The organism is Chthonomonas sp. (assembly GCA_016788425.1).
Taxonomy (GTDB): domain Bacteria; phylum Armatimonadota; class Fimbriimonadia; order Fimbriimonadales; family Fimbriimonadaceae; genus JAEURQ01.
Genome location: JAEURQ010000002.1, coordinates 569,280 through 1,021,587, shown reverse-complemented (window position 1 = coordinate 1,021,587; position 452,308 = coordinate 569,280). Strand labels below are relative to the sequence as shown.

The 452,308-nt window shown below is 59.6% G+C and carries 449 protein-coding genes, 7 tRNA genes and 1 riboswitch (2 of these 457 only partly in view); of the genes, 219 read left to right on the top strand and 237 right to left on the bottom strand.

Features of this window, described 5'->3' with window-relative positions:
* Positions 1-30 carry the beginning of an enoyl-CoA hydratase/isomerase family protein gene (locus JNJ45_06925; protein ID MBL8048399.1) on the bottom strand. The gene continues 2,142 nt to the left of window position 1, outside the view, so 30 of the gene's 2,172 nt are visible here — the first part of the coding sequence; it begins with the start codon at positions 28-30; the stop codon falls past the left edge of the window.
* A 50-nt stretch (positions 31-80) separates the two neighbouring features.
* On the opposite strand from JNJ45_06925, the gene gcvPB reads away from it, so the two are divergent.
* The 6 genes from gcvPB to JNJ45_06895 are packed head-to-tail and all read left to right on the top strand — an operon-like array spanning position 81 to position 4,843.
* Complete coding sequence (gcvPB, locus tag JNJ45_06920) at positions 81-1,565, top strand: aminomethyl-transferring glycine dehydrogenase subunit GcvPB (protein ID MBL8048398.1); 1,485 nt, start codon at positions 81-83, stop codon at positions 1,563-1,565.
* Entirely contained in the window at positions 1,562-2,278 is a 717-nt protein-coding gene (locus tag JNJ45_06915; GenBank protein MBL8048397.1) for a biotin--[acetyl-CoA-carboxylase] ligase, read from the top strand. Before gcvPB ends, JNJ45_06915 begins: the two co-directional genes overlap by 4 nt.
* A 6-nt stretch (positions 2,279-2,284) precedes the next feature.
* On the top strand, positions 2,285-2,812 hold the full coding sequence (locus tag JNJ45_06910) for a DinB family protein (GenBank protein MBL8048396.1): 528 nt from the start codon (positions 2,285-2,287) through the stop codon (positions 2,810-2,812).
* Positions 2,813-2,842: 30 nt separating this feature from the next.
* Positions 2,843-3,064, top strand: coding sequence for a hypothetical protein (locus JNJ45_06905; GenBank protein ID MBL8048395.1), 222 nt, complete (start codon positions 2,843-2,845; stop codon positions 3,062-3,064).
* A 1-nt stretch (position 3,065) separates the two neighbouring features.
* Entirely contained in the window at positions 3,066-3,959 is an 894-nt protein-coding gene (locus JNJ45_06900; protein ID MBL8048394.1) for a hypothetical protein, read from the top strand.
* Positions 3,959-4,843 carry a hypothetical protein gene (locus JNJ45_06895; protein MBL8048393.1) on the top strand — a complete coding sequence of 295 codons (885 nt, stop codon included), beginning with the start codon at positions 3,959-3,961 and terminating at the stop codon, positions 4,841-4,843. The genes JNJ45_06900 and JNJ45_06895 overlap by 1 nt, the downstream gene beginning before the upstream one ends.
* Positions 4,844-4,849: 6 nt before the next feature.
* Here the strand turns inward: JNJ45_06895 and JNJ45_06890 are convergent, their stop codons facing one another.
* The 3 genes from JNJ45_06890 to JNJ45_06880 all read right to left on the bottom strand — a co-directional run bounded on the left by JNJ45_06890 (position 4,850) and on the right by JNJ45_06880 (position 12,206).
* Complete coding sequence (locus tag JNJ45_06890) at positions 4,850-7,909, bottom strand: hypothetical protein (protein MBL8048392.1); 3,060 nt, start codon at positions 7,907-7,909, stop codon at positions 4,850-4,852.
* A gap of 67 nt (positions 7,910-7,976) precedes the next feature.
* Entirely contained in the window at positions 7,977-10,601 is a 2,625-nt protein-coding gene (locus tag JNJ45_06885) for a hypothetical protein (GenBank protein ID MBL8048391.1), read from the bottom strand.
* On the bottom strand, positions 10,602-12,206 hold the full coding sequence (locus tag JNJ45_06880; protein ID MBL8048390.1) for an acyl-CoA dehydrogenase family protein: 1,605 nt from the start codon (positions 12,204-12,206) through the stop codon (positions 10,602-10,604). It abuts the gene before it with no gap.
* A 29-nt stretch (positions 12,207-12,235) separates the two neighbouring features.
* On the opposite strand from JNJ45_06880, the gene JNJ45_06875 reads away from it, so the two are divergent.
* Positions 12,236-12,826 (top strand): phosphatase PAP2 family protein, encoded by a 591-nt coding sequence (locus JNJ45_06875; GenBank protein MBL8048389.1) that lies wholly within the window; start codon positions 12,236-12,238, stop codon positions 12,824-12,826.
* Here the strand turns inward: JNJ45_06875 and JNJ45_06870 are convergent.
* Both JNJ45_06870 and JNJ45_06865 read right to left on the bottom strand, forming a co-directional pair.
* Positions 12,753-13,664, bottom strand: coding sequence for a quinate 5-dehydrogenase (locus tag JNJ45_06870; GenBank protein ID MBL8048388.1), 912 nt, complete (start codon positions 13,662-13,664; stop codon positions 12,753-12,755). The genes JNJ45_06875 and JNJ45_06870 overlap by 74 nt on opposite strands.
* On the bottom strand, positions 13,664-14,044 hold the full coding sequence (locus tag JNJ45_06865) for a RidA family protein (protein MBL8048387.1): 381 nt from the start codon (positions 14,042-14,044) through the stop codon (positions 13,664-13,666). The genes JNJ45_06870 and JNJ45_06865 overlap by 1 nt, the downstream gene beginning before the upstream one ends.
* A 108-nt stretch (positions 14,045-14,152) precedes the next feature.
* Here JNJ45_06865 and groES point away from each other — a divergent pair, with 108 nt between their 5' ends.
* From groES to JNJ45_06850, 3 genes are all read left to right on the top strand, one after another.
* A complete protein-coding gene (gene groES / locus JNJ45_06860; GenBank protein MBL8048386.1) occupies positions 14,153-14,446 on the top strand; it encodes a co-chaperone GroES in 294 nt (97 codons plus the stop codon).
* A gap of 11 nt (positions 14,447-14,457) precedes the next feature.
* Positions 14,458-15,660, top strand: a complete 1,203-nt coding sequence (locus tag JNJ45_06855) for a bifunctional 3,4-dihydroxy-2-butanone-4-phosphate synthase/GTP cyclohydrolase II (protein MBL8048385.1) — start codon at positions 14,458-14,460, stop codon at positions 15,658-15,660.
* Between the two features lie 37 nt (positions 15,661-15,697).
* Positions 15,698-15,773 (top strand) — tRNA-Cys (locus tag JNJ45_06850).
* Positions 15,774-15,780: 7 nt separating this feature from the next.
* Here the strand turns inward: JNJ45_06850 and leuB are convergent.
* Positions 15,781-16,848: a 3-isopropylmalate dehydrogenase gene (gene leuB, locus JNJ45_06845; GenBank protein MBL8048384.1), complete on the bottom strand. Its 1,068-nt coding sequence runs from the start codon at positions 16,846-16,848 to the stop codon at positions 15,781-15,783.
* Between the two features lie 45 nt (positions 16,849-16,893).
* Between leuB and JNJ45_06840 the strand changes: the two genes are divergently transcribed.
* The 5 genes from JNJ45_06840 (at position 16,894) to JNJ45_06820 (ending at position 22,698) form a co-directional block, all read left to right on the top strand.
* Positions 16,894-17,607 carry a L,D-transpeptidase family protein gene (locus JNJ45_06840; GenBank protein ID MBL8048383.1) on the top strand — a complete coding sequence of 238 codons (714 nt, stop codon included), beginning with the start codon at positions 16,894-16,896 and terminating at the stop codon, positions 17,605-17,607.
* Positions 17,608-17,849: 242 nt separating this feature from the next.
* Positions 17,850-18,929: a ribonucleotide-diphosphate reductase subunit beta gene (locus JNJ45_06835; GenBank protein ID MBL8048382.1), complete on the top strand. Its 1,080-nt coding sequence runs from the start codon at positions 17,850-17,852 to the stop codon at positions 18,927-18,929.
* Between the two features lie 10 nt (positions 18,930-18,939).
* Positions 18,940-21,789 (top strand): ribonucleoside-diphosphate reductase subunit alpha, encoded by a 2,850-nt coding sequence (locus JNJ45_06830; protein ID MBL8048381.1) that lies wholly within the window; start codon positions 18,940-18,942, stop codon positions 21,787-21,789.
* Between the two features lie 74 nt (positions 21,790-21,863).
* Entirely contained in the window at positions 21,864-22,220 is a 357-nt protein-coding gene (locus tag JNJ45_06825) for a hypothetical protein (GenBank protein MBL8048380.1), read from the top strand.
* A 4-nt stretch (positions 22,221-22,224) separates the two neighbouring features.
* Positions 22,225-22,698, top strand: a complete 474-nt coding sequence (locus JNJ45_06820; GenBank protein MBL8048379.1) for a DinB family protein — start codon at positions 22,225-22,227, stop codon at positions 22,696-22,698.
* Here JNJ45_06820 and JNJ45_06815 read toward each other — a convergent pair.
* The gene (locus tag JNJ45_06815; GenBank protein ID MBL8048378.1) at positions 22,695-24,419 is read right to left on the bottom strand and encodes a hypothetical protein; all 1,725 of its coding nucleotides are present in this window, start codon (positions 24,417-24,419) and stop codon (positions 22,695-22,697) included. The genes JNJ45_06820 and JNJ45_06815 overlap by 4 nt on opposite strands.
* A 28-nt stretch (positions 24,420-24,447) precedes the next feature.
* Between JNJ45_06815 and JNJ45_06810 the strand changes: the two genes are divergently transcribed.
* From JNJ45_06810 to JNJ45_06795, 4 genes are all read left to right on the top strand, one after another.
* Positions 24,448-24,918 carry a GyrI-like domain-containing protein gene (locus JNJ45_06810; protein ID MBL8048377.1) on the top strand — a complete coding sequence of 157 codons (471 nt, stop codon included), beginning with the start codon at positions 24,448-24,450 and terminating at the stop codon, positions 24,916-24,918.
* Positions 24,918-25,997 carry a hypothetical protein gene (locus tag JNJ45_06805; GenBank protein MBL8048376.1) on the top strand — a complete coding sequence of 360 codons (1,080 nt, stop codon included), beginning with the start codon at positions 24,918-24,920 and terminating at the stop codon, positions 25,995-25,997. Before JNJ45_06810 ends, JNJ45_06805 begins: the two co-directional genes overlap by 1 nt.
* An 87-nt stretch (positions 25,998-26,084) precedes the next feature.
* A complete protein-coding gene (locus JNJ45_06800; GenBank protein ID MBL8048375.1) occupies positions 26,085-27,386 on the top strand; it encodes a hypothetical protein in 1,302 nt (433 codons plus the stop codon).
* Positions 27,387-27,433: 47 nt separating this feature from the next.
* Positions 27,434-28,687 carry an MFS transporter gene (locus JNJ45_06795; GenBank protein ID MBL8048374.1) on the top strand — a complete coding sequence of 418 codons (1,254 nt, stop codon included), beginning with the start codon at positions 27,434-27,436 and terminating at the stop codon, positions 28,685-28,687.
* 36 nt (positions 28,688-28,723) lie between these two features.
* Here the strand turns inward: JNJ45_06795 and JNJ45_06790 are convergent, their stop codons facing one another.
* Positions 28,724-30,145, bottom strand: a complete 1,422-nt coding sequence (locus JNJ45_06790) for a hypothetical protein (GenBank protein MBL8048373.1) — start codon at positions 30,143-30,145, stop codon at positions 28,724-28,726.
* 300 nt (positions 30,146-30,445) lie between these two features.
* Between JNJ45_06790 and JNJ45_06785 the strand changes: the two genes are divergently transcribed.
* Together JNJ45_06785 and rpmE are read left to right on the top strand one after the other, a co-directional pair.
* Positions 30,446-31,762 (top strand): OmpA family protein, encoded by a 1,317-nt coding sequence (locus JNJ45_06785; GenBank protein ID MBL8048372.1) that lies wholly within the window; start codon positions 30,446-30,448, stop codon positions 31,760-31,762.
* 36 nt (positions 31,763-31,798) lie between these two features.
* Positions 31,799-32,044, top strand: coding sequence for a 50S ribosomal protein L31 (gene rpmE, locus JNJ45_06780; protein MBL8048371.1), 246 nt, complete (start codon positions 31,799-31,801; stop codon positions 32,042-32,044).
* A 58-nt stretch (positions 32,045-32,102) separates the two neighbouring features.
* On the opposite strand, the gene JNJ45_06775 is transcribed toward rpmE, so the two are convergent.
* Positions 32,103-33,554 carry a proteasome accessory factor PafA2 family protein gene (locus JNJ45_06775; protein MBL8048370.1) on the bottom strand — a complete coding sequence of 484 codons (1,452 nt, stop codon included), beginning with the start codon at positions 33,552-33,554 and terminating at the stop codon, positions 32,103-32,105.
* Positions 33,555-33,617: 63 nt separating this feature from the next.
* Here JNJ45_06775 and JNJ45_06770 point away from each other — a divergent pair, with 63 nt between their 5' ends.
* Positions 33,618-35,162 carry an alkaline phosphatase gene (locus tag JNJ45_06770; GenBank protein MBL8048369.1) on the top strand — a complete coding sequence of 515 codons (1,545 nt, stop codon included), beginning with the start codon at positions 33,618-33,620 and terminating at the stop codon, positions 35,160-35,162.
* Between the two features lie 22 nt (positions 35,163-35,184).
* Here the strand turns inward: JNJ45_06770 and JNJ45_06765 are convergent, their stop codons facing one another.
* The 3 genes from JNJ45_06765 to JNJ45_06755 all read right to left on the bottom strand — a co-directional run bounded on the left by JNJ45_06765 (position 35,185) and on the right by JNJ45_06755 (position 37,476).
* A complete protein-coding gene (locus tag JNJ45_06765) occupies positions 35,185-35,919 on the bottom strand; it encodes a carbonic anhydrase (GenBank protein ID MBL8048368.1) in 735 nt (244 codons plus the stop codon).
* A gap of 86 nt (positions 35,920-36,005) precedes the next feature.
* Positions 36,006-36,407: a MerR family transcriptional regulator gene (locus JNJ45_06760; protein ID MBL8048367.1), complete on the bottom strand. Its 402-nt coding sequence runs from the start codon at positions 36,405-36,407 to the stop codon at positions 36,006-36,008.
* A complete protein-coding gene (locus JNJ45_06755; protein ID MBL8048366.1) occupies positions 36,397-37,476 on the bottom strand; it encodes a J domain-containing protein in 1,080 nt (359 codons plus the stop codon). Before JNJ45_06755 ends, JNJ45_06760 begins: the two co-directional genes overlap by 11 nt.
* Before the next feature lie 75 nt (positions 37,477-37,551).
* Here JNJ45_06755 and JNJ45_06750 point away from each other — a divergent pair, with 75 nt between their 5' ends.
* From JNJ45_06750 to radC, 3 genes are read left to right on the top strand one after another with little or no spacing between them, the layout of a single operon-like run.
* The gene (locus tag JNJ45_06750; GenBank protein MBL8048365.1) at positions 37,552-40,203 is read left to right on the top strand and encodes a leucine--tRNA ligase; all 2,652 of its coding nucleotides are present in this window, start codon (positions 37,552-37,554) and stop codon (positions 40,201-40,203) included.
* Positions 40,193-40,858: a tetratricopeptide repeat protein gene (locus JNJ45_06745; protein ID MBL8048364.1), complete on the top strand. Its 666-nt coding sequence runs from the start codon at positions 40,193-40,195 to the stop codon at positions 40,856-40,858. Before JNJ45_06750 ends, JNJ45_06745 begins: the two co-directional genes overlap by 11 nt.
* On the top strand, positions 40,855-41,511 hold the full coding sequence (radC, locus tag JNJ45_06740) for a DNA repair protein RadC (GenBank protein ID MBL8048363.1): 657 nt from the start codon (positions 40,855-40,857) through the stop codon (positions 41,509-41,511). Before JNJ45_06745 ends, radC begins: the two co-directional genes overlap by 4 nt.
* A 10-nt stretch (positions 41,512-41,521) precedes the next feature.
* Here radC and JNJ45_06735 read toward each other — a convergent pair whose 3' ends face one another.
* Entirely contained in the window at positions 41,522-42,172 is a 651-nt protein-coding gene (locus tag JNJ45_06735; GenBank protein MBL8048362.1) for a hypothetical protein, read from the bottom strand.
* Between the two features lie 47 nt (positions 42,173-42,219).
* Entirely contained in the window at positions 42,220-42,831 is a 612-nt protein-coding gene (locus JNJ45_06730) for a hypothetical protein (GenBank protein ID MBL8048361.1), read from the bottom strand.
* A gap of 70 nt (positions 42,832-42,901) precedes the next feature.
* On the opposite strand from JNJ45_06730, the gene JNJ45_06725 reads away from it, so the two are divergent.
* The 6 genes from JNJ45_06725 to JNJ45_06700 all read left to right on the top strand — a co-directional run bounded on the left by JNJ45_06725 (position 42,902) and on the right by JNJ45_06700 (position 49,011).
* A complete protein-coding gene (locus JNJ45_06725) occupies positions 42,902-44,335 on the top strand; it encodes an MCE family protein (protein MBL8048360.1) in 1,434 nt (477 codons plus the stop codon).
* 15 nt (positions 44,336-44,350) lie between these two features.
* A complete protein-coding gene (gene rplI, locus JNJ45_06720; protein ID MBL8048359.1) occupies positions 44,351-44,884 on the top strand; it encodes a 50S ribosomal protein L9 in 534 nt (177 codons plus the stop codon).
* A 156-nt stretch (positions 44,885-45,040) separates the two neighbouring features.
* Positions 45,041-45,721 (top strand): cupin domain-containing protein, encoded by a 681-nt coding sequence (locus JNJ45_06715; GenBank protein MBL8048358.1) that lies wholly within the window; start codon positions 45,041-45,043, stop codon positions 45,719-45,721.
* Between the two features lie 38 nt (positions 45,722-45,759).
* Complete coding sequence (locus tag JNJ45_06710) at positions 45,760-47,673, top strand: CotH kinase family protein (protein MBL8048357.1); 1,914 nt, start codon at positions 45,760-45,762, stop codon at positions 47,671-47,673.
* Positions 47,670-48,368 (top strand): polyphosphate polymerase domain-containing protein, encoded by a 699-nt coding sequence (locus JNJ45_06705; protein ID MBL8048356.1) that lies wholly within the window; start codon positions 47,670-47,672, stop codon positions 48,366-48,368. Before JNJ45_06710 ends, JNJ45_06705 begins: the two co-directional genes overlap by 4 nt.
* Complete coding sequence (locus JNJ45_06700) at positions 48,352-49,011, top strand: DUF4956 domain-containing protein (GenBank protein ID MBL8048355.1); 660 nt, start codon at positions 48,352-48,354, stop codon at positions 49,009-49,011. Before JNJ45_06705 ends, JNJ45_06700 begins: the two co-directional genes overlap by 17 nt.
* Here the strand turns inward: JNJ45_06700 and JNJ45_06695 are convergent.
* From JNJ45_06695 to JNJ45_06685, 3 genes are read right to left on the bottom strand one after another with little or no spacing between them, the layout of a single operon-like run.
* Complete coding sequence (locus JNJ45_06695; GenBank protein MBL8048354.1) at positions 49,008-49,535, bottom strand: SRPBCC domain-containing protein; 528 nt, start codon at positions 49,533-49,535, stop codon at positions 49,008-49,010. The two genes, JNJ45_06700 and JNJ45_06695, sit on opposite strands and share 4 nt — an antisense overlap.
* Positions 49,532-50,020, bottom strand: coding sequence for an SRPBCC domain-containing protein (locus JNJ45_06690; protein ID MBL8048353.1), 489 nt, complete (start codon positions 50,018-50,020; stop codon positions 49,532-49,534). The genes JNJ45_06695 and JNJ45_06690 overlap by 4 nt, the downstream gene beginning before the upstream one ends.
* Positions 50,010-50,351, bottom strand: coding sequence for a winged helix-turn-helix transcriptional regulator (locus JNJ45_06685; protein ID MBL8048352.1), 342 nt, complete (start codon positions 50,349-50,351; stop codon positions 50,010-50,012). Before JNJ45_06685 ends, JNJ45_06690 begins: the two co-directional genes overlap by 11 nt.
* Before the next feature lie 159 nt (positions 50,352-50,510).
* Here JNJ45_06685 and JNJ45_06680 point away from each other — a divergent pair, with 159 nt between their 5' ends.
* A complete protein-coding gene (locus tag JNJ45_06680; protein MBL8048351.1) occupies positions 50,511-51,488 on the top strand; it encodes a PEP-CTERM sorting domain-containing protein in 978 nt (325 codons plus the stop codon).
* 7 nt (positions 51,489-51,495) lie between these two features.
* Positions 51,496-51,903: a hypothetical protein gene (locus JNJ45_06675; GenBank protein MBL8048350.1), complete on the top strand. Its 408-nt coding sequence runs from the start codon at positions 51,496-51,498 to the stop codon at positions 51,901-51,903.
* On the opposite strand, the gene mfd is transcribed toward JNJ45_06675, so the two are convergent.
* The 4 genes from mfd to JNJ45_06655 all read right to left on the bottom strand — a co-directional run bounded on the left by mfd (position 51,900) and on the right by JNJ45_06655 (position 57,495).
* Positions 51,900-55,460: a transcription-repair coupling factor gene (gene mfd / locus JNJ45_06670; GenBank protein ID MBL8048349.1), complete on the bottom strand. Its 3,561-nt coding sequence runs from the start codon at positions 55,458-55,460 to the stop codon at positions 51,900-51,902. The genes JNJ45_06675 and mfd overlap by 4 nt on opposite strands.
* A gap of 92 nt (positions 55,461-55,552) precedes the next feature.
* Entirely contained in the window at positions 55,553-56,653 is a 1,101-nt protein-coding gene (gene dnaN / locus JNJ45_06665) for a DNA polymerase III subunit beta (GenBank protein ID MBL8048348.1), read from the bottom strand.
* Positions 56,654-56,665: 12 nt separating this feature from the next.
* Complete coding sequence (locus tag JNJ45_06660) at positions 56,666-56,953, bottom strand: hypothetical protein (GenBank protein MBL8048347.1); 288 nt, start codon at positions 56,951-56,953, stop codon at positions 56,666-56,668.
* A complete protein-coding gene (locus JNJ45_06655) occupies positions 56,950-57,495 on the bottom strand; it encodes a sigma-70 family RNA polymerase sigma factor (protein ID MBL8048346.1) in 546 nt (181 codons plus the stop codon). Before JNJ45_06655 ends, JNJ45_06660 begins: the two co-directional genes overlap by 4 nt.
* Positions 57,496-57,608: 113 nt before the next feature.
* Between JNJ45_06655 and JNJ45_06650 the strand changes: the two genes are divergently transcribed.
* The 12 genes from JNJ45_06650 (at position 57,609) to JNJ45_06595 (ending at position 68,256) form a co-directional block, all read left to right on the top strand.
* Positions 57,609-58,127 (top strand): CD225/dispanin family protein, encoded by a 519-nt coding sequence (locus JNJ45_06650; protein ID MBL8048345.1) that lies wholly within the window; start codon positions 57,609-57,611, stop codon positions 58,125-58,127.
* A 40-nt stretch (positions 58,128-58,167) separates the two neighbouring features.
* The gene (pyrF, locus tag JNJ45_06645; protein MBL8048344.1) at positions 58,168-58,872 is read left to right on the top strand and encodes an orotidine-5'-phosphate decarboxylase; all 705 of its coding nucleotides are present in this window, start codon (positions 58,168-58,170) and stop codon (positions 58,870-58,872) included.
* Positions 58,869-59,876 carry an A/G-specific adenine glycosylase gene (locus JNJ45_06640; GenBank protein ID MBL8048343.1) on the top strand — a complete coding sequence of 336 codons (1,008 nt, stop codon included), beginning with the start codon at positions 58,869-58,871 and terminating at the stop codon, positions 59,874-59,876. The genes pyrF and JNJ45_06640 overlap by 4 nt, the downstream gene beginning before the upstream one ends.
* A gap of 12 nt (positions 59,877-59,888) precedes the next feature.
* Positions 59,889-60,098: a hypothetical protein gene (locus JNJ45_06635; protein MBL8048342.1), complete on the top strand. Its 210-nt coding sequence runs from the start codon at positions 59,889-59,891 to the stop codon at positions 60,096-60,098.
* A gap of 92 nt (positions 60,099-60,190) precedes the next feature.
* Positions 60,191-60,676: a hypothetical protein gene (locus tag JNJ45_06630; GenBank protein ID MBL8048341.1), complete on the top strand. Its 486-nt coding sequence runs from the start codon at positions 60,191-60,193 to the stop codon at positions 60,674-60,676.
* Between the two features lie 136 nt (positions 60,677-60,812).
* Entirely contained in the window at positions 60,813-61,865 is a 1,053-nt protein-coding gene (locus tag JNJ45_06625; protein ID MBL8048340.1) for a hypothetical protein, read from the top strand.
* Positions 61,866-62,017: 152 nt separating this feature from the next.
* Positions 62,018-62,959, top strand: coding sequence for a hypothetical protein (locus JNJ45_06620; GenBank protein ID MBL8048339.1), 942 nt, complete (start codon positions 62,018-62,020; stop codon positions 62,957-62,959).
* A 55-nt stretch (positions 62,960-63,014) separates the two neighbouring features.
* On the top strand, positions 63,015-65,771 hold the full coding sequence (alaS, locus tag JNJ45_06615; protein MBL8048338.1) for an alanine--tRNA ligase: 2,757 nt from the start codon (positions 63,015-63,017) through the stop codon (positions 65,769-65,771).
* A 4-nt stretch (positions 65,772-65,775) separates the two neighbouring features.
* Positions 65,776-66,732, top strand: a complete 957-nt coding sequence (locus JNJ45_06610; GenBank protein ID MBL8048337.1) for a sodium-dependent bicarbonate transport family permease — start codon at positions 65,776-65,778, stop codon at positions 66,730-66,732.
* A gap of 4 nt (positions 66,733-66,736) precedes the next feature.
* Positions 66,737-67,033 (top strand): DUF3240 family protein, encoded by a 297-nt coding sequence (locus JNJ45_06605; protein MBL8048336.1) that lies wholly within the window; start codon positions 66,737-66,739, stop codon positions 67,031-67,033.
* Positions 67,030-67,425 carry an acyl-CoA thioesterase gene (locus tag JNJ45_06600; GenBank protein MBL8048335.1) on the top strand — a complete coding sequence of 132 codons (396 nt, stop codon included), beginning with the start codon at positions 67,030-67,032 and terminating at the stop codon, positions 67,423-67,425. The genes JNJ45_06605 and JNJ45_06600 overlap by 4 nt, the downstream gene beginning before the upstream one ends.
* A gap of 9 nt (positions 67,426-67,434) precedes the next feature.
* The gene (locus tag JNJ45_06595) at positions 67,435-68,256 is read left to right on the top strand and encodes a hypothetical protein (GenBank protein ID MBL8048334.1); all 822 of its coding nucleotides are present in this window, start codon (positions 67,435-67,437) and stop codon (positions 68,254-68,256) included.
* 2 nt (positions 68,257-68,258) lie between these two features.
* Here the strand turns inward: JNJ45_06595 and JNJ45_06590 are convergent, their stop codons facing one another.
* The 6 genes from JNJ45_06590 to JNJ45_06565 are packed head-to-tail and all read right to left on the bottom strand — an operon-like array spanning position 68,259 to position 77,295.
* The gene (locus JNJ45_06590; GenBank protein ID MBL8048333.1) at positions 68,259-69,239 is read right to left on the bottom strand and encodes a hypothetical protein; all 981 of its coding nucleotides are present in this window, start codon (positions 69,237-69,239) and stop codon (positions 68,259-68,261) included.
* Positions 69,240-69,248: 9 nt separating this feature from the next.
* Positions 69,249-72,020 (bottom strand): zinc-dependent metalloprotease, encoded by a 2,772-nt coding sequence (locus tag JNJ45_06585; GenBank protein ID MBL8048332.1) that lies wholly within the window; start codon positions 72,018-72,020, stop codon positions 69,249-69,251.
* 25 nt (positions 72,021-72,045) lie between these two features.
* Positions 72,046-73,074: a DNA polymerase III subunit delta gene (gene holA / locus JNJ45_06580; protein ID MBL8048331.1), complete on the bottom strand. Its 1,029-nt coding sequence runs from the start codon at positions 73,072-73,074 to the stop codon at positions 72,046-72,048.
* On the bottom strand, positions 73,071-75,116 hold the full coding sequence (locus JNJ45_06575) for a transglutaminase domain-containing protein (GenBank protein MBL8048330.1): 2,046 nt from the start codon (positions 75,114-75,116) through the stop codon (positions 73,071-73,073). Before JNJ45_06575 ends, holA begins: the two co-directional genes overlap by 4 nt.
* Positions 75,103-76,344: a DUF58 domain-containing protein gene (locus JNJ45_06570; GenBank protein ID MBL8048329.1), complete on the bottom strand. Its 1,242-nt coding sequence runs from the start codon at positions 76,342-76,344 to the stop codon at positions 75,103-75,105. The genes JNJ45_06575 and JNJ45_06570 overlap by 14 nt, the downstream gene beginning before the upstream one ends.
* 3 nt (positions 76,345-76,347) lie before the next feature.
* Positions 76,348-77,295 carry a MoxR family ATPase gene (locus tag JNJ45_06565; protein MBL8048328.1) on the bottom strand — a complete coding sequence of 316 codons (948 nt, stop codon included), beginning with the start codon at positions 77,293-77,295 and terminating at the stop codon, positions 76,348-76,350.
* Between the two features lie 200 nt (positions 77,296-77,495).
* On the opposite strand from JNJ45_06565, the gene JNJ45_06560 reads away from it, so the two are divergent.
* The 7 genes from JNJ45_06560 to mrdA all read left to right on the top strand — a co-directional run bounded on the left by JNJ45_06560 (position 77,496) and on the right by mrdA (position 84,943).
* Positions 77,496-77,933, top strand: a complete 438-nt coding sequence (locus JNJ45_06560) for a redoxin domain-containing protein (protein MBL8048327.1) — start codon at positions 77,496-77,498, stop codon at positions 77,931-77,933.
* Positions 77,934-77,991: 58 nt separating this feature from the next.
* Positions 77,992-78,504, top strand: coding sequence for an outer membrane beta-barrel protein (locus tag JNJ45_06555; protein MBL8048326.1), 513 nt, complete (start codon positions 77,992-77,994; stop codon positions 78,502-78,504).
* Positions 78,505-78,576: 72 nt separating this feature from the next.
* Positions 78,577-79,206, top strand: a complete 630-nt coding sequence (locus JNJ45_06550) for a sigma-70 family RNA polymerase sigma factor (GenBank protein MBL8048325.1) — start codon at positions 78,577-78,579, stop codon at positions 79,204-79,206.
* A complete protein-coding gene (locus JNJ45_06545) occupies positions 79,206-79,640 on the top strand; it encodes a hypothetical protein (protein ID MBL8048324.1) in 435 nt (144 codons plus the stop codon). Before JNJ45_06550 ends, JNJ45_06545 begins: the two co-directional genes overlap by 1 nt.
* A gap of 9 nt (positions 79,641-79,649) precedes the next feature.
* Positions 79,650-80,702 carry a hypothetical protein gene (locus tag JNJ45_06540; protein ID MBL8048323.1) on the top strand — a complete coding sequence of 351 codons (1,053 nt, stop codon included), beginning with the start codon at positions 79,650-79,652 and terminating at the stop codon, positions 80,700-80,702.
* Positions 80,703-80,756: 54 nt separating this feature from the next.
* Positions 80,757-83,102, top strand: coding sequence for a transglycosylase domain-containing protein (locus tag JNJ45_06535; protein MBL8048322.1), 2,346 nt, complete (start codon positions 80,757-80,759; stop codon positions 83,100-83,102).
* A gap of 8 nt (positions 83,103-83,110) precedes the next feature.
* A complete protein-coding gene (gene mrdA / locus JNJ45_06530; GenBank protein ID MBL8048321.1) occupies positions 83,111-84,943 on the top strand; it encodes a penicillin-binding protein 2 in 1,833 nt (610 codons plus the stop codon).
* Here the strand turns inward: mrdA and JNJ45_06525 are convergent.
* The 6 genes from JNJ45_06525 to JNJ45_06500 form a co-directional block, all read right to left on the bottom strand.
* Entirely contained in the window at positions 84,914-86,992 is a 2,079-nt protein-coding gene (locus tag JNJ45_06525) for an O-antigen ligase family protein (GenBank protein MBL8048320.1), read from the bottom strand. The genes mrdA and JNJ45_06525 overlap by 30 nt on opposite strands.
* Positions 86,965-87,867 carry a glycosyltransferase family 2 protein gene (locus tag JNJ45_06520; protein MBL8048319.1) on the bottom strand — a complete coding sequence of 301 codons (903 nt, stop codon included), beginning with the start codon at positions 87,865-87,867 and terminating at the stop codon, positions 86,965-86,967. The genes JNJ45_06525 and JNJ45_06520 overlap by 28 nt, the downstream gene beginning before the upstream one ends.
* The gene (locus tag JNJ45_06515) at positions 87,848-88,675 is read right to left on the bottom strand and encodes a glycosyltransferase family 2 protein (GenBank protein ID MBL8048318.1); all 828 of its coding nucleotides are present in this window, start codon (positions 88,673-88,675) and stop codon (positions 87,848-87,850) included. The genes JNJ45_06520 and JNJ45_06515 overlap by 20 nt, the downstream gene beginning before the upstream one ends.
* A gap of 77 nt (positions 88,676-88,752) precedes the next feature.
* Positions 88,753-89,592, bottom strand: coding sequence for a 30S ribosomal protein S2 (gene rpsB, locus JNJ45_06510; protein ID MBL8048317.1), 840 nt, complete (start codon positions 89,590-89,592; stop codon positions 88,753-88,755).
* Positions 89,593-89,762: 170 nt separating this feature from the next.
* Positions 89,763-90,761 carry an isocitrate/isopropylmalate dehydrogenase family protein gene (locus tag JNJ45_06505; protein ID MBL8048316.1) on the bottom strand — a complete coding sequence of 333 codons (999 nt, stop codon included), beginning with the start codon at positions 90,759-90,761 and terminating at the stop codon, positions 89,763-89,765.
* A gap of 19 nt (positions 90,762-90,780) precedes the next feature.
* On the bottom strand, positions 90,781-91,080 hold the full coding sequence (locus tag JNJ45_06500; protein MBL8048315.1) for a hypothetical protein: 300 nt from the start codon (positions 91,078-91,080) through the stop codon (positions 90,781-90,783).
* On the opposite strand from JNJ45_06500, the gene JNJ45_06495 reads away from it, so the two are divergent.
* Together JNJ45_06495 and JNJ45_06490 are read left to right on the top strand one after the other, a co-directional pair.
* The gene (locus JNJ45_06495) at positions 91,079-91,795 is read left to right on the top strand and encodes a CHRD domain-containing protein (protein ID MBL8048314.1); all 717 of its coding nucleotides are present in this window, start codon (positions 91,079-91,081) and stop codon (positions 91,793-91,795) included. The genes JNJ45_06500 and JNJ45_06495 overlap by 2 nt on opposite strands.
* A 304-nt stretch (positions 91,796-92,099) precedes the next feature.
* A complete protein-coding gene (locus JNJ45_06490; GenBank protein ID MBL8048313.1) occupies positions 92,100-93,068 on the top strand; it encodes a PEP-CTERM sorting domain-containing protein in 969 nt (322 codons plus the stop codon).
* On the opposite strand, the gene JNJ45_06485 is transcribed toward JNJ45_06490, so the two are convergent.
* From JNJ45_06485 to JNJ45_06460, 6 genes are all read right to left on the bottom strand, one after another.
* Complete coding sequence (locus tag JNJ45_06485) at positions 93,065-93,259, bottom strand: hypothetical protein (GenBank protein MBL8048312.1); 195 nt, start codon at positions 93,257-93,259, stop codon at positions 93,065-93,067. The two genes, JNJ45_06490 and JNJ45_06485, sit on opposite strands and share 4 nt — an antisense overlap.
* 34 nt (positions 93,260-93,293) lie before the next feature.
* Positions 93,294-93,821, bottom strand: a complete 528-nt coding sequence (locus JNJ45_06480; protein ID MBL8048311.1) for a nuclear transport factor 2 family protein — start codon at positions 93,819-93,821, stop codon at positions 93,294-93,296.
* 61 nt (positions 93,822-93,882) lie between these two features.
* Complete coding sequence (locus tag JNJ45_06475) at positions 93,883-95,166, bottom strand: hypothetical protein (GenBank protein MBL8048310.1); 1,284 nt, start codon at positions 95,164-95,166, stop codon at positions 93,883-93,885.
* A gap of 4 nt (positions 95,167-95,170) precedes the next feature.
* Positions 95,171-95,977, bottom strand: coding sequence for a prepilin-type N-terminal cleavage/methylation domain-containing protein (locus tag JNJ45_06470; protein ID MBL8048309.1), 807 nt, complete (start codon positions 95,975-95,977; stop codon positions 95,171-95,173).
* Positions 95,978-97,033 carry a LacI family DNA-binding transcriptional regulator gene (locus tag JNJ45_06465; GenBank protein ID MBL8048308.1) on the bottom strand — a complete coding sequence of 352 codons (1,056 nt, stop codon included), beginning with the start codon at positions 97,031-97,033 and terminating at the stop codon, positions 95,978-95,980.
* A gap of 35 nt (positions 97,034-97,068) precedes the next feature.
* The gene (locus tag JNJ45_06460; protein ID MBL8048307.1) at positions 97,069-97,353 is read right to left on the bottom strand and encodes a hypothetical protein; all 285 of its coding nucleotides are present in this window, start codon (positions 97,351-97,353) and stop codon (positions 97,069-97,071) included.
* Positions 97,354-97,476: 123 nt separating this feature from the next.
* Between JNJ45_06460 and JNJ45_06455 the strand changes: the two genes are divergently transcribed.
* From JNJ45_06455 to JNJ45_06430, 6 genes are all read left to right on the top strand, one after another.
* A complete protein-coding gene (locus tag JNJ45_06455) occupies positions 97,477-99,855 on the top strand; it encodes a hypothetical protein (GenBank protein MBL8048306.1) in 2,379 nt (792 codons plus the stop codon).
* Complete coding sequence (locus JNJ45_06450) at positions 99,833-102,268, top strand: extracellular solute-binding protein (protein ID MBL8048305.1); 2,436 nt, start codon at positions 99,833-99,835, stop codon at positions 102,266-102,268. Before JNJ45_06455 ends, JNJ45_06450 begins: the two co-directional genes overlap by 23 nt.
* Positions 102,265-103,089, top strand: coding sequence for a carbohydrate ABC transporter permease (locus JNJ45_06445; protein MBL8048304.1), 825 nt, complete (start codon positions 102,265-102,267; stop codon positions 103,087-103,089). Before JNJ45_06450 ends, JNJ45_06445 begins: the two co-directional genes overlap by 4 nt.
* Before the next feature lie 20 nt (positions 103,090-103,109).
* Positions 103,110-104,114 (top strand): class I SAM-dependent methyltransferase, encoded by a 1,005-nt coding sequence (locus JNJ45_06440; protein ID MBL8048303.1) that lies wholly within the window; start codon positions 103,110-103,112, stop codon positions 104,112-104,114.
* Between the two features lie 101 nt (positions 104,115-104,215).
* Positions 104,216-105,412: a hypothetical protein gene (locus JNJ45_06435; protein MBL8048302.1), complete on the top strand. Its 1,197-nt coding sequence runs from the start codon at positions 104,216-104,218 to the stop codon at positions 105,410-105,412.
* Between the two features lie 249 nt (positions 105,413-105,661).
* Entirely contained in the window at positions 105,662-106,429 is a 768-nt protein-coding gene (locus tag JNJ45_06430) for a PEP-CTERM sorting domain-containing protein (GenBank protein MBL8048301.1), read from the top strand.
* 76 nt (positions 106,430-106,505) lie between these two features.
* Here the strand turns inward: JNJ45_06430 and JNJ45_06425 are convergent.
* Together JNJ45_06425 and JNJ45_06420 are read right to left on the bottom strand one after the other, a co-directional pair.
* Positions 106,506-106,592 (bottom strand) — tRNA-Leu (locus tag JNJ45_06425).
* A 39-nt stretch (positions 106,593-106,631) separates the two neighbouring features.
* A complete protein-coding gene (locus tag JNJ45_06420; protein ID MBL8048300.1) occupies positions 106,632-107,126 on the bottom strand; it encodes a hypothetical protein in 495 nt (164 codons plus the stop codon).
* A 178-nt stretch (positions 107,127-107,304) separates the two neighbouring features.
* Here JNJ45_06420 and JNJ45_06415 point away from each other — a divergent pair, with 178 nt between their 5' ends.
* The 3 genes from JNJ45_06415 to JNJ45_06405 are packed head-to-tail and all read left to right on the top strand — an operon-like array spanning position 107,305 to position 111,584.
* Entirely contained in the window at positions 107,305-108,927 is a 1,623-nt protein-coding gene (locus JNJ45_06415; GenBank protein MBL8048299.1) for a type II/IV secretion system protein, read from the top strand.
* A 51-nt stretch (positions 108,928-108,978) separates the two neighbouring features.
* Complete coding sequence (locus JNJ45_06410) at positions 108,979-109,842, top strand: HDOD domain-containing protein (protein ID MBL8048298.1); 864 nt, start codon at positions 108,979-108,981, stop codon at positions 109,840-109,842.
* A 20-nt stretch (positions 109,843-109,862) separates the two neighbouring features.
* Positions 109,863-111,584, top strand: coding sequence for a PilT/PilU family type 4a pilus ATPase (locus tag JNJ45_06405; GenBank protein MBL8048297.1), 1,722 nt, complete (start codon positions 109,863-109,865; stop codon positions 111,582-111,584).
* 78 nt (positions 111,585-111,662) lie between these two features.
* Here the strand turns inward: JNJ45_06405 and JNJ45_06400 are convergent, their stop codons facing one another.
* The 5 genes from JNJ45_06400 to JNJ45_06380 form a co-directional block, all read right to left on the bottom strand.
* The gene (locus JNJ45_06400) at positions 111,663-115,082 is read right to left on the bottom strand and encodes a sodium/proton-translocating pyrophosphatase (GenBank protein ID MBL8048296.1); all 3,420 of its coding nucleotides are present in this window, start codon (positions 115,080-115,082) and stop codon (positions 111,663-111,665) included.
* A 124-nt stretch (positions 115,083-115,206) separates the two neighbouring features.
* Positions 115,207-115,932, bottom strand: coding sequence for a hypothetical protein (locus JNJ45_06395; protein MBL8048295.1), 726 nt, complete (start codon positions 115,930-115,932; stop codon positions 115,207-115,209).
* A gap of 58 nt (positions 115,933-115,990) precedes the next feature.
* Complete coding sequence (locus JNJ45_06390; protein MBL8048294.1) at positions 115,991-116,719, bottom strand: hypothetical protein; 729 nt, start codon at positions 116,717-116,719, stop codon at positions 115,991-115,993.
* Complete coding sequence (locus JNJ45_06385; protein ID MBL8048293.1) at positions 116,716-117,279, bottom strand: sigma-70 family RNA polymerase sigma factor; 564 nt, start codon at positions 117,277-117,279, stop codon at positions 116,716-116,718. Before JNJ45_06385 ends, JNJ45_06390 begins: the two co-directional genes overlap by 4 nt.
* 47 nt (positions 117,280-117,326) lie before the next feature.
* Positions 117,327-118,616, bottom strand: coding sequence for a glycosyltransferase family 39 protein (locus tag JNJ45_06380; GenBank protein MBL8048292.1), 1,290 nt, complete (start codon positions 118,614-118,616; stop codon positions 117,327-117,329).
* A 66-nt stretch (positions 118,617-118,682) separates the two neighbouring features.
* On the opposite strand from JNJ45_06380, the gene JNJ45_06375 reads away from it, so the two are divergent.
* The 3 genes from JNJ45_06375 (at position 118,683) to JNJ45_06365 (ending at position 124,753) form a co-directional block, all read left to right on the top strand.
* Positions 118,683-119,651, top strand: coding sequence for a thioredoxin family protein (locus tag JNJ45_06375; GenBank protein ID MBL8048291.1), 969 nt, complete (start codon positions 118,683-118,685; stop codon positions 119,649-119,651).
* A gap of 144 nt (positions 119,652-119,795) precedes the next feature.
* Complete coding sequence (locus tag JNJ45_06370; GenBank protein MBL8048290.1) at positions 119,796-123,254, top strand: hypothetical protein; 3,459 nt, start codon at positions 119,796-119,798, stop codon at positions 123,252-123,254.
* Between the two features lie 62 nt (positions 123,255-123,316).
* On the top strand, positions 123,317-124,753 hold the full coding sequence (locus tag JNJ45_06365; GenBank protein ID MBL8048289.1) for a hypothetical protein: 1,437 nt from the start codon (positions 123,317-123,319) through the stop codon (positions 124,751-124,753).
* On the opposite strand, the gene JNJ45_06360 is transcribed toward JNJ45_06365, so the two are convergent.
* Both JNJ45_06360 and JNJ45_06355 read right to left on the bottom strand, forming a co-directional pair.
* On the bottom strand, positions 124,715-125,869 hold the full coding sequence (locus JNJ45_06360; GenBank protein ID MBL8048288.1) for an MFS transporter: 1,155 nt from the start codon (positions 125,867-125,869) through the stop codon (positions 124,715-124,717). The genes JNJ45_06365 and JNJ45_06360 overlap by 39 nt on opposite strands.
* Positions 125,870-125,941: 72 nt before the next feature.
* A complete protein-coding gene (locus tag JNJ45_06355; protein MBL8048287.1) occupies positions 125,942-126,856 on the bottom strand; it encodes a zinc metalloprotease in 915 nt (304 codons plus the stop codon).
* Positions 126,857-126,997: 141 nt separating this feature from the next.
* On the opposite strand from JNJ45_06355, the gene JNJ45_06350 reads away from it, so the two are divergent.
* Together JNJ45_06350 and JNJ45_06345 are read left to right on the top strand one after the other, a co-directional pair.
* Positions 126,998-127,723 carry an SUMF1/EgtB/PvdO family nonheme iron enzyme gene (locus tag JNJ45_06350; GenBank protein MBL8048286.1) on the top strand — a complete coding sequence of 242 codons (726 nt, stop codon included), beginning with the start codon at positions 126,998-127,000 and terminating at the stop codon, positions 127,721-127,723.
* 58 nt (positions 127,724-127,781) lie between these two features.
* Complete coding sequence (locus tag JNJ45_06345; GenBank protein ID MBL8048285.1) at positions 127,782-128,969, top strand: Gfo/Idh/MocA family oxidoreductase; 1,188 nt, start codon at positions 127,782-127,784, stop codon at positions 128,967-128,969.
* Here the strand turns inward: JNJ45_06345 and JNJ45_06340 are convergent.
* From JNJ45_06340 to JNJ45_06330, 3 genes are read right to left on the bottom strand one after another with little or no spacing between them, the layout of a single operon-like run.
* Positions 128,966-129,841: a hypothetical protein gene (locus JNJ45_06340; GenBank protein ID MBL8048284.1), complete on the bottom strand. Its 876-nt coding sequence runs from the start codon at positions 129,839-129,841 to the stop codon at positions 128,966-128,968. The genes JNJ45_06345 and JNJ45_06340 overlap by 4 nt on opposite strands.
* Positions 129,838-130,068, bottom strand: coding sequence for a twin-arginine translocase TatA/TatE family subunit (locus JNJ45_06335; GenBank protein MBL8048283.1), 231 nt, complete (start codon positions 130,066-130,068; stop codon positions 129,838-129,840). The genes JNJ45_06340 and JNJ45_06335 overlap by 4 nt, the downstream gene beginning before the upstream one ends.
* Positions 130,069-130,094: 26 nt before the next feature.
* Positions 130,095-130,823 (bottom strand): hypothetical protein, encoded by a 729-nt coding sequence (locus tag JNJ45_06330; GenBank protein ID MBL8048282.1) that lies wholly within the window; start codon positions 130,821-130,823, stop codon positions 130,095-130,097.
* 38 nt (positions 130,824-130,861) lie between these two features.
* On the opposite strand from JNJ45_06330, the gene JNJ45_06325 reads away from it, so the two are divergent.
* Together JNJ45_06325 and JNJ45_06320 are read left to right on the top strand one after the other, a co-directional pair.
* On the top strand, positions 130,862-132,151 hold the full coding sequence (locus JNJ45_06325) for an L-seryl-tRNA(Sec) selenium transferase (GenBank protein MBL8048281.1): 1,290 nt from the start codon (positions 130,862-130,864) through the stop codon (positions 132,149-132,151).
* Positions 132,148-132,741, top strand: coding sequence for an HD domain-containing protein (locus tag JNJ45_06320; protein MBL8048280.1), 594 nt, complete (start codon positions 132,148-132,150; stop codon positions 132,739-132,741). Before JNJ45_06325 ends, JNJ45_06320 begins: the two co-directional genes overlap by 4 nt.
* Here the strand turns inward: JNJ45_06320 and JNJ45_06315 are convergent.
* From JNJ45_06315 to JNJ45_06285, 7 genes are all read right to left on the bottom strand, one after another.
* Positions 132,738-133,196 carry an EVE domain-containing protein gene (locus JNJ45_06315; protein MBL8048279.1) on the bottom strand — a complete coding sequence of 153 codons (459 nt, stop codon included), beginning with the start codon at positions 133,194-133,196 and terminating at the stop codon, positions 132,738-132,740. The two genes, JNJ45_06320 and JNJ45_06315, sit on opposite strands and share 4 nt — an antisense overlap.
* A gap of 61 nt (positions 133,197-133,257) precedes the next feature.
* Positions 133,258-134,109 carry a translation elongation factor Ts gene (tsf, locus tag JNJ45_06310; protein MBL8048278.1) on the bottom strand — a complete coding sequence of 284 codons (852 nt, stop codon included), beginning with the start codon at positions 134,107-134,109 and terminating at the stop codon, positions 133,258-133,260.
* A gap of 75 nt (positions 134,110-134,184) precedes the next feature.
* The gene (locus JNJ45_06305; protein ID MBL8048277.1) at positions 134,185-135,291 is read right to left on the bottom strand and encodes a Nif3-like dinuclear metal center hexameric protein; all 1,107 of its coding nucleotides are present in this window, start codon (positions 135,289-135,291) and stop codon (positions 134,185-134,187) included.
* Positions 135,288-135,854 (bottom strand): orotate phosphoribosyltransferase, encoded by a 567-nt coding sequence (locus JNJ45_06300; protein MBL8048276.1) that lies wholly within the window; start codon positions 135,852-135,854, stop codon positions 135,288-135,290. Before JNJ45_06300 ends, JNJ45_06305 begins: the two co-directional genes overlap by 4 nt.
* Positions 135,855-135,857: 3 nt before the next feature.
* The gene (locus JNJ45_06295; protein MBL8048275.1) at positions 135,858-136,220 is read right to left on the bottom strand and encodes an aspartate 1-decarboxylase; all 363 of its coding nucleotides are present in this window, start codon (positions 136,218-136,220) and stop codon (positions 135,858-135,860) included.
* Positions 136,198-138,588: a cytochrome c biogenesis protein CcsA gene (gene ccsA, locus JNJ45_06290; GenBank protein MBL8048274.1), complete on the bottom strand. Its 2,391-nt coding sequence runs from the start codon at positions 138,586-138,588 to the stop codon at positions 136,198-136,200. Before ccsA ends, JNJ45_06295 begins: the two co-directional genes overlap by 23 nt.
* Positions 138,588-138,971: a cytochrome c maturation protein CcmE gene (locus JNJ45_06285; GenBank protein MBL8048273.1), complete on the bottom strand. Its 384-nt coding sequence runs from the start codon at positions 138,969-138,971 to the stop codon at positions 138,588-138,590. The genes ccsA and JNJ45_06285 overlap by 1 nt, the downstream gene beginning before the upstream one ends.
* A gap of 126 nt (positions 138,972-139,097) precedes the next feature.
* On the opposite strand from JNJ45_06285, the gene JNJ45_06280 reads away from it, so the two are divergent.
* From JNJ45_06280 to JNJ45_06265, 4 genes are all read left to right on the top strand, one after another.
* Positions 139,098-140,264, top strand: coding sequence for an aminotransferase class I/II-fold pyridoxal phosphate-dependent enzyme (locus JNJ45_06280; GenBank protein ID MBL8048272.1), 1,167 nt, complete (start codon positions 139,098-139,100; stop codon positions 140,262-140,264).
* A gap of 74 nt (positions 140,265-140,338) precedes the next feature.
* Complete coding sequence (locus tag JNJ45_06275) at positions 140,339-141,964, top strand: hypothetical protein (GenBank protein MBL8048271.1); 1,626 nt, start codon at positions 140,339-140,341, stop codon at positions 141,962-141,964.
* A 92-nt stretch (positions 141,965-142,056) separates the two neighbouring features.
* On the top strand, positions 142,057-142,443 hold the full coding sequence (locus tag JNJ45_06270; protein ID MBL8048270.1) for a DUF2089 domain-containing protein: 387 nt from the start codon (positions 142,057-142,059) through the stop codon (positions 142,441-142,443).
* Between the two features lie 25 nt (positions 142,444-142,468).
* Positions 142,469-143,680 (top strand): DUF4097 family beta strand repeat protein, encoded by a 1,212-nt coding sequence (locus JNJ45_06265; protein MBL8048269.1) that lies wholly within the window; start codon positions 142,469-142,471, stop codon positions 143,678-143,680.
* Here the strand turns inward: JNJ45_06265 and xth are convergent.
* On the bottom strand, positions 143,677-144,450 hold the full coding sequence (gene xth, locus JNJ45_06260) for an exodeoxyribonuclease III (GenBank protein ID MBL8048268.1): 774 nt from the start codon (positions 144,448-144,450) through the stop codon (positions 143,677-143,679). The genes JNJ45_06265 and xth overlap by 4 nt on opposite strands.
* Positions 144,451-144,606: 156 nt before the next feature.
* Between xth and JNJ45_06255 the strand changes: the two genes are divergently transcribed.
* Positions 144,607-145,239 (top strand): PEP-CTERM sorting domain-containing protein, encoded by a 633-nt coding sequence (locus JNJ45_06255; GenBank protein MBL8048267.1) that lies wholly within the window; start codon positions 144,607-144,609, stop codon positions 145,237-145,239.
* Here JNJ45_06255 and JNJ45_06250 read toward each other — a convergent pair.
* Together JNJ45_06250 and JNJ45_06245 are read right to left on the bottom strand one after the other, a co-directional pair.
* Positions 145,236-145,769 carry a hypothetical protein gene (locus JNJ45_06250; GenBank protein MBL8048266.1) on the bottom strand — a complete coding sequence of 178 codons (534 nt, stop codon included), beginning with the start codon at positions 145,767-145,769 and terminating at the stop codon, positions 145,236-145,238. The genes JNJ45_06255 and JNJ45_06250 overlap by 4 nt on opposite strands.
* A complete protein-coding gene (locus tag JNJ45_06245) occupies positions 145,753-146,754 on the bottom strand; it encodes a hypothetical protein (protein ID MBL8048265.1) in 1,002 nt (333 codons plus the stop codon). Before JNJ45_06245 ends, JNJ45_06250 begins: the two co-directional genes overlap by 17 nt.
* Before the next feature lie 71 nt (positions 146,755-146,825).
* Between JNJ45_06245 and JNJ45_06240 the strand changes: the two genes are divergently transcribed.
* A complete protein-coding gene (locus JNJ45_06240; GenBank protein MBL8048264.1) occupies positions 146,826-148,628 on the top strand; it encodes an adenylate/guanylate cyclase domain-containing protein in 1,803 nt (600 codons plus the stop codon).
* On the opposite strand, the gene JNJ45_06235 is transcribed toward JNJ45_06240, so the two are convergent.
* The 5 genes from JNJ45_06235 to JNJ45_06215 form a co-directional block, all read right to left on the bottom strand.
* Complete coding sequence (locus tag JNJ45_06235; GenBank protein ID MBL8048263.1) at positions 148,609-149,382, bottom strand: aminoglycoside phosphotransferase family protein; 774 nt, start codon at positions 149,380-149,382, stop codon at positions 148,609-148,611. The two genes, JNJ45_06240 and JNJ45_06235, sit on opposite strands and share 20 nt — an antisense overlap.
* A gap of 79 nt (positions 149,383-149,461) precedes the next feature.
* Positions 149,462-151,372, bottom strand: coding sequence for a translation initiation factor IF-2 (infB, locus tag JNJ45_06230; protein MBL8048262.1), 1,911 nt, complete (start codon positions 151,370-151,372; stop codon positions 149,462-149,464).
* 17 nt (positions 151,373-151,389) lie between these two features.
* Positions 151,390-151,623, bottom strand: a complete 234-nt coding sequence (locus JNJ45_06225; GenBank protein MBL8048261.1) for a DUF448 domain-containing protein — start codon at positions 151,621-151,623, stop codon at positions 151,390-151,392.
* A gap of 41 nt (positions 151,624-151,664) precedes the next feature.
* On the bottom strand, positions 151,665-152,435 hold the full coding sequence (locus JNJ45_06220; GenBank protein ID MBL8048260.1) for a sugar phosphate isomerase/epimerase: 771 nt from the start codon (positions 152,433-152,435) through the stop codon (positions 151,665-151,667).
* A 15-nt stretch (positions 152,436-152,450) separates the two neighbouring features.
* A complete protein-coding gene (locus JNJ45_06215) occupies positions 152,451-152,960 on the bottom strand; it encodes an inorganic diphosphatase (GenBank protein ID MBL8048259.1) in 510 nt (169 codons plus the stop codon).
* A gap of 61 nt (positions 152,961-153,021) precedes the next feature.
* Here JNJ45_06215 and JNJ45_06210 point away from each other — a divergent pair, with 61 nt between their 5' ends.
* Both JNJ45_06210 and JNJ45_06205 read left to right on the top strand, forming a co-directional pair.
* Positions 153,022-154,083: a serine hydrolase gene (locus JNJ45_06210; protein MBL8048258.1), complete on the top strand. Its 1,062-nt coding sequence runs from the start codon at positions 153,022-153,024 to the stop codon at positions 154,081-154,083.
* Positions 154,084-154,159: 76 nt separating this feature from the next.
* On the top strand, positions 154,160-155,578 hold the full coding sequence (locus tag JNJ45_06205; GenBank protein ID MBL8048257.1) for a DUF4382 domain-containing protein: 1,419 nt from the start codon (positions 154,160-154,162) through the stop codon (positions 155,576-155,578).
* A gap of 36 nt (positions 155,579-155,614) precedes the next feature.
* On the opposite strand, the gene JNJ45_06200 is transcribed toward JNJ45_06205, so the two are convergent.
* Entirely contained in the window at positions 155,615-156,604 is a 990-nt protein-coding gene (locus tag JNJ45_06200) for a hypothetical protein (protein ID MBL8048256.1), read from the bottom strand.
* Between the two features lie 42 nt (positions 156,605-156,646).
* Entirely contained in the window at positions 156,647-158,308 is a 1,662-nt protein-coding gene (locus JNJ45_06195) for a B12-binding domain-containing protein (GenBank protein ID MBL8048255.1), read from the bottom strand.
* A gap of 72 nt (positions 158,309-158,380) precedes the next feature.
* Between JNJ45_06195 and JNJ45_06190 the strand changes: the two genes are divergently transcribed.
* Positions 158,381-158,455, top strand: a tRNA-Thr gene (locus JNJ45_06190).
* A gap of 236 nt (positions 158,456-158,691) precedes the next feature.
* Positions 158,692-159,486 carry a hypothetical protein gene (locus JNJ45_06185; protein ID MBL8048254.1) on the top strand — a complete coding sequence of 265 codons (795 nt, stop codon included), beginning with the start codon at positions 158,692-158,694 and terminating at the stop codon, positions 159,484-159,486.
* Here JNJ45_06185 and JNJ45_06180 read toward each other — a convergent pair.
* Both JNJ45_06180 and JNJ45_06175 read right to left on the bottom strand, forming a co-directional pair.
* Positions 159,483-161,375, bottom strand: coding sequence for an ATP-binding protein (locus tag JNJ45_06180; protein MBL8048253.1), 1,893 nt, complete (start codon positions 161,373-161,375; stop codon positions 159,483-159,485). The two genes, JNJ45_06185 and JNJ45_06180, sit on opposite strands and share 4 nt — an antisense overlap.
* 53 nt (positions 161,376-161,428) lie before the next feature.
* A complete protein-coding gene (locus JNJ45_06175; GenBank protein MBL8048252.1) occupies positions 161,429-162,499 on the bottom strand; it encodes a hypothetical protein in 1,071 nt (356 codons plus the stop codon).
* 38 nt (positions 162,500-162,537) lie between these two features.
* On the opposite strand from JNJ45_06175, the gene JNJ45_06170 reads away from it, so the two are divergent.
* Positions 162,538-163,386: a glycosyltransferase family 2 protein gene (locus JNJ45_06170; protein MBL8048251.1), complete on the top strand. Its 849-nt coding sequence runs from the start codon at positions 162,538-162,540 to the stop codon at positions 163,384-163,386.
* Positions 163,387-163,428: 42 nt separating this feature from the next.
* On the top strand, positions 163,429-164,721 hold the full coding sequence (locus JNJ45_06165; protein MBL8048250.1) for a UDP-glucose/GDP-mannose dehydrogenase family protein: 1,293 nt from the start codon (positions 163,429-163,431) through the stop codon (positions 164,719-164,721).
* On the opposite strand, the gene JNJ45_06160 is transcribed toward JNJ45_06165, so the two are convergent.
* Positions 164,718-166,172: a D-aminoacylase gene (locus JNJ45_06160; GenBank protein ID MBL8048249.1), complete on the bottom strand. Its 1,455-nt coding sequence runs from the start codon at positions 166,170-166,172 to the stop codon at positions 164,718-164,720. The genes JNJ45_06165 and JNJ45_06160 overlap by 4 nt on opposite strands.
* Before the next feature lie 24 nt (positions 166,173-166,196).
* Positions 166,197-167,765: a hypothetical protein gene (locus JNJ45_06155; protein ID MBL8048248.1), complete on the bottom strand. Its 1,569-nt coding sequence runs from the start codon at positions 167,763-167,765 to the stop codon at positions 166,197-166,199.
* Positions 167,766-167,821: 56 nt separating this feature from the next.
* On the opposite strand from JNJ45_06155, the gene tilS reads away from it, so the two are divergent.
* The 5 genes from tilS (at position 167,822) to JNJ45_06130 (ending at position 174,092) form a co-directional block, all read left to right on the top strand.
* Positions 167,822-169,204, top strand: a complete 1,383-nt coding sequence (gene tilS, locus JNJ45_06150) for a tRNA lysidine(34) synthetase TilS (GenBank protein MBL8048247.1) — start codon at positions 167,822-167,824, stop codon at positions 169,202-169,204.
* A 157-nt stretch (positions 169,205-169,361) separates the two neighbouring features.
* A complete protein-coding gene (ftsH, locus tag JNJ45_06145; GenBank protein ID MBL8048246.1) occupies positions 169,362-171,287 on the top strand; it encodes an ATP-dependent zinc metalloprotease FtsH in 1,926 nt (641 codons plus the stop codon).
* Between the two features lie 87 nt (positions 171,288-171,374).
* Positions 171,375-171,725, top strand: coding sequence for a tetratricopeptide repeat protein (locus JNJ45_06140; GenBank protein ID MBL8048245.1), 351 nt, complete (start codon positions 171,375-171,377; stop codon positions 171,723-171,725).
* The gene (locus JNJ45_06135) at positions 171,718-173,811 is read left to right on the top strand and encodes a hypothetical protein (protein ID MBL8048244.1); all 2,094 of its coding nucleotides are present in this window, start codon (positions 171,718-171,720) and stop codon (positions 173,809-173,811) included. The genes JNJ45_06140 and JNJ45_06135 overlap by 8 nt, the downstream gene beginning before the upstream one ends.
* A complete protein-coding gene (locus JNJ45_06130; GenBank protein ID MBL8048243.1) occupies positions 173,808-174,092 on the top strand; it encodes an ATP-dependent Clp protease adaptor ClpS in 285 nt (94 codons plus the stop codon). Before JNJ45_06135 ends, JNJ45_06130 begins: the two co-directional genes overlap by 4 nt.
* Here the strand turns inward: JNJ45_06130 and fliD are convergent.
* Positions 174,089-175,789, bottom strand: a complete 1,701-nt coding sequence (gene fliD, locus JNJ45_06125) for a flagellar filament capping protein FliD (GenBank protein MBL8048242.1) — start codon at positions 175,787-175,789, stop codon at positions 174,089-174,091. The two genes, JNJ45_06130 and fliD, sit on opposite strands and share 4 nt — an antisense overlap.
* A gap of 273 nt (positions 175,790-176,062) precedes the next feature.
* On the opposite strand from fliD, the gene trxB reads away from it, so the two are divergent.
* The 5 genes from trxB (at position 176,063) to JNJ45_06100 (ending at position 180,244) form a co-directional block, all read left to right on the top strand.
* Positions 176,063-176,992 carry a thioredoxin-disulfide reductase gene (gene trxB / locus JNJ45_06120; GenBank protein MBL8048241.1) on the top strand — a complete coding sequence of 310 codons (930 nt, stop codon included), beginning with the start codon at positions 176,063-176,065 and terminating at the stop codon, positions 176,990-176,992.
* Positions 176,989-178,083 carry a hypothetical protein gene (locus JNJ45_06115; protein MBL8048240.1) on the top strand — a complete coding sequence of 365 codons (1,095 nt, stop codon included), beginning with the start codon at positions 176,989-176,991 and terminating at the stop codon, positions 178,081-178,083. Before trxB ends, JNJ45_06115 begins: the two co-directional genes overlap by 4 nt.
* On the top strand, positions 178,083-179,171 hold the full coding sequence (locus tag JNJ45_06110; GenBank protein MBL8048239.1) for a Gfo/Idh/MocA family oxidoreductase: 1,089 nt from the start codon (positions 178,083-178,085) through the stop codon (positions 179,169-179,171). Before JNJ45_06115 ends, JNJ45_06110 begins: the two co-directional genes overlap by 1 nt.
* A gap of 9 nt (positions 179,172-179,180) precedes the next feature.
* On the top strand, positions 179,181-179,654 hold the full coding sequence (locus JNJ45_06105; GenBank protein MBL8048238.1) for a redoxin domain-containing protein: 474 nt from the start codon (positions 179,181-179,183) through the stop codon (positions 179,652-179,654).
* A gap of 143 nt (positions 179,655-179,797) precedes the next feature.
* On the top strand, positions 179,798-180,244 hold the full coding sequence (locus JNJ45_06100) for a VOC family protein (GenBank protein MBL8048237.1): 447 nt from the start codon (positions 179,798-179,800) through the stop codon (positions 180,242-180,244).
* A gap of 5 nt (positions 180,245-180,249) precedes the next feature.
* Here the strand turns inward: JNJ45_06100 and JNJ45_06095 are convergent, their stop codons facing one another.
* The gene (locus JNJ45_06095; protein MBL8048236.1) at positions 180,250-181,089 is read right to left on the bottom strand and encodes a hypothetical protein; all 840 of its coding nucleotides are present in this window, start codon (positions 181,087-181,089) and stop codon (positions 180,250-180,252) included.
* Between the two features lie 123 nt (positions 181,090-181,212).
* Here JNJ45_06095 and JNJ45_06090 point away from each other — a divergent pair, with 123 nt between their 5' ends.
* Positions 181,213-181,848, top strand: a complete 636-nt coding sequence (locus tag JNJ45_06090; GenBank protein MBL8048235.1) for a DUF642 domain-containing protein — start codon at positions 181,213-181,215, stop codon at positions 181,846-181,848.
* 262 nt (positions 181,849-182,110) lie between these two features.
* Here JNJ45_06090 and JNJ45_06085 read toward each other — a convergent pair.
* From JNJ45_06085 to JNJ45_06050, 8 genes are all read right to left on the bottom strand, one after another.
* Positions 182,111-182,186: transfer RNA gene (locus JNJ45_06085), tRNA-Val, on the bottom strand.
* Positions 182,187-182,199: 13 nt separating this feature from the next.
* Positions 182,200-183,330 carry an acyl-CoA dehydrogenase family protein gene (locus tag JNJ45_06080; protein ID MBL8048234.1) on the bottom strand — a complete coding sequence of 377 codons (1,131 nt, stop codon included), beginning with the start codon at positions 183,328-183,330 and terminating at the stop codon, positions 182,200-182,202.
* Positions 183,331-183,358: 28 nt separating this feature from the next.
* Positions 183,359-184,753, bottom strand: coding sequence for a putative N-acetylmannosamine-6-phosphate 2-epimerase (locus JNJ45_06075; GenBank protein MBL8048233.1), 1,395 nt, complete (start codon positions 184,751-184,753; stop codon positions 183,359-183,361).
* Between the two features lie 4 nt (positions 184,754-184,757).
* Positions 184,758-185,372 carry a uracil-DNA glycosylase gene (locus tag JNJ45_06070; GenBank protein ID MBL8048232.1) on the bottom strand — a complete coding sequence of 205 codons (615 nt, stop codon included), beginning with the start codon at positions 185,370-185,372 and terminating at the stop codon, positions 184,758-184,760.
* Positions 185,326-186,780, bottom strand: coding sequence for a glycogen synthase (locus JNJ45_06065; GenBank protein MBL8048231.1), 1,455 nt, complete (start codon positions 186,778-186,780; stop codon positions 185,326-185,328). Before JNJ45_06065 ends, JNJ45_06070 begins: the two co-directional genes overlap by 47 nt.
* Positions 186,781-186,840: 60 nt before the next feature.
* Positions 186,841-187,569, bottom strand: coding sequence for a di-trans,poly-cis-decaprenylcistransferase (gene uppS, locus JNJ45_06060; GenBank protein ID MBL8048230.1), 729 nt, complete (start codon positions 187,567-187,569; stop codon positions 186,841-186,843).
* Positions 187,570-187,577: 8 nt separating this feature from the next.
* Entirely contained in the window at positions 187,578-188,132 is a 555-nt protein-coding gene (frr, locus tag JNJ45_06055) for a ribosome recycling factor (protein MBL8048229.1), read from the bottom strand.
* Positions 188,133-188,134: 2 nt separating this feature from the next.
* Complete coding sequence (locus tag JNJ45_06050) at positions 188,135-188,854, bottom strand: UMP kinase (GenBank protein ID MBL8048228.1); 720 nt, start codon at positions 188,852-188,854, stop codon at positions 188,135-188,137.
* A gap of 133 nt (positions 188,855-188,987) precedes the next feature.
* On the opposite strand from JNJ45_06050, the gene pdhA reads away from it, so the two are divergent.
* The 5 genes from pdhA (at position 188,988) to recJ (ending at position 193,617) form a co-directional block, all read left to right on the top strand.
* A complete protein-coding gene (gene pdhA, locus JNJ45_06045; GenBank protein ID MBL8048227.1) occupies positions 188,988-190,004 on the top strand; it encodes a pyruvate dehydrogenase (acetyl-transferring) E1 component subunit alpha in 1,017 nt (338 codons plus the stop codon).
* Positions 190,004-190,984, top strand: a complete 981-nt coding sequence (locus JNJ45_06040; GenBank protein MBL8048226.1) for an alpha-ketoacid dehydrogenase subunit beta — start codon at positions 190,004-190,006, stop codon at positions 190,982-190,984. The genes pdhA and JNJ45_06040 overlap by 1 nt, the downstream gene beginning before the upstream one ends.
* Before the next feature lie 135 nt (positions 190,985-191,119).
* A complete protein-coding gene (gene secE, locus JNJ45_06035) occupies positions 191,120-191,374 on the top strand; it encodes a preprotein translocase subunit SecE (GenBank protein ID MBL8048225.1) in 255 nt (84 codons plus the stop codon).
* Positions 191,374-191,901 (top strand): transcription termination/antitermination factor NusG, encoded by a 528-nt coding sequence (gene nusG, locus JNJ45_06030; protein ID MBL8048224.1) that lies wholly within the window; start codon positions 191,374-191,376, stop codon positions 191,899-191,901. Before secE ends, nusG begins: the two co-directional genes overlap by 1 nt.
* Positions 191,902-193,617, top strand: coding sequence for a single-stranded-DNA-specific exonuclease RecJ (gene recJ / locus JNJ45_06025; GenBank protein ID MBL8048223.1), 1,716 nt, complete (start codon positions 191,902-191,904; stop codon positions 193,615-193,617). It abuts the gene before it with no gap.
* Here the strand turns inward: recJ and JNJ45_06020 are convergent.
* The 4 genes from JNJ45_06020 to JNJ45_06005 form a co-directional block, all read right to left on the bottom strand.
* Complete coding sequence (locus tag JNJ45_06020) at positions 193,589-194,584, bottom strand: serine protease (GenBank protein ID MBL8048222.1); 996 nt, start codon at positions 194,582-194,584, stop codon at positions 193,589-193,591. The genes recJ and JNJ45_06020 overlap by 29 nt on opposite strands.
* The gene (locus JNJ45_06015; protein ID MBL8048221.1) at positions 194,565-195,314 is read right to left on the bottom strand and encodes a hypothetical protein; all 750 of its coding nucleotides are present in this window, start codon (positions 195,312-195,314) and stop codon (positions 194,565-194,567) included. The genes JNJ45_06020 and JNJ45_06015 overlap by 20 nt, the downstream gene beginning before the upstream one ends.
* 11 nt (positions 195,315-195,325) lie before the next feature.
* The gene (locus JNJ45_06010; protein MBL8048220.1) at positions 195,326-195,946 is read right to left on the bottom strand and encodes a sigma-70 family RNA polymerase sigma factor; all 621 of its coding nucleotides are present in this window, start codon (positions 195,944-195,946) and stop codon (positions 195,326-195,328) included.
* A 149-nt stretch (positions 195,947-196,095) separates the two neighbouring features.
* Positions 196,096-196,566 (bottom strand): DinB family protein, encoded by a 471-nt coding sequence (locus tag JNJ45_06005; GenBank protein MBL8048219.1) that lies wholly within the window; start codon positions 196,564-196,566, stop codon positions 196,096-196,098.
* A 551-nt stretch (positions 196,567-197,117) separates the two neighbouring features.
* Here JNJ45_06005 and JNJ45_06000 point away from each other — a divergent pair.
* Entirely contained in the window at positions 197,118-197,660 is a 543-nt protein-coding gene (locus tag JNJ45_06000) for a hypothetical protein (protein ID MBL8048218.1), read from the top strand.
* A 128-nt stretch (positions 197,661-197,788) separates the two neighbouring features.
* On the opposite strand, the gene JNJ45_05995 is transcribed toward JNJ45_06000, so the two are convergent.
* From JNJ45_05995 to JNJ45_05970, 6 genes are all read right to left on the bottom strand, one after another.
* Positions 197,789-199,090 carry a Gfo/Idh/MocA family oxidoreductase gene (locus tag JNJ45_05995; protein MBL8048217.1) on the bottom strand — a complete coding sequence of 434 codons (1,302 nt, stop codon included), beginning with the start codon at positions 199,088-199,090 and terminating at the stop codon, positions 197,789-197,791.
* A 3-nt stretch (positions 199,091-199,093) separates the two neighbouring features.
* On the bottom strand, positions 199,094-199,756 hold the full coding sequence (locus tag JNJ45_05990) for a DUF1080 domain-containing protein (protein MBL8048216.1): 663 nt from the start codon (positions 199,754-199,756) through the stop codon (positions 199,094-199,096).
* Between the two features lie 25 nt (positions 199,757-199,781).
* A complete protein-coding gene (gene mazG, locus JNJ45_05985) occupies positions 199,782-200,558 on the bottom strand; it encodes a nucleoside triphosphate pyrophosphohydrolase (GenBank protein ID MBL8048215.1) in 777 nt (258 codons plus the stop codon).
* Positions 200,559-200,626: 68 nt separating this feature from the next.
* A complete protein-coding gene (locus JNJ45_05980; GenBank protein ID MBL8048214.1) occupies positions 200,627-200,881 on the bottom strand; it encodes a hypothetical protein in 255 nt (84 codons plus the stop codon).
* A gap of 80 nt (positions 200,882-200,961) precedes the next feature.
* The gene (locus JNJ45_05975; protein MBL8048213.1) at positions 200,962-201,537 is read right to left on the bottom strand and encodes a leucyl/phenylalanyl-tRNA--protein transferase; all 576 of its coding nucleotides are present in this window, start codon (positions 201,535-201,537) and stop codon (positions 200,962-200,964) included.
* Position 201,538: 1 nt separating this feature from the next.
* Positions 201,539-201,949: a hypothetical protein gene (locus JNJ45_05970; protein MBL8048212.1), complete on the bottom strand. Its 411-nt coding sequence runs from the start codon at positions 201,947-201,949 to the stop codon at positions 201,539-201,541.
* A 75-nt stretch (positions 201,950-202,024) separates the two neighbouring features.
* On the opposite strand from JNJ45_05970, the gene JNJ45_05965 reads away from it, so the two are divergent.
* The 4 genes from JNJ45_05965 to JNJ45_05950 all read left to right on the top strand — a co-directional run bounded on the left by JNJ45_05965 (position 202,025) and on the right by JNJ45_05950 (position 205,725).
* Complete coding sequence (locus JNJ45_05965; protein MBL8048211.1) at positions 202,025-203,083, top strand: M42 family metallopeptidase; 1,059 nt, start codon at positions 202,025-202,027, stop codon at positions 203,081-203,083.
* Between the two features lie 24 nt (positions 203,084-203,107).
* Positions 203,108-203,758, top strand: a complete 651-nt coding sequence (locus JNJ45_05960) for a redoxin domain-containing protein (protein ID MBL8048210.1) — start codon at positions 203,108-203,110, stop codon at positions 203,756-203,758.
* On the top strand, positions 203,755-204,843 hold the full coding sequence (aroC, locus tag JNJ45_05955; protein MBL8048209.1) for a chorismate synthase: 1,089 nt from the start codon (positions 203,755-203,757) through the stop codon (positions 204,841-204,843). The genes JNJ45_05960 and aroC overlap by 4 nt, the downstream gene beginning before the upstream one ends.
* Before the next feature lie 117 nt (positions 204,844-204,960).
* On the top strand, positions 204,961-205,725 hold the full coding sequence (locus JNJ45_05950) for a phosphate ABC transporter ATP-binding protein (protein MBL8048208.1): 765 nt from the start codon (positions 204,961-204,963) through the stop codon (positions 205,723-205,725).
* Here the strand turns inward: JNJ45_05950 and JNJ45_05945 are convergent.
* Positions 205,722-206,603 carry a hypothetical protein gene (locus tag JNJ45_05945; GenBank protein ID MBL8048207.1) on the bottom strand — a complete coding sequence of 294 codons (882 nt, stop codon included), beginning with the start codon at positions 206,601-206,603 and terminating at the stop codon, positions 205,722-205,724. The two genes, JNJ45_05950 and JNJ45_05945, sit on opposite strands and share 4 nt — an antisense overlap.
* Complete coding sequence (locus JNJ45_05940; protein ID MBL8048206.1) at positions 206,600-207,241, bottom strand: PIG-L family deacetylase; 642 nt, start codon at positions 207,239-207,241, stop codon at positions 206,600-206,602. Before JNJ45_05940 ends, JNJ45_05945 begins: the two co-directional genes overlap by 4 nt.
* 72 nt (positions 207,242-207,313) lie before the next feature.
* On the opposite strand from JNJ45_05940, the gene JNJ45_05935 reads away from it, so the two are divergent.
* The 3 genes from JNJ45_05935 (at position 207,314) to raiA (ending at position 212,605) form a co-directional block, all read left to right on the top strand.
* The gene (locus tag JNJ45_05935; protein ID MBL8048205.1) at positions 207,314-209,887 is read left to right on the top strand and encodes a hypothetical protein; all 2,574 of its coding nucleotides are present in this window, start codon (positions 207,314-207,316) and stop codon (positions 209,885-209,887) included.
* Positions 209,888-209,977: 90 nt separating this feature from the next.
* Complete coding sequence (locus JNJ45_05930; GenBank protein MBL8048204.1) at positions 209,978-212,170, top strand: hypothetical protein; 2,193 nt, start codon at positions 209,978-209,980, stop codon at positions 212,168-212,170.
* 138 nt (positions 212,171-212,308) lie between these two features.
* Positions 212,309-212,605, top strand: a complete 297-nt coding sequence (gene raiA / locus JNJ45_05925) for a ribosome-associated translation inhibitor RaiA (protein MBL8048203.1) — start codon at positions 212,309-212,311, stop codon at positions 212,603-212,605.
* Here the strand turns inward: raiA and scpB are convergent.
* From scpB to JNJ45_05905, 4 genes are read right to left on the bottom strand one after another with little or no spacing between them, the layout of a single operon-like run.
* The gene (gene scpB, locus JNJ45_05920; protein ID MBL8048202.1) at positions 212,582-213,163 is read right to left on the bottom strand and encodes an SMC-Scp complex subunit ScpB; all 582 of its coding nucleotides are present in this window, start codon (positions 213,161-213,163) and stop codon (positions 212,582-212,584) included. The genes raiA and scpB overlap by 24 nt on opposite strands.
* Complete coding sequence (locus JNJ45_05915) at positions 213,160-213,903, bottom strand: hypothetical protein (GenBank protein MBL8048201.1); 744 nt, start codon at positions 213,901-213,903, stop codon at positions 213,160-213,162. The genes scpB and JNJ45_05915 overlap by 4 nt, the downstream gene beginning before the upstream one ends.
* A gap of 40 nt (positions 213,904-213,943) precedes the next feature.
* Positions 213,944-215,083, bottom strand: a complete 1,140-nt coding sequence (locus tag JNJ45_05910; protein MBL8048200.1) for an ABC transporter ATP-binding protein — start codon at positions 215,081-215,083, stop codon at positions 213,944-213,946.
* Between the two features lie 42 nt (positions 215,084-215,125).
* Positions 215,126-216,490 carry a Gfo/Idh/MocA family oxidoreductase gene (locus tag JNJ45_05905; protein MBL8048199.1) on the bottom strand — a complete coding sequence of 455 codons (1,365 nt, stop codon included), beginning with the start codon at positions 216,488-216,490 and terminating at the stop codon, positions 215,126-215,128.
* Positions 216,491-216,535: 45 nt separating this feature from the next.
* Here JNJ45_05905 and JNJ45_05900 point away from each other — a divergent pair, with 45 nt between their 5' ends.
* The 4 genes from JNJ45_05900 to JNJ45_05885 all read left to right on the top strand — a co-directional run bounded on the left by JNJ45_05900 (position 216,536) and on the right by JNJ45_05885 (position 221,250).
* A complete protein-coding gene (locus JNJ45_05900; GenBank protein MBL8048198.1) occupies positions 216,536-217,588 on the top strand; it encodes a peptidylprolyl isomerase in 1,053 nt (350 codons plus the stop codon).
* 525 nt (positions 217,589-218,113) lie between these two features.
* The gene (locus JNJ45_05895) at positions 218,114-218,920 is read left to right on the top strand and encodes a hypothetical protein (GenBank protein MBL8048197.1); all 807 of its coding nucleotides are present in this window, start codon (positions 218,114-218,116) and stop codon (positions 218,918-218,920) included.
* Between the two features lie 152 nt (positions 218,921-219,072).
* The gene (locus JNJ45_05890; GenBank protein ID MBL8048196.1) at positions 219,073-219,840 is read left to right on the top strand and encodes an enoyl-CoA hydratase/isomerase family protein; all 768 of its coding nucleotides are present in this window, start codon (positions 219,073-219,075) and stop codon (positions 219,838-219,840) included.
* 12 nt (positions 219,841-219,852) lie between these two features.
* A complete protein-coding gene (locus JNJ45_05885; protein ID MBL8048195.1) occupies positions 219,853-221,250 on the top strand; it encodes an L-serine ammonia-lyase in 1,398 nt (465 codons plus the stop codon).
* Here the strand turns inward: JNJ45_05885 and JNJ45_05880 are convergent.
* Entirely contained in the window at positions 221,247-221,450 is a 204-nt protein-coding gene (locus JNJ45_05880) for an RNA-binding S4 domain-containing protein (GenBank protein ID MBL8048194.1), read from the bottom strand. The two genes, JNJ45_05885 and JNJ45_05880, sit on opposite strands and share 4 nt — an antisense overlap.
* Before the next feature lie 99 nt (positions 221,451-221,549).
* Between JNJ45_05880 and JNJ45_05875 the strand changes: the two genes are divergently transcribed.
* Positions 221,550-224,267, top strand: a complete 2,718-nt coding sequence (locus JNJ45_05875; GenBank protein ID MBL8048193.1) for a pyruvate, phosphate dikinase — start codon at positions 221,550-221,552, stop codon at positions 224,265-224,267.
* Between the two features lie 48 nt (positions 224,268-224,315).
* Here the strand turns inward: JNJ45_05875 and JNJ45_05870 are convergent, their stop codons facing one another.
* On the bottom strand, positions 224,316-225,008 hold the full coding sequence (locus JNJ45_05870; protein MBL8048192.1) for a hypothetical protein: 693 nt from the start codon (positions 225,006-225,008) through the stop codon (positions 224,316-224,318).
* Positions 224,998-225,543, bottom strand: a complete 546-nt coding sequence (locus tag JNJ45_05865; GenBank protein MBL8048191.1) for a hypothetical protein — start codon at positions 225,541-225,543, stop codon at positions 224,998-225,000. Before JNJ45_05865 ends, JNJ45_05870 begins: the two co-directional genes overlap by 11 nt.
* 144 nt (positions 225,544-225,687) lie before the next feature.
* Here JNJ45_05865 and JNJ45_05860 point away from each other — a divergent pair, with 144 nt between their 5' ends.
* On the top strand, positions 225,688-225,903 hold the full coding sequence (locus tag JNJ45_05860; protein MBL8048190.1) for a hypothetical protein: 216 nt from the start codon (positions 225,688-225,690) through the stop codon (positions 225,901-225,903).
* Between the two features lie 52 nt (positions 225,904-225,955).
* On the opposite strand, the gene JNJ45_05855 is transcribed toward JNJ45_05860, so the two are convergent.
* Positions 225,956-227,551: a hypothetical protein gene (locus tag JNJ45_05855; GenBank protein ID MBL8048189.1), complete on the bottom strand. Its 1,596-nt coding sequence runs from the start codon at positions 227,549-227,551 to the stop codon at positions 225,956-225,958.
* Positions 227,538-228,749, bottom strand: coding sequence for a DUF1385 domain-containing protein (locus JNJ45_05850; GenBank protein MBL8048188.1), 1,212 nt, complete (start codon positions 228,747-228,749; stop codon positions 227,538-227,540). Before JNJ45_05850 ends, JNJ45_05855 begins: the two co-directional genes overlap by 14 nt.
* Positions 228,750-228,848: 99 nt before the next feature.
* Between JNJ45_05850 and JNJ45_05845 the strand changes: the two genes are divergently transcribed.
* Positions 228,849-232,436 carry a DNA polymerase III subunit alpha gene (locus JNJ45_05845; GenBank protein ID MBL8048187.1) on the top strand — a complete coding sequence of 1,196 codons (3,588 nt, stop codon included), beginning with the start codon at positions 228,849-228,851 and terminating at the stop codon, positions 232,434-232,436.
* Between the two features lie 222 nt (positions 232,437-232,658).
* Here JNJ45_05845 and JNJ45_05840 read toward each other — a convergent pair whose 3' ends face one another.
* From JNJ45_05840 to JNJ45_05760, 17 genes are all read right to left on the bottom strand, one after another.
* On the bottom strand, positions 232,659-233,195 hold the full coding sequence (locus tag JNJ45_05840; GenBank protein MBL8048186.1) for a hypothetical protein: 537 nt from the start codon (positions 233,193-233,195) through the stop codon (positions 232,659-232,661).
* Positions 233,196-233,348: 153 nt separating this feature from the next.
* Positions 233,349-233,786 carry a hypothetical protein gene (locus JNJ45_05835; GenBank protein ID MBL8048185.1) on the bottom strand — a complete coding sequence of 146 codons (438 nt, stop codon included), beginning with the start codon at positions 233,784-233,786 and terminating at the stop codon, positions 233,349-233,351.
* Positions 233,787-233,898: 112 nt separating this feature from the next.
* Positions 233,899-234,435: a hypothetical protein gene (locus JNJ45_05830; protein ID MBL8048184.1), complete on the bottom strand. Its 537-nt coding sequence runs from the start codon at positions 234,433-234,435 to the stop codon at positions 233,899-233,901.
* Positions 234,436-234,472: 37 nt separating this feature from the next.
* Complete coding sequence (locus tag JNJ45_05825) at positions 234,473-234,820, bottom strand: hypothetical protein (GenBank protein MBL8048183.1); 348 nt, start codon at positions 234,818-234,820, stop codon at positions 234,473-234,475.
* Between the two features lie 177 nt (positions 234,821-234,997).
* Entirely contained in the window at positions 234,998-235,390 is a 393-nt protein-coding gene (locus JNJ45_05820) for a hypothetical protein (GenBank protein ID MBL8048182.1), read from the bottom strand.
* Between the two features lie 150 nt (positions 235,391-235,540).
* A complete protein-coding gene (locus tag JNJ45_05815) occupies positions 235,541-235,996 on the bottom strand; it encodes a hypothetical protein (GenBank protein MBL8048181.1) in 456 nt (151 codons plus the stop codon).
* 60 nt (positions 235,997-236,056) lie between these two features.
* Complete coding sequence (locus tag JNJ45_05810) at positions 236,057-236,281, bottom strand: hypothetical protein (GenBank protein ID MBL8048180.1); 225 nt, start codon at positions 236,279-236,281, stop codon at positions 236,057-236,059.
* A gap of 221 nt (positions 236,282-236,502) precedes the next feature.
* Positions 236,503-236,970: a hypothetical protein gene (locus JNJ45_05805; GenBank protein ID MBL8048179.1), complete on the bottom strand. Its 468-nt coding sequence runs from the start codon at positions 236,968-236,970 to the stop codon at positions 236,503-236,505.
* A gap of 1,991 nt (positions 236,971-238,961) precedes the next feature.
* Positions 238,962-239,828, bottom strand: coding sequence for a hypothetical protein (locus JNJ45_05800; GenBank protein MBL8048178.1), 867 nt, complete (start codon positions 239,826-239,828; stop codon positions 238,962-238,964).
* A 2-nt stretch (positions 239,829-239,830) separates the two neighbouring features.
* Entirely contained in the window at positions 239,831-243,748 is a 3,918-nt protein-coding gene (locus JNJ45_05795) for an RHS repeat protein (GenBank protein ID MBL8048177.1), read from the bottom strand.
* A gap of 151 nt (positions 243,749-243,899) precedes the next feature.
* The gene (gene hppD, locus JNJ45_05790) at positions 243,900-244,994 is read right to left on the bottom strand and encodes a 4-hydroxyphenylpyruvate dioxygenase (protein MBL8048176.1); all 1,095 of its coding nucleotides are present in this window, start codon (positions 244,992-244,994) and stop codon (positions 243,900-243,902) included.
* 97 nt (positions 244,995-245,091) lie between these two features.
* Complete coding sequence (locus JNJ45_05785; protein MBL8048175.1) at positions 245,092-245,724, bottom strand: hypothetical protein; 633 nt, start codon at positions 245,722-245,724, stop codon at positions 245,092-245,094.
* Between the two features lie 7 nt (positions 245,725-245,731).
* Positions 245,732-246,334, bottom strand: a complete 603-nt coding sequence (locus JNJ45_05780) for a hypothetical protein (GenBank protein ID MBL8048174.1) — start codon at positions 246,332-246,334, stop codon at positions 245,732-245,734.
* A gap of 43 nt (positions 246,335-246,377) precedes the next feature.
* Positions 246,378-246,989 carry a hypothetical protein gene (locus JNJ45_05775; GenBank protein MBL8048173.1) on the bottom strand — a complete coding sequence of 204 codons (612 nt, stop codon included), beginning with the start codon at positions 246,987-246,989 and terminating at the stop codon, positions 246,378-246,380.
* A gap of 802 nt (positions 246,990-247,791) precedes the next feature.
* A complete protein-coding gene (locus JNJ45_05770) occupies positions 247,792-248,403 on the bottom strand; it encodes a hypothetical protein (GenBank protein ID MBL8048172.1) in 612 nt (203 codons plus the stop codon).
* Positions 248,404-248,426: 23 nt separating this feature from the next.
* Positions 248,427-248,924 carry a hypothetical protein gene (locus tag JNJ45_05765; GenBank protein MBL8048171.1) on the bottom strand — a complete coding sequence of 166 codons (498 nt, stop codon included), beginning with the start codon at positions 248,922-248,924 and terminating at the stop codon, positions 248,427-248,429.
* A gap of 352 nt (positions 248,925-249,276) precedes the next feature.
* Entirely contained in the window at positions 249,277-252,477 is a 3,201-nt protein-coding gene (locus JNJ45_05760) for a PD40 domain-containing protein (protein ID MBL8048170.1), read from the bottom strand.
* A 92-nt stretch (positions 252,478-252,569) separates the two neighbouring features.
* Between JNJ45_05760 and lysS the strand changes: the two genes are divergently transcribed.
* Complete coding sequence (gene lysS, locus JNJ45_05755; GenBank protein MBL8048169.1) at positions 252,570-254,066, top strand: lysine--tRNA ligase; 1,497 nt, start codon at positions 252,570-252,572, stop codon at positions 254,064-254,066.
* On the opposite strand, the gene JNJ45_05750 is transcribed toward lysS, so the two are convergent.
* The 3 genes from JNJ45_05750 to JNJ45_05740 all read right to left on the bottom strand — a co-directional run bounded on the left by JNJ45_05750 (position 254,063) and on the right by JNJ45_05740 (position 256,651).
* Positions 254,063-254,314: a hypothetical protein gene (locus JNJ45_05750; protein MBL8048168.1), complete on the bottom strand. Its 252-nt coding sequence runs from the start codon at positions 254,312-254,314 to the stop codon at positions 254,063-254,065. The two genes, lysS and JNJ45_05750, sit on opposite strands and share 4 nt — an antisense overlap.
* A 91-nt stretch (positions 254,315-254,405) precedes the next feature.
* Complete coding sequence (locus tag JNJ45_05745; protein MBL8048167.1) at positions 254,406-255,953, bottom strand: pre-peptidase C-terminal domain-containing protein; 1,548 nt, start codon at positions 255,951-255,953, stop codon at positions 254,406-254,408.
* A gap of 113 nt (positions 255,954-256,066) precedes the next feature.
* A complete protein-coding gene (locus JNJ45_05740) occupies positions 256,067-256,651 on the bottom strand; it encodes a hypothetical protein (protein MBL8048166.1) in 585 nt (194 codons plus the stop codon).
* A gap of 80 nt (positions 256,652-256,731) precedes the next feature.
* On the opposite strand from JNJ45_05740, the gene JNJ45_05735 reads away from it, so the two are divergent.
* From JNJ45_05735 to JNJ45_05705, 7 genes are read left to right on the top strand one after another with little or no spacing between them, the layout of a single operon-like run.
* Complete coding sequence (locus tag JNJ45_05735) at positions 256,732-258,333, top strand: N-acetylmuramoyl-L-alanine amidase (GenBank protein ID MBL8048165.1); 1,602 nt, start codon at positions 256,732-256,734, stop codon at positions 258,331-258,333.
* Entirely contained in the window at positions 258,330-258,896 is a 567-nt protein-coding gene (locus JNJ45_05730; GenBank protein ID MBL8048164.1) for a GerMN domain-containing protein, read from the top strand. Before JNJ45_05735 ends, JNJ45_05730 begins: the two co-directional genes overlap by 4 nt.
* Before the next feature lie 56 nt (positions 258,897-258,952).
* Positions 258,953-259,558 carry a nicotinate (nicotinamide) nucleotide adenylyltransferase gene (gene nadD, locus JNJ45_05725; GenBank protein ID MBL8048163.1) on the top strand — a complete coding sequence of 202 codons (606 nt, stop codon included), beginning with the start codon at positions 258,953-258,955 and terminating at the stop codon, positions 259,556-259,558.
* Positions 259,545-259,904, top strand: a complete 360-nt coding sequence (gene rsfS / locus JNJ45_05720) for a ribosome silencing factor (protein MBL8048162.1) — start codon at positions 259,545-259,547, stop codon at positions 259,902-259,904. The genes nadD and rsfS overlap by 14 nt, the downstream gene beginning before the upstream one ends.
* 7 nt (positions 259,905-259,911) lie before the next feature.
* Positions 259,912-260,577, top strand: coding sequence for a hypothetical protein (locus JNJ45_05715; GenBank protein MBL8048161.1), 666 nt, complete (start codon positions 259,912-259,914; stop codon positions 260,575-260,577).
* A 39-nt stretch (positions 260,578-260,616) separates the two neighbouring features.
* The gene (locus JNJ45_05710) at positions 260,617-261,276 is read left to right on the top strand and encodes a hypothetical protein (GenBank protein ID MBL8048160.1); all 660 of its coding nucleotides are present in this window, start codon (positions 260,617-260,619) and stop codon (positions 261,274-261,276) included.
* 9 nt (positions 261,277-261,285) lie between these two features.
* A complete protein-coding gene (locus JNJ45_05705; GenBank protein MBL8048159.1) occupies positions 261,286-262,026 on the top strand; it encodes a hypothetical protein in 741 nt (246 codons plus the stop codon).
* Here JNJ45_05705 and JNJ45_05700 read toward each other — a convergent pair.
* Positions 262,023-262,589, bottom strand: a complete 567-nt coding sequence (locus JNJ45_05700; protein ID MBL8048158.1) for a nitroreductase — start codon at positions 262,587-262,589, stop codon at positions 262,023-262,025. The two genes, JNJ45_05705 and JNJ45_05700, sit on opposite strands and share 4 nt — an antisense overlap.
* 13 nt (positions 262,590-262,602) lie before the next feature.
* Positions 262,603-263,412, bottom strand: coding sequence for an endonuclease/exonuclease/phosphatase family protein (locus JNJ45_05695; GenBank protein ID MBL8048157.1), 810 nt, complete (start codon positions 263,410-263,412; stop codon positions 262,603-262,605).
* 108 nt (positions 263,413-263,520) lie between these two features.
* Here JNJ45_05695 and JNJ45_05690 point away from each other — a divergent pair, with 108 nt between their 5' ends.
* The 3 genes from JNJ45_05690 to JNJ45_05680 all read left to right on the top strand — a co-directional run bounded on the left by JNJ45_05690 (position 263,521) and on the right by JNJ45_05680 (position 266,900).
* The gene (locus tag JNJ45_05690; protein ID MBL8048156.1) at positions 263,521-264,372 is read left to right on the top strand and encodes a hypothetical protein; all 852 of its coding nucleotides are present in this window, start codon (positions 263,521-263,523) and stop codon (positions 264,370-264,372) included.
* A 203-nt stretch (positions 264,373-264,575) separates the two neighbouring features.
* The gene (locus tag JNJ45_05685; GenBank protein ID MBL8048155.1) at positions 264,576-265,172 is read left to right on the top strand and encodes a hypothetical protein; all 597 of its coding nucleotides are present in this window, start codon (positions 264,576-264,578) and stop codon (positions 265,170-265,172) included.
* Between the two features lie 96 nt (positions 265,173-265,268).
* The gene (locus JNJ45_05680) at positions 265,269-266,900 is read left to right on the top strand and encodes a hypothetical protein (GenBank protein MBL8048154.1); all 1,632 of its coding nucleotides are present in this window, start codon (positions 265,269-265,271) and stop codon (positions 266,898-266,900) included.
* Between the two features lie 315 nt (positions 266,901-267,215).
* On the opposite strand, the gene JNJ45_05675 is transcribed toward JNJ45_05680, so the two are convergent.
* Genes JNJ45_05675 through JNJ45_05665 form a run of 3 tightly spaced genes read right to left on the bottom strand, consistent with a single transcriptional unit; the run spans position 267,216 to position 269,333 of the window.
* Positions 267,216-267,650, bottom strand: coding sequence for a JAB domain-containing protein (locus tag JNJ45_05675; GenBank protein MBL8048153.1), 435 nt, complete (start codon positions 267,648-267,650; stop codon positions 267,216-267,218).
* Entirely contained in the window at positions 267,651-267,860 is a 210-nt protein-coding gene (locus tag JNJ45_05670; GenBank protein ID MBL8048152.1) for a hypothetical protein, read from the bottom strand.
* Between the two features lie 51 nt (positions 267,861-267,911).
* Entirely contained in the window at positions 267,912-269,333 is a 1,422-nt protein-coding gene (locus JNJ45_05665; protein MBL8048151.1) for a chromosome partitioning protein ParB, read from the bottom strand.
* Between the two features lie 84 nt (positions 269,334-269,417).
* On the opposite strand from JNJ45_05665, the gene JNJ45_05660 reads away from it, so the two are divergent.
* Positions 269,418-269,771: a hypothetical protein gene (locus JNJ45_05660; protein MBL8048150.1), complete on the top strand. Its 354-nt coding sequence runs from the start codon at positions 269,418-269,420 to the stop codon at positions 269,769-269,771.
* A 25-nt stretch (positions 269,772-269,796) separates the two neighbouring features.
* Here the strand turns inward: JNJ45_05660 and JNJ45_05655 are convergent, their stop codons facing one another.
* From JNJ45_05655 to JNJ45_05615, 9 genes are all read right to left on the bottom strand, one after another.
* Positions 269,797-272,145, bottom strand: a complete 2,349-nt coding sequence (locus tag JNJ45_05655; GenBank protein MBL8048149.1) for a phage tail protein — start codon at positions 272,143-272,145, stop codon at positions 269,797-269,799.
* The gene (locus JNJ45_05650) at positions 272,145-272,561 is read right to left on the bottom strand and encodes a C40 family peptidase (GenBank protein MBL8048148.1); all 417 of its coding nucleotides are present in this window, start codon (positions 272,559-272,561) and stop codon (positions 272,145-272,147) included. The genes JNJ45_05655 and JNJ45_05650 overlap by 1 nt, the downstream gene beginning before the upstream one ends.
* Entirely contained in the window at positions 272,558-273,430 is an 873-nt protein-coding gene (locus JNJ45_05645; protein MBL8048147.1) for a DUF2163 domain-containing protein, read from the bottom strand. Before JNJ45_05645 ends, JNJ45_05650 begins: the two co-directional genes overlap by 4 nt.
* Positions 273,430-274,023: a DUF2460 domain-containing protein gene (locus JNJ45_05640; GenBank protein ID MBL8048146.1), complete on the bottom strand. Its 594-nt coding sequence runs from the start codon at positions 274,021-274,023 to the stop codon at positions 273,430-273,432. The genes JNJ45_05645 and JNJ45_05640 overlap by 1 nt, the downstream gene beginning before the upstream one ends.
* 157 nt (positions 274,024-274,180) lie before the next feature.
* Positions 274,181-274,588 (bottom strand): hypothetical protein, encoded by a 408-nt coding sequence (locus tag JNJ45_05635; protein MBL8048145.1) that lies wholly within the window; start codon positions 274,586-274,588, stop codon positions 274,181-274,183.
* A gap of 79 nt (positions 274,589-274,667) precedes the next feature.
* Entirely contained in the window at positions 274,668-276,968 is a 2,301-nt protein-coding gene (locus JNJ45_05630) for a hypothetical protein (GenBank protein MBL8048144.1), read from the bottom strand.
* A 3-nt stretch (positions 276,969-276,971) separates the two neighbouring features.
* Positions 276,972-277,883, bottom strand: a complete 912-nt coding sequence (locus tag JNJ45_05625) for a cellulase family glycosylhydrolase (GenBank protein ID MBL8048143.1) — start codon at positions 277,881-277,883, stop codon at positions 276,972-276,974.
* Positions 277,884-277,909: 26 nt separating this feature from the next.
* Positions 277,910-278,185 carry a hypothetical protein gene (locus JNJ45_05620; GenBank protein ID MBL8048142.1) on the bottom strand — a complete coding sequence of 92 codons (276 nt, stop codon included), beginning with the start codon at positions 278,183-278,185 and terminating at the stop codon, positions 277,910-277,912.
* Positions 278,186-278,226: 41 nt separating this feature from the next.
* Entirely contained in the window at positions 278,227-281,232 is a 3,006-nt protein-coding gene (locus JNJ45_05615; GenBank protein ID MBL8048141.1) for a phage tail tape measure protein, read from the bottom strand.
* 133 nt (positions 281,233-281,365) lie between these two features.
* Between JNJ45_05615 and JNJ45_05610 the strand changes: the two genes are divergently transcribed.
* Entirely contained in the window at positions 281,366-282,982 is a 1,617-nt protein-coding gene (locus JNJ45_05610) for a site-specific DNA-methyltransferase (protein MBL8048140.1), read from the top strand.
* On the opposite strand, the gene JNJ45_05605 is transcribed toward JNJ45_05610, so the two are convergent.
* From JNJ45_05605 to terL, 14 genes are all read right to left on the bottom strand, one after another.
* Positions 282,979-283,419, bottom strand: coding sequence for a hypothetical protein (locus tag JNJ45_05605; GenBank protein MBL8048139.1), 441 nt, complete (start codon positions 283,417-283,419; stop codon positions 282,979-282,981). The genes JNJ45_05610 and JNJ45_05605 overlap by 4 nt on opposite strands.
* Positions 283,416-283,826: a hypothetical protein gene (locus JNJ45_05600; protein ID MBL8048138.1), complete on the bottom strand. Its 411-nt coding sequence runs from the start codon at positions 283,824-283,826 to the stop codon at positions 283,416-283,418. The genes JNJ45_05605 and JNJ45_05600 overlap by 4 nt, the downstream gene beginning before the upstream one ends.
* Entirely contained in the window at positions 283,823-284,221 is a 399-nt protein-coding gene (locus tag JNJ45_05595) for a hypothetical protein (protein ID MBL8048137.1), read from the bottom strand. The genes JNJ45_05600 and JNJ45_05595 overlap by 4 nt, the downstream gene beginning before the upstream one ends.
* Positions 284,221-284,538: a hypothetical protein gene (locus JNJ45_05590; protein ID MBL8048136.1), complete on the bottom strand. Its 318-nt coding sequence runs from the start codon at positions 284,536-284,538 to the stop codon at positions 284,221-284,223. Before JNJ45_05590 ends, JNJ45_05595 begins: the two co-directional genes overlap by 1 nt.
* 75 nt (positions 284,539-284,613) lie before the next feature.
* Positions 284,614-285,021: a hypothetical protein gene (locus JNJ45_05585; protein ID MBL8048135.1), complete on the bottom strand. Its 408-nt coding sequence runs from the start codon at positions 285,019-285,021 to the stop codon at positions 284,614-284,616.
* 73 nt (positions 285,022-285,094) lie between these two features.
* Complete coding sequence (locus tag JNJ45_05580) at positions 285,095-286,219, bottom strand: major capsid protein (GenBank protein ID MBL8048134.1); 1,125 nt, start codon at positions 286,217-286,219, stop codon at positions 285,095-285,097.
* Positions 286,220-286,223: 4 nt separating this feature from the next.
* The gene (locus JNJ45_05575) at positions 286,224-286,697 is read right to left on the bottom strand and encodes a hypothetical protein (GenBank protein ID MBL8048133.1); all 474 of its coding nucleotides are present in this window, start codon (positions 286,695-286,697) and stop codon (positions 286,224-286,226) included.
* Positions 286,697-287,893 (bottom strand): hypothetical protein, encoded by a 1,197-nt coding sequence (locus tag JNJ45_05570; protein MBL8048132.1) that lies wholly within the window; start codon positions 287,891-287,893, stop codon positions 286,697-286,699. The genes JNJ45_05575 and JNJ45_05570 overlap by 1 nt, the downstream gene beginning before the upstream one ends.
* Positions 287,890-288,039: a hypothetical protein gene (locus tag JNJ45_05565; protein MBL8048131.1), complete on the bottom strand. Its 150-nt coding sequence runs from the start codon at positions 288,037-288,039 to the stop codon at positions 287,890-287,892. The genes JNJ45_05570 and JNJ45_05565 overlap by 4 nt, the downstream gene beginning before the upstream one ends.
* A 364-nt stretch (positions 288,040-288,403) precedes the next feature.
* Entirely contained in the window at positions 288,404-289,597 is a 1,194-nt protein-coding gene (locus JNJ45_05560) for a hypothetical protein (GenBank protein ID MBL8048130.1), read from the bottom strand.
* A gap of 124 nt (positions 289,598-289,721) precedes the next feature.
* Positions 289,722-289,916, bottom strand: coding sequence for a hypothetical protein (locus tag JNJ45_05555; protein MBL8048129.1), 195 nt, complete (start codon positions 289,914-289,916; stop codon positions 289,722-289,724).
* 41 nt (positions 289,917-289,957) lie between these two features.
* Entirely contained in the window at positions 289,958-291,565 is a 1,608-nt protein-coding gene (locus tag JNJ45_05550; GenBank protein MBL8048128.1) for a minor capsid protein, read from the bottom strand.
* Positions 291,562-292,872: a DUF935 family protein gene (locus JNJ45_05545; protein MBL8048127.1), complete on the bottom strand. Its 1,311-nt coding sequence runs from the start codon at positions 292,870-292,872 to the stop codon at positions 291,562-291,564. The genes JNJ45_05550 and JNJ45_05545 overlap by 4 nt, the downstream gene beginning before the upstream one ends.
* 36 nt (positions 292,873-292,908) lie before the next feature.
* On the bottom strand, positions 292,909-294,147 hold the full coding sequence (gene terL / locus JNJ45_05540) for a phage terminase large subunit (protein ID MBL8048126.1): 1,239 nt from the start codon (positions 294,145-294,147) through the stop codon (positions 292,909-292,911).
* A 203-nt stretch (positions 294,148-294,350) separates the two neighbouring features.
* Between terL and JNJ45_05535 the strand changes: the two genes are divergently transcribed.
* The gene (locus JNJ45_05535; GenBank protein ID MBL8048125.1) at positions 294,351-295,166 is read left to right on the top strand and encodes a hypothetical protein; all 816 of its coding nucleotides are present in this window, start codon (positions 294,351-294,353) and stop codon (positions 295,164-295,166) included.
* A gap of 64 nt (positions 295,167-295,230) precedes the next feature.
* On the opposite strand, the gene JNJ45_05530 is transcribed toward JNJ45_05535, so the two are convergent.
* The 14 genes from JNJ45_05530 to JNJ45_05465 all read right to left on the bottom strand — a co-directional run bounded on the left by JNJ45_05530 (position 295,231) and on the right by JNJ45_05465 (position 304,545).
* Positions 295,231-295,518: a hypothetical protein gene (locus JNJ45_05530; protein ID MBL8048124.1), complete on the bottom strand. Its 288-nt coding sequence runs from the start codon at positions 295,516-295,518 to the stop codon at positions 295,231-295,233.
* A gap of 29 nt (positions 295,519-295,547) precedes the next feature.
* Positions 295,548-296,093 carry a M15 family metallopeptidase gene (locus JNJ45_05525; GenBank protein ID MBL8048123.1) on the bottom strand — a complete coding sequence of 182 codons (546 nt, stop codon included), beginning with the start codon at positions 296,091-296,093 and terminating at the stop codon, positions 295,548-295,550.
* 2 nt (positions 296,094-296,095) lie between these two features.
* Positions 296,096-296,698: a hypothetical protein gene (locus JNJ45_05520; GenBank protein MBL8048122.1), complete on the bottom strand. Its 603-nt coding sequence runs from the start codon at positions 296,696-296,698 to the stop codon at positions 296,096-296,098.
* On the bottom strand, positions 296,698-297,108 hold the full coding sequence (locus tag JNJ45_05515) for a hypothetical protein (protein ID MBL8048121.1): 411 nt from the start codon (positions 297,106-297,108) through the stop codon (positions 296,698-296,700). The genes JNJ45_05520 and JNJ45_05515 overlap by 1 nt, the downstream gene beginning before the upstream one ends.
* Positions 297,105-298,055, bottom strand: coding sequence for a YdaU family protein (locus JNJ45_05510; GenBank protein MBL8048120.1), 951 nt, complete (start codon positions 298,053-298,055; stop codon positions 297,105-297,107). Before JNJ45_05510 ends, JNJ45_05515 begins: the two co-directional genes overlap by 4 nt.
* Positions 298,052-298,261 (bottom strand): ERCC4 domain-containing protein, encoded by a 210-nt coding sequence (locus JNJ45_05505; GenBank protein MBL8048119.1) that lies wholly within the window; start codon positions 298,259-298,261, stop codon positions 298,052-298,054. Before JNJ45_05505 ends, JNJ45_05510 begins: the two co-directional genes overlap by 4 nt.
* Positions 298,258-298,698, bottom strand: a complete 441-nt coding sequence (locus tag JNJ45_05500; protein ID MBL8048118.1) for a hypothetical protein — start codon at positions 298,696-298,698, stop codon at positions 298,258-298,260. The genes JNJ45_05505 and JNJ45_05500 overlap by 4 nt, the downstream gene beginning before the upstream one ends.
* Positions 298,695-298,856: a hypothetical protein gene (locus JNJ45_05495; GenBank protein ID MBL8048117.1), complete on the bottom strand. Its 162-nt coding sequence runs from the start codon at positions 298,854-298,856 to the stop codon at positions 298,695-298,697. Before JNJ45_05495 ends, JNJ45_05500 begins: the two co-directional genes overlap by 4 nt.
* Positions 298,853-299,584 (bottom strand): hypothetical protein, encoded by a 732-nt coding sequence (locus JNJ45_05490; GenBank protein MBL8048116.1) that lies wholly within the window; start codon positions 299,582-299,584, stop codon positions 298,853-298,855. The genes JNJ45_05495 and JNJ45_05490 overlap by 4 nt, the downstream gene beginning before the upstream one ends.
* A gap of 20 nt (positions 299,585-299,604) precedes the next feature.
* Positions 299,605-301,743, bottom strand: a complete 2,139-nt coding sequence (locus JNJ45_05485; GenBank protein ID MBL8048115.1) for a hypothetical protein — start codon at positions 301,741-301,743, stop codon at positions 299,605-299,607.
* 180 nt (positions 301,744-301,923) lie between these two features.
* Positions 301,924-303,018, bottom strand: a complete 1,095-nt coding sequence (locus tag JNJ45_05480) for a hypothetical protein (protein ID MBL8048114.1) — start codon at positions 303,016-303,018, stop codon at positions 301,924-301,926.
* Positions 303,018-303,197 (bottom strand): hypothetical protein, encoded by a 180-nt coding sequence (locus JNJ45_05475; GenBank protein ID MBL8048113.1) that lies wholly within the window; start codon positions 303,195-303,197, stop codon positions 303,018-303,020. The genes JNJ45_05480 and JNJ45_05475 overlap by 1 nt, the downstream gene beginning before the upstream one ends.
* Positions 303,194-304,129, bottom strand: a complete 936-nt coding sequence (locus JNJ45_05470; GenBank protein MBL8048112.1) for a hypothetical protein — start codon at positions 304,127-304,129, stop codon at positions 303,194-303,196. Before JNJ45_05470 ends, JNJ45_05475 begins: the two co-directional genes overlap by 4 nt.
* 164 nt (positions 304,130-304,293) lie before the next feature.
* Positions 304,294-304,545, bottom strand: a complete 252-nt coding sequence (locus tag JNJ45_05465; protein MBL8048111.1) for a hypothetical protein — start codon at positions 304,543-304,545, stop codon at positions 304,294-304,296.
* A 181-nt stretch (positions 304,546-304,726) separates the two neighbouring features.
* Here JNJ45_05465 and JNJ45_05460 point away from each other — a divergent pair, with 181 nt between their 5' ends.
* Positions 304,727-305,500, top strand: a complete 774-nt coding sequence (locus tag JNJ45_05460; protein MBL8048110.1) for a S24 family peptidase — start codon at positions 304,727-304,729, stop codon at positions 305,498-305,500.
* Here JNJ45_05460 and JNJ45_05455 read toward each other — a convergent pair.
* Positions 305,497-306,279, bottom strand: a complete 783-nt coding sequence (locus JNJ45_05455; GenBank protein MBL8048109.1) for a hypothetical protein — start codon at positions 306,277-306,279, stop codon at positions 305,497-305,499. The two genes, JNJ45_05460 and JNJ45_05455, sit on opposite strands and share 4 nt — an antisense overlap.
* Positions 306,280-306,441: 162 nt before the next feature.
* Between JNJ45_05455 and JNJ45_05450 the strand changes: the two genes are divergently transcribed.
* The 20 genes from JNJ45_05450 to JNJ45_05355 all read left to right on the top strand — a co-directional run bounded on the left by JNJ45_05450 (position 306,442) and on the right by JNJ45_05355 (position 317,212).
* Entirely contained in the window at positions 306,442-306,756 is a 315-nt protein-coding gene (locus JNJ45_05450) for a hypothetical protein (GenBank protein ID MBL8048108.1), read from the top strand.
* A 1-nt stretch (position 306,757) separates the two neighbouring features.
* Entirely contained in the window at positions 306,758-307,087 is a 330-nt protein-coding gene (locus tag JNJ45_05445; protein MBL8048107.1) for a hypothetical protein, read from the top strand.
* Positions 307,084-307,515: a hypothetical protein gene (locus tag JNJ45_05440; GenBank protein ID MBL8048106.1), complete on the top strand. Its 432-nt coding sequence runs from the start codon at positions 307,084-307,086 to the stop codon at positions 307,513-307,515. Before JNJ45_05445 ends, JNJ45_05440 begins: the two co-directional genes overlap by 4 nt.
* Positions 307,508-307,849 carry a KTSC domain-containing protein gene (locus JNJ45_05435; protein ID MBL8048105.1) on the top strand — a complete coding sequence of 114 codons (342 nt, stop codon included), beginning with the start codon at positions 307,508-307,510 and terminating at the stop codon, positions 307,847-307,849. The genes JNJ45_05440 and JNJ45_05435 overlap by 8 nt, the downstream gene beginning before the upstream one ends.
* Entirely contained in the window at positions 307,846-308,091 is a 246-nt protein-coding gene (locus tag JNJ45_05430; protein MBL8048104.1) for a hypothetical protein, read from the top strand. The genes JNJ45_05435 and JNJ45_05430 overlap by 4 nt, the downstream gene beginning before the upstream one ends.
* 23 nt (positions 308,092-308,114) lie before the next feature.
* Positions 308,115-308,306 (top strand): hypothetical protein, encoded by a 192-nt coding sequence (locus JNJ45_05425; GenBank protein MBL8048103.1) that lies wholly within the window; start codon positions 308,115-308,117, stop codon positions 308,304-308,306.
* Positions 308,307-308,309: 3 nt separating this feature from the next.
* Positions 308,310-309,680 carry an AAA family ATPase gene (locus tag JNJ45_05420; protein MBL8048102.1) on the top strand — a complete coding sequence of 457 codons (1,371 nt, stop codon included), beginning with the start codon at positions 308,310-308,312 and terminating at the stop codon, positions 309,678-309,680.
* Positions 309,677-309,940 carry a hypothetical protein gene (locus tag JNJ45_05415; protein MBL8048101.1) on the top strand — a complete coding sequence of 88 codons (264 nt, stop codon included), beginning with the start codon at positions 309,677-309,679 and terminating at the stop codon, positions 309,938-309,940. Before JNJ45_05420 ends, JNJ45_05415 begins: the two co-directional genes overlap by 4 nt.
* Before the next feature lie 160 nt (positions 309,941-310,100).
* Complete coding sequence (locus JNJ45_05410) at positions 310,101-310,898, top strand: SAM-dependent DNA methyltransferase (protein ID MBL8048100.1); 798 nt, start codon at positions 310,101-310,103, stop codon at positions 310,896-310,898.
* Positions 310,898-311,164, top strand: coding sequence for a hypothetical protein (locus JNJ45_05405; GenBank protein MBL8048099.1), 267 nt, complete (start codon positions 310,898-310,900; stop codon positions 311,162-311,164). The genes JNJ45_05410 and JNJ45_05405 overlap by 1 nt, the downstream gene beginning before the upstream one ends.
* Entirely contained in the window at positions 311,161-311,421 is a 261-nt protein-coding gene (locus JNJ45_05400) for a hypothetical protein (protein ID MBL8048098.1), read from the top strand. Before JNJ45_05405 ends, JNJ45_05400 begins: the two co-directional genes overlap by 4 nt.
* Before the next feature lie 229 nt (positions 311,422-311,650).
* On the top strand, positions 311,651-311,905 hold the full coding sequence (locus JNJ45_05395) for a hypothetical protein (GenBank protein ID MBL8048097.1): 255 nt from the start codon (positions 311,651-311,653) through the stop codon (positions 311,903-311,905).
* Between the two features lie 865 nt (positions 311,906-312,770).
* Positions 312,771-312,953 (top strand): hypothetical protein, encoded by a 183-nt coding sequence (locus tag JNJ45_05390; protein ID MBL8048096.1) that lies wholly within the window; start codon positions 312,771-312,773, stop codon positions 312,951-312,953.
* The gene (locus JNJ45_05385) at positions 312,950-313,477 is read left to right on the top strand and encodes an ASCH domain-containing protein (protein MBL8048095.1); all 528 of its coding nucleotides are present in this window, start codon (positions 312,950-312,952) and stop codon (positions 313,475-313,477) included. Before JNJ45_05390 ends, JNJ45_05385 begins: the two co-directional genes overlap by 4 nt.
* Positions 313,474-313,683: a hypothetical protein gene (locus JNJ45_05380; protein ID MBL8048094.1), complete on the top strand. Its 210-nt coding sequence runs from the start codon at positions 313,474-313,476 to the stop codon at positions 313,681-313,683. The genes JNJ45_05385 and JNJ45_05380 overlap by 4 nt, the downstream gene beginning before the upstream one ends.
* The gene (locus tag JNJ45_05375; GenBank protein MBL8048093.1) at positions 313,680-314,096 is read left to right on the top strand and encodes a hypothetical protein; all 417 of its coding nucleotides are present in this window, start codon (positions 313,680-313,682) and stop codon (positions 314,094-314,096) included. The genes JNJ45_05380 and JNJ45_05375 overlap by 4 nt, the downstream gene beginning before the upstream one ends.
* Before the next feature lie 249 nt (positions 314,097-314,345).
* The gene (locus tag JNJ45_05370; protein ID MBL8048092.1) at positions 314,346-314,696 is read left to right on the top strand and encodes an HNH endonuclease; all 351 of its coding nucleotides are present in this window, start codon (positions 314,346-314,348) and stop codon (positions 314,694-314,696) included.
* Positions 314,677-314,886 carry a hypothetical protein gene (locus JNJ45_05365; GenBank protein MBL8048091.1) on the top strand — a complete coding sequence of 70 codons (210 nt, stop codon included), beginning with the start codon at positions 314,677-314,679 and terminating at the stop codon, positions 314,884-314,886. The genes JNJ45_05370 and JNJ45_05365 overlap by 20 nt, the downstream gene beginning before the upstream one ends.
* Positions 314,886-315,893: a site-specific DNA-methyltransferase gene (locus JNJ45_05360; GenBank protein MBL8048090.1), complete on the top strand. Its 1,008-nt coding sequence runs from the start codon at positions 314,886-314,888 to the stop codon at positions 315,891-315,893. The genes JNJ45_05365 and JNJ45_05360 overlap by 1 nt, the downstream gene beginning before the upstream one ends.
* A gap of 218 nt (positions 315,894-316,111) precedes the next feature.
* Positions 316,112-317,212 (top strand): tyrosine-type recombinase/integrase, encoded by a 1,101-nt coding sequence (locus JNJ45_05355; GenBank protein ID MBL8048089.1) that lies wholly within the window; start codon positions 316,112-316,114, stop codon positions 317,210-317,212.
* Between the two features lie 64 nt (positions 317,213-317,276).
* On the opposite strand, the gene JNJ45_05350 is transcribed toward JNJ45_05355, so the two are convergent.
* Positions 317,277-317,351: transfer RNA gene (locus JNJ45_05350), tRNA-Ala, on the bottom strand.
* 51 nt (positions 317,352-317,402) lie between these two features.
* The gene (gene topA, locus JNJ45_05345; GenBank protein MBL8048088.1) at positions 317,403-320,027 is read right to left on the bottom strand and encodes a type I DNA topoisomerase; all 2,625 of its coding nucleotides are present in this window, start codon (positions 320,025-320,027) and stop codon (positions 317,403-317,405) included.
* Positions 320,028-320,161: 134 nt separating this feature from the next.
* Here topA and JNJ45_05340 point away from each other — a divergent pair, with 134 nt between their 5' ends.
* The 9 genes from JNJ45_05340 (at position 320,162) to JNJ45_05300 (ending at position 330,150) form a co-directional block, all read left to right on the top strand.
* Positions 320,162-321,580, top strand: coding sequence for a transglutaminase domain-containing protein (locus tag JNJ45_05340; protein ID MBL8048087.1), 1,419 nt, complete (start codon positions 320,162-320,164; stop codon positions 321,578-321,580).
* 30 nt (positions 321,581-321,610) lie between these two features.
* Complete coding sequence (locus JNJ45_05335; GenBank protein ID MBL8048086.1) at positions 321,611-322,684, top strand: hypothetical protein; 1,074 nt, start codon at positions 321,611-321,613, stop codon at positions 322,682-322,684.
* A complete protein-coding gene (locus JNJ45_05330) occupies positions 322,674-323,777 on the top strand; it encodes a 2-C-methyl-D-erythritol 2,4-cyclodiphosphate synthase (protein ID MBL8048085.1) in 1,104 nt (367 codons plus the stop codon). The genes JNJ45_05335 and JNJ45_05330 overlap by 11 nt, the downstream gene beginning before the upstream one ends.
* A gap of 3 nt (positions 323,778-323,780) precedes the next feature.
* Positions 323,781-324,425 (top strand): hypothetical protein, encoded by a 645-nt coding sequence (locus JNJ45_05325; protein ID MBL8048084.1) that lies wholly within the window; start codon positions 323,781-323,783, stop codon positions 324,423-324,425.
* Entirely contained in the window at positions 324,422-325,474 is a 1,053-nt protein-coding gene (locus tag JNJ45_05320) for a GNAT family N-acetyltransferase (GenBank protein ID MBL8048083.1), read from the top strand. The genes JNJ45_05325 and JNJ45_05320 overlap by 4 nt, the downstream gene beginning before the upstream one ends.
* 64 nt (positions 325,475-325,538) lie before the next feature.
* Positions 325,539-326,369, top strand: coding sequence for a DUF1559 domain-containing protein (locus JNJ45_05315; protein ID MBL8048082.1), 831 nt, complete (start codon positions 325,539-325,541; stop codon positions 326,367-326,369).
* Positions 326,370-326,616: 247 nt separating this feature from the next.
* Positions 326,617-327,330 carry an AIM24 family protein gene (locus tag JNJ45_05310; GenBank protein ID MBL8048081.1) on the top strand — a complete coding sequence of 238 codons (714 nt, stop codon included), beginning with the start codon at positions 326,617-326,619 and terminating at the stop codon, positions 327,328-327,330.
* A 19-nt stretch (positions 327,331-327,349) separates the two neighbouring features.
* A complete protein-coding gene (gene murJ, locus JNJ45_05305) occupies positions 327,350-328,960 on the top strand; it encodes a murein biosynthesis integral membrane protein MurJ (GenBank protein MBL8048080.1) in 1,611 nt (536 codons plus the stop codon).
* 11 nt (positions 328,961-328,971) lie between these two features.
* Positions 328,972-330,150, top strand: coding sequence for an acetyl-CoA C-acetyltransferase (locus JNJ45_05300; GenBank protein MBL8048079.1), 1,179 nt, complete (start codon positions 328,972-328,974; stop codon positions 330,148-330,150).
* A gap of 37 nt (positions 330,151-330,187) precedes the next feature.
* Here the strand turns inward: JNJ45_05300 and JNJ45_05295 are convergent, their stop codons facing one another.
* The 3 genes from JNJ45_05295 to JNJ45_05285 form a co-directional block, all read right to left on the bottom strand.
* On the bottom strand, positions 330,188-330,925 hold the full coding sequence (locus JNJ45_05295; protein ID MBL8048078.1) for a hypothetical protein: 738 nt from the start codon (positions 330,923-330,925) through the stop codon (positions 330,188-330,190).
* A 1,450-nt stretch (positions 330,926-332,375) separates the two neighbouring features.
* The gene (locus JNJ45_05290) at positions 332,376-333,569 is read right to left on the bottom strand and encodes a tetratricopeptide repeat protein (protein MBL8048077.1); all 1,194 of its coding nucleotides are present in this window, start codon (positions 333,567-333,569) and stop codon (positions 332,376-332,378) included.
* A gap of 24 nt (positions 333,570-333,593) precedes the next feature.
* Positions 333,594-334,325, bottom strand: coding sequence for a hypothetical protein (locus JNJ45_05285; GenBank protein MBL8048076.1), 732 nt, complete (start codon positions 334,323-334,325; stop codon positions 333,594-333,596).
* 141 nt (positions 334,326-334,466) lie between these two features.
* Here JNJ45_05285 and JNJ45_05280 point away from each other — a divergent pair, with 141 nt between their 5' ends.
* The 6 genes from JNJ45_05280 to JNJ45_05255 are packed head-to-tail and all read left to right on the top strand — an operon-like array spanning position 334,467 to position 340,373.
* Positions 334,467-335,027 carry a sigma-70 family RNA polymerase sigma factor gene (locus JNJ45_05280; GenBank protein ID MBL8048075.1) on the top strand — a complete coding sequence of 187 codons (561 nt, stop codon included), beginning with the start codon at positions 334,467-334,469 and terminating at the stop codon, positions 335,025-335,027.
* Entirely contained in the window at positions 335,024-335,452 is a 429-nt protein-coding gene (locus JNJ45_05275) for a hypothetical protein (GenBank protein MBL8048074.1), read from the top strand. Before JNJ45_05280 ends, JNJ45_05275 begins: the two co-directional genes overlap by 4 nt.
* Positions 335,452-336,897 carry a hypothetical protein gene (locus JNJ45_05270; GenBank protein ID MBL8048073.1) on the top strand — a complete coding sequence of 482 codons (1,446 nt, stop codon included), beginning with the start codon at positions 335,452-335,454 and terminating at the stop codon, positions 336,895-336,897. The genes JNJ45_05275 and JNJ45_05270 overlap by 1 nt, the downstream gene beginning before the upstream one ends.
* A complete protein-coding gene (locus JNJ45_05265) occupies positions 336,872-339,259 on the top strand; it encodes an HD domain-containing protein (protein MBL8048072.1) in 2,388 nt (795 codons plus the stop codon). The genes JNJ45_05270 and JNJ45_05265 overlap by 26 nt, the downstream gene beginning before the upstream one ends.
* Positions 339,256-339,705 carry a TrkA family potassium uptake protein gene (locus JNJ45_05260; GenBank protein ID MBL8048071.1) on the top strand — a complete coding sequence of 150 codons (450 nt, stop codon included), beginning with the start codon at positions 339,256-339,258 and terminating at the stop codon, positions 339,703-339,705. Before JNJ45_05265 ends, JNJ45_05260 begins: the two co-directional genes overlap by 4 nt.
* A complete protein-coding gene (locus JNJ45_05255) occupies positions 339,705-340,373 on the top strand; it encodes an NAD-binding protein (protein ID MBL8048070.1) in 669 nt (222 codons plus the stop codon). Before JNJ45_05260 ends, JNJ45_05255 begins: the two co-directional genes overlap by 1 nt.
* Here the strand turns inward: JNJ45_05255 and JNJ45_05250 are convergent.
* Positions 340,350-342,218, bottom strand: a complete 1,869-nt coding sequence (locus JNJ45_05250; GenBank protein MBL8048069.1) for a glycoside hydrolase family 15 protein — start codon at positions 342,216-342,218, stop codon at positions 340,350-340,352. The two genes, JNJ45_05255 and JNJ45_05250, sit on opposite strands and share 24 nt — an antisense overlap.
* A gap of 155 nt (positions 342,219-342,373) precedes the next feature.
* On the opposite strand from JNJ45_05250, the gene JNJ45_05245 reads away from it, so the two are divergent.
* Entirely contained in the window at positions 342,374-343,570 is a 1,197-nt protein-coding gene (locus JNJ45_05245; protein ID MBL8048068.1) for a hypothetical protein, read from the top strand.
* Between the two features lie 78 nt (positions 343,571-343,648).
* A complete protein-coding gene (sucC, locus tag JNJ45_05240; protein MBL8048067.1) occupies positions 343,649-344,803 on the top strand; it encodes an ADP-forming succinate--CoA ligase subunit beta in 1,155 nt (384 codons plus the stop codon).
* Positions 344,804-344,809: 6 nt separating this feature from the next.
* Here sucC and JNJ45_05235 read toward each other — a convergent pair whose 3' ends face one another.
* On the bottom strand, positions 344,810-345,151 hold the full coding sequence (locus JNJ45_05235; GenBank protein ID MBL8048066.1) for a P-II family nitrogen regulator: 342 nt from the start codon (positions 345,149-345,151) through the stop codon (positions 344,810-344,812).
* A gap of 28 nt (positions 345,152-345,179) precedes the next feature.
* On the opposite strand from JNJ45_05235, the gene JNJ45_05230 reads away from it, so the two are divergent.
* Positions 345,180-346,376: a hypothetical protein gene (locus tag JNJ45_05230; protein ID MBL8048065.1), complete on the top strand. Its 1,197-nt coding sequence runs from the start codon at positions 345,180-345,182 to the stop codon at positions 346,374-346,376.
* On the opposite strand, the gene JNJ45_05225 is transcribed toward JNJ45_05230, so the two are convergent.
* Together JNJ45_05225 and JNJ45_05220 are read right to left on the bottom strand one after the other, a co-directional pair.
* Entirely contained in the window at positions 346,312-347,850 is a 1,539-nt protein-coding gene (locus tag JNJ45_05225) for a family 10 glycosylhydrolase (protein MBL8048064.1), read from the bottom strand. The genes JNJ45_05230 and JNJ45_05225 overlap by 65 nt on opposite strands.
* A gap of 32 nt (positions 347,851-347,882) precedes the next feature.
* Entirely contained in the window at positions 347,883-349,289 is a 1,407-nt protein-coding gene (locus JNJ45_05220; protein ID MBL8048063.1) for a family 10 glycosylhydrolase, read from the bottom strand.
* 58 nt (positions 349,290-349,347) lie between these two features.
* Here JNJ45_05220 and JNJ45_05215 point away from each other — a divergent pair, with 58 nt between their 5' ends.
* Positions 349,348-349,866 (top strand): LmeA family phospholipid-binding protein, encoded by a 519-nt coding sequence (locus tag JNJ45_05215; protein ID MBL8048062.1) that lies wholly within the window; start codon positions 349,348-349,350, stop codon positions 349,864-349,866.
* Here JNJ45_05215 and JNJ45_05210 read toward each other — a convergent pair.
* Together JNJ45_05210 and JNJ45_05205 are read right to left on the bottom strand one after the other, a co-directional pair.
* The gene (locus JNJ45_05210; protein MBL8048061.1) at positions 349,849-351,132 is read right to left on the bottom strand and encodes a hypothetical protein; all 1,284 of its coding nucleotides are present in this window, start codon (positions 351,130-351,132) and stop codon (positions 349,849-349,851) included. The two genes, JNJ45_05215 and JNJ45_05210, sit on opposite strands and share 18 nt — an antisense overlap.
* A 42-nt stretch (positions 351,133-351,174) precedes the next feature.
* Complete coding sequence (locus JNJ45_05205) at positions 351,175-352,446, bottom strand: hypothetical protein (protein ID MBL8048060.1); 1,272 nt, start codon at positions 352,444-352,446, stop codon at positions 351,175-351,177.
* Between the two features lie 40 nt (positions 352,447-352,486).
* Between JNJ45_05205 and JNJ45_05200 the strand changes: the two genes are divergently transcribed.
* Together JNJ45_05200 and JNJ45_05195 are read left to right on the top strand one after the other, a co-directional pair.
* Positions 352,487-352,966, top strand: coding sequence for a hypothetical protein (locus JNJ45_05200; GenBank protein ID MBL8048059.1), 480 nt, complete (start codon positions 352,487-352,489; stop codon positions 352,964-352,966).
* Positions 352,963-353,793, top strand: a complete 831-nt coding sequence (locus JNJ45_05195; GenBank protein MBL8048058.1) for a hypothetical protein — start codon at positions 352,963-352,965, stop codon at positions 353,791-353,793. Before JNJ45_05200 ends, JNJ45_05195 begins: the two co-directional genes overlap by 4 nt.
* On the opposite strand, the gene JNJ45_05190 is transcribed toward JNJ45_05195, so the two are convergent.
* Both JNJ45_05190 and JNJ45_05185 read right to left on the bottom strand, forming a co-directional pair.
* Positions 353,790-355,208 (bottom strand): sugar ABC transporter ATP-binding protein, encoded by a 1,419-nt coding sequence (locus JNJ45_05190; GenBank protein ID MBL8048057.1) that lies wholly within the window; start codon positions 355,206-355,208, stop codon positions 353,790-353,792. The genes JNJ45_05195 and JNJ45_05190 overlap by 4 nt on opposite strands.
* Positions 355,201-355,851, bottom strand: a complete 651-nt coding sequence (locus JNJ45_05185) for a hypothetical protein (protein MBL8048056.1) — start codon at positions 355,849-355,851, stop codon at positions 355,201-355,203. The genes JNJ45_05190 and JNJ45_05185 overlap by 8 nt, the downstream gene beginning before the upstream one ends.
* Before the next feature lie 30 nt (positions 355,852-355,881).
* Here JNJ45_05185 and nadE point away from each other — a divergent pair, with 30 nt between their 5' ends.
* The gene (gene nadE, locus JNJ45_05180; GenBank protein ID MBL8048055.1) at positions 355,882-356,745 is read left to right on the top strand and encodes an NAD(+) synthase; all 864 of its coding nucleotides are present in this window, start codon (positions 355,882-355,884) and stop codon (positions 356,743-356,745) included.
* A 47-nt stretch (positions 356,746-356,792) separates the two neighbouring features.
* Positions 356,793-357,542: a hypothetical protein gene (locus tag JNJ45_05175; protein MBL8048054.1), complete on the top strand. Its 750-nt coding sequence runs from the start codon at positions 356,793-356,795 to the stop codon at positions 357,540-357,542.
* Here the strand turns inward: JNJ45_05175 and JNJ45_05170 are convergent.
* From JNJ45_05170 to JNJ45_05160, 3 genes are all read right to left on the bottom strand, one after another.
* Positions 357,534-358,397, bottom strand: a complete 864-nt coding sequence (locus tag JNJ45_05170; GenBank protein MBL8048053.1) for a hypothetical protein — start codon at positions 358,395-358,397, stop codon at positions 357,534-357,536. The two genes, JNJ45_05175 and JNJ45_05170, sit on opposite strands and share 9 nt — an antisense overlap.
* Positions 358,394-358,945: a hypothetical protein gene (locus JNJ45_05165; GenBank protein MBL8048052.1), complete on the bottom strand. Its 552-nt coding sequence runs from the start codon at positions 358,943-358,945 to the stop codon at positions 358,394-358,396. Before JNJ45_05165 ends, JNJ45_05170 begins: the two co-directional genes overlap by 4 nt.
* A gap of 189 nt (positions 358,946-359,134) precedes the next feature.
* Complete coding sequence (locus JNJ45_05160; protein MBL8048051.1) at positions 359,135-360,178, bottom strand: PEP-CTERM sorting domain-containing protein; 1,044 nt, start codon at positions 360,176-360,178, stop codon at positions 359,135-359,137.
* Between the two features lie 127 nt (positions 360,179-360,305).
* On the opposite strand from JNJ45_05160, the gene JNJ45_05155 reads away from it, so the two are divergent.
* Entirely contained in the window at positions 360,306-361,487 is a 1,182-nt protein-coding gene (locus tag JNJ45_05155; GenBank protein ID MBL8048050.1) for an MFS transporter, read from the top strand.
* Here the strand turns inward: JNJ45_05155 and JNJ45_05150 are convergent.
* Positions 361,470-363,590, bottom strand: a complete 2,121-nt coding sequence (locus JNJ45_05150) for a hypothetical protein (protein ID MBL8048049.1) — start codon at positions 363,588-363,590, stop codon at positions 361,470-361,472. The genes JNJ45_05155 and JNJ45_05150 overlap by 18 nt on opposite strands.
* A 48-nt stretch (positions 363,591-363,638) precedes the next feature.
* Here JNJ45_05150 and JNJ45_05145 point away from each other — a divergent pair, with 48 nt between their 5' ends.
* A complete protein-coding gene (locus JNJ45_05145) occupies positions 363,639-364,274 on the top strand; it encodes a class II aldolase/adducin family protein (protein MBL8048048.1) in 636 nt (211 codons plus the stop codon).
* 84 nt (positions 364,275-364,358) lie between these two features.
* The gene (gene rpsD / locus JNJ45_05140) at positions 364,359-364,997 is read left to right on the top strand and encodes a 30S ribosomal protein S4 (protein MBL8048047.1); all 639 of its coding nucleotides are present in this window, start codon (positions 364,359-364,361) and stop codon (positions 364,995-364,997) included.
* A 73-nt stretch (positions 364,998-365,070) separates the two neighbouring features.
* Here the strand turns inward: rpsD and JNJ45_05135 are convergent, their stop codons facing one another.
* Positions 365,071-365,601 (bottom strand): thioredoxin family protein, encoded by a 531-nt coding sequence (locus JNJ45_05135; GenBank protein MBL8048046.1) that lies wholly within the window; start codon positions 365,599-365,601, stop codon positions 365,071-365,073.
* A gap of 84 nt (positions 365,602-365,685) precedes the next feature.
* On the opposite strand from JNJ45_05135, the gene JNJ45_05130 reads away from it, so the two are divergent.
* The gene (locus JNJ45_05130) at positions 365,686-368,679 is read left to right on the top strand and encodes a S8 family serine peptidase (protein ID MBL8048045.1); all 2,994 of its coding nucleotides are present in this window, start codon (positions 365,686-365,688) and stop codon (positions 368,677-368,679) included.
* Positions 368,680-368,741: 62 nt separating this feature from the next.
* Here the strand turns inward: JNJ45_05130 and JNJ45_05125 are convergent, their stop codons facing one another.
* From JNJ45_05125 to JNJ45_05115, 3 genes are all read right to left on the bottom strand, one after another.
* Positions 368,742-369,803, bottom strand: a complete 1,062-nt coding sequence (locus tag JNJ45_05125) for an NAD(P)-dependent alcohol dehydrogenase (protein ID MBL8048044.1) — start codon at positions 369,801-369,803, stop codon at positions 368,742-368,744.
* A gap of 87 nt (positions 369,804-369,890) precedes the next feature.
* On the bottom strand, positions 369,891-372,089 hold the full coding sequence (gene katG, locus JNJ45_05120; GenBank protein MBL8048043.1) for a catalase/peroxidase HPI: 2,199 nt from the start codon (positions 372,087-372,089) through the stop codon (positions 369,891-369,893).
* Between the two features lie 9 nt (positions 372,090-372,098).
* On the bottom strand, positions 372,099-372,521 hold the full coding sequence (locus JNJ45_05115) for a transcriptional repressor (protein ID MBL8048042.1): 423 nt from the start codon (positions 372,519-372,521) through the stop codon (positions 372,099-372,101).
* A 63-nt stretch (positions 372,522-372,584) separates the two neighbouring features.
* Here JNJ45_05115 and JNJ45_05110 point away from each other — a divergent pair, with 63 nt between their 5' ends.
* On the top strand, positions 372,585-373,094 hold the full coding sequence (locus tag JNJ45_05110) for a DUF4256 domain-containing protein (protein ID MBL8048041.1): 510 nt from the start codon (positions 372,585-372,587) through the stop codon (positions 373,092-373,094).
* On the opposite strand, the gene JNJ45_05105 is transcribed toward JNJ45_05110, so the two are convergent.
* The 3 genes from JNJ45_05105 to JNJ45_05095 form a co-directional block, all read right to left on the bottom strand.
* Positions 373,091-373,561, bottom strand: coding sequence for a DinB family protein (locus tag JNJ45_05105; protein MBL8048040.1), 471 nt, complete (start codon positions 373,559-373,561; stop codon positions 373,091-373,093). The two genes, JNJ45_05110 and JNJ45_05105, sit on opposite strands and share 4 nt — an antisense overlap.
* 34 nt (positions 373,562-373,595) lie before the next feature.
* A complete protein-coding gene (locus JNJ45_05100; GenBank protein MBL8048039.1) occupies positions 373,596-374,075 on the bottom strand; it encodes a hypothetical protein in 480 nt (159 codons plus the stop codon).
* Between the two features lie 93 nt (positions 374,076-374,168).
* The gene (locus tag JNJ45_05095) at positions 374,169-374,828 is read right to left on the bottom strand and encodes a PEP-CTERM sorting domain-containing protein (GenBank protein MBL8048038.1); all 660 of its coding nucleotides are present in this window, start codon (positions 374,826-374,828) and stop codon (positions 374,169-374,171) included.
* A 151-nt stretch (positions 374,829-374,979) separates the two neighbouring features.
* Here JNJ45_05095 and JNJ45_05090 point away from each other — a divergent pair, with 151 nt between their 5' ends.
* From JNJ45_05090 to JNJ45_05060, 7 genes are all read left to right on the top strand, one after another.
* The gene (locus JNJ45_05090; protein ID MBL8048037.1) at positions 374,980-375,735 is read left to right on the top strand and encodes a hypothetical protein; all 756 of its coding nucleotides are present in this window, start codon (positions 374,980-374,982) and stop codon (positions 375,733-375,735) included.
* Between the two features lie 30 nt (positions 375,736-375,765).
* Positions 375,766-376,113 (top strand): hypothetical protein, encoded by a 348-nt coding sequence (locus JNJ45_05085; GenBank protein ID MBL8048036.1) that lies wholly within the window; start codon positions 375,766-375,768, stop codon positions 376,111-376,113.
* A 129-nt stretch (positions 376,114-376,242) separates the two neighbouring features.
* Complete coding sequence (locus JNJ45_05080; protein ID MBL8048035.1) at positions 376,243-376,740, top strand: sigma-70 family RNA polymerase sigma factor; 498 nt, start codon at positions 376,243-376,245, stop codon at positions 376,738-376,740.
* A 57-nt stretch (positions 376,741-376,797) separates the two neighbouring features.
* Entirely contained in the window at positions 376,798-377,520 is a 723-nt protein-coding gene (locus JNJ45_05075; protein MBL8048034.1) for a sulfite exporter TauE/SafE family protein, read from the top strand.
* 57 nt (positions 377,521-377,577) lie between these two features.
* Positions 377,578-378,108, top strand: coding sequence for a rhodanese-like domain-containing protein (locus JNJ45_05070; protein ID MBL8048033.1), 531 nt, complete (start codon positions 377,578-377,580; stop codon positions 378,106-378,108).
* Positions 378,105-379,472, top strand: a complete 1,368-nt coding sequence (locus JNJ45_05065; protein MBL8048032.1) for an MBL fold metallo-hydrolase — start codon at positions 378,105-378,107, stop codon at positions 379,470-379,472. The genes JNJ45_05070 and JNJ45_05065 overlap by 4 nt, the downstream gene beginning before the upstream one ends.
* 43 nt (positions 379,473-379,515) lie before the next feature.
* Positions 379,516-379,998 carry a DinB family protein gene (locus JNJ45_05060; protein MBL8048031.1) on the top strand — a complete coding sequence of 161 codons (483 nt, stop codon included), beginning with the start codon at positions 379,516-379,518 and terminating at the stop codon, positions 379,996-379,998.
* Positions 379,999-380,003: 5 nt separating this feature from the next.
* Here the strand turns inward: JNJ45_05060 and JNJ45_05055 are convergent, their stop codons facing one another.
* Complete coding sequence (locus JNJ45_05055) at positions 380,004-380,279, bottom strand: hypothetical protein (protein MBL8048030.1); 276 nt, start codon at positions 380,277-380,279, stop codon at positions 380,004-380,006.
* 60 nt (positions 380,280-380,339) lie between these two features.
* On the opposite strand from JNJ45_05055, the gene JNJ45_05050 reads away from it, so the two are divergent.
* On the top strand, positions 380,340-380,702 hold the full coding sequence (locus JNJ45_05050) for a VOC family protein (GenBank protein ID MBL8048029.1): 363 nt from the start codon (positions 380,340-380,342) through the stop codon (positions 380,700-380,702).
* 10 nt (positions 380,703-380,712) lie between these two features.
* A complete protein-coding gene (locus JNJ45_05045) occupies positions 380,713-381,264 on the top strand; it encodes a hypothetical protein (protein ID MBL8048028.1) in 552 nt (183 codons plus the stop codon).
* 55 nt (positions 381,265-381,319) lie between these two features.
* Here JNJ45_05045 and JNJ45_05040 read toward each other — a convergent pair whose 3' ends face one another.
* Together JNJ45_05040 and JNJ45_05035 are read right to left on the bottom strand one after the other, a co-directional pair.
* Complete coding sequence (locus tag JNJ45_05040) at positions 381,320-382,825, bottom strand: M61 family metallopeptidase (GenBank protein MBL8048027.1); 1,506 nt, start codon at positions 382,823-382,825, stop codon at positions 381,320-381,322.
* Positions 382,826-382,895: 70 nt separating this feature from the next.
* Positions 382,896-383,078: a type II toxin-antitoxin system HicB family antitoxin gene (locus JNJ45_05035; GenBank protein ID MBL8048026.1), complete on the bottom strand. Its 183-nt coding sequence runs from the start codon at positions 383,076-383,078 to the stop codon at positions 382,896-382,898.
* Positions 383,079-383,152: 74 nt separating this feature from the next.
* On the opposite strand from JNJ45_05035, the gene JNJ45_05030 reads away from it, so the two are divergent.
* From JNJ45_05030 to JNJ45_05015, 4 genes are all read left to right on the top strand, one after another.
* The gene (locus tag JNJ45_05030) at positions 383,153-383,680 is read left to right on the top strand and encodes a hypothetical protein (GenBank protein ID MBL8048025.1); all 528 of its coding nucleotides are present in this window, start codon (positions 383,153-383,155) and stop codon (positions 383,678-383,680) included.
* 38 nt (positions 383,681-383,718) lie between these two features.
* Complete coding sequence (locus JNJ45_05025; protein MBL8048024.1) at positions 383,719-384,438, top strand: hypothetical protein; 720 nt, start codon at positions 383,719-383,721, stop codon at positions 384,436-384,438.
* A 79-nt stretch (positions 384,439-384,517) separates the two neighbouring features.
* Positions 384,518-385,147: a DUF642 domain-containing protein gene (locus JNJ45_05020; protein MBL8048023.1), complete on the top strand. Its 630-nt coding sequence runs from the start codon at positions 384,518-384,520 to the stop codon at positions 385,145-385,147.
* Between the two features lie 46 nt (positions 385,148-385,193).
* Positions 385,194-385,853, top strand: a complete 660-nt coding sequence (locus JNJ45_05015; GenBank protein ID MBL8048022.1) for a nitroreductase family protein — start codon at positions 385,194-385,196, stop codon at positions 385,851-385,853.
* Between the two features lie 75 nt (positions 385,854-385,928).
* Here the strand turns inward: JNJ45_05015 and JNJ45_05010 are convergent, their stop codons facing one another.
* From JNJ45_05010 to JNJ45_05000, 3 genes are read right to left on the bottom strand one after another with little or no spacing between them, the layout of a single operon-like run.
* Complete coding sequence (locus JNJ45_05010; protein MBL8048021.1) at positions 385,929-386,303, bottom strand: TfoX/Sxy family protein; 375 nt, start codon at positions 386,301-386,303, stop codon at positions 385,929-385,931.
* A gap of 2 nt (positions 386,304-386,305) precedes the next feature.
* Positions 386,306-386,701, bottom strand: a complete 396-nt coding sequence (locus JNJ45_05005; GenBank protein ID MBL8048020.1) for a hypothetical protein — start codon at positions 386,699-386,701, stop codon at positions 386,306-386,308.
* A 3-nt stretch (positions 386,702-386,704) separates the two neighbouring features.
* Positions 386,705-387,199: a hypothetical protein gene (locus tag JNJ45_05000; protein MBL8048019.1), complete on the bottom strand. Its 495-nt coding sequence runs from the start codon at positions 387,197-387,199 to the stop codon at positions 386,705-386,707.
* A 56-nt stretch (positions 387,200-387,255) separates the two neighbouring features.
* On the opposite strand from JNJ45_05000, the gene JNJ45_04995 reads away from it, so the two are divergent.
* Positions 387,256-388,098, top strand: coding sequence for a hypothetical protein (locus JNJ45_04995; GenBank protein MBL8048018.1), 843 nt, complete (start codon positions 387,256-387,258; stop codon positions 388,096-388,098).
* Between the two features lie 247 nt (positions 388,099-388,345).
* Here JNJ45_04995 and JNJ45_04990 read toward each other — a convergent pair whose 3' ends face one another.
* The 3 genes from JNJ45_04990 to JNJ45_04980 all read right to left on the bottom strand — a co-directional run bounded on the left by JNJ45_04990 (position 388,346) and on the right by JNJ45_04980 (position 389,941).
* Positions 388,346-388,786, bottom strand: a complete 441-nt coding sequence (locus JNJ45_04990) for a DUF1398 family protein (GenBank protein MBL8048017.1) — start codon at positions 388,784-388,786, stop codon at positions 388,346-388,348.
* Between the two features lie 30 nt (positions 388,787-388,816).
* Positions 388,817-389,752: a hypothetical protein gene (locus JNJ45_04985; protein ID MBL8048016.1), complete on the bottom strand. Its 936-nt coding sequence runs from the start codon at positions 389,750-389,752 to the stop codon at positions 388,817-388,819.
* A gap of 113 nt (positions 389,753-389,865) precedes the next feature.
* Positions 389,866-389,941: transfer RNA gene (locus JNJ45_04980), tRNA-Glu, on the bottom strand.
* A 64-nt stretch (positions 389,942-390,005) separates the two neighbouring features.
* On the opposite strand from JNJ45_04980, the gene JNJ45_04975 reads away from it, so the two are divergent.
* On the top strand, positions 390,006-390,488 hold the full coding sequence (locus JNJ45_04975; protein MBL8048015.1) for a GNAT family N-acetyltransferase: 483 nt from the start codon (positions 390,006-390,008) through the stop codon (positions 390,486-390,488).
* 172 nt (positions 390,489-390,660) lie between these two features.
* Here the strand turns inward: JNJ45_04975 and JNJ45_04970 are convergent, their stop codons facing one another.
* Entirely contained in the window at positions 390,661-391,878 is a 1,218-nt protein-coding gene (locus JNJ45_04970; GenBank protein MBL8048014.1) for a C40 family peptidase, read from the bottom strand.
* Between the two features lie 202 nt (positions 391,879-392,080).
* Here JNJ45_04970 and JNJ45_04965 point away from each other — a divergent pair, with 202 nt between their 5' ends.
* From JNJ45_04965 to JNJ45_04955, 3 genes are read left to right on the top strand one after another with little or no spacing between them, the layout of a single operon-like run.
* Positions 392,081-392,626, top strand: a complete 546-nt coding sequence (locus JNJ45_04965; protein MBL8048013.1) for a peptidylprolyl isomerase — start codon at positions 392,081-392,083, stop codon at positions 392,624-392,626.
* Between the two features lie 25 nt (positions 392,627-392,651).
* Entirely contained in the window at positions 392,652-393,602 is a 951-nt protein-coding gene (locus tag JNJ45_04960; protein MBL8048012.1) for an ABC transporter permease, read from the top strand.
* Positions 393,602-394,405, top strand: a complete 804-nt coding sequence (locus tag JNJ45_04955) for an ABC transporter permease (GenBank protein MBL8048011.1) — start codon at positions 393,602-393,604, stop codon at positions 394,403-394,405. Before JNJ45_04960 ends, JNJ45_04955 begins: the two co-directional genes overlap by 1 nt.
* On the opposite strand, the gene JNJ45_04950 is transcribed toward JNJ45_04955, so the two are convergent.
* Entirely contained in the window at positions 394,402-396,618 is a 2,217-nt protein-coding gene (locus tag JNJ45_04950) for a hypothetical protein (GenBank protein MBL8048010.1), read from the bottom strand. The genes JNJ45_04955 and JNJ45_04950 overlap by 4 nt on opposite strands.
* Before the next feature lie 15 nt (positions 396,619-396,633).
* Between JNJ45_04950 and JNJ45_04945 the strand changes: the two genes are divergently transcribed.
* A tRNA-Met gene (locus JNJ45_04945) sits at positions 396,634-396,710 on the top strand.
* A gap of 50 nt (positions 396,711-396,760) precedes the next feature.
* Here the strand turns inward: JNJ45_04945 and JNJ45_04940 are convergent.
* A complete protein-coding gene (locus tag JNJ45_04940) occupies positions 396,761-398,971 on the bottom strand; it encodes a prolyl oligopeptidase family serine peptidase (protein MBL8048009.1) in 2,211 nt (736 codons plus the stop codon).
* Complete coding sequence (locus JNJ45_04935) at positions 398,961-400,310, bottom strand: VanW family protein (protein MBL8048008.1); 1,350 nt, start codon at positions 400,308-400,310, stop codon at positions 398,961-398,963. Before JNJ45_04935 ends, JNJ45_04940 begins: the two co-directional genes overlap by 11 nt.
* A gap of 111 nt (positions 400,311-400,421) precedes the next feature.
* Between JNJ45_04935 and ilvE the strand changes: the two genes are divergently transcribed.
* The 10 genes from ilvE to JNJ45_04885 all read left to right on the top strand — a co-directional run bounded on the left by ilvE (position 400,422) and on the right by JNJ45_04885 (position 408,687).
* Entirely contained in the window at positions 400,422-401,318 is an 897-nt protein-coding gene (gene ilvE / locus JNJ45_04930) for a branched-chain-amino-acid transaminase (protein MBL8048007.1), read from the top strand.
* Between the two features lie 253 nt (positions 401,319-401,571).
* Positions 401,572-402,303, top strand: coding sequence for a hypothetical protein (locus JNJ45_04925; protein MBL8048006.1), 732 nt, complete (start codon positions 401,572-401,574; stop codon positions 402,301-402,303).
* A 69-nt stretch (positions 402,304-402,372) separates the two neighbouring features.
* Entirely contained in the window at positions 402,373-402,735 is a 363-nt protein-coding gene (locus JNJ45_04920) for a hypothetical protein (GenBank protein ID MBL8048005.1), read from the top strand.
* Between the two features lie 9 nt (positions 402,736-402,744).
* Positions 402,745-404,121, top strand: coding sequence for a methylenetetrahydrofolate--tRNA-(uracil(54)-C(5))-methyltransferase (FADH(2)-oxidizing) TrmFO (trmFO, locus tag JNJ45_04915; protein MBL8048004.1), 1,377 nt, complete (start codon positions 402,745-402,747; stop codon positions 404,119-404,121).
* On the top strand, positions 404,118-405,215 hold the full coding sequence (locus JNJ45_04910; protein ID MBL8048003.1) for a hypothetical protein: 1,098 nt from the start codon (positions 404,118-404,120) through the stop codon (positions 405,213-405,215). The genes trmFO and JNJ45_04910 overlap by 4 nt, the downstream gene beginning before the upstream one ends.
* Positions 405,212-405,727: a hypothetical protein gene (locus JNJ45_04905; protein ID MBL8048002.1), complete on the top strand. Its 516-nt coding sequence runs from the start codon at positions 405,212-405,214 to the stop codon at positions 405,725-405,727. Before JNJ45_04910 ends, JNJ45_04905 begins: the two co-directional genes overlap by 4 nt.
* Positions 405,724-406,680: a UDP-N-acetylmuramate dehydrogenase gene (gene murB, locus JNJ45_04900; protein ID MBL8048001.1), complete on the top strand. Its 957-nt coding sequence runs from the start codon at positions 405,724-405,726 to the stop codon at positions 406,678-406,680. Before JNJ45_04905 ends, murB begins: the two co-directional genes overlap by 4 nt.
* Positions 406,681-406,735: 55 nt before the next feature.
* Positions 406,736-407,251: a DUF4440 domain-containing protein gene (locus JNJ45_04895; protein MBL8048000.1), complete on the top strand. Its 516-nt coding sequence runs from the start codon at positions 406,736-406,738 to the stop codon at positions 407,249-407,251.
* A complete protein-coding gene (locus tag JNJ45_04890; protein ID MBL8047999.1) occupies positions 407,248-407,739 on the top strand; it encodes a hypothetical protein in 492 nt (163 codons plus the stop codon). Before JNJ45_04895 ends, JNJ45_04890 begins: the two co-directional genes overlap by 4 nt.
* 48 nt (positions 407,740-407,787) lie before the next feature.
* A complete protein-coding gene (locus tag JNJ45_04885) occupies positions 407,788-408,687 on the top strand; it encodes a hypothetical protein (GenBank protein MBL8047998.1) in 900 nt (299 codons plus the stop codon).
* A gap of 43 nt (positions 408,688-408,730) precedes the next feature.
* Here JNJ45_04885 and JNJ45_04880 read toward each other — a convergent pair whose 3' ends face one another.
* The 9 genes from JNJ45_04880 to JNJ45_04840 form a co-directional block, all read right to left on the bottom strand.
* Complete coding sequence (locus JNJ45_04880) at positions 408,731-410,149, bottom strand: adenosylhomocysteinase (GenBank protein ID MBL8047997.1); 1,419 nt, start codon at positions 410,147-410,149, stop codon at positions 408,731-408,733.
* 53 nt (positions 410,150-410,202) lie between these two features.
* A riboswitch (S-adenosyl-L-homocysteine riboswitch) is annotated at positions 410,203-410,266 on the bottom strand.
* Positions 410,267-410,286: 20 nt separating this feature from the next.
* Positions 410,287-410,778: a hypothetical protein gene (locus JNJ45_04875; protein MBL8047996.1), complete on the bottom strand. Its 492-nt coding sequence runs from the start codon at positions 410,776-410,778 to the stop codon at positions 410,287-410,289.
* A 39-nt stretch (positions 410,779-410,817) separates the two neighbouring features.
* On the bottom strand, positions 410,818-411,084 hold the full coding sequence (locus JNJ45_04870) for a hypothetical protein (GenBank protein MBL8047995.1): 267 nt from the start codon (positions 411,082-411,084) through the stop codon (positions 410,818-410,820).
* A gap of 4 nt (positions 411,085-411,088) precedes the next feature.
* A complete protein-coding gene (locus JNJ45_04865) occupies positions 411,089-411,616 on the bottom strand; it encodes an RNA polymerase sigma factor (protein ID MBL8047994.1) in 528 nt (175 codons plus the stop codon).
* Between the two features lie 60 nt (positions 411,617-411,676).
* Positions 411,677-412,117 (bottom strand): hypothetical protein, encoded by a 441-nt coding sequence (locus JNJ45_04860; GenBank protein ID MBL8047993.1) that lies wholly within the window; start codon positions 412,115-412,117, stop codon positions 411,677-411,679.
* 40 nt (positions 412,118-412,157) lie between these two features.
* Positions 412,158-413,030, bottom strand: a complete 873-nt coding sequence (locus JNJ45_04855) for a DM13 domain-containing protein (GenBank protein MBL8047992.1) — start codon at positions 413,028-413,030, stop codon at positions 412,158-412,160.
* A 94-nt stretch (positions 413,031-413,124) separates the two neighbouring features.
* Entirely contained in the window at positions 413,125-413,376 is a 252-nt protein-coding gene (gene rpsT, locus JNJ45_04850) for a 30S ribosomal protein S20 (GenBank protein ID MBL8047991.1), read from the bottom strand.
* A 36-nt stretch (positions 413,377-413,412) separates the two neighbouring features.
* Positions 413,413-415,233 carry a hypothetical protein gene (locus JNJ45_04845; protein ID MBL8047990.1) on the bottom strand — a complete coding sequence of 607 codons (1,821 nt, stop codon included), beginning with the start codon at positions 415,231-415,233 and terminating at the stop codon, positions 413,413-413,415.
* Between the two features lie 131 nt (positions 415,234-415,364).
* Positions 415,365-416,444, bottom strand: a complete 1,080-nt coding sequence (locus JNJ45_04840; protein ID MBL8047989.1) for a hypothetical protein — start codon at positions 416,442-416,444, stop codon at positions 415,365-415,367.
* A 128-nt stretch (positions 416,445-416,572) separates the two neighbouring features.
* Between JNJ45_04840 and JNJ45_04835 the strand changes: the two genes are divergently transcribed.
* Positions 416,573-417,019, top strand: a complete 447-nt coding sequence (locus JNJ45_04835) for a D-tyrosyl-tRNA(Tyr) deacylase (protein MBL8047988.1) — start codon at positions 416,573-416,575, stop codon at positions 417,017-417,019.
* On the opposite strand, the gene JNJ45_04830 is transcribed toward JNJ45_04835, so the two are convergent.
* Positions 417,016-417,270 (bottom strand): hypothetical protein, encoded by a 255-nt coding sequence (locus JNJ45_04830; GenBank protein ID MBL8047987.1) that lies wholly within the window; start codon positions 417,268-417,270, stop codon positions 417,016-417,018. The genes JNJ45_04835 and JNJ45_04830 overlap by 4 nt on opposite strands.
* Positions 417,271-417,278: 8 nt before the next feature.
* Positions 417,279-417,626, bottom strand: coding sequence for a TfoX/Sxy family protein (locus JNJ45_04825; protein ID MBL8047986.1), 348 nt, complete (start codon positions 417,624-417,626; stop codon positions 417,279-417,281).
* Positions 417,627-417,672: 46 nt separating this feature from the next.
* Here JNJ45_04825 and JNJ45_04820 point away from each other — a divergent pair, with 46 nt between their 5' ends.
* Positions 417,673-418,977 (top strand): dicarboxylate/amino acid:cation symporter, encoded by a 1,305-nt coding sequence (locus JNJ45_04820; GenBank protein MBL8047985.1) that lies wholly within the window; start codon positions 417,673-417,675, stop codon positions 418,975-418,977.
* 3 nt (positions 418,978-418,980) lie between these two features.
* A complete protein-coding gene (locus JNJ45_04815; protein ID MBL8047984.1) occupies positions 418,981-420,117 on the top strand; it encodes a hypothetical protein in 1,137 nt (378 codons plus the stop codon).
* On the opposite strand, the gene JNJ45_04810 is transcribed toward JNJ45_04815, so the two are convergent.
* On the bottom strand, positions 420,114-421,190 hold the full coding sequence (locus tag JNJ45_04810) for a 3-deoxy-7-phosphoheptulonate synthase (protein ID MBL8047983.1): 1,077 nt from the start codon (positions 421,188-421,190) through the stop codon (positions 420,114-420,116). The two genes, JNJ45_04815 and JNJ45_04810, sit on opposite strands and share 4 nt — an antisense overlap.
* Positions 421,191-421,299: 109 nt before the next feature.
* Here JNJ45_04810 and JNJ45_04805 point away from each other — a divergent pair, with 109 nt between their 5' ends.
* Complete coding sequence (locus JNJ45_04805; GenBank protein ID MBL8047982.1) at positions 421,300-422,394, top strand: hypothetical protein; 1,095 nt, start codon at positions 421,300-421,302, stop codon at positions 422,392-422,394.
* Here the strand turns inward: JNJ45_04805 and JNJ45_04800 are convergent.
* Genes JNJ45_04800 through JNJ45_04780 form a run of 5 tightly spaced genes read right to left on the bottom strand, consistent with a single transcriptional unit; the run spans position 422,360 to position 426,481 of the window.
* Complete coding sequence (locus JNJ45_04800; protein MBL8047981.1) at positions 422,360-423,292, bottom strand: hypothetical protein; 933 nt, start codon at positions 423,290-423,292, stop codon at positions 422,360-422,362. The genes JNJ45_04805 and JNJ45_04800 overlap by 35 nt on opposite strands.
* Before the next feature lie 13 nt (positions 423,293-423,305).
* Positions 423,306-424,388: a tRNA 2-thiouridine(34) synthase MnmA gene (gene mnmA, locus JNJ45_04795; protein ID MBL8047980.1), complete on the bottom strand. Its 1,083-nt coding sequence runs from the start codon at positions 424,386-424,388 to the stop codon at positions 423,306-423,308.
* The gene (locus tag JNJ45_04790) at positions 424,388-425,515 is read right to left on the bottom strand and encodes a vitamin K epoxide reductase family protein (GenBank protein ID MBL8047979.1); all 1,128 of its coding nucleotides are present in this window, start codon (positions 425,513-425,515) and stop codon (positions 424,388-424,390) included. The genes mnmA and JNJ45_04790 overlap by 1 nt, the downstream gene beginning before the upstream one ends.
* A 52-nt stretch (positions 425,516-425,567) precedes the next feature.
* A complete protein-coding gene (locus tag JNJ45_04785; GenBank protein ID MBL8047978.1) occupies positions 425,568-426,140 on the bottom strand; it encodes a flavin reductase family protein in 573 nt (190 codons plus the stop codon).
* The gene (locus JNJ45_04780) at positions 426,137-426,481 is read right to left on the bottom strand and encodes a YbjQ family protein (GenBank protein ID MBL8047977.1); all 345 of its coding nucleotides are present in this window, start codon (positions 426,479-426,481) and stop codon (positions 426,137-426,139) included. Before JNJ45_04780 ends, JNJ45_04785 begins: the two co-directional genes overlap by 4 nt.
* Positions 426,482-426,566: 85 nt before the next feature.
* On the opposite strand from JNJ45_04780, the gene JNJ45_04775 reads away from it, so the two are divergent.
* Positions 426,567-427,343 carry a WecB/TagA/CpsF family glycosyltransferase gene (locus JNJ45_04775; GenBank protein ID MBL8047976.1) on the top strand — a complete coding sequence of 259 codons (777 nt, stop codon included), beginning with the start codon at positions 426,567-426,569 and terminating at the stop codon, positions 427,341-427,343.
* Here the strand turns inward: JNJ45_04775 and JNJ45_04770 are convergent.
* A complete protein-coding gene (locus JNJ45_04770) occupies positions 427,321-427,935 on the bottom strand; it encodes a hypothetical protein (GenBank protein MBL8047975.1) in 615 nt (204 codons plus the stop codon). The two genes, JNJ45_04775 and JNJ45_04770, sit on opposite strands and share 23 nt — an antisense overlap.
* 64 nt (positions 427,936-427,999) lie before the next feature.
* On the opposite strand from JNJ45_04770, the gene JNJ45_04765 reads away from it, so the two are divergent.
* The 4 genes from JNJ45_04765 to JNJ45_04750 are packed head-to-tail and all read left to right on the top strand — an operon-like array spanning position 428,000 to position 431,833.
* Positions 428,000-428,821, top strand: coding sequence for a TerC family protein (locus JNJ45_04765; GenBank protein ID MBL8047974.1), 822 nt, complete (start codon positions 428,000-428,002; stop codon positions 428,819-428,821).
* A gap of 14 nt (positions 428,822-428,835) precedes the next feature.
* Entirely contained in the window at positions 428,836-429,915 is a 1,080-nt protein-coding gene (locus tag JNJ45_04760) for a Gfo/Idh/MocA family oxidoreductase (GenBank protein MBL8047973.1), read from the top strand.
* 50 nt (positions 429,916-429,965) lie between these two features.
* Entirely contained in the window at positions 429,966-430,568 is a 603-nt protein-coding gene (locus tag JNJ45_04755) for a GNAT family N-acetyltransferase (protein MBL8047972.1), read from the top strand.
* 8 nt (positions 430,569-430,576) lie between these two features.
* Positions 430,577-431,833, top strand: a complete 1,257-nt coding sequence (locus JNJ45_04750) for a 2-oxo acid dehydrogenase subunit E2 (GenBank protein MBL8047971.1) — start codon at positions 430,577-430,579, stop codon at positions 431,831-431,833.
* 29 nt (positions 431,834-431,862) lie between these two features.
* Here JNJ45_04750 and JNJ45_04745 read toward each other — a convergent pair whose 3' ends face one another.
* Positions 431,863-433,086, bottom strand: coding sequence for an MFS transporter (locus JNJ45_04745; protein ID MBL8047970.1), 1,224 nt, complete (start codon positions 433,084-433,086; stop codon positions 431,863-431,865).
* Between the two features lie 3 nt (positions 433,087-433,089).
* Positions 433,090-434,907, bottom strand: coding sequence for a CocE/NonD family hydrolase (locus JNJ45_04740; protein ID MBL8047969.1), 1,818 nt, complete (start codon positions 434,905-434,907; stop codon positions 433,090-433,092).
* Between the two features lie 25 nt (positions 434,908-434,932).
* On the opposite strand from JNJ45_04740, the gene JNJ45_04735 reads away from it, so the two are divergent.
* Complete coding sequence (locus JNJ45_04735; GenBank protein ID MBL8047968.1) at positions 434,933-435,097, top strand: hypothetical protein; 165 nt, start codon at positions 434,933-434,935, stop codon at positions 435,095-435,097.
* On the opposite strand, the gene JNJ45_04730 is transcribed toward JNJ45_04735, so the two are convergent.
* The 3 genes from JNJ45_04730 to JNJ45_04720 are packed head-to-tail and all read right to left on the bottom strand — an operon-like array spanning position 435,094 to position 437,427.
* On the bottom strand, positions 435,094-436,005 hold the full coding sequence (locus tag JNJ45_04730) for a phenylalanine 4-monooxygenase (protein ID MBL8047967.1): 912 nt from the start codon (positions 436,003-436,005) through the stop codon (positions 435,094-435,096). The genes JNJ45_04735 and JNJ45_04730 overlap by 4 nt on opposite strands.
* A 30-nt stretch (positions 436,006-436,035) precedes the next feature.
* The gene (locus JNJ45_04725) at positions 436,036-436,416 is read right to left on the bottom strand and encodes a hypothetical protein (GenBank protein ID MBL8047966.1); all 381 of its coding nucleotides are present in this window, start codon (positions 436,414-436,416) and stop codon (positions 436,036-436,038) included.
* A gap of 15 nt (positions 436,417-436,431) precedes the next feature.
* A complete protein-coding gene (locus JNJ45_04720; protein MBL8047965.1) occupies positions 436,432-437,427 on the bottom strand; it encodes a hypothetical protein in 996 nt (331 codons plus the stop codon).
* Between the two features lie 133 nt (positions 437,428-437,560).
* On the opposite strand from JNJ45_04720, the gene JNJ45_04715 reads away from it, so the two are divergent.
* From JNJ45_04715 to JNJ45_04705, 3 genes are read left to right on the top strand one after another with little or no spacing between them, the layout of a single operon-like run.
* On the top strand, positions 437,561-437,845 hold the full coding sequence (locus JNJ45_04715) for a DUF1844 domain-containing protein (protein ID MBL8047964.1): 285 nt from the start codon (positions 437,561-437,563) through the stop codon (positions 437,843-437,845).
* Positions 437,846-437,901: 56 nt separating this feature from the next.
* Positions 437,902-438,288: a hypothetical protein gene (locus JNJ45_04710; protein MBL8047963.1), complete on the top strand. Its 387-nt coding sequence runs from the start codon at positions 437,902-437,904 to the stop codon at positions 438,286-438,288.
* Positions 438,285-439,226, top strand: a complete 942-nt coding sequence (locus JNJ45_04705) for a hypothetical protein (GenBank protein MBL8047962.1) — start codon at positions 438,285-438,287, stop codon at positions 439,224-439,226. The genes JNJ45_04710 and JNJ45_04705 overlap by 4 nt, the downstream gene beginning before the upstream one ends.
* Here JNJ45_04705 and rdgB read toward each other — a convergent pair.
* From rdgB to JNJ45_04670, 7 genes are all read right to left on the bottom strand, one after another.
* Positions 439,183-439,809, bottom strand: coding sequence for an RdgB/HAM1 family non-canonical purine NTP pyrophosphatase (gene rdgB, locus JNJ45_04700; GenBank protein MBL8047961.1), 627 nt, complete (start codon positions 439,807-439,809; stop codon positions 439,183-439,185). The two genes, JNJ45_04705 and rdgB, sit on opposite strands and share 44 nt — an antisense overlap.
* On the bottom strand, positions 439,806-441,296 hold the full coding sequence (locus JNJ45_04695) for an HlyC/CorC family transporter (GenBank protein ID MBL8047960.1): 1,491 nt from the start codon (positions 441,294-441,296) through the stop codon (positions 439,806-439,808). The genes rdgB and JNJ45_04695 overlap by 4 nt, the downstream gene beginning before the upstream one ends.
* Positions 441,297-441,302: 6 nt before the next feature.
* Positions 441,303-442,013: a diacylglycerol kinase gene (locus JNJ45_04690; protein MBL8047959.1), complete on the bottom strand. Its 711-nt coding sequence runs from the start codon at positions 442,011-442,013 to the stop codon at positions 441,303-441,305.
* Positions 442,014-442,016: 3 nt separating this feature from the next.
* Positions 442,017-442,379, bottom strand: coding sequence for an rRNA maturation RNase YbeY (gene ybeY, locus JNJ45_04685; protein MBL8047958.1), 363 nt, complete (start codon positions 442,377-442,379; stop codon positions 442,017-442,019).
* A 10-nt stretch (positions 442,380-442,389) separates the two neighbouring features.
* Entirely contained in the window at positions 442,390-443,892 is a 1,503-nt protein-coding gene (locus tag JNJ45_04680; GenBank protein MBL8047957.1) for an HDIG domain-containing protein, read from the bottom strand.
* Positions 443,893-443,965: 73 nt separating this feature from the next.
* Positions 443,966-444,136 (bottom strand): 30S ribosomal protein S21, encoded by a 171-nt coding sequence (gene rpsU / locus JNJ45_04675; protein ID MBL8047956.1) that lies wholly within the window; start codon positions 444,134-444,136, stop codon positions 443,966-443,968.
* Between the two features lie 32 nt (positions 444,137-444,168).
* On the bottom strand, positions 444,169-445,047 hold the full coding sequence (locus JNJ45_04670; GenBank protein MBL8047955.1) for a hypothetical protein: 879 nt from the start codon (positions 445,045-445,047) through the stop codon (positions 444,169-444,171).
* A gap of 856 nt (positions 445,048-445,903) precedes the next feature.
* On the opposite strand from JNJ45_04670, the gene JNJ45_04665 reads away from it, so the two are divergent.
* Positions 445,904-446,179, top strand: a complete 276-nt coding sequence (locus tag JNJ45_04665) for a PEP-CTERM sorting domain-containing protein (protein MBL8047954.1) — start codon at positions 445,904-445,906, stop codon at positions 446,177-446,179.
* Between the two features lie 97 nt (positions 446,180-446,276).
* On the opposite strand, the gene rpoB is transcribed toward JNJ45_04665, so the two are convergent.
* The 3 genes from rpoB to JNJ45_04650 form a co-directional block, all read right to left on the bottom strand.
* Positions 446,277-450,317 carry a DNA-directed RNA polymerase subunit beta gene (rpoB, locus tag JNJ45_04660; protein MBL8047953.1) on the bottom strand — a complete coding sequence of 1,347 codons (4,041 nt, stop codon included), beginning with the start codon at positions 450,315-450,317 and terminating at the stop codon, positions 446,277-446,279.
* Between the two features lie 75 nt (positions 450,318-450,392).
* Positions 450,393-451,574 carry a sigma-54-dependent Fis family transcriptional regulator gene (locus tag JNJ45_04655; GenBank protein ID MBL8047952.1) on the bottom strand — a complete coding sequence of 394 codons (1,182 nt, stop codon included), beginning with the start codon at positions 451,572-451,574 and terminating at the stop codon, positions 450,393-450,395.
* Positions 451,571-452,308: the 3' portion of a GAF domain-containing protein gene (locus JNJ45_04650; GenBank protein ID MBL8047951.1), read on the bottom strand. The gene runs 432 nt beyond the window's last position; the window shows 738 of its 1,170 coding nt (coding positions 433-1,170); its start codon lies off the right edge, out of view; the stop codon is at positions 451,571-451,573. The genes JNJ45_04655 and JNJ45_04650 overlap by 4 nt, the downstream gene beginning before the upstream one ends.

Sequence of the window (452,308 nt, the reverse complement as noted above, 5' to 3'; positions counted from 1 at the left end):
ACACACCTTGGTGGAGGCGGGAAAACTCATAGGCGTAAGGATACCGAAAGCGCAAACAAGGTACATTTTGGGTACAAGCAATGCCGCAAAAGCTCGTTCCCCAGCCCAAGCTTATTTTCGAACGATCCCGCGCCGGACGCGTCGGTTGCAACCTTCCGAAATGCGACACGCCCGCGGTTGATTTGGAGGCCACTCTCGGCGCCACTCGCAAGGAGTTGAACCTGCCCGAAGTGAGCGAACTCGAAGTCGTTCGACACTTTACGAACCTTAGCCATATCAACTACGGCATCGACAACGGGTTCTATCCGCTGGGTTCGTGCACTATGAAGTACAACCCGCGTATCAACGAGCGAACGGCCAGCCTCCCCGGCTTCGCCGCGATTCACCCGATGCAGCCGGCGAGCACGGTGCCCGGCGCCATTACGGTGCTTCGCGAGGTGCAAGAAATTCTCATGCAGGTGACCGGCTTCGACGAGATCACTCTGCAACCGCTCGCCGGGGCTCACGGCGAGTTCACGTGCCTGATGCTCATTAAGGCGTACCACGAGAGTCGAGGCGAAGGCGCGCAGCGGCGCATAGTTTTGGTTCCCGACAGCGCTCACGGGACGAATCCCGCCTCCGCCGCCATGTGTGGCTACGAGGTGCGATCCGTGCCGACCAACGCCGAAGGGAACACCGACTTGGAAGCTCTGCGCGCGGCGCTCAGCCCCGAGGTTGCCGCGTTCATGGTGACCAACCCCTCGACGCTGGGCTTGTTTGAACCGAACATTTTGCAGATTACGGCGATGGTGCACGAGGTCGGCGGACAAGTGTTCTGCGACGGCGCGAACATGAACGCCATGGTCGGCACCACGCGCCCGGGCGATCACGGGTTCGATTGCATGCACCTCAACCTGCACAAGACGTTCAGTACGCCGCACGGCGGCGGCGGCCCCGGCTGCGGAGCCATCGGTCTGAAGTCGCACCTGGCCGCGTACATGCCGGTGCCGGTTGTCGAGCGCAAAGCGAACGGCGAAGCCACATTGGACTGGGCCCGGCCCCACTCGATTGGTCGCGTTTCGCCGTTTTTTGGCCAGTTCCTTATGGAAGTGCGCGCGCTCACCTACTTGCTGGCGTATGGCCGCGAAAACATGCACCGAATTTCGTACTACTCGGTGCTCAACGCGAACTACGTTCAGGCACGCCTGAAAGACGTGCTGCCGCAAGCGCACGACCGCCCGTGCATGCACGAGTGCGTGCTCACCGCCGAGAAATACAAGAAGGAATATGGCGTGCGCGCGCTCGATCTGAGCAAGCGACTGATTGACTACGGTTTCCATCCGCCGACCAACTACTTCCCGCTGATCGTGCCGGAGGGCTTTATGATTGAGCCGACCGAGACCGAAGCCATGGAAACCCTGGATGCGTTCTGCGACGCGCTCATAGCGATTTGCGAAGAGGCGAAGACGAATCCCGAGCTGCTGAAGGCCGCGCCGACGGCGCAGATTGTGGGCCGCGTGGACGAGGCCGCCGCCGTCAAGAACCTTGACGTGCGATGGCGCGCCAAGCAACTGGTTAGCAAATGAAGTCGCCGCTTTCGGGGGCCACCTGGCAGGCCGTAGAGGCCACGGCCTCCACTCAGCGCGACCTTGCCGCCTTGGTTCAGAAGGGCGAGTTCGTGGGCGCGCTCTGGGCCAAGCATCAAACCGAAGGCAAGGGCCGATTCGGGCGTGAGTGGTACAGCGAGGCGGGCAACTCGCTGACGATTTCGCTGGCGTTTCACGAATACGCGGATCATCCCAAACCGTGGCTTATCGGCATGGCGGTCGGCTTGGCGGCGGCCTCGGCGTGCCACTGCAAAATTGCCTGGCCGAACGACCTGGTGCTGCAAGGCAAGAAGGTGGGCGGCATCCTCACCGAGCTTGTCACCAACCCGGACGGAAGGCTGATTCCGGTGGTCGGGGTCGGCATCAATTTTGCCGTCGCCGAGTTTCCGGATGGCCTCACGGAGAGCGCGGCCAACGTGCATCAGGGTGCAGTGAGTGCCGACGACGTAGAGCAACTCGCCAAGGACCTGATTGACCGCATCGAAGGCCTGCCTGAGCCTGACGCTTGGTCGTCGCTGCGACCGGTGTGGAGCCTCTTCGACGCCACGCCGCAAAAGCAGTATCGCCTCGCCAACGGCGGCGATGCCATCGGCATGGGCATTGGCCCCGAGGGCGAACTGATTTGCTCTGTCGAGGGCGAAACACAAACTGTGCTGGCGGCTGACGCGATTTTCGGTCCGGCATCGTCCTAGCGATTGATGTACGACCGTTTCGCGCAGAAACTCGATCGCCTCAACGCGCAAAAGCAGCGGCTCATTGACATGGTGTGGGCCGTGCCCGACTCGCAACGGGTGCTTCACCCGAAAGACGGCAGCTTTTCGCCGGTGGAGATGCTCATGCACATGGCGCTCCTCGAATCGAACTACGCGGACATTCTTGATGAAACACCGATCGGTCGTTACGAGGGCAGCGTCGCCAAGCCTGGGTTCATCTACAACTTTGTGCTCAAACGCATGAAGGAGGCAAAGGCCTCGCCCGCGCCGAAGCAGACCACCCCGAAGTGGGTGCCGGGTGTGGATGAAGCGATCAAGGAGTGGGACAAGCAGCGCGAGCGCCTGACCAAGCACCTGGAGGTAGCCAAGCCCGCCGAGATTTGGGTTATCGCCAAGCCGCTCGGCAAGATGTCGGCGGACCACGCCTTGGACCTCATGGCCGCGCATCACCACTATCACATCGAACGCTTTACTTATGCCGATATGCCGCCCAAGGCAACTCCCGCAACCTAGGCCCGGCGACTGCGTATTGGTTGTTGATCTATGATCTCAAGCATCGTGGGTGTTCTAACTTTTGTCGTGATGGCTTCCGCCGTCCTCGCCTTGGTTATTTTCGGAGTTCCTGCCTTTCGAATGGCGATGCGCAAAGCCAAAGAAAACGATGAGCGCCGCGCGCGCCTCGCCAAAATGGAGCAGGAAGAAGAGGAGATTCGCCGACGCTTTGAAGAGGAAGCTCGCGCCGAAGTAGAAGATAAACATGATTGAAATGGGTTCCTCCGAACGCAAGCTGAAGCTTGGTTGCATCGTCATTCCCCTTGGCATCCTGATCGCCTTTAGCATCATCTGGAGCCGTTTTCAATGGATCCCCGCCGGCTACGTCGGCGTGATCTACAACGCCTCGGGCGGCTTGCAAGACAAGGTCTACACCCCGCGGCGAGTCTTCGTCAACTGGTTCCAAACGCTCTACGTGTATCCCACCCGCTTACAGGCGGCGATCTATTCCAGCACGCCGCAGTGGGGCGAGGTGAGTGCCTCGGACGGCATTCAAATTACGACCAGTGACCAGGCGACCACCACGTTTGATGTGGCGGTCTACTACCGAATTCGCAAGGAAAATGTGTTCACCGCGTTCAAGTCGTTTGGGGCAATTCCCATTGAAGACGTGCAGTCACAGCACATTCGCCGTGCGGTTCGCGAGGCGGCCAATGCCGTCGGCACGCAGTACGACGTCTTTCAGTTGCTCGGGGATAAACGCCAAGAAGCGAGCGAGCGCATCAACGAGCGGCTGGTGGCGAACCTTGGTCGCAAGGGCGTGACCATTGAACGCACCATGCTGATGACCGCGACGTCACAGGCGGACATCACTCAGAAGATTACGACCCGCGTCAACTCGCTCACGCAGCTCACCATTTCGCGATTGCTTTCGCAGATCGCCGAGGTGAGTCGCCAAAGCGGCGTGGTTCGCGCCCAGTCCGACGTCAAGGCGCGGACGCTCACGGCGTCGCAAACCAAAGATAAGAGCCTCCAGCTGATGGAGCTTGAGCTACAGGAAGAGGCGATTGACGCCTGGAACGGCAAACTGCCGCGGATTCAAAGCAAGCCCGGCCAGACGATCGTGCTTGGCGCGGATGCGCTTAGTTCGCTGCAAGGAGGGAAGTAATGAGTGAGCAAATGTCGCCCGCCGCGGTGAAAAAGCTGGGCCTGGGCATCGTGTTTGTGGTCATCGCCATCATCGTGATGGGGAGCTTCAAGGGTTGTGTCAAGCAGATTCCGCCCGGCACGGTGGGGATCAAGTTTAACGGGTCATCGGGAATCAGCGAGAAGTTGCTCAAGCCCGAGGTGAAGATTGTGCTGCCCTGGGAGCAGCTGATCATCTATCCAACAAGCATCAAGAACGCGAGCTACGTCCGCCGCGCCAACGAAGGCGCCGCGGAGGGAGATGACGCGATACCGGCAAGCACCTTTGAAGGCGCGACTCTGCCCGTGGATGTCACCGTGGCGTTTCATATTGACCCCGCCAACGTGGTGAAGGCCTTCGAAAACTTCGGGACCGCCGAACTGTCCGAACTGGATGATCACTTCATCCGATCGGCGGCTACCTACGCCATCAACGTGGTGTCGGGCGCTCGCTCGATTTTCGACCTGACGACCAAAGAACGCGCCCAGTTTGGCCCGGATGTCAAGGCAGTATTGGCCCCGATTCTCGCCGACTACGGCATCACCATTGACGACGTGTTCATCGGCGAGGTATATCCGAGCGCCGAGGTGCGCGAGAAGGTGAGCGAGTCCATCGCGGTGCGAACCCAACTGGATACCGCCCGTAACGAACTGGAACGCGCCAAGATTGACGCTCTCACAGTGGAGACCAACGCAAAGAAGCAAGCCGAAATCAGCCGCCTGATGAGCGAGCAAGGCGACAAAGCAATCGCCCTGAAGCGGATTGATATCCGCCGCAAGGCGATTGCGAAGTGGAAGGCCGGGGGCGGCGCCCCCAGCGTCGTCGGCGACGGCACGATCCCCTTCACTACGATCGCGCCGAAGTGATCTCGCTTAGCCGCCGAGATCGAACTGTTGGGCGAGGATGGTGTAGTCGGCGATATCGATGACGCCATCCTGGTTGAGGTCGGCGTTGGCGTTGTAGCCAGGCCCACCTAACACGGTGTCAAAGGCGGCGGCCAGCAACGTGTAGTCGCCGATATCCACCGTGCCGTCGCGATTGATGTCGGCGACCAGGCCCACGACATTGATCGTGATGGACTTGGTGTCGCCATTTAACGTCGCCGTTACCTGGGAGCTGCCGTTGTCGCGTCGCCATACGGCGTTGGCCGTAAAGGTCGCCGTGTTGCTGCCCGCCGGAACGGTCACCGAGGCCGGAACCGTGACCGAGTTCGTATCGCTGGATTGCAGCGTCACCACCGCACCGCCGGTTTGGGCGAGGTTCGCCAGTCGTACGCGGCACGTGGTGCTGTTCGCGCCATACATGCTGCTGGGGCCTTCCAGCGCCATCATCCAGACAAGTCCGCCCGCATCAACGCGCCAGATTCCGCGGCCGTGCGTGGCGGCGTAGAGATAGCCTTGTCCAGGGACAAAGGTCAAGTCGTCGACGCGCAGGTTCGGCAGACCGAGCGGGTTGGTGATGTTCGACCACGATCCGCCGCCATTGATGCTCATGAAGACGCCGACGTCGGTGGCCACGTACCAGTCCGTACTCGGCGCGCGCGGGTCCAGACAGATGCTCATGTGCGAGATGTTCGGTGTGGCCGTAGCACCCGCGCCGGACCGCGAAGTCCAAACACGGCCCGCGCCCGCGGTCGGGTTGGTGCACTGCCAGATGCGACTGGCTGAGGTGCTGCTCGACTGCACCAGAATGATGTGGTCGGGATTGAGCGGGTGCACGGCAATATCTTTGATATTGCCGGTCGGCAGACCGCCCGACGTGATTTGCGTCCAGGAAGTTCCTCCGTTGGTGGTCATCCACACCTGCCCATCCGAACCGCCCGTGTAGATCCGGTTGCCGTCGGACGGCGCCACGGCAATTGATCGAATCGTCCCCCCTGTGAGCAATGTCGCCCCGATGGAATAGGACCAGCTATTCGTGCCGAAGCTATATTTGTTGAGATAGCGACTCCCGGCATAGAACTGAGCGCCGTTGGTGGGGTCGCCTTCAATGGGGGCGATAAAGGCCACGTTGTCACCGCTAGGAAAGTTTGGCGAGATTCCGCCACTGGAACTCCAGCTATTCGTGGTGCGCTCGGCGCCCATGTATTGCCACGTTGTGACCTGGTTGTTGGGGTTGGATTGGCTAACAAAGTGGTATGAACCGTCGCCCGCGCCGGGGTTGATCCAGCTTGCAAGGTTGCCGTTGGCGCAAGGCGAGGCGTTGTCTTGAGTGCCGCCGATCATCCGGGTGTTGTTGGTCGGGTGATACGCCGCATGATAAAACTGCGTCGTGCCGCCGAGTTGTGCATTCAGCGATTGAATCGTGAACGTGTTCTGGTTGGAGTTGTTGCCGCGATAGATACCGCCGTCATTGGCGATCAGAATTTCCTCCGGGTTCACCGGGCTAACGGTCATGTTGTGCTGATCGTTGTGCAGGTTCGAATTGCTCTCGTAACTGCGTCCGTAGGCACGCCATGTAGCTCCGCCGTCGCGGCTCTGAGCAACGTCAATGAGGCCGACGTAAATGACATCTTGCGCCCCGTTCGTCGAGGTCTCCATGTGCATGTCGTAGGTGGATTGCGACCAGTTGTACTGCGCGCCCAAACTGGCGTTCCCGTCCGGGAATCCCGCGCTGATATCCACCCAGGTTGCGCCGCGATCGGTGCTCTTATAGATAGATTGCGTGTTACTCGCCATCGCGTAGACGGTGTTGGGGTCAATCTTGCTCGCCGCAACATCGCCCCGATTTGTGTTGGGCGATGGACCAGCTAGTGCCGTCCACGTGTCCCCATCATCAAGGCTACGAAGGATTGAGTTCGAAGAACCACGGACCGATGCGTACAGAGCCCGCACGTTCGATGAGTCCTTTACCCCGACGGAATAGGCGCTGATGTTGTACGAGTTGGTCGTCGCGTTGGACCAAGAGAAGCCGCCGTCGGTGCTCTTTTTGATTTGAGTTCGGTCGGTAAAAGCAATGAGACGGTCCGTGTCGTCCGGGTCAATCCAGATGTCTTTGATGATCGCGCTGCCGAACGCGGATACGCCAATCGTGGTCCAAGTGTTTCCGCCGTTGGTGGATTTGCGAATTCCGAACCCGTTGCCGAGGCCGCCGTCGTAGTCGCCCGTCCCCACGTAAAGAACGTTTGTGCTGACCGGATCGACCACGATACAGGAAGTGAGCAGGCGCGCCCAATTGTCGCTGAGGCAGGTCCAGTTCACGCCTTGGTCGGTCGTCTTCCAAATACCCGACTGGGCTCCCGCGATGTAATAGGTATTCGTGTTGCTCGGGTCGTAAGCGACGTAGTTAAAGCGCCCGCCAAGTGGCGACTGGCCGTAATAGGTGCGGTAGGGGATGCTGAAATTGGTCGGGCCGACAAATTGCCAGTTACCCACTAGTTCGGTGCCAATTCCGCTGCCGCCGATGGTGCCACGCGGCATGCGATCGCGCTGCTGTTCGGCGATGTCGTAAGCGGCAAAGTCAACGCTATCCGATCCCGGGTTCGCTCGTTCGCGCAGGAAGTGAAGATACGCTTCCAGGTAATCGCAGCCCGGCATTTCGCCGACGATCTTGGCCTTGTCGCCGCGGGTCGAGCGGTAGTACACGTAGTAGTCCGCTTCGTATTCGTGGATCGCGGCGCGCACACGGCTGACGCTGTTGATGCCGTTGGCATGAATCGGCGGGGCCGGCGCAACCGGGGTGATCGCGCGGATGCCCTTGAGGGCTTTCACTCGCTTCGCGGTCGCGAACCCATGCTTCGTGCGGATGAGCAGCAAGTTGCCCTGCAGGTGGAACTTACCGCCAAACTCCTTTTTGATCGAGCGCGCCGCGAGCTTGGCGTCGCTGTAGGTGAGTTGCAGCCGGAGAAGACCGGCTTCGGTAGGCTCAGGCCCACCAAAAGCAAAAGCCGCGACAAGCGCGGCGAACGAAGCAAAAGCAGTTCGAAAATTCATGTTCCCTGTCCGAGTACCGCCTTTTAGAGGGAGATTCGGGCAGTTTAGTTCGCCGCAAGTTCGGTGCCTAAAGCGGCAGTTTCGTCTCAGCTAGTGAAATTACGCGGAGTTGGATGACCTTCTCTTCGAATGGCTCCAGCGCGCAGGGCAGGTGCGAGACGCCCTCGTTGGAGTGGTACGACTTGCCGTCCATCTCCAGCAGGTTGCCCCACAAACCCTTGACTTTGAGGCGGAATTTGACCGCTTGGTCAGACGGATTCTTAATCGTGATGTTGGCCCAACGCTTGCGCATGTCGAGTTCCACTCGGCGCATTTGGCCGAAGTTGACTTCGAACTCGGCGTTGAGTTGGCGCAGCACGATCAGCTGGAACACGCCGTCCCACGGGGTGACGGTGTACGAGTTTTCGCCGGTTTCGAAGTGGCAGCCAAACGTGAACGTGCCCTGCACATGGCTCGGCAGCACGTAAGCACCCGCCGTCCGCAGGTAATGGAAGTACCCCAGCCCGCTTGCCCCCGTAAAATTGCTGTACCCGTGGTGCTTGCTGGCGAGGTCCGGGGTGTAGCACATCGAACTCGCGCCATCGGAGCGAATCAGCGCCCACGGCCCCATCATGCCGCCGAACGCGAGGCGCATATAGGCTTCCGGAATCGCAGCATAGTCGCGGTCGAGCTGGCGAAAGAAGATGCTGCTGTTCGGAATCGTGGTGTGGGCCAAACAGGCCTCGCCGCGGTCAATCAGAGCTTTGAGCGGCGTCGAATCCGCGCCGTCCCAACTGCGCTTATCGCTGCCATACCACCACCAACTTGGCGCCAGAGAGCGCGCGGCGAACGCGCATCGCAGAGTCCGCTCCAAGTGCGCGTCGTTTTGCTCGCGGAGCCCGGCCGCGAACACTTCCTCAAAACCGCTGGTATCCAGCACGGATTCGCCGGCATAGGGGAACTGCTGCCGAACCATTTCCTTGGATTTTTCGGCGACGAGTGGGCGCAGCACGTTGAGTTCTTCGTACAATCCTTCCTTCTGGAGGTCGTCGAGAATTTCGTCAATACGGGCAAAGCCGGGGATGCCGACCGTGCGCACGTAGTGCCGCCATCCAAACTGGAACAAGGCAATGGCGGTGCGCGCCGACCATTGCAGATACGTGCCTGGCTTTTCGCGTGTGGTGCCGTAGATGCTGGCGATGCGATACATCGCGTGATAGATGTTGAAGACGCTGGGGTAGGTAAGCGGGCGGCCCACATAGCTGGCGGTCGCGCCCTCTTGCAGCACGCATCCGACGCTGAAGTCGCCCGGGTTCTGAATGTCGTCGCGAAGGAAGTCGGCGATGTAGTCATCCAGCGCCTCGATCTCTTCCCGCACCGGGTAGATCGTGTTCTTTTCCGCGAGGAAGAGCGCATCGGCCAGAGAGCATTCGACCCCGCTCGCGCCCTGATACTCCTCGGCATCCACCACGCGCTCAGCCCGCGCGCAATCGGCGAGCAAAATCGCGTGGAACAGCTGACTATTCGGGTCGCGGTGAACCTGGTTTTCGACGATCCAAGCCGCACGTTTGCGGATCAAGTTCTCGACCGGCTCGGTGAACATCAAGTGCACATGGCTGAGGCGGCCCTTGCCATCCTCAAACGAAACGCGCACCGGGCCCGGCGTTTTGGGGCGAATGAAGCAGAAGCCGCTTTCCTCGTCGCTATCTACTTCGATGATCGCATCTTTGCTGCAGAAGAACCGGCGCACTCCGGTGCCTTGCACTTCAATCGCGATGCCCACGTCGGTCGGGGCGACGGCGCTCGGCAACAGCTTGACGGTGGGACGGCCACACGCCGTGAGCGTCGAGTTCACCGCGTCGTCCTTGTCGCGCTCGCCCGGCACAAACCGCATTTGGAAGGTGCGCGAGTCGCCGGGCTCAAGAATCAGCGAGGTGTGGTCGTTGGTCCAGCTCTTCCAGCCCTCGCGCTCAATGGTCGCGCGGCTGTAGATGTAGACCACCGGGATGCCTTCCCACTGGTGCGGCGTGGTGAGGCTGCCCGGGATGTGAGCGAAAAACTCCCAGCCGGTGTTGTCGCCCGGAAACACCAAGAGCCCGGGCGGTTCGCTGGTCATGCGCTGGGCGAATACCCAACTGGCCGCGCCGCCGATGAACTTGTGAATGTAGAGGCGCGAGTTCCAAAGCTTGCGCAGCTGTTCGTCGCTCCAACCGAAGCCGTCGTAAAAGTTGTTCAGCGCGAGCGGGAAGCCGAGTTCGCCGATTTCGATGGACTTGTTGCCGATGTTCTTGATCGTGAGTTCCCACACGATCTGCGGCACTTGGCCGGCGATTTCGTAGAAGCGACCCGTCGCCTGAATCTCGGGGAGGAAAGGGAAGTCGTATTCGAATTCGACCTTGTCGCGCGGGACCATGAGGTCCATGTCCTCGTCCATATCCTCGCCACCGAACGGGTTCCGCGCCGATTGGTTGCGGCTGACGATCCACGGCCCGTCGGGGTCAGTCCGCGCGCCAATAAGGATGGTTCCGGGCAGATAGTTCTCGCTTGATTCGTCGCCGAAGAACAGCGGCGGGAGGCAGAATTGGAAGTCTTCGCCCTCGTCGGGCAGGGAAGGGTCGCTCGCCCACAGCTCGGTTATCCGGCCGCTCGGGCTGAACTCCATGCTGATGAGGCTGCCGCTCAGCTCGCTCTGCGCGCCATCGAAAAAGTCCATTTAGAGCGGCCCCTTGGCCGCGGCGATCGCCTCGCTGATGCCGTTGTAATCCACTTCGAAGGGCGCGGGAATGGTCACGCTTTGGCCCGTCGCGGTGCCAAACGCCACCGCCGCCTCGGCGTTGATCCAGTTGCTCGCGCAGTGGTGAAGGTCGGCAAACTTCGGATACTTGGCCGCCCGCAATGCCGAGCTCTGGTGAGCATAGGCCAGCATCAGAAGGTCGCTGAGGGCGGCCATTTTGACCTGACCCCAATCGGGCAGACACAGGTTGAGCGCGCGCCCGGCGAGATCATTCACGAACGAATCGCCCGAGTAATTGAGGCTTGATTTGCCTTCCTTCACACGGCGCAGTAAGCGGTCGGCGAGAAACAGGCGATTGATTTCATTGGTGCCTTCGTAGATGCGGCTGATGCGCGCGTCGCGGTAGATCCGGGCCAGCGGAAACTCTTCGGTGAACCCATAACCGCCGAAAATTTGGAGCATTTCGTCCACGATAAACGCTTCGACTTCGGTCGCGAAGACCTTGCAAGCCGAGCACTCGATGGCGTACTCCTCGGCGGCCAGACGGTTGCGGCTGATGGGGTCGGTGTCGAGCGTCTTGCAATGGTCAAATGCGCTGTCAATGAGCGCGCCGGTGCGATAGATCATGCTCTCGGCGACGTAGTAGCGGGCCGCGCTCTCGACGAGCTTCTTCTTGATGAGGCCGAAATCGAACAGGGCTTGCCCAAACTGCTTGCGGTCGAGCGCGTATTGGAGGCCGCAGCCAATGGCCTCGCGGGCCGGGCCGATGGACATGGAGGACAACTTGAATCGACCCAGATTAAGGGCGTTAAACGCGATATAGTGGCCCTTGCCTTCCTCCCAAATCAGGTTTTCGCGCGGCACCCGCGCATCTTCCAGCACAACCCGCGCGGTGGACGAACCCTTGAGGCCCATTTTGTGTTCCTCGCGGGAGATGCTCACGCCGGGGAAATCGCGCTCAACAAGGAACGCGGTGACCTTGTCGTTGACCTTCGCCATAACCAGAAACTGCTGCGCCCATTTGGCGTTGGAAATCCACATTTTCGTGCCGTTCAGCACGTAGTGGTCGCCGACAAACTCGGCCTTGGTGGACATGGAAAGCGCGTCCGAACCGCTGTTCGGTTCGCTTAGACAGTAGGCCCCAATCTCCTCGCCCATCACCAGTTTAGGCAAGTACTTTTGTTGCTGCTCGGCGTTGCCGAACAGGGCCACGCCCACTTGGCTGATGCCGCTGGTGATGCCGACCGTCACCGAGAACGAGGCGTTAAGACTAAGAAACTCCAGGATGCGCGCGGCTAGGTTTTTGCTGAGGCCGAGTCCGCCTGCTTCTTCGGGAGTGTCGATGCCACAAAACCCGAGTTCGCCGGCCTTGCGGATGAGCTCGGGCATGAGGCCGTCTTCTTGCTTGTCAAGGCGTTCGGCGAGCGGCAACACTTCGTTGCGCGAGAATTGCTCCGCCGTCTGGATCATCAGTTTTTCGTCGGCGGCAAAGTCTTCGGGACAGAAAATTTCGGAGGGAGTGACGGCAAGAAAGTGACCCCCCACCATTGCGGAGTCAGCATGGATGACGCGAACGTCGGACATGGGTGGAATTATACGGCACAATAGGGTCGTTGAATCTCTTCGTTTTCGACACGAACCTGTTTCGTGAAATCCACGTCAATCTGCGCCGCGAATGGCTGGACGGGTTCATGATGCTCATCAGCAATTCCGGGCTTGATTCAATCAAGGCGGCGCTGATTTTGCCGTCCCTGCTTTGGCCACGCACCCGTGCCCATGCGTGGGTGGTTGTGCTCGCCACGGCGGCGGCTGGTTTGGCGCGGTTGCCGCTCATGAAGCTGGTGGGGCGAATGCGTCCGAGCAACTACCAGTGGGCGACCCCGCTGGAAAACGTCTACAGCTACGAATCGAGCTTCCCGAGCGGTCATACGACCGCGGCCTTTGCCACCGCGGTTGCCCTGTGGCTGCTGCTGCGGGGCACTCGGTACGCGTGGCTCGGGGTTGTGGCCTGGGTCTGGGCCGCGCTAGTGGCGTTTAGCCGCATCTATGTCGGCGTGCACTACCCGACCGACGTGGTGGCCGGCGCGATTTTTGGCGGCGTCATCGGCGGATTGGTGGCCGAGTGGGCGATCAAGCGTTTAGTTCAATCACCGTCGGTTTCCAGTCCAGTCGGTCCAGAATCCCCAGGTAATCCGCCTCAGTAATCTCGGCGACGGGCTTGTCAAGGATCGCCACGAGCATGGCCTCCATGACGTTGGTGGCGAAGGTCTCGCCTCCAATCACCGGCGTCGTCGTGATTACGCGCCGAACCCCCGCCGACTTGAGCCAATCGAGGTTCGCCTGTCGCACGCTTTGCGTGAGGATGGTCTTGCCATCCAAGCGGTCGGGTGCGTACCGCAGCACGTAGAGCGAATCGCCGCAGATGAACGTCGCCTCGGCCCAAGTCTTGGCAAACTTAGGCGTGCGCGAATCCTGCTTTTCCCCCGTCGGATAGACCCACTTGAAGGGAAGTTGAGTGATGAGCGGCAGAACGATCCGCCCCAACCGCTCGACCGCTCGATACGAGCGCAGCGGAATCGGCAAGCCGACGCCGAACATGAGGTCGGCGTACACCACGTTCGGGCAAAGCTGGTCCAGAGCCTGCGCCATGCCGTAGCGATCGGTGGCACTGACCAGCAACGCCCGTTCTTGCTTAAAGTCCACCGTCCCGGATTCCTGCAGCCAATGGATCGCGCGGCGTTCAAGCGTGTGTTTGAGGCCGCTCCCATCCACCACCGGCGTGACTTTGACGTTCTTGATGCAGTTGAGAATCTGCCGGAACGCATACCGCCGCTCGCCCGCGACCAGATAGATGTCGGCCCCACCAACGCCGAGCGCGGCGACCTTGCCATCGAGTTCCTCAAACATCCGCTGGAATGCGGCCATGTCGCCGTCGGTACCGATGCGTTCGAGCAGAAAATCCTGCCCGAGCATGGTCGCCTCGCTGGACTTGTTACGCTTGCTCGAGCCGAGCGAAACCGAGACGATGCGTTTACGATCCATTAGGAGAAACTGGCCAAGACTTCGATTTCCACGTCCACGCCGCGCGGCAACCCGGCCACCGCGACCGTGCTTCGGGCGGGCGGATCGCTCGGGAAGCGGCTGCCATACACCTCATTCACCGCGCCGAAGTGGTCCATGCTGCTTAGGAAAATCGTGGTCCTGATTACGTTCTCAAACCCGAGACCGGCCGCGCCGAGCACGCCGGCAATGTTCTTCATCACCTGCTCGGTCTGCTCGCGAACGTCGCCGCCGATGAGTTCGCCGCCGGGCGTCAGCGGAATCTGACCAGAACAAAACAGCAAGTCCCCGCAACGAATGGCTTGCGAGTAGGGGCCGATAGCACCCGGCGCTTGGTCGGTGGAGACCACAATTTTTGGCATGAAGAGACGATACCTAAGCGGTTGGTGAGTTGACGCAGGACCTCCCGGCGTAGTAAAATTTAGCAAATGGGCACGCAGACTGCTAACTGCCGCCCAATGGAACACACTATGTCGATTTCGCTTAAGCCCCTTGGAGATAAGATCGTCGTTGAACTCTCGACCGCCGAAGACAAGACTGCCGGTGGCATCTACCTTCCCGATGCGGCCAAGAAGAAGCCGACCGAAGGCACTGTGGTCGCCGTTGGCACCGGTCGCGTTTTGGAGACCGGTGAGCGCAATGCGCTGACCGTCAAGGTGGGCGATAAGGTCATTTTCAGCAAGTACGGTGGCAACGAAGTGAACCTCGACGGTCGGGATTACACGATCCTGGACGAGGATCAAGTCTACGCCGTTCTGAGCTAAATCCTGCACCAATGAGTTTCGCCACGATCGAAGAAGCGCTCGCTGAATTGCGGCAGGGCCGCATGATCATCGTCATTGACGATCCCGACCGCGAGAATGAGGGCGACCTCATTATGCCGGGCGAAACCTGCACCCCCGAGGCCATGAATTTCATGATCACTTATGGCCGCGGGGTGCCCTTTATTCCCACGACGCAAGAGCGCATGACCGAGCTTGGCATCGCGATGATGACCAAGTCGAATACGGCGCGTCATGGCACCGCGATGGGCGAAACCGTGGACGCGTTGCACGGCGCGACAACCGGCGTGAGTGCGCATGATCGCGCCCGCACGGTGGAAGTGTTCTGCGACCCCAACGCCAAGCCCAACGACCTCGGTCGCCCGGGTCACGTGATTCCGCTTCGAGCCGAAAAGGGTGGCGTGTTGCGCCGGTCGGGTCACACCGAAGCCAGCGTGGACCTCGCGGTTCTGGCGGGATTTCAGCCGGTCGCGGTGGGCTGCGAGATTCTCAACGACGACGGCACGATGATGCGCACGCCCGAGCTCCTCAAGTTCGGCGCCGAGCACAACCTCAAGGTCATCACGATCGCCGACCTCATCGCCTACCGTCGCCGCACCGAAAACCTGGTCGAGCGCAAAGCCGGGCCGATTGACTTCCCGACCAAGTTCGGACATTTCCAGCTTTACGCCTACGAAACCACGATTGAGCCGACGCCCTACATCGCGATTGTCAAGGGCGATGTGGCCAACGGTGAGCCCGTGCTGGGCCGCGTGCACAGCAGCTGCCTTACGGGCGACCTGCTCGGTTCGCTGCGCTGCGATTGTGGCGACCAACTCGCGGCGGCGCTCACCGCCATCGAGACCGAGGGTCGCGGCGTCGTGCTGTACATCGCGCAAGAGGGTCGCGGCATTGGCATTATCAACAAGCTGCGTGCTTACGAATTGCAGGATCAAGGCTTGGACACGGTCGAGGCGAATATCGCCCTTGGCTTCCAAGCCGACCTTCGCGACTACGGTCTGGGCACGCAGGTGCTGGCCGATCTCGGCGTTAAGAAGCTGCGTCTGATGACGAACAACCCCAAGAAGTTGGTAGGTTTGGCGGGCTTCGGAATCGAAATCACCGAGCACGTGCCGATCGTTTGCGAGCCGCACGAACACACTCAGAAATACCTTTCGACCAAGAAGGAAAAGCTGGGTCACCTGCTCCCCGGCTAAGCTAGCTCAGCCCGCGAGCAGGTATATTTTCAGCACCGGCGACGTACCCAAGTGGTTAAGGGGGAGGTTTGCAAAACCTTTACGCAGCGGTTCGAATCCGCTCGTCGCCTCCAATTTTCTTTACTTCAAGTGCGCGATAATCGCGTCGCCCATGTCGCTGGTCGAAACCAGCTTGCACTGCGGTTCGAAGATGTCTGCTGTGCGGGTTCCGCTCTCGAGCGCGGCGTCTACCGCCTGCTCAATCCGGTTCGCGCCCGTATCGTCGCCGAACGTGTACTTGAGCATCATCGCGGCGCTCAAAATCGTGGCGATGGGGTTGGCACGTCCCTGACCCGCGATGTCGGGCGCGGAGCCGTGCGCGGGCTCGTACATGCCGAACACACCTGTCGCCTTGAGTTCGCCCAGCGAAGCCGAGGGCAGCAGACCGAGCGAGCCCGTGAGAATCGAAGCCTCGTCGGAGAGAATGTCGCCGAACATGTTCTCGGTGAGGATCACGTCGAATTGAAGCGGATCGCGAATCAGCTGCATGGCGCAGTTGTCCACAAGCATGTGGCTGACGCTGATGTCCTGGTTTTGCGCGGCCTTCTCGCTCACCACCTCGCGCCACAGGCGGCTGGTTTCCAGCACGTTTTGCTTGTCCACGCTGCACACCTGCTTGCTGCGTTGGCGCGCAATTTGGAACGCGATATCGGTGATGCGCTCGATTTCGTGGCGCGCGTAGACGCAGGTATCGATGGCGACGGTGCCGTTTTCGCGACGCTCGCGCGGCTGACCAAAGTAGATGCCGCCGGTGAGCTCGCGAATCACCACCATATCAATGGTGCCGCCCGTGTTTTTGAGCGGGCTTGCTTGCAGCAGCGAGTGGAAGACCTTGGCCGGGCGGACGTTGGCGAACAAGTTGAGTTCGCCGCGAAGCTTGAGCAGAGCCCCGATTTCGGGTCGCTGCGCCGAAGGCAGATTGTCCCACTGCGGACCGCCCACCGCGCCCAGCAGAATCGCGTCGCTTTCGCGGCAGAGCGCTAGCGTGTCATCGGGCAGCGGAGTGCCCACGGCGTCAATCGCCGCGCCACCCACCAGCGCCGGTGCGAATTCGATGTCCGTGCGAACAGCGCGCAACACCTTCACCGCTTCGGCCACAACTTCGGGGCCAATGCCATCCCCACCCAACACAGCAACCTTAAATGCCATGCGTCTATTGTGGCACCGCCACTGCCGATGTAGACTTTAAGCAGAATGGGAAAAGTTGCCCTGGTGGCGATGCTCGCGGTTGGGTGCGCCGCCAGCTCGGAAACGCCTGACCAGCGCGTAGCGCGGGCCCGGCGGGAGTGGACGCAAACGACAAACGCGAGACTGAAGGCGCTCAAGGTGGAATTCCCGGCGTCGCGCGTATTTTTACGGGCCTACAAACAGGAACGGGAACTGGAGCTTTGGGTTGGGAACGCCGATGGGCCGCTCAAACTGTATCGAACCTACGCCATCGCGGCGGCGAGCGGGGAACTGGGACCCAAGCGCAAGGAAGGCGATCGCCAGGTGCCTGAGGGCATCTATCGAGTGGATCGCCTGAACCCGGCGAGCCAGTTCTATTTGAGCATCGGCCTCAACTATCCCAACGCCTACGATCGGGAGGTGGGGGCGGCTCGTCCGGGCGGCGACATTTTTATCCATGGCGACGCCAAGAGCATCGGGTGCCTGGCCATGACCGACCCCAAGATTCGCGAGATTTATCCGCTCGTCGCGGATGCTTGGCGAGCGGGGAAGAACCCGGTGAGCTGCCACATCTTCCCGTTCCGCATGACCGCCGCAAACCTTGCCGCCGCGGCGAAGTCTCAACCCAAGTGGGCCGCGTTTTGGCGGCAACTTCAACCCGTCGAGGCGGCGTTCAACCGGTCGTTTCTGGTCCCCCGCGTGAAGGTAACCCGAGACGGCTATGCATTGGTGAAAGACTGATCATTCGAATTCAAAAATCAAATTTTTCCCACCGAATTTCCCCGCGAAATTTTGGTACTTTTTTCCTCAGGGTGGCGTCCTCCCTTTTGGTAATCAGCCGCCCGCAAAAGCGAGGTTTGATTGACGTGGCCCGCATTGTCCGACTCCGATTCGGAACTGCGGTTCCTCCTTGGATGTCACGAAATTTTAGGGCCGTCGCGTGGCCGAATTGTCCACGCAGTGCTTGAGGCAAATGTATGAATGTGAAGTTTGAAGTTGGTGGAAGGACGTTCGAATTGGATGAAACCAAGGCGAAGGAGGCTTTGCACGCCAAGAAGGTCATCAATGGTCGCGAGACCATGACATTCAATCTGCTTCCGCTCAAATATCACTGGGCCTACGACCTTTATCGCACGATGAAGGCGAACCACTGGGAGCCCGAAGACATCCCGATGCAAAAGGACATTGAGCAGTGGCGCAGCGATCGCGCTCTGACCGACGTCGACCGCTGGATCATCCGCATGGGCATCGGCTATTTCTCCGCCGCCGAAGGGATTGTTGGCGACAACATTCTGCACGTGGTGCGCGAAGCCGTGACTGCTTCCGAGCTGAAGCTGGTTTTAGGCCGCCACGCTCATGAGGAGAACATCCACGCCGACTCGCTGCTCTACATGATCTCGAGCCTGGGCATCAATCCGCACGAGTGCGAGGCGATGTTTGAGGACATTGCCACGATCAAACGCAAGAACGAGTTCGTCACCCGCATCAGCCAATCGCTGCGCCGGGACCTCGACTGGACTCTGCTGGAAAACAAGCAAAAGCTGGCCAAGAACATTTTCGTGTTCGGTCAGTGCATGGAGGGCACGCAATTTTACGGGCTCTTCGGCATGATCCTGTCGCTCTATCGGCAGGGCAAGTTCCCTGGCATCGGGCAGATGTTCCGCTACACGTTGCGCGACGAGAGCAATCACATTGATCTCTTCCGCCAACTGTTCCTGAGCCTCATCGACGAAAACCCCGACATTTGGACACCCGCTTTCCGCAGCGAGCTCACGGATCTCATGCGCGAAGCAGTTTCGCTAGAAAAGCAATTCATACACGATTGTCTACCGGTTGGTGGAGTAGGATTAAATGCGGATGAATTTTCGCAGTACATCGAATACATCGCGGATCGGCGACTGGAAGGTGTGGGCCTGAACCCCATGAACCCCGGCATTAAGAACCCCCTACCCTGGTTGGCCGAGCTCATGGACGTGCGCAAGGAACAGAACTTCTTTGAGGGTCGCGTGACTGAATACCAAAAATCCTCTGCCTTGGCGGCCGTAAGCGATGACGAACTTTAATCTTGAACTCATGAAAGACTCTTCTTCTAACTTGTTTGATGACATTGACCACTCTGTAGAGCCGTCGCTGGACGCGGCTCGCCCGCATCAACCCGCCCAACTGCGCCCGACGCCGCGCCTTACGCGCCGCAACGGCATGATTGTGGAGTGGGATACCAACAAGATTGAGGTCGCGATTCGCAAGGCGTTTCTGGCGCTGGAACTCGATTCCGAACCCGCCGTGGACGTCGCTCGCGCCGTCGAAGACCGCGTCCGCGGCCTCGGCGAAGAGGTCATCAGCATCGAAATGGTGCAAGACCTCGTGCAAGAAGAGATCATGCGCGCCGGCCACTTTAAGGTCGCCGAAAGCTACATCGTCTACCGCGCGCGGCGGACCTTCCTGCGCGAGCAAGAGCAGCCGGTCGCCGAGGTCGAAGCTGAGTCCATTTTCGCCTTAGTTGAAGCGATCGATGAGGACGGCACCTCGTTCTTCTGGTCCGGCGCGGACTTGCGCAATCGCATCGAGTTCGCGAGCCAGGGCCTCAACCTGACGCTGAGCACGCTCGATCTGGAGCAAGAACTCCGCCGCTCGATGGGATCAAACATCACCATCGGCGAAATCCGCAAGGTCATCACGCTCAACGCCAAGTCGCTCATGGAGCGCGATTCGGACTTCGCGTTCTTCGCCGCCCGCATCCTGCTGACTTACATTTACGAAGAATGCCTGGGCTGGGACATCGTCCGTGACGGCGTTGGCAAGCTCAAGCAACTCCACGCCGAGGCGTTCCAGCCGTATCTTGCGGCGGCGGTAGAACTTTCGCGCCTCTCGCCGGACATGCTGGAATACGATGTCGCTCGCCTCGCCGCCGAGCTCGATCCGACTGCCGACCTTGCGTTCGATTTCCTCGGGATCCAAACTCTATACGATCGTTACCTGATGTGCGACAAGAGCACCGGTCACACGCGCCGCCTCGAGACGCCGCAGATGTTTTGGATGCGCGTCGCCATGGGTCTCTTCAAGGCCGAGCCGGGCGACCGCGAAGCACGCGTGATCGAACTGTATCGTCTCTACAAAGAGCGCCGCTTCTGCAACTCGACGCCGACACTGTTTAACTCGGGCACCCTTCGCTCGCAACTTTCCTCGTGCTACCTGTATAAGATCGACGACTCACTGGAATCGATTGTCAATCGGGGCATCGCCGAAAACGCCATGCTCTCCAAGTGGGCCGGCGGATTGGGCGGATCGTGGACGGCGGTGCGCGGCACCGGCGCCTACATTCAGGGCACCAACGGCGAGAGCCAAGGCGTCATTCCGTTCCTGAAAATGCACAACGACCAACTGGTCGCGGTGAACCAAGGCGGCAAGCGCGCAGGTTCGGGCTGCGCGTATCTGGAAAGCTGGCACAGCGACATCCTCGACTTCCTGGAGCTTCGAAAAAACACCGGCGACGATCGTCGCCGCACGCATGACATGAACACCGCGAACTGGGTTCCGGACCTGTTCATGAAGCGCATGGAAGCTCGCGGCTTCTGGACGCTTTTCCAAAGCAGTCAAGTGCCCGATCTGCACGATCTGTACGGCAAGGCGTTCGAAGAGAAGTATCTGCAGTACGAAGAGATGGCCGAGCGCGGCGAAATCTACGGCAAGAAGATCGAAGCCCTCGACCTTTGGAAGCGCATGCTCCAGATGATTTTCGAAACGGGCCATCCGTGGATCACCTTCAAGGATCCGTGCAACGTGCGCAGCCCGCAGGATCACGTCGGCGTGGTGCACAGCAGCAACCTTTGCACGGAAATTACGCTCAACACCGACGCCGAGGAAACCGCGGTGTGCAACCTGGGCTCCATTATCCTGGACACGCACCTGACGCCGAAGGGCGATCTGGACCACGTGAAGCTTCGCGAAACCATTCGCGTCGCGGTTCGCGCGCTGGATAACGTCATTGACATCAACTTCTATCCGACGGAAGCCGCCAAGACCAGCAACATGCGTCACCGCCCGATTGGGCTCGGCGTGATGGGTCTGCAGTACGCACTTTATCGCAAGGGCGTTGGCTTCTCCAGCGAAGAAGCGATCGAGTTCAACGACGAGTTCATGGAGGCCATCGCCTTCTATGCGTACGAGGCCAGCAGCGACCTCGCCGCCGAGCGCGGCGCGTATTCGACGTACAAAGGTTCCAAGTGGGATCGCGGCCTGATGCCGCAGGACACGCTGGACATTCTGGAAGCCGAGCGCGGCGAACCGGTCGAAGTGCCGCGTGGCGGCAAACTCGATTGGCAGCCTCTGCGCGATAAGATCGCCAAGCAGGGCATGCGCAACTCGAACGTGCTCGCGATCGCTCCGACGGCGACCATCGCCAACATCATGGGCACCTCGCCGTGCATCGAACCGATGTACAAAAACATGTTTGCCAAGAGCAACCTCTCCGGCGACTTCCTCGTGGTGAACCCGTTCCTGGTGGACGACCTCAAGGCGATTGGCCTTTGGACGCCCGACGTGATTGATCAAGTCAAGTACTTCGACGGCGAACTGGAAGGGATCAGCGAGATTCCACAAGAGATCAAGGATCGCTACGTCACCGCCTTCCGCGTACCGTTTGAGGCCATCATCGACGCCGCGGCCCGTCGCCAAAAGTGGATTGACCAGTCGCAATCGCTGAACCTGTTCATGGGTGAGCCCGACATGAAGGCGCTCTCGCACATGTACCGCCGAGCCTGGCACACCGGCCTCAAGACCACCTACTACCTCCGCACGTTGGGCGCCTCGAACATCGAGAAGGCCACGGTGAGCGTGAAGAAGCAGGTGTTCACGCCGGAAGAAAAGGAAGCGTGCAGCATCGAAGCCATGCGCAATGGCGAAATCTGCGAAGCTTGTCAATAGTCTTTGGTTGTTCTTATCTCATGGTGGCCGCCCTTCGGGGTGGCCACTTTTGTTGTGCCGGGTAACGTGAAAGCATGACAAGCCTGGCTGACGTGATTGAGATTTGCGAAGGGCTTGCCGGGAGCGAGATTGACCATTTGGCGGAGCAGTTTTCGGTCGGCGTGCCGGTCAAGGGCAAGGTGAAAGGCTACGCCTGGACGTGGCTTGAGCGGTTTCACCCCAAAAAGGCGCGCATCCCGAACCGCGAGGTGCTGGCGATCCGGGTCGCGAACCTGGAAGTGAAGGCGGCGATACTCGCCGAGGCGCAACCGTATTGGGTGGACGACGATCACTACAACAGCTATCCCGCCGTTATTGTGCGACTCCCGCTGATTAAGCGGTCCGCCCTGGCGGAACTGCTACAAGCGGGATATAACTGCTGGGTAAAGTGAGCCCATGGACGCCCAGGCCAAGGCCATCAAATCTTTCACCAACATCTACACTCTGCTGCTCAAGGACCTCAACGCCTTACCGGAGGAGGCGATGCATCGAAAGTTCGCGGAGAAGGCCCGCACCGTGGCCGACATGATGTACGAGGTCACGCTGGTGAACGACCACATCGCGGCCACCGTCAGGGGTGACAATCCTCCCGATTGGCCGTTCGCACCGGGCACTTGGGTGTTGGCGCCCGACGAGCTCACGAGCAAGGAGGCGGTGATCAGCAACTTTGAGCGCTCGTCTCAGGGCGTGTTGGCGACGCTGGAGGCGATGAGCGAGGAGCAAATGCTGGCTGAAGTGACGAATGAGCACGGCCCCACGAACACCGTGGAGCAGGTTCGGTTCATGGTCGTGCACATGTTCTATCACGCGGGGCAAGTGAACTTCATTCAGACCCTGCTCGGCGACGACACCTGGCACTGGATGAGCTAGGCGCGGATTAGTTGGCGCAGGCGCCGCATCGCGAGCCGACCGACCTCGGGCGCGGTCAGGTTGGCGTCGAGCGGCTCGGATTGGCCCGCCGGAATCTGGTCGACCCAACTTTGCTCGGCGAAGCTGCGCGGGCAGCGGGTCTCGCTGCGCCAGCGGGTCACCCACTCCACGATCCCCAACGCCAGAAGCGGGTCGCCGGCACCCCAGAGGGTCACGGCCACGATCTCCAACGAGGTCTGAATCGAGCGGACGCTCGCCGCGCCAAAGGCATCGCGTAAGCCAGCGCGGGTCAGGCTCTCAACCTCAGTTGTATGCGTTTGCATCATGCGCGAGCAGGCTAATCCGAGCTGGAGCAACCCCATTTGCACTTCCGAGCCGGCCGCGCTGCGGATCTCGATGGCGTGCGCAAAGTGACCCTCTGCGCTCGGCCAATCGCGTTCGAACATTGGGATGAATGCCTGATGCCCGATGCCGAGCGCGAGCTCAAACTTGGCTTGGTTGGTGCCCACTTTGCCCATTTCAGCCTGCAATCGCTCGTACTCGGCGTAGGCGCGGCGGTACTCGCCTTGCTGCATCATGAAGAACGCGCCGTTACCTTGGGCGGTCAAAACGTCAATCGGCCGGTCCGCGGCTCGAGCGTAGTCAATCGTTTTTTCGAGAGCCGACTGCGCTTCCGCCCAATTGCGGTTGAGCGAATGGGCGACGGCGATGGTGTTCCACACCGCCCGCAGGATAAGCGGATTCTCGGCATGCGCGAGCACGCGCGGCGCGCTCTGGAGCACGCCATCGGCATCGCCGAGCCAGGCTTTCAGGCCGGTGAGGCGCGCCATGCATCGCTGCCACGTCTCGTCGTGGTCTTTCGGCTCGTCGCGCGTGGCCCGCTCCAGCAGGTCGTGCATGGCGCGGGGATGCTTGCCCGAGAGGAGCAGCGATTCCGGCGAGCCGAGCAAGCTGCGGAGGAGATCGGGCCGCGAGTCCTCCAGGGTTTTCAGCAACGCGAGTAGCAGTGTTTGCTCCTCCGTGCCGTAGGCCGCCCCCTCGCGATCGGCGGGAAGTGAGGCCACCTTGCCGCGATCACGAATCGCGGCGGTGAGGCGGTCGCCGACCAGGTGCGGTCGAAGCGCAGCCCACGCCACCGCGCCTTCCCCGGCGAGGATGGCCGCGTCGAGGTAAGCCAGAACAAAGCTTTCCTGCCCCGCGAGCGTCGCCAGCAACGGACGAAATAGAGCGTGAGGAATCCCCTGATCGGCGTCGCTGCGAATGACTTCGAGATACCTAGTGGCAAGCTCGACGGCAAGACTCTCGTAACCAGGGAACACCCGCGCCACGATTTCGCTGATCGGACCGAGGCGTTGCAGGGTCTGGCCAATCGCCAGGCGTTCCTGCTCGTTATCCACGGCCGATTCGATATCGCCGAGCGCCGAAGGGAGGTGCAGCACGGCGCATTCCGCGTCGGTTCCCAGCCCGAGACGATCGCCTTCGGCGACAACGAGGCCCGGGTGACTCGCGCGGAACTTGCTGAGCGCGACTCGCAAGCGGTTGCGGCCGACCTCCATTTCTGTGTCGGGCCACACCGCCCGAATGAGGTCGTCGCGCCGCAGGGGTTCGGGCGCGAGTGCCAGCGCCACCAGCAGCGCCGCATGACCGCGAAGAGGCGTCGCCACACCCGTGCTGAGATTGACAATTTGTGCCGGCGGCTCAACCTCAATTCGGTAAATCACGTAACAAGATTAGACTAAAATCACGAAGATGAATATCCAAATCGTATCTCTGCCACCATCGCCCGTAATCATGAATCCGCACCGCGGCGCGTACAACCAAATCGGTCCGAAGTTTGAGCAACTTTGGGGCTGGGTCGGGCCGAACAACGTGCCCGCGCAAAAGACGCTCGGTATCTACTGGGATAACCCCGAGTTCACGCCCGAGGCCGAACTCCGCTCCGCTGCGTGCGTGCAGGTGCCGCTTGGCTACGAGCCGCCCGCCGGGTTCGCAGGGCAAGGGTTTCAACTCGGCAACCTCGCGGCTGGCGACTATGCGATGACGACCGTCACCGGACCCTACGAAGAATTGGAAGCCGCTTGGGGCCAGTTCATGCAGATGATTGAAGGTCAACTGGGTCGCGAAATCAGCGACAACCCGGCCTTCGAGGTGTATGTGAACGACCCGAGCGACACCGCGCCGGCGGATTTGATCACGGAATTCTACATGCCGCTCAAGTAATGCGCGTTCGCACGCCGTGGATCTATAGCGCAAAGTTCGATGCGGGGGCCATCCTTGGTCCCCCCATCCTCATCACCCTCGTCGTCCTGATTTGGGGGCGACAGATTGTAGGGATTGAGTCCACGCCGACTTGGCTGTGGATTTTCCTGGTTCTCGGCGTGGATGTGGCGCACGTCTACAGCTCGCTGTTCCGCACTTACTTCGACAAAGAGGAGTTTCAACGGCGACGCTCGCTCTACATCATCGCGCCGCTTGTCGCGTGGCTGGGCGGAATGGCCATCTACATGCTCGCCGGACCCGTCGTGTTTTGGGCGGGAGTCGCGTATTTTGCCATCTACCACTTTGTGCGCCAACAGTACGGCTTTTTGATGCTATATCGCCGGGGCGAGCCGGTCGGCGGCTGGGATTACCGGATTGACCAGACGGCGATTTACTTGGCGACGATCTACCCGCTGATTTACTGGCACACCTACGGACGCGAGTTTCAGTGGTTCGATTCATTCGAGGTCATCCGCATCCCGAGCGTTTGGCCCGACCTGATTGCGCGCGCGGTGACGGTGATCGTGCTCGCCGCTTTCTTGGGCAAGGAGATTTGGCGCGGGATTCGACATCACGAGGTGAACGTCGGCAAAGTAACGCTGCTCGTGGCGACGGCGGCTGCGTGGGGAACCGGGATCATCTTGTTCAACGGCGACCTCACCTTCACGCTGATCAACATCATTTCGCACGGCATCCCGTACATGGCGCTGGTGTGGATATACCAATACCGAAAGCGCGCCAAAACCCCCGAGCCGCAACCCGGCTTTTTGCGATTCTTCCAGCTTAAGTTCATCCCGATCTATGTGCTGCTTTTGGTGGGACTCGCCTACTTTGAGGAGGGAATCTGGGACCTCTTCGTGTGGAAGGAGCATCCCAACCTCTTCGGCTCCACCTTCTTTGAGGCGAACGGCTTGGCGCTCATGATTCTGGTGCCGCTCCTGACGATGCCGCAGGTCACGCACTACATCTTAGATGCGTACATTTGGCGGGTGAACAAGAAGGGCCAGGAAGAGGTTCGCGCCGTGCTTTCCTCGCAGTAAATTGACAAAATCTCCGCCGCGCCATCGTCAATTAGATATAACTTTTATGTCGTATGGTTGCTTTGCGTTTTGTCGGTCTCGCGGAATATGAGCGTACGCGCTGACCATCAGGTTCAGGCGGCGGTTAAGTCGCGGCCCTGGATCACCTTGTTGCCCGGCTACACGCTGTACTGCCTCATCAAGGTGGTGGCGCTGCCGTTTAGCCTCATCCGGGAGCGGCGTCGCCGTAAGCGCGGCATGACCGGCGCCGGTCGCAAAGTCCGCATGTCGGGCGGCACCCCCATTGCTCCGCACGGCACGATTATCGAAGCGAACGGCCTCGGCGAGACGCGAGTCGGACTGGTCGCTTACGACCAGATCGAGAAGCATTCGGCTCGGGTGGCGCTGATGGTGCAAAAAGACCCAGCGTTTGCGCTCGGACAAACTTCGGGGCGCGTTGTCGGATACTCGGCGGCGCACAACCCCTTTTCGGCGTTGCTGTTTCTCGCCAAGGCTCGCCCCCGCGAGATCATTTTCATTGAGACTTGCAGCAACTATCACCTCGCGTTTTGGGCCCGCGTGTGCCGCGTCCCGACCGCGCTGATCAGCGTCAACGTGTCGGAACACCTCGCCCACCGGATGCGACGTAACGTCCTTGGCGCTTGGCGCATGAACCTGGCCGAGCGCATTTACGCGCAAGGCGAGGGCTACGCGCAGCGACTGCGCCAGAGCGGCGTCTGGCCCGAGATCGTCCACATCGGGGGCGTCTCGCTACCGCAATCCATCCCCACCGAACAGGAGGTGGCGAGCCTCGCCGAGAAGTGGCGAAGGATATTGCAGATATTGCCCGACCAACCCGTCATCCTCGCCGGGAGCACGTACGAGGAGGACGACGCCCTGATAGTTCAAGCCTTTGGCCGCCTCGACCCCGCGCTGAACGCCATATTGGTCGTTGCCCCGCGCCACCTGCACCGATCGATGAGTGCCTACCCTAACGCTGTACACAGGTCCAAACTGGCCGAGGAGCATCGCGGGAACCGGAGAATTGTCATTCTCGATACCAGCGGCGAACTGGGCGAACTGTACGCGCTGGCGAACGTAGCACATATAGGGGGAACGCAATCGGCAAAACTCGGCGGACATACGCCAGTGGAGCCACTGACCTTTGGCGTACCTTTCACCACCGGACCGGAGTACGGTCGGCAAGAGCCAGTCACGCTGGCGGCCCTGCAGTCGGGCGCGGCCTGGCTCACCTGCACTCCGCAGGAGATGGCGATTCACTGGGAATCGGCGATTCGCAATCCTGGCCTCCGGCATCTGGCGAAACAAACATTTATGAAGTTAATCGAAGAGAATCGCGACGTGTTCGCCCGCATGTATATTGCCGCCCTCAAGGGGCGCCGCGGGTGAGCGGGGAAGGAGATAGTCGAACGGAGCCGATAGCATGGCGCGATCGGTTGCGCGCCCACCCCAGCGCGCAGGTGTTGCGCATCCCCGACTTCCGGCTCATGTGGCTGGGAGCATTTCTTAGTTTTTGTGGCAGCTGGGTGCAAATGGTCGCCCAGGGCTGGCTCGTGTATGAACTCACCGGCGACAAAAGCAAGCTCGCGCTGGTCGGGTTCATCAACACCATCCCGGTGTTTTTGAGCGCGCCTATCATGGGCGCGTTGGTGGATACGCTCGACAAGCGCAAGGTGCTGATCTTCTGCCAGATCATGTTCGCCATGTCGGCGTTCTCCATGGCGTTCATGTGCTGGTCGGGCCATATTCGGTACGAGTACATCCTCATCGCGGCCTTTATGAATGGCCTCACGGGCGCGCTGGAAATGCCGACTCGCCAAAGCATTGTGAGCCGCGTGGTGCCGCTGGAGCAGTTGCACGCGGCGATCCCGCTCAACGCGATGACGTTCAACTTGGCCCGGATTCTGGGACCCTCGGTCGGCGGTTTGCTGTACTACTGGCTCGGCCCGACCGCGAACTACGGAGTCAACGGCATTAGCTACATCTTCCTCATCGGCGCGGTCGTGAAGATCAAGGCCGACCTCAGCGTGCGCACCAAGCGCACCGAACCCGTGCGCGACCTCATCGTCGAAGGCATGCGCTACACCTGGCGCGAGCCGATGCTCCGCACGCTGTTCATCATGGAGATGGTGCTCAGCATCTTCGCGCTGTTTTATCTCAACCTGTTGTCGGCGTACGTCAAGGACGTGCTGCGCATGGACGAGCGCGGTCTGGGCGGCGTGATGACGACCATCGGGCTCGGCGCGATCAGTGGCCTGATTGTCATCAGCGTCCTCGCCAATCGTCCGGTCAAAGCCAAGATCGTGCAAACCGCGATGATCATGGTGGGGCTGGCTGTCGTGGGGATGTCGCTGACGACTAATCTCTTTCTCGCCTCGATGTGCTTTATGCTGGCCGGGGCGGGCGCCGTCGCTCAGTTCAACACGACCGGCGCACTGTTCCAAATTCTTGCGCCGGAGCGCATGCGGGGCCGTGTGATCTCGATGCACGTGTGGGCGCTCAGTGGCATTGGCCCGCTGAGCCTGCCATTCTTTGGGTGGATGGCGCAAACGCGCGGCTTGCAGCCCACTCTGGGCATTGGCGGCGGCGTGGTGCTCGTCACGGCGCTGGCCTACGCCGCGTTTGATAAAAGCCTCGGCGAACTGGATAGTCGCCTCATCGAAATTCAAAGGGCCGTTCCTCACGAGTGAGGAACGGCCCAAGGTTGGGTTCCCGAACGAGCCGACTTATTCGTCGGTCAGGTCGAAGCTACCAGCCAAGATGGTGTAGTCAGCAATGTCGACGATTCCATCCTTGTTGAGGTCGGCGCGAGCGGCGTAGGTGCCATCCCCTTCCACGCCATCAAAGGCAGCGGCGAGACCGGAGTAGTCGGCCACGTCGATCAGTTCGAACGAACCGTCGAGAGCAACGTTACCGTTCGGCAACGTCATGTTGGCGTTGACCGCGCCCACCGTGGTGGTGGCCGATCGCTTGAGCCAGGTGCCGCCCGAGAGCTTCACCTTGACCGATCCGGTCGCCGAACCAGCGCTGATCGAATAAGGAGCCACGCCGCCCGACGGGGTGACCGAGACGGTGCCCGAACTCAATACGTTGTCCGAGAGATCGGTGATTTGGTAGTTCAGCGTAACGCTGGCCGAGCCCGAGGCCGTGCCAACGTAGCTGCCGAGGTTCACGGTGCCGCTGATGGAGCCGCCGACCGAACCCGGAACGACGCCGATGCCGCGCAGGTTGGTGTTCGCTGCACCCGCAACGATTGAAGCGAACGACGAAACGCCGTCGAACGAGTAGATTTGGTTGTCGGTGCCGGTCACGAAGTAGCCGGAGCTCGCCTTAGCGATTGCGCGGGCGCCAACGCCAGCGGCCACCGTCAGGGTGGAGTCGAAGCTCCAGACGCCGCTCGAGAAGGTGTACTTCAGGATGCCGCCCGAGGTGCGGTCGTCGGCCACGAACATCGTGTTGCCCACGATTTCGAAGTCGTACGGCGAACCGTTGACCGGGTTGCCGCCGGATCCGGTGTTAGCCAGATTTGTCAGCGTTGCCGCAGCCGTGGGGGTGCCAGTACCAACTGAGTTGACACCGTGGAAGGGCACGCCTGAACCGCAGCTCATGTAGAGTTGGCCGTTGAAGATCTGCAGCGTACGGATATTGGTGATTTCCGTGTTGATCACGTCGGCTGCCGTCGTGGTCGGGCTACCAATCGTGGCGAGAATCGTGCCGCGAAGAGCGCCGTTGGCGGTGGAGCCGCCGCTGCCGCCGACGTACACCTTGGTGCCGCTGACGATGGCCGCGCGAGCAGCGTTGCCGCTGAAGATGTTAACGAGGCGAGTCGAGGAATCGACCGTACCAGCAAGGTTGATGATCGAAACCACGCGCTCGACGGGATCAGCGTCGGTCGTCAGGTTCGAAGTGGTGCCCGGGCTGGCGGCGCCGGCGTCCAGGTCGTAGCCCATCAGCGAGAACTTGTTCTCGTTCATGTAGAGTTGGCCTTCGCTGGTCGAGGTACCGGTGTTGGTGTGGCGATTGGCGCCGCTGGCGGGAAGGGCGATGCTTTGTACCGGCAGACCAAGCGGGGTGTATTCGTCAAGGAATACCGCAGACGAAGCAGTGGTCGGGGCGGCCGCGCCGTCGCCGAAGCGAACGACAACCACGTTGCCAGCTGTAAGAGGGGCCGCGAACGCACTACCGAGTGCGGCGACGAAAAGCGAAGTTGTGAGGGCTCGTTTCATAGATCTCCACGTGGTCAGCCGAAGCTAGACCTTACGCTAACATTATGAATGATGGCGACCCGGTTTCTCAAACTTTTGAAGGCGCGTTTATTGCTCCATTAACAATTTCTCCCATAATTGCTAGGAAACCTGGTAATTGTTCGGGCCCCTATAAGAACTTGTTGGAACGCCGGCATTTGCCTGTATAATTGCGGAGCAGGGCACAACGCCTTGGGAGAAATCATGAGTCTGCTGGAATCCTTAAAGTCCCTCGTCACCCCCGAATTGCTGGCGCGCGCCAGTGAGTTTCTTGGCGAAGGTGAGGCGAACCTGAGCAAGGGCCTCTCGGTCGGCCTGCCCGCCGCGGTCCTGCAGGCCGGGTCGCATGCGCCGGATTCGCCGGCGCTCACCAACGCATTTGATATCTTGGGCAAGATTCCCACCGAAGACCCCGTGCGGGCGGCCCAAGGACAGGACGCGGGCACGTTCTTGCCGGACTTCCTCAAGAGCATTCTCGGTGACAAGGCCGACGCGATGAGTAAGGTCCTCGGCGAAGTCAGCGGCGTGAAGGGCGCGGCATCGGGCGGCCTCATCGCCCTCATCGGCGGCCTCTTGATGAATTTCTTGGGCGGCAAAATGAAGACCGACGGCCTCAACCCGGCCGGTTTAGTGGATATGGTCGGCAAGGAAAAGGGCGCATTGCTATCCGCTCTCCCGGCCGGATTGGCGGGCATGTTCGGCGGCGGCGCCGATGCCATGCCGAAGATAGGGACGGCCACTGCCGTGGCCGCAGGTTCGCCGGTCATGGCGACGACGAGTGGTCTTTCGGAGACGCGTAGCAACACGCGTTGGGTGGCTCCGGCTTTGCTGGCCATTTTCGCGATCGGCGGATTCTTGCTTTTCCAAAGTTGCCAAAAGTCGCGCGCCGAAGGCGGCGGCCACGGGGAAGAAACTTCTACCGCTTCGCATGAAGCCAACCCCAACGAAAAGATTGCCATGGAGGCTCGCGAGATCAAAAAGCCCACCGACAAGCAGGGTCCGCCTAGTGGCCAACCCGCGGGCGATATGAGTCCGGCGATGGCTCAGCCGATTGAGGGGCAGCCCGGCATGGTCAACCTCTCGTTGCCTGGCGGAATGACCATCACCGCCTCGGACAGCGGGATCGAAACGAGCCTGGTGAACTTCATCATGGACTCGACGAAGCCCGTGGACAAGACCACTTGGTTCAACTTTGATCGCCTTACGTTTGACACCGGCAAGGCGACGCTCAAGCCCGAATCGGACGCACAACTCAAGAATATGGTGGCGATTCTCAAGGCGTTCCCGAACGTCAGCCTCAAGATCGGTGGTTACACCGACAACGTTGGTGACCCCGCGATGAATCTCAAACTGTCGGGCGAACGCGCCAAGAACGTGATGATGAAGATCGTCACCATGGGCGTGGCCGCCGACCGGCTTGACGCTGAAGGCTACGGCGAGCAGCATCCGGAAGCGTCAAACGATACCGAAGAAGGCCGAGCGCAAAATCGTCGCATCGCGGCTCGCGTCAGCGCGAAATAGTGGGTATACTTCCGGGTTCGTAAAGGTTCGTAATCTATGAAGTCTGGCATCCATCCCGCAAATCACCCGGTCCTGTTCGTCGACGGCGAGCACGAGTGGACTGGTCTGAGCACCATGAAGTCGTCGGAAACCCGCGCGGTGGATGGCGTGGAGCACTTTGTTATCCGCGTCGACATCAGCGCCTTTACTCACCCGCTTTACACCGGTCAAAAGAAGATCGTGGACAGCGCGGGCCGCGTCGAAAAGTTTATGCGACGCTACGCCAACCAAGGCAAGAAGTAAGGCTTCCGGGTCTCACCAACAAGCGATGGTCAAGGGTTCTGCCCTTGACCATCTTGCTTTACTCGTCCCGCTGTAGCTCGGTTCCGTAGGGATCGGCGAGATCGTAGTACTCGTTGCGGCCCAGCGCCACCCCATCCCAGTCGATCGTATAGCTGTTGGGTGGGCGCAGTTCCATCGCCTTCGCCACGAGCTGGCCTCGCACGCGGGCGCGGGTATCGGCAGGCCCTTCGGACATGGCGTTCACGATGTCCGTTTCGGTGGTGAGCCGCTCGCGGTGGGGCAATGCGTAGTAGAGCGACTGCTGCGGATCGATGTTGTGGTACTCCATATCCAGCGAGTGGCATATGTCGTCCTTCCAGGTGAGGTTCTCGCTCTCGGTGAAGTCGCGAATCATCGTGTACTTGGCCACCCAATCGAGCTTGTGACCCAGGCTTAGCGGGTCGCGATCCAGATCGTCGAGCGTCTGCGCCCATTCGCGCAGAACCCAGTCGGTTTCGTCGGTTTCACCGCGATACTCCTGGTCGGCGAGTTCCAAAAAGCGTCGCTGAATATCGCTCGGCTTGAGGTTGGGTCCGCCGAGTTTGGTGTCGAGCCCGAGGTTGCGACTGACTTGCCGCAAACCCAAAATCGGGTTGTTCATAATCATCCCTTGATCGGTCAAGAAACCTTCTTCGCTGAGGCGAAGCACCAGCGCCGTGGTGCCGACCCTGAGCGCGTAGGCATACTCGCTTTGGTTGGCCTCGCCGAACAAAATGTGCAGCCGCTTAAACTCGTCGTGATCGTAAAAGTGCTCCCACTTGGGATTGATCATCGCGCGGTTGAAGCGCACGCGACTGGCCGCAACCTTGAGAATGTGGTCGGCGCGCTGACTGATCTGAAAGTCAACCGTCTCGTCCGGGTCCACCTGGTACACGTTGCTCACCCAAATGTAGTCCACCGGGTTCTGCATCACCTCGTCAAAGGTGGGGCGACGGTTGCCATCGCTGAGCACGTGTCCGCCGACCCGCCCCACACCGGCGAATATCTGTCGCGTCACCAAAAAGGGAAGGATGAACTCCAGGCGGTGCGCAAAGAACTCGTCGTCCACGTGGGCCAGATAATTCTCGTGGCAGCCGAACGTGTGCCCGCCGAAGTGGTCCACCGAATTGTTGTAGAAGGCCACCTCGTCGCCGAGCCCGCTTTCGGCGAGCGCGCGCAAAACCAGGCGTTGTCCGGCGCGGTCGTTTGCGATGAGGTCGCGCAGGCCGAGACACTCGGCGGTGGCGTATTCCAGGTGAGAGCCGACGTTATCAATATAGAGCCGCGCCCCGTTGCGCAAAAACCCGCCCGAGCGGGCGGGTTCAAAGACTTCGTCGCGGGCGTGCAGGTCGAGCGCGCCGATTTTCAAATCGTAGAACGCCGCGTTTTTCACCGTCTCCACCGCCTCGGCGGGTTTCATGAGGTCAGGATCGCGAACCAGGCAACCAAACTCAGTTTCCACGCCCATGATTCTTTGCGGCAAACTCGGCATATGCCCCATTCTACGCCTGAGATTTAACGCCACGCCAACAATTGGTGGTGTAACCTAGTGAGCGTGGCTAACCTCTCCCGTCGTGGACTTTTAGGTGCTGGGCTTGCGGGCCTCACCGCCGCCGTCTCCTCGCAAGCGCCGTTCAATGTTGAGAATCCTGTCGTGCGGCTCAAGCGACGACCCAAGAACATTATCTTTGTCGTGTTCGATGGCATGGGCGTTCAATGTCCAACCATCGCGCATCACTTTCAACAGATGATGGGGAAGGCGGGTGGCGACTGGCAGTGGCTCATGGACTTGCCTGAGACGAAACTGGCCCTGCAAGACACGCGATCGCTCAACTGCGTGGTCACCGACTCCTCGGCCGCGGCGAGCACCTGGGGGTCGGGCCGACGAATCTTCAACGGGATGACGAATATGTATCCCGACGGCACCAAACTGCGCACGCTGGTGCAACTGATGCATGCCAAGCGGGTGAAGTGCGGACTGGTTACGACGACCACGATTACCCACGCCACGCCCACCGGATTCGCGCTCAACTGTATAGACCGTGATCTGCAGCCGCTCATGGCGGAGATGTATCCCGAGTCGGGCGTTGACGTCGTGATGGGGGGCGGAAACAACTACATCGCGGCGGACCTGCGCAGCGACAAGAAGGATGCTTACGAAGGCTACCGACGCGCCGGATTCCAGATCGTCCGAACCCGCGATGAAATGCGCGCGCTGCGCACCGGCAAGGTGCTCGGCGTGTTCGCCGACAGCCACCTGCCATACACGATTGATCGCCGCAACGACGCCAAGTTGCGCTCCAATGTCCCGACCCTCGCCGAGTTGACCACCAAAGCAATTGAGCTATTGGACGGCGGCCCGAACGGATTTCTGCTCCAAGTCGAAGCCGGCCGCGTGGACCACGCGAATCATGGCAACGACTGCGTGGGCATGCTGTACGACCAAATTGAGGGCGAAGCCGCATTGCGGGCCGCCGTTGAGTTTGCCATGCGCGACGGAGACACCCTCGTCATTGCCACCGCCGACCACGCGTGCGGCGGGGTGGCTCTGAATGGTGCGGGGAGCGAGTACGAGGATGCGAATACAGGCCTGCTCAAACTGAAAGACGCCAAGGGCTCGGCAAGCAGCATCAGTGCGTGGGCAGCCGCCGGGGCCAAACTTGGCAAGCTCAAAGCCGCCGACATTCAAGACAAGGTGGAAGACGTGCTGAAGGTTCAGCTCACCGAAGAGGAGGCGCTCTACGTGAAGGACGCCGCTTACGAAAAGACGAAGGATGCGCTCCCGATTTTCCGGCGCGGACTGAGTGATGTGCTCGGCGTGGTGTTAGCGAACCACTATAAGATCGGCTTTACCAGCGGCAACCACACCAACGATGCCGTGCCCGTGCTCGCCTGGGGGCCGGGGAGCGAGAACATCCACGGCTTGATCAAGAACACATGGTTCAACACGTTTATTCTCGCCACCAAGGATATTCAGCACAAGAACCCGCTGATGACCTACGCCGAGGCGCGTGAGCACTACGACAAAATGAAGAAGGCGATTGACCCCGATTGGTACGAAATGTACGCCGCGCACGAAGAGTGCGCTTGTCACGGGTAGTCAACCACCTTGCGGGCGCTACTTACTTGTGCAGAGTGACCTTGCCGGTATCAAGATCGTAGACGCCGCTCACGATCTTGACCTCGCCCTTGTGCGCCATCTCGGTGAGCAAGGGCGACTTGGCGAGCAGGTCCTTGACGGTATGGTCCGCGTTGACACTGATCGCCTCATCCAGCAGGGAAGAGGTCTGGTGCTCGGCGGCCTCGGTTACGCTCGGCATCAGGAACTCGATCAGCGCCGGGATGCTGGACTTGACCGCTTCGGGCGAGCCAGATTCGCCGTGATTGGCGTGGGCCGCCACGAAGGTATCGCATGCCGCCTTCACCGCGCCGCAGCGCTCGTGGCCCAAAACCAAGATCACCTTCGAGCCCAGGTGCTCGGCAGCGTATTCCAGGCTCGCGATCCCAAATGTGTCCGCCACGTTACCGGCCACGCGCACGACGAAAAGGTCGCCGAAACCTTGGTCGAAGATCAGCTCGGGCGACAGCCGCGAATCCGCACAGGTGAGGATGCTCGCAAACGGCGCCTGCTTTTTGGCGACGTGCTCGCGAGTGGCCTTGGTGCGGTTGGGACCCTTGGCCGTCGACTTGATGAAGCGCGAATTGCCTTCGATCAGCTTGGCCAGGCCCTCGGTGCCTTCGGTTTCACCCGGCTTGTAGACACGGATGTAAGACGACGAATTCGTTTTGGTGCTCGCCGGTTTGGCGGGCGCATGACCATGGGTGTCCATGGCCAGCATTGCAAATGCAGTAATCATATTTAGCCTTGCTCTCGCGCGAATTTTCGGCTGGTTGTGCGCGGTTGCCGAGGGCTAAGTCGCAAGGCTCAAGTAGATCGCAAGGTTTAGATTTCGGGGCGACGCCACTGAATTTGGCGCGTTGGTAGAAGCTGCTCGTCGCGGCGCACGGGTAGGTTGCTTTGGCTCGCGAGGTCCTGAATCCGGCGCTCGGCTTCCAGGCGGAACTCCTCAAACTGCGTCTCCATGTCCCGGCGAAGCTCGTCCATATCGTCCAGCAGTCGCAAGATAATCTCCACGCCGGCGAGGTTCACGCCCATGCTCTGGGTCAGGCGTTGAATGCGTTGCACGCGGCGAATATCGGCTTCGCTATAGAGGCGGTTTTTGGAGCCGACTCGCGACGGCACCACGAGCCCGATCCGCTCGTATTGCCGCAGGGTCTGCGGATGGACTTGGCACAGCTGGGCGGCGACGCCGATCATGTAGACCGGCTGCCCGTCATCGGGCATGTTCCACCTCCAGCGCGGCCAGCTTCCTCAGCAATTCGCGCTGCTCGGCGGTCAAAGTCTTGGGCATCGCCAGCTTGATCTTCACCATGAGGTTGCTGCGACCGCCCTTGAGCTTGGCCATGCCCTGCTCGGCGAGCCGGAACGTTTGGCCCGACTGCGAAAGTTCGGGAATGCGCATCGAAACCTTGCCACGCAGAGTCGGCACAGAAATTTCTCCGCCCAAGGCGGCGGTCGTAAACGGAACCTCAACCTCGGTTTGGAGGTCTTCGCCGACCCGCTTAAACTGGTTGTGCGGAAGCTCGCGAATGACCACGTAGAGGTCGCCCGCCTTGCCGGTCGTGCCGACACCACCGCGCCCGGGCACGCGCAGTTTCTTGCCGTCCGAGATGCCCGCAGGGATCGTCACTTCCACCTTTTTGGTGGTTTTGGAAACCGCGGTGCCGCGGCACGAAGGACATTTTTCGAAGTTTGTTTTGCCGGTGCCATCGCACTCGGGGCAGGTGGCCGCGCCACCAAACAGCCCGCCACTGACGCGGCCCGTGCCGCGACAGCCGGGGCAATCGTGGGCCGCGCGCATGCGCACTTGGCCGGTGCCGCTGCAGCTTTTGCAGGCGTCGTCCACTTGGTAAGTCAGGGTCCGCTTGGTACCCTTGTCGAGCTCTTCCAGCGTCATGTCCACGGGTTGCACGACATCGCGCGGAGGCACCGAGGCTTGGCGTCGGCCCGCCTCGCGAGTGCTGCCAAAGTTCTGAAACATTGCGCCGAAGATGTCTTCCAATCCGCCGCCGCCGAAGTTCATGCCGTCGCCAAAATCTCCGCCGCCGGCCTGCACCTTGTCCCAGTTGTCGCCGTATTGGTCGTAGAGCTTGCGCTTCTCGGGATCGCTCAGCACTTCGTGCGCGTTGTTGATCTCCTTAAACTTGGCCTCAGCGGCCTTGTCGTTAGGGTTCAGGTCGGGGTGATACTTGCGCGCGAGGCGACGGAACGCAGCCTTAATCGCCTTGTCGTCGGCCTTGCGATCTAGTTCCAGAACACGATAGAAATCTTGCGCCATGTGCGTATGGAGCACTCAACTCCATGAGTCTAAGACGCTCAAGTGCCAGAATTGGTTCCAGGGATTCGGCGTGCGGTACCCTTAAGGGGAATGTTGGACCGATACGAACCGTCGAATTTTGAGGCTAAGTGGCGCGAGGAATGGCGAAAAGCCGACCTATTCCGCACGCGCGAGGATGCCGGGCGACCCAAGTTCTACGGCCTCGACTTCTTCCCGTATCCCAGCGGTGCCGGTCTGAGCGTTGGGCATTGCCGCAACTACATTCCCACCGACGTGCTGTGCCGCATGAAGTTCATGCAGGGCTACAACGTGCTGCACCCGATGGGTTTCGACGCGTTCGGGTTGCCTGCCGAAAACGAGGCGATCAAGCGCAAGTCGCACCCCGCGCCCATGATCGATCGCTACGCCGCGCGCTACCGCGAGCAGATGGATCTCGTTGGCGTGGGCTACGACTGGAGTCGCGAGTTCAAAAGCTGCGAGCCGAGCTACTACAAGTGGACACAATGGATTTTCGGCGAACTCTACAAAAAGGGCCTCGCGTACCGGTCGAATGCACCGGTGAACTGGTGCCCCAAGGATAAGACCGCGCTCGCGAACGAGGAAGTGGTCGGCGGGCTGTGCGAGCGCTGTGGCACTCCGGTTGAAAAGAAGCTCATTCCGCAGTGGTACTTCCGCATCACCGAATACGCGCAGCGCCTGATTGATGACCTGGATGATCTCGACTGGCCCGAAGGAATCAAGAACCAGCAGCGCAACTGGATCGGGCGCAGCGAAGGCGTGGAGTTTGCCATGAAGGTGGCCGAGACGGCGGGCGCGGGCAACATCATTGACTTTGACTCGGGCACCGAGCACGAGGAACTGCGCTTTAGCGTCTTCACCACCCGCATCGACACGATTTTCGGCATGAGCTTTTGCGTACTCGCGCCGGAACACCCGGTCGTGGACAAGCTGCTGCCCCAAATGACCGAGGACCAAAAGCGTCAAGTGGACGGGTACCGGGTGCGCACTCGCGAAATGAGCGATATTGCGCGCCAAAGCGAAGACCGCGAGAAGACCGGCGTCTTCATCGGGTTTCACGCGCTGAACCCCGCGAATGGCATGGCGGTGCCGATCTACATCGCGGACTACGTGCTGCTCGGTTACGGCACCGGCGCGATCATGGCGGTGCCCGGCCACGATCAGCGTGACTTCGATTTCGCCAAGAGGTTTGGGTTGCCGATCCTGCCCGTCATCGCGCCGCATGCCGAGGCCCAAGCCGAGATTGACGCCGCCCACGCTCGGGGTCAGGCGTTCGAAGCGAAGGACGGAGTGCTCATCAACAGCGGCGAGTTCACCGGGCTCAGCGTGACCGACGCGCAGGAGCAACTTGGCGAGTGGATCGAAGCGCACGACATCGGCGAGCGCAAAGTCAACTACAAATTGCGCGACTGGCTGATCAGTCGACAGCGCTATTGGGGCTGCCCGATTCCGATTATTCACGCCGTGGATGGCGAGGAGCAGCTCGTGCCGATGGGCGATCTGCCGGTCGAACTGCCCGACGTGGAGAACTATGAGCCGAGCGGCGATGGGAGTTCGCCACTGGCGCAGATCAGCGACTTTGTCAACGTGACCGATCGCGATGGCCGCTTGGGTCGCCGCGAGACGGATACGATGGGCGGTTTCGCCTGTAGCTCGTGGTACTTCCTGCGCTTCTGCGATCCGCACAACGAGGGCGCGGCGTGGGATCCGGCGAAGGCCAACTACTGGATGCCGGTGGACTGCTACGTCGGCGGCGCGGAGCACGCCGTGATGCACCTCCTGTACGCCCGCTTCTGGACCAAGGTGCTGTTTGATCTCGGGCTGGTGAGCTGCAAAGAGCCGTTCCGTCGCCTGATGAATCAGGGCCAGGTGCTGGGCAACACGCCGTACCGCGCGCCCCAAGCCGATGAGCGTTTGGATGTCGGCGAAGATGGGATTTTGATTTCGTACGAAGAGGCGGCCGAACTGCCGGAGAGCGACGTGACCTGGAAATTTGTTCGCATGAGCAAGTCGAAGGGCAACGTGGTGACGCCGGACGAGGCGGTCGAGCAGTACGGCGCGGACGCGCTGCGCATCTACGAGTTGTTCGTCGCCCCGTTCGACGCCGACGTGATGTGGTCGAATGAGGGCATGCAGGGGGCCGTCCGGTTCCTTTCGCGGGTGATGCGGTTTGTGACGGAGATTCAGCCCACCTACAATGCCGAGTGGGCCAAGTCCATCGTCGCCTCACCGGAGAACGAAAAGCTGCGCCGGGCCACGCACCAACTCTGCCGCAAGGTCACGCAAGACGTGGATCGGTTTGCGTTCAACACTGCGATCGCGGCGATGATGACGTTCCTCAATACTTGCGGCGACCTGCGCAAGGAAGGCGTGAGCGACCCGCTCGCCTGGAGCGAAGCCGCCGAAACTCTGACCCTGTTGCTCGCGCCGTTCGCGCCGCACACCGCCGACGAAGTGTGGGAATCGCTCGGGTACGAAGGCTTTACGTACCTGGCCGAATGGCCCAAGTTTGACGAGGCGCTGGCCGCCGACAACACCGTGACGATCGCGGTTCAGGTGAACGGCAAGCTCCGCGAAACCTTTGAGGCGCCGGCTATCGCGACCAAGGACGAGCTCGAAGCCATTGCGCGCGACCTGCCCAAGGTGCGAACGTTTACGGAAGGTCTGACCGTCCGCAAGGTGGTGGTCGTGCCGGGCAAGTTGGTGAACATTGTTGCGAACTAAGTGGGCTCTGGGCTTGGTCGTGCTGGCCATCGCGGGTTGCAATAAGGCGCCGGAAAACCCCGACGCCACACCCAACTACCGCACGATTGAGGAGTACAACGCGGGGCTAGCCGAGGCAAAAGACCTCAGCGGGGCGATCCTCGATCGCTACGATCGGGAAGGCGAGAACCCGAACGAAGCCGAAAAGAAGAATCTCAAAAAGGCGCTGCGACTCTTTAAGGGCGTGGTGGCCTACGAGCCCACACAATACGCTCCGGCGATGCTGGCGGGGAAGGTGGCGGTGGCGCTTGAGGAGTTTAGCGAGGCCGAGTACTACTTTGAGCAGGCGCTAGCCAACATTTTCGAGCCGATTCCGGCGCAGGACGTGCGCTTTGCGGCGGAACTCCATGCTCAGATCGCGAACCTGGCGGTGCTGAAAAACGACTTTACTCGGGCCGACTTCGCCTCGCAGCAAGCGCTCAAGTTGATGCCGAAAAACCCCGATTACATGGCGACCCGGGCGAGCGCACTGGTGCAGATGAAGCGCACATCCGAAGCCAAGGAGCTCTTGGTTGCCGCGATCCGCATCGATCGGGACAATCGCCGGGCGAACCAGCTGCTCACGCTGTTGAACCTGGAAGAGGTTGAGCGAGGCATGAAAAAGGCGGGGCTATGAGCGGCGAGACCCCTTTTCGGCGGGTGAGGACGATGGGGCTCAAGGCGTCTGACGCCATCCAATTGCTCGCGGTGGTGCTGGCGGTGGATGAGCCGGACACCGAGAATTGCGAGAGCCGCGCCCGCGAACTGCTGAAAGGTCGTCAGCTGTTTTGGCTGCAAGATTTGTCCCGGGCTGACTTTGCCGAGACCACATCGCTCGACGATTTTGAGGTGTTCCGGATTCAGTGCGCGCTCGAATTGGGCCGACGCATCGGGTTCTCAGCCGCGAACCATGTTCGCGAGGAAGTGAGCGGTCCCGAGTCGGCGTACGAGCATTTTAAGGATTTGGCCGGACATCCGAGCGAGCATTTCTGCGCGCTGTATCTGGATAGCAAGGGCGGCGTCATCAGCCGCAAAACGATCCACATCGGCACGCTCAACATGAGCCTCGTGGGCGTTCGCGAGGTGTACCGCGAGGCGGTCCGCGAAAGTGCATGCACGGTTATCGTGGCGCACAATCACCCGAGCGGCGACCCCACGCCAAGCCCCGAGGATATCGAAGTGACCCGCCTCTTGCTTGAGGCAGGTCGGTTGCTCGATATCGAGCTCCGCGACCACATCATCGTGGGTCGCGGCAAGTGGGTGAGCCTTCGCCGCGAGCGGATGCTGTAAGTTGTGCTTCCTAGTTTAATCCTCGAGCCATCAGGGGAAGCAGAACGGCCAGGAAGACCCCGACTGCGCAGAGCAGGAAGAAGCCAAGTGCCCACCAGCCCCAAATGGTCTGGCATTTTTGCATCTCATCCGGCGTCGAAAATCGCCCACTGTCCCAGGCCCATTGATTGCCGACGATGCCCAGGTAAATGCTGATGCCAAGTTGAGCGACGCCGATCACTGCTCCGAGCGCGGTATTGCCTCGCCCGATCAGGCCCAGGAGAATCAAGACCAGCAGAATTGGCTTCTTGTGATTCAAGCCCCAAATCCAGGTGAAGACAAACGCTCCCCAGTTGAACTTTTTGTACTGTTCGGGCAAGGGGCCGGAGCCATAAGTTTCGCCACGATTGTAGTGGTTACCCATCGGGTTGAAGCCACCGTGTGGCTGGCCGTATCCTTGCGGGCCGGGGCCGGGCTGGCCGTAGGAAGGCGGCGATTGAGGCGGAGCGGCAGCGGAGTTGAATTGCAATCCGGGCAAGGATGAGGCCGGAAACTGCATGCGCGTCGCCGAGTCTTCCAGGACCGTGGTCGGCGTGAGACGACCCTCCTGAATCCACTGCTGCAGCGTGGCTTCATCAGCCGGACCGAATTTTTCGCCAGAAGGATGGACGACAAAGTACATGCCGGTTACGTTACCCAATGGCGGTGTTGAAATGCGATGCTATCGCATTATTGCGACGCAGCCCATAGGAACCACACGAAAATCACCGCCGTGACGGTAAAGCCGACCCGCCCCCAGATGGTTTGGCAACTCGACATTTTCTCCATGGACTCAAATCGCCCGCTTTCCCACGCCCACCGATTTCCGCAACAACCGAGAATGATCCTGATTAGCAAGAAGACCAAAAGAGCAGCCGTGATTCGGTTTCGCGCCGCATGCGCTACCTGCCAATACGGAATGAAGGCCAAGCTCAATCCGAGGAGGGCAAACAGCCCCGGTTTTCGATGATTGAATCCCCAGATCCAGGTGAAAGTGAACGCCCCCCAATTGAAGCCTCGATGCTGTTCAGTCAGGGGTGGTCGCTCGCGAAACCGCGGCTCTTTTCGGCTGAGTCCTCGCAAGCCGAGGTGGTCGGTAAGCTTGAACCGAAGCCCCTTCACCGAAATCGCACCCATTTGCTGGCTGGTTGCGCCGTCCTCGATCCAGGTGTTGAGTGTCACAAGACCCTCGCAAATCCACGCCTGCAACTGGTCCAAGTTGGCCAGCACCTTTTCCCCGTCTTGCTCAAAGACGGAGAAGCTCTTTTCACCCTTGGTCGCGAGCGCGGCTGACCCGGTCATACTTTCGCACTATACCCAGACCGCGCAATCCAATTGCACCTCTCGGCTCCATTTGGACGTCCTAACTAGCATGGGAAATGCGTTTCGCGTGGGCCTCTTCGCCTGCGTCTTTGTCGGGATGTTAGTGGGGGCGTACGCGATTCTCGGGCGCAGTATGTTTGCCGCCAAAACCTATCCGGTTTATGCTGAGTTCGCCGACGCGGCGGGGGTGACCTCGGGAGCGCAGGTGCTGTACGCCGGCGTAAAAGTGGGCCAAGTCGAAAGCGTGGGGCTCCTCAACGGCAAGGCGCGGTTAAAATTCGCCATGGAAGAAGGGCCGCAGATCCCGGGGAACGTTGAAGCGTTCCTGCCGATGAGCCTCATCGGCATCGGCGACCGCCAGATTGAGCTCATTGCCAAGCATCCGGCGGGCACGCTCACCCGCGACCAGGTGCTCATGGGAAGCCTGCGATCGCCGCTGGACGCCTTTGCGCCGGATTCGGGCAAGACCCTCGAAGAAGTCAACAAGACGCTCGCCAGCATGCGTGGCCTTATGGAAGACAAGTCGCTGAAGCATGGGCTGGTGCAGGTGCTTGACCAGGGGCAACAAACGGCCAAGGCGTTCGGCCAGCTTGCCAGCCGCATGGATGGCCTGATCGCCCAGAACCAGGGCTTGCTCGCGGCGACCATGAAAAACGCGAATCGCGCGGTGAGTAACGGGGCCGAAATCGCGGGCGACCTGCGCAAGGTGAGCAAGGAACTCGCCAGCTACGCGCAGTCCGGCAAACTGCAGGGCGGCATTGATGGCCTGCTTACAAAGATGAACACCACGCTGGAAACCGGCAACGCGATGCTCAGCGACATGCGCGCGCTCATCAACACACCGGCCAACAAGGAGCAACTCAACGCGATGATTGCCAACGCCAAACTGATGACCGACAGCGGCGTGCAAATTGCCAAGAACGCGGAAGTCATCACGGCCAAGGGCAGCACCCTCGCCGACGAGTTCATCACGATTAGCAAAAAGGCGAGCGTCTTTGCCGACGAGGCCAACGACCTGCTGCGAACCATCAAGAAGAAGGTGGAATCGCTTCCGAATAGCATCGGCGGAATCGGCGGCGGCATGGCGCTCAGCGGCATTGAAACCCGCGCCGACCTGTTTCGGGAATTCAACCCCAACCATTGGCGAGTCGAGGTGAATGCGAAGGTGCCGATGGGCAAGCGCAACCTGCACCTGGGTCTTTATGACGCGCTGGAAAGTAATAAACTCACCGCGCAGATGGGCGTGCCGCTCGGCAAAAGCGCGGAGGCCCGCGTCGGAATGTTTGCAGGAAAGGCAGGCGTGGGGGTAGACTACAATTTCGCGTCAGGCCTACGGCTGAGATCGGACCTTTTCGACCTCAACAAGCCTCGGCTGGACCTGAAAGCTAACTTCGGTTTGAGTAAGGACTTAACCGGGTGGGTCGGGTTTGAGCGCGTATTTCAGCGGAATTCGCCGACCATTGGGATTGGCATCCGCAAGTAGAAGGTACAGAGACGAATGAAGGTGATTTTGAAGCAAACCGTGCCGAATCTCGGCAAAGAGGACAGCATTGTGACGGTAGCCGGTGGCTACGCCCGCAACTTCCTCTTCCCGCGCGGCCTCGCAACCGTGGCCGATCGCGGTCAACTGAAGGCGCTTGAAGCTAAGCGAACACGCGTGGAAGCCAAGCTGGCCGCCACGAAGGCAGCCGCCGATTCGCTCAAGGAAAAGCTTGACGGTCTTGTGATTGAATTCGAAGCGAACGTCGCGAAGGAAGGCGGTCGCCTCTTCGGTGCGTTCACCGCCCAAGACATCGCCGACGCCATCGAAAAGAAGGCCGGCGTGAAGCTGGAAAAGAAGCAAGTGGGCATTCTTGAGCCGATCAAGAGCCTGGGCTCGTTCGCCATCGCTCTCGACCTGCACCGCTACGTGGACGCCAACATCACCGTGAACGTCATGGGTCCGGACGGCTTTATGCCGGGTATGCCCGCCGCCGTTCCGGCGGAAGAAGTCGTCGAAGAAGAAGCTCCGGCCGAAGCCGTCGAAGCCTAAGCTCGCGTCTCTCACCTTAACGCGCCTCGACCCAAGGGTCGGGGCGTTTTTTGCTTCAAATGCTATGGAAAATGCGGGAAGTTCGCCCGAATTTCTGAATCCTGTGTTAAACTTGGCACGTCTCAACTTTGACCGCAAAGTTAGGGAAGTTGGCACATGGCCCTTGAGCTCAGCCCCGATTACATTTCAGTCCGCGACCTCATCGCCTTGCATGGCTATGAGTGGGTGGGGGCTCGGGTGCGGGCGGCTCGGCTGAAAGCGGGCATCAGCATCCGCGAAGCCGCCGAGTCGGCCCAGGTCAGCAAGAACACCCTCGTGCGGTTGGAGCGCGGCGAGGCGGTGCACAACTCCAGTCTCGAGCAGATTCTTTGGGGGCTCAAACTCACGCCCCGGCGATTGCAGAGCATCGGCTCGCAGGATTCGATTTTGGCGGTTGACCGCGCGAGCGAAGCGAAGTGGTTCGACATGCGCAGCTTCGTCACCTGGACAGTATCGGAAAGCATTCCCGCCGACGTCGTCGCCGCGGCTGATTCGAACAGCACGTTCTTGCCGTTCTATCACCTGCGCCATATGCGGGAGCGAGCGGGTTTTCAGCCGTTCTTCATTCGGTTGCTCAGTGCCACCGAGAAGCGGTTTCACCGCGGCGAGGAACTGATCTACGTGTTGAAGGGTGAGGTCCGGGTGGAAGTGGGCGATGCGGCGGTGACGTTAGGACCGAACGACGCGCTGCTTTTTCACGCAACCGAGCCGCACTGCTATATCCCGCTGAGCTCGGAAGCGCCCGAGATTTTCTGCATCATCTTTAGCACCGGCAAGGAAGATCATTTTCCCGACTAATTTGTGAACGTTCGGTTAAGAACTCCGTCCACAATGGCATGCTAACGCCGCTTATCTTGCTTGTAGCTCAATTCAGCCCGCAGGGCATGCCCATGCAGGGTGGTCCTGGTCAAGGTGGCCCGATGGGTCCCGGCGGCCCCAATTCCGGCGAGATCAAACTGGTGAAGAAGTTTGATAAAGACGGAAACGGCTGGCTCAACCGCGCCGAGCGCGACGAGGCCCGCAAGAGCATTCCCCAACGACGTGGTCCCGGAATGGGCGGTCGCGGCGGCATGCAAGGCGGTCCCCAAGGCGGAATGCAAGGCGGTCCCCAAGGCGGAATGCAAGGCGGTCCCCAAGGTGGGATGCAAGGTGGTCCCCAAGGTGGGTTCCAAGGTGGAATGCAAGGCGGCCCTCAAGGTGGGTTCCAAGGCGGCCCTCCGGGTGGCGGCATGCGTGGACCGGGCGGAGGGATGACCGCCGGCACCGCCGGGCCGAAGGTCAGTCCGAGCCAAGTGAAGGCCGTGGCCGGCACCGACCTCTACACCAAGGATGCTGTGCGCACCGTTTTTCTGGAGTTTGAAGCCGGCGACTGGGAAGAAGAAATGGCGGCGTTTTACAACACCGACGTTGAGATTCCGGCGACGCTGACCGTGGACGGCAAGACCTATCCGCAGGTGGGCGTGCACTTCCGCGGCGCGTCCAGCTTTATGATGGTGCCCGCCGGCAACAAGCGCTCGTTGAACGTGACGATGGACTTTATCGACGCGAAGCAAAAGCTCTACGGCGTCAAGACTCTGAACCTGCTGAACAGCAACGGCGATGCCTCGTTCATGAGCTCGGTGCTGTATAGCTCGATCGCGAACAAGTACATTCCCGCGCCGCGGGCCAACCACCTTAAGGTGGTCATCAACGGGGAAAGCTGGGGCGTTTATGTAAACGCCGAGCAGTTCAACACCGACTTTGTGGACAAGAATTTCGCGAAGAGCGCCGAGGCCGGCAAGACCGGCGCGCGCTGGAAGGTCAGCGGCAGTCCGCAAGGCGATGCCGGTCTGAACTACTTAGGCGAAGACCTTGCGCCATACAAGCAGCGCTACGACATGAAGTCGAAGGACAACGAAAAGGATTGGCAGGCGCTCGTGAAGTTGACAAAAACGCTGAGCGAAACCCCGATTGAGCAGCTCGAAGAGGCGCTTAAGCCGATGCTAGACATCGAGGGCGCGCTTTGGTTCCTCGCGCTGGATGTCTCGCTGGCCAACAGCGACGGCTATTGGGTGCGGGCGAGCGACTACAGCATTTACCGCGATCCGAAGGGGATTTTCCACGTGATTCCGCACGACATGAATGAGGCCTTCCGCAACGAAGGTCGCATGGGCGGCGGCGGTGGTCGCCGTGGTCCCGGCGGCCAAGGCGGCCCTGGCGGTCCTGGAGGTCAGCAGGGTGGTGGATTCCAAGGCGGCCCCGGTGGACCTGGCGGTCAGCAAGGTGGCGGGTTCCAAGGCGGTCCCGGCGGCCCTGGTGGACCGCAAGGTGGCGGCTTCCAAGGCGGCCCTGGTGGCCCTGGTGGTCAGCAAGGCGGCGGGTTCCAAGGTGGACCTGGTGGTCCTGGCGGTCAGCAAGGTGGCGGACAAGTTTCTCAACTCGATCCGCTCACCGGAATGACCGATCTGCGCAAGCCGCTGCGAAGCCGACTGCTGCAAGTGCCGAGTCTGCGCGCGAAGTATCTGGCGAACGTCAAGAAGCTTGCCGCCGAAAGCATGAATTGGAACGCACTTTCGCCGCTCATCAACAAGACGCGCGATATGCTGCTGCCCGAGATCCAAGCCGACACGCGCAAGAACAGCTCGACGCAGGCCTTCATCGACATGCTTTCGACCGCCGCGGCAACGCCCAACGGCCCGCGCAACCTGCGATCGTGGATCGACGCTCGCTCGCAATATCTGATCAACTACAAGGAACAACCCAAGCAGTGATTTCGCACCACTCCCCATCGCTGGCCCAAGTCGGTCGCGCCGCCCACGAAGTGAAATTCCGGCTCACGCCGGAGCAAGCTTTGGCGGCCACCGCTTGGGCGGCGGAGAAGATGGTGGCGGACCCGCACGGGCATCCGCAATACGAAACCACGACGCTCTACCTGGATACGCCGGACCTCAAGACCTTCCGCCGCGAACCCGGTTTCCGCCAAACCAAGTACCGCATCCGTCGCTACGGCGCGGAAGAAATGCTGTATCTGGAGCGCAAAACCAAGCAGGGAACTCGGGTGCAGAAGGTCAGGGAATCGCTGGCGCTGGCCAACTTGGAGTGCCTCACCGACCCTTGCGAAACCGAACTGGCGTTCGCTCACGCCGTCCGCGCCAAGGGCTTGGTTCCGCAGATGCTTGGTCGCTACGAGCGCCGCGCGTTTAGCGGAATCTCGTCGAGCGGATCCACGCGCCTGACTCTGGATCGCAATATCCAAGTTGCTGCAAGCACGAGCTACAGCTTTGAGGCACCGGCACAGTGGGAAGCGCTGCCCGAACTCGTGATGGAACTGAAATTTGTGGATGGCCTGCCGGCCCAGTTTCGAGTACTGCTGGCCGAACTTGGCCTGAACCAGACCACGTTCTCGAAGTTCCGACAAGGGCTGCGCGCGCTGCGCGCCGAGGATCAGAATGCCACCGTGGCTTAGCGCCGAGTTTGCCGCCGATTCGCAGGTGGATTGGCGCGCGACCAGCATTCATCTCGCGGTTTCGCTGCTGCTCGGGTTGGTGGTGGCCGTTCTGTACCGCGCGATTTGCCGCAAAGAAACGCGCGGCTCGGCGGCTTTCCCGACGACGCTCGTGATGCTGACGGTGCTGATTTGCGCCGTAACCGCCATCATTGGCAACAACGTCGCGAAGGCGTTCAGCCTGGTCGGCGCGCTCAGCATTGTGCGGTTCCGCACCGTGGTGGAAGACACGCGCGACACCGCGTTTGTGATTCTGGCCGTCACCGTGGGCATGGCCGTCGGTTCGAGCTACCTGGTTTTGGCGGGCCTCATCATCGTTTTTGCGGTGCTCGCCGCGGTGATCTGGAGCGACAAGCCCAATGGGCCGGTGCGCACCATGATTGAGATCAAGACCGGGCTCGGCGCCGACCAACAAGGCGTTCGCGAATGGCTGGAGCCATATTGCACGCGCATCGAGCTGGCTTCGATGGCCAGCACTCGGCAGACCACCGGCTACGAGTATCGCTACCGCATCACGCTGCTCCACGCCGATCGCATGAGCGAGCTCGTCACCAGCCTCAGTGCGCGAGAGCAGGTGACGAGCGTGAGTTTGGACCGGCTTTAACTCTTCGCCAGGTAGTCGTCGAGGCCGTCCAGCGACATGGACCAGCCTTGATGGCAGCCCTCCAGACCCGCGGCGAACACTGCTTTATCCTGTTCGCTCGCATTAAGTGGAACCCAGGTTAGGTCCATCTCGGTGCCACCTTCGACTGTGCGGAACAAGATGGTTGTGAGCAGTTCCAGCGGCCATTCCGGGGCCATCGGGTGCCGCACCAAGTTGCCTTCGGCATCGGAAAACGCGTTGACGTAGACCAGCTTGTCCTCGGGATTGACCTCGCGGTAGACGGACTTGCCGTACATCACGGTGCCCGCCTCGCCCTGCGCGCAGTCGTGATTGCCCTCGGGCGGCAAGGTCGTCATGGCGTAGTGGTTATGTCCTCCCGGGCGGCAATCGAAGTGCAGGAACTTGGTGGTTGCGCCGGGCGGCGAGAACCATGCCGCGACGTGCTCCTCGCTGGTCCAGCACTTCCAGACCAGCGATTGCGGGGCACGAAACACGCGCTTGAGATTGAAGACCGGGTCGCTCACTTGTCAACCTCAGCCAGGTAGCGATCCAGCGCGTCGTAGCTTGAGCCCGCGCCTTGCTCCATTCCCGAGTTGACGTGGCCGTCGCGATTTTCTTGGCTGAGATGTTGTACCAAAACCTCGATCGTGGTCACACCGTTGGACTCCGAGAATGTGCAAATTTCAACGCTCGCGCATTCACGGATTTGCGGGACATCGTAGATAAACGTTCGGACGAGACGCTCGTTGGGAATGGCTTCGAGGCACTGGCCAAACAGGTGCATCTGCCCGTGCTCGCCCATGTCCATGCGGAAGTGCCACGGTTCGCCGATCTCGGGCTTACCGGTGGACTCCAGCACCTTGCCATAGCCGCAGCCCATCCAGTGTTGGTGAGTCGTGTGGTCGGCAAACACGCGGTAGACAAGGTCTCGAGGGGCATCGAACGAGCGGGTCATGCGGATTTCGGTCGGGGAAGGAAGCTCGACTTTGAGTTGATGTTTAGTTGTCATGGGGATTGTCCTCTTGTTGCAATTCTTGCAGATACGAATCTAGGCGATCGAAGCTGGCTTCCCAGAACTGCCGATACTCCTCGATGAAGCTGTTGGCCGCCTGAAGCGGCTCGGCCCGCAGCGTCACCGGACGAAACTGCGCCTTCTTGCTCCGCTCGACCAAGCCCGCGGTTTCCAGCACCTTAAGGTGCTTGGTGATGGCGGGCAGAGTCATGGCGAAGGGGGCCGCAATTTCGTTGACCGTGGCTTGTCCCGAAGCGAGCCGCGCCAAGATGGCTCGGCGGGTCGGATCGGCCAAGGCGGCAAAGGTGGTCGAAAGCTGATCGTGCATAGATTACTAATTGGTTAATTAACCAAAAAGTATAATACACACTTTTTGACGAGAATGGTGTGGTGTGGGGCAGAACCTGGTAAATATACCGGGTAAGCCCCGGTATTTGCGCGAGATCATCGTGCGTGGAGCAAAGTGTTCGGCTATAACTAAAGGATCATGCTTCGCCGCATTATTTTTTGTGTCTCATTGGCGGGGGTTACGACCGCCGCATTTGCCTCGTTCGAGATGATGCTCCTTCCGCAATCCACGGGTAGGGTGCTTCGCTACGACCCCGTGAACCAGGTTTCTCTCGGAAGCTTTCAATCGTTGCCCACTGCCGCGGGAATGGTGACGATTGACCCAACGACCTCAACAGCATTTTCGGCAAGTAGTACCGCCGTGCGCTCGACCAACTACGATAACGGCATTCACAACTGGTTTGCAAGCGCTGGCGTGCGGGCAATCGCGTTTGATACCTTCGGTGGCGTCAACCTTTTTGCGCTCTCGTCTAATGCGGTCACACGGTTCAATTCGCAGGGTAACAATGTTTCCGGTGTTTCGCTGCCGACAAGCGCCACTTGGGATTCAATGGCCATGTCCGGCCAGTACCTCAATATCTTTGGCCGAGACTCGTCGAACAATGTTAAGGCGATTCAGGTCAACACCCTGACGAATACCGCAACTAGCGTCTTTGATTTCGGCCGAGTTGCTTTGCCCGGCACAACCATTGGAGGTATGGCAACCTTCATTTCGCCGCAGAATGGGTTTCACTATTCTGTTGCGGCATTTATTAATGCGAGTGGAAACATAGAGATCTTGCGCGCACTTAAGTCCGTTCAGGATTGGTCGACAACCCCTATCTTCGGTTCGCAAACGATTTCCACTGGATTTTCGAACGCTGTGGTACCTGCCGCCACGCCATCGCACGATGGCTTCTATCTTGTCGGCCACGACTCAACGACGAGCACCACGCTCCGGTTCCGCCAATTCAACTCCATAGGATCGTTTACGGCGGTCAATGAGTTCACTTTGGCCGCATTCGGCGCGGCTGGAGTGCCGTTCTTCCAGGTCGCGAACATCGTCGCGCCGGAGCCAGGGAGCATGCTTGCGGTTGGCCTCGGCGCGCTGATGCTTCTGCGACGGCGTTCGCGCTGATCCGTCCGTGACGCCCAAGTACGCGCTCATCGAGATTGAGCGCCGGTGGCTGGTTGACGCCGACCAGCTGCCGGACTTGAGTGAGGTGCCGGTCAGCGAGATTGAAGACCGGTACATCTCGGTAAATCTACGGGTGAGAAAGGTCACGCGCGTTGGCGCGGTGACCTACAAGATGACTCGGAAGTACGAGTTTCTCTCGCCGTTGTCGCGCCCGATCACGAACCTGTACCTGGCCGAGGAAGAGTATCACTCGCTCATGCAACTGCCGGGCACGAACATTCACAAGCGGCGCTACCACATCGAGGGCGGCGCCCTCGATGTAGGCGACTGCTACCTGGTGTTTGAGCACGAATTCTCGACCCAAGAGGAAGCTGCTTCTTACGTTCCGCCGGCGTTCGCCGGGCAGGAACTCTAGGTGAACGCCGCTCGCTGCGCCTCAATCTCGTCGATCGCGGCGGCGTAAGTATCTAGCATGGTCCGCGCGGCCACCAGCGGGTCTTTGCCAAACGGCCAGATGCCCTTTTCGCGGGCCACGTAGAACTCGCGGTTGCGCTTTTGCATGATGCTAAACACGCGACTCGAAATCTCGGCGTCCGGCCGGAAGTAGATCGCCAGTCGGCCCTGATCGCCTTCGATTTTCTCGATTGCGAGTTCGCGGCAACGCATGCGCAGGCGCATGATCTCGACCGCGCGCTGCACCTCAATCGGCGAGGAGCCATAGCGGTCGGCAATCTCGGTGGCGACTTCGTCGAGCTCGGCGACGTTGCGGCTCGACATAAGCTGCTTGTAGTAGTACAGCCGCTGCGCTTGGTCCGGAATGTAGCCGGGCGGAATCATGGCCGACACCGGCAAGTCGAGCGTCGGCAACGGCGCCAAACCTTCGAGCGGGTCGTTGTAGTCGCGGCGCTCGCCATCGGCGTGCGACTTGAGGAACGTGACCTCCTCGGCGATGATCTGCATGAACAGTTCGTAGCCGACGGTCGCCATCGTGCCGCTTTGCTTGGCTCCCAGAAGATCGCCCGCGCCTCGAATCTGCAGATCGCGAAACGCGAGTGAATAGCCCGAACCCAGGGTCGAAAATTCTTGCAACGACTGCAGCCGCGCGTGGGCGTTCTCGGTGAGTTCGCGCTCGCTGGAGTACAGCAAGTAGGCGTAGGCTTGGCGGTCGGAGCGACCGACCCGCCCGCGCAACTGATAAAGCTGCGAAAGGCCGAATCGGTCGGCGTTCTCCACGATCAGGGTGTTTGCGTTCGGGATGTCGAGCCCCGCCTCGACAATCGTGGTCGAAATCAGGATATCAATCTCGCCTTTCATAAAGGCGAGCATCACGGGCTCAAGCTCTTGCTCGGACATTTGGCCGTGACCGACCGCGATCCGAGCTTGCGGAACCATTTGGCGCACTTTTTCGGCGATGTGATACAACCCGGTCACGCGGTTGCTGACATAAAACACCTGTCCGCCGCGGGCAAGTTCGCGCATCAGCGCGTCGCGGACTAGCTCCTTTTGGAACGGGCGCACGATCGTGCGGATGGGGAGGCGACCCGGCGGCGGATCGTTGATCAGCGACATCTGGCGGATGTCCATGAGGGCCATGCTGAGGGTGCGCGGAATCGGAGTCGCTGACATGCTGAGCACGTCCACGCTAACGCGCAGCTTCTTGAGCGATTCCTTTTGCTTAACGCCGAACTTTTGCTCTTCGTCAATCACCACCATGCCCAGGTCCTTGAACTTGAGTTCCTGGCTGAGCAGCGCGTGGGTGCCGATGATGATGTCGATCTCGCCGGCCTCCACCTTTTTGAGAATCTCGCGTCGCTCGGCGGTGGACCGGAATCGGTTGAGGTAGTCGAGCCGTGTGGGGAAGGGCCCCAATCGCTCGGCGAAATTGCGGAAGTGTTGCTCGCTCAGGATGGTGGTGGGGCAGAGAACCGCCACCTGCCGCCCCGCTTGCGCGACCTTGAATGCGGCGCGAATCGCCACCTCGGTTTTGCCGAAGCCGACGTCGCCGCAGATGAGGCGATCCATCGGGTACGGCTGGGTCAGGTCGAGTTTGGTTTCTTGAATCGCCTTCATTTGCCCTGCGGTTTCCACCCAAGGGAAGGTCGTTTCCATTTCGGCTTGCCAAGGGGAATCCGGCCCGTAGGACGGGCGTTCTACCCGTTTCCGCTGAGCATAGAGGCGGATGAGATCCCGGGCGAATTCACGCGCCTCCTCCCTGGCTTTTCCCACCGCACGCTGCCATTCGCCGCTGTGCAGGCGGTTGAGTTTCGGTTCCGTATCCCCCGGGTTTAGATATTTTTGGATACGGTCGAGTTGATCGGCGGGGACATAAAGCTTGTCCGGACCGCCGTATTGAATGTAGAGAACTTCCTTGGTGATGCCGGCCACTGTCCGCGATTCGAGTCCGCGGAAAATGCCGATGCCATAGTTGATGTGAACCACGTAATCGCCCGGCTTGAGATCGAGCACGGTCGCGATGGCCGCACCTTCGTTAAAGCGTCGTTGCGGCAGCTTCAGCCGACCTACGCCGAACAGTTCTCGGTCGGTGAGGACCGCGATCTTTTCGCTGGGATTAAGGAACCCACCGGCGAGGTTGCCCTGCACCAGATACACGTTCGGCTCCGGTGTCGTTCCGTCGGCCAAGTCTTCCACGGGGAAGATTTCGAGCGAGTGCAAGACGCTGCGGGCCCGAGTCGGCTGGTCGGTCGCGATGATGACCATGAATCCCTGCTCGTGCCAATCCTTTAGGCGCTGCGGCAAGGTATCGAGCCGCGCGCGATAGGGCTCCATCGAGATGAATTCGAGGTCCACCTCGTGGCCGGGGCTCATCCAGTCGGGCAAGCCGCCCATGCCGATAAAGTGGATCACCCGCTCGTGCGAATCGAGATGCTCGGGCGGCAGCATGAAATCGCTGAGCGTGCACTGCAGAATCTCGCCGCGCTGCATGCGCGACTGCAACACCGTGCCGAGTTCCTCTTCGGCGCGGGCGGCAAAGGCCGCCAGTTCGAGCGGCTCGTCGAGGATAAGCCATCCATCTTCCGGCAATAGGTCCAGCAGACAGTTGGAGTCGGCGTGCAGGTAGGGCCGATAGAGGTCGAGCCGATCGAAGAACACACCGGCGCCGAGCGCCTTGACGTCGTCTTCGATTTGGGCTTCCAGCTTCGCGCCCGCCTCGTCGGGAAGCAGCGCCGCCTCTTGGGCGGCGGCGTTGGAGATCATCTCGACGAATTCCTGCCGGGCTCGGGCGAGATCGTCCTCATCCGCACCGTCTTCGCCGATCGCGTAGAGCGTTTCGCGCGAAGGCGCGAGGGCGACCACGCTGACCGGGGCGATTGATCGCTGGGAAATCGGATCGAAACTGCGGAGCGAATCCACTTCATCGCCGAACAACTCAATGCGAACCGGGTTTTGCGCGCCCGCCACGTAGATGTCGATGATCCCGCCACGCCGGGAATATTGGCCGGGCATGCGCACCGGCTCACTCTTTTCGTAGCCGAGCATCTGCAGTCGGCGGACCAAGCCGTTCTCGTCGATCGTGTCGCCTTTGCGCAGGCTAAAGAACGACTCTTCCAGGATCTCGCGCGGGAGAGTGCGCTCGAGCGCGGCTGGCGGCGTGGTGATGATCACGCCGGGACCGGGCTCGGTCAAAAATCGTAGCGCGCCAATGCGATCGCTGAGCGCGACGCTTTCGGGAAGCGAGTCTTCGAAGAGGGTGCTTTGGCCCGAGGGAAGGATTCGGATGAGGGCTTCATTGATGCCGCACAGCGCGAGTTTGGCTTGCCATTGCAGTACGCGATCGTAGGTCGGCGCGACAATAATGCACTTGCCGGGCGCGCGTCGCACGATGCCGCTGGCGACGAAAGGCCGCGCTTCCGAGGCGATGCTCGGAAACGTGAGGCCACCCGTCGAATGCTCGCTGAGGGTTTGAAGCGCGGGATGGAGCTCGATCCATCGAGCCCATTGGGATATGCGCATGTGTACTCAGTATATCGGTTCGTACCGCAAAAGCGTGCAAGAAAAAAGGCTGGGCAGATGCCCAGCCAAGTGATTCATGAACTATGAAAAGCTTAGTTCAGCGCCATCGGCATGATCACGCAGTAGTGACCATCTTGCGCTTCGGTCGGTCGGAAGACCGCGGGGCGGCTACTCTCGGTCATGTCGGCGATGATCGCATCGCAGTTCAGGGCGCTGAGCGCCTGAATGACGTAGTGGCCGTTGAAGGCGATGTCAATGTCGCCATTCTTGCTGACCGTGGCGACTTCTTCCTTGGCCTCGCCCTTGTCCTCGCTGCGAGCGGAGATCGTGATCTGGTCGCCGTGCCCGCTGAACTTGATGCGGTTCGCGTTGCCGCGGGCCAAAATCATGGCGCGTCCCACGTTCTCGATCAGCTCGGCGCGGTCGAGCGTCCACGAGCGAGTCGCCTCGGCCGGGACAACCTTTTCCCACTGCGGGTAGTTGCCGATGAGCAACTGGCTGACGACCTTACCATCGCCGGTGTCCACGAAAATGCGGGTTTCGTCGAAGCTGATCGTGACTTCCGAAGCGTCGTCGATTGGCAGATTCTTCACGGCCTTCAGTGCCTTTTCGGGCACGACGACCTTGATGTCAGAGCCGATGCCTTCCTTCTCCAAGCGGAGAACGGCGAGGCGGTGCGTGTCGGTGGCCACCAGCGTGAGCGTGTTGCCATCGTATTGCATGAAGACTCCAGTGAGGATGATGCGCGAACTGTCGTCGGCGACGGCGAACGATACGCCATCCACCGCGCGGCGGTAATCGCCCATGTTCAGGCGCAGCTCGGAGCGAGCTTCAACCGCCGGAATCGGCGGGAAGTCGTCGGCGGGCAGCACCATCATGCGCCACTCGGACATCGAAGTTCGAATAAAGAAGTTGCCGTTCTCCAGCGTCAGCGTGATCGGGCCGTCACCGAGTTTGGCGACGAGATCGCGCAGAAGCGCGGCTTCCACGCAGATGCTGCCGGGCTCCGTTACGCTGGCCAAAATGCGGCGCTCGGCCCACATTTCGCTATCGCAACCCAACAAGGTCAGACTCGACCCGTCGGCGGTGAGTCGCAGGGTCTGCAGGATCGGATTGGACGACCGGGTACTGGACGCCGCAGCCGTCAGGACCAGGGCGTCAAACAAGTCTTTACGCGAACATTCGAGCTTCATGATTCAAACAAATTAGCCCTGCATGGGCAAATGGAGTTGCATGTAAGCGGCGTGAGGAGCCGAGGTTTGAATCTCGACACCGCGCCGATACATCTTCAGAAGGATTCTCTGGAATGAGTCTTCACTAAACTCAACCTCAGGACCCTCCCTCAGGAGTTGGACGGTAGTTTTGAGCGAGAGCATGTCATGACTCAGCTCAGGGTCTGCGAGGGCTGCCGATTCAAGCTCATCCTTAAGCTCGGTGGACAGTTCATCACCCGCGTAGAGATCAACCAATTTCGAGTAGAACTCATTCTTCATTTTAGTTTCTCCAGGGTTCCCCCAAGTTTGTCACGCAGCGCTCGCCGCCCTCGATAAAGGCGGGATTTGAGCGCGGGGACACTGATCTGCAAGACCGCCGCTGCCTCCTTGGCTGAGATGTCTTCCAGGTCGCAAAGCACCAAAGGCTCGCGATACTCTTGGGGAAGATCGCGAAGTGCTTGTTGCACAGTAATGCGGAGCGCAGTTTTCTCTTCGCCACCGCCGTACTGGGCGTCGCTTGGCAACTCCAATAGCTTGTGTTGCCGCATCTTATCGATGCAAAGGTTGCGAGTGATGCGGAAAATCCAGGTGCGGAAAGCACCATCGGCGCGGAGCTCGTTCGAACGCTTGAGCACTCGAAGGAAGGTTTCGGCAGTTGCATCTTCGGCATCCGACCGATTGCCCAGCATGCGATAGGCATACCGGAAAATTCTCTCGCCGTAAAGCTCATAAATAGCCCCCAGCGCGTTGGGATCTCCTTTCGCCAACGCGTTGAGCCATCGCTTTTCCGCCAGAGATTCTTGGGTCGGTTCACTCGACATAATGGACGGAGCACCCCCGGCTGAGGGAGCAACAAGACATTATAACCCGGGAAATTTCCTAGGCTTTCCCCAATTTCTGGATAACGGCATGGAAGGTGCCACCAAGCGGCACCATGGTGTATTTTGTACGCGCTCGGGACGGGAAAAAGTATGGCCCCGTAACTCTCGACACGCTGAACCGATGGGCAGCCGAGGGGAGAATTGGCCCATCGACCACCATTGAAGGGGAAGACCACGACCAAGTTCTGGCCTTCGCGCTTCCGGGGCTCAAACTCCGCGATTGCGATCGCCCGGTGACCAGCCGAGCCGAACTCGATTGGTCGGTGGCGGGCAGCTCGGCGCAAGTGGCGCTTGGGCTGGGCTACGAACCGCTGATTAAACCCGCCGCTGCCGAAACGCATCTGATCAAGAACGTGATTCACCTGGTCATCGGCTGCTTGCCGATTACGCTGCTGGCGCTTGTTTTCTCTTGGCGAACCGATCAGCAGAATCGGGCCGGTCAGTTTGACCAAGCGGCCATTAGCAGCGACCGCGCCAAGTTCTGGGGCGATGTGAGCCTGCTCACGATGCTCGGACTTTTCCTCGTGTGGCTCGGCGTTCCGATGATTCAAGCCTTGCGCGATTGGCACTAGGTCCGTGTATGATGTACTCGGGTGAGGCTCCCGAGGCAACATGAAGCGAAAAGTTATCTGCGCGCTTGACACAACCGACCTAGATGAGGCTTTGGCCGCCTGCGATCGCCTGAAAGGGCATGTCGGCGCGGTGAAAGTTGGGCACAGCTTGACCCTGGGGCATGGCCTGGACGTGGTTGAGCGCATCCGCGACCGCGGTATTGACCGCGTGTTTCTCGACCTGAAGTTTCACGACATCCCGAACACTGTGGCCCTCGCCGTTCGCGAGGCCGCGCGGCACGGCGTGTGGATGCTGACCGTCCATATTTCGGGTGGCCCGGCCATGATGGTCGCCGCCGCCGAGGAAGCTCATTTTTACGGCGAAGAAAATGCCCCGCTCCTCATGGGCGTGAGTGTGCTGACTTCGCTAGACCAACACAATTTGACCGACCACGTCGGCGTGAATCGCAGCGTGGAGGAGCAGATGCTCGCCCTCAGCGAGCTCGCGATTCAAAACGAACTCGACGGCGTCATCTCCTCGCCGGTGGAAGCCAAGGCCATCCGCCAGCGGATTGGTCACGAAGGCATCATCGTGTGCCCCGGCATTCGGCAGGAAGGCGGCGCGGTGCACGACCAAAAGCGCACGGGCACCGCTCGACAGGCGCTCGCCGATGGCGCGGATTACCTGGTGATGGGCCGCACCCTGATGGCGGCGACCGAGCCCGAGCGAATTCTGGGCGAGTTTGGACTTCTGGCCGAACGGTGACCGACGATCTGAAAGCCGCGCTGCGCGATTGGTACGCGGCGCACCATCGCGACTTGCCGTGGCGCAAGACCCGCGACCCTTACGCGATTTGGGTGAGCGAAGTGATGAGCCAGCAAACCCGCATTGAGGTGGTCATCGGCTTTTGGGAGCGGTGGATGGCCGCCTTCCCGACGATCGCCGCCCTCGCCGAGGCCGAGGAATCGGACGTGCTCGCCTTGTGGCAAGGGCTCGGCTACTATCGCCGCGCGAAAATGTTGCTCGCCGGAGCCCGCGCGGTTCACTTAAACGGGTTGCCGAATTCCGCCGCCGAGTGGCGCGCCGTGCCGGGCGTGGGCGCGTACACCGCCGGAGCGATCGCCAGCATTGCTCTCCATGAACGGGTGCCCGCCGTGGATGGCAACGTCCACCGGGTGTACTCGCGATTTACAGCTGACGGCGAACAAAGGGGGTTCACCAAGCGAGCCGAAACGTGGGCGCAAGAAGTGATACCGCCGGACCGGCCCGGCGATTGGAACCAGGCCGTGATGGAACTCGGGGCGCGGGTGTGCACGCCGCGCTCGCCGAAGTGTCCCGGGTGTCCGCTCCGACCCGGGTGCGCCGCGGCGAACGCTGGCAACCCCGAGGAGTATCCGCCCAGCAAACGGGCCGCGCCACCGCAGGTTCGGCATCAAGTGATTTATTTGGCCGAGCAGCGGGGAAGGTTCCTTGTGCGCCCGGTTCCGCCGGGGACGTGGTGGCAAGGGCTGTGGAGTCTGCCGTTTGAATTTGTGGATGCGCCGCTCGACGCGCCGGTGTGGTGGGCGGGCAGCTACGTGGTGACGAAGCACCGCATTGAGTTTCAGGTGGTGCAGCAATGCCCCAGCGACGAGACCGGCGAATGGCTGACGCCAGCGGAGATTCGGCAGCTCGCCTTGCCGGCGATCCACCAGAAAATCCTAGCGCGGTGCGCGGACCGGGTCCGGAAAGTCGCGGAACAGCCCGCTCTTGAAGTCGGTTACCTTTGAGTAGACCGCGGCGTGGAGTTGCTCGAGCTCGCCGGCGCGCCGAGCGGCCTGCTGAAAGGCCTCGTCCATCTGACTGAGCGTGTCGAAATGAAGGGAGATATTGAATTCGCCCAGGGCTTCCGGCCCAAATCCGAACTTTCTTCGACGAATTCTATAGGAATTCAGCAAGTTGTTGGTGGAAAACCAGCTACAATATTCATTGACCGCATCGACAAAGTCTAGATCATCAGTTCCGGGAAGCAGATTCACCCAAATCTCGTAGCTATCCATTAATTGCATGGTACCGCTCCATCGCCACGGTCAGAGTTAAAGTAATGAGTACGAAGAGATTGTTTGTGGGGAACCTGCCCTTTGGCGTAGGTGAAACCGAATTGATGAACCATTTTGCGAATTTTCAACCGCATGAAGTGGTCATCATCCCCAACAAGGGTTTTGGGTTCGTGGATATTGACGAATCCCAACTGGAGGCCGCAATTGAGGCCCTGAATGGTCAAGAACTGGGTGGACGCAAGCTGGTGATCAACGAGGCTCGACCTCGCGAAGATCGACCCCGACGCGACTTCGGTGGCGGCGGCGGTGGCTACGGCGGAGGCGGCGGTGGTCGTCCTGGCGGTGGTGGCGGCGGCTACGGTGGCGGCGGCGGCGGTCGTAGTGGCGGCGGCGGCGGCTACGGTGGTGGCGGCGGCGGTCGTGGTGGCGGCGGCGGTTACGGCGGTGGCGGTGGCTACGGTGGCGGCGGCGGCGGTGGTCGCGGTCGCGATGATCGACGCGGCGGTAGCGGCGGACGACGCAGCTACTAAGCCCGAGTTAACGAATCTAAGCGCGGAGCCAAACTTGGCTCCGCGCTTTTTTTCTGGGCACGATTGGTCGGAACTGGATGTTCCCTTGGTTGCACAAGGTCGCGTTCGTGACAAACTGGAGTTGTAAAGTGAGGTGGTGTCGTTGAGTCGGTTTGGTTTCGCGTGTTGGCTTTTGCTGGCGTCCATGCTGATCGCGGGTTGCGGTTCCAGGGCTCAAGACTTTTATCCAGCCGAGAGCAAGATTGCTAAGCCAATCTTCTCGGGCCAAGGAGCTTGTTTGTTGGTGCTTCAAGCCAAAGGTTCTCAGCCGCGATCTTTGCAGCTAGCCACCTGGTCCATTGAGCCAGGCGGCGACGAAGCGGTGGTTTCGCCCACGGGATCCCGACGCGAGATTGGGAACGCCGCCATCGTCAGCCATTCCGACAACTACTGCGCTGTTCTGCGGAACTCCCGGTTATCCATTGTTACCTTGTCAAACGCGATGACAACCCGGATGGTCGTTGGTAATTTTGGAAAAGAGTATTTGGCAGGAATGTTCGATCGCTCCGGAGAAAGGTTGTTTATCGGAACACGAAACACCGGCGGTTTTCTTGTGGACGCCGCTTCTGCCAAAGTTGTGCGTAGGTGGCCCGGAACCTGGCAGGCGATTGCCTTTAGTGACGACGGATCACAGGTCTTGGTTAAAGATCCGTATAATGCCGACAAAGTAAACACACTAGAGATAAGTAAGTCGTCCAAAGTGGAGTACTCGCGTCGGGTGCCGGCAACGGAAACTGAGGACTCATTTGGGTTTGTGGGAAACTGGATGAGCGGCGACGGCGAGAAAGCTGGCCCCTTCGCCTACATTGAAACTGGTACATTGTTCTATCCTACCAACGAGGAGGTGGGCTTTTGGTCGCAACACGAGCAAACGCACAGAATCTATGTTGGTAACAAACATGGCTTTAGATCGTTCGATACGTTTCCAAGCGATGATTCTTCAGATTTCCCAAGCTATCTGCCGCTCAATTCCGATCTCATGTTGCTGGGCATGACGCCTAACCTGACATTGGCATATTTTGGCGACAACGCACACCAGGGGATTGCGCTGGCAGTTCTGAACATCTGGACGGGCAAACACCAAGTGTTCCCGTTGCGACGCAAGGGAATTGAAGAGATCCTGTTTCACAAACAGTTTGAGGCTAAGTAACAATCTCAGTTCGCAAAACATCGATGCAGATTTGCCCTACGGCAACCCCTAGTGGAAAATCACCGTAAAGCAATTGGAATCAGTCTGCTCAACCACGATATGATCCACGGAGTGACATGATCCTTCTAGCCATACCATTCGCATCTGCAATCATGTCCCAGCCCGAGGCAGATGCTTTCACGATCAAGTGCAATCAGGAGCGAGCAATTTTGATTCGGGACAAGGCGGCGTTCAATCTCTTCCGTCCCCAAGACAAGCTTTTTGATTTCCCTCACAACCCGTCGCTCTTTCGCTTGCGGCACGGCTCTAAGAACTTTATCGTCTGGAGCCTAAGCGGGGGCACTCAGAATAATGTCCTCGAGAAGGGTAAAAAGCCTTACTCGTTCCAAGTGAAGGGTCGTCCCTTTATCAAGGAAGTGCAAGGGCGCCTATACGTGAGCACGGGCGGTATGAATCTTCATTCTGGAGGTTTCAACTTTGCGCTCTACAAAGCTACCCCGTTGGGCCTGACAAAGATCGCCGACACTCTGTCTTTGCTTTCCCAGGGCACAGGCTCGTATTACCAGCGGTCAGATGGTTATGTTGTCGCCTTGGGCGGTAGAAGCTTAAAGAAAAAAGGGCAACCGCTCGCGGCTAACGATAAGTGGATATTTGTTCGATCGCAAGATGCTGCTAAGCCGTTTGCTTATCAACAATTGAAGACCGGGGCCATCGTGTACTCTTCAGATCAAATCAGTTGGCCGTCAGTGTTTACTTATGGAGCGTTGATTTGGAGGATTGGGAAGAAGGATAACGTGCGCCGAATTATGTTCTTTAACGGAACCGAATCCACTGTCGAGATTCCGTCTCGGAACATGCGCGTGGATTTTGCCATGGCCGCCCACAACTCCCTGTACGTGATTCTGATTGACACTTCGGGGTCGAAGCCCAGGTATCAGTTTTATGAGGTCAAGTCCGTGGGCCAGAAGCTGAAGGTGACAACTATTCCATTGTCGTTTAATCCGTTTCTGACCTCCGAGATCGTCATCGGAGAATCTCATGCCTATATCATCGATGACACTCGCACTCTGCGGAAGGTAGCCCTGCCGAAGTAAACAACCTCTCGAAATCCCCCGCGAACCTGGAATCCGGTACCCTAGAACCCAAGCTATGACCGTCGCCAAGCTCCGGGAACTCTACGTCAAGTTTTTTGAATCCAAACAGCACCTGCACCACGCCAGTGGGTCGCTGGTGCCCATTGACGTCACCGGTCGCCTCGACGAATCGCTCCTTTTTAATGGCGCGGGCATGGTGCAGTTTAAGCCCTACTTCCGTGGTGTGGCCCAGCCGCCTCAACCGCGCTTGGTCAGCGTACAAAAGTGCGTGCGCACCGGCGACATCGACGAGGTCGGCGACGATTCGCACCTCACGTTCTTCGAAATGCTCGGCAACTTCTCGTTTGGCGACTATTTTAAGGCCGAGGCAATCGCCTTTAGCTGGGAGTTTTTGACTTCCCCCGAGTGGCTCGGCCTCGACCCCACCCGCCTCGCGTTTACCGTGTTCACCGAGGACGACGTAGCCTACCAGGCTTGGTCGCAGCACCTCAGCGCGGCCGGAATTGAACCCGCGACCCGCATTTTCCGCCTCGGCGAAGAGACTAACTATTGGCCGGCGGGCGCGTTTAGCAGTGGCCCTCCCGGCCCGTGCGGCCCCAACTCGGAAATGTTCTTTTGGACCAGCAACAACGAGCCTGCGCCAAGCGGCGCCTACTCGCGGGAAGACTATCTGCGCGACGAAGCCGAGGGCAAGTGGCTGGAAATTTGGAACGACGTGTTCATTCAGTACGAGTGGCAAGGCGAGCACAAAAACCCCGAGCGACCGAACGAGGGCTACCGTAAAACCGGCATGCCCGAGCTGCCCTTTGCCAGCATTGATACCGGCATGGGGTTGGAGCGCACGGCGGCGGTGCTCAACAGCTTCCGCAGCGTGTACGATACCGACGCCTTCCAGCCGATTATCGCCAAGATCGAGTCGCTGAGCGGCGCGAAGTATGGCGTCAGCGAGGCGGGCGACCGCGCCATCCGCGTGATCGCCGACCACATTCGCACGGCGACGTTCTGCATTGCGGACGGCATTTTGCCAGCCAACAACGGTCGCGGCTACGTGCTGCGCCGGCTCATTCGGCGCGCCGTGCTCAAGGGTCAGCGACACCTGGGATTTAGCGAGCCGTTCCTGAGCGAGGTGTTTGAACCCGTGCTCGAGAGCATGGGCGACTTTTACACGGTGCTCGGCGACCAAGCGCCCACCGTTCGCCAAACCCTGCGCGGCGAGGAAGAGTTGTTCAGCCGCACCCTCTCGCGCGGCATGGACTTGCTCGAAAAGATGCTGAGCAAGGGGCTGCGCATCCTGCCTGGCGCGGACGCCTTTTTGCTGTACGACACCTACGGATTCCCCCTGGAAGTCACCACCGAGCTTTGCGACGAGGCCGGCGTGGTGGTGGACCTGGAAGGATTCGAAACCGCAATGGCCGAGGCGCAGGAGCGCAGCCGCGGCGCGAGCGCCATGGATAGCGCTTACGGCGGGGTCACGCTGGCGTTTGAGTTCGAAGAAGGGCCCACGCCGACTCACTTTGTCGGCTACGAGTTTGGCCGCGCGGAAACCGTGATTGTGGCGGCGCTACCCGAACTTAACGAGCAGGGTCTTGGCACCGGCCGCTTTGCGGTGGCGCTGCGCGAGACGCCGTTCTACGCCGAATCTGGTGGCCAAACCAGCGACAGCGGCACCATCGAGGGCGCGACGTTTAGCCTGCGCGTTCTGGACCTGGTCAAGCAAAACGGAATCTTCGTGCACCTGGTCGAGCCGGTCGCCATGCGCGGCATGGAGTCGCTGGTGGGTGGCAACGGCGAGGAGATTGCCCAACTCTTGCAGGAAGAATTGTTCGGGCAAGGCGTCATCGCGACCATCAGCATCGATCGGCGCAACGACATTCAGCGCAACCACACCGCGACGCACCTGCTGCACGCGGCGCTGCGTCATCACCTGGGCAAGCACGTCACGCAAGCAGGCTCTTACGTTGGGCCGCACACGTTGCGATTCGACTTTACGCACAATGCCGCGATTCCGGTCGAGTTGCTTCGCGAGATCGAGCAGACCGTGAACGCCGAGGTGCTCGAAAACACGCCGCTGGTGACCTACGTGGACATCCCGATTTCCGAAGCCAAGGCGCGCGGCGCAATGGCGTTGTTTGGCGAGAAGTACGGCGACAAGGTGCGCATGGTGGAGATCGGCGACTTTAGCCGCGAGCTTTGTGGCGGCACGCACGTGGCGGCGACCGGTGAAATCGGGCTCTTTAAGATTGTTCACGAAGCCAGCGCGGCCAGCGGAGTGCGCCGCATCGAGGCGGTCACGGGTCGTGGCGCGATGTCGTGGGTAAACGATCAAGTGGCGCTGGCTTCGCAAGCGGCGACGCTCCTCAAATCCACGCCCAAGGACCTGGTGCACGCTATCGGCAAGTTGCAAGAGAGCCTCCGCGAGGAGCGCCGGGCGCGCCAAAAACTCGCTCAGCAAGGCAGTGAGTCCGTCGCGAGCGGCACCGACGTGAACGGCGTTGAACTGATCACACAGCGGATCGCGGGGAGCGCGGACGACGCCAAGCTGCTCGTGGATCGCCTGATCGAAGGCAAGCCCGCGCGCGTGGTGGTGCTGGCCGCCGAAGCCGAAGGCAAGGTGATGTTTGTGGGCAAGGTCGGCGCGGACGCCTTGGCCAAGGGGGCTCACGCCGGGAATGTCCTCAAGGAGCTCGCCCGCATGACGGGCGGCGGCGGCGGCGGGCGCGCGGAGTTCGCCACGGCCGGCGGTCGCGATGCGGCCAAGGTCGATGAGGCTCTGCAAGCGGCGGCGGGATTCCTCGCCAGCATGGTGAAATAGCAGCATGTCGGGCGAGTTGATTCTTCAAAATCTGTGCTCGCCCATCGTGCTGGCGTTTGTGCTCGGCGCAATCGCGACGCTCGTTCGGAGCGACCTCAAGATTCCGGAGCAAATCTACTCCGCCCTCTCGGTGTATTTGCTCCTCGCCATCGGCCTCAAGGGCGGGGTCGAGTTGAGCAACACCTCGTTTTCGCAGGTGGCGTGGCCGATGCTGGGCACGCTTGCTTTGGGCGTTCTCATTCCGCTTGTGGCGTTTGCCGTATTGCGGCGCAAGTTCGACCGGGCGAACGCGGCGGCGATCGCGGCTCACTACGGGTCGGTTTCGGCGGTGACGTACATGGCGGCAGTCGCCTTCGCCACTCGGGCGGGCGACAATCCCGAAGGATTCATGCCTGCCCTCGTCGCTATTCTCGAGGTTCCGGCGATCATCATCGCGCTGCTTTTGGCGCGCAAGCAGGGAAGTCGTGACCTCGGCCCCGCCCTGGCCGAAATCGTCTCCGGCAAGAGCGTTATCCTGCTGGTAGGCGGGCTCATCATGGGTCTTGCCGCCGGCGAAAAAGGCTTCGCGCCGGTCGCGCCGGTGTTCAAGGGCGCGTTCTCCGGGCTGCTGGTCATCTTCTTGCTCGAAATGGGCATGGTCGCCGCGCGGCGGTTCGGCGATGTCAAGCGCGTCGGCGGGTTTTTGGTGACGTTCGCCATCCTCGCGCCGATCGCGCAAGGTGCGTTGGGAGTGCTCGTCGGGCATTGGTGCGGACTCGGCCCGGGCGGCTGCACCATTCTGGGCGCGATGGCCGCCAGCGCCAGCTACATTGCCGCGCCAGCCGCGGTCCGCGTCGGCATCCCCGAGGCCAACCCCAGCCTCAGTCTCACCGCCGCGCTCGGCATCACGTTTCCGTTCAATCTCTCGCTCGGGTTGCCGCTCTATCACCTGATGGCGGTGGCCCTCTCGCAGCGATCATAGGCTTATGGCACAGGCAAAACTTCTCACCATCATCGCCGAAAGCGCGCTCCGTCGCCGCTTGGTGGACGACATTCTACGGCTGGGCGCAACTGGCTTCACCGAGTCGGAGGTGCGCGGTCAGGGATCGCGCGGACGCCGCACCAGCGACCTAGAAGGCCAGAACATTCGCTTTGAAATCGTGGCCAGCCAGGCCACGGTGTCCGCTATTCTCGCGCACATCGAAGAGAACTACTTTGAGAATTACGCGGTGATTGCCTACGTGGTGGATGCGACCGTGCTCCGAGGCGAGAAGTACACGTGATCAGCGAAACCACGCTGCGGGTGCGCTACGCCGAAACCGACCAGATGGGTCACGCCTACTACGCCAACTACTTGGTGTGGCTGGAAGTGGCTCGAACGGATTGGTGCCGTCAAGCGGGCTTTACGTACGCTAGCATGGAGGCCGAGGGCTTCTTTCTGCCGGTGGTAAACGTGACCATTGACTACAAACGCGAGATCATGTACGACGAAGAGGTGACCATTCGCGCTTGGGCGGGTGAAGTCAAGCGAGTGTCGTTCTCGTTCCACTACGAAATCTGGTCGGGCGACGTACTCCGAGCGACGGGCAGCACCACGCACGTGGTGATGGGCCGCGAGCGCAAGGCGGTCACGATTCCCGATAAATACCGTGCAATGCTCAGCCCCGCCGGGTAACGTTGTGGCATGAAGACACGCGGCTTCGTCTTGCTTTTCGCCGTTCCAGCTTTGGCCTCCGCCCAGACCTATCGGCTGAACTTCCAACCCAAAGTGGGCAGCGTTGTGCGCCATCAGGTGAGCGTAAATGTGAGCGGCAAGAGCAGCGACCCCGCCGACGACATGTCCCTGAGCGCCTTCGTTGTGCTCGAAGTCACGCAGACAATTACAGGGGTCACTCGTGAGCGAGTGTACGCGGACCTAACTGTTCGCGCGATCTCGACCTCAGACATGCATCCAAACAAGGTTCCGCCCGACTTTTTGGAATGGAAGAAGGGAACCAAACTGGCGATCAATTACCCGTCCAACAATCCGGCGGCCTTCCTGAACATGATGTCGCCCGAAAGCAAGGATGGTGACATTACCGCCGGCACATTCATGGCCGCTCCGATGTTCACCACGGGGCGCGTAACGGTGGGCGACTACTGGGACGTGACGAAGGAGAGCCTCAGCAACTTAAACGTTCAGGTGCGAAGGGCTCAGCCCAGTGAACTCACGACCATCGGCCAGGCGGTCACACAGTTCATTGGGGTCAAAGACGGCATTGGCCTGTTTGAGTCCCACGCAACCTTGCCGATTGACTTTGATATTGACATTCTCAAGATGCAAATGGAGGTTGGCATGAACACCGAAATGCGGCTGGACATGGCGACAACCTCACTGCACTCGATTGACACGGAGAGTAAGGTGCGGATCATGATGGGCGGCGGCAACGCGCCCGCCGGAGAACCGAAACCCCAGGCGTTCGAAACCACAATTTGGCTGAAGATGAAAGTCCGCGCGCTGCCGTAAGACTACTGCTCTTCGGGGAAGAACACGTCGTCAATGTGGTCGGTGAGGCCGCGCGCGATATCGCTGGCCATGCCGTCGGCGTACGCTTGCAGAATCCCATCGGGGTCACTCTCGGCGAGGCGTTGAAGTCCGGCGAGCACCGCGTCTTTGGCCTCCGGCATCCACTCCACTAGGTGGAAACTCGCGTGGATCGCGCTGCGACGCGCGAACTTGCTTGGCGCCTCAAAGCATTCGAGCAACACCGCCGCGCTCGCCTCGGTGCAGATGTGTCCGCCCAGCACGACGCCCGCCTTGTAAATCGTCCGGGCGTAGTCCTCGGGCGCTTCCCACATCAGGTTACGGATCGCCTCGATGGCGGCGGCTTGCGCCTCGACCGAGGGGAAGTAGCTAGACAGGTCCTCAAACAGGTCAAGAACCGCCCACTGCGCGGCCCGACGATGCGGATGCGAGGTGTCGCTGAGCACGGCCACCAAGGTCGGCCCGAAGACCGCCGTGCTGGCGTGGGATTCAATCTCGACGCACGCCTGATGCGAGATATCGCGATCGGCGGCGTAGAGCAGCCGCACCAACCCGACCGGCGACAATGTAGAAATGCGCTCGGTGTAACGACCGGGCAAGCCGAGCAGCGTGGCCAACTCGCGTTGCCGACGGAACAGCGGCTTGACGCCTTCGGCTAGCTTTTTCAGCACCTTCTCGGCGCTGTCGGCGCGAGCATCGTTGCCAAAGTCGGGCATCTGTCCGAACACCCCGTTGCGGGTGTAGGCCAGTCGCACCGCATGTCGCTCGCCTTCGATCTCCAGGTCGAGCGTCTCGGTCCACTCGCTTGCCTGCACGTGATAGTCGACCGCCACCGAATGCGGTGGCCAGTGAAACGCCGAGCGATTCGCTGGCTTGAGCGCCGGGCCGGAAATCACCCCCGCCGAGAACTTTTGGAACTCGGCGAGCAGCTCAAGCGCGGTGATTTCGTACTGTCCCAACGGCATGGTTGTGGTTTAGTTCTTGCCTCCAAGCAGGGCCGCCAGATCGAGTCCGCCGCCGCCTCCACCCCCTTCAACGCCCGTGACACGCGTTCGGTTGAGGAATAGCGTGATGACTTCGGCCAGATGCTCGGCGTGGAGCTTGCTGACGCCGCTGGCCTTGGCCGCGTAGGTCATGCAGCTCTTGCGCACGCCCTTGAGGTTGGCTAGGGCCACCAGTTGGGCGTCGTCGCGCACCGCGCCTTCCACGCCGCCAGCTTGATCCAGCAGCGCGATGACGTAGTTGCGCTGGAGATCGCGGCGCAGCGGGCGAATCGCGGCGGTGCCGGCGAACTCGCTCATCACGGCGTTGTTAATCGCCGCGTAATGCTCGTCCACGGTGTAGGCACCGGTCTTCGTTTTGAACTCGTTTTCGATGATGCGGCTGATGCGTCCCGCGTTCATCAGCGAACCCAACACCTGCTGCTGCATCATCGCAAAGAGTGAGCGGAACGTCGCCGTTCCGGCCCCCGCGTCGGCGTTAAAGTCCTCGGCGAAAGAATTCAGCACCGAGTCCGGCAGATCGCCAAACGAGGCGTTGAGCACCGAAGTCGCCAGGCGCAAGCCTTGGCGCTGCTCAGCGGCCGGAATGGGCGTCAGGTTCGCAAGTTGCCCAACGTCACCCGCGTAGGTGCGGCTAGCGCGAAGGCCACCGATAAAGCGGCTTGCGCGACTCGCTTGGCCGACGATCTGCGTGAGCGCCGTAGAAATCAGCTTGTTGCGCTTGGCGTAGCTTTCACCTGGCTTTGGCAGATTCTTGATCGCCCAGTTCATGGTGTTTCGGGCGACGCGCATTGTGGTTTCGTTGTAGGCCAGCGGGTCCTTGCCCGAGTCCCAACGCTGCACGGTTGGGTCGAATCGGTCGGCGTCCTCGTCGGTCATAAAGCGCAAGCCCGGCTTGCCGCCATCCTTCGCGATTTGACTGAGGGCAAAGCGCTCGCCGTCCGGCGTGTCGGCCTTGATGTCCGAGTAACCGTAGCGAATCGCGTGCATGTCGTAGGCCCCGATGCCCGGGTTGATGAGCACGCCGCGACCGTTGAGAACGGCCACCATGTTGATGTCGATGTAGTCCATCACGCTGCTGGCGAAGCCTTCGCGGCGCACCAGGGCCTCGTCGCCGCACTGAGCGGTGGTGAGGTTGGTGGAGGCGGCAAAGTTGTGGCGCAGACCCAGAGTGTGGCCGAATTCGTGAGCGACCGTGTCTTGAATGTAGTCCTCGATGAGCTTTTGCTTCGAGATGCCCGCCATGCCTCGCGCGTTGATCGCGCTGAGATTGTAGTTCAGCCGGGCCATGCGTTCGCGGCCATAACCGCACTGATCATGGTGCCAACCGTTCTTGGTCAGCTGAGCCTCGGCCAAACCGGCGAGCGGCGAGATGCCCGGATTCTGGAGCATCTTCTCGGCGGCCTCGGATTGGCCGGGAACGGCATCGCTAATGGACTGCCGGAACAGCTTCATCATGAGGCCGGGGCTGGTCGGCAGCACTGTGCGATAGAAGTCATCCACGCCCACTGCAAACGTGCCATCCACGTTGATCGCGGCGTTCATGATTTCGCCGGTCATGGGGTCGGAGCGGAACAGGGCAATCGCGCCGTCACCTTCCGAGGTCACCGTCCAGCGGATGACGTTGTTGCGGCCATCGGCGTGGTCGTAATCCTTGCCCGCCGGAGCGTCCTTCACGACGATGGCGTTCTTGTAACCAATCTTTTCGAAGGCGCGGTTCCAATCGAGCATTCCGCGGCGGAAGCATTCGCGATAGTTGGTCGGAATGGATGTATCAAGTACCCAGGTGATCGGCTTCACCGGCTCGCTCAGGGCCGCATTCGGGTCCTTCTTTTGCAGGTTCCAGCGATTGATGTACTTGACCATGCGGTCGTCACGGTAGTAGCGCTCAAAGCTAAAGTGGTCGTTGGTGAAGTAACCCACGCGTGGATCGCCAAGGCGCGGCCGGTAGGTGCTCTTCTCATCGCGGAAGTACATGCTGTACGTGATCTTGAAGTTAATCGAGCGCGAGTCTTCTTGGTGCGTGCCGCCGCCCGCCATGCCGAGGAGAGCCAGGAGTGGGTTGGCTTGGCCGCCTTCTTGGGCAGTGTAGAAGTGGTCCATGCGCAGGCTCAGCACGTCCGGCGAGCCCGTGACCTTGTCCACGCGAGTCTTCTCGCGGTCAGGAGTGACCATCATGCCGCCTTGCGAAAGCGACTTAGTGAGGCTGAAAAGGTCGCCGCTGAAGAGGCCGGTCACGTTGATAAGCAGCAGCTTCTTTTCGGGGTGCGTTTGCTCAATGCGGAAGTCTTGGTAGAACGCCTCGGGGAAAGTGCGCTTGATCGCTTCCAGGTTCGGATCGTCCTGCTGCCAGCGAAACTTCGTGTTCGGGCGGATCATCCACACGCGGTCTTCCTGCTGCTTTTCCAGCCGGAACATGTCCACCGTGCTGAAGTTCTCGCCGGTTGGCAAGGCCAGCGGCAGGCCCTGCTGCTGGTTCACCGAGAAGCCTGTGTTCCACGCGCCTTGCAGGAAGAACAGCTTGCCGAGTTTCGACTCGGGAATCTCCATCAGGATGTCCTTCTTGCGAATGTAGAGCGTCACCGGCCCTTCGGTTTTCGGAAGGTCCTTAATCGCCTTGTCGTATTCGACAATCTTGGGGTCCGGCTTGGGCGGATCGTCTTTTTTGATTTCAGCCGTTTGCGCCAGGGCGGCAGCGGAGAGGAGGGCCAACAAGGCCAGCGAGGAAAGCCGAAGCGATCGCATAAGTATTGGGTACTTTACCCGCCGATCAAACGAGGGTGGCCTGCTGGATCAGCAGTTCCATGTTTTCCGAAGGCGAGTTTGACGCTTCCACCATGCCCTTGCTTCGGGCATCGGCGTCGGAGAGCAGGTTCATCAGTTGCACAATCTGAGGCAACGTGAGCTTGCGCGAGGCTTCCATCACCGGGCGTCGCTGCCAATCGGTGAGTGTGTTGAAGTTCGGCTTTTCGGGGAAGTCGGCGGCGCACTTGTCACCGAAATCGTGCAGGCAACGGGCTTGGTAAATCAGGCGGACCTGCCGCAGCATGGTGGGCAAGATCGAGCCGATCATCGCGTCGCCGACCTTTTGCGCACCGCTCATGAGCACCGCAAGTTGGCGCATCGCCTCCGCCGGGTTGCGCGCGACGATCGCGTCGGTGAGCTTGTAGACGTTGTACTCGCGCGAGGCCGTGACCACCTTCTGCACGTCTTGCTCGGTGATCGCGGCGGCCGAACCCACATACAGTTCGAGCTTGTCGAGTTCCTCCAGCGCGCTGCTGTAGCTTCCGCCGACCATGTCGATCATGATTCGGGCCGCACCCGGCGATAGCTTTTTGCCGCGCCGATCGGCCTCGACACGGATCTCATCCACCGCCTTTTTGGGGTCCACCTTGAAGCTGAGGACCAAGCCGCCGGCGGCCTTAACCAGCTTTTCCAGGGCGGACTTATTCTTGTTGTGGCGCTCGTTGGCTTCCTCGTCGGCAACCAAGATCAGCCGCGCCGATTCGGGCAAGGCGGCCAGTTGAGCCTTGAGCGAGTCCGCTTCGTCGAGGTCCTCGCGCAGCACGTTGCGCAGCACCGCCACCCGGGTGGAACTGAGGAACGGCGTCGTGCCCGCCGCGCCAATTGTATTGCGCAGGGACTGGCCATCGGAGATCAGGGTCTCGCGGTCAAACTCATCGCCCTCGGCTTCGTGAATCGCCACGATCCCGCGCAGGGCTTGGAGCCGCATGGTGGGCTCGTCGCCGGTTAAAAGGACGACGCGCTGCTGGGCGGCATGGGCGATTTCGTTTTTCAAAGAGAGTCCTGCGGGCGCAGAGTCCGCCGAAGCGTTTGCACCCTAGATTCTATCTCTTTCACCACTTCATCCGGCGGTCCGGCCGGGGAAAAGAGGTGCCGTGTGAACATCTGCGCCAGCTGCTCGGCCTCGGCTCGACCTTCGCCCAGCCGATGCTTCACGCGGGAGAGATATTCCAGCGGGGTTTCGGCAAGCAGACAGGGGCGCTGCGTGACCTTTTCGACCTTGGCCAAGAAGCTGCGGTAGTGAACGCCAAGCTGCGATTGCGTGGTCCGTTCGGCCAGCTTGCGGCGATCGGTGCGGAGCGCAAAGCCAATCGCGATGAGCCCGGCGATGCCAACCGCGATGATCGTGCCTTGCACGATTCGATCCAGCAGTTCTCGGTTGGTCTTTGTGCCGCCCTCGGCGGGCGTCACGTCGCGGGCACCTTCGGTGGCATCGAAAATCACCCACCCGACATTCTCAAAGTACACCTCGCACCAGACGTGGGCTTCTTTGTCGGTGGCGGTGACAAACCCATATTCGTCGGGTTTGTCGTCGGCTAAAAAGCCGCCCGACATCCGCGCGTGAAGCCCGGCTTTGCGGGCGAGCAACGTCATGGAACTGGCGAAGAGGTCGCAATAGCCTTCCTTGCTGTTGGTCAGGAAGTACGCCACTACGTCCACGTCCTGCGGCGGAGCCTCAACCTTGAGGTTATAGTTACACCGCCGCGCAATCCACCGGGCGATGGCTTGCGCTTTTTCGTAGTCGGTCGAAGCGCCCTCGGTCGCCTCCCAGAGCATGGGGTTGAGCCAAGTGCGGTCGCCGACTTCGGTGAGCGGCAGCATGCCGCGATATTCGGGCGGCGGCACCGACCGGCCCGGCTGCATATCGGGCGGGGCGAACAGCGATTGTCCGCTCATTTTGGGATCGGCGCCGAACTGCTGTAGAATCGCGAGATCGGGCGTCACCCGGAACGTGTGCTTCCGGGTGTCCATGCGAACGACGGTTCCCGGAGTCGGGAGCGACGTGCCCCCGTTGTAGCTTAAACCCAGCCGCACGCGTTTGACCGTAAACGGCACTTCGCGGTGGTTAGGGTAGGTCTCTTTGAGCTCCTCCTGAGAAAACGGCACGAGCGTGGCGTTGCGATTCGCCAACGAATTTCGCCAAGACCGACCGGTGTAGCGATCATACGATTCGGTGCGCCAGTAGCTCGAAGCTTCGCAACTAAACTTGAACAGGGGAAAACCGGCCTGGCTTGGCGGGCCGTTGCCTAGCCTCAAACTCCCGTCGGGGTTCGAGTTTCCTCCGAGCATAGGGCGCTGCTGCGGCCGCGAAGGCAGATTAAACGCGACCCGTCCGGCGACCGATTGCACCGAATACTGGACCAGCGGCGCTCCGAGCAAGCTGAGCACCACGATAATCAGCGCGGAGGTGAGGGCCCAACCGGTGCCCGCCATCCATCGCCACGCCCCGGTGGCAAACGCGCGCTCCCAGAGCTTTTGCTGATCGCCCATTTCCTCGCGGTCCGAACTCAGGGCGAAACTGGCTTCCGCGCGCCGGAGCATGGATCGGGCATGAACCCGGAAGAACAGGCTCGACATGCAGAGCAGGAACGCGAAGAATACGTACGGCGTGGCCTTGTAATCGAACGCGCCGACCAAGCCGAAGGCGGCGATACACGGCACGGCATGGAACGCCATCGTCGTGTCGCGCCACGTCACCAATTGGCCGACGCATATGAGCCACGACAGGAAGCTCATCATCACGATTTGGAACGGGAAGCCATCGTCGGGCAGCACTTCGTTGAGCAGCCGGATGTTGAAGATAATCACCGCCGCCAGCGCGCAGTAAAGGGCCCAGTCGTACGATTCGATCTTGCGGTCTTTGGCGAGTTTGCCGAGCCCAAAGCCAAGCACCCCGCACACCAGGGCGATCGGCAAGAAAAACCAACTGATGCCGGGGCGACCGATGGAGTTGCCGCTGACAAAGCAGATACACATGGCCGCGATCAGGGTCAGCAGGTGATCGACCCACGTGACTTGGCGGTCAACTCGTCGCATACACTCCTCGGGCGCGGTGCGCCTCCACTTGACGTTGGAATTCGACCACGGCCGGCATAAGGTGAACCTTCGCGCCCGCGCTTTCAAGCTGGGTTAGATACTCGGTCGAACTCGCGGCTTGGCCTTTGCGCGGCGGCGAATAGTCCTGCGCATCATAGAGAAGGCACACCCATTCGTTATCCCGGTGACGAGCGATGAGGTCGGGCAGGCCCGGCTCAGCGACGCTCAAAAACAGATAAACCGACCCCTGACCCTGCCACAGCGAGCGCGAATCAGCGAGTTCCTCGGCGAGCCCAAAAGTCTGGTCGGGATTGATGTGGGTGAGGACTTGATCCACCTGCTGACGGCGCTCGTCCCAACCCGGATTGCCCTGGGTTTGACCGCCGGGCAGGCTCGGAAAGTCCACGCTCGCGCCCATTTTGATGAACTGCTCGGCCAGGTACTTAATGTGGCCGCAAGCGACCTCAAACGAGGTGAGGCCGTTGTGCGCCAAATCGCTTTCGGGCAAGCGCTGAATGAAGATGAGTGCGGCGAGCCCTGCGCCCGACTCGAACTCCTTGACCATGAGGTTGCGCGAACGCGCGCTGCTGGTCCAGTGAACGTAGCGCTGGGGGTCGCCCGGAACGTATTCGCGGATGCCGCGCGGTTCGAGGCCGGAGCCTCGGAATCGGCCTGATTCGGCCTCGCTGGTGCCGACGCCGCCTGAGGGACGCAAGTCGATGTTGACAGGGAGCGGCGCGGGATAAACCAGCAGTTGAGCCTGCTCGGCTTCATACACTTTGCTTTTCGTGACCAGCCCCAAGGTGTCGGTTCCGTTGACTTCGACCTCGCTCCACGTAAATACGCCGCGTCGCAAGGGCCGGAAACTGTATCGCGTTTGGATGGGCTGGTCGTATGCGGGCGCAATCGGCAAACTCCACGTCCGCTGACTAAACCGCAGACGCGCCGGAAGTTTGTCGTAAACCTGAATCAGAGGCCGTTTGATCCGGCGCTCGCTCCGGACGATGAGGCTGACCGTGACGACTTCGCCGAAGTTGACCGCCGGCGGCGAGATGCGCTGAATCTGCAGTCCGCGCACCGAAAGATACGCCTGAAATGCGCACGCGGCGATTGTGGCCGCCATCGCCGTCGCCATGTAAAACAGCGCCGGCGAGTTGATCAAAATCGCCATCACCAGCAGGAAAAGGGCTGATGTCGTGAGGACGAGGCGGGCGAGACGCCGAACCATGGCTTAGGGGATGGGCACCGTCACCGAGTTCAAAATCTGGCGAATGATTTCCTGATTCGTGGTCCCACGGGCGCGCACTTCACCACGCGCCATCACGCGGTGAGAGAGCGTCAGCGGCGCGACGGCCTTCACGTGGTCGGGCGTGACCCACTCGTCGCCACTCATCGCCGCCTTGGCCTGGGCGGCTCGCATCATGTAGAGCGAACCGCGCGGACTCGCGCCGAGCGTGAGCAGGGCGTGCTCGCGGGTTTCGTGAACGATGCTCACGATGTACTCGCGAATCGCGTCACTCACCCCAATCTCGCGCACAGCGGTTTGCGCCGACACCAGTTGATCGAGCGTGATCGCCGGGACCACCGAGTCAATCACATCGTCGGTCTGGCGGCTAAGCAGCATGTCCGCCTCGATGTCGCGACCGGGGTAACCCAGGCTAAGGCGAGCAAAAAATCGGTCGAGTTGAGCTTCGGGCAGCGGGTAAGTACCGGTCATCTCGATGTTGTTTTGGGTCGCAATGACAAAGCATGGCTTCGGCAGCGGATGGGTTTCACCATCCACCGAGACCTGCCGTTCTTCCATCGCTTCGAGCAAGGCGCTTTGGGTTTTTGGCGTCGCCCGATTGATTTCGTCGATCAGAATGACGTTGGCGAAGAGCGGGCCGGGGCGAAACTCGAACCGCTGCTCGTTTTGAAGATAAATCGCGGCGCCGGTCACGTCGGCGGGGAGCATGTCGGGCGTGAACTGCGCTCGCTTAAAGATGCCGCCAATAGCGCGGGCAAGAGCCTTGGCCAGGGTTGTTTTCCCGACGCCGGGAATGTCCTCCAGCAACACGTGCCCATTGCAGAGAAGGCACAGCACAGCGTCGCTAATGACCTCGCGTTTGCCCAGCACGGCCTTTCCGACCTCGTTGATCAGGGCTTCGCTCAGCCCCTTGATTTCCTGCACCTGCGACATGACTCCGATCATTCTAGTTCATCAACGAGAGTTGAGGCGGCATCGGTTCATCCGTCGAGCCCAAAAAACAGAAGTCGGCCCATGGAGGTGGACCGACTGAGGATGCTGAGTTTTCTGTTGTCTGGTTCTGGCGAACCAGTTCCGAGTATTTGTCGCCGATGGCCGGGCCAGGGTTCCCGGCTTTTCCCCATAATGAATCCATGCGCAAACTCGCTTCGGTTTTCTTGTTGCTGGTTTCCTTCGCCGTTGGGTTCGCCAAGGATTCGCTGCACGTGTATGTCTTCCTCAAGGACACCTGCCCGCACACGGCGGCCGCGCTCCCGGCTCTGCGCCAACTTTCAACCGATTTGAAGGGGAAAGGCGCCCTGATGGCCTTCATCACGGTGCCGACGAAGGACGTGGAAGCCACCCAAAAGAAACTGAAAACCAACTTCACATTGATGGCCGATCCCGACGCCACGCGCAGTCGCCAACTCGGTGGGAAGCACAGCCTGGACGTGCTGATTGTGCAAGGAAAAGACCGCGTGAAGTTCGAAGGCTTCGGGCCAAAAGTCCTAGCCGAGCTCACCAAGCGCACGGGCGTGAAGTTCACGAGCAAGGTCTATCCGGCCAAGCGCATGTCGGGTTGCGGGCTCTAGGTCAATTTTTCGGAATCAGTTAGCCTGCGTTGAACGTACTTCGTTACGGTACATCCGCATGAAGCAACTCTCCGTACTCGCCCTCGTTTTCGCCTCCGCGGCGGTTTTCGCGCAAACCGCCAAGCCGATGGGACTGTCGGCTCGCGCTGGCTTTTTCTTCCCGACCGCTCAACGCGCCAAGCAAGCCGGCAAAACCTGGTTTGGCTTCGGTGTTGACTACAAGCTCGGCGATCTGAAGTTCGCCAGCGAGACCGGCCAAGCCGCGAGCTACGGCATCTCGGTGGACTTCACCAGCAAGAACGACTTCCGCCAAACGCCGATCGTCGGCTACTACCGCGCTAGCCTGCAAGACAACATCTACTACGTGGTCGGCGCGGGTCTGAACTTCACCCAAGAACTTTCGGGCGGCTCCACTCCGTCGCGAGATAACAAGACTGGAATTGCTTACCAAGTCGGCCTCGGCATGGACCTCAAGGGTCAGTCGTTGCCGCTGTTCATCGAAGCCAAGTACATGGGTAGCTCGCGCAGCAAACTCAATGGTCTGGGCTTCTTCGGCGGTATCCGGTTCTAGCATAACGACCGGTTCTACGGAACTCAAAGGAGAAACTGAACAATCGGAAATGTTGTTCGTTTCTCCTTTTGTATGGAAGCGGTCTACGGACTCCAAGCATTGAACGTGACGCCAAAACTCGACGCGGAAACAGAAGCAAGACTCGTCGAAAAGTGTCGACGTCAAAGTTACGAAGCATTCAGCCAACTGGTGGATGCGTACGAGTCGCGCGTCCTGGGCTTTGTCATTCGGTTGGTGCGCAACCGCGAGGAAGCCCTCGACATCACGCAGGAAGTCTTCATCCGCGCCTACCAGGCGTTCAACCGATTTGACGGTCGTTCGTCGCTACGCACGTGGCTGTTCCGCATCGCCCACAACTTGTGCGTCGATCGAGCTCGTCGCGAAGACCGTAACCCGGTCCGCGCTAGCCTCGACGCCAACTCGGCCAACACCGGTGAAACATGGGATGTGGCGGACACCCGCAACACCGCCGATCAAGAGGTGCTCGACGAAGAACTGCACACCATGGTCCGCAACGGCCTCGCCCGCATGAGCGATAAACTGCGCACCGTCATCGTCCTCCACGACCAGGAGGAAATGAGCTACGAGGAAATCGCCTCGACCGTCGGGATCCCCGTCGGCACCGTCAAGAGCCGCCTCTTTTTGGCTCGAAACTTTTTACAACAGTATCTTAAGGAATATTTAGAAGGAGCGACACGCTAATGAACGAGAAGGAGTTAATGGACAAGCTAGCAAGGGAGCTTCCGCTGACGGCAGCGGAAGAGGCCTGGCTTGATTCGCATTTGGCCGAGCAAACCACCTCGCCGGTGGGCGCGCTTCCGCAAGAAGAGCCCTCGCTGGCTTGGCGCAGTGAGCTGAATGAGCGACTATTGGCCTTGCAACCCAAACCCAAGCGACGACCTTGGTTCCTGGTCGGCGGACTCGCCTCTGGCGCCGCCGCGGCTGCCTTGGCCTGGGCGATGCTCGCCCCGACCACGAAGGTGATGGGGCCGGCCGGCTCCATCGAAGCCGACATGGTCGCCAGCCACGAGCTGCTTGTTCAACAAGCGAGCGCGGGCCTACTGGTAGACGACGGGGCTCAACCGGTCAACCAAGATGTGCTTGAATGGATGGAGAATCCGGACGATAGCCTTTAAGGAATCAAGATGAAAGTTTTCACCTGGAACCGCATTGGACTTGCCACGCTGGCGTTAGGCGCGATGTTGATCGTGCAAGCGCAGGGCGGGCCTGGTGGTCCGGGCGGTCCTGGTGGCCCAGGCGGCGGCCAACGTGGCCCCGGCATGCACATGCGCGGCCCCGAGTTTGAGGTCATTAAGAAGTACCTTGAGCTCGAGCAAAAGGCGCGGTATTCCGGCGTGCGTTACCAAGAAGTCATGACGCCCGACGGCTGGTTGCGCGGGTCCGAGAATGTGCTCGTGGATGGCGCGCGTCGCCGGGTGGAGTTCAACAAGGACAGCGACAAGTACGGCGAAGTCATTGTGGACAACGGCAAGCAGCGCATGCACTACTTTGCGGCCAGCAACGAGATTCACACGATGCCGCGCGTGCGCGACGAGTTTCGCCGCAAGATCGGCAACATGGGCGAAAAGCGCCAAGCGCCTCCGGGGATCAAAGTGATCACGAAAGATGGCGGCGCGATTGCCAACCGCAAGACCAAACTGGTCGCGGTGATGGATGATCGCGGCAACGCAATGCAAAAAATGTGGTTCGACCCCGCTTCGGGCGTGATGCTCAAGCGCGAGGGTTACGACTTTACCGGTCGCCGGATTTCGCTGATGGAGTTTCGCCGCATCAACTACGATGTCAAGCCCAGCGACGCCGACTTCACGATTCGCCGCGCCGGTGCCGTCATCGTGACGCCGCAAGCCTTGCTGGTTCGAGCGTCGAAGAAAGTCAATTTCCCCGCGCTTCTGCTGAGCGATGGTTCGCTGAGCTTGGAAAGCGCGATGATGCGCGATTTCCGCGGGCGCACCTCGATGATCAGCATGTACGGGAGCGGCCAGGGCCGACTCTCACTGATGGTGGTCAAGGGCGCGCTGAGCGATGATCGCCTCGAAAACGCGGGCCGTCGTGGTCCCGGTGGGCCGGGCGCCATTCACAAATGGCAGTACGGCGAATACTCATGCGTGCTCATGGGACCGTTCGATAAGTCCAAATTGCAAACCCTCGCCCGCAGTTTGATTGTGGTCCGCAAGTGACTTTGGCCCCGCTGGGCACCGAATATGGGCTCTGACCCGTTATAATTGGAGTAAGTGGCTCGCCCAGCAAAAGCCCGGGTTCAACCCGCGAATAAGAAGGCCGTCAAGGTCAAGTCTTCCCGCAAGCGCAAATGGAAAATTTTCGGTGCCACCGTGTTCTGTTTGTTCGGGGTCAGCATGGCCGCGGGTTACGTGTGGTGGACCGGCAAACTCAACGAAGCGCAAACTAAGCTCCCGCGGCTTGAGGTTTATCGCTCGGTTCTGAGTAGCGCGCCCAGCCAAATTCTCAGCGCCGACAGTCGCCCCGTTGTGCTGTGGGAAATCGCCGCCGAAAAGCGACTCCCGGTGAAGTTCGACGACATACCAAAGCGCGTGATTCAAGCCACGCTCGCCGCCGAGGATAAACGCTTTTACGAGCACGGCGGGATTGATACCTGGTCGGTGTTCCGCGTGCTGGTCACCAACGCCAAGGCGGGCAGCATTAAGGGCGGTGGTTCGACTATCACCATGCAACTGGCCAAGCGGGTCTATACCGACTCGGCGCAGACATTCCAGCGCAAGATTGACGACGCTGCCATGGCGATTCAGATCGAGCGGCATTATTCCAAGAACACGATCCTGGAAATGTATCTCAACCAGGTCTATTACGGCAACCAAGCCTACGGGATTGCCAAGGCCGCCGACACTTACTTCGGCAAGAAACTCGACCAGTTGACCTGGGGGCAGGCCGCCGCGCTCGCCCGGTGTGTGCAACGTCCGAGCCGCATCAACCCGATTACCGACGTCAACGCCGCGACCGAGGCTCGTAACGATGTTCTCCGCACCATGAAGGAGGAGAACATGATCACCAGCGCCGAGTACGACACGGCGATCAAGGAAGACCTGAGCAAGCAGGTTGTCGCGCAGGGCAGTCGAACATCCCAGCGCAAGAAGAAGGCGCCTTATTTTGTGGACTACGTGCTCGACGAGATCAATCGTCGCATGCCGGAAATTGACCTCTCGCAAGGCGGATACCGCATTCAAACCACGCTCAACTACGATATGCAACTTGTCGCTGAGCGCGAAGTTCGCAAGCTGGTCGATGATTACCGCAGCGTCAATACCGGAGCGTTTTTGCTCACCGATCGCGAAGGCCGCGTGCAGGCGATGGTCGGCGGCGTCGATTACGAGCGCAATCAGTTTAATTTCATCGCTAATGGTAAGCGTCAGCCGGGCTCTTCGTTCAAGCCTTTTATCTATGCGATCGCCTTTGACACCGGAGCAATCGGGCCGCACTCCTCGCTGAGCAACGAGCCCCCGCAAGACATCTTCGACCCGGGCACCGGTCGCAAGTGGGAACCCAAGAACTCCGACGGCACGGTGGGCGGTTCGATGGACGTTTACAACGCGTTCATTTTCAGCAAGAACTTGCCGGCCATTGATACCTTGCGAATGCTTGGGCCGCGCCGCTTTACCCAGCGCGCGCCTTCGGCGTTTGGCTTTGTCAGCGACCTACCGGCGGTGCCTTCGCTCGCGCTCGGCACAGCGGAAGTCACGCCGATGGAGCTGGCCGGCGCTTATAGCGTTTTCCAAAATGAAGGCGAGCGCCGACCCGCTTACGGCATCGTCAGCATCGAAGGCCCCGATGGCCGGACGCTCAAGTCGTTTGTGCCCGATCCGCAAGTCAGCGGCCTGCGCAAGACGACGCTTGAGTTCATGGATTACCTCCTGCGCGGCGTCATCAACGAGGGTACGGCCACGCGGGGTCGGGATATTCGCAACGCCCGCGGCAAAACCGGAACCACCAACGACAACCGCGATGCGTGGTTCTGCGGTTACTCGGATGAGCTGCTCGGCATCGGCTGGATTAGCGGCGAAACCAAAGATACTAAGGGCCGCTGGATTTACCCCGAAATGAACCGGACCGTGTTTGGTGGCACCGTCACGATTCAGATGTGGCGAGGCATTATGAAGGAGTGCCAGCGCATGGTCAGCGAAGAGCGCTCGCCGCGGCCAAGCTACTCGTTCTGGAGCCAAGATTCGCCCAACAGCACCAACCGTCGCAAGCGGCGCGATGAGACCGAACGCACCGCCGACGTGCAAGAGCCTGATGTTGAGCCGGGTCCGGATGGCGACATCACTCCGATCGAGCCCGACGATCCCCAGCCGGAGCCCAACGCGACTCCAGCGACCAACAATCGCGACACCGATCGCGATCGAGATCGGGACCGCGATCGCGACCGTCCGCGACCCGAGCGAACCACTCCGGAAGAGGGCGGCGGTGGCTACGAAACGGTTTACATTTGCCCCGACAGTGGGCTGCTGGCTTCCAGCAGTTGCCCCGAGCAGCGGCCCATGCGCTATCGGCGCGGCGAGGGCCCCAAGCGCTATTGCCGTAAGGATCACGCCGGGGGCCACTAGCCTTGTCGGTGATTCACGAGGAGCGCGGCGACTCCATCTCGGGCCGCACCGCGATTCTGCCGAGCCTGCTCACCCTGGGGCTGGTCGGCCTGTTTTTCCGGTTTTGGTACTTCCAGGTCGCCACGGCGGATGAGTTGATCGCCGAGGCCAAGCGGTCTCGCACGACCGATATTAAGCAACTCGCGCCGCGCGGCATGATCGTGGATCGGCGGGGAACCCTCATCGCGGGTGTGCGCCGCGAGGTGGTGGTGGTCGCCACGCCCAAGTTTGCGCTCGCCAGCAAGAAGTATCAGGCGCAAGTCGCGGCGCTCATTGGGCTCTCAACCGACAAACTGGTCAAGCAGATTGAGCGCGAGAAGTGGCGTCCCTACGTGGAAACCCCGATCAAGGCCGAGGTCACTTTGGCCGCCGCCACCAAGATCGAGGAGTGGGGCAATGTTGACGCAGACTTTCGCAGCGCGTTTCGCGTGGATTGGATGCCAATGCGATACTACAAGAACGCGGAGACGCTCGGGCACGTGCTTGGTTATGTTCAATCGCCGAACGCCGAGGATGTCAAGCGAATCCGCGAAGAAGGCAAAGAGCCAGCCATGTTCGTCGGCAAAACCGGCGTCGAGAAGAGCTACGAGGCATTTCTCATGGGGCTGCCCGGCAAGGAAACCCTGGAAGTAGATTCTAAGCGGCGGCCGGTGCGCAGCATCGGCGTGGATAGCCCGACTCCGGGCGCAAAGCTGGAACTCACGATTGACGACGAGCTCCAAAAGTTCGCCTATGATCGGCTGGGGCCGCTGACCGGAGCGGTCGTGGCGATCGAACCGAGCACCGGCGAGATTCTGTGCCTGGTGAGCAAGCCGTCCTACGACGCGTCGCTCTTTCTTGGCGGAATTAGCGCCGCCGAATACGACGCGATCACCAGTGACCCTCGCAAACCGTTGTTCAACCGCGCGCTCCAAGCTGCCTATGCGCCGGGTTCGACATTCAAAATTGTGACCGCGATCGCGGCTCAACTCGCCGGGAAATTCTCCACTGGCACGACCGCGTTCTGCGCCGGTGGCTACTTCTTCGGCGGCAAAGGGCGCCCGATCAAGTGCCTCGGGCATCACGGCAGCATCTCGTTCCACAACGCGTTCGTCAAGAGCTGCAACACGTTCTTTATCAACCTGGGCTACAACATTGCGGGCAAGGCGCATCTGCGCGAGGCTTGCAAGTTGGTGGGACTCGGCGAAAAGCCGGGCCTCGACATTGGCGGCGACGGCCGTGGAACGGTGCCGACCGCGGATTTCATCACGCGCTACCGCGGCGAGGACCGCATGATGGGCGGTGAAATCGCCAACTTTAGCATCGGGCAAGGCGAGGTCTCGACGACGCCGCTGCAGATGGCGCAGGTCGCGGCGTTTGTCGCCAACCGGGGCCGCAGCTACCGCCCGCACCTGGTGCGCACGGTCTTCGATCCGGATAGCGGCAAGCAGCCGACCCGGATTCAACCGGAGCTCTTGCACAAACTCGATGCGCCTCCGCAGTTTTGGGATGCGCTTTTGGGCGCGATGGAAGGCGTCGTTTCGTATGGCACTGCGGCCCGATCCAAGGTGCCGGGCGTGCGGATTGGCGGTAAAACCGGGAGCGCGGAAGTGCGCGGTCAGCACCTCACCAACTCGTGGTTTGTCGGCATTGGGCCAATGGATAAGCCCGGCATCGTGGTGGCAATTTTGGCCGAGCGCGCGGGTCACGGCAGCGAAGCGGCGGCACCCATCGGCACTGCCGTGATCAAGAAGTACCTCGATATCAAGGCGGGTAAAAAGCCCGTGCCGCCCTCAGCGCAGGTTCAACTTACTCAAAATTGATTCGCCCTTCTCAATGTCGGCGGTGAGTTTGGTGGCGGCTTCGGTGGGGTCAACTCCGCTGATCAAAGGCAGCAACGGCTGCAACTCGCGCAGCTTCTTCACCGCCTCGGGAAGCGTTTCCCCGGCGTAGCCTGTCTGCGCGGCAAACTCCGCGGGCATCGCGATGATTTGTGGCCAGGTTGTTTGCCAATACTGGAAATAGATCGCCGCCGCCTTGCGCTTGTATTCCTCGTTCGGGGCTATCTCGTTCTCCCGCAAGAGCATCCCCGCGAGGTCGGTGACAATGAGGTCGGGCAGCGATCGAACTTGGCCATAGGGCGAGTCGTACGCGGCCAACGCTTCCTGGAGGATCGCACGGCGCGCCGGCTCCTTGTCTTCGGCGCGATAGATTTCGTACAGGAGCGCCAGCACTTGCGGGTCGCCCGGCTCCAGGCGACGAGCGGCCAGCAGGCTCGGCAAAGCGAGGTCCAGTTCGCCCGCCGCCAGGTCAAACGCGGCGAGTCTGCGGAGGTTTTTGGCGGACGGCGCGGCATCGGCGGCCGCCTTCAGCATCGCCCGGCGATCGGTCGCGGAACTCGCCAGCAGGGCCTGGGCGGCGAAATTTGCGCCTTCCGGAATCGGGGCGCTCGCCAGCGCCGAGGCGTTAGCGGATGCGCGGGCGTGCTCGCTCCACCCAAAGTACAGAAGCCCGAGCATGGGGAACGTCGCCGCGATGAGCACCGCCGAGTAGCGCATGGTTTTGGGCAGGATCTCCGGCGCGGAACTGTCCGCCGAAAGCTGGGTGGCGACCGCGACCAGACAGGCGAAAATGACGCCGTAGCCAAAGTGATAGAACTGGCTGTCGAGCAGGTTGTTGGCGAGCCCGGCGATCAGCGCGGCGGCGATTGATGCCGAAAGCACGCTGGCTTCGGGCCGCGCGGCATGCTGATTGCGCAGCACCTGCCACAGGCTGAGCCCGATCACGCCGAGCAGCAAAATCGGCGCGAGCCAAGATGATTCTGCGGCGAGTTGCAGAAAGCTGTTGTGCGCGAGCGTGGTCTTGGTCACGCGTCCCGGCTCGCCCGAATAGTGCTGAAACGTCATCGGGCCGGTGCCCATGGCGTGCCACTTGCTCAGGTCCAGCGCGGTCTTCCACAGGTTCACGCGGAACGTCATGGATTGGTTTTGGGTGGCCGCGATGTTGCCCAGTCGGCTCGCGGCACCGGCCGAAGCCACGCCCGGCGCGGCGGCGGTGCGACCTTGCAGCCACGTCATGCCAACGATCAGAGTGGCGATCACCGCCGCAACGGCCAGCACCTTTCCCTGACGGCGAAGAGCCATCGCGAGGCCAAACACGGCAACCCCAACCATCGCGCAGAGCAACGCGCCGCGACTTTGGGTGAGCACCAGGCCGAACCCGATGACCACCGCGATGAGCCCAAACGAGAGCCTCTGCGCGGGCTTTGGCGCGGTCGCGCTGAGGCCGATGGCGGGAAGCAGGCCGAGCACAAACATGCCGCCCAGGATGTTGGGGTTCATCCAGCCGGCCATAATCCGCCAACTCGGGTCAATCGCCTTCATCTGGCCGAACTCGCGGATGCCGAGCAGCGCGAGAACGGCGATCGCCCCGACGATCACTTGCGTGCAAAGGACTGGACCTCGGGTCCGTCCGAGGCAGGAGATCGCCCCGAGAAACGTGGCGCCGTACACGGTCCACTCCAGCACCGAAACGATGCTCGTCGAGAGAAACCGCGACGACAGGCACGAGAGAACCAAGACGCTCAGGAACCAGAATCCGGCAATGCTGACCTTGCCTGCGGGTAACACCACCACTCGACGCGTGAGCATGGTCACCAGCAACGATCCGCAAAGGAACACCGCCGCCAACGCATGCTGCCATATTGGCAGCTCGTTACTGGCGAACAGGGTTGGCAGCAGCCCCTCAGACATGGCGCGGATGGTGTCGAGCGCGATGGTGCCGCCCAGCAACACGCTGAGCGCGAGACCCACAAACAGCAGGACTTGCGCCACCGAAACCGAATCTAACCGCGTCGAAGTGCTCGTTTCCATTCTTGAACCTTATTTTTGAGGAGGAAGGTGCTCGCCCGGAGGCTCAGCGCGGTCGCCGCGCCAAACACCGCGAAGGGCCGCACCCAGCGCGGCAACTTACTCACCATGTGCTTGCGATAGTACAGCAGCATGCTGCGGTGGAACCGCCAGGTCATTGCCTTGGGCGCTTTGTCTGTGCTCCGCCCGATGAGGTGCGTAATCTCGGCCTCGGGGAAGTACACGACTTTGAGCCCGATATCCCAGCTTCGGCGGCAGATATCCACGTCTTCACAAAACATATAGAACTCGGGATCGAACTGGCCGAGGTGGGGAAGGGCAGTCTCGGTAATGAGGATCGCCGCGCCCGACACCCAGTCCACTTCGCACGTCGCCTTGTGATCCATGTCGCGCATTAGGTACTCCCGTGTAAATCGGTTGTTGGGGAATATCCGCCCGAGAAACGTGTTGCGGAACGCCGCCGCCACCGGGTTGGGGAACCGGCGGCAACTGTACTGCAGCGAGCCGTCGCCGTTGAGCAACTTTGGTCCGACCACGCCGACGTCGGGGCGGCTATCGGCAAACGCCACCAACTTGGCCAGCGCGCCTTCGTGCACCACGGTGTCGCTGTTCAGCGGGAACCAGTGCCGCCCCTGGATGTGTGACCTCGCGAGGTTGTGTCCGCCGGTGAAACCCAAATTTTGAGTTTGCTGAAGGCAGGTGAACTCCGGAAACTCGGCGCGGCACATGTCGCCGGAGCCATCTTCGGAGTTGTTCTCGACGACGATGACTTCGAACTTGGTTTCGCCAGTTCGCTCGCGCAAGCTGGCCAAACAACGACGGAGATCTTCCACCGCGTTCCAGCTACATATCGTGATGCTAAGGTCGAAATCCGGCATGGAATCCTCGGGCGCGCACGAACGCCCCAACCCAAATGACGACGCTCCACAGCGGCAAGAAGGCGCGCGCCACGCCGCGAGTGTGCTTTGAACAATAACGCAAAAGGCTGCGATGCGATTCCCAGATCATCGCTTTTCGCACTTGTCGCGTGGACATTCCGCCGTGATGACGGATGTGCGTGTCGGCGCAGTAGTACGCAAGCCAACCCGCGTTGCGCATCCTGCGCAGCAGATCGACCTCGTTAAAGAAGATCGGGAAGCTCTCGTCAAAGGGCTTCTTGGGGTCGGGTAACGCCTCGCGCCGGAACAGCAGGTAGGTGCCCATCGGCTGTTCGCACACCTGCGAGCGGGTGTAGTCGAAGTTGCTTTGTCGGTAGCGGTTTGGCAAGCGCAGGAGGTCGAGCGCGATCCCGCCCAGGGTAGGGAAGCCGCGCACGCTGCGCTGGGTTTCGCCGTCCGGCCCGATAAACCGGCAACTCACCACCCCCACCTTGGGTTGCTCATGCAGGGCTCTGAGCGTGACGTCAAGCGTGTCCGGTTGCAGCTCTGTATCCGGGTTCAGGGTCAAGAGCGTGTCGCCGCTGGCCACGGCAATAGCGAGGTTGTTGCCTTTTGCGTAACCGTGATTCGTGGTTTCGGCGAGGAGTCGCACCTCGGGAAACTCGGCTTGAACCATGCCCGCCGAGCCATCGGTACTGGCGTTGTCCACCAAAATCACCTCGGCGTCTGGCGCGTGTTCGCGGCACGAGGCCAGGCACGCGCGCAGGAGGTCGCAGGTGTTCCAGTTCACGATGAGGATGGAAATCATCGGGGGCTAAAGTGAGCGTGCCGAACTCGGGCGGGGGATTCCACTCGGGTTCGGCACGGTGTTGGTGATGAGGTCGCTTAGGCCTTTTCGGCGTCCTTCTCGATGAAGCCTTCGCTGAACTCGCCACCAAAGGCGCGCATCAGTTCTTCTTCCACAGCGCCCATCGTCACGGCTTCGCCGTCTTCTTGGACTTCGCCGTCTTCGTTGAGGGTGCCTTCGGTAAGGGCATCGCTCAGCGGGCGAGCTTCAAGGCAGACTTCGCTGAACTTTTGCATCACCAAGCGGATGGCGCGGATCGCGTCGTCGTTGCCGGGGATGACCACGTCGGCCATTTCCGGGTCGCAGTTGGTGTCAACAATCGCCACGATGGGGATGTTGAGCTTGCGAGCCTCGGCGACGGCGATGGCCTCTTTGTTGAGGTCCACCACGAGCATGCACGAGGGCATACCGGGCATGTTGCGGATGCCGTCGAGGTTCTTGCTGAGCTCGGCGCGTTCGGCCATGCGCATCAGCTGCTCCTTCTTGGGCAGGCGCTCGATGTAACCATCGTCCACCATGCGGTCAAGTTCCTTAAGGCGCGCGATGCGGCCCTGGATCGTCTTCCAGTTGGTCAGCGTGCCACCGAGCCATCGCTCGTTGACGTAGTACATGCCGCACTTCTTGGCCGATTCGGCGACGGCCGATTGGGCTTGCTTCTTGGTGCCGACGAAGAGAACGTTGCCGCCTTCTTCCACGCGTTCGCGAACGAACTGCAGGGCGTCCTCAAACAACTTGATGGTTTGGTGAAGGTCGATGATGTAAATGCCGTTGCGGGCGCCGTAGATGTATTGCTTCATCTTCGGGTTCCAGCGTCGGGTCTGGTGACCGAAGTGAACGCCGGCCTCCAGCAACTCCTTCATTGAAAGGGTAACTGCCATATTTTTTTCCTTTGGTTTTCCGTCAGAAAGTGGCGATGGATTTGTCCTCGAACTCCGGCGAACCGGGCACCACGAGGACCACCACTCCCTTGAGAGATACCCCTATTGTACCAGACACGCAAAAAATCGGAGCCTGGATTGCAGGCTCCGACTGATGTGGCCGGTGAGGCTTAGCGAAGTTCCGAGCAGATCGCGTCGGCGAAGTCGCTGAGCGTGGCCGAGCCACCGACGTCGTAGGTCTTAATTCCCTTGGCGAGCGTCGCCAGGAGCGCGCCCTCGATTTGGGCCTTCGCGTCGTTTTCCTTCAAGTGCTCAAGCATCAAAGTTGCCGAAAGCAACAGCGCGGTGGGGTTGACCTTGTTGAGGCCGGTGTACTTCGGCGCGGAGCCGTGAACGGCTTCAAAGAGTGCGCAGCCTTCGCCGTAGTTGGCACCCGGCGCGACGCCGAGACCGCCCATCATGCCGGCGGCGAGGTCGCTCACGATATCGCCATAGAGGTTGAGGGTGACCAACACGTCGTACTGGTTCCAACGGGTCACCAGTTGCATGCACTGGTTGTCCACGATGTTGTCCCAAGCTTCAATCTGCGGATACTCTTCCTTGATGCGGTTGAAGGTCTTGAGGAACAGGCCGTCGGCCACCTTCATGATGTTCGCCTTGTGAACGGCGACCACTTTCTTGCGGTTGTTCTTGACGGCGTATTCAAACGCGGCGCGGATGATGCGCTCGCAACCGTATTCCGAGATCAGCTTGACGCTGTGGGCGACGGTCGGCGTGCACATGTATTCAATCTGGGCGTACAGGTCTTCCGTGTTTTCGCGGAAGATGACGATGTCCAGATTCTTAAACGGAGTTTCGACGCCGGGCATCGACTTGACCGGACGCACGCAGGCGTACAGGTCGAGCTTCTTGCGCAGGGTTACGTTCGGCGAAACCGAACCCTTGCCGATCGGGGTGGTCATCGGGCCCTTGAGACCGATGCCCAGTTCCTTGATCGTCGCGATGGTCTCGTCGGGGACGATGGGTTTGCCCGCCTCCACGCACTTGAGACCGGCTTCTACGTCAACCCAATCGATGTTGACCTTGGCCGTGTTGATGATCTTTTCGACGGCGGCGACCAGCTCGGGGCCGGTTCCGTCGCCTCGGACGAGAGCTACTTTGTGTGCCATGTGTTCGTTCTAAATCCTCTTAATAGGGTTGGGAGTAAAGGTTCGTCCCGTTGTCGCGGAAGAGCTTTTGGCACTTCGTCCAGGTGTGGCCGGCGGCGGTGAGGTCGTTCAACAGCGCCTGAATCTGCTCGTTGGTCACCACGTCGTCGCTGGTGAAGCGGCAGCGCGGCCAATCCAGCAGCTTGATATCGGGGGCCGGACCCGGATAAATTTTCGTGCCGCGGTTCGAGATGAGCTCCAACTTCATGGGGCCGTGCTCCTTGGGTAGGTCGGGGGTTTCGGCCGACCAAATGTAAACGTCAACGCCGTGTAAGGTCATGTCAACTCCGATTATGAAGCCTGCGGTGGTGGAATTGTCCGAGGCCGACCCATCAGAAAATTCGACTCAAAGGTGCGGATTTCTGACAATTGCACACTATAATGCAGATGGAGAGGGCATTGGCTCTTTGTCTGATATGAGGTTTTTTAAGGTCTTTCTGTTCTTTGGGGTGGTCCAAGTCGCCGGCTTGGCTCAAGCAAACTTATATTTTTTCACCGGAACCCTTCGCGGAGCAACAGTGGTCCCCGCCAATTCGTCCACCGGTACGGGACACGTTTTCATCGTGGTGGATACCAGCATCCACACCATGCGAATTCGCCTAAACTTTGCGGGTCTAGCAGGCAATACGACAGGGGCTCAAATTCATGATTCAAATGGCAACGCCACAAATGGCCTTGCGGCTACTGAGGCACCCAGTTTTAGCGGATTTCCGCTGGGAGTTCAGAGCGGGTCGATGGACATGACCTACAGTCTCGCGCAATCATCAACATACAACCCGGCGTTTATTGCTGCAAGTGGCGGTACGACCTTTCGCGCTTACCATCAGCTGCTAGGAAGGATGCTCGCATACCGGGCCTATTTTAATGTTCGCTCTTCGGCTTTTACAGGGGGTGAACTTCGCGCGAATTTGGCACCGGTCCCCGAACCCGGCATGTTCAGTGCATGGATTGCAGGAGCAGCATTGCTACTCTGCCGTCGCCGAAAAGGCACCTGAGGCGACAATCAGCCTCAACTCCATGAACATTGCCTGAACAATCCAGTTGGAAAGGAAGTTTTTGCGAGTACGGCACTTATACTGGCATTGGAGAGAGTTGCCCGACTCAAAAACCAATGCTATGAAATCTGTAAAGACACTGGGCGCACTGGTCGCGGGCGCTGTATTGCTGCTTCGACGCCGCAAGTAGGTTCCCCGCAACCTTACTGGGGTAGTCGCCGGCGAGCTTGGCGGCTACCCATTTTTTGGCATTTCATTTAGCGCAAATTTAGCGATGGCCGGATATAACACTGATGGGTGAACCATGACCTACAAATTTATTCTCTCATCATCTGTTCTGATTCTCGGGCAGTTTGCCTTTGCCGGCTTCTCAATCTTCGCGGCTGAGACCAACGCCTTTTCGCAAGGCGGCAACACGGCTGCCTACGGAGGCATTCAGCGTTACAACTTTGCCAGCAATAACGCGCCCGCCATTGCCGGCCCTGGTGTGGCGGCGTCCGCGCTTCACGACCCGGCAGGTCTTGTTTATCGCAACAACAACCTGTATGTGATGAACCGGCACGGCAACACGATTGGCCAGGGTTCGGTCCAAAAAATGGCCTGGAATGGCTCGTCGCTGGGCGCGCCGACCACCATCGCTACGCAATCGTCGCCTGCTTACCAGGGCTTCCATGGCGGCAATTTCGCTCCGAACGGCGACTTGTTCCAAACCACGGTGAGCAATGGCACGCGCCGCTACCGCGACACGGGTTCGGGCTACGTAGATATCGGTGGCGTGGCCAGTGGCGACGTGCGCGATGCTTGGGTGTCACCGGACGGAAAGAAGTTGTGGGAGACCACTGCGGGTGGGCAACTCCGCGTGACGGATATCTTGGCCAACTCGTTTGGAGGCACAACCATCGTTAGCATTGGCGGTGGCGCATTGCACCAAATGGCGCGTCGCGGAAACTCCATCTACGCGACTGTGTTCCAAAGCGGACAGGTGCGCCGAATTGACTTCGACGCGAATTATATGCCGACCGGACATACGGCGGTTGCAAGTTCCAGTTCGGCTCTCGGAATTGCGTTTAGCCCGGACGGTAACGAGATGTTTGTCTCGGGTCACCAATCCAACCAGATTGAGCGATTCGGATTCTCGAGCGGTCTCTGGATTTCGAACGGCAACTTTGCCACCGGCCACAACATGGGCTACTTGGCAATGGTGCCCGAACCGGCTTCGATGATCGCCTTGGCCGCGGGCGCGGCGTTGCTGCTCCGACGCCGAAAGAACTAGTCGCGCGGGGCTCGAAACCGAACTTCGGCCAGTCCGCATTGGATCGGCAGAAACTCGGCCCGACGAGCCCTGGCCAGCGACACAAAGTCGGAGTCGTCCATCGCGATCTCGACGACGACGCAACGAAAGCCCTGAACCCAAGCTTGGTTCAGGGCTTCGTCTAAATGAGCTTCCCGGTCCGGCTGATTCACCGGGCTGTCAAGGTAAAGCTCATCTCGCAAGGATTTACTTACCCTTGCCGGTGTTGGCGGGAGGAGCCATCTTGCTGGGGTCGAACGGCTTGCCGTCCATCGTCATCACGACTTCGGTCCAGGTCATTTGCTTGCACATCCACTTGCCGTTGACCTTCACGTACATATCGGTGGACTTGCCTTTGAAGCCAATCTTATGGACCTTCTTGTCTTCGCCCATCATCGTGTTGACCATGTCAACGACGTAAACGGCCGTACCCTTGTTGCCGCTTTCCTTGCAGGAAATCAGCTTGACTTCGGCCTTTTCGACCTTGTCCATCATTTGGAAGCCCATCTTCATGTTGCTGACCATGGTCTTATAGTCCATGGTTCGACCCATTTCGATGTACTTGAAGTCCTTGGTGACGGTCGGTTTGACGGCCTTTTCGAAAGCGGCGACGTCCTTGGCCTTGATCGCCTTGATCACGGCGTTATTGGTCGCCATGACCATATCCTTGAGACCGCCCGCAAGCGACAGCGCGGCGATAGAGCAAACCGTAAGCGAAACAATGATGCGTTTCATAAGAACTCCATCATACTTGGTCGCGGATCGTTTGTCTAGGTGTTCTTGAGTTTTTCCAAGCCTAGTTTGTCAGGCGCAGCGGGCGAGTTTCCCAAACGCCTTCCGCCGTCCGGCGAAGCTTGATCTTGTCGTAGGCGGTTCTCGTCTTCGGATTTCCCATCGTCCACTTGTAAACAATGCCGTCGCGCGCGTTCTCGATGTTCAGCATCATTTGGCCCAGGTCAATCCCAATCACGTCGGGCGAGCGCCAGTTTTGGCTGGGGTTGAGGCCAGTTGTGAACCCGTAGCGACCGTAGCTGGCCGGATAGTTTTGCAGATAAGCTTCGGCCGCGCGGATGCTGAGCGTGCGAGTGTAGATCACACTCGCCACGGCCGCCGCCGGCGCCAAGGTGCCGTTGTCGCTGATCCAGCCGGGCGCGCCCTGCGCGCCGTATCCGCCCGGGATGTCGCACGCCGACAGCCCCCAAATGTTGCTGCCGTAGCCGGTGAACCCGAGCGGGTTGTTCAGACAGTACTGGCGGTTGGCGAGCGTGGCGTTGCGTCCTTCGACAAAGTAGTCGTAGCCGAGCTCGTCGCGATACTCCTTGAGATCGTAAAAGCCCTGCGTCATTTGGTGCATAAACAGCGGGCCACCGGCGAGCAACTCGGTGGTGTTGTAGGTCACCAATGGCCGCGCAAACGCGTTCCACGAGCCCTGCGGCATGGTGGGGTGATGACCGTACGCGAGAATGTAGAGGAACAGCATCTCGCAGAAGCCCGACCAACGGTAGTTGAGGAAGCCCTCGGGTTTCCAACCGTGATTGAAGTACAGGCTGTTCGGCTGAGCGCCACCATCGGTGAGCATCCAGTTCCAGTTCACGCGGGAGAACACTTGCTCGGCGAGCTTCGAGATCTTGGGATCGTTGAATCCGCGCTCCGCGACGGTCAGGCCAGCAAAGAAGATGGCCGAGTCGATGCTGGAGACTTCGCAGTTCCACACGCGCTGGCCAGTTTGCCAGTCCACGAAGTGGTAGTACCAGCCGTTCTTGCCTGAGTGCAGGTTCAGCACGCTGGTGATCGTGGTGATGACTCGCTTGCGCGCCTCATCCCGATTGAGCCAGCCGCGTTGAGCGCCGATGGCATAGGCCGAAAGAGCATAGCCGGTGGCGGCGATGCTGCTGACGTTGTTGGGTCCCTGCGTGCCCTCGTTGGCCGCGCGATCGCGCGTAAAGCCCGTCTTCGGATGGGACTGATCCCAAAAGTACTGGACAGATTTCTTGGAGAGATCGTCGAGCAGTGCTTGTCCGGTCAGGCTTTGAGGAGCGGCCATCGCGAGATGGCCAGCGAGGAGCAGGGAAGGGATCATGCGCTTACTGAACGGCGGCCGGGCGAGTCGAGCAATAGGTGTCCATCCACGTGATGTCGCCAAGGGCGTCGGTGGCCAGGTTGTTCTTGATGTAGTTCCACTGGTTCAGCGAGTCCGGGCGACCACAGATGGAGCCGGTGGTGGCGCGCTTCACGTGACCGTCCACATAGCTGACAATCATCGCCTTTTCTTCCCACTTCTTTCCGCCCCACGGATAACCAAATCGGTTGCCGATGCGGCCGCCGAGGATAGGGTCGATTTCGTTGAGATTCCAGTTAAGCCAGGGGCCACCATCCACCCAAGCGCGCTTGTGTTCGAAGATGGTGATGACGTCGGCCGGGTTTTCGACTTGGCTCGGCGAATAGTTGCGCGAGTTGAAGTCGCTGTTCACGAGGAACGCCATATCGTAATAGGCGTATCCGCGGGCCATGCGCGGACCAACCACGACTTGACCGAGGCTCGCGCGGTAGCCGGTGTCGCTGGTGTCGTCGGGATACTTGGCGGCGGGGTTCACCTTGTCCTGGAACACGTCAATGCTCTTGACGTACGGGAAAATGATCTGCTTCCAGGAAAGCTCGCCGTTGCCGGCGGCCGAACTGGCCGCGATTCGGCGCGGCGAGAACTGGTCGTCGTTGTCGCTGTTGTACAAAAACCAAGCCGTGCCGACTTGCTTCATGCCGCTGATGGACACGGTGACCTTGGCTGCCTCCTTGGCCTTGGTGAAAACGGGGAACAGGATCGCGGCCAGGATCGCGATGATGGCGATGACCACGAGAAGTTCAATGAGAGTGAACGCACGTCGTTGTTGCATTTAGATGATGTCCTCTTGAATAGAATGGCGAGCATCGCTCGGAGCGGCAGTTGACGCCCGAACGACAAGTTGAGGCGGAAACACGAGGTGTGTCGCCTCGCCTTCCTCCTCGCGAATAATGGCCGCGAGAATCCGAGTGGCCGCACGGGCCATGTCCTCCACGGGTTGACGAATACTGGTGAGTTTTGGCTCGACCAAATCGCACGCGGGAGTACTGTCGAACCCCACGAGCGATAAATCTTCGGGCAATCGAAGCCCCATGCCCTTGGCGACCTTCATACATTCGAAGGCTACGTCATCGCTCCACACGAAGAACGCCGTCGGGCGATCCTTCTTTTTGAGCAAGGCGGCGAAATCTTCGGCGCTCGCCTTGGGCGAATTGAACGGCACAATGTGCGCCGGGTCAATGCTGTGCCCAGCGGCTTGCACCACGCTGGCAAATCCTTGGTAGCGGTCCGCGGAGTCCACCGATTTTTGCGGCCCGACGACCATGCCCAGCCGCTTGTGACCCAGAGAGAGCAAATGCTGGGCGGCGATTTTGCCACCAGTATAGTTGTCGCAATCGACATAGGCGATGTCGGGATCGAGCGGTCGGCTGAAGAACAGCACGAGCGGGAACTTGCGGCGAATCAGCGCGCGGAGGGTCGCATCATCTTCATCGCGAAGCGCCAGCAGGCCATCAATGCGGCCATCCGAAAGCGCGTTGGCTTCGTCAAACACGTTCTCCGAGGGGCGGGTGTGAAGCATCAGGTCGAGCTTCTGTTCTACGCACTCGCGGCAAACGCCGTGCAGGACCTCGTTGAGAAACGTGGAGCCGAGAGAGAAGTAGTTCGGGTCTTGGAAGATGACGGCCACGATATCGCTCTGCTTGCGGGAGAGCATGCGGGCCACGCCATTCGGACGGTAATCCAGCTCTTTGGCCGCGGCCAAGATGCGCTCTTGGGTTTGGCTGGAAATCCGCATTTCGTCGGCTCGACCATTGAGCACGTAGCTGACCGTGACTTTCCCCACGCCCGCTCGTTCAGCTACGTCCGCTATGGTAATTCGCTTTGTCATTGGTGAACCGTTTCAGTGTTAGACCGATGGGGCGGCTATTTCGTTCCGCCAGGAGCGCCGCCGGGAGGATTTTTCATGATGTCCCAGAACGCGCGGGCGTCTTCTTCGTTGTCAAAAAAGGAGAGATATGTCTTTCGATCCCCATCTACCATTTTGGTGTAATCGCCTTCGGCCCGCAGGAAAATCTCGCGTTTTTGTTTGCCGATCTCTTCGGACTGCTTGATATACGCCTCGTCATTCAGCGGATCTTTGGCGCCACCGGAGCAGCCGACCAGGCCGATTTGAACGAGAAACAAGGCAATTACCAGGATTTTCTTCATTTCATGCGCATTATAACCCAGGTTTACTGAAACGGTTCAGTTGTGTGATAGAATACGCTTTGCCATGACCTTTGGAGGCCAATCGTGAGTCTGGATGTGAGCTCTCAGTTATACTCAGCCGTAGTGAAAACCCCGTTCATTAAGGGGAAGCACCCGTACGGCGCCTTTCACCCCGAGACCGGCGCTTTCCACTTGCGCAATATCCTGACGCCTCGCCCGTGGGCGAACGTGCTTTCGAATGGTTCGTACGGCGCGGTGATCAGCCACATGGGCGGTGGATTCTCATGGGTCGGCAACAGCCAACTTCAGCGACTTACGCGCTGGGAGCAAGACCTGGTGCTCGACCAGTACGGTCGCAGCATCTTTGTCACCGATCTGGGCTCGGGTGACGTGGAGTCCACGACCTTCGCTCCGACACGCCGCCCGGCGCAAAAAGAAGACGTCGAATTCGGACTCGGCTACATGACGTATCGCCGCTCGTTCGCCACATGCGAAACCGAGCACACCGTGTTCGTCCCGACCGAGGGCGACCACGAGCACTGGCTGGTCACCATCCGCAACTCGACTAGCGCCCGCCGCACGTATCGCGTTGGCGGCTACCTGGAATGGTTTCTCGGCAACCAATCGGAATGGCACCGCGAGTTCCATCGCCTGTTCGTGAGTCTCGATACCGAACCCAAAACCCTGTTTGCGTGGAAGCGGCGCGGCCTGAGCGAAGGCACCCGCGAAGCGCCCGAAGCGCCGAGCGTGGCCTACCTCCACGTGGAGGGTTTGGCTGGTCTCAAGTTCTTCACCGATAAGCTTCAGTTTGTGGGCCGCGCCGGCAACTTGGCTCGCCCTCAGGCCGTCACCGATGGCACCACGCCGCGCGTGACGGGCCGTTGGGACGACCCGGTGGGCGCGTTTACCGCCGAGATCGAACTAGGTCCCGGCGAGGAGCACACCTTTGCCGTGACTCTCGGCATGGAACGCACCCAAGAAGACGCCCAAGCCGTCGCCGGTCAATGCGCGGTGAGCACAGTAGAGGCCCGGCTCTCGGACACGCAGGCCTACTTCCGCGCCCGCAACGGGCAGATGAAGATTGAGACGGGCGACGCCGAGTTCGACCTGATGAACAACGCTTGGCTGCCGTATCAGGCGGAAACCGGGCGGATTCTGGCCCGCTCGGCCTACTATCAGCAGGGCGGCGCGTACGGATACCGCGACCAACTGCAGGATAGCTTGGTCTATCTGGAAACTGAGCCCGAACTCACGCTCAAGCAGCTGATCATTCACGCGGAAGCGATGTTCATCGATGGCGGCGTGCGGCACTGGTGGCACCCCAACAGCGATATCGTGGCCGAAAGCCACCACAGCGACACCTGCCTTTGGCTCGCATTTGGCACATTGCTTTACCTAGAAGAAACCGCCGATCTTGGCGCGCTCGACCAAACCTGCCGCTACCTCGATCGGGCAACTCGCCAGTTCAGTAGCGAATCTGGAACGTTGCTCGATCACTGCTTGCGCGGGATTGATCGTAGTCTGTCACGGCAATCGGAGCGTGGGCTGCCGCTCATCGGCGCCGGCGATTGGAACGACGGCCTCAGCCACACCGGCATCGACGGCAAGGGCGAGTCGGTTTGGCTCGCGATGTTCCTCTATCAGATTCTCGGCGGGATGGCCGGAGTGCTTGACACCCGTGGCGATTCAACGAAGGCCGCCGAGTATCGCAGTCGCGCCGCCGCGCTCAAAACCGCCGTGGAGGAGTTTGGCTGGGATGGCGATTGGTACATCGCTGGAACCAGCGACAATGGCCGTCCGTTTGGGGCCGCCGAATGCGCCGAAGGCAGCATATTCCTGAACCCGCAAACGTGGGCCGCCATTACCGGAATTGGGTCGCCCGAGCGCATTGACCGTGCTCTCGATAACGTGCGCGATCGGTTGGTGAAACCGTACGGTGCCTTGCTCCTCGCGCCCGCGTTCCGAAATGTGGATCCCTACGTGGGCTACATCACTCGCTACGCGCCGGGCATGCGCGAAAACGGCGGCGTATACAGCCACGCGAGCACGTGGGCGATCGAGGCTTTTGCCCAGCGCGGCGAAATGGCCACCGCCTACGAACTGTATCAGGGCATGTTGCCGACCCGCGGTCTGCGCGATGTAGACAGCTACGAAGCCGAGCCATTCGTAATGCCGGGCAACGTGGATGGACCGGATTCGCCCTATGAAGGACGCGCCGGCTGGACGTGGTACACGGGTTCGGCAGCGTGGATGCGTCGCACCGCGGTGCGCTGGATTATCGGCGTTCGCGCGACCTTTGCCGGATTGGTGATCGAACCGACTGACATTCCTGCGCTTGGCGAAATCAGCCTTGTGCGCAAGTTCCGGGGCGATACCTTTAACATTCGGATCGAGCCGGGCAAACGGCATGAGATTCGCGTGGACGGAAAACCGCACAGCGGCCCTATCGCCGCCTCCGGATTAGGTCAAACTCGCACCATTGAAGCTTTGGCAATCGAATAGCATGGCTCGCGGCGTCATCGGCAAACTCTGTCTCCTTTGGGTTCTGTTGATGGCCGCCGCGCACGCCGTGTCGGCCCCCGTCACCATCCGATTTGTGGTGTGGGACGGGGACGAAGCGCTGAAGGTGATCCGCGCTTCGGTCGACAAATTCGAAGCCAAGTACCCCGATATCAAGGTCAAACTTGAAAACGTTCCGTACGGCATCTACACCCAGAAGCTTCTGACGCAGTACGCGGCCGAAGTCGCGCCCGACGTGGCGATGATGGAGCCGCCGTTCTATCAAAAGTTCGCCAAGCGCGGCGTGCTGTTGCCGCTTGAGCAATTCTATGGCGACGTTCCGGGCTTTAAGGTTGAGGATTATTACGAGCCGATTCGGCGCGCTTTCACTTATCAAGGCAGCATGTACGTGTTGCCGCGCGACATTGCCCCGATCGGGCTGATCTACTACAACAAGCGCCTCTTCGGCGAGGCCGGAATCCCCTATCCTGATGGTTCCTGGACCTGGAGTTGGGAGCCGCGGCCAGAGCTTCGCGAGAAAGATTTCTTGTGGGTGATGCAACAACTGACGAAGCGAAACAAGGCGGGCAAACCCGTCCAATGGGGCTTCGTCCCGGGCTGGATGATGGCGTGGGTAGACGTGGTCGTGTTTTCGCAGGGCATGCGCTACGCGAATAACGATGAGCAGCCGACCAAGCTCAACTACGCCGATCCGCAGATGATCAAGTCGTTCCAGTGGGCGGCGGACCTGGCCAACAAGCGCGGCTGGATGCCCAACCCGCAGGAAATCACCTCGGTGCTGCAATCGTCCAGCTCGAACCTGTTCTTGCAGCAAAAGGTCGCCATGTTCCAGAGCGGAATCTGGGAGGTGCCGAACTTCCGCAAGACCCTGGTGCCGGGTTCCAAAGAGTTCTTTGAGTGGGATATCGCGCTCGCGCCGGGATACCAAGACGGCACCGGCAAGATCACTCGCGCGATGCCGACGGGCGGGTCGGGTTACGCGATCGTCAACACGACGCAGCATCCCAAGGAAGCTTGGCTGCTCACCCAGTTTATGGCCGGCGAAGTCGGCATGAAAGACATGGCTCGGGCCGGATTGGCTCAGCCCGCGATTCAGCACCTGGCCGTGACTCAACCGTGGATTCCGGCCGCCGACGCCCCGCGAGCCGAGAAGTATCCGCCGTCGCGAATCCTCACGGATCGTGCGATTCCGTACGTGGTCTTCACCCCGAGTGCGGATTATTGGAGCGAAATCAACGGCTTTGTCGCCTCCAAAACCGAGGTTATTTTCAACGGCTCGATGGGGGCCGAAGCCGGTCTCAAAGAAGGTCAAGCCAACGCCACGGCGCGGCTCAACGAGATTTTGCGTCAGCAGGAGTTACCAAAGATCAACTGGTCGGCGGGCCTTATTGGGGGAGCGCTTTTGCTCGCGGGCATCGCCACGTGGGTGTTTCGCCCGGACGCGAAGTGGAAGATGACGCGCCGCGAGCGACAGGACAATCGGGCGGCGTTCAAGTTTCTCACGCCCTGGATCATCGGGATGCTCGTGTTTACGATCGGCCCGATGGTGCTCTCGCTCATCATGAGCTTCGCCGATTGGGACATCATTACGCCGGCTAAATGGCGTGGCGTGGGCAACTTTACCGAGGCGGGCGGCGGCGATCCGCGCTTCTGGAAGACCCTCGCGGTTACCGGAATCTACACGGTGGTCTCCGTGCCGCTCGGCATCATGTTCTCGCTGATGCTGGCGCTTTTGCTCAACGCGAAAGTGCGCGGCATTGCGCTGTACCGCACATTTTTCTACTTGCCGAGTCTGGCCAGCGTGGTGGCGACGGCGCTCATTTGGCGGAAGATTTTCCAGCCCGATGGCGGCTTGCTCAACGCCGTGATCTACGGGCCCGACGGCACGCGCAACCTGTTCGGGCTGGGCTCGCTGCTGACCTCGGTGACTGGCAGCACCGAACCGGCCAACTGGCTCGGCAACGAGAAACTCGCGCTCCCCGCGTTTATCGTGATGTCGCTGTGGGGTCTTGGCGGCGGCATGGTGATTCTCCTGGCGGGCCTGCAGGGCATCCCCGAGATGTATTACGAGGCGGCAACAATCGATGGCGCCGGACCGGTCCGCAAGTTCCTGCGCATCACCTTCCCCCTGCTCACACCGTCGCTCTTTTTCAGCCTGATCACGGGCGTAATCGGCAGCTTCCAGACCTTTACTTCGGCCTTTGTCATGACAAGCGGCGGTCCGAACGACGCCACCCGGTTCTACATTCTGCACCTGTACGATCAGGCGTTTACGAACCTGCGCATGGGCTACGCTTCGGCGCTCGCCTGGATTCTGTTCGTCATCATCATGATCTTCACGGCGGTGCAGTTTAAGCTCCACAAGTACGTGTTTTACGAAGCGGAGGCCAAGTGAGAGCCACCCGCATCTTGGTCACGATACTGCTCATCGCGGGCAGTTTGGTGTTCCTCGCGCCGTTCCTCATGTCCATTTCGCTGAGCCTCAAAACGGCGGGCGAAATCTCGACGACCAGCGTGTGGTCGCCTCCGCAAAACCCGACGCTCAACAACTACAAGGAGGTGCTTTCGAACCCGAACATGAGCTTCGGGCGGTTCTTCCAAAACACGCTTTTGATCGCGACTCTGGCCACGCTGGGCACGGTGCTCAGCGCCGCGCTGGTCGCCTATCCGTTTGCGAGGCTCAAGTTCAAAGGCCGCGACCGCTTGTTCGTGTTGCTACTCAGCACGATGATGCTGCCGGGCGTGGTCACGCTGATCCCGACGTTTGTGCTGTTCAAGCATCTGCACTGGATCAACACGTACCTGCCGCTCATCGTCCCGGCGTATCTGGGCGGCGGCGCGTTCAACATCTTCCTCATCCGGCAGTTCATGATGGGCCTGCCGCGGGACCTCGACGAGGCGGCGACGCTTGACGGTGCGAGCCACATGCAGATTTTTTGGCGGATTTTGTTCCCGCTCTGTGGACCGGTCATCGCGACGGTCGGGGTCTTCTCGTTCATCGGTGCGTGGCGCGACTTCATGGGTCCGCTGCTGTACCTGAACGACGTGGACAAGCAGACGCTGGAACTCGGCCTCAGCACGTTCAACTCTCAGTTCAACGCGCAGTGGCACCTGCTCATGCCGGGCACCGTGCTGGTCACGATCCCGCTCATCATCATCTTTATTCTTGGTCAGCGATATTTCGTGAAAGGAATCTCGATGACCGGGATGAAGTGACGGTAGACTCGCGGGCGGACATGCCGCTTTTGCAATCTCTTCGTGCCTCGGCCGAGCCGCTCATCGCCCTCAATGCGACCCAGCGAGCGGCCAAAGAGCGCGTTGATGCGGCGCTCGCGGAAGGGATTTTGAACCTGGTGGAGGTGGACTGCGTGAGTGGCGCGCCGCGCGAAACCGCGACGCTGGTCGGCGAGCGCGATCGCTACGGCTTTCCGATTTCGACCTACCTCTGCCCGCAGACCGGGCTGTTGTGGTCGAGCCCGGTGTTCGACGCCGCCAGCCAAGCGCTGTTCTACCGCGACTACTACCGCGAACTTTACTTCGGCGCGAAGCAAGCCTCCGACGAGTTCTTTGCCAATCAGCAGGCCGAAGGGAAGGGCATTCTTGCTTACCTACGCCTGCGGGCGCCAGGTTTGCGCCCTGGCCGCGTGCTCGAGATCGGGTGTGGCGCGGGCGGCGTCCTTAGCGCGTTTCGCGCGGAGGGGTGGGAAGTTGCCGGATGCGACTTTGGCGATGACTACCTGCAGCGCGGTCGCGCGGATGGGCTCGACCTACGGGCCGGCGCATCCGATGCGCTTTTTGATTTATCCGGTGCGGACCTATTGATCGCGCGGCACGTGCTAGAGCACACGCTCGATCCGCTCGCCGAGCTGCAAAACTGGGCAAACTTGCTCAGCCCCGACGGCGTGATGTTCATCGAGGTGCCGGGCACGCTGCGCGCGCTGGATGACTATCGCGAGGCGGGGCGGTACTTCCACATCGCGCACACCTACCACTTCACGCTCCGGTCCTTGCAAGCGCTGGCCGCGCGAGCGGGTCTGGAACTCATTGTCGGGGACGAGCGGCTGGTCGCAGTGCTTCGCCGCTCCGCGCCCACGGAGTCGAATTCGAGCGGGGAAGCCAAGCGGGTGCAAGACTACTTCGTCCGGTGGGAATCGCCGTTTATGCGATTGGTGCAGCGCCTGCGACGCCCGCTGGTGCGTTTACGCGCCAGTGTTGCGAAGCGACTCGGCGGCAAGCTTTAGAAAATTCATCGAAAAGTCATTCGAATTTTCAGGTTTTCGCGTACAATCTATTGGTACTGAACCGATTCAGTAACCTGAAACGATTTCAACGAGGAAAGATCATGAGAACATTAGGAGCCCTTTGTCTGCTCGCCACATGCGCCACTGCAGCGGTCGCGCAAATCAATTCGTTCGTCGTGCAGAACGGCTGGAACAACAACACCGGAACCTTCTCTTACTCCGGCACCTATCCGTCGGTCACGATGCAGATTCTGAACCAGAACAATACGGCCAACAACACGTACGGCGAGCGGTTCATCGCTTGGCTTTCGGCGGATAGCCTCACCCGAGCTAAGATCAACGGCAAGAAAGACTTCTCGATTGAGTATTCGATGCACACGACCACCGACGCAGCGGCTCAGCGCGACGTGGAGGGTGGCTTGCTGTTCCAATACAGCGTCCGCAACCCGGGCCCGAACCAGTACTTCCCGACCTCGCAATACTACGCGAAGTTCAAGCCGCAAATCGAAGCTCCGGTTATCCAAACCTCGGCGGACTGGTGCCTTCCGTTCTACGATTTCGCTGCGGACGGTGGAACTCTGTTGAACAACCAAGTCGTGCACATGAAGTTTGAATACGACTACATTGACGCCGCACCGATGACGTCGGTCCAACGCCTTGGCTACCGCAATGCCGATGGCACCTGGTTCTACTCGCCGTGGATTAACGGCAACTGGGGCGGCCCGGTCTACGACGACGAAATGGAGCTCGGCATCTACTTCCAACCTCTGGTGGAAGCCGCGAATCCGAACCACAACACCACTTGCGCCATCAACGTGATTAGCTTCACGGGCACGCTTGGCGGTCAGCCGACCGTCAGCGGTACGGTTGGCCTCAATACGTGGTCGCAAGCCGTCAATGGTCGCACGGTGAACTTCACCATCTATAGCGGTCTCACGCAGGTCGGCACGGCCAGCGGCACGCTCAACGCGAGCGGCGGCTACAGCTTCAACACGGCCCTCGCCAACGGCACGTACACCGTGATCGCTGACGGCGGTCTAGCTTGGCTGAAGCGCAAGGCAACGATGGTGCTCAACAACGGCGCATCGAACCTGAACTTCACGTTGCCGAACGGTGACATCGTGAACGACGGGATCGTGGACATTGCTGATTACTCGGCTCTGGCCACCGCATTTGATGCAGAACCGTCGAGCGGAAACTGGAACGCAGCCGCCGACCTGAACGGTGACTCGATCATTGACATCGCCGACTACGCCGGTCTTGCCGCTGCGTTCGATCTCGGCGACGACACCCCCTAAGCAGGAGATTGCAGGTTCCCCTGCAGTAACCTCAAAGGCCCGCCCGCACACCCCTTGTGCAAAGGCGGGCCTTAATTTGTGACAAGGCCAAGCACGCAATATTACGGGATTCTCCCTAAAATTCACCGTTTTGTCATAACTCGCGATAGAATAGAAACAAGCAACTGAACCGTTTCAGTAAGGTTCAATTGCCGTAAAGAGAGGGTCCGGCGGCCCGTAAGGGCGAGGCCGGCTACACAGAGGAATATTGTGAAAAAAGCAACTTTGATGATGATTGGCAGTGTCGCCCTTGCTACAAGTGCTCACGCTGTTTCGATTAACGGCTACAAGGTGGAATCGTTGTTCTCCAACACCACTGGTACGTTCTCCAACTCGGGTGCATTCCCGTCGACCACGATGTCGATCGCTAACCAAGCTCCGGTGCAAGGCGGCGAACAGTACGGCGAGCGCTACGCAGCTTGGCTGTCGAGCGACGGCGGCGTGACGAAGGCTCAAATTAATGGTCGCAAGAGCTTTACGCTTGAGTGGGACATGACCATGAGCTCAAGCTTCCGCGTGGAAGCTGGTCTTCTCATGAAGTACGACAACAGCCGAGGCTTCCGCCCCGAGTCGCAGTACTACGTGAGCCACAGCCCGACGCAAACCGCGATCCAAACCAGCGCCGACTGGGTGCTGCCGGGTCACGACTTCGTTGCCCAAGGCGCGAGCTACGCGCTCGGTACCACGGTCCGAATGAGCCTGGAATATCACTTTGCTGGTGCGAACTCAGTGCAACGCCTGACCTTTGGTAGCTACCAGTCGCCGTGGATCAACGGTAACTGGGGCGGCCCGATGTACGATCCGCAAATGGAACTTGGCTTCTACTTCCAGCCGATCATCCAAAACGCAACAACCCCTCAAGACAGCAGCGTGACCTTTAACCTGGTTCGCTTCACCGAAACCGCCGTGCCCGAGCCGAGCAGCATTGCTGCCCTCGCCATCGGCGCCGTGGCTCTTCTGCGACGCAAGCGCAGCTAAGTCAGGCGATTCGTCGTCCTCGGAAAACAAACAGCCCGATGCAACTCTGCATCGGGCTTGCTTGTGCTTAAACTGTTGGTGCCCAGGAAAGGACTCGAACCTTCACCCCCTTGCGAGGACTAGTACCTGAAACTAGCGCGTCTACCAATTTCGCCACCTGGGCAGGTGAAGAAAAATTATACCAGCCGCCGAACGGCGACGCTTAGCCTTCGAGGTCCTTGCGCAGGTTCGTCAGCATGTCGCCGACCGATTCCATCATGTCCGTGGCCGCGCTTGAGTCAGTCGAGCGGCCAACCGTCGAATTGCTCCAGACGGTTGCTTCGACGACCTCGACGGTGCCGAGCATGCTAACCGGACGCACCACGCGCAGTTCGATACTAAAAATGGTGTCGCCGTTCACTTTGGACTTGAACGAGTTGGAAGAAATCACGAGCTCGCCGGGGAGATTGCCCTCCAACTTCACGCCTTCCAGCTTCTTCACGCCGAAGGTTTCCAGTTGTTCCAGCGTGGGGGCAAACGCAGAAGCCTTGCCCTCGACTTCGTGCTGGGCGCGGACTGTCAGCTGGCCCAAGTTGGCAAACGGATTAGCGCGCCGGGGCGCGCTCTTGGGCGTCTCCTGCATCGTTTGGCTGCGAAGCAAAAGCGGCGTGGAGAAGGTCGCACCGACGAGGAGACAAGCAAGAAGCGTTTTTCGCATGGTTTCAGTTTAGACGGCTTGCTCGCGTGGCGGGAACCACAATAATTACCGGGCTCGCTTCCCGTTAGAAATGGCATAAGAACCTCGGGTTCAGCACATGCTTTCGGGCGAAAATTTTTTGGAGGATGGTCTAGTCACGGCTGAGCAACTGCGTGTTGCTCAGGAAAAATTCCGTGAAATGGGTGGGAAAGAACCCATCGCCCGCATCCTCGTCAACATGGGCTACCTCTCCGATCGCGATCGGGTGAAGGCGCTCGGCAAGATGTGGGGAATCCCCTATGTTGACCTCAGCGAGCGCATGCCGTCGCAAGAAGCGCTCGAAACGCTGACCCCGCAACAAGCCAAAAAATACCGCGCTCTCCCGCTCGTCATCCACCAAGGCAAGCTGCTCGTTTCTCTCGCGAACCCGCTCGACGTATTTGTGCTGGACGAGCTCCGCATGATCTCGGGTTACGAGATCGAAGCGCTCATCTCGGTCGAAGAGGACATTGACGCCGCTCTGCTGCAGTATTACGTGCAGGAGAACGAGGTGTCGGCGCGCCTCTCCAGCGTCATCAACGACCTCGACGACGTGAGCTTCACGGCCGTACACGAAGACGATGATGACGGCGAGGACATGGATGATGCGCCGATCATTCGCCTGGCCAGTATGATCGTCGGCCAAGGCGTTTCGGATAAGGCGAGTGACATCCACATCGAACCGCGCAAGAACGACTTGGTGGTGCGCTACCGCATTGACGGCGTGCTCGTGGAGGCTATGCGCCTGCCGCGCAAGGTCATTGCCCCGCTTTCCAGCCGTTTCAAGATCATGTCCAACATGGACATCGCGGAAAAGCGCGTGCCGCAAGATAACCGTATATCCAGCACGGTGAATGGCCAGGAATACGATTTCCGGGTTTCCACGTTGCCGACCGTCTATGGCGAAAAGATCGTCATGCGGATTTTGGATCGGGGCGGCATCAATGTCGGCCTGAACAAGCTGGGCTTCTTGCCGCATAACCTGCGGATTATCGAGGACATGTGCAACCGGAGTTACGGGATCATCCTCGTCACCGGTCCCACGGGCTCGGGTAAGTCCACGTCGCTGTATTCGATGCTGAACCGCGTGAACACCGGCCAGAGCAATATCATCACCATCGAAGACCCGGTGGAGTACGAGTTGGACGGGATCAACCAGTGCTCGGTGAACAACCGCGCCGGCATGACCTTTGCCGCTGGCCTCAAGGCGATGCTCCGCCAAGACCCCGACATCATCATGGTCGGCGAGCTTCGCGACAACGAAACGGCCTCCATTGCCATGGAAGCGGCGCTCACGGGTCACCTTGTCTTGAGCACGCTGCACACCAACGACGCGCCTTCGGCCGCCACCCGCCTGATTGATATGGAGGTGGAGCCATTCCTGATTTCGAGCTCGGTTATTGGCGTACTCGCCCAGCGACTCGTGCGAAATCTCTGCCCGCACTGTAAGAGCCCGGTCGAGACGAATCGCGAGTCAATTGTGCGCCAAGGCTTGCCGCTCGACGAAGAGGTCGGCACCGAGACAAACGGCGTGCTCACCGTGTTTAAGGGCGAAGGCTGTGACAAGTGTAAGGGCGGCGGATATAAGGGCCGAACCGGCGTGCACGAGATCATGATGTTCTCGGACGAGATTCGCGACGAGGTGCTCCTGCGCTCGCCAAGCCACATTCTACGTCGACTTGCGCAAAACAACGGCATGCGCACCTTGCAGCAAGATGCCGTGCAGAAGATCATGCTCGGGCAAACAACGATCGACGAAGTGTTGCGCGTTCTGTACGCATAGTACAGATTTCCTGAAACCTGCCGATACAAAGGGCAGGGTACGGGAACATTTATGCCTCAAGTCTTTAATCAGGCCGCGCTTGCGATTGCGGGACAAATTGCCGAAGTGTCGGTAATGCCGCAGGTTGTCTACAAAATCATGGAGACAATCACGGATAGCGACATCTCCACCGGAGAAATCGAGAAGACCATCTCGGTGGATCCCGGGTTTTCGATCAAGGTCCTCAAAATGGCCAACAGCGCGAGCTATGGCTTGCCGCGACCGGTCACGACGATCCGCGAGGCAGTGGCGTTTTTGGGCACCAACGGCATTCGGCAGATCGCGATGGCCGCGGGCGTGTTTGACATGTTCTTGGGCAAGACCGACACCGAATCGATGCGCCGCCGCGCTTGGTGGCGACACTCGCTCGACTCGGCCATTTGTGCCCGCCATATCGGGCGCCGCTTCCCGGGCAAGCTCAATGTCGAAGAAGCCTATACCTGCAGCCTTTTGCACCTCCTCGGCAAGACGATCATGGACCGCGTGGACCCGAACAACTACGGGCTCGTGGTCGGCAACAGCAGCGCCGGAGGAAGCGAAACGGAGGCGGAAACGCAGATTTTTGGTTGCACCCACGTGGAGGTCGCTCAGGCGATTACCAACCAGTGGGGCCTGCCGCAGGACGTGGTGGACGGGCTCAACTATTTAACCGAGCCGACCGCCGAAGTGGATAAGCCGCTTAACCCTGCGGTGGTCGCGGTGAGCCATCTCATGGCGAAACACGCGATTTCTGGAATTAGCGTGAGCGACCAAACCAAGCTCATGGAGGCCTATCCGCACTGGGCGCTCAAATTACTCGATCTTGATGACCTGAAGCTTCAGGTCTTGGTGATGGAAGGGGAGATGGCGATCTCGTCTGCGCAAGCCGCAGCCTAAACGCAACAAGGAACACGATGATGTCTGACTTCAATTGGGATAACGTTCTGAAACCGAAGGACTCGCCGGGCGAGACCACCGAAACGCATATTGACCCGCGCACCGGCTTGCCGGTCCAGCGCTCGGTGCAGCCCGAAACCAAGGGCGCAACGCCGCCGTCGGCTCAGGCCAGCGAACCCGAAGCGGAAACGAGGAATCCGCTCGACATCAGCTCGTTCATCCCCAAGATGAAGTACAACGGGCCCGCCGACTACGATGAGACTCTGAAGAAAGAAGAAGTTGTCGAAGACGCTCCGCCCGTGCTGGAAGAATTCGCGACGCCGGTGCCCAACGCGTTTGGTCCGAAGGACGACACCGCCCCGGTGACCGAAGTCGCCGAGGCAAAATCGGCCACCGATTCGATTTTGGACGCGATCCCGACCATTCCGGTGGTGGAGAAACCTGCTCCGGCGGCAGCTAAAGAGCCGGTGAAGGAAGAGGTCAAAGCTCCTCCCGCCGCGTCGGCCGAGAGCAAAAACGACCGCGCCGAGTACAGTGCTCCGGCGGGTGCCGAAACGATTCAGAAGCAACGCGCCGCCGCCTTTGAAGGGCAGCCCGAACGCCCGAAGAATTCTTACGGCGATGAGTTTGATGATGTTCGCCGATTGCTGGGCATCACATCGGACACCCCCAAGATTGGCGACCGCCACATTGACGAGGTGCTGCACATGTCGCAAGAAAAGAAGGCGAGCGACATCCACTTTACGGTCGGTCTGCCGCCTCTGGGCCGGATCGATGGCGAACTGGCGCCGCTGGGTTACCAGCCGCTGACGATGGAAGATACGCGCCGCCTGATCTACGACGTGCTTTCGGATGAGCAGATCGAAAAGTTTGAGCGCACGCACGAACTCGACTTCGGTTACACCGTCAAGGGCCTGGCTCGATTCCGTTTTAACGTGTATATGCAGCGGGGAAGCGTGGCTGGTGCGTTGCGGGCGATCCCAAACAAGATTCCGAGCTTCGATTCGCTGGCATTGCCACCCGTGATTCGCGACCTGAGCAAGCGCAGCTCGGGCCTTATCCTGGTCACCGGACCGACTGGTTCGGGTAAGTCGACGACCATCGCGACGATGATTGACGACATCAACGAGTCGCGTCCGACGCACATCATGACGATTGAAGACCCGATTGAGTACCTTCACCGCCACAAGCGGTCGATGGTGAACCAGCGGGAAATGCACTCGGACACGTACAGCTTCCACAACGCGCTGCGCGCCATTCTTCGCGAAGACCCCGACATCATTCTGGTCGGTGAACTTCGTGACCTCGAAACGATCGAAGCCGCGTTGACGCTGGCTGAAACTGGTCACCTTGTCTTTGGTACGCTGCACACCCGCAACGCGCCGAGCACCATCGACCGGATCGTGGACGTCTTCCCGGCCGACCAGCAGTCGCAGATTCGCGTCTTGCTGGGCAACACGCTGGAAGCCGTTATCTCGCAGCAACTGTTGCCGAAGCTGGGTGGTGGCCGCCGTGCCGCCATCGAGATCATGATCGGAACTCCGGCCATTAAGAACCTGATTCGGGAAGGGAAGACCCACCAGATGTATTCGATTCTTGAAACGTCGAAGAACCAGGGCATGATTACGATGGACCACTCGCTGGGCGAGCTCTATCGCTCGGGCAACTGCTCGTTTGATGAGTGCCTGATGCGCGCCGTGGACCGCGAAACCTTTGTCCGCCTCTCCAAGAGCGCGGCCTAAGCCCCTCCTCAGTAGAGCAAAAAGAAGTGGCCCGAGTCCAGGACTCGGGCCACTTTCTTGGTCGTGGGGTTCGGCTCGTTAGCTCGACATATCTTCCATGCCGGTCGCCATCGAACTTCGCTTGCTGAACCAGATGGAGTAGCTCAGAGCCAAGAGCGAGATCACCGTGATCGCGCCAGCGATCGGCTTGCCAAGCGGCAGAATCACGATCGGGGCGATGAGCAGGGCAACCAGGTTCATGACCTTGATGAGCGGGTTGAGCGCCGGGCCAGCCGTATCCTTGAACGGGTCGCCAACGGTGTCGCAGACAACCGCCGCCTTGTGAGCGTCGGTGCCCTTTCCGCCGTACTTGCCGTCTTCGATGAGCTTCTTCGAGTTGTCCCAGAGACCGCCCGAGTTGGCGAGAAGAACGGCGAGCAGCTGACCGCTGACGATACAGCCGACGAGGAAGCCGCCGAGGGCTTGCGCGCCGCTGAGGTTGACCTCAACGTTACCGATTGTCGTCACGTCTCCACCGAGGCTGAAGCCAAAGGCCACGGCCAGCGGAAGGAAGATCGCGAGGATGCCCGGGCCCATCAACTCGCGTTGTGCGGCTTGGGTCACGATGGCGACGCAGCTTGCGTAGTTCGGCTTGCTCGTTCCGGCCATGATGCCCGGATCGTTGCGGAATTGCTGTCGCACGTTGTTGATGAGGTCAAAGGCAGCTCGACCCACCGCGTTGATTGAGAACGCGGAGAAGAGGTACGGAGCGGCCCCACCGATGAGCAGACCGAGGAAGATCTCGGGCTTTTCAAGCGGCATACCCACGCCAGTGAGCATCGCGTCTTCCACAAAGCTGTGGAACAGGGCGACGGCGGCAACAACCGCAGTGGCGATGGCAAAGCCCTTCGTGAGAGCCTTGGTGGTGTTACCCGCCGCGTCGAGCAGTTGCACGGCGCGAGCGGCTTCGGGGTTGCTGTGACCCGCACCCGACATTTCGAACACGCCTTGAGCGTTGTCCGAGATCGGGCCGAAGGTGTCCATGGCCAGGATGTAACCAGTCGTCGTCAGCAGGCCAAGACCCACCAGCGCGATACCATAGAAGCTCAGGATCGGACCACCGTACAGAGCCGGCGGGAAGATGAAGAGCGGAGCGAGCAGCGAGATGACGATGGCCACCACGCTAAACACCGAGGATTCGAGGCCGTAGCTGAAGCCTTGGATGATCATCGGCGCGGGACCGGCCGTCGAAACGGCGGCGGTTTCGCTCACCGGTTTGCCTTCGAGAGCAACATAGTAGTCCGTCAGCTTTTCGAAGACGATTGCCATGAAGATCCCGATGAGGATACACAGGAGGAATCGCCACCAGGCAGCTTCCTTGACGATGAGTTGGGCCACCGGAATCGCGTTCGTGCGCGGCATTGCTACCGGGTTGTTCGGATTCGGGTTTTCCATGGCGGCCTTCACTTCGGCCACCGACTTGGTGTAGTACGACGCCAGACCCATGCCCGGGCCGGCGGGTTGCAGGCTCAGGAGGTCGGTGAAGGCTTCACCAGTCTTGACTTCGGGTCCAACCCCAAAGGCCAGTTGACCCTTCGTGTTCGACATGAGAACGGCCTTGTAGGTCTTCTCAACGACGACGTCGATGTTTTGTTCCTTCTTGGCCTTGTCAATCACCTTGTTGGCGATGTCAACGTCAATCGGACCCCAGGCGAAGTAGCGATAGTCCTTCTTGGGGGTTTCGCCGCGCGGGGTGGGCGTGGTCGGCGCTTGGCCGAGCTTGAGGTAGAGGAACGCGAGCTTGCCGGTCGTGCCGTAGCCCTTGTCACCCGACATCAGATCGCCGAGGGCGATGTATTCGGGCTTGGCCGCATTCGCGGGGTTCGTGTTGTCAACCGGTCGTTGAACCGTGTAGTTGTAGACCGGGTTGGTCTTGTCCGCGAACGAGACTTCCGTGTAGCCGGTCATCTTGTCCGGGGCGCGAGCCGTGGTGGCATCGGCGCCGAGGTTGTTGGCAAGCATGCCTTGATTGGCCGCTTTTTCGTACTCATAGGCGGCCAGGGCAGTTGCGCCTTCGGTCGCCTTTTTGCCCTTGCGAGCTTCGGTGTACTCCTTCCACAGGTCGGGAGTGGTGACCTTGGTGGCGTCGCCTGCCATGGCCGGAGTCTTGGTCGCGATGACCTTCTTAAGGCCGGTGATGTCAGACCACTTGACTTTATCCGCGCCGCCATTCTTTTCGGCGACGACCAAGTACGAAATGACTTCGTCTTGGGTCACGTCCTCAATTGTCGGACCGGTTTGACCGTCCTTCTTGGTGGCGTTGAAGTCAGCCGTTTTAAGCGCGAACACCTTGTTCTGCACGGCCTTGGTGGCCATCAGCTCTTCAAAGCGAACGTCTTGTTGCGTGCGCAACGTGCCCACGTTGATCTTGTCACCTTGGCCGCCCATCATAAGGAAGGCAGCAGCGGCGGTGATCAGCGCGGCGACGACTGCGCTGAGGCGGAAGCCGCGTTGAATCGGCTTCAGCGGATCGCTCGTGAGGTCGTCCGAACCCTTGACACTCGCGATGCCGACGATCGAAGCAACGATCCCAATACCACGGGCAACCAAGGCGAACAGGATGAGCTTCATCCACGTTTGTTGGTCGAAGATTTGAGCCGTAGCGGCACCGAGAACGATGGCGGCCACAAGCGTAACTTCGTAAGATTCAAAGACGTCAGCGGCCATACCGGCGCAGTCGCCGACGTTATCCCCGACGTTGTCGGCGATGACGGCCGGGTTGCGGGGGTCGTCTTCCGGAATACCGGCTTCAACCTTACCAACCAGGTCCGCGCCCACGTCGGCAGCCTTGGTGAAAATCCCACCGCCAACGCGCATAAAGAGGGCGGCCAACGAGCCGCCAAAACCAAAACCAACCAGAAGCTTCATGGCTTGCTCGCCAGCAAGCAGGAAGATGGCGGTCGCGCCGATCAGACCGAGGCCGACGGTGAGCATGCCGGCGACGGCACCGCTTTTGAAGGCGGTTTCGAGCGACAGTTTGTAGCTGCTCAAGGCGGCGTGGGCAGTTCGGGTGTTGCCGTCAACGGCAGTCTTCATCCCAATGTAACCCGCGTAGTACGAGGCGGCCACACCCGCGACAAAGCTGAGTGCGAGGAAGCCCGAAACGGCGGGTCCGTACTTGTTGAAGTACGCGCCAAACAGGATGGCACCGATGATGAAAACGAAGATCATCATGGTCGAAACCTGCTTGCGGAGGTAGGCAAGGGCGCCTTCCTTAATGGCGGCACCCACTTCTTGCATCTTTTCGTCGCCCGGCGACAGCGCCAAGAGCTTTTTACGAAGGCCGAAGCCGTAGATGATAGCGATCAAACCGATCGCCAGAGAAGCGTAAAGATAAAGTTTGTCCGTGTTCGAGAACTGCAGCTTCACATTGGCTTCGGCGCTAGCAAAAGCGAATGTGGGCAAAAGGGCGAGAAACGTAGCGAGTACGCGTCCCATGACCTTTCGTGCAGGACTCATTCCACCGGGATGAGCTTGTTTAATCCACGACATAATTTTTGGGTGCTCCCATGCAGAGAACGCCGCCCCAGCCGGTAGGGCGGGACAGTTGCCGACGAGAGTACCCCAAATCGGTCCTAGGACTTTAACTTTGGGTTGGAGTTTCCCGAATGGCGGTGATCGCGCCGTGGCTCTCCACCTGCGCGGCGAGCATGTCGGCCTTCATCTTGTTGATGCCGGTGAGCAGTACAACGGGCACCTCGTCGAACATCTGCTTGACGTTGTTGCGGTTCAGCGCGAGCATGTGCTGGAGGCACGAAATCACTTCTTCTGTCTTCTTGCCCGGGTCGGTCAACACCAGGTCGTAGAACTTGTCGTCGTCGTGCCGGGAATACGTATTGAACGCCTTGGACTGCAACTCGCCGTCGGCGGTTGCGATCGGAATCGTGCGATCGCACTCCTCGCATAGCAGCCCCACGGAGTTTTCGTTGTAGAAATTCAGGTGATTGCAGAAACCGCAGCGCACCTGCATGACCTTGAGCATGCGGCCGTTTTCAACCGGGATCATTCGGTGACACTCGATGCAGTCAAAGCTCTCTTGAGCTTCTTCGGTGAGCGTGTTGGTGGCACTGCAATAGGGACATACGCTCTTAAACGTGGTGACCTTGCGGGCCTGGGTGAACTCATACGCGGCGTACCCGATGGCCACGAGCCCGCCCACCATGAGGATCAGACCGACATACATAAGCATGCCCTTGTAGGCATAGAGCAGGAGTCCGAACAAGAAGGCGGCGAGGCCGCAACCTCCGTAAATGAGGACCTGCGTGGCAAACTCCTCAACGACGTCCGAGCTTCGCTTGGCTTTCGACATGACTCTATTCCATACACGAAAAATCGTGCATGTCCAAGCAGACGGTCAAAAATTGCGGTTAGCCGCCGGAATTCTCGGTCACCGGGCCCTGATTCCCGGCCGGAATGATGAGCACGTTGCCCGGCTCTTGCTCCAAAAAGCTGATGTTCAGCGCAATCGCGATGTCGGTGAGCGCCTCGGCCACGGTGCGATCCTCAAACCCAAGGGCGAGCGGCATGTCATTGACGCCCGGCGCGAGTTGGAACTGAACTCCGGATTGCAAGCTGATCTTGTTGAGCACTTGCACCAGCGAGCTTTCGCTGGCCTCGAGGCTTACGCGTCGCTCCATCGGTGTGAGCGGCTTCGGCGCTGCTTGCGGCGCCGGGTTGGATTGCGTGCCAAAGTTTTGATGCGCGGTTTCGTCCGGCCCCGCGGCTGGCTTGGGTTCCAGGCCCGAGTTGACCACCGGATTGTTGACCACCACCTCCGTCGGCTTGGCCGCGGGAGGCGCAAACGCGAATCGGGAGAAAGCGTAGGTCATGGTGAAGAACGCGAGCAGCCCGACCGTCCACCAAATCTGCGGCGTGGAGTTGCTCCGCACGGGCCGCGCCTCAAATGCCGGCGGCGTGGCCGCCGCGACGGGTGCGACGGGCCGGTTCGCACGGATGCCATTGACCAGACGGATGCGCTTGTGCATTTCGTCGCGATGCTGCGGGTAGCGCTTACAAAACGACTCGGTGGCCGCCGCTTCGTTCTGGTCGGCGATGAGCCACATGAGGTCGTCAACGCTGGGGTCAATCGGCTTCATGCGTCCATCTCCTCGTAGAGTTTGCGGAACCGTTCGCGAGCGCGGAACAGGCGAGTCTTCGCCGCGTTCTCGTTGCAGCCGAGGCTCTCGGCGATCTCGGACAGGCTCAGGTCGTCCCAATAAAACAGAAGCAGAATAGCGCGGTCGGAGGGCGATAGTTGACTCATCGCCTGGGCGACGACCGGGTCGGACATCGCATGGCCGTTTTCGCCGGCCAGATGCTGAGCGTGATCGAGCTCGACGAATCGGTAGCGGAACCTCGACGCGCGCCCGTGCTGAATGCTGCGGTTCACCGCAATTCGATAGATCCAGGTGCTCAGGCGGCTGCGCTTGTCGAAGCGGCCCAGATTTCGGTAGACCAGCGTGAAAATTTCCTGGGTCGCGTCGGCGGCTTCCTCAGCGTCGAGAAGGACGCCCTGCGCGATGTGATGAACCTTGCCGTAAAATCGCGTGTAGATCTGGTGAAACGCCGATTCGTCACCCGCCAAGAAACGCTCCACGAGGCGGATGTCCTCGTCGTAGGCCCAAGATTCGGCGGTGTCAATTCTCAAGCTGATCAAGACTCCTGTTTAGACTCGCTTTGAACCCGAAACGTTACAGAACAGGTTCAACGCTGCCCGGAGATGCGCCGTTCGAATTCGTGCTGGACGTACACGCCGCTCCAGATGTTCGCCCCGACGAGCAACACCGCCAGACCCATCGCGACGGGCAGGAACTTGGCTTTGGTCCACCCGGCCAGACCAATCGCAAAGAGGGTCCCGAACACCGAGATCGCGGGGAAGAGATAGCGACTTTGCGCCTGGAAGTACGTGAGATTGAACTGCAAGTACTGCGCCAGCACGAACAAGGCAAATGCCCAGGCGAGCATGCGGTACGACTTCGGCACTTCGTTGCCGTCGCGGCGAAACATCAGGGTGCCCACAACCAGCAGCAGCGCGCCCGCAAAAAGCAGTCGGTACACCTGGTGGCCGTAAAAGATGTCCATGCTGCCCATCGCGCCGAAGAACGAGCGGGCCGTCCACCAGCCAAACATGTCCACCCAAAAGTCTCGCGGACCAAGGACGGCCGCCATTTCCATGGACTTGGGACTGCCCGCGAAGGCTTCCTTGAAAATCTTCAGGCCGAGCGGGTCGCCGTAGAGCGAGTTGTTGCGCAGAAGCCACCACCCGGCGAGCAGCATCGAGCCGAACACGACGATGCTGAACATCTGGGTCATGACCTTGATGTCCTTGGTCGGACGCATGAACACGGCCAGCATCGCGACCGGAATCATGAGCACGCCGCTCATTTTGGTGAGGATCGCCAGGGCTGCGAGCACGGCGACGATCGCCGCATCTCGCAACGTGGAATCAGGCTTAATCAGCCGCAGACACCACGCGAAGCCCCACGTGCAGAAGCAGTAAAGGAGCGCGTCGTTGGTGATCGCCGAGTTCAGCGCAATGAACATGGGGTTGAGCCCCACAAACATGGCCGCGGCCGCGCCGATGTCGTCGCGCTCCAATCCCCAGCGACCCACGAAAAACACGCCGAGGAGGGTGATGACGCCGACGACCACGTTGAGATAACGAATGCGCTTCCCGCTCGCAAGTTCGGGGTCCGCACCGGAAAGCTTCGCCCAGCCCGTGGCCAGAAGGTAGTAGGTTGGCGGTTGGTGACTTTGGTAGGTTTCGCCAAAGTCGGGCGTGCCGGGTCGCAGCACGGGGATGGTCCCCTCGGTGCGGAGGTGCCGAATGTAGTTGGCGTGCTGCCGCTCGTCGGGGTTGCCGATTTCGCTCGACGGCGTCATTCGTTGGTTGAACAAGAAGCCGCTCTGGCGGTAGGGAGTGGTGGTCGCGGTCCAACTCGCCAAGGCAAAGAATGCAACAAGAATGAAAAAGAGAAGCGAGTTGGCGCGCATTTTCGTTAAATGAACTGTACGAATTCTAGCCGCTTTGGACTAGAATGCGATTGAGGAATCATTCCGATGAACAAATTTGCAGTAACAGGTATCGCCGTCATCGCAATCGCGGTGATCGCTGGCTTCGCCGCCGCGCCCAGTCTCAGCGACGTGGTCGGCAAAATTCACGCTCAAGAAGCACTGACCGTCACGCTCTCGGCCACGCCGATGGGCGGCTCGCCCAGCGTCACCGAGTTCGCCTTCGCCAAGCCGAACAAGGCGCGTATCGATAACGAAGATCAAACGATCGTCGCCGATGGCAACAACATGACGGTGTACATGAAGAAGATGAAGAAGTACTACACCAAGCCGCAAAGCGAAAAGGCTCTGAGCATGCTGCTCACCGCCGACGAAATGCGCATGTGGACGGCCTTCTTCAACAAGAACGCATTCAACGGGTTTACAAGCAAGGCGGGCGCAACCGTCAACCGCAAGGGCAAGAAGCTCAACGAAATCTCGATCGTGCTTGACGCGCAAAAGGGTCGCACCCTGACTCTGATGGTGGACCCGGCGACCAACTTCCCGGCCGTGCAAGTCGTCGCCGTGAAGGGCAAGGACAACCTGACCACGATTATCGAAACGACTTCGATTGCATCGAGCGCTGATGCCTCGGCATTCGTGTTCAAGGCTCCCAAGGGTGCCGATGAAGTGGCCGAAGCCGATCTCATCGCCGTCAAGTGGTACAGCTTCGACGAAGCTCTGGCGATGGCCAAGACCCTCGATCGCAAGGTCTACGTGCACTTCACCGCCGATTGGTGTGGCTGGTGTCGCAAGCTCGAAAACGAGTCCTACGGTACGGAAGAGTTCAAGAACGTGGCGAAGAACTTCGTCCTTTGCCAAGTCGATACGGACAAGGAACCGGAAATCGCGCAGCGCTATGGCGTCGGCGGCATTCCCGACCTGCGTGTGCTAGACAAGGAAGGCAACGAGCTCGCCAAGATGGTGGGTTACCGCCCGACCGCGCAGCTGATCTCGGAGCTCGAAAAGTTCAAGTAAGCCAGTCGGTTGGCAAAAAATCGATCCCCGGCTAAAAAAAGCCGGGGATTTTCTTTGTTTTCTGCAGGTTCAACTGAACTTACGGAACCTTTTGCGCGATAATACTTGTATCACTCTTTATTCCAAGGAAGGAACGTGAACTCCATGAGGTCGTCTTGCATTACTGTTGCCCTGCTTGCGGTGTTTGGCACCGTAGGTTCGGTCACGTATGCGGGCGACGCCCCGGTTGAGTCGGCCACGAGCGTTGGCGGCAAGACCGCCATGGACCTGATCCGCCTCGAAACGGGTTCCCCCAGCGTCATTCTCCGCAACGCCGGCGTCCTGCCCGGTTCGGAGCAAGTCGAAGTTGATGGTCGTCTGTTGCGACGCGGCACCGACTACAGCATTGACAATGGCTCGGGCGTGGTCTACCTCATGTTCCCGCCCAAGACCGGCCAATCCGCGCGGGTCACTTACCGATTTGATTTGACGCTCGCGGGCAAGTATGCCGACGCGAGCAAGAAGCTGGGCGTCGCGAACGCACTGACCTTCAACCTCACCGGCGGTAGCAAAATGGTGATGGGCCTGGGCATGGCGGAGCGCGGGGCAGATGGCAGCATCACGAGCTCGAACCTGCTCGGCTTGCGCAACAATTTCAGCATGGGTGGCGGAGTCCGGATGTCCGGCTTCATGGGCGTCACTCAGCGCAAGAAAGTCCAGTCTAGCTCGATGATCGAGACCGGGCAAAAGGACGCCGCGGTCAACGAAGAAGCCAGCCAGGCGATGATCCAAAACATGGATTGGTCGCTCGGTCCCGGCAAGCTTTCGCTGGATTACCAAGATATCGGCTCCAAGTTCGACGGCGTCAGCACGCTCATGGCGAGCGGCTATACCGAAGGTGAGGCGAGTGCCTTCGCCAAGGAAAAGGGCCTTAAGCGCAGCGGCGTGCAAGGCAAGGACCTGAAGGTCGGCGGCCTGAGCTTTAGCGGCGCGCAGCGAATGGTGACCGACGGCAACAACGAAATCGATTGGCGTAGCTATTCGGTCAAGGCCGGTGCGTTCGAAGCAAGCTTCGACCGTCGCCAAGTGGACAAGCAGTTTAAGCGCTTTAAGGACCTTAAGGAAGGCGATCGCAACGAATTGGCCAAGGAAGCTGGGCTCACCCGCGAAAACGTCGGTTTCGGGTTTAAGTCCGGTGCAAGCAACTTCTCGGCCTCGAATATGGTCGTGAAGGACGAAGCCGGCGCCGGTTTCGCCCGCAACAACTACACTGCGCAGTTCGGCAAGTACAAGATTTCCTTGGGGCACCAATCGGTGGACCAAGGCTTTACCAATTTCAACGGTCTGCGCGAAGGCGACCGCGGGCAACTGGCCCGCGAACGCGGCCTCAATCGCGACACCCTCGCCTTTGAAGGCAACGGCTTAAAGTACGCCACTTCGAGCGTAAGCGAAGACGCCAATGGGTCGGAGTTCGAAGCGCAAGACATCACGCTTGGCGCGAAGGGCTTTAGCTTCACGCGCATCCTTCGCAGTCGCGACAAGAAGTTCGAGGCGCTGGGCTCGATGGCTGACGGCGAACTTGACGGTCACGTCAAGAGCATCGCGATGATGTACGAGCCGCAAGATTTTTGGGTGAAGCCCGAGAGTCGCATGGAACTCGTCAACGGCGCGCGGATTGACCGCGAAATGAACCGTCTGCAATGGACGCCCAAAACCGGGATCAATCTCATCGCCGATACCATTAAGCTCGGCGGCGAAAAGGGCAACGGGGAAGTCAACCGCTTTGGTTTGCAAACCAAGAACGCGAGCTATAGCTTTAAGCAACAGAAGTTCGACGGATCGTTTAGCGAGGCGGCGAGCCTCATGGAGTTTGAGCGCCAACGCCTTGGCGTGGACGCCGGTCTGAACAAGACCGACCAAAGCATGAGCCTGCAAATGGGCAAAAGCGGCCAACTGAACGCCTCGACGATGTCGGCCAATATCGACGGCCAGGGCTCGGCCAGCAAAACTCAAGTCGGATTTAAGGGCAAGGGCCTCGAGTTCAGCGCCAACCAGCGCGAGGTCGGCAGCGGATTTGAAGCCGTGAACAACCTCGTGGACCCCGAGCGCGACCTGATGCGGAGCCTGCGCGGCTACAAGCAAAAGGACTACGCCCTCAATTGGAGCATGATTCGCGGCCTTGGCCTGAGCATGAAGCAGTCGGACAGCTACAACGAGGAGACCAAGACTTCGCGGATGTTCGGCGAGCAAGTGCTTGGCTTCCAACCCGACGCGCAAACCAAGTTTGAACTCTTCAAGTTCCGCCAGCAAGACATGGTCGGAGCCGAACTCTCGTACCTCAACACGATTGACCGGTTGAGCGTGGCGCGCCAAATGCGCAACTTGACGGCCAAGTACGAGTCCGAGCGCGTGACGTTTGACGGCACGCAAACGACCGCGCCGAGTTCGGACCGCCGCACGTTTGGGATCACCGCGCAGGTGGATCCCAAGACGAGCATCGGTACCGAGCAAACGCGCATCGAGTTTAGCGACGGCAGCAACGACCAAATTTCGAGCCACTCGATCAGCAAGGACATCAACGGCAAGGTGGGCGTTTCGGTTACCGAAACCAGCGTGAATCGAAGCGGCGATCGCCCCGACGAGCAAAACCGCAACTACGGAGTGTGGATTGACCTCGGCTCGGGTCTGCGCCTGAACTACGGCCAGGTTCGCGCCACCAACAGCACGGCGGCGGGCACCATGTCCAGCCAAGCCAGTCTCACCGGCGGCACGGTTGGCAACGTCAAGATTGACAATGCGGCCTACAACGACCAGCGATGGGACGGCACGCGCTACCAGTCCACGGGCAACGTCGGCTTTGGTTTGGTCCGACCCATGAATCTGGGTCTGTTCCGCAACTTCACTTTCGGCCTCAAGGCGGACACCTTCCGCGATTACCAGCGCTTCCAACGCGAAAACCGCTGGGTTGGCGCGGCGGCCAGCATTCTCGGCACGGACGTCAAGTTCGATTACAATTCGCAGATCGCACCGACCGGTGAACGCGCCATCGACCGCTCGTTCCGATTCGGCACGCCGAAGTCGGACAAGTCTCCGCTGAGCCTCGCTGTATTCTATAAGGTGCGCACGATGCCCAGCCAAAAGTCGTTCGCCATCCGCGATTACAACTTGAGTTGGAAGCCGACGAAGGGCGTCTCGCTGACGCACCAACTGCAAACGAACCCCGAAGTCGCGCGCGGCGACATGTTGCTCGGTAGCCTTCCGCAAGCGGCGCGAAGCTCCAAGTGGCGCCTCGACTTTAATGGGAGTGCGGCCACAAAACTCGGCCTCGCATGGGACGAATTCCGCGACGATACGAGCAAGAATCTCAGTCGCGTCGCCGGCCTGAACATGACTCTGTTCAGCAACAATCCTTCGCCGTTGAACCTGTACTACGGGTTCGAGCACAACGAAAAGGGCAACCACAAGCGCACGGCGCACCGCTATCATCTGCGGTTCGACCAGCGTCCTGGGCCGAACCAATCGCTCAGCCTGTTCCTGGGCAACGTCAGCTGGCAAAACAGCCGTGACGCGCAGTTTAAGGTACAGAACTGGAGCGCGCGCGGCGAGTTCTCCGTTCGGTTCTGATACCAGGTTTTCGCGGATTCCCCTCCGCCAAAACCGATCTTGGGGTACTTAAAGAGCGTCTAATGAACGTGCTCAAGCGATCATCAATTGCCTTTTTGGCGCTGGCTAGTGCCCTGGCCACGGCGCAAAACCGCCAAACGGTTCCCATCGACCTCGGTCGAGTGCAGACAATTCAGCCCGATTACGTGGCGATGATTGACGCCAAGGGCAACCGCGTGACACCATGGCAAGCTGTGTCTCCGGGTATCGGCGTCGAAGTTCCGGCGTGGCTCATGGCGTTCGATTCAATGAGCACGAACACGACGAGCTTCAATTCGTACAGCAGTTTCTATGGCGCGCACACCACGCCGCGCCACTTTGGGCTCGCGAAGAAGACCTTCATGGCCGCCAACGACATGAATGTGCGCACGAGCACGATCGGCGGCATCGCCAAGCGAGTGCGCTGCGGCATGGTGTGGCAGCCGTCGGGTGGGCCGCAAAACCTGGTGATCAAGTTCTACACCAGCAAGACGTGTGACATTGATCCGGCCGCCGAAGGGCCGGCGATAGGCACTAAGTACAGCGGCATCATCATCAAAAAGCTGGCGCAAGCGCCGAGCGCGCAGCTCGTGGTGGATGCCGACCTAGGCAACTTGGCGGGCGGCGTTCCGATTCCGCGAGTGCAAGGCGGCGGCGTCATCACCGAGTTCGGGACGACCGATGCCAATGGTGACTTCGCCGAGATCCCGCTCGGAACGTGGGCCGCGCAACCCTTGCTCAGCAACATGAACTCGCCGAGCGAACCCTACTTCCCGGGCTCAAATCCGAGTTCAAGCGGCGAATACGATTGGGAAGACGACACCCAGAATTCGCCTTCGATTCCGCAACCCAACTACTTTTTTGAGGACTACACCAACACGACGGCGAACGGCTTCTTCCCGTATGCGGAGCAGTATTCCAACAACACCGGCTCGGTGGCGGCGGGCGGCATTCTGCAGCCGAGCACCGCGCTGTTTGTTGATACGAACATGCGCACGATTAGCGGCACTCTCACTTTCAGCAACTACGTGAGCTTTGGCCCGCTTCCGGTGACCGCCGTGGTTAGCGTGTACGAGCAGTCCACCGGTGCGCTCCTGCAGGCCATGGAGGTTCCGCTCAGCCCGACCAAGGGCTACCTGGTGCCCGACCCGAAGCCCAACACCGGCGGCACCTACAAGGTGACGGTAAAGGTGACGCACTGGCTCGCGAAGGCGACCAGCAACGTGGTGACCACGGGCGGCAATACGGTCGTGAACGTGACCCTGCCGGTGAACGGCGACATCACCAACGACAACATTATTGACATCGCGGACTACACGCAGCTCGCCACCGCGTTCGACAAATCCGCCAGCGACTTTGATTGGCTGATCGCCAACGAGGAGGGCTACCGCCCGTTCGACAGCGATATCAACGGCGACAGCATCATCGACGTGGCTGACTACTCAATTCTCGCCAGCGGCTTCGACGGGGTGGGCGACTAGCAACTGGGCGGTAATCACCGCCGCCAGCAGTAGCGCCGCGAGCAGCATGAAGCCGGTGAGGAACTGGCCCGGCTGGCTCGCGGCGACCGCTTCGACCAGCTTAGGGCCGACGATTCCGCCCACGCATCCGCCGGTGATGACAAAGCTCATCACGCGGCTATTGTTCGGGCGCACGTGGCCGAGCCAATCGAGGCCGACGGGGAAGAAAGGCCCGAGTGCAAATCCGGCAAGAACCACTCCCCAAGGCAAAAGCCCCGGAAGGTAGCAGAGCAGCATGGCCGCGACCGCGGCCATGGCGATGACGGTGAGGCTTTTGCGTGCGGGAAGTCGGTCGGCAACCGCGGCGTAGGCAAAGCGCGAGATGACCAGTCCTCCCCAAAATCCTGCCGACCACAACGCGGCTTGCTCGGTCGTAAATCCTTTGGCTTCGAGGAGCTTAGCAAACCCCGCGCCGACACCGACCTCGACCATGACGTAACAAAAGTACATGGCCACAAACGCGGGGACCACGGCTCCGCCCGAAACTTTGCCACTCGATTCCTCGGTATGGGGCAACGTCGTCGGCCCGACGAGAAAATGGCTGACCAGGGCAAAGGAGGCCAGAGCGGCAAGCCCGGCGAGCACGACCGGGTAGCGACCGATCTGCGCTAAGGCAAACGGCGCGAGCACCGAGCCGATGGCAAACATGCCGTTTAACAGGTTGAGCATCAGGCCGCGCCGGGCCGCAAACTTGAAGGAGAACAATGCGTTCTCGCCGAGGTCAATCAGCCCGAAGCTCAGCCCCAAACAAAATGCCGCGACCAGCACCATGCCCCACGCCGGAGCAAACCCCAGCGCCAAGCTGGCCAAGCTAAACAGTAAGCACCCGAGCACCATCAGCGGAGTGGCCGGGATGCGGCGCATGAGCGCGGGCAACACAAGCAACCCCAGCACGGCACCCACGAAGTGCAACTGCACCATCAGGGCGGTGTCGCCGAGCTCCACTCCAAAGCGCTTTTCGAGCGGAGTGCGCATCGGACCGTACATTCCCGCGATGCCGCCGATCGCAAGGAACGAGCTGTATCCGGCCAGCGCCAACCAACGGGGACCTTGCGGCCGAGAAAAGAGATCGCTCAAGAGCCCTTATTGTACGCCCCTGAAACAAAGATAGCCCACCCCGAGGGGCGGGCTAACAAGTTGAACGTCTGCTTAGCGTCCGCTGCGATAGGCCGACCAAGCGCTATCCATGCGGTTCGATTGGCCGGTCGTGAACTTGTACATACACGAATCATCCGTGTAGTCCATAAAGTTCTCAATCGGGTCGTTGCCAGGATAGTTTGCCCCGCTACACGTGTTGCGTCCGGAAGGACAGCCGTACGCGGCCGATCGCTCGGCGTTGGTATCGGTCACGTAGTCGCCGCCGGTTTGGCTGCAACCGCCTTGGAAGGTGTGATACAAGCCCATCCAGTGGCCGACTTCGTGCGTGCCGGTGTCGCCCAAGTTATAGGGTGCCGCGCTGCCGCCGGGCATGGATTGGTTGAGAATCACAACCCCATCCATCTTCGGGTTACCGGCGTACTCCCACGGGAAGGTTGCCCAGCCCAAGAGGCCGCCGCCAATGTTGGCCACGTAAATGTTCAGGTCGTCCGCTGTGCCTCGTCGCAGAGCGTTCTTGGCGTTCCTTTCGGCGGTCGAGCCGTAGGCCATGGTGTACCAACTCGCGTTGTTGGTGCGGTCAACGCCACCGTTGACAAAAGTGAAGCGCGTGTTGACACCGCCGGTGGATCCGCCGTAGGCGTTGTTCAGCACGTTCATCTGGTTGTTGATCCAGGTAGTGGAAACGTTGCCGGCCGAGCCGTTGTAGATCACGTGCCAGTAAACAGTAATGGTTCCGCCGACGGCTCGCGACGAAAGCGATGCCTTGAGGTCGGTTTCGACCGCGCTCTTGACTCGCTCGGACGGATCCGGCGTAGCGCAGCGAATGTTCTTGGCTTCCAAGACTTCAATTTCTGCAAGATTCTCGCGGGTATCGGTGGTGGAAGCGCCTTGGCCGCCACAACTGATAAGTGCGATGCCGCCTCCCAAAGCGGCGAGTGATAACCCAAAAGTTTGAATCAACTTCATGTTTAACCCTGAGGGCACCGTTGCCCTTGAGGCATTGTAAAACAATTCTTATGAAAATCGGGGCAACTCCCTTATTTTTTTACTAGGCCCGGCAAAATTATCTGGCCGCCCGAACGTTCAACACTCGGGTAAATCTAACCTATGATCCTCGCCGCTCTATGTCTTTCGCTCGCGCCCGGTCAAGCGGCGGAGTGGACGTGCCCCATTCCGGGCCAGTCTCCTGTCATCCGCATGCGGACGCTGCCTGCGCTCGGCAAGGATCGGCCGATTGCGATGAGCGTCACCGAGATTCCGCACGAAGTGCTGGACATTTGGGCCTTGCGCCTCGATGAGGAGCAACTCGGCGAAGAGGCAAAGGTCATCAGTCGGCCGAGCAAGCCGTATGCGGTTATCTTCACGGGGTTTGGCCACGACGGATTCCCGGCGAACTGCATCAGCTTTCACGGCGCGCTCAAGTTTTGCGACTGGCTGAGCAAGCGCACAAAGCGTAAGTTCCGCCTGCCCACCCAAACCGAATGGATTTTCGCGTGCAAGGCCAACGAGAAGCCGCCCAAGAACATGGACGACGTGGCCTGGCACTGGGACAATGCCGAGGACGCCACGCACCCGATCGGCAAGAAGAAGCCGAATGGGTTTGGCCTGTTCGATATGTACGGAAATGTGGGCGAGTGGGCAACCAAAGCCGATGGTTCGCCCGTCCTGATGGGTGGTTCGTGGCGAACAAAGCCGAAGGCCCTGCGCGCGGATTATGCCGAAGAGTATTCTCCCGATTGGAACATGGCCGATCCGCAAAACCCAAAGTCCAAGTGGTGGCTCGCGAACGGACAATTTGTGGGTCTGCGGCTAGTTTGTGAACTGGAGGAATAGTAAACCAATGTCATTGAGTCGAAGAGAATTTGTCGCGGCTACTGCCGTAACCGGGGCCATGTTGGCCACTGAGGGTGTTTTCGCGGGCGAAGTTCGCTCCGCCGCTAAGATCAAGGTCGGCCTCATTGGCTGCGGCGGACGGGGCAGCGGCGCGGCTCGCGACTGTATGGCCGCGGACAAGGATTTTGAACTCTACGCCGTGGGTGACCTGTTTGAGGATCGCCTGAACCAAGGCATGGGCTGGATGGGCGACATTCCCGCCGCGCAGATGAACGTCGGCAACCGAAAGTTCACCGGCTTTGATGCCTACAAGCAAGTCATTGATAGCGGCGTGGACGTGATTATTCTCACGACGCCTCCGGGCTTCCGCCCGCGCCACTTCAGCGCCGCTATTGAGGCCGGTAAGCATGTGTTCATGGAAAAGCCGGTCGCCGTGGACCCCACCGGGATTCGCATGGTGATGGCCGCCGCCGAAATGGCGAAGAAGAAGAATCTGACTGTCGTCGCCGGCACTCAGCGCCGCCACGACGTAGCTTACAACCAGTGCATCAGCCGCATCAAGAAGGGCGAAATCGGCGAGGTTGTCGCGATGAACTGCTACTGGAACCAGGGCGGTCTGTGGAAGGTGGATCGGGCGGCCAACATGTCCGACACCGAATGGATGATCCGCAATTGGCTGTATTTCACCATGCTCAGTGGCGACCATATCGCCGAGCAGCACATCCACAACATCGACGTGTGCAACTGGGTCATGGGCGAACACCCGGTGAGCGCGATGTCGCTCGCCGGTCGCCAGGTTCGTACCGGTGGCGACTACGGCCACGTGTTCGACCACTTCGCCACCGAGTTTGTCTATGCCAACGGCGTGAAGATGATCTCCATGTGCCGCCAAATTGATGGCTGCGATGGCCGCGTGAGCGAGCACATCGTCGGCTCGAAGGGCATCAGCAACGCCAACACCAGCATCAAGGCGGGCAAGAAGGCGTGGCGCTTCGAGGGCGATCGCCCCAACCCCTATGTGCTGGAGCACGTGCGACTGGCGAAGTCCATCAAGGCGGACGAGGGCTTTAACGAGGGCAAGCAGGTTGCCGAGAGTACGCTCACCGCGATCATGGGCCGCATGGCGGGCTATTCGGGCAAGCTGATTACGTGGGACGACGCGATGAAGTCGGACCTCAAGCTCATGCCCGACGACATGGGCTTTGGCAGCATGCCGATGCCCGCGGTCGCGATTCCGGGCCGCTAACGACTCTCAGGGAACGGTAAGGCAACGGCGCGAGCCTTTGCCTTACCGACCCACAACTGCTTGCCCATTGCTTCGGTGCGCAGTAAACCCGTAGCGATTGGGCCGAGGCGCGGACTCACCGCGACCTGCTGAGTGGACCCGCACACTTGGCCGTCCGGGTCGGTGATGTCCGCCAAATTTTCAATGGGATCCTCCAGCAGAAGCCCTACTCGCGAGCGGTTGACGTGGCCACGCGAGTAGATGCGCATGAGGATTTCCTGGCCGGTGTAACACCCTTTTTCGTAGTGCACGGTTTGGCCGACAAACCATTCGCCGAGTTCGGCGACGAGCGTTTTCTCGGTCGTGTCGATGCCCATGACGGGCCAACCCGATTCCATGCGCAGGAGGTCTTGCGCCAAGGGGGTGAGGGAAGTATGATGCTCCCCTTCGATGGGGAGCGCGAAGTCAAATCCGCCCAGTCCAAATCGATCGTGCCACCAGCCATCGGCGGGCAGGTCACTCGCCAGCGGACCTTGCGCCGACCAGACCCTCACGTTTGGCATCGCGAGTTCGACATCCTCCAGAATCACGAACCTCTGGACGCGCTCCTGGAGGGCGTAGGCGCTGGTGACGTCGGCGATCACGGTTGTGTCGCGCTCGCCCCAGTAGAGGCGTCCGTAGCCCTGAATCTGGCCGGTTGCGCTGGCGATCGCAAAAGCGGTGGAGTCGCCGGGACGCGCGGGAAGGAGGTTTTGCGTCAGCTGGCCTTGCAGCCAATCAAGGTGATCGTCCCCCGAAAAAACAAGCAGGCGGTCATTCGTGCGAAAGACCACCTGCTCGGTTCGAGCTTGATTGTAACTGGCGACGTCGTCTGCTTGCAGGTTGAGAATCACGACTTTGAGGGTCGAATTTCATCCTGATCCGCTTCGCGGCTGTCGTCGTTCATCGCGCGATCCAGGTCACGCTTGCCTTCGTCGAGGCCCTTTTTCAGTTCGCCTACGCCCTTGCCGACGCCGCGCATCAGTTCGGGAATTTTGCGTCCGCCAAAGAAGATCAGCACGAGTACGACAATGATCAGCAGTTCTTGAGTGCCGAAGCCAAGGGCGAGGAAGGAGGACATATTCATCAAGTTACCTCTTTCCTACGTCACTTACCCTTCTCGGCGGCTGCCTTTTCGGCTTGCTTCGCCTTTTCCTCTTCAATTCGCACCTTGATGTTGCCTTCGCTGAACTCACGATTGCGAAGATAGGAGTCGCCTTCACCCTTGATCCAGAACCAACCTCGCACGCTGCCCATGAGTTTTGGGGCCGAGGCGTCATCAAGCTTGTCCGGGGCGGGTTTCGAGACACTCACACCGCCATCCATTGATTCGAAAATCCACTTGGTTTCGGCGTTCTTGCGTACCTCCGCGAGCGGAAGGCCGGCAATCTTGGAGTTATAAACAAAGGTGGTGCGCTTGGCGTCGTCGTCCGTTGCGCAACCAAAGGGCTTCGCGGGGTCCTTCATCATGTCGAGGTCCAGCAGGTCCTTAATGAAGTCATTTGCATTGTCCATTTCGGCCGTGACCTTTTTCACGTGCTTTTGGTAGTAGGGGAAAATCTCTTTTTGCCAATCGGCCATGGGCGGCAATTTGCCGTTGTGATCTTTGGAGTAATCCACCATTGCGTCTCGTGCAGACGACAGGCTAAAGCTACAGCCAGCCACGCTCATGCCCTTCTTGGCGACGTTGAGAAGAAGGCGGCTACCGAAGAAAAGGATCAGCACGCAAGGCACACACACGAACACGAAAACAAGGAGCAGGATGCGCGGCAGGTTGTTTTGCTTCTTCGGCGGCTGATACTGCGGAGCTTGTTCAAAGGTGGGTGGCACGTTCATGGGTTCATTTTACTCGGGTCATGCCAACATAACTTCATATGATCTCGAAGCCGCGACCGCCCAGCGTCGATAGGTTGTTACGATTGGAGGGCCTGGAATGTTTCAGCTTTGCCGTTCGGCGTCAGGCGGCCCGCACGGTGCAGGCGGCCTTGCGCCGCCAAACCGGCGACCCGGCGGAGCTGATGCGCGCCGAATGCGCCAAGCTGATGGGCTCGGGCGTGGCGACGGTGATCAACGCGACCGGCGTGGTGTTGCACACCGGGCTGGGGCGAGCGCGAGTCTCCGAAGAGGCCGCCGCCGCGATGGCCCGGGTAGCCGCCGAGCATGCCGCCGTGGAGTTTGATCTGGCTACTGGCGAGCGCGGTGATCGCCAGTCGCTCGTGCGTGACCAGCTTTGCCAGCTAACCGGCGCCGAGGATGCGCTCGTGGTGAACAACTGCGCGGGGGCGACTTTGCTCACCCTCGCCGCGCTTGCCGTGGGGCGGGAGGTCATCCTCTCGCGCGGGCAGATGGTCGAGATCGGCGGCGAGTTCCGCATGCCCGACGTGATCCGCGCCAGCGGTTGCCAGTTGGTCGAAGTGGGGTGCACCAATCGCACGCACCTGCGCGACTACCAGCAAGCGCTCAGCGAGAGCACCGGCGCGATCTTGCGGTGCCACCCCAGCAACTATTGGATCGGCGGATTTACATCCGAGGTGCCGCTCAGCGAAATGGCGAGTCTCGGCGTGCCCGTAATTGACGACATGGGCTCGGGCAACGTGGTGGATACGCAGCGGCACGGATTGCCCGCTGAACGCACGATGCGCCACAGTTTGGAGCAAGGCGCGGCCCTGGTTTTGGCCAGCGGCGACAAGCTTCTGGGCGGCCCACAGGCGGGCATCATCGCCGGACGCGCGGATCTCATCGCCACGATTCGTCGGCACCCGCTGGCGCGGGCTCTGCGGATTGACAAGGTTGCGCTGGCCGGCTTGCGGGTAACGCTTGACCAGCATCTGCGCGGGGAACTCGCGGTGATTCCGACTTGGGCGGCGATTCTCGCTTCGCCCCAAGACATCAAGCGTCGCTGCCAAGCGGTCGCGCGTGGCCTCCCGCAGGTCGAGGTGATGGCCACTGAATCCGAGATCGGCGGCGGATCATTCCCCGGCATGAAGTTGCCTTCGTTCGCCGTCGTCGCGCCGGGTGAACTGCTGCCGCCGCTCAGGATGTGGAGAACTTCGGTGATCGGGCGGATGGAGCGGGGTAAGGTACTTTTGGACCTGCGAACTTGTACCGATGCCGAGGCAAAGGTCGTGCGGCAGGCCCTAGGGGAACTCCTGGCAAAGCAATGAACGACAGTTTGGTCCGACGGCAACGAAATCAAGTGATCCGCGACTTGCTCGCCGAACTCGATTTGCACGGGCCGGGCGAGGGCCCGCACGCTTACCGCGTTGCCGTTTATGCGGTGACCACCGGCCAGCGATTGGGGCTGGATGACGCCGAACTTTTGAACCTGCGCTACGCCGCGGAACTCCACGACGTCGGCAAGATCAAGATCGACCGCGAACTCCTCGGCAAACTTGGCGAACTCTCCGACGCCGACTTCGATGTGTTGCGCTCGCACGCGCGGCGCGCCGAAGAACTATTGTTGGAGCACGAGTGGCTCAAACCCGCGATCGTACTGATTCGACACCACCACGAGCGTTTCGATGGTGAGGGCTATCCCGCCGGGTTGGCCGGAGAAATGATCCCAATGGGCGCGCGCATCATCGCCGTGGCCGAGGCGTACGACACGATTGCGGCGGGCTCGGCTTACCGATGCGGGCTTGATGAGGACAAGGCGATTGAGGAAGTGCGCAAGGGCGCGGGCACGCAATTCGACCCGCGCGTGGTGCAGGCGTTCCTTGAAATTGCGCCGCTCATTCAGCCGATCTCGCTCTAGGCACCAGCCATTCGCAAAACTTCCTTCCAGTGATGCTCCTCGACGGGCATGATGCTGAGGCGCTGACCTTTGCGCACCACGAGCATGCCTTCGAGGGAGGGGTTGTCCTTCATCTCCTGCAAAGTCACGCAGCGGTCAAACTTGCGGATGAACTTCACGTCGATCGCCGTCCAACGCGGCTTCTCGGGCGTGGCTTTGGGGTCGTAGTAATCGCTCTTCGGGTCGAATTGGGTGGGGTCGGGATAGCCTTCGCTCACCACCTCCATGATGCCGATGACACCGATGGGAGCGATGTTGCTGTGGTAGAAAAACCCAAGATCGCCGGGCTTCATCTGATCCTTCAAAAAGCCGCGCACGGTCCAGTTGCGGCAACCCTCCCACATGTTGGTGCCGTCGCGGGCGAGGTCATCAATGCCGTAGGTGTCGGGTTCGCTTTTGAGCAGCCAGTAGGCCATGCGACCAGTCTAACGCAAAACGGCCCCGATCGTCGTGATCGGGGCCGTTGAGGGGCTGAGATTACTCGCCCGATTCGTCGCTCGATTCGCCAACGGCGAGTCGAACAAAGCTCTTGATTTCCAGCGCGCCACCCGATTCGTCCTTGACGTATTGGGCCACGGTTCGCTTGCTATCGATGAAGTAAGGTTGCTCCAACAGCACGGCCTCTTGGAAGAACTCCTTGTTGATGCGGCCCTTGGCGATGTTTTCGGCAATGTTTTCCGGCTTGCCTTCTTCAATCGCGCGTCGCTTTTGCAGTTCGTATTCCTTGTCGATCACTTCGGCCGGGATTTCTTCCTTGGTCAGGAAGCTCGGTCGGAGCGAAACCACTTGCATGCCGATGTTCTTGGCGATTTCAGCGGCCTTGTCGTGCTTGCCCGCAAAGACGACGAGCGCCGAGGACTTGCGGTCGTGGTGGGTGTATCCGCCCACGAATTCGCCTTCGACTTGAATCGCCTTCTTGAGCTGGATGTTTTCGCGCATCAGGGCAACGCCTTCTTCCACCAGCTTGGCCACCGAGGTGCCGTCAATCGTGGCCGCCATCGGATCGCTGCCGAGGTCGGCGGTGAGCAGACCGTTGACCAGCTTGCTCGAAAGCTCCTTGAAGTTATCGTTGTTCGCGACGAAGTCGGTTTCTGATTCCAGAATCAGGCCCGCGGCCTTGCTCGAATCGCCTGAGAGCGCGATGAGGGCAGCGCCTTCGCTGGTGCTGCGACCGGCGCGCTTGGCGGCGGCGGCTTGACCCTTTTCGCGGAGAATGTTTTGCGCTGCTTCGAAGTCGCCGTTGGCTTCCTCAAGGGCCGCCTTACATTCGCCCATCGGGGCTCCGGTGAGATCGCGGAGCTTCTTTACATCCTGCGCACTAATTGCCATAAGTCTTTTCGTGTTCTCCATAACAGCGGCCACGCGAAAACCCGCGCAACAACTGGGAATGGCGAAAGTATACCCTTAGGCGAGGTCCATCGGCCTTCCAGCTTCACCCGCAGGCGGCAGAAAGACCTCCAGAAAGAGGTCGGCAAAATGCTCGCGGAGCCGGTCGGCGAGAATCACCATGGCCGGATGCTCGGTCCAAAAGTGGCCGCACTCGGCGATGATCATGCCGGACTCGCTGGCCTCAAGCGCCACGTGTTGCTTGACCTCACCAGTGATATAGAGCTCGGCGCCCATCAACTTCGCGTTGCCCCAATCACCATCCGCGGCGCCGCCCACCACCGCGACGCGCGTGATCGGGCGGTCAATGCCATAGGCGCGAATGGTGGGGAAGAGGTGCGCGTGAGCGCGCAGAAGATCGCTGGCGAGGCGCGGCTGGGCGAGATCGCCCACGCGGCCCATCGGCATCTCGACGCGGTCGGCGAGCACGACAAACTCGTAGGCAGGCTCCTCGTAGGGATGCTCGCGAAGCAACGCGCGTTCCACGGCGCGCTGTCGAGCGGGAGCCACGATCATTTCGATGCGCGTTTCGCCGACGGTCTCAATTCGGTTTGGCTCGCCGACCGCCGGGTTGCTGTGCTCGTTGCCGCGAAACGTGCCGCGACCCTCGACGGAAAAAGCGCAACGATCGTAATTGCCGATGTGTCCCGCGCCGGCGGCGGCGAGCGCGTCAATGAGATGATCCGCCTTGGCGGTCGGGACCATCGTGACGACTTTGAGTTGGCGTTGCGATTCGCCATAGCCAAAAGCCCGGCGATTCTGCAACCCGAGCGCGTCGGCTAAGGCGTCGTTCACGCCGCCGGGGGCGGCGTCCCAATTCGTGTGGCAGGCGATGATCGTGATGTCGTGCCGAATCGCCTCGCGCACGCGGCGCTGTTGATAGTCGCCGGTGGTCACGCGCCGCATGGGGTCGAAGATGACGGGATGGTGCGCCACGATGACGTTGCAGCCGTGGTCGCGCGCAGCCTGAATGCTCGCCATGCTCAGATCGAGCGTGGTCAGGACGCCCTTGACCTCGGTCTGCGGATCGCCCACGAGCAGCCCCACGTTGTCGAAGCTCGAAATCGCAAAGCGCATCGGCGCAATTTGCTCCAGTGCCTCAAGCAGATGCTGGACCGTGATCATACGCCAACCCGCGTGCCTGGCTTGGAAATCGGAATTGCTGCGAGACTCGCCGGAACATTCTCGGGCGCGTATGATTGTGCCTGCACGGTGTACGCCGCGAACGCCGGCACGCCAAAGTTGGGCGGCGTTTCGGCCCGATCAATGAGTACGGCCACGCCGATGGGGTCCGCGCCGAATTCGCGAATCACGTCGAGAACTTCGAACACGCTGCGACCGGTGGTAAGCACGTCGTCCACTACCAGCACCTTTGCGCCGGCCGGTAGAGTCTTGCCGCGGCGGAGAGTCTTGCGGCCATCTTCGCTCTCGACGTACACCGCGTCGCAACCGAGTTGGCGCGCGACTTCAAAGGCGATGATGATGCCGCCGGTCGTCGGCCCGGCCACGAAGTCAATGCGCTCGTGACGATGCGCCTCGGCGATTTCGGTGCACAAGGCGCTGAGGACCTTGGGCTGTTCCAAGACCCGGAACTTCTCAAAATAGGTGTCGGAGTGGCGTCCCGAGGTGAGCAGGAAGTGCCCCCGAAGGATCGCGCCGCTTTCTTCGAGAAGCTTGCCCAAGTCCATGGGTCAGCCAACAATGGAGTAGGGGGTCATGTCGCGGACGATCTCATTGTGCTCGTTGAGCAGCACCATTTTGGGCGTGATCGGTTCGTCGCTCAGATCGAACGCAGCAATGATAATGCGGTCGCCCGCCTTGAAAAAGTGAGCCGCCCCGCCGTTGAGGCCGATGACGTTGCGCGGACCGCCAAAGATGTAGGTTTCGATCCGAGCGGTGTGATCCACGGCCCAGACCTTGACGAGTTCGCCATCTTGCAGGCCGATCTTGGCCATGAGCTCGTGGTCCACCTCAATGCTGCCCACGTAATCGGGGTTGGCATAGGTGACGTGACCGTGGTGAATTTTTGCCTTAAGCAACTGGGATAGTCGCATTGTTCTGTGTGTCTTCCGACCCTCTGTCCGACGCGACGGGCGCATCGGGCGTTCCGGCTCCGGCGGGAACATGGGACTTTCTGCGGTACCACGCAGCCCAAAATCCGCCGATCGTCATGATACCCGCGCCCACCCAAACCAGAATCGGCAACGGCTTAAAGTAAATCTCGGCGGGATACACCGGATCTGTATAGAACAGCTCCAAGGTCACGCTTTGGTCGGAGGCTTCCATCCGGCGCATCGCGATTTTGTACGGCCCGGCGTCGGCGAGAATGAAGTTCGGCCCTTCGCCGGTGACCTGCATGCCAGGACTCACGCGCAGCACCTTGCCCTCGGGGTTCTTCACCAAGAGGTCTGCGAAGAACTTGGTGCCGGTCTGCCCGGCCTCGCCGTCACGCCGAAACTTCTCGTAGTGAACCTCGTAGCCCGACTCCTCGACGACCATCGTTTGGCCCTTCTTGAGGTCCACGGGGTCGCCGACTTCAAAGACCATCTTGCCGAGGTTGACGTACACATCGTAGAGCCCACGGAACTCGATCGCCGGTCGGACAACCGACTGATCTTCGGTTTGATCGCCCTTCGCGGGCACGTAGTAGAGGGTCGGCGTGGCCTTGGTCACGCGGCCCTTGGCATCGGTGAGTTCCAGCTTAATCTTGTTTTCGCGGGTGTAAAAGTCGGCCGTGCGTCCGGCCATTCGAATCGAGTAGCCGAGCGCTTGGGTGGGTTTGTCGCCTTGCAGCGTGAACTGCTCCTTGACCTGCAACCCTCGGCTCACGACCAAGCCAAGCATGGCAGTGATTACGCCCACGTGGGAGATGAAGCTGCCGATTCCAGCCGGGGACCGGCGCACCGATTGGGCAATGCGAGCAATGTTCGCGCAGATGCCGAACAAGCAAAGCCACGCGAGGAAAAACACCCAGTACAGCGTCGGCACGCCGAGCTTGCCGAGCCCGGTGGTGAGTGCGCCAGCGGGGACGCGGAACTCAGCGGGCAGAGTTTTGAGCCAGTAGATCAGTAACGACACCACGACCAGCGAGGCGGTGAGCGGGTAGGTCACGCGGTCGAACACTTCCTTCATCGAGGTTGGTCGCCATCGGAGGTAGGGCGCAATGGCCATGGCCAGAACCATCGGGATGAACATCCAGGTCGTGACCTGGTTGTAGACCTCCTCGTTGACCGTGGCCTGCTTGCCTTGGGTAATGAGCGTGATGAGCGGCACGCTCATGCCGATGGCGGCAGCGGCGCCCAAAGCAAGGAAGAGCCACGCCGCCCAGCCGTAGCTTCGCTCCAAGGTGAGACCCTTTTCGGCGGGCTCGGCGACCGGAATACTTTTGCGCCGCGCGAGGTAGAGACCGACGAACGCCAGCGCCGAAAGTACAAGCACGCCGATGAGAATCTGCAGCGCGTGGCGCTCCATTTGGGCGAAGCTGTGCACGCTGGTGTCGCCGAGGTATCCGCTTCGGGTGAGGAACGTGCCGTAGACAAAGCTCAAGAATGCGGTTCCGGCGAGCACCAGGTTCATGCCGTGCCACTTGTTTTTGGTCTGCTGCACAAACACGCCATGAAGCAGCGCGAGGCTCCATACCCACGGGACGAAGCTGGTGTTCTCCACCGGGTCCCACGCCCAGAATCCGCCCCAGCCTAGCGTTTCGTAGGCCCAAAATCCACCCATCGCGAGGCCAATGCCCAGCAGTGTGCTGCAAAGAATGATCCAGGGGCGGGCGATCTTTACCCAGTTGGTGAAGTCGCGGGTGACCAGCGCGGCCATCGCAAAACTGTACAGAACGGTGAGCGACCCGAACCCAAGAAAAATCGTGGGCGGGTGAATCTTGACCCAGTAGTTGATGAGCGACGGTGTGAGCCCGTTGCCGTCGGGCGGCATGAGCAGGTGCCCTTCGATCAGTTGAATTTTGAACGGCGATTCGAACGCGAGGATGCCAGCCAACGCCAGCAGAAACACGCTGAATGCCACCGTGAACGCCGTGCGGTAGTGCTGCGTTCGCGGCGCGACGATCAGCCCGAAAATGGCGCTGGCCACCGCCCAGAGGAGGAAACTGCCTTCTTGGCCACTCCAAATGGCGGCGATGCGATACCCAAGGTCAATGTGGTTGTCGGTGTGGGCCCACACGTAGCGGTACTGATATTGGCCGCCCACCATAAGCACGCCGAGAGCCACAAACGCCAGCAACAAACTGCTGGAGCCGACCACAAACGAGCGTTGGACGAGCTTTTCGCGGCGGAGGAACGCGCCAACGGCAACCAGAAAGAAGGCCGCAATCGCGAGGAAAATCAGCCAAGTTCCGGCCGAGCCCACCAACATGCCCCACTGGGGCGGCTTGGGCAACTGCTCCAGAAGGTGCTGGTCCACTAGTTAGCGGGTTCCTTCTTGGTCGACTCGTACTTGCTAGGGCACTTCACCAGCAGTTTGTTGGCGACAAACACTTTGTCTTGGAATCCGCCGATCGCCACAATCTTGTCGGTTTGCTGGAGGTTGCCCGGCTCGATGCCTTTGTAGCTCACAGGCATGATCGCGCCCTTCTCGTCCTTTAGCTCAAACGCCACCAGGTTATCCTTGGGCGAGCTTTTGAGAGTGCCTGGCACAAGCTTTCCGGCCACGTGGAGGTCGGTTCCGTCCATGGTGCGGGCGGCCGCGACATCAACGTAGGGACTTGCGTTCGCAATCAAAGCGGCGGTCATTAAACCGACGCCGAGAGTGACGCACAGGGTGGGAACGATCCAGCGACCTTTCACAACCCTAGTTTACGCGATCAGGGCTTTTTCCGTTCCTGTTGAAAACCTCGTCAACAATTAGTTAAATGTTCGCGTCTAACCTTTGATTCTTAGGATTCGTGGCATAAACTACAAACAGAGGACTCAATGACGAGCGATCAACCCGAACATGCTTTTGGCGTCAACCCGCCGATTTGCGATAGCAGTACTTTCTTTTATCGCGATCCGGCCACGATGAAGGGCGTCTTTGCCGGCGAAGTGGAGGACTGCTACCTTTACTCGCGGCACAGTCACCCGAGCAGCGATGCGCTTGCCGCCGGAGTCGCCGCGATGGAAGGCTCCGAATCCGCGGTGGTCACCGCCAGCGGCATGGCCGCCATCACCTGCGCAGTGTTGCAACTCGCGCAGGCGGGCGACGAAATCGTCGCGAGCCGCATGCTGTACGGCGGCACGTACGCGCTGTTCAAGAACGTGTTTCCGCGGTTCGGAATCACCGTGAAGTTTGTTGATATGCGAGACTTGGGCTCGGTGCAAGCGGCGATCAGCGACAAGACCCGAGTTGTATTCACCGAATCGGTCAGCAACCCGTTGCTCGAAGTCTGCGATATTGCCGCATTGGCGGACATGACTCACGGAGTCGGGGCGCAACTGCTGGTTGACAACACGTTTTGCCCGCTTGTCATGCGGCCGCTCGCGCTCGGCGCGGACATCGTGATTCACAGCATGACCAAGTACATCAACGGCAGCAGCGATTGCGTGGCCGGTGCCATCTGTTGCTCGGCGGAGTTTCGCGCTCGACTTATTGATGTCGGCGATGGCATGAGCATGTTGCTTGGGCCCACGCTCGATGCGATTCGCGCCGCGAGCATCCTCAAAAATCTGGGCACGCTCGACGTGCGTATGGAGCGTCACAGCCGCAATGCGGCGATGGTCAGCAACGCGCTGATGGCCGACGGCGCGAAGGTCTACTATCCGGGGCACGAGTCACACCCGCAATACGCGCTGTTTCAGCGTCAAAAGCGTCCGTGCCAAGGCGACAGCGGCATGGTCGTGGTGGACGCCGGTTCGCAAGAGCGGGCGCGCCAGTTTATGATGGGCATGGAGTCGCGAGGCGTGGGGCTCATCGCGGTCAGCCTGGGCTTCCACCGGACGCTCATTAGCAATCCGGGCGGCAGCACGAGCTCGGAGATCCCTGAGGAAGAGCGCCATGCGATGGGGCTGACGGACGGGTTGGTGCGATTGAGTGTCGGACTGGACTCGGACATCGAGCGCACGATTCGCCTCATCAGCGAGGCGTGGATTGCCTCAGCCTAGTAACATTACGAGCACGTAAATCCGCCGGGATGCGGAATGAGTGTCTCGTGGAGAAGCGATTGTCACCTCAGAATTTGGTCCTCGCCGGCTTAGCGGTATGGGGATTTGCCGTTGGCTGTGGCGGTGGAGGCGCGGCAAAAGTGCCAGGCCCCACGACCACGGGCGGCCTAACGAGTGGCTCCACTTCGGGTGGTACGACCGGCGGAACGACGGGCTCAACCACTGGCGGCACTACGGGTGGGACCACCGGCTCGACTACCGGAGGAACCACAGGTGGTACGACTGGCGGAACTACGGGCGGTACGACGGGCGGTACCACAGGGTCAACCACAGGTGGCACTACAGGTGGGACCACCGGCTCGACTACCGGAGGAACCACCGGCGGAACTACTGGTTCGACAACCGGCGGTACAACGGGTGGCACCACGGGCTCCACAACTGGCGGCACGACGGGTTCAACGACCGGCTCGACCACGGGCGGAACGACCGGTAGCACGACCGGCTCGACCACTGGCGGTACCACGGGCACGACGGGAACGACTGGCTCGACAACCGGCGGCACGACGGGTGGCGGCGGAGGTGGCGGCGGTCCGGTCGGATTGGTCACCGGCACCATCTATGTTCCCGATGGGCAGGTGTCCGGTCGCGGACCCGATGATCCCACGCCGCTGGTCGGCGCGACCGTTAACCTGGTGCGCATGAGCGACAACGTCGTGATTGAGACCACGACTACGGATAGCCTGGGGCGGTATGGCTTCAACAATCTCTTGGCGAGTTCGGATTACGCGATTCGGAGCGCGAAGACGCTCCTGGATAGCAGCGTCATTCGGGTGTGCGGAATCCTGACCACCGATAGCTCGCTGTCCACGGAAAGCCTCGATTTGGACTTTGTGACCACCGTGTGTTGGCGAGCGATCACCGACCAGATTGCGCTCGCCGACGCGAATGTGACCGGATCGCAGTTCCGCGACCTCCAAGGCATTTGCCAATCGTGGGAGGCCGATTACCTGGCGCTCGGTACGCCGGCGCCGGACCTTACCAGCACGACCGCGGTCGGTAACGCAGCCACCACCTTGCTGCAAAATTTGACCCCGGACGGCACGTACCTTGGAACGGTCACCGGGATGGGCAAGGTGGCATTACTCGCGAAGAACGGCCAGTTTACGGTGGTCGTCTTCGCCAGCGACGAAGCGGCCCGCGTCAACAGCACAGGCTCGCTGCGCGAGGAGAACCCCGTCGCCTTTGGCGAGTTCGATACGCCAGGCGCAGTGTTCGGCGAAACCCTCGACGGGCTGTGCGAAATCACCGGATTTGGTGATCAAGACAACTTCCGCGGCTACATTAAAAAGGGTTCCAGTTCGGCGAGCGTCTCGCTGAGCCGCGTGACTACGGCGGGTCGTGGACTCTTCTTCGGCGCCTTTGATGCGGACAGTGTGTTCGCGGGCGGCTACTTTGCCGTGCTCGCCGAGGCGAGCGGCACGATCAGCGTTTCGGCGTACGACAGCCTCTCGGCCACCCGCATCGTTGGCGTGGGGTCAACGAGCGGATCGGTGGTCACCTTTAACTGGCTGGACAGCTTTGGCGATCGCGGCACGGGCTCGACCGGCAGCCTGAGTGGAACGACGATCACCGGCATCTATCATTCGGCGATCGGCGATGATATGCCGTGGACGGTGAGTTCGACCTTCTTCCCATTCTAAATGGTTTGAGGAGTTGGACCTAAGATATAAGAAATTCTTAGCTTCCACTGAGAAATTGCAACGCTTGACCTGTGTCAAGCGTTGCTTTCTGTATGAGAAACCTTCCTGGTACCGATCCGATCTCGGGGAAGCCGTTCGTGGTTTCCGAGCTGACGACCACCGACGGTGAGATCACCGTACGCGGCGAATTCGCGATTCCGCGATGGAGCCGGTTGGACGACGAGAACTCGCAGTTTCTGGAAACCTTCCTCCGTTGCCGAGGCGTGATTACGCTGATCGAGCGGGAGATGGGCATTAGCTATCCGACGGTCGTCAAGCGCATTGATGCGCTGCTCGCCGCGCTCGATATCGTGCCCGTTAAGGAATCCTCGCGCCGGGCTCCGAACGCCGAAAGCGCCACCATTCTCGACTTACTGGAACAGGGACAAATTGACGCGGCCGAAGCGAAGCGCCGCATCTCAGGAGAGGAAACACACTAAGATGTCAGACGATCTACGAAGAATCATGCGCCTTGTGGAAGAAGGCAAGCTCTCGGCGGACGACGCCATGGATTTGGTGGAAGCGATTCAGGGAGGGGGCTCCGTGCCGCCGCCCGTTCCGCCCGAGGCACAAGCCTGGGATCGCGCCGAAACCACGCCGCCTCCGACTCCCGAAGAGCCGGCTAAGGAAGAGGGCGAGAAGGATCCTTTGCGCGCAGCCATGGATGCCATCGAAAAGCTGGGACGCGACATCTCCTCGTCGGTGAACTGGAAGGATGTATCTGACCAGATTCGCAGCGGTGCCAAGCGTGGCTTCGAAGCGATCCGCGATGCCGCGCGCGACATCTCGGAAGGCAAGATCAATTTGTCGTTCCTGGGAACCGTCGCCACCCGCACGCAAGAATTGCCGCTGGCCTTTGATGCCAGCAAGACCTTGCGGATTGACAACTCGGCCGGTATGGTCAAGGTCATGGGCGGCAGTCCTCTGGGAAAGGTGAGCGCGACCGCGCAGATTCAGGCCGCGACTCAAGAAGAGGCTGATAATCGGGCCGAAGGCTTCCTGCTCATGATTGAGGAGTCCGAGCAATTTGTGGATATCAAGCTGCCGCAGATTCAGGGCATGGTCGCGGACCTCACGATCCACCTGAGCCACGACGCCAACCTGGAGCTCAAAACGCGCTCGGGGAACGTGGTTGTCGAGCAGATTAACGGTAACGTGCGGGTCAATGGCGCGTCGGGCGATGTGAAGGTGACCAACACGAGCGGCGTGGTGGAGATTTCCACGGCGAGCGGCGACGTCTCGCTGGAGCGGGTTACCTCGCCCAGCATCTCAATCGAAGATAAGTCGGGCAACATCAGCGTGGTCGAATCTTCGGGGTCGCTAAATGCACGCTCGGCCAGCGGCGACGTGGTGGTCGAGGCCTTCAGCGGCCGCGTGGTCGCGATCGAAGCCGTGAGCGGCGACGTGAAGGTCGGTCTGCAGAACGCCTTTGACGGGACCATGACCCTGCGCACGGTTTCCGGCGACACGGTGCTGAACTTGGCCGACGGCAACTCGGCGAGGGTAACGCTCTCGACCTTGAGCGGGACCGTAAAATCGGACCTCGAGCTCGGCGATCGAACAGATCAAGAGAAGCGGGTCACCGGAACGCTTGGCGAAGGCGTCGGCTCCATCGACATCAGCGCGGTGGCGGGCGATATCTCGGTCAGCCAAGTGAAGGCAGCCAGCGTGGTTTAGACGGCGAAGTCCGCGGCCACAATCGTGTGGTCGCTGGGCCGCTCTTGCTCGCGCAGGCTGCGATCAATCCAGCATGCGGTGCAGAGCTCGGCCATGCCGGGGTTGGCGTAGATGTGATCAATGCGCCAACCCCGATTTGCGCCAAACGCGCGGATATCGACAAACTCCCAGAACGAGTAGTAGCCGCCCTCGGCGTTGAACTTGCGGAACATGTCGGCAAGGCCGTGCTCCAGGATTGCGTCGAGGCGCTCAAACTCTGCCGGATGGTGGCCAACTTTCCCCAGCAGGCGGCCCGAATCGTACACGTCGAGCGGTTGCCGCGCAATGTTGATGTCGCCGAGCCAAATGACTTTGTCGTAGCGCCGCAACTCGCCCTGTAAGTAGCGCGAAAACTCCTCCAGCCACTGCATTTTGTAGGTCCACTTGTCGCCGCCGACGGCGGTTCCGTTGGGGACGTAGGTATTGATGATGCGCACACCATCAATTTCCGCCGCCTGCAAGCGGGCATCGTCCACCATCGCTGGGTTGGGGAAGCCGCGCTGCGGATCGCGCATCACGCCGCGATAAAGCATGGCCACGCCGTGCCGCGCCTTTTGTCCGTAAACCAGCGACGAGTAGCCGATCTCGGCAAACTCCTCCACCGGAAACTTATCGTCTTCGCACTTGATTTCTTGTATGCACACCACGTCAGGGTCGTGCTCGGCCATCCAGTCGAGCAGGTGGTCGGTTCGCAGGCGGACAGAATTGGCGTTGAACGTGGCGATGCGCACCGGGTTACGATACCCGCAGGCTCGTGATCGCACGAGGTGGCTCAAGAATCGTGCGCTCCTGATTCAAAAGGGACTTGTTACATGGTCACGTTAAGAATCGAGCAAAAAACATACCCTTGGAGTTGGCTTGATTACTGTGTAAAGTAGAATGGTGATATGAGTCAGAAACTCTGGTCTATTGTCTTGTTGTGTAGCGCGACGATGGGGTTCGCAAAGGCGAACACGGTGATTACATTTGATGACCTTCCGGGGATGGCGAATATTCCGGGCTCTTTTGTGCCGGCACAAAATCAGCTTTCGAACCAACTCCTGGATAGTCATAAGGTGGTCTTCAATTCTGGCGCTGGTTATGTCGCGGTCGTGAATCATGTGGTGCCAACACCTTCTCTGCCCAACGTGATCGGGGGAACAAATTCAAGTGGTCAACTATCATACGCGAGCAATGTACAGATCAGATTCATGATGACGGCGAGTGTCCAGGGTATGGTCGACTACTTTAAGGTTCGAGGCGATCAAACTCCGGCCTCTGGCAATGCCTACCTTAGAGCCTATGACGTATCGGGGAACCTGCTAGGGAGTGTAACCCAGCCTGATTCGACTGCCGGTTTGACATTGGAGTTGAGTATTCCGGGAATTCACCGAGTGGAACTTACGCAAGATTCAGGGACAATTGGTTTCGATAACGTTGAGTACAGCACAGTACTTCCAGTGCCGGAACCCACGTCCATGGCTGCCGTCGTTATCGGTTGTGCAACTTGGATCAGAATGCGCAAGGGCCGCCGCTCTTAAAAATTTCTCAAGCCACCAAGGAAACTCTCTAAGTCGTGCGGCGAGCGAATCCGCACGACCGGGCGTCCGTCGGCGATGAACTTCTCGATGCGCCGCCGTTTTGCGGCGAACGACTTGAAATGCCAGGCGATGATGGAGTCGTGGCTCAGGACTTTGCTCCAAGTTTCTCGATTGCCGTTGCACACCGCTTCCTTGCTGCGAACCCGACGAACGGTCCGGCGCAAAAGGCGGCCCAAGGAGACGAACCGAGGATAATCCAGCGCGACAATGAGGGTCGCGCGGGGTAGCGGCACGTCCAGCCACTTGCCGTACGCGGTGTCAAGAATCCACTCCTCGCGGTCGCACACGGCTTGAATGCGCCGAGTTTGCTCGTCGAGCGGAACTTCGACCCAGCCCGGGTCCCAGGTGAGCGAGTCGGCTTCGGTCCACGCGACTCCGGTGACCTCAGACAAGCGCCGAGCGAGAGTCGTCTTTCCCGAACCCGTGCAACCGTAGATGAGAATGCGGCGCGGGCTATTCGCCGACGACATCAAAATTCCCGGCCAGCAAACTGTAGTCGGCAATATCGACGATCTGGTCGCGATTGAGGTCCGCCGCAACGTTCCAGTTGGCATCGGTTGGCGTGGCGTCAAACGCGGCGGCGAGCACCGAGTAGTCGCCAATGTCCACGATGTCATTATTGTCGCAATCGCCGTTCAGGTAGGTCAACGCGAGGCTCGGCGTACCGGTGCTCAGGGCCACATTCGCGGAGAGCCGGGTGAGTCCAGTCGGCAACTTGGTGCGCACATTATGCGTTCCGGCGAACGGCGTGATGACCCACCAACTACCGTCGGTGGCGGTGGTCGCGGTAAAGGTTTGGTCGTTTGCCCGTACCGATATTGCAAGGCCGGCCGAGTTGGCCGCGCCCTGGAGGGTCGCGACGCCCTGAATGAGGCCGAGTCCGGCTCCGCCGCTAAAGCCATCGTATTCCACTGCGGTTTGGGTGGCGGTCACGGGGAGGAAAGGCAGGCCGTTGACGTTGCCGCGAATGACCAGCGTGTTGGTATCCGGCCCGCTCTTGGTGTGGCTGACGTTGCGCGGCAAGCCGCTGACGGGGTCGCGGACCGGCGAGATCGAACTGAACACGGCGGTGTAGGTTCCCGTTACGCTGGTCAGCACGATGTTCACTCCGTTGACGTTGACGGTTTGACCAACCGCGCCGGGGCACGTGATCGCCCATCGCACGCGTTCGCTAGATTGCTCCGTGCCGGTGAAGAATACCGGTGTGTTGATAGCGAAGGTGGGGTAAAGGTCTTGCAGGTTCACGGTGCCGTTGATCGAGCCGGAAACCTTGGTGATTGCGACGTACCCCGTTTCCGTGCCGGTGATGGTCTCGCTTACGGTGCCCGTAATCTGGATTGTCGAACTTGTCGATCGTTGCGACCAGTCAACGCCTTGGCGGAATTTATCCACGGCGGGGCCTGCCGAAGCGAGGGCAACGCAGGCGGAGAAAGCGGCTACGGTAGTGAACTTCATGCCTATAGTGTAGCAACAGAATCGCAAAACGGAGTGAGTTTAGGGTTAAAAAGCGATACAATAGCTTCGGGATGAGGAAGCGTCGGGTCAGTCTGGTGTCGGCGTTGCTCACCGCAATTCTCGTGCCGCTCCTCGCAACCGCGCTGGTGCTGAGCATCAGCACGTTCCTAGCCAGTCGCCGCTCGGTGAGCGAGCTCAACAGTGCCCTGATGAGCCAGGCGATGCGTGGCTTGGAGGAGCGCGTCGGGCGCATGGTGGACCAAGCGACGGCCACCGCCGACAAGCTTGGCCCCGATCTGAAAAGCTTGCAGCCGGCGAATTTTGAGGCTAAGCTTGGCGAGTTCGAGAGCGAGTTGCGCGTGCGAGCCGACCTCACCTACATCAGCTTTGGCTTGGAATCCGGCGAATACGCCCACGTCTACCGCCGTCCGGATGGGCGATTGGAACGGCAGCAGTGCCTGGGCGGATTTCGCACCGACTACATTTGGAGGGGCGCGCGTGAGGAGGTCCGGCGGCAGGCGACCACCTACGATCCGCGTGAGCGACCCTACTACCAACTCGCCAAGGCCGAGCGTCGTGCGGTGTGGACGCCGGTGTACAAGTTCATCACGCCGACGGGTCAAACCGAGCTTGGCGTGACCTTCGCGGTTCCGATTCTGAATCAGTCGGGTCGCTTGGCGGGTGTGCTCTCGGTGGACTTTACGCTGAACACGCTGAGCGATTATCTGCGTTCGTTTACCTTGGCGGAGACTGGGTACGGCGCGATTTTCGACCGTCGCACGGACCTCGCGATCGTGGCCCACCCGGCGCGAAGTTTGCTCGGCACGCCGCTGGCCGCAAACCCGAAGCTCGGCGCGATTCCGATCGATATTTTGGCGGGCAACCTTGCTACCGATTTCACGTTTAGTTACGGCGGCGAGCAGTTTTCTAGCAGTGTGAGCGTTCTGAAAGGGCGCAACAGTCCGCCATGGGGCCTCTTGACGGTGGTGCCCGAAAGCGAGTTGTTGGGCAACATCCGGCGCGCCGAACGCAATGCCGCCCTCGCTGGGCTCGTCGCGATCTCGTGCAGCGCGCTGCTCGGATGGCTGATCTCGCGGCGCGTCACCAAGCCGCTGCGCGAGATTACGCAAGACACGGAGAACATTCGCAACCTGGAACTGGATTCCGACGAGCAGGTGCAAACGTCCATCACCGAAATCGCCACCCTCGCCTCGGCCGTGCACGACATGAAATCGAGCATCAAGAGCTTTGGCAAATTCGTGCCCGGCAACTACGTGCGCCAACTGATTGAGAGCGGGGAAGAAGCGCGGCTGGCCGGCGAAAAGGTGGTGCTGACGGCCTCGTTCACGGATATCGCGGGGTTCACAAGTTTGTGCGAGCACATGGCGCCCGAAGACGCGGTGATGGTGCTTTCGCTGTACCTGACGGCGCTCACCGAGTGCGTGCAAAAAACGGGTGGCACCGTGGATAAGTACATCGGCGATGAGGTGCTCGCGTTTTGGCGCGGCGAAGACCACGCGGCGCGCGCGGTGGAGGCGGCGCTCCTTTGTCAGGATGCATTTGCCGAACTTGCGACCGACATGGGGCAGAACCTGCGGATTCGGGTCGGGATCAGCACCGGCGAGGCGGTGGTCGGCACTATGGGCAGCCCGGAGCGCCTCAACTACACCGTCATCGGCGACACGATCAACCTGGGCAAGCGGCTGGAGAGTAGCTGCGATGCTCTGGGGGCGAAGATTCTGGCCAGCGAGGCGACGATGTTGGCGTGCGCCACCAGCTTCGATTGGACCTTCGTGGCCGAGATCGAGGTGAAGGGTCGTACGCAGCGGGTGCGGGTTCACCAACCGGAGCGGGTTACAGAATCTCCTCGATGAACTCCAGTAGTCCAGCCTGCATGGTGTCGGTCGTGATGTCGGGCCGATCGAGACTCGCGTAGGGGCCGGCCCATTCGTCGAAGTTCGGCATCGGACGCAGCGTGGCTCGTATTTGCCAGTACTTCAGTTCGCGTAGGTCCGCGTCTCGCGCGGCCAAGTAGGCGTCGGTGAATGCCTGCATCGCGGCGCGGCCGCCGATCCACATCATGTCGAGCTGCGAGATCGCGAGGTCGGCCACGGCCGGGCCGAGCAAGGCGTTCTCCCAGTCGATCACGGCCGAAACATGGCCATCTTGCCACAACACGTTGCCCGGCCAAAAGTCGCCGTGCCGCAGCACGCGTTGGCTGAGGTCGGGGGCCGGAAGCGCCTGCAGTGCACTCACGAGATCCGCTTCGCTCAGATCGGTCCGCCACGGTTCGGGCCGCGGCGTGTAGTTTGGCTTCATCGGCACGAGATGCTCAAAGCCGTCGGTCGGAGTGCGGTGGATCTCCGCCAATCGCCGTGCCAGGTCGCCGTAGTAGTCGTCAAACCCGGCCGGGTTCGCGGTGGCCGCGCCGTCGCAGTAGGTCAGCACTACCATCTCGCCGTCGGTCGCCACAACCCGCGGCGCATCAACCTCCTGACGCGCCAGAGCACGCAGTGTGGCCGCCTCATAAGTCACTGGATCGGGGACAAACGTGGCCAGATACGGGCTCGGGAAGCGCGCCACGAGCCGACGATCGGCGAACTCGACAAGAAAAAGGTGAGCCGACATTCCACCGAGCATTGGCTCCACGGAAATCGGCTCACCAAGACCCTCGGCCCGCGCCCAAGCGCGGACGTGGTCGGCGTGATTAGTTGATTTGGACGAGTTCAAAGACTTCGATCACGTCGCCTTCTTCAAAGGCTTCCCAACCGTCGAAGGTGATCCCGCAATCCTGACCGGCGTTCATTTCGCGCACGTCTTGCTTGACGTTCTTGAGCGTGCCGACCTTGCCTGTCCACACCACTTCCTTGTTGCGCTTGACGCGCACATCGGCGCCCCGCTGAATCTTGCCATCGGTGACGTGCGAACCGGCGATCTTGCCGGCACGGCTGAGGTCGAACACGATGCGAATCTCGACCGTGCCCATGTATTCCTCTTCAAACTTGGGAGCGAGCATGCCCTTGACGGCGGCTTCGATGTCCTCGATCAGCTCATAAATGATGCTGTAGGTGCGGATTTCGACCTTGCTTCGTTCGGCTTCCTTCTTGGCGCCGGGCTCGGGCTTCACGTTGAATCCTACGAGAATGGCGTTCGCGGCCGAACCCAGGAGCACGTCGTTTTCGGTGATCGTTCCGACCGCCGAGTGGATGACCTTGACGGTGACTTCCTCGTTGGCAATCTTCTCGAGCATGCCCTTGACGGCTTCGAGCGAGCCTTGCACGTCGGCCTTCACCACGAGGTTCAGGTCCTTGATTTCGCCGGCGTTGAGCTGGGCTCGCAGGTCCTTAAGGGAAAGGCGATTGGTGGCGACGCCGAGGTCCTTTTCGCGCTTGGCGGTGCGACGGGATTCGGCTTCATTGCGGGCCGAGCGCTCGTCCTCATGGACGCGCACGCTTTCCCCGGCACCGGGAACTTCGTCCAGGCCGAGAATCTCGACCGGCATGCTGGGGCCGGCTTCCTTAACGCGCTCGCCCAGGTAGTCGGTCATCGCCTTGATCTTGCCCCACGCGTTACCAATGACGACGCAATCGCCGACTTTGAGCGTGCCTTGTTGCACGAGAATCGTGGCGACCGCGCCGCGTCCCCGATCGAGCTTGGCTTCGATGACGACGCCTTCAAAGTCGCCCTTCGGGTCGGCCTTGAGCTCCATCACGTCGGCTTGCAGGGCGATCATTTCCAGCAGGTGCGGAACGCCCTCGCCGGTGACGGCGGAAACGGGGCAGATGATGGTTTGGCCGCCGAAGCTTTCCGGGATGACCTCGTGCTCCGGCAGTTGCATGATCACGCGGTCGGGGTTGGCGTCGGGCTTGTCAATCTTGTTGACCGCGACAATCATCGGGACGTCGGCGTTCTTGACGTGGCTGATCGCCTCCTTGGTTTGCGGCATGATGCCGTCGTCGGCAGCGACCACCAAAATTGCGATGTCGGTGACCTGCGCTCCACGGGCTCGCATGGCCGTAAAGGCGGCGTGGCCGGGAGTATCGAGGAAGGTAATCGTCTTGCCTTCGCCCGCTTGAACTTGGTAGGCACCGATGTGCTGGGTGATGCCACCCGCTTCCTTGGCGGCGACATTCGCCTTGCGGATGTAGTCGAGCAGGGAAGTCTTGCCGTGGTCAACGTGGCCGAGAATCGTGACCACGGGCGGTCGAAGTTGCGAACCGCCGCTTGCTTTGGCGTCGGCCTTGGGCTTGGCCACGGGCTTGGCCTTGGCTTCGGCCCAGCGAATCTTGAATCCGAGATTGTCAACCAAGGTTTCGGCGACATCTTCCTTGAGCGAAGTGGTGAGGGTGGCCATCACCTTCATCTTCAGCATCAGCACTTTCTGAACTTCTTGCGGGCCAATGCCCAGCAGGCGAGCCACGTCGCGCGGCGTAACGCCGGGCGTCAGCGGCACTTCCTTGCTGCCCTTAAGCTGCTTCAGCTCGTCGGTGACGATGGCCATCGTGTCGTCATCGCTTTCAAACCGCTCGTTATCGTGCTCCAATCCGAGATCGGCGAGAACCCCGATCACTTGAGCCGGAACGAGTCCGTGTTTTTTGGCGAGTTCAGCGATGTCCATAGCGTTTTTCAGTTCAGTCATATCAGCTTGCTTTGCAAGGCTACCACGTCATCGGCGGTCAACCTTAGCTTCAGTCCGTGCTCCAATCCCTTGCGATTGAGGCGCTCGCGGCAGGCTTGGCAAAGGTATACGCTGCGGCCTGGTGCATGGCGAGAATTGAGAACCCATCGAGAGTCCACCCACTGAATGCGGATGAGGCACGACTGCTCTCGGCGACCCCGGCAGCAAATGCACATGCGAATGGGGGGCAAGGGGCGGGACGAACTGATACCCTAGTTTACCAGGTTGCGGCCTAGGGTCCACCGATCGGCGCGGCGTCGAACTTTGCCTGATCGAAGAGTCCGCGCAGGAACTTGTACGAATCGCGGACATCGTCCATCATCACGCCGCGCGATTCGTCGAGTTCGACGATGAGGTGCTTGGCGGCCTTGAGCTTGGCGAAGTTCTCTTTGTACGGAATCTTGCCCTTGCCCACCGCGACCATCGCGCCGGTGCCAAACCCATCCTTGATGTGCCAGAACTCGGCCTTCGCGCCGAGCTTTTTGGCGACGTCAAATGGGTTTCCGCCGGCGGCGAACACCCAGTAGGCGTCGATTTCCCAGATGAAGTCCTTGGGCATGAGGCTCTGCAAGGTCTCGTGCGGAATCTTGCCGTCCTCGTTTTTGCGCCATTCGAAATCGTGGTTATGGTAGGCGAGCTTCAGTCCGGCCTCGGCCAGCATGTCGCGCGCGCCGATGAGGTCGTCGGCGGCTTTTTGAATCTGGCTCGACGTGCGGAACAGTGCCGGGTTCATCCACGGCACCACGCACTGCTTGGTGCCCAAAATGGCCGCCGTTTCGGCGATCCCGGCGATGTCCTCTTTCTTAGGAAGACCGATGTGCATGCTGCACACGCTCGCGCCATGCGACTTCAGGAGGTCGGCAAACCATTGCGGTCCCTTGCCGAACGCGCCGGCGGTCTCGAAGCTACGGTAACCAAACTCAAACAGGCGCTCCATGGTCCCGGCAAAATCTTTGCCGAGGTCGTCGCGAACACTGTAGAGTTGGAGGCCGATGGTCTGCATGAATCTTAAGTTACCTTAGCGGTCGGTGCGATACTTGTCGATCAGCTCGTTGGCGAGCTCCGGCCCGTGCCATCCGACAATCTCGACGTCCTTTTCTTCGAGCTGCTTGTAGACCTCAAAAAAGTGGCTGATCTCGGCCAGCGTGTGCGGGTTGAGGTCGTTGATGTGCTTACGATTACGGAAGCGAGGGTCCTTGGTGGCCACGCACAAAATCTTTTCGTCCGAGCCCTTTTCGTCGGCCATTTCCAAAACGCCAATCGCATGCGCCTCGACCATGCAGCCCGGCACGGTCGGGTGGCTCAGCATAACCAGCACGTCCAGAGGGTCGCCGTCGAGGTAGTGGGTTTGCGGAATGTAGCCGTAGTCGAACGGATAAAACAGGGGCGAGAACAAGACTCGGTCCAGCTTGACGATGCCCGTCTCTTGGTCAACTTCGTACTTGTTGGTGCTGTACCGAGGAATCTCGATGATGGTGTTGAACGTATGCGGCGCGTTGGAGCCAATTTTGGCGTTGAGAATGGACATCTGAGCCTATTATGACAGGCGGCTCGGTAAAGCTCGGGTTGAATGTCCGATAATAGAACCAATGACCCCGCGTGAAGTTGTGGAGCGTGCGATTGCCGACGGTGCCTTTCCCGGCGCGGCCTGGGCTTACGGCACGCTCGACGATCTGGAGGTCGGATCGGCCGGACACTTCCGCTACGACGACGCCAGCCCCGCCGTGGATCACGAAACGATATACGACGTGGCGAGCCTGACCAAGGTGGTCGCGACCACCTCGGCCGCGATGCTGCTTTCGCAGATTGACCAGCTTGATGTGGAGCGCCCGGTGGCCGAATATCTCCCCGAGTTCGCGGGCGAAGGCCGCAACGAAATCCGCGTGCTGGATTTGCTGACGCATCGCAGCGGGCTTCCGGCTCACCGCGAATATTGGAAGCTGTACGATTCTCCGGAAGCCGCTTTCGCCGGCATCCTGCAGGAGCCGCTGGTGTACGAGCCCGGCACGCGCACCGAGTATTCCTGCGTGGGGTTCATCGTACTGGCGATGCTCCTGGAAAAGGTGATGAATGGCGGGCAGAAGGTCAAGTCGTTTAAGGAGCTTGAGGTGTTCACCGAGCTCAGCATTTTCTGCCGCCTCAACATGGGCCACACGACGTTTCGCCCGGGACCGTTTACGCGGCGCAAGATCCCGCCGACCGAAGTGCACCCGGCGGGCCATTTCCGCGAGGGCGAAATCCAGGGCACGGTTCACGACGAGAACGCCTACTTTTTGGGAGGAGTTTCGGGCAACGCCGGGTTGTTTAGCAGCGCCAGCGACGTTGCCAAGTTCGCGCAGTGCATGCTTCGCGGCGGCGACGAGATTTTTGACGAGGGCCACATTCACATGTGGACGATGCGGGAAGACGAAACCTCGACCCGCGCGATGGGTTGGGATACGAAGTCGCCGGTGGATCCAAGCTGTGGTCAGCGGTTTGGGCCGCTCTCGTATGGGCACCTCGGCTTCACAGGCTGCTCGCTGTGGATCGATCCCGAGGCCAAGCTGTTCGGCGTCTTGCTTTCGAATCGGGTGCATCCCACGCGCGACAACCTGAAAATCCAGGCGGTTCGTCCCGCGTTTTATGACGCGGTTTACGGCGTGTCACAGTAAATTTATAAGGGAACTTGCGGAATCCCCAACGATTCTGGTGTTTCTTGGCGGACACTTTGTTTGAGGAAACAACTAAATGAAACTTTGCTCAAAACTTGCATTGCTGCTCGGCCTCGGTAGCCTCGTCATCGCCGGATGCGGGGGCGGCTCATCGTCGGGTGGGGCCGCCGCGACCGCGCCGATCACGCTGTTTGCCACCGATAACTTGAGTTCGCACGACCACGTTTGGGTCACGTTGTTCAAGATCGATTTGGTCTCATCTACGGGGGCGTTGGTGACGGTCTATGACAATTCAACCGGCGAAACGATCGACCTTCGCAGCCTGCGCGATGGTACCGGTGCTCGGTATCAACTTCTCAGCAAGCTGAACGTTCCCGCTGGAACTTACACTGCGGCCAAGGTAACGGTGGCCCGCGCGGTAACCCTGTTCGCGGGCGGCAGCGCCACTGGCGACGACAAGAATTTCGCGGTCAACGCAGGTGATCCGGCGGGCAAAACGGTCATGACACTCACCTTTGCGTCGGCGAAAACCTTTGGCACCACGAGTTCCAACGTGGTTCTCGACTTCGATCTCAGTCAATGGGACGATAATCCTTCCGGGGTGGCCCCGGTAGTAATCGAAGGGAGCGGTTCGTCGCTCGACGATCCGGCGCGTCACGAAGCCGACGACTTTCATGGTCTGATCTCGGCGCTCACGGGAACGGCGCCGACGCAAAGCTTTACCATCACTCTTCGCGGGGGCGGTACGGTCACCGTCAACACTTCGGCGAGCACCACGATCTTCCGCGAGGACGCGACCGCGAGCCCGTCGCTGGCGAACGGCAATCGGGTGGAGATCCTGGGCACGTTTGACCCCACCTCCCGCACGATCTCGGCGACCTCAATCAAGGTGGAAGACGAATCTGGTGAGAACCAGCCCGAACTGTACGGTCACGTCAGCGAATTCGATGCGACCGCCGGTTCCATGCAGATGGTGATCGGCCGCGCGTCGGGCGTCGCGCCCAACCGCACCATGATCACGGTCGCCACGACCTCGACCACGATGTTCCGGGGCGGAGGCGGCGCGGTTGTGTCGCGGGATGTCTTCTTCGCGAGCTTGGTCGGAATCTCGAATCCTGAGATCGAGGTTGAGGGTGCTTACAATCGTGAAACCGGCGTGCTGACGGCCACCAAGGTGAAGCGCCATCACGAAGGCGGCGATGACGGCGGCGGCATCGGCGAGCAAGAAGCGCGTGGCACGTTCACCAACGTCAACTCGACCGCGTTCACCTTTACGTTGACGCCAAACGAATGGGAAGGTTTCAGTTGGTCCGGAGGCCGCTCCGTGACGGTGAGCCTGGGCGAAGGCGCTCACTTCGAAGACCAAATGGGCGAGTCGGTGAGCCGCGCGACGTTCTTCGGCGCCCTCACGGGAAACCTTCAAGTGAAGGTTTACGGTCGCATGGGCGAGAGTGGTTTTGTGGCTCGTCGCCTCAAGTTGATCTCGCGTAACTAAGGCGTGAACAAGCCCTGGACCGAAGCGGTCTGGGGCTTACTTTTTTTCGGCCTTCGCGGCTTCGGTCTTGGCCGCGTCGACTTTCGCCGGGACGCTCTTCAGCACCTTGAGGAGCTTGTCTGCCCCGCGTGTGAGCGCCGTCCAATTGTCGTCGGCCTTGGCATTCGGGCCGAGCAGCGTCGGGTCGGTGCCGACCACGCGATCGGGACTGGCGAGAACCTTTTGCGGGACACTGCCGGCGACAGCCGATTCAAAACGCTTGGTGGCTGGGTTGTAGACCCCGCCGAGCCAGGTCATTTGCGCCGCGGCTCCGGCGAGCGGAGTTCCGAGCCAGCGGTCTTTTTCGATGGCGACCACGCCCAACGTGCTGCTGCTCAGGCGAATCGCGTCGCCCTCGCCTTTGACCGGGGTCATCCGGGCGAGGATAAAGCCGGGCTGCATGTTCTGCGGCTCGTTGACTCCGTCGGCCTTGCCGATCGCGAGCGCGGCGGTTTTGGCCGTCTCATCCACGCTGAGTTCGAGCACGAGCGCGTCCGCGATCATCTTGGTCGCTTCGAGATTGACGCTGAGATTGGGAGTGGAAAGAGTTTGCTGCTTGGCCGCGGTTTCGCCAAGCGCAGTGGCATAGAACTCTGGCGCGAGCGTGATGGAGGCGCGAATGTAACCACGGTTCCGCGGCGCATTCCCCAGATAAATGAACTTGCGCGCGACCACCTTGCCTTCCTTTTCGGCGATCAGACCGCGCGCCCAGAAACTGATGTTGGCCGACTCGGTCAGGGTGTCGGAATCGCCGCTGCGAGCCAAGGAAACCTTTTTGAGCGTGAGCACGGCCGAGGAGGAGGTCTTCGCGGGGTCAACGGTGAGGAACACCGGCACCGGCGTGGCGGCTTCGCCCGAGGCGCGGCCAGCATCCCGTTCGCCCGCGGCATTGTTGATCGAGGTCCCGTTAAACGGGTTCGGCGAATCGCTGCCGCCACAACCCACCAGGGCAATCCCCACCAAACCGACTAATGCGCGAACTCTCATCACTATGATTATGGGACGTATGTCGAGGAAGGCGAGTTTCGATTAACGGATATTGAAGTACTTCGCTTCGGAGTGGTGAACGATAATCGCCGACGTGCTTTGCTCCGGAACGAGCATGAACTCGGGGCTGAGTTCGATGCCGATGCCGGCGGGATCGAGTAGATCCATGAGCGCAACTTGGTCTTCGAGATTCGGGCATGCAGGGTAGCCAAACGAGTAGCGCGCGCCATGGTACTTCGCGCTGAACAGCAGTTTGGTGCTCTCCGGCTCTTGGTCATCGATGCCCATTTCGCGACGAATCTGAAGGTGCCAATATTCGGCGAGCGCCTCGGCGGTTTCCACGCCCATGCCATGGACGAAAAGGTACTCCTGAAAATCGCCACCGGCAAAGAGGGAGCGCTCGTACTCACTTATGGCGTGGCCGACGGTGACGATGTGGAACCCAACCACGTCGCGAACACCACTTTCGACGGGTTGGAAAAAGTCGGCCAAGCACTGGCGCTTTTGGTCGCGTTGGCGCGGGAATCGGAATCGGTGCCGCTCGGTCTTTTCGTCTTCGGCGTAGATGATCAGGTCGTTGCCCTCGCTGTTGCAAGGGAAGTAGCCCCACGTGACCTTGGGCTCCATGCGTCGGGCAAGTTCGCGCTTGAGGCGCTCGAAGTGCGGCCCCGCCTCGCGTTCCAGATAGCTATTGAACTCGGCTTGGCTCTGGCCCTCTTCGCGGCGGAACTGCCATTGGCCACGAATCAGCGCGATGGGATTGATGTACTTGTAAATCTCAAAAATGTCGAACTTGGTCCACTTGCGCGCGCCGTAGAAGGGCAACTTGGGGGGCGCGACCGGCTGAACGTCGCTCTTGGTGCCGTCGAAGACGTAGAGGCTCTCGTCGGTATCCGGCAGGCGGTGGCTCGCCACGCGGGTGGGCGGTGCTTCCTCGGCGACGGGGGCATCGCCGCCCGCCTTGATGACTTCCATAAGACGCAGCCCCTCGAAGGCGTCTTGAGCGTAGTAGACGCTGCCATCGAACGCCGCGCGGCAATCTTGCTCGACAAACCCGCGGGTGAGCGCCGCTCCGCCCAGGATCACCGGATAGTGGGCGAGGCCACGGGCGTTCATTTCGATGAGGTTCTCGCGCATGATGACGGTGCTTTTCACGAGCAGCCCGCTCATGCCGATGGCATCCACCTTGTGGGTGACGGCGGCGTCGAGAATGCTGTTGATCGGCTGCTTGATGCCGATGTTCACCACGCGGTACCCGTTGTTACTGAGGATGATGTCCACGAGGTTTTTGCCAATGTCGTGGACGTCGCCTTGCACCGTGGCTAGCAGGATCGAGCCCTTCTCGCTGCCCTCGACTTTTTCCATGAGGGGTTCTAGCTGGGCGACGGCGGCCTTCATCACCTCCGCGCTTTGCAGCACGAATGGGAGTTGCATTTTGCCCGCGCCGAACAGTTCACCGACGGTCTTCATGCCATCCAGCAGAATCTCGTTGATGATGGCGAGAGGCGGGTAGGTTTCCAGCGCGTCCTGCAGGTGCTGGTCCAGGTTCTTTTTGATGCCCTGGATAATGTGCTTCTTGAGGCGATCTTCGGGGCCGAGTCCAGCAAAGGCATCTTCGCTGGTGTCCGAGATTTTGACATTCTCGAACTTGGCCATCAGCTCAATGAGTGGATCGTAGGTGCAGGTCAACTCTTCGCCGGGCATGAACCAACATTTTAGCTGATCGCCCCTCCCCCCTGCGAAAACCGGTCTCGGGTGCCATAATTGTTGTCGGTTGCCGATGTAGCTCAGTGGTAGAGCAGCTGTTTCGTAAACAGCAGGTCACCGGTTCAAGTCCGGTCATCGGCTCCATTTTTTTGCCTGCCGCTCGGCGGGGTTCTCATGCTTTGAAAGCGGGACGAGGGGCATCGTGCCCCCCGCCCGCGCCTCAACATGGGGCAATGCAAGGCATAGTGAACAACCGCCTCTGGGCGCAGAATCGAACAGCGCCCGCAAAAATTCTTGCAATTTTCATGCGGCCACGTTAGATTCCGCCGTTCAAACGGGTTTGTGATGAGAAGGATTTTTTCCTTCAGGAAACATTGCAGATGAGCACCCGATACATTCCCATGGCGGAGGACGAGGAACTGTGGATTGTCAAGACCGAAAGCGGCGCGCTGGCTGAGCTTTTGGATGATCCCGGCACGTGGATTGAAGATAACGCGCCCGAGGCGGAACCCTCGATGAGCGGCCACTACTTTATCGAATTCAGTACGTCCACCCCGTCGGAAGGCGGACTCGTCGTCAAGGGAATGAGCGGCACCGCCCTGGTGATTGTTACCGGGCACGATGACGCGATTCCGACGTTCGGGCCGGGTGTGGGTATGACAGCCACGAACCTCGCTACTTTCTGGGAGAACCTCGATGCCGCTCTGGCGACGCATCTTGAGTTCCCCAACATCGAATTCTTCATTCTTCGGGAGACAAACTCGGTGTTTGTTCACTTGCAAATCAATCCCGATCGCGGCTTCTTGGCCATGATGATGTCGGCGGTCGCGCAGGATCAGGTGGGCTTCCTCAACTGGCTGCAAGACACGAGCGGGGTCGTCCCGCGAGAACTCCGTGAGATCGCTAAAGATGGCGACATCACGATGCTGCCCATGTCGAGCCTGCGCATCAATCCGCGGGGGACCACGGGCGGCGGCGGCATGCGCGACGTGCGGATGTTCTTTGAAAACCTTTCGGGCGGACTCTGCCCGGACGAGTTTCCCAACCTCGTGGCTTGCGAGGGCGCGGAAGGACCGATCATCAGTTCGACTCCGGCGCTCACCGTGGCCGAACTTGACCTCATTTTCCTCAAAGCGTATTGCGTCGAAGAGGTACCTGAACCACCGAACCCCTAAATCGTGGCGATGAGCTCTGGCCAATCCAACTCGGAGGCCGCCAGAATCTCGTCCGCGACGTTGAGCCCGTGCCGATCTTCGAACCCTTGGAGGGCGGCGCGGGCTACTTTTTTGTGCGCGGTTTCGTACTCGTTGAACACTTTGCTCGCCGCGACAAAACAGCGCGTAGCCAGCGCCAAGTTGCCGTCGGCTTCGCTCAGTTGGCCAAGGTTGCGCAGCGCCCAGCCGAGACCGATGACCCGCTGTCCTTCGCTCGCCTCTCCGATGAGCGCGCGGATCAGTGCCTCCGCCGGCTGAGGTTGAGCGAGCTCGATGTAGAGCAGGGCCATGGAGTACAGCACAAACGGTCGAAGCGCCCGCTCGGTCACCGTCGGCAAGAGGTCTTGCATCTGGGACAGTTCCGCGCTCAGGTCGTCCGTTTGGTTTTGGCGCGCAAAGATGCGGCAACGGATTGACCTTAGCGTGGCTTCGTGGGAAGCATGCGGTGTTCGGCTGACCAACTCGAGGCCTTGGTTCGCAAACTCAAGAGCCGCCGGGTCGTCGTTTTGGCCGAAGGCTTGGTGCGCGAGGTCGCCGAGCGCGTCCATCGCGGTCACCCAGTCGCCTTGTTCTCGCGCCAGGCTCAAGCGTCGTGTCCAGAGGTTGGTGGCGGTTTCTTCATCGGCTTCCCGACCGGCAAGGGCGCCCTGCAGGCCAAGCATCTCAAGTTCGGCGGGTGTGTCGGCGGTCGCCATACTCGCTTCGAGTCCATGACTGGCGAACTCCCGGAAGTCGGCGAGATATCCCGCCTCAAAGAGCGGTCGCGAAAGCGATTGCGCGACGGTCTTGACAGCATCAAACTGGCGCGATACCCACGTGTGGCGGAGGGCTTCGCGGCAGTTGATGCGGTCGGCTAGCATGTTCTGCATCGCCTCAACCCAAGCGCCGGTGCGCAATGCGTCGCCAATCGAACGGGCGCGATTGACAAACACGGTGGCGTGGCCGTCGCGGGCTTGCTCAACAGCAGCGTCCAGTCGGCGGTCGCGAGCGGCCTGCCACACCTGCTCCTTCACGTCGTCGTGAATGATATACGCGTTAGCATCGCGGACTTGCAGGAACGCGAGGTCCACCAGCGGCTGGATATTGGTGTCGCTCGTGCCGCTGGCTTGCACCACCTCGCGCCCGATGGCCTCATTGAATGGCCCGGCGAGGGTGCAGAGGGACAGAAGTTTCAGGAAGTTGGGTTGGTCGAGCAGGCTGATTGAACTCATGATGATTTGCTCCTTGGAGATGGGGGCCGCGCTGGTCGCGGGCGGCAAGGTCAGGCTGGCCGAGCTCGCTCCCGCGGCGGCCAACAGCAATAGCGCCAAGGGAACCCGAGCTACGCGCGATGGCAGCCGTACCCCGGGGTTCATGCGCGCAAACAGTTCGCGGCTGGCGGCTTGAGTCAGTGAGCCTACGCGAATCTCGCGTTCGCCGATTCCGAGCTTGGCTTTCGCGGTGCACAGAAGTTGCATGCCAGGCATTGTGTTCAGCAGGGCAGCGAGGCCAGGGCTGTCCGAGGGTTTTACGTCATCAAGCAGGATGATCCCGTTATCAGCCGCGCCCACGGTCGCGAGGATGCTCGCTTGCAAGTCGCGAAAATCCAAGGCCCAGGTTGCGTCCACCCAAAACACGGGCCAGCCTTCGCGATCCAGTTGCCGGGCAACATCGCGAGCGACTCGCGATTTTCCCGCGCCGCCTTCGCCGACCAAGGTAACGACACTTGCGCCGCCACGCAGAAGGTCAACCGCCTGCGCGATCGGCTTAGCGCGGCCAAAGCAGGGCAAGTTGTCAGTCGGAATACGGCCGACGGTGCGCTGAGCCAGCATGCGCGCAAGCCACCGGCGGCGATCTTCGGGCGAACGCAACAGAACCGAAACTTCCGGCTCTAGGCAAGAGAGGAAAAGCTCTTCGGTCCAATCTAGCTGGGCCAATCGCGTCGCCTCCGTTCTTCGATGTTGGCTTGCAATTCGCGCAGAAGACGCTTATTGCTGATCCACCCGTGCACTTGCATCGGACCGAGGCTGAATCCACATTGGTGGGCGGGTCCACTCATCCAGGCCAGCAGGTCCTGGTGAGTCTGACTTTCCAGCGTGTACTGAAAGGCCACGAGCTTCCACAAGCCGCTTTCGCCTAGACTTTTGTGGTCCAGACGGTATCGCGCCATGCCTTGCAAAATTGTTTGCACCGCACTAGAAAACGGCAGCAAGGTTTGGATTCTAACAATTACCTTTGCGATGTCGTTCAGTTGCATCTCGGGAATGGATCGAGAAATGATGCTGGCCGGTTCATATTCGAGGCAATGTCGAATCGCGATATGCGTTTCCGTCGCCCGCCACTTGCCGGTTTCGGAGCAATGATCTCGGCCCGCCGCGCTGCTGGTCACGGCTTCGGCAAGATGGTCAACCGGCAGCCCCAGCACGGCGCAGGCCACTTGGTCGTGAGGCGGCTTGAGCACTTCGTACATGACTTGCCGCTGCACGCGAGGCACCGAAACCGCCGCCCGCAAGCTGAAACTCTGGCGAGAAAACTGTGATATCTGAGCAAGTTCACTCGGGCGACGCCCGTCCAGAAGCAGCAGCATCGCGGCCAGGGTTTTGGTTGGCAGTTCGTCGGGCGCCTCGCCCAGCCACAGGTCTTGGGAGGCTTCGGTGGCCTCGCGCTCGTCGAGCCGCGCCTGAATCGCCTCGGTGAACGTCGTATCGGCAACTAACACCTTGTCTGGTTGAACGGGCGTTTCGCGGCCATCCTTCGCACCGTGGTCATGCCGAACCGAGTCGAACACGCACTTGAGATAGGCAAGCCACCGCCCGTCATCCTCAAAGCTGAGCTCGTGGCGGCGCGGCCAAATCTTAGTGAACGCGGTCTGCAGGACGTCGGGAATCGAATCGGGTGCCTGACCCAACTTGGTCAGATAGCGCTCGAAGATCGGAATCGAGGCATGCCAACGTTTTTCGAATCGTTCGTCGCTCTGCATGCCTCTCCTTGACATTCAGTATAGAGCGGGTACAACCGTAGCCAAAGCCTCCTATGCGAATTTCGGTCATTATTCCTGCGCACAACGCCGAGAGCTATATCGCCAAAGGCATCGAGAGTGCGTGGGCGCAGACGGTTCGCCCCGACGAAATCGTGGTCGGCGTGGATGGATCCACCGACCAAACGGCAACCGTCGCCCGGTCGCTCGGCGCAACTGCCTTGGAACTCCCCAAGGGGAACGGGGCGATCGCCCGCAATGCGGCGGCGAAGGCCGCGAGCGGCGACATCTTTTTCTTTCTCGATGCCGACGACTGGTGGGCACCCAACAAGATTGAGCGTCACTTGGCTGCGTGGGAGGAAATGCCGGCCGCCAGTTGCGTGCTGGATCGCACGATCGCGACGTTTGAGGACGGTTCGTTGGCCGGTTGGACGGGAGGTCGCGCCGAGCGGGGCCCGGCGGATTGGCGCGTGTTTCTTTCTCACCGCGCGTGGCCCAGCGGGTCGGGGTTCTCGGTGCGCGCCGAAAACTATTGGGCCGTCGGCGGATTTAACGAGAAGTTAATCCGGTTCCAGGACGTGGACTTTTGGGTGCGGGTCGCGGCGAAACTTGGCCCTGCATTTACGATGGGCGAGGAGTTGACGCACTACCTGCAGGTGCAGAATTCGGTGAGCCGGAGCCTCGCTCGGCTGGATGAAAACTTGGACAACATGCTGGCCGAATGGCCGTTCGCCACACCCAACGATCGCCGGACGATTCGCAGCATGGCGCACCTCATTGCGCTGCGGCAATCGGCTTGGCCGGAGGCTCTGAGTCACGCCATCAAAGCGGGCTTGCCGATTCAGAACAAGTACTTCTGGGGATCACTGCTAAGGTCGCTTAAGAACCGCCGACCCAGCAAATAGACGGGGCCGACTGAACCTAGAACATGGTACTTTTACAACGTGATTAAGGTCGCGGTTGTGGGGACGGGCTACGTTGGCCTTGTGACAGGCGTGGTGCTCGCGGACTTGGGGAACCAAGTGATCTGCGTGGACAATGACGCCGAAAAGGTGGAGAACCTCAAGCAAGGGATTCCGCCGATTTATGAGCCAGGCATTGAAGAACTGCTGGCTCGCGGCAGCAACGAGGGCAAGCTAACCTTCACCACCGACGTGGTGGAAGCGACTCGCCAAAGCGACATCGTGTTCATCGCCGTCGGCACGCCGCCGGGACCGGATGGGCCCGATCTTCGCTACGTCAAGGAGGTTGCGCACGCGATTCCGGCGGGCATCAACGGCTACAAGGTCATCGTGAACAAGTCCACCGTGCCGGTGGGCACCGGCAAACTGGTGACCGAAATTTTGATGGGTCACGGGATTGATGAGTCCATGTTCGACGTGGTGAGCAACCCTGAATTCCTGCGGGAGGGCACCGCGATTCACGACACGCTGTATCCGGATCGCATTGTCATTGGCGCTCGCAAGCGAGAGGCGGCCGCGCGCCTGGTGGAGCTCTATGCCCCGCTGGAACGCCCGATGTACATCACCGACTGGCAGAGCGCCGAGCTGATTAAGTACGCCAGCAACAGCTTCCTCGCCATGAAGATTAGCTTTATCAACGCAATGAGTCGCATCTGCGAAGCCGCCGGGGCTAACGTCGGTGATGTCGCCAAGGGCATGGGCAGCGACGAGCGCATTGGGAACCAGTTTTTGCAGGCCGGACTCGGCTGGGGTGGAAGCTGTTTCCCCAAGGACGTCGCGGGCCTGATCACGGTGGCCGAGGCGCACGGTTACGATTTCCAATTGCTGAAGTGGGTGGTCAATATCAACGATACGCAGACCCCGCACTTCCTGGATCGGCTCGAAAAGCGGCTGGGCGGTTTTGCCGGCAAGCGCATTGGGTTGCTCGGCCTCGCGTTTAAGGCGAATACCGACGACATCCGCGATGCGCGCTCGCTCGTGATCATTGATCATGTGGTGTCGCGCGGCGGGACCGTGGTCGGCTATGACCCCGTCGCGATGGAGAACGTGCAGAAGATTCGGCCTGACATCGACTACGGCACGAACGCCTACGAAGTGGCGAAGGGCGCCGACGCCTTGATGCTGGTGACGGAGTGGAACGAGTTTAAGCAACTCGACTTTGCTCGGATCAAGGCTTCCATGAAGCAGCCGATTTTGTTCGATGGCCGCCGCATGTATCGGCCGGAGTTCGTGGAGCGCTCGGGGCTCGAATATCACACGATCGGAATTTCGGACTAGTTCGCGCGGCGAATGACAACACCCGAGCGGGTGCCGGTTGACTTACCGTCGGCCAGCACCCGCTCGCCGTTGACCCACACCGAATTCACGCCGACGCTGAGTTCGGTGGGGTTCTCCGGAGTAGCGCGGTCGTTAATCGTGTTCGGATCGAACAGCACGACATCCGCCGCGAAACCGGGTTTAAGTTCGCCACGCCGCTTGAGCAAAAAGGTGCGGGCGGGCAGGGAAGTCATCTTGCGAATCGCCTCGCTCAGGCTTATGGTTTTGCGCTCGCGGACGTAGCGTCCGAGAATCCTAGGGAAGCTGCCCGCGCCTCGCGGGTGACGTCCGCCGATCGCGCCATCGCTGCAGAACATGATTTTGGGATGCTGGATGAAGTGCTCCAGATCGGGTTCGGTCATGGCCGTGACCACCACATGCTGCGAGCCCGAGCCGGTCGGCCCCTCGGTTTTCTCGAGAATCTCTTGAATCAGGGCGGGGGCGGACTTCCCGGTCAGGGCGCTGATCTCGGCGAGGTTCTTGCCGACCCACGTGGGCTCGTGGGTGTAGCCCACCAGCCGGACATTCTGCGGGCCGCCGACATCGGCCAGACCTTGGACCCAAATGGCGGCATTGGCCCAATCGCGGCTGGGCGACAGCGCGGCGATGGTGCTGTGCCAATAGAGGTACGGATAGACATCGGCGGTGACGCCTTCCTGGTTGAGAAAAGCGTCCACGTCGCGGGCTCGGCCCCACACTTTTTGGGTGCCCAGTTTGATGTGCGAAATCTGGGTGCGCACGTTGGCCTGGTCGCGAATCTGGGCAACTTCGGCAAACGCTTCGAACGACTTGTCGGCTTCATCGCGGATGTGGCTGATATAAATGCCGCCTGCCTCGCCCGCGACCCGCGCGAGGCTCACAAGTTCTGCCGTGTCGGAGTAGTAGCCGGGGTCGTATTCGAGCCCGCTCGACAGCCCAAGCGCGCCCGCGTGCATGTCGTCGGCCAGCAGCGAGCGCATGATGCCTTGCTCCATCGGGTTGGCCACGCGCTTGTAGTCCTCGCCCATGACGCGACGCCGCAAGCCGCCGTGTCCGCTGAAAAATGCGAAGTTGAGGCTCGGTTTGATGCCGTCCAGGTCGGCCATTTCTTCGGCTACCGGTTTGCTCCAGCCGCCATCTTGACCGACCACCGCGGTGGTGATTCCTTGCGTGAGTTGCGAGAGGGAGGTTGGTTCGTCGGCGATGCCGCCAAGCGCGTGACTGTGCGCATCAATGAATCCGGGAGCGACCACGAGGCCCTTTGCGTCCACGACGGTTTCGCCTTCGATGGGCTTGAGATTGCCGACCGCATTGATCTTGCCGTCGAGCAGCCGCACGCTGGCCGATTTGGGTTTCGAGCCGGTGCCGTCGATCACCGTGGCGTTGATGATGAGGGTGGATTTAGCAAGAAAAACTCCGGCCAGCAAAAGCATGACCGGAGTTTACTTGGCGGGCGACTAGCTCGCGGGGACGTACAACTTGTACGTGTATTCCAGTTGCAGCGAACCGCCTGGCTTGAGCTTTGGCGCCCACTTGATGACCGAAGTCGAATTCACCTGGCGCAGGCCCTTGGTGGTCTTGGTGACCTTGCCGTCGGGCGAGTTGGACACGATTTCGCCGGTCAGGCTCTTGCTGACTTCCAGGGCGATATCTTCCTTGAGGCCGTTCTTGGCGAGCAAGACGCCCTTGACCGTCACGAGGTCGTAGCGGGGGTTTTCGTAGCGATCCTTGATGGCCCCGCGAACGCGCTCGACTTCCTCTTCGGTTGCTTCGGCGCGCACGGCCAATGCCTTGTTGATGCGCACCTCACAGTCCCCATCCGAGATGCAGTACTGCAGCATGCTTTGGCCGAGCAGTTCGCCCTTGCTAAAGATCGTGGCGACACCCGTGGTCAGCGGTCGCTTCGAGGCGTTCTTGAAGCGCAGGTTGTGCCAAACCTCGCTCACTTCGTTCGGCTGAATACCGCGATAGTTGCCGCCCGCGTCCACCATGTCCGGAATTTCCCAGGTGTAGACGTGCTTGTAGTCGGTGTCGAAGCGGAACAGGTTTTGGTAGTGCCGCGAGCCCCGCTTGCTGGAGAAGTTGTCGAGGTCGTAGAAGAACAGGTCGCCGATTTGCTCGCCGCCCGCCGTGTTATCGGACGAGCCGCCCCAGTTCACGTCGGCATCCATCTTAGGCGCGTAGGCGTTTTGAGTCATCATCTCCGCCGCGCGACCTCCGCGGCCGCCGCCGAACCCACCGCCGGGCTGGCCACCAGAGAGACTCCCGAGCCACTGGTCGGGGTTCATTCCCGCCGAGAACGGGTCGAGAATATCCTTGAATTCAAGATTCGGGAAACCGGTGATCAAGCGCGCGCCGACCTTATCCATGTCGGCCAGTTCGTTGAGAATTGTGGCCTTGCTCGCCACCGTCATCTTGTCTTCTTTGCTGATGTCGAGCGCATAGCCGGGCGCCCAAGTGAGGCCGCGCTCCAGCGACATCATCATCACCGTTTTGGTGGTTTTGCTCGCCATGATCTTGTAGAACTTGCGAGTGGATTCCTGCTTGATTTTGCGCGACCACGCGAAGCTGGCATCGGGGCTTGAGACCTGCGAGATCATGCTCACCGGGATCGCTAGCGTGCCTTCACCGGCCTTCATCACAAGAATCGTATTGGAGCAGCTGAGTACTTGGCCCGCGGCCATTTCGGCTTTGCCCGAGGCCATGTAGCTGACGTTTGCCATGCGGCCCTTGTTGGCCTCAAGAATCGAGGCGAGGCTTTCGTGCGGAGTGTCGGTTTCCTTGGAGGTGACGTCTTCGCTCGTGACGATTGAGTCGATTTGTCCTTCCGGCGACCAAAACCAAAGCGTACCTAGCGAGGCTTGCGGCACTTCGATAATGTTCGCTTCGCCATTCTTCACCGCGATCTTGCGAGTGAGGAATGCGTAGCCATTTTTGAACATCGAGACCGAGGTGATCTCCGGCTTAACGATGTCCGCGGCGGGCGCGAGGAACGACGAAAGAACGACAGCTGGTAAGAAGCCCATATTCCATGGACGTCCGCTGGCCGTGCCAGTTACCGCCAGAAAGTAAACTAAGCCCGATGCTGACCCTGGACTCCTTTCGCGCCGACTTTGAGCGGTGGGGCCAGCTCGACCCCGCGCGAGAAGTGGTGGTGGCCTACAGCGGAGGGGCGGATTCCACGGCCCTGCTGACGCTACTCGTTGAATCTGGCGTCTCCTGCGTAGCCGCCCACTTGCATCACGGGATGCGGGCCGAGGCCGACCGCGAGCTGGCGCTGGCCGAGGCTTATGCGACCGAGCTTGGGGTGCCTTTTGTAAGCGGCCGCGCCGATGTTCCAGGCATGGCCGCGGCCCGCAAGATCGGCTTGGAAGAAGCCGGGCGACTCGCCCGCCAGGAGTTCTTAAGACAAACCTGCGCTCGACTTGGCGTCAGTACCGTTGCCACCGGACACACGCAAGACGACCATATTGAAACCATGCTGTTTCGCATGGCGCGGGGTAGCGGCATGAAGGGTTTGACCGGGATTCCGTGGACTCGCGATCACTTGGTGAGGCCGTTGCGCGGGTTTTCTCGAGCCGAGACGCGCGAGTTCTGCGAATCGCGCGGGCTGTGGTTTCACGATGATCCGGCCAACGCCGACATTGACATGGCGAGGGTTCGGGTGCGCGAAAGGGTGGTGCCGGAGCTTCGGCTCGTGCACCCCGGCGCGGACCTGGCTTTAGTGCGGCTGAGCGAGTTGGTCGCCGAGGAGGACGAGTTCCTCAATGGGCTCGCGGCGCGTCTGCTGGTCGCGGCGGAGATCCCTCTTAATGGGCGGCTCGGGTTTCTGACCCAGGATTGTGAAGTCGCGATGAAAGTCGAGGTGCTGCGGGCAAACCCCGCTGTGTTGATGCGCCGCGCCGTGCGGTTGCTCGCCGAGTTCTTCGGCGCGAACGCCAGCTACGAACAAGTAATGGCGGTCGAACAGTTGCTCGCCCAGGGTCAACGTGGCAGCGTGACAACGGAGGACGGCTTGCTCAGCTTTATCGTGGACGATGAGCGGTTGCTGGTTGAACTTTGCCAACGCGAATCGCCGTTCCGGTTCCCGTTGACCGTGCCGGGCGAAACCGAAAGCGACGAGTTCGGTTGGAAGTTTACGGCGTTGCCGAGCGACCCTACGGACCACCAACGCGAGCGGGGCTCGATGGAAATCGTGCTTAATGCCGCGGCGATCAAAGGCAACCTTTACTTCCGCTCGCAAGAGTCCGGCGATAAGATTGTCCCGCTGGGCATGAGCGGCCAACGGCTGCTGAGCGATGCTCTCGGCGAGGCGAAGCTGAGCACCCACGCGCGGGCCCGGCTCCCGATTCTCTGTGACTTAGTCGGGCCGATTTGGGTGCCGGGAGTGGTGATGGCCGACCGAGTGAAGGTGACGCCCACCTCGCAAAAGGGTCTTTTGGTCCGGTTTTCCCCGCTAGATTAGCGTGAGGAAGCGGCCAATTTCCGCCGAAAACTAGGCTAGGTGAACCTGGTAATGGTGCGAGCGGTCATAATTGCAAGAACACGCCGTACCCCACACGCGTATTACGAAGTGGGTTTCCCCTGGAGTTAGATTGAACAAGGCACCACGAACATTTATTGTGTCCCTGCTGGTTGTGCTGACCGCGATCATTTTGATGAACGCGCTTGGCAGCGGCAACGGTCTGGGCTTTAGCAGTAGCAAGACTCGCGAACTCAAAACCAGCGAATTCACGACCGCCGTCGAAAAGAAGGAAATCAAGACGGCGACCTGGGAAGGGAGCAAAATCACCGGCGAGCTGATGAGCGGCGAGTCCTACGAAACGACCGCGGTTGCTTCGGATTCGGCTCGTGGCCAAGCGATTGCCGCCAAGCTGGAAGCGGCCGGCGTCGAACCGGACTACAAGACTCCCTCGCAAGGCCCGCAAGTCATCGGCGTGATCCTCAGCACGGTGCTCGTGCCGCTGGTCATCCTGGCGCTTATCTATTTCTTCTTCATCCGGCCCGCCCAAAATGGCGGCAACCAGGCAATGAACTTTGGTCGCAGCCGCGCCCGACGCGTCGGCGAGAACGGTCCCAAGATCACCTTTGATGACGTTGCTGGGATCGAAGAAGCCAAACAAGAACTGGCTGAAGTGGTTGACTTCCTCAAGAATACGAAGAAGTATGTTGCGCTCGGCGCGCGCATTCCCAAGGGCATTCTGCTGACGGGCCCTCCCGGCGTCGGGAAGACCCACCTTGCTCGCGCCATTGCCGGCGAAGCAGGGGTCCCGTTCTTCCACATCTCCGGTTCCGACTTCGTCGAAATGTTCGTCGGGGTGGGTGCCGCACGGGTTCGCGACCTCTTCGAAACGGCGAAGGCGCACCGTCCTTGTCTGATCTTTATCGACGAAATTGATGCCGTGGGTCGCCAGCGAGGCGCAGGTCTCGGCGGCGGTCACGACGAACGCGAACAGACGCTGAACCAGCTTCTGGTCGAAATGGATGGCTTCGACGCCAACAGCGGCGTCATCATGGTGGCCGCCACTAACCGACCCGACGTGCTCGATCCGGCGCTCCTTCGTCCGGGCCGCTTCGACCGCCAACTGGTGGTGGATGCACCCGACGCGCAGGGCCGCGAAGCGATTTTGCAAGTCCACGCCAAGGGCAAGCCGTTTACCGCCGAAGTTAACTTCGCGACGGTCGCCAAGCGAACGCCGGGCTTCACTGGCGCCGACCTCGCCAACGCGCTCAACGAGAGTGCGTTGCTGGCCGCCCGACGCAACAAGACCAAGATTTCGCCCAGCGAGATTGAGGAGGCTCTCGACCGCGTGATGGTGGGCCCGGCTCGCCTTTCCCGTAAGATGGTCGAGAAGGATCGCAAGCTTACGGCCGTGCACGAAGCCGGCCACGCGGTGGTCGGGGAACTCCTGGAGCACTGCGACCCGATTCACAAGGTCACAATCTTGCCGCGCGGTCACGCGCTCGGGATTACGTGGAGCTTGCCCGAACTTGAAAAATATTCGGAAAGCAAGAGCGAACTGCTGGACGACATTTCGATGTCGCTTGGCGGACTCGTGGCCGAAGAAGTGGTCTTTGGCGAGCGCTGGACAGGCGCGACTTCGGACCTCAAGCGCGTCACCGCAATCGCTCGGGCAATGGTCACCCAGTTCGGGATGAGCCAAAAGCTGGGCACGCTGGCGATTGGCCGCAACTCAAGCAATCCGTTCCTTGGCCGCGACGTCTACCAAGAGCGCGATTATTCGGAAGAAGTTGCCCGCCAGATTGACGAAGAAATCAAGGCGATTGTGGACAACTGCCACGACGTCGCGACGCGGATTCTTACGGCGAATCGGGCGAAAGTTGACGCGCTCACCGAAGCATTGCTCGAGCACGAAACGCTCGACCGCGAGCAGTTCCTCAAGGTCATGGCAGGCGAAACCCTGCCGCCGCCGGAACCACTGGTTTCAACCGCTCCCGCCGAAGGCGAAGCCGCAAGCCCGGATGGAACTGAATCTTCCGCACAGCCTTCGCCACCCCCGAAATTGAACCCGGGAACGATTGGCTGACCCTAAGAAATTCCGTGGAATCCCCACGGAATTTCTTTGTCTGTGTGTATAATCCCATGCCAGCGCAAAGGATGTTGGGCTTCCTCCATGAGTGCGGACGAAATCTATCAGCGAGCATTTGATGCTCGGTATAACGGTGACTACGAAACGGCGCGGCAGTTGCTTGGCCAGGTGCTGGCTGGCAACCCCAATCACGCAGATGCGCTGTGGCAGCTTGGCCTCGTGCAGCAGTTTGGCGACGGCGACTTTGATGGTTCCGCCGAGACGCTGAAGAAGGTGGTGGTCATCAACCCCAACCACCTAGACGCCCGCTACGACCTCGGGATGACCTACATGATGCTCGGCATGATGGATGAGGCGTGCGCTGAAATGCGCGAGATTCTGCGGCAAAACCCAGGGCACGAAAAGGCGCAACAGCAAGCCATTTACTGTGACTAGACAGAACCAGCTTGTCCCAACTCTCGCGATCGCCTTGGCGATCCTGTACATCATCGTCCTCATCACGCCGTCGTTTCACTACGGGCCGACCGACAAGATCATGCCGATGGTCGTGAACAGCGGTGTGGAACCCGACCAAAAGCGACCCTGGAACGTGCTGGAAGCCGATGGCGTGTTGCAGTTTCAACCTTGGCGCAAGCTCGTCCTAGAATCGTGGGCCCACGGCGAGATTCCGCAGTGGAACCCCTATCAGCTCGCCGGCACGCCGCTGCTCGCGAATTCTCAATCGGCGGGACTCTATCCGCCGCACGTGTTGCTTGGCGTCCTGCATGTGCCATGGGATTTGGCGATGCGCATTTTGCTGGCGCTCCATCTGTTTTTGTGTTACTTAGGGATGCGCGCGCTGGCCTTGAGCATGCGAGCGCGTTTGGTTTACGCCGAAATCTTCAGTCTCGCGTTCGCGGCGTCGCCTTTCCTCACCGCTTGGAGCCCTCTGCCCAGCGTGGTCTACACCGTCGCGTGGATTCCGATGACGCTGTTTTGGGTGAGGCAGGCGTGCCGGGGTCGCGGCTCGCCCGCTTGGGTCGGACTTGGCATCGGCATGATGCTGCTTTCAGGGCACCTGCAGTTTGCGAGCTACGGCTTGCTCGCCGTCCTTTGCTTCGGGTTGACGCACCTGAGGGTTGCGCGGATTCGGGCCGCGTGGGTCGTTTTGGCGGCGGTCGGCGGCGGATTGCTCGCCATGCCGCAAGTGCTGCCAGCGCTCGAGTTTAGTAAGATCAGCCACCGCGCGGGAGCGGCTTCTGAGCAGGGCTACGAGGCGTACAAGGCTTCCTCCATCACCGCGCGCGAGTTACCCGCGCTGCTGGAGCCGCGCGTATTGGGCCGGCCCGGCGTGAAAATCGCCTTTGAGGGCTTGCCCGAGAAGGTTGGGGCGACCTGGTTGCCGTTTCTTAAGCGAGGCGGGAACTTCGCCGAAAGCGCCTTTGGACTCACATTTGTGGTGTTGGCCGGCGTCGTCGCGTTGCGACAACGATCCCGGCTCGCGGTGCGATTTGGCTTTGGCCTCATGCTGTTGTCGCTGCTCTTGATGGCGCCCACGTTCTTGCAGCGGCTGATGTACTTTGCCGTGCCCGGCTGGTCCTCCACAGGTTCGCCAGGGCGGGCGGGAGTGCTGTTTCTCATCGGCGGGGTGATTGTGGCGACCACCGCGACGGGGCGGGGTCTGCACAAGCGGAGTTCGATCTTCTGGGGGCTCTGCGGACTGGCGACGCTTTGCCACTTTGTCTTCATGCGCGAACTCGGCTGGCATCCGTTGTTCATCATCGCACCGCTCGCATGGGGCTTCGGGATGTGGCACTTCATGTTGAATGGTGGCTGGCTTCCGCTTCGGTTGCTTAACGCCGCGGTGGTCCTTTTCATGTTCGATCGGATGACCTCGGTCACCCTGCCTCGAAGTTTATCAACCGCACCCGACGTTGCGCCGTTGGAACGGGTCGCTTGGATCAACGATAAGTGGAACCTGTACGTGACGCCCAAGGCGACCATGCCCGGCAACCTCAGCTCGCTCTACGGCATCCGCGACATCGCCGGATACGATAGCCTGATGTCGGCCGACACGGTTGCTTTGCTCAAGGGTGTAGCCGAGCCGCCGCCGGAGAATGGCAACTTGCTGCTGACGCGGTCTACCGCCCTGCCTGAATCTCTCGCCGACTTGGGTGTGACGCACGTTTTCCGTGCGAATCCCGACGGCAAGGGCGAGCATATTCGCATTCCCGGACCCGGCATCGTAACCGGCGGCGAGGTGCTTCGAACAACCGCGGGAAGGTGGGAACTTCGCGCGACCGGGCCGATGACGGTGCGGGAGCGCAACCTGCCCGGCTGGAGCCTCACAGTCAATGGGACGCCCACTGAACTGCCGCCCGGAACCTGGCTCACGGCCCCGAACGCCGCGAGCCGCGACCAAGTTGTGTTCACTTATCGTGCGCCAGGCATGGACAAAGGATTCCAATTGGCGTGCGGCGGAATGCTGGCGATCCTACTGGCTAGTTTTCTCGCACGCGGGCCGGGTAAGGTCAAATCATGAGCGTTTATACCGAACGGTCAGCGACCGGGAGTGCGGTCGGAACGGGGCGTTACATGGCCGTGATCTATAACAACGATCACACGTCGTTCGACGTGGTGATTAGGGCTATTCAGGCCGCCACGCGCTGCGATCACACCGAGGCCTCGATTGAGGCGTGGGAAGCCCACCATTACGGAAAAGCTCCGATCCACTTTGCGAGTGAATCGGAGTGTGTGCTCGCCCAAACCATCATGCTCGCCGCTGGCGTGCAAACGACGGTTGAGCTTGAGTGGACGGATTAGCCCCAGAGCGAGAAGTTCGAGTTCGAATTCTTATCGTCCTTCTTGTTGTCGAAGGCATCCACTTTCGCCGCGATATTCGGTCGTAGCGCGGCCAGGTTCCCCATGAAGCTGCTCAGCTGCTCGGTCTGCGTGTCGGCGGTCTTCATGATCTCTTCCATCGCCTTGTAGCGATTGCGGAGCATGGTCTCCTTTTTGGCGACGCGGGCCTTGGTGTCGGCCAGATCGCTGTTCACCGAATCCAGCTCGCGCTTCGTCGCCTCTTGCATCGCGCTGAGGGTGCCGGTGCCGTAGGTGGTCGCTCCTTCCAGAACCTTTTCGAGCTTGGTGGCGCCGCTATTGGCGGCGTTGCCGAACGCGGCGGCGAGGCTAATGTCGTCGCCATCGAGGGCGGCCTTAAGCTTCACCTGGTCCACGGACATCTTGCCTTCGCCATCAAACGAAACGCCGAGTTTGGCGAGGGACGAGCCGGTGCCGTCTTCAATGGCCTTGCGAATCGAGCCGACCAACTGGCTGACTTGCTGCTCGCCGAAAAGGGAGCCGCTATCGAAGCTTTTCGAGTCGAACTTCGAGTTCTTGTTGACCATGTCCACCAGGGCGTTATAGCTGCTGGCGAAGTCGCTGACCCCACTGACCGAGCCGCTTACTTCGAAGGGGTCTTTGACCACATCCATGGTGTAGCTTCCGTGGCGAGTAACCTGAATTTGACCACCTGCGAAGCTAAAGTTGTTATTCGAACTCGTGAGTACCCGCGAGTCGTACGCGATCTCGGCGTCCTGAGCTTCGGAGATCACATTGAGGAAGTCACCGGTTTCGACTTCAGGAGCTTCCGTCGTTGCACCCGTGTTACCGGTCGGAGCCGATGCGGTAAAAGTCGGATGGGTTGTGTTGCCAGAAATGTCGTAGTCAATGCCGGTTTGGTCTTTGATGACCGCCTTCAGCATAGACCTTGCATCGCTGAAACCCGTGTAAACTTCGGCAAGCCCCACCTTGGCCGTAACAAGCGGTGTTCTCTTGAACGCGTCATCAAGTTTCTTAGACAGTTCGCCGAGAGTTTCTGGCGCATCGACATTCAGCAAACTGAGGACGGTTGTGCTGCCGCGGAAAATGGTGCTAAGCCGAGTATCGGCGGTGAGTTGAGGCGTTGCCACAGCCTGGGCTTGGCCACCCGAAACCGTCGGCGCAACGAGTCCGAGTTCGGCCGCAAGACCATCGTTATCGGTGAGCTTGATCTTATTGGCCTCTCCGCTCTGGTTCATGCGCAGTTGAAGCGAGTACCGACCGCCATTTTCTACGACTCTCGCGGTGACGCCAGCCTCGGCTTTGTTAATCGCCGTGGCCACATCGGCGATGGTGTCGCCCTGATTCAAGGAAACGGTTCGGCCATTGATCTCGATGTTGCCCTTTTTCGAGAGTTCGATCTTCTCATTTGTTTCGGTGGACGCCACTGTATGGTGCGTCGCGAGCTTCTTGACACTGAACTCATACCGACCCTCATTCAGAGTGCCGCGCACGTTGATCGACGGGTCCAGGTTGTTGACCTTCGTCAACCCGGTGCCGGTGTACGAGAAGTTCAACTTCTGAGTCGAGCTCAGCAGGCCTTGCGCCACGCCCTTGAGCTGCGACATCATGTCGAGCTTGCCTTGAAGTTCGGTCGAGCGAGCCTGCAGCTTCGAGATCGGCTTCTGATCTCGTTGCAAGGACGCCTTGACAAGCGACTCTACATCAAAGGTTTTTCGCTGGGAAGTGGAACCGCTCATCATCCCGAGCCAAGAGTAATTGGTATTCAAATTCATCCTATCCCCACTGGGTACACCCTTCCTTTTCCCCACCATTGAGGTGCTTGGGAGTAAGAAATACCGGGGTCTCACCGTAGGAATACGTGAACTTGCAAAAAACTCCGTGGAGTTACTAGCTGGTATTCCCGGGGATTTACGGGGAAGCCGCGCCGGGGTAAATTACAAGTCCCGCCTATGGTACACGACGTCCTGATTATTGGGTCTGGCCCCGCCGGCTACACCGCCGCTCTCTACGCCGCTCGCGCGGATCTTAAGCCACTGGTGCTGGCCGGATTCCAACCCGGAGGTCAGCTGATGATCACCACCGACGTGGAGAACTACCCCGGATTTCCGGACGGTGTGATGGGCCCCGAAATGATGGACCTCTTCCGCAAGCAGGCCATTCGGTTTGGCTCGGATGTGCGGGACGAGCACGTCACCAAGGTGCAACTGGACGGTCCGGTGAAATCGGTGTGGGTGGACAGCACCGAGTACCAAGCCAAAACGGTGATTGTCAGCACCGGCGCGAGCGCCAAATGGCTAGGCCTGGAATCGGAAGTGACATACGGTGGCCACGGCGTGAGCGCCTGCGCCACGTGCGACGGTTTCTTTTTCCGGGGCAAAGAGGTGATGGTGGTCGGCGGCGGAGATACCGCCATGGAGGAAGCGCATTACCTCACCCGCCACGCCAGCAAGGTGTACGTGGTGCACCGCCGCGACTCGTTCCGCGCAAGCAAGATTATGCAAGACCGCGTGCTGAGCAACCCCAAGATCGAAGTGATTTGGAACAGTGCCATCGAGGAGATTCTTGGCCAAGACCTCCCCAAGAAAGTCACCGCCGTTCGCCTGGTGAACACCGAAACCGGCGAGAAGCGTGAGATGCCGATGGACGGCGTTTTTATCGCGATTGGGCACAAACCGAACTCGGATTTGTTCGTCGGAATGTTGGACATGGATGACGCGGGCTACTTGATTCCGGAACCGAGATCGACCAAAACGCGGATCCCTGGCGTCTTTGTTGCGGGAGACGTGGCTGATGCCGTCTACCGACAAGCTGTTTCCGCCGCCGGTAGCGGTTGTATGGCCGCCATCGATGCCGAACGCTATCTCACTGAGCACGAATGAAACGACTCGCCCTGCTGTTCGCCCTAACGCCGCTCGTCGCGGCGGCCCAGCCGTTTCCGACGGATCAAAACCAAAAGGTGCGGGTTCAGTTTCTGAACCGCGATTCGCTGATGATCAACTTCGGCGAGCAGCCGATGCCTGAGATCAAGGTCGGTCCGAAGACCGGCTACAAATATCCCTACCTCGCCGCCTGCTACGGCTCCTACAAAGGGCAGCCGCAGTACAACTTGAAGTTCCGCATCTACTCGGAAGACCCGTTTGTGGCCGGCTCCAAGGGCGAGCAGATCGCGCGCTACCTGATTCTGCTGTGGAACCTGAACGTGCTTGAGCTTCAGCTCGACCACGCCGAGCGGTACAGCGGGATTGTGGACGTCTACCTGACCAACAAAGGCAAGGCGGGTGGTGAACAGTTTTTCGGGACCGAGGATTTTCCGGGCGGCACTCGCAACGTGAACGTTATGTACGTTTACGACTACAAGGATTTGGGTTCGAATCTTGAGCTCATGCGCGTACTTAGTCACGAATATGGCCACGCGGCACTGCCTCCGTTCGGCGGCTTTAAGGCTCCGGAGCAGTGGGCGAACGGTCACATGGGCGAACGCCTCTACATGCACTGGATGCTTGGCAACCGGTTGGCCAATAACATCGGCGACAACGACTTGCTGGGCGTGCCCTTGCCGGAGTTGGGCAGCTACTTGCGCAACAATGTGGGCAAGTTTGTCCAACGCATCATGGACCGCGGGCTCGATATGAAGGTGCTGGCCGGGACGAGCGCCGAAAGCATGAACGAGTTTCTTGGCCTCATGCTCACCGCCGAGGGTCTGCTGCCGCGCAGCACGTTCGTCAATAGCTTTCTTTTCGCGCCCAAACGCACGGCGATGGGTTACCTGGAAGGCTTGAAGCAGGCGATCAATGAGACCTCAGGCTGGCAGTTCAATTTGGCCAGTCGCCAGGGCAAGGCAACTTGGATTCCCACCGGCAAGGCGACCGTGAAAGGGGCTAAAGTCCTTGAGCGCATGAATATATTCACCAAGGTCATTCCGCAGCAGCAAATAGTTACCGCGGTGAACCCCGCGCCCAAGAACAAGTAATGCAAACTCTGACCCTCGGACTCGTCGGTGCCGGATTTATGGGCCGAGCGCACAGCAACGCCTACCGCCAGGTCAACCGGTTTTTTGATCTTCCGCGTCAGGTTCGCATGAAGACGATTTGCGGCATTGATGCCGTCCATGTGGAAGCCGCCCGCGTTCAGCTTGGCTGGGAAACCGGTGTGACTCGCTGGCAAGACTTGCTGGAAGACCCCGAAATTGACGTCATTGACGTCGCCGCCCCCGGCGACCTACACGCCGAAATTTCGATTGCCGCGGCACGCGCGGGTAAAGGCGTTTGGTGCGAAAAGGCCCTGGCCAACACCTTGGCCGAGGCCGAGCAAATGGTCCAAGCCGTGGATCAGGCGGGCGTCCACCACGGGCTGTTTCATAACTACCGCAAGCTGCCGGCGGTTGCCCTGGCGAAACGCTTGATCGAACAGGGACGCCTCGGTGAGATTCGGCATTGGCGGTCGGTGTATCTGCAAGATTGGCTGAGCGACCCGGCGGCTAGCTTCAACTGGCGTATGCAACGCAGCACAGCGGGCTCGGGCGCGCTGGCCGATTTGGGGAGTCACAGCATTGATTTGGCCCGGTATCTCGTGGGAGAAATTTCAAATGTGACGGGCCGCACGAAGACGTTTGTCACCGAGCGAACGGTGGGCCCGGGCGGCGAGAGAGGGGAAGTGGACGTGCCCGACGCGGCGATGTGGATGGTGGACTTCGCGAATGGCGCAATCGGCTCGTTTGAAGTTTCGCGCTGCGCCCTGGGCCGAAAAAACCACAACCGATTTGAGATCAACGGCACCCGCGGGTCGCTTGCGTTCAATCTTGAGCGACTGAACGAGCTGGAATTTTATGACGGCAGCGACGAAGAGGGAAGTCAGGGGTTCCGCGTGATTCAGGCAACGGAGGGAAGTCATCCCTACGCGGGTCAGTTTTGGCCGGTGGGACATGGCCTCGGCTACGAGCACAGCTTTGTCAATTGGGTCGCCGACGCTGTTATGGCGTTCCACGAGGGGCGGCCAACTTCACCAAACTTTCATGATGGTCTGGCCGTGCAACGGGTGCTGGACGCGGTCGAGCGGTAAACTGACAGCATGGCGCTGCCTGTTGGAACCCCTGCCCCCGAATTTACACTCTTGACGAAAACGGCGGAGGGCCTCTCGCCGCGTTCCACCAAAGACCTCGCGGGTAAGAACCTCGTCCTGCTCTTTTTCCCGGCCGCCTTTACTGGCGTTTGCACTGACGAATTGTGCGATATGACCGCCGGAATCGGCGATTACCAGAAGCTCAACGCGGAAGTGTGGGCCATCAGCTGCGACTCGGCGTTTGCGCATGAGGCCTGGGCCAAGCAAAATAGCATCAGCATCACGTTGCTCAGCGACTACGACAAGAAAGTCTGCGAGCTTTACGATGTCGTGTTGCAAGATTTGGTCGGCCTTGGCAAGGCCAGCAAGCGCGCGGCGTTTGTCATTGACGCCCAAGGCGTGATTCGATACAGCGAAGAAACTGCGGCCCTGGGCGACCTGCCGAATTTCGCCGCCGTCGTCGAAACGCTTCAATCTCTGTAAGAACCGGGCGAACCGCCTTCCGAAACTCCTCTTTATGGGTGGAGAAGCAGAATGCGGTTGATGGCCTATTTGTGGAATCGTAAATAGTCATAATATTGATTATCGGAAATCTATCAATGAGCAGTCTTGGCTATACTGGCCGCATGGAACAGGCCTTTCCTACTCTCACTCCGTACATCGTCGTCGGTAACGCAAAAGAAGCTCTTGCCTTCTACACCAAGGCGCTGGGCGCCGAGGTTGTCAACGTTGCGTACGTGCCGAATACCGAGCAAGTGATGAACGCTCAGATGCGCGTCGGCGATTCCATGCTCATGCTCAACGACGAGTTTCCGGACTGGGGCGTGTTCGCGCCGAAGGCCGGCGAAAACATGCCGTGCACGATCCATATCACCAGCCACAACATCGATGCCGAGTTTCAGCGTGCCATTGATGCCGGTGCGACAGTTTGCCAACCCCTAGAGGACATGTTCTGGGGCGACCGCTACGGTAGCTTCATGTGCCCATTTGGGTACAAGTGGTCCATGGGTCAAAAGATCAAGGACGTGTCGCCCGAGGAGATGGCGGCGGCCATGCAGGCCATGGGCGGCTAAGCGCTCTACTTCTGAATCTTCGGCACAAACGCCGTTGTCCGGCCTCCTACTTCGATCCGTTGAATAGGGAGGCCGTCGAGCGTGTGGTCGAACTTCGAATCTCCCCAACGGCGATGGAACAGCCAATCCGCCGGCAGCTGGTCCTTGTCGGCGGCGACCTCGATGGCCTTCTCGAGCACGAGATGGAGCGCATCCACCAGCCGACCCACTTGAGGTTTGGTCAGGGTCTTGGCCAGACGATCGGGCCGGATGTGAGCCTGGTAGAGAACTTCATCGGCGATCCAATTCCCCACTCCACAAAACAGTTTTTGATCGAGCAGGAGCGCCTTGATGGGCGCCGCGCGGCGGCTGAGAATCGCGTGGAGTTCCTTCGGCGGCCAGGGATCAAGCCACATATCGCGCCCGATTTCGGCGAGTTTGGCGTCAACGCTGGGCTCTTCCCCTAGCCACAATCGCCCGAGCCGACGCCCGTCGGTGAAGGCAATCTTCCCTCCTTCCTCCGTGGTGAGAAGCAGTTTTAGGAATCTGGGCCGTCCGTTTTCGTCGTCCAGCGGAGCGTTGCCGTGCTCGCGGATGCGAATGGTGTGCGCGCCCAATTCGCGGATCCAGCCGGCCATGCCCAGGTGCCCATAAAGGTAAGTTTCGCCGGCCTGAATCCACCAGTACTTCCCCTTGCGGCCGATGCTGTGCACTTCCCTTCCTTCGATCGCTTGGCGCACCACCTCGGCGGGCACCTTTTTGAGCACGATGTCGTCTTCGACCACCTCAGCCTCGGCGATCCTGCGCCCGACCAACACGCGCTCCATGATGCAGCGCACGGTTTCGACTTCGGGGAGTTCGGGCATGCCATAAGTTTACAGCCCAGTAGGTTTACTGGTTTTGCTCACCCGCTGCGTGCTTGGAAACTATGCGCATCCTATAATGAAGCGGTCGGGTCAACTGTGACCCATTTTTGAAAGGAACGAAAAATGAAAAGACGACTTACGCTCAGCGTGGTCGCTCTGGCGGTAGTCAGTGCGGCGCAAGCTAATCTTTTGGTCAACGGTAGCTTTGAGGTTGGCCCCTCCGGCGACTACTATGCCGGCGGCAACGGAGACTCGACTGTCGCAGGCTGGGTCGGCATGGGCACGGGTTATGAGTGGTTCAAGCCAGCCACCGTTTACGGCGGCGTGTTGAACTCAACCGCGTCGGATCAGTTAGCGTGTGTGGACCTTGCAAACCTGACCAATAGCTACGGCGACATTAAGCAATCCTTTGCCACGGTCATCGGCCAGCAATACGAATTGAAGTTCGATCTCTCGACGAGCACTTACGCCGGGCGCAATGGCTTCGGGCCGATCAGCGCATCGGTGGATACGTCGAATTCCACAACCACCAGCATGGCGTTCTCGGTGACAAACAATCAGGTGCCCCTGGTGTGGACCACGTTTAGCATGCCGTTCACAGCCCAAGACACGACTTGCACTTTGCGGTTTGAATCCTTCTTCAATGCGAACGAAGTGTTTTCGTTTGTGGACAACGCTCGCGTTACCGCGGTTCCCGAACCAGGCTCGCTCATGGCCCTGGCCATTGGAGCCCTCATGATCCGGCGTGTAAAGAAGTAAGGGCCTAAGAAATACCTAGCGCGGTCGCCGAGGGCATGCTTCGAAGCAAAGTTCCTCGACGATTTCGCGCTGTCTTAAGGTTGCCGTTGCGGCAACGAGCTTTCCTCACGGAAAGCAAACGCACGTGCGCCGATCGGCTTTCGCCGTTCATCAACACTTGAAAGCATTGTCCACTTTGGTTTCTTCTGCGTTTCTTGTGCGTCAATATGAGCTACGTCAGAGGCGAAAACAAGGGTCGCAAAATTCCTTGCAAAAAGAATTCTGGTGGGCGGTGAGGGGCTCGAACCCCCGACATCCTCGGTGTAAGCGAGGCGCTCTACCAACTGAGCTAACCGCCCTTGCGAACCAACATTATAACGCTTTCAGAACCTGCTTGGCGATGACCATGCGCTGGATTTCGCTGCAACCTTCGCCGATCTCGGTGAGCTTGGCGTCGCGCCACAGCTTTTCGACCAAGAATTCCTGCGTCATGCCGCGGCCACCGTGAATCTGAATCGCGCGATTCGTCGCGCGGTTCGAGACTTCGCTGGCGTAGAGCTTAGCCATCGAGCTGATTTTCACCACGTCCTCGCCGCGATCGTACATCGAGGCGCCCTTGTGCAAAAGCAGGCGAGCGGCTTCGATTTCCATCTCGTTGTCGGCGATAAAGTTTTGCACCGACTGCATATCGCAAAGGCGGCGGTTGAATTGCTCGCGCTGGGTGCTGTACTCGGCGCTCAGTTCGTGCGCCTTTTCGGCGATGCCAAGTGCCATGGCGGCGATCGCCAATCGGCCCCGATAAAGCAGGCCAATGGCCTCGGTGAAGGTGCAAGGCGTGTGCCAACCAACCGCGTTGACGAGGTCAAAACCGGTGGTGTACGAGGCCGAAACGCCGACCGTGTCGATGCGATACGGATCGCGGAAGCCATCCTGCGCGGTTTCGACCAAGAAGGCGCTCTTGCCATCGGCGGAAACGCTGGTGTCCACGTTCGAAACCATGATAATGAGGTCAGCCTTGCCCGCGTTGGTGATGAACATCTTGCGACCGTTCAGCGAGAAGTAACCCGGGCGATCGGCGATTGCTTCGGCTTTGGTTTGCACGCGGCGCGCGTCCGAACCAGCATCCGGCTCGGTGAGCCCCCAGGCCAGCTTTACGGTGCCCGCGGTCATGCCCGCCATGTACTTTTCCTTTTGCTCGGGCGTGCCGAACAAGTCCACGTGACCCACGCAAAGAGCGTTGACAGCGGCCACGTTCATGCTGAGGGCCGGGTCGCCCTTGGCGATTTCGCGGCAGGCTTCCACGTAGGCCGAGCAGCTAACGCCGCCTTGGTCCTTGGCCAGCGTCATTCGCAACAGGCCGAGTTCGCCGAGGCGGGGCCAAATCGCATCCGGGAATACCTTGTCGGCTTCCCATTTGCGGGTGTTCGGAAGCACTTCTTCGGCGACGAACTTACGAACACGATCGAGAAATGCCGCTTCTTCGGGGCACAGTTGAAAAATCATATCGGTACTGTATTGTACGAGACCGGCCCTACAAAGTGCTCGGTGGACAACTCACAAGTTGGGCCGCGCCCATCAGGCCGGCATCGGGCCCAAACGGCGACCGCACGGCGTCCACCTGCAGCCAATCGGCAAGCCCGACTCCACCGCAAATGACGATCGCGTCGGGGTGCAGGAGGCCGCGAACCATGGCGATGGCTTCGTTGGCGGCGCGTTGCGCCTTGGCTTTTGCCTCGGCGGTCGGTTCGCGAGAGAGATTGACGCCGCCGAGCAGGTCTTCGAAGGTTTCGCCGCCCGCCGGATGGAGGTCGTTGAGCCGCGGATATTCTCCGCGAGCGCCCATTAGAATGCGCCCGCGATCGACAATGCCACACCCTACGCCCGTACCCAACGCGAGCGTCACGACGCGCTTCCCGGCGAACTCCGGCAGGCAGGCATGCGCCCAAGCTGTCGCTAGGCCATCGTTGAGCGTGGTAATGTGCAGGTGCGGGTGCGCAAGCCGAAAGTTGAGCCCTTGATGGCCAGGGATAATTTCCTCTTTGGCTTCCCAAATCTCGCCGGAAGCGGGGTCCACGGTTCCGCCCGTGCTGATGCCCACCCGAGTCGCCTCGCCGCGCACGGCATAGCTGGCGATCAGGTTGACCCGCTCGTCGGGGCGGCGCGGGGTCGGCACGCGCTCCAGATGGCGCAAGGTCTCGCCGTCCCAAGTAGCGAACCGCATCCAGGTTCCGCCGATGTCCACCGCCAGCACCGGTTCATTTGTGCTGGTTTGCGTGGCCTGGGCAAAGACGCGGGTCATCTTGACCGGGTCGTTGATCGCGCCGCCAATGACCACCGAATTCGCGCCCGCAAGCCGCGCGGCTTGCACTTGCCAAGCCTCCGCATAGCGACCCTCGGCTAGCAAGGGCTTGGTTGTGAGCCTGCGGGCGGCGCGTACGACGTCGAGATTCGGCCCCGGGCGAGACGGCTGGGTTTCCTCGGTGTAGCCGCTCAGCGTTGTGCTCACCCAATCTGCGCCCGCCGCCAGCGAGTATTGAATGGAATCCAGGCTGTCACAGTCGGCCATTGCCAACCGCCCTGCTTTGTGAATGAGTGCGATCAGGCTTTTCAGGTCTTCGGCTGGGCGAAGGCGGGCGGTGCCGTCCAGCGCAATGACCTCGCAGCCGGTGTCAATGAGTTCCTGGACTTCCTTGGCGGTGGCCGTAATGTAGATGGTCGAGCCTTCGTAAGCGCGCTTGATCAGGCCGATGGTCGGCGCGCCGGTTGCCCCTCGGATCAGCGAGACCGTCGCCACGCCCTCCAGCCGGAGCCACTCTGCACCCGATTCCAGACTCGCCTGCGCCAGCGGCAACAAGATGGCGGGGTCGTGCAGGGTGTCGGAACTCGATTGCACGCTCACCACGAGCGGCGAAAGGGGCGGAATCACTTCCCTATTGTGCGTCATGCGCGGCGGCCCAGGCGCTTCGGATGTCGTCAACCAACAGCCCAAACCCGCCGTCGCTGGTGGCCGACGATTGCCGGATGATGTACGCCGGATGTAGCGTCGCCATGACCACCGGCGCGAGCTCCGAACTGAACGCCACCCCACGTTCCTTGGTGATTTTGAAGTTGCTCCGAATCAGGTTTTTGGCGCTGGGCGCGCCGATGCAAAGAATCACCCGCGGCTGAATGATGGCGAGTTGCGGCAATAGCCATTGGCGACAGGCCGCCACTTCCTCGGGCGTGGGCGGGCGGTTGTGGGCCTTCCCTTCTCGCCAATCGCACGCGCGGCACTTGACGGTGTTGCAGATGTAAACCTGCTCGCGGGAAAGCTCAGCCGCGACCAACGCGCGATCCAAAAGTTGGCCCGCGCGCCCGACGAATGGCCGACCGGAACGATCTTCATGGTCGCCCGGCCCCTCGCCCACGAGCACCAGCGGCGAGCGGGAGTCTCCCTCGCCAAACACCACATTGGTGCGGCGCGCGGCGAGCCCACACGCCACACAACGGCTCGCCTGATCAGCGAGGAGCTTGAGCTGCGGACTTGGCTCGGGCTGCGATGGCATCGGCATACATCTTGACGTATTCCTCCGCCGGAGCGCGCCAGCCGTAATCGCCTGCCATGCCCGCTTCGACCAACTTGGCCCAGGTTTTTGCGTCCGATTTGTAGGTCTCTACAGCGCGTGAGATCGCTTCGAGCATCGGGCGAACGGCGGCCTCGTCGTAAGCAAATCCGTTCTTGCCTTCGAACACGGTGTTCGCGAGACCACCCGTCATTCGGGCGACCGGCACCGAGCCGTAGCGCATCGCGATCAGCTGCCCCAGGCCACACGGCTCAAAGTGGCTCGGCATCAAGAAGATGTCTGCGGCGCCATAAATGCGCTGCGCGAGAGGCGCGTCGAACCGCTCCACCAATCGCAGACGATCAGGCCACTCGGCTTGAAGTTGGCGCAATTGACTGGCCGCGTGCGGATCACCCACCGCGAGAATCACCAGTTGAGAGGGCAGGTTGAGAATGCCGGGCATCGCCTTGACGAGCAAGTCAAACCCTTTTTGGTCGCTCAAGCGGCTGACGATTGCCAGGAGCGGCATGTCGTCGTCCACGGCCCAATCCAGTTCGCCTTGGAGTTCGCGCTTGTTCTGCACCTTATCGCGCCAATTGGCGGCGGTGTACTTGGCTTCGAGTTCCTCATCGTGTTCCGGATCGAAGCGATCGAGATCAATGCCGTTGAGGATTCCGCGCAACCGACCGGTGCTGGAGAGCGACTGCATGACGCCCCAGAGCCCGCACCCGTAGCGCTCGGTTTGAATCTCCTCCGCGTACTTAGGGCTCACCGTGTTGACAATGTCCGCGAACATGCAAGCCGACTTCAGGAAGTTGACCCGCCCGAAAAACTCCAGCTTTTCGCCGGTGAAGAGCTCGGGAGAAAGGCCGGCGCTGGGCAAGGTGTCGGCCCCGAATTCGCCCTGATAAGCCAGGTTGTGGATCGTGTAGGTGCACGCGACATTGGCCCACTTGTCGCCGCCTAACTCACGCACAAACACAGGCAGAAACGCGGTTTGCCAGTCGTTGCAGCTAATCACGTCGGGGATCCAGCCTTCGGCTTCGCATGCGGCCATGATGGCGCGGGCGAAGAGCAGGTAGCTGTCCCGACCGTGAGAATAGAGGTCTTCGCTGCGATGCACCCAGGCGAAGTTCTTCTCGTTGCCCAGCAGCCAAGTGCGCACACCGCTGTTCACGCCCTCGTAGTGGTCCACCGTTTCTTCCCAAATCGGGTTCATCTGGACCTCCAGCGAGTGTCGGTGCCGCATGTGCAGCGCCGGATCGGCAATCGCCATTCCGTACGCGGGACACGCCACGCGCACGTCGTGACCGGCTTCCACCAATGCCTTGGGGAGGCCTTCGGCCACATCGGCCAAACCGCCCACCTTGGCGTATGGCGCCACTTCAACTGAAACGTAAAGAATCTTCATGCCCTGCGACTTTTACCAGACTGGGGACGGACGGCAACCCGGCAACGTTGCGAGGAACGCCTACGAAACGAGGCCGCCGAACTTGCGCGTGCGCTTTTGGTACTCCACTAGCGCGTCAATTAGCGACTTGCCGGTGAACTCCGGCCAGCTCACTTTGGTGACGACAAGCTCGGCGTAGGCGGCTTGCCAAATCAGAAAATTGCTCCACCGCATTTCGCCCGCCGTGCGGATCATCAGATCGGGTTCGGGATGCTCGGGGTGATAAAGATGGGCTGAAATTGCCTCCTCGGTGACCTCCGCGCCACTGGCCGTAACGGACCGCACCGCGTCCACAATCTCCGCCCGACCGCCGTAGTTGATCGCGAGGCAAAAGGTCATGCCGGTGCAGTGCCGGGTCGCGGCGATGCCCTCTTCAAGAGCTTCGCGAAGCGAAACCGGAAGCTCGTGCATGCGGCCCGTGATCGCGACGCGCACATTTTTGTTCACGAGGTGCTGAGTTTGCTCTCGCATCGCGCCTTCGATGAGCTTCATCAGGCCCGCAACTTCGCTTTGGGGGCGTCGCCAGTTTTCGGCGCTGAATGCATACACGGTAAGGAACTTGACACCGAGTTCGCCGGCGGCTTCCACCACGCTCTTGAGAGTTTTGTAGCCCTCGCGGTGGCCAAGCAGGCGTCCCAAACCTTTGCCCGTTGCCCAGCGACCGTTGCCATCCATGATGATGGCGACGTGCTGGGGCAACTGATCAAGGTCGAGGCCGGCGCGCTGGGCCGCCTGCAAGAGCGTGGGCATGCCGGCGCTTAGATTTCCATGAGCTCGGCGTCTTTCTTCGCTTGGAGCTCGTGGGCCCGATCGACGTGGCGGTCGGTGATCTTTTGAACCTTCACTTCAAAGCCCTTCAAATCGTCTTCGCTAATTTCCTTGGCTTTTTGTTTGGCCTTGCCGTGATCGTTGGCGTCGCGGCGCACGTTGCGGATGGCGATGCACGCTTGCTCGGCGCGAGCATGAACCTGCTTAACCATCTCCTTGCGGCGCTCTTCGGTCATTTGCGGGAAGTTCAGGCGAATGCCAGCGCTGTCACTGCTCGGCGTGATGCCGAGGTCGCTCTTAAGAATCGCGCGCTCGATCACCGGGATCATGCTCTTTTCGTAGGGCGCAATCAGCAGTTGTCGCGGCTCGGGAACCGAGACGTTGGCGATTTGGCTAATCGGGGTTTCCGTGCCGTAGTAGTCCACGTGCACCCGCTCGAGCACGCTGGGATTCGCGCGGCCCGTTCGGATGGTGGAAAAGTCGTGCACCATCGCGTCGATGGCTTGCTCCATGCGGTGTTCGGCATCTTTCAGTAATTCGTCCATTGTTACTTTCCTCCGACAAGGGTGCCGACGGATTCGCCCATTGCGGCCCGCACCATTGCGTCTCGTTCACTTAAGTCTAACACGATGATGGGCAGATCATGCTCCCGGCACATCGTAAATGCGGTCTGATCCATCACGCCGAGGCGGTTCTCAATGGCGGTGTCAAAGCTCAGGCTGTCGTACTTCACGGCGTCGGTGTGCTTCTTGGGGTCTTTGTCGTAGACGCCATCTACCTTGGTCGCTTTCATGATCACGTCGGCATGAATCTCCAGCGCGCGGAGCACGCCCGCGGTGTCGGTCGTAAAGTAGGGGTTGCCGGTGCCGGCCGCAAAGATCACCGCACGGCCTTTTTCCAAGTGGCGAATGGCGCGGCGCACGATAAAGGGTTCGGCCACTTGGCTTACGGTGATCGCGCTTTGCACGCGGGTCTGAAGGCCGCTCTGCTCAATGGCGTTTTGCAGCGCGAGCGAGTTCATGACCGTGCCGAGCATGCCCATTTGGTCGGCCACGCTGCGGTCGTAGCCGCCCTTGGAGAACTGTTCGCCCCGAATGAAGTTGCCGCCCCCTACGACGATGCCGACTTGAACGCCTTTCTCGGCGACCTTGACGACTTCCTGAGCAATAAAGCTAATCGTGTCGCCGTCGAGGCCAAAGCCTTGGTTTCCGGCGAGGGCCTCGCCGCTAATTTTGAGGAGAACGCGTTTGAATCGGGGAGTACTCATTCCAAAGAGTGATTGTACTTGGTAAACTCTCTCCGGCGACTAATCGCGCTTCAATGGCGCAGCCGCGTTAAGTCACCGTAGAACTGCTCTGTCCTGCCTAGGTAGGCTCATCAGAAACCAGGAGTACCTCTACGTGGCAAAACCAGCCGATATTGAACCCACCGAAACCCCGGCGATGCTGGAGACCTACTATCGCGAGATGGTCTTTATCCGCCATTTTGAAGAAAAATGTAACCAGATCTACCGCACGGGTAAAGCCGGCGGTTACCTGCACGTCTACATCGGAATGGAGGCCACCGCAGTTGGTTGGCTCCATGCGATTAAGCAGGGTTGGGACTACATCATTACCGCTTACCGCGATCACGCCCAACCGCTGATTCTGGGTTCGGACCCAATTAAGCTGATGGCCGAGATCATGGGCCGCAAGGACGGCTACAGCTTTGGCAAGGGCGGCTCGATGCACCTGTACGATATCGAACGCGGCTTCTTTGGCGGCTGGGGCATCGTCGGCGGGCACACCGCGCTCGGCGGCGGACTTGCCCTGGGGAGCAAGTACAAAGGCGAAGATCGTGTGACCCTGTGCTTCCTTGGGGACGGCGCGGCCAACGCGGGCGTGTTCTTCGAAACCATGAACATGGCCGCCCTTTGGGACTTGCCCGTGATCTTCATCATCGAAAACAACGAGTTTGCGATGGGCACTCGTCTTGAGTACCACGCCGCCGACACCGAGCTTTGGAAGCGCGGCGTGCCGTTCGGCATGATCAGCGAGCGAGTGGACGGCATGGACCTGCTGCAAGTGCTCAGCGATGCGCGACGCATCGTGGATCAAGTCCGCAAGGAGCAGCGCCCGGCCCTCATCGAAATCATGAACTACCGCTTCTCCGGTCACGGCGCGGCGGACAACGATCAGAGCCTGTACCGCACCCCGGAAGAGGTGGCAAAGGCGAAGGAACGCGACCCGATTAAGCTGCTGGAAGCCGTACTGCTCGAACGCAACATCATGACGCAAGAAAAGATGGAAGCGATCAACGAGGAGTACGAAAACGAAGTCGAACGAATCTATGAGGCCGCGGACGCCAGCCCGTTCCCGCCGATCGAAGACGTGTACACGCACGTGTACAGCGACATGATGCCGGAGAAGGGACACTAATGGCCAAGACACTTACTTACCGCGAGGCAATCCGCGAAACTCTGATCGCCGAAATTGAGCGCGATCCGATGGTCTTCCTCATGGGCGAAGACATTGGCCGTTACCAGGGCACGTTCCGCGTGACCCAAGGTCTCTTTGAGCGCTTCAAGGAAAAGCGCGTGCTCGACACGCCGATTAGCGAACCCGGGATTGTCGGGATGGCGACCGGCGCGGCCATGGTCGGTCTGCGACCGGTGGTCGAAATGATGACCATGTCGTTCTCGATTCTCGCGCTCGACCAGATCATCAACCACGCTGCAAAGATTCACTACATGACCGGTGGTCAAGCCACGGTACCCATCGTGGTGCGCGGTCCCGGTGGCGCGGCCAATCAGCTGTCGGCTCAACACAGCCACAGCATGGAAGGCTGGTACGCCCACACTCCTGGCCTCAAGGTCGTTGCCCCAGCGTTCCCCGAGGATGCTGTAGGTCTGCTCCGCACTTCAATCCGCGATGACAACCCGGTTATCTTCACCGAAAACCCGGGCGTTTACGGGATCAAGGCCGACATCGACATTGATGACATTGACTTCACGATCCCCTTCGGCAAGGCCAAGGTGGTGAAGGAAGGCAAGGATTTGACGCTGATTGCCTACAGCCGCATGGTGCATGTGTGCCTCGCCGCCGCCGAAAAGCTGGAGAAAGATGGCTTCGACGTGGAAGTGGTGGACGTGCGCTCGCTTAAGCCGCTTGACACGGAAACGATCTACAACTCGGTCCGCAAGACGCACCGCGCGGTAGTGGTTTACGAAGACTGGAAGAGCGGTGGTTTCGGCGCTGAGATTGCCTCGCGCATCAACGAAGACTGCTTCGACGATCTCGACGCTCCGGTGGGTCGGGTCGGCGGTCTGAACGTGCCCATGCCCTACGCTCGCGTCCTCGAGCTTCAGTGCATCCCGAACGAAGACGATGTCATCGCCTGCGTTCACAAGATTGGCTGACGGAGCAAGATCACTCAAATGAAGGAGCCAGTTGCCACGCGCAACTGGCTCCTTTGCATTTGAATCCGTGGTACACTTGAAATTCCCCACGAAGGATAGGCCTTAGTAAAGCGTATCCGAAGGAAGGACACTCTGATGAGCAACATTACCGAAGGATCTGGGCAACAAGTGAAGGCCGGCTCTGTTCCGGTGCCCAAGATGAAAAAGGGCGTCGGCACGTTCATGCGGGAAGCAATGGCCGAAATGAAGAAGGTCAACTGGCCGACCAAGAAGGAGACCACGCGTCTCACTGGCGTCGTCTTCGCCGTCTGCTTCAGCATCATCATCTTCCTGTTCGTGCTCTCCGTCGTGTTCGAACAAGTCTTTAAAATCATCACGGGGTCCCGCTAATGGCTCGCGCCTGGTACGCCGTCCACACGATTTCGGGCCACGAGAACAAGGTCCGCGAACTGCTCACGCGCCGCGCGTCGGTCGAAGGGCTCTGGGGTCTTGACATTTTTGAAGTCCTGATTCCGGTGGAACAGGAAATGGCCACTCGCAACGGCAAGCGCGTGGTGATGGACAAGAAGGTCTTCCCGGGCTACATTTTGGTCCGCATGGCGATGACCGACGACACCTACCGCATCGTCAAATCAACGAGCGGTGTGACTGGCTTCATCCAATCCGGCAACAAGCCGGTGCCGCTCGAAGACTACGAAGTTCGTCGCATCATGACGAACATCGAATCGAGCAAGGAAGCTCCGAAGGTGGCCTACGCCAAGAACGACGTCATTCGCGTGGTCGAAGGGCCGTTCAGCGAATACACTGGCAAGATCGACGAAGTGCTGTTCGAACGCGAAAAGCTCAAGGTCATGATCAACATCTTTGGCCGTGAAACCCCGGTAGAACTCGACTTCGAGCAAGTCGAGAAGATGTAATTGCCCGTCGCCACGTCACCGATTCTGAAGGCGCATCCTCGCGACATTGAGCGCGAGGATGCGCTTGCCAATGAGCTTGGTCTGCAGCGTCTGACCGCGGGAATTCTGGTCGCGCGCGGCTACGATACGGCGGAAAAAGTACACGCCTTTCTTCGTCCCTCGCTGGATCAGCTGCACGATCCGGAGCTTTTGCCCGGCTATCGCGAGGGAGCGGATATTCTGCTGGATGCCATCAAGAACAAGCGCCGCATTTATCTGCACGGCGACTACGACGTTGACGGCGTGACGAGCGCAGCGATTTTCAGCCGCTTCTTCGACGCGGTGGGCGCGAACTACCACGTCCACGTGCCGCACCGGATCAACGAGGGCTATGGGCTTCACGATTCGGCGGTGCAACGCGCCGTGGACGAGAAGGCCGAGATCTTTCTGACCTGCGACTGCGGCATTACCGCCAACGAACCTGTGCGCCAGGCGCGCGAGCTCGGCATGAAGGTCGTAATTACGGACCACCATGAGCCGGATACTGAATTGCCGCCCGCTCACGCGATCCTCAACCCGCACCTTGCGACTTCGCGCTATCCCTTCGATCAGCTTTGCGGTGCCGGCGTTGTGCTCAAATTTTGCGCGGGTTTGGCCCGCGAACTCGGGCATCCGGTCGGCGCGTTTTATCGCAACTTCCTCGACTTGGCTGCCCTCGGCACGGTCAGCGACATGATGCCGCTGCTGGATGAGAATCGCGTGATCACGCACTTTGGGTTGCAGGAGCTTGGGCGCAGCAAGAAGCATGGCTTGGCGGCTCTGCGCGAGTATGTGCTGCGCGGCGCGACGCGCCCGCTGGTGGCGCGAGATATTGGATTCGGATTCGGGCCTCGGCTCAACGCCTCGGGCCGTATGGAAGACGCGGCGACCAGCCTGCGATTGCTGCTGACCCGCGATGACGAGGAAGCCCAAAAGCTCGCCACTTACGTGGAAGAAGTCAACCTTCGTCGCCGCCAAGAACAAGATATCGCCGTGGAGGTCGCGGTCGAAATGGTGGAGGCACGGGGCGAGAGCGACCGCAACGCGATTGTGGTCTACAATCCCGAATGGCATCCGGGACTCATCGGGCTCATCGCCGGCAAACTCGTGGACGTGTTTTATCGCCCGACGTTTGTGCTCACGAAGGCCGAGCACGGCCTCAAAGGGTCGGCCCGTAGCATCGAGGGCTTTAACCTTTTTCAGGCGATTCAGGCTCTACGCGACGAGTGCGGACTCGGCGGAGGCGGCCACGCGGCCGCGGCCGGGATTAACATCGCCGAAGAGAATCTCGACAAGTTCTCGCTTGCCATCCACGAGTACGTCAGCAACACCATGTCGGCTGAGCAACTCACGCGCACTTACGTCGCCGATGCCGAAGCCGAACTCGCCGAGTTCAACATGGCCCTGGTCGAGGAACTCGACATGCTCGCGCCGTTTGGACAGGCCAACCCCGAGCCATCGTTCTTAGTTCGGCATGCCTCGGTAATGGACGCTCGGTACATGGGCAAAGAGGGCCAGCACCTGATCATGAAGGTGCGGCAGGGCAACAGCAAGCCAATGGCCGTGAAGGTGTGGAACTACGGCGCGGAGACGCCTTTGCCCGAGGGCAATGTTCAGTTTGTGGGTAAGCCCGGCATCAACGAATGGCAGGGTCGCCGCTCGATTGAGATTAAGACTGAGGCAGTCTTGCCAGCTTAAGGCCGACGACTTCGCCGACTTTGACGGTGAGTTCTTTCGCTTCGCCGTTGCGATTCACGCTCAGCTTCACCTTTGAGCCGGGTTCTAACCGGAACAGCTGTGCGGCCAATTGCGTGGCGCGAGCGGTCGGTTTGCCGTTCACGGCCGTAATGATGTCGCCCATTTGAACGCCGCCCTGATGCGCCGCGCCGCCCACCACAATGGATCGCACCATTGCTCCAGAGGTGCCCTTGGCGTCCACAAACTCGATACCCAGTTCCGGGTGGGTCGGTTGATGCTTCGCGCTGAGGAAGCCATCCACCACCCGCGTTAGCACGTCCACCGGCAGGCTGTACGTCACCAGCAGGTCGCCGGGACCGTAGTCGGCCTTCGCCTGCATCATGCCCGAGTTGGAAGGCGCCCGCTGCGAATTGTTGGTCGTGCTTTGCAGGGCCGCCCCAATAATGCCGACGATTTCGCCGTCGTTATTGAGGATCCAGGCTCCGCCCAGGCGGCGGCTCGGGGTTTCAATTCGAATCTCGTTGAAGGGTACGTAGCGGCCGGTTTGGTTTTGTAAGCCGGTGAGGTCGTCGGCGGCGAGTTCGGCGGAGAACGGGCCCTCTAGCGTCACGGCGATGAGACGACTTCCCTTCTTGGGGTTGGACGCGGCAATCCGCAACGGCTTCGCATCGCTCGACCAATTGCTCGCGCCGAGCAGTACCAGCTGACTTCGAGGGTCGCTGGAGATCACTCGAAAGTCAAAGAACTTCCCTTGCGAGGTGCCGGTGATGATGCCCTTGGGCAGCGCCGATTGGTGCGCGACAAAGTAGCCACGCTGATCCACGAGCATGGCGAAACCTTTGGCCTGGCCGTTTTCCTGGAGCATCACCGCGAGCGCTTGAGCCTTCTGCCAAACCCCGTCCAGGGTTTTGTCTTGCTCGCCACCCATCGCCGCGAGGGCGATGAGACTAACCTTTAATGCCCACATCTTCGGTTGCTGCACTCACTTCAATGGCCACGGGTGCGCCTACTTCGCCTTCCTCGGCATCCACAATCACGACCGTCGGCTCGCTCATTAGCGGAGCGGCTTCGGCGGCGATCATGGGCGCGGTCGGGGCGGAGCCACCAAACGCGGCACCGCGGGCAGTATCGGAACCCACGCCGTCTAACTTGGCTTCAGCGACGGCTTTGGATTGTTCTTTGACGACCGGAGTTTCGGCCCGGCGCACCTTGCGTACCACACGGCGCGGCTCGTCTCGCACATCGGCTTCGCCGATGGGGCGATCCGGACCAAGAATTGCGCCCGTGCTCAGCGGGGCCGGTTCAAGCTCGGGTGTGGTGTCCACCACGATGGGCTTCGGTGCGGGCTTGCTCGTCGCGACTTGCACTGGCGTGGTTGTGTTCACCGGCGATTCGTTGGGCTTGGTCAAGGAATTCATGACGACGAATCCGAGCACGGCCGCCAGTCCGCCGAGACCGACTCGTGGAAGCCATAAGGCCCACGGCGATCGCGTTTGCACGCCCGCGTTGAGGATCCGGTCGCGCAGCATTTCGGGCGAAACTTGGCAAGGGCCGGGATCGGGCAGTTGACCCATGGCGGCGCGCATCTTGGCGAACGCGACCATCGTCGCTTGACCTTCGGCATCCAGACCGGATTCAAGTCGCGCGGTTTCTTGCGCGGAAAGCTCACCGAACGCGGCGGCAATCAGCTGATCCACATCCTTTTCTTTCAATTGACAAAACCCTCCATCAGGGGAATCATGCGCTCCTTTAGAGCGCGGCGAGCGCGCAGCACACGAAGCTTGGCGCCACCGATGCTGCAACCCAGCATCTCGGCGATTTCGCTGTATTCGCGTCCTTCGAGGTCGCGCAAAACGATCACGGAGCGGTGGTGAACGGGCAGGGCGGCGAGCGCCTTGCGCAAGGCTTGCACCTGATATTCGCCTTCGAGGTTATCGTTGGCGTCTTCGGTGTTCCCGACGGTCATCCATTCCAGCGCGCCTTTTGCTTCTTTTTGTTCCAGGTTCGAGCGGCGCTGCGTCATGCGAGCCTTGTCGGTGGCGAGGTTGGTGGCGATGCGGAGGAGCCACGTGGTGAACTTGGCCTCGTCGCGGTAGCGACTCAGGTTTTGGTAGGCCCGCACAAAGACTTCTTGCACGATGTCTTCGGCATCGTCTTGACGGGGTGCCATTTGGTAGGCAAATCGGTAAACCAGTTGGCGGTGGCGAACAAACAGTTGTTCGAAGGCGGAGTAGTCGCCCGCTTTGGCCCGACGAACCAGCTCTTGGTCAGCATCGCGATCAACGCTTGCTCCAAAAGTTGTGCCAGGCATCGTCAGTCCAAGTTCCATTCCTTGTTCATCCTCCGGTTGTTCGAAGTCCGAATACACTGACGCCCCAATCCTTGGCTCGTTACGCTCGTCTGGCATGCTGTAGGTCTAGCGGCTTGCGCTCCCTTAGGACGATGTCCGGGGAACGCAAGTTCGCTAGGCGGTGATCCTTAGTGGATCGTCGCGACTTCAGTCGCGAGGTAGAGGGACAGTTGGTGCATGTGCTCAAGGTCATGGGCCATGATTTTGGCCATGTAATCCTTGATGCTCGTTTCCGACCCATTGACCTTAAAGGTCTTGTCCCAATCGGCGTCGGCGAGTCCTTCCAGATACTCGGTGGTCATGTCCCGCCGCGATTCGAAAACCTCGGCTTCGTGGAACACGTCCTTGTCCGCGTAATGATGGGCCTCGGCGGCTTGGTCCGGGTCGTAAGCAGGCACTTCTCGGCCCGGTGAGGCATTCGCCGCGCGAATACGGTCGAGGACTACTTGTTCGTATTCCGCGAGGTGCGCAATGACTTCGCGCGCAGTAAACCGGTCGGCCATAATGCGCTCGTCAAGGCGGTCAGTCGGGAAAACTCGGAGTAGTCGCTCCACAATTTTCGGCGCGAAGCTCAGAGAGTAGATCATTCTCTTCTCCATGCTTCTATGCTACACCGAGTTCACGGGTGTTGTGCGGGAAAACCGGTAATTCGACATAGATTTTTTCTTTCGGGCGCGAAATCTTGAAGCAGGGACCCCGGGGCCGGTGGGCCGGCCTCCTCCTAGTGATTCTCGAACGTTGGTTTGAGAATCGCACGGCCGAGCAACGTCGGCCCCAGATTCCGCGGGATCAAGGCAGTGCTGGCCGCCCCAAGCTACAGGGGTTTCTTGGCAGATCCCCGTGTTGGTGTGAGGCGTGTGGAATCGCTCGGCCATTCTTCTGGGACAGGCTTTGCCAAGTGGCCTTGGTCAGCGCTCGGACACATTCCGCTCCCCAAGACTCTGCCCTGGCAGTGTTTTGCATTACACTAGAGACAAGTGCATCTGCGGCCCACATTTTTCTGCTTGACGCCCTAAGGACGGATGCGAATTGAGGACAAGGTAGACAGCATCGTGCCGTCGCCTCACGATGAGGGCCGAAGGATGACGGCGGGCTCAAAGATTGAGTGGCTGGGTTGGAGGAGGTACCAAGGAAAGTGCTCTATTATCATGTGGATTCACCGGCAATAAAAAGCGTATTGCCCCTCGGTGAGGAACTCGATCGGATCAGGGCACAGAGCTTCTTAGAGTCGCACGGTTTGGAGCGGGTTGTACTGAAATCTGAGTTGCTGATTGCCTTCTACCATGTGTTCCGATTCTCTGGAGTGTTTACCCCCGGAATGAACCAGGTGAGCGGATGGGTTGTGGGAGGAAATGTTCCGCACCTGCAACTGAATGATGATGAGATTACAACGCCTATTGAAGCGCTCGCCATCTACGCTTTGTACCTTGATGATTGGATTGGAGCAAATGGGGCTCAGAGGGAGGACGGGAGCATTCCGGCTTATAGGATCCCTGAGAACTGGGAGCTGCTATCTATATCGAATTCCTATCAGGAGTGGAACATGGGAACCGTTTATCAATGCATTCGTACTAACATCGTTCCGAATAACGTGCAACATTTGATTCATCACGACATTTTTGAGAAATGTAAGAAGCGGGGTTGGTTGAATGTGCTTGTGGATGGTCGAATGGCATATGAATGGAGATCATAACTAGGCTCGCTGGGCCATTCAACATTTAGACATAAGTTCTTTTTAATCTGCGTCTCGACTTCCCAGGGATACAGGGATCGAAAGATACGCGAAGGCGGTGAAGCAGATGCATCACCGCCATTTTGCCCTTAGAGTTTGTAACCTTTTCGGAAGGTCGGGCGGAGCAGAGCGTCGTATTCGGGCTTGCCCTTCACCGCCATCGCCTTGGCATCCCACTCCAGACGGGGTCCATCGGCCCAGATCGCGAGGTTGCCCAGCAGCACGGTTTCGGTGAGCGGCCCGGAGTAGGCGACGATATCCGACTTGGCCCGCGGTCCACCGGTGGCGGCGCGGAAGAACTCGGCCATGTGACCCGGCGAAACATCGACCTCAACATCCGGGATGCTGCCGCCGCCGCTGATGCTGAACTCGCGATTCATCTCGTTGGGGCTGTAGATCGTGCCCTTTTCGCAGATGATGATCACGCCGTTGCCTTCGTAGGTTTTGTCCGGCACTAAACCGGCCGGCGGACGTCGTCCCCCGTCGTACCAAAAGAGGTCGAGCGGGCCACGATCGCCACGCTTGCCGAACTCATAGTGCACCTCAGCCCACGCCGGGAACGACTCGCGGTTATGGCCGCTAGTCGTCGCTTGCACCGAAATGGGATCGCGCAGATCGAGCGCCATGAACGGCGTGTTGAAGATGTGGCAGCCCATGTCGCCGAGTGAGCCGGTGCCGAAATCCCAGAATCCGCGCCAGTGGAACGGGTGGTAGCCCTCGCCAAACTCGCGCTCGGGTCGCGGGCCGAGCCAAAGGTCGAAGTTGAGGTTTTTGGGGGCTTTCGCCGGAGCCGGGCGATCGATGCCTTGCTTCCACCAGCCGCCGGCGCGGTCGGTCCACAGGTGAACCTGCTTAACGGCGCCGAAGTGGCCACTCTTAATGAGGGCCGCCACCTGACGCATGGTCGTGCTGGCCGTGCTCTGATTGCCCATTTGCGTGGCGACGCCCGCCTCCTTGGCGAGCCGCATAAGCTGACGGACTTCGCTGATGGTGCGGCACAAAGGCTTCTCGCAATAGGTGTGCAAGCGGTGGCGCAGGGCCATGGCCGCGGCGACCGCGTGCGTGTGGTCGGGCGTGCTGATGATCACGGCATCCATTTGGCGGCGCATCGCCTCGAACATCAGGCGAAAGTCTTCAAAGGTGTTGGCGCGTGGGTGCTCCGCCATGGCCTTCGCCCGGGCCGCGCTGTCCACGTCGGCAATCGCGACGATATCGCCGAATTGGGCCGCGTCTTGCATTCCGCTCCATCCCTTACCGCCCGCACCGATCACGCCCACGCGCAGGCGCTTGCGGGGTGGGTCTTGGGCGGCGTTCGCGGTGAGCGCTCCACCCATTGCCGCGGCGAGAGCCGCGCCCTTCAATGCTGTTCTTCTCGAAATTTCGTGGCTCATGATCTACTTCAGCTCCTTGATTTTGATGTTGCGGAACGAGACGACCCCGTGGTCGCCTTGAATCGCGATGCTTCCCTGCCCGAGTTTGCCGAAGTTCTTAAATGCGGCGAACTTGGTTTTGGCCAGGCGCGTGTTCCAGTCCTCGCTACCCAGCTTAAAGTCATAGGCCTTCGTGCCGTTGAGCTTGACCCAACAACCCTTTTCGGCGATGCGCACCTGCATGCGGTTCCACTGGCCCGCAGGCTTGGCAGTGTCCTTGCTCGGCCGATAGAACTGGTAGAGGCAGCCGGTGGATTCGACGCCCTCTTGCAGTTTGTGATCGTAAATCTGAACCTCTGGCCCGGTCATCCACGGGTACTGCTCGCTCTCGTCGACGTGGAACATGACGCCGCTGTTTTGGTCCTTGTCCATGTTGAACTCCAGATCAAGCTCGAACCACTTGTAGCTGCCTTCGGAGATAAGGTCGCCGGCTTCGGCGGGGTTGTTGCATCGCAGGACGCCGTCCTTAATCGTCCAGCCATCGCGAACGCCCTTGGCCCGGTAATTATGCCAGCCCGCGAACGACTTGCCGTCGAACATGGACTGCCATCCGGCCTTCTGTTCGGCGAGAGTGAGGGTGTTGATGGGTGAAATGAGAGTTGCGGAGGCGACCAAGAGAGTCAGCATTTTTGCAGTTTAGCCTAACCGGAACCTACGTGTGCGCCTGCTCTTTCGCGCGTTGCCACAACTCTTCCCACGCTTCTGGGTCGAGGTCGGCGAGCGGGCGATCCGACGCCGCCTCCATCGCCTTAAATCGCGCCGCGAACCGATCTAGCATCCGCGCCAGCGAGGCCTCCGCGTCGAGCTTGTGCCAGCGCGCGATGTTGACCATCGTGAACAGCACGTCGCCCATTTCGTCGGCCTGCTCCTCGGCCGTCGTCGCCGCCCGAAACTCGGCGAGTTCCTCGTCCAGCTTGGCCCATACCCCGTCAACATCGGTCCATTCAAACCCCGCGCGAGCGGCGCGCTTGCTCATGGTCATGGCCCGGGCGAGAGCCGGCATGGCCCGCGGAATGCCGTCGAGAATGCTTTCCGGGGCACCCTTTTCGGCTTGCTTAATCCTGTCCCAATTGCGCAGGACTTCCGCCGAGTCGGCGGCGGAGGCATCGCCAAAGACATGCGGGTGGCGGTGGATTAGCTTGTCGGCAATGCCCTGCGCCACGTCCTCAATATCCCAGCCGCCGTCGCGCTTCTGCATCTGCGCGTGCATGATCGGCTGCAAGAGGACATCACCAAGCTCTTCTTTTAGCTTGGCGTTGTCACCCGAGTCGATGGCGTCCATGAGCTCGTAGCTCTCCTCCAGCAGGTACTTTTTGAGGCTCTCGTGGGTCTGTTCCTGATCCCAAGGGCAGCCACCCGGCCCGAGCAGCCGGTCCACCACGTAGACCAGTAGCTCCCACCCCTGCCGATCGCCGAATTCCGAATTCATGGCTTCATCATAAAACAAAGCGGGCGACCTGTGGGGTCGCCCGCTGCTTGTGTGTCGTGCGAAGAGGCTTATGCCTTGGGGGTGTCGCCGATCATACCGTCGCCATCGAGGTCGCGCTTCAGCACTTCTTCGGCCTTGTCCTTGACGCTGTCGAGACCGTCGGCGATCTTGTCCTTGATGTTGCTCAGGGTTTCGTTGCCTTCGACCTTTTCGTCAATGGCTTCCTTGGCATCGCCAACCTTTTCGACCACGGCGTCCTTAATGTCGCCCGCCTTTTCCGCTACGTTTTCCATGGCTTCTTTAGCCTTTCCAATAATGTCCATAATCACAATCCTCCCGCAAAAATGCGGACTCCCTATTGTATTCGATCAGCGCGCAAATTCTGTTCCATCTTGCGGCCCGCTTAACAAAAATTGCGCCAAATCACATCGGCTCGGTGCTGGTCGAGTAAGCGCCGGAACGTGACGTGCGACACCTCGATGGCACCCAACGAGGCCAGGTGCGGGTTCATAATCTGCGCGTCCATCACTGCAAAACCCAGGCACCGACAGTGTTCGATGAGGCTGTGCAGCGCGAGTTTGGAGCAGTTGGTGCGGCGGTGAAACATGGATTCCGCGGAGAAGATTCCGCCGACCGCCAAGCCATAGGTTCCGCCGACGAGTTCGTTGCCATCCCAGACTTCGCAGCTGTGCGCGATCCCGGCTCGGTGCGCCTCGGTGAACATCTCAATGATCGGCGGCGTGATCCAGTTATCCTCGGGCCGACGACAGCCCCGAATCACGCCCGCGAAGTTCTCGTCGAAGCTCACTCGGTAGGGGTGGCTTCTCAGAAACTTGGCGAAGCTTCGCGAGACCCGCAATCCCTCGATCGGCATGAGCGCGCGGGTGCGGGTTCCGTAGAGACCCACTTCGTCGGACCCCTCTTCGCCCATCGGAAAGTAGCCCGCCCGATAGACGTTGAGGAGTTCGGCTGGCGACACCCTAGTGGTTATAGATCGAGTAGGCGTTCCACTCGGGATCGAGCGTCAGCCGCAGCGAGCAAAGCTGCCCCACGTGATAGGCATCGTGCAGGGCAATGTAGCTGAGCGCGTTGGAGGTCGCTTCTGGAGTTCCGGCGGAGTGGATCTCGCCGATCACCTCGTCGCGCAGGGCAAAAACGTGCGCCATCGGATCGTCCACCACCTCTTGCGGCACGACGTACTCGCCCCATTTGTGCTTCTCGCCGTTCAGCTCGGCGCGGCAAGCGATGTAACACTCGTAAAGGTGAGCTAGAGTCATCCGGCCCGACATCATCGCTTCAATCGGTTTGGCATCGAGGTCGAGCCCCGCCACTGCCTGGCGAATCTGGTGGCCGGTGTCGTCGAGGGCAAGCTTCAACGTTGTGTCGCTCATGATGCGCCAGTATACAGGCTTGTACGAACCTAGCCCTGGGGAACGAACCGAGCGGTCAACCGGTAACCTAGCCCAATGAACATTGACCTGCTCAAAGAACTTTGCGAAGCCCATGGCGTTCCCGGCCAAGAAGACGCCATCCGCAAGATCGTCCACCGGGAACTCAGCCCGATTTGCGATGTCCGCGTGGACTGGATGGGCAACCTTATTTGCGAGCGCAAAGCGACGGTGGCTACCAAGAACCCGAAGAAGCTGATGCTCGCGGCGCACATGGACGAAATCGGTTTCGTGGTGAAGTACATCGACGAAAAGGGATTTTTGAAACTGCAAACGCTGGGCGGTTGGGACGCCCGGCAAATGGCCAGTCAGCGCGTGTTTGTGCACGCCGAGGCCGGCCCGCTCAACGGCACCCTCATGGCGAGCGGCAAGCCCAAGCACCAACTTTCGCCGGAAGAAGCGAGCAAGTCGCCGAACATTGAGACGTTTTTTGTGGATTGCGGCCTTTCCGCCGAAGAAGCCAAGGCCAAGATCAAGCTCGGCACGATGGTTACGATGAATCGTCAGCTGCAGGAAATGGGCAGCCTCATCACCTGCAAAACCATGGACGACCGCGTGGCCGTTTTTGTGATGATTGAGGCGGTGAAGAAGGCCGCGAAGCACGGTGTGGACCTTTACGCAGTGGCGACTGTCCAGGAAGAAATTGGCCTTCGCGGGGCGACCGCCGCGGGCTCGGGCCTGCAGCCTGATCTCTGCGTAGCGATTGACATTACGCTGGCCAACGATATTCCGGGCGTTCCGGATTCGGACGCCGTGACCCGCCTGGGCGAAGGCACCGCGATCAAAATCATGGACAGCTCGCTGATTTGCCACCCGAAAATGGTGGATCACTTCACCAAGCTCGCCGAGAAGAACAAGATCAAGCACCAGTTCGAAATCTTGAGTGGAGGCGGCACCGACGCAGGTGGCGTGCAGCGACAAAACGGCGGGATCCCGGCGTTCACTCTCAGCATCCCGACCCGCTACGTGCACACCGTGAATGAGACTGTTCACCGCGACGATGTGCAGGCGAGCATCGACATCCTCGCCGCGTACATCGAAGACGCCCACAACGGCGACTACTCCTACTCGCTGTAAGGGCGATTCATTCATAATGGAAGCGTGAGACTGCCCAAAGGATTTTGGATCACGCTTCCGCTTAGCGCCCTCATTGCGGGGTTGGGCGGCATCCTTTTCCTCAAGGTCAACTCCGAGCGCCGTCCGGGCGAGTTTCCTTCCCGCCATCCCGTGAGCGAAGACCTGCGAAAGAAAGAGTCGGCCAAGCTCATGCAGGTTGCGCCCGAGATAAGTGGCACTGATGCCTTTGGCGACAAGATTCAACTCACCGAGTTTCGCAACGGCAAACCCGCCGTGGTCCTTTTTATCCTCCACGACTGCCCGTGTAGCATCGAGGCGCAAGAGACGTTCAACACGCTCTACATCACAAACCAGCGGTACGTAACGTTTGTGGGCGTTGTCAAGGGCACGCAGAAGGAAGCTCGGCGCTTCTTCAACGAAACGTCTTGCGCGTTCCCCGTGGTGGCCGACGAAACCGGCGCCTGGGCCAAGGCTTACGGCGTTAAGCGGTCGGTTTACAACGCCCTGATTACGCCGGATGGCAAGATCGCCAAAATCTTCCCGGGCTACTCGAAGACCGTGGCCAACCAGATCGGCGAGTGGTGCGCCAAGTACGCGACCGAGCGGGTCGCGCCGATGACCTTTGATTCCGCGCCGAAGATCGAGACCGCTGGCTGCGAGTTTTTCCCCGAATGAACACCTTCGGTCATTTGTTCCGCGCCACGACGTTCGGCGAATCCCATGGTGGTGGCGTCGGCGTGGTCATCGATGGATGCCCGGCCCAGATCGCCTTAGATGTTGAGGCCGTGCAGCGCGACCTGGATCGTCGCCGACCCGGCCAGTCGCATATCGTCACGCAGCGCAAGGAGTCGGATCAAGTCGAGGTGCTCAGCGGCGTGCTCGACGGCAAAACCCTCGGCACACCGATCGCCATGCTCGTGCGGAACACGGACCACCGAAGCGGCGATTACGACGAGATGGCGACGAAGTACCGCCCGAGCCACGCCGACTTTGCCTACGATCAAAAGTACGGCATTCGCGCGGTGGCTGGTGGTGGGCGATCATCGGCGCGCGAGACCATCGGTCGCGTTGCCGCGGCGGCGGTGGCCAAGCTCGTCTTGCGCCAATGGTTTGGGGTGGAAGTGCTGGCGTATGTGCAGCGCATCCACTCCCTAGAGACCGCGATTGACCCGCTAAGCGTCACGCTTGAGCAGATTGAGGCCACGCCGGTTCGCTGCCCCGACCCGCAAATGGCGGCGAGCATGATCGCGCACATCGAAGAAATCCGCAAGGCCGGCAACAGCGTCGGCGGCGTGATTCAGGGGGTCGCTCATGGGGTTCCCGCGGGCTGGGGTGAACCCGTGTTTGGCAAGCTCGAGGCCGAGCTCGCCCGGGCCGTGATGAGTCTTCCCGCCTGCAAGGGGTTCGAATCGGGCTCCGGGTTCGCGGGCACCTGGCAAACCGGCTTGGAGCATAACGACCACTTTGTGGCGGACAACGGACACGTGACGACCAGCAGCAACAACTCGGGCGGAATTCAAGGCGGCATCAGCAACGGAATGCCGATTCTCATCCAAGCTGCGTTTAAGCCAACGGCGACCGTTTTGCGTCCGCAACCCACGGTGACGACCGCTGGTGAGAACACCGAACTCACCGGTCGCGGCCGTCACGACCCGTGCGTATTGCCGCGCGCGGTGCCGATGGTCGAGGCGATGATGGCGCTCGTTTTGGTGGATGCTGCTCTTCAACAAAAAGCGCGTTCTTCAACTGGGACGGCTTAACAATTTCTTAATCTTATGTCGGCTAGAATGACAGACGTGGACGCGACGACCCAAGAAGCCCCCGTACAAACCGGGCAAATGTTTCCGTTGGACCCTGTTGCCGAGCCATCGCCATCTATGACTCCGGTTGAGCCCAAAGTCCAAGCCACGAACGTCAACTTTTTTTACGGTCAGTTCCAGGCCCTTCACGACGTTAGCATCCTCATTCCGCCGCGCCAAATCACGGCGTTGATCGGCCCGAGCGGCTGCGGAAAGTCCACCTTCTTGCGCTGCCTTAACCGCATGAACGACCTGATTGACAACACCCGCATTGATGGGCGCGTGCTGCTGGATGGCGTGGATATCTACAGCCAAGAAGTTGACCCCGTCGCCCTGCGCAAGGTCGTCGGCATGGTGTTTCAAAAGCCAAACCCGTTCCCGATGTCCATCTACGACAACGTCGCCTACGGCCCCCGCATTCACGGCGTGAGCGACCGCTCAAAGCTTGACGAGATTGTCGAGCGCAGCCTGACCAGCGCGTTCCTTTGGAACGAGGTCAAGGACAAGCTGAAGGAGAACGGCAACGCGCTCTCCGGCGGTCAACAGCAGCGGCTCTGCATCGCGCGCACCATCGCCGTGGACCCCGAGGTCATCCTCATGGACGAGCCGTGTTCGGCGCTCGACCCGATCGCCACGCGCCGCATCGAAGACTTGATGCAAGAACTCCGCAAGGAGTACACGATCGTGATCGTGACGCACAACATGCAGCAGGCTCAGCGCGCGAGTGACCGCACGGCATTTTTCCACCTCGGCAAACTCATCGAGTGCCAGGAAACGGCGGAACTCTTTACGAGCCCGACCGAAAAACTCACGGAAGACTACATCACCGGTCGCTTCGGTTAATCTCGCTTTTTGATCGAGCGGGCCGGGCTGCCGACGACGACGTCGCCCGCCTCAACTGGCTTGGTGACCACCGCGCCCATGCCGACCACGGCGTTGTCGCCGACGGTGGTTTTGTTAATCACCGCCGCGCATGGCGCGACCCACACATTCGCCCCGATCTTGGTGCTGCCGGCGATCATGGCGTGCGCAATCACAAGCGAATTCTCGCCAATGTCGCAGCCGTGCGCAATGTGCACAAGGTTGTCAACCTTCACGTTCCGCCGCAAGCGGGTTTCGCCGAGCACGGCGCGATCAATGGCGGTGTTGTTGCCGATTTCGACCCCATCCTCCAGGACCACCACGCCGAGGTGCGGAATCATCACGTATTGGCCGTCAATGTCGCGCTCGTAGCCAAATCCTGCTCCGCCGATGGTGGAGTTAGCGCCGATGGTGACCCGGTGGCCGATGCGGGTTCCGGCTTTTACGACAGTGTTGGCGTCAATCACTACTTCATCGCCGATCTGGCAGTTGGGCTCGATCACGACGTTCGCCCCGATAAAACAGTTGTGCCCCACCGGACTTTCGAGCACCGCCGATGGGTGGGTGCCCACGGGGCGGGTCGGCGCGAAGAAGCGCTCCAGCGCGGTTTGAAATGCTCGGCGTGGTTCGTCCACGACGAGATAGGTGACACCCGGGATTAGCTCGACGCCCTCTATGCTGGGCACGATGACGGCCCCGGCGCGGAAGTCGGCGAGTTTGCCGATCGACTTGGCGTTGCACCAGGCGAGCACGGTCGGATCCTCGTTGGCGCCCAACACGACTGCGTTGGCGATCTGGCCGTCGGTTGGGCCGATGACTTGCGCCCCGATCGCCGCCGCCAGTTCGGCAACGGAGATCACAAACTCACCTTCCAGCGGATGACTTCGAAGCTTTCGGCGAGGGCATAGCCCGACTGAATACCGCGCACATGCGCGAGGCTGCGCAGCGTGGCCTCGTTGGAATAACTGCGGAATCCTTGCGACTCGTAGGCGGCGAGTGCCCGCACCTTCGCCATCAGCTGATCCTCGCTCACCTCCACAAACAGCGGGTTGTCAAGGGTCAGATTGTTCCAAGGCAGTTCGAAGCCCCAGATGGTGCTCTTTTTGCCCGCCCGAATTGCCTCCTGCGCGATGACTTGATGATCCTGGTGGATGTCGCTGCGCATCGGACAAAGGACGAGATCGGGCTGCAACTCCTTGACCAGGGCGACCATTGCCTCGAGGATTTCCTGTCGGTCGCGTGGGAAGTAGCGAACATTGAAATCCAGCACCCGTACATCTTTGATGCCTAGTTGGGTGTGCGCGGCGACAATCTCTTGTCGGAGGACCAGAGGATCGAAGCCCGCCGGCACCGATTCGCGGCAATCGGAAAATGCGACCGAGGTGATCGCCGCGCCTTCCTGCTGGAGCCTTGCGAGGGTCGCGCCTGCGCCCAATTCGGCGTCGTCGGTGTGAGGAGCGAGCACCAACACTCTTTGAAATCCGAGTTGCTTAGCCATGAACCTTGGTCAGGCTTATTGTCCCACGAATCGGGGCCACGTGCGCACCCCGCACTCGGGTAAGAATGAAGCATGAGGGCTCGTTTTCCTTCGCTTTTCGTTTTGGCGGTACTCGCCTTAGGCACCTCCAGCTCGGCTCAAGTTAACAGCGCGTTCTTTGACGCCCTCACCGGTCGCGAAGTAGGCCCCATGAACATGGGGGGGCGCATCGCCGACCTCGCCGTGTTCGAACAGGACCCGCGCATCTTCTATGTGGCGACGGCGAGCGGCGGCGTGTTCAAAACCACCAACGCGGGCATGAGCTATGAGCCGCTGTTTCAGCAAGAAAGCTCGATGAGCATCGGCGCGATTGGCGTGAGTGCCACCAACTCCGACATCGTGTGGGTGGGCACCGGCGAGGCCAACAGCCGCAACTCGACCGCCTGGGGTGACGGCATTTACAAGTCGACCGACGGCGGCGAATCGTGGACTAACATGGGCCTCAAGACCAGCCGCCACATCGGTTCGGTCGTGGTTGATCCGAAGTATCCGGACACGGTTTTCGTGGGTGCGCTCGGCAACCTTTGGGCGACCGGTGGCGAAAGGGGCCTCTTTAAGACCACCGATGGCGGCAAGACGTGGGTAAACACATTGAAGACCGATGCCGACACCGGCATCATCGAGATCATTCAGAACCCGAAGAACAACCGGGAACTGTTTGCCGCCACGCTTCAGCGACGCCGCATGCCGTACAACTTTCTGAGCGGAGGCCCCGGATCTGCCCTTTGGAAGAGCACCGACCACGGCAACACGTGGCGCAAGATTACGAAGGGCCTTCCGCCCGGACCGTGGGGTCGCATTGGGATGGACTACTTCATGGCTAACCCCAAGGAGATGGTGCTTACGCTAGAGCGACCGGTCACCGGTGACCTCAAGGCGAATTCGCAAGGCGAGACTTCTGGCGGCATTTTCCGCAGTAGCGACGGCGGCGAATCGTGGACTCGCACGAGCCTCATCAACCCGCGCGCGTTCTATTTCAGCATTCCGCGATTCGACACCAGGGACAAGGACCGCATCTATATCCCGGGTGTCGAACTCCACATCAGCAAAGACGGCGGACGCACCATCCGCACCACGAACGTTGACGTTCACGCCGACTGGCATGCGCTGTGGGTAAATCCCGCCGACCCGAATCACCTGATCGCCGGTGTTGACGGCGGCGTTTATGTCAGTCGCGACAAAGGCACCACTTGGGAGATGCACGACCGCATGAACATCGGTCAGTTCTATGGCATCGCGTTCGACATGCGCAAGCCCTACTGGGTGTATGGCGGCCTGCAAGATAACGGAAGTTGGGCGATTCCGACCCAAACCGAGCGCGGATTCCTCGGCCCGTGGGACGCCGTGAGCCTCAGCGGCGGCGACGGATTCCACGTGCAAGTGAACCCCGACGACTACCGCTGGGTATTCAGCGAATCGCAGGGCGGCGCGGTGCAACGCACCAACCAGGAAACCGGCCAAGGAGGCTCGGCGCGCCCGGCCGGCGCAGGTCTGCGCTTCAACTGGTCCACGCCCATCATTCTTTCTTCTTGGAATCCCGAAGTCGTCTATGTGGGGTCGCACCGACTCCACCGCAGCACGAACAACGGTGTCACCTACACCGCGATTAGTCCCGACCTCACTACCAATGACGCGTCGAAGATGAAGGTCGGTGCGGGCAGCGTAAGCCCGGAAAGCACCTCGGCCGAACTGCACTGCACGATTATCACCATCTCCGAGAGTGCCAACAAGCAAGGCATCATCTGGGTAGGCACCGACGACGGCAACGTGCAAGTCACCCAAGACGATGGCGCGACGTGGACCAACGTGACGCCCGGTGTGGACACTGGCCTTCCGAAGGGCACCTGGGTTTCGCGGGTCACGGCTAGCAAGTACGTCCTTGGCCGCGCTTACGCCACATTTGACAATCACCGCTTTGGCGATTTCAAGCCGTATGTTTTCGTGACCGAAGACTTCGGCAAGAATTGGAAGCGCATTGACGCCGGAATTCCGGATATTGAATCCACCTACGTCATTAAGGAAGGCGTTCAGAACGAGAGCCTGCTGTATCTCGGCACCGAAATGGGGCTGTACTTCAGTCTCGACCGCGGCGCGACATGGAGCAAGTTCAAGAGCAACTTCCCCGCCGTCTCCGTTCACGACGTGGCGGTGCATCCGCGCGATCTTGATCTGGTCGTCGGCACCCACGGGCGCAGTATCTGGACGATCAACGTCTCGGCGCTGGAAAGCCTGACGCCGGCCAACTTGGATCGCTCGATCTTCCTTTGCCCGCCGGCGCCGGCCTACACGCTCGGTCGAGCGCGCGGCGATGGTCACGAAACCACTCACTGGCGCTTGCCGAACAGTCAACCGAACGTCACGGTTTTCTTCCACATGAAGAAGGCACCGAACACCAAGCCGACCGTGAGTCTGCAAACCGCCGGTGGTCAGAGCATCAGTTCTCTGGAAGGTGAAGCGAAAGCCGGTCTGCAAAGTGTGCGCTTCCCTGTCCGCAACTTGGGGGCCGGAACCCGAGAACTTCGGGTGGTGCTGAAGGTTGGCGACGTGGAGCAAGCAACGACGGTTCGGGTGGAAGATGTCTCCGGCAACATCCACCAAACCAAATAATCTGCATTAGTTAGCCATTAGTTAGGCATTAGTTAGAGAAAACACCGCTAATTTCGGCGGTGTCTTCTCTTATACTAGGGCGATAAGGCCATGCTCACACTCAAGCAAGCTCGTCGCATCGCTCCTGCCCTGCTCCTCAGCATTCTCGTGCTGCAGTTCTTGGCTGGGTGCGCCGGAATCTTTGGCGGAGGCTCCTCCGCCGTCGCAGGAACCGCGCTCCTCAAGGCGGGTGGCGTGTCGTCGCACATTGTTTCGAGCCGCTCGCGAGAGTTGGCCTACGCCACGCTGAAGATTCGGACATCGGTGGCCACGTCGGAGGTTAGCGCGACCGGAGAGGGTTCGACGATGATCTACAACGGCGGGCCCCAGTTTGCCGAAGTCGTGGATGCCGAAGGGCGCACCGTGTTCTCGAACTACGTAAGCGCCACGGCACCCGACTTTACCGTTGCGACAACCGCCCGTTCGCTTGCTTATCTTGTGCTTGCTGGCCCGGGCCTCAAGCGCGAGGGCCGCATCAAGTTGCTGGAGGAGGTCAACACGATCTCGGGGTACAGCGACTTAGAAGCGGCGATCCTCGCGCAACACAACGCGCTTGGCTATCTTGACGTGGACGATGCGGCGATTAAGGCTGCGCTGGAGACCATGACCACCTCGGCCTACAACCGCGGACGCGGCGTCATTGTCGAGCCGACGAACCGCAGTGGTCTGGCCGTTGATACGAGCGTGGATAGCGCGCTCACCGTGCAAAACACCTACTTGCGTCGCGTCCAACTGTACTTCCGTCGCACCGGCTACAAGGACGCCGCGGGCAACCAGGTGGACGAAAACAACGAGTACATGGTGCAGGACATTCCGCTCGTGGCCCGTTACGGCGGTGTCACGGGTACGTTGGATGGATTCCTCAAGGGTGACGTTGCTTACTCGCCGCAATCGAACACGCCGGCTTTCCTGATTCCGCGCTATCCGGCGACGGCCAAGCAAACCCAATATGAGGTGTATGCGCTCGGCCCGGGCGGCCACTTAGGGGACTTCTCGGCCGCTCCCGCCGACATTAAAAATGCGCAAGGCATTGTCGAGTTGAAGGCGCTATTCCTCGACGCGTTCCTGGTGTTTATCGCCAACGTGGCGATCCCGGTGGGCGGCGATGAGATTGACGGCTACCTCAAGTTCGTGGGCGCCAACGCGGCGGTCACCGACCTGATCGGCAACCTCAAAACGAACGTGCCGCAGCTAGGCGAACTTCTTGGCCAGGGCCAGTACATGGATGCGCTGAAGGCGCTGGTGAACTCGGCTTACACCAGCAACACGATTCTCCCGTTCTTGGCGCAGCTGACGCTCGATTTCATTGATCAAAACGCCAACCTCTCCGATGCGACCTACGACCAAATCTTTAACGGATTCAAGGGTCTGCTGGACAAGATGGGCAAGATTGACATCGGGTTCACCATCGCCGATTTGGTGATTCTGTTCGCCGACGTCGCGCGCTCCAACAAAATCGACCGATTCGAGGTGATTTCGACGCCTGGTAAGGTGACGTTGCAAGTGGGTCGCACCCCACTGCGCCCGACGCAAAAGACCACGGTGCGTGCGATTATCCAAGATAAGGACCCGGCCGGCACGTACGAGTACCGCTGGCGCGTCTCGCCGAACAACAACTATTGGCTCGACGACCGCGACCTTGATGGCACGGATGACGCGGTCGGCGGCATCCTCATCACCGGCGACGACGTGGTCGAGGCGAACAGCTTCATCACCACGAAAGGCACGGCCACCGTGGATTGCGAAGTCTGGCGCGTGGACGGCAGTCGCCGCAAGGTCGCCGACGCCGACAGCGTGAACGTGGTCTTCGATCCCGAAGCAACCAACGTGAGCACGGCGAACTACGTGGTGCAAGTGGAATCTCGGACCTATGAACTGAGTAGTGCCTGGGTCGGTCGTTACAGCGGAGACTATGCCATCTATGCCCTGGTGCCGAAGACCGACTTAGCGTTCTACTACCGGTTCACAGGCACCGGAGCAACAGCCAGCGGCTACAACTATCAATATGGGCGCTACACGCCAATTCCGAACGATGTGCTTGGCGCCGCATCCTATTCCGAGTACCTCACGGCACCGGCGGCCGGTTACATCAAGGTCATGCTGAAATCCGGTTGGGATGGACTCGTCGGCGGACACTCGACACAAGCGGCGGCGAGAGCGAGTCTGGATGCCAACATCGCACCTCGCCTGGTCATCTACAACTCGATGAGCCACGTCGTTGAGGCGTACCTCCCGGACAACTAGGAGTTTGGCCCCCAGCATCTACGCTGGGGGCCAAATTTTTATGTCGAATTTGCGGCCATTCCCAAGAAATTGCTGTATGAATAAGTGAGGGCTCGTGGTATCCGATGGATATCTAGCCCACGGGCTCAGAGGAACCTTATGGAAGTTACTTTTAGAAATGCCCATGGAGAACTAAGCTCCCGCGACCGCGCTTACGCGGTGAAGAAGTTTGGATTCCTGGACCGCTTCCTGAACTCCGCCTCACGCGCTGAGGTTGTCCATCGCGAAGAAAATCACGAACACATCGTGGAAGTCACGGTGTTTGCCGATGGCAAAACCATTCGTTCGGTTGAACACAATCTGAACATGCGCGCGGCGATTGACAACGCCAGCGAAAAGCTCATGAATCAGATGCGGCGCGCCAAAGACAAGCTAGTTCGTCGCAAGCGGGCCTAGGGCCTCGGCGACGGGTGCGGGTAGTTCGGCGGGCCCTTCAAAATCTAGGGCCGGCTGTGCTACCGGCACCGCCAAGGCCGGCAACTCTTGCAGGTCGCGCAAGTTGAAGTAGTGCAAGAACTGCTGGGTGGTGCCGTACAGCACCGGACGCCCCGGCGTGTGACGCCGCCCGACATCGCGGATGAGGCGACGCTCCAACAGCACGCGGACTGAGTAGTCGCACTGCACCCCGCGCACCGCCTCAAGTTCGGCAAGCGTCATGGGTTGCTGATAGGCAATCACGGCGAGGGTCTCCATAAGCCCTTTACTGAGCCGTTGCTTCTGCGGGCGCAAGAACCGCGTGATCTGCTCGGCGTACTGCGGCTTGGTGGCCAACTGATAGCCACCGGCGATATTCACGAGTTGCACCGCCGAGCCGCGGCTGAGAATCTCGGCCAGTTCGCGCAGTGCTTCCTCGACCTCGATCCGTTCGCACTGCAGCGCGTCGGCAATGGACTGGGCGCTGGCTGGTTGGTCCGCGACAAAAAGCAGCGCCTCGACCTCGAAAATGCGGCTCATGCCGGATACCCCCGGGCGAACAGCACATCGTCGTCGCCGAGCATCAACTCAGCCCGACCGTGGCGGATGAGCTCCAGCAGCGACAGGAACCACCACACCGCCTCCGAACGCGTAAACGGCGCCGGCACGAGGTCCACCAGGCTCGTGAACTCGTCGGTGAGCGAATCCCACACCGTCTCCATCATCTGCGAGAGTGATCGGCGCGGCTTGTTGAGAATCTCGGGCGGATCGGGAATTGCCTTTCGCAGCAGCCGTTCAAACGCCCGCGAAAGGTCGCCGCTGGTGACCTGCCCCAGCGAAAACGGAATCTCGTACGCGTCACCCGCCGCGCTGCCACGGAAGTAAATCTGGTCGCGACTTTCTTCCAGCCGCATAAATGCCTCGATCACTTCGCCGTATTCGCCGATCGTCGGATCCACGAACTCAAGTTCCGGCGATTCCTCAGCTTTGTCTTCAAAGTTGGGGATGATCGCCCAAGACTTTTGCTCCACCAGGTAAGCCAAGGCAACGGTGGCGGCGGCGGCTTGGTCGAGTTCCTCGGGGTGCAACTCCACCAGGTAGTGGATGTACGCCATGCAGATGGGCGCGAGCGGCACGCCGAGCAGGTCCACCTTGTGCCGGCGCACCATCTCAAAAAGCGTGGCCAGCGAACCCGAAAACGCATCGCACTCCACCTGAATGGGCGGCGGAGCGACGACCCCCAACGAGGTCACGCTAGCTTCGGGAATCTGCGGCTTCAACTAAGGAACAGACGATTTGCGGGCGGGGAAAACTCCGCCTTTAGCGAATCGCTTGCTCGGTTTCGGCATCAAAGATGTGCAACGCGTCGAGGTTAATCGAGAACTTCGCCGCGGTTTGCTCCTGAATCTTCGAGGAAGAATCCACCGACGCCTGGAACACCTTGTCGCCCATCTTAAGGAACGCAACGTACTGGTGGCCGTGCGGCTCGATGACATCAACCGTGGCCTCAATCGTGTTGTCCGGCGTGGTCGGAATCGGATTCGTCATCGTCGCGTCGTAGATGCTTTCCGGGCGAATGCCAAGCGTGACCTTCTTGCCCACCATGCTGATGGCGGGGTGGTTCTTCGGCAAGGCCAAACGAAACTGCCCGGTGTCCACGTGCGCGTCATCGGTGACCGTGGCATCGAGGAAATTCATGGGCGGCGCGCCGATAAACCCAGCCACAAACTTGTTGGCCGGCTGGTTGTAGACCATCTCGCTGGTATCGCACTGCTGTAGCAGCCCGTCCTTCATGACCGAGATGCGCTGACCCATGGTCATCGCTTCGACTTGGTCGTGAGTCACGTAGATGGTGGTGATGCCGAGCTGGCGGTGAAGGCGAATCAGTTCGGCGCGGGTTTGGATCCGGAGCTTGGCGTCGAGATTGGAGAGTGGCTCGTCCATCAAGAAGACCTTGGGTTTGCGGACGATCGCGCGCGCCAGGGCGACACGCTGGCGTTGACCGCCGGAGAGTTCCTTCGGGCGGCGTTGGAGCAAGTGCCCAATGTCGAGCATTTTGGCTGCTTCCTGCACCCGGGCGTCAATGTCTGCGCTAATGCGCTTGGCTTCGGCGCGGTGCGAAAGCTGCCAGAAGAAGCCCTTGAGCTCGCGCAGACGCAGGCCAAACGCGATGTTGTCGTACACCGTCATGTGCGGGTAGAGCGCGTAGTTTTGGAACACCATCGCGATGTCGCGATCCTTGGGCGGCGTGTCATTCACGCGGTCGGAGCCGATCAGCAGATCACCGCTTGTGGACTCTTCGAGCCCTGCGATCATGCGCAGCGCGGTGGTCTTTCCGCAACCCGAAGGGCCGACCAACACCATAAACTCGCCGTCGCGAATGTCGAGGTTCAGGTTGTCAACGGCCTTGACATCTTTGCCAAAGACCTTAGTGATGTTTCGATAAGTTACGCCAGCCAATCCGTCGTCTCCAAAATACGAATTCTCAGTATAGCCCTAACCTTAACGGATCACGTCGAGGGGCTTCATCGAGCGCCATTCGCCGCGCGTAAAGTCGGGCACATCAATGCTCTGCGAGCGGTTCTTGACCGACCATTCGCTGAGCGGGCCAACCACCGACCACGCCGCGCCATCGTACACGTCTTGATCCATCGGTAGCCCATTGCGTAGGCAGTAGATGATGCGCCACAGCATGATAAAGTCCATGCCGCCGTGGCCGCCGGCTTTCTTCGCGACCTCGCCCATGCGCCCCCATAGTGGGTGCTCGTACTTCTTCATCAGCTTATCGAGCTCAGCGCCTTGAACCCAGCTTTCGGTCGAGGGCGTTTCGCCTTCGATCACGCAGCGGTTGGGAAATCCGCCCCAAATGCCCTTGGTTCCCTGCACCAGGTTCAGGCGGTTGTAGGGGCGTGGCAATTGCTCGTCCCATTGCACCACCAGCGATCGGCCGCGAACGGTCTTGATGATCGAGGTGTTGAGGTCGCCGCACACAAAGTTCAGCTTGGCGTGGGGATTGCCCGCCTTCAGCTGCGGCTTAAAAAGTTCGCGAGCCATGCTCGGCGAACTCACCGAACTTAGGTAGTCAAAGCGGTCGCCGCGATTGATATTCAGGTACTGAGCCACCGGACCCAGCCCGTGCGTGGGATACAGGTTGCCGTTGCGCTTGGCATAGTGCAGCGTGCGCCAGGAGCCGGTGCCGTGTCCGACTTCGTTCATCTGCCAGCGCAGATCGTGAATGTACGCGCCTTCGGCGTGCAGCAACTCGCCGAACACGCCCATGCGGCACATGTTGAGCACGAGCAGCTCTTCGCGGCCATAGCAAACGTTCTCCATCATCATGGCGTGGCGCTGGTTGCGCTCAGCGGCGTCCACAATCTGCCAGCACCCTTCGACGCTGATGGCCATGGGAACCTCGACAAAGGCGTGCTTACCGCTGTTCAGCGTATCCACCGACATCGGCACGTGGAACTCCCACGGCGTCGCGATGAACACTGCGTCAATGTCGTCGCGCTCCAGCATCTTGCGGTAGTCCCAGTCGCCGCCTGCCCCATAACTCGCCGGAGCGGGGCGTCCTTTCGCCTCAACTCCTTTGATGGCGGCCATGCGCGAGGGCTCGTGCGTATCGCAAATCGCGATAATCTCGACGCCGTCCATTTGCATGACTTGCTCCACATGGCCGCTGCCGCGCGCGCCAACGCCGATGAACGCGCAGCGAACCCGATCGAGCGGAGCCGCGGCGTATCCCGCTACCGATTTTTGGCCGGCTTTGGGCTTGGGAGCTTTCATCCGCGCCGATTTCAGGCTGTCAGTTTCGAGTTGGGTGCCAGCCATACTGCTGGCGGCAATCATGAAGTCGCGGCGGCTCATTTCCATAGTGCGTAGTTTAGACCACGGCGCAGGTATAAATGACTCGTGATCCGCCGAACATTCTTGCCCCTGTCCATGCTCATCGTGCTTTGTGGTTGCGGAGGCAATGGCGGGAGTGGTCTCGGCACCACCACCGCGCTCTCGGTGACCCCAGCGGCGACCTCGGTGGAGTTTGGGCGCACGGTGCAACTGTTGGCGGTTCCGACCGGCGGGCTTGAGCCCGTTCAGTGGAGCGTCACCGGCCCCGGCACGGTCTCGACGAGCGGCCTTTTCACCGCGGGAAGCGCCACGGGCACCGCAACCGTGCGCGTGGCCGTGGTCCGCAACCCCAGCATCTTCGCGACGAGCATCATCAGCGTCGGACCGGGCGTAACCGTGGATGTCAATAGCTTGGGTTCGAAGGTCGTGGTGCCTCGTAGCCGCATCCGTCTCACGGCGACCGTCGCCGGGACGAGCAACCTCAATGTCACCTGGAGTGTGCCGGGCGGCAGCGCGAGCGGGACAATCGCCTCCGACGGAACCTACACCGCGCCGAACGCGGCGGGCACCTATCTGGTCACGGCTCGATCGCAGGCCGACCCCACGAAAACCGACGACTTTAGCATCACGGTGGCGGCCAACGCGAGTGTGCGATTTAACATGACGGGCGGGGCGACCTTCACGCTGGCCCTTCGTCCGGACAAGGCGCCGGGCCACGTGGCCAACTTTGTGTCGCTCGTGAACGAGGGCTTTTACGATGGCATCGTGTTCCACCGCCGCGAAGACCTCTCGCCGTCGAACTCCATTCCCGATTTCATTGTGCAAGGCGGCGACCCCCTGACCAAGACTCTGCCGCTCACCGACCCCAGCATCGGCACCGGCGGTCCGGGCTACACGATTCCGTTCGAGACCAACGACTTGGTGCACGACCAATACGCGCTAGCGATGGCGCGCAGCTCGGGCATGGACACGGCCGGCAGCCAGTTCTACCTTTGCCAGAATGCGGTGCACTTCCTGGATGGCAACTACGTGGTCTTCGGCTCGGTTTCGGCAGGAACTGCGGCCGTGGACAACTTGCGCCGAGGCGATGTGATCACGTCGGCGGTCACGCAACCGTAATTTGGCGACCAGTAGCCTACCGCGCAGCTCGCACATTACCAAAAAACTTTGGCGTAAACTGAGCATCCTGAACGCCAATTGGGCACATGGTCCATGTCAGTCATTCCTGTGACGGACTTTTTCCGGCACGCTCAGATTAGGTATGGACGCCTCGGTAAAAGGTGGTTTTCGCCCGGACCCCACATGGCTATCCTCGGGGCTAGCTGCGCATCGCAGTGTTGAAAACTTTGAATAAACATTGTCAAAAGTGTTGCCAGCCAGAAAATTATGCGATAGAATGCGCTCTAGACGTTTCTTGAATTGACTTTTAGAAAATCGATTTCTGCTCTCATATTGGTTGCCCTCAGCCAGACTAGCCTGGCTGGAAAGTCGTTGGACTTCCGAAGCGATATCACAAGGTTACAACGGCGGAGAATTGGGGGCCGCACGGCTGGATAACTGTGAGAGCCGCAGATAGAATGGAGGGGGCAATTACTGGTTCACCGCACGGGCCGCATATTCATCTGTTCAGGAGAAGTTATTAAGGTGCTAATCTCGATTTCATTTTTATTGCTTAGTACGGGAACTTCTGGAACTCTCAGTTGGCACCAAGGAAAGTGGTCCGAAAAGCCGGACGCTCTGTTTGCAGATATTCAAGCACTGAACTCAGTCTCGGCCTTGGAATATAAGCGTTATGAAACCGCGTTCACAGCCGCCGCCAAAGCGAAGCATTCGAGCCCGGTAGAAAAGGCTCGATTCTTGTTGCTGGCTACATTGTCCAGGACAAACTGGAATGGGGCCATTCATCCAAAAAATGTTCTCCATCCAAAAGTCGCATCATATCTCGGTGAATTCGAGAAGGGACTTACCTCCAAGTCCATTGCTACCGCATGCTACCTCTCTTATGTGTTTAGCCCGGCTGAGGTGCCCATTCGGTTCGATGTAGCTCTGCAACTCATCGAATCGTGGCACCCGAACCAATATCTTTTTCAGGCACTCCTCAAGCATTCTCAAAAAGACACTAACTTTCGCCGCATGCGCGGGGAACACTACGACCGAGAGGCTTCCGGCGCGGCCTTGCTCAAGATTGGAAAATCGCTCGTCAAGCGCATGGAGCAGCACTCGCCCGGCACTTGGCACTCCATAGCCGTCGAGAGGTACCTCGCGGATACCTTGTGTATTGGCATGGGATACCGGCACAAAGAAATGCTGCAGATGGAGATAGAGGCCTTTCGGAGACTGATCAGTAATGGGACCACCCCGCCAGGCACCAAAGCAATCTCCGAAAAATTGTTAGCACAACGAAAGCTTCGGTTGGAGCGCATCGAGAAGGGCCTCTTCAAGCCCTCTTAGTCAGAACGACTCCCGTACGGGTTCTACCCTACGAGGATGAATCATGGGCGACTCGTTACTCTTCGCTGGCACCTGCGAGAAGCTAGTCGGAGAATTGGTTTGGCTGGGAATAAGGCATGAGGTCAACGAAACCTCCCCGGTACACTGGGAAGATGCTGGATAAGAAGCGCGATGGAAGCGTTCTTCACGTGACCATCAACCGTCCCGAAGTTCGCAACGCATTCAACGATGAACTGATCTCCGCGCTGAGCGAGACATTTGCCAACCCCGAAGGAGCGCGCGTCATCATCATTCGCGGCGAAGGGCCGGCGTTTTGCGCGGGGGGAGACCTGCAGTGGATGACCAAGGCCTCCGGCTACACCCGCGAGCAGAACATTGCCGACGCTTTGAATCTGGCGCGGATGCTGGACAATGCGGCCCGATGTCCAGCGGTGGTGATGGCTAAGGTGCACGGCGCGGCGTTTGGCGGCGGATGCGGCCTGGTCGCCGCGTGCGATGTCGCGGTCGCGTTGCCCGGCACAAAGTTCGCCTTTAGCGAGGTAAAGCTGGGCCTCATCCCGGCCACCATCAGCAACATCGTGATACAGAAAATTGGGCAGGGCCACGCGCGTTCGCTGTTCGCTACCGGCGAAGTCTTCGAGAGCGAGAAGGCGCAGCGCATCGGCTTGGTGCACGACTTGGCCACCGACCCCCACGACGCCGAACAGATTCTGGCGGCCAAGATCAAGGCTGTCCTTGCGGCGGGGCCGCGCGCGGTGCATAAGGCGAAGATTCTCGCCATGGACGCCCCCTACACCTTGGAAGAAACCGCCGCACTGCTGGCCGATGCGCGCGCCGGGGACGAAGGCAAAGAGGGCGTGGCCGCGTTCTTGGCCAAACGTCCGGCATCCTTTGTCGAGCCGTATCCCGTCCACGAATAGATTGTGGAGAGCATTAGCGTTTTCGACATCCTCAAGATTGGGGTGGGGCCGAGCAGCTCGCACACGCTGGGTCCGTGGCGCGCCGCGGAACGCTTTCTGCACGAGTTGGGCGACCTGCGCTCCGTGGCGCAAGTGCAGGTGGGGCTGTATGGCAGCCTGGCGCTGACGGGTAAAGGTCACGGCACGGATGTCGCGGTGATCATGGGTCTGCGCGGGTTCGACCCGGTGACGGTGCCGGTGGACGACATTTTCCCCGAACTCGACCGGATTCGCAAGTCAAGCCAGCTCAACCTTGGAGGGCAATCCGAGATCAACTTTGACCCGGAGCGCGACGTGGTGTTTCATCACGATCAGTGTTTGCTCGGCCATCCCAATGGGCTGCTGTTTACGGCCCAGCGCGCCAGCGGCGAGTCGCATCAGGCGGCGTACTACTCGGTGGGCGGCGGTTTCGTGGTGGCGCAGGGCGAGCAGCCAACGGGCTCGCGCGCGGTGCGGCTTCCCTACCCCATTGACCACGCTCGTCAGATCGAAGCCTATTGCGCCGAGCTTGGCGTGAGCATCCCCGGATTGGTTCGCCGGAACGAAGACACGTGGCGGCCTCGCGACGAGACCGAGCTCGGCGTGAGGAACATCTACGAGGCGATGCGCGATTGCTGTTGGCGCGGCTGCCATACGGGCGGAACCCTCCCGGGCGGCCTCAACGTCAAGCGGCGCGCGGCCGAACTGCATCAGCAACTCATGAGCAAGGAGGCCGATAGCCCGGCGACTTGGATCAAGGCGATTCAGCAACAAAACACTAACTTCTCCGACACGCTGCAGTGGGTCTCGTGCTTCGCGCTGGCCGTCAACGAGGAGAACGCCAACTTTGGCCGTGTGGTCACCGCGCCGACCAATGGCGCGGCGGGCGTCATTCCGGCGGTGCTGTTGCACTGGGTTTGCCACCACCGCGGCGACGACGAGTCAATTCAAGATTTCCTGCTGACGGCAAGCGAAATCGGTTCGCTCTTTAAGAAAGGCGCGACGATCAGCGCCGCGATGGGCGGTTGCCAGGCCGAGATCGGCGTGAGCAGCGCGATGGCGGCGGCGGGCTTGTGTCAGGTGATGGGTGGCTCGGTGGGCCAGGTGCTCATGGCCGCCGAAATCGCGATGGAGCACCATCTTGGGCTCACTTGCGACCCCATCGCCGGGCTTGTGCAGATTCCCTGCATTGAGCGCAATAGCATGGGCGCAGTCAAGGCGATCACCGCCGCGCAGATGGCTCTCACCAGCGATCCCGCCAGCGCCAAGGTTCACCTGGATCACGTGATTTTGACGATGTGGAACACCGCGCTGGACATGAACACGAAGTACAAGGAGACGGCCGAAGGCGGGCTTGCCTTGCAGATCAGCGTGGCCGTGCCCGAGTGCTAAGCGACGGTGATGACGACCTCGCCGACGCGCACGGTGTCGCCGGGGACGATCTTTTTGCGGCGCTCGGTGGCGACCACGTCATTGACTAAGATCGCGCCCTCGGCGAGCAGGCCCTTGACCTCGCCGCCCATGGAAACCACTCCGGCCACTTTCAGCAGTTGTTGCAGCTGAATATTCTCGCCGCGAATTTCGATATTCATGGGGAGAGTCTAGCCGGTTTGGGCAAGTTTGCAGGGTGAAGTTGAACCCACTCGCCGGGTAAAATGCGGTGTTCGCTTCATCTCGCCAGCGTTGTCGGGATGCTTACGGAATCTCCTATGAGCACGAAACGCGTTTACCTGTTTAACGAAGGCAATGCCACCATGCGCGACCTTCTCGGCGGCAAGGGTGCAAACCTCGCCGAAATGTCCAACATCGGCCTTCCCGTCCCCCCGGGATTTACGATCACCACTGAAGTCTGCACCGAATACTACCAATCGGGCAAGACGCTCCCCGCCGGTCTGCGCTCCGAAATGGAAGCCGCGATGAAGGCGATGGAAACGAACATGGGTCGCACCTTTGGCGGCACCAACCGCCCGTTGCTGGTCTCGGTCCGCTCGGGTTCCAAGTTCTCGATGCCGGGCATGATGGACACGGTCCTCAACCTCGGTTTGAACCCCGAAACCGTCGCCGCTCTGATTGCCGAAACCGGCGACGAGCGGTTTGTTTATGATAGCTACCGCCGCTTTATCATGATGTTCTCGGACGTGTCGTTCGGCATCAGCAAGCACGGTTTTGATAACCACATTTTCCAGGCGTACAAGGAGAAAGTCGGCGCGAAGAACGACCTCGAGCTCACCGCCGCCCACCTCAAGGAAATCTGCGACCTCTTTCTGGCGCACGTTAAGGCGAATGCGGGCCGCGACTTCCCCACCGATCCGTGGGAGCAGCTTTGCCTCAGCGTCGAAGCCGTTTTCCGCAGCTGGAACAACGAGCGCGCGATCATCTATCGCCGCACGGAAAAGATTCCCGACGAAATCGGCACGGCGGTCAACATCCAGTCGATGGTCTACGGCAACGCCGGTGAAGATTGCGGCACGGGCGTGGCGTTTACCCGCGACCCTTCGACTGGCGAAAAGGTGCTCTTCGGCGAGTATCTGATGAACGCGCAAGGCGAAGACGTGGTCGCCGGTGTGCGCACTCCGGTGCCCATTAGCGAACTGGAAAAGCAAAATCCCGAGGTTTACAACGAGTTCGTCCGCGTGTGCGACCTGCTGGAAGCGCACTACAAGGACATGCAAGACCTTGAGTTCACGATTGAGCACGGCAAGCTGTTTATGCTTCAATGCCGATCGGGCAAGCGCACCGGCCCGGCCGCGGTGAAGATCGCCGTGGACATGGTTCACGAGAACCTGATTGACCGCGACGCGGCTCTGCTTCGCGTCACCGGTTCGCACCTCGACCAACTTCTCCACCCGCGCATTGATCCGAGCGTCATGGACGCCGCTACGCAGCTGGCCAAGGGCCTGCCGGCCTCGCCAGGCGCGGCCGTCGGAATCGCGGTGTTCGACGCCGATCGCGCGGCAGAACTCGGTCGCGGTGGTGCCGGTAAGCCGGTCGTGCTGGTTCGCGAAGAAACCAATCCCGACGACGTGAAGGGCATGCTCGCCTCGCAAGGCGTGTTGACGGCTCGCGGCGGAAAGACGTCGCACGCGGCGGTTGTCGCGCGCGGCTTCGGCATCCCCTGCGTTGCTGGTGCGGAATCGCTCCACGTGGACGTGAGCGCCCGCTACTTTAAGGTTGGCGACCACACGATTAAGGAAGGCGACCTGATTACGCTCGACGGCTCGACCGGTGCGGTGTACTTGGGCAGCCTCAAGCTGATTGAAGCCGAAGTCAGCGGCTCCTTTGGCGAGTTGATGAGCTGGGCCGACGACGTGCGCCGCCTGAAGGTGCGCGCCAACGCCGACAACCCGCGCGACGCGAAGCAAGCCATTGAGTTCGGCGCGCAAGGCATTGGCCTTTGCCGCACCGAGCACATGTTCTTTGAGGCTGAGCGACTGCCGATCGTGCAGGAAATGATCCTCACCAAGGACGAAGCCGAGCGCCAGTCGTGCCTCGACAAGCTCCTGACCTTCCAACAAGCCGACTTCGAAGGCATCTTCGAATCCATGGAAGGCCGCCCGGTGACGATCCGCCTAATTGACCCGCCGCTGCACGAATTCCTGCCGAGCCAATTAGAACTCGCCAAGGAAGTCGCCTCGCTGAAGACCCAGATCGGTCTGCAGCCGACGAACGACCACGCCAAGGGTCAATTGAAGGCCAAGCAAAGTCTGCTCACCGAGGTGGACGCGATGCACGAAATGAACCCGATGATGGGCATGCGCGGCGTGCGCCTCTCGATCATCATGCCGGGCATCGTCGTGATGCAAACGCGCGCGATTTTGCAAGCCGCGGCCAAGCTCGCGAAGCAAGGCAAGCAAGTCTTCCCCGAGATCATGATTCCGCTGGTCAGCACGGTCAACGAGTTGCGCGTGGTGCAAGGTCTGTTGGAAGCGACGGCCAAGCAAGTCATCGCGGAACAAGGAGTGGACATTCCGTACCTGTTCGGAACGATGATTGAGATTCCGCGAGCGGCCCTTACCGCCGGCGAGATCGCCGAATACGCGCAGTTCTTCTCGTTCGGCACCAACGACCTGACGCAGATGACGTTTGGCTATTCGCGCGACGATGCGGAGGGCAAGTTCCTCACGAAGTACGTGGATGACAAGATCCTCTCGCACAATCCGTTCGAGACCATTGACCCGAACGGCGTCGGCAAGCTGATGAAGATGGCGGTGGCCGACGGTCGCGAAGTCCGCCACGACCTCAAGTGCGGCATCTGCGGCGAGCACGGTGGCGACCCCGAGTCGATCTACCTGTGCCACGCGCTGGGCCTCGACTATGTGAGTTGCTCGCCGTTCCGCGTGCCCATCGCTCGACTTGCCGCCGCGCAAGCGAGCATCAATGAGCGCGTGAAGGTCACGCTCGACAAGTAAGTCGGAAAGTAAGTTGCCCCCGGTCGGTTTGACCGGGGGCAATTTTTGCTAGCGAGTGAGGATTCTCGACTCCCAGAGAGAATTGTGTTCCTTCTCCTCATACATGAGCCCATCCGGGCCCCAAGACCAGTTGCCGCCGAAGTAGGGCAGCAGGGCCAGCGGGCGTGGCCGCACGTAGCGCAGGTACATCCGCTGCTGATTGATCGGGAGCTGGGCGGACTCGCCATTCAGAAAGTATGTTGCGCGCTTGATCTCGCGCACTCGTAGGCTATCTGCACTCAGTGAGTACCGTTGGCCCGGCTCGAAGTGGGTTTCAGCTAGGTTCGTGATTCCGCGATCGGCCAACCACTTTGCGGCTTTGGCGCGGGCGTCAGTTTCTTGCCAAGCTTTTTGGAAGGGGACCGAACCCAAGTTGGACACGCCTTCGAACATGACTTCTTTCACCGTCGGTTGAGCGTAGATCACGGACCATCCGCCGGTGTTTGTCGGGGCGGTCATCTTGGCCGAGATGGATCGGGTGGCGATACTTCCCTGCCCAATGCCCACGACCAGAGGATTCTGCGGAGCCGGGTGGTCGTCGCTCAGGTCAAGCGGCAACTGATTCGTGGTTACTGCGACAACGGCAATCTTCGCCTTAATCGGAGCTAGGGTTCCTCTAGGTGAGCCTTGCCGTGCGCGCTCGCCGGGTTCAAAAGGCTGGGCGGTAATCACGAGGCTTCGCGAGAAGGGCTCAATGGACACCGGAGAAAAACGGCATCGGAGCAAGCAAGCGGTCCTCCAACTGCTGACCGTCGCCAAGCTCGCTCCCGGCCACCGGAATCGCAATGGTTCCGCTGGCGGGCAGCGGCTCCAAGCGGCAACCGAGCGAGCGCTTATCGATCGGCAACTCCGTGCGATTGCTCAGGACGATCCGGTACGTGTTGGTGACCTCATAGCCATCCAAACTGTCTGGACCGGAAGGCGTGTAGGTGAGCAAGTCCTCATCCATAAACACCTGGCCATGCGGAGCGATGTAGTGACCATTAACGATCCGACCTTTCTCGGCGTACCAGTTACCCTCGGCGAGGGTGCCGTCGGCATGGGTTTGAATCAGCGAATAGGACGCGCCGTACTGCAGGACAATCGCCCAATCGTTAGGCGCAAAGTCAATCTCCGCTCGTTGCGGACCCCGCCACACCATGGGTCGGGCGACGTTGAGGACCTCGGTCCGATCTGGTTCGCATCTGGGCAGAGTTAAAACTGCCGCCAAACCGATGAGAATGTGTCGCCTTTGCACACTGCATTGTAAACCGGAATGCTCCAGGAACGCAAGGCCGCAAAGATTCCGTCACGATTACCAGGCTCAGCGGAGCGAATTGCGGGAATAGAATTCACGGAAGCGAAGTCCCGATCGGCTGGGTCGAGACTCCAGGAAAACAACATGCTTATCTCGGATGCAAAGGAATTTGTCGGCCTCATCGTCGACGTCGCGTACACGAATCGCAAAGGGGAGACGATTCATGACACGGCGGAAGTGTTCGATGTGAACTTCATTCCGCTTTACGGGCCCTGCCTCATCACCAACATTGGTGATATTCGGCTGGACCGCGTGAAAGGCATCACTGAGCAGAAGGACCAGCAACAGCGAGCCGCCTAGCCGCGGTTTGAGAGGAGCTCCAAAGCAAGGGCGAGGTCGTAGTGGCCTCGCCTTATTTTCGTTTGACCGAGCGCGACGAGAGCCGCTGGGCGATGTCTTCGAACCTTACACGCACGCCGAACACAAATGTCTTGGGGTCGAGTCGGCTCGCGATGAACGGCTCATAAGAGCCCGCCACCCACGCCAGCGAGAACTCCGTGTCCGTCCACTGGCGGCGGTCGAAATTGTATTTGTAGAGCAAGCTGGCCGTGGTCGGGCCCAGCTTGTAATCCAGACGCGCTCGAAATCCGTTGCGATCATAAAGCCGATCGAGCAGCAGGGCCGGAGTGCCGAATTCCGAGGCCGTGACATACTGGCCGCTCAGCGAAACTCCCGGCACCACCGGAAGCGTGAGGGTGACCGCGCCACGAGCCCAGCCAAAGCCGTTGGTGCCGCCGCCAAGCGTTCCCAACACGTCCGCGCGACCGCGCAGAGTAAGTCGTCCCAAAGGCAATGCTCCAGAAACGATTCCGGATGTCATCACCGCCCGCGGACGGAAGCTTTTTGCTGAGTCGTCGCGGATGTCGTGAATGCGCAACTGGTTAAGCCAGCCACCTGTGCCCAGACGTTGCGCGTGCTCCAGGGTGAGCTCCGCGCGGCGACTCACCTGCTCCGATTCCACCACGCGCTGATTGGTCTGCTGGTTGTAGGCAAAGCCTAGCGCGGCGGTGTACCGCGAATTGCGGAAGGGCCGCTCCTCGCTGGAAAATCCGCGCGACAGCACGCTCTCCATCGGGCTTTGGCGGAAACGTTCGTCGATATCCGAGAGCGGCTTGATTAGCCCGGTATCAGCCGAGGGGCGCAGCGTGCTGGTGACCAGCGTCGCCGAGTAGGTCGGGTACGAAGTTGGGAAGATGCCGAAATCGGCGCTGAGGGTGCTGGTGAGTTGCAGGGCGCCGAGCGGACCGCGCCGCTCGGGGGTGAAAGCGCGTTCGCTGAGAATCACACCACTGAACCAAGTCAGGCCCACGCCATCGCCTTTGCGGAAACCGACGGTCGGTAGGCGCAGTCCTTCCACCCGGCGATCCAGCGCGATCGGGAGCGTGAATGGCACGCTAATGTTCTGGCCGAACAAGGTGATTTTCGGGCGGCGGATACGGCCCGACTTGCCGGGCGTGAGCTCGAATTCTCGTCCCGACACGGCCAGGTCGGGGCGACGCGACTTGCTCGTGGTGAGCGAGAAATCTCGCAGCAGCCACTTCCCTTCGGTAATCAAGATGCTGCTTGCGCGGACCCGCACGCGGTTGATGATGATTGAGACGTTGTTGGCGCTCCCCGACTTTTCTTTCCAGTTGAACTTGAACGATTGGCCGCGCAGCTCGCCTTCGGGGTCGGTGACGACCACTTGGCCACGCGCTTCGCCGCGCGTTTCTTCGTTCCAAATCTCAAGCTCGGCCGCCTCGATCACGGTCGGGCCGTATTCAGCGCGCACGCCGCCGCTGAACACGATGTTGCCCGTGTCCATGTTGATGCGCTGCCGCCGCCAGGTCACCCGCAAGCCGCCTTCCAACACGGTGGTTTGCGCGGGCGCTTCTTGCACCGCGGGCTCGGCCAAGCGCGCGAGCTTGGCCTCCAGGGGAATTTCGGGCAGGTCGCTAGACCAGCTCATCGGGCGATTGCTCGTTCGCGTGGGCGGAGTCCAACACCTCAACGTCATCCGGCTTGACAAAGTTATCCCAGTGAGCCGTCTTGGTGAGAGCGCCCGTCTTCTCGGCGATCATGACTGCCTGGAGCGAGGCCACCGCGACTTCCAGATGCTTGGTTTCGGGTTCCACGGTAGTAAGAACGCGCTGACTAAACAGCCCGGGCGCAAAGGCGACGCTCACCCACTTTTTGTGGCGGTACTTTCCGGCGAGTTTGAGCAATTCATAGCTGATCCCCGCGACGAGCGGCAGGCAGCACAGCACGATGCCAAAACGAACAAGCGCGTCCAGCGCGGTGTGGCCAAGCGGATGCCCAAAGGGATACCTAGGGATGAGCGGCATGAAGATGAACCCGACGAACAGCACGATGATCATGAAACTGGTTCCGCATCGCGGGTGCAGACGGGTTTGCGCGCCGCTCGTTTCCACGTTCACGCGGCGATCAAGTTCCAGCGCGTTGATCGCCTTGTGCTCCGCTCCGTGGTACTTGAACAACTCTTTGACGGCTTCCAACTTGGCGATCGCGGCCAGGTAGCCAATGAAGATCACCACCTTCACGATCTCGGCCAAGTAGTTCATCCCGGTCGGCGACAACTTGACTCGACGTCCCGCCGCCTCGGCGACAAGCTGAGGCAGGTAGTCGAAGATAAGGAACCCAACCGAGAGACCGATGACCATCGCCATCGGCACGGCGACGCTCTCAAAGGCGCGGCCCATGCGAGCGCGGATCGGCGGAATCGCCATGAGGCTAGTCACGGCGGCGCCAATCGCCACCACTCGCGCGAAGGTTTTGTCGCCCGGAATAAAGATGATCGCGATGATTGAAGCAACCAGGAAGATGAGCGGCAAGGTCCAACTCGGTGGTTTCGGCTCCTCTATCTCTTTGCCTTCCGGCTGGTAGCGCTCGTCAATCTGCACGGCCCCGGCGAAGTTCATCGCCTTGTGCCCAAGGAACATCGAATCGAGTAGCGCGAAGGTGCCTCGCAGAAACGGAATCATCAGCCATTTTTGACGGCCAATCCAGGTTTTTTCCACCGGTTCGGTGTCCACCACTATCTGGCCATTGGGGGCGCGGCAGGCCACCGCGTAGTGCTTGGGCGACCGCATCATCACTCCTTCGATAATGGCCTGGCCACCGTAACTAAGATTCTCCTTTTCGGGCACGGTGGAAGGGTACCCGCTAGCGCCAATCCCCCTCGTTTTGCGCCAAAATCAAAGGGTCGTTTCGCGGCCTCGGCGCGTCTCAACTCTGCCCCTCGCCTTATGTGCAAAAGCTTCGTCCACCTTCACAATCACACGGAATACAGCCTGCTGGATGGCGCCAACAAGATTCCGGAATTGGTGGCCCGAGCGAAGTCGTTGGGTCAAGAATCGCTAGCGATCACCGACCACGGCGTCATGTTCGGGGCGATGGAATTCAACTTCGAATGCCGCAAGCAGGGCATCAAGCCGATCCTGGGCATGGAGGCGTATGTCGCGCCAAACGGCCACCTTTTGCGGGAGGGCCGTCAGGAAAACCAGACGTACCACCTGTTGCTGCTGGCCAAGAATCTTGAGGGTTATCGCAACCTCTGCCGTCTCCACACCATCGCCGCCCTCCAAGGGTTTTATTACAAGCCGCGCATTGACCACGAGCTTCTGCGCGAGCACGCCCGCGGCCTCATCGGCTCGACCACCTGTTTAGGCAGCGAAGTCAACCAGCTTCTGCTGGAAGATCGCTACGACGAGGCCAAGGAGCGCGCGGCGATGTACCGCGACATTTTCGACGAAGGCAGCTACTTTGTTGAGTTGCAAGATCACCGCCTGCCCGAGCAGCACAAGTGCAACGAGGGCCTGATCAAGATTGCTCACGAACTGAAGTTGCCGCTCGTGGCCACCAACGACGCCCACTACCTGTGCCGCGAAAGCAACGCCGCGCACGACGTGCTGTTGTGCATCGGTACGGGCGCGATGCTCAACGACACGAAGCGCCTTAAGTTCTCAACCGACGAATTCTATATCAAGTCGGGCGAAGAGATGGCCGCGCTATTCCCCGACCATCCCGAGGCCATTGAGAACACCGCAATGTTTGCGGAGATGTGCGACGTGGACCTCGGCAAAATGCGCGCGCCGATGCCGCAACCCAAACTCGAAGGCGGCATGGATTCCAGCGGCTACCTGCGGCACCTGGCCGAAGAGGGTCTCAAGACCCGCGTGGAAACCCTCAACGACGAAGCTTGGGAGCGGCTTAACTACGAGCTGCAAGTCATCGAGAGCACGAAGTTTGAGGACTACTTCCTGCTGGTGCGGGAGTTTGCGAACTTCACTCGCGAGTCGGGCATTGCTTATGGCGTGCGCGGTTCGGCGGCGGGCTCCCTCATCTCCTTCTGCATAGGCATCACGGACGTCGATCCGCTGAAATACGACCTCACGTTTGAGCGCTTCCTCAACCCCGAGCGCATTTCCATGCCGGATATCGACATGGACTTTGAGGACGCGCGGCGGCAGGAAGTCATTGATTACGTCGTTCAGCGATTCGGCCAGGACCACGTCGCCCAGATCATCACGTTCGGGACGCTGGGCGCCCGCGCCGCGATCAAAGACGCCGGCCGCGTGATGGGTTACGCCCCGCAGGACACCGACCGCATCTGCAAAACCATTCCGAACATCCCCGGAATGACGCTCACTAAGGCGCAAAAGGAGTCCAACGAGTTCCGTGACATGGTGCAAAACGACCCAAGCGTGTCGCGCCTGGTGGATGTTGCCAAGGAAATCGAAGGCACGGCGCGCCACGCCGGAGTTCACGCGGCGGGCGTGGTCATTAGCGGCGATCCGCTGGCCGAATACATTCCGCTTTACCGCTCGGCCGATGGCATGCCCGTCACCGGGTTTGAAATGGGCATTCTCGAGAAAATCGGGATGCTCAAGATGGACTTTTTGGGCCTGAGCAACCTCACAGTGCTGGCCCGCGCCTCGGAGTATATCGAGCTGACCACCGGCAAGGCGATTGACGCCACGAAGATGCCGCTCGACGACGCGCCGACCTTTGAGATGCTCAGTCGCGGCGAGACAATTGGTGTGTTCCAGCTTGAATCGGGCGGTATGCGCCGCAACATCATCGAGCTCAAACCGCGTTCGGTGCAGGAACTCGCGGCCATGGTCGCGCTTTATCGGCCCGGCCCGATGGAGCACATTCCGCGCTACGTGGACACCAAGTTTGGTCGCCGGCAGGCGGACTATCTGCACCCTTCGATGGAGCCGGTTCTTAGCGAAACGTACGGCGTCATCGTTTACCAAGACCAAGTGCTCAAGCTCGTGCAGGCCATGGCCGGGTTTAGCCTGGGCAAGGCCGACGTGCTGCGCCGCGCGATGGGAAAGAAGGACATTGACGCGATGAAGCAGATGCGCGTTGAGTTTATGGATGGCGCGGCCGCCCGCGACATCCCCGCCGAGGCCGCGGCCCAGGTTTGGGAGCTGCTGCTTCCCTTTGCTGGTTACGCCTTCAACAAGGCGCACGCCGTGTGTTACGCGTTGCTGGCCTACCAAACCGCATGGCTCAAGGCGCACTATCCAGTGGAATACATGGCCGCGCTGCTGAGCGTGTACAGCGATAAGGAAGACCGAGTGACGGCCTTCGTCGAGGAAAGTCGCCGCCAGGGAATCAGTGTCCTCCCACCCGACATCAACCTTTCGCGGTCGGCGTTTTCCATTGAACAGGTGGTCAACACCAAGAAAAAGAAAGAAGCGCCGAAGGCCGTAATCCGCTTTGGTTTGGCCGCCATCAAGGGCGTTGGCGTCGGATTGGTGCAAGCCATTTTGGGCGAGCGCGACGAGAACGGCCCGTTCAACCACCTCTATGATTTCTGCGAGCGCACCAAGGCGTTTGGCCTTAATCGCGGGGCGCTGGAATCGCTGATCAAGGCGGGCGCCCTCACGAGCATCGACACCAACCGCCGTAAGCTGATGGCCTCGGTGGAGGTAGCGCTTTCCTACGCGGAGAACGCCTTGCGGGACAAGGAAGCTGGGCAAGATTCCCTGTTCGGCGAGCCGGAGCCAACCACCACCGGCGGCTCCTCGCACCCGCCCTTGCCCGACCAAGACCCCTATGGGCGAGCCGAGATTCTGGCCCTGGAGCGCGAGGTGATGGGCGTTTATGTGAGCGACCACCCGCTGCGTGGGCTTGAGAATGTGTTGCCCACGCTCAGCTCGCACAATACCGGGCAGCTCGGCGATCTGGACGACACCGCGCCGGTGAAGTTTGCCGGCATTATTACCGGGCTGAGCGTGCGCACGACGAAGAGCGGCGAAAAGATGGCCAGCTTCTTGATCGAGGATTTTCATGGTCAGGCGCCGTGCTTGGTGTTCGCCAAAACCTATGCCAAGTTGCGCGACCAGATTGTCAAGGACGCGCTGGTTGTGGTTCGCGGCGCGTTGACGGTTCGCGAGCGGTTTGGGAACAGCGCGGAAAAGCAGCTTGAGATTCGGGTGGAAGACATTTCGCCGCTGGAGCACGCGCCGGACGTGCAGATGGAGCACGGCGACCAGGAGGTCGGCCAGGTCCGCATTCGCATTCGCCGCGCCCGCCCCGACCAGCTTCGCGAGCTGCGCGAGGTGATTCGCGCGATTCCGGGCGACTACGCGGTGGTGTTGCAGGTGGGCGACATTGGTGCTTACGCCCCGATTGTGTTGCAGTCGCGGATTGATGGCGCTTTACGCGACCTGGGCAAGCGCGTGGGCAACTGCATTCCCGGCGCGCTGCTGGAGGTGCAGGAGAACCAGTTCAAAGCGCCCGACGAAACGCGTCCGTTCGCGCCATCGGAAGGCGACGAAGACGCTCCGTTTGATCTTGGGCCGAGTGCGGCCGGCAGCTAGCGTAGCTGAAACAGATTCGAATTGTGCCGAAGCACTTCGAGCGATCTAGCGTGGAGTTCTGGCGTGCGGCTCGCAACACTGCCGAATTCGTCATGGCTGAAGTGCCACACAAAGTCGCCGCGCGCGTCCACGATCTTGATATCCCAATTGCAGGCCAGAACCGTGAGAATGTACGACCCGGCAAACTCCCAGTCGTCAGCCGCTTCGATCGTTGCGCCGATTCTACGCCGAACCTGGCTCGACCGCGCGATCGTGCCGAACCCAGAAGTTTGCGCAGGCCAACAGCGTGGCCAAAATTGCGCCGACTTCGATACCGCGGATGGAGCCGCCCACCCAGGCAAAGGCCATGACTCCGGTTCGAGATTCATGTTGAGAACCGTAGTAGGAATAGAAATCCGGGCTGACCGCGGCGATGGCCACGCCAATCGCCCCGCCGATAACCCACGCGGAAAGGGCCAGGAAGACGATGGATAGGAGAAGCCGAACATTCACCCGGAGGTTGGCCTCGCCTTTGGTCAGTAGCAGCACAATGGTGGCGACCACTACGCCCAGCACGCCGCCGATCATCGCGCCCTCCATCATTCCCTGAGCGATTGCCAACTCTGGCATGTTGCCCGTATCGAGATCGAACAAGAACGCAAAGTAGGACGGCGACAGCGACCCATTGAACCAGTTCGTAATGATGCCTAGCACGATGCCGCTGATGACCCCAAGTCCAACCGTCGCGAGTGCTCGGTTGATACCCTTTGACGATTCCATACAGTTTGAGACGCGAGCAACGACTGAAATGGCTGGTGGCGCGCGTTGGTTTGGTGCGAAACGCGCCCCCGTCTGCCCACTTGCCACGCCCGCGCGACTACGCTTGCGCTAGTCGCTTTGCCCAGACGGGGGCTGAGGCTGCGGCGGGGCCGTTCATTCCTCGGTGGCCAAGCGCAAGAATAACCAGCCCGCGGTGACGGCCAGCAACACGCCGACGGCATAGATTAATGGAAGCCGGATCAGCAGCGGTTCTTGACCGAAGGTCACAAGAACTAACGAGATTGCCGAGAAGACGACTGTTATGGCGATGAGCGGTTTGCGAAAACGAGCCAGCGAATGGAGTTTAAGCGTAAGCGGAATCATGAGCAGGTAGGAGAGGATGACACGCGCCATGGCGACCAACGGGTAGGTCATGTCGTCGGGCGGGGGCAGCGAGTCTTTCGTGACCACAAACGCGATGGTGAGAATTTCTTCTAGCAAGAGCCAGAGCGGAATGAACGCCCACGGGCGAACCTTTTTGCGGAGGAAGAAGAACACCAGCGGGATCGCCGTCGCGACCTCGAACAATGTCAGTCCCCAATCAAATTCCATGCGTAGCTCCGAGCTTTGTCGTGGTCACTTTTACGACCGCTTGTTTGTAGTGTAACAGGGAGGAGAACATACCGGTTCCTGGGTGCGAGCCTCCTTTGCGCCCCCGGTCTGCTCATTCCGAGGCGGGGGATATCGGAACCCAGGAGGTCTTAAGTTTTTCCAGCGCTGTGACGCCATTATTGTGGCTCACAACAAATCTTTGACGATTATCCTTTAAGAAGAATAAATGGTACACATGGATAGTTTTCTCAAACTTATTGGGAAATGTCGCTTCTATCCTATAGCCGTGATCAAACTCTACTGTGAGCGAAAAGTTTTTCTCCAATCGAAAGCTCTGCATGCGAATTCTTTTGGCATCAGTAAGGGCGAACAGGTGATCCCAATCCTCATCGGTACCTACGGTTTCCCATGCCTCGATCAACAGTCCGTTCGGTCCATGAAAATCAAATTCATAACCTGATGATATTCCGTAATCGCTGATGCCTTGTTGTCGCCCTTTACGGCCAATGCACTGCACATATTCGCCCATGTCAAAATACCGATGGTAAATACCTTTGTAGACGTCAACCAAGGGCTGGCCAATCATTCTCGTTAGAATGTCGGTGACCCGGTTGTAAGCTTCTTCGCCGTGCCAAGTTTCGAGGGTCAAGGGTCTTCTCCAGTCATCTAGTCTCCAGCCTCGGTCCTCACTTCGGCGTGTTCTCGAAGAAGAAGTCCTTTTCGCTGAGTTCGTCCAACCTGCCAGCGGCAACCACCGGGACTCCAGCGAATCCCCGACCAGCGCGAAACAGCACGAACAAACCTCCGTCCGAGCCATATTGATATCTCGATGGACGCGTGATGAGAAACGAGATAGCGGAGCGAGAGAGGACATTCCAGCTTTCGACGCGAAATCCTTGAGGTCCATAGACTTTGTTGACATTGGCAACGCCTTCAATGAGAACTCGCTCGCGAGCATTGCGGTCGGCGAGCATGAGGCCAACGCAGATTGCGCCGGTGACAAGGACCGCAATAAGGCAACTCCACTTCCTCATAACGCAGTATAGCAACAACTGCGGCAAGTCCCAAGTTCCCAGAAGGTACTCCTTTGCGCCCCCGTCTGCCCACTTGCCACGCCCGCGCGACTACGCTTGCGCTAGTCGCTTTGCCCAGACGGGGGCTGAGGCTGGCGTAAGTAACAACATCCCAGAATTCGAATGATCCGGTTAGCATCAGTCCCCCATGTTCACAACCGTGTACTCGCCGGTTCCGTCAAAGTGCAACAACTCGGGCTTTCTATTCTCCGACGTGCACATCAGCGATTCACCAACTCCAACGTAGATAACCCAAAAGATATCCCCGTGCTCGGGCGACGAAATCGCGGGCACGGACAGCTGATAGTCCTCGGTCATTCGCACTGTCAAACTGTAGTCTTCCGTGATGACAATTTCCTGAATCCATATGCGCCGCCGATCAATTCGCTTCTGCATCGCGCTCCAGCGCTGGCGCGAGCAAACTGGCTGATAACACGCGATGATGGGCTCTAGGCGGTGGGTGAAGAGACATGGCGCGTGCGCAGTCACGGCATCCCAAATCTCGACATCCGCACCACTCTCATCAGTCAACGGTGAAAAGTCAAAGGTCCAAAAGAGTGGTCGCCTAATCTCGAGGAGAGGCTTATTAAGTAGCCGCGGCAACACCTGTTGCCGCACATCGGTGAGCGAAGTCAACATTTTATAATCTGCTTCAAACCACTACCCTGAATGCGTGACTCGTCACGCCGCTTTCTGCACCCGGCGCACCAGTAGTGTCATCCACGCAACCACAACAATAATCGGAGCGAAAAGTTGCAAGGGCGGAAATGCTCCCAGAACCGCGAGCGAGACTGGCATGTTCATTCGGCTGTAGACAAAAAGTAAGATGCTTACCACTAGACACACGACGTTAAAGGACAGAACCAGTTTCCTACTTTGCTGATCGAGCAGTCGAACAACCTCCGTTGCGAGAAGGAGTGCCAACCACCGCATCACAAAGATCACAATAGCATTGCCGTCGTCCATTGTTGAGACGTGGATCGGGCTCCACTCGTTGACATGCACCGCCAGACCCTCGGCTACCGCAACCAAGAGTAGTCCAAACTTCCAATTGGGGAGGGACCGAGCAAACCAGAGGTAAGGAAGTCCAAGGGCGAGGACCTCCCACAACAATATGGCTTCGACCTTTGACCACATTAGCTCAGTGAGAATACCTTTCTCAGCGTAGGAGTAAGCTTGGAGTTTTGCAGCAAGTTGCTATACCTCGCTTTGCTTGGACGACTTCTTAAACCAGTTTGTGGTTTTCGAAATGTAGGTGAAAGCCAGTATGGTTCCTAAGTAGAGGAGCAACGTGTTTGGCAGGAGGAACGACGGGTCTTGAGGCACATAAGGCTGAAGCCAACTGAAGAAGATAAACACCGCGAGCAACCATTCAGCCCAGCGAAAGCCTCTCCCGCGCAGAGCTTTCCAAATTACCAGCATCAACGGCAGTATTGATGTAGAGAGCAAAATCATCACTAGGTACAACATCCCTGGCCCTAAGACAACGCAGATGAGCCCAGCACTGAGGAACAGCAACTCGAAATTCGGCAAAAATGAACTAAACCACCCCATATTCCTGACCTAGCTTTTCGCCCTCAACCCATCCCTACTGAATGTCTGGTAGTGGGCAATAGCTTTATCCTTCGTAAGATATCTACTTTTCATTTTCCAGAACTTTTGAACGAGGTCAGTAGTCGATTCAGAATCTCCCGCTGAGGTTGGCTCATCATCTTATTCTTTCCGTGAAGGAATGTCGCCTCGATCGCAGTCTCGTTTACAAACAGGTAGGAAGTAACGAACAGAGGGCTATCGTACCTCTTCGCGCTGAAATTGATCATCCAACTTGAAACTGTTGTGCGTCCCACTTTGTATGGTTTTATCTCGCTCACCAATCTGGAGCCGTTGACCATATCTTTGCGATATGCGAGGATAACTTGCTTAACCTCAGTCTCCTTGACCTTGCCGTGGAACAGTGTGATCGTAATCAAGTGCTTTTTGTTCGATTTCTCGTAGACAAAAAAGCTGGTCGCTCCTTGTGTTTTCTTCGGTTTGACAATGTATCCCTTCTTTCTCAATGAAGCAATAATGTCCTGACTGTTGCTTTGAGCAAGAGAGATTCGCTGCGACAAGCACAAGAGGGTCACAAGCGCTACGCTAGGTATTTTCACAGCTTTGTCCTGGCCAGGTCATTGTCCGGCCGAGAGCTCACCTTTTGTTGCCGCGCTCTAATCGCTAAAATTGCTATCGGCACCAGGGATGCCGGTGTGAGATACCAAAGCGGTACGAGAGGGATTTCCCTTTGTATCACCAAGATTGCAATAATCGGTGACAGAAGGGAAACCACCCACAATGTCCGGCTGACTCGGATCGCAATTGAAGCAAAAGAGAGCAGGAAGAGCATCGGCACGAGGTGTTCCCAATTAAATGGCAGAAATGGATGGGGCCCTTCTCCATCATAGAAGCCTAAAGGAATATATCTTGTTATGGATTCATAAGCACCCCAATCCGCACATTGATAGACCGTGGCAAGAACCACAAAAGGGAGGTTCTTCGCAAGCTGCTTAAGGCGAGTGGGCCAATCAGCGCGGTCTTGGACCGATGTCATAAGTGTCATACTATCATTCTACACGGTGTGGTTTTCGATCTTCCTTCAGGCGCCGCAGCAGCCATCGCCAAGAAAAGAAGTTGGCAAGATAGAGCAAGAGCAAGTTGGGGAGCAAGAATGAATAATCCATGCGGACCGGTTGCAACCATAGAAAGAACCATAAAACAGCAACAGTGAGACCTCCAAGGTTCTTGCCCCGCTTAGGCCCAAGCATTAACAGTTCATAGGTGAGCTGCAGGACGGGCGCACACAGCAAGTAGATGCCAACAATTGCGACCTCCACATAGCAGAATGCCAAAGGCATTGCTCCATAGAACAAGAGCTCTCCGTTCGGAAGAAAACTAAGCATGACATGTCACTTCCACAGAATCAGTTCGATGAACGCTTGTAACTTGGTGGTCGAAGCGCTCCTGGAAGCGGCTCGTTCCGACGAGAGGAAGCTTGCCATCTTTGTTGAAGTTTCTCGCGAATAGCATTATATCGTTCCCCTTCGTACTTTCTGATGGCCATTCCAACAGCAAATATGAGACCGGGATCATAAGGCTTTTTGTCTTGAGCTAATAGTTCTTCTAGCGCATCTAGTCCAGGTTGACTCGTAGTACCCCTAAGTGCATATGCGAGGAGGCTTGGTGATTCTTTGAGAATTATAGGCTTTAGCGCCGATTCCAACACAATAGAATCTCTATCGTTGGAAGGGAGTTGACCAAGCAATTCGACGGCGTCGTAAAACGTTGGACCCTCTCGCTCCCTTCTTGCAATCATGGCTAGCTTCATCAAGAAGTATTGCTCTTCAAAGTCTACACGTGAACGTAACGCGTATCTCTGATTTTCCCGCACTGTCCCCGGTTCATGCTCACTTTGGTTCGCGCATCCAGCTATCAAGATCGGTACAAACAGAGCAAAAGCCATAAGCGGCTTACATCGCACTCTGCTTGTGCCACCCGGACTATTGCTGTCCGTATGGGCAGCGCAAGCAGATGCAATTGGGTTACCAGTGTGGTTGTTCAAAAGGTATTTCCGCTTCCTTGGGCTGACATTCTTTGTGCAGTTTCGGGCCGATCGGCAGCGCCATACGTATATGGAATCGTTCGGCAACGCGCTCCACCTATAGCCAGTATAGCAACAGAGTTGTGGCGCAGCAAGTTCCAGACGAGGTTTTTACAACTCTCTTACATGCGCCCCCGTCTGCCCACTTGCCACGCCCGCGCGACTACGCTTGCGCTAGTCGCTTTGCCCAGACGGGGGCTGAGGCTGCGACAAGAATAGCAGCGCGCGCAAAGGGTGGGGTCGCCTCGACCAAACGGGCCGGCGAGTGACGAGAGCAACAGAGCCTGGGCACCACCAGGATCAGCGGCAGTACAGATGCACTGCGCAGAATCATCACCGGGACTACCATCCGGGGCCTACGGATCAAGCATAAGAGCACCTCACTGAGAAACAACAATTCGAAGTTCGGCAATAATGAGTTAAACCACGACATGTTCTTGTGTAACCCTTACGCTTACAACCAACCTTTCATGAGCTTCTGCTTGCCACCGACCAAATGGGTTCGGATTCACATGCGTTTTTGAGAGCATAAAGGTGGTAGCCCTTGGAAAGTTGCAGTGAGATCGACTGATCATGAAGCACACAAACGCTTTTCACCTTGAGTCCGTCTCTCATTGCGTCCCAAAACTTTGGAGAGTCGTCGCGGCCCAGCCAATTCGTAGCGCTATGTACGATGACGGTTTTTCGCCGACAAAGGAACCAAAATGGTGGTAGGGAAACGACAGACCGCTGCCCCGAACCACCGCGGAAATGGAGTTTCAGTTGCTCACCTCCCACGAACAAGTCCGTGAGTGTGTTACCCACCAGGCGTTGCAGGTCCAACCAGGCTTCGCGCGCGGTGGGCTGTAAAGGAAACTCTGTTCTTTGCGCCTGATCCCAATCTACCGGTGCGGCTCTGAGTGAGGCGAGTCGACCATGTGGCTCTAGTACCATGCAAGTTTTGGGTGAGCTGATCATCGCCGCTACATCTGATACCGGCCCAAGATTTGGAAGGAACACACGGTAACCACCATCCAGGACGATGAGCACATTAAAGTGTGCGTCCAAGCTAATCGAACGCAACGCAGTTCTTCGATCATGCCAAACAGCTCTGAGCGCCTCCCAAGTTTCTGAGCGCAAGGAGCCTGCCGAATTGAGCAAGATTGCCTGATTACGAGCATCTAGAAGAAAAGCATGCCCATCGGTACTGATCTTCCCGGAATGCTGGTCGGTACCGTCACTACTGAAACCCAAGCACCAAGATGGCCCAATACCCTTAAGACCGCTCCAGTGCAGCCCAGCAAATTCACGCACTACCTCGTTGAAAATCTCAGAAGATATCACCCTTGACTTCACAATTATAGAACCGCAAGCACAGCGGGCGCAAGCAGGCGCGATGCGCCACCAACCACGACTGCACCACCGGCGATTGGGGCAAGGGCTAAGGCGCCGGCGATCACCAGTGCTCCAACACCTATTCCAATCAACAATTTTTGGGGATCAACGAGGCCCTGGTCGCCCTGCGGATCGGTTATGGGATCTCCTGGATCAGTTGCAGGAATCTCTGCGTCAAGGTTTGGCTCCATGTCAGCGATCAACTGCCGAAGTTCACTTGGCTTGAGGTTCGGATTATGACGACCACCACCTGGTGGTCTAGGTTCGTCATCATCTTCATCGCCTCCGCCTAAGTACGCGTGTTTTCTGTCGTGCATTTTATCCCGATATCCCTTATCTGTCTTATACTTTCGGATCACGTCTTTCAAAACCTTTTTGTTAGCCGGATCCCTTTCTTGCCCTAGCAACTTCTCTAGCCATGGCAAGAACTGCCCATGCTGTGGAAACAAACCGAATGGATCTACAGATCTGAGCGGACGATTGCCACAATAGGTAAACCAATTTCGCCCGCTTTTGATCGGATCGCGCGTGATGAAGCGGCCAATGCTGGGGTCGTAGTAGCGATTGCCCAGTAGTTGCAGATCCGAGCTCGGGTCTGACTGATAGCCCCACTGACCGGCGAAGCCAAAGCGATTCGTTGTCGAACCAGTTGACGATTTTACTCGCCCAAAAGCGTCGAAGTCAGCCGTGTACGAAGTATTCGAAGACGAATCAAACTCATGCGAAACCGAACCCATGCGGTCGGGGCCCATGTACTTTTTCGTCGAACCTTGCTTTTGCGAAACGCCAGGCACATAAGTATTTGTTGTGCTCGAGGTTGCATCTTGCAAGACCGGCGCAGTTGCGCTGAGTCCATCGCGGCGAAAGTTCCACTGCGTTCCATTGAGCGTGAGCCTGGTGCGCGAGTTGAAGATGTTGTAAACGTAAGTATCCGAGGTTCCTGTACCGTCGGGATATTGAGTCGTGATTAGGCGATCTTGGTAATCGTAGTGGTAGGTGCGTTGCAACGTCCCGCCCACGGTTACCGTTTTCATCCGGCCGCAACCGTCGTAAGAAAAGGTCTTGCTGCCCGCCGCCGTCAGACGATCGCCGACTCCATATGTGTAGGAATCGTTTTGAAGCGTGCTCCAAGCACCCGAAACCCAATCACTGAGCTTGAAGCTCGCCCGGTTACCGTTCGCATCGTAGCTGTACTCCTGCTTCCAATCACCAGAAATGGTTTCATGCAGAAGCTGGTCAATGTCATCGTAGCCGTACGTTGTGGTCGTGCCGTTCTTGACCGCAGAATCAAGATTGCCATTGGAGCCATAGGAATAGGTTTCTTCGGAGACGAGCGTTGGGCCAGCCTTGTAATGCTTGGCAGAGGTTTGCCGGTCCCTATCGTCATAGGTAAACGTCGTCCACATCCCATTCCCAAATGTCTGCTTGGTTAGGCGGTTGGCATCGTCATACTCAAAGCTTGTACTGTGACTATCGGTATCCAAGATGCCAGTCACTCGCGAACCGGTGTCGTAGCTGTACTCCATGTAGCCGGAGCCGACTCCTGACATGTTGGTTCGCTTTCGACGACCCAGCGTGTCGTACGTATAGGTTTGAGTGCCATTAGGCCCAGCGTGACTGGTCACTTGCGACGCGTCGTTATATTGAATGGTTGTTGTGCCTGAGTTGTCCCAGGTGCTCGTCAATCGGTTGTCGTTATCGTAGGAGAACGTGGCATCGTTCCCGGTGGGAAAGTCCACCGCGGTTTGCCGGTTGGCATCATCAAACGTGTAGTACGTGATCTGGTCAAGCGGATTCTTTTTGCTGACCACGTTGCCATTTCCATCGTAGCCATACCACTCCTTTTTGCCGCTGGCATAGTCGGGCATGGTGAGGCTATACAATTCGTGGCGGTCTGTGTAGGCATAGGTCCGCGTTTCGCTTTTAGCGTTGGTCACCGTGGACAGCCGTCCAAGATTGTCATACACGTAAGTTTCGACTTCCGCATTCGCGTTGGTTGTTTCGGTCAATCGACCAGCCGCGTCGTACTCGTGCTCAGTAATCTTCCCACGCTCATTGGTCACGGAGACGACATTGTCCTCGGCATCGTATTCAAACTCGACCGTCGTGTTGTCTTGGTGGGTGACTGTCTCAATTCTCCCCCAGTCGTCATAGTCGTACGTATCGCCGCGCGATTCGGGCAACGTTTCGCTCGTCAAACGACCCAGCGAGTCGTAGCCCACCGTCGTGGTGATGCTCAGCTGGTTTTGTACCGCCGTAACATCTCCATTCGAGTTCCGCGTGATATCTACGTCTTCCGAATCATTGTCAGTAACCTTGTCAATTTGCCCGTAGGCGTCATAGTCAAAGTACGTGTACCGATTCATCGGATCCTTGACTTGGCTGACCAGATCGGAACCGTTGTAGCCGTAGTCTGTGACTTTGCTCAACGGAGTCGTGATCGTATCAATGTCATTTTTCGCAGTGTAGGTATAGGTCCAGGTGTGGTTTAACGGGTTTTTGAGCGTGAGGCGGTTGCCAGCACTATCCCAAGTGTAAGTCCAAGTCTTCCCGCGCTCATCGTTCATCGTGAGCGGTAGGTAGTTGGTGTTGTAGGTGAGGTACTCGGTATAGTAGTTGGCCTCATCTTTCTCATATTGAACCGCTGAAATGCTGCCAAAGGTGCCGTAGGCGAAGGCCCTGGTTTTTGAGTTTTCGTCGGTGATGACCGTACATCCATTCACTGAGGAACCGCCGATCGTCACGGTTTGGTTGTAGCTGTACGTTTCAACGACGCCCGTCGGATCTTCTTCGGTTGCAAGTCGGCCGCTCCCATCATAGGTAAACAGCCAATCATAGCCGCGCTTATCCGTCCAGGCTGTGATTTGGTTCGCCCCATTGTAAGTAAAGGCGTCGGTATGCGAGCCTGACTTGATCGCCGGGTACTGGATTGAGTTCAGGACCTTGCCGGTTGTGTCAATTATCCACTCTCGACCTGTGCTGTCTTCCACTAAGTCAACGCAGCTTGATCCGTTGTAGCTAAATTCTAGGTAGCGCCCACTCTCATCGGTGACTCGATCAATCATCGGAGCCGAAGAATAGGTGACATCCACGGCGTTGCCGGAGCGATCTTGCATTGACGTAAGAAAGCCACTGCTGTTGAACGTCATCGAACTCTGATCTTTGTTCAGTAACGTGTACTTGCTGGTGCCACTATTGTAACTGAGCGTGTCGAAGCAACCGGCTGGCGCAACATAGCTACCGCCCCCACCGGATGTGAAGATGATCGAAGAGCCGTCGGCGTACTTTACGATCCGACTGGTGCCGCTCGTGAGAATGATCGTCTCGTAGGTAGACGTCCAAGATTCCCCAAACAGCCCTAAATCGCTACTTGATGAGTTGTGAAAGAGAGTCAGATCAATGCCCGTGTTGCCGCGCGCACTCCAGCTAACAACGTTGACTTCCGTGAGTTTGTTGCCGTTTTGCGAGTTCCACCCGCCGACGATACTTTCGCCCGGGTAACCGCCGCCTCCATTTCCGTTTTGGCCCGGGTAAGCCATTGTGAAGCCGAGCGCCATGGAAGCAATCACGAATCCGCTGCCCTCGTCGCCGTAAACCAGGCGCTTCAGGCGGATGGCTGCCTCAAGGTTATCAATTTGTGCCGGCGTATAGCGTCCTCCGCGAAGAACAGTGTCACGTGTGCTAGGTCGCGGTGCGTTCGTCACTCGCGGCGTTTCGCCGCTAAATGGTTGCAGTGGTCCAGGAGTGCCCGGCGTTTCAAACTCCCGCAGGTCATAACCCTCATCTGAAGGACTCTGCAGAAACGCGGGTAGCGCACTTTGTGCGACAAGCGCGGTGGAAACAAGCAGACTAACAGTGAAAGCAAATTTGCCGGCAATCATAGGACACCTAAGCGCAGTATAACGACAGAATTTTGCAGAAACAAGGGCATATTACGATTCTTATATTTTTCTTATAACTTTCTGCTAAGGGTCAAAATAAGGGGAGCGGAGACAAGTCTCCGCTCCCCCTCGACCAAACCCAGCGACGAACCTACAGGGTTCCGCGTAGAGCCTGCTCGCGCTCAATGCTTTCGAACAGCGCCTTGAAGTTGCCCTTGCCGAAGCTCTTGGCGCCCTTGCGGTGGATGATCTCGTAGAACAGCGTCGGGCGATCGGTGATCGGCTTCGTGAAAATCTGAAGCAGATAGCCCTCGTCGTCGCGGTCCACCAAAATGCCGAGGTCGGCGAGCACCGCCAGGTCCTCGTCAATCTCGCCTACGCGGTCGGTCAGCACATCGTAGTAGGTTTTTGGCACGCTCAAAAACTGAATGCCGCGCGCCCGCAACCGCGAAACCGTGTAGATGATATCGTCGGTGCGCATGGCCACGTGCTGCACGCCGGCGCCGCCAAAGAACTCCAGATACTCGTCAATCTGCGATTTCTTTTTGCCGGCGGCGGGCTCGTTAATCGGGAACTTCACGCGCCCGTTTCCGCTGGCCATCACCTTCGACATTAGCGCCGTGTATTCGGTCGAAATGTCGTTGTCATCAAAGCTAATCAGGTTCTTAAAGCCGAGCACATCCTCGTACCACTTCACCCAATAGTTCATTTTGCCCAGCTCCACGTTGCCCACGCAGTGATCCACTTCGACAATGCCGATGCTGTCGCCGGGCTCGTCTTCGTCGCGGAACCCAGGCAAGAATCGGCCCTTATAGTTGTCGCGATTGAGGAACGTGTGAATGACGTTGCCGTAGATTTTCACCCCGGCGCGGCGAACAAAGCCGTTTTCGTCTTCCATGTTGTAGGGTTCATAGGCGCTTTCGGCCCCGCGCTCGACGGCGGTTTTGTAGGCCCAGTCCACGTCGTCGACCTCAAAGGCGATGTCGCGGACAAAGTCGCCGTGCTCGGCAATGGCGTTGGCCATGGGGTGACCCGGACGCAGCGGCGCACTGAACAGCAGGCGCAGATCAGCCTGCTCCAGCATGTAGCCCACCTCGTCGCGGCTGCCGGTTTCCAGGCCGCAGAAGGCCCGGATGTTGAAGCCGAAGGTTTGTTGGTAGTAGAACGCCGATTGTCGGGCGTTGTTTACGTAGTGTTGAACGTGATCAACCCGACGGATCGGGAAAAGGTCTTGCTCTTGACTCATGAGTTGCTCCTAGTGCTAGTTGGTGCAACCCCAATTTCCCCCGTGCAAGCGGCGAAATACGGTCGATGTTGCAACTCAAGCGCGAGTATACAATAGATTACGTCCGGTTCCAAGTCCGGGGGTACGGCACCTCAGCTTCGCCGCGGATGATTTTGCGCTGGAGTTCCTTGCGGTCGGTCATTTTGGTTCGGATGTCGCGACTGATGAGCGGATGGACCATCCTCTCGTACTCAACCAAGGCGCGCTCGGCTAATCGAAATTGGAAGTGCTTGGTGGCCCCTTGAGCGACTGCTGGCAACAAGGCAACTGCCCGGAACTCTGCATCATGTGTCTCGTCGAACCGAGCCCAGTCGGGTGATTGCCCGGTTGATTCGGCCCTAATGAGCTCTTGATAAAAGTCGAGGGTGGCTCTCCAATAGTCAGGCTCGTGGCTCCCACGGCAAAGCTCATTTTGGAGATGAGCTTGGGCGAAATCACCAATCTCAAAAGCGAGGTCTCGCCGTTCCCAAGGGAGTGCTCCAATACGCTCGCGTTTTTCAGCGACGTTGATCAGGTAGTCGAGCGCATTATTGGCCCGACCCTTCGCCATCAGCTCGAACATTTTTCGCTGGTCAGTGCGAATTTTGGTGGCCAGTCCTTCGTCTTCTAACCACTGCCCAACGTGAACATGTTGCGCGAGGCTTATGCTCGCGATGCAAGCGGAGATAGATACGGCGATTAATTTCTTCATGCCGGTGTCACCAACTTCCTCGCGGCACCTCGGCCTCGCCGAGCAGTATCTTGCGGCGAAGTTCCTTCCGAGCCGCTAGCTCCGCGGGTCGTTTCGACACGGGAAGTCTTAGATCAGTACGCATCTGCTCGTGGATTCTCACAAGGATCTCAGCCCGGCGCAGATAGAAGCCCGCGATGGCCTGGTCGGCCAACCACCCTACTTGCTGCAGCACGTCCGCATCGGGATGCCAATCTCTAAAATCTGAGAAGTCAACTGATGTGTGGTTCGCGCAAATGGCTGCCATCACCGTTCCCTCAAGCTCGTGACGAATCTGGCTAGCTGGATATAGCTTTCCGGTCAACCGTTGCTCATAGATGTTGTACCAAGTAAACGATTCTGCTTTCCGATCCAGTTCAAACAGGACTGACCAGTTTTGCGAGTCCTGCCACAGTCGGGATTTGATTGCCTCGGAGCGGTCTATGAGCTCATAGGCAAGCTGGAACTCGCCACGAACCCTCAACCTCCCCATTTGTTTTGAAATGGCCGCCGATTCCGCAAGCTTCTCATAGTTCTTGCCTTTCGGCGAGTGTTGTTGCGCAACGATCATCGCCGAGACGGCAATCGCCATTGCTACGGTTACGCTTTTCAGCGATGGTGATTTCATGCCCGTGTCACCAACTTCCTTCCGGTATGTCTGCCTCGTCACGAATGATCTTACGTTGGAGTTCCTTGCGCTCTGCGAGTTCGGCGCGAAGAGCGCGGCTCATGATCGCGGGCACGAGTCGCTCGTACTCGGTCAAAGCGCGCTCGGCGAACCGAAATCGGAAGTGTTTGATCGCAACCGATGCCATCCCTGGTAACAATTTGATTGCCTTCAGTTCTTCGGTATGTGTTTCTTCGAACCTGCTCCAATCAATGACGTAACCACCCTTCTCGGCGCGAATGAGTTCCTGCTGAAAATCCATAAGAGTTCGCATCCGTTCAGAAGGCGATATTCCCGCAATAAGTTTTCGAGAAAGCTCATTTTGACGATCTGCCTCGACGAAATCACCGAGTTCGAAAGCGAGATCACGCCGTGTGGACGAATTTTGTCCGACCCCAAGTCGAGGTTCAATCACAGTTGTCTGGTGCTCCAGTGCCTCACGCAACTGCCCCTTGGCGAGCAGTTCAAACAACTTTCGTCGATCCGCCCGCGCTTTGATACCCAGTTCTCGGAGCGCCTCCATATCGCGAAGCTGACCATTCTGCGCAAGGCTCACACCTGCAAGAATCGCGATGCCCACAACGACTCCAACCCTAAGCTGACGAACCATATCTCACCTTAGCACACCTGGAGCCAAGCCTCGCTGCGTGAAGCGCCATGGTTGCGCCTTTCGCCCCTGTTGCTCGCAGGCGGTGTCACCAATCTCCTTCCGGAATCCCGACCTCGCCACGAATGATTTTGCGTTGGAGTTCCTTGCGCTCGGTCAGTTTGGTTCGGAGGTCGCGACTGATGAGCGGATGGACCATCCTTTCGTACTCGGTCAAAGCGCGCTCAGCGAACCGAAGCCGGAAGGATGTTGTTGCGGCGCTCGCTATCGCCGGCAAAACTCGGTCGGCGTAAGTTCCTCGGTGTGTGTTTGTTTGAACCGATTCCAATCAATGACGTATGCACTCCTCTCAGCGCGAATAAGTTCTTGGTAAAGGTCCAGGATGGTTCTCGTGCGTTCATCTATTCGCGCAGGTCCAATTCGTGTTTTACACAGTTCATTTTGACGATCTGCCTCAACAAAATCGCCGAGCTCGAAGGCCAGGTCCCTTCTTCTATGTGGGTTTGGCCCGAAATCGCTTCTCAGTTCTGCGACTGTCGTGCAATAGTCGTACGTTTCCCGCACTTGGGCCCGTGCCAGCATCTCGAACATCTTTCTTGAGTCCACGCGTGCCTGTGCGGCAAGTTCTTCGAAGTACTGTCTTCGATCCGCTTGGACTCGCTGAGCAAGGCCAGACCCAGAAAGGAGCAGCACCACCGCAACGAAACCACCTCTACATGGACTCACCATTTCTCACCTTAGCACACCCGGAGCCAAGCCTCGCTGGTGCGCTTCCTCACCTCGGTATGGGGGCTGTCCCTTTCAAAATCTCCTCTTGCAGCTTTATCTGGTCACGCAGACGCTTCTCAAAAATTGCCGCCGTAGGTCGCTCCAAAGCAACAAGCTCGTTAAGCAATCGGCGAGCATATCTAAACCGAAATTCGTAGATAGCATTCCCAAGCTTACCGGCAATGCGGTCACTGAGCTTGTTCCCTGGATACCGTCTGACCCACTCACTCCAGTCCGCAACTTCCAACCCTTGTTGCGAAGCTCTAAAAATAACATCTTCCGCATCATAGGACGCAATGAGTTCCGCAGAAATCGGAACACCGAAAGCATCCTTTAGACTGACGATCTCGCGACGTGCCCTTTCAAAGTCTCCGAGCTCGTAAGCGATGCGCCATGCTCTATCGTGAAAATAGGGTCTAGATCCCCTCATCTGCACTACTTCATCCAGGTTTCTACGCGCCGCAAGCCACTCACCCTTTGCCTCGTGCTCGCGCTGAACCCGCCTGATCTCTCGCTGCTCAGCTAGCTTCGCAAAGTCCTTTGTGAGTCCTTGGCCAGCATCGCTAAGGAACGGCAACGACACGGCTACGGTAAACAAAGTTCGAATCAAGGGCTTCATCTGAATTCTCCTAGGTTTGAGAGCTAGAAATCTGGCACCTCAGCTTCTCCGCGAACAATTCTGCGTTGAAGTTCTTTTCGTTGCGAGAGCTTGGTTCGCAAGTCTTTGCGAATTCGCGGGTCTGTAACTCTTTCATATTCCGCCAGGGCCCGCTCGGCAAATCGAAACCGAAACTCTTGAACCGCAACATCAACCCAAATTTGTAAAAGCATGGACACACTTAGCTCGTCGGAGTGAGTCTGCCGAAAGTCCTCCCAATCAATTGTCTCACGCGTTGCCTCGGCATGCACTAACATATCGTAACAGTCGCGTTTCATTCGGTCTAATTCGCTCAAAACGAATTCAGGGTTCTGAGCCCGCCTGATCATCCACGGCTCGTTGTTCCTAAACTTTGCTTCATCGAAATCACCCAACTCAAAAGCAAATGTCATTCGCCACGGTGTTTGCACACTAGCTCGCCCTTCATTCTCAATAACCTGAACCACATATTGGAGTGCTTCTCGAAACTGTCCCTTTGCCATAAATTCGGACCGCCTTTGCTTATGGATTTTCCAGTGGGAAACCGATTCTCGGAGGCTTGGTTCATCGCGAAGTGAAAATGGCGTTTGCCCCGAAGCGATCGAACTGAGGCCAATCGCTAATGACAAGACGAATCTCTGTATCCTGTTCATTGTGTTTCAACGGGCTGACCTACGCACACCACCACGCTCGGATAATCCGCCACGGCGATAAGGGTAACCGTCGTGAATGGATGCTGTGCTAATAGGATGGAAGCTGTCACTCTGTCTTCTCACCATAGCACACCAACCGCCGAGTCGCACAAAAAAAGTCGGCCCTCTTTACATAGAGGGCCGACTGCCGTGAAACGTGCGGTTACCCGCGACTTTGGCCGGGGCGGACCCGCGGCGAGACCGGCGCCTTCAGTGGCTTCACCGGGTTCTTCTTGAGCTCGGCGAGCAGGTGCTTCACCGCGGCTTCCAGAACCTCGTCCTTGCCTTGAGCAAGCCAGTCCGGCCGGCCGTCGATGCGCACGTCCGGCTCGACGCCGGTGTTTTCCGCAACCCACTTGCCGGTTTGCAGGTCATAGATGCCGAAGCCCGGCACCGTGACCATGCCGCCATCCACCAGCGGGTAGTTGCCCTGAATGCCGACCAAGCCACCCCACGTGCGGGTGCCGAAGATCTTACCGACCTTGTTGATCTTGTACAGGTAGGGGAACATGTCGCCGCCCGAACCGGCGTACTCGTTAATCAGCATGGCCGTGGGGCCGCGATTGCTCTGCGTGGGGAACGCGATCACGTCGCCGTTGCGCGCCTTAAACCCGCTTTGCACCTCGCGCTTGAGGCGCTCGACAAAGAACGTCGGGATAAAGCCGCCGCCGTTAAAGCGCTCGTCAATCACCAACGCTTCCTTGTCGGACTGCGAATAGTAACCCTTGAGGAAGCCGATCATGCCATCCACCTGCGTGTCGGGCACGTGCACGTAGCCGATGCGGCCACCGGAAAGCTTTTCGACCTTCTTGCGGTTTTCTTCCACCCAGTCTTGGTAGCGCAGCGCGTCTTCGTTCGGAATCGCGCGGACACCCACCTTGCGGGCACCATCCATCGAAGGCTTCGAGTTCAGGCTCAGGTAGACCATTTTGCCGGCCTTGTTTTGCAGATACTTCATCGGCGGGTTTTCGCGGTTGACGGGCTTGCCGTCAATGGCGACCAGGTAGTCGCCGGCATTCACGTCGGCGCCTGGCTCGGTCAGCGGGCCGCGGGTCATCATGTCCACGCCGTCGCCTTGCAGCACCTTGCGAATCTTCACCGCGTTACCGACCAGCTCGTAGTCCGCGCCGAGATAACCCACCGGGGTCATTTGGGCCGTACCGCTCGCTTCGCCACCGCCGTTGTAGGCGTGGCCGGTGCCGACTTCGCCGATCATCATGCCCATGATGTAGTTGATGTCGTCGCGGCTCGAGGCGTACTTCACCAGCGGCATGTAACGATCCTTGACCTCTTCCCAATTGATGCCGACCATGTCGGCTTGGTAGAAGCGGTCGCGATACAGACGCCAGGTTTCGTTGATGATCTGCGTCCACTCCTTCACCGGGTCAACCGTCATTTCGAGGCCGGCCAGGTTAATCGCGGTAGTCGCAGGATTCACGTTCGGCGCAACGTCGGCGATGCCGGCGTTGGGTCCCGCCATCCACGCCAGCTTATTGCGATCGGCGTTAAAGGTCAGGCCCGAAAGCTGCGCTTGCAGAACCGGGAATGCTTGGCGCGAGGCGAACGAGAACATCATCAGGCCCTCGGCGGTCCCGGCGATCACCCCGTTGTCCACGCCGATGACGCCGGCGGTGGCGCCCGGTGCCCACGGCAGAACCACGGCGCGCTTCCCTAACCCGTCAAAGTCAATCTCCGTGCGCTTTTCCTTGGGTTCGTCCTTGGCCGCTTCCTTCGGAGCTTCCTTGGGTGCTTCGACTGCGGGCTTTTTGATGGGTTCTTCGTCGTTGCGTGGCGCGAGCGGGTTCGGTGTCTTCTTGCTGAGAATGTGCGCGTACACGCGGTAGAGCGGCGGCGAGTCCAGCGTTTGCTCAAACTGCACCAGCGTCGGCGCGTATTCGCGCTGCGAGGTCACGTACAGGTACTTGCCGTTCTGATCCCAGCTGAGCGAGGAATCGTTGAAGTAGGCGTCGCTGACCTTGTGGGTCTTGCCCGACTTCACGTCGTAGATGTTGACCGCGCCAAAGAGGTTGGCTTGAGTGTTGATGTAAGCCACATAGTCACCCAGCGGCGAGAACTCGGGCGAGCTCACCCCGTAGCCGCTTTCAGCGATCTTCGTCATCTTGCCAGTCGCGACATCCACCATGTACAGCTTGTTGTCGAACGTGTTTAGCAACAGGTTCTTGCTGTCCGCCGACCAGGCCATGCTCGTGGATTGCACGGCGTCGCACACTTTCTTCTTGTTACCGCCGAGGCTGTCCATCGTCCAGATTTCGGCTTCGCCAGATTGGTCGGTCACATAGGCAATGGACTGACCGTCGGGGCTCCAGTTCGGGTTTTCTTCGCGGATGCCTTGCGTGTCCGTGAGGTTGCGGGTGTCGCCGGTGCGCGGCACCGAGAAGATGTCGCCGCGAGCGGAGATCGCCACGCGCTTGCCCGAGGGGCTCAGCGTGATGCCGCTCATCATGGTGTTGACCTTCTTGAGGCTAGGGCGGCGCAGGTTGAGGTCACCGGCGATGCGCGGGACAATCGGCTTGATGGCTCGGCTGCCAATGTCGAAACTGTAAAGGCCAGCGCCGCGCTCAAACACGATGGTCTTGCCATCGGTGCGCGGGAACCGGATTTCCTTGTCCGAAAAGTCCGTCAGACGCTCCGCGCGCTTGCTGTCGAGGTTGTACTTGTAGAGGTTGAGCGTGCCCAGGTCGCGGTCGCTGATGTAGTAGATATCGCGCCCGACGATCATCGGGTGGTAGTTCTGCTCCAGGCCGTGCGGCAGTTCGGAGTACGTCTTCGTGTTGAAGTTGTACATCGTGACCACGCCTTGGGTGCCGCCGCGATAGTAGCGCCAGTTGAAGTTCCAGCTGTTGTTGCGGTTGTAAGCAATCCAGGTGCCGTCCGCGCTGATGTCGCCGCTGGTGATTTCCTTGATCGGCGTTTCCATCGGGAAGCCGCCGTCAACGTCCACGAACTGCAACTCCATCGTAAAGCCGTCTTGGGCTTGGCGGATGGCGACGGTCTTGTTATCCTTCCAAAAGAGAGCCGCGTTGCCGCGTCCGTCCCACGAAATGCGCTTGGGATCGCCGCCTTCGCTGCTCACCACGTAGGTGGCGACGGCGCCGTCGTACATGCCGGTAAACGCGATCATCGAACCATCCGGGCTAAACACGGGTCGGCTTTCGACACCGGTGTGCGAGGTCAGCCGCCGGGCGGGACCGCCAGCGAGGTCGGTGACCCAAAGGTCGCTGCCGTGCATAAACGCAACTTTGTTGCCGTGCACGGTGGGAAAACGCAACAACTTCATTTCTTGAGCCACAGCAACGATGCTGGTGGCCGAGAGGGCAAGAACAAGGAGGGTTTTGGATTTCATGAATTCGAACCAGCCGAGCTAAGGATACTGAATCTATTGCGGGGAAGGTTCCGGGTTGGGGCGTCCGGCCTAGCGGTATCCTAACGCTTCCCATGTCAGATTCAGAAATTCGGCAAATTCGTCTGGAGAAGCTCAACCGCATGCGCGAGCTTGGCCATGATCCATTTGCGCAGGAGAAATTTGAGTTCGCTCTCTCCGCGCAAGAATTGCACGCCAAATTCGAATCCATGGAGGGCCAAACGGTCCGCTTCGCAGGACGCATCGTCGCCCTGCGCGAGATGGGCAAGGCGAGCTTTGTCTCGCTGAGCGATGGCGATGGGCGCATCCAGGTGTATCTGCGCAAGGACGACCTCGGCGAGGACGTGTGGGCGGTGGCAAAGCTCCTCGACCTCGGCGATCACCTCGGCGTCGAAGGCGAACTGTTCCGCACCAAAACTGGCGAGCAAAGCATTCACGCGCGGTCCATCGTGCCGCTCAGCAAGTCGTTGCAAAGCCTGCCGCTGGGTAAGGAAAAGGATGGCGAAAGCTGGGGCACGCTCAGCGACGTCGAGCAACGCTATCGTCACCGCCACCTCGACCTGATCGCCAACCCCGAGGCGCGTCAGATGCTGCTCAATCGTAGCCGAATCGTCTCGGCGGTGCGACGCTACTTTGACAACGCGGGCTACCTGGAAGTCGAAACGCCGCTGCTTCAGCTGGAAGCCGGCGGGGCGGCGGCGCGCCCATTCCTCACGCACTATAACGCCTACGAGATTGACGTGAAGCTGCGCATCTCGCTGGAGCTCTATCTCAAGCGACTCATCTGCGGCGATGTGCCGAAGGTGTATGAAATCGGACGCGTCTTCCGTAACGAGGGCGTGAGTCAGCGGCACAATCCCGAGTTCACGCTGCTGGAATTTTACGAGGCCTACGTGAACCTGGAAGACATGATGGTGCGCGTGGAGGAGTGCTTCAAGTTTGTCGCCGAGACCGTGTTCGGCAACACCGAAGTTCATATCGGGCACGAGGACCTGGTGATTGACTTCGGCAAGCCGTGGGCCCGCGTTGATCTTCTGCAACAAATTGAGCACTACTCTGGCGTGCAGGCGCATGAGCTGAACGACCTCGCGTCGGCCAGGGCCGCGCTCGAGCGCGTGGGCATCGACGCGAAGAAGGAAGCGAACGTCGGCGGCATTATCGAAAAGCTCCTGGAGCGATTCGTGGAGCCGCATCTGATCCAGCCGACCTTCGTGGTTGGGTACCCGATCGAGACCTCCCCGCTCGCCAAAAAGGACCCGAATCGCCCGGGGTTCACGCGGCGTTTTGAAGGTTATGTGCGAGGCCGCGAGGTGTGCAACGCGTTCAGCGAGATCAATGACCCGATCGATCAGCGCGAGCGCTTTGACAACCAGCTCACCCAGGCGGCGCAGGGCAACGACGAGGCGCACCCCATGGACGAGGAGTTCATCTACGCGTTGGAATGCGGCATGCCGCCGACCGGCGGCTGCGGAATTGGTCTGGATCGGATGGCGATGATGCTACTCGGCAGCGATCACTTGCGCGAGATTCTGCTCTTTCCGATGATGAAGCCCGAAGCGGGCGGCCACTAGGCCGCGTCGTTGTCTTCTTCGGCGAAGTCGCTGTGCACGATGTCAGCGGCTTCGTCCACGGTTTGGTAATCCCAGTTGTCGCAATCTAACCGGCGACAATGAATCATCTGCTGCACGGTGCCATCGGTCATTTCGACCTCAGCCTTGTTGCCAAATCGGCATTCCATGCAGAGTTCCGGCTCAATCAACCGAACCACGCGAAGTTGCTTCTTACCCATCTCAAACCCCATCCAACGGTGTTGTTCCAAGCTGGTAACTCTTTGGGTCAAGCGGAAATACCGGGGTCTCACAAAAAAGCCCCCCGCCTAGGCTAGGCGAGGGGCTCGTTTTCGGCGGATTTTAGTGGTGGTGCTCGATGTCTTCGATCATCATCATTTCGTCCATGCCGTCCACGTCGCCGTCGCGATCGTAGTCGAGCAGGGCCATGCGCTTAGGCGTCATGGCGCGAACGAAGTTCTGACGTCCGCGTCCGCCCCAAGCCGCATCGTAGTCGTCTTGGTGGACGTGCCCATCGTAGTTCCAGTCACCCTTGATGTAGATCACGACCGGTCGGCGCGTGACCTTGGTTTGCGTCAGGCCGCCATCGCTCACTCGCAGGAAGTAGAACCAGTTGCCCGGATCCATTTCCGCCGTGTTCATGTTGACCAGCAGGTCGGTGGACGGCAGATTTTGGTAGCCGGTCACCTCTTGCGTGGTCTTGTCAAACACGTTATCGCGGTCGCGGAAGATCGAAACCGTGCGCGGATCGTTTTCCGGGTCAGTGGTGGTCCATCCGATCGGGAAGGTCTCGTAGCTACGTTCCACATAAATGGGGATTTGCGGCTGGGTGATGTTCACGGTCGGCGACTGGTTGCCGCTCGGCTTAATCGTAAACGTGTAGCCCGGGTTCGTCCCGCTGTACGGCCAAATGCGCACGTAGTAGGTACCCGCGGCGCGCCCGCTCAACGTGATCTGCTCAGTGTTGGTGCCGCTTTCGCTCGCCCCGATTTGAGTTCCGGCCGAGTTGTAGAGTCGCAGGTCAATGTCGCCGCCCGAGTTGACGCTCGTAATGCCGACATAGTCGCCGCTGCCGCCGGTGGCGTTTAGCTTGAACTTGAACCAGTCGTCATCCGTTGCCTGCATGGTGAGGTTCAAGGTGCGTTGGGCGTTCACAACGCCGAGGTTCGGACTGTTAACTCCCGCTTCGGGTCGCCCGTCCACAAAGGTTCGCGAGTCGTTTTCCTCGTAAGCGTCGGCTGTGAGCGCGGGCGGTGAGCCCAGGTGATACGGAATCCGGCCAATGTTGTTGGTTTCGTCGGCTTCGAGAATGAAACCGTCCGGGTCAACCTCGGCTTCCAAGAAGTAGTCGCCATCGGCGATGCCGGTGACGTCCACCCACTGGTCCGTGAGCGACTTGCCATAGACGTCGGCCCAGCCCGGCGTGAGGCCCTGGGTTGTGGCGCCACAACCACCGTAATAAGGAGGCGTGACGTAATTCGGGTGACTGGAGTTGTGCACCGTCAAGTCGAGAATGCAGAAGCTGGTCTTTTGCCCCTCGGCCAAGATTGCGCCAACGCTGCCATCCGGATTCTTAGCGCGAAGGCGGTAACGACACCAGCCGTCAAAGTGGATGTGGTTGTGGCTCGGGTGATAGGTAAAGGTCCCCGCCGGTCGCTCCCAGTAGGTTCCGTCGTCGCGGAATACGCGCTGATTGACCTGCTGCTGGGTGCCGACGACGGCCCCACCGCGGAGTTCAAGTCGGCCCGTCCCAATGTTCGGGGTGCCGGTCGAGAGTCGGACAAGCTTGCGCCCCGGCAAGGTTGTAGTGTCGATCGCGTTATCGGTGAGCTTCGCTTCCCAGATTGTGATGTCTGGGAGCAAGTCCGCCGCCACCGGTGCCTTTGGCATCAGGGCAAAAGATAGCAAGAGAATATTCATTGTTAGACCCTCAAGAATGGTAGTTGTCTACGAAGTAGTATGAGCCAACTTTCTCAGAAATCATTCGATTGAACTGAAGAAAATTAAGGGGAAATCCTCGCGTGAGCCCAGGCGTCACCCGATTTCACCCATCGCCAGCGGAGGTGTCCGGGCGCGGCCAGACTCAAATATTCGATCTCCGTCGCGTGCAATCGCACGACCGCAAAGTTGGTGAATCCCCGTTCGGAGTCGGCCAGCGTAGGCTGTTCCTGGTCCGCTTCGGGCTCAGCTAGGAGTTCCTCGCTGGAGGGCACCTCGGCCAAATAGCACTTGCGGCTGTAGACAGGAGTGGCCGCCCACACCGCCCGCGCTACATCGTCTTCGATGTGAACCTCATAGCGCCCGAACAGCCGAATCTGAACGTTTGGCGTCGGAGCGTAGAGCACCATCTGCCCAAACGGGTTCACCCCGAGATCGGAGATTCGCTGGCTCCGGCCATCGCTATGGAAGCCAAGCGTGGCCGTCGCCTCCTCGGCGTATCGCAAGACTACTGTACGAACCCGCGCCGCGCCCGAGGCGTCCACGTTGGCGCAAGCGGCCAGGTGAAACTCCGATCGTCGGTTCGTCACGCCCTCGGCCAGCCCCTGCCAAAGCTCGTCCCAACAGTCCGTCGCCGCTTTCCATAGCATCAAACCACTATAGCAAAAGCAAGTTTTTTGTCAAATGGTGCACTCGGAACTTTACGGGGCGTCTACAATGTACATTGACTATGCGGAACTTGCTTGTCGCTTTGATGTCATGGATGGCGATAGCGACAGCGGTGCAAGCTCAACGAGCTCCAGCAACCGTTGTTTACACCTATCAGGGCACGTTTTCGGATCGCGTGGAGCGCGATGGCGAAGAGTGCGTTATCCCGATCGCTCTGGCTGAGAACTGGGGCTGGCGTGTTCGCGCCTCCGGAGGCGAAGCTGATATTGCCGCCGAAGGCCGGCTACTGCGAGTGGATCTCACTCGCGACCGTAAGCTGCCTCTGGCCAAGTGCCTGGAGCAACTGGGGGGCCGCGGCACCTGGGATCGCGATAAGCGCACCTTCCGAGTTCTGAGCGAAGTTCGCAGCGTCGAGGTGCTCTTCGGCACTCTGCGCATCAACTGCTCGCTCGGCGTAACTGCCTCCGGCTTCTCGCTGACTGATCCTGAGCGCTACATCGTTGACCTGCAGGGCGCGACCCTTTCGCCGAGCGCGAACTTCGGCAGCGACGCCACCGTGCGGGTGCGACAGTTCAATGATTCCACGGTCCGGGTGACGTATCAGGCTCCCGGCGCCAGTAAGGTTGTGCGAAGTAACACAACCAACCGCATTCTTGAATTCCCGCTCGTCCAACCCGAAGCGCCTGTCACGCCGATCGAGCACGATCCCGAAACTCAGCCGGTCAACCCCAAAGCGCCCCAAACCTTGCCGACCACGGAAGTATTGGTCAGCGCGCCCCGCATTGATCAGACCGGCTCGAAAGCCGTCATCGGCGCGGACCTGGCCGCGATCCCTCTGGAAGCGCCCAAGCTCAACCGCGTGGACGTGCTGACCTACGAAATCATCGTCCCCGGCGGCAAGCCCGCCGCAATGGATTTGGCGGAACTGCCCAAGGGGCTGGTCAAGAGCTGGGAGCAAAGCCTCGACTCGGCCGGCAACTACAAACTCACCCTTTCGCTTCGGCAAGCCGCCGCGGTGATGTTCGCCGTTGATGGTCGCACCATTCGGCTGACGGCCAAGGTGCCCGACATCGCGACCGGCTCGATCCGAGGCAAGACCATCTGCATCGACGCCGGTCATGGCGCGCACGACAGCGGCGCGCTCGGCGCCAAGATTCGACTGAAAGAAAAGGACATCGCTCTGAAGTCGGCCAAAGTCCTCGCGGAGAAGCTGTTCGACGAAGGCTGCAACGTGATCATGACCCGATCCGACGACCGGTTCATCGAACTCAAAGAGCGCGCCAACATCGCCAACCGCAACAACGCCGACGTGTTCATTTCGGTGCACTACAACTCGGCGTCAAGCAAGTCGGCGAGCGGCACGATCATCTTCTATCACGGCAAGAGCGAACTCGGCAAACTGCTCGCCCAGTGCATTAGCCAAAACATCGCCACCAAGGGTCTGCTTCCTTCGCGCGGCGCGGTCAGCGACTTCGCCGTCGCCAAGAACAAGGGCTTTTCGGTTCTGCGCAACACGACGATGGTCGGTGTTCTGCTTGAACTCGGCTTCTTGAGCAACCCCACCGAGGAAGCCAAGATGAACAGCGACGAGTTCCGCCAAACCATGGCCCGCGGTGTCGTCGAGGGCCTGAAACTATTTTTCGGAGATAACGCAAAAGAATGAGCGCCAAGAAACGCAACTCTCATCGTCTCGCCCTCATCGGCGTCGCGGCAGCAGTCGTCGGTGGCTTAGCCGCCTACGCCAAGATGCAGGGCAACCGCGTACCGGAAGCCGAGATGCGCTCCGAGCGCCTGCCCCAGCACCAGCCCGTGGACAAGCGCCAGCCTCCGCAAACCAAGGTCGAAAAGGCAAAGGATGAAGTCGAGATCGTCCGCGTGGACTATCAATCCGAGGACTACAAAGTCGAGCGCGACAAGCGCAAGCTCGAGGCGGGCCAAAGCCCCTACCTGGTGGCGGTGAACGCTTCCCTAGCCCACGTGACGGCGGTTCCCGCTGGAGCGGTGGCCACGTCGGCCAAGCTTGATGGCTCGGTTCTGAAGCTCGACTTTGCCACGCCGTTCCGCAAAACCTACGGCACGGCTGAAGAAGGCGAAATCCTCAACACGATCACGGAAGCCCTCAAGCAGTTCGGCGAAGTGAAGTCGGTGCTGATCACCGAAGGCGGTCAACCGATCGAATCCTTGGGCAGCGTTGAACTCACCGAACCGCTCGAAGTACCTCACTAAGCCCGAATCCGGTATCCTCTCACCACCGAGCAATCGCGAATGGTGGTGAGGAACGTTTGAAAATTGGCATTCTTGGCGGGACATTTGATCCGCCCCACTTGACGCACCTGGACCTCGCCGAAACCGCCGCCCAAAAGCTGGGACTCGACCAGATTCTGCTGGTGCCCAACAAGCGCAATCCGATTAAGCGACTTGGCCCCCGAGCCACCGCGCGTGACCGATTTGCGATGACCAAGCTCATGGCCGAAGGTCGCGAGAACTTCGCCGTCAGCGACGTGGAACTGGGTCGCAGCGGCCCAAGCTTTGCCGTCGATACTCTGATTGAATTGAACCAAGCCATCAAGGCAAAGTTTTGGTGGATCCTGGGTAGCGATGCCGCCATGCACTTGGAAGAGTGGTACGAACTCGACAAGATTCTCAAGCTCGCCCGGTTTGCCGTCGGCTTGCGACCCCCCGACGATATGGCGGCAGTCATGCGATTTGCCCCCGAAAAGGTCCACGGCAATCTCGATTTCTTTTTGCTCAACGAGCCGTCACCGCGGTCCAGCACCGAAATCCGCAACAACATCGGGATCAAGTTGGACGAGTCCCGTCAGGTATTGCCCTCCGTGTGGCAATACATCCAAGAGCATCAGCTCTACCGAATGAATGATGACCAGTGAAGCCAAGGCGCAGCGTATAGCTGAACTCGCCGACGATATGAAAGCCGAGCGCATCGAGATTATCGATCTGCGCCAAAAGACGAGCGTGACCAGCTTTTTCGTGGTCTGCTCCGGGACCAGCGATGTTCACGTCAACGCGATCATCGACAAGGTGAATGAGCGCATGCGCGACGAGGGTGTGCGCAGCCTGGCCAGCGATACGCAAGGCGGCGGCTGGTTGCTGCTGGATTACGGCGACGTGATGTTCCACGCCATGCGAGAAGAGCGACGCCAATTCTACGATTTGGAAACCCTGTGGCGCAACAAGGAGGTCGATCCGAACCTCCTGCCCGAATCCGAGGTCTAATAGGGCAATGCAGGATCGCTTGGATGTGGTCTGGGATGAGATTGAGCGGATTCAGCGCGATCTGGCCATGGCTCAGCGTCGCAACGAACCCGGCGCCGTGCGCCGCGCGCGGCAAGCTCTGGAAGCCCTTGACCAAGAACATCCCGGCGTGCAGATGAGCCTCGCCGACCTTTACGTGCTGGACCACCAATCGGGCAAAGCGATTGAGCTTTACCGCAAGGCGCTTGAACGCACGCCTGGGGACAAGGAGATTGAGAACAAAATGGCGACCGCCATTCTCGCCCAAAGCGGCGACTTCGGCATGCCCCTTTCGCAGGTGGAAAACGTGGCCGAGGTCAAGACCAACCTGCTCGCCAGCATGGTGGTTCCCGGCCTGGGTCAGGTGCTCAGCGGCGACGTCAAAAAGGGCGTCGTGATGATGACCGTTTGGGGCGGATTCTTGCTCTTCGGTCTGCTCATCCCCGATGGGATTCGCGGCATGGCCGGATTGTTCAAGAGCAGTTCAGTACCGTTTAACAGCCTCATTTTGTTGCCGCTTCTCGGCATGGGCGTGGTCTTTGCGCTCTCGTGGGGCGACATGGCGGGCCGCGCCAAACAAGTCCTCCCCAACCGGCGGGAGCGGGTGTCACACCCCACTCCGCCGGTGGATAAGGATTTCGAGATTAAGCTCTAACAATCCGATACCAGGACGCCTTGGGCGCGTCCATAAATCATGTTCGTTCTTGTCGCTGCCTCGCTGGTTTTCGCCCAACAACACCTCGACCCGAACGGTCCGCTCCCACCGCAAGTCCATACGCTGAGCCGGGCGGCGTGGTTGCGCGAGGCCAAGTCAACTTACGGGGATCATCGCGAAACCAGAATCGCCGCCAATACTCTTCTGGCGCGAGCGATGGCCGGCAAGTTCGAGCGCGAGGCCAAGCTTCAACCCAACGCCAAAACACTATTCGAGGCTCAAATGTGGGTGTCGAATCTCACCAAGCGCGCGGCTCGCGCGGGCGATTACATGACACCCGACACCGATGAGCGGCGCGAGGAGTGCGCGCATTCGAACGTGTACGCCTCGGCGGTCCTCCTCAACACGGTGGTCCGCCAGCCCGAACTTCCCCGCCTCGCCAGCCAAAACGATGTGTGGATTCGGTACCGCGAGTCGCAGCAATTCCACCGCGACCATGTGGAGCAGTTGCGTGCCTTTAACGGCTACTCGCCCGATAACCACGTCCACGAAATCGGGAGCATTCGCTTTTTCCTCGGCAAACTGTTCGGCGAGGTCGCGAGCTTGCCGCTCGATACTCGCCAAGCCTTCTTTGCCTACGGACGCGCGATGATCGAGCTGGCGATGGGCGAGGACCCGTTGCCCGACCCGGCGAGTTAAACTGCACGCATGCTCCTCGCGACGATTACGGCCTGTCTTGCCCTCACCACGGTTTCCGCCAAGAAGGTTGTCGCCGATTCCTGGTCAGAAACTTTGGTGATCGGCCATCGGGGTGCCGCGTCGGTCAAGCCAGAGAACACGCTGCCCGCGTTTGAAGAAGCAATTGCGAGCGGGGCGGCGGCCACCGAATGCGACATCCGCCGAAGCAGGGACGGCGAGATGATGGTGATTCACGACGCGACCCTTGATCGCACGACTAAAATTAAGGGCGCGGTGAACGAGACCGCCGCCCAAGCCATGCGAGAGGCCGGCGTGCCCGACCTCGGCCAACTCATGAGCCTCACAAGCAAGCGGATTGTGCTGGTGATCGAGATTAAAGATGGCGACGGAATCGAGCGCAGGATGGTGGACCTCATCCGTGCCCGCAAAATGGAGGATCAGGTGATCATCTTTAGCTTCCATGCGGAGCGCATGGCCGAGGTCGAGCGGCTCAATCCGAAGCTCATCACCGTGCTGCTTCACGGCGGCAAAATCAAACCCGAAGAACTCGCGAACCTCAAAACCGACGGCATTGGCGTGCACTTTAGCAACTGCGATGAGCCGCTGGCTCGCGCCGCCCGCGAGCGCAAACTGCCGCTCTTTGTGTGGACCGTCCCGCCCGGCCCCGAAGTCGATCGCCTCCGGCAACTCGGCGTGAACTTCATCATCACCGACCACCCGCGCGAGGTCCGCGCTCAGCTTGGCCGTTAGTCGAAGAAGCGGACCTTGTCTTGCCACGGGCCGCGCTCACCGGCGGGCCAATCGCAATTGGGCCAGCCGCACATAAAGAACCCCATGATGCGGCTCGGCGGCGTCCAGCCAAGCTGCTCGGCGACGCCCGGATGCACGGAAATGCCTTTGCTGTGCCACATTCCCGCGAGGCCCTGAGCGCGCGCCATCAGGTGCAGATTTTGCACCGCGCAAGCCACAGCCATCAGCTCTTCTTCCATCGTCATCTTGAGCTCGCCTTCGTCGTTGACGGCGGGCTCCAGCCCGATGGCGATCCACACCGGCGCGGCGAACGCGCGCTTGTGGGCGTTCTCGTCCACCCGAGTGAAGATGTCGGCCAGCGCTTGACGGCCCTCGCCCATGAACACCGCGAACCGCCAAGGCTCAGTGTCCCCGTGACTCGGCGCCCAATTGGCCGCCTCCAGCATCCGCTCGATGAGGGCTCGATCGACCGGTTGATCGCTGAGCTTCGACAGCCCCATGCTGCGCCGATCTTGCATTAACTGAAGCGCTTGCGCAGCATCGAATTGGGTGGAGGTGCTCATAGCTACTAGTTTACTAGCGGAGCCGCACCCGAGCGATCACCGGAAAGTGGTCGCTCGGCACCCGGCCGTCAATGGTCGTGCGATCAATCTCGACGCTCAGAGGTTCCCAATGCTTTGAGATGAGGATGTGGTCAATCATCGGCCCGTCGATCGCCTCGGGTTTGAACGCCGTGAACGTCCCAAACGGCCCCTCCGCTGGCATCAGGTCGGTCAGACGGCCTTTGGCCACCAGAGTTTGCACCGGCGGATCGCTGGCCGGGCTGTTAAAATCGCCCATGACAATCGCCGGCAGACTCGGGCGAGCGTCGATGAACTTGCGCATGTGCTGGCCGCCCATCTGGCGCGCCTTTTGCGACTGGTGATCGAGGTGGCAGTTGAGCACCAACAGGCGGGTTCCGCCCTCGGCAAAGCAATCCCCCCAGGTGAAAATGCGCGTGATTTGCGCGTCGAACGCCAGACTCCCGGGACGCTCGGGTTCGGGGCTGATCCAGCGCGTGCCGCTCTCGCGCAGACCGAGCTTCGCGGCGCGCACAAAAATCGCGCTGAACTCGCCCTTGCGCATGCCGTCATCGCGGCCGACGCCGATCATTTCGTGGCCGGGCAGGGCCTTTTGCAGCTCGTCAATCTGCCCCGCCAGCGCCTCTTGCACGCCGAGCACATCGGGGTCGTGCTTGCGCAGCAACCCCATCACCGCCTCCTTGCGGTTCGGCCACGCGTTCACGCCGTCGGGCGCGGTGCCGTAACGGATGTTGTAGGTCATCACGGTGAGTTCAAGCGGCGCAGCGGCGAAGGCGAATCCGGCTGCGAGTGTGGACAGGAGCATTTCTAGAGGCTACCAGTTCAAGTGTCTTCGGCAGAAGGTGGCTTACATTCGAATGAATGTCTTGCTAAACAGCAATGATTTTCTAAAGTTCTGGGATATCATAAAACAGTGTCCGCCAGCCCGCTTCGCCACCTTTGGCCGTTCCTCCTCGCCGCGCTCTTTTTGATCGTCGGTTGCGGAGGTGCGGGCGCTCCGAAAGCGGGCACCGCCAAGTTCACGGTCACAACTCGTTGGCCAAACCCCAGCGATGCGACTCCGTTCCGGCCGCAGAGCATGACGGTGACGATGAGCACCGTAGATGGCGGGAGCTCCCGCGAAGTGATCTCGCGAAGCGTGGACCGGCCACGAGTGGGTCAGGATATTAACACGTTGGTGGAACTGGGTTTGCCCGCGGATGACAATTACCGTCTTGACATCAAACTTTACGACCAGCCTGGAGGGGCGGGCACCGTCGTCACGGGAGTCCGCCATGATGACATTGAGGTGAAGCCGGGAGCCAACATTAGCTATCCCACAACGTGTGTTGATGATGGCAATCTGTCCCACGGGACGACTACTTCGCAACCAGAACAGTCGCGAATCGAGGTTGGGGACGAACTAACGATCACCTGGAAAACCACATTTAGCCCTGATCGAGCGGAGTTCATTGTTTGGGAGAATTTGCAAATTGCGGAGAACACAAATCCCGCGGTTACAAGCGTGGACTTGGCACCACTCGGCTATCCGTCCAATCGAATTCAACTTCGAGTTTTGTCAGAGGGCACGTCGCGCATCAGGCCCTCCAGCCCACGGATCGGTACGGACTTGGAATTCTTGTTCATTGCGGGACCATCCACTTTTGACATTGAGCCTCTCACGAATGCGCAAAGTTCCTATGTAACTGCGGTGAGCGACGACGGCACGGTCGTATCGGGGGTCTCCCGCGATGGTGAGACCGATCAAGTCTTCAGATGGCCCTGACAGAGGGACTCCAGGTGATAGGCAGCGCCCAAAACTACCTTGCGGGGGTCGTCATGAGTGCCGATGGAAACGTATTGGCCGGGAGGCTAAACAATCGTCTTTATCGTTGGACCCCATCCGCTGGCCTCCAACAAGGAGCGGCGATCTCGACCGAACCATATGTTCGCCGAAGTATCAGCGCTATTAGTGGCGACGGTCAGATCATGATTCAATCGCTGCAAGACGATGAGTTTGTTAATACACAGTTTACGAGTTCAACATGGCAACCTGGTGACCAGATCGGCCAGCTGCCGGAGGATATAAGGGGCAAATATATTTTCCAGACCAACAGAGACGCCACCGTGATGCTCGCTTTTGATGGGCGCCTTCAATATTTCTATTGGACATCGGCAAGCGGTATCGTCTGGTTACCCGGTACGGACGGCAGCTATGTTAAAGCCCCGAGCGATGTGAGTTCAGATGGGTCGGTCATTGTGGGAAACCTCAATAACGATCGCCCCTTCCGCTGGACAGCAGCCGGCGGATCAATAGGCTTAGGTTTGCCGTTAGGTGCCACTGGAGGAGGATGCCTCGTCAGCGGCGATGGAAATACCGTGATCCTAAACGCGACCCTTGACCTGGCTACTTATCACACCGCCCCCTACGTGTTAAAGAATTCCGGTGAGTATCAATTCCTCGGGAATGCGCCTGGATTCATCCGGACGGTTATCACGGACGTCAACTACGATGGCTCGGTCGTTGTCGGCACAGCCTATCGAGCCGACGGAACCACGCAAGCGTTTCGAGCCCGAATTCGGTAGCTGGCCAGCTGACCCACTACTCCTTTCCCTGGGGCCTAGCCACCTAGGAGTGCCCAACAACATCGGTTTATTGCGGTTTTGGGATATCATAAGACAGTGTCTGCCAGCCCTCTTCGCCACCTATGGCCGTTCCTCCTCGCCACGCTATTTTTGATCGTTGGGTGTGGCGGTGCGGGCGCTCCAAAGACTGGCACCGGCAAGTTCACCGTCACGACACGGTGGCCAGATGCCACCGACACAGCTCCATTCCGGCCTAAGAGCCTGACCGTCACAATGAGTTCCATAGAGGGCGGGAGCTCGCGCGAAGTAGTCTCGCGCACCGTCGATCGACCCCAGATTGGTCGCGAATCCGAAACGTCCGTAGAACTGAGTTTGCCGGCGAATGACCACTACCGATTAGACGTTAAACTCTTTGACCAGCCCGGAGGTGTCGGCACCATCGTCTCGGGGGTTCGACATGAGGACCTCAAAGTGAAGCCAGGAGATAACCTGACGTGGCCGACCACATTGGTCTTGAGCGAAGCTGAGTATGGACCCACTGAATCTTCGCAACCTGCAAATTCGCGACTTGCGGTTGGTGAAGAAGTCACAGTGACCTGGAAAACGATGACCAGAGATCGCGCCGAGGTCCTGCTTTGGGAAGGTTTAAAACTTTATGGTAACCCAAATTTGGCAGTCTTAGCCGTCGATTTCGCTCCCTTAGGTTATCCATCCAACCGAATTCAGCTTCGAGCATTGGCAGAGGGTGCTTCAACAACCCTTCTGGGAGCAACCGACATTGCACTGGGAATCTATTTTCATGTTGTTGTTGGCCCTTCAAGCTTCAACATTGAACCTCTCTTATCTGCGAAAGACTCGGAAGCGAGGGCAGTAAGTGCCGACGGTTCAGTCGTTGCGGGAGTATTTTCTGAGGGAGAAACATCTCACATTTTCAGGTGGTCCACGGCGGAAGGAGTACAGCAGTTTGGCAGCGCACCAAAATGGCGCGGATACGTGATAATGAGTGACGATGGCAACGTACTGACCGGTAACCTAAGTGATCGTTTCTATCTGTGGACGCCCGCGAATGGTCTGCAGGAAAGGGCACCTTGGCCTCAACGATATATCGACGAAGTAAGTGGAGATGGTCGAATCATACGGGGTAGGTACACATATGAGTTCTTCTTCGACACTATTTACTACAATATTACTTGGCAACCGACGGACCAATTCGGGGTGCTGGCAAGCGAGCTGGAGCGAGACGGCCTCGTTAAAATGAGCCGAGACGGCTCCGTCATCCTTGGCGTAGATGCCTTTAAAAGACCGTTCCTTTGGACGGCCGCAAATGGCAAGCGGACATTCGGACCCGAGGGTGACGCTCGACTTTATCCGAATGACTTGAGTTCAGATGGGTCGGTCGTTGTGGGCTACTCCAGTAATCGCCCCTTCCGTTGGACCGAATCAGGTGGCGTGGAAGAACTCGGTTTGCCGTCATTCGTGACCAGGCCATATTCGTGTATAGTTAGCGGCGACGGAAACACGGTGGTCATCAACTCGAATCCCCTTGAGCACAGTGGAATATACGCTCCCTATGTGTCAAGAAACTCTGGCGAGTTTCAATTCGTTGGGCACCCGTTTGGCTTTGTAAGCACTACTATTTCGGACATCAACTACGATGGCTCAGTTGTCGTCGGAACAGCGTACAGAGCCGATGGAACAAGTCAAGCCTTTCGCGCCCAACTTCCATAGCTCGGGCAGTTGAGCAGGAAAAGTTAGTGGTGGAGGCAAGGGGACTCGAACCCGCCGACCAGCCTTCAAAAGGGTGACAGGCGTCCGTGGTCGTTGAACCTGCAAGACCAGTTGACGCACGTCCAGGGGTGACACCCGTAGTTCTGCCGGGAAAGCGTCTGGTAATTTTTCAAAGCAGAAAAGTGTGCCGAAATATTACAGAACCATTTGATGCGCTCAGCACGTCCGCCCGAAGCCAGCTTAAAGTAACAAATCGCCGCAATGACCAGGTTTCTACGTTTCGTTGGTATAAAAAACCAAGCGTTCGAATGTTTCTCAGAACACGCCGTGATTCCGCCGCCGCATCGAGTGAACCCCGCGACTCCCCACAATGATATGGTCCAAAACCTGGATGCCGAGCAGCGCACCCGCCTCGATCATTTTCGCCGTGACCTCAAAGTCCTCCGGGCTTGGCTCCGGATCGCCCGACGGGTGGTTGTGAGCTAGGATAATCGAGCAAGCTCCAAGAATCACGGCAGCCTTGAACACCTCGCGCCCCACCACCGGGCAGCTCGTCAGGTCGCCGACGTGCGCGTCGTGGATGCCCAACACCTCTTTCTTGGCGGTCAGCATGAGCACGACGAAGTACTCGCGGTCCCGGTCGCGCAGATAGTCCTGCAGCAGCTTTGAAGCGGACTCAGGGTCATGCATGTAAGGGTTTGGCACGTCGCGCTCGCGCACGAGGGAAACTCGGTAAAGGGGAGCAATCACCTAGAACTCCCCGCGCCGCAGAATCACAGCGGCCGTCGTGAGCCGGGGGCGGACACCGTGGCGTTTGGCGATTTCCTTCGCCTTCGCATTGTACGTGGCGGCGCACCGCTCGGCCAATTCGTGCATCGGCCCCCGGGCTTCATTGTTGCCATTCAAAAACTCCTTTCGGAGTCGGCGGAGTTCCGATCGCATCGAGTTTAGATCGTCCATCACGAGCAAGCTTAGGGTTGTCCAGTCGCTTTAGCAAGGGCCTCGCCGACTTTATTCGACAATCACCAACTCTTCCTCCGGCAATTCCACGACCCCCGCCGCCTGCGAAGCCCGTTTCGCATCGCCTTTCAAGAAAACGAGCACATTCTGGTGCGTCTTCCCCAGCTTCCTCGCCCCCTCAAACTGCCGGTTAATCCGAAACTGCAGTGTCCCGACCTGCGTGACCAAAATCGCTTCGTTGTAGAATGCCAAGCCCGCGTCCTCAAACGCCCGAATCGTCTCCGGGACCAACCCCCGATAATTCCCCTGCTTGTCGCGGATCTCGCCGACCACCAAAACCGCGAACCGATCATCCTTCAGCAAGGAGCAAGAATCGCAAATGATCTGTCGGTAGCCGACGAGAAACTCCTCCCAGCTCACCGCCGAAAGGTCGCGCGGATCATCCGAGTACTGCTCAAGATCACCGTAAGGCGGGCAACTGAAGAGGAGGTCAGCGCTGACCCCATCGGCTAATCTCAGAATCTCGCGCGAGTCGCCGACCACCCACCGCGCGTCCACAATCCCCATGCCCGACGCCTGGCGCTCGTTCTCCGCAACCTGCTCGGGCCGGAGATCAATGCCCACGTAATTTCGCCCCAGGCGGGCCGCCACCACGCCTCTGACGCTTCCGCCCGCAAATGGGTCAAGCACCGTCGCCCCCTCGCCAGAAAACCATTTTACGGCGATTTCCGCCAGCACCGGGTCAAAGAGGGAGGTGCCGCCCAACCCCTCGGCATACACCAGCTCTCCGGTCGTCGCGTCGCGTCCGGCCACCCGCGCCCCGTAAGCCGTCTTTCCCTCGCCACCGATCAGGTGGGCATCGCGCCCAGCTCCCGAGTCAATGCCGGTCGCCAACCATTCGGCCTTCCGCCGCTGCCATTCGCCAGAGCGCGCGTTGAGGACCGAAAATGGCGCCATGAGCCACCGCTCGGCAAGTGTTCCGGTTTGGCCCTGCACCACGTCCGGTGTGCTCATCTGATTCAATGCCGCCAGCAAATCGTCGAGCTCCGACCCGCTGAACCCCGTATCGGCCAGCAAACTTGGGTCCTGGATGTTGATTTCGCTGAGCAGCGCGGCCAGCGCATCGTCATCGTTGACCGCCATGTCGCTGGCGCGGTTATCCGCAATCGCGAAAGCCATCGCCTCCTCCTCGCTCAGGTGCGATATGTCCATGCACGGCACCATCCAACGCCCGCGCGAGACCTCGATGCCCGGCGGTGGCGGAGCACCGCTCGCCTGGAGCTCGAGCAAAGCCTTCACGCTGTGGTTGCCGGCGTACACCACACCCCCGCGAACGCGCACCGTGGAGTTGAACCCGAACCGCAGAATCGAGTTGCGGATGATCTCGACGTTGCCCTGTCGGTAGTTTCGGTCCCAAAGCGTGAGCGCTTCGAGGGCCAGTACTTTGTACTTCGCGAATCTTTGCGATGCCATACTCGGCATCACCGCGACTCGTGGAAAAGTCAATCATGACAGGTACTTTCTTCCTTGCAAATTCATGCCACTATTTGAAAACTGATGGAGCAAGTTAAGAACCCCATGTTTATTGAGTTCGGAGTGGGTTGGGACAAAGGAAATCGGATGAAAGTCACCGATGGACCCTCGGGTCGAGTCACCAACCCTGAAGCGGTGTCCTTTTTTAGAAAAGCCCTCGGCCTGGCTGATGGCACTTACTCCATCGGCCGGAAGCCCCAAGAAGTCCTGTCAATGGCAGTTCGAATGCAGATTGACTGGGGCCATTGTGCAGAGTGGTTGAGACCGGATTGTGCCCGGCATATCCAGGCCGGAATCGATTCGCTTTTCGAGTGTGCTTGTGAATGCTTAAGTGATCAGGTACAGGAAATGGCTATCAACCTAGAAAATCACATCTGATCAAAGCTGGAATTTAACCAGAAGTTTACGCGACCGTCCGCCAGTAACCGATCAACTGAACTTCCCACGAGACAACGTCCGGACCTTCGACCACGTACTGGAACGTCCCGCCGCCGCTCAGCGGGATCATAGCCTGGCTGCCATTTTCGTCCGTGTCCGAATCCGCTTTCACACGCAGAACCTCGTGCTCAGTCGCTCCAGAGCCGGTCCGCACCCGGATCTTGGTCAGTGTTGAACCGCTGTTTCGCGCCCATGCGAACACGATCAAGCTCTTTGCCTGGCTGGGCAGGCCAGAGGGTGTGACCGTCGTCCAACTCGTGACCTCAGCGGTTCCGCTGGCCAAAGAGCCCGATGAGAACACTGGGTACTGTGCGCTCGAATTCAGCGCATCGATCGCGCCTTCAATTGGATCCGGAGTGGGTGCCGCGATCGTTACCGATACGGCACCCACATCGCCCATCGCTTGGTAGGGCGACACCGCCTTGACCAGCACCGAAGATCCGACCAGGCCCGCGTCAACAGCAACCCGCACTGTCTCCGGACCGACCATCACGAACAACTCGCCGGTTGTATGGCCGGACATGGTCGAGCCACGCTCACCGCGGCGTAGCCTTGACAGCGTGTAGTTATTTGCCGAAACCAGGCTGGATACCCCGACCCCGAGCAGCTCCGAACCAACGATCGCGTGATTGTTCCCTGCAAGCACGTCGGCATCCGAAGTGGACTCCACAACCCCGCCACTTGCCGAAATGTCCACGCCTACCGTGTTCGTGGTATCGAAAGTGTCGGCCACGGCCCCGGAAGCCGACAGAGTTGACGTGGTCACCCCGAACACCGAAGGCAGTGATATCGTGCCAGCCTCAATCCATGTGGTTCCGGCATCCGGAGAGTAGAACACGGTCGCTCCTCGCCACCCGGCCGCACCTGCTCCAGCCACGTAGAAGCCCGCCGAGCCACGATGATCGTCCGAAATCTCAACGCCCGACCATGCCCGGAACACCGTAGGCACTGGCACCTCGGGAGCAATCGAACCAGTGCCTCCTGCCGAGGGTGTTCCCACCTGCGTGAGGCTCTCGGCCCGCTCCCTGACCATCTCAAACCGAATGGCCCCAATCGGAACCCGCTCCATGTTCGTGATTCGGTACCGGACGCCCTCCAGCGTTACCACGTCACTCGGAATCAGATCCGCGTACATCATTGGCACCGAGATTTCGGCTGTGTCGGTAGCGGCCCAGAGCTCGTCCATCTTCCGGCGCACCGTGGCTTGGGCAACCGCCCCGGTCATCGCGATCGGATACGAGAAGCTCACTTGATTGTCAATGGAGCCCTCTGCTCGCCGGTCGGATTGTGCTCCCGCCTGGAGGTCTGCATCGATGTCGAAGTACTGCACTTCAACCTGGCTCGGGAAGTCGCGCGACTTCGGTAAGGACTTCCTCAGTTTGGCTCCGGGAGAACCGTTGCCTGCCCCAAGGTGCAGTGGATCAATCGCCCGTACTACTCCGCCGCCACGCGCCACGCCCGTCATTGCCCCGTTCACCGAGACCAGATCACAAGACAGAAAGTCCAGAATGCCGTTCACCGGCTCCTGGATGGCCATACGGCCCGATTGCACGAATCCATGACACGTGGGGAGGGTCCCGAACGATAGTTGACCTGTGGCCAATCCTGACGAGCGGCAGAGGTCACTCAACACCGTTGAGTAAGTCAGGGATCCGCTTTCAATCTCGAATTCCACAGACGGCAACCGACCAGGTACTGCCACGTCGTCAAAAACCACGTAACACATTCCGCGGTGAGCGCACACGTCATCGGCAACCCCACCCTCATGAGCCACAATGAGCGGATCAGGCGCCTGGCTCTCATCGCCATCGTAGTACGTGACCTTGTCGAACAGGATCGAGTCAGAGTCCGCCGAATCATAAACGAGCTTGCCATCGAACCAAATCTTTCGCAGGCCAAGGTTCCGCTTGACCTGGGTGCCGTCCGGCATGGTCAATGTGCCGGTGCAGATCATCATGGCGAATGTGCTCGTGTAGCTGTATGTCTTTGTCGTGGGAGTCGCACCCTTTCCGCCCGACTTCTTCACCGCTTGTTTCAGATGGTTGCCACTGGCGTCGGTTGCCGCCCAGATCAGATTCCCACCAAGACGAGCTCGCCCCCAGACCCGGGGAATATCCGCGCCATACGCTGACCCTGAGAACCGCAGATCGGATAACTTCCCGACCTCGTTGACCATTCCCGCGATTGCCGCGCTTTGGTCGATCATTCCGCCCAGGCTCGCCCCGACCTGGAAACCAAACTTGGTTCCAACCCCCGGAATCGTGGAACCGACGGCCGCGCCGAGCCCACCCAGGATAATCGTCGCCGCGCCCACTAAATGTCACCTCGCAACCGGTAAACCCGGACAAGTCGCTTCCGCCACATCTCACTGATCGGCTCTTCCACAACCCAGCCCACCCCGCTGTGTGCGTGAATCATGGTCTCGCCGGTGCAGAGAGCAACGTGGTTTGGCATGGCCGGTGTGCGGAAAACCAGCACGTCATTCGGCTGATAATCGAGGCCCTCGACTAGCTCACAAACCTGCTCGATCTCGCCGCACATAATCTCGAACACGTCGCCCACCTTCGGAAGCCCCGATGCCCTTACGCCGACCTGCCCGCCACACTCTTCGAACACACAGGCGAGGAGCCGGGCGCAGTCCACGCCGACGCCCTTCACACCACCTTCGTGGTGGTAGGGAGTTCCGAGGTACGTCCGGGCAATCGGGACAATCTGAGCGCGATCGATCACTCTGCGGTCCTCACATAAAGCGAGTTGCCAGGCAAATAAGGCTCGCCACGGAAATTGTTTGCGTTGCCGAATTTCGTTCCGCAAGTGGAGAAGGCTCCGTCACAACCCACCTCGAGGCGAACGGTTTCGCCGACCGTGACCGCAAACGGCATCGGCGAGCGGAGCTCGATTTCACAAACTCCGGAGACCACTCGGTGCTCCTTGATCTGCACTTCGATCAGATCATTCGCGCCACCCACGCCCTTGACATAGCCGCGGGAATAGAAGCCGGCCGGCGCAGAATCGCCGCTAACTCGAAACACGACATCTGAACTCACCAATGAGACCGTGCGTGTAGGCCGCGATGGAACCCCACCGATGTTGCCAAAAGCAAACTTACACTGAGCATTCCCGAGGCGACTACACCGACAGCCAGGCTGAGTTCGATCCCCGACCATCACCTTGAGCAGTTGCTCGTTAGATTCCAGTTCCAGGCGGAACACGCCGTCCTCAATCTGGATCGCTCCAACCACATAGTCGTCTCGAAACAGCACGCCCGCGGCAAGGTCCAAGCGGTTCACAACTCGGTCAATCACCGTCGCCCCCCGGTAAAGTCCTGCTTCAAGATGCTCGGTCGAAATCCGGTCATCGCGCAATACGCCCGAGAATTCGAGGTTGTCGATCCCGGTGCCGGCGGATTGCTGAGTCACCGAGCTGGCCACGCCGTCAAGAGGCTTAAACACGAGACTATCAAACGTGACGGGTTGATCGCTCAGCACCCAACCGAAGCGCGCTCCATCGTGCGGCCGAACAATCTCGATGAGCCGCACGAGTGTCAGCGTGTCACCCTGAATATGCGTCAGCATCGCCGGGCTGAGTGACCGCGGCATTACGTTCGAACCTCCAACAGAGTCACGTTAGTCCAGCTCGCCACCGGGCCAAAGAGCGTCCAGGTTGGCTCATCGGATTCAAACCGAACCGGAATATCAAACCTGCCCTTCCAGTCGATCGCAGCGCCGTTCGCCGGAGCCGAACCGAAGGTCACGATGCCAGTCAGTCGGTTGACTGTGCAGGAGGTCACCGTGCCGGCGACCCGCACTTCAATGGTTGCGACAACCGGATGCAGAATCTTCCGTACTGTGGTCACCACGCCATCGGAGTAGGTCTTGGTCAACTGAAACGTGGTGGAGGAACCGTTGCCAGTTGCGAATTGCATCGGCGAGGCGACCTCGAAGTCGGATGGGTCAGACCACGGAAACGAGTGCGCCGATCCCTCGCGCCCGAGCCAAAACGCTTCGAGCGCATCAAACTCGCTTGGGTCGATCCCCGTCATATCGATCGACCACTTTCGCAACGGCTGATCCCACTCGACATTGTGTTGCTGATAGCCCGAAGCCGCGACGACCTTGGTCGTCTTGAACTGCGGACCACCGCGCACACCCCACTCAGTTGGAAGAGGCAGATACACGTCGTGAAAGCTCATTTCTGCTTAGTCCGTTTGGCCTCAGCCTCTCTGCGCTTCTCGCGATCGCTCTCGGCGGCCCGTTCAGCCCACAGGCACACCAACGCCTTTTCCAGCCAGTGAGCTGGCCAGTCGGCAACGGTGTGGGGCGCTTGACCGTGCACTTTCGCGATCTCGTTTACTGAGTAGTACTCGGGTTGTCTGCCGCTCCTGCCACCGGAGCGGAGGTATCTCCGGAGCTCGGCGGCGTCGGTTGGTTTGGGACCTGGTCTCGCATGATTTCGGTCAAAATTACACCTTGCAGCGCGATCGAGCGTTCGAGGATGGATTCTCGTGTCACCGCGATCGGCTGATCCGAATCGTTCACAAAATCCCACTGAAGGCCGTAGGCAAGGAGCAAGTCCGCGTTTTTCTCCGCCAACTCCTGTTGCCGATCCTCGTCGCCCTTCATCTTGCTCATCTCCCTGAACAACTCCAAGTGCTTAACCTTGATCGCCTCAGGCAGGTAGGAAATCTCAAATGTGATGTCTCGGTGCGTGATCTTTCGTGTCACGCGCCCTTCAATGCTGGAGAGTTTAGTGCTCATCAGTCAGACAAGTACGCGAAGACCCCGGCCGCCAAAGCGAACCGGGGCTGATGAGCGGAACCGCGTCAGTTCCGAATGGCTAGTACGCGCTCTGACCAGCCGATGGAGGAGCAACATCGTTCACGAGGACGACTTCCATCGCCTTACCCCAGTCGGCATTCATACACGCCTGGAACTGCAGGTCACGGTCGATCGTGAAGTCCGAGTTCTCGTACCCTCCGCCGTCCGCGATGCCGGCAAACATCGTGATGGTGAGCGAGTAGGGAATTGCCGACGCCACGATCGTGTCGGAGATTGCTTCCATCCGAACAAACTTTTGCACTCCCGCTTCACAATCTGCCCAAAGGGAGATACCACTCGCCCCCGTGTAGCCAGTGTCCGGAGAACCGTTCAGCGGCACTGACTCCGCCGTGATATCAAGCGCAACGGTTGGCAGCGCTTCCACATGCTTGGACCAGCTCGTCTTCGCCTTATCCTGAACCCATCGCACATTGAAACGATCCGAAATCTCAAACCCCGATGTCGAAACTCCCGCGAGTTTGTTCGTGGCCAGCGTCGCAATGCTTGAAGCATAGTACAGAGAGATGTCCCCAGGCTTGACTGGAATGTACTCAAGTTCCTTTATGCCGCCCACCGTCGTGTGAACGAGTGTCGCTGTGCCACCGGTGAGCCCTAGGTCAACGACCCTGATCTTTTCTTGCATGCGCCCGGCCAAGTTACCATTGAACGTGATCACATACGGCCCCGATCCGGTCACGGTCACGTGCGCGCCTCCGATCGTGGACAGCGCCCGAAGTGCGGTCTGGATCGCCGAGTTATTGGCGTTGAACGCAAGGGTAGAAGTTCGGGCGCCCATGAACTCCAGCGCGTATCCAGTGCCGCCTGTGGCCGTGACGGTAAGCGTTTGAACATCGTTTGGCCCCGCCGTGATGGTAACCGGCTCACTGATCTTTTGAGCAAGCAGAGCCCCCGTCATCGAAATATCCTCACGCGACAGTTCGAACGCGAGCTGGTTCAGGATCGCGTACGCCACCTTCTTGCCACCCGTCGCCCCAGCATCTTCGCCGATTTCGACCGCCAACGAGCGAATGTCATCCTGGGAATTGCTTTTCAGTGTGAATGTGTGCTGCCACACGCCCGTAACGATCTCCGTCGAAACCGGAGCCCCACAGATGCAGGCAAGCCAAAATCCAAGCTCCTTGTAGCACGGCTTACCCTCGTCCAAGGACCCTTCCGAACTTGCCTTCGTGAGCACGAACTTGTCTGGGAGCTTCGAACCCATCACGTTGTGTCGATCGATCTGAACATCGGGCACAAAATCAATTTGCGCGGACATCACTCGGTGCGTGGCCGGTGTCCCGGCGCCTCGCGTTGAAACTCCTGAGCCATTTTTCTCAATGGCGATAAAACACTTGCGCGTAACACTCATAGTTGTTCCCAAACTCCCGCCAACGGCGGTGCTGTAGACAATCAAGTACGCTCGGTCAACGGATCGTGGAGACCCTGTGTGCTCTCCGGTGCCCGATCCACGTCGAATGTAGATCGCTGCCGACCCGCTGTTGAAGTCACCAGGAATCCATGATTGCGAAAACAGTGAACTCGGACCGCCAACCGACACCAGCCCTCCGGACGAAGGCAGTGACACCGTATGAACATCTGTCGGAGTGCCACTCCGACTAACCGACATTTCCACTGTCCTGGACAAACTCGGCGAGGGTGTGAGAACCGTCGTTCTGTCCGCCGCAAAGAGCGTGAACGTGTAAATTCTCGGCCGGGCGAGCCCTCCAGTGGATTGATCGCCAACGCAAACTCGCCAGTATCTGGCCGTCACTGGGGTTAGCCCTACTCCAATCGTCGCCAGATCCATCGCGATCGAAATCACTTGCGGGCCAGCTGGCAGAAACGTCCCGGTGAGAGTCGGCGCGACCGTCCAGTTGACGCCGTCCGCCGAGTACTGCACGTCCCAGGTGGGAGTCGTATCACCGAACACTTCTGCGACGAAACTGAACTTGCCTACTGTTGTGGCGGCCCCAAAATCGAAGAGAGCCGTGACTCCCAGCGTTCCGCCGGTCGTAGTCCAGCCGTACCACGTCGCGCCGTCGCCATCGATGACCGCGCCCGCGTCATCCCCACAATCAGGCAGGTTTGCGCCATAGACTAATGCGCCGATGACCGATGGGTTGTACGGATCGACCTCCGCGACGACCTCAATCCCGATGATCGACTCGTTAGGAATCCCGGAAAATCCGGTCAGGATCAACCAGCCGTTCGCCGCACCACCCGCCAGCACCGCCGAACCTGAACCATCCGCGATCGCATTCGACGGATTCAGCCATGACGAGCTGCTAGCAGAAGAGGGAGTGGAATTCGTAATAGCCAAGTGTCACCGATCCAGCATGACCTTGAGAACTGAAGCAGCGTCCTTTTGCTCGGGCCGATAGCCGAACCGATCGCGCCAACCCCACCAGCAAACTGGAACCGAGTAGGTACGAGCCAACTTCGCCACTTCGCTGAACCAAGTAAGCCTGCCTGGCACCGACTCATAACACCCAGCTTCGCCAAGCCATGCCTGCACACGATTCTCGCGGCACCAGTTCACATAGCGTTGGAAATGAAGTTCACGGTTCGACCAATCCGAAAGGTCAAACTTAGTCCCTCCCCCCACCGGGGTGTCTGGGCCGACTTGGCCACGGTAACTCGCCGGATGGGTCACTTCGTACGGCCGGTAGTAATGTAGCGGAACAATGAGTCTGTCGTACTGAGGGGCTGTCCAATTTCCCAAGGGTCCGGCAAACCAATCAATATCAGAAAGTTGCGGGTTAGAAACTACAATCCAGCGCGAAGGAGAAACTTCCCGGATTGCCGCAATGCAGGCAACCATGAGCGAGTCGTATACCGGGCCTCGCTTCGCCGCCCTCGGTTCATTGAGGACCTCAAACGCTAGTTCATCACTCGAAATTCCCTGCAGTTGCTTTGCCCATCTCGACCACTTCCCCGGCAGGTCAAACATGGCAAAAGGGTCCGAGTACCAGGAAAGCGGAGGGTGAAAATCGACGACGACCCGAAGACCTTTCGAGGTCGCCGCCTTGACCAGCTCGACGTCCGGATTCGAGTCAAACGGCAACCGCAGCAACTTGAATCCTGCTTCATGAATCTCAGCAATTTTTGCCCGATCCGGCTTCCATCCGAGGGACACGCCCGCCCCCACATCAACAAACCCATGGGCCAGCGAAATGGAAAGGACAGTTAGGAGAATTAGTAGAACGCGTCTCATCAAAAGGGACAAGTACGGCATCGGGCCGGTTCAGCCCCATTCAGGCATCAATCAGATTTCTCTTGCTCCCGAAGCTCCGTGAGCTCGTCCTGAATCCACCCGGCAAGGCGCGCTTGCAATCCATGCAACTCGGTATTGTTGGCGCACTTGAACCGAAGCGAACCTTCGGTTCCATTGACCCGATCCGAATAGCTGCTGAAGAACACAAAATCAAATCCCTCCGGATAGAGTCTTGCAGCAAGGCATTCAAGCATGGCGAGGAGCGCTTCATTCTGGTCACTCATCGACGTCGCAACTTCGAGCCGGTCCATGGCCTCGATCATGCCGAGCTCAAAGACGGTAGGCTCGCGGAGCGAAGTTGCCACTAGTTGTTCCCCATGGCATCGCGGATAGCATTCCCGAATTGCTGCGCGACCTGCTTTGAACTCCGAACCACCGACCCGGCATCCATCGCATTGATGTGGATGTGCACCACGATGTTGTTGCTACCGGCCAGCGCCGCCGTTTGCCGGGCGCTCGTAACCGAACCAGAGCGTCCAAACTGCACTACCTCAGGACCCTCCTCGCCCACCAGGGCCGTGTCGCCAGCTGAAACCGGTCCCCCGACCGAGCGACGCTTAAGCAAACCAGGAATCGACATCGCTGCCGCAAAGATTCCGCCCATCGGACCAACTGGAACCGGACTCATTCCCCCGCCGAATCCCGGAATGTTCAACGCCCCGCCCAGCCAGCTCCCAAATCGCTCCGAGAGCCCGGCATGAGCCTGCTGGAGCAGAAAGTTGCTGATCGTCCGCTGGATGGTTCCGAATAGGTTCTTAAAGCCACCACCCAGAATATCGTCAAAGAGCTTCGTGAACGTGTCATACAGGTCCTCGCGCATCTTCATCGAATCATCGTGGATCTGCTGATTCAGGAGCTGCCACTGATCCAACGTCCGAGTGGTGTCAACCAATGCCGGCGTCTCGGGCTCCGGTACCTTCGGTAGCGGACCGGAATAGGGACCAAGACCGCCGAGCCATGTCAGCTTGCCTTCCTTCAAAGCTTGCATGAACCTTAAGCCAACCAGCTTCTTCTGCATCCCGTCGCCCAGCTTTTTCCATTCCGATAGGCTGAGCCCGACAAATTTGGCCAGCCCGTTTCGAACCGGGTCCATCGCCTCGGCAATGGCCGTCTTCATTTGAACGACTCGGTCCTCAGCCCGCTCCACCGCCTTCTCCAGTGCGTCCAGCCCCGTAAGCGGCACCGAATCCAGCCCCGCCCGAGCCGCGAGCGACATGGCCCGGCCAACCTCAAACATGCGAGCCAGACCCGCCTCGATCCCGTTCACAAAGCCCTGAACGACGTAACCCCCGATTTCTTCAAAGACCTTGGAAGGTGAACGAATGCCGAGAACGCCCCGAACTCCTTCAACAAAGGCAGTAATTTGGTCTCGCATCCACTTCTTGGCACCCTCCCAAACACGCATGAACCCTTGCTTGATGCCCTCGACAATGTTTTTGCCAATGTCAACGGCCGCATGGAAGATTCGGCCCGCCGCATCCTTGATCATGTTCCACAGCGTAACCATCAGTCCAGATATGGCAACGACTGCCTTTTGAAGGACGCCCAGGATTCCCGTCCACAGGTCAGCAAAGTAGCGCCGGATGACTTCCCAAGCCCCCTTCCAGTCACCTTGAATGACCTTCATCACAACCTTGATAATGTTGCCAATCGCCTGCATCACAGTGCCGACAATCGACTTGATAAGATCCCACACAAATTTGGCCGTGGCCGTGATGTCCTCACCATGCGCCTTCCAGAATTCTTGAATCGTCGTCAGCACAGTCTCGACCGTACGCTGAATATCGGGCAAGTTCTCTTTGAACCAGGCGACAACCGGCTCGAACCATGACGCAACCTCTGCGGAGAATCCCGACCACGCCGTCACCATCCACTCTTTCACATTCTCCCACGCGGCCAAGAACTGGGGAGCTGCTTCGTGGATCAGCGGCATCACCGCATCGCGAATGCCACCGAAGTTGGTCGCGAACGCGGCCGCAAGTGCGGCGACGCCCGCCACCACTAAACCAATCGGCCCCGTCAAAGCCGCCAGAATCGGAGCAAGGGCCGATAGCCCCGTCGCCATGGATCCAATTGCCATCAAAACAGGGCCCGCTGCCGCAACCAACCCCATGAACACCAGGATGCCATTCTGCACCGGCTCCGGCAAAGAACTCACCACGGCGATCATCTGCGAAACTCCTTCGACAACCTGGGTCGCGAGTCCGAGCACTCTGGAACCAAGGTCTTCAGCTACTGATTGCGTCACCGATTTCAGCCGCTCCCACGCTCCGGCAAACCCTTTGAGCTTGCCACTGGCCATGTCACCGGCGGCGCCCGCTTGACTGATGCCCCCGGCCAGGTCAGCAAACCCTTTCGGACCAAGTTGGAACAGTATGCTGGCCGCCCGGACACCGTCGGAGCCGAAGATCATGCTCATCACCGAGTTGCGGCGCTCCTGGGTCATTGGTTCGAGCACCGAATGAAGGTTCGACAGGATGTCAGGGAACGGCTTGAGTTTGCCTGCGGCGTCGTAGAACTGGAGCCCGAGCTCGGCCATCGCCTCCGCTGCCTTCGACGTTTTTGGAGTGAGGGCCATCAGCATGGCCTTCACAGAGGTGCCGGCGTCGGACCCCTTGATACCGGCATTGGCCATCGCCGCTAGGGTCGTTGTGAATTCGTGCACGGTAAGCCCGTACATGTTGGCCACTGCCGCGCCCGCCTGGAAACCTTGGGCCAAGTCATCGACTCCGGCAGATGAGCGGTTGGCTGCGGCGGAGAGCGCGTCGGCCACCATTGCCGCCTTATCACCGCTCAATTGAAACGCGTTCAGTGCATTGGCCGCGACTTCGGCTGCCCGAGCGTTCGAGATGGCGCCGGCAGCCGAGAGCAAGAGGACGCCACGTGAGGCTTCCATGGTGTCGACCACGGAGAGTCCGGCCTTCGACAGCTCAAGCATCGCCTGCATGGCATCCGTCGAGCTGGTCGCAGGGAGCGTAAGGTCTGCACCAAGTTGTCGCGCCTTTTCCGAGACCGCCTCCATTTGCGAAGCAGTGAGACCAGCAACCGCCTGGATCTCGTTCTGAACCTTCTCGAAGTCTGCAGCAACCTTGCCGATGTATCCGAGCGCACCGAGCATTGGAGCGGAGAACGCCATCAGGTCACGCCCCGCGGCTGAAGTGCTATTACCGAATTCCTGGAGCGACCTTCCGCCCTTGTTAGCGCGCTTGCTCACCCCATCAATGGCTTTGTTCGCCCGATCCATCCCCTGTTCCAGGGATTTCGTATCAGCTTCGAGCAGTACTTCCAGTTCAGCGACGCGGGTGGCCATCGCTAGGCTAAGTACGCCTTGCGGCTGTTAGTGGACAAGTCCGCACATATTGCTTCGCCTTGGAAAACTTGGGTAAAACGCCTTCTTTCGGCGGCAGGCAATGAACACGTTGTACTTTGGCGACAATCTAAAAATGCTGGATCGCGTTGCGGATGAGTCTGTGGACCTCATTTACATTGATCCACCATTCAATTCTGCGAGGCAGTACAACCTGCTGTTCAAGCAAGTCAGAGGCGATCCGTCACCAGCTCAAATCATGGCGTTCGAGGATACATGGAAGTGGGACCCGACCGCCATGGAAGAGTTCCAGCAGACATGTGATCACCCACGGTTGCGCCGACTGCTTGATGTCCTTTACGACCTTATCGGTGAGTCTGAAATGATGGCTTACTTGGTGGCAATGGCTCCAAGGATTCTGAGCCTTTCGTACAAGTTGAAGACAACTGGGTCCTTTTATCTTCACTGCGATCCTGCGGCTAGCCATTATTTAAAACTCGTTTGCGACCTCGTTTTTAGAGCACAAAACTTCCGAAACGAAATTGTTTGGAAGCGCCAAAGTGCTCACAGCGACGCAAAGTTAAAGTTTGCCAACGTATCAGATACGATTCTCTTCTACGGTAAGTCTGATCGGGTCAAGTTCCGGCCGGTCTTTTGCCCTCACGATCCCGACTACGTAAGGAGTTTCTACAGACACGATGACCATGACGGGCGAGGCAAGTACCAACTTGCAGATATGTCTGCACCTGCAGGTGGTGGCATGGCCGCGATCAATAAAGCCACGGGGCTTCCGAACGGTTGGTACAAGTACAAAGGATTCGATCCTCCTCCCCGCGGATGGCGGTACTCATTGGAAACAATGGAGAAATTGGACATTGCAGGGCGAATTCACATCCCTAAGCTACTCGATGGGCGCCCGGATACAAAGAAGCGACTCAGACTGAAGCGATATCTCGAAGAGCTACAAGGGCAGGTTGTATCAAACATTTGGTCAGACATTCCACCATTGCAGTCCGCCGGTCGAAGTGGAGAGGCGAGGGGATATCCAACCCAAAAGCCGGTCGCCCTTATGGAGCGAATAATCGAGGCTTCATCCGATGAGGGCGATGTTGTGCTCGACGCATTTTGCGGATGCGGAACAACAGTATCTGCCGCTCAGAAGCTCAAGAGGAAGTGGATCGGGATCGACGTGACATTCTTGGCCATCAATGAGATTGAAGAACGCTTGATGGAGGAGTTTGGGTTGGAGAAAGGCACCGATTTCCGAGTTGAGGGGCTGCCCGCTGATCTGGACGCGGCTCGTGAGTTCTTCAACTTGACGCGAAAGGATAGTCACAAGCAATTCGAAATGTGGGCCGTCGGGTTGGTCAACGGTCAGCCAAGGGAAAAGAAGGGGGGCGACCGCGGAATCGATGGCGATCTGTGGCTTGAGTCAACGATTCACGACACAAGCATCGCTCCGATTCAGGTCAAAGGGGGAGGACTCAACCCGAGCATTGTACGCGACTTTGCGCATGTCATCGAGCGGGAGAAGGCTCCAATCGGCGCACTCATCACGCTCGAACGCCCAACGCGAGGCATGGAGCAAGAAGCCCTAAGTTTGGGCACAGTGGAATCGGCAGGACGCAAGGTGCCTCGGCTTCAAATGTTGCCAATAGAACAACTACTCCAAAAGGAAGTGGGACTTGCTGTTCCGGATGGATACTACATTCGACCATCGCGGTACCGAATTCAAGGGAAACTGCGAATTTAGCCTGCCCACTCCTTAACCAACCCCGCTACAATCCGTCGCGCCTGGCCGCTGACATTCTGGCCGGCCACCATCAAGAACGGCCTGGACGCCCGCCCTCGTGCCCCCTGGTGCACGTACACCGCGTAGTTAGCGGCCAGTGCCACCTTGGACATTCCCCGGCCGGGCCGCCCGCTGGGAATCGCTTCCAAGAACTCCTTTGATGCCGCTCCCGCACGGGTCGCGGCCGCACTGACGGCGGCGCCCCGCTCGCTCATCGAATGGGTCTCCAGATAGACCGAATTCATCATGGCCCCGGTGTCCACCGCTCCCATGCTCCGGATCTGCTCGACCGTTTCCTCCTGCAGCGCAAATCCAACAGCGCGAGCGCAAGCGTCACGAAGTTCCGGCGTGGCGTTCGCCAACTCCGGAATCCGGTTCATCTTGACCTTGATCCTCACTCTGGTGGCAGGGGGCGAACGTTGAACTTGTAGATGCCGCCCAGGTGCTGGACCGTCTTGCCGTTCAAATCAATTGGATAGTTCACCGGCGCCATACGAAACACATCCGCAATAATGCCGTACTCAGTCGAAAACGACCGGATGGACATGATCGTCCGGTGCATCAGGTCCGCCATTTCCTGCACAGGTGTGATGTTTTCCGAGACCGATTCAACCGCAACCTCAACCACGATGTCCACTGACCGCTCAACATTTCCCAGGAAGTAGTCCGCCTGACCGTTGATGAACTTGTGGATCACCGCAACCGGTTGTTTGGCCTTTGGCCCGGGATAGCCATACAAGCCCACCCCTGCGGGCAGAACAGGCCGCAGTTTCAATTCCAGGCAATTGATCACGGCCTCGATCATCGCCGGGCCACCAAGTAGCTCCTCACTCCGCGAGTGGCTTCGTGCTTCGAGCTCAAATCACCCAAAACGATGAGCCGTACCGATTCCTGCCACTCTCGCAGTTGCTGAAAAGCGCCAGGAACCTCCTGACCCATGGAAACCAAAGAATCCCGTTCAATGGTCGCGCTGTGGCGCATGGTTAAGCGAGAAAGTTCGCGATGCTCCATCGCAAACTCGCCCGGAACCTCATCCGCTCTGATCGGCCGCAAACGACCAAGAATCGTCGGTTCGGGAGTGAGTTCTACCGTCTCTTCTCCAAAATCGCCAGCAACCGTCTGCACAACAACGAGGCGAAAGTGCGGATGGAGCGTCTTATCTGAAACGGCTCGGATGGCGGCCAGGGTCCCAGTTGACATCACAGGCTGAAGTTCTCCACACCTGGTGCGGCGAGCTTGCCGGTTGCGTAGCGTGATCCGGCAACTCCGGATTTAGGCCCACCGATTTCACCGGCGCGACACTTCTTCGCAAGCGTCTTCCACTGCTCGATGCGCTCGTTCCACCGCACCCGAACCCCTCCCTCGTCCTGATATTCATCCGGTTCTTGGGCAAACCTCGAGCAAAGACCATCGGCGGCCTGGGCGACTGCCTCGGCAAACTTGAACTCCTCGATGAGGGCGTCAAGGGTTTCATCCTGATAAAACCACACCCGCGCCCCAACGGCGTCCAGGAGCACGCCAGTATCCCCGAGAAGAAGGCGGGCTCGATCTCGGGGAGTGGGAAGCGCGGGTTCGTAGGTTGTCGCCACGACTTACTTTTCCTTAGGTTTGTCCTTTGCGGGTTCAGCCTTCGGCTTTTCTTCGGGCTTCGGATCCGTTGCAGATGCTTCAACTACCGCCTGGACACTCCCATTGTCACCGCCCAGAAGCTCATTTACATGGAGTTCAAGTTGCTCCACGCGAGCGAGCAACGCGGCCTTTTCCCCTTGCCACTCATCGACCGCGAGCTCCAGATCAAGGAGGCGCTCTTCAAGATCATCATCAATCTTTTGACCGTCGTCGTCAGCCAATTCAACTGGTTCTGGATCGTCTGGCAATCGCTCACCAAGGGCAGAACGCAGCTGATCGCGCGTCGAAATGATTCTGCCTTCGTGCATAAACGAGGAGCCGCCGTCAATGATTTCCAGGGCTTCCTGTACGGTAATGGATAGATTTCCCATATCACCTGCTCAAGTACGAAAAAGGCCGCCGCGAGTCAAGTCGCGGCGGCAATCGAGGTCGTGGAGTGAGTTCTTACTTACAGATGATCTTGGCCGTGACCGCGTCGTGGTGCCGCCGGGACATTCCCTTGGTCACCGCCCAGAGCGTCACGCCCGGAGGGTTCATATTGCCATTGGCGGCTGTCACGTAGCCAACCGGGCCGCGAGTGCCCGCCGGAATGCTGTTTCCAATCACCGTTCCTGGCATGAGGTTCGACGCAATCGCTTCGGTCACCGGACAGTTGGCGAAGTCCCACACGCCGGCATTTCCGTCGGCTGCTTTGGTCGAGAAAATGACATCCGCCTCGGCCACGTAACGAGCCGTCGATTCGGTGCCATCCTCATTCTCGACGAAGTAGGTGGAATCATCGATTTCGATTTCAATGCCGCCACCAAGGACACGCTGAAGGAGCTCTTTCGCCGTCCCAACGGGAAGCGGGAACGAACCAGAACCAAACGTGACGCCCGAGAAGATTTGCGCCTTCGCCTTGAACTCATCGGATGCCGTGATGACATCAAAGACCGCAGTAGCGTAGGTGATGCGATCGTAGGTGATACCGTACGTCTCCTTTGCCTTTCGAATGAGCGCCAGCGCATCCGCAACTGGAGTCATGGTAGCAAGGTTTGCGTTGATGTACTGTTGACCACCGGTTAGCGTGACCTTCAGGTCCGATTTCATCCCGAAGGTGACGCCGGATGCCTTGATGCCGAACTTGTCGATCGCAAATCCGTCCGAAACGACCGCGCACTTGAGAATCGCCTTGCGCTTGTTCACACCATCGATGAGCCCCGCGAGGTAGCCCGCGATTTTGGTATCAAGCGAGCCCGCATCAACGGCCAAACCGCCACCATTGGTGAGGCGGTACAGCAGATCGAGATCGCGCTGATCCAGATCGAGGCCGTGCTTCAGGTTCGGCACCTTGGTTTGCACAAAGGTGCTTGGCTTGAGCTTGCGGGTCGGAGCCATGGCCCCGTCCATAACGACATCGGCGACGGCCAGGGAACCCGCGCCCTTCCAGATGATGTCATCTTCGGTCGCCGGCACATCCGGAATGCGGGCGTCCCAGGGAGAGACCTGGTACTGACGGATGTCCACGATCTCGGAAACGAACTTAGCGATCCGAGTCGTGCCTAGAATTTGTGAGAGTGCAATCAACATGTTCTTAGCTCGAAGCGTAGGTCAGGCCGGGAAGCGCGGCTTCCAGATTGGCGTAGGTCGGTTGTCCCGCAGCTCCGCACTTGATGCGGGCCTTGTGCGCAACTCCAGCATCGAAGACTTCGCCGATGTGGATTCCGTCGTCGTCTTCCGTGATGGTGCGATCCAGCACGAAAACTGCACCGCGGCGTGTGGCGTCAATCGTTTGGCGCCCATCCGATGCGGCAGTCGCACCACCGGCGTTAGTCGCCGCTGGCCCGTACAGTCGGCTCGCTGTGATCTGAACCAAGACAGTTCCGTACGGCAAGTACTTCTTCCCGATGGGAATGACTTGACCGTCCAGAGTGACCGCCGAGCCGGATACGGCGGCAACCGTAGACCAGTCGATCGTAACCCCGCCGACTTTCGATCGGGCCGAGTTCGTGTTGGCAAGAACGCGAGTGCGCCCGCCGAGGTTCGTGGTGGTTGGACCAAATTTCATTATCGAATTCCTCCCTTGAATTGCTTCAGATCAACGCTGATCGGCAAATCCTGATTTGGCTCTGCCTTGGCAAAGAGCGTCTGCTCTTCGGTTTGCGATTGCCCTGCCGGGATCGCTTCCGTAGTGAGCTTGTGTTCGGCTCGAAGCGAGAAGTTTTCCCGGATCGCCTTGCACATCGGGCCTTCCTCGATTTCACCGTTTGCGGCAAACTTAACCGCTCCCGCCGAATCAGATTCCAATGCGGCCGCGAACATCGATTCCACGTTGCTCAGTTCCGCTGGAAGCACCTTCTTCGCTGCGATCTGCTCAGCCGCAAATGCTCGTGCCCGTGCCTGAATCAGGGCCTTGTCCTGGAGGGCAACGCGCTTGCGAAGCTCATCAGTGGTCGGGTCAGCCGAAAAAATCGGCGACGTAGTAGGAGCAGGCGGCACCGGTTGCGGAGCTGGAGTACCATCACTGGCAGCCGCACCGAAGAGGGCCGCCAACTTGCTGAAGAATCCCTTTTCGTCCATGTCAGCCGATTTAGTACGCTCAGGGACAGGACCGTTCGCAAATGCAACGAGGGTCGCATCCTCGATTCTCGGATCAAACGTGAGTGCATTGCCAACGATATCGCGCTGACCGGTTCCAGACAGTCCGACCGCGAATTCCAGCGAGGTCTGAACCGAGTCGGGGCCCAACTCCTTGTCGCCTAGTTTCGACAGCCACGCCGGGAGCCGCATCGTGCCCCAGAACTCAGTGCCAATCCGCTCCAATTTATTGAGCGTCCCTAACTCGTGGCCGAGGACGGTCTTTACCTTGTGCTCGAGTCCGTTCTTACAGCCGCCGCGGGCGTTGAACCGGCTGATCATGGCGTCGGCCTCAGCGGGGTCGGTCAGAGCAAAACTCTTGTCCGGGTAGTTGCCCATGCGGAACACGCGGCCATACAGGTCGACCGTTCCGTCGGCGTTTGCCGTGACGGAGAAGCCGGTGACGGGCACGTACTCACGGCTGATGACAACCGGGGTCGGCTCGCCAAAGGTGAGGGCACCATCTTCCCCGAGGGTGTACGTCCGCTCATAGTAGGCACCATCAAGCTGGTACACGAACGCATCAGGATAAACATCTCGGATCCACGGCCAGTTGTCCGAGTTCGCGATCCCGGCCCGGAGCTTGGATCGAATGAGATCGGTGATGGTGTCGAACGAAATCCTCATTCGGCGGCCACCTTTTCCGTGTAGCTGCTAGCGCCGCCGTGGACATAAGTCCTGCCGTCGTGCGCGAGCTCCGCCGGAGCTTGTTCTTCAGAAATGCTCAGCTCCTCAATAAATTCAGCGTGCTGATCAAAGAGTTTGATAATCATCGCACCCTGAACAGTACGCTGAGGGTCCGATTATTCCCAGTCTGGCATTTCAACCGTCTGGCCGGCGAGCGCATGGGTGCAATCGCCGAGAAATTCGATTCGCCCATCGCGAACAAAACTGTGGCACACCCCTTGGACCGATTCTGAGGGCGGATGAGGGCCGTGATAGTTCGCAAATGTCAATCGATCGGGCCCATAGAGCGTTTGACGAACCAGAATGCTTGGCGTCAAAGTTGGACTGTCAACCGAGTTGTTCCAGCCCCACTTGCGCGGCCCATCTGTCGGAACCCCGTGCGCCTCATTGCACCCTGGGCACCAGAAAAGAAGCGTCTTGTCAGTCGCGAGTTGAGCTTTGGCCACGCGGTTAAATCCTCGACGCCATTCCCTGGTTCGCGATCTCGGCCGCCATCAGAACCTGCATCATTCGATTGGCACGCCCGTAGTGAAACCCTTGCGAATAGTGGATGTCGTCCCATCGCCATCCCTTTGCCGCCGCGTTTCCGGCCACGGTCACCGCGCTGATCGTTCGGTTGGCTGGCTGAAACTCTTCAAACCCGAGGTGCGCCCACTCGTCATAAACTGCGAACACGTTAGGGAATTCGTCCGCCACCTGGTCCATGGCCGCCCGTGTTTGTTCAAATGTGAGGGTTGAGCCGTTTGCGAGGTGAACTCGCTGGGACTGCAGCCCTAATACGCAACCGCCTGCGGCTTGCGCTCGGGTTGCTATCTCACGGTAAGCGGCGACGAAGTTTTCAACTGTGCTCGCGTTGCTACCAATGTCGTTTTGTCCCGCGTTGCAGATCATGCAATCGAGAACTCGATCCGACTTCAAGGTGTTGAAGTGGTTCGCAATCCCCGTAACCAGATTCGCCCGCCAATAGCCCGCGCTACTCCCACCGTCATCGATGAGTCGAATTCCGTGATGCGCAAAGTTGTAGCCAAGAACACCGCTGGATGCGTCGCCCTGATCAAACAGAAATCCGCAAATCCACGGGTCACCGCCCGATGGCTGCCCCAGCGTTATGGTGTTAACTCCTGGAGTGAGCGTGATCCAGTCGACTCGCAAGGAAGCATCATTGACCGCCGGCAGGGTGAGGTTTCCACTCGCCGTAGTCGCACCCGAAACCGTGTACGGCTGGGTGATCGTTGCGCCATTCTTGTTGAGTGTCACGACTCCTACCCGCGTTGCTCGAGATCGCCCCCGGCTTGTCGTGACTGACATGGTCACGGCTTCCGCCGCCTTCAACCTGGCGACAGATGCGCCCCACGCTTCAATCCATCGCCCGTTATAGCCGGTCCCAGCCGCCGCATTGGGCGTCCAGTCCACCGAATTGGCCGGCACCGCCACACTGAACTGGTTGGTGTAACTCGTGGCATCCTCTGAACCGCCCATGGTCGCCGCCGCAAGGAACCCAGCTCCGCCAAATCCGCAAATGCCCTGAAGCTCGCCGATCAACACTTCGAACCAACCGCTGTCCGGCGTGTCGAGGCCGAACCGCTTTGTGTTTGAGTCCCCGAGAACCGCGACCGTCGCCTTTTTCTTGCCGAGCGCGGTCATAAGCGGCGCTAACGCATTGAGGTTTCGGCAATGCCGAGCAGTCTCGGCTACATGGGCCAGGCTAGGGTTGCGAAGGTCTCCGGGCAAAACTGAGTTGAACAGCATGCCCAATCAAGTACGAAGCCTAGGAGGACGTGCGCGGATCAACTCCGCCGTGCACGTTTTCAATGAGCCACATTTCGAAAAATAGGTTCATATCGCTGGGCGGAATCTCAAAAGTAAAGCTCTCGTCTAACATCCGAATGTAGACTGAGTCGTCGAGCCATGCTCGGTTCAGATCAAGAAGCGGCGCAAATGAGTTGCGACCTTCCGACAGCATACTAGTGCCTTCGGGTAGCTTGCGAAATCTTTCTGCGACTGTCATGACGAAAACCGGATGCCCAGCTGATCTTTGAGGAGCCTTCTGAAGATTTTACTCCATTGGTACTCAAATTCTCGTTTTATGAGCCTTAGTTCCTCATCGGTCGCCGCAACGGGATCAATGCTACCGAGCTTTCGCCGAGTGATGCCAATAGCCTGGGACCTTGCCATTTCACGGAGTCGCCGTGCCACCAGTACATCTTCGACTTCCATGACCGGAGGCGTGAACCGCTTGATGCCCTTCCCAAGAACCGTCGCTCTGATCTCACCCATTTGCGCATCGATGGCTTGCAGAATGTCCGACGTGCTGAGATGATTAACCCGAGACGGGTGCGGGTGCGTGACTATTGATGAGAACAGGAGCGAAGAATCATCGGGATGGAAGGTGACACTGTCGGCATCACCGTCTACCCTCCAAATCTCGCCATTCGATCGGAAAATATGAGCCACTTCGGTTCTGGAGTTCGCATATTCCACTTCTATCCGCCTAAGTTCACGCCGGATTTGGCCCGGCCGCACTGTCTTAATCAGAACTGCTCGTGAAGCCGAGTTTACTCCACCCGACTGCTGCCCGATAAGTCCGAGTGCCGTCTCCGATTGAAGTTGACGGAGTGGTTTCAGCACCGTGCTCGGCCCCCACCTGAAGTTCGGCTTCTGTTGAACCATCTCGCGCATGGTGAGTTGTCCGGAGTTCCAAAGTTCGTAGCGTGTCTTGCCGAGAACGGCTTGTTGTATTTCTGGCATCTGATCCCGGAGCCATTCCTCGCCAGTTTTGCGACTCGGCGTGTATCCAAGGATCATCGGAACCATCGAACAGCGACACGCCGCGTGGCTTGCCATCTGCTCGGTGAGTGGATGCTCGGAACCGTCCATGGCCAGACAGATGGGGCAGGTGCGCCGATCGCGGGCACTCGCCCACCTCCAACCTGTAACGACATCCGAATTCGCGACAAAGTTACGTAGGGTCGCCGTACGGTATGTCCGGTTTGTCTCGGTTCGAGCAATCAGCAAAGCTCGGTGCTTACTGAGGCCATCAAGTTCCTTGTGCAATTCCCGCGCGATCGTCGCAGGGCCGGAACCAACCGTTTTGGTGAGGGCCACGAAGGCCCCACGGACAGCCTTTTCGCCAAACTCGGCGAAAATCTCGCGAAGCGGAGAACCGGATCCGAGAATGCCGACCAGGTCTTGGAGCTGCTCAATCGGGACTCGGCTGAGCGAACCGACGACCCCTGTTGACTTGATGAGGTCGATGGCATCCACACCAGCCAGTCCAACGAGCTCCTTTTGCCTCCTGGCAATCGCCGTAGCAGACGCCTCCGCAAAGCGCTGGGTCTCGGCACGAATAGCCACGAGAAGCTCACGAACTTGCGACTGCTCCGTCAGCCAAAGTGGGTTTACGTCGGTCCCAGCAACTTGCGCCGCGTGTATGAGCTTGGCCACCTTACCAAGGCGCTCGTCGAGCGCGGATTCGTAATTGCGGTACGCCGCGATGATCTCACGGGCCATCTTCTTTTCGCCCCGCAGAAGTGCGCGTCGCCGGCGTTCAAGAACGGCGTACAGCCCTGAGGAACGGACGAAGAGTGAGGCCGCGCGACTGAACCAGGTCACTGCTGTGGATCCGGGTCTGGGTTTGTCGCTTTGCCGATTTCACCCGAGATCAGCTTCGCCACCATGTCGGAATCTTCTTGCGCCTGGCGCAGCTTTTCGATATCCGGAACGGGTAAACCGACCATCGCGCAGAAGTCAGGAACCTCTTCGATCGTCAGCATTCCAGCCTGCAACGCCGCCACCCCCGCCTTGATCATCTCGACTCGGTTGGCGACGATGCTCGAAGAGAGCACGATCCGCGGAACCGGCTTACCCGGCCCAAAATTCGCTTCCACCAGCACCTTCAGTAGGCACTGTTCGATTGATTCTTGTATTATGAGTCGGTTCTTAGCAACGATTGCTTGCGTAACTTCGTTACCACTGGTTGAATCCGCCTTGCTTCCGTGCTCAGCCTCAAGCGTGGTGCGTGAACTGCCCAGGATAGCCGTTGCGATCTGTCGATCCGCATACGAGTGACCGGCCAAAAATGCTGCCCCATCGCCCTCGCTTTGGAGAAAATCGACCTCCGTCCCATGAGGCAACGCCAGAGCAGTCGAATTGCCGAACGCCAGAAGGGCTCGAAGCAATGCCTGCTCGGCAGTGACCATGAGTTCGTTACCGTCTCCATCGGTAACCGGATTGCCATCGGCGTCGATTTGGGGTTCCTCCTGCGCTTCGTCCGGGGTTCGACCGACAAGCCCAGGAGTTCCGAACTGCTGAAGAAACTTGAACCACTCCGGCAAGAGCGAGGTTTTGAAGTACCAATAGTTGTAAGCTGGTTCGAGCGCACTTGCCCCTTGCGGGCTGTCCTCCAGCCCTCCGTCGTGCGACACCCACCAGAATTTTTCCACCGGAATCAAGTCTGAATTTTTCGCCGACCTGAACCCCTTGATGTTCCCGAACTCATCGACAACGAACCCGACGAGGGTGCTCGATTTTGGCTTGACCGCTCTCAGAACAAGCGAGTCCCCGGCAAGCTCAAACACGGATTCCGCGATGCCATAGCCCTCCACCAACATCTTCCGGACCATCTCCAAACAAGGGGCAAAGAAGTTGATGGAGTTGATCTGCTCCTGCACAAACTCCGCGATCGCCACGCTTTCGGCATCGTCCTGGTCCTTCGCAACGACGCTGAAGCCATTGGCCAGCGTGTGGGACAAGATCAGCACCTGAAGCAGGCGAACCGAGCCGGACACGATGGGATCGAGCATCATGCGCCGCGCTACATCCGGAGTGATTACGGTCGAGTGTGGGCCCAGAATTCCGCGCAAGGAAAGGAGCGTGCCAATCGGGTGCCCGCTGATAAACTCTCGCGCGAGCTGGGCCATGGATTTCGAAGCCATCAAACCGGAAAAGTACGATTTCTACCGACTTCCGCCCACTTCGAATGTGCGCCGCCCGCTGAGCTTCATATCCGCGAGCTCATTGAAAGCATCGGCCGCCGCGTCGACAATGTCGTCGGTGTCGCCAGACTCACCCTTGAATTGCTGGAACTCGCTCAACATCGCCTTGTTCCACATGCCGCGCACCATTCGGACCTTGCCCGCGTTGACCTGCGCGGCCAGCGGAGACGCCCTCAGCAGCTTTGCGCCACTCACCGGTCGGCACTTGGCGTTGAACCCAGCGAGCAACTCGACAAACTGCTCGGCATCGATCACGCCCGCCTGGCCCGGGTCCTGTGGCCCGAAAACCGGGACCCCCCTACCGTCCATGATGGCAGTGGCAAGGATTCGCTGATTTCTAGTGTAGGGCTCCCACTGCCCACGAACAAGGTCGCAGAGATAGTAGAAACCGTGCTTATCCGGCCCTTCCATTCGAACGCCGGCCGTGTGGTCGCCTGAGTTGCGCGTAGCTCCCTTGTCCCAGGCCCTTGCCTTGTTGAGGCCACGCGGCACCTCGTCAACAATCTCGATTTTGCGAACGTCGAACACGTCGCCGCCGCGCGAGGTCGGGCACTGCTGATAAAGAGCACGAAAAAAGAACTCCCCTATTCGAACGCGGAGCCGGTCCAGCTTGTCGATCGGGTACTTCTCAGGGTCCAGGGCCTCGCCCGGCTCCCGCCACTCCGGATGAGCTATACAACTGGATGGCCACGCCGGCACCTGGTCAGCCGGCATGGAAATCGCCGGCAAAAACACGATGTACCACCCGTCGGCAATTCCTTCTTCCTCGATCTGCCGTCGCTCTTCGTCCAAGAGCCACCCACATAGGTCATCGTCCGCCCAGCGCGTCTGAACAATGATCTCGATGGGGTCCTCTTCTTGCCGAGTGGACCAGACCGCCTGGTACCACTCGCGGAGCCTCGTCTTGAACCTCGCCGATGTTGCTTCCTGAACGTTCTTGATCGGGTCATCGATGACTCCACGGTGCCAGCCTTTGCCGGTCGCCTCGCCGCCAACACCTGAGGCCCATAAACCACCCATGTGCTCGGTACACCACTGCTTGATGGCCCGCATCGTGCGATCGAGCAGACCCCCACTTCGCGTGTAGTAGCCGCGCGCGATCTTCGAGATGGAATAGGCGAGCGACGCCGAGTAGGAGATGACCGCCACCCACTTCGTCGGGTGCGTCCGCAGATACCACGCGGGGAATAACTTGGACACCAGCTCCGTTTTCCCGTGCCGAGGTGGAACCATGACCATCATGCGCCGAATGGGTTGACCCGTCAGAGGGTTCAGAATCTCGCCAGATTCGAGCTGATCGAGGGCGCTGAGAATCTCGTTATGAACCCGCCGGAACTGATACCGAGGGTACACCGTCCGGACAAACTCCCGAAAATCAAGCGCCTTGGCCTCGACTTCAACTGGTGATTCCGACTTCGGCCGGCAGAGCGGAAGCAACTTGGCCGCCCGTTTCTGAAAAATCCGTGCGAGCTTGGATTTCAATCGGGCTCCTCAAGCATTTCAGCGAGAGCATCAATGCCCAAAGCGGTTGCCTCCGAATTCGTGGCGGAGTCGCTGAGGTGCGCAATGGCCCTCAGAAGCGGAGCAATGGTTTTGACTTCGATTTCATCGGCCTGCAGATCATCAATCCGCTTCCCGATCTTGCCCGCAAGTTTGACAACCAGGGCATCCTTCAGCTGGGCCTTCTTTCGTTGCCGTTGATGAAAGTCCTCAACCTGTTCAAGGTGCACTTTCTCAAGTTCAGCCCGACGAAGTGTGGCAATGTGAGCATCCCACGCAAGGGCTCGCTTCTCCCACTCCAACAGCTGGAACCAGGCGCGAAACGACGAATTCGCTTCCCCCTTTTCCTTTCCTTTGTGTTTCCGGTAGGCGGCGTCGCAAGAACGCGCCCGCGGCCCGAGTTCCAAATAACTCTGGAAGGCCGCGAACGCTTTGGGGCTCTCGTCTGGACGCTTGTCCCACGGGTGGGCGATGGGGGCCTCCCGCTAGACGATCTTTACTTCAAGATCAAGGTCGAGGTCGATGGTCTTGCCAGTGAGATTCTCAACGAACCGCAGTTGTTTTGGTACCCGTGCTCGGATTGCGGCTTCGCAATCGATGTCGCCGTCGGTTGCGCCTTCATCCCCATCAAACCGATCGACAATTCGGAACAGGTTTTCGAGCCTGCCTGCGTAATCGTCCGGAATGGGGATCTCCGCAATCACCTGATTCCCAACTAAGCTGAATCCCTCCAACTTCGCGTCCTTCGTGACAATTTGAATTTTCTTTGGCATGTCACTCCGCCTAAGTACGTTCTGTCCCTTGACGAGCTTTCAGGTGGGTCACTTCTTCGGCGAGCTCTCGTACCTGAACCACAACATCGCTGAGCTTGCTAGCAACTTCCTTCTGTTGGGCCGCCATCTCAGACATCGCCGCCGCGTGCTCACGGATCGCCGCCAGAAACTCAACCCGATGTTGCTGATTGCTGTTGTTCTGATCTTCTAGGTGGCGTAAGAACCGGTCGGTGATAGCCTCGCTTCGCTTAGCCGACAATTTAACCATCCAGCCAACGAGCCCGATAACCGTGGCCAAAATGCCAATGAAACTGAGGTCTGGAGACATCATCGCGCCGACTCCAACTTTCGGAAAGTTTCTTCGGCGAGCTCGAAGTGCATGCCGTCCTCTGTGTTGAATTCCGCGCCCCAGTACCACCCATGGCGATGGAAGAACGGGTAAATCGCCAGCAGGCCAATCTGAACTTTGTCATCGCCGCGCAGGTCAAGAACCCCATTGAACGTGAGGTCAATTGCCGTACCCCAACTATGGTTACTGGCAATGTGCGCCGAGCCACGCACCAGCCGGCAGCAAAGCATTCCCATATTGCCGACGGCGTCATATAAATCGGGGCGCTCCCGCCTCACGTCGTCGAACACCCGGCGCAGGGAGTCAACTGCAATGTCCAGCCCCGTGACGCGAAATGGGCCCACGTCTTCGGTCACAATCCGCTTCCGCATGGCCGAGCTGGTCACGGGTTCACAGTTGCTCGTGAGCTTCGGCCGCGGGCGGCCGAGTGTTTTCAGCAAGGTTGCCGCCTTGAGCGACGACAGACCGCTATTGATGGCATTTGGAGCGGGGCGTGGAACCAGTTTTGTCAGACCAGGGGCCATGACTAGTTAAGTACGCGCTCAAATTCATCAAGGATCGGGCGAGGGATTCCGAGCAACCATGCCCTATCCTCGGGCGAGCAGTCGGCAATGGATCGCCAAGCCGCCCGCATCTCGTCGAGTCGATCATCGCGAGTCGTCTCAGCCGCCCTCCCGACCTCGGCATCAAACTCACAACGCAGACTTGGAGGCACCACGCGCTTCTGGTGCGCCGTGCGAACAACCTCGGCCAAAGCGTTCGAGACCAACCGCTTTGCGTAGAAATCGAAGGGCGTACCCCCGCGCCCGTCGTACGTTCGTATCGCTTTGGCAAACCCCGCCATCGCACAGCCAACCACATCGTGACGCGTGAGGTCGGCTACAGAAATCCGGTTGGCCATCAGCACGACGATCGGGCGGTAAATACCCATCAACCGCTCTGCGGCGTAGGCATCGCCGAGACGGGCCGCCATGGCCAGTCGGTTTACGCGCTCCGCGTCCGGGTTCGAGAGCGAAACGACGAATCGGAACCTAAACTGCTTGATCTCCTTGGGAGTTGCCCTCGGTCGCGGCAGTCGATCCTGCTTGACCGACTCAGGAAAGGGCAAAAACTCAAGGACGTATTGCATTAGGCTAGCTCCCACCCATCGCAAATCAACCGTTCTATCCGATCCTTGGTAACCATGGCCTCCTCACCACCCGGGGAGCGCATCAACTTCGCGCCTCGATATCGCAATTCAAATTCCCTCGCGTGCACTTCGTTTCGAATCGCCTCCAGTTCCCCTACGACGTCCGCAACGGTTGGCCGGAACGTGCATCGCCGGTCCAACCGATCCGCTACCTGCAAGACTTCGGCATCAGTCGCCTCCATCGAATGGAGACGAATGGCGAGCTTCTGGGCTGAGATCACCGGGTTGACCGCGTCCGACGTCGGCCGATCCTGGAAGAACTCGAAGAATTTGGATGCAAGCACCAGCCGATCGTGCGGCACTCGTGCGGCCAGTGCGCCGGCAACCCCAACCTGCGCGAGCTCGCTCACCCGGCCACCCCGAGACCGCGATTCACGTCCTCCAGATCCTGTTGCCACTGCGGTTTGGGCTTTTGCCGAGAATTTCTAGGCGCCCTGGTAGATTCACGAGGCTGATTCCAACGCTTGGATTCGTTCTCGAGCCACCGGCTGAGCACTACCGCCCACGGCTTCGAGTTGAATTCCAATTTCTTGCCGCGGTTTGCATCGCCGAACTCCTCGAGCATCGCCAAGATTCCGGCGTCTGCCTCATCGCCCAGCATCGTCGCCGCCTGTCGAGCTTTGGCCACGAATCGCCGCACAAACTCCTCGGTTGAACTCAAATCATCCCCGGCCGCGTTGCGCTTCGGCAAACCGCCGAGGCAGCTCGCCACCTGGCGAATCACCGGGTCCTGCTCCTCATCCCACCAAGGCGGGCCCGCGCCCACGCCTGTTGATGTTGTTGTAGTACTGGTTAGATGGTTAGATGGGAGGCATCGGTTTAGCACAGGCTTGGTATCGTCTTTGCATGGCTCCGGCATCACTTGAGCAATGCCCGGCGGATGCGTTTGCATTGTCCTAGCATCGTCGGGGCATGATTCATGTGACGGTTGAGCATCATCTAAGCACGTCTCAGGCATGTGCGACGTAGCGCCTGATAGTGACTTCCTATTCCAACGACGGTTCGCCGCGTCTCGGGCCTTCGTGGACCGGCCGTGGTAGGCCGCGATCTCCTCATCACAACGGGAGTTGTGCCAAAAGCCATCCTGAAGATCGAAGAAGGTTCGAAGCAGGTAGTCTAGGCAGTCACGCTCTTCAGGAGTTCGCACCCCCACCGTTCGCTCAATGTCCCGTGCCGCGAGGGGCATCTCGTCTCGGTAATAGACCTGGATCATGGTGAGGTACATGCCGCGCTCGGCAAACGACAGCCCAACCGTCGCGCTGGCCCAATCGTTGATGTGAAAGTCGACGTAGTTCATTCCACAGCCCCCTTACGCTTCCACTTCCAACAGGTGCGTGCATCAAAACTCGCCCCGCCCTGAAGGTGGACCCGCTTCGTCACAAGTGCCGAGCCCAGCATGTGCGCCTTTTTGCGCTCCACACGAATGATCGGCAACTCCTTTTGATCAAGCGGCGATAGGACAATGTCGCCCACTTCCAACTTGCGGAACTCCTGCTCGCTCATCGACCTACACCCTTGGCCACTGGATCTGAATCAACCTCCGGGAATTGGTAGGCCATGGCGGTCGTCCGATCCACGAAAGTTCGGAAATCAGGGTCATCCGGCATCCATTGATCTACGAAGGAACCGACTGCCAAAAGCGCGTCCCGCACGCAGTGAACGACCTCAGTATCACCGCGTGAAAAAGCCTCCTTCTGCTCCTGGCTGGACCAACGCCACCCCTTGGGGCGCTTGACCTCGAGCCCCACCAATACGGCGACAGGAAAGCACTTGTGGCGAACCAGCAAGTCCGGGACCCCCTTCGAAACCCCGGTCTTGCCTCGCACCCCGTGCGTGTTCGTGTGATAGACCTTGCAACCAACCACTTCCAGCGCCTGGACGATCTGCGTCTGAATCTGGTCCTCAGATAATCGGATTTGTGTCATGCCACCGATCTTCATTTCTTCCCCCGCTCGCGAAGGAAGTCAGGGATGTCTTCTTGCTCGCGGTTGTCAGCGGTCCACTCCCCCGGGTTAAGTGGCGCGGTAGAGAGCTCATTCACCACCCACGCAACCAGGCAGACAAAGGCGATCGCCAGCAAAATCAGACACCCAATCATGCTCCGATCCTCGCCTTCTGTTGTTCGAGAAGCTGGGCACAGAATCGCTCCCGTTGCGCTTCCCCAGCATGATCGTTGAGGAGCCGAATGTATCCGATCAGCTCGCCATCACTTTCTCGAATGTGTTTGATCGACGATCCCGGAATCTTGGTGGTCATGCCAATCATGGCCAGGCCCACCAGCCCCTCGACGTAATCCTCCGGAGTGTAGCTCGCCTGCCATTTCACAACCTTAGGGCGTGGAACTCTGGGGCTCGACGCCAAAAATCCTTCCCATTCAAGCTGAAGCCTGCTGGCCAGTCGGCTGGCATGGCTATCGTATGCATCCCCGCTGACCTGCGGACCCGCCTTAGGTGCGGAAACCGCCTGGACTTTCGTGGGGGACCAATCTCCAATCGTCTGTTCATCTGAGCTAGGTTGCGAAACCTCGAGCAACTTGCACTTCGGCACTGGTTTGGTAACAGCCACGTTGTCACCAGGAATGAACTCCGTAGCCATGATCCCCGAAGTAGCCGGGGATAACTTCTCCGCCGCTTGTACTTCCAAGGCGCTCGTCAGCTCGCCGGGAACTCCACCCATCCCTTCAGCAATGCTTTGGAGCAGCTCGCCAAGTTGAGAGCGTTCCGCCGTGAGTGTCACGAGCTCGCGGTCCACCTCGGCAATATTCTCCACGACGCTCTGATACAGCACGTGGAGATGGGCAACCGGAATGTTCAGCGTGACCGTCATGCCCGACAAGGTTGCGACACTCATCCGATCACCACCCGCGGGCCTGGACCAACTGCCGGGCCAACCACCCCGTCACGCTCCATCTCGTCAAGGAGTCGCTTCGCGGCCATGAACCCGATCGCAAACTTGCGTTGGAGCATCGCCGTGGAAATCTTGCCCTCAGCTCGAGCAAAAACAACGGCGTCCGAATACCGTTCGTCCGTCCCTTCATCCTCGTAGTCAGGTGGGGCAATCAACTTAAGCTCGTAGTCTGGCCTCGTCGACTGCGCCTTCCAGTAACCAACAATTTGCGCGACCTCAGCCTCCGAAACGTACGCTCCTTGCACCCGCCGCGGCGGAGCCCCGACTGGCGAATACAGCATGTCGCCCCGGCCAAGCAGCTTCTCCGCTCCGGTCGAATCGAGAATGACCTTGGAATCAATCCCACTCGCACAGGCGAACCCAATTCGGCTCGGGACATTTGCCTTGATCAGGCCCGTCACGACATCAACTGATGGTCGCTGAGTGGCAATCACCAGGTGGATACCGACCGCGCGAGCCATCTGCGTCAGCCGCACTATCGAGGTTTCGACTTCCTCACGCGCCTGAATCATCAGATCCGCGAGCTCGTCGATGACCACCACGATATAGGGCATTCGGTCTTCCGGTTCGAGCGTTTCGTTGTAGCTCTCGATGTTCCGCCGGCCCTCCGATTTCAGGATGTCATAGCGGCAGTCCATCTCCCGCCAGATCGCGCGAAGCACGCCCGGCGCCTCTTTCATGTCCGTAATGACCGGGCACATCAGGTGCGGAATCTCATCGAACAGGGTCAGTTCAACCCGCTTCGGATCGATCATGATCATGCGCAACTCTTTTGGAGTATTTCGGAGCAGAAGGCTGGAAATCAGCGATGCAACGCCAATCGACTTACCGGAGTTTGTCGCACCGGCGATGAGCAGGTGAGGCATCTCGGCCAGGTTCGCAAACACCGGGTTCCCCGCCACATCCAGACCCACGCCGATGGTCAGCGGCGGGCCGTAAACGAAATCCTTCTGAGCCAGTACATGGCGAAGTCCGACCGTCTGCGGTTTTGCGTTCGGCAATTCGATACCGATCGTTTTCTTTCCCGGAATCGGGGCCTGGATCCGAATCGATCGAACTCCCAGCTGGGCTTGCAGGTCATCCTGGAGCGAGGTCACGCGCTTGACTGAAACGGTGTTCGGAATCTTGACCTCGTACATGCTCACACATGGGCCACAGTCCACTCGCTCAACCCGCCCAGCGATATTGAAATTTGCGAGGGCCTTGAGCATCTCGTCTGCATGTTCACCGGTGCCCGTTTCCATCGGGTAATCACCGAGGATCGAGAGCGCCGGCAATGTAACTCCGCCCCGCTCTTCTTGCTGATGGATGTCCACTGATTCCACCACCGTGAGCACCGGAGGTGCCTCAGCCTCAACCGCTGGCTCCTGAGCCGCGGGCTTCTTCTTGCCCTTCTTGGCCGGCTTCGTCCATTCCGCGTCAAACGCTGGTTCGTCAGCGGTGGACGGATTCTCCGCTGACGGTTCGGGTTTAGCCCGCTCGGACTTCCGCCCTTCGTCGACAATCACAACCCCCGAGGCCGTAATCATGCCGTTCCACTCGGAAAACAGGTTGATGTGCTCCGAAGCGGGAGTGAACGCGAGATTGAAACCAAGCCGCTTTACGTCTGCCTTAACCGGTTGGAGAATTTCGACCGTTGTCGCTCCGGCTTTGATCGCCACTTGTGCCATTCGGAGGAGCGCACGAGGGTCGAGCGAGGCGACGCGTTCCATCGCCGCAATCTCTCGAGCAATCGTCCCGCTCACGTTAGGCATCATCGTGACCTCACCACTTTCTTCGTCGATGTTGCGCTCCAGCGCGTCGAGATCGACCGGCTCACCGTACAGCTCGCTACGGGTACACGCGATCACCGTTTCCTTGTAATCCGTCGCCTCATGCTCCGCCGCCTGGTCACCAATGATGATCGCCGAACTGCCATCCGTGGCCACAACCGAGTTGTGCGCAACCCCCACCGAACACGTCGGCCATTTGTCGTCACCCTGAGGCGGCTTCATCGCAAACGCCTTCATCATCGCGAGCACCACGCTTCCACGTAGGGGCAGGGAGGATTTCCCGGCCAGCGAATCAGCTAGCGACATGCTGCGCCCCCTTGTGCGACTCCATCAATGCCCGGATTTCAGTGGGCGATTCGTTGACACGAATTCGCCAGTCGGGTCCGCAAACTACAAAGGACCCTCCCGCTTCAGTCGGTTGTACAACCGTAATATTCGAGGGGTCCACGAAGACTTCCTCGAACCCCTTTGTCAAGTGCAGAGTGATCATGACGGGCTCACTCCACTGTCGCCCGATTTTTGAGTGTCGTTCATTTCGTTCTCATGTTCTCGTTCATGTTTGCGGGAGCGGAACTTCTCAGCTCCCTCCCAGAATGTCGTGGCGCAAGCGATCTTCCGCGCAAACGCCGCGCGGGCAATCACCCGCCAATCAAGCTCCTCCCCCTCGCACCAAGTCCAAAAATCCCCCACTTGCTCGCCCAGCGACGACACATACGCGCGAAGCTCATCGTCACTCGGCTCTGAACCGGCGGCAAGGGTTGGCGCCCCGGGGGGCAACGAGGGTCGCGGAGCCGGAAGCTCCCCTAGACCGGAAACTGGACCGGGTTCAGGGAGGGCCATGGACTGAGCGCGAATCCCTGCGATGAGTGCCGGCAGCGAAACTGGATCCGGATCGAGCACCAACTTGATCACCGGGAACCGACTGTTGTCCTCATCGGGTCCAGTCCGCTTGACCCGGAACTCGATGGACATCAGTAGCGGCGATACATTCCCTGGCGCAAGCGCCCCCAGCGTGTCGAGGAGGGCCTGAATCTCGGTGTCGAAGACCATCGAGCTGGTATCCACTCGCCACATGCCGAGGGTCGGAACCTTCGGCAAAATCAGCATCAACCTGCTGACGAGCTTGCAAGCTGGCTTGCAAGCAGCTCCGCTATGGTCGCACTGGCAAGGGCCGGAAGCTCGCTCATGAACCGGCACCACCTTCCCGTTCTTGCCCCTCTTGGTGCCGGTTTGTCGCCAAAATTGGCAGGTCCGCCCGTCGCACCGATGAGTGCAGGTTCCACCCGCCCAACGCTCCCAGTTCTGCACCAGCGACTCCAGATCGCCGTCCCCGCGGGGCTTGGAACTGAAGAGCACCTTGACCTCTGCCGCATCAGAGAGAAGCTCCCACTCACCCGGCTTTTCGCTCCATGGCCGAAGCTCGCCGCCATATTGCTCCTGAACCAATTGCAGGATGTCCTTGTGCCGCGACGTGAACCGGAAGGTGCTGCGGCTGGTGGGGTATCCCGCTGCGGTCTTTTCGCCAATCCGAATCCGTCCAACCTCAACCATCCGCTGTTGGCGCTGAAGGAGGTTCGGCATCAGCTCACCTCCTGGAGCACGTCAGCGACAGGCGGGATGTCCTCACGGTCAATCCATGACACAGGGATCCACTGCGCGACAGGGTCCTCGACCCCGATCGGGAATCCGTAAAAGTCGCGACCGTCTGATTCCAGCACCCGATAGCGCATGTCGAGCACCCGCACAATGCGTCCGATCATCGACCACCCCCGACTTGAATCGGACAAACCCGCTCACCGCGCTTCGGTGGCTTCGGCTCCGAGTAACGCCTCGCGGCGTTGGCTCTGGGCAGGTCTTGCATGCCCCGGTACAACGAATTCGCCGCGCAGAACACCTCGAAGAAGGCGTCGATCTTATCCCGACCCGCCCAAATCTTCGGGACCACGGGCTCATCCGGCGTGATGTGGAGTGCCGCCAGGCCATCAACATCAGGGATGCTGTGCTCGCTGTGGTCATCAAGCATGCCGATAAATGAACCCCGGGCGTACGCCGCCAATTGGAACCGAACGGTTCCGCTCAGGTAATTCGATGTCTTCCAGTCGCCAAGAAGCAATGCAGAATCCTGACCAACAAACGGCCACGCGAGATCGACTTCCTGGAATGCTGATCGTTGCACCCGGAAAGCAACATCCATCGTGCCGGCGTATTCCTCGCCCGTGTGAACCACAACCGACTCGGTTCCGAGGGCTTCGAATTCCGGCCGGAATCGCTCCAGGAACTCGAGGCCACGCTCAACGTATCGGAGAGCGTGATGCGCAAGGTCGAGGCAGACCGCACTCGGTTCCTTGCCGTATTCGGCGTAGCGAAGCAGAGCATCTTCATGCCCGACCCAAATCCTGCGACTCGCCGAGACCGCATGAACCTGCTCGAACACGTCGCGTCCGTCCCACAGGCCCAGTGCCCGCTCGTAAAGGCAGTAGTGGTAAACCGAACCGATCCGCCCCTTGTGATCGCGGTATCGGAACTGAGCCCGCATATTGTCAGACCAGTCACAAGCCCGGTCAATCGCTTCGGCGTGGCTGATCTCCCGCATCGCCTCGGCATCGACGTAGCGTTCGAGTTCGGCCATCGTGGTCGATTCCATGTCCGGAGTGAATAGCCCGGCATGAACCAGCGGGGCGGCGGCGGACAAGGCTCCCATCTTTCCCGCCCACGCCATGAGGTGGTCAGAAGGGAAAACGGACAAGATCGAGGTCACCCGAGGGTATTTCCGCCCCGCCCATGTGTAGCAGTTGCCATTCTCGGCCGCCGCATACATCGGGCTGTCCGCCGTGTCCTGAGGCTCGAAGACGTCGATCAACCCAAGCCCCCATACGGATGCTTGTCCCGATCCGGGTCATGAGCCTCAACCGGCCGAACCTCCGGAACCTGCTCACCGCAGGCCGCGCAGTGCGCCGTCACGCCGCTGGACATGAGGTCCAGCGCGACTGGCCGAAGCACCCCACAGACTGGGCAGTCAAACTGCAAATCGTAAAGAACGCCCGGCTCGGGCGCAAGTGTTGACGGGCCGCCTGGCCCGGATTGAGAAGGATTAACGTGTGTGTTCATAGGTGTGCTTGCCGGGGTTAGCCGCCCGACGCGGATTTGCGCCAGCGGTAGTACTGAAGGGGCGTAATCCCAACCTTCTGACAAGCTGAGAGAACCTTATATCCATCCGCCACTAACTGGTTGACTTTTTGGACTAAGGTCCCACGTTCAATTACTTGTTTCCCCTCACAATTCGGCTGATTTGCTGAGCGCATTGATAGAATTATACATCGTGATATCAGAAAATATCTCAACTGATCAATTATTTTCCCGGAACAATGGTGAAATGGGGTCCAAACGCTTCGACCTGGTCCGTTGGCGAAAACAGGAATATCGACGGTCTCAAGCTGAACTGGCTTCTGAGCTGGGGATTTCGTATGGCATGTACAAAAACTATGAGTACCGGCCCGACCAACCAATTCCTGAGGACATCCTACTGAAGCTCGTGGAGAAGGGCTATCGACCCGAGGGCCAGGAAGTGGAACGCGGCCGAGTACGCAAAGTCGCGCCCGCGAAAGTGGGCTTGTTAAAACTGGTCGAGCCATTGAGCGCAGGTATGGGAACCGCAACCGCCGGGGAGCGCACATCGTCCCCCGCCACCATCCCGGTCCCTCCTGAGTTCGCCATGGAAGAGTTCAGCGGCTGTGTGATCGAGGGCGACAGCATGATGCCCTTGATTCACGAGGGGGATACATGCGTGTTCATGGATAGCACAAAGCCGCGCAACCGCATGCCATTCGCTGTCTACCTCGACGGGGACACTTCGGCCGTCCTCAAGGAAATGGTGTACGAAAATGGGCGATGGATCCTCCGCTCGTGGAACTCTGCCTACCCCGACCGCGAGATTCAAGAAGCGGTCTTGCGCGGATATCTCATTGGCGTCATCAGCAAGTCAGGAGACCTGAAAATCGGCCCCGAATACGATGGCCTTACCCGGGCCATGTTCGAAGAAAAGCTCCGGGGCCGACTACTTTAGTCCTTCACTAAGATACCCTTTCGAACCATCGAGTCCGCCTCCTGTTGCGCCTTCTCCAGGGCGGCGCCGAGTTTACGCACCGTGAGCTTTTCCGCCTTCTTTTTCTGTTCGACAAGTCGTTCAATTTCTTTCACGTCTCCAACTTGTCGGACCACCTCACCATGCTGAATCAGGAATAAGTGCACTGCCATCACCTTAGCGCCAAACCCGTTTCTGGCTCGGTATTGAACCATCTGCCCCCAATATTCGCCCAGGTCTAGCACTTCGTAACACTTGACCAAATCAAAATCTGGATCATTGAGTGTTGCTTTCAAGTAACGATTGACTTCGGGGCAAATGCCATCCCACTCACTAGGCTTTGGGGCATCCCCACGAGCCGCTAACTTGGCTGCATCGAGTTCGGCTGCGTACGCTTGTGTAGCTTCGGCAATGTACTGCGATCTGGTGCGCTTTCCCGTCCCGCGCTGTTCTGGTTGCTTTGGCGGTTGACCAAGCGAAGACCGCTTCGCATCTAAGTCTGTCTTTGAAGCAGGCTTGCCGGCGTCTACTTCATCCTTACTGTTAGGAGGTCCTGAAAGAGCTCCAAAGATTACGACAACTCCGATTCCCACGACCCACGCCTTGCCGGTTCCCGAGAGTCCCATGAACCACTGCTTGAACGCCTGAGCGATCAAGGTGATCAGCCCTGGATTTTTCCTTGGCGGCTGCATGGATGTTCCATGCCCCGGAAATGGGGGAGGCACTTGCTGTGGCGGTTGATTGATCGGCGGCTGAGACATGAGGCGATTGTATCACGACTGGGCCAAAGTGCCTATTGACGTATCAATTTTGGTCACACGCTTGCCCATCGTCAGCACAATATTCAACAAAACTTCGCGTTTGATATAAATTTCGATCAAGTTTGGTATAATATGTTCTCAGGGCACCGCCCCGAGGACAAAATGAACACACGTTACTCCGTCAGAATCGCGACCCCGCGAACGAGCCGACTGCTCATTATCGACAACTGCGACGACCGCGTCAGCGCGGTCACCAAAGCTCACCGCCTGACCGGCGCCAACGTCCACGACCGGCACACCGGGAACGTCTACGTCCCCAGCATCCGCCAGTGGGTGAAGGCCAGCACCTTCGCCACAATCCGCGGAACTTACGGCCAATCCAAGCGCGACAAGCAAGCCGAGCAGAGAATGCTCGCCGACCTCGCCATGTGGACTACCGAAGGCCAGTCCGAATCCTTCTCCGTGGAGGGTTGCTGAGATGCCCGCATGTAAATGGTGGGAAGGCGGCCCGCATGCCGAGGCCATTAAGAAGGCCATTCGCCAACTCCAATCCGAAGGCCCCGCGAGAATTCTCTGCGATGACGGCTTCGCGCGGTCCCCTCAGAGCATTGGTGACCTTGATAAGTCCATCTACCTGAACGCCCCGATAATCTTCATCCGCGACGATGGTTGGACGCTCGGAGTTCATCGTGGCAACCAGGCAGAGGCCCACCAGATGTGGAAGTCAACCTGGGTTGCGTTCGTGTTGCCCGGCAAATTTGAAGATTTACCACTTCACATCTCTGAGTACAACGAGGTGCCAGCATGAGCACCCGATCATTTATCGGCCGCAAAGTCGATTTCGGATTCGAAGCCATCTACTGCCACTTCGACGGCTACCTCGCAGGAGTTGGAACCACTCTCCTAAAACACTACACGACCGACGAGAAAGTCAAGCAGCTCCTGGAGTTGGGCGACATCAGCTCACTCGGGAGCGAAATCGGCGAAAAGCACGACTTCGACAACAAGACCGAGGAGACAGCCAATTGGACCCGCGCCTACCACCGCGACCGCGGCGAGGAGTTCCGATCGAGAATTTCGTTTAATACGCTCAAAGAATTCGTCGACTGCGCCAAGGAAAGCTGGGCCGAATACATCTACCTCTGGGATGGAACCGACTGGTTTGTTTCCACCGGCGGCACATTCATCTCGCTCAAAACCAAGCTTGGCGCACCGCTGGAGGCCGCAAATGTCTAAGGCCGTCAACTTCGACATCACCCGCCGAGTTCCGGCGGGCAAGTCCTCCCAAATCGCAAAGCTCGAATACAGCACCGACGCCAAAGTCCTGCGGGTTGAGTTTCGCAACGGCGGTACCTACGACTACACCAACGTGCCCAACGCCGTCGCCGCAACCGGAATCATTATCGAAATCGGGACCGGCTTCAGCATCGGCCAATGGCTAAACCAGCAGATCAAGCCGCACTTCCCGTACACCAAGGTTGCCAAGGAATTGATCCCCGATCTCGAATTGGAATCCAAACCGACAGACGAGTACTGGGCCGACATTCACACAAAGGGAGCGATGCGATGAAAACGCATGAACTCCAATTGTCTCGCGCCTACCGCGCTGTACACCAGATCCCACTCTGGCCCGAGTTCCGCTTCACCGCGATCGCAACTCGCGAGGACCGCGAATTTCTGAACCGAATGGGTTCTGTTTTGGGAGCATCCATGCTTTGCGCCGCCGCCCACGAAGCAATTCTTGCGGAACGGGCATTCCTGTCCGGGGCAACAAGCGAAGAAATCGACGCCATGTACGAGGTGGCCGCATGACTCGCCGCCAAGCGAGGAGCCTGATGAGCTCCGGACACATCCCCATTCAAACCATCTGCGAATGTAAACCACGGCGGCGAAAACGCCCCGGCCTGGCCCTGCTGATCGCCGGCACCCTCTCCGTCGGCATCATTCTCGGCCAGGTCTGGGCGGAAGCCCAAGCCGCAAACCGCGCTGACCTCAATGCCCGATTCGGCATCACGCCCCAACGTTAAACCATGTCCACAACACTACAACTACCCAATAATCAAATCCGGATCACCGGTATCGACATCCGCTCGTTCAAGCGCGTCCGAGCCTTCTCACTCACTCTTGATGAGGGCGACAACCTCGTCACGATCGGCGGCGAAAACGCCAATGGCAAGAGCTCCGTCCTGGACGCCATCGAAAACGCCCTCTGCGGAGTGCCCCGAACGCAAACCATGCCCGTGCACTCAGGTGCCCAGGGAGCCGGCATCAAGGTCACCATCCCGCCGTACCAGGTCAAGCGGCTTTTCGATGCCAACGGAAAACCGAACCTGGAAATCACGCGGCTTGACGACGGCACAAAGGTGCCGAATCCCCAACAGTTCCTGAACGACCTCATCGGAGGCATGTTCGTGGATCCGCTCGATTTTATTGCCAAACAACCCATCGAGCAACGCCGCATCCTCGCCGACCTGGTCGGGCTCGACATGGATGCGATCGACAAGCAGATCGAAGACGCGCGGAGTCGACAGAGCCAACTTGATGAGCATCAAAAGCGACTCATCGCCCGCGTTGGCGAACTCCCCTGGCACGATGATGCCCCCGACGCCGAAGTCAGCGTAGCCGACCTAAGTCAGGAGCTTCAGCGAATCCTTGACCACAACAACACGTGCGACCAGGCGCGAAATGCCACGGACCTGAAACGGCAGGAAATCACCGGCATGGAGGACGCGATTGACCGATCCGCCGCCGAAATACAACGGCTGAAGCGTCAACTCGAAGAAGCCGAAAGCCGGCTGAAAACACAAGAAGCAAATCTCGCCGAGCATCGTCGATTACTGGGCAACCTGGAAATGGCCGCGCATCAGATGGTGAAGCAGGATCCAACCGCAATTCAAAATCAAATGGCGGGGGTCGAGGAAGCAAATCGAAAATTCCGCGACAACCAAGCGAAGCTCGCCGGAAAGGATGAATGGACAAAGGCCGAAGCCGAGCTTGGGCAAGCCATCCAGCAGGTGACCTACCTCCAGTCGGAAAAGAAGCGGATGCTCAGCGAAGCCAACTTCCCGGTTCCTGGCCTCGCGTTCAACGCCAAAGAAGTCACCCTCAACGAAATTCCGTTCCGGCAGGCTTCCCACGCCGAGCAGGTGCGGGCGTCGGTCGGCATCGCCCTCGCCATGCGTGGCCAACTCGGCCTGATCCTGATCCGAGACGCCAGCACGGTGGACAAGAAAACTCTGCGCCTCATCGCCGACGAAGCCGCCCAGCGCGGCGCCCAGGTCTTCGCCGAAGTGGTCGCCAACCTGGAAGAAGAAGGCTTTGACCGCCAATGCTCGATCTACATCCACGACGGAGCCAACACCGAACTCGGCTACCGCGAGCTGTCGGGAGTCGGTGCATGAGCACGGCCAATATCAAGAAACTCGCCCATCTAAAGCTGGTGGGCGAGAACGGAAACGCGTTTGCAATTCTTGCTCGAGCTCGCGGGGCCCTCAAGGAAACGGGGCGCGAAGATTGGCAAGAAATCTGGACCAGGTTCAACGCCGAAGCCACTTCCGGAGACTATGACCACCTCCTGCGCACTTGCATGGAGTGGTTTGAATGTGACTCTGAAGATGCAGACGACTTCGACCGCATTTTCCCAAATAAGGAGGAAGCGTGAGCAAGCAGGTTGATCAGATCTTCATCCCTGGACGAGGCTGGATCGAGTGCCGTCAGGCACCTCTGGCAACAATCCTGAAGAAGAAGTGGGCGATCGGGGCCACACATGTTCGCATCGTAGGTAGGGGAGACTATAGCCTAGTCGAGTTGGGGGTCCGCTCGTGAAGAAAACCGCTAAGCCTTCGTTCGGTCCCCGAACATTCGAGAAGCTTGGCGACATCCTTCGCACGTATCCTCATGAAGCGTTCCGGCTATTCGTAGCATGCGCCGCGTGTGCGCTCGCCGCCGGACAGCGCGAGGATGACTATCGGCAATTGGTCGCGCCCTACAAGCCTGCCCAAATCCAAGCCCTCAGTGATACGTTCGCCGAGTTCATCGCGGCCGCGGAGTTGAACGACTTCCGAGATGTCATGGGGCCGGTCCACATGGAACTCGGGAGCAAAAGCGCCCAGCGAAGCAACGGGGAGTTCTACACCCCGTACGATGTCTGCCGTCTCATGGCAAGGCTGACCGTAACCGATGTGACGATCCCCGTTGACCGCCCACTCCTGATTCAGGAACCTTGCACTGGTGCCGGGCAAATGGTGTTGTGCGCCGCCGAGGAACTCATCTCGATCCGGGGGTTGTGCAGTTGCCTGAACATCTACGTCGAGGCTTGGGACGTGAGTCCCCTGGCCTGCGACATGTCGTTCATCAACTTCACTCTGCACGGAATCCCGGCCGAGGTCGTTCACGGAAACTCACTAAGCTACGAAGTTTACGGACGTCGCCGCAATATCTTCCACCCGCTAGCGACCGGACTGGCTCAGCCTCACGAGCTCGCGGCCCTCAACATCATGCGCCAGGCTAGCGCCATTGCAACGCTGGTGCCTGAAACCGACCCACTCGCACCCGCCGCGGTTATCGCCGCGCCCGACATCATCCTGGACCGCAAGGGCCAGGTGCTCATGGACATCTGATGAAACCTAACACACTTATCCTTACCATCGCTCTGCTCCTCATCGGGTGCGGCAAGAGCCCCGAAACGGCGCACAAGTTACCCGGTGGTTATCCCCAGTGGTACGCCACAGCAAGCGGCAACCTGATTTACGGCACTCTTTACGAATTCCAGCCCGAGCGGTCGGTTGTGCCAACTGAGCGCGAAGTGGGAATCGAAAACGCTCGCGACCTAGCACGACTCCACGTTGATTTTGTCGCTGATGCGACCCTTGAGGAGGAGCGATGAGCGGAGCCCTGAATGGCATCGCTCCTGGCCCAGAACTGCGCCTCGGCGCCCTTTCTCCAGTAGAGCTTGACGGCGGCATCAAGCTGAGCGACCTTGACACCGCTTATGTCTTGACAGTCGCACGAAAAGCCTATGAAGTCCGCGCTCTCCAACGTGCATACTTTGCCGGACAAAAGGACAAGCTCGAAGCATCCAAATCCGCTGAGCGCGAGCTAGACAAGCTCCTCCGGGAACCAGCCCAAGGGGTGCTCTTGTGAAAGACAGCTACTTTGTAATCTTCAACAAGCGAGGAATCGATCGGTTTACCAAAACGGAGAATTTCAAGCTCAATGCAGGCGAACACGCCATGCAAGTCGAGCTCGAAGTTCCCGACGAAGTATTCCGAAAGCCACCGATCCCAAAAACTCGAATACTCGTTGATCCGTCGCAGGTCGTGCGAAACATAGGTGCAGAAACTGACGAACAGGAGCAGGAGGGAGCCGCGCTATGAGACACGCAGAAGAGCACTGGCTCAGAATCCAGGCCGAAGCCGCAGTGGCCCGCGCCATCACGACGCCCGACCCTACTGTCGAGGACGAGGTACGCCACCTCACCGAAATGGCCGAGCGACCATGTTACGGGATTGATCCCACCGTGACACTCCGGCACTACCGAGACGTCGCGATCATGGACGCCGCCAAGGCCATCGAAAAGGCCGAACTGCTTCACCGCGAGATCGTTCGCCGAGGAGAAACTGTCTAGTGCCAAGGCCCCGGAAACCACTACGGTTTACTTACTCCCCTCCCAGCCAGACCGGCTGGTGGGCATACTCCCATAATCGCGGACCCGTGGTAGCCATTTACCTCGGCAAGGAGTCGATTGCGGATGCGCATGCTCGATTTGAGCTGGCACTGGCAGTGGACCTCACTCCTACGGACATTTGGAGCACTCGGAGGCTTAAAAAGCGAGAGCGAGGAGGGCGAGATGCCTGATTACGCCGCTTGCACAAATGGCGGCTGCCCAGTTCGAGCCGAGTGTGCCCGTTTTATGATGGTCTGGAGTGATTTCCAAGCCGTCGGGTCGTTCCCACAGGAGGGCGAAACACACAACGATTGTTTTTGGCCCGTATCAGATGCGCCGTTCAATTGCCGAACTGAGGTTAACAACCCGCCGTTTGAACTGTCGGACGTGGAGGATGAGGGTTAATGACCGTGAACCAAGCGTTCGACGGGGACCAGGTACTGAAACCTTCTCGGTGGATGTGCGACCCTGAGTTCGGCCCATGGGAACTCGTAGACGGACGGACGATTCGGCGCCAAATGGCTGATGGAAACTTCCTCACGCTTGCTGCGGAAGGGAGGTACCTCACGGAACGGTCGAACTCGTGGATGTTCCGCGACATTCACTGGTGCCTGAGGGTAATACCAGCAATCGTTACAGACCGTGGTGGTTGGATGCAGCCTGCGGAACCGTGGATCAGTTGCTGTAAGTGCGATAGCGTCCTCTACGATGGCGACAACCACAAGGCCCTCGGAAGCTACCGTTTCAAGTCGAACGGCGATGCCATTTGTGGTGAGTGCGATGGAGATGAGGCGTCCGAGTTCCATGCCGCTGGGCAGGAGTCGGTATGAAAAAAATCGTCATCCCCCCAACCTCCGAGCTCTACCCGTGGGCACTCGCATCGGCGGTGATCTCGGCTCAGCCGCCGAACAAGGCCCGCAATGAAGCGGAGTACATGCTCGAAATGGCTGCCATGAACTACGATGACGCGCAGCGCAAGAAGCGACGACGCAAGAAGGTGACCAGATGAAAGTCCTTTCCATCCGACAACCGTGGGCCTGGGCGATCATCCACGGCGGCAAAGACATTGAAAACCGCAACTGGAGGACGAATTACCGTGGACCCCTCGCCATCCACGCTGGGAAGCAATTCGACATGCGCCTGGACGACTTTCGCGACTACTGTCGAGGGGACTACGGCAACCCTTGGCTGAGAATGGCGACCGAGTTCATAAACGAGTACGACTTCGTTGGTAACGAGCCCCGCGGCGCGATCATCGGCGTCGTGGACCTCGTTGACTGCATCCCGAGCTACGCTTGCGACTCACCGTGGAAAGCCGGTCCGGATCCTGACTACTGGTGCTGGAAGCTCGCCAACCCGCGCCCGCTTGCGATCCCAGTCCTGCTGAAAGGACAACTCGGGCTGTTTGAGGTTCCGGGCGAAATCACACCCGCTCACCTGTACTGCAAAGGCTGCCATGGCGACACGGGCGAAAGCACCACCTGCGGCGTTTGCGGCAACACCAAGGACCTAATCCGGAAGGTGAATGCATGATCCAGTACGTCGTGTACAACTCACCCGACGACTTTCCCGGCCGGTTCGTCGTCAGGCAATGGGATGTTTCCGCAAACGGACTGGAGCCAATGGAATCGTGGGATTTTGAAACATTGGACGATGCCCGCGCCCACATTCCAGACGGCTTTGTTTGCATCAATCGTCACTATTCTGACGAGCTGTGCATCGTGGAGACGTGGATATGAGAAGCAACTACGTCGTTACCTTGGATGAGTGCGAAAAGTCCTTGCGAAAGGACTTCGTTTGCCAGTACTGCGGCGGGAAGCTGAGCGCAATTGAGACGGTAGATAACGCCGGGAACCCTACCCACTGGGCAGGTTGCAAAGCGTGTTGCCGACTCACAACGGGCGTGCTCAAACATTGCTACGACGCGGCGAAGGAGATCACAGGCGAACATGAGGTCTATGGGCGCGTCGGCGAACTGGCATTTGCGCTGATGCGCTACCGAAATATGCTGATAGATGAGGCCAATCTGAATTACCCGTCAATGTTCTCCGGATACGAAGATCGGCTAGACCTAGCTGAGCGCGAGGGGCGAAAATCAGCGATTGAGGAAATGTTCCCCGAGCACAATCAGTGGGGGTTCGAGAGTGCCTAGCATCAACGTCGGCGACGTCGTGCAAATCAAGCACGGGGTCTTTAACATTGAATCTGGTGCAAATCGCGGGCTAGTCCTCAATCGAGCATGGTGGTTTGGTTGGTACATCAATGTCCAGTATCCCGCCGCAACAGTCACGTCAAAAGGAAAGGTTCACCAATATCAGAGCAGCAAGTGGATTCGAGCTGAGTGCGTCGAACGCACATTGTCTGATTCCGAGGAAGCGATGATAACAGAGGAACTGCGTTAATGGACCGACGTGCGTTCGCTGTTGCCTACGTGCATCGATTCGGTAGCCACTGCGGATACTGTGGCAACGATGTACAGGCGCTGACAATCGACCATATCGTGCCGCTGTCCAACGGCGGGCCAGATCAACCAGGAAACTGGGTTTGTTGTTGCTCTGCCTGCAACAACATGAAGCGCAACTCATCACTGCATAAGTTCCGCTATCGACTGAAAAGGAAAAAGAGGATCACCGCACTTTGGATTGAAACCATTGGCGTTCAGCTGAGCATAGCTCCTAACGTTGACTGGGCAAACGATGGAGTCACGCGCTCAACATCCTGGAGGCATGCGCATGAGCCGCACTCAGATTAGTCTCAACATCGGTTCGCTTGATCGGCAAACGCTCGACAAACTCATGAACCTCCTTGGCGACGTGAGCCAAAACGAGGCCATCGTCCGAGCGATCCACGCGACGACCAAGGTGATCGAATTGCAGAATATCGGATGCCGCATTGTCGCCACGAAGCCAGACGAAATTCCGAAGGAGTTGATCATCTTTTGATGTGCGAATTGCTCAATGGCACCGCCCTCGACATGCTCCGCACTCTCCCCGACGCGAGCGTAGATTGCATCGTCACGTCGCCGCCCTATTGGGGACTTCGCAAGTACGGCGAGGACCCCGGGATGATCGGATTGGAGCCCACCTTCCAGGAGTACCTTGATAATCTGATCGAGGTGTTCGCCGAATGCCACCGCGTCCTCAAGGCGACCGGAACCATGTGGATCAACATGGGCGACGCGTACGCCGGTTCATGGGGTGGCCAAGGCGGCCCGTCCAACCTCAGCGTTCCAAGCAAGGGCGTGAATCCCGAAAAGGCGCCAAATCGAAACGGCACCGACCTGCCGCCCAAATCCCTGATCGGCCAGCCGTGGCGGCTCGCCTTCGCACTGCAAGACATGGGTTTCATTCTCCGCAGCGACATCATCTGGGAGAAGCCGACCGCCATGCCAGAGTCGGTCAAGGACCGTCCGACAAGGAGCCACGAATACATTTTCATGTTCGCGAAGTCGCGCCGCTACTGGTACGACGCCAAAGCGATCGCGGTTCCGCGCAAGACCACCAACGGCCGGACGCCCGCCGGTTGGGACACCGGCCCCGGCTCACACGCGACCATCGAGCATGCCACCGTCAAGGTTCCGGCCAGCTACAAAGGCAGTGTCCCCGGTCGCAAGTTCGGCCCCGGTCAAGATCGTCGCAGCGAAACAACACGAGTAGAATCCGACACCCGCAACTGCCGCACCGTGTGGACCATCGGCCCCGAACCTTTCAAGGGCGCCCACTTCGCCGCTTTCCCATCTGAGATCCCGCGCCGCTGCATACTAGCCTCGTGCCCACCATGTGGAGTCGTGCTCGACCCGTTCGCGGGCACTGGCACTACCTTGGCCGCCGCGATCGCGCACGGTCGACAAGCCATCGGAATCGAAATCAACGCGGAGTACTGCGATCTGATCCGCGAACGAATCAGCCGCGTTCAACTCCCCATCGTCTTCACGGAGGCCACCGCCTAAAATGCCCCGCGCCGCTGCAAGCCCCGAACGCGACCCGCTGTCTCCCATCATGAGCAGAGCGGCCACCGCGCGGTACCTGGGCATCAGCGACGCACAACTCAAAGCCCTCATCAAGGACGGATCACTGACGCCGGACCGAGTCTGGGGCACGTTCGCTACCAAGCAAGTCACCGGGCTTGCCGCCGAAATCGAAAGGAGAATCATGTATGATGCAGATCGTGGAACCGAGATGGGACGAGAGCAATCAGCGGTGGGAAACAAGCCTGGGCTCAGGCAAAAACCGTCGCTGGTTTAGGTCGCGAAAAGCTGGAGAAGAGGGCCGCCTGATCGTGATCCAAAAGCGGCAAGCCTTCGAGCGTGAACTCGATGGCCCCGAGCCAATGGTGCCGGGATGTCTTGGCGAATTCATCGAAACCGTTTGGTGGCCACGCGCAAAAGTCCGTTGCACAACCTCAACGATCAAAGGATACGTCTCGATCCTGGAAAAGCACATCAGCCGGTTTTACGGCTACCAAGTGACCAGCCTCACGCTCGAAGTATTGCAACCGTGGATTTCCGAAATCGCGAGCGAGCTGATCGAAACCAAGGACAAGACCGGCCGGGTTGTCAGCGTGAAACCGAGATCGCCAAAGCGAGTCGCGAACATCTACGCTGTGATGACATCAATACTCGAGTTGGCAAAGAAAACCCGCCGCTACCCGTACGAAGATCATCGCCTGGTCGAACTCGCCCCGATCCCAGAGCGCAAGGAACGGACTGATCTTGACAGCGAGCTGGTGCGCAAACTCTGCGCAGCGGCCGTGGGATCGAGCGTCGAAGGCCCGGTTTACGTGGCCAGCCACATCGGACTGCGTCGCAACGAGGTGTGTGGGCTCAAGAAATCTGACATCCAGCTTCTGGACACCCATGCCGAGGTCACACTTCGCTCGAACCGGCAATCGCACGGCGAAGAGCAGCGCCTCAAGTCAAAGCGGCCGGGCAAGGTCCACTGCCTGCGAATTCCTCGATCGGTTGGCGAAAAGATTCTCAGCTTTGGCCAGCACGAAGGGATTTATGTTTTCCACGACGCCCACGGCAAACCAATCGCGCCGGATCGAATCACGAAGTCGATGCCGGAACTCTGCGAGCGGGCCGGGGTCCAGCGCGTCACGTTCCACGACCTGCGAGCTGCGTGCCGCTCGAACCTACAGGCGGCCGGTGCCCCTGAAAGCATGATTCTCGCAATTCTCAACCATTCCAGCATCAGCACCAGTCGAAAGTACCAAGATCGCCGCCCCAACGATGAAATGGAAATGATTGCAAAACTAGCAGACAGATAAAAACATAGTGTCACCCCCAGGGGTTTATGGGTGACACATCGTCAAGCATTTAGGTTCAAAATCGTGGTGGAGGCAAGGGGACTCGAACCCCTAACCCCCTGCTTGCAAAGCAGGTGCTCTCCCATTGAGCTATGCCCCCACGTGAGGCCGACCGGACCAGCCGGCGGCGTTCAGAAATTATACCACGCGATCATTTGCGCGCGAACGAGCGCTTTTTGAACCCCTTTTTCTTCGGCTGACCGGCGCGCGCCACGATCAAATCCCGCGCCTGCTCGGCGGTCACATCCTCCGGAGCCATGTCCTTGGGAAGGGTGGCGTTGGTTTTGCCATCCGTCACATAGGGTCCATATCGGCCCGCCAACACACGCATTGGCCCGGCCACGCCTTCCATCGCCGCGAACTCCTTAATCGCCTCCGCCGCAGCCGCCGCCGCGCCACGTCCGCGCACCGGCTTGGCGGTCGCCAACACGGCAATCGCCTCGTCGCGAGTGATCTCCGCCGCCTGCTCCCAGGTCTCAATATTGCGAATCTCGGTGCCGGATTTCACATAGGGGCCGTACTGCCCAATGGTCACCATGATCGGCTGACCCGAATCCGGGTGCAGGCCCAGGTCGCGCGGAAACTGCAGCAACTTGCCCATCTGCTCCTCGGTCACCTCGCTGGCCGACATGCCCTTGGGCACGCTGGCGCGGCGCGGCTTTTCGCCGGCTTCGGCTTCCTCGGGCGTCTGTTCTACTTCAAAATAATCGCCAAACCGACCCTTCCGCAGGAAAACCGGTCGGCCCGAAACCGGGTCGGTGCCCACCGCGGCGGGACCGCTCAGCAGCTTAATCGCGCTCGCCAGGTCCAGGTCCGCCGGAGCCACCGTGTCCGGCACGGTCGCGCGGTTGCCGGGGCCGCCCTCGCCTCGCTGCACAAAGGTGCCATAGCGTCCCACGCGGACAATTACGGGCTCGCCGGATTCGTCCTTGCCAAGCTCCATCGCCGGGAACGGTATCTCCGCGGCCTGCCGATCGACACGTTGCTGCAGACCATCTTCGCCCAAGAAGAACTCGCGCAGCGGCTCCACCCAGTGCCGATCGCCATCGGCCACTTCATCGAGTTCCTCCTCCATGTGCGCCGTAAATCGCAGGTCCACCAGGTTCGTAAAGTAGTCCTCCAGCAGCTCGGTCACGGCAAACGCGGTGAACGTCGGGATCAGTTCGTTGCCCTTTTTGTTCACGTAGCCGCGATCTTGAATCGTCGAGATAATCGAGGAGTAGGTGCTCGGGCGACCGACACCCGCTTCCTCCAACGTCTTGATGAGGCTGGCTTCGGTGTATCGCGCTGGCGGCCGGGTGTGGTGCTCGTCGGCGCCCACACCGCAACACTCAATCGGCTGACCGACCTTCATGGCCGGGAGCACGGTTTCGCGATCGCCGAGTTCCGATTCGGGGTCGTCGCTACCCTCGACATAGGCTCGGAGGAACCCAGGGAAACCGATCTCCTTGCCGCTCGCGCCGAAGGTCAGCGTGCCGCGCTCGGTGGTCGCCTCAATCTCAACGGTGTTGCGCAGCACCTTAGCGGGCAACATCTGCGAGGCCAGCGTCCGCTTCCAAATCAGGTCGTAAAGCGCATATTGCTCGTCGGAAAGCGCTGAGCGCACATCTTGCGGGCGGCGACTGAGGTCGGTCGGGCGGATGGCTTCGTGCGCCTCCTGGGCGCCCTTGCTCTTGGTGCGATATCGCACCGGGCTGTTGGGCAGAAACTCCGCGCCGTAAAGGTCGCGAATCACTTCCCTTGCCTCCTGCAGCGCGCGTTCGGCCAGGTTCAGCGAGTCGGTACGCATGTAGGTGATCAGGCCCACGCGGTCGCCGCGCAGGTCCACGCCCTCGTACAGCGTCTGCGCAATCTGCATGGTGCGCTTGGAGGGCCATCGCAGCTTGCGGTTGGCCTCCTGCTGCAAGGTCGAAGTCATAAAGGGCGGCGGCGGCGTTTCTTGGCCGGGCTTCTTTTCGGCGCTGCTCACGGCCCACGCCTTGGCGTTCTCAGCGGCGGTGCGCAGGTCCAGCGCCTGGTCGCGGTCAATCAGCACGGCGTCGCCGGTCATCTTCCCGGTCACCGAATCAAAGTGACGTCCGCTGGCCACGCGCTTGCCTTGCACTAACGTTAACGTAGCCTTAAACTCGCTGCTCGGCGCGAAGAGCTGCGCCGACAAATCCCAGTACTCGGCGCTCACAAAAGCGCGGCGCTCGCGTTCACGCTCCACGCACAAGCGCACGGCAACGCTCTGCACGCGCCCTGCGCTGAGCTTGGGGGCAACTTTCTTCCAGAGCAGCGGCGACAAGGTGAACCCGTAGAGCCGGTCCAAAATGCGGCGCGCCTCTTGCGCGCGCACCACCGATTCGTTCACGTCGCGCGGCGAACGAACGGCTTCGTTAATCGCCTCCGGCGTGATTTCGTGGAACACAATCCGCTTGACGCCCACCTTCTTGGCCGGCTTCAAAATTTGCAAAATATGCCACGAGATGCTTTCGCCCTCGCGGTCTTCATCAGTCGCGAGCAGGATTTCGTCCACGCCTTTCGCGGCTTTTTTCAGGTCATCCACGCGCCGTTTCTTGCTGCTGGGCACCACGTAGAGCGGCTCAAAATCTTGCTCGATGTTCACGCCGAGCTTCGCCCATTTCAGCTTTTTGAACTCGGCAGGGATGTCGTCGGAGGTCTCCGGCAAGTCCCGAACGTGGCCAAAGCTGGCCTCGACGATATACCCCGGGCCGAGGATACGACTGATCGTTTTGGCCTTTGCGGGAGATTCAACAATGACGAGCTTTGCCATGGGACTTTCCTATTCTACGGAACTCGCGAAGATTTTTGGAGGGGTACCCCTGGACAACTTCTCCCCCGTTTTGTGACAACTTGATGAACAAACCCGCAAAATCACCTGCATCGTTTTGAGGTTTTTCGCCCACTATGTATAAGGTGTTGGGGCGATTGTTCCTCGGTTTTGTCAGTCTAGTTCTGGGTGCGTCTGCGGTTGCCCAGAATTTTTCTCGTGAGCAAAGCTTTGTCATAAGTTGGCAAGGCAGCCCGGTGGGGCACTGCTCGGTCCGCGTTCTCAACCGGCCCGACAAAGAGCCCGGCCACCTCATCGAGACGACGCGGGTCACCACGATAGCCACGACGACCGGCACCAATGAGGTCCGCACCACCACGCAAACGTGGATGGACGAGGCGAACGACTCCGATCGAATCCAGATCGTCCAGGTCAGCGCCGGTCGCCGGCACACGGTGAACATTCACTGCAACAACCGTAGCCTCCAGGTGGATGTGGCCAATGGCGATGTGCTGTTCCACCGCGACCTCCCCCGCCCAGCGAATAGCGTTCTCGTTGGCGACGTGCTCAGCTATCTGCCGATTCTCAACGAGGGGATGCCCCAGCCGAACCTCACGACCATCTGCCCGACCACGCTCAAGCTGACCACCGCCCCGATCGTGGATCTCGGCGTGAGCCAAGTGATGGCGTTTGGCGGGCACGAACTGCGCGAGCTGAGCCTGCAAGATTCCAGCAGCGTCAACAGCATTTATGTCAACCCGAGCGGCGAAGTCGCCGGTCTGCGCACGTCAATGGGCATGGAGTTCCGCGAGTCCAATGCGATTCCGGTGGAGCCTGAGGCGAGCGCCCCGAACCTCGCGCGCATTCTCGCTCTGCAACTTGATCGCCCCATCGAAAAGCCGCGCAAAGTCCGCGCGGCGACATTCCGTTTGAGCGGCACGACCACTTTGCAACTCCCGAACGACCGCACGCAAACGGCGACAATAGACGGCAACGACACGATCGTGACCCTCGCCGCCAAGGCGGCCCGCGCCTCGCAATCGCTCCCGATCGGCGCTTACGACCCCGAGAAATTTCAGCCCTTTCTCGCCGAAGAGTCGCTTCTGCCGGTCAACCATCCCGACATCCAGCGCGTGGCGAAAAAGCTGATTGGCGAGGACACCAACTCGCTCGTGGTGGCACGCCGAATCCGCGCCTGGGTGAACGGCCACATGACCGCCGACTCAACGATCGGTGTGGCTCGCAACGCGGTCGAGATTCTCAAGTCCGGCGAGGGCGTGTGCCGTGACGCAGCCGTGCTCGCGGCGACCCTCATGCGGGCGTCGGGCATCCCCGCCAAACTCGTGGGCGGCCTCATCGCCGATGGTCAGGAACTGCGCTACCACGCCTGGGTTGAGGCGTTCAATGGCCGCGAGTGGATTCCGCTCGACCCCAGCAATCAAGACGGATTTTTCGACGCGACCCACATCAAAATCACGGCTGGCTCCGTAGAAGAAGCGTTTAACATTCGTGTAGTTCGAGCCGCGAAAGTGAGTCTAGAACTGGTACGTTATTAGTAAGCCTTTGTTCATCAAAGGCAGTTTCTGATGAACAAAGGATTGTTGCGCTTGATCTTGGTTGGCATCGCGGGCCTTGTCGGCGCCGGGATGACCGCGCAATATTCCAACAGCGTTACTGAGCGCTTCGTCCAAGACAACAATCCCAACCGCGGTTTGGTCGCCGTCAGCCTTAGCCTGCTCGGCTTCGTGGTGGCCGCCGGTCTCGCGACGGTGCTCGTGTGGGCGTGGGAGCGCATCAGCCGAAGTTGGCTACAAGCGCGCTCGGGTGACAAGGTCACGCTGGTCATCGGCATTCTCATGGGCATGGTGGTCGCCTCGCCGATCCTGCTCATCTTCTCCTCATCGGGCGCGTTTATCGCGCCGACCGCCACCATCGTCACGCTCATCTCGTCGAGCCTCATCATGTTCTTCGCGCTGCGCTCCATGCGCGACGCCTTGCCGTGGTACCGCGAAGATCGCCCCGCGCGGCGCTCGGGAATCAAGATTCTCGACACCAACACGATCATTGATGGCCGCATCTACGATGTCCTGCAATCCGGGTTCATTGAAGGGCAACTTTACATTCCCAAGTTTGTGCTCGAAGAGATTCAGCACATCGCCGATTCGGCGGACCCGCTGCGAAGGCAGCGCGGCAAGCGCGGCCTCGACGTTCTCAAGCTCATTGAGGACCAGTTCGCGCTCGAAGCCGGTTCGAAAGACCACCTGCTCGGCGGCGCCCGCGAGGAAGTGGACAGCAAACTCGTGCGCCTGGCCCAGCTGCTCGGCGCGGACTTGGTGACCAACGACATGAACCTCAACTCCGTTGCGCGGCTACAAAAGGTTCGTGTGCTCAACATCAACGACCTGGCGCTGGCGATGAAACCCAATATTCTGCCCAACGAAAAGCTGGCCCTGACCATCGTCAAAGAAGGCAGCCAAGCCAATCAGGGCGTCGGCTACCTGGACGATGGCACCATGGTTGTGGTCGAGGGCGGTCGCCCGCACCTCAACGAGATTTTGGAAGTCAAGGTCACGCAGATTATCCAAACCGAGCGCGGCAAAATGATCTTCGCCGAAGCGCCGGATTTTGACGCGAACCGCAACAAGCGATATGGCCGATAAGGCGTGGGCGATTCTGCTCGGCGGCGGCTCCAGCCAGCGATTTGGCCGCGATAAGTTGCGCGAAGACCTCGGCGGCATCCACGCCTATCAACACGCCATTCGCACCTTTTCTGATCACCCAGAGATACAAGGAATCGTGGTTGTCGCGCCGGATGACCTCGCCGTACCCGGGCATATGCTTCGCGCCGAGCCGGGGGCCGACCGCCCGGGGTCCGTGCGCAACGGTCTGGCGCGTGTGCCCGCCGATGCCCATTTCGTGCTGGTGCACGACCTTGCGCGGCCCTTGGTCAGCGACGCCCTGATTGATAGAGTTCTTGCCGCGCTGCGGGCGGGAGCGACCGCCGTTGGCTGCGCCATGCCGGTCAGCGACACCGTTCGCCGAGGCCAAGAATTGATGGACCGCGCGGAGCTCATGGCGATGCAAACTCCGCAAGGCTCCACGCGCCAGGCATTGGCCGAAGCTCACGCCCAATTCCCGGGCGAGTCGTTTACCGATGACCTCGAATACCTGCGCCGCGCCGGTCATGAGATCACGCTGGTGCCCGGCGAATCGGCTAACCTGAAGCTCACGACCCCCGACGACATGACGCAACTTCGATCGCACTTCCCCACCGTCACCCGAACCGGGTTTGGCTACGACGTCCACGCCTTTTCGACAGACGCCTCGCGTCCGTTGCGGTTGGGGGGGCGGCTCTTCCCGGGCGAACGCGGCCTGGAGGGTCACAGTGATGCCGACGCCTTGCTGCATGCGGTCGTGGACGCCATTCTCGGCGCGGCAAGTCTCGGCGACATTGGCATGCACTATCCGAACACCGACCCGCGCTGGAAGGATCGCGCCTCCATCGAGTTCTTGCGCGAATCGGCGGCGATGCTACGCAGCGAAGGTTGGACGCTGGTGAACATCGACGCGACGGTGCTGGCCGAAGCACCCAAGATTCTTCCCCACCGCCTCGAAATCTGCGGTCTGATCGCCGAGGCGTGCGACATCCCCGCCGACTGCGTGAGCCTCAAGGCGACGACTCACGAAGGGATCGGCGCGATTGGCCGTCGCGAAGGAATCGCCGCCATGGCCGTGGCGACCATTTGCCGGTGACCCATGGATTGGCGCGCCGCCATCGAATCTGCCCGGCTGGCCCTCCCGCCGGTCGCTGTCGGCGATAGCGCGGCCTGCGGAGCGAGCGTGGTTCACCTCGCACTCTTCGAAGCCATTCCCGGCAGCATCAATAAGCGAGGACCTGAAATGTGCGCCAACTGCGGCGTGGAGCCGCATGGCAAACGCAGCCCCTTTTGCGGGGAATCGTGCCGCTCCATCAGTAGCGTCGTCCGGCAAACCCGGGGGGCGATCCTCAGCGGCGCGATCACCGATCCAGAACGTCAACTCGGGCTGGGCCAAACCCTGTGGCATCAACTTGGCGGCGGATTTCCGCATCGGCTCACGCTCATCCCCGAAGCCGGTCGCGTGCGAACGCTCCGCCAAAAGGGCGGCGTATGCGCCCACTGCGGCGAGGCGGCCACGACGTTCGACCACATCAAAACCGCCTGCAATCGCCCGATCAACTTGCTCGCGGTTTGTCAGAATTGTCAGGTGACCCGCCCCTTCCACCACCCCGAAGTTCTCGCCGCACCGACGCTCGATTTAGAGCAAGTACAGGGGCGAGTTTGGGCCGAGACGGCGCTGTTGCCGTGCGACGATCCGCTAAAGTGGGATTGGCGAGCCTACATGGCGGGAGAACGCGCATGACCATCCGCGAGTGGCGTCCCGACGACCGCATTGGCGATCTCACTCGACTGGTCAACGCGAGCTACGCCACGCTCGCCGACCAGGGATTGCGGTTCCTGGGCACCTACCAGAACGACGAGATCACCGCTGACCCCGCCAGCCGCGCGCAGGTGTGGGTCGCCGAAAGCCCAGCAGGCGAGTTGGTCGGGACGATCAGTCTGGAAGATCGCTCCCAATCGCCGGAGCAAAACGAGCAGTTTTACGTCAGCTCGCAAACCCGCATCATTTCTCAGTTCTGCGTATTGCAGGAGATGCGCGGTCAAGGCCTCGGCGACGAGCTACTCGCCTTTGCTGAGCGTCAAGCTGCCGCCGCCGGCGCAACGCAAGTGATGCTCGACACCGCCCTGCCCGCGAGCAATCTGCGCGGCTACTACGCCCGCCACGGCTTCCACGAACGGCACGAGGTGCAGTGGGACGGCCCGAACTACCGCAGCGTGGTGATGGTCAAGAACCTCGCAGCCGGCCCCGTCCTGCGGCTGGCCACCGACGCCGATTCATCGGGCGTGGTGCGCGTCATTCGCGACTGCTTCGATGTCCACGGATTTACTTGGGATGAGGCGGACTACTGCCGCGACCTCTATGCGTTGGAGAGCAGCTACGAGCGACCGCAAGCCTACTTTTGGGTGGCCGAAGTCGAAGGCGAGATTCTCGGCACGGCGGCGCTTTCGCTCCATGCCCAGGTTAGCGGGCAACTTGGGCTCATTCCAGATCCGCGGCCGGGACAAACACGCATCGGCGGCACCGATTGCGAGTTGCACCGGCTGTATGTTCACCCCGACTCGCAGGGCCAGGGTTTGGGGCGTGCGCTGCTGCGGGTCGTTCGCGACCAAGCGCTGGCCGACGGGGCCTCCGAAATGGAGATTTGGTCCGACGTGAAACTCGCAACCGCCCATGGAATTTACAAGCGATTGGGCGCGATTCATCAGGGCGATCGCATCTTGGATGACCCGGACGACAGCAACGAGCACGGATTCTCGCTGAACCTAACCGAAACGGTGGGTCAACTTTGAGCTTACGAACAATTCATAAAAAAGTTCAAAGAATTTCCATCAATTCACCGGTTTTTGGATTAGAATGCGAATTGTGAAGTCATTTCGCCATCATTCCAAATCATCCACGGCGGCGTTCACCCTTATCGAACTGCTCGTCGTAATCGCCATCATCGCGATCCTGGCTGCCATCTTGTTCCCGGTTTTCACCCAGGCCAAGTCAGCCGCTCGTCGCACGTCCTGTCTCGCCAACATGAAGAACATCGGTCTTGCCATGCAACTGTATCAAGACCAGTACGATGACACCTTCCCGACCGTCGAGCGCAACGTTACCGACTACGGCAATCCGCGCGCCGGTGACATGGTCGTTCGCCTGGCACCGTTCATGAAGAGCTACGCGATCTACTTCTGCCCGGATCGCACGTCGCGCCACAGCTACAACTCCTACTCCTGGAATCTGACCCGCCGTCAACTCGGCTACGGTTCGAACTTCGGCATGTGGAGCATCGGCGACTCGATCGGCCTTTACCGCGCTTACCAAACGGGTGATCCCGGTGCCGGTGCAGTTGGTTACGCAACTTCGGAAGTTGAGTCTCCCGCTCAGTTCCTGACGATTGCTGATACGCTTGACTATCCGTACTACTCGCTCTCGTTGGCCTTCCAAGGCACTGACGGAACGAACACTCGCGTCGTCCGCCACAACGGCCAATGGTCGCACCTGTACATGGATGGTCACGTAAAGTCGGTCCTCATGGCCGGTTACCGAACCAGCGTGTATGCGTTCACGGTTATGCCGCAACGTCCGCAAGACATCTACAATCACTGTATCGCCATCGACAAACCTTCCACGAGCTACTCCGGTTACACGTGTAAGGGTGTGGCCGACGTGATCATTGCTGGTCGAACCAAGCTCTAATGAAGAAGCTCTGCTTTGCATTGCTCATCATTGCTAGCTTCGGCTTGGTTGGCTGTGGGTCTAGCGCCGCGGAAAGTGGCGATGCCCCCAAGGCCGCGCCGGCTACTGAAGGACAGAAGACCGCCGACCCTATGGGTGGAGCGAGTTCGGAATCTCCGCCGTTGCCAACGCCGGTCGGAAAGTAAAACCACAAATGGCCCCTCGAAAGAGGGGCCATTTTCTTTTGCCGCTGGGCATACTAGCCGTGATGAATCCTGACGTCCCCAGTTACAGCATTCAAGACTTCGTCCAGGAGACCGCCGAGCGCGATCACCCCGGCGACATCTTTGAACTCGAAAGCCCCAAGATGTTGGAGGCGCATGTCAATGGCGCGATGTGGTCCAAGCTCGGCGCGATGATTGCCTACCGCGGCAACCTCGAATTCAAGCGCGAGGGCATGCTTGCGGGCGGCATCGGCAAAGCGCTCATGAAAATGGTCTCCGGAGAAATGAGCCCGCTCACCGAGATTAAGGGCCAAGGCAAGGTGTATCTCGCCGATCAAGGTAAGCAGATTTCGATTCTGCGTCTGCAAGCCAGCGACGCGATTAGCGTGAGCGGCAAGGACCTGCTCGCCTTCGAAAGCTCGATTCAGTACGCCATCACGATGCACCGGCGCGTGGCCGGCATGCTCAGCGGCGGCCTATTCTCGGCGCGCCTCACCGGCACCGGGCTCGTCGCCATCATGTCGCATGGGCGTCCGCTTACCCTGCGCGTGACCCCCAACGACCCGGTGATCACCGACCCCAATGCGACCGTGGCGTGGTCCGGAAACCTCACCCCCGAGCTTCGCACGGACATCAATCTCAAGACCCTCATCGGGCGCGGGGGCGGCGAAACCTTCCAAATGGTGTTCCGCGGCGATGGCTTTGTCGTCGTGCAACCCTACGAAGAAAGCCCGATTGTGCAAAGCACCAACGGATAAGCCTTCATAATAAGGGTCTATGGCCGACGCCGCAACCCCGAAATCCGCCCCCGTCATCAATGTGGCGAGGGCGGGCGGCATTATGATGGCCTCGCTTTTCCTCAGCCGCGTGCTGGGGATCGTCCGCGAGATGATCATCAACTGGAAGTTCGGCCAAAGCGCCATGACCGACGCCTACCGCACGGCGTTTCAGGTTCCCGATTTCCTCTTCTATCTGCTCAGCGCGGGCGCGCTCAGCCAGGCGTTCATTCCGGTGTTTAGCGAGTACTTCCACACCGATCGACCTCGCGACGCCTGGGCCGTGTTTAGCTCGGTCGCCACAATCTGCGGCACGTTCATTCTCGGCTTTATCGTCGTTTGCTGGGTGGCGGCGGTTCCCGTCGCGCACTACCTCGCGCCCAACGCCTCGCCCGATCAGGTGCAGCTCATCGCGCGCATGAGCCGCATTCTCGTGCCGACCCAATTCGCCTTTATTGTCGGCGGATTGCTCATGGGCACGCTCTACGCGCGGCAGGTGTTCAGCATCCCCGGGCTGGGGCCGAATATCTATAACCTCGGCATCATCTTCGGCGCGACCCTGCTCAGCCAGTTGCTGGTGATTCCGGTCGCCGGAATGACCTGGGGCGCTTTGGTTGGCGCGTACCTTGGCTCGCTCATCATCCCGCTCATCGTCATTCGCCGCATGGGCATGGAGTTTCGGCCTAACTTCAGCCTGCAGCACCCCGGCGTGCGCAAGGTATTTCGGCTCATGGCCCCGATCATTTTTGGGTTGTCGCTGCCGAGCGTGTTCCCGGTCATCACGCGCTACTTTGGCAACTACTACGCGACCGGCACAATCTCGGCTCTGGAGAATATGAACCAGCTGATGCAGGCGCCCCTTGGCATTTTCGGCCAGAGCCTGGCCATCGCCGTGCTGCCCGCGCTCAGTCAGTTCTTCGCCGAAGGCAACATGGACAAGTACCGCGACCAACTGGTCTCGACGGTGCGCACGTGCATTTTCTTGGCCGCGCCCTTCGTCGCGATGTTCCTGGTCTTCAGCGAGCCGATCGTGCGCATGCTGTTTGAGCACGGGCGCTTTACGGCGGCCGACACCGCCCGCACCGCTCCGGCCGTGGCCATGGCGGGCATCGGCATCATCGGCTGGTGCCTGCAACCTGTCATGATGCGCGGCTTTTTCGCCGTGCAACGCACGCTTCCGCCGGTGCTTCTCGGGAGTACCTGCACCATCCTCTACGCGACCACTTGCTATTGCGCGGTGCGCTACCAATGGCCGCCGCTGGCCCTGCCGTTGGCCGGGTCCATCTGCGCCATCCTGATGAGCCTCGCGATGATCATTCTCATCCAGAAGTATGTCGGCGCGCTCAAATTACGACCCGTCGCGATCACCCTCGGCAAGTCGCTGATCGCCTCGGCGATCGGGGGAGCGTTCCTCTTCGCCGTCAAATCGGTCATGCCAGCGGCGAGTTCGTCAGGCGGACGCATCGGCAACGCCCTTCTCACGCTGTTCATTCTTATTTGCTTTGGCTGGGTGTACTACTTCGCCGCCAAGTTCCTCGCCATGCCCGAAACCGATTACCTGAGCCGAGCGCTGAATCGCCGAAACAAGGCCGCCACGCCGCCAGCCGAGTAAACTAGCACCACATGGACAACGTGGTCATTCTTAGCGGCAAGCGCACGGCCTTCGGCGCATTTCAGGGTGGGCTTAGCAGCCTTTCCGCCCCGCAACTGGGCGCCGTGGCGATCCGGGCCGCGCTCGAATCGGCCGGCGTTAGCGGCGATCAAGTCAGCGAAGTGATCATGGGCAATGTCCTTAGCGGCGGCCTCGGCCAAGCCCCCGCTCGCCAAGCATCCATCGGCGCGGGCGTGCCCAATTCGGTTCCCTGCCTGACGATCAACAAGGTGTGCGGCTCGGGCATGAAAGCCGTGATGCTCGCCGCCCAAAGCATCGCTCTGGGCGACAGCGAAGTCGTGGTGGCTGGTGGCATGGAAAGCATGACCAACGCCCCCTATGTGCTCCCGGCAGCCCGCGGCGGATTCCGCATGGGCAACGGCCAAGTGGTCGATAGCATGATCCACGACGGCCTATGGGACCCGTATCACAACGTCCACATGGGCAACTGCGGCGATGCGACCGCCGCCGAATGTGGCTTTAGCCGCGAATCGCTTGACGAGTTTTCGGGCGAAAGCGTCCGCCGCGCGCAAGCGGCAGTGGCCGGCGGCGTGTTCGCCGACGAGATCGCGACAGTAGAGATTCCGCAACGCAAAGGCGAACCGATTCAGGTCATTCAAGATGAGCAGCCGGGCCGCTGCTTCCCGGACAAACTCGCGGGTCTGCGCCCGGCCTTTAGCAAGGAAGGTGTAACGACCGCCGGCAACGCCAGTTCCATCAACGATGGCGCGGCGGCGTTGGTGCTCGCGAGCGCCGACTGGGCCGAGCGCAATGGCAAGAAGCCGATTGGCCGCGTGGTGGCCTACGCGACCCACGCCCAAGAGCCGCAATGGTTCACCACCGCGCCCGCCTTCGCCGTCGAAAAGCTCCTCGCTAAGGCGGGGCTCACGGTCAACGAGGTTGACCTATTTGAGGTGAACGAAGCGTTCGCCGTGGTGGCGATGGTCGTGGCGCAAAAGCTCGGCATTCCGCACGACAAGCTGAACGTGAACGGCGGCGCCGTGGCCATCGGCCACCCCATCGGCGCGACCGGCGCGCGCTTGGTGCTGACAGCTTTGCACGAGTTGCGTCGCCGCGGCGGCAAATACGCCATCGCCACGCCGTGCATCGGCGGCGGCGAAGCAACCGCCGTGCTCATCGAAGCGCTGTAATCAAGAATGCCCCGCCGATTGGCGGGGCAATTCAGTTTCAATCTCCGACTTTGTCGAAGTTTGTCGCGAGGATTGTGTAGTCCGCGATGTCCACGATCCCATCTTGGTTCAGGTCCGCCTGAGCAAACCAGTTTGCATTTTCTGACGTTGCGTCGAACGCAGCGGCTAGCAACGAATAGTCGGCGATGTCAATCAAGTTGTTTCCATCCACGTCTCCATTCAGGAGATTGAAAACAACGGTCTGCGGAGAAGCCCGCAGATCAATGGGCACCTTTTTTCCGAGCCAAGTACCTACCTGCCGAACCCTGATGAACAAGAGTTGCCGGGTCGGAGAAGTCAGCGTCACCTGACCACCACTCAGAGTCGTTGGAAACGTTTGCACTAACTGTTCCGGCACATCATTGTTGAAGATGTCTACTTCGACCTGGGTCGGCGAGAGCCCTGCATCAACGAGTCCCGTAAAGTTCACCTCCACTGTGAAAGCCATCGTTCCGTCTAGGGTGTACGCCCGCGTGTGCGTGTCGTCGTTTCTAAACGGATCGTAGTTCACCGTCACCAATCTCGATCCAACCGTTGTGATTGCCGTCGCGTTTGGTGCAGGCACATAGGTCGTAACCAGGCGAGACCCAACCGATGAGATTGTAGTCGCCTCTGCATAATCTTTATAGACCGTTACCAATCTCGACCCGACCGATGAAACCTCAGAGGGATTCCCAACGACCGTATCCACGGTGACTAAGCGCGAGCCGACGTCTTCGATATCAACAAGCGACATCAGCGCGGACCGGAGTGAAGGGCTCACAAACGCGACTACGTCGTGGACCGCCAAGATGCTTACCGAGCGGTCCCTCTCGAACTCAATTCCCCGCCCAGCCGAAGCCAAAGCAACGGCCAAGGCACTGTGGATCAACCGAGCTTTCATCGCCCTGGTCGGCTACCCGAGACCTTCTTTGCGCGACCCTGGATGACTTGCAAGCCCTCCGTGAACGGAATGGACACCACCCAGGTTGAAAGGGCTTGGTTTCCGCCGGACAAAGTGCACGGGTAAACGGTAGCGAGTCCGCTTCGTGGCACCCCACGAACTGACACTTCCCAGCTTCCGTCGAGGGGGACGTTTCTACATTCCAGGGCGACGGCAAAACTACCGGCTGCATTTAGTTGCACATCCGGCGACTGCATGGGCGCTCCCGGGTCGGCTGGTGCAGCAATATTGTTCACCGTCAAGACCTTGACAGAGGGATCTGAGCTTGCTGGCCATATCTTCGCCGTCGCTCCGACGGTCGCCAGCGATGGAGCGGGCTGGCCAATTCCCCAAGTTCCGAATGTGTTGGCCTCCAATCGGATTCTCCCGAGCCCGCCGACACCCACGTTCGCACCCCCTTGTGCATAGAGTTCTCCACTGCCATTCCCCGCGATCGAGTTGGCAACAATTCGAATAGCGCCGCCCGAACCAGGTGAAGCGGGATATTGATTGCTATTGCCATTTGCAACAACTGCACCGCTTACTGCAACCGAGTTACGGCAAGCGATCAGAATTGCTCCTCCACCAGCTGCTCCAAGCCTCCACCCTACCAGTGATGCGCTACCTCCGCCGCTACCTCCAACCAATGGAATAATCGCGGGATTTCCATACGGATCCCCCGCGGGCATTGTCGGCGATCCTCCGACTCCAGGTGTGGCGTAGGATCCCGGACCCGAGCCGGTGTCGTTAAGGATTGAAGCCTGGCCGCCGCCCAGACCCAGACCTGCCGATCCTGGTCCCGCGAAACTATTTAGTCCGCCGGGAAATCCTCCCACAGTTGGTGGGATCGTCCATCCGGCAAGAGTGCAGTTGTTTTGCACGAGGATGACTACTGGACAACCCGAAGGGTGGGGCAGGAAGCTCAAACTGGACACCGAAACGGAGTCAAATTTGTAGATGACGGCCCACTTTTGTGGATCGTAAATGCCTCGACCCGGGATGGGCGAAACGCCGTTCCAAGTGCCCGTGGTTGCGAGGGACAAGTCAAGTATTATGTTGTTGCCCGATAGGTTCCCATCGGAAGCATCCGTTGTTCCGATGTCAATTTGCGCTGTGGTAAGCGCGGCAAAGGAGATTGTAGTGGCCAGGGTTGACAAGCAGCGAAGCGAAGGGTTTTTTGCGAACGGCATGCAGGAATGCTACTAATGAATGGGAGCATTTTGGATTGAAGAATGTCGTCAGTTCCGCTCTGGATCGCATCTGGCTATTTCTTCCGCAATAATTTCAAACCGAGTTGGCGGGCTTCGAGCTGACCCACAATGTCACCCGCGATCTTAAATCCATTTTCGCTCTGCTCAAAGCTCTTTATCGCACGGTCTTGCAAGCCTGCTTTGGCGAGGACCATGCCCAATCGCAAGTCCATTCGAGCCACCCACCGACGATGATCCTTGCGAACCCAGTAGTCCTTGCATTCCGTAAGCTGCTCAATCGCCTGCTTTGACTCACCTCTGAGACCTTCGATGAGCGCCTGCAGTGCCGTTAGATCAGTTAAGAAGTCTTGGTCCATTTTCCCCGTTGGAGAGGAGCGGGCTGATGCGATCCAGGCGAGAGCCATTTCGAGATCGCCAGTCGCAATGCAAACCTCCGCGAGGTCCTTTTGAGCAGACGCGACCCCGGCTCGATCCTGGCGCTTCAGGAAGCCTTCAATCGCCTGCCGTAGTGCCTCCGTCGCCTGTTCGAATCCGCCGAGCCGGTAGTATGCCCAACCTATCGCTTGTTGAATAGGGGGCAAAAGCACATCTTGGCCAGTCTGGCGACGCAATCGCAAAGCGGTGAAGTAGCACTGCAAGGCGGCGCGCGGATTTCCTTGGGCCAAGAGAACGTCCCCCCTCATTCGAGAGGTTTCAGATAACCCCGTAACATCATTTTCCTTTTGCGCTCTCTCTTCAGCGACATTAAGGGTTTGCATCGCAGCAACGTAGTTGCCCTTATTGTATTGATCCGTGCCTCGGGCCACGATTTCGAAGAACTCGTGGCGGGCGACTTCGGTCAGCGTGGGCTCGTACGCAAACCGGTTCATCGTAATCGCAATGGTCGGAACAGTTACGGCCAGCAACCCGACAATCAGCCACTTACGTCTGGAGCTTATTCGAACTGGCTGGGCACTTTCTTCTTCGAGTTGCTGGCCAATGGCAACCTCGTCATTCGCGATTAAGCTGTCGGACCAAACCAAGTCCAGCTTTTTTAGCGCAAGCAGCACGGTCGCGCGGTCGACCCGATCCCCACTGAGCATGCGGTCAGTCGTCTTCTCGCTGATTTGCATCAGCTCCGCTTGCCGACGCTTGGTCAGCTTCCCAGATTGCCCTTGGTTTCGCCACACCTCAAGGAGCCTTGCTTCAAATGTCGCAAGACCTTCCGCACTTAGCCTCACACTACGGCTACGAACTGGAGCACTCATCCGCGAGGAATTCTACACCGTAGGCTACTCGCTTAGGCGGGCTTGAATCTGCTCGTCCTCGACCACGCTGGCGGCCTCGCTCGGAATGCGGGGCCGCGAGTCGATGAACTCGTTCACCGACCGCTCAATCTGGTCCGCCACCTTCTGCGTCATTTCGCCGCTCTTCCGAGCCGCGCCTCGATAGGTGAAAAGGCTCATCACGGCCGAGGTGGCCAGGCCGATAAACCCGGCCAGGGGCGACACTTTTGCCATGGCCACCACCGAGCCCACCATCGGCAACACCCAAATTAAAGCAAGACCAACCGGCGTGCCCTGATCGGATGTCACCACTACCCGTGTGCGCCCGTCGCGGGACGTGACCTTGAAATCCGGATTCGCCCACGAGCAGGCGGCTTTGCCGGTGAGCGTGCGCCCGACCTGGGAGATAGCCGGAGTGGCCGTGCCGTTGGTGCCGTACGATGGGTACGGCTTGATGTACTCGGTCACCACATCAAAGTCCTCCGGGCCCAACTCCACGGGGTACACGCGCTCGATCGTCGGATACATCGGGACTTCTTTGCCTAACTTCGGATCGCGTCGTTCGGACATGGCGATCTCGAGATACTTGGCGTCAATGCCAATTTCCGAGGCCATGCGCGAAAGCTCGAGCTTCGTCACGCCGGGCACGTACCCGGTGGCCGACCCTTGCTCCTGCAATTCGGCGGCGCGCTTCATGATCTCGCCTACCTCTTTCTCCGACAAAAGCCGATCCGCCATCTTGATTCTAGGATACCTAGCGGGCGTAGTTTGGCGGTGAAATTCCCCGTACAATTACCAGACCTCACGCCTCCACAAAAAAAGGGGAACAAATGAACGCCGGAAGTCCTAGGACTCGTCATATACTAGAGGGGCAAAAACATGGCAGATGCGATGAGCTTTACCGGCATAGTTGAAAAACCAATTGAAGAATTGGTTTGGCTGGAGAAGGGGCGTCAGGGCGACGAAACCGCGCTGAACTACCTCATCAATAAGCATCGGGCGCGCCTCATTCGGGTTGCGGCCAACATCCTTCGCGACAACAACGAAGCCGAAGACGTGGCGCAGGAAGCCTTTATTCGTGGATTCCGCGAACTGAGAAATCTGCGCGACGATCGTGCGTTTAGCGGTTATCTTTATCGCATCGCGGTTCGCATCTGTATGGATCGACTGCGCTCGCGCAAGCCGCAAACCACGGCGATTGACAATGGCGAGGCCGATCGCGGCACCCAAGTCGAAAACCGCGTGCTGATTCAAAAGCTCTTGGCGATGCTCTCGCCGGATCTGCGCACAACGCTTGTTCTGCGCGAGATTGAACAATTGAGCTACGAAGAAGTCTCTCAAGTCATGCGCGTTCCCATCGGTACGGTCCGAAGTCGTTTGCACGCCGCTCGTGAGAAATTTCGCGAGCTCTGGATCGCGGCTACCGCGGAGGAAGAATGAGCCCGTGGTCTCGCCGTAAGGTGAAGAACGCCTTTCACGACCAGGCTCTCAACGAAGAGCCGCTGGGTCTGGAAGACTTTCTTGAATCCTGCGTTCTCGACGAACGCGGCGCCAACGAGCTTCGCGCCGAAAGCATGTCGCTCAACCTTCTGCGCAGCCTGCAGGAAGAAACTGAGCCAAGTGCCAATTTTAACGAGCGGACTCTGCGCCGACTCCGTGTGGCGAACGAGCAAGCGAGCCTGCGCTACTGGTCGCCGGCCATTTGCGGCGCGCTGGTCGCGGTCCTGATTCTCGCCGCCGTGCTGCAAGTGTTCAACACGCCGCAACTCACCGCGTGGTCTAACCCGAGTTCGGAAGCACGCCTCACGCGAGACTCGCAGTCGCCGCTGCTCCACACGCCGTTCGGTCGCACCACGGACCGCTAATGCTGGGCGTTCCTGCGCGGCTCCTTGTGGGCGCCGCGGTCGGCACGCTTATCCTCGGTATCGCGCATCACCGCACCCGCCCCGTCCTGGAGTCAGCGGTTCGTGTTCTCACTACTTTTCGCGGGCCCGAGAACGCACGAGTGGTCGTGCTCTCGCCCCAACCAGCGCTCGGATTCTCGCGCCTGTCGTTTGACTTTTACACGAAGCGCACCTCCGTCGGAATGCGCGAAGACCTCGCCGAAGCCGCCCAAAAGGAACCCGAAAACGCCTTTTGGCAGCAGGGCTTGGCGATTGCTCACCTCGACGCCAACGAGCTTGAGCTCGCGCGGCGATCCTGGATTCGCGGGTCAAAGTGCGGCTACTGGAAAGACTACTATCCCGAGATGAGCGCCAACACCCTGGCCAGCGCCCAGGAGTGGTTTGGGGGCGATTGGGCGTGGTTTCAGCTGTTGGCGCGGGACAACACTCCCGGCGGACTCGGGCTCCAAGTCGCCTCGGCTCGCCTCATCGCCACCGCGCCTCCCGATCAAAAGCTCGAATTGCAGCTCGCCAGCTTTCGGCATGGACGCTTGATCCGCGACTTTTGCCAACGGCTGGACGGCGCGCGAAAAGGGATTTCGCTGATCTTCAGCCCAGAATCCGAGCAAACCAAATCCAACATTCGGCGCGGCAACTGGATTGACCGATTCCGGATGGCCTCCGCCCTGCGCGCGGCGAACCGCGAGCAAGACGCCAAAGATGTCGAGCAGATCTTCTTGACCTCGGATTCGTGGTCGGCACTGGAAGACCTGGAGGCAGATGGCTCCTTCAGCGAGGCGCTCTACGCGGTGATTCCGAGCGTCCTGCTCACCGCCTTGGCCGGGCTGCTGGTAGGGTTGGCGGCGCGAATTCCGCTCCCGCAAGGCAAGCCGTTCACCCATGCTCAACTTGGCGGACTCGCGGTGGTCGCGGGCCTGGGGTGCAACGCGCTGTTCAACCGCGACCTCGTGGTGACTCTGCTGGCCGCCTCCGCGGTGGGCTTGCAGGCGTTTCGAACGCCGGGCGCCGGACGTGCGGCTCGCGAGGACTTTCCGCCAACCGCCCGCCTGGTCGCGTTCTTGATTGCCGCCACGATCGGGATCGCGGTGTACTTCTTCCTGGGCGGGCTGCCCGCGACGGGCGCAAACTTGGGCGAACAACTCCGCAAGCTCGCTGCCTTCCCAGTCGTGATCATCGCCGCCAGCTTGCTCGTGGTGCGACTGGCGAGTTGGTTTACGCGGCGCGCGGCGCGGGACCTCTGGGGCGAGTTTTTGGGCGCGATGTCGCAGTCGCTGCTGGTGTTGGCGGGCGCTACCTTCATCATCGGGCTACCGCTGATCACCGTTTGGGATGGCAGTTTGCGCACTGAGTTTGAGAAGATTCGGCTCAACGAGCCAAAATATGCTTGGAACCAAGTTGGACGTTGACCTTTTCATCCAGCGGCGCGAAGCCGAGAATCTTCGCTTGCAAGAGCACCCTTCGGGGCGCATCTGGAGCCTCGGCTTCGCGGCGATTTTCAACGACGTTCTGGCGCAACTCGAGGCTGAGTTTCGCGCCGACTTCCCCGGTTTGCCGCCAATCAGTTTCGTGGCCACGGGCGGATTCGGACGTCAGGAGATGTCGCCGCATTCCGATATCGACTTCCTCATCATCCCGCTCAGCGAGGAGTCGGCCACTTTCGATCGGGCGATGCACCACCTGTACCGCCGCATCGAGGACACCTTCCGCGACCTCAAACTCAAGGCGGACTATTCGTATCAACTGCCCACCGATGCCGGAGTGCTGGACCAGAAAACCCGTACCGCCGTGCTCGACGGGCGACTGGTCGCGGGGAGCCATGAGCCGTGGGAGCGATTCCAACACAACTTCTGGGAGTCGTTTTCGCCCGGCGAGTTCGTCCACACTAAACTCGCGGAACGCCGTGAGCAGCTAGCCAAAATCGGTCGGACACCGTTGCTCGTTGAACCCGATCTCAAGCTCGGATTCGGCGGATTGCGCAGTTACCACTTGGCGCAATGGATCGGCACCGCGCTCGGCGAGCGCCCCATTGGCCACACCGAAGCCATGGAGATCGTTCTGCGCATGCGCAACCTCTTGCATGCGGTGAATAGCGGCAACCACAACGTGCTCGCTCGGCCCAAAGCGGCGCGCATCGCCGACCTGCTCGGCCGTGAACTCTTCGGCATGATGAGCGAGTTGCTCGACGCTCAGCGCGAGCTCGCCGCATTGGAAGACGATGCGCTCAGCCGCGTTCGCGAGGATCGCTATACGCTGACGCGGCACGTGATGGCGATCCGAGGCGACGTTCGCATCTCGGGCAGCCCCCGCATTTCCGAAGCCGCCTATGGCGTGGCGCTCGGCGATCAGCTCGGTCTTCGCATCGAGCCCATTGAGGCCAGCGCGAGCCCGGTCTGTGATTGGCGCGAGCTCCGCGAGGCGCTCCAATTTGGCCCGCAGGTGGTGCGCGTGTGGGAACGCTGTCACTTGCTACAAACCATTCTGCCCGAGCTCCAGGCTTGCCGCACGCTGCTTCCGCGCGATTCGACCCACCGCTATAGCGTCTTTGAGCACACCATGCAGGCGTTGGAATTGCTGGAGCACATGCGCCAAACCGATGGCTTTTGGCAGAGCCTTTGGGACGACGTGACCACGCCGACAACGCTCACCATCGCCGTGCTGCTCCATGACGTGGGCAAGATCGATCCCGAGCGCTCGCACAGCGAGGTCGGCGCAGAGATTGCCACCCGCGTCGGCGAGCGATGGGCGATGGACGCGGCCTCCGTCGCCGACGTGCAATGGTTGGTGCGGCATCACTTGGCCATGGCGCACACCGTGCGCTCGCGCGACATTCAGCACCCCGAGACCGTCGCCGAGTTTGCCGAACTCGTGCAAACCCCGGCGCGTCTGGCCATGCTGACCTTGCTTACCGTGGCCGACATCCAAGCCGTGAATTCGGAACTCTGGACAAACCTGCAGGAAACGAGCCTGCAAGACCTCTACGCGGCGACCCGAGCCCACCTTTTGGAAGGATTTTCGCCGACCCCCGAACCCAGCAGTCGTCGCCGCGAGCTTCTGCGCGCCATGCGCGCCGACGTTCCTGAAGCGGAACTCGAGCGTTATGTCGAGGCGCTGCCCGCCCACTACGTGCTCACCACGCCTTCGACCACCATTCGCGAGCACTATCACATGGCGCGGATGACCACCCGCGACGAGCCCCAGATTCGCCTTGTCGCCGACGAAGAGCGCCAGGTGACGGACCTCACCATCTGCGCGCCCGACTATCGCGGTCTGCTGTCCGACGCGCTGGGCGTAATCTACGCCTACGACTTGCAACTGGTGGGCGTGCGGGCGGCGACCGCTCAATGGCCGCAGCATGTCGCCATCGACACGCTGAGCATCTGCCACGCGGGGAGGCAAGTGCCGAGCGGCATCGCCACGCAAGTCGAAAACTCGCTACGCAAGGTGTTGAGTGGACAACTGCCGCTTGATATCCTCATGCAAAGCAAGGGCAAAGACCCAAACCTTGTGCAAAAGGTGCTGAAGGTCACGCTGAAACCCGGCGAGCCGGCGATCCTGGATGTCCGGGCGCCGCAAGGTCGAGGCATGGCGTACCGCATTTCGCGGGCCATCGCGGGAGCGGGCTGGGAGATTTTGGCCGCTCGCGTCGGACAATGGGCGGACCACGCGGTGGCTGCGTTCTACGTGGAAAACCCAAGCGAAGGTCCCATTCGCGAGGCAGATGTCGCCCGGGCGTTCGGTGCCGCTAGTATAATCAGCCTGGACGTATGAACATCATCATCTTCGGCTGCGGCAGAACCGGCGCCGTCCTCGCCCAACAGCTTTCCAAGACCCACCAGGTCACCGTAGTCGAACAGAATCCCGAAGCCCTTTCGCGGTTAGGCTACAAACACAGTTGCAAGGTTGTGCTCGGGAGCGGCTTGGACATGGACACGCTCGAGAAGGCCGGAATTAAAAACGCGGACATGTTTTTTGCCCTTACTCGCGGCGACAACACCAACCTTATGGCGGGTCAAATGGCGCGCATGACGTTCAACGTGGAGCGTGTGGTCATGCGAGTCGCGGACATGCACCGCGCGGAAGCCTATCGTAAGCTTGGCTATGTTTGTTTGACTCCGGCGCTGCTGCTGGCCGGCATGATGGTAGACATGACCAACGGCGACGAGTATAAGCCGATTGAGGAATACAACCAGCTTCCTAAGGAGATGGCGCTCTAATGTATCTGATCATTGTTGGCGGTGGCAACGTCGGGCTCCACCTGGCCAAAAAGCTCATGGCGCACGATCACGAGGTGCTCGTGCTGGAAAAGATGCCCAAGCAAGCCCAGCGACTTTCCAGCGCGCTCGGCGATGAACTCGTTTTTCTCGGGGACGGTTGCGAAGTCAGCGTGCAAAAGCAAGCCGGCTTCGGCCGCGCCGATGTGGTGGTCGCGGTGACCGGCGAAGACGAAGACAACATGGTTGTCTGCCAAATGGCGAAGGCGTTTTGGAACGTCAAGCGCGTCGTTGCCCGCGTGAACGACCCCAGCCACACCAAATTCTTTGAGCAGATCGGCATTGACGATGTCGTCTCGGCGACCAGCATCATCTTTAACCTCGTGGAGCAACAGATCACGGCGGACGAACTCATCCCGCTTGGCGCGCTCAACAAGGGCAATATTGAGATTATCGAGGCGCACTTAAGCCACCGGTCCCCGGCGATCGGCAAGCGCGTTCGCGAGTTGGGACTGCCGAATGGCACCAACGTCGTGTATCTGCTCCGGGCCGACCAGGGCGTCCTCGTCAGCGGCGAAACCCAACTGCAAGAAGACGACACCGTGGTGGCGTTGGTACCCGTGGAAGGCGCCGACCAGCTCCGCAACTTACTCGTCCCGGCGAAGTACTAACAGGGCCGTCTCCAGCACCTCAGCGTGCGACCACGTGAGCGGGCTGACCGAAAGCGGTTGGCCCGTCAGCGGGTGCAGTTGCTCACTCAGGACTCCACTCGGGTGCGCCCACTTCTGCGCCCAGCGGAGCCAATCTTCCGCCGCCGCCCAATTGCCTCGGCGAGCCTCGGCCCGAGCCACCCACATCGTGCAGATGATCCAAGGGTTGCCGGGAGCGTCTTCGGTCTGCCGGAAATAGTAATCCTTCTCGTATCGGGCGTAGCCATCCACCGGAGTCCGCACCCGGAGGCCGTCTTGCAAGGTGAGAAAGGCCTTCTCAAAGTTCGGCATCTCGGCGGCGAGGCCGAGATCGTCAAACGCCAATATCGCACTATCCAGCGTGGCGTCGCCAGCGTAGCCGTCGGCGGTGGGCGTCAGCATCCGGAAGTAGCACGATCGCTCCGCGTTCCAGCCGTGCTCGTTCCACGCGGTGAGCATGCGATCGGCGGCGGCTCGCCATGCCGAAACCTGCTCCTCGCTTCCCCACCGCTCGGCCATCGTTGCCGCCGCGCGGAAACCTGCGACCGTCGCGGCGACGGTGTGCGCGTGGACGCCTCGCCGCTCTTCCCAGAGGTCCCAACTCGGCTGCGGCAAGCCATCACAATCCACGTAGTCGAGCATGAACTCCATGGGCCTCTCGACCAAATGCAGGAAGAACTCGGGCAGTAAGGGGTCGTCGGGCTGGGCGGCGGCGTACACTCCGAGCGCCCAGATGGTCAGGCTCGTTTCGTCTTGCTGGAATGGCAGCACGGGCTCGCCATCCACGATGTACGGGTGCCAGGTCGCGCCGACCGTGCCGTCGGGGCCGTACTTCTGGTGAAACACCGGCTGCTCCGGCGTCAAGAGCGGCGCGCAGAACTCGAAGTACCGTTTGGCCACCTCAAACTGGCCGGCGCGCACGAGCGTCGCCGCGACGTAGGCGCCGTCGCGCGGCCAGCAGTAGCTGTAGGTCGCGCGATTCTCCAACAAGATGTCGCCATCGTTGGCGGCCAGAATCGCACCCAGTTCGTCGCACTGCGTCAAAACGAGGCGCAAGGATTCCTGGACAAAGTCGGCCAGGTCCACGCCCAGATCGTCAGTACCTTCGAGCGCGGGTAGCGGCTCGCGGACCCAGTCCAGCCCCACGCCATTGAATCGAGCAACCATGTCCTCTCGATTCATTCCGGCGACGATGCGAAAATCAATGGACTCCTGCTGGCCGCTGCCAACGCGAAAGTGAACTGCAAATACGGAGTCCACTGATCCTTGCTCAATCGGCTTGCCGCTCAGTTCGCCGTCTTCCGCGTCAAGCCAAGTGCCCACGAACTCCTTAAACTGCTTGTAGCCGGTACTCCACCGCGCCATGCCGCCTTGCGGAGTCGCGGCGTGAAAGGCGAACCACATGTCGCGCTTAAAGTGGACCATCGCCTGGAGCTCCGGGTACACCATCGCGGTGTCGCCAATATCCGATTCGGCGATGCGCAGATCGGGCGCGACGAAGAAGCGGAACTCCCGCTCGTCACCGTCGTTGGTCAACTTCCAGCGGCGGCGGAAGACCGGCTCTTCGGCGTGCACGTCGTCCTCAAACGTCAGCCGGATGCCCAACCCGGCGTGCGCAAGATCGCCGCGCTCGGCGCGGATTTCCTGAGTCCAACCAGGTCCGTCCAGCCAGGCGAACTGACCATCGGACCAGATTCCAAACCGGATGCGGCCTCCCGCGAGGTGATTGTAGAGCCCGACCCACGGGTAGAAAAGGTCGCGAATCGTGGCGGTTTGGTCCGACATGACCAAGAATCCACCGTTTCCAGAGACAAGCGGGCGGGGCATTGCAGAAGTCTACTTCCCGGCAAACTCGTAAGAATTGCGTAAGATTTCACCAACCGAGGCAGAAAACTGAACAAACGACTTGGAAATTCGCTCTATCTAACGTACACTTGAGGGTATGGGACCTTTGTCCCTCCTCTCAGGAGAGGAGTACTTCTATGAAGAAAATTGCAATTCTTGCTTTGGCCGCATCGGCCGCGGCTGCTAACGCAGCCGTCTTGTTCCAAGACACGTTTGAGACTTATACGGCGGGCAGCTCGCTGAGCGGCCTCTCGGCACCGGGTGGCTTTACCTGGTTCACGACCGGCTCGGGCATTAAGGCGAGCAGCGTTCGTGGCAACCCCGGCAAGTCGGCCTCGCGCGATTGGGCCGTTGCTGGTGCCTACGCCTGGGTGGACACTCCCTTCGACTCGACGACATCAAGCGACAAGGTCGTAGTCGGTAGCGTTGACCAGTACATCGAAGCCGGTTCGACTCTGAACCTCGATGAATTCACGGCGGGCCTCGACATGTACACCTTCGCGGTGGACTTTGTTGGTTCCATGCGCGTTGACTCCGCCCTTGGCGAAATCTCGATCATCGGTCTGCAAGGCATCGGTTTCTACCTGCCGCAAACCGCCCCGCTCGATCAATGGAATAAGGTCGAAACCGTCGTGGACTTCGACTCGATGATGGCTCGTTGCCGCTTGAACAACCAGTACATCGGCGCTGGCATTAGCATTGACCAAACCGATTTCAACGACGTTGACCTGGTGCAAGCCAAGTACTTCACGCCGAACTCGCCCGCTCGAGCCTTCCAAGATAATTTCAAGATCGAAAGCATGACTGGCGCCGCTGCTGGTCTCACGAAGATCTCGGGCACCGTTACTCTCGCCGACTGGACGCTGACGCCGGACTTCTGGTTCATGCACGTTGGCGTAGTCAATCCGGCCACCGGAGCTCTTGTTGATGACTTCTTCGCGGTACCGGACGCAGTCGGTAATTGGAAGGGTAACACCGCAGTTGCCAACGGTAACTACGATCTGTACATCAAGGCTGGCACCTGGCTCTCCAAGAAGATCGGTGCCATCAACGTGACCGGTGCGGCCATCTCGGGCCAAAACGCGACACTGACCAACGGCGACGTGAACAGCGACGACCTGGTGGACATTGGGGACTACTCGCAATTGGCCGCAGCCTTCGACGCCCTGTTGGACGAAGACAGCGACCCAGGCAACGGCAACCAATCGTCGGCCAACTGGGATGCTGCCGCCGACCTTAACGGCGATGGCGTGGTTGACATTGCCGACTACTCGGTGCTGGCCGCTGCCTTCGACGCAATCGGCGACGCAGAAGCAATCGGCGTAACGCTCTAAGATCGGACCCGAAACCTCAAGAAGTGGCCCGCCGCAAGGCGGGCCACTTTGCTGTTGGCGGGTATCCTAGAGCCTCAAATGAAGCTTCACGAATACCAATCGAAAGACCTTCTTGCGCGCTACGGAGTCGCCGTTCCCGGCGGATCAGTAACCTCCGATCCGGCTGAAGCCAAGCGTATTGCCGACGAGTTTGGCGGCAAGGTGGTTGTCAAAGCGCAGGTCCTGATGGGCGGTCGCGGTAAGGCCGGTGGCGTCAAGCTTTTCCAAGATTCGCAAGCGGCCGCGGACTTCACCAAGGAGCTCATTGGCAAGCGCCTCATCAGTATTCAAAATCCCGACGGCATGATCGTCGAGAAGGTGCTCGTCGCCGAGCAAATTGACATCGCCGAGGAGTACTACCTTTCGGTGTTGCTCGACCGCGCGGCTGGCAAAATTATCGTGATGCTCAGCCGCGAAGGCGGCATGGAGATCGAAGAAGTCGCCGAGCACTCGCCGGAGAAGATTGTCAAGGTGGATGTTGATCCTGCCTGGGGCATCGAGCCGTATCACGCGCGCGCCGCTGTTATCGCCGCGGGCATCCCCAAGCCGGCCCAGGGCCAACTGGTGCAAATGATTCTCAAGCTCGTGAAGGCCTACCAAGAGACCGATGCCGACCTCATTGAGATCAACCCCGTCGCGCTCACTCCCGATGGCCGCGTCCTCGCTGCCGACGCCAAGGTGAGCATCGACGAAAACGCATTGTTCCGCTATCCCGAATACGACGCCACCAAGGACGATGCCGCCGAAGACCCGATTGAAGCCGAGGCCTCGCGCCGCGGCATCGCCTACGTCAACCTGGGCGGCGACATCGGCATCATCGGCAACGGCGCGGGCCTCGTCATGTGCTCTCTCGACGAAGTCAACGCCGCTGGGGGCAAGCCCGCCAACTTCCTGGACGTGGGTGGCGGCGCGAAGGCCGACCGGGTGCGATCCTGCGTTGAGATTGTGATGATGAACCCGAACATCAAGGGCCTGTTGCTCAACATTTTCGGCGGCATCACGCGCGGCGACGAAGTCGCCAAGGGCATCATGGAGGCGCTCAGCACGCTGAACGTCAAGGTGCCGGTGGTCGCCCGCGTGGAAGGCACCGCGGCGGAAGAGGCGCTCAAGATTCTCGAGGACTCGCCCATCGTCGGCGCGAGCACCATGCAAGAAGCGGCCCAAAAGGTCGTCGCCCTCGCCTACGGCAAGTAAGCCAACTTATTGGAGCGCGGATTCTCCGCGCTCCCCCGTTCGAATACGAACCGCCTCCAACACCTCGGTGACGAAAATTTTGCCGTCGCCGATTTCCCCGGTCTGAGCCGTGGTCGCGATCGCCTCGATGGTTGCTTCGAGGTCTTCGTCGCTCACCACCACGTCAATCTTGACCTTTGGCAGCAAGTTCAGGGCGTAGGTGCTCCCGCGATACTTGTCGGTGCGGCCCTGCTGGCGGCCAAAACCGCGCACCTGCTCCACGCTCATGCCCACGATCCCGGCGGCCTCAAGAGCGTCTTTAATCGCCTCCAAACTATTGGGGCGGACAAAGGCTTCGACACGCTTCATGCCCCTTATCGTACAATACTAATCGAATTTGCGCTCCGAACGACTCCTCATCGCCATCCTCGCGGTTCTCGCCGTAGGCGGAGTTGTCGGTTGCGTTTGGGCCCTGGTGCGGTTGCGCCAGCGCAACAAAGAGCTCGCGGCCAACAACAACAAGGTCGCGTGGCTAGAGCGGCAGCTGCGCACCAACCGGCGCATTGTCGGGGCGGTGGCCGACGGTCTCAGCGTGGCGCTGCTCATCTGCGATCAAAAGGGCACGATCTCCTTTGCCAACCGCGCGGCGACCGAGCTTTTTCGCATCCCCGACATGGAGCGTCGCTCGCTGACGAGCATCGCCCTGAGCGCCGAGGTGAATCAGCTACTCCAAGATGCGATTGACGCCGAGGGGCAGGTCGAGACCGAACTCACCCTCCGGCTCCCCGACGAGGTCAGCGCCATCATCCAAATTTGGCCGGACAAAAACGACCCGAACCGGCTGTTTGTTTCGCTTTACGATATCTCGCGGCTGCGCCACTTGGAGCGGGTGCGCCAAGATTTCGTCGCCAACGTTTCGCATGAGCTCCGCACGCCGCTCACGACCATCCGCGCGCTCACCGAAACACTCAGCGATAGCCCGCAAGACGAGCTGATCGAGCTTGGCGCAAACTACCTTCCGCGTATCATCGGCGAGGTTGACCGCCTCACCGCGATCACGACCGACCTTCTGACATTGGCGCACGCCGAGACCACACCGGTGACCAAGGAAGCTGTTTCCCTGGACCAAGTGGTGCGGCAAGTGGTTGAGCAGACGCGCAGTCTGGCCTCCAGCAAGGCACTCGAACTCACCTCCGAAGTCGAGCCGTGTATGGTCAGCGCCAATCAGGACCAGCTTACGCAGGTGCTCATCAACCTTGTCGAGAACGCGATTAAGTACACCGTGCGCGGGTCGGTGCAGGTGCGCCTCACGGCGGTCGAAGGCATGGCGCGACTCACAGTGCGCGATACCGGCATCGGCATTCCGCAGGAAGATCAAACCCGCGTGTTCGAACGCTTCTATCGAGTGGACAAGGGCCGCAGCCGCGACAGCGGCGGCACGGGTCTTGGGCTGAGCATCGTCAAGCACATCGTGGAGCAACACGGAGGCCACGTCGCGGTGGATTCCATCCTCGGCTTGGGGTCAACCTTTAGGGTTGAATTACCGCTCCATTCGGATGCGCAACCGCATTCTCCACACCAAAGCCTGACGTAACCACCGAGGCATCGAAGACCTTGCCCACGTAGCTGCTGGCATTGCCCTGGCGATCCACCGCGCACACGGCGAACGCCTGCAACGCGCGGTTGTTGAGCTTCAGCGCGCGCGACCACGTGAGCGTGGTGCTGGGCACTACCTGGTGCGACCACGCGTTGTTTTCGCACGCCGCGATGACGTACCATTGCGCCGCCTCGCTTCCTTGCGCGACCCACGACGCTTGGTGCGTTTTGGTTGTTCGGTTGTACGTGTAGGTGAGGGCGGGCGTAAACGGCGCGAGATTATCAATCCACGGCGCGCTCGGAATAATCGCCGGCTGAGCGTATTGCCCAGCGGCTAGGTTCGTGCGCAGGTTGTCGCGGTTGTCGCGGAACACCTTGAAATTGTAGAACACGTTGCCGGTCGCGCCCGCGGTGTTGCGGGTCACATCAATCTGGTCGAGAATCTCTTGTGTCACCCAAGCGGAGGTGGTGCCGTCGGCGACCTTGTACGCGGCGTTCGAGGCGTACACGTGGCGGCTCATCAGGTTCTGCTGAGTCCACCAGTTGAGGAGCGCGCTGTAAGGCTGGCCGGTGCTGGATATCTTCCAATACAGCTGCGGCGCCAGGAAGTCCACCCAGCCGAGTTGGAGCCATTTGCGCGAGTCGGCGTAGATGTCGTCGTAGGCACTTAGGCCAGTCACGCCGGAAGGGTTGCCCGGCTTCCAGATGCCGAACGGCCCGATGCCGAACTTCACGCCCGGCTTAATCGCCTTGATGTCCACGCCGACTTCTTGAACCAGCGTGTCCACATTGTTGCGCCGCCAGTTGGCCAGCGAAAGCGTGCCACCCGCCGCCTGGTAGGCCGAGTACGTCGCGCTATCGGGGAAGGTCTCGCCCGCCTCAGGGTACGGGTAGAAGTAGTCGTCGAACACGACGCCATCAATGTCGTAACGAGTCACCAGGTCGCTAATGACGGTCCGGATTCGCGTCCGCGAATCAACCTTGCCCGGATCGAAAAACTTGTCGCCGCTAAACAGCGCCATGAGGTCGGGCCGCGTTACGCTAATGTGGCTGGACGCCGCCGTCACTCCAGTGGGCAACGCCCGGTAGGGGTTGAGCCAAACGTACAATTGAATGCCGCGCGAGCGAGCGCCGGCCAGCCAGTAGGAAAGCGGGTCCCACACCGGATTCGGCGCCGTGCCCATGGTGTTGGTCAGCCACTTGCTCCAGGGCTCAATGCCCGAGACGTACATCGCGTCGGCGGCGCTGCGCACCTGCAAGAACACGGCGTTCATCTTGAGGGTTTGCGCGTGGTTCAGAATCGTGTCGGCTTGCGTGCGCTGCGTCGCCTGCGCCGCGGTGGCCGTGGTCGGCCAGTCGATGTTCCATACGGTCGCCACCCACGCAGCACGCATTTCGCGGCGCGGCAAGGGCGGGTTGAGCAGGCTATCGAGGCTCGGACCAAACTCCGTTTGCGCGACGGCGGTCGCCACACAACTTAAACCAGCGAGAATCCCCAGACCTTTCATTTCACATCGGCCCAATAGCCAAGCACTCCAGTGAGGCTAGTGGCGCAGACCTTCATAGATTCTATCGGAAGAGCGCCCAATTCCGATGGCTTGAGGACAATTTCGGACATTTTTGCCGAGGCAACCTTAATCACGTCCCCGTTTTCGCTGGCGATCACCCAGAATCGCGCTCCGCTCATCGGCACCAGGCGCAACGTGTTGCCCGAAGTCCGCACGGTCGGGGCGGCCGGCTGCGCGTCGCCCAGCCACGGGCTCGGCGGCACCACAGCCTTTTCCGCGTACGGCCCGGCGAGCAACAAATCGTTCAGCCCCTTAGAGTTGCGCATAAACACCTTCATGCTAAAGTGCACGTTGCCCGATTGCTCGACCCGGGCGCGAGTTTCGGCGATCTGATCCAGGACTTCCTTGGGCTCCCAGGTCTCCATCACGCGACCAGTGTAGTTGCCCGGCCACAGGTGACGGCCCTTCGTGTTCTCGCCCTTCCACCAATCCAAAAGCGCGGTGTAGGCTTGCGCCTTTTGCGCGATCGGCCAATAGAGTTGCGGCGTCATGTAGTCGAGCCAGCCCTCGTTGAACCACTTCTTGCAGTCGGCATAAAGCGCGTCGTACTGGTCAATGCCGGCGGTGGTTCCCGCCGGAAATCCGGGTCGCCAAATGCCGAAGGGGCTGATGCCAAATTTCACCCAGCGCTTGGTGCGCTTCAGTTCAAGATAGACATCCCGCACAAAGTCATCTACCGCCTTGCGGCGCCAATCGCCGACCGAGAGCTTGCCGCCCTTGTCGCGGTACGTCTTGTAAAACCCTTCGTCGGGAAACGGCAGGTTTTTGCCGTCCGGGCCTTTTTCGGCATAGGGATAGAAGTAGTCGTCAATGTGAATGCCATCGAGGTCGTAGCGTCGCACGGCGTCCATAAACACGTCCCGGCTGCGCTTTTGCACGAACGGGTCGGTCGGGATCATCCAGTTGTAGCGGCCATATTTCGGGGCCGACTTCGGGTGCGTCTTCACGATATGGTCGCTGGACACGTCGCCCTTGGCGGCGGGGTGTTTGGCGCGATACGGATTAAACCACGCGTGCACCTCAATGCCGCAATCGTGGGCTTTGTCAATGATGTATTCCAGCGGGTCCCAAGCCGGGCTCGGCGCCTTTCCGGTTTGCCCCGTGAGATATTCCGACCACGGTTCGAGCTTACTTTTGTACAGCGAATCCGCACTCGGGCGAATTTGAAAGACGATGGCGTTGAGATTGAGCTCAGCGCAGCGCTGGATGATGCCGTCGAGCTCGGCCTTTTGCTGGGCGGTGGACAGCGTTCGCTTGCTCGGCCAATCGATATTATCGACGGTGGCGACCCACACTCCGCGGAACTCTTGCGGAACCGGAGGGGCGACGAGAGACGATGACATAAGTAAGGCGGCAACGCTGAGGCTTACCATAACAGGTACATTACCCCCGGGATTCACGATGAGTTCAGACCTCAAGTTCAACCAGTTTCAACTTTCGTGTCAAGGTGTGACGCTGCCGTTCGGATTGGTGGTTGACGAAATTTCGGTGCGCGCCACCGAGCCGGTGGTGAACTTGGACAACGGCAAGATCGCCGCCATCGGCGCCCAAGATGCCTTCGCTATTGTGAGCGAGGCCAGCATCGCCAGCTACCTTCGCCCACAACTGCCGAGCGCGGTGAAGGAAGCCGACGTATACATCGGCGACGGACTGCTTAAGATCGCGGCCAAGGTTGTAGTCGTGTTCCCGATTAGCGTCAACGCGTATTGCCGGCTGGAAATCGTGGACGAATCGCGGCTGGAGATTCGGCTACACGATGTCGAGCCCGGCGGCCCGGTCCGCGGCATGCTCGAAAAGTACATTGACGACGTGAACCCGATTCTGCAAGCCAGCGACTTGCCGATCGCGCTCCGGTTCACCGACGTGCAACTGGCCGATGGCCAGGTGCGCCTTCAGGCCGAGTTATTGGCCAGCGGCTAGTTGCGCGGCCATCTCGCAAAGCATCCACCGGAAGCCGTTCTGGTAGCTCGCCGGGTCGGTGATCCGCGGGTTGCGATAGCGCGCCGTTTCGTAGCTATACAGATCCAACTCCTGGGTGGTCAGCGGGAATTGATCCGCCATCACGCGGTAAAGATCGCTGATTCCCGATCCGCCGACCGCGCCCCACCAGCCGATGTACGGCGTTCCGCTGAGTTCGGAAGGTCGATAGCCGGTGCCCCCGTTGCCTGTAAACTTCCAGCCATAAAACCCGTTATGGCCGTCCATGTAGTTGGCAAACTCAACGCGAAGTGGGTTCACCTCGTCCGTGGAGCGAGTGAACAATACCACACGGTTGAGGATTTGCCAGGCAAGCCGACCTCGAACTTCACGCATAGCGGCCGCTTCCGCGGAGCGGTAGGTGCCTACCTCTAACGAGTGCAGCCATGCTCCCCAGCGATTTGAGTGCGAAGAATCTTCGGCTATATTCGGCCGACGCATTGGCAGGTTTTCTACGGGCTCGGTTGTTGTGTAGCCCGCGTACGCATAGTCCTTGTGTAAAGTCCAAACTCCGCGATTGAACAACCATCCCCCTTCGCTGGTGCGCTCACCCCGTTCTTTCACCACGCGGACGCCCAGCGCCGTGGCCGCAAACAAGTCGGGCGTAAGTTCGGTCAGATTGCCCGTGGCACGGGCGTAGCTGAGAAGTTCGGCCGCCGTACACATCGTGAACATTTCGTCATCATTAATTGCATAGTAATAGTTGTCGATTCCTCTGGGCCCCAGCTTCCAGTTCACCTTTTCCTCAACGCCACCGGGAAATGGTTCGGTGTCCCATTGCCAAGCTGGAATCTCGTTCCACATGCGCTTAAACTCGCGGCCAACAAACTCCGGTAGGCGGGGCGGGATCAGTGAACCAAGTCCGTTGCGCTGAGCCTCGCCGATGTAGAGCGCCATACAGTAGGCAAACTGAATGCGGTGCAAGTCGTACTGACTCGGCAATTCGGAAACGGCATCCAGCATGCGATCGAAGAAGCCTCGGAACGCCGCCATCATCGGGGCATTCTTGGTGCGCGCGGCGTACATCACCGGCACCGGCAACCAGACACCCGCGTCGTAGCACTCCGCCTCAGACCAAAGATCACCGGCCAAGTACGGCTGGGCCACACTGCGGAAGGTGTCGTTCACCTGCGAGTCCACCGACTTGCTACCTCCTCCGCCGCAGCCGGCGGCAAGAAGGAGAAATGGTGTCAAGTGGCGTAACTTCATGGTGTGATTATAAGCCATTTCTGCGCAAAACCAAAATGGTGCCTACTCGCGAACGGCGATTTCCGCCGCCATTTTGCAGACCATCCAACGCAAACCGCTATAAAAGCTAGCCGGATCGCGCACAGCAGGGTTGCGATACTGGTTTGTTTCGATGCTGTAAAGATAGAATTCGCGGGAACTGAGGGGGAACATGCTTGCCATTTCGTCATACATCGCGCCGATCGAACTGCCACCTAACATTCCCCACCAACCCATGAACGGCGTCCCGCTGAGCGCAGATGGTTCAAACCCTGGCTGCGAGTTGGAACGGTACTGGTAATAGCCATTGTGCCCATCCATGTAATTCGTAAATGCGAGGCGAACATTAGGGTTGGTCGGATTCTTTTTCGCGACTCGATTGAGAATTTGCCAGGCCATTCGCCCGCGAATCCTGCGCAGTTCGGACACATCCTCGGAATCCTGTGCGCCGTGCTGGAGAGATTGAAGCCAGGCACCTAGGCGCATAGAATTGGAGATTGGCTCGGCAACATTTGCTCGTCGTCCATTTTGGTAGCCGTACGGATCGGGCGGCGTTGTGTAAGAGCTGTACTCGAAATCCTGGTGGTCATACCAAAGACCGCGATTAAAGAGCCAACCGCCCTCACTTGTATCCTCGCCTCTTACTTTGACTGTGGCCACCCCGAGTTCGGTGGCCGTTTCGAGGTCGGCGAGAAAACTTCCGAGTTTGCCCGTCTCCCGTGCGAACTTGACAAGTTCGGCGGCCGTGCACATGGTGAGCATCTCGTCGTCGTTGATCACACGCAAGTAGCTTGGCGAAGTTGGACCCGCGGCCAACTTCCAATTCACCTTTTCTTGAATCCCGCCTGGGAACCCCGGGCCAACCCACTGCCAGGCCGGCTTTTCATTCCACAAGCGCTTGAATTCGCGGGCTGCAAACTCGGGAAGTTTCGGCGGAATCGAGGCATCAAGCCCATGCCGATGGGCTTCACCGATGAAAACGGCGATAAGGTAGGCAAACTGAATGCGATGCACATCGGAGCTCGGAAGTTCGGTGATTGAATCGAGCATTCGATCGAAGAACTTGCGATACTCGGCCATGATTTCGCCGTTGTTCGTGCGCGCAGCGTAAATGGCGGGTACTGCTAGCCATGTGCCAGCGTCGCCTATCTCGGTTTCGGTCCACAAATCTTGCGCCAGATACGGTTTAAACGTGCTGTGGAAAGCGTCCAATACGGGCGACTTTGCGGAGGTGCCCCCACCGCCTCCGCAGCCCGCCACAATAAGGAGCCATGGTGTCAAGAAGCGCAATCGCATAACGCAATTATATGCCAAGTTGCGAGTGTAAACTGCCGCTATGCTCGATTTTGAAGAATCCTACAACATCAGCCGGGGGCGGTTTGCCAGTTCGGTGGAGGCATTGAACCAGGCTCAACTGAACTTTAAGCTCCACGATGACGCGCTCACGATCGGGCAGATGGCGATTCATGTGGCTGGCGTGGAAGTGTGGTTTACCGCCCAGTGCCTGGGCAAGGAGCTTGACGAGTTCGAGGCCAAGGTCGCGCGATGCGCAACCGAGGGTTCGGTGAACGATCTGCCCTTCCCTTACCCGGATGCGGAGATCACGCCCGAGCTCGTGCTACAGGCGCTCGTGATGGGCGAAAAAGCCGCCCGCGAACTCTTCGCCGCCGAGGCGAGCATCCGCGATGTGCAGCTCACCAGTGCCCTGGGCCCGGTCATCACCGGCACCGGCGCGATGGCGCGCATGGCGTTTCACCCGGGCTACCACCACGGCCAGGCGTATCTGATCATGGGCGCGCCGGGATTCCCGAAATGAGCCCTTTGCTTTGCCTCGCGGCGATCGCCGCTGGCCCCACCCCGCCGATCATGCGCGAGCGACAGATCGGGCCGCCGACCGAAATCACGGGCGGCAAAGTCACCGAGCTCAACGTCGGCGACCTAAAAGCGACCCTCTTTGTGCCCGACGGGTACCGGGCTCCCCGCAAGCCCGAAGTCTGGATTCACTTTCACTCCGCGCCGTGGTTTGTGGTTTCCGAATACCAACGCGCCAAGTGGCGCACGCCGGTGGTGATCTGCAACTTCGGCCAAGGCTCCACCGTGTATGGCAAGCCGTTCACCGAGATCGGTAGCTTCCGCGCGTGGCGAGAGCAGATTGACGCCGCCCTTGGCAAGCCCACGCAGCAGTGGGGCATCACCAGTTTCAGCGCGGGGTTTGGCGCGGTGCGCAACCTCATCCAGGACCCGGCCCTTGCCAGCCAACTAAAAACTGTGATTCTCGCCGATTCGCTGTACGGGTCGCTTGATCCGGCGGTGACCACCGAGCGCAAGCCGCTTCCGGCGCACCTCAGCATTTGGGACCCAATCGTGCAGCCGGCCATCGCCGGGAAAATGACGGTGATTATGACCACGACCCAGATTACGCCCGAGACCTACGCCGGCACGTGGGAAGTGGCGCGAGGGCTGGTCGAGAAGAGCGGCGGCACCATGCGCGAGGAGACGGCCTCCACCGAGGAGTTCGCGCTCCTGCGCACTTACCAAAAGGGTCGCTGGTTCGTCTGGAGCTACAACGGCATCACGCCGATGGCGCACATGACGCATCCACGCCACCTAGCTGAGTTACTGATCGAAAGCCAGCGCCGTTAAACCGGAGCGGCCAAGGCCATAATCGCTTCCTCGGTGGCTTCGGTGCGGCTGAGTTCGCCAGACAAGCGGCCCTCCGACATCACCAAAATGCGATCGCCCAGGCGCAGGACCTCTTCCATGTCGCTGCTCACGACAAGACACGCCATGCCCTGCTCCACCAGGTTCTGAATGAGGTCGTAAATCTCGGCCTTGGAACCCACGTCGATGCCGCGCGTCGGCTCGTCGAGAATGAGTACCTTGGGCTGATGCGGCAACCACTTGCCGATGACGATTTTCTGCTGATTACCACCGCTCAGCGTCCTAACTGCCGTGCTCGTAGTCGAGGTTTTGACGCTCATTTTTTCGACGAGGCTTGTGGCGAGTTCTTGCTCGCGCTGGGTATCCAGGCGGGCCGCATGGCGATTCGGCAAGGCAAAGTTCTCTAGCACAGAAAGCTCGGTGAGCAGCCCGCTTTGACGCCGATCTTCCGGCACCAGGCAGATGCCGGCGCCGATGGCGGCGCGCACGTTGTTGAGCGGCACCTCGCGTCCATCCACCTGCACCGAACCGCCGCGCGGCTTTTGAACCCCGGCGAGAGCTTCCACGACTTCCGTGCGGCCCGCGCCCACCAGCCCGGCCAAACAAACAACCTCTCCCGCAGCCACGCAAAACGTAATCTCGCGCTCAGGATTTGCCTTGGTGCGAAGACCGGTGACCTGCAGGCGAGTTGCGCCCGGCGAGTGCGCTTTGGGTTCGTACGCGGCCAGTTCGCGACCGACCATCATCTGCACCATGGTCTCGATGGTCATCTCCGCGGCGGTGAGTTCGCCTGCGTTTTTCCCGTCGCGCAGGGCCACCACGCGATCGGCGATGCGCATGATCTCGCCGAGACGGTGCGACACGTACAGCACTCCGACACCGCTCGCTTTGAGTTCCTGAACCAGGCTCAGCAGGGCATCGGTTTCACCCGCGCTCAGGCTGGAAGTCGGTTCGTCCATGATCACGAACTTCGCTTGCCGCGCGATCGCTTTGGCGATCTCCACCATCTGCTGACTCGCCACCGAGAGGTCACGCATCATCGTGGTCGGCGCGATGCTGCTCCCGATTCGCGCAAGTACGGCGGCGGCATCGGCGTGCAGCTTGGCCTGATCAATGATCGGGCCGCGCTTAGGCTCGTGGCCCAGATAAATGTTGCTCGCCACATCCAGGTCGGGAATGGCTGTGAGCTCCTGGAAGATCACTGCGATGGGCCCCGACGTCGCGACCTGCCCGGAATCGGGATTCTCGATTCCGCTCAGCGAGCGGATGAGCGTAGACTTCCCCGCCCCATTTTCGCCGATCAGCGCAACGCACTCGCCCGGCGCAACCGCCAGCGAAACATCGGCCAGCGCGCGCACGCCGGGGTAGCTTTTGCTGACCTGCCGCGCCTCAAGCATGCGCCATCACCGTCTGCTGGCAAGCCTGGCCTAACGCCTGTTCAAAAAGCTCCCGCGGAATATCGGTCGGGTAGACCGCCGCCGGGAGCCGGAACACCTTTTGCGTGTTGATCTGCGGCATTCTGACCGGCAAACTTGCCTGCACGAGCACGGCGGTTTCGGTGACCTTCAGGGCGCATCCGCCGAGCTTAGTGCCAGTGACGGCATTGATCACGTCGTTGCCGCTGAGCAGACTGAAGCAGTCGCTGCTGCGTCCGCCGGTGAGCACACTCGGGCGATCATCGCCGAACATCGCGTCAATCCCCGCCGCTCGCAGAGCGACCACCATCGGCGCGATCGCCGCCCGATAGACCCGCGCCACGCTCCGCTCGCCGGTGCTTAAGCCCAGCAAGAGAAGCGGAAACGCGAGCCCCACCGTAATATCGTGACCGTGGAGCACGGCGCGACCGCCGGTCGGTCGAGGCGCGAAACCAATCTCCGCTTCGGGCAACAGATCGCGCTCCGGCCGCTGACTCAGCCCCAGGGTCACGCAAGGCTCAGCCCAACTGTAGACTCGCCAACCCGGCTGACCCGCCTCGGCCGCGGCGAGTAACCGGCGGTCTTCGTTCATATTAAACTCACCTTCCGGCGAGAGAAATGGCATGCCGCTAGCTTACTCGCGTAGACTAGAAGCATGAGCGTCCCGATTGTCCGCGCGCCGAAAAAAGCGGCCCCCACCGCCGAGGTGCTGGCGATCAATCCGCCCCTCGTCGTGGATTGGCTGGTGCGGTTTTTGGTGCACGAGTGCAAGGTGCGGCGCAACATTCACCGAGCCGTGCTGGGTCTGTCGGGCGGCGTGGATTCCGCAGCGGTCGCCTACCTTTGCGCGCGGGCGTTCGGTCCCGAAAACACACTCGTCGTGCGCATGCCGTACAAAATCAGTTCGCAAAACTCACTGGACCACGCGCAGCTGGTCATTGACGACCTCGGCCTCAAACCAATGACGATCCCGATTACGGACATGGTGGATGGCTACCTGACCCAGCTCGGCGGCGAGGTTTCCGCCACGCGCATCGGCAATGTTTGCGCGCGATGCCGCGCCAATATTTTGTTTGATCAGAGCGCGGCCATCGGCGGCCTTCCAATTGGCACGGGCAACAAAACTGAGCGGCTGTTTGGCTACTTTACTTGGCACGCCGACGATAGCCCGCCGATCAATCCGCTGGGCGACTTGCTCAAGTCCCAAGTTTGGGACATCGCCCGCGAGTTGGGCGTGCCCGAGGTGATTGTGGACAAACCCGCCTCGGCGGACCTAGTTCCGGGGCAAACGGATGAGGGTGATTTCGGCATCAGCTACGCCCGCGCCGACCTGATTCTGCATTACCTACTGCAAGGCTATGACCGCGCCGGGTTGGTTGGTCTTGGCTTCCCCGATGCCGAGGTCCAGCTTGTCTGGCGGCGCGTGGATGGCACGCACTGGAAGCGGCATTTGCCGACGGTCGCGATGCTCACGGACACGAGCATCAACGACTACTATCTGCGTCCCGTGGATTACTAGACAATCCTTTGCATCCGCTTGTGCGCTGTCCACGTCTTGGTTTTTGAATGGCAAAAAAGCTAAAAAACTCAGAACCATTTGTCTGGGATTACTTGCAAGAGTTGCAGGGGAGCCTCGATGTTAGGTACGAAGTATTGTCTGGAAACAAGCGTCCGGATTTCTCAGCTTGGGACCATCGCGGAATCAGGGCAACTTGGGAAGTCACTGATCGCGACCACTCGACACAAGCAAAAGATGACGAGTATGCCGAGAGGCTCATTAGAGAGGGCGTCATGATTGTTAAGGATGCCCCCGCTCTTGAGATGCTGAAGAGGAAAATTAAGAAGAAAAGTGAGCAATTGTCTTCTGCCAGTCAGCATCCTAACATGTTGGTGTTTGCAGTTTGGCGCGGCGAAGCCGTCCTGTACCCACATCTCATAGCAAGAGTACTAAACGACAGGTCGCATGAACATTGGAGGTTCAATGACCATACAGAGAACCAAAGCATCTCTGCACTATCAATCTTACGAATTGCCCAAGTCGGCATTTTTGAGCATGACCTAGATTCAATTTTAGACAGAAATGCCAAAACCATGGATGAGTGCCTGCATGCCGTCGATTTGTTCTTAAAGGCATATGAGTTGATTCGACATCAGGACCCTTGGAAGCCACGGCTGGATATTATCCTAAATCCGCGAGCACTGAGTCCATGGCCTGTTGGTCTTTGGGGCCGCCACGATCGCGTCTTCCTTCCAACTGCCGACGGCTTAGAACTCCTGTATGACGGGTTGAGCCCCGCAACCTTGCGCTCAGCCTAGGACCTGTCTCGCAGAACTGTTCGTTGCGCTAATTACCTCGCACATCATGCAGCGAAGCGAGCCGCCTGAGGCTTCAATCGTCGCGATGGCGGGCGAGTAGATGGGCTGCTGCAGTGTTTCCGTGAGCGCGGCTCGTGCCGTCGCCGACATCCACCAGGCGCGCTCGTGACCTTGCAATTCCATAGCGTTGCCGGCGAAACCCCGGACCTCGTCATCCGAAAGCTCCACAATGCGGTGACCGGTTGAGGCGAGTCCGGCTCGGACATCGTCGCCGCAGCCGTGCCACATGAGCGCCTCGTCTTCGCCGATCGCCATGATCACGTTGGTGTGATACACCGGCTTGCCATCGAGCTCGGCTTCGAACTCGATGACCTTGATGCCGGTTTGGCGGGACCATTCGGCCAAGGGCGCCGGGTGCGTGCGCGGCCCTAAGCAAGCGTACGCGAGGTTGTTCTTTTGGTCGAGCACCAGGCTGCCCGTGCCCTCCAGGGCTTGACCATCCGCCTCAAACTGAGTCAGATCAATGATGCGGCGATTGCCGATCAACGATGCGAGCGCGCCGACCCGGCGCTCGCGACGGCGACTCGCGTTGAGCATCGGATACACGACGACAAAATCCTCGTGGAAGCTGATCCAGTTATTCGGGAAGACGGCGTCGGGCGCGTCCGGCAGACCGGGCAGCACCGTCACTTCGACACCCGCCTCGCTTAGCATCGCAACTGCATTGTCAAACTCCGCGCAAGCGAGCTCGGCGATATCGCCCACAACCGGGCGCTGAAACACGTTGGTCGCCGCCGTTTCGGGGTTCACCGAAAAGTGGTCGGGGCGGACCATCAACACGTGCGAGCGAGTCATTGCAAGCCTCCGTAGATAGCGCACGGCGCGCCCGTTTGCTTGGCCCAGCGGATGGTGCCGTACTCGTAGTGCCACCACTCGTTGGGGTAGTTGACGAAGCCGGCGCCGATCATGGCGTGATACAGCACGCGGCGCATGCGGCCCGGCTCGCCAAGCGGCTCGCGTTCCAAGGCGCTGGTCAAGGAAAGGTCGTGCGCGTCATCCATAGAGGTACCTACGTCCACGGGTTCGCCGGTGGCCAAGCAAATGAGCGACACATCGACGGCACCGCCGGTCAAGTGAGGCGGGGGTTGGACAGGGTTGAACTCCGGACTCGCGACAAATCTCCGGGTTTGCGCCAGCAGCTGTTCGCCGCTCCACTCAGGGTTCAGGCGACGCGTGGTTGCCATCATTTCGTCCCATAGGGCTTGTTGCACCACCAGAGGGCGGTAGCCGTCGCTCACTCTCAAACCAATCTCATGTGGCAAAGCCTCGACCGCCACAGCCAAACGACGCTGTACTTCCTCGCGAACCAGGACGGCCTCAGTTGCCCCAGGGAGGCCAGCCACACAATACATGCTGACCGCAAAAAGCCGCCCTGCGGAGGGCAACTCAACCAAGGGCTGATTGCATTCCACAATGGGCGGCCTAGAGGACCAATCCTCATCGAGTATTGGGATTGGCGGAAGACCGGCACTCATTGTGCCAGTTTAACCAAGGGGAGGGAGGGCCCGGCTCGCGCAAGGCCCCATTCTCTCTCAGTTCCGAGCTTTCGCTCGGCGCAGACGAAGGAACATGCCTGCACCGAGGGCGATAACCGCAAAGGACGACGGCTCGGGAACGATCTGGATATTCGTTTCAACGATCTCTTGAGTGATTCCGCCGAACGCACAATTCCAATCGCTTTCTTCAGTGTTGCCAATGCCCCACCAGCCGATTGACCAGTGCTTTACACTGTAAGTTCCGACCGCCATCTGTGAGAAGTCCATATTAAGGACGTCAGCGTAAGACGAGCGGGAGATCGTGCCAGCGCCATCGCCGGGCATCCAGTGATATCGATCCAGGCTGTCGGCGGAGAAGATGTGGGTGCTTGAACCGCCCGAAGTCTGCTCGAAAAATGCCCAAGCGCCATTCCACGAAGTGTCGTGGAAAATGGAGGCCTGCGACGTTCCATCGGCCCACATGAGATCCGGTCGCGTGAATGAGATATCCGGCGTTGCAAAGGTCATGGCAAAGCTCGGCGTTACCGACTTGTCAATCTTGATGAATCCGACTCGAGGATCAAGGTCCACGGCCGAGCCATCCAAACCACCTACAGTGAAGCTACCCGTTGTCCCCGAGATCGACGGCTTCGGAGCCTCTTGGATGTCCACATCAATCGAAGCATCGTCGCCGTTGAACTCTTCCAAGCTCATGCCGAATCGATGCGAATCCGAGTTGGTCATGCAGTCGTTATTCCAAGTGCCAAAGACACGCGATTCCATGCTGGCTGCCGCGCTCATTCCACCCAAGCGGTCGCTAGGCAACATATAATCGGCCGCAACCGAACTGGCCGAGAACTTGAGCATCGAGCGATACGCGTCAAATTCTGCCTGCGTGCCGGGTTTGAGAACCGCGGACGAGCTGCTTTCATTTGCACCTAAACTCAGTTGATCACCCCAAGTCAATTCGCCGCCGCCGTATGGCGAGCCGTTCACGCTGAGATTCCCAGTGAAACTGTCAATGCCGATCTTCGATTGGGCCCATGCAGAACCAACGCAGAAGACGACAAGTAAGCCGAGAGAGCGATTAAATTTCATCATTTAACTCCTTTGTATTTCAATTTGCCGAAGCACTTATGGTTATATCAGGCCATCGCTAAATCTCCGCTAAATCGTTGCAAAACTCTTGAAATGGCATCGAGTTGAACCTGCGCGGTACAGTCTTGGCGTGACGCCCAAGCAAGTCCAGAGAGCCAAAGCCGTGATTTTGGCGATCGTTTTTCTGGATATGGTGGGCTTCACCATGCTCATCCCTGACGTCCAGTTTCGGGCCAAGTCGCTCGGCGCGGATGGCTGGGTGCTAGGCGCGCTGATGAGCAGCATGTTTGCCTCGCAAACTGTGTTCTCCCCGATCTGGAGTTCGCTCAGCGACCGCGTCGGGCGGCGCAACATCTTCCTGCTTTGCACCGGCTTTAGCTGCGTGGCCATGCTGCTGTATGCCTTTGCCGACCACCTGAGCCTGATGTTCGTTTGCCGGATTCTCGCCGGAATCGGAGCGGCCAACGTCGCCGTCGGCAACGCCCTGCTGACCAATCTGGTGAGCGATGAGGAGCGCGACCGGGCGATCAGCCACTTTAGCGCGGCAATGACCGCAGGACTTCTTTGTGGACCGGCCGTGGGCGGCCTCATGCCAAGCCTCATCGGACGCCAAGGACTCGGTTTGCTCGCCGGGGGCTTGTGCCTTGCCGGGATCATCGCCGGGTTTATGGTGCTCGCGAAAGATAAGCCCGAAGTCGTCACCCAGCGCAAACGCAATCCGTTCGGCATCGTACTATTCCGCGAGGTGCCACAGTTACGGGTGCTCGCCATCACGGCGATGGTCGCGTGGTTTGCACTGGCATTGCTCGAAGGCACGTTTGGCCTGCTCATTCAGCACACGCTCGGGCTCGACGAAAAGCACTTTGGGTTTCTCTTCAGCTACGAGGCGCTCGTCGCTCTCGGCTGCCAAACGTGGCTGCTCATGTGGCTCCGCAAGCGGCTCAGCTATCGCGCCTTCCTGCAGCTGTGCTTTCTGTTTCAAGGCGCGGGCCTTGTGCTCATGCCGTTCGCGCCGTCGCTGGTCGTGCTCGTGGTGGCGTCTACGTTGTTCGCGCTCGGCAATGCCATGAGCACGCCGATTGTCAACATGGCCGCGAGCGACTTAGTGCCGAAAGCGCGCCACGGCGAGTTGTTCGGCCTGTTTCAAGGTTCGCGAGGCTTCGGCTTTCTCGTCGCGCCAGCCGTCGGCACCCAGCTGTTCAGCCTCGACCCCAGCTACCCCTACATTGCCGCCGGGCTTGTGTGCCTCGCGGGAGTGATCGCTTTGAGTTTTAGCGTGAGTAGTGCCCCTGCTTCAACGAGCGCTGATTGATTCGCCCGGTTTGAGCCTCACCTCAATCAGGCTGCCCTTGTGCTCCACGGGGCGGCTCCACTTAACCTTGTGGCCCGGCCACGGGTTCGTCAGGCGTAGAACCTTGTCTTGCGTTGCCCTCACGCGGATGGACGTGACAGTTCCATCTCGCCGTGTAGCATCAACAATGAAGCCGCCGTGCGCCCGCAGGGCCCGGAACGAAGCGTCGCGCCACTGGCTTGGCATCGCCGGAAACACAGTGACCACGCCGCCTTCGCTGCGGATCAACATTTCGTGCACCGCTTGCATCGCGATAAAGTTTCCTTCTAGCGTAAACGGTCGGTACTGAAAGTTGGAAAGCCCGCTCTTGGTCTGGTCGCCATTCACATGGAAACCGTTGGGCAGAATGAACGCCCGCTCGTAGTCCTGCAATTGTTTGAGCGCCTCGTCGGACCGATTGCAGCGCGCCAGCATGGCCGAGAACCACGCGAACGAATAGCCGGTCCACCACGCCGTGCCGTGTTTCTTCATGCGCTCCAGTGTGGCGCTTACCATGTTGGTGTCGGGGGCGAGCGTGTTGAGCGGATACAAGCCGAGCGCGTGGCTAAAGTGCCGATGCGAATCGCGGTAAAGTTCGCCTTCGCTAAACGCCAAACCGCTATCTTCGGGGTCGCGCGACCACGCCGGAATCCGCGCCGCCAACGCCCGCCACTTGTTTGCCTCTTGCGTGAGTTTCAGCTCGGTGGTCATGTCGGCCAACGCCCCAAACAGCCACTGCATGAGCATGCCGTCGTAGTTGGAATTCGGCTTCAACCAGGCTCGCAGCGAGTTGTCATGAATCTCCGGCGAACTGGAAAGCGGCAGGGTGCCGTCGGGTCGCAGGAGCCCGGCCAGGGCGGTCCCGATTTCGCGACAGAAGGGATACGCTCGGTTCCGCAGAAAGTTGGGGTCGCCGGTGTAGCGCCAGTGCTGATCGAACTGGTGCGCGATCCACGCACCGTTCGTCGGCGAAAGCGCATACATGCCCCACCCCGCCAGCGGCTTCCCGTCGAGCGTCATCACGCCCGGTATCACCGCGCCATTAACGGCATAGAAGCTCCGCGCGAACGCCTTATAAGTCGGCAACAGCCGCCAGTTGTACTCGATCCAACTGAGCCCCGAGTCCCACAGCCCCGCTGTGGGATACGCCAGGTAAGTCATCTGCGTGTTGAGGTCGTTGTGGTAGTCGCCTTTCCACGGCGGCAAGTTGCCCTCGTCGGCGGTCCACACTCCTTGCAGCGGCATCGGCGGCGAGCCTTTGCGGCTGGCCGCGCCATAGAAATACTTCACCAAATCGTAGTGCGTTTGGAGTTTGGCGTCCGGAATCGTCACCGAGCTTTGCGCCCAAAACTTCGACCACCACTTCTCGTGGTCTCGGGCGGTCGCCGCCCAACCCTTACGAAGCGAGGCCTCTGCGCCGCGTCGTGCCTCGGCCAATCTGCGGCCGATCTTGACGGCAACCAACGACTTGGTGCGGGCCACATAAACCGTGAACTCCAAGCCTTCCGCGCACTTTTGGGTGAACCAAGTCGCCCCTTCTGTTGATTCAACGCGGGCCAATTCGTAGCCCAGTTTGGCAACGGACTTCGGCGGCTGGAGAACTGGCTCCACCGGCAAGCCCTGAAAGTCCAGCAAAATCGCGTCGGCGATGAGCGCTCGCACCGTGCCGCCGGCCCAATTCACCGTGCCGGTCGCGCGGTCCAGGTTCAGGTCAAACGACTCGGGGCGTCCGGGCAGCCTAAACTCGACGCGCCCGGCGGGGATTTTGGTGGGATACGGATGGTTGTACGGACCGTCGAACAGCCGATCCAATTCAGCTTGATTTCCCGCGGCCACGAGCCGCTTCATCGCCGCGTAGTTGAAATCCTTATCGTCCGTACCCGGCGCGGGGCGCAGATCCCAAAGGTCGCCGCGATCCAAACTGAGGCGAAGCACGCCCTCCTCGCCCCACAGCAATCCACCGACCAGCCCATTGCCCAGCGGCACGCCCTCATCCCAAGTGCGGATTGGGCCCGCGCGGTGGATGACCCGATCGGCATGGGCCGAGCCCCCGGCCAAGGCAACCGCCAATAACAATTGATGCATGCCTCATCCTACACCGTCGCGCGGGTCAGACCGGGATAATGGGGGGTTGTGAGCGAACTAGAACTGCGGGCCCTCATGTGCGATGTCGGGCGGCGACTTTGGCACGGCGGGCTGGTGGGCGGCGCCGAGGGCAACCTCAGTGCCCGCATTTCGCCGCAGCGCATTCTTTGCACACCTAGCGGGGTGTCGAAAGGGCATCTTAAGCCCGGCGACCTCGTGGTGATTGACAACCACGGCGAGCCGCAAGATGGCGGCCAGCCCAGCAGCGAAATCAAGATGCACCTTCGCATGTACGCCGTGCGCAAGGACTGCATGGCCGTGGTTCATGCCCATCCGCCGATCGCGACGGCCTTTGCCTTAGCCGGTGAGGAGATTCCGGATGATCTGCTGCCCGAGGCCGCGATTGTGCTCGGCAGCGTGGCCACGGTTCCGTTTGGCATGCCCGGCACCAACGAAGTACCCGACGCGCTGGAGCGCTATTGCGACGATCACAAGACGTTTCTGCTTGCGAATCACGGCGCGGTGGTGATGGGCAACTCGCTCATGGACGCGCTCTACCGGATGGAAACCTTAGAGCGCGTAGCGCAAGTGATTTTCTACGCGCGCCAACTCGGCGAACCGAAACCAATGCCGCCCGCGGCTTTTGATGAGATGCTGCGCATCGGCCTTAATGGAAAGTTGTAGGTTTTCGGGTATAAAGGAAGTTCTGCGGATAAAGGGAACGCGCAAAGTTGGCTGCTGGGCGCGTGAGAATCCTAAGGTTCCCGAATGAGAACCGCACTCATTGGAACTTATAACATGGCAACCTATCGAGGAAGAAAAACAGATATCTGCCGCAAAGTCGGCTTCAACATCTGGGGTAACGCAAAGTGCCCCAGCAACAAGCGTCCGTATCCGCTGGGTCAACATGGCCCGCAGCAACGCGAGCGCCGAACGTCGGAATACGGTGAGCAACTTCTCGCCAAGCAAGTCATCCGACGCTACTACAACATGCTGGAGAAGCAATTCCACCGCACGTTTGAGCGCGCCGCCAAGATGCACGGCAACACCTCGCTGAACTTCCTGCGCTTGCTGGAACTTCGCCTGGCCACCGCCGTGTGGAAGCTCGGCTACGCCACCACCATTTTCCAAGCCCGCCAAATGGTGAGCCACTGCCACATCACCGTCAACGGCAAGATCGTGAACATCGCGAGCTACCAACTGAAGGTGGGTGACAAGGTCGCCGTCCGCGATCGCGATCAGAGCAAGAAGATTGCTCGCATGAACCACTACGAAGGCGCCGCGGTGCCGCCGTACTTTGACGTTGACGTGGCCAACATGTCGGCTCAAGTCGTGGCTCTGCCCGAGCGCGAAGACTTCCCGAAGTTCTTCAAGGAAAGCGCCGTCGTCGAATTCTACGCTCGCTAAGACGAGTCGAGAACAAGACAGCAAAAGGGGCGAAACCGATTGGTTTCGCCCCTTTACTTGTTTGCCGGTCTCGTTACTTCGGCGCGTTGGCGGTGAGCCAAGCCCCAATCTTGCCGCGCTCGTCGGCGCTGATTTTCTTGGCGCCTTTTTCCAGCATCGTAATGAAGTGCGCGACCTCGGTCGCGGCGGCCGGGTAACCGGTGTTGGAACCCTGCTCGTCCTTCTTCATCAGGCTGTTGATCACCAACTTGCCCTTCGCATCCAGAATCGCCATGAACGGCAGACCAGCCTTTTCGCCGCCCCACGCCTTCATCATGTCCACGCCGCCGGCGTTCTCATCCGCCTTGTGCCTTTCGGATTCCAGAACCGTGAGGTGAACAATCTCCAGTCCCTTGCCCACCAGCTTGCCTTCGTCAGTCTTCGTGAGGAAGTCGTCCAGCTTGTGGCACCAGCCACACCAACTGGCGTGGAAGATCACCAAGATGTTCTTGCCGCTCTTTTTGGCGCTGACTTTTGCCGCGTCGATTACCTGAGCGGCGGTGGGAGTTTGGGCGAAGGCCGGAGCCACGGCCAGCATGATCGCGAGAGAAAACAGGCGTTTCATACGCGCATGTTACCAAACTCTTGTTTTACAGGAATCCGGCGATACACTAGAACTAACGCGGCTCGCGAGCCCGTCTGAATTCCTATGAAAGCCAAGCTAACATCGCTGCTTGTTCTCACCGCGGCGGTGAGTTTCAGTCAAATCACACCCTCGAGCCAAGGCAATTCCTTCGTCAAGATGATCGATCGTCTGACGACGCAGCTCCCCAAGAACGATTACGGACTTCCTTCTTATGACGCCAGCCGTATTTTGGTGGCGTTCCATGGCCAATCGCGAGGCAACGCCCGCCAAGCCGTGCTCGCGAAGTACGGGCTGCGAGAAGATCAAACCGCCCTCAACCCCTATTTCTCTCGTCTGATCGTCCCGGCTGGCGTGGATGCCATTCAGTTGATTAGCCGCATTAAGGGCGAGCCGATCGTGCGCGTCGCCGAGCCGGACTACTTGGTCAGCACCAACCTGACGCCGAACGACCCGCAACTCAACGTACTCTGGGGTCTCAAAGATACCGCCGCTCCCGATGCGGACATCAGCGCCGAGCAGGCTTGGGATCTGACCACTGGTAGCAGCGCCGTAAAGGTGTGCGTCATTGACACTGGCCTTGACTACACGCACCAGGACCTGGCCGGAAACTCCTATGCCAACCCCGGCGAAATCCCCGGCAACGGCGTGGATGACGACGGCAACGGCTACGTGGACGACGTTTACGGCTACGACTTTGTCAACAGCGATGGCGACCCGATGGACGACAACGACCACGGCACCCACTGCAGCGGCACCATCGGCGGCAAGGGCAACAACGGCATCGGAGTCGTTGGGGTCAACTGGAACGTCAGCATTTTCGCCGCGAAGTTCCTGAGTGCGGGCGGTTCCGGCTCGACTTCGAACGCGATTCTCTCGGTGGACTACGCACGCGTTCGCGGCGCCAACATCATGAGCAACTCGTGGGGTGGCGGCGGCTTTAGCCAACTCCTGCTGGAAGCCATCCAACGTGCCGAGCAGGCCGACATTCTCTTTGTCGCCGCGGCGGGCAACTCCGCGTCTAACAACGACACCACCGCCAACTACCCGAGCAACTACGATGTTGCGAACGTGGTCGCGGTCGCCTCGATTACGAAGGACGATCAACTGAGCAGCTTCTCCAGCTACGGCGCAACTTCGGTTGACATCGCCGCACCGGGCTCCGATGTTGTTAGCACGGTCCCCGGCAACGGCTACGCATCGTTTAGCGGAACCTCGATGGCGACCCCGCACGTGGCGGGCGCCGCGGCTCTGCTGAAGGCTTACTTCCCCACCGCCAGCTATTCGGCGCTCAAGCTTCGCCTGATGAATGGCGCGGTCTCCACCGCCGCCCTGTCGGGCCGCGTGGTGAGCGGACGCCTGAACGTTTACAACTCGATGGACAACGACACCGTCGCCCCGGGTACGCCCAGCGGCCTCTCGATGACCAAGCGCGGTTATAGCGCGTTTATGGGTCAAATCACGGCCTCGGGTGATGACGGCGCGGTTGGTACCGCTGCCGCCTACGATCTTCGTGTGAGCTCTTCGCCAATCAACGCGGGCAACTTCAATGCCGCCACTCGGGTTTCCAGCCCGGCTCCGGTGGCGAGCGGTCAAACGCAGGACATCAGCCTCACTGGTCTCTCCGCCGGAAAGACCTATTACATCGCGGTGAAGGCACTCGATAACGTCGGGAATCCTTCGGGCATCGTGACGGCCGGTCCGTACACGACGATTGCGCCGACCAGCACCGACGACTTCGAAGGCGCGGCGACCATGACGGTGGAATCGGGTCCGTGGGGAATCTCCTCGACGGCCAACTCCGGTGTGAAGAGCTGGACCGACTCGCCGGCGGGCGACTACCTCGACAACATCGACATCGTTCTGCGCAAGACCGCGCCGATTACGGTGACAACGCCGATCGCACTGTCGTTCTCCACGAAGTACGACCTGGAAAGCAACTACGACTACCTGTACACCGAAGTTTCGACGGACGGTACCAACTGGACCTCGCTGGGTCGCCTCAATGGCACTCGATCGGACTGGCACACCGTTTCGTACAGCCTCGCGGGCTATGTTGGGCAAACCGTGCAACTGCGGTTCCGTCTCGACACCGACACCAGCATCGTGCGGGATGGCGTTTACATTGACGACCTCACTTTGCTGAACTACGTGACGGCTCCGGGTGACAACTTCGACGGCAGTGCGACCTTTACGGGGGATGCGCCTTGGGCGACGGTCGGCACGCGATTCGTTTCGCCGGGCAACAGTTGGCACGACAGTCCGGCTGGCGACTACGTGAACGATCTCAGCATTGACCTCACGCAGAACGGTCAGACCTCGCTTCCAAACATGATCAACCCGCAGGCTCAGTTCAAGATGTGGATGAACCTGGAAAACAACTACGACTACCTGCATGTCCTCTCTTCGTCGGATAACGGCGCTTCGTGGACTGAAGGGGCCGCCTTCACCGGCGTAGCCGAGTCGTGGAACGGTTACACCGCCTCGGTGGTCTCGGGCTCGAACATCAAGTTGAAGTTCCGCTTGACGACCGACGTGAGCGTGGTGCGTGACGGCGTCTACATTGATGACCTGACCTTCGTCGGCGAACCTTGCGAACCGATTGGCGGCACCGTTGCCTATGCGGGCGCTGTGAGCTGGCAAGGCCTGGCCAACCCGGTTGGCAAGCAGGTGGTCATTCAGTTCCGCTCGCCCGGCACGCAAACCGTGCTCTACACGTCAACCGTTACTCTGGGCGCCGGCGGGTCTTACTCGGCGAGCGTTCCGGTGGGTACGTACGACGTGGCCTACAGCGGCGACCGCACTCTGCGACGGGTTCTGACGAACCGTGTGGTGGGCGCAGGCGGTCTCAGCGGGCAAAACCCGGCGCTGAAGACGGCGGACATCTCGGATGACAACATCATCGACATCGCCGACTACTCGGCGCTCGCTGCGGCCTTCGATGCCGTACCGAGCTCGGGTAACTGGAACGCGATGGCCGACCTGAACTTCGATGGCATCATCGACATCGCCGACTACACGCTGTTGGCGACGAACTTCGACCTGGTCGGCGACAACTAAGTCGAACTGGTAGACACAAGAAAGCGGCCCGCTCTACATGAGCGGGCCGCTTTTTGTTGGCGTTAGGCTTGTTTGAGCGAAGCCATATCGATGCAGAAGCGGTACTTCACATCGGCGCGTAGCATGCGCTCGTAAGCCTCGTTCACATCCTGCATGCGGATGACTTCGACGTCGCTGACGATGTTGTGCTTGCCGCAGAAATCGAGCATCTCCTGCGTTTCGGCGAGGCCACCGATGAGCGAACCGCCCACGGATTTGTTGCCAAAAAGCAGCGCAAACGAGGAGAGAGGCATGGGGTTGGGCGGCGCGCCGACCAAGGTCATGTTGCCGCCGCGCGTGAGCAACGCCACATAAGTGTTGATGTCGTGCTCGGCGCTCACGCAGTCGAGAATAAAGTCGTAGGACCAAGCCTTAGCGGCCATGGCTTCGCGATCGGTCGAAATGACCACCTCATCCGCGCCGAGTCGCTTGGCGTCGTCGATTTTGCTGGGGCTAGTGCTGAACACCGTGACGTGCGCGCCCATGGCCTTGGCGAGTTTCACGCCCATGTGACCAAGTCCGCCAAGGCCGACGACGCCGACGCGCATGCCCGGCTTGACTCCGGCCCGCTTGAGCGGCGAGTACGTGGTGATGCCCGCGCAGAGTAGCGGCGCGGCTCCGGCGAGGTCCAGATTCTCCGGAATGCTGAGAACAAAGCTCTCTTTGACCACGATCGACTCGGAGTAGCCGCCGTACGTCACCGGCGCCGTGCCATGACGATCGGCTCCGTTGTAGGTAAAGGTGCCGTTCGGGCAGAACTGTTCGAAGCCATCGGCGCAGTTGGGACACGTCCCATCGGAGTCCACGAGGCAGCCGACGCCAACGGTGTCGCCGACCTTAAACTTGGTGACGCCCGCGCCCACGCTCGTGACCTTGCCCACGATTTCGTGGCCTGGAACACAGGGATAAACGGTGGGCATGATCGCATTCCACTCGTCGCGCGCGGTGTGCAGGTCGCTGTGGCAGATGCCGCAAAAGAGAATTTCGATCTGAACATCGTCGTCCGCATTCGCGCGGCGCGGGATGCTGGTTTGATCGAGAGGTGAAGAACTTGATTGGGCAGCGTAAGCCTTGACTTCAAACATAGGAGTTGCGGGACGCGAGACCGCGGCCCTGTGATCTCAGTATAGCCGAGGGAATTTTCATCATCCCTCCGGCAGATTCGCGACCTTCTAGAATCGGTCCAGGTGCATGACCTTGGCCCACGCGGCGACGAAGTCGCGCACGAGCTTTTCGGCTCCGTCGCTGCTTGCGTACACCTCGGCGATGGCGCGGAGCACCGAATTGGAACCAAACACCAGGTCCACGCGACTAGCCGACCACTTCGTGGTGCCGGTTTGACGGCAACGCCCGGAGAACCGTCGGCGGCTCGCATCATCCGCGACCCATTCGGTACTCATGTCCAGCAGGTTGCGGAAGAAGTCGTTGGTCAACTCACCCGGTCGCTCGGTGAACGATCCCTGAATCGCGCGGAGTCCACCGACGAGGGCGGTCATCTCCGGCGCGGTAAGCGTGAGCAGCTGCGCCTTGTCAATCAGGCAGGCCTCGGCGGGCACGCGAAGACCCGGCTTTTCGAAGTTGCGGAATCCGTCGGCCACAGGTTCCAGGACCGCGAATGACTCAATGTCGGTTTGCTCGGCTGAGGCATCGGTACGGCCCGGTGTAAACGGAACGGCCACCCGCACACCGGCGGCGAGCGCCGCCGCCTCGACCGCAGCGTTGCCCGCGATGACGATGAGGTCGGCCAGCGACACCTGGCCATGCTCCGATTGAATGGCTTCCAAAACTTCGAGGACCTTCGCGAGGCGGGTGGGCTCGTTGGCCTCCCAGCTTCGTTGCGGCTCCAGCCGGATTCGCGCGCCATTTGCCCCGCCTCGCTTATCCGACCCGCGGAAGGTGGACGCGCTCGCCCACGCGGTGTGCACCAAGTCGGCGACAGACAAGCCGGAAGCGAGCACCTTGGCCTTGAGAGTTTCGATGTCGCTGGCCGACAACGTGGCTTCGGGAGCATCTGGCAGAGGGTCTTGCCACACGAGCACTTCGCTCGGAACTTCCGGCCCCAGGTAGCGCGAGCGCGGCCCCATGTCGCGGTGGGTCAGCTTGAACCACGCCCGCACAAAGGCATCCGCGAATGCCGCGGGGTCGGCCAAGAATCGTAGCGAAATCGGCTCGTAGATCGGGTCGAACCGCAGCGAAAGATCGGTCGTGAGCATCGTTGGGCGGTGCATCAGGGACGCGTCATGCGCGTCGGGGATCGTCGCTTCCGCGCCCTTGGCCACCCACTGGTGTGCGCCCGCCGGACTCTTGCTGAGCTCCCATTCGAATCCGAACAGGTTCCCGAAGAAGTTGTGGCTCCACTTGGCGGGGGTGGTCGTCCAGGTAACTTCCAGCCCGCTCGTGATGGTGTGCGCGCCCCGCCCCGAGGCGTAGGAGTTGTGCCAGCCGAACCCTTGCGATTCGAGGTCAGCCGCTTCCGGATCCGCCGCGACATGGTCCGTAGCAGCCGCGCCGTGACATTTGCCAAACGTGTGCCCGCCCGCGATGAGGGCCACGGTTTCCTCGTCATTCATCGCCATCCGAGCGAAGGTATCGCGGATGTCTTTGGCCGCCAGCAAGGGGTCGGGGTTACCATCTGGACCTTCCGGATTGACGTAGATTAGCCCCATTTGCACCGCCGCCAGAGGATTTTCCAGGTCGCGAGTATGGGGAGCCTGACTGTTGTCGTCGGTCACCGTCACGCCTTCACCATCCACGCCAGGCGAGCCCTGGCTATAGCGCACGTCGCCGCCGAGCCAGCTGGTTTCACGGCCCCAATACACATCCTCGTCCGGCTCCCAAGTGTCCTCTCGCCCTCCGGCAAAGCCGAACGTCTTGAATCCCATGCTCTCCAAGGCGACATTGCCGGCGAGAATCATGAGGTCGGCCCACGAGATGGATTGACCGTACTTTTGCTTAATCGGCCATAGCAAGCGGCGCGCCTTATCCAGACTCACGTTGTCCGGCCAACTGTTGAGCGGCGCAAACCGCTGTTGCCCGCGACCACCGCCGCCTCGACCATCCTGAATTCGGTAAGTCCCAGCGCTGTGCCACGCCATGCGGATGAACAACGGCCCGTAGTGGCCAAAGTCCGCCGGCCACCAATCCTGCGAGTCGGTCATCAGGGCGGTCAGATCGTTCTTCAGACCCTGGTAGTCGAGCTTCGCAAACTCCGCCGCGTAGTCAAAGTCCTGGCCCAAGGGGTTCGAGCGATCGGAGTGCTGGGTCAGCAGATCAACCCGGAGCTGGTTTGGCCACCAATCACGGTTTTGGGCGCCGCCCCCTGCCACCGGCAGAGGAGCGCCAGAAAAAGGACACTTGGTTTCGTTGGACATAGTTTGAAGTTAGGACTTGGACTGACAGTGGGGGCAGATCCCCCAGTAGACGACTTCGGCCTCGTCAATGACGAAGCCATGAGAAAGGTTGGGTTGCAGACACGGAGCCGCCCCGACGGCGCAATCAATATCCACCGTGGCGTGGCAGGTCCGGCAGATGAGGTGGTGATGGTTATCACCTACTCTGGTTTCATACAGAGCGGGCCGCCCGGCCGGTTCGATCCGGCGTAGAATTCCCGCCGCGACCAAAGCGTTGAGGTTGTTGTACACCGCCTGACGTGAGATCTTCGCCAACCTGACGCGGGCCGCGCGCACGATAAACTCCGCATCCTGATGCTTGCCTTCACCTTCCACCACCTGCAGCACCACCTGGCGCGGGGCCGTGAGGCGAAGGTTTGCGTGGCGGAGTCGGGACTCCACATCGGCGTGCATACGGCTAGTCTATCTGGTTTTGTGGACTGAGTACAGATACTTTTCCCCAGGTAGCCTTGGATCGTGATTGAAAAGTTTCGCGAGCGCTTTGAGAAGAATATGAGCCGCCATGCGGGCCTGAGTTGGGCCGACGCAGCGGCCCTGCTGGAGCCGCATTGGGATGCAATTGCGCACATGGAAGCGAGCGGCGGCGAGCCCGATGTCGTTCGCTGGCGATCGGGCCAACACTCAGTGGTGGACTGCTCAGCCGAAAGCCCGACCGGCCGCCGCAGTTGCTGCTACGACCGCGAAGGGCTCGAATCGCGCAAAGACCACCCGCCGAAAACCACCGCCATTGACATGGCCGCCGAGATGGGCGTGAGGCTGCTAGCCGAGGGCGAATACATCGAACTCCAGATGCACGGCGAGTTTGACCTCAAGACGTCGAGCTGGCTCCAGTCCGAGGCCGAGATGCGCGTTTTGGGCGGCGCGATTTTTGGTGACCGCCGCTTCGGCCGGGTGTTCATCTATCACAACGGAGCGCAGTCCTACTATGGCGCGCGCGGATTCCGCGCGGCCATTGACCTCGACTAGTTGTCTTCGGTTTCGTGCCCCATGATGTGGCGCGCTGAGTAGATTTGGCCCGTGTGGTAGGCAACGTGGAACGCCATGTATTCCAAGGTTTGGCGCCAGGTCCAGTCGGGCCGAGTCGGATTAATCGCCTCGGGATCGGGGTTCATCGCGGCGAACTCGGCCATGACGGCGCGGTGCACTCGCTTCACCTCTTCGTATACTTCGCTGGCCGTCATGGGCAGCACCAGCGGCTCGTCCAGCGGGCCCTGATAATATCGCTGATGCGCTTCGGCAAAGCGTCCGCCAACCTTTCCGCCGGCGATGTTGTGGTCCTCTCCGTAAGCGATGTGGCTGGCGATTTCACCGACGCTCCACAGGTTCGGGTGGGGCCGTCGCCACAGGTCGGCGTTGGGCATGCCCTTAAATGCTTCGCCCAACTCCCAATGAGCGGTGTCCATGGCTTGAATCAGTAGCTGCAGCGGATGCATGCCCGAGTCTTACCACGCGCTAGCGTGGCCGTGGTTAACTCTTTTGCCAGACGCTGCGGGTTTTGTCGACGTCGGCGGTGATCTTCTCCGAACGGGCCTTAAGAACAGCGTTCGAGATTGCGCGGTTGTCAATTGCCATGGCCGCCATCAGCGAGCCGCCATCGGTGATGTAAAAGAACGTGGGCTGGACTTTCGCGTTCTGCTTCAGCAGTTGCAGCGTCATGTCGTCGCCGGTTTTGGGCGCCGGCCCCAGGTTCACCGTCATCCACACGAAGCTCTTGCTCGGGCTGATCTCGAACCCCAGAGGAATGTTGAGGCTTTCGGTTTTGAAATCGACCGAATACTTCTCCTTGCCGACCTCGGTATTGAGGTCCTTCACGGTGTGCCCAAGTTGACCCAACATCTCGCGCAGTTTCTTGGCGTCGAGCGGGGCGTCATCGGCCGCCGCAAACCCCCACATGAGGAGGAGCGAAAGGGCGAGGGTGATGGTGGCGAGGATGCTGGCTTTTTTCATATCAGTGCGTAGAAGATGTGACGTTCAGCATCCCCGGATCGTTTCGAGTCCTCGCTCGTTCCATACCGCGACGGCAAGATCTCCGCAGCACGCTTAAGCGCGTTTGCGACGGAGAAGCGCAAGGCCACCCAAGCCCAAGGCGAGCAACCCGCCCGGCTCGGGCACGGGCGTTGCCGTTAGACCAAAGGAATACGGCACGCAGCCGGTGGAATTCCCGGTGCGGTCATAGAGCCGCTGCGAGCGCAACCGGTAGCTGCCAGGCATCCAGAAGCCCGAATAGTTCTGAATCTGCGTCCGGCTGACGTGCAGCACCCAGGTCGTCCCCACCAGCATGTCGATTTCGGTGAACGAATTCGGCGGATCGAATTGGGCCATCGTCGTGACGGCATGTACGCTCGGAACATCAATGCCCAAGGTGGCACGGCTCATCATGTGCCCGCTATTCCCGGCCCCGTTGTCCACGGAAACCCAGCACGCCACCAAGGACAGACTCAATGTCGTCGGGCTGCAGTTCCAGGCGGCGCTGGCAAAGGTATGCACATTGCTCGAGGCTTGGTTAGCGAAGGAGTCGATCTGCTGGCCGAAGCCCTGCACCGGCCCCATGTTGTTGAGGAATGCGGTGTGGGTATCGAACGAAGCCCCGGATCGAGCGTCGGCCTCCAGCCGGTAAGAGGCGTCGTAAATGCTGATTTGGGCCAAACCCATGGCCGGTGCGGCGCACGCCGCGGCGACAATAATTTTGTGAAAGTTCATTTCTTTCTCCCGAAACCTTTGAGAGCCTTTTGTTAAGAAATGTTTCACTTTTGCCCGAGAAAGTTGCTAGATGCCAATTTTGCGGGGTCGGATTACCAGGTTTTCATACGGGGCATGTCATTCGGCGAATGATCTCTTATAATCGCCATTGATGAAGAAGCTTCAGGTTCTTTGCGTGGGGGCGATCGCGCTGGCGGCCGTACCTGCCCGGGCGGTGGAGATCGATTCCTATCTCACCGGGGTGTTTTTCGCTGACGGGACTAAGAGCAACAGCCCCGGGTTCCAGAATCATGCGGTCGGCAACACGTTCATCGGCTCGACGATCATTCCCGAGCGGCGCAACTTCTTTCTCTTTGATGTTTCCGGCGCAGCCGGACCGATCGTCTCGGCCAAGCTCAAGCTCTATGTCCCAAAGTTTCCGCCGGACGGAGGCTTCGGCTACATCAGCCCGGACCCGACCGAGGACTACTTGGTGACAGACACGCCGTTCACTGCCGATGACATCTCCACGCCGGTAATTCCGACCTCCGTGGCGGCCATGATGTGGAGCACCTTCGGCACGGGAATGCCGTATACGCTGACCACCGTCTCGGTGGATTCGATGGGCACCGATCTGGTGCTCACGCTCAGCGGAGCCGCCCTCATCAAGCTCAACGAGGCTCGGCTGGGAACGGGCAAGTGGGCCGCGACTGGCCGACTAACCACGCTCGCTGGCCATCCGCCGCTGACCGACCAACTGCTGTTCTCGTTCACGGACCCAACCGGCGCGGTCGCACCAACCACCCCGAAACCGCGGCTGGAGTACACCGTCGTTCCGGAGCCGGCCGGGCTCGCTGCGTTGGGGCTGGCCATGGTTGCGGTCTTGCGAAAAGGAATCCGGGCGTCGTCGCGCACGTTTACTCCGTAACCGCTGTACACCAGGATTGAGGTTTTGACGATGTCAATCAAATTCTGGGTCGCGGTGGTTGTCGGAGGGTTGCTTGCGATCCTCGCGGCCTTCGCGGCTATGCCGGGAACGTTTGAGGTTCACGAGGGCCTTGGAAATGTTTGCCTTGGCGAGCAAAAGGTCGTGCGCTACGGCATTTCGCGGCTGGCCAGAGTCGGGTTTTCGTACGGGAAAAAGGGGTGCAGCGCGATCATCTCGGGGCGTTGCTTTGTCACCGTGATCACCGCCACAGGCCAGACGCAAACGCTGTATGGCTGGGGGCTATGTCGTTCCAACGATGCCTACTTACGGCCCCAAGCATCGCGGCACCTGGCCACCGTCACTCTCGAACTAGACTAAGTTTATCGGGAGGTTATCGGGCACTTGAAGCCGCCGACCACCGCATGGCGCGGGCGCGCCTAGCTCGGGGAAAATGGCGTTTATGGAGCCGATTGAACTCGCCAAAGAACAAGACCGAGAGGGATACCGATGAATGCGTCGGCGTTCGAGACGTTGGCCAATCGTCACAAAGACGCAGTCTATCGACAGATGATTCGAGTTTGTAACCATCGCGAGGATGCCGAGGATGCGCTCGCCACGGCTCTGATGTTGGCTTTTCAGGCCCATGACCAACTGCGATCCGAGGAGGGCTTTCGAACCTGGCTAGGGACCATCGGCGCTAGGGTCTGCGCTCGCATGCGCCACCACAAAGAAATTCACACGGCTCTCGAGTTCGCCGAGGAGCACAACTTATTGAATGACGCATCCGAATTCGACGCGGCGGTTATCAAAGGTTGTGTGAAGGACGCGATTGAGCAACTCCCCACCATATACAGGGAGATTTACGTGGCGTGCGAACTCGAAGAGCAAACCGTCGTGGAGGCCGCATTGCACCTTGGCATCACGCACAACGCGGCCAAGTCGCGACTCCTTCGCGCTCGGGTTCTCGTCCGGCAGTCTCTAGATACTTCGATCTGCAGTACCTGAATCAGTTTCGGGAAACGCCGTCTCTCTAAGGACATGGGGTGGTTCGCAATCTTTGCCATGGGCATACTGCTCGGACTGTTCGGCGGAGGAGGAGGAATTCTTACGGTGCCGATCTTAACCGGATTGTTCGGTCTAAGCGCTACTTCGGCGACTGGCAATTCACTGTTCATCGTGGGAGTTACCAGTCTGGTTGGTGCGACCTCCGGTGTTGTTCGAGGGCAAACCCAAATGAAGGCGGCAACCCTTCTCGCTCTGCCCTCAATGGCCGGGGCCGTTCTCGCCAGAAAAGCGATCATTCCAAACCTTCCGGCGCAGGTTTTTTGGTGGACAAAGGACCAATTGATCCTGGCGGGATTCGGGATTCTTATGCTCCTTGTCGGGTTCAAGATGCTTTGGAAACCGTCGTCACCATCATCCCAAGGCCCAAAGACGGGCAAAGTGTTGACACTTGGCTTTGGGATTGGCCTGATCAGCGGCACCCTCGGAGCGGGCGGCGGCTTCCTTATCCTGCCGGTCCTCACTCTGTTGATGGACTTGCCCATGGAGCAAGCAATTCCCACTTCCCTCCTTGTGATTGCCCTCCAATCAATAGCCGGATTTGCCAGTGAGCTCTCCGGTTCGATCCCCTGGTCCTTCCTGCTGGCCGTGACAAGTGCAGCCCTCGTTGGCCTGACCGTTGGGATAGCTAGCCGCCACGTTGTACCGGTAAGAGCGCTTCGAGTTGCATTCGCCTACCTGGTGATCAGCGTCGGAGCTCTCATGATTTTCCGATTGACCTGAATCACTATGTTATTCACGCGCCTCTTCCTTACCATGGGACACCAGATAATTACCGCAATGGAGCTTCGGGCTCGCCTTGATAACCACGACTCTTTGCAATTGATTGATGTGCGATCCGCGGGAGAGTATGCCGCCGGCCACGTTCCCCATGCACTGAATGTTCCGCTTGAGGAACTGGAGGGCCGCCTCATGGATTTCAGCTCAGGTCCAGTCGCAATTCTTTGCCAATCGGGTGCGCGTGCCCAACTCGCCTGCGACATTCTTTCTCAGCATCACGGTGACTTGCTGCTGGTGCAAGGGGGCACCAAGTCCTGGATCGACTCAGGCGGTCCCGTCGTATCTTCGACTTCCTCGCGCTGGTCACTCGAGCGTCAAGTGAGATTGGGTGCAGGATTCCTGGTCCTTCTCGGATCGGTAATGACCGTCACCAGCGCTCCTGGATGGGTTTACTTGACGATGGCGATTGGCGCCGGGCTTTGCTTCGCAGGCCTCACCAACATCTGCGGTATGGCCCTTTTGTTAGCAAAGCTTCCCTGGAATCGATCTGCAAAAAGCCAAGGAACGGCCTCTGAGGTACGAAGCGCGTGATCATCCGCCATTTCTACGACGAAAATCTTGCGCAGGCGTCTTATCTAGTTGCATGCGGGGAGACTGGCGAAGCAATTGTCATTGACCCGATCCGAGATATTGCTCAATATCTTAAGACCGCTACGCAGCATAACCTGCGAATCACGGCCGTCACCGAAACCCATATTCATGCTGACTTCGTTTCTGGGACACGCGAGCTTGCCGCCGCGACAGGTGCAACCATGTACCTTAGTGATGAGGGCGATGACCAGTGGAAGTACGACTTTGCCGATGAACAGGGCGCTCGACTCATCACCGACGGCTTCGTGATTCAGATCGGAAATCTCTCCCTGAAAGCGATTCATACTTCGGGACACACTCCAGAACATCTGTCCTTCTTGCTAACGGACAATCCCGCGGGGCAACTGCCGCACTCCTTGTTCACGGGTGATTTCCTCTTTGTTGGTGATGTTGGCCGGCCCGATTTGCTGGAGCTTGTGGCCAACATGGCCGGCACAATGGAGGAAAGCGCTCGCTCCTTATTCCGTTCAGTTCAAAAACTCCGTGACCTGCCAGATTCGCTTCTTATCTGGCCGGGTCACGGTGCTGGGTCAGCTTGTGGGAAGTCTCTTGGTGGAAGTCCCGTTTCGAGTTTGGGATATGAGCGTGAAACAAACTGGGCGCTTTCGGCTTCTGACGAACAGACATTTGTTGCTACCGTGTTAAGCGGTCAACCAGACGCACCGCCCTACTTCAAAACCATGAAGCGCCTAAACAAAGCAGGCCCGCCGATCCTTACCGGGATGCCGAAACTAGCGCAACTCATGGAAGTCGAAGGGATGCTGGTCGATGTTCGGAAGAAAGATGTTTCAAGATCGGACTACCATGCCGGATCCCTAGTTATCCCAAGCGGCACCGGCCTCACCAACTGGGCTGGCTGGCTGCTCGAATACGAGGTCCCGGTGACCCTGCTCGCGGAGTCTGAACGGCAAGCGAACGTCGCCGCTCGAGACCTTGCCACGATTGGTCTGGATGTTGTGGCAGGGTGGATGGAAGCCTCGAATCTAACTGGAGGCGGTTCAATGGTGCCGACCATCGCGTGTGGGCAATTGACCGGAACTGAGGTCATGCTTGATATTCGGAATCTCAATGAACGGCAACAGTCTCTTGTGCGCGGCTCCATCCACATTCCACTAGGCTACTTAGCGCAGCGGGTGGGCGAACTACCAACAGACCGAAAAATCGTTGTTCACTGCGCGTCCGGGGCTCGATCACCCATCGCACTCTCGATTTTGAAAAGAGCTGGACTGTCGAATGTCGCCGAGCTAATAGGTGGACTACGGGACGTTGCCAAACAATGCCCCGCACTCGTTATTGCCGGATAGTGTCACGGGGCCGAACGCACACCATGTGGCATGATTCAGGGTGATGGACCCGATTGAACTCGCCAAAGAACGGGCGGTCAGCAACATGGACATATTCTTGCGCAACTTTGCGCACGTGCCCGACGACCGCTTGAACTACACTCCCACGCCGAGCGCGAAGTCGGCGTTGCGGGTGGCGGCGCACACCGCGCTTTACGCCGGGCGATTTGCCGAGATGATCCGCACCCGCCAACTTCCGAACCCGCACGACATTGACGCCTGGCTAGCCGAGCGCGCGGCCGAGGAAATGGCCATCACGAGCCGCGAAGAAATGGAGCGCGTGTTCCGCGCGGGCACGGCCGAGGTGCTCGCCGCCCTGGATGGTCTTTCGCCCGAGGATGTTGAGATGGACCTTTTGGCGGGGCAAGGTGGCTCGTTCTCGATGCGGCAGCTGATGAACCTGCCCGGCTGGCACGCCACCCTCCACCTCGGCCAGATTGATTACCTGCAAACATGCTGGGACGACCAGCAGATTTATCTAGACTAAACCGCCTAACCCTTCTCGTAGATCGCCGCAAGCACGACATAGTACGAGGAGTTGTAGGTGACGTCCTGGTAGTCTGCCGGCCGCAGACTCCTGGATTCGTTGTAAGTTTTTACAAACTTCACGACATCCGACTTGGCAATATTTCTTGGGAGCCCAGTGGAAGCAGGCGTTACCACGAGGCAATTCCTATGCTGGCCAACGGTGAACTTGTTTCCCCGCTTCGTCTGCAACACCTCGCCTTCAAGACCGGCAACTACCTGCATCAATTCTTCGTAAGTCACGATCGCATGTTACCGAACCATGCCGCGGAATCGACTACACTTCGGGAAAGGATTTCACGAATGGCGACTCGATACATGGTGCACGATGTGGATGCGAGCGTCGCGTTTTATCGCGACCAGCTTGGCATGATTTTGGAAGAGCAGTGGGGGCCAGCAATGGCGATCATGAGCTTCGGCGACGAACGCCTTTGGTTGGCCGGCCCGATCTCCTCGGCGGCAAAGCCGATGCCTGATGGGCGCACACCCGAACCCGGCGGCTGGAACCGCATCGTGCTTGAGGTGGACAATTTCGACGAGTTAGTGGACAAACTCAGGGTAGGCGGGGCGACGTTCCGCAACGAGCCCATCTCCGGCCCGGGAGGCCGCCAAGTGCTCGTCGAAGACCCTTCCGGCAATTGCATCGAGCTGTTCTCGTCGCACTAAAGCAACGTCCATGGACAATCAACCTGTTTCAACACTTCAGTTCCAGAACACCGCCACCGGCAAGACGTTGCAGAGGGTGGGATGGAAGTTGAACCGAATGTCGTGGGCCTACTGGACATTGCGGGCTATTTTTTACTGGATCATGTTGCTGATCTGCTCCATGGTTGTGACGGATTTCGTCGCCACGATGATGTCCTATGATGTAGGTTTTTCCACCATGTTTTTGCCAGCCTTAAGCATAAGCTTCGGTGCGGCCGTCGTTTTAGTTACCGTAGCTATTAGTACCAGTGTCGTTTACTTCGAGCAGCTGCACTCTGTCCCGAAGAAACCCTTGGAGCTACGTGCTAACGGACTCGCCGCTTTGAGCCCATTGGACATTGAAATCGTTATCCCCTGGCACGCGATGAAATCGGCCATTGAAAGTGCGGATGGCTGGATCTTACGGGATGGCATGGTTTACTACCTTGTGTTCCGGGAAGCGCTTCAGAAAGCTGGCTTAGAAGACGAGTTTCGTCGCCGCATCGCGGACTCAGTTTCGCCGCCGAAAGAAGCTGCCAGGTAAGGTTCAATCCGCGGTGTACCGAGTCGAGGCAACGTCAATTTGCTCGTTCGGGCATTTAGCTTCCATCCACTAAGCGGCTCGGGCGCTTGAGCTTGCCCCAATACCAACCCTCGCGCAGCTTCACTTGCGCCGCCGAAGCCGACTTCGCCTCGGTCACCACAACCTTCTTACCCTCGGTTTTCACGTCTAACCCAACTTGGCGCAACACGTCCTCGACTGGCAGTTCGCCGGGCGTCATCACCCACTTGTCGAAGATCGGCCCCATGTCCACTCCGCCGAAGCGCACAATCTGGCGTCGCAATTCGCTCTCGGCAAAGCCGGGGCGATCGTCTTTGCACATGTTCCAAAGCGCGAGTTCGACATCATCGAGCGACCGCTTGCCGCCGGTGCGCGCCCGAATCTCAACATCGAAGAGCAGGCCCAAAAGCCAGCCGGTGGGATAGTAATTTACGCCAAAGCCGTTGCTGTTGCCACGCCCGTCGGCCGCGTCGGCCACCCGGAAAGCGCCCTCAAACGGGCTCACCTCCAGCCGCTTAGGGTTCGAGCGCACGCTGCTCACCTGGTCGGAAAGATCATCCAAATACTCGGCCTCGCCGTACCATCCGTATCGGTGCGGAATGAGGCTGGCGTAGTAGTCAGTCACGCCCTCCAGCCACCACAGCGAGCCAGTGCGCGGAAGCCGTGTGTAATCGAACGGGCCGAGCGACTCCGATCGGATGCGTTTGACGTTCCACAGGTGGAAGTATTCGTGGCTGAGGCCCCGCATGGACGCCGGCCCTTGCACAAGCGAGAGAAAGTCCTGGCTCGAAGAAGCGTGTTCTAACCCTCCGGCGCCATCGCCCAAATCGCCAGCCCAAATGTGCCACACGTAGCGCTTGTAGGGGGCCGCACTCCCAAAAAAGTGGGTCGCGCTTTCGGTGATGAACTTGGTCATTTTGAGCGTGCGATCGAGGTTCAGCCGATCGCGGGCCGTCCCGCGAATGGCAAGCGTGTGCTCCTTCCCGCGCGACACATAACTGGCCGTTCGGAACTTACCCAGGGTCACCGGCGAATCGGCCAGTACATCGTAGTTCGGCGCTTCAAAACCGCCTTCCGGACGCGGCTCCAGCGAAACCGCGAGTTGCTGATCCTTGCTGAGCGCGAAGCTGAGGTTGCACTTCGTCTCCTTGCGACCCACCACGTACATGTACATCGAGGGCCCGCCGTAGTGAATCGTGTCGGGGTCGGAGCTGAAGATTCCCATGCGGCCGGTTTCGTGCGAAATTGCCCGGCTGTAACTGACGACGACCGACTTTGCGCCGAGGGTATCGATGTGCCAGGTGTCCGGGCGGGGCTTGCTCACGGCGCGCGGCAGCCCATCGGCGGCGGTCGCGGAGACATTCTTGATCGCGTCTGCGTTGTTCTCCAGAATGTAGTAGCCCGGCGACCAAGCCGGCATCGCGATGTCCACCGTCTCGCCTTCGCAGGGGATGGTCATGCTTACTACGACTGTGTTGAGGTCGGCCGAGGGCGTGACGTGGTAATCAATGGGCAGCGCCATCGGCGCGGGAAGAAGGAACATGACGAGATAAGTTTGGCACGCGGGCACGAAACCTCTGCAGTTCTATCAAGGAGCCAGGAATGGCACTTTCTTACGAAGACAAGGGCTTCGCCTTTTCCCGCCGATAGGCCAACATCTCTTTCAAAGCTTCGATGACCATTGCCTTCGCCTCGGCGAGGGTTTCGCCCTGCGAGTTCACACCTGGAATCTCGGCAACGTAGGCGCAGTACCCACCTTCCTCGGCTGCTTCAAAGACGAGGGTTACGGATTCCATATCCTGATTATGAGCCTAAGACGCGCAATTGGCAACGCAGATTCAGTTCTTCGCTTCGTTGTAAGATAACCAACATGACCGACCGCGCTCACTTGATTGAACTGGCCAACCTGGCCTGGTCCACGTTTCTGGAATCTATCGAGGGATTGAGCGAACCCCTGGCCTGGGCCGCGGTGGAGTTGCAACCGGAACAGTACCTCCACTCCGAGGGCTCGATTCTGAGCCAGATTGCCCACGTCGCCAACGGCAAAATCATCTATGGCAGCGTCGCCTTCCGCAACACCGAGGTGCGATGGCGCGAACTCTCTCCCAAGGTCGACTCCCTGTGGCCGAACCTCGAAGCCGTGGTGGGTTGGCTACACGAGGCGCACACCTACTGGATGAGTTCGTGGGCGGATGTTGAGGACTTTGAAGCCGATCACCTGCGGTTTGACGGCTCATTGGTGCCGGCCTGGAAGCTCATCGCCACCGTGACAAATCACGACCATTATCACGCCGGGCAGATTCAACTTCAGCGCTCCATCCTCGCTCCCTCCTCAACGCCCCCCGCGCCCGAGGGCGACTTGTGGGAGACGTATTGTAAGGACTTCCCTTCTTGGTAATTGGCAAAGCCGACAAGGGTGATCAGGTACCTTTGGACATGCTTGCCACGCACGTTTCGTTGACCCTGGTTCGGTTCGACACGGTTCAGGTTGCCGGCGAATGGGCGGGGCCGCCGCCTGCGGGAACGCTGTTTCGCGCGATCGGCGCCGACGGGCGCGCCGCTAGCACGCCGGTGAGCGAGCGCAGCGGCTACACGTTCGCGATCTTCGGCCTCCACGATTCGCTGGATTCTGCCGCAGAGATGCATCAGCGTCACGCCGAGATTTGCCCCTGGACGCAGTCGGCCAAGGAAACCTTCAGCTTAGTGCTGCTCCCGACAAGGCACATCGGCGAAGTCAACTACCTTGCCCCCGAGAATCCCGGACTCATCTACAACTGCTCGGCCGAGGGCGTGCCCCCGGGCAGATTCGTAGTGCTCATCACCGTCGGTTTCGATCGGATTGAGGGTTGGCAAAAGGCGGCCGCGGCCTTTGGCGAGGGCGTCAGCGCCGTCCGCATGTCCATGTCGTCCACGGCCGGACTCCTCTCTCAGCAGACCTTTTTCTTGGATGGCGGCGAGTTTGATGGCCTCACCGTGACCATCTGGAATAGCTTTGCCGAAATGCGCGACGCGATGTACGGCCCCGGCGTACACCGCGACATGTTGCAACGTCACCGCGACGGTGGATTCGGGAACCCCCGGAGTTCCTTCGCCCGGTGCAGCGTGGAGCGCTCCTCGGGCACTTGGGAAGGCGGCCACAGCTTTGAGAGCTTATGACTCAGCGTGGCCCCTCAACGACGTAAACCGGCATAAATGCTAGGCTGCCTCCCTCTCCAAATCACTTATCATCCAAAAAATGATGAAAAATTTCTTGTTGTTCGCGCATCTTTCGTGCGCTGCCATTTGCTCGGCCCAGGTGATCAACGGGTCGTTTGAGAGTCCCAATGTTGTCGCGACTCTCGACGATGGTACTGGACTCTATTTGTACACGCGCAACTCAACCGTTGCGACCGGCTGGACAATGAGTGGCTCTCAGTGGATTTGGATTGGCTCCCGCGCCCCGTTTTGGGTCGCAGCCGATGGTAATCAATACACCGAGGTCGAAAGCGGGTTTTCCGGTGCCATTTCCCAGAGCCTCGCGACGGTTGCCGGTCAGCAATACACCTTGTCGTTCAGCTACGCGGCGAACCCCTTTGTCGCGGCTGGTAACGCGGACGACTCGATGCGAGTGTCCTTTGGCGGATCGTTCGTTGACCTTATTGACGGAACCGATACCACCCAAAATGACCTGAACTGGATGACCAAGTCGTACGTCGTCACGGCAACGTCGTCAAGCTCGATTCTTCAATTTGAAGACGGATTCGTCGGTCAGCCATTCCATGGCGGATTCTTGGATAACGTCTCCGTGGTGCCCGTGCCCGAACCAGGAACCTTTGCCGTCTTGGGTCTTGGCGCCGCTGCCCTCTTGCGACGGCGACGCCCCTGAGGAAGTGAGGTAGCTGCGCTGGGCGACATGGCGGTAAGTTCTATCCGTGTATCACGCGATCCCTTACCGCTCCAAACCCGTCAGCGCCGAAGAATCCGAAGCTCGGATGCGGGCGATCTATGAAGAAGCGAACGAGCGGCGGACCATTCGCATGTTTTCTTCGCGCGAAGTGACGCGAAAGACCATCGAACTGGCGATCATGACGGCGGGCACAGCGCCCAGCGGAGCCCACTTGCAGCCGTGGCACTTCGTCGCGATTTCGGATATTGACACCAAGCAGAGGATAAGAGAAACGGCCGAGGCGGAGGAGAAGGAATTCTACGAGCGGCGCATCACGCCCGAATGGCGCGAGGCGTTGCTGCCCCTGGGAACGGATTTCGTCAAGGCCCACCTCACCGACGCGCCGTGGCTCATCGTGGTGTTCCGCCGCGACTATGACGTTCTGGCGGACGGAACCCGGCGGAAGAATTACTACATGACCGAGTCGGTCGGCATCGCGGTCGGGTTCCTCATCCAGGCCCTCCACCGCGCGGGGCTGGCGACCTTGACCCACACCCCCGCGCCGATGACGTTCTTGCGCGACATTTGCGGCCGTCCCGCCAACGAAAAGCCGTTCGTGCTGCTGCCAGTGGGTTATCCCGCGGATGACTGCACCGTCCCCGACCTCGCTCGCAAGAGCCTTGACGAGATTTGTGATTTTCGCTGAGCGCCGGGCTTAACTTCACCGTCTCTCAAGCGAGAACACGGATATTCTTCCTCGTAACGCCGTCCACGCCGGGGTCTACCTTCGCTTCCGACCTTGCTTCGCTGATTTGTTCAGCATGTGTTCGCGGACAAACCTCGCGCTCATTTCTGCCCAGTTAAGGACATCAGCTTCCGTTTCGAAACTGCCTTCACAAAGAAACGCAAAGTTCCTGAGTGGTCGGCCCGTCAAATCCATCGGCAACGCTCGACCTGCCTGCGACTCACGCGCGAAGTCTTCGTCACCTAACCTCACCACGAGTCGATCCTTGTCGATGCCAACGAGCATTTTTCCATTGAGCGTGAAGCAAAGTCCGCCAAACATCTTAGTCTCGCCAAGTACTTCTCCCGCCTTAAGATTAAGGTGCTGAAGAACTTGGCGAAGGCGATCAGCGAGGTCGGTGTTGTAAGGCATTGCTAGACGATCTTCATGCCCTCCGGAGGCTTGACTTCGCCGACTTGTTGATAGAACCAGAGTTTGAGATTGTTGTTGTCCTCGACGATCGTCACTCGATCACCCCACCACATGTCTTCGAGCGGCGAGGGATTCAGTCCCGAAGAGACGAGTTCATCGCGATAGGCCCCGACGTCGGACACTTGAAAATAGAACTGCGTTGCAGGCATACCGCTCTGCTCCGTAGTTGCACGGTTGAACATCAGTCGACCGCCTTCTCGTAAAACTGTACAGAACTCCAAAAGACCGTCGTTCCCTACAACTGCCATAAGGTGATCGAAACCGAGCTTGTCCACATAGAAATTCCGGGTGTCGTCCACCGACTTCACTGAAACGATGGGCATCACGGAGGCTTGCATGCCTTAGTTATCCCCCGGAATCCAGTTGAAAGCAACGTCGCCGCGGACCGTCTGGATGTAGTTGAGCTGTCCTGAATGGTACATCGTATGCCAGACTGCCAGGTTTGCCATTCCAAGAGGAGTGAATGGGCCGACCGGCGAGGGGAAGACATCCGCAACGAAATCGCCTGTGTAGGCCAGGATAGCCTCAGTAAAATTGTCGGCGGAAGCGTTCATTGCTGCGACTGCCGAAGCCTTGTCGCAGAACTCCTTGGGTGCGCGAACCCAACCGCCTTGCGGCCCTTCGATGTCGGAGGGTCCGTTCTTAAGTAAGCCACCGAATGTGTCGAAGAAGCCGACCATTTCAAAAATGAAGTCGTAGCCACAGCGGGATTGCCCGCCACAGGTGGCGGCAAGATCATCACTGCTCATGGCATGGATGTCCGCTCCGAACAACTGACGGGCAAATGCAAGTCGCTCAACTACGTCTTTTCTTGGATCAAATGCTTGATTATTCATGACTCCAATATTATCGCAGTGGAAGTACATCACAATCTACTACTACAAGGAGTAGTTTGCCGAAAGATTTTGAATTGCTTGAACGGATAGGGTTGACGCAGTACGAGCGTCAAACATTTGTTGCGCTTCTTAAGCGCGGAATCGCAGATGCCGCGACTCTCTGCGAAGAAGGGGCGGTGCCGAGCTCAAAGATCTACTCTGCAACGGAGAAACTTGCCAAGCTCGGCCTGATCACGATTCAGCGTTCTCGCCCGAGGCAGTTTGCCGCACTCTCCGTGGAAGAAGCAGTCGCTAAGATCTCCGAAATAGCCCGCGAACAAGCAGATTCTGTAGCCTCCCAGTCACAAACGCTAGTAGACATGATTAAGGCAGCCCAGGGCGAAAATCAGCCCGCCTCTGCATTTGCTGAGGTTGCCTTGGGCGCGCAGCAACACGTGCAGCGCCATCTATCGCTCCTGGCCTCGGCGTCTTCGGAGATCATTTCGTACATGGAACTGCCTGATATCGAAGCAATACGAAAGTCGGATTCAAGGGGGTTGAACATCTTGAAGTCCGTGAGGAAAAACCTGGAAGCTTGCTCTATTGAGCACCGAATTGTGTTTGGTTTCGGCCCGCGCGATGCCAATGAGCTGATCAAGTTTTTGAAGCAATATCGAGCCGAACTCCGCTCGACGACGGGCGTTCGCTATGCTGGTCTCCTCGGGCACCCGTTTCATGTGATTGATGGTGAGACGGTGATTCTTAGCCTCGACAACCCCTTCTTGGCGGACCGCCGCTTCGGATCAGTGATGATGAAATCGAGGGTGTTGGCAGAACCGCTTTCCCGGGGGTTTGAGGAACTGTGGCGGAAGAGCATGAAAAGCCTGCAAGAAGTCAACTTCGACCCTCGATTGCATTAAGTGGCTCGGTCGCGCATGACCTAACGTGACATCCTGGTGGCGGGTGGTTTTTGAGGAGACGGTCGCAGATACACACGGTCAACAATTCACCGATGTGACCCGACGCCTTGGATGGGGTGTTCGGCGATGGAAGATTGTCCGCAGGCAGCTTCTCGTCTACTTGTCGGTGTAGAGCCGACTCTGCAGTGAGGTCTGAACGCTCGCGAGACTGGCGACTGCTCAGTTTCTCAGGTCGCGGCGCCGGGGGCTACGTTCTTATCTCAAGTTGAGCGTGGGTCAGGCGGACCTCCGGATACTCTTCCACGTAAACTTCGCCGTCCACTCCATAGTAAGAAACGGTCCGGGCCTCGAAATCCACATCGTAGTGGACCACCCCCGCCTGCCAACTCGCGAGTAAGAATTCCGGGAACGTGGTTTCGCCCGCCTGGTCGGCGCGCAGAGCCCGAATGAGCGCCGTCTGATCGAAGTCGGGAACCTCCACCATGCCCTGCACCAACGGCTCCCCTTGGATCGTGACCGCGCCCCCTCTCGTGATGAAGGTGCTTTGGCACGAAGGCAGGTACCAGAAGTTTCGCCTCACCCCCGCCTGGCGCAAGACCTCGGCAAGATAGGGAAACCCGCCAACTTTCGGTCGAATCGATTCGGCGTGGGCAAAGGCAGATTGAAGGTTGTCGATGGCTATGCTCATTGTCTTGTGTGGCAGTATAACCTGAGATGCCTAGTCGGCCGTGTCCAAAGAGTTGCGGTGAACTCCGCCCAAAGCCGGTAGTCCGAGGAGGTGGATCAAGTTCGCGAGTCGCGTCTCCACGCGCTGAGGGTATGTCAAACATTCCTCCCAAGCCAACCGAGCCCAGTCACCATGAGGGAACGAAGGGATGATATCCGCGCTTTGTTCGAGCATGGTCATCAACCGGGCGTAGTCCACGAAGCTTTCGAACGCTTCTAGATTCTCGGGAAGGAAGCCATGGTCGAAGATCGAGGCCTCCGATCCCGTGTTGTAAACACCTCCTCCTCCGCTATATGGAGTCCAGTCGGGCACCGCTGGACAGTCGTTCTCTCTCCAGATGATGCCAGTGCCGAAGACCAGCCACCATTGCGCACGCCCGATCGTTGAAACGTCGCCGAGTCGCTGCAAGATCGCTCGTGTAATGGGGACTGACTGCCCCAACGCATTGAAACTCCACAGCGGGCCATGGAGATCATTTGGACCTCGTGGATTGTATGCGACGGAGAGATTCTCGCTCCACGCATCGACACCCTCGATATACGCATCGGTCATCCAGTCTAGAACTTCCTGCCGCCTGGATTCGCTCATCATTTTGGCAAGCACCTGGCCGTGATCGATGGCTCGATAAAAATCACACTCAGACGCGGGGCCCCCTAACCGCGTCAGTTGACCTTCCCACCATCGAATCAAGAACGCGGGAAACAGGTAGTCAAACAGGTCCTGTTGTAAGTCGACGTAGCAAAGATCGAGCAAATAATGCCAGTAATCGCTCTGGTCAATCTCATGCCAAGGTTTGGCCGCAGTTTTAGCCAGGTCTTTTTGCTCTCCGTCGAACTGCTTTTGAGTAACTCTACGAGGCGGTCGCGGATCGCCGAAAATCCGGCTGATCCGAGCAACCATCGGCCGTTCATAGAACGGTGCGTTCATGTCGGAAGCGTACCCATAAGCCTGGCGCGAACCGGTCCGGTCAAACGACCAGGTGGGGCTATTCAAGTTCGTGTCCCATCCGGTCCGATGGATTCAACAGGGTCAAAAGCGGCTGGTACTCCGGACGGGATTCGAACCCGCGACCTCCGCCGTGAAAGGGCGGCATCCTAACCGCTAGACGACCGGAGCAACTGCCTGTAATTATGACCGGTCGCCGACAATCCCGCAAGGGGGGAGCGGCCATAATCTCCCCATGTCCGTCATCATCGGCAACCAGCTGGTCCTCGAGCCGGTGACCCTCGGCTTGGCGCGGGTGCACGCCGATCTGCAAGCCGAGCTCGGCGTGCCGATCCACCCGCAGTGGCCCAACCCTGAGTTCCACGACATGCTCCACAGCGACATGCCGGCCGAGCTCGAATTCTGGGCGATCATCCACGTTGGCGACCGGCAGATGATCGGCGAAATCGGCACCAAATCGCCCAGCCACGACCCCATCCAGCTCAGCGGAACCACGGTCGAAATCGGCTACGGCATCGTGCCCGAGTATCGCGGGCGCGGGCTGGCCAGCGAGGCCGTGCGCCTGCTCTGCGACTGGCTGTTCAGCATCGCCACGGTGCGCGTCATCACCGCCAAAACCGATCCGAAAAACCTCGCCTCGGCCAAGGTTCTGCTGAAGAACGACTTCCAACCCGCCGGCAAATCCGACGAGGGCCGGTTCGTGTTCACGCGGCGATAAGACTGCGCGGCATCACCGCCGAGACCGATCCGGAAAACCTCGCCTCGGCCAAGGTTCTGCTGAAGAACGACTTCCAACCCGACGGTAAATCCGACGAGGGCCGGTTCGTGTTCACGCGCCGATAAGGCGCAAAAAAGCCCCGCCTACCCAGGGGCAAGCGGGGCCAGATTTGTTACCGACCGATCTCGTCGGTGCCCACGGTTTCGCTGGGCTCGATGTCCTCGATCGTGGCTTCGCTCACGCCGATGTCGCTACCCGGCGTCGGCTTGTATTGACTAAAGTCAACCGAGCCGCCGAAGTTGCCCACGCGGCGAGCGGTGGCGTAGGTGCGCTGATAGTAGCTCTTGCTGAGCGTATCAATGCGTACCCGTCCGCTGCCCGAGCTGGCGTGGATCATGTTGCCATTGCCGATATAGATGCCGACGTGGCTGATGCGCGAGCTGCGGCCCGTGCGGAAGAAGATCAGGTCGCCCGCCTTCAATCCGCCACGCGAAACATAGGTTCCGCGACCCGCCTGAGCGGCGGCCGTGCGCGGCAGGTTGATGCCGTGCTTTTTGAAGACCGCGCCAACAAACCCGGAGCAATCAATACCCGAGCGGTTGGTGCCGCCGTACACATAGCGAACTCCCAGGAAGCTGCGCGCCGTGCCCAAGAGCGAGGCGGCCTTGCTGGCGCTTTCGTAGGCAACTTCAGTGTTGCGCACGTCGGGCAGTTTGCTGGCGACCTTTTTGGGAGCGGCCTTGGCGATGACCGGCTTGGCCGAACCTGAGGCAAGAAAATCGGCCTTGATCCATCCGATCAGGCCGCTGGTGAATTTGAGCTTGTGCCAGCCCGACTTGGTCTCGATGATCAAGCCTATGGAGCCTTGGTCAACGGTGTCGACGATGCGTCCCGAGGTGCTGGCGGTGGCGCGAACGCGCACCGTGTCGCCCGTCACGCGCATGGTTTTGGTCGGCGCGGCAGGAGTTTTGGCCGCGGCGACAGCCGTCTTCACGGCCTTAATCGGCGAACTGGCCGGAACCGGCTTGCTGGCAGCGCGCACGATAATCGGCACGGTCAGCAGTTGGCCTTCCTTCAGGTCAGAAAAGTCCACGTCCGGATTACTCTTCTTCAGCTCGGCAGTGGTGATTCGGAATTTTGAGGCGATGATCCAGTCGGTGTCGTATTTCCCAACGGTGACTTGAATCGAATCGGGGATCTCAATCTTAATCCCGGCGGCGAGAATGTTGTTCTCCAGGCCAGGGTTGGCGGTCCGCAGAATATCCACGGTCAGCCCGAGATCGTTGGCAATGGTCGTCAGGGATTCCCCCGACGTCGTTACGTGAGTTTGTTTAGCAAAGCTAAAACTTGCGCACAGCAAGCAGGCCCACAAGGTCACTTGTTTAATCATAGTTTTCCTTAGGTGCCTGGGTGACAGCCGCTAAGCTACCGTCCCGGCGAAGAACCAAGTATACCTGCGAGCAGGCAACTTCGCTCATGGTCAGGACGTGACGCCCCGGAGTTAATTGTCGGGTTTTCCCCAAAAATCTCTACTTTAAGGTTCTTGATCAATGGGTGAAGCATTCTCACCTTTCAACCGTTATAAATGTGGAATGCAAACGCTCAAGTTCATCTCGGCTCTTGGTCTGGCCTCGTTGGTCGGTGCCGGTTGGGCCGCGCCCAAGCCGCAAATGCTGATCGTCGAGATCGCGGATCGCGGCGAAGTGGTCATCGAACTCAGCGAAAAAGCCCCCCTCGCGACGGCTCACATCGGAGCATTGGCCGACAAGGGCTTTTACAACGGGCAGAAAATTTTCCGCGTGGTGCGCTCGCCGCGCCCGTTCCTCGCGCAAATGGGCGATCCGCTCACCAAGTCGCGCGCGCTGACCGACGATTCCATCGGATCGGGTGGCACGGGTGCCGCCATACCTTTCGAAGAAACCGGTTGGAAGCACACCAAGGGTGCGGTTGGCCTGGCCATGAAGGCCGATGCCAACGGCAAGCTCGTCGGGGATAGCCAGTTCTATTTCATGCTCGGCAACGCCGGGTTCCTCGATGGCAAATACACGGTTTTCGGGCGGATCACCAAGGGCGCAGAGCTTCTGGAGAAACTCGCCGAAGGCGATGTCATCACGCGCGTCAGCCTGAACCGGGGCTAAGTCCTCGCGGTAAGATGAAGGCCGCTTGAACGTCCTTCGCCCCATCGCCCTGCGCCTCCTTTACGGGCTGATCAGCCTTATCGCGATCAGCTTCGTAACGTTTATGGCGGCCAGCATGGCGCCCGGCGACGCGGCCCGGATCATCGCCGGCGAAAAGGCGACTCCCGAAGCCTACCAAGCCATCCGGCGACAGCTCAATCTGGATAAACCCGTGCTCACGCAGTACGCGCTTTACATGGGTAAGGTCGTGCGCGGCGATCTCGGCACGTCGTATCACGGCACCAAGCAACCGGTGAGCGAGAAGATCGTGGCTAACTTGCCCATGACTCTGCGCATATCGGCGTGGGCGATCCTGCTGGCCTCGGCCATTGGCATTGGGCTGGGCACGCTGGCCGGACTCAAGAAAGACCGCGTTGTTGACAAGGTGATTCTCGGCCTCAGCACGTTTGGCGTCACCACCCCCAACTTTGTGCTCGCGCCGCTGCTGGTGTACTTGTTTGCCGTGCACTGGGACAAGCTCCCGACCGGTTGGTCGCCCGAGCGCGTGGCGTCGGACTTCTACTACTTGGTGTTGCCGGTGTGCATTTTGGCGCTGCGACCCATGGCCACCATCACCCGACTTTCGCGCGCCACGACCATTGATACCGCCGCGCAAGATTACATTCACCTGGCCATCGCCAAGGGTGTTCCCCGCCCTCGGCTCGTGTTTCGGCATATTTTGCGTAACTCGCTGCTGCCGGTCATCACGGCCATCGGCACGTCGTTCGGGTTCTTGCTCACGGGCTCGTTTATCCTGGAGACCGCGTTCCAGCTCCCCGGCATTGGGCGCGAAGGAATCGAGGCGATCCAGCGCCGCGATACGCCGATGATTTTGGCGACCACACTCGTGGCGGGCGCGCTCTTTGTTTTGGTCAACCTGATCGTGGATATCATCCAGCCGATTCTCGACCCGCGCATCCGGGAGTCGCAAGTCTAATGACCCGCTGGCTCGCTCGATTTTCGGCGCTGTACCTGATTCTGCTGGCGATCTTTGCCGTGGTCGTGCCGATGATGCGCCCGTTCGATCGTCAAGCCGGCGGTGTGAATTTGCCACCTGGCGGCGCGTTCCCGTTGGGCACCGACCAAGCCGGCTACGACATCTTGGCGCGGCTCGCCTACGGGGCTCGCATCTCGCTCGGCGTTGGTTTGACCGTGCAGGCCATCGCGTTGCTGCTCGGCGTCACGCTCGGCATCCTCGCGGTCTTCGGCCCCAAGTGGGTGCAAATCGTCATCTTGCGCATCACGGATACGATGTTCGCGTTCCCGGATATCCTGCTCGCCATCCTCATCATCGGCATCTGGGGCGACACCTCGATTCGGCCCGTCATCATCGCGCTCTCAATTACGGCGTGGCCCTCGATTGTGCGGCTCGTCAAAACCCAGGCCGCGACGCTTAAGGATCGCGAGTTCGTGCTGGCCAGCGACGCGCTCGGCGCGAAGAAGTTTTACACCGTCACCCGGCACATCATCCCGCACCTGTGGGGCAGCCTCCTCGCGGTGCTCATGGTCGAGATCGCGGGGACAATTCTCGCCGAGAGCGCGCTGAGCTTCCTCGGGATCGGGGTTCAGCCGCCAACGCCCAGTTGGGGCAGCATGATCAGCGATGCCAACCAGCAAAAGGCGAGCAACCCGGTGATGCTGATTTGGCCGTGTCTCATCCTCAGTCTCACCATCTTCGCGCTCAACTTCCTGGGCGACGGCCTGCAGGCCAAGTTCGACCCGCAACGCAAAGAAAACTAACGCACCGCGACGGCGAGTCCGCCCGTGGTTCGCGGCTCGGTGCGCGTGCGAACGGCGCGGCCCAACTCGTCGAACAAGGCAAATTGGGCCTGGTTCATGCGCGCTTCGAGCTTGGGTTTGCCGCAGACGATAATTAGCCAACCATCCTCCTTGGGCACCCGCAGAATCATGCCGCCGCGATTCATGTCCACCGTGGTGCCGCGCCACGTGACGCTACTTCCCTTCACCGCCACGCCTTCCTGCCGGAGATAACTGGCAATGCGCGGCTCGGTGGCGGGGACCATCAGGCACACGTTTTTCAGAATGCTGGGGATGCTCGTAAGGCGCTGCCCGATGCGCGGCTTGCCACCCATCACCTCTTCGGTGGCCGACATTCCGGTCGCAACAAACCGCTTGAACCGACCGATTTGGCCGCTGAGGCTTTGCGGGACTTCGCCGGGGTCGCGATGCCGCAGCAGACGATTGTAGGGGTCGAGCGCCACCAGTTTGGGCTTACTCGTCGTGGGAATAATCAGATCGCCGCTCGCCGGAATCGTGACGCGAGTCGCGATTTCCGGGCCAGTATCAAAGCGCAGCAACGCCTCGGTCGGCATGCGATATCCCGCGCCAACCCAGTCGAAACGAACCCGCAACTTCCCCGCCGTCCAGGTGGCATCACGCACCTTGACCCGCGGCGAACCGACGCGCCGCAGCCACTGGTCGAAGAACCACGAAAGGTCCTCGCCGACGACGCGCTCGCAGGCGGCCTCGAAGTCAGGCCACTCTGCGGGTTCGCCCGCCGGATGCGCGCGGAGGAACTCTTGAATCGCGGCGACCACCTTCTCGGGACCGATCACGGTTTCGAGCATTTGGAGCACGTAGGCGCCCTTGTTGTAGCCCAGGTCGCTGGCGTCAGTTCCCTGCTCTGAGCCCGCTCGCGCCACCGGGAATCGCTCAAAACTCTGCGCGGCGTACGGAAACTCGATGAATGCGCGCCGCGCCTCGGCGGGCGGGCACATGCCGTTCTCCCGCTTAAAGTGGGTCTCAAACCACGAGGCGAAGCTCTCGTTCCAAAGGCTGGTCAAGTAGGTGTTGGGCACGATGCCGCCGAACCAGGTGTGCGCCGGCTCGTGCGGCTCTTCGTCGGGCAACCAGTTTTGCTCGTAAGTCGCGTGGCTGTAGGCCTCTAGCGCGCCGCCAAACATGCACTGACTTTCTAGGAAGGTGAACTTGGGAAAGGGATACTTTTTGAACTTGGCGAGATACGCGAACACCGGCGCCGAGACCCGGTTTTGCAAGTCCATGTCGGCCTCGCTCATGTTGGCGCTGGCTGTTTCAATCTCCAGCCCAGGCGTCTTCAGGCTTCGCGAGCGGTACTGGCCCACCGACATGCTGAAAAAGCAGTTGGCCACATCCATGCGGAAGGTTTGCTCGTCCTGAGTCGCGCCCGGCACCACCGGACCGGCGACCCCGGGCGCAATGGCGCGCCATCCGCGCGGAAACTTGAGCTTCGCGGTGTACGTGGCGGGCCACCGTCCGAGCGTGGGGTACCAGATGTCGCCGGCCAGGCTCATCTCGTTTTGGCGCGTCATGCCGCCAATGAACGGCAGATTGATTTTGCCGCTGTACTCAATGACTAGCTCGGGCTGGTCGGCGCTTGGGCTCGGGAAGATGACGACCCCGCCGCCTTGCGCGAACGGCACTTTGTTGCCGGTGGAAGTCCGCAGATCGCTTACCTTTAGGTGCGATCCCAGACGCAGAATTGTGCTTCCCGAACTCGGCTTCTCGCGCCGCATGCGGAAGCGGTCGCGCACGGTTAGCTCCATTTTCTCGGGCCGAAACTCGACGGTTTCGAAGTTGTGATGCACCAAGCGAAAGCCCTGCCGATCCGCCTCGGCAATCTTGCGCACGAGTTTGCCTTCGCGAAACTCGAACACTTGCGAGCCGATGTCCTCCATGCCGGTCGGTGTGTGGACCACCGCGTACTCCGTGGCGTTGAGCGGTTCGCGAACAAACACCACCGCCCAGCCTTGACTGCCTCCGCCATACACGCCGCCGAGGTTGAGAAAGTCAAATGCCTGTAGGTCTTTGGCGAGTTCCGGACCGCTAAATCGCCGGAGAGCGCCGACGTTGCGGGCTTGCACCAGCGAGGCGATTTCGGTGCGCGCGTTCGGCGTGGATTGCCAACCAACCAAGCCGAGAATCGGTATGCAAGAAATCAGGAATTTGGCCATAATAAAGTCTCGTTTGGCGACGTAGCTCAGTTGGTTAGAGCAAACGGTTCATACCCGTTAGGTCGGCGGTTCGAGTCCGCCCGTCGCTACCACTCTTCACTTTTCCGAACCCTGTCTTTGTACCGGAGACATAGGTGACAGATCAGTACCTTTCGCCCAATAGGTGTTTACGGAGCCAAGCCGCCTGTTGTGTCGCAAAATCTCGACGATTCACCGGCGATCCGATCTCATGTCCTTCGTTGGCATAGCGAATGACGAGGCTCGGCTTGGCCGCCAGCCACAGCGCGTGGGTTAGAATCTCGTGCTGAGTAGGATTCACGAGCTCATCGCGGTCGCCGAACACCGCCAGCACCGGGACCTTCAGGTTCTTGATAAAGGTGAGCGGCGAGTTCGCGCGATACGCGGCTGGGTTTTGGTCCGGCGAGACGCCCATCCGGCCCTGCTCGATCTGGACAATCGGCGCATTGGACTCCTGGCCCGCATAGCTCGAGAAGTACAGCGACGTGAGGTCGGTGATCGGCGAACCCGCAATGACACACCGCAACTCGGGCATCTGAGTTGCGGCGAAGAGCGCGCCATAACCGCCCCAACTATGACCCACCACCGCGATGCGTCCGACTTTGGTGGACTTCCGGACCTCGGCGATCCAGGCCCGGAGGCTCCGCACCACCGACGGCCCCGGCTGACCGACCTCGAACGCGAGGTCTGGTAACAGGACTCGGTAACCCTGCGCAAGCCAATTGCGCGCGGAATAAGGGTCATTCGCATCGACCGGCGTGAATTCAAACCCGCGCCCGGCTTGACGATCGTAGATGTGGATCACGAGCGGGCGCTCCTCGTCAACGTCGTCGGGGGAAAGCAGAGTGGCGGCCACGGTTTGCGCCCCAACTTTGGTTGTGAGGAAACTCCGCCGAACGGTCGGGTCCGCCGCATCGGCGGCGTCGCGATTCGAGGTCACCAGCACCGGGGCTTTTGCGGCGGGGGACTCCACCACCGCCGGCGGCGAGTTGAAATCTTGACGCAGGAAATCCGTTCCGGTGCGGGAGCGTCGCGCCACGATCGTCGCGCTCAGATCGCCGAGGTGCAAGGCGTGGCCATCCCACCACGCCAGACCGACCTGCCCGCCGACACTGCGCTCGGCCCGGAAGTACACCGACTGATCGAAATCGTACTCACCTGGCCCCGGCAGCGCGGAAAATCTTATCGCCTGGCCGGGCTGGGTCAACCGCACTGGCGACTCGGTCAAACGAACCACCTCATCGCGACCGACCGCGAACACGTCACGGTGATTCGATACAAACCTCATGCGAGGATCGCCCGCACTCGGCCAACTCACGCGTTCGCCCGTCGATAGGTTCACCCTCGCAAATCCGGTTAAGGTGCGCATGAGAGCCGCGTCGTCGAACGTTGTAGCCGCCGAAACGCCCTCCAAGCCGAGGTCAACATAGTCGTGCGTTTGCAGGTCTACTCGCCAGAATTTGCGGCGATAGTTCCCGTTTGGCCAAGGGCGTTCCAACGCCTCTTCCAGCACGGCAAAGTTTTTGCCAAGTTGCGGATCGCGCCACGGTCCGTTCTCGATCTGGAACCCGTCGCTCAGCATCAAGTAGCGCTCGGCCCGTTCTCGCCAGGGGTAGTTGGGTTCATCCGTGGCCATGTGATGGATCGCGCCCGCCGAAACAATTCGCTGAATGCCAAACATGGTGCGCTCGCCTACCTTGCGAAGGGGCACCATGGGGTCCACCGAGAAGCCGTCAGGCAGGTCCAACTGCGCCCCATTCAGGTGCGTGGCTGTGATCCAGCCATCCCAAGTTGCGCTGAGAAAAGGCGTTTCGCTCTTGCCACCAGATTCCGCCCAATCGAGCCGGTGGAGGACCCACTTACCGTCCTTTTGGTATGTAGCAAAGTCTCGGGAGATCATCCGAGCATCGAGCGGCAATAGCGCCGTCTCGCGCGTTCGCGGATTGATTCCGACGAGTCCGGCCGGGGTCGGAATGGCAAGTGAGGAGATGCCTTCCACGTAGCCCAGAGCGCCTGAGTACTCCGTTTGCCGCTGATCGGAGAGGTAGCGGACCACGACCGACCTCAAAGGTCCGTCCTCAATGCGAAACACCAACAAGGATGCGGGACCATTGTCAGCCGGGATAAACAAGGGTTCGCGGCCGCCGCGAATGGTTTCGGTTGGCGATCCCTCGCGCTGAATCTCCAGCCGATGCGCTCCATCGACGGTCACAAACTCGGTGGCGCGCTCCTTACCGGAGATGCTGTGGACGCTGGAGACGATCCGCTCGGGGACCGCGCGGGCCAGATAGCCCGCCAAAATAAGGCTCAGTCCAACCGCGAGCTTAGCCGCCACGGCGTTGCGGAATCACGGCGGGCGGCGTGGGAGCCGACATCGGCGCAGCCAGGGGCATGGTCGCTGGACGCGGCGCGCTTCGCGGCTTCGGTCCGACCGCGATAATGCGGGGGCCGCCGGGATAATAGCTCAGTCCCAAATTGTCGGTGCGCACCAGCTTGCCGCCGCTAAACACCTGGCGATAGGTAGTCACGCGGTGACCAGCACTTCCCTTTTCAACCACCCGCCGCGAGCCCGGACGGAGGCTCGAATCGAACACGGTTTTGCTTCCCGCCGCCCAGCTCGACCGCTTGCCCGAGGTGATCTTTACGGTCTTATTGGTCGGTTGACCATAGATGATAAAGGTGAGGCTGCCCTTGCCAAACGTCCGCCGGAACGCGATCGGAAAATCGTACGGATTCTTGAGCTTGAGATCGAGCGATCCCCAGCTTACGGTCGCGTCGCGACCAACCGGCACATACGCGACCGGCATGCTGTGGTTGCGGCGCTGAACGATCCCAAGATCGGCCAGCAGCGAAGCGTTGTAGAGCGTCGTGCTGACCTGGCAGATGCCGCCCCCAACGCCAGTATCGTGGCGACCGTTCACGTACACGCCAGCCTCCTTGAAACCCGCCTGAACCGTTCGCTTGCCGACGGTGCCATTGAAGCTAAACACCTCGCCTGGCATCAGTACATGGCCGTCAATCTTGCCGCTGGCCAGACTCAAGTTGTTGTTGCGGCTCTTTTGGCCGGTCGGATATCGCGTGCTAAACCGCGAGATTTCCACCAGAGCGAGCCCGCCTTCCGGGATCGAACTTGCAGGAACGTCAATGTCAATTTGCGCTTGAGCGTCGCCGTTGCGCCAGGCCGCCATCAGGTTGTCCAGCGTCTTTTTGCGGTCAAACTTCGGCGCGGGCTTAGCGCCCTTCACCACGACTTTGCCGCCCACAATGGCGACCTGCGCGTCGCCGCCGCCAGTGCCAAGTTGGGCTTCGATAAAGCGTTGCAGGCTGTCCATCTTGGCCGCGTCGAACTTGTAGACTGCGTCGAAATCGCGCTTGGTCGGAGGGCCGGTCGGCACCGTTTCGCTGTAGAACGCTTCCTTCGGCATCGCCGCCAGCGTCGCGGCATCGTCGAGAGCCACCCCCCACGAAGTCAGACTGCGCGCCTCGGGTTGCTTTTTGAGCTGAGAGTTGGTCAGCGAGAACAGCGTGCGTCGCTCGTTATCCCACCACAAACGAAGCTGGTATCGCGCCTCGGTGGTCGTCAGGCCACCCACATTGAGCCCGGCGATGGTGACTTCCGGCTGCAGAATCGGATCGTTCGCCTGAGCGAAGGCAGCAACGGCCGAACCGGCCACCAAGAAGAGTGCGAGAAAGCAACGTGAAGAGCCCATGAATGATTGCCACAAATTATACAAGATTGAACGTTTGGGCACGGGCACAAGTCCCTCGGACGGTACAATTTAACTATGCCCAAACTGGTTTGGCTTAATGGGGATGTCATGCCCTTGGAGACAGCGACCGTCAGTGCCGCAGACCACGCCCACCTTTATGGCGATGGCATCTTCGAAGGGATCCGCATCTACTCGCGGCGAGTGTTTAAGCTCGACGAGCACCTCGACCGCCTTTATCATGGGATCGCTTACTTCGGCTACGAAATGACGATCACCCAGCCGGAACTGCGCTCGATCATCCTGGACATGTGCGCGCAGGCCGACATCAGCAACGGTTACATTCGCCTAAACGTCACCCGCGGCACCGGCCTTGGCCTCGACCCCAAGAACATCAATCGCAAGCCGAACGTGATGATCATGGTCAATGAGCTGGCGCTGTATCCGCCGAGCGCCTACGACACCGGGCTCGACGTGGTCACCAGCAGCTTCCGCGTGATGTCGCCGGACACCATTGAGCCGCGTGTGAAGTGCATCGGCAAGTACGCAAGCAACATCATGGCGAAGATGGAAGCCAACCGCCAAGGCGCGGGCGAGGCGCTCATGCTGAATCAAATGGGCCAAATCGCCGAGTGCAGTGGCGACAACATCTTCCTGATCCAAGGCAACAAGGTTCGCACCCCGCACCCCAGCTGCGGCATTCTGCAAGGCGTCACCCGCAACACGGCCATGGAATTGGCCGTTGCCGCCGGCTACAAAATGGTCGAAGAAGTTCTGACTCCGTTTGACATCTTCACCGCCGACGAAGCGTTCCTGACCGGTACCGCCGCCGAAATCATCGGGATGGTGAGCCTGGACGGTCGCAAGATCGGTGACGGCAAGCCCGGCCCGATCACCCGCAAGCTCATGGAAGCCTACGCCAAGGTCCGCGTGACCGGCGTTGCCTTTGACAAAGTAGCCGCCAACGCGAGCTAGATGACCCCAGAAATCCCTGTGCGATTTCTCGACGCCCTTCGTGGGGAGCGAGAATCGCGCGGGGATTGTCCTTTTTGTGGATGGACCGAAGCCGACTGGGTTCGTACTGGACTCTACGGCTGCCCGCTCTGCTATTCAATTTTTGAGTACGAAGTCGGGGTTTCGGACGTCTCACCTTCGGGACCTTCTTCGAATGACTAGGTATCTTATGACTGTGGCGAATTGGAAGCGCACTTTTTTTGTAGCAACGGCTTTGATTTCGGGGGTCTTACTCTCTGGATGCGGTGGCGGCGGTGCCCTTACCACGCTTCCAAATCCCAAGTACCGTTACTTCAATCTCTCCGTCGACGCCACGATCAACGCATCGCTGAACGATAGCGATGTCGCCACGAATGTGCCCTACCTGGGCGGCACCCCGGCGTTTAACAGCGTCGAGTTTCGCAACGACGCCGATGGTGGTTACGATGCCACGACCTACGTTCCGAGCACCGAAATCGAAGTTCGCAACGAACAGGTTTGGCAACGCGACCAAGAGTACATCTGGATTTCCTACGGACTGGCCAACTTTGGCACCGAGAACATCAAACGCCTGGAGCAAACGTTCTTCACGGTAGATCGCGATGCACCGGTCGGTAACCGCGCTCGCCTCATCATTTTTAACGCGCTCGTCGAAAAGGATGGCGTGGACCCGTACGCGATTGACTTCCGCTCGTTCGACCCCTCGAATCCCGCCGGTGGCGAAAATCCGCAGTTCAACCGCGCGAACCTCTCGTTCGGCGACTTCAGCACGAGCACGCACGTGCTCGATATTGACAGCGGCACCCTGACGTTCCAAGCCCGTCAGAACGGCGCGGACGCGGCCGTTGTTTATGCGCAAAAGACCTTTGTGTTCGATCCGGGCGGAGTCTATCTCGCCGTGGTTAGCGGCAAGGTTGGTTCGCCTACGGTGGCCCTCCAACCACAAATCACATTTTTTAAGCTGTAAGTTTGCAATTCTCGGCAAACTGGTGTACACTTGTCTACAACCGTAGAATTGCGGTTGGAGGATCACGTTATGAAATCCATTGAAATTGGAAACAAGCTTGTTGAACTTTGTCGCGGGGCCAATTGGGCCGACGCCTACACCGAACTCTTTGTCGCCGAACCCGAATCGGTCGAAGCCATGGGCGAAGACCGTGTTGCCAAGGGCATGGCCGCCATTCGCGGCAAGATGGAGTGGTGGGACAGCACGTTCGACGTGAAGAAGATGGAAGTCGAGGGCCCGTTCCCGCATGGCGAGAGCGAATTCGGCGTGATCTTCCGCCTGGACACGGTGAACAAGCAGACCGGCGAAGAAAACCACATGGACGAGCTCGCCCTTTATGAGCTCGACGCCGACGGCAAAATCACTCGCGAGCGCTTCTTCTACGGTGCCTAGGTTCCGCCGATGAAGGTGGTGGTGGTCGGGGCCGGTTTCGCGGGTGTCGAGGCCGCCTGGGCGCTTGCGAATCGCGGCGCCCAGGTCGAACTCTACGAAATGCGGCCGGCGACCACCACGCCCGCTCACACCACCGGCTACTTCGCCGAACTGGTGTGCTCGAACAGCCTTAAGTCAAAAAATCCAGAGAGCCCCGCGGGCTTGCTCAAGACCGAAATGGCGAGTCTAGGCTCGCTGATTCTGGCGATGGCCAAGGAGCACGAAGTCCCCGGCGGTCAGGCGCTGGCGGTGGATCGCGATAAGTTTGGGGCGGCGGTTACCGCGACCATATCCGAGCACCCAAACGTAACCGTAAGGGCAAGCGAGTGGACGCCTGCGCTCATTGATGCGACGACGCCCACGATTCTCGCGACCGGCCCGCTCAGCACCGACCCAGTCTCGGAGTTTCTCGCCACCATCACGGGCCGCACGCATCTGCACTTTTACGACGCGGTGAGCCCGGTCGTCGAGGCGAGTTCGCTCGACCGCTCGATCGTTTTCGCGCAGAGCCGATACGACAAGGGCGAGGGCGACGACTACCTCAACTGCCCTTTCGAGAAGGATTCCTACCTCGCGTTTGTCGAGGCGCTGATCTCCGCCGAGCGCGCTCCGTTTCATGCGTTTGAGGCCGGCGGAAAACGGGATGGCGAAGCCACCGGCCGCGAAGAAGACCTGGTCGAAAAGGTGAAGTACTTCGCGGGTTGCATGCCGATTGAAGTGATTGCCGAGGGCGGGCCGCGGTCGCTGGCCTTCGGCAACTTTAAGCCGGTCGGGCTGGAAGACCCGCGCACGGGACGCCGCCCCTACGCGGCCCTACAGCTGCGTCCCGAAAACCGCGAGAAAACTCTCTACAGCCTGGTCGCCTGCCAAAACCGCCTTCGATTCGGCGAGCAGCAACGCGTGTTCCGCATGGTGCCGGGGCTGGAGCGGGCGGAGTTTGTGCGCTACGGCGTGATCCACCGCAACACCTATCTCAACGCGCCGCAGGTGCTGAGCGACGACCTGAGCCTCCGGAGCATGTCGAATGTGTGGGTGGCGGGTCAACTCACCGGCGTCGAAGGCTACGTCGAAAGCGCGGCGATGGGCATCTATGCGGCCCTCGCGGTGCTGGCCCGCCACACCGGCGCGGCCCTGCCGACACCGCCGGCCGCCACCGCTTACGGCAGCTTGCTTGGGCACCTACAAGACGACACGCCGCGCGAGTTCGCGCCGATGAACGTCAACTGGGGGCTCTTGCCTGGCTTCGAAACCGAACGCGACAAGGGCGTGAAGCGAGGCAAAAAGATCGAAGCCGCGCACGCGGCCTGGGAATCCTGGTTGCCCAAAGTCGGTAATCTATCCGTATGAAACTGGCCGTCGTTGTCGCCCTAGCCCTGAGCGGTGTTGCCGCCGTGGCTCAAACCCAAATGGTTTACACCAGCCCGGCCCAGGGGCTCAGTTTCACCTATCCGCAAAAGTGGAAGTTTTCGCTCAAGCGCACTTACTCGGAGTTCACCTTCCCGGTTCTCAACGGGGCGAGTCAGGCGAAGTTGCAGATTTTGGATGCCGGATTCCGCGGGGCCAGTGATGTCTGGCAAACCATGCAAGCCGACGTGGTGAAAACCCAGAAGCGCGTGTTGGTAAAGCAGTGGGACGAGGTCTATCTCGGCGCGCCCATGCTCTACACGCTCAGCGAGCACGACGACAAGGGGTTCACCATCTCCACGCTCAGCGGCCTGCTGTATTCGCGCACCACAACGAAGTTCCAGATTCGCCTGGAAGTACCCAAACCCGGCTACGACGAAGCCGAGACCTTGGTGCGCGCCGTGTTGCTCACCATGCGCACCTCGACCGGCGGCGACTACCTGCCCGAGGACCCCACGCAGCAACTGCCCACCACCAAGCCTTCCAAGGAAAAGCCGTTTGTGGCCGAGGAGGTCCGAGTGGCGCCTTCGGCACCCCCCGTGCAGTTCACGTTTAAGCCTGATGGCGCGCCCACCAAGCCAGTTACGGGCGAGCAAGCTGCGCCCACCTTGCTGGCGGGTTCCACGGCCAATGTTCTGTTCGCCAAGGGCTGGACCGCAAAAGCTGGGGACGAGGCGGTGCTGCTCACTCACCCGCAACTCACCGGCACGGTTAAAATTGCCCTCCACAGCGTGGTCACGTCGCCCACGCCGGCCCGCATGCTCGCCGAAATGATGGCCGCCGACCTCAAGAGTTTTGACAGCGTGGCCAACCGAGCCGACGCCCCCGCCAAGTTCAATGCGGCGGGCTACTCCGTGTGGCGATCCTCGCGAACCGGCAAAATGAAGAGCGTGGACACCACGGCCTTTCTCGCCGTGGGCGCAAAGGACGACCGCTACTGGGTACTCAGCTACACCGGCGCGAGCGAGTCCAGCAAAAAGTCGCTGGCGCTCATTGAACAGCTCATCCGCACGCTCGCCCTTGAGGTCAAGGGTTGATCCTGGCGCTGAGCAGTTCTTCCGCCATCGCCTCGGCCGCCTTGTTTTCGCCGGAGGGTCAGCTTGTGGCCAGCGGTGAGCGCGAGGCCCCGCGCGCTGCTTCGGGCGCTTTGATTCAGTTGTGCGAGCCGTGGCTACAGGAGCACGCGCTAAGCGGCATCGTCGCCGATGTTGGCCCTGGTAGTTTTACGGGCGTGAAGGTGGCGGTGATGCTCGCCAAGACGTGGGGTTATCTCTACCAAATCCCGGTCGGAGGAATCGCAGCTTTTGACCTCATTTCACGCGACGGGGTCCGCGTCATCCCCAGCCGCAAGGGTGAGTTTTTCGTGCACGACGGTCACGAGTTGACGATCAGCCCACACGCCTTGGCGAGCGAGCCCCCGATCGCCGCCCATCTGGCCGCGACTTGGGACCGCATTCAGTGGTCCACGGCGCTGGAGCTTGAGCCCAACTATATCTTTCCGCCCAGCATCAGCCAGCCCAAACGCGCGCCTGGACTCCTCACGCCATGACGGTCACGATTCAGCAAGACGTCCCGATCGCCAAGTTTTGCACGCTCAAAGCGGGCGGTAACGCGGAGCTTTTTGGTCAAGCGAATCACCTTGACGAGCTCGCGGAACTGCTGACGTGGGGGCACGATCGGGGGCACCCGATCACGATTCTCGGTGGCGGTAGCAACATGCTGCCCAGCGATCGCGGGGTGCCGGGCCTGGTTATTCTCAATCGCACCAAGTCCATTTCCATCAGCGCCGACGATGGCGTGGTTCACGCCGATACCGGCGTGTGGTTCCAGGAACTCTTCCTCAAAACGGCGCAAGTCGGGCTCGGCGGGCTGGAGTATGCGGTCGGCATTCCGGGTTCGGTCGGCGGCGCGCTGGTCAGCAATGCGGGCGCTTACCGCAGCAACATAAGCGAGCACATCACCGCTCTGGAGGTCGTGCAAAATGGCGTGCGCATGTGGGCCGATCCCGAGATCATGGAGTTTGCCTACCGTGATAGCGTGCTGCGCGCGACGAACCCTCCCCGGCTCGGCGTGCTCCAGATTCGCCTGGCCCTTCCGCGACGCGCCCAAAAGGAAATCTACGACGAGGCGCGCGACTACCAGCGGCAACGCATCAGCAAGCAGCCCGCAATGGCAAGCGCGGGTTCGTTTTTCAAGAACGTTTACGATCAGCGGCTGGCCGATTCCCTGCCGAACCTGCCCGCTCGCCTCAAGGCGGCCGGAGTTGTGCCAGCGGGCTACCTGATTGATCAAGCCAAGCTGGCCGGAGCCAGCGTGGGCGGGGCCATGTTTGCGCGGCGTCATGCCAACTTTATGATCAATGCGCGGCGGGCGACGGCGACCGATATTCGCATGCTTGCCGGTCAGGTACGCGACGAAGTGGAGAAGCTTTATGGCGTCCGGCTCGAAGAAGAGGTGCTCTACCTCGGCGATTGGTCGGATTTTTCGCCGCAAAGTCGCTGAACTCACCTCAATTGTGGAACGTACAATAGGGGTACTTCAGCTGAGAAGGAGATTTATGGCGGTTCGTGGAATGACAGCGGTTGCGCTGGTTGGCCTGACCATCACGGGGAGTTTTTCGCAATCCAACGCACGCGAAAACGCCGTGTTGCAAAAGCTTAAGGCAATGTATAAGGAGCTTGATCTTGCGATTCAGAAGCAAGACATCGACAAAGCGGCAACCTACTACAGCAAGGACTGTTTGGTCTATCCCATCAAGGGCAAGCCGATCGAGATTCTCGACGCGATCATCGCCCGCACCGACCAGTTCGACTTGGCGAAAAAGATTTCGATCCGGACTTCGACCAAGACCATCCGCGTGAACGGCAACTCGGCGCAAGTCGTCGCGGTCATCACCGTGGTCGCCACCTTGCCGCAGCGCGGATTCCCGGACCGAACGGTAGAAGTTCGTGTTCGAAGCGTCACCGAAGATCAGTGGAAATACTCCAAGGGCTGGCGCATCACCCAGGTCAAGTCTTTAGAAGATCAAATGTGGTTTGACGGCAAACTGCAGGGAGCGACGAAGAAGCAATGAAGCGATTTGCCTGCGCCGTAGCGCTCGTCGCCGCGATGGCCTACGGCCAATCGAACGCCCGCGAAGCCCAAGTTCTTAAGAAGATCAAAGAGATTTATCAGGAACTTGATGCAGCGCTGATTAAGCACGACGCCGAGGCCGCATTGAAGGCGTACGACCGCACCGCGAAAGTGTATCCGCTCAAGGGCAAACCGCTCAATATCGTGGATGCCGTGCTCCTGCTCACCGAACGCTACTCAAACTCCAAGACGTTCAAATTCAAAACGTCCACCAAAACCATCACGGTAAATGGCAACTCCGCAAGGGTACGGGCCGTGGTTACAATGGAGGCGCAAGTACCCGATCGCGAGAATCCCAAGAAGCTGCACTCGCTCAAGCTTCGCAGCGTCACCGACGACTATTGGACTTACAACAAGGGTTGGCGGATTACCAAGGTGCGCTCAATCGAAGATCGCACATGGGAGAACGGCAAGGAAGTTTACGAATAATTCGCCGCAAGACCATGCAGAACTGAGCGCATTCCCTTACAATAGGGCATGCGCTCAATCTTTTTGTTCGCGGCAGTTGTGTCTTTGCCTGCTCTTTCGCCAGCCAGTTACGAGCTACTGCTGGCGGTAGATTCCAACCTGAATCAAGTTCACCGCTTTGACCCTGTAACCGGTCAGTACTTTGGCTCGTTTGGAGCAGGGTACATGAGCCAACCAGCCAAGATTCATGTGGATGGCGCCGCTGGAATCGCCTATCTAACCAACTATAATCTGGGTTCGGTTCAGGCTTGGAACTATAGTTCAGGGGTTTTGGTGAACGAGTTTCAGGTCAACACCGCGCCTTGGGGACTCACTCGCCTTAACAACGGCAACTTTGTTGTCGTGAATGGGGGCACGGCGACCACATACAATTCCAACTTTATTTTCCTCAGCAGCTTTTTGGTCGGTAGTTCTTATGGCGTGGGCACGGATGGGACAAACATTTTCATCGGCGACGCCGGCACGGTCCGCAAGTTCAACACCACTGGAACACTACTTGGCACAGTTACGACCCCAGGCCGCAACATTTATGAGATCAAGATCCGCGGGAATGAGGCGTTCGTCGGCGGGGTCGCCATGGCAGGGCGCTTCGGCCGGTTTAACATCAGCTCGATGTCGGGCTATACCGAAACCCTGCTGGGAGGCACCACCGCCACCAGTGCCGTTGAGGGCTTGGCCTTTGGTCACGGCGTCAACATGTATGCCGCAACCACTTCTTCGACCACGGGTAACCCACAACAACTCGTTCGTCACCACCTCGGCACCAACTCCACAATTAGCTACTTTGGCACCAATGTAACAATGGGACGCATCACCGGCCTCGCGACGATCGTTGCCCCCGAACCCGCTTCGGCGAGCTTCATGGCGCTCGCCCTGGGCGCCCTCCTCTTGCGGCGCAAGCGAGCATAAAAAAGGCGGGGCGGCTAGATTCAGCCGCCCCGCTTTATGCTTCTTAGTAGCGGTAGGTGTCGGGCTTGTACGGCCCAGCCACGTCCACGCCGATGTACGACGCTTGGTCGTTCGAGAGCGTGGTGAGTTCCACGCCGAGTTTGCTCAGTTGCAAGCGGGCGACTTTCTCATCAAGTTGCTTCGGAAGCACGTAAACCCCGGGAGCGTACTTGCCGCGCTCTTGCCACAGTTCAATCTGCGCCAAAACTTGGTTCGCAAACGACGAGCTCATGACGTAGCTTGGGTGACCCGTGCCGCAACCAAGGTTGATCAGGCGGCCCTTGGCGAGCAGGATAATGCGCTTGCCGTTCGGGAAGATCACGTGATCTACCTGCGGCTTGATTTCTTCCCACTCGTACTGCTCCAACGCGGCAACTTCAATCTCGTTGTCGAAGTGGCCGATGTTGCAGACAATCGCCTGGTCCTTCATCGCGGCCATGTGGTCATGCGTAATCACGTTCTTGTTGCCGGTGGCGGTGACGAAGATGTCTGCCTTGTCGGCGGCGTAGTCCGTGGTCACCACGCGATAGCCTTCCATTGCCGCCTGCAGCGCACAGATCGGGTCGCACTCGGTGACCCACACTTGGGCGCTCAGAGCGCGCAGAGCCTGCGCACTTCCCTTGCCCACGTCGCCGTAGCCGCAGACCAACGCGACCTTGCCGGCGATCATCACGTCGGTGGCGCGCTTAATGCCATCCACCAGCGATTCGCGGCAGCCGTAAAGGTTATCGAACTTCGACTTCGTCACCGAGTCGTTCACGTTGAAGCACGCAAACGGCAGCTTGCCGTCCTTTTGCAGCTGATACAGTCGCTTCACGCCGGTCGTGGTTTCTTCGCTAACGCCCTGAATGTTCGCCTTGATCCGGCTGTAGAAGGTCGGGTCTTGCGCAAGCTTGCGGCGGATCGAATTGAAGAAGCAAACGGCCTCTTCGCTATCCGGGTTGTCGAGCACCGAGATGTCGGTCTCCGCTTGGCTACCCAGCAGCACCAGCATGGTGGCGTCGCCCCCATCGTCCAGAATCATGTTAGGGGTGCCGCCATCTTGCCACTCCATAATGCGGTGCGTAAAGTCCCAGTACTCGTCGAGGTTTTCGCCCTTGAACGCGAATACGGGGATCTTCTGGTCGGCAATCGCCGCCGCCGCATGGTCTTGCGTTGAAAAAATGTTGCAGCTCGCCCATCGAACCTCGGCGCCAAGCGCAATGAGGGTCTCGATGAGGACCGCGGTTTGGATGGTCATGTGGAGCGAGCCGGCGATCTTTGCGCCCTTCAGCGGCTGACTCGCCTTGTACTCGTCGCGGATCGCCATGAGACCGGGCATTTCGGTTTCGGCGATTCGGATTTCCTTGTGGCCCCAAGCGGCCAGGTCCAGGTTCGCGACGTGGTAATCCAAGAATGTGGGAGAGGTTGTGTTTGAACTCATCTGCTTCAATCCTTTTGAACCCAGATCGAAAGCAAAACGCCCGCGATCCGGATTGATCGCGAGCGCCGTTAGTGTGCTGAGCCTGGTCTCCTTCGGAGATCGCAGCGCTCCTCAGCTACCCTCAATTATACGTCAAATCACTTGCGTTTGTAGGTCAAGAGCCACTGCGTTTCCCAAGTTTTCTGGTTGTCCGTCGAGAGTTGCCAATCCCAGGTGAATCCCGTTTTCGTGAAGTCGCGAAACACCATGCGACTGAACTGCTCGCCGCGCTGCGGGAAGGTCTGCGTCAGGATCATCTGCTTGGTCTCGGCGTTCCATCCACCGGTGAACGTCAGGTATGCCCCCGAATCATCCACCCAAGTCTGCCGCCACGTCTTGCTCGGCGCGTGGTACATCGTCCAACTCCGCCCCGCAAAGCCGGTCATGCTGAAGTTCTCCTCTATCACCTGATTCTTCAGCTGCTTCTTGATGATGTTGGTGCCTTTGGTCACCGTCCACTCATCCTTTCCGGGTGCTGAGCGCATGCGGCCCTCGCTGGACCACTTGCCAACCCAGAAATCGAACTCGGTATTGACGGGCGGAGCGGCGGCTTGAACAGCCGTGACGGCGAGAGCGAGCGAAGCTAACATGACCACTTGTACGTCAGTCGCAAAAGAGAAGTGGCCGAATTAGCCGGACTTCTCTTCGCCATCTCCGATTGGCATGTGCTTTGCGCGGAGCCGCGCCAACGCGTCTGCCGGAGCGGCCTGCTTCTCTTGAGCCAGGGCGGCCAACGTCATGCGCATGCGCTCCAAGAACGAGCCGCAGCGTCGGCACCGCGCCGCGTGGGCCAAAACGTAAAGGCGCCGAATCGGGCCAAGTTTGTCGTCAGCGGCTTCTTGAAGCAGCTTTTCCATGCCACGGCACGGAGGACCTTCGGTGTTGTGATGTTTCATGATCTTAGTGGGACAGGCCCAATTCTCGAATAACGCGTTCTCTCAAAAGTTTTCTGCCCCGGTGCAACCGGGAATTGATCGTTCCGACCGGCACATTCAGCACCAGCGCCGCCTCGTCCCGGCTCACTTCTTCGATATCGCACAGGGCGATGACGTGCCGGAACTCGTCCGGCAAGGCAGTGAGGATTTTGCTGAGGCCATCGCCAATGAGACGCCAATCAATCTCATGCCAAAAGGTGTTGTCCATCGGCTCTTGCGAGTCTTCAATGGGAACCTCCGGCCGAGCTTTAGCCCAGCGAGCCGAGGCGAAGAACTCATTGCGAAGAATGGTGAGCAGCCAGGCTCGCGGATGGCGTCCATCGAACCTCGGCCACGCTTTGGTGGCTTGGAGGAGCGTTTGACCAACGATGTCCTCGGCGTCCGTATCGTTGCCCGTAAGTTGGCGAGCGACCCGAAACAGAAGTTCGAGATTCTCGTCAATCGCCAGCGCGAGGCTGGACTTTGTTCCCGGTTGGCGTGAGCGGTTAAACATGGTGGTCGGTGCGTTTGTGCCCCGCCTTTCGGGCGGGGCCGGTTGTGGGGTTGAGTAGCTTCAGCGGGCCATCATCGGCTTGCTGAACTTTGCTTCTCCCAGGTTGACTTCTGCATATGAGCACCAGATTTGCACCTTGGCCACGCTCTTGATGTAGGACGGCAGCTGAATCGACCGGTTTTCCATGTCGTCCTTGATGCGCAGTTGCTTGAGCAGATAGACGTTACCCTTGCTGTCCACGACCTGCCAGTGCGGCGCGGGCGACTTCGGGGTCTTGAAGTCGTCGCTGAGCGTGAGGGTGATCATGCCCTTGTTCATGCTAGCCGAGACGGTTCCGCCATTCACTTCAATTCCGGAGAATTTGGACGACGTCATCATCATCGCCATTGAGCCTTGCTTCATGCCGGGCTTCATGTCTTGCGACGCGTGAGCTTGGGTGATCGCCGGAGCGAAGGTCGAGAGGCCGAGGGCGAGGGACAGAGCGATTGTTGTGAGTTTCATGTTGTTGTGATGAGTGGTTTCAAGGTCGGGGCGAGCGAAGCTAGATCGCAAGCGAGAGTGACGAGCCGGACTTTTGCTCTTGATCCGAGCGCAGGGCGGCGGAAGCTTTGACCGTTTTCGTTTTGGGATCAACGAGAACTACCGAGCGGTAAAGCCAGAGGTCAAGGTCTTTGGAGACGGAAAATTGTTGAGTGGCCGCGGACTTCGTTGCGCCCAAGAATTCCTTGGTCACCTTCGAAATGTCCACCGACTTGGAGTAGGTCTCCTTCTTAAGGAGGTAGAGCTCGAGCCCTTTCACCTTGACACCCGAGAGCCGCAGGAGGCGTTTGCCGTCGTTCTCGATCATATCGGCGCGACCGGCCGCGCCGGAGAACTTGCCGCCGGTAACCTTGATCTCGCCGAACGCAGCCAGGCGGGTGCTCGCCACGGTGGGGAGCGATGCCTGAACCTTTTCGGACTTCAGCTTGGCTCCACCGAAGGAGACGTTGAAGCGCTTGCACCAAATGCTCACCGCTTGGTAGGAGCTAATCTCCGTGCCGGCCGGCAACACATAGTTCTGATCGCCGTGATTACCCTTGATCTCGCCGAGATCAAGATAGTCGTCGCCGAACTTCTGGGCGTTGTCGCCGCGGACCAGCAGCACCCGTACGTCGGGACCGTTCGAAGTCTTGAAGTTCGTCAGGCGAAGGATGGTCTTGCCGCCGTCGTTGATGAACTGAGCGTTGCCCACGGTTTCGTGAGCGAAGCTCTCGAATTGGCCGGCGGCGAGCACCTTGCTGGTCGCGGCGCTCGGGGCCGATTCGTTGACCGTCTTGTTGATGAGCGCCAGTTCGGGGCGGAAGAGTGCCCAGCCGGCGATGGCGACGGGAATGGCGGTGATAAGGAGGATTTTCTTGGTCTTGTTGAGTGCCATGTATAGTCAATGCGACACCCCCAAAATTCCATCCACAAAATGAAAAAAAGCCGAGACCTGCGGGTCTCGGCTTTTGATTTGAACCTAAACTAGGTTACTTTGCGGCGGCAGCCTTGTTGGCGGCCAGCATCATGCGCGATTTGCGGCGCGCGGCTTGGTTCTTGTGGATGATGCCACGTTGCACGGCCTTGTCCAGAGCCTTGACGGCCTTGGTCACGGTATCGGCCGAACCTTCGCCCTTCGCCTTCTTGATGTAGGTCTTCAAGCTGCTCTTCATTGCGAGGTTCACGGCTCGCTTCTTCGCGTTGCGGCGAAGATCCTTCTTCATTGACTTAATGTTTGCCATTGATAATTTCCAGTAACGTCAGATGATACCCAACTTTTAGCGCTTAATGAGGAACTTCTTCTTGGTCTTGTCGAAGCCCTGCTCCACCTTCTTGGCATCGAAGTGCCAAACCGGCGAACCGCTGCGCTGATAGAACGAGTGGTAGTTGGTGAGCAAACTGGCCACGAGGCGGCGGCGCGTGCGGCGCACTACGTTGAGTTCCCACAGGATCGTCAGGAAGTCAGCACCCTTCGGCCAGTGCGACATCACTTCTTGCAGCAACTGCAAGGTGGACTTCCCTTCGGCCTCGGCTTGAATCGTGCGCAGTTCTTCCATGCGTTGGTTCGAGATGAACACAACCGGGTCGGTTTGCTCCAGCCACGAGAAGTTAAACACGTTCGGCTTGTGCGTCTTGCTCAGCGTAAAGACCGCGCCGGATTCGACCGGTTGCTCGAAGAACCACTCCAGCAGACCGAACATCAGGCGAGCGTCCGAGTTCAGCCAGACCTGAGCTTCGCGACCCGCCGGGTCCACGAAAATGAGTTCCTGAATGCCAGGTTGGTCGTCCATCCAGCCAGTGGGAATTTGCGACATCGGGAACGTCCCGATTTCGCGGTGAATCGTGCGGAGCACCAAGCGGAGGGTTTCCGGCTGCTGCTTCGGCGCAGGAAGAATTTCTTCGTCCAGCACGTCGGTGGCCAGCGGGTGGTTCAGCAACTTGCGCAGGGTTGTGCTGAGACCTTCGTCGGTGATTTCCGAATCCACATAGTCGCCATCCTCGTCAGTGATGTCGCTTTCTTCGAAGTCAAAGACCTCGGGCACCGAATAGATAAAGTCGGGGGCGGTCTTCGGCTTGCGGAAGCGGTCGCCGCCAACCCACCAGACTCCGCCGTGATCCACGAGCGCCTTCTTGAGGTTCTCCAGATCGTCGGGGAACGTCTTGACGCTCGGCGTGATTTCGTAAAACTCTTCCAGGAGTTGCGTGGCGGGCACCGAGTCTTCGCTGCCGACGATCTTCTTGACGATGCGCTCGACGTCCGCGGCCTTAACTTCGATCGGCTGAACGTCTTCGATTTCCACCGTCGGGGCGATGCGGTCAGCCAGTTTCACGGCTGTGCTGATCCACTTCTTGGCGTCTTCGAGCGGATAGAGCACGCCATCGGAGCCGTGCACGAAACCGTCGGTGCTGAAGAGAGCGACCGAGAATTCGCGCCAGTTGTAGAAAAGGTGGGCTCGCGGGTCTTGCGAGTTTTGGCTTTGCCAAACCACGGCGCCGAGCGCTTTCACGTTCACCGCGCCAGTCTTCTTGAGCGCTTCTTGCACGCTGCCCTTGGCCAGCCAGTTCACTCCTTCGAGCTTCGCGGCGAGCGCGGCGACGTCTTCCGCCTTCACACCAAACTTGGTGTAGGCCGCATCGGTGGATTCATCGGTTGCGGCAAAAGTCCACGACCGAAGGCAAACTTCGAGGTTCTCGGTGATAAACAGTTCGGGCGCGCTGTTGGCCAGGCGCATAACTTGCGCTTCAACTTCGGATTCGACTCCACCGCGCAGGAGGCAGACTTCGCGCACGACGAGTTCGATCGGCATCGGGCCGCCGAAGCGATCCACGATCAGGCGCACGCATTCGAGAACGGGACGACCGGCCCCTTCAATGCGGGCGGCGGGCACCCAGCGGCGCTCGTGATAGGCAAACTTTTCTTCGTTCGAGGCGAGCAGGGCTCGAATGCTGCCCAGCGTCAAGCCGTCCTTGCTCAGGTCTTCTGCGATCTCGCTGAGCTTTACCACCGACTGCAGTTCGGTGAGCTTTTGGAGAATCAAGCGGTCGGCGTAGGCCCGCGCACGGGCTTCTTCGGGTTGAATTTGAATCGCTTTTGCCAAGGGTTCCTCGTAGTCTCGTCGAGAGTGACGCGAATTTCTATTGTAGCATTTTTGGCCCTGGCTATGCTCAAAACGAACGGGCGGCGATCCAACTGGATCGCCGCCCGCCCACGGTTATCGAGGAATCTCGCTTACTCGTCCGAAGCGTCGAACGAACCGGCGAGGATGGTGTAGTCAGCAATGTCGACAATCGCATCCTTGTTGAGGTCGGCACCTTCCACGTAGTTGCCTTCACCAAAGTTTGCGTCGAACGCAGCGGCAAGGATCGTGTAGTCACCAATGTCAACAATGGTGTCGTTGTTCGAGTCGCCGTTCGGCAGGGTCACGTTGACCGAAGCCGTGCCGTTGATGACGTCGAACGCGACCACGCGGCTGATCCACGTCGGGCCATCAAAGCGAATCTTCGCCGTACCGGTGATCGACGGGTGGAGCACCACACTGTAGTTGAAGTTTTGCGTCGCGGCATCCACGATGTAAGCCGTCGTTTGGACAACGTTGTTCGCCGAGTCCATCACTTGCATCGAAATGCGGACCTTGTCGCTGTTCGGAACTTGACCAGCGTAGTTGCCCAGGTTGATGACACCGGCGGCCTTGTTCGCAGAAGCTTCGACGATGCGGTACTTGCCGTTCAGGATGTCGAGTTCAAAGCTGTGTGCACCCGCGCTGGCCGGGGCAATCGCGATGTTGTTGGCTTCGCCAAGGTCGTTGCCGACGTTATACGACCAGTCGCCGCCCGTGCCGCGGAACTTGAATTCGTTGTTGCGACCGCCATCGAGGTCAGCCACAGCCGATTCGACCGAACCGTTCATGGTCATCGGAATACCGAAGCCCCAGCCGGTCAGTTCGCCAATCAGTTCGTACGTCGTGCCCACGTTGACGATGCCCACGCGGCGCGAGTTGGGAAGCCAACCGTCGTTCGGAGTTTCCACATCGTAGAGGCGGCATCGGATTTCGCCCGAAGCGTTCACGCGAGCGCGCAGATTTTGGAAGCCGCTCGGTTGCACGATGGTCCAGTCGGCGTTGCCCATCTTGAATTGGTGGTCGTCGCCCGGGTTGAGGCCGGTAACCGCAGCTTCGTATGTTGTGCCCGACTGCAGCAGAAATTCGGCGCTAGTGTCCCAGTTGTTGATGGAACCGCGGAGATAAAAGGGTTGTGCCTGAGCTACGATGCCCAGTCCAAGCGTCATCGCGAGGATTGCAAATTTCTTCATGATTTTCCTACCTTTATAGCAAGAGAGTTGCCCAAACGAATTGTACACCGAAAATACGTATTCTTAACCTAAATTTTATGAATGATGTATGAAATACCGGCTCGGCCCACAAGCTGTAAACTCAAATGATGCGGGCGGTAGTTCAAAGGGTCACCGAGGCCGAGGTGTGCATTTCTGGCAAAATTACGGGGCGAATCGGGCCGGGCTTCCTCGTTTTGGTCGCCGGGGCAACCGACGACACGGACGCCGACGCCGTCTGGTTGGCCGACCGCATTTGGGGCATGCGCATCCTCAGCGACGCCGACGGCAAGATGAACCTCTCCCTGGCCGATGCGGGCCTCAGCGAAATCTTGGTGGTCAGCCAGTTCACGCTCTATGGCGATGCCCGCAAGAGTCGTCGCCCGAGCTTTGTCGGCTCCGCGCCCTATGATCGTGGCCTTGAGCTTTACAACCAGTTCACGGCCGCGCTGCGCGCATGTGGAGCCACCCTTGCCGAGGGCGTGTTTGGCGCGAACATGCAGGTCAGCCTCGTTAACGACGGGCCGGTCACGCTGATTTTGGACAGCCGAGCCTAACTGCGGTAACTCGCTTCGATCACGACATCTTTGATGCCGGGCTTGTTTTTGAGTCCTTTCGCCATGCCTTCGACGATGGCGCGGAGGTCCTGCCCTTCCGACTCCGAACCCTTCACGGTCTTGAGCGATCCGCGAATGGATACGATGCCGTGGTGAACGCGAACATCGGCCATGGTGGCGTCAACGCCAAACTTGGCGAGCATGGCTCGCACGTACTTGGTGCTAGAAACATCGGCGGGATCGGTAGCCATGCCTTACTCTACTTCGATTTCTTGGTCTTTGTTTTGCTCTTGCGACGAATTGCGGCTTGCACCGCCTCGTCAATCCACAATCCCAGCTGCTCGTCGGAAGCCATGATCTCTTCTGGCAGCTCACGGTAAGCGTCGCTCACATTGCCATCCCACACCCACGGCTCCATTCCCCGCTCTTCGTACTCGCCCTTGCTGTGGTCGTCCACCTTAAAGAACAGGCGATCATCATCGAGCAGCGCGAAAAACACGCCATCCACATAGAATCCAGCCCCGCCGAACATCTTTCGCCAGGTCACCGGGCGAACTCCTTGCAACACAGCCACCGTCGAATCGAACACCTCTTTTGTCAAAGGCATAGCGTTACTGTAGCGGTTTCTCGCTGACCCATGTAAACTGCCCGCCATGAGTTCGTCCGAACGACGCGGCATGGCCATGCACACCAAGGTGCTGCTCGGCCTTCTTTTGGGAGCGATTTGCGGGGCGATCGCCCAGCAGATGGCGTGGCCCTTCCTCGAAGGCTTGGTCACCAACGTGATGAAGCCGATCGGGGCGATCTTCCTCAACCTGATCTTCATGATCGTGGTGCCGCTCCTGTTTTCGGCGCTGGTGCTGGGTGTGAGCGAACTCGGCGACGCCGCCAAAATCGGGCGCGTCGGCATGAAGTGCCTTGCCTTCACGATTTTGTTCAGTGGGATCGCCGTCGCCATCGGCGTGGGCATGGTCAACACGTTCAAACCAGGCAGCGGCTTTACGCCCGAGCAGGTTCAGAAACTGGAAACCACGATCGGCAAAAAAGCCGATGCGACCAAGAGCGTCGAGAAATCCAAGGAAGTCAAGTCCGCCGCGGACACGATTGTCGAGTTGATTCCTCGCAACCCGCTGGAGCAGGCGGTGAAGGCGCTCGACGGCGGATTGCTGCCATTTATGGTGTTCGCGCTGATCTTCGGCATCGCTTTGGCCGGGGTGGAGCCCGAGCGCGCCGCGCCCGTCAAGGCCTTTTTGGATGGGCTGTTTGCGGTCTCGCTGCGCATCATTGACATGGCGATGAAGCTCGCGCCCATCGGGGTGTTTGCGCTGGTGTTTTCGGTCGCCGCGACCTTGGGGCCGGAGGCATTTATCGCGCTCGGCAAGTACGTCGTGGTGGTGATGGTGGCCCTGCTCATCCACCAGTTCGTGGTTTACAGCGTGATGCTCCGCGTCTTTGCCAAGCGCAATCCGTGGCAATTCTTCCGGCAGATTCGCTCGGTGATGCTCACCGCATTTTCGACGAGCAGCAGCAACGCCACGCTTCCGACTGCGCTCAAAGTCGCCGAGGAAGAAGTTGGATTGCCGCCAACCATCAGCCGCTTTGTGCTGACCGTGGGCGCCACCGCGAACCAAAACGGAACTGCGCTGTTTGAGGGGATCACTATACTGTTTCTGGCGCAAATGTTCGGCGTAAGCCTCGATCTCGGCCAACAGCTCACGGTGATGGGGCTCGCGATTTTGGCCGGGGTGGGAACCGCGGGCGTCCCGGGTGGCGCGTGGCCGATGATCGCCCTAATCTTGGTGAAGATCGGCGTGCCTGCCGAAGCCATCGGCATTTGCCTTGGCGTGGACCGAATTTTGGACATGAGCCGCACCGTCCTGAATGTGACCGGCGACATCGCGATTGCTGCCTGCGTGGCGGGGAGCGAGCGCGAGCTTCCGGCTCCCATCGAGGCGTAACAAATGCTCACCTCCGCCATTGCCGCCCTTGTCTTTGCTCAGGCCGGGCCCAGTCTCTTTTCGCAATTGTTCTCGTCGCGAGACGTGACGAACGGTTATCAAGACTATGTCATCGCCGCGGACATGGCCAAAACGAAAAATCTGCGCGAACTGACGCGCTCGGATGCGCCGGTCCTGGAGAAGGCGAAAAAGATCGCCGTCTTGATGGAGCCGATGATCAAGCTCATCGAGGACGGGAATCGCAAGCCAGCGACTCGTACCGGTCTCGAGGACTGGACATCAACCTTCCCTGAGCTGACGCACTTTCGCGAGTTGCTGCGTGGCACGTACGAAACTGCCTACGCCGAAGCGGCCGCCGGCCAGTGGCAGAAGTCAACTAGCACCATCCTCACGGGGCTCAAGTTTAGCCGCCGTCTGGATGCGAACATAATTTTCCGATTGGTTGGTATTGCCGGCGATGGCGTCGGCCTTATGACGTTGTCGCGAACCATTCCGCGCTTGCCCGTGCCCGACTTGGAGCGGCTCGACCGCGAACTTGATCAGATGTTGCGAGGCGACGAATCCACCCTCAACGCAATATCGGGCGAGATCGGCGGAGCCATCAAGATGTTCACCGACTTCCAAAAGGATCCTCGCGCGCACAAGGAATTCCTCGTGAACGCGGAGGGCGAAGAACCGGAAACCAGCAAGAAGTTGCGTGAACTGAGCCCGCAAGACTTGGCGCGAGAAATTGGGAGCGCGATCTCCATACTTCGTGACGTCGGCAGCCGCGCCATTGAGACTCTCAAGCAACCTGAGAAGAACTGGGTGATCGACGTCCCCACGGTCGGCTTCTTGGACGACCTCATGCCGGACTATACCGGCTGGCTGAGCGTCATGGCACGGTCACGCACGCAGTTGCGGCTGGCTCGCCTGATGGCAAAAGTCGAGCTTTATCGGTGGCAGCACGCCCGGTTGCCGGGTGCCCTGAAAGACTTCACCGCCGAAGCTGATCGCCACGATCCGCTGAGCGGCAAGGACTTTGTTTACGCTCAGACTGGCTCGGGTAGCTATGAAATCTACTCTGAGGGCGGCTTAGAGCAGGGGCGGATCGACTTGGTTTACACCCGTTCGACGCCGCAATTCCCAGCTGAACCCTAGGCGTCTTCGGCCAGAATCTTGCGGCGGTCGCGGACGGCCTTCGCCAGAGCCCGCAGGCTCGTCGCGGTTTCGTCCCAGCCAATGCAGGCGTCGGTCACGCTCATGCCGTAGGTCAGCGGCTTCGCTTCCACGTCTTGTCGCCCCGCGATAAGGTGGCTTTCGAGCATCACCCCGATTACGCGCGTGTCACCGGCCGCGAGTTGCCCCGCAACATCGGCGAGAACCACCGGTTGACGGGTCGCGTCCTTGCCGCTATTCGCGTGCGAACAGTCGATCATGATGCGGCTGGCGAGACCCGCTTTCGCGAGAATCGTGGCCGCGGATTCCACGGAATCGGCGTCAAAATTGGGCGACTTTCCGCCCCGCAAAATCACGTGGCAATCTTCGTTTCCGGCGGTGGAGACAATCGCGCTGATGCCGCCCTTGGTGACCGAGAGGAAGTGGTGCGGCACCGCCGCCGCCTTCATCGCGTCCACGGCCACGCGGACGTTACCGTCGCTACCGTTTTTGAACCCGACCGGGCAGCTGAGACCACTCGCCAGTTCGCGGTGAACCTGCGATTCGGTGGTGCGCGCACCAATCGCCCCCCAACTCACGAGGTCCGAGAGATATTGGGGCGTGATCATATCGAGGTATTCGGTCCCCGCCGGCACGCCGAGTTCGTTGAGGTCGAGCAAGAGCTTGCGCGCCAGTCTCAGCCCCTCGTTAATTTGGTAACTGCCGTCCAGGTAGGGGTCGTTGATGTAGCCCTTCCAGCCGATCGTGGTGCGCGGTTTTTCGAAGTACACGCGCATGACCAAGAGCAGGTCATTCTCTAGCTCGTCCTGTAGCCCTCGCAACCGTTGCCCGAATTCGATGGCGGCATCGGCATCGTGGATGCTGCACGGCCCCACCACGACAAGGCAGCGGCTATCCGAGCCGTGCAAAATGCGGTGCGCGGCCTCGCGCGCCTGCTCGACGGTCTGCTCAGCGCGCGCAGTGATCGGGAACTCACGCATGAGGTGCATCGGCGGCGCGAGCTCCTTCACGGCGCGAATGCGCAGGTCGTCCGTCCGCCCGGAACGAGAAGTCATGGCAGGATTCAGTGCAGGATCGGGGCCAACGGACGATTGATTCGGGGGAAAACTATTTGACATCTTGTTGACTCTTGCGACCGTCTCTTAGTATATTCTCTAGAGAACAATGGAAGACCTACGGTCGGCTGGCCTCATCACCACGAATAAAGCGGCAGAACTCTTGGAGTGTACTGTCCAGCACGTCCGCTTGTTGATTCGCGAGGGGCGCATCGAAGGGGTACGAGCAGGACGCGACTGGCTTGCCCTCACGGATTCCATTGCGGCTTACGACTCTGAGCGCAAGGCGAAACCGCAACTCACCGCGATCAAGGAACCGCCCCAATTGGAGACCCTTTTCCCCGACCTTGAGTTCGCACCCGCCGTCAACGTTGCCTCGGTTCCGCAACGAAGCCCATTTCGCTATCCAGGCGGAAAAACGTGGCTCATTCCGCTGGCCCGAGCATGGATGGCTTCGTTTCCACTCGGAACTACTCGACTTCTGGAGCCGTTTGCGGGTGGGGCGGGAATCTCCCTCGCCGCGGTCTTTGAGAGATTTGTGGAACTGAGCGAACTCGTCGAACTCGACGCCGATGTAGCCGTAGTGTGGCGTGTAATATTTGAAGGCTGCGGAACTCAGCTTTGCGATAGAATCCGAACCTTTAGGTTCAACGTGGACTCGGTCAACGAGATCCTTCAAAGCAACCCAACGGAACAAGTGGATCAGGCGTTTCGAACCATCATTCGAAATCGCGCGAGCCGAGGAGGAATTCTCGCGCAGGGAGCGGGGCTGGTTAAGACCGGCGAAGCTGGAAAAGGAATTGCAAGCCGCTGGTATCCCGAAACACTTGCCAAGCGAATTCTTGCGATCGACCAACTGCGACACCAGTTTCGGCTAACCGAGGGTGATGGCATTCGGGCTCTTCAGGGCTCAGCCGAAGATAGAAGGACGGCCCACTTCGTTGACCCGCCCTATCCGGTTGCCGGAAGGAGGCTCTACTCTCACCACGAACTGGACCACGAAGCGCTGTTTGGAGCTATGCAGAAGTGCCGAGGCCCGCTGTTAGCAACCTATGATAACAATCCGTTCATTGAGTCCTTGGCCCGTCAATTCGGCTTCCAAACTCGGCTGGTTCCGATGAAAAGTACGCACCATGAACGAAAGCTGGAGCTCCTGATATCGCGAGATTTCAGTTGGCTGCCCGAGAGCGCAACCGCTCGGTGATGTCAAGCTCAAACTGCGACAGGGTCACAGGCACGCCATTCGTGAGGCCCTCGACTGCTCGTTCCAACGTCGTCATGTGCACCGTCCGAGGCATGAGTTCGAATCCGTCCTTCGCCTGATCGAACCCAACAACGAACCATGCAATATCGGCGTTCGATATATGGCTGACAGTTTCCATTTTGCCGAGCGACTCAAAGAAAGCTTCGTCGACGACAACCGCCATCTTTTTGCCCCAGCGCCGCAATGTCGGTACCTTGATCTGAAGCTGTGGCATCAGCCTTTTTGGCCCAGAACTACGGTAATCGGGGCGCCGAATCTTTGTCGGGAAATGGAGGATTCCGTCCGGCGTGGCCGCAATGCTCTTGAAGTCATCTGAAAACGCAGGACCGCTAAAGTAAACCGCTTGCATTTCGACCGCACACCATTCCATGCGGCCCGCGATTCGACTAACCAATACGTTATCAATCCGACCAACGCTTGCTCCATCGCTCCCCAAAACCTCGTCGTCAAGTTCGCCTCGTGGGGACTTGAGGAAGGGGATTTCGCTCACCATCTCGGGGTTCTGATCCCCCAAGAGTTCGCTTCCTACCCAGTTCAACAGAGTGTTGCTCTGATAAAACCGTACCGGACACAGGCAACGCAAATTGCTATCAGGATGTACGGTTACTTCAGCCGCAACTCCAACTTTCCTGATAGAACAGATGCCGCTCTGTTTCGAGCAGGGTTTGAATACGCCCGAACGATCAGCCCTAAATGGGCAGATTGGTCGCTCGGACTGCGTTCGAGATTTGGCGGCTTCAATGAGCGAAACTCGTTCACTCTGGCTCAAACCGGCAAAATCGCGACCGAACCATTCGGCGATCCCGAACCGTGAGCCATCGTTCTTTTGCCTAGCCATCGGCCAATTCTACTCAGTAGGCGGCAATAGAGCCCCCGGCCACGACGCTTTCGCCGCGATACGCCACCGCGATCTGCCCCGGCGTGACGGCCCGTACCGGGCGCGAGAACACCAGCCGCGGACGCTCGCCGCCGAACAGGCGAGCCGGTTCGGCTTCCATGTTGTAGCGGATCTTGGCGCGCACCGGCAAGTCGTAAACGTCGTCGCCCACGGTGCCCCAGTGCATCTTCTCCAGCGGAACTTCGCGCCGCAGCAGGCTGTCGCCGTCGCCGATGATCACCTTCCCTTCGTTCGGGCGAAGGCCAATCACGTACAGCGGCTTGCCCGTGCTCAGGCCGAGCCCCTTGCGCTGGCCGACAGTGAACCCCACCACGCCTTCGTGGTCGGCCACCTTAGCGCCAGTGGTGTCAATCACCTCGCCTGGCTCAAAGAGGTCCGGGCGTTCCTTTCGCAAAAACTCGCGGTAGCCACCAGCCTCGCTCACAAAACAAATCTCCTGCGAGTCGGGCTTGTTCGCGACCGGAAGCCCATATTGCTTGGCCAATTCGCGCGTAATCACCTTTCCGCCGATCTCGCCGAGCGGAAACATGACGTGGCTCAGTTGCTGCTGATTCAGCATATACAGCACGTAGCTTTGATCCTTGATACCGCCCTTCGCGCGGAGCAATCGGTACTCGCCGGTTTCGCGATTTTGTCGCACGCGAGCATAGTGCCCGGTCGCGAGTTTGTCGCAACCGAGTTCGTGCATGGTCTGGAGCAGCGCCTCAAACTTCACCTTGCGGTTGCATTCCACACAGGGGTTTGGCGTGCGCCCCGCCGCGTACTCGTCGATAAAGTGGTCAATCACCGTCTCGCGAAACTTGTCCTTGTAGTTGATCACATACAAGGGCATGCCCAAAATGCGGCACACGCGACGAGCATCTTCTACCGCGCCCAGCGAGCAACACCCGCTATGGCGGGGGTCGCGCTGCGACTCCTGCCAAATCTGCATCGTCACCCCAATAACGTCATATCCGCGATCCATCAGGAGCGCGGCAACAACACTACTATCAACGCCGCCGGACATGGCGACGAGTACGGTGGGCTTCTTCGGCATTACTTTTTCAGCAGGTTCGCGTATTCGGGGCGATCCCACATCTCGATGATCACGCGATGATCGGCCGAACGGGTTGGCAAGCCTTCCGCGAACACGAGATACGTGGGGGTGGCCGAGACGCCGACGCGATCGGCGCTCGCCTTGTCCAGTTCTACGGCATCAATCAGCCATTGCGCTCCCTTCGAGAGCTCGGTTTCGAATCCCGCGCTAGAAACGCCGTTCGAATCCAGGACCTTGGCGATGCCGGCGGCGTTGCGAATCTCTTCTTCGTCGGTGGTGAAGAACGCGTCGAGCACGGGCTGGAACTTCCCTTGCTTCGCGGCGTATTCGACCGCCATCGCAGCGAGGTCGCTAAACTCGTGCCCCTCTTTGCCGGTGAGCGGATAATGCCGGAAAATGAAGCGGACCTTGCCGCTCAGCTTGGGCGAATTCAGCAAGGCGTGAAAGTCGGCATACGAGCGGCGGCAGCCGGGGCAATAGATGTCGGCGAACTCAACGACCGTGATCTTCGCGTCCTTCGGGCCGATCGCGTACTTGTCGGGATCGCTCACCACATCGCTCACCTTGACCTTGTCCAGGCCGGTCATGCTGGTCACTGGGTTCGTATTCTTTTGCTTGAGCGTCACGGCGACCAAGCCAAACATGGCAAGCCAAGCCACGCCGCCAATGGCCATAGGCCGCAGAAGATCAACTTCTTCTTCGTCATCAAGGCCCGACTTCAGCATGATCGAGCCCAGGAAAATCGCCATCATGATCGCGGCGGAGCTAAGGCACCAATCGCACCGTGCGCCGATGACCGCGAGGGCCACGTACTGCAGGTACATGCTGATCGCCGCGCCCGCGCCCGTTAGACCGACAATCACAGGCCATAGTTGGCGTCGAGTCTTGCCGGGCCGCGCCATCAGGCTAAACAGCACGATGAAATCCACGTAGGCGAGCAGGCCGTAGACCGCCACCGGCAACCCCAGCCAGGTCGCGCTTTTGTGCGTCAGCACCTTTTCGCAGGCTTCGGCGACCGTGCAAGAGAGGCTGGCCCCCATGTAGTGCGAGAGCGTGAGCGCCGAGGCGACAAACGCTCCGGCGAACGAAAGCAACATCAGCAGGATGAGAAGTTGACGGAATCGCACGGCTATAAGGGTACCTTTTTGACCCTAACACGCACGTTTGGCGCGGAGTTCCCTAGCCCGGGCGGCGAATTTCGAACGGCTGGGTTTCGGCCAAATCAATGTAGCCCGCTCCGCCGAGTCGCGCGATCGGCAACGGACCCTCCTCGATGTGGGCGACCAGCACTTCGCCGATCACATAGATCGCGTCGGGGCCGTGCCGCACCACCTCAAAGAGGCGGCATTCGAAGTGCGCATAGCTTTCCCGCACCCGCGCGGGTGCGACCGCCGTACTCGCCAACGGCGTGAATCCGGCGCGTTCCCACTCGCTGTCGTCAGCGTCGAGTTCCGCGGCAGTCGCATTCATCCCCAGCGCCATGTCGCGAGAGACCAAGTTCACCACGAACTCGCCGGTCTCCTCGATGTTTCGCAAGGTGTCTTTGGGCGAGCCATCGCGCTTGTGACCCGGGCAAAAAACGAGCGAGGCGGGGTCGCCGCCGCCGACGTTAAAAAACGAAAAAGGAGCCAGGTTCGCCACGCCGTTCGCGCCCATTGTGCTGACCAAGGCAATGGGGCGAGGCACCACCGTGTTGGCCAGCAGCCGATAGCGGTCGCGGGCCGAGAGGTCGGCCATCACTGAGCTCGTCATGCCGGCTCGATGACAACCGCGGTCCCGTACGCCAAAACCTCGGTGACCCCCGCCATGATCTCGGTCGCATCATAGCGAAACGAGATAATCGCGTTCGCGCCGATGAGGGCGGCGTGGCGCACCATGAGGTCGTAGGCGTCTGAGCGCGTCTTTTCGGCGAGTTCCTCGTAAATTGAGATATTGCCGCCGACGAGCGTTTGGAGCCCGCCCATAATGCTGCCGAAGACGCTACGGCTTCGCACGCGAATTCCACGAACCACGCCCAGCGAGCGCACGATTCGGTAACCCTCAAAGGCGAGGCCAGTTGTCACCCACTGGTGCAGGTTCGGCTGCTGGCTAATCGGTTGTTGCACGTGATAAGTACGGAGCAATGCCGGATGAGGATTCGGCACGGAGATTGCACCTCTGCCAAAATACAGCTGACCGATGACTCCCAAAACCGACGTCTTTATCTGCGGGGTGCCATTTTGGAACCCGACCTACGAGGATTTCTTCTCGTGGTGGAAGTCGGTGATTCAGGGCGAGGATCGCAGCAGCCCCATTTTGTGTCTTGCCAACCCTAACACCATTAACCTGATGCTTTGGGATGAGCAGGTCTACCGCGATCTGCAACAGTGCGACGTGTGGGTCAACGACGGCATTGGCATTCGCATCGCCAGCAAATGGCGCGGGGTGGATTCGCCGTACAACTTCGCCGGGACCGACCTCATGCCGCGCCTGTTTAGCGAAGACTTGCCGCAGACAGCGTTTTTCTTTGGTGCAAAAGACGAGGTCAACGAGCAGGCGTGCCGCATCATCACCGAGCGCCATCCGAACCTCAAGATCGTCGGTCGCATGCACGGCTACTGCGACTGGGATAACGACGCGGTGCCGATGATCGCCGACTCAGGCGCGGATATCCTGATGGCCGCCCTCGGCCAGCCCAAGCAGGAGCAGTTTATGATCCGCAATCGCGACAAGCTGAACGTCAAGGTCCAGGTCACGTGCGGCGGGATGTTCGACTTTTTCAGCGGCACCAAGCCGCGCGCGCCCAAGATCATGCGGGCCACCGGCATGGAGTGGCTCTATCGCCTAAGCCTGGAGCCCAAGCGCATGTTCCACCGCTACGTCCTCGGCAACCCCTACTTCCTGTGGCGCGCCTTGCTGGCGACCAAAGGCGACAAGCGCAAACTCGCCGAGCTCAGCGACGTTTCAATTCGCTAAGTAGCTCCGACTGCATCAGCGTCATCGAGAGGTCGCTGCGCGATCGCTCGAGCACGGCGCGGAGCGCGTCGCAGGTGCGGCGGAGTCCGCCCGTTACTGCGTCGGGATAGTCCAGCGTAATCAGGTCGTCGTAAATCAGATCCATGAACTCGAACACTCTTTTCGCACCCTCCAGATCGCCGTTGCGCATCAGGTCGAGCATGTATCGGCGTCCCTCGCTGGCGGCTTCGGCCACGCCGTTCACGTATGTGTGCGCCTCGACACCCAGTTCCGCTGGCGACGGCAACGGATGCTGATGAATCAGCCAATCCAGCGCGGTGGCTTCTACTAGCTCTTTTTCGGCATCTTGCAGATAGCCCGCGTGCAACACGTTGGGCGTGGCTTCAATCACGGAGCGGATCGCTCGGGCGCGCTCCCAACCACCGGCGATGAGGTCCCGCGCCTTCTCCACTTCATTTCGGTGCAGAGCGCGGATCGCTTTGCTCGCAATCTGAATGATCTCCCGCGATCCGGCCAGCGCCTTTTCGCGCGCGCCGTGCACGGCATCCAGTCTCGTGCGGACCGTTTCCAGCGCCGCTTCCCAATTTCGCATGATGCGGATTGTTACATAGTCGCTTCCTTATTCACCATTATTCTTGGGTCACAATGGAGTGCTCATGCCATTCACGTTCAGCGCAAGTGATATTGGGACCGTAGCGGTCTTGGTTCTGCTGGAGATTTTGCTCTCGGTGGATAACGCGCTGGTGTTGGCGATCATGGTGCGGCACCTGCCCAAAGACCAGCAAAAGAAGGCGCTGCTTTGGGGGCTGTGGGGCGCATTCCTACTCCGCGGTACTGCGATTCTCTTCGCCAGCACGATCATCAAGTTCTGGTGGCTTCAGGTCATCGGCGCGCTTTACTTGCTTTGGCTCCCGCTGAAGCACTTCGTGATCCACTCGAAGAGCGATTCCGACAAACCGGTGATCAACAAGCCGATGTCGTTCTGGCGCACGGTGGTCGCCGTCGAACTCATGGACATCGCCTTTGCGCTAGATAGCGTGCTGGTGGCCGTGGCATTTGTCGATCCCTCCAAGCACCCCGACAAGATGTGGGTGGTGTTCGCCGGAGCAATCATGGGCATCATCATCCTGCGGCTCGCGGCTTCGGTGTTCATCGGCATTCTGGAGCGCTATCCGAAGTTGGAGCACTTGGCCTACGCGCTCATCGGCTGGGCGGGGCTCAAGATGACCCTCATTGGGGGGCATAACTTCGAGCGCGCGTACCCGAACGCGCTCGCCTTCAAAATTCCCGAAATGTCGCCGCTCGTCTTCTGGGTTGGGGTCGGCGTGATCCTGTTGGTCGGAGGCTTCATTAGCTTCTCGCAGCGGGCCGAGGTTCAGCCCGGCGATGCGGCGGCCATTGAAGAAGGCATGGACGAGATGACCGACGAGGTGCTGGAAGCGCTGGATGGGGATAACACGGAAGAAACCCGCGCCTAGGTAACCTAGGTTCGATGTCACGCAAGGTTCGACTCGGTCTCATCGGAACAGGTTTTATCTCTCAGGGCGCCCACGTAAAGGGCTACGAACAACTCGCCGACAAGTGCGAGGTCGTTACCATCTGCGATTTGAAGCACGAAACGCGCGAAATTATGCGCACAAAGTTTGGCTTTACCGGAGCCAACTACACCGACGATTACAAGCAAATTCTCAATGACCCGGACATTGACGCCGTGGTCATCGCCACTCCGAACGCAGTTCACATGCAACCGACGCTCGATGCGCTCGCCGCCGGCAAGCACGTACTGTGCGAAAAGCCGCTAGCAATGAACGCCGAGCAGGCCAAGGCGATGTGCCGCGCGGCCAAGGATTCCGGCAAGATTCTCCAAGTTGCATTGCAATACCGCTTCTCGGGCTTTGCCCAGTTCACCGCCGAGTTCATTCGAAACGGCCATATGGGCGACATCTACTTCGCTCGGGCCCGCGCTCTCCGACGCCGTGGTGTTCCCGGTTGGGGCGTGTTTATCGACAAGGAAAAGCAAGGTGGCGGCCCGCTCATTGACATCGGCGTCCACATTCTCGACCTCACGCTATTCCTCATGGGCTATCCCAAGCCAGTCGCCGCGAGCGGCAAAACCTGGGACATGCTCGGCAAGAACCCGGACAACCGCAACTTCTGGGGCGAATACGACCGCGACAAGTTCACGGTTGAGGACTTCGCCGTCGGCATGATCCGCTTCGAAAACGGCGCGGTGATCAGCCTCGAAAGCTCGTTTATGGCGAACATCGAAGGCGACCCCATGGAGACGCAAGTCTTCGGCACCAAGGCCGGCGCAATCGTGAAGGCGCTCGGCGAAGACCCGGTCACGATCTTCAAGCAGATTGACGGCCAGTATTTCGAAATGAAGCCGCAAAACATTCCGCACGTCGAGTCGCCCTACGTGGCCGAAATCGAGGCGTTTGTGGATGCGATTCAGAACGGCAAGCCGTCGCCGGTTCCAGGCGAAAATGGCCTGACGCTCAATGCCATCTTCGACGCGCTCTACAAGAGCAGCGCGTCGGGCAAAGAAGAACTCGTCAACGTCGACTATTAAGTCGCCATTTGGGGGGCGAGATTCGCCCCCCAATGACCAATAATTGAACTATGGAATGGACTCAGCCGCTCGAACTTCGCGGCCAACGCGTGCGCATCCGCCCTCTGCAACTGCAGGATGCCTTTCTGGTTCAGCCGCATCTGGAGCCGGACACGTTCAAATACTTCGTCACGATTCAGCCGGCCACCTTTGACTTGGAAGGCTCGCGCGACTTTGTCGAGCAACTGCTGCGGGCGCGCCGCACCCAGGCGTTTGTCATCGAAGATCGCGGCACCGGCGAGTTCGTGGGCATGTCCACGTTTATGGACATGCGCGAGGAGCACCGGGCTCTCGAAATCGGCATGACCTGGTACCGACCCGACTTTCGCGGCACCTCGGTGAATCCCGAAGTCAAACTCCTCATGCTCGAACAAGCCTTTGAGCGATGGCTCTGCCTGCGCGTCCAACTGAAGACCGATGGCCGCAACTACCACTCGCAGCGAGCGATCATGAAGCTTGGCGCGAAGCTGGAGGGCACCTTGCGCAACCACGCGATTCAGCCGAACGGCTTTGTTCGCGACACGGTCATGTTTAGCCTCACCGATGCCGAGTGGCCGGAAGCCAAAGCGGGCCTCATCGAACGTTTGAAACTGCCTGAGGCAAAGGTAAACTAACGCTACTCATGGCAATCGAAATTTTGATGCCCGAACTCGGCGAGTCCGTCCACGAAGGAACGGTAAGTCGCTGGCTCAAGCAAGTGGGCGACACCGTTAAGGAAGACGAACCGATTGTGGAGATCATGACCGACAAGGTCAACACCGAACTCCCTGCACCCGCCTCCGGAGTGCTCGTTAAAATCCTGATTCCCGAGGGCGGTCCGGTGGAAGTGTTCCACGCCATGGGCCTCATCGACGACACCGGCGACTACGTCGCCGACGCCCCGGCGGCTCAAACCCCCGCCGAAGCCAAGCCCGCGGCCGTGGCTCCGGTTGCCGAAGAAGCTGCGCCGGCCCCCGCCGCGAGTGGCGATCGCCGCTGGTACACCCCCGTTGTGCGCTCAATTGCCAAGGCAAACGGCATCGGCGACGGTCAACTCGCCCAAATCGCGGGTTCGGGCACCGGTGGTCGCGTCACCAAGAAAGATATTGAAGGGTTCCTGGCCGGTGGTGGCCAAGGAAAGCCCTCGGCTCCCGCCGCCAAGCTCGAGGTCGCCAGTGCACCCGCCACCGTAGCCGGGCCGGAGCAGACGATGGAAGCCCTGGTTGGCATGCGCAAGATGATTGCCGACCACATGGTGAAGAGCTCGCAGGTCCCGACCGTGAGCACCGTCACCGAGGTTGACGTGACCAACATGGTGAAGTTCCGCGAGCAGAACAAGGAGTCGTTCCAGGCTCAGTTCGGCGTCAAGCTCACCTACACCCCGTTCTTTATCAAGGCGATTAGCGAGGCGCTGCTGGAATTCCCGCTCGTCAACGCGGCCCTGATGCCGGACAACAACATTGTCAAGAATAAGAATGTCCACATGGGCGTCGCCGTTTCGCTCGGCGCAAAGGGAGACGAAGGACTGATCGTCCCCGTCATCCGCGAGGCGAACAACAAGACGCTGATTGAGATTGCGAAGGAACTCGAAGGCATCGCCAAGAAGGCGCGCAGCAACACGCTCGGCGTGAGCGACGTGCAGGGCGGCACCTTTACGCTGACCAACCCGGGCAGCTACGGCGCCTTGCTGGGCACGCCGATGATCAACGCGCCGCAAGCCGCGATTCTCGGCACGTACACCATCAAGAAGGTCCCGGCGATCATCGAAGACATGATCGCGATCCGCTCCATCATGAACCTGGTGCTCACCTACGATCACCGCATCATCGATGGCGGGGTGGCGGGCCGGTTCTTGCTGAGCGTACGACAAAAGCTCGAAAGCTTCGCGTTCTTTAAGTAAGGTTCGCGCCGACTAACCAAAGCAGCGGGTCATTGATCCGCTGCTTTTTTGCGTTGCGAGGCGCGCCAAGCCGTGAGCCAGCCAGGCGTGTTGGTCAGCGCCGAGGCGATGAGCGCCGCCGACACCGAGCGAAGGCTCGAGATCGCGCCGAGCGCGGGGCCGCCGAGCAATTCGCCGAGCCCGTGCGATTGTCCCTTCATGCTCAGCATCGTGGCGCGCACCTCGGGCTCCGCGTGATCGTTGACCCACGCGCTGGTGAGCGGATCGAGGCAGCGACGGATCGCCCGCCCGATGACAAGCCCCGCTGCGGCGAGCCAAAACTGCCCGGCCAACGCGAATGCGAGCGTCGCGGCGATGAGGGCGAATAGCAAGGCGCGGATGAGGCGAATCACCACCCAGCCATCGCGCTCCATGCCGCGGCGACGCACCATCGTCATGAAGCAAAACGCGCCCGCGATGGCGAGTGTGTTGAGAATGGCGAACCAGTAGATTTCGCTGGGCAAGGTTTGCGGCATGCCGATATTCGTGATGTGCTTCGTCCACAGGCGATCGAACGCCTCGCTCGCCAAGCCGATGAAAAACACCACCATCAGCGCGTCGCGCAGCAGTGGTTTGCGGCCCGCAATCGCCAAACCCGTGCGCAGAGTGTGGCCGAAATGCTGCCACGTGCTGCGTTCGGATTCTGCCGCGCGGTGGAAGCCCTTCTCCGACATCAACACAAGCGCCATCACCGCCATAATAGCGAACACGCCGCCCGAGGCGAGTCCTGGCCACGCCAAATTGTGCTGCCCGACGATCACCGCGACCCACAATCCCGCGACATAGCCGAGTTGCTGCGATTGGCTGCCGCGAATGAACATCGTCGGCGCGGACGGCGCGCCCGGTTCATGCGGAAGCTCGTCCGCGACCCACGCCTCAAACGCACCGGAAAGAAAAGTCTCTCCGAGGCCCCACAAAACCATGCCCACCACCAGGCCCGCCCACGACGCGAAGAACGGCTGCACGAAGAACCCGATGCCCAACAGCACCAAGCCGATGATCACGCTGAGTTTTCGTGAGTAAAGGTCCGCGACAATCCCGGTCGGAATCTCGCAAAGAAAGATCGTAATCTCGCTAAACGTGCCCAGAAGCACCATTTGGAACGGCAAAATCCCCACGACCTTGTCCTGAAAGTACAGCGCCACCGTCCAAAACAGCGCGTAGCCCAGCCCCATTCCGAACGTGATCAGCGGGTACAGCCGCGAGGGTGCCATGCCTTAAGGAAGGGTGCCGACCGCCAAGTGGCTGCCCGACGCGCCGCCACCGCAAGCCAGCGAAATCTCCGCCTTCACAAAGTCCGCCTCGTTCGCCTGATAGATGTTCAAAAACTTGTGCGGATTGCGGTCCACCAGCGGGAACCAGCTGCTCTGCACCTGCACCGCCACGCGATGTCCTGCGGCAAACGTGTGCAATATCTGCGGCATTTTGTAGCGCACTTCCTCATACGCGCCGGGCACAAATGGCCGCGGATTGCTCAGGCTATTGCGGTATTTGCCACGCAGCACCTCGCCGCGCACCAGCATCTGATAGCCGCCCGAAAATGGCGTCGGAGCATCGTCCGGATACTGGTCAATCAGCTTGACAATCACGTCCATGTCGGTGCCGCTCGTTTTCATCCGCAGCACCGGCTCCAAGTCGCCAGCCAGCGTCAGAGGCTTGGTCAACGGCGCGGAAACGAACGTAATCACATCCGCGCGACCGCTCACAAATCGCTGGTCGGCGAGCATGTACGTGCTCTTGCGGCCGCCGCTGCCCGCGGTTTGATACGGCACCGGATTCGCGGGGTCGCTCGTCCACGAAATCTCGCCGGACTTCCCGGCGCCGCCGATCGAAATTGTCCGATCGCCATTCAACACCAGGTTCACCGCCGATGTTTTCGGCGGCCACACCGTAAACGTGCTCCACTTCTTTGCGCCGGAATCAAAGACCGTGGCCTCGGCCAGTTTTGCCTTGCCGTCGCCGCGCAAATGCGTCTCGAAAAACGGCACTTCGACGTTGTCTTGGTACCATTTGCTGGTCGCGCTTCCCCACTTTTGGTCGCCCAGCGAATCGCCGCTCGGCGAGGCCCACATGCCGTGGCTCCACGGCCCGAGCACCAGGTGGTTTTTGCTCGCCGGGCTGTTCTTTTCGTTTTCGCGGTAGCATGCTTGCGGGCCGTAACAGTCCTCCGCGTCGAACAATCCGCCCACATTCAGCATCGCGCACTTTACGTTGCGCAGTTGGTGTTGCACGGCCCGGCTCGTCCAGAAGTGGTTGTAATCCGGATTGTTCATGATATCCGTCCAGTAGTGATTTTGGAACTTAAAGTACTTCTCGTCGATGTTTTTGATCGGGCCGAGTTCGAGAAACCACTTGTAGCTGTCCGAGCCGATGGGCAGGCGCGTGCCCTTGGATTCCAGCGTCGGTTCCGGGCCGCGCGGCGTGAAAAACTGCATGAAACTCGCGTTATCTTGCAGGAAGAACGCGCCCAAATGGTGCACATCGTCGCCCACAAACCAGTCCGTTGTGGGGGCTTGCGGACTCACGGCGCGCAGCGCGGGGTGCCCGCTCAGCGCGGCGAGCGCGGCATAGCCGCCCGGATACGAGATGCCCATAATGCCGACACGCCCATTGTTGCCGGCCACCTTTTTGGTCAAAAACTCAATCGTGTCGTAGGTATCCGTGCTCTCGTCGGTGTCCCATTTTCCGGTTCGAATCTGCAGTTGGGGCCGCAATTCTTCGAAGTCGCCCTCGCTCAGATAGCGCCCGCGCACGTCTTGGTTGACGATGATATAGTCGCGGCTCGCCCAGCGCTCGGCGATCTGATCGAACTGCGTGGGGCCGTACGGCCAGCAGCCGTAGGGCGTGCGCTCCATGAGCATGGGGTTGGTCGCCGCGCGCGGCTTTTTGGGCGTGTAAACCGCGGTGTACAGCTTCACGCCGTCGCGCATCGGAATCATGTATTCGGCCTTGTCGTAAAGGTCGCGCGTATTGGCGCGCTGGGCCATGGAGACGCCGGCGACGGCGAGGAGGGCAACGCAGAGGGTGGGTCGCATGTAAGCCGATGTTACCCGTGGCTTCGTGGCCGCACGGGTTCATCTTTTGGCCGCGCTGGCGTGGGCTTTGGCGGCGAAAGTGGGTGTGGTGGCCGCGGAAATCGTGATGATGGCCGCGAAGATGGGCTTCTTCGCGGCGACGATGCACGGTTTGGCGGCCAGGATGACGCTCTTGGCGGCGAAGGTTTAAACCGTCGCTTCCAAGAAGCTCGCCAAATCCGCCTCGTTGACCGCGGGTTCGCCCGGCGAGACGTGGTCCAGCTTCCCTTCCAGCATCCAGCGCTCCAGCTGGTCCACCAGTTCAAACAAGTGGTCGAACGAATCCACGATGAACAGCAGCGGCTGGTAGTGGTCGATCTCAAAATACTGGTTGACGACCCATTCCATCTGGATCGGATAGCGCTGCACGTCCGGTGATTCGATGCAATGCTGCAGCTCGCCATACGAGCTCAGCAAGCCGCTGCCATACGCCTTGAGGGCGCTGGATTTCGAATCGCGCATGAGGCCGAACTCCACCGTAAACCAGAAAAACCGCGCCATCGCCTTGATCACGCTCTCCAACTTGCGCACGCGTTCGTGCTCATCTTTCACTTCCTTGGCGCGCAGGGCCGCGGTGTGGGCGCACTCGCCAAAACGCACGAGCGCATCGGCAAACGCGCGGTCGGTGTGCATCGGAACGTGCCCGCTGATGTCGTGGAAAATGTCCGGCTCGGGCAGATAGTCGAGCTTGTCCTTGTGCCGAATGGTGATCGTCGTCGGGAACTCGCGGCGGCGAAGCGATTCGAAGAAGTGATACGCAGGAACGTAGCCGCTGACCGCCTTCGCCTGGAAGCCGGTGAGCGGATTCAGGAACTTGTTGACGTCTTCCAGGCGCGGAACACGCTCGGGCGAGAGGCATAGGTTGGCGATGCCGCGCATAAAGTGCTCGTTGGCATACTTTTCCCACTGCGGCAACATGCGCGAATAGAGCCGCGTCCAGGCTTCGTGGTTATCGGGCGAGTACAGTTCGTACGGCTGCTCGATATACATTTCCCCGCGGCTTTGAGCCTCTTCAATAAAAGGGGCTTGAGTGGTGGTGAGTCCGAGTGTGGTCGCCATGAGAGCTTCGTTGATCGCCAGGGTCGTCCGTTAGAATACTTCGTCGTCGCGGCGGAACTTATCCCAGTAAACGCAGAATCCAAGCGCGATGATCGCCATCGCAAGCGGCCCGAAGAAGATCACACGGTAGGCCGTGAGCGAGCTCCCGCCGACCAGATTGAGCTTGAGGGCGATTGATTCTTGCGAGTACGCCCAATAGTTGTAGCCCCACCACGCCGCGAGCGCAAACCAGGGGATGGACAGATACTTGATACCCTTGCGCTTCCGGTCGATGTCCATGAAGGAGCCAAGCGCCATGAACAGAATGCCGATCCCGAGAATGACGATGAACGAGATCAGCAGCGGCCCAGCCGTCACTTCCCCCGGTTCAAACAAAAAGACGCCAAGCGGGCTCACGGGCAAGAAATTCATCACCCCTATTGTGGCCTAAGCCTTGCCGTTTTTCGCAGACATGAGCTTGAGATCGGTCTTGCCCTTCATATTTAGCTCCAAGACGGCGTCGTTGGACGTGGTCACTTCCAGCTTGGCGCCGGCCTCGCTGGTGGCCCGCGCAGCCATGGTGTGGCACGTCTTGAGGTCGAGATCGTATTCGATGTTGGCCTTTAGCGCAAGCTGGAATTTCTTGAGTCCCGACTCTGATGGCTTCATGCCGAGGCTCTGGTTGATGAACTCGCCGGCGTCGGTGTTGAGGTCGAGCGTGGCGGTGATTCGGTGGACCTTCACGCCGTTAAAACTTGCGAGACCGACATAGGTGAACGTGTAATCCAGACGCTGCACGGCAGAATTCTTGCTTCCCTTCAGGCGCTGCGGCGAGTAGCCAACGGTCTTTTTCCAGGTTTTGCCGGGCTTGATCGGCGAGAACGGCAGCTTGGGGTTGAAGTCCATGCCGCTATCGAGATCACCCACGAACATGGCGAGCCGGGCGATATCGCCAATGTACTTGCCGACGATATCTTGGCCGGCCGAGTTGAGCTTGCCGCTCGGCGTGAGCGCGAAAATGGGCTTGGCCGGCTTCTTGGGCGGCTTCGTCGTGGGCTTCGGCGTGATGTCCTTGACGTCGAGAACTTCGTTGGTCGGCGAGAGGAGGAGTTCGAGGTTCCAATCGGACTTTTCCTTCTTGCGGATCTCGGGCGAATTGGAACTTTCGCCGGTGATGATGGTCATGTAGGGCCGGCGATAGATGGCGCGGGCGATGCCATCGGCCTTTTCTTCCACGATGTTGAGCGTGAAATCGTAGTCAACGCCTTCTTCGCTCGGCAGGAACGTGACGAGGTTCTGCTCGCGCTGCTCGGAGAAGAGCCAGCCGTTGACGCGGTAGCTCAGGGAGTCACCCTTTTTGAGAACGCGGTGCAGAGTCACGGCTTCTTGGGCGGGCGCGGCGGCGGATTGCAACGCGAGAGCGGCGATAAGTGTCAATGACATGGTTGTAGTGTAGCCCGAATGGCGTTGAGTGTTAGACGTTCGTTCTGGCGAAAACTTTACCGCGAATTGTGCGAGGAACCTAGTAAAACTCTCTGCGACGTTCGTGCCGGAGCGCGCGTCCAGAACACTGTTCATGAGCAATACGCCGACCGAGCCGATTGATGTGCACTCGTTGTTGATGATCATGCTGGAGCAAGTTTCGCAAGTTGCGTGGAGCAAGCTCGGGCTGCAACCCGACCCGCTGACTGGCCAAATGCAGAACGATTTGGAGCAGGCAAAGGTGGCGGTGGACGTGGTTTCCGACCTCGCGAAACACCTGGAAGCGAAGCTGGATGACGAGGATAAGCGCCAAATTCGTAACTTAGTGCGCGATCTTCAAGTAAATTATATTGAACGAGCTAACGGAGCTTCGCGTTGAACCCGAACCTTAAAGCAAGAGTTCAACCATCGCGCTCGACTCTGCCGAGGCATTTTTTGGCACCCCTCACCGACGACAAAACCCCATCGCAACCCGTTACTTTGCAGACGGTGATGATGTTTTGCGCGCAATATGAGGCGCTGGTGGAGGTTCTTTGCGATGGCGCAACATACGGCCCCGAGCCGCGACTCTCCGCGCACTACGAACGTATCCGTACTTGGATGATGCAAAACTATCCGCACATTCAAACCGAGCTGAACTCGCGCTTGGAGAGCTCAGCCGCCCCTCGCTGGGAAATCAGCCGCGACCCATTTGAAGAATTGTTCTCGCCGAACACGCTTGAGGCCTTTTTGGCGACGGACGATGGGCAGATGATTCAGCGGATTCTCAGCACGCGTCACGCGATTGACGAGCTAACCTCAGATTTGCGAGCCGCCGGGTGACGCAGCTTCTGCAACCCAGCCATATCGCGGAGATTTTGCCTCTGTGGGAACGGTTTTATCCCTCGCGCTACCATGTGACGCCCGAGTGTTTTCATTCGCACACGTTCGGTTCGCCAGTGTTTGACTGGGGCGCGAGTCAAGTGTTGGTGGAAGATGGCCGCGTGGTGGCGTTCGCCACCGTGAAAAAGCCCGCGAGCCCCACGCTTTATGCGGGTGGCGACCCCGATCGCTATCACTTGCAGTCCATTGGGTTCGAAAAGCCGATGTACGGCGGGCTGTTGCTGGACGAGGTGATCCGCACCATCCGCAGTCGTGGCGCGCGTGAGCTGGTTTTTGGGCAAGACAGCCTGCACTTCTTCCCCGGCTGCCCGACAGATTGTTGCGAACTCGCTGGGTTTTTGAATCTCAGCAACTTTGAGAAGATCGGCGAGACCTACGACCTGGAAGGCGATCTTTCGGCCTATGAATATCCCGCGCAGTATCGGCCCGACGACGGCGCGGAGTATCGCCGCTGCTCAGAAAGCGATCTCGGCGACGTGTTCGACTTCTTCGCGCAGGAGTTTCCGCTGCGGTGGAACTACGACATCCGCGCCAAGATCGAGCTCGAAGGGCCCAACACGATCTTCGGCCTGTTTTATGGCGGCAAATGCCACGGGTTCGCGCTGTTACAAGATCATCGCGACTGTCACTTGCCGATAGGCGGCGCGGTGTGGCAAAGCGACCTCGGCGCGGCGTGGGGTTCGCTCGGCCCGATCGGTGTGAGCAAAGCAGTGCGCGGTAAAAAGTTTGGCCACGGCCTGCTCGGCAACGCCCTACTCGACCTTAAGGCGCGCGGCGTGACCCGCACGATCATTGACTGGACGAACCTCTTCGACTTCTACGGCCCGCACGGGTTCACAAAGGCGCGGACGTACACGACGTACTCGTTAGTGCTGTAAGTCGCGCTGTCAGCATCGCCAACACCTTGCCGCGATGGCTAATCGCGTGCTTCTGCACGGCGGTGAGGTCGGCCATCGTGCAATCAAGCTGGGGCAGCCAGAAGATCGGGTCGTAACCGAAGCCGCCGTTGCCGCTCATCTCGGTGGCGATGCGCCCTTCGCACGTCGCGACCAGAGTCTCGGTCGGCTCGCCGGGGCGCGCGAGCGCCACGCAACACCGAAAGCGCGCGCCGCGCTGCGCCTCAGGGGTTTCTCGCATGCGCTCCAGGATAATGCGCATCTTCTCAGGGAACGTCGTCTCCTCGCCCAAAAAGCGTTTGGAGTACAAGCCGGGCTCGCCGCCAAAGGCATCAATCTCCAGTCCGGCGTCGTCGGCCAAACACCATTCGCCGGTCGCAGCGAGGGCACTCTCGGCCTTAATCGTCGCGTTTTCCTCGTAAGTCGTGCCGGTTTCCTCGGGTTCGGGCGCGTTGGGGTAGTCCGCTAGGGTGAGGATCTCCCACGAAGGAAAAGCGGCCGAGAGGATTTGCATCATCTCGCCCGCCTTTTTGGTGTTGTGTGTCGCGATAACGAGCCGGGTCACGTGGTGAGCGTACCAGCCTCGGCGGACGCCGACTCGGCTTTGCTTTCCGGGCGGATCGTCAATCGCGCCAAGCGACGGCCATCGGTTTCGTCCACGGTAAAGGTCCAACCATCCAGGGTGATGGTTGCCCCGCGCTCGGGCTGATACCCAAACGCGCCGAAAACAAACCCGCCGACGGTGTCGAACTCATCGCTTTCGAACTCGGCCCCGATCTTGGAGTTGAGATCGTACAGGTTCATCCGACCATCCACGCTGAAGCCGGTTTCGCGGCGCTCAATCTCCTCTTCTTCGCGGTCGTATTCGTCCTGAATATCGCCGATCAGTTCCTCAATGACGTCCTCGATGGTCACAATGCCCGAGGTGCCGCCGTGCTCGTCTTGCACAATCGCAAATTGCGCGCGGCTCTGCCGAAGCTCGCGCAGCAAGCTGTGCAGGTCAATCGTTTCGTACACGCGAACCACGGGCCGCGTGAGCGTGCGAAGGTTGATGGGCCGCTCGGGATCGTCCTTCAGGGTCAGTAGGTCCTTCGCGTGGATGATGCCGATGATGTGGTCGTCCGTGCCTTCGAAGATCGGAATCCGCGAGTACCCCGTCGCCTTGATGAGGTCCACCAGGTCGCTGATCTTTGAATCCACCGGCATCGCTTCGAGGTCGGTGCGCGGCGTCATGATTTCCCGCGCGAAGGTATCGCCGAACTCGAACACCGAGTGCAACATTTCGCGCTCCGAATCCTCCATGTCGCCCGCTTCCTGAGCCTCGGCGACCATGGTCTTGATTTCCTCTTCGACTATGGACTCGCGGGCGAAGGTCGCCCGCGCGCCAAAGCGGTGAGTCACGATTGTTGCGACCCGCGCCAGCACCTGACCTTGCCAGATGAAGAACTTGGCAAACGTGCGGATAAACGCCCGCAAGCGAATGATCGTGCGCGGCGGGTTCAGCGTCGCCAGACTCTTGGGGACCAGCTCGCCAAAGGTGATGTTGATCGCGACCACAGGAATCGCGACAATGAGCATCGCGAGCACCAGCGCCACGCCCCAACCGAGGTTCGGATACGCCGCATGGAGGTTCTGCCCAAGGTAAGTTGCCGGCACCAAAGCAAGCACCAGCATCCACGCTTGCATTGTCTCCCCGCCGACCGTACAGCCGGCGACGAAGTCAGCGCGACGTTCGTAGATGCGCTCCAGCAGCTTCTCGTGCTTCTCGTCCTTTTGCGTGCGAATGTGCCCCGGGCGCAGCAGTTCAATCGCCTGCTCGGCGGCGACAAAGAGCGCGTTCAGGAAGATCAGGACGGGGATCGCCACGAGGCTGAGCACCAGCGTTCGCGTGGGGAAGGTTGCCCGCTCGGCCGACAACGGCACGAGTTGCGCCATGGCCGGCAAAGGGGCCAAGACCAGCAGGCCAAAGCAAAGGCCGCTTATCCAGTTGTGAATCCGGCTCGGCGCAGCGGATGCGCGTTGCCGGGGACGTTCAGGAGGTTCTGTACTCATAGGTTCTTATCGAGGTAGCAATCCGAACACGACCAGTCCGAAGACGGTTCCGACGGTGGCTCCCAGGGAGAGTTCAAAAATGCTGTGAATCTTTGCTTCATACCGGCTCTGCGCGATGATGAGGGCCAATAAAATCGCGATGGCCGATGCTAATGCATTATTGGTAATAAACGGCACGGCTGAAGCAAAGAAGAATCCAAAGGCCGCGTGGCCGCTCACGAGACCGCCTTGCAGTACGTTGCCGCGCTTGCCCAAACCCTTGCCGATGACGATGATGGTGAACAACACCAGCGAGCCCAGAATGAACCGTAAGGTGAACGGCAAGCTCATGCCCTCGGTGGTCAGGCCAATGCGAATGCGCTCCCAGGTGTCGTCGCCGATGGCGATGAGCAGCCCGGCCGTGATGGCCATGATGGTCGCGATAAGCACCGCGCCAGCGGCAATATCCTTGGCGTGCTTGGCCAGCGGGTGATATCCCGGAGAGACGAGGTCCACGACGGCCTCAATCGCGCTGTTGAACATTTCCGCCACCAGCACCGAGCCGATCATAAAGAACAGCACGAGCACGTCGCGCACGCGCAACGGCAGCAGCACCGCCATGAGCAGCGTCACCAGCGTGACGTACAGGTGAATGCGCATGTGCCGCTGCGTGCGGAACGTGTGCACCATGCCATGAATGGCGACGCGGAACGGAGTGATGAGATCGCGACTGGCCATGGCTTAGTGGGGCATCGAACTCCATTCGGGTTCGGGGGACAGGCCTAGTTCGACGGCGACAGCGTTCATGCGCACGACCATCTCGTCGCGGCCCGCCTCCGTCTCGTCTTCGTAGCCCAGCAAATGCAATCCCCCATGGATAGTCAAAAAGACGATTTCATTGGCCAAGGTGTCGCGCCGGAATCGCGCCTGACGCTTCGCGGTATCCACCGAGATCGCAATATCGCCGAGCGGGCCATAGTCTCCGCCGGGAAAGGTGAGCACATCCGTGGCGGCATCGATCCCGCGATACTGTTGGTTGAGCTCGCGCAGGGCCGCATCGTTGGTGAGCAGCACCGAGACCTCGCAGGCAGGAACGTCGTACATCGCGAAAAGCTTATTGAGGGCGGTCCGAGCGAGCCTCAGCGGGATCCGCGAGTTCGTCTCGTTGCGCACCAGAATCTGGTGTTTCGTCATAGGTAGGGTACGTGATTCGCGAGTGGCGCACCGCCGAAAGGCTGTGCAGAAACGCCTGCTTCACAAGCGCAAGGTCGCGGAACGTGAGGTCGCATTCGTCGAGTTGCCCATCGGAGCGGCTGTTCTCGATGATGCGGCTGACAATGGCCTCCATGCGGTCGAATTCGCGGTTGGCGATCGTCCTGCTCGCCGCCTCGACCTGGTCGGCAAGGTGCAAAATCGCGGTTTCGCGGTTCTGCGGTTTGGGGCCTTCGTAGCGGAACAAGCGATCGAGCCCTTGCGGCACTTCCTCGCCCGACATGTCGCGTGCAAGGTGATAAAAATAGCTGACCAGGCTGGTGCCATGGTGCTGCGCGATGCCGTCCTGAAGAATCTTGGGGAGCTTATGGCGACGCGCGAGTTCGAGCCCATCGGGCACGTGCGCGGTGATGATGCGCGCGCTCATGGTCGGCGGCAAGTCGTCGTGCAGATTCTCTCCGAGTTGGTTCTCAATGAAAAACGTGGGTCGCTCGATCTTGCCGACGTCGTGGAAGTACGCCATTGCCCGCAGGTGAATCGGGTTTGCGCCGATGGCGCGAGCCGCTTGCTCGGCGAGGTTGGCGACCATCACGCTGTGCGCGTAAGTTCCCGGCGCGCGCAGGCAGAGTTCGCGGATGAGCGGGTGCTCCGGCGAACATAGCTCCAGCAACGACCAATCGGAGATCGTGCCGAACATGCGCTCGAGCACCGTGACGCCGAGCCAAAAAATGGCGCTGGTGATGACCGCGCTCACCGCCGCCCACGACGCGCTTTGCAGAACCGGGGTGGCCGTGTTGACCGTGAGCATAGTGGCGCAGGCCGCAATGAGCGCCTGAGCCAAGGCGGTGACGCTGAGCGCGCGGATGAGGTCGGCGCGTTGACGCATCGGGTTGACCGCGTGCGCGGCGATAGAGCCCGAAATCCAGGCGGTCGCGAGGACTTCCTTGGGAATCGGCCCTGTCACGCCGAGCAAGAACGCGACGATGGTGAGCGCAAACATGGCGACCTGCGGCCCGACCAGCGCCGAAGCGAGCATTGCCATGGCCGAGAGCGGCGCAATGAGCAAAAACGTGATGCCGGTTTGGGAGGGTGCCTCGATGACGAGCTGCACCAGCTGCGTGCCGACGAGGCCGAGCCCGCAGAACGCCCACAGCATGCGCTCCAACGTGGAGGGCGCGAGTTCCTCAACCTCAACGTGGTCCGCGTAGTAGCGGATGAGCGCCGAGGCGACGATGGCAATGAAGAAGGACCCGCCGATGACGGGGAGCGGCACCGGCCACGACCGGTGGACCAAGCACAGAGCGGCCAAGAGGAGGCTGATCAGGGGAAGGGCGAACCACCCTTTCCGGCTCCATTTTTCCTGGCGGACCTCCGCGGGCGCGGAGGTCGGTAAATTGTCGCTCATAAATTAAGAATCGGCTCTGGCGAGGCCAAAGCCGAGTCTAACGGGGCGAAACCAAGGGTTCGCCCGAGAAAACTTATCGGAACGACGGGCGGCGGCGGGCGCGACGGCGGCGCTTTTCGCTCGGCTTTTCGTAGTGTGCATGCTCCTTGAGCGTGCGCAGAACGCCGCTTTGTTGGACACGCAGATTGAAGCGCTTTACGGCGCTGTCAATCGACTCATTCGGTTGAACTTGAATCTGATTCACTTAGTCTTAGGACTCCTGTTAGAGAGAATACCTCAATTCTCGGCAAGTTCGAGGCGACTCTCGACCGCATCGGCAAAGTGCGCCGCCGCGACATCGCTGGTCCGGAAGTAAAGCGAGGGCTCAATGAGCTCGAGTTCCATCAGGGCGAGGCTTCCGTCGGCCAGCCGAACCAGGTCCACCCGCGCTTGAAGCGGCGGGCTGTCGAGCGCGGCCATTACTTGCTCAGCCACCCGCAACACTTCCCCGCTCGGCTCCACGCCGACAATGACGCCGCCATGCTCCTCTTGCACGCGAAAATCGCCCGCGCGCGGCACCTTGCTGATGGTGTGACTGTAGCGCCCGCCGAAGTAGAACACCGACGTTTCGCCTTCGCTGAGGATGCTCGCCACGAACGGTTGCGCAAACCAATGCCGACCGGCGAACGTGGCGCTCAGTTGCTCGGCTTGGGCGTCTGTGAGCGTGCCCGGCAGGCGCATCGTGTCCATGGCGTTGGCGCTCACGGTTGGCTTCACCACGACTTCCTCGGATTGGAGCGCCTCGGCCTCGCGGGCGAAATCAGCGGGTTCGCCGCCAAACCCCCACCGGCTGGGAACAATCGGCACTCCGGCGGCCTTGAGCTCCCGCAGATAGCGCTTGTCCAGGTTCCAGCGGATGAGCTCGGCGTCGTTTTCGAACCGCTGGGCGCGCTGACTGATGCGATCGATGGCGGACAGAAATCGCTCGGGCTGGTGATGATAATCCCAGGTTGTGCGGACGATCACCATATCGGGCCGCGCCCAATCGGCGTGCTCGTCGGTCCACGGAATCTGCTCCACCTCGTGCCCGCGCCGCTCCAGTTCGGTGATCACGAGGTGGTCGTCAATGACGTAGTCGAGAACCTCGGCGAGAGTGAGAAAGGCGATGCGAGCCACGCTTACATTGTGATGCCGTGAAACCAACCCGTGAACTGGCGTATGATGACCAAATGATTGCAAAGTTCGCGGGTCTCTTCGACAAGGTGGAGGAGAAACTGTGATGCGATGGGTTATCTCAACCATTGTATCGGGCATCCTTGGATGCACTTGCGCGGCATCGTCGTATCGTGTTTCCCTCGCGCCCTTACCCGAAGGTGCCACCAAAACCGGAATTTACAGCCTCAGCAATAGTGGCAAAGCAGTGGGCATGTCAAGCGAGGGCAGTTGGTCAACGAACCGTCCGACATGGTGGGACTCAACTGGAACCTACCATTTGGACGGTGGTCCAAGTAGTAGGTATGCGGTTGGTTCTCCATTCGACGACATCGCGATGTTCAGTTATGGAACTGGTTTCTCACCGACCGCGGTTGATGTTCGTCTTGCCAATGGAACCTTATCTTCTGTCGAGTTGCCCGCAGGTGACGAATTTGTGGCCGCGGGATTCGGAGGTGAAGGGTCGTTTTACTTCGTCAACGAGCAAAACCTGATGTACCGATGGACTGCCACCGAAGGCAGTGTGCTAGCCGCCAACTTCTCAGAGCTCACGACTCCTATAGGCCATCGTGTCGGAGACCGGGGTAATCGCGGGCTCATATTCAAACAGTTACGGTGGTCGGGATTCTGTGGCGATAGTCAACGGGCAAAAAATTACGATTGTCGGGTTCGGCATCACCGATGCCGCGCCGGGCAATAAGTTCCTTGGCCGCAACAGTTATGGAGCTGGCATTTGGACCCCTGGTCAATACATTGACTTATTCCGACGCCCCCAGAGAGCCTCATTTTCCCTAACGCGATCAACTCATCTTCCACCATCGTGGGGACTCACAAGCTGAGAAACTCAGACGCACTCAACGGATTCATCCGATATGGTAACGACCCCTATATTGACTTCGGCACCGTGAGCGATATTCTGAGCTTTGGAGCCGAGGGATATACGCTGGACTGCATCAACGACAATGGGATGATTGCCGGGCATATGAGGCTCAATGGCGCGACCAGAGCCTTCACCGCAACGCCAGTGCCCGAACCAAGTGCGTGGCTTGGCCTCGCTCTCGCGATCGTTATGCTGCGACGACGAGCCGCTTCTTGACGACTATAGTCGGCTTTTACCGCAGAATAGCTTGTTGAGAAAAGATGAGGGCGGCATCCGGTGAGGATGCCGCCCTTGCTGTCAGCCGACTCTAGGGTTAGTTGAAGAACCCGACCGTCTTGGCGAGGCGAGCGTCGTCGCTGCCGCCAGTCAGCTCGTCCAGATCCTTCAGCGAAAGTTCCTTGTTCGAAGCATCTTCCACCGCGACCTTCAGACACAGCGAGCGAAGCTCGTTCACGAGAATCTTGAACGACTCAGGGATGCCCGGATCGCTGATCGATTCGCCCTTCACGATGCTTTCGTATGCCTTCACGCGGCCCATCACGTCGTCCGACTTGATGGTGAGAAGCTCTTGCAGGGTGTAGGCCGCGCCATACGCTTCCAGCGCCCACACTTCCATTTCACCAAAGCGCTGACCACCGAACTGCGCCTTACCACCCAGCGGCTGCTGCGTGACGAGCGAGTACGGGCCAATCGAGCGGGCGTGAATCTTTTCATCGACCAAGTGCTCGAGCTTAAGGAAGTACATGATCCCGACCGTAATCGGGTTCGGCACCTTGTCGCCGGTCATGCCATCGCGAACCGTTGACTTACACGTCTTGGGATCGAGACCCGAACGATCGTACACGTTCGACATGATGCGCTCCATGATCGCCTCATAGACTTCCTTGCCGGCCTTCGCCGGAGCACCCATCGACTCGGGAAGCTCTTCCGCTTGGAATTCTTCCGCGTCGATTTGCTCGCCGGTGTTGCGTACCGGAGGCGCGGCCACGATTCGGCTGACGCGATCCAGATGCGGCTCGTCCAGCTTTTCGATGGCGCTCTTGACGATCGCCTTCATGTTGTCAATCGAGCGTTCGGTGCCGAAATCAATCCCGAGGTGGAGTTCGCTGTTGCAATAGGCTTGGAGCGAGCGCATGCGCAGGTCCTCCGCCATTCGCTTCATTTCGTCCAGAATCTCGTGCTCGGTTGCGCCTTCAAACGCGGGGCAAACATAGCGGACACCGAAGTGGCGACCGGCATAGCCAAGGTGCGTTTCCAGAATCTGACCGATGTTCATCCGGCTCGGAACCCCGAGCGGGTTGAGGATGATGTCGGCGGGCGTTCCGTCGGCGAGCATCGGCATGTCTTCCACCGGCACAACCTTGGAGATAACCCCCTTGTTGCCGTGGCGTCCGGCCATCTTGTCGCCGACCATCAGCTTGCGCTTTTGGGCGATGTACACCTGCACCGTCATGTTGGTGCCGGCGGGAAGTTCGTCACCCGGAATCTGGATGAGCGGCTCTTCCGTGATGTCGCAGATCAGGCGTTCGCGCTTCTTGCTTTCGTTGTAGATCTTGTTGATCGACGGCGAAAGGTACTTGTAGCGGCTAAAGACCTTGACATCCACGATGGTGCCCTTTTCGCCGTGCGGCAATCGGAGCGAGACGTCGCGGGTTTCTTCGGCCTTCTTCCCAAAGATCGCGATGATGAGCCGCTCTTCAGCGGTCATTTCGGTTTGGCCCTTCGGCGCAACCTTACCCACCAGAATGTCTTCCGGTCGGACTTCGGCGCCAATGCGGATGATGCCGTTTTCGTCGAGGTCCTTCAGCGCGTCTTCACCCACGTTCGGGATGTCGCGCGTGATTTCTTCCGGACCCAGCTTGGTGTCCACGGCTTCGACTTCGTGCCGCTCGATGTGAATCGAGGTGTACACGTCGTCCTTCACGAGGCGCTCACTAATGATGACGGCGTCTTCGTAGTTGTAACCGCCCCACGGCATAAACGCGACCAGCACGTTTTGGCCGAGAGCCAGGCGACCGTCGTCGCACGTAGCGCCGTCGGCCAGCGGTTGGCTCGGCAACACCACGTCGCCGGGCATCACCACCGGGGTGTGCGTAAAGCAGGTTGACTTGTTCGACTGCATCATGTGAAGCAGGTCGTACTTGTCCAATTCGCCCGCGTCGGTGCGAACGCGAATCTCGCTGCTGGTGACGAACTCCACGGTTCCGCCGCGGCGCGCGATAACCGCCGCGCCCGAGTCAACGGCGGCGATGCCTTCGTAACCGGTACCCACAATCGGAGCATCGGAGATGAGGCACGGCACGGCTTGGCGTTGCATGTTCGCGCCCATCAGAGCGCGGTTGGCGTCGTCGTTCTCAAGGAACGGAATCAGCGCGGTGGCGACCGAAATGATCTGCACCGGCGAAACGTCCACAAACTGCACCTTTTCCTTGGCGACCATCGGGTAGCTTGCGCCACCGTTTTCGCGGTCACCACCCGGACATCGCACCTGCACCATGTCGTGCACGATAAAGCCGTCGGCGTCCGTTTCAAGGTCAGCGGGAGCGATCTTGTAGTTGAAGTCTTCTTGGGCCGTCAGGTAGACGATCTCTTCCGTGACGCGGGCATCCACAATGCGACGATACGGCGTCATGATGAAGCCGAATTCGTCCACCCGGGCGTGCGTCGTCAGCTGACTGATCAGACCGATGTTCGGACCTTCCGGCGTTTCGATCGGGCAGATACGGCCGAAGTGCGAACGGTGAACGTCGCGAACTTCCAGCTTGGCGCTGGTTCGTTGCAGACCACCCGGGCCAAGGCTCGAAAGACGACGCTTGTTCGTGATTTCGCTCAGCGGGTTGGTTTGGTCCATGAACGTGCTGAGCTGGTTCGAGCTAAAGAAGCTCTTGATGCTCGCACTTACCGGCTTGACGCTCAGGATGATGCCCGGCAGCAGGTTTTCCTGGTCCGCCGAAGTCATGCGTTCGCGAGCGACCTTTTCCATGCGGACAAAGCCGAGTCGCATTTGGCCGGCGAGAAGTTCGCCCACCGAGCGCACGCGCTTGTTGCGGAGGTCGTCAATATCGTCGCGCTCGGCTTCCTTGCGCACGTACGGCTCAATCGCAAGCATGAGGCTGGCGAGGTCGTCGCTGGTGAGGTTGCGCACGCCACCCGGCACGTTGATGCCGAGGCGGCTATTAAGGAAGCGGCGTCCGACCTTACCGAGGTCGTAGCGCTTTCGCTCGAAGAATTGATTGTAAATCAGTTGGCGCGCGGCTTCGTCGGTCGCGGCTTCACCCGGACGGAGTCGCTTGAACAGGTCAATGACCGCGTCCTTCGAGTTTTCCGTCTTATCGTGCTCCAGCGTCGCTTCGAAGATCGAGTTGGTTTGCAGGATGTCCAGGGTTTTCAGACCCATGGATTCGAGCTTCTTGGCCGTGTCCGCGTCAATCAGCTTGAGCGCGTGGATGACGATCTTGTTGCCTTCCTTGATGTCGGCGGCGGCGCGGTTGCCCACGAGCTGCTCGGCGGTCGGGTTCTCCAGCGTCACTTCTTCGCTAAAGTAGCGAATCAAGTCTTCGTTGCTGCCAAACGGCTGCTCGACCGAAACCTCGGTGGCGAGCACGGCCTTGTCGAGCCCAGCGAGAATCTTCTTGGTCAGCACCGTGCCCTTGTCGTGGAGCACTTCGCCGGTGCTTTGATCCACGAGCGGGTCCACGAGCTTCATCTTGAGGGCTTCCGAAACCTTCTTGGTGTAGCGAATGCGTCCACGCACACGCTCGGGGTTGTTCGAATCGAAGAACGCGTGAATGGCCTTGATCAGCTGCGTGATCGGCAGCTTCTTTGATTGCGAAATTTGGGTGAACACCGCGGTGTTCGCGTCCGATTCGACTTCGAGCCAGGGGCCTTCGGTCGGAATGACGCGCGCCGAGACGACGACCTGCATGGCCGTGTCCACGCCTTCTTCAAAGTACAGACCCGGCGAGCGGCTCAGCTGGCTGACAATGACGCGCTCGCGACCGTTGATGATGAAGGTGCCCTTGTCGGTCATCAGCGGCAAATCGCCAAGATAGACCTCGGTTTCCATTTCTTCCCGATCCTTACCGCCGAAACGGACCGTCGCCTTGATCGGCGCTTCGTAGGTCATGTCGCGGTCGCGGCAATCTTGGATATCGTATTTCGGTTCTCCCAGGTTAAAATCGACGAATTCGATAAAGCTGGATTGGGTGAAGTCCCAAATCGGGGAGAACGTTTTAAAGAGCTCAGGAAGTCCTTCTTCCAGAAACCACTTGTAGCTATTGAGTTGAAGTTCGATGAGGTTCGGGACCTCGAGGTGTCGTCCAATGCGCTTGGAAGTCGGTTGAATTACTCGCATTCGTGCTCCGGGGAATTTACAAGCATACCCGAAGCCCGCTGGCATTATGGTGCCGCGAGAGAAGATTTCCCTACTTTACGCCGCGAGTCGCACTTGCGATGGCAAACTCTTGGCGGCCAGTTCGGTCGCCTCGCGCGATGACATCACCACGGCTCGCTCGATCACGTTACTCAACTCCCGTACGTTACCCGGCCAATTGTGCGTTTGCAACGCATGCACCGCCTCGTCGCTGAGCGTGGTGAGGCTCCGCTCGTTTTCGGTCGCGAACTTCCGCAAGAAATGCTCGGCCAGCGGCACGATATCCGCCTGACGTTCGCGCAGCGGCGGCAGATAAATCTCCACGACCTGCAATCGGTACAGCAAGTCGAGTCGGAAGTTGCCGGCATCCACTTCGGCCTGCAAATCGCGGTTCGTCGCGGTGACCAGGCGCACGTCCACCTGCGTGGGCTTGGTCGCGCCGAGACGCTCAAACTCGCGCTCTTGCAGCACGCGCAGGAGCTTCGCCTGAATGGTGCCCGGAATCTCGCCGATCTCATCCAGAAATAGCGTGCCGTTGTGGGCGAGTTCAAACCGGCCAGGCTTGCTGCCATTGGCGCCCGTGAACGCCCCCTTTTCGTAGCCAAAGAGCTCGCTCTCAAGCAGTGTCTCCGGCATCGCCGCGCACGAGCACGCGACAAACGGCTTGCCTGAGCGCGGGCTCAGTTGGTGCAGCAGGTTGGCGATGACCTCCTTGCCCGCACCGCTCTCGCCGGTGACCAGCACCGTCGCGCGGCTGTCGGCAACCTGCTCAACGAGTTCATAAATCTCCTTCATCTGCGGGCTCTCGGCGATGAAGTTCACCTGCTTGCCCTTGGCTTTGTTGCGCGTTGTTTTGGCTGGCGCTTGGCCCGGCTCGCTGAGCGCGGCGGCGACCACGCGCTTGAGGTTCTCCAGATCAAACGGCTTGGTCACAAATTCAAACGCGCCGTCGCGAATTGCTTGAATCGCTTGCGGGATCGTGCCGAAGGCCGTCATGAGGATAAACGGCGTGTCGGGGTACTCGGCGGCCACCCACTTTTGGAACTCGTAACCTGTGATTCCCGGCATCGTGACGTCGGAAATGACGCACTGAAACGCGCTTTCGCGCATGGCGCTTTGGGCGCGGTGAGCATCCTCGGCGATCACCACAGCGTAGCCAGCCTTCTCGAAGGCCACCTGCAGAATCCGCCGGATATTGGCTTCGTCGTCGACAATTAGGAGGCGGGGCAAAGTACTCATGCGGCGTTTCGTTCGGAGAACACTATTTCAAATCGGCTGCCAACGCGCGGTTCTGAAGTCACTTTCACTTCCCCGCCGTGCGCTTCGACAATTTTTTGCACCATGCTGAGCCCGAGTCCGGTGCCGCTGGGCTTGGTTGTGAAGAACGCGCTGAACAGTCTTCCGACGGTCTCCGCATCCATTCCCACGCCCTCGTCTTCGACCGTGATGGTGCCGCCCGAGCTGAGCGCGACGGTCACACGCGAGCCGGCTTGGCTCGCTTGCAGCGCGTTGAGCACCAAGTTGCTCAGCACCTGCTTGATGCGCGACTCGTCCACCTCGCGGCGAACCGGTTTCTCCGGAGCCCGCACGACCAAGGCGATGCGAGCCTGATCAAACTGAGGTTGCAACAAACCGCAGACCAGCCGTACTAACACGCCCAAGTCAGTGGGCGCGGGGTGCAAGGCGAGCGGCTTGGCGAACGCCAAAAAGTCGTCGCAAAGACCGTTGAGGCGACGCGCCTCGCTCTCGATAATCTCGCCAAATTCGTCGGCCAACTCGGGGTTGCTGCGCACCATCTGCGCGGCGGATCGGATTCCGGTCAGCGGATTGCGGATTTCGTGCGCGATGCTCGCCGTCATTTGGCCGATCTCCGCCATGCGCTTCATGCGCTCCATGTCTTGCAGGTCCCGCATCATCTGGGCGTTAGCCACGGCCAGCGCGAGATACCCGGCCAAACTCTTGCCTTTTTGCAG

What these genes read in the sequence shown, in the direction of transcription:
- gcvPB (MBL8048398.1), top strand. Translation starts at nt 81, where the DNA reads ATGCCGCAAAAGCTCGTTCCCCAGCCCAAGCTTATTTTCGAACGATCC.
- JNJ45_06915 (MBL8048397.1), top strand. Translation starts at nt 1,562, where the DNA reads ATGAAGTCGCCGCTTTCGGGGGCCACCTGGCAGGCCGTAGAGGCCACG.
- JNJ45_06910 (MBL8048396.1), top strand. Translation starts at nt 2,285, where the DNA reads ATGTACGACCGTTTCGCGCAGAAACTCGATCGCCTCAACGCGCAAAAG.
- JNJ45_06905 (MBL8048395.1), top strand. Translation starts at nt 2,843, where the DNA reads ATGATCTCAAGCATCGTGGGTGTTCTAACTTTTGTCGTGATGGCTTCC.
- JNJ45_06900 (MBL8048394.1), top strand. Translation starts at nt 3,066, where the DNA reads ATGGGTTCCTCCGAACGCAAGCTGAAGCTTGGTTGCATCGTCATTCCC.
- JNJ45_06895 (MBL8048393.1), top strand. Translation starts at nt 3,959, where the DNA reads ATGAGTGAGCAAATGTCGCCCGCCGCGGTGAAAAAGCTGGGCCTGGGC.
- JNJ45_06890 (MBL8048392.1), bottom strand. Translation starts at nt 7,909, where the DNA reads ATGAATTTTCGAACTGCTTTTGCTTCGTTCGCCGCGCTTGTCGCGGCT.
- JNJ45_06885 (MBL8048391.1), bottom strand. Translation starts at nt 10,601, where the DNA reads ATGGACTTTTTCGATGGCGCGCAGAGCGAGCTGAGCGGCAGCCTCATC.
- JNJ45_06880 (MBL8048390.1), bottom strand. Translation starts at nt 12,206, where the DNA reads ATGTCCGACGTTCGCGTCATCCATGCTGACTCCGCAATGGTGGGGGGT.
- JNJ45_06870 (MBL8048388.1), bottom strand. Translation starts at nt 13,664, where the DNA reads ATGGATCGTAAACGCATCGTCTCGGTTTCGCTCGGCTCGAGCAAGCGT.
- JNJ45_06865 (MBL8048387.1), bottom strand. Translation starts at nt 14,044, where the DNA reads ATGCCAAAAATTGTGGTCTCCACCGACCAAGCGCCGGGTGCTATCGGC.
- groES (MBL8048386.1), top strand. Translation starts at nt 14,153, where the DNA reads ATGTCGATTTCGCTTAAGCCCCTTGGAGATAAGATCGTCGTTGAACTC.
- JNJ45_06855 (MBL8048385.1), top strand. Translation starts at nt 14,458, where the DNA reads ATGAGTTTCGCCACGATCGAAGAAGCGCTCGCTGAATTGCGGCAGGGC.
- leuB (MBL8048384.1), bottom strand. Translation starts at nt 16,848, where the DNA reads ATGGCATTTAAGGTTGCTGTGTTGGGTGGGGATGGCATTGGCCCCGAA.
- JNJ45_06840 (MBL8048383.1), top strand. Translation starts at nt 16,894, where the DNA reads ATGGGAAAAGTTGCCCTGGTGGCGATGCTCGCGGTTGGGTGCGCCGCC.
- JNJ45_06830 (MBL8048381.1), top strand. Translation starts at nt 18,940, where the DNA reads ATGAAAGACTCTTCTTCTAACTTGTTTGATGACATTGACCACTCTGTA.
- JNJ45_06825 (MBL8048380.1), top strand. Translation starts at nt 21,864, where the DNA reads ATGACAAGCCTGGCTGACGTGATTGAGATTTGCGAAGGGCTTGCCGGG.
- JNJ45_06820 (MBL8048379.1), top strand. Translation starts at nt 22,225, where the DNA reads ATGGACGCCCAGGCCAAGGCCATCAAATCTTTCACCAACATCTACACT.
- JNJ45_06810 (MBL8048377.1), top strand. Translation starts at nt 24,448, where the DNA reads ATGAATATCCAAATCGTATCTCTGCCACCATCGCCCGTAATCATGAAT.
- JNJ45_06805 (MBL8048376.1), top strand. Translation starts at nt 24,918, where the DNA reads ATGCGCGTTCGCACGCCGTGGATCTATAGCGCAAAGTTCGATGCGGGG.
- JNJ45_06800 (MBL8048375.1), top strand. Translation starts at nt 26,085, where the DNA reads ATGAGCGTACGCGCTGACCATCAGGTTCAGGCGGCGGTTAAGTCGCGG.
- JNJ45_06785 (MBL8048372.1), top strand. Translation starts at nt 30,446, where the DNA reads ATGAGTCTGCTGGAATCCTTAAAGTCCCTCGTCACCCCCGAATTGCTG.
- rpmE (MBL8048371.1), top strand. Translation starts at nt 31,799, where the DNA reads ATGAAGTCTGGCATCCATCCCGCAAATCACCCGGTCCTGTTCGTCGAC.
- JNJ45_06775 (MBL8048370.1), bottom strand. Translation starts at nt 33,554, where the DNA reads ATGCCGAGTTTGCCGCAAAGAATCATGGGCGTGGAAACTGAGTTTGGT.
- JNJ45_06765 (MBL8048368.1), bottom strand. Translation starts at nt 35,919, where the DNA reads ATGATTACTGCATTTGCAATGCTGGCCATGGACACCCATGGTCATGCG.
- JNJ45_06760 (MBL8048367.1), bottom strand. Translation starts at nt 36,407, where the DNA reads ATGCCCGATGACGGGCAGCCGGTCTACATGATCGGCGTCGCCGCCCAG.
- JNJ45_06750 (MBL8048365.1), top strand. Translation starts at nt 37,552, where the DNA reads ATGTTGGACCGATACGAACCGTCGAATTTTGAGGCTAAGTGGCGCGAG.
- radC (MBL8048363.1), top strand. Translation starts at nt 40,855, where the DNA reads ATGAGCGGCGAGACCCCTTTTCGGCGGGTGAGGACGATGGGGCTCAAG.
- JNJ45_06735 (MBL8048362.1), bottom strand. Translation starts at nt 42,172, where the DNA reads ATGTACTTTGTCGTCCATCCTTCTGGCGAAAAATTCGGTCCGGCTGAT.
- JNJ45_06730 (MBL8048361.1), bottom strand. Translation starts at nt 42,831, where the DNA reads ATGACCGGGTCAGCCGCGCTCGCGACCAAGGGTGAAAAGAGCTTCTCC.
- JNJ45_06725 (MBL8048360.1), top strand. Translation starts at nt 42,902, where the DNA reads ATGGGAAATGCGTTTCGCGTGGGCCTCTTCGCCTGCGTCTTTGTCGGG.
- rplI (MBL8048359.1), top strand. Translation starts at nt 44,351, where the DNA reads ATGAAGGTGATTTTGAAGCAAACCGTGCCGAATCTCGGCAAAGAGGAC.
- JNJ45_06715 (MBL8048358.1), top strand. Translation starts at nt 45,041, where the DNA reads ATGGCCCTTGAGCTCAGCCCCGATTACATTTCAGTCCGCGACCTCATC.
- JNJ45_06710 (MBL8048357.1), top strand. Translation starts at nt 45,760, where the DNA reads ATGCTAACGCCGCTTATCTTGCTTGTAGCTCAATTCAGCCCGCAGGGC.
- JNJ45_06700 (MBL8048355.1), top strand. Translation starts at nt 48,352, where the DNA reads ATGCCACCGTGGCTTAGCGCCGAGTTTGCCGCCGATTCGCAGGTGGAT.
- JNJ45_06690 (MBL8048353.1), bottom strand. Translation starts at nt 50,020, where the DNA reads ATGACAACTAAACATCAACTCAAAGTCGAGCTTCCTTCCCCGACCGAA.
- JNJ45_06685 (MBL8048352.1), bottom strand. Translation starts at nt 50,351, where the DNA reads ATGCACGATCAGCTTTCGACCACCTTTGCCGCCTTGGCCGATCCGACC.
- JNJ45_06680 (MBL8048351.1), top strand. Translation starts at nt 50,511, where the DNA reads ATGCTTCGCCGCATTATTTTTTGTGTCTCATTGGCGGGGGTTACGACC.
- mfd (MBL8048349.1), bottom strand. Translation starts at nt 55,460, where the DNA reads ATGCGCATATCCCAATGGGCTCGATGGATCGAGCTCCATCCCGCGCTT.
- dnaN (MBL8048348.1), bottom strand. Translation starts at nt 56,653, where the DNA reads ATGAAGCTCGAATGTTCGCGTAAAGACTTGTTTGACGCCCTGGTCCTG.
- JNJ45_06660 (MBL8048347.1), bottom strand. Translation starts at nt 56,953, where the DNA reads ATGAAGAATGAGTTCTACTCGAAATTGGTTGATCTCTACGCGGGTGAT.
- JNJ45_06655 (MBL8048346.1), bottom strand. Translation starts at nt 57,495, where the DNA reads ATGTCGAGTGAACCGACCCAAGAATCTCTGGCGGAAAAGCGATGGCTC.
- JNJ45_06650 (MBL8048345.1), top strand. Translation starts at nt 57,609, where the DNA reads ATGGTGTATTTTGTACGCGCTCGGGACGGGAAAAAGTATGGCCCCGTA.
- pyrF (MBL8048344.1), top strand. Translation starts at nt 58,168, where the DNA reads ATGAAGCGAAAAGTTATCTGCGCGCTTGACACAACCGACCTAGATGAG.
- JNJ45_06630 (MBL8048341.1), top strand. Translation starts at nt 60,191, where the DNA reads ATGAGTACGAAGAGATTGTTTGTGGGGAACCTGCCCTTTGGCGTAGGT.
- JNJ45_06620 (MBL8048339.1), top strand. Translation starts at nt 62,018, where the DNA reads ATGTCCCAGCCCGAGGCAGATGCTTTCACGATCAAGTGCAATCAGGAG.
- alaS (MBL8048338.1), top strand. Translation starts at nt 63,015, where the DNA reads ATGACCGTCGCCAAGCTCCGGGAACTCTACGTCAAGTTTTTTGAATCC.
- JNJ45_06610 (MBL8048337.1), top strand. Translation starts at nt 65,776, where the DNA reads ATGTCGGGCGAGTTGATTCTTCAAAATCTGTGCTCGCCCATCGTGCTG.
- JNJ45_06605 (MBL8048336.1), top strand. Translation starts at nt 66,737, where the DNA reads ATGGCACAGGCAAAACTTCTCACCATCATCGCCGAAAGCGCGCTCCGT.
- JNJ45_06595 (MBL8048334.1), top strand. Translation starts at nt 67,435, where the DNA reads ATGAAGACACGCGGCTTCGTCTTGCTTTTCGCCGTTCCAGCTTTGGCC.
- JNJ45_06590 (MBL8048333.1), bottom strand. Translation starts at nt 69,239, where the DNA reads ATGCCGTTGGGACAGTACGAAATCACCGCGCTTGAGCTGCTCGCCGAG.
- JNJ45_06585 (MBL8048332.1), bottom strand. Translation starts at nt 72,020, where the DNA reads ATGCGATCGCTTCGGCTTTCCTCGCTGGCCTTGTTGGCCCTCCTCTCC.
- JNJ45_06575 (MBL8048330.1), bottom strand. Translation starts at nt 75,116, where the DNA reads ATGCGACGAGTTGACCGCCAAGTCACGTGGGTCGATCACCTGCTGACC.
- JNJ45_06570 (MBL8048329.1), bottom strand. Translation starts at nt 76,344, where the DNA reads ATGGTTCGGCGTCTCGCCCGCCTCGTCCTCACGACATCAGCCCTTTTC.
- JNJ45_06565 (MBL8048328.1), bottom strand. Translation starts at nt 77,295, where the DNA reads ATGTCGCAGGTGCAGGAAATCAAGGGGCTGAGCGAAGCCCTGATCAAC.
- JNJ45_06560 (MBL8048327.1), top strand. Translation starts at nt 77,496, where the DNA reads ATGCGCAAACTCGCTTCGGTTTTCTTGTTGCTGGTTTCCTTCGCCGTT.
- JNJ45_06555 (MBL8048326.1), top strand. Translation starts at nt 77,992, where the DNA reads ATGAAGCAACTCTCCGTACTCGCCCTCGTTTTCGCCTCCGCGGCGGTT.
- JNJ45_06550 (MBL8048325.1), top strand. Translation starts at nt 78,577, where the DNA reads ATGGAAGCGGTCTACGGACTCCAAGCATTGAACGTGACGCCAAAACTC.
- JNJ45_06545 (MBL8048324.1), top strand. Translation starts at nt 79,206, where the DNA reads ATGAACGAGAAGGAGTTAATGGACAAGCTAGCAAGGGAGCTTCCGCTG.
- JNJ45_06540 (MBL8048323.1), top strand. Translation starts at nt 79,650, where the DNA reads ATGAAAGTTTTCACCTGGAACCGCATTGGACTTGCCACGCTGGCGTTA.
- JNJ45_06525 (MBL8048320.1), bottom strand. Translation starts at nt 86,992, where the DNA reads ATGGAAACGAGCACTTCGACGCGGTTAGATTCGGTTTCGGTGGCGCAA.
- JNJ45_06520 (MBL8048319.1), bottom strand. Translation starts at nt 87,867, where the DNA reads ATGCCGGATTTCGACCTTAGCATCACGATATGTAGCTGGAACGCGGTG.
- JNJ45_06515 (MBL8048318.1), bottom strand. Translation starts at nt 88,675, where the DNA reads ATGATTTCCATCCTCATCGTGAACTGGAACACCTGCGACCTCCTGCGC.
- rpsB (MBL8048317.1), bottom strand. Translation starts at nt 89,592, where the DNA reads ATGGCAGTTACCCTTTCAATGAAGGAGTTGCTGGAGGCCGGCGTTCAC.
- JNJ45_06505 (MBL8048316.1), bottom strand. Translation starts at nt 90,761, where the DNA reads ATGGCACACAAAGTAGCTCTCGTCCGAGGCGACGGAACCGGCCCCGAG.
- JNJ45_06495 (MBL8048314.1), top strand. Translation starts at nt 91,079, where the DNA reads ATGTCAACTCCGATTATGAAGCCTGCGGTGGTGGAATTGTCCGAGGCC.
- JNJ45_06500 (MBL8048315.1), bottom strand. Translation starts at nt 91,080, where the DNA reads ATGACCTTACACGGCGTTGACGTTTACATTTGGTCGGCCGAAACCCCC.
- JNJ45_06490 (MBL8048313.1), top strand. Translation starts at nt 92,100, where the DNA reads ATGACCTACAAATTTATTCTCTCATCATCTGTTCTGATTCTCGGGCAG.
- JNJ45_06480 (MBL8048311.1), bottom strand. Translation starts at nt 93,821, where the DNA reads ATGAAACGCATCATTGTTTCGCTTACGGTTTGCTCTATCGCCGCGCTG.
- JNJ45_06475 (MBL8048310.1), bottom strand. Translation starts at nt 95,166, where the DNA reads ATGATCCCTTCCCTGCTCCTCGCTGGCCATCTCGCGATGGCCGCTCCT.
- JNJ45_06470 (MBL8048309.1), bottom strand. Translation starts at nt 95,977, where the DNA reads ATGCAACAACGACGTGCGTTCACTCTCATTGAACTTCTCGTGGTCATC.
- JNJ45_06465 (MBL8048308.1), bottom strand. Translation starts at nt 97,033, where the DNA reads ATGACAAAGCGAATTACCATAGCGGACGTAGCTGAACGAGCGGGCGTG.
- JNJ45_06460 (MBL8048307.1), bottom strand. Translation starts at nt 97,353, where the DNA reads ATGAAGAAAATCCTGGTAATTGCCTTGTTTCTCGTTCAAATCGGCCTG.
- JNJ45_06440 (MBL8048303.1), top strand. Translation starts at nt 103,110, where the DNA reads ATGCCGCTTTTGCAATCTCTTCGTGCCTCGGCCGAGCCGCTCATCGCC.
- JNJ45_06435 (MBL8048302.1), top strand. Translation starts at nt 104,216, where the DNA reads ATGAGAACATTAGGAGCCCTTTGTCTGCTCGCCACATGCGCCACTGCA.
- JNJ45_06420 (MBL8048300.1), bottom strand. Translation starts at nt 107,126, where the DNA reads ATGCGAAAAACGCTTCTTGCTTGTCTCCTCGTCGGTGCGACCTTCTCC.
- JNJ45_06415 (MBL8048299.1), top strand. Translation starts at nt 107,305, where the DNA reads ATGGGTGGGAAAGAACCCATCGCCCGCATCCTCGTCAACATGGGCTAC.
- JNJ45_06410 (MBL8048298.1), top strand. Translation starts at nt 108,979, where the DNA reads ATGCCTCAAGTCTTTAATCAGGCCGCGCTTGCGATTGCGGGACAAATT.
- JNJ45_06405 (MBL8048297.1), top strand. Translation starts at nt 109,863, where the DNA reads ATGTCTGACTTCAATTGGGATAACGTTCTGAAACCGAAGGACTCGCCG.
- JNJ45_06400 (MBL8048296.1), bottom strand. Translation starts at nt 115,082, where the DNA reads ATGAGTCCTGCACGAAAGGTCATGGGACGCGTACTCGCTACGTTTCTC.
- JNJ45_06395 (MBL8048295.1), bottom strand. Translation starts at nt 115,932, where the DNA reads ATGTCGAAAGCCAAGCGAAGCTCGGACGTCGTTGAGGAGTTTGCCACG.
- JNJ45_06390 (MBL8048294.1), bottom strand. Translation starts at nt 116,719, where the DNA reads ATGAAGCCGATTGACCCCAGCGTTGACGACCTCATGTGGCTCATCGCC.
- JNJ45_06380 (MBL8048292.1), bottom strand. Translation starts at nt 118,616, where the DNA reads ATGCGCGCCAACTCGCTTCTCTTTTTCATTCTTGTTGCATTCTTTGCC.
- JNJ45_06375 (MBL8048291.1), top strand. Translation starts at nt 118,683, where the DNA reads ATGAACAAATTTGCAGTAACAGGTATCGCCGTCATCGCAATCGCGGTG.
- JNJ45_06370 (MBL8048290.1), top strand. Translation starts at nt 119,796, where the DNA reads ATGAGGTCGTCTTGCATTACTGTTGCCCTGCTTGCGGTGTTTGGCACC.
- JNJ45_06365 (MBL8048289.1), top strand. Translation starts at nt 123,317, where the DNA reads ATGAACGTGCTCAAGCGATCATCAATTGCCTTTTTGGCGCTGGCTAGT.
- JNJ45_06355 (MBL8048287.1), bottom strand. Translation starts at nt 126,856, where the DNA reads ATGAAGTTGATTCAAACTTTTGGGTTATCACTCGCCGCTTTGGGAGGC.
- JNJ45_06350 (MBL8048286.1), top strand. Translation starts at nt 126,998, where the DNA reads ATGATCCTCGCCGCTCTATGTCTTTCGCTCGCGCCCGGTCAAGCGGCG.
- JNJ45_06345 (MBL8048285.1), top strand. Translation starts at nt 127,782, where the DNA reads ATGTTGGCCACTGAGGGTGTTTTCGCGGGCGAAGTTCGCTCCGCCGCT.
- JNJ45_06335 (MBL8048283.1), bottom strand. Translation starts at nt 130,068, where the DNA reads ATGTCCTCCTTCCTCGCCCTTGGCTTCGGCACTCAAGAACTGCTGATC.
- JNJ45_06330 (MBL8048282.1), bottom strand. Translation starts at nt 130,823, where the DNA reads ATGAACGTGCCACCCACCTTTGAACAAGCTCCGCAGTATCAGCCGCCG.
- JNJ45_06325 (MBL8048281.1), top strand. Translation starts at nt 130,862, where the DNA reads ATGATCTCGAAGCCGCGACCGCCCAGCGTCGATAGGTTGTTACGATTG.
- JNJ45_06320 (MBL8048280.1), top strand. Translation starts at nt 132,148, where the DNA reads ATGAACGACAGTTTGGTCCGACGGCAACGAAATCAAGTGATCCGCGAC.
- JNJ45_06315 (MBL8048279.1), bottom strand. Translation starts at nt 133,196, where the DNA reads ATGGCCTACTGGCTGCTCAAAAGCGAACCCGACACCTACGGCATTGAT.
- tsf (MBL8048278.1), bottom strand. Translation starts at nt 134,109, where the DNA reads ATGGCAATTAGTGCGCAGGATGTAAAGAAGCTCCGCGATCTCACCGGA.
- JNJ45_06305 (MBL8048277.1), bottom strand. Translation starts at nt 135,291, where the DNA reads ATGATCACGGTCCAGCATCTGCTTGAGGCACTGGAGCAAATTGCGCCG.
- JNJ45_06300 (MBL8048276.1), bottom strand. Translation starts at nt 135,854, where the DNA reads ATGGACTTGGGCAAGCTTCTCGAAGAAAGCGGCGCGATCCTTCGGGGG.
- JNJ45_06295 (MBL8048275.1), bottom strand. Translation starts at nt 136,220, where the DNA reads ATGCGACTATCCCAGTTGCTTAAGGCAAAAATTCACCACGGTCACGTC.
- JNJ45_06280 (MBL8048272.1), top strand. Translation starts at nt 139,098, where the DNA reads ATGACGAGCGATCAACCCGAACATGCTTTTGGCGTCAACCCGCCGATT.
- JNJ45_06270 (MBL8048270.1), top strand. Translation starts at nt 142,057, where the DNA reads ATGAGAAACCTTCCTGGTACCGATCCGATCTCGGGGAAGCCGTTCGTG.
- JNJ45_06265 (MBL8048269.1), top strand. Translation starts at nt 142,469, where the DNA reads ATGCGCCTTGTGGAAGAAGGCAAGCTCTCGGCGGACGACGCCATGGAT.
- JNJ45_06255 (MBL8048267.1), top strand. Translation starts at nt 144,607, where the DNA reads ATGAGTCAGAAACTCTGGTCTATTGTCTTGTTGTGTAGCGCGACGATG.
- JNJ45_06250 (MBL8048266.1), bottom strand. Translation starts at nt 145,769, where the DNA reads ATGTCGTCGGCGAATAGCCCGCGCCGCATTCTCATCTACGGTTGCACG.
- JNJ45_06245 (MBL8048265.1), bottom strand. Translation starts at nt 146,754, where the DNA reads ATGAAGTTCACTACCGTAGCCGCTTTCTCCGCCTGCGTTGCCCTCGCT.
- JNJ45_06240 (MBL8048264.1), top strand. Translation starts at nt 146,826, where the DNA reads ATGAGGAAGCGTCGGGTCAGTCTGGTGTCGGCGTTGCTCACCGCAATT.
- JNJ45_06235 (MBL8048263.1), bottom strand. Translation starts at nt 149,382, where the DNA reads ATGTCGGCTCACCTTTTTCTTGTCGAGTTCGCCGATCGTCGGCTCGTG.
- infB (MBL8048262.1), bottom strand. Translation starts at nt 151,372, where the DNA reads ATGGACATCGCTGAACTCGCCAAAAAACACGGACTCGTTCCGGCTCAA.
- JNJ45_06220 (MBL8048260.1), bottom strand. Translation starts at nt 152,435, where the DNA reads ATGCAGACCATCGGCCTCCAACTCTACAGTGTTCGCGACGACCTCGGC.
- JNJ45_06215 (MBL8048259.1), bottom strand. Translation starts at nt 152,960, where the DNA reads ATGTCCATTCTCAACGCCAAAATTGGCTCCAACGCGCCGCATACGTTC.
- JNJ45_06210 (MBL8048258.1), top strand. Translation starts at nt 153,022, where the DNA reads ATGACCCCGCGTGAAGTTGTGGAGCGTGCGATTGCCGACGGTGCCTTT.
- JNJ45_06205 (MBL8048257.1), top strand. Translation starts at nt 154,160, where the DNA reads ATGAAACTTTGCTCAAAACTTGCATTGCTGCTCGGCCTCGGTAGCCTC.
- JNJ45_06200 (MBL8048256.1), bottom strand. Translation starts at nt 156,604, where the DNA reads ATGAGAGTTCGCGCATTAGTCGGTTTGGTGGGGATTGCCCTGGTGGGT.
- JNJ45_06195 (MBL8048255.1), bottom strand. Translation starts at nt 158,308, where the DNA reads ATGCCCGGCGAAGAGTTGACCTGCACCTACGATCCACTCATTGAGCTG.
- JNJ45_06185 (MBL8048254.1), top strand. Translation starts at nt 158,692, where the DNA reads ATGAGCACCCGATACATTCCCATGGCGGAGGACGAGGAACTGTGGATT.
- JNJ45_06175 (MBL8048252.1), bottom strand. Translation starts at nt 162,499, where the DNA reads ATGTCAAGGAGAGGCATGCAGAGCGACGAACGATTCGAAAAACGTTGG.
- JNJ45_06170 (MBL8048251.1), top strand. Translation starts at nt 162,538, where the DNA reads ATGCGAATTTCGGTCATTATTCCTGCGCACAACGCCGAGAGCTATATC.
- JNJ45_06160 (MBL8048249.1), bottom strand. Translation starts at nt 166,172, where the DNA reads ATGCTTTTGCTGGCCGGAGTTTTTCTTGCTAAATCCACCCTCATCATC.
- JNJ45_06155 (MBL8048248.1), bottom strand. Translation starts at nt 167,765, where the DNA reads ATGGGCTTCTTACCAGCTGTCGTTCTTTCGTCGTTCCTCGCGCCCGCC.
- tilS (MBL8048247.1), top strand. Translation starts at nt 167,822, where the DNA reads ATGCTGACCCTGGACTCCTTTCGCGCCGACTTTGAGCGGTGGGGCCAG.
- JNJ45_06140 (MBL8048245.1), top strand. Translation starts at nt 171,375, where the DNA reads ATGAGTGCGGACGAAATCTATCAGCGAGCATTTGATGCTCGGTATAAC.
- JNJ45_06130 (MBL8048243.1), top strand. Translation starts at nt 173,808, where the DNA reads ATGAGCGTTTATACCGAACGGTCAGCGACCGGGAGTGCGGTCGGAACG.
- trxB (MBL8048241.1), top strand. Translation starts at nt 176,063, where the DNA reads ATGGTACACGACGTCCTGATTATTGGGTCTGGCCCCGCCGGCTACACC.
- JNJ45_06115 (MBL8048240.1), top strand. Translation starts at nt 176,989, where the DNA reads ATGAAACGACTCGCCCTGCTGTTCGCCCTAACGCCGCTCGTCGCGGCG.
- JNJ45_06110 (MBL8048239.1), top strand. Translation starts at nt 178,083, where the DNA reads ATGCAAACTCTGACCCTCGGACTCGTCGGTGCCGGATTTATGGGCCGA.
- JNJ45_06105 (MBL8048238.1), top strand. Translation starts at nt 179,181, where the DNA reads ATGGCGCTGCCTGTTGGAACCCCTGCCCCCGAATTTACACTCTTGACG.
- JNJ45_06100 (MBL8048237.1), top strand. Translation starts at nt 179,798, where the DNA reads ATGGAACAGGCCTTTCCTACTCTCACTCCGTACATCGTCGTCGGTAAC.
- JNJ45_06095 (MBL8048236.1), bottom strand. Translation starts at nt 181,089, where the DNA reads ATGCCCGAACTCCCCGAAGTCGAAACCGTGCGCTGCATCATGGAGCGC.
- JNJ45_06090 (MBL8048235.1), top strand. Translation starts at nt 181,213, where the DNA reads ATGAAAAGACGACTTACGCTCAGCGTGGTCGCTCTGGCGGTAGTCAGT.
- JNJ45_06080 (MBL8048234.1), bottom strand. Translation starts at nt 183,330, where the DNA reads ATGATTTTTCAACTGTGCCCCGAAGAAGCGGCATTTCTCGATCGTGTT.
- JNJ45_06070 (MBL8048232.1), bottom strand. Translation starts at nt 185,372, where the DNA reads ATGCCATCGCAGCCCGAGCCAAGTCCGCAGCTCAAGCTCCTCGCTGAT.
- JNJ45_06065 (MBL8048231.1), bottom strand. Translation starts at nt 186,780, where the DNA reads ATGAAGATTCTTTACGTTTCAGTTGAAGTGGCGCCATACGCCAAGGTG.
- uppS (MBL8048230.1), bottom strand. Translation starts at nt 187,569, where the DNA reads ATGCCCACGCTCTTGCAGGCGGCCCAGCGCGCCGGCCTCGACCTTGAT.
- frr (MBL8048229.1), bottom strand. Translation starts at nt 188,132, where the DNA reads ATGGACGAATTACTGAAAGATGCCGAACACCGCATGGAGCAAGCCATC.
- JNJ45_06050 (MBL8048228.1), bottom strand. Translation starts at nt 188,854, where the DNA reads ATGAGTACTCCCCGATTCAAACGCGTTCTCCTCAAAATTAGCGGCGAG.
- JNJ45_06040 (MBL8048226.1), top strand. Translation starts at nt 190,004, where the DNA reads ATGGCCAAGACACTTACTTACCGCGAGGCAATCCGCGAAACTCTGATC.
- secE (MBL8048225.1), top strand. Translation starts at nt 191,120, where the DNA reads ATGAGCAACATTACCGAAGGATCTGGGCAACAAGTGAAGGCCGGCTCT.
- nusG (MBL8048224.1), top strand. Translation starts at nt 191,374, where the DNA reads ATGGCTCGCGCCTGGTACGCCGTCCACACGATTTCGGGCCACGAGAAC.
- JNJ45_06020 (MBL8048222.1), bottom strand. Translation starts at nt 194,584, where the DNA reads ATGTGGGCATTAAAGGTTAGTCTCATCGCCCTCGCGGCGATGGGTGGC.
- JNJ45_06010 (MBL8048220.1), bottom strand. Translation starts at nt 195,946, where the DNA reads ATGGAACTTGGACTGACGATGCCTGGCACAACTTTTGGAGCAAGCGTT.
- JNJ45_06005 (MBL8048219.1), bottom strand. Translation starts at nt 196,566, where the DNA reads ATGGAGAAGAGAATGATCTACTCTCTGAGCTTCGCGCCGAAAATTGTG.
- JNJ45_05995 (MBL8048217.1), bottom strand. Translation starts at nt 199,090, where the DNA reads ATGAGCCACGAAATTTCGAGAAGAACAGCATTGAAGGGCGCGGCTCTC.
- JNJ45_05990 (MBL8048216.1), bottom strand. Translation starts at nt 199,756, where the DNA reads ATGCTGACTCTCTTGGTCGCCTCCGCAACTCTCATTTCACCCATCAAC.
- mazG (MBL8048215.1), bottom strand. Translation starts at nt 200,558, where the DNA reads ATGAATTCGGAATTCGGCGATCGGCAGGGGTGGGAGCTACTGGTCTAC.
- JNJ45_05980 (MBL8048214.1), bottom strand. Translation starts at nt 200,881, where the DNA reads ATGGACATTATTGGAAAGGCTAAAGAAGCCATGGAAAACGTAGCGGAA.
- JNJ45_05970 (MBL8048212.1), bottom strand. Translation starts at nt 201,949, where the DNA reads ATGAGCGACACAACGTTGAAGCTTGCCCTCGACGACACCGGCCACCAG.
- JNJ45_05965 (MBL8048211.1), top strand. Translation starts at nt 202,025, where the DNA reads ATGAACATTGACCTGCTCAAAGAACTTTGCGAAGCCCATGGCGTTCCC.
- aroC (MBL8048209.1), top strand. Translation starts at nt 203,755, where the DNA reads ATGAACACCTTCGGTCATTTGTTCCGCGCCACGACGTTCGGCGAATCC.
- JNJ45_05950 (MBL8048208.1), top strand. Translation starts at nt 204,961, where the DNA reads ATGACTCCGGTTGAGCCCAAAGTCCAAGCCACGAACGTCAACTTTTTT.
- JNJ45_05940 (MBL8048206.1), bottom strand. Translation starts at nt 207,241, where the DNA reads ATGGCTAAGCAACTCGGATTTCAAAGAGTGTTGGTGCTCGCTCCTCAC.
- JNJ45_05935 (MBL8048205.1), top strand. Translation starts at nt 207,314, where the DNA reads ATGAGGGCTCGTTTTCCTTCGCTTTTCGTTTTGGCGGTACTCGCCTTA.
- JNJ45_05930 (MBL8048204.1), top strand. Translation starts at nt 209,978, where the DNA reads ATGCTCACACTCAAGCAAGCTCGTCGCATCGCTCCTGCCCTGCTCCTC.
- raiA (MBL8048203.1), top strand. Translation starts at nt 212,309, where the DNA reads ATGGAAGTTACTTTTAGAAATGCCCATGGAGAACTAAGCTCCCGCGAC.
- scpB (MBL8048202.1), bottom strand. Translation starts at nt 213,163, where the DNA reads ATGAGCCGCATTTTCGAGGTCGAGGCGCTGCTTTTTGTCGCGGACCAA.
- JNJ45_05905 (MBL8048199.1), bottom strand. Translation starts at nt 216,490, where the DNA reads ATGAGCCGCCGCGACTTCATGATTGCCGCCAGCAGTATGGCTGGCACC.
- JNJ45_05890 (MBL8048196.1), top strand. Translation starts at nt 219,073, where the DNA reads ATGCTGGATAAGAAGCGCGATGGAAGCGTTCTTCACGTGACCATCAAC.
- JNJ45_05880 (MBL8048194.1), bottom strand. Translation starts at nt 221,450, where the DNA reads ATGAATATCGAAATTCGCGGCGAGAATATTCAGCTGCAACAACTGCTG.
- JNJ45_05875 (MBL8048193.1), top strand. Translation starts at nt 221,550, where the DNA reads ATGCTTACGGAATCTCCTATGAGCACGAAACGCGTTTACCTGTTTAAC.
- JNJ45_05860 (MBL8048190.1), top strand. Translation starts at nt 225,688, where the DNA reads ATGCTTATCTCGGATGCAAAGGAATTTGTCGGCCTCATCGTCGACGTC.
- JNJ45_05855 (MBL8048189.1), bottom strand. Translation starts at nt 227,551, where the DNA reads ATGAGCTGGTCTAGCGACCTGCCCGAAATTCCCCTGGAGGCCAAGCTC.
- JNJ45_05845 (MBL8048187.1), top strand. Translation starts at nt 228,849, where the DNA reads ATGTGCAAAAGCTTCGTCCACCTTCACAATCACACGGAATACAGCCTG.
- JNJ45_05840 (MBL8048186.1), bottom strand. Translation starts at nt 233,195, where the DNA reads ATGGAATCGTCAAAGGGTATCAACCGAGCACTCGCGACGGTTGGACTT.
- JNJ45_05835 (MBL8048185.1), bottom strand. Translation starts at nt 233,786, where the DNA reads ATGGAATTTGATTGGGGACTGACATTGTTCGAGGTCGCGACGGCGATC.
- JNJ45_05825 (MBL8048183.1), bottom strand. Translation starts at nt 234,820, where the DNA reads ATGAGGAAGTGGAGTTGCCTTATTGCGGTCCTTGTCACCGGCGCAATC.
- JNJ45_05815 (MBL8048181.1), bottom strand. Translation starts at nt 235,996, where the DNA reads ATGTGGTCAAAGGTCGAAGCCATATTGTTGTGGGAGGTCCTCGCCCTT.
- JNJ45_05810 (MBL8048180.1), bottom strand. Translation starts at nt 236,281, where the DNA reads ATGCTGGTAATTTGGAAAGCTCTGCGCGGGAGAGGCTTTCGCTGGGCT.
- JNJ45_05795 (MBL8048177.1), bottom strand. Translation starts at nt 243,748, where the DNA reads ATGATTGCCGGCAAATTTGCTTTCACTGTTAGTCTGCTTGTTTCCACC.
- hppD (MBL8048176.1), bottom strand. Translation starts at nt 244,994, where the DNA reads ATGAGTCAAGAGCAAGACCTTTTCCCGATCCGTCGGGTTGATCACGTT.
- JNJ45_05785 (MBL8048175.1), bottom strand. Translation starts at nt 245,724, where the DNA reads ATGAAGAAATTAATCGCCGTATCTATCTCCGCTTGCATCGCGAGCATA.
- JNJ45_05780 (MBL8048174.1), bottom strand. Translation starts at nt 246,334, where the DNA reads ATGGCGATTGCCGTCTCGGCGATGATCGTTGCGCAACAACACTCGCCG.
- JNJ45_05770 (MBL8048172.1), bottom strand. Translation starts at nt 248,403, where the DNA reads ATGAAGCCCTTGATTCGAACTTTGTTTACCGTAGCCGTGTCGTTGCCG.
- JNJ45_05765 (MBL8048171.1), bottom strand. Translation starts at nt 248,924, where the DNA reads ATGGCAAAGGGACAGTTTCGAGAAGCACTCCAATATGTGGTTCAGGTT.
- JNJ45_05760 (MBL8048170.1), bottom strand. Translation starts at nt 252,477, where the DNA reads ATGAAATCCAAAACCCTCCTTGTTCTTGCCCTCTCGGCCACCAGCATC.
- lysS (MBL8048169.1), top strand. Translation starts at nt 252,570, where the DNA reads ATGTCAGATTCAGAAATTCGGCAAATTCGTCTGGAGAAGCTCAACCGC.
- JNJ45_05745 (MBL8048167.1), bottom strand. Translation starts at nt 255,953, where the DNA reads ATGCCAAAGGCACCGGTGGCGGCGGACTTGCTCCCAGACATCACAATC.
- JNJ45_05740 (MBL8048166.1), bottom strand. Translation starts at nt 256,651, where the DNA reads ATGCTATGGAAAGCGGCGACGGACTGTTGGGACGAGCTTTGGCAGGGG.
- JNJ45_05735 (MBL8048165.1), top strand. Translation starts at nt 256,732, where the DNA reads ATGCGGAACTTGCTTGTCGCTTTGATGTCATGGATGGCGATAGCGACA.
- JNJ45_05730 (MBL8048164.1), top strand. Translation starts at nt 258,330, where the DNA reads ATGAGCGCCAAGAAACGCAACTCTCATCGTCTCGCCCTCATCGGCGTC.
- rsfS (MBL8048162.1), top strand. Translation starts at nt 259,545, where the DNA reads ATGATGACCAGTGAAGCCAAGGCGCAGCGTATAGCTGAACTCGCCGAC.
- JNJ45_05715 (MBL8048161.1), top strand. Translation starts at nt 259,912, where the DNA reads ATGCAGGATCGCTTGGATGTGGTCTGGGATGAGATTGAGCGGATTCAG.
- JNJ45_05710 (MBL8048160.1), top strand. Translation starts at nt 260,617, where the DNA reads ATGTTCGTTCTTGTCGCTGCCTCGCTGGTTTTCGCCCAACAACACCTC.
- JNJ45_05705 (MBL8048159.1), top strand. Translation starts at nt 261,286, where the DNA reads ATGCTCCTCGCGACGATTACGGCCTGTCTTGCCCTCACCACGGTTTCC.
- JNJ45_05700 (MBL8048158.1), bottom strand. Translation starts at nt 262,589, where the DNA reads ATGAGCACCTCCACCCAATTCGATGCTGCGCAAGCGCTTCAGTTAATG.
- JNJ45_05695 (MBL8048157.1), bottom strand. Translation starts at nt 263,412, where the DNA reads ATGCTCCTGTCCACACTCGCAGCCGGATTCGCCTTCGCCGCTGCGCCG.
- JNJ45_05685 (MBL8048155.1), top strand. Translation starts at nt 264,576, where the DNA reads ATGATTCAATCGCTGCAAGACGATGAGTTTGTTAATACACAGTTTACG.
- JNJ45_05670 (MBL8048152.1), bottom strand. Translation starts at nt 267,860, where the DNA reads ATGGACGATCTAAACTCGATGCGATCGGAACTCCGCCGACTCCGAAAG.
- JNJ45_05665 (MBL8048151.1), bottom strand. Translation starts at nt 269,333, where the DNA reads ATGGCATCGCAAAGATTCGCGAAGTACAAAGTACTGGCCCTCGAAGCG.
- JNJ45_05660 (MBL8048150.1), top strand. Translation starts at nt 269,418, where the DNA reads ATGGAGCAAGTTAAGAACCCCATGTTTATTGAGTTCGGAGTGGGTTGG.
- JNJ45_05645 (MBL8048147.1), bottom strand. Translation starts at nt 273,430, where the DNA reads ATGCCGCGGTCACTCAGCCCGGCGATGCTGACGCATATTCAGGGTGAC.
- JNJ45_05640 (MBL8048146.1), bottom strand. Translation starts at nt 274,023, where the DNA reads ATGAGCTTTCACGACGTGTATCTGCCTCTTCCAACTGAGTGGGGTGTG.
- JNJ45_05635 (MBL8048145.1), bottom strand. Translation starts at nt 274,588, where the DNA reads ATGAGCACTAAACTCTCCAGCATTGAAGGGCGCGTGACACGAAAGATC.
- JNJ45_05625 (MBL8048143.1), bottom strand. Translation starts at nt 277,883, where the DNA reads ATGCCGTACTTGTCCCTTTTGATGAGACGCGTTCTACTAATTCTCCTA.
- JNJ45_05620 (MBL8048142.1), bottom strand. Translation starts at nt 278,185, where the DNA reads ATGATCGAGGCCATGGACCGGCTCGAAGTTGCGACGTCGATGAGTGAC.
- JNJ45_05615 (MBL8048141.1), bottom strand. Translation starts at nt 281,232, where the DNA reads ATGGCCACCCGCGTCGCTGAACTGGAAGTACTGCTCGAAGCTGATACG.
- JNJ45_05610 (MBL8048140.1), top strand. Translation starts at nt 281,366, where the DNA reads ATGCTGGATCGCGTTGCGGATGAGTCTGTGGACCTCATTTACATTGAT.
- JNJ45_05600 (MBL8048138.1), bottom strand. Translation starts at nt 283,826, where the DNA reads ATGATCGAGGCCGTGATCAATTGCCTGGAATTGAAACTGCGGCCTGTT.
- JNJ45_05595 (MBL8048137.1), bottom strand. Translation starts at nt 284,221, where the DNA reads ATGTCAACTGGGACCCTGGCCGCCATCCGAGCCGTTTCAGATAAGACG.
- JNJ45_05585 (MBL8048135.1), bottom strand. Translation starts at nt 285,021, where the DNA reads ATGGGAAATCTATCCATTACCGTACAGGAAGCCCTGGAAATCATTGAC.
- JNJ45_05580 (MBL8048134.1), bottom strand. Translation starts at nt 286,219, where the DNA reads ATGTTGATTGCACTCTCACAAATTCTAGGCACGACTCGGATCGCTAAG.
- JNJ45_05575 (MBL8048133.1), bottom strand. Translation starts at nt 286,697, where the DNA reads ATGAAATTTGGTCCAACCACCACGAACCTCGGCGGGCGCACTCGCGTT.
- JNJ45_05570 (MBL8048132.1), bottom strand. Translation starts at nt 287,893, where the DNA reads ATGAGGATTTCGTTCGACACCATCACCGATCTCATTCGATCCAAGCTC.
- JNJ45_05565 (MBL8048131.1), bottom strand. Translation starts at nt 288,039, where the DNA reads ATGATTATCAAACTCTTTGATCAGCACGCTGAATTTATTGAGGAGCTG.
- JNJ45_05560 (MBL8048130.1), bottom strand. Translation starts at nt 289,597, where the DNA reads ATGACCGCGCTCGGCAAGAAAAAGGCGACGGTCGCGGTTCTCGGGGAC.
- JNJ45_05555 (MBL8048129.1), bottom strand. Translation starts at nt 289,916, where the DNA reads ATGCTGTCGGAAGGTCGCAACTCATTTGCGCCGCTTCTTGATCTGAAC.
- JNJ45_05545 (MBL8048127.1), bottom strand. Translation starts at nt 292,872, where the DNA reads ATGGCCCAGCTCGCGCGAGAGTTTATCAGCGGGCACCCGATTGGCACG.
- JNJ45_05525 (MBL8048123.1), bottom strand. Translation starts at nt 296,093, where the DNA reads ATGGCCCCTGGTCTGACAAAACTGGTTCCACGCCCCGCTCCAAATGCC.
- JNJ45_05520 (MBL8048122.1), bottom strand. Translation starts at nt 296,698, where the DNA reads ATGCAATACGTCCTTGAGTTTTTGCCCTTTCCTGAGTCGGTCAAGCAG.
- JNJ45_05510 (MBL8048120.1), bottom strand. Translation starts at nt 298,055, where the DNA reads ATGAACTACGTCGACTTTCACATCAACGATTGGGCCAGCGCGACGGTT.
- JNJ45_05505 (MBL8048119.1), bottom strand. Translation starts at nt 298,261, where the DNA reads ATGAGCGAGCAGGAGTTCCGCAAGTTGGAAGTGGGCGACATTGTCCTA.
- JNJ45_05500 (MBL8048118.1), bottom strand. Translation starts at nt 298,698, where the DNA reads ATGAAGATCGGTGGCATGACACAAATCCGATTATCTGAGGACCAGATT.
- JNJ45_05495 (MBL8048117.1), bottom strand. Translation starts at nt 298,856, where the DNA reads ATGATTGGGTGTCTGATTTTGCTGGCGATCGCCTTTGTCTGCCTGGTT.
- JNJ45_05490 (MBL8048116.1), bottom strand. Translation starts at nt 299,584, where the DNA reads ATGACGGTCACGCTGAACATTCCGGTTGCCCATCTCCACGTGCTGTAT.
- JNJ45_05485 (MBL8048115.1), bottom strand. Translation starts at nt 301,743, where the DNA reads ATGTCGCTAGCTGATTCGCTGGCCGGGAAATCCTCCCTGCCCCTACGT.
- JNJ45_05480 (MBL8048114.1), bottom strand. Translation starts at nt 303,018, where the DNA reads ATGCCGAACCTCCTTCAGCGCCAACAGCGGATGGTTGAGGTTGGACGG.
- JNJ45_05475 (MBL8048113.1), bottom strand. Translation starts at nt 303,197, where the DNA reads ATGATCGGACGCATTGTGCGGGTGCTCGACATGCGCTATCGGGTGCTG.
- JNJ45_05465 (MBL8048111.1), bottom strand. Translation starts at nt 304,545, where the DNA reads ATGAACACACACGTTAATCCTTCTCAATCCGGGCCAGGCGGCCCGTCA.
- JNJ45_05455 (MBL8048109.1), bottom strand. Translation starts at nt 306,279, where the DNA reads ATGTCTCAGCCGCCGATCAATCAACCGCCACAGCAAGTGCCTCCCCCA.
- JNJ45_05450 (MBL8048108.1), top strand. Translation starts at nt 306,442, where the DNA reads ATGAACACACGTTACTCCGTCAGAATCGCGACCCCGCGAACGAGCCGA.
- JNJ45_05445 (MBL8048107.1), top strand. Translation starts at nt 306,758, where the DNA reads ATGCCCGCATGTAAATGGTGGGAAGGCGGCCCGCATGCCGAGGCCATT.
- JNJ45_05440 (MBL8048106.1), top strand. Translation starts at nt 307,084, where the DNA reads ATGAGCACCCGATCATTTATCGGCCGCAAAGTCGATTTCGGATTCGAA.
- JNJ45_05435 (MBL8048105.1), top strand. Translation starts at nt 307,508, where the DNA reads ATGTCTAAGGCCGTCAACTTCGACATCACCCGCCGAGTTCCGGCGGGC.
- JNJ45_05430 (MBL8048104.1), top strand. Translation starts at nt 307,846, where the DNA reads ATGAAAACGCATGAACTCCAATTGTCTCGCGCCTACCGCGCTGTACAC.
- JNJ45_05425 (MBL8048103.1), top strand. Translation starts at nt 308,115, where the DNA reads ATGAGCTCCGGACACATCCCCATTCAAACCATCTGCGAATGTAAACCA.
- JNJ45_05420 (MBL8048102.1), top strand. Translation starts at nt 308,310, where the DNA reads ATGTCCACAACACTACAACTACCCAATAATCAAATCCGGATCACCGGT.
- JNJ45_05415 (MBL8048101.1), top strand. Translation starts at nt 309,677, where the DNA reads ATGAGCACGGCCAATATCAAGAAACTCGCCCATCTAAAGCTGGTGGGC.
- JNJ45_05405 (MBL8048099.1), top strand. Translation starts at nt 310,898, where the DNA reads ATGAAACCTAACACACTTATCCTTACCATCGCTCTGCTCCTCATCGGG.
- JNJ45_05400 (MBL8048098.1), top strand. Translation starts at nt 311,161, where the DNA reads ATGAGCGGAGCCCTGAATGGCATCGCTCCTGGCCCAGAACTGCGCCTC.
- JNJ45_05395 (MBL8048097.1), top strand. Translation starts at nt 311,651, where the DNA reads ATGAGACACGCAGAAGAGCACTGGCTCAGAATCCAGGCCGAAGCCGCA.
- JNJ45_05390 (MBL8048096.1), top strand. Translation starts at nt 312,771, where the DNA reads ATGAAAAAAATCGTCATCCCCCCAACCTCCGAGCTCTACCCGTGGGCA.
- JNJ45_05385 (MBL8048095.1), top strand. Translation starts at nt 312,950, where the DNA reads ATGAAAGTCCTTTCCATCCGACAACCGTGGGCCTGGGCGATCATCCAC.
- JNJ45_05380 (MBL8048094.1), top strand. Translation starts at nt 313,474, where the DNA reads ATGATCCAGTACGTCGTGTACAACTCACCCGACGACTTTCCCGGCCGG.
- JNJ45_05375 (MBL8048093.1), top strand. Translation starts at nt 313,680, where the DNA reads ATGAGAAGCAACTACGTCGTTACCTTGGATGAGTGCGAAAAGTCCTTG.
- JNJ45_05370 (MBL8048092.1), top strand. Translation starts at nt 314,346, where the DNA reads ATGGACCGACGTGCGTTCGCTGTTGCCTACGTGCATCGATTCGGTAGC.
- JNJ45_05365 (MBL8048091.1), top strand. Translation starts at nt 314,677, where the DNA reads ATGAGCCGCACTCAGATTAGTCTCAACATCGGTTCGCTTGATCGGCAA.
- JNJ45_05360 (MBL8048090.1), top strand. Translation starts at nt 314,886, where the DNA reads ATGTGCGAATTGCTCAATGGCACCGCCCTCGACATGCTCCGCACTCTC.
- topA (MBL8048088.1), bottom strand. Translation starts at nt 320,027, where the DNA reads ATGGCAAAGCTCGTCATTGTTGAATCTCCCGCAAAGGCCAAAACGATC.
- JNJ45_05340 (MBL8048087.1), top strand. Translation starts at nt 320,162, where the DNA reads ATGTATAAGGTGTTGGGGCGATTGTTCCTCGGTTTTGTCAGTCTAGTT.
- JNJ45_05335 (MBL8048086.1), top strand. Translation starts at nt 321,611, where the DNA reads ATGAACAAAGGATTGTTGCGCTTGATCTTGGTTGGCATCGCGGGCCTT.
- JNJ45_05330 (MBL8048085.1), top strand. Translation starts at nt 322,674, where the DNA reads ATGGCCGATAAGGCGTGGGCGATTCTGCTCGGCGGCGGCTCCAGCCAG.
- JNJ45_05325 (MBL8048084.1), top strand. Translation starts at nt 323,781, where the DNA reads ATGGATTGGCGCGCCGCCATCGAATCTGCCCGGCTGGCCCTCCCGCCG.
- JNJ45_05320 (MBL8048083.1), top strand. Translation starts at nt 324,422, where the DNA reads ATGACCATCCGCGAGTGGCGTCCCGACGACCGCATTGGCGATCTCACT.
- JNJ45_05315 (MBL8048082.1), top strand. Translation starts at nt 325,539, where the DNA reads ATGCGAATTGTGAAGTCATTTCGCCATCATTCCAAATCATCCACGGCG.
- JNJ45_05310 (MBL8048081.1), top strand. Translation starts at nt 326,617, where the DNA reads ATGAATCCTGACGTCCCCAGTTACAGCATTCAAGACTTCGTCCAGGAG.
- murJ (MBL8048080.1), top strand. Translation starts at nt 327,350, where the DNA reads ATGGCCGACGCCGCAACCCCGAAATCCGCCCCCGTCATCAATGTGGCG.
- JNJ45_05300 (MBL8048079.1), top strand. Translation starts at nt 328,972, where the DNA reads ATGGACAACGTGGTCATTCTTAGCGGCAAGCGCACGGCCTTCGGCGCA.
- JNJ45_05295 (MBL8048078.1), bottom strand. Translation starts at nt 330,925, where the DNA reads ATGTCGCTTGTTGATATCGAAGACGTCGGCTCGCGCTTAGTCACCGTG.
- JNJ45_05290 (MBL8048077.1), bottom strand. Translation starts at nt 333,569, where the DNA reads ATGAGTGCTCCAGTTCGTAGCCGTAGTGTGAGGCTAAGTGCGGAAGGT.
- JNJ45_05285 (MBL8048076.1), bottom strand. Translation starts at nt 334,325, where the DNA reads ATGGCGGATCGGCTTTTGTCGGAGAAAGAGGTAGGCGAGATCATGAAG.
- JNJ45_05280 (MBL8048075.1), top strand. Translation starts at nt 334,467, where the DNA reads ATGGCAGATGCGATGAGCTTTACCGGCATAGTTGAAAAACCAATTGAA.
- JNJ45_05275 (MBL8048074.1), top strand. Translation starts at nt 335,024, where the DNA reads ATGAGCCCGTGGTCTCGCCGTAAGGTGAAGAACGCCTTTCACGACCAG.
- JNJ45_05270 (MBL8048073.1), top strand. Translation starts at nt 335,452, where the DNA reads ATGCTGGGCGTTCCTGCGCGGCTCCTTGTGGGCGCCGCGGTCGGCACG.
- JNJ45_05265 (MBL8048072.1), top strand. Translation starts at nt 336,872, where the DNA reads ATGCTTGGAACCAAGTTGGACGTTGACCTTTTCATCCAGCGGCGCGAA.
- JNJ45_05260 (MBL8048071.1), top strand. Translation starts at nt 339,256, where the DNA reads ATGAACATCATCATCTTCGGCTGCGGCAGAACCGGCGCCGTCCTCGCC.
- JNJ45_05255 (MBL8048070.1), top strand. Translation starts at nt 339,705, where the DNA reads ATGTATCTGATCATTGTTGGCGGTGGCAACGTCGGGCTCCACCTGGCC.
- JNJ45_05250 (MBL8048069.1), bottom strand. Translation starts at nt 342,218, where the DNA reads ATGCCCCGCCCGCTTGTCTCTGGAAACGGTGGATTCTTGGTCATGTCG.
- JNJ45_05245 (MBL8048068.1), top strand. Translation starts at nt 342,374, where the DNA reads ATGAAGAAAATTGCAATTCTTGCTTTGGCCGCATCGGCCGCGGCTGCT.
- sucC (MBL8048067.1), top strand. Translation starts at nt 343,649, where the DNA reads ATGAAGCTTCACGAATACCAATCGAAAGACCTTCTTGCGCGCTACGGA.
- JNJ45_05235 (MBL8048066.1), bottom strand. Translation starts at nt 345,151, where the DNA reads ATGAAGCGTGTCGAAGCCTTTGTCCGCCCCAATAGTTTGGAGGCGATT.
- JNJ45_05220 (MBL8048063.1), bottom strand. Translation starts at nt 349,289, where the DNA reads ATGTCATCGTCTCTCGTCGCCCCTCCGGTTCCGCAAGAGTTCCGCGGA.
- JNJ45_05215 (MBL8048062.1), top strand. Translation starts at nt 349,348, where the DNA reads ATGAGTTCAGACCTCAAGTTCAACCAGTTTCAACTTTCGTGTCAAGGT.
- JNJ45_05210 (MBL8048061.1), bottom strand. Translation starts at nt 351,132, where the DNA reads ATGAAGTTACGCCACTTGACACCATTTCTCCTTCTTGCCGCCGGCTGC.
- JNJ45_05205 (MBL8048060.1), bottom strand. Translation starts at nt 352,446, where the DNA reads ATGCGATTGCGCTTCTTGACACCATGGCTCCTTATTGTGGCGGGCTGC.
- JNJ45_05200 (MBL8048059.1), top strand. Translation starts at nt 352,487, where the DNA reads ATGCTCGATTTTGAAGAATCCTACAACATCAGCCGGGGGCGGTTTGCC.
- JNJ45_05195 (MBL8048058.1), top strand. Translation starts at nt 352,963, where the DNA reads ATGAGCCCTTTGCTTTGCCTCGCGGCGATCGCCGCTGGCCCCACCCCG.
- JNJ45_05190 (MBL8048057.1), bottom strand. Translation starts at nt 355,208, where the DNA reads ATGCTTGAGGCGCGGCAGGTCAGCAAAAGCTACCCCGGCGTGCGCGCG.
- JNJ45_05185 (MBL8048056.1), bottom strand. Translation starts at nt 355,851, where the DNA reads ATGCCATTTCTCTCGCCGGAAGGTGAGTTTAATATGAACGAAGACCGC.
- nadE (MBL8048055.1), top strand. Translation starts at nt 355,882, where the DNA reads ATGAGCGTCCCGATTGTCCGCGCGCCGAAAAAAGCGGCCCCCACCGCC.
- JNJ45_05175 (MBL8048054.1), top strand. Translation starts at nt 356,793, where the DNA reads ATGGCAAAAAAGCTAAAAAACTCAGAACCATTTGTCTGGGATTACTTG.
- JNJ45_05170 (MBL8048053.1), bottom strand. Translation starts at nt 358,397, where the DNA reads ATGACTCGCTCGCACGTGTTGATGGTCCGCCCCGACCACTTTTCGGTG.
- JNJ45_05160 (MBL8048051.1), bottom strand. Translation starts at nt 360,178, where the DNA reads ATGATGAAATTTAATCGCTCTCTCGGCTTACTTGTCGTCTTCTGCGTT.
- JNJ45_05150 (MBL8048049.1), bottom strand. Translation starts at nt 363,590, where the DNA reads ATGCATCAATTGTTATTGGCGGTTGCCTTGGCCGGGGGCTCGGCCCAT.
- rpsD (MBL8048047.1), top strand. Translation starts at nt 364,359, where the DNA reads ATGAGAACCGCACTCATTGGAACTTATAACATGGCAACCTATCGAGGA.
- JNJ45_05135 (MBL8048046.1), bottom strand. Translation starts at nt 365,601, where the DNA reads ATGAAACGCCTGTTTTCTCTCGCGATCATGCTGGCCGTGGCTCCGGCC.
- JNJ45_05130 (MBL8048045.1), top strand. Translation starts at nt 365,686, where the DNA reads ATGAAAGCCAAGCTAACATCGCTGCTTGTTCTCACCGCGGCGGTGAGT.
- JNJ45_05125 (MBL8048044.1), bottom strand. Translation starts at nt 369,803, where the DNA reads ATGTTTGAAGTCAAGGCTTACGCTGCCCAATCAAGTTCTTCACCTCTC.
- katG (MBL8048043.1), bottom strand. Translation starts at nt 372,089, where the DNA reads ATGTCCAACGAAACCAAGTGTCCTTTTTCTGGCGCTCCTCTGCCGGTG.
- JNJ45_05115 (MBL8048042.1), bottom strand. Translation starts at nt 372,521, where the DNA reads ATGCACGCCGATGTGGAGTCCCGACTCCGCCACGCAAACCTTCGCCTC.
- JNJ45_05105 (MBL8048040.1), bottom strand. Translation starts at nt 373,561, where the DNA reads ATGCATCCGCTGCAGCTACTGATTCAAGCCATGGACACCGCTCATTGG.
- JNJ45_05100 (MBL8048039.1), bottom strand. Translation starts at nt 374,075, where the DNA reads ATGAAAAAAGCCAGCATCCTCGCCACCATCACCCTCGCCCTTTCGCTC.
- JNJ45_05095 (MBL8048038.1), bottom strand. Translation starts at nt 374,828, where the DNA reads ATGAACTTTCACAAAATTATTGTCGCCGCGGCGTGCGCCGCACCGGCC.
- JNJ45_05090 (MBL8048037.1), top strand. Translation starts at nt 374,980, where the DNA reads ATGAAGAAGCTTCAGGTTCTTTGCGTGGGGGCGATCGCGCTGGCGGCC.
- JNJ45_05085 (MBL8048036.1), top strand. Translation starts at nt 375,766, where the DNA reads ATGTCAATCAAATTCTGGGTCGCGGTGGTTGTCGGAGGGTTGCTTGCG.
- JNJ45_05080 (MBL8048035.1), top strand. Translation starts at nt 376,243, where the DNA reads ATGAATGCGTCGGCGTTCGAGACGTTGGCCAATCGTCACAAAGACGCA.
- JNJ45_05075 (MBL8048034.1), top strand. Translation starts at nt 376,798, where the DNA reads ATGGGCATACTGCTCGGACTGTTCGGCGGAGGAGGAGGAATTCTTACG.
- JNJ45_05070 (MBL8048033.1), top strand. Translation starts at nt 377,578, where the DNA reads ATGGAGCTTCGGGCTCGCCTTGATAACCACGACTCTTTGCAATTGATT.
- JNJ45_05060 (MBL8048031.1), top strand. Translation starts at nt 379,516, where the DNA reads ATGGACCCGATTGAACTCGCCAAAGAACGGGCGGTCAGCAACATGGAC.
- JNJ45_05050 (MBL8048029.1), top strand. Translation starts at nt 380,340, where the DNA reads ATGGCGACTCGATACATGGTGCACGATGTGGATGCGAGCGTCGCGTTT.
- JNJ45_05045 (MBL8048028.1), top strand. Translation starts at nt 380,713, where the DNA reads ATGGACAATCAACCTGTTTCAACACTTCAGTTCCAGAACACCGCCACC.
- JNJ45_05040 (MBL8048027.1), bottom strand. Translation starts at nt 382,825, where the DNA reads ATGTTCCTTCTTCCCGCGCCGATGGCGCTGCCCATTGATTACCACGTC.
- JNJ45_05035 (MBL8048026.1), bottom strand. Translation starts at nt 383,078, where the DNA reads ATGGAATCCGTAACCCTCGTCTTTGAAGCAGCCGAGGAAGGTGGGTAC.
- JNJ45_05030 (MBL8048025.1), top strand. Translation starts at nt 383,153, where the DNA reads ATGACCGACCGCGCTCACTTGATTGAACTGGCCAACCTGGCCTGGTCC.
- JNJ45_05025 (MBL8048024.1), top strand. Translation starts at nt 383,719, where the DNA reads ATGCTTGCCACGCACGTTTCGTTGACCCTGGTTCGGTTCGACACGGTT.
- JNJ45_05020 (MBL8048023.1), top strand. Translation starts at nt 384,518, where the DNA reads ATGATGAAAAATTTCTTGTTGTTCGCGCATCTTTCGTGCGCTGCCATT.
- JNJ45_05010 (MBL8048021.1), bottom strand. Translation starts at nt 386,303, where the DNA reads ATGCCTTACAACACCGACCTCGCTGATCGCCTTCGCCAAGTTCTTCAG.
- JNJ45_05005 (MBL8048020.1), bottom strand. Translation starts at nt 386,701, where the DNA reads ATGCAAGCCTCCGTGATGCCCATCGTTTCAGTGAAGTCGGTGGACGAC.
- JNJ45_05000 (MBL8048019.1), bottom strand. Translation starts at nt 387,199, where the DNA reads ATGAATAATCAAGCATTTGATCCAAGAAAAGACGTAGTTGAGCGACTT.
- JNJ45_04990 (MBL8048017.1), bottom strand. Translation starts at nt 388,786, where the DNA reads ATGAGCATAGCCATCGACAACCTTCAATCTGCCTTTGCCCACGCCGAA.
- JNJ45_04985 (MBL8048016.1), bottom strand. Translation starts at nt 389,752, where the DNA reads ATGAACGCACCGTTCTATGAACGGCCGATGGTTGCTCGGATCAGCCGG.
- JNJ45_04975 (MBL8048015.1), top strand. Translation starts at nt 390,006, where the DNA reads ATGTCCGTCATCATCGGCAACCAGCTGGTCCTCGAGCCGGTGACCCTC.
- JNJ45_04970 (MBL8048014.1), bottom strand. Translation starts at nt 391,878, where the DNA reads ATGATTAAACAAGTGACCTTGTGGGCCTGCTTGCTGTGCGCAAGTTTT.
- JNJ45_04965 (MBL8048013.1), top strand. Translation starts at nt 392,081, where the DNA reads ATGCAAACGCTCAAGTTCATCTCGGCTCTTGGTCTGGCCTCGTTGGTC.
- JNJ45_04955 (MBL8048011.1), top strand. Translation starts at nt 393,602, where the DNA reads ATGACCCGCTGGCTCGCTCGATTTTCGGCGCTGTACCTGATTCTGCTG.
- JNJ45_04950 (MBL8048010.1), bottom strand. Translation starts at nt 396,618, where the DNA reads ATGGCCAAATTCCTGATTTCTTGCATACCGATTCTCGGCTTGGTTGGT.
- ilvE (MBL8048007.1), top strand. Translation starts at nt 400,422, where the DNA reads ATGCCCAAACTGGTTTGGCTTAATGGGGATGTCATGCCCTTGGAGACA.
- JNJ45_04920 (MBL8048005.1), top strand. Translation starts at nt 402,373, where the DNA reads ATGAAATCCATTGAAATTGGAAACAAGCTTGTTGAACTTTGTCGCGGG.
- trmFO (MBL8048004.1), top strand. Translation starts at nt 402,745, where the DNA reads ATGAAGGTGGTGGTGGTCGGGGCCGGTTTCGCGGGTGTCGAGGCCGCC.
- JNJ45_04910 (MBL8048003.1), top strand. Translation starts at nt 404,118, where the DNA reads ATGAAACTGGCCGTCGTTGTCGCCCTAGCCCTGAGCGGTGTTGCCGCC.
- murB (MBL8048001.1), top strand. Translation starts at nt 405,724, where the DNA reads ATGACGGTCACGATTCAGCAAGACGTCCCGATCGCCAAGTTTTGCACG.
- JNJ45_04895 (MBL8048000.1), top strand. Translation starts at nt 406,736, where the DNA reads ATGGCGGTTCGTGGAATGACAGCGGTTGCGCTGGTTGGCCTGACCATC.
- JNJ45_04890 (MBL8047999.1), top strand. Translation starts at nt 407,248, where the DNA reads ATGAAGCGATTTGCCTGCGCCGTAGCGCTCGTCGCCGCGATGGCCTAC.
- JNJ45_04885 (MBL8047998.1), top strand. Translation starts at nt 407,788, where the DNA reads ATGCGCTCAATCTTTTTGTTCGCGGCAGTTGTGTCTTTGCCTGCTCTT.
- JNJ45_04880 (MBL8047997.1), bottom strand. Translation starts at nt 410,149, where the DNA reads ATGAGTTCAAACACAACCTCTCCCACATTCTTGGATTACCACGTCGCG.
- JNJ45_04875 (MBL8047996.1), bottom strand. Translation starts at nt 410,778, where the DNA reads ATGTTAGCTTCGCTCGCTCTCGCCGTCACGGCTGTTCAAGCCGCCGCT.
- JNJ45_04870 (MBL8047995.1), bottom strand. Translation starts at nt 411,084, where the DNA reads ATGAAACATCACAACACCGAAGGTCCTCCGTGCCGTGGCATGGAAAAG.
- JNJ45_04865 (MBL8047994.1), bottom strand. Translation starts at nt 411,616, where the DNA reads ATGTTTAACCGCTCACGCCAACCGGGAACAAAGTCCAGCCTCGCGCTG.
- JNJ45_04860 (MBL8047993.1), bottom strand. Translation starts at nt 412,117, where the DNA reads ATGAAACTCACAACAATCGCTCTGTCCCTCGCCCTCGGCCTCTCGACC.
- JNJ45_04855 (MBL8047992.1), bottom strand. Translation starts at nt 413,030, where the DNA reads ATGGCACTCAACAAGACCAAGAAAATCCTCCTTATCACCGCCATTCCC.
- rpsT (MBL8047991.1), bottom strand. Translation starts at nt 413,376, where the DNA reads ATGGCAAACATTAAGTCAATGAAGAAGGATCTTCGCCGCAACGCGAAG.
- JNJ45_04840 (MBL8047989.1), bottom strand. Translation starts at nt 416,444, where the DNA reads ATGAAGAAATTTGCAATCCTCGCGATGACGCTTGGACTGGGCATCGTA.
- JNJ45_04835 (MBL8047988.1), top strand. Translation starts at nt 416,573, where the DNA reads ATGCGGGCGGTAGTTCAAAGGGTCACCGAGGCCGAGGTGTGCATTTCT.
- JNJ45_04830 (MBL8047987.1), bottom strand. Translation starts at nt 417,270, where the DNA reads ATGGCTACCGATCCCGCCGATGTTTCTAGCACCAAGTACGTGCGAGCC.
- JNJ45_04825 (MBL8047986.1), bottom strand. Translation starts at nt 417,626, where the DNA reads ATGCCTTTGACAAAAGAGGTGTTCGATTCGACGGTGGCTGTGTTGCAA.
- JNJ45_04820 (MBL8047985.1), top strand. Translation starts at nt 417,673, where the DNA reads ATGAGTTCGTCCGAACGACGCGGCATGGCCATGCACACCAAGGTGCTG.
- JNJ45_04815 (MBL8047984.1), top strand. Translation starts at nt 418,981, where the DNA reads ATGCTCACCTCCGCCATTGCCGCCCTTGTCTTTGCTCAGGCCGGGCCC.
- JNJ45_04810 (MBL8047983.1), bottom strand. Translation starts at nt 421,190, where the DNA reads ATGACTTCTCGTTCCGGGCGGACGGACGACCTGCGCATTCGCGCCGTG.
- JNJ45_04805 (MBL8047982.1), top strand. Translation starts at nt 421,300, where the DNA reads ATGGAAGACCTACGGTCGGCTGGCCTCATCACCACGAATAAAGCGGCA.
- JNJ45_04800 (MBL8047981.1), bottom strand. Translation starts at nt 423,292, where the DNA reads ATGGCTAGGCAAAAGAACGATGGCTCACGGTTCGGGATCGCCGAATGG.
- mnmA (MBL8047980.1), bottom strand. Translation starts at nt 424,388, where the DNA reads ATGCCGAAGAAGCCCACCGTACTCGTCGCCATGTCCGGCGGCGTTGAT.
- JNJ45_04785 (MBL8047978.1), bottom strand. Translation starts at nt 426,140, where the DNA reads ATGACGAGCTCAGTGATGGCCGACCTCTCGGCCCGCGACCGCTATCGG.
- JNJ45_04775 (MBL8047976.1), top strand. Translation starts at nt 426,567, where the DNA reads ATGACTCCCAAAACCGACGTCTTTATCTGCGGGGTGCCATTTTGGAAC.
- JNJ45_04770 (MBL8047975.1), bottom strand. Translation starts at nt 427,935, where the DNA reads ATGCGAAATTGGGAAGCGGCGCTGGAAACGGTCCGCACGAGACTGGAT.
- JNJ45_04765 (MBL8047974.1), top strand. Translation starts at nt 428,000, where the DNA reads ATGCCATTCACGTTCAGCGCAAGTGATATTGGGACCGTAGCGGTCTTG.
- JNJ45_04760 (MBL8047973.1), top strand. Translation starts at nt 428,836, where the DNA reads ATGTCACGCAAGGTTCGACTCGGTCTCATCGGAACAGGTTTTATCTCT.
- JNJ45_04755 (MBL8047972.1), top strand. Translation starts at nt 429,966, where the DNA reads ATGGAATGGACTCAGCCGCTCGAACTTCGCGGCCAACGCGTGCGCATC.
- JNJ45_04750 (MBL8047971.1), top strand. Translation starts at nt 430,577, where the DNA reads ATGGCAATCGAAATTTTGATGCCCGAACTCGGCGAGTCCGTCCACGAA.
- JNJ45_04745 (MBL8047970.1), bottom strand. Translation starts at nt 433,086, where the DNA reads ATGGCACCCTCGCGGCTGTACCCGCTGATCACGTTCGGAATGGGGCTG.
- JNJ45_04740 (MBL8047969.1), bottom strand. Translation starts at nt 434,907, where the DNA reads ATGCGACCCACCCTCTGCGTTGCCCTCCTCGCCGTCGCCGGCGTCTCC.
- JNJ45_04730 (MBL8047967.1), bottom strand. Translation starts at nt 436,005, where the DNA reads ATGGCGACCACACTCGGACTCACCACCACTCAAGCCCCTTTTATTGAA.
- JNJ45_04725 (MBL8047966.1), bottom strand. Translation starts at nt 436,416, where the DNA reads ATGAATTTCTTGCCCGTGAGCCCGCTTGGCGTCTTTTTGTTTGAACCG.
- JNJ45_04720 (MBL8047965.1), bottom strand. Translation starts at nt 437,427, where the DNA reads ATGTCATTGACACTTATCGCCGCTCTCGCGTTGCAATCCGCCGCCGCG.
- JNJ45_04715 (MBL8047964.1), top strand. Translation starts at nt 437,561, where the DNA reads ATGAGCAATACGCCGACCGAGCCGATTGATGTGCACTCGTTGTTGATG.
- JNJ45_04695 (MBL8047960.1), bottom strand. Translation starts at nt 441,296, where the DNA reads ATGAGTACAGAACCTCCTGAACGTCCCCGGCAACGCGCATCCGCTGCG.
- JNJ45_04690 (MBL8047959.1), bottom strand. Translation starts at nt 442,013, where the DNA reads ATGGCCAGTCGCGATCTCATCACTCCGTTCCGCGTCGCCATTCATGGC.
- ybeY (MBL8047958.1), bottom strand. Translation starts at nt 442,379, where the DNA reads ATGTACGACGTTCCTGCCTGCGAGGTCTCGGTGCTGCTCACCAACGAT.
- JNJ45_04680 (MBL8047957.1), bottom strand. Translation starts at nt 443,892, where the DNA reads ATGAGCGACAATTTACCGACCTCCGCGCCCGCGGAGGTCCGCCAGGAA.
- rpoB (MBL8047953.1), bottom strand. Translation starts at nt 450,317, where the DNA reads ATGCGAGTAATTCAACCGACTTCCAAGCGCATTGGACGACACCTCGAG.
- JNJ45_04655 (MBL8047952.1), bottom strand. Translation starts at nt 451,574, where the DNA reads ATGAGTACTTTGCCCCGCCTCCTAATTGTCGACGACGAAGCCAATATC.